Annotated in this window: 375 protein-coding genes, 16 tRNA genes, 5 pseudogenes and 3 riboswitches; of the genes and pseudogenes, 200 read left to right on the top strand and 196 right to left on the bottom strand. The window is 56.3% G+C overall.

Annotation, left to right across the window (positions count from 1 at the left end; genetic code table 11):
- The first annotated feature begins 549 nt into the window (after positions 1–549).
- Both ACOYW0_RS17610 and ACOYW0_RS17615 read left to right on the top strand, forming a co-directional pair.
- Positions 550–1,152: a TetR/AcrR family transcriptional regulator gene (locus ACOYW0_RS17610; RefSeq protein ID WP_482415116.1), complete on the top strand. Its 603-nt coding sequence runs from the start codon at positions 550–552 to the stop codon at positions 1,150–1,152.
- 393 nt (positions 1,153–1,545) lie between these two features.
- Positions 1,546–2,670, top strand: coding sequence for an NADH:flavin oxidoreductase (locus tag ACOYW0_RS17615; protein ID WP_482415117.1), 1,125 nt, complete (start codon positions 1,546–1,548; stop codon positions 2,668–2,670).
- Between the two features lie 74 nt (positions 2,671–2,744).
- Here the strand turns inward: ACOYW0_RS17615 and ACOYW0_RS17620 are convergent, their stop codons facing one another.
- Positions 2,745–4,817 carry a methyl-accepting chemotaxis protein gene (locus tag ACOYW0_RS17620; protein WP_482415118.1) on the bottom strand — a complete coding sequence of 691 codons (2,073 nt, stop codon included), beginning with the start codon at positions 4,815–4,817 and terminating at the stop codon, positions 2,745–2,747.
- A gap of 441 nt (positions 4,818–5,258) precedes the next feature.
- Here ACOYW0_RS17620 and ACOYW0_RS17625 point away from each other — a divergent pair, with 441 nt between their 5' ends.
- From ACOYW0_RS17625 to ACOYW0_RS17650, 6 genes are all read left to right on the top strand, one after another.
- Positions 5,259–7,088, top strand: coding sequence for a peptidase U32 family protein (locus ACOYW0_RS17625; RefSeq protein WP_482415119.1), 1,830 nt, complete (start codon positions 5,259–5,261; stop codon positions 7,086–7,088).
- 213 nt (positions 7,089–7,301) lie between these two features.
- Positions 7,302–8,888 carry a sigma 54-interacting transcriptional regulator gene (locus ACOYW0_RS17630; RefSeq protein ID WP_482415120.1) on the top strand — a complete coding sequence of 529 codons (1,587 nt, stop codon included), beginning with the start codon at positions 7,302–7,304 and terminating at the stop codon, positions 8,886–8,888.
- A gap of 199 nt (positions 8,889–9,087) precedes the next feature.
- A complete protein-coding gene (locus ACOYW0_RS17635; protein ID WP_482415121.1) occupies positions 9,088–10,281 on the top strand; it encodes an OmpP1/FadL family transporter in 1,194 nt (397 codons plus the stop codon).
- 622 nt (positions 10,282–10,903) lie between these two features.
- Complete coding sequence (locus tag ACOYW0_RS17640) at positions 10,904–13,141, top strand: molybdopterin-containing oxidoreductase family protein (RefSeq protein WP_482415122.1); 2,238 nt, start codon at positions 10,904–10,906, stop codon at positions 13,139–13,141.
- Positions 13,142–13,275: 134 nt separating this feature from the next.
- On the top strand, positions 13,276–13,722 hold the full coding sequence (locus ACOYW0_RS17645; protein ID WP_482415123.1) for a hotdog fold domain-containing protein: 447 nt from the start codon (positions 13,276–13,278) through the stop codon (positions 13,720–13,722).
- Between the two features lie 129 nt (positions 13,723–13,851).
- Positions 13,852–14,736, top strand: a complete 885-nt coding sequence (locus ACOYW0_RS17650) for an alpha/beta fold hydrolase (RefSeq protein ID WP_482415124.1) — start codon at positions 13,852–13,854, stop codon at positions 14,734–14,736.
- Here the strand turns inward: ACOYW0_RS17650 and ACOYW0_RS17655 are convergent.
- The 4 genes from ACOYW0_RS17655 to ACOYW0_RS17670 form a co-directional block, all read right to left on the bottom strand.
- The gene (locus tag ACOYW0_RS17655) at positions 14,717–15,706 is read right to left on the bottom strand and encodes a GlxA family transcriptional regulator (RefSeq protein ID WP_482415125.1); all 990 of its coding nucleotides are present in this window, start codon (positions 15,704–15,706) and stop codon (positions 14,717–14,719) included. The genes ACOYW0_RS17650 and ACOYW0_RS17655 overlap by 20 nt on opposite strands.
- A gap of 107 nt (positions 15,707–15,813) precedes the next feature.
- The gene (locus ACOYW0_RS17660) at positions 15,814–16,899 is read right to left on the bottom strand and encodes a 4Fe-4S binding protein (RefSeq protein ID WP_482415126.1); all 1,086 of its coding nucleotides are present in this window, start codon (positions 16,897–16,899) and stop codon (positions 15,814–15,816) included.
- Between the two features lie 172 nt (positions 16,900–17,071).
- Positions 17,072–18,091: a DUF3187 family protein gene (locus tag ACOYW0_RS17665; RefSeq protein WP_482415127.1), complete on the bottom strand. Its 1,020-nt coding sequence runs from the start codon at positions 18,089–18,091 to the stop codon at positions 17,072–17,074.
- A gap of 404 nt (positions 18,092–18,495) precedes the next feature.
- Complete coding sequence (locus ACOYW0_RS17670; RefSeq protein WP_482415128.1) at positions 18,496–19,032, bottom strand: outer membrane beta-barrel protein; 537 nt, start codon at positions 19,030–19,032, stop codon at positions 18,496–18,498.
- A 967-nt stretch (positions 19,033–19,999) separates the two neighbouring features.
- Between ACOYW0_RS17670 and ACOYW0_RS17675 the strand changes: the two genes are divergently transcribed.
- Positions 20,000–20,536 (top strand): outer membrane beta-barrel protein, encoded by a 537-nt coding sequence (locus ACOYW0_RS17675; protein ID WP_482415129.1) that lies wholly within the window; start codon positions 20,000–20,002, stop codon positions 20,534–20,536.
- Positions 20,537–20,579: 43 nt separating this feature from the next.
- Here the strand turns inward: ACOYW0_RS17675 and ACOYW0_RS17680 are convergent, their stop codons facing one another.
- Positions 20,580–21,404: a HesA/MoeB/ThiF family protein gene (locus tag ACOYW0_RS17680; protein ID WP_482415130.1), complete on the bottom strand. Its 825-nt coding sequence runs from the start codon at positions 21,402–21,404 to the stop codon at positions 20,580–20,582.
- Between the two features lie 16 nt (positions 21,405–21,420).
- The gene (locus tag ACOYW0_RS17685; protein ID WP_482415131.1) at positions 21,421–22,155 is read right to left on the bottom strand and encodes an alpha/beta hydrolase; all 735 of its coding nucleotides are present in this window, start codon (positions 22,153–22,155) and stop codon (positions 21,421–21,423) included.
- A gap of 522 nt (positions 22,156–22,677) precedes the next feature.
- Here ACOYW0_RS17685 and ACOYW0_RS17690 point away from each other — a divergent pair.
- The 4 genes from ACOYW0_RS17690 to ACOYW0_RS17705 all read left to right on the top strand — a co-directional run bounded on the left by ACOYW0_RS17690 (position 22,678) and on the right by ACOYW0_RS17705 (position 27,539).
- Positions 22,678–24,612, top strand: a complete 1,935-nt coding sequence (locus ACOYW0_RS17690) for an LTA synthase family protein (RefSeq protein ID WP_482415132.1) — start codon at positions 22,678–22,680, stop codon at positions 24,610–24,612.
- The gene (locus ACOYW0_RS17695; RefSeq protein ID WP_482415133.1) at positions 24,600–25,304 is read left to right on the top strand and encodes a phosphatase PAP2 family protein; all 705 of its coding nucleotides are present in this window, start codon (positions 24,600–24,602) and stop codon (positions 25,302–25,304) included. The genes ACOYW0_RS17690 and ACOYW0_RS17695 overlap by 13 nt, the downstream gene beginning before the upstream one ends.
- Before the next feature lie 159 nt (positions 25,305–25,463).
- Entirely contained in the window at positions 25,464–26,192 is a 729-nt protein-coding gene (locus ACOYW0_RS17700; protein ID WP_482418842.1) for a response regulator, read from the top strand.
- A 33-nt stretch (positions 26,193–26,225) separates the two neighbouring features.
- Positions 26,226–27,539, top strand: coding sequence for an ATP-binding protein (locus ACOYW0_RS17705; protein ID WP_482415134.1), 1,314 nt, complete (start codon positions 26,226–26,228; stop codon positions 27,537–27,539).
- Positions 27,540–27,556: 17 nt separating this feature from the next.
- Here the strand turns inward: ACOYW0_RS17705 and ACOYW0_RS17710 are convergent, their stop codons facing one another.
- The 3 genes from ACOYW0_RS17710 to ACOYW0_RS17720 form a co-directional block, all read right to left on the bottom strand.
- Positions 27,557–28,396: a pirin family protein gene (locus tag ACOYW0_RS17710; protein ID WP_482415135.1), complete on the bottom strand. Its 840-nt coding sequence runs from the start codon at positions 28,394–28,396 to the stop codon at positions 27,557–27,559.
- 73 nt (positions 28,397–28,469) lie between these two features.
- Entirely contained in the window at positions 28,470–28,856 is a 387-nt protein-coding gene (locus ACOYW0_RS17715; RefSeq protein ID WP_482418843.1) for a peroxiredoxin-like family protein, read from the bottom strand.
- Between the two features lie 12 nt (positions 28,857–28,868).
- The gene (locus tag ACOYW0_RS17720) at positions 28,869–29,117 is read right to left on the bottom strand and encodes a hypothetical protein (protein WP_482415136.1); all 249 of its coding nucleotides are present in this window, start codon (positions 29,115–29,117) and stop codon (positions 28,869–28,871) included.
- 445 nt (positions 29,118–29,562) lie between these two features.
- On the opposite strand from ACOYW0_RS17720, the gene ACOYW0_RS17725 reads away from it, so the two are divergent.
- Positions 29,563–30,606: a glycosyltransferase family 9 protein gene (locus ACOYW0_RS17725; protein ID WP_482415137.1), complete on the top strand. Its 1,044-nt coding sequence runs from the start codon at positions 29,563–29,565 to the stop codon at positions 30,604–30,606.
- A gap of 85 nt (positions 30,607–30,691) precedes the next feature.
- Here ACOYW0_RS17725 and ACOYW0_RS17730 read toward each other — a convergent pair whose 3' ends face one another.
- Positions 30,692–31,282 carry a PEP-CTERM sorting domain-containing protein gene (locus ACOYW0_RS17730; RefSeq protein ID WP_482415138.1) on the bottom strand — a complete coding sequence of 197 codons (591 nt, stop codon included), beginning with the start codon at positions 31,280–31,282 and terminating at the stop codon, positions 30,692–30,694.
- Positions 31,283–31,450: 168 nt separating this feature from the next.
- On the bottom strand, positions 31,451–31,888 hold the full coding sequence (locus tag ACOYW0_RS17735; RefSeq protein WP_482415139.1) for an Lrp/AsnC family transcriptional regulator: 438 nt from the start codon (positions 31,886–31,888) through the stop codon (positions 31,451–31,453).
- A gap of 153 nt (positions 31,889–32,041) precedes the next feature.
- Between ACOYW0_RS17735 and ACOYW0_RS17740 the strand changes: the two genes are divergently transcribed.
- Positions 32,042–32,692: a LysE family transporter gene (locus ACOYW0_RS17740; protein ID WP_482415140.1), complete on the top strand. Its 651-nt coding sequence runs from the start codon at positions 32,042–32,044 to the stop codon at positions 32,690–32,692.
- Between the two features lie 39 nt (positions 32,693–32,731).
- On the opposite strand, the gene ACOYW0_RS17745 is transcribed toward ACOYW0_RS17740, so the two are convergent.
- Positions 32,732–34,015 (bottom strand): APC family permease, encoded by a 1,284-nt coding sequence (locus ACOYW0_RS17745; RefSeq protein WP_482415141.1) that lies wholly within the window; start codon positions 34,013–34,015, stop codon positions 32,732–32,734.
- A gap of 142 nt (positions 34,016–34,157) precedes the next feature.
- Here ACOYW0_RS17745 and ACOYW0_RS17750 point away from each other — a divergent pair, with 142 nt between their 5' ends.
- Positions 34,158–35,039, top strand: coding sequence for a LysR family transcriptional regulator (locus ACOYW0_RS17750; protein ID WP_482415142.1), 882 nt, complete (start codon positions 34,158–34,160; stop codon positions 35,037–35,039).
- Between the two features lie 246 nt (positions 35,040–35,285).
- Here ACOYW0_RS17750 and ACOYW0_RS17755 read toward each other — a convergent pair whose 3' ends face one another.
- The 3 genes from ACOYW0_RS17755 to ACOYW0_RS17765 all read right to left on the bottom strand — a co-directional run bounded on the left by ACOYW0_RS17755 (position 35,286) and on the right by ACOYW0_RS17765 (position 37,809).
- Entirely contained in the window at positions 35,286–35,819 is a 534-nt protein-coding gene (locus ACOYW0_RS17755) for a hypothetical protein (protein ID WP_482415143.1), read from the bottom strand.
- A gap of 835 nt (positions 35,820–36,654) precedes the next feature.
- Positions 36,655–36,879 carry a hypothetical protein gene (locus tag ACOYW0_RS17760; RefSeq protein ID WP_482415144.1) on the bottom strand — a complete coding sequence of 75 codons (225 nt, stop codon included), beginning with the start codon at positions 36,877–36,879 and terminating at the stop codon, positions 36,655–36,657.
- A gap of 378 nt (positions 36,880–37,257) precedes the next feature.
- Positions 37,258–37,809 (bottom strand): recombinase family protein, encoded by a 552-nt coding sequence (locus tag ACOYW0_RS17765; RefSeq protein WP_482415145.1) that lies wholly within the window; start codon positions 37,807–37,809, stop codon positions 37,258–37,260.
- A 1,315-nt stretch (positions 37,810–39,124) separates the two neighbouring features.
- On the opposite strand from ACOYW0_RS17765, the gene ACOYW0_RS17770 reads away from it, so the two are divergent.
- From ACOYW0_RS17770 to ACOYW0_RS17810, 9 genes are all read left to right on the top strand, one after another.
- Positions 39,125–39,601, top strand: a complete 477-nt coding sequence (locus ACOYW0_RS17770) for a phage antirepressor N-terminal domain-containing protein (RefSeq protein WP_482415146.1) — start codon at positions 39,125–39,127, stop codon at positions 39,599–39,601.
- Positions 39,602–39,949: 348 nt separating this feature from the next.
- Positions 39,950–40,306, top strand: coding sequence for a hypothetical protein (locus ACOYW0_RS17775; protein WP_482415147.1), 357 nt, complete (start codon positions 39,950–39,952; stop codon positions 40,304–40,306).
- A gap of 58 nt (positions 40,307–40,364) precedes the next feature.
- The gene (locus ACOYW0_RS17780; protein ID WP_482415148.1) at positions 40,365–41,156 is read left to right on the top strand and encodes a Rha family transcriptional regulator; all 792 of its coding nucleotides are present in this window, start codon (positions 40,365–40,367) and stop codon (positions 41,154–41,156) included.
- A 446-nt stretch (positions 41,157–41,602) separates the two neighbouring features.
- Positions 41,603–41,827, top strand: a complete 225-nt coding sequence (locus tag ACOYW0_RS17785; protein WP_482415149.1) for a hypothetical protein — start codon at positions 41,603–41,605, stop codon at positions 41,825–41,827.
- Positions 41,824–41,997 (top strand): hypothetical protein, encoded by a 174-nt coding sequence (locus tag ACOYW0_RS17790; protein WP_482415150.1) that lies wholly within the window; start codon positions 41,824–41,826, stop codon positions 41,995–41,997. Before ACOYW0_RS17785 ends, ACOYW0_RS17790 begins: the two co-directional genes overlap by 4 nt.
- A gap of 51 nt (positions 41,998–42,048) precedes the next feature.
- Positions 42,049–42,600 carry a hypothetical protein gene (locus ACOYW0_RS17795; RefSeq protein ID WP_482415151.1) on the top strand — a complete coding sequence of 184 codons (552 nt, stop codon included), beginning with the start codon at positions 42,049–42,051 and terminating at the stop codon, positions 42,598–42,600.
- A 74-nt stretch (positions 42,601–42,674) separates the two neighbouring features.
- Positions 42,675–43,406, top strand: a complete 732-nt coding sequence (rnhA, locus tag ACOYW0_RS17800; RefSeq protein WP_482415152.1) for a ribonuclease HI — start codon at positions 42,675–42,677, stop codon at positions 43,404–43,406.
- A gap of 198 nt (positions 43,407–43,604) precedes the next feature.
- Positions 43,605–43,775, top strand: coding sequence for a hypothetical protein (locus ACOYW0_RS17805; protein WP_482415153.1), 171 nt, complete (start codon positions 43,605–43,607; stop codon positions 43,773–43,775).
- Positions 43,776–43,924: 149 nt separating this feature from the next.
- On the top strand, positions 43,925–44,608 hold the full coding sequence (locus ACOYW0_RS17810; protein ID WP_482415154.1) for a hypothetical protein: 684 nt from the start codon (positions 43,925–43,927) through the stop codon (positions 44,606–44,608).
- Positions 44,609–44,689: 81 nt separating this feature from the next.
- On the opposite strand, the gene ACOYW0_RS17815 is transcribed toward ACOYW0_RS17810, so the two are convergent.
- The 3 genes and pseudogenes from ACOYW0_RS17815 to ACOYW0_RS17825 form a co-directional block, all read right to left on the bottom strand.
- Positions 44,690–46,159 carry a site-specific integrase gene (locus ACOYW0_RS17815; RefSeq protein WP_482418844.1) on the bottom strand — a complete coding sequence of 490 codons (1,470 nt, stop codon included), beginning with the start codon at positions 46,157–46,159 and terminating at the stop codon, positions 44,690–44,692.
- Positions 46,160–46,180: 21 nt separating this feature from the next.
- Positions 46,181–46,360: pseudogene (locus ACOYW0_RS17820) on the bottom strand (DUF6538 domain-containing protein); the annotation flags it as partial.
- Positions 46,361–46,455: 95 nt separating this feature from the next.
- Positions 46,456–46,551: transfer RNA gene (locus ACOYW0_RS17825), tRNA-OTHER, on the bottom strand.
- A 138-nt stretch (positions 46,552–46,689) separates the two neighbouring features.
- Between ACOYW0_RS17825 and ACOYW0_RS17830 the strand changes: the two genes are divergently transcribed.
- The 7 genes from ACOYW0_RS17830 to ACOYW0_RS17860 all read left to right on the top strand — a co-directional run bounded on the left by ACOYW0_RS17830 (position 46,690) and on the right by ACOYW0_RS17860 (position 51,256).
- Positions 46,690–47,046: a hypothetical protein gene (locus ACOYW0_RS17830; protein ID WP_482415155.1), complete on the top strand. Its 357-nt coding sequence runs from the start codon at positions 46,690–46,692 to the stop codon at positions 47,044–47,046.
- 192 nt (positions 47,047–47,238) lie between these two features.
- A complete protein-coding gene (locus ACOYW0_RS17835; protein ID WP_482415156.1) occupies positions 47,239–47,673 on the top strand; it encodes a Rieske (2Fe-2S) protein in 435 nt (144 codons plus the stop codon).
- Positions 47,674–48,177: 504 nt separating this feature from the next.
- Positions 48,178–48,498, top strand: coding sequence for a ribbon-helix-helix protein, CopG family (locus ACOYW0_RS17840; RefSeq protein WP_482415157.1), 321 nt, complete (start codon positions 48,178–48,180; stop codon positions 48,496–48,498).
- Between the two features lie 328 nt (positions 48,499–48,826).
- Entirely contained in the window at positions 48,827–49,558 is a 732-nt protein-coding gene (locus ACOYW0_RS17845) for a rolling circle replication-associated protein (protein ID WP_482415158.1), read from the top strand.
- A gap of 8 nt (positions 49,559–49,566) precedes the next feature.
- A complete protein-coding gene (locus tag ACOYW0_RS17850; protein WP_482415159.1) occupies positions 49,567–49,752 on the top strand; it encodes a helix-turn-helix transcriptional regulator in 186 nt (61 codons plus the stop codon).
- Positions 49,753–49,755: 3 nt separating this feature from the next.
- Positions 49,756–50,898, top strand: a complete 1,143-nt coding sequence (locus tag ACOYW0_RS17855) for a tyrosine-type recombinase/integrase (RefSeq protein ID WP_482415160.1) — start codon at positions 49,756–49,758, stop codon at positions 50,896–50,898.
- Positions 50,882–51,256, top strand: a complete 375-nt coding sequence (locus ACOYW0_RS17860) for a hypothetical protein (RefSeq protein ID WP_482415161.1) — start codon at positions 50,882–50,884, stop codon at positions 51,254–51,256. Before ACOYW0_RS17855 ends, ACOYW0_RS17860 begins: the two co-directional genes overlap by 17 nt.
- 83 nt (positions 51,257–51,339) lie before the next feature.
- Here ACOYW0_RS17860 and ACOYW0_RS17865 read toward each other — a convergent pair.
- The 10 genes from ACOYW0_RS17865 to ACOYW0_RS17910 form a co-directional block, all read right to left on the bottom strand.
- Positions 51,340–51,426: transfer RNA gene (locus ACOYW0_RS17865), tRNA-Leu, on the bottom strand.
- A gap of 40 nt (positions 51,427–51,466) precedes the next feature.
- Entirely contained in the window at positions 51,467–52,114 is a 648-nt protein-coding gene (locus tag ACOYW0_RS17870; protein WP_482415162.1) for an L-threonylcarbamoyladenylate synthase, read from the bottom strand.
- Positions 52,115–52,204: 90 nt separating this feature from the next.
- Positions 52,205–53,986 (bottom strand): phosphoribosylamine--glycine ligase, encoded by a 1,782-nt coding sequence (gene purD, locus ACOYW0_RS17875; RefSeq protein ID WP_482415163.1) that lies wholly within the window; start codon positions 53,984–53,986, stop codon positions 52,205–52,207.
- 67 nt (positions 53,987–54,053) lie between these two features.
- Positions 54,054–54,998: a D-alanine--D-alanine ligase family protein gene (locus ACOYW0_RS17880; protein WP_482415164.1), complete on the bottom strand. Its 945-nt coding sequence runs from the start codon at positions 54,996–54,998 to the stop codon at positions 54,054–54,056.
- Positions 54,999–55,032: 34 nt separating this feature from the next.
- Positions 55,033–55,416: a DnaJ family domain-containing protein gene (locus tag ACOYW0_RS17885; RefSeq protein ID WP_482415165.1), complete on the bottom strand. Its 384-nt coding sequence runs from the start codon at positions 55,414–55,416 to the stop codon at positions 55,033–55,035.
- Positions 55,417–55,722: 306 nt separating this feature from the next.
- Positions 55,723–55,799 (bottom strand) — tRNA-Met (locus ACOYW0_RS17890).
- Between the two features lie 60 nt (positions 55,800–55,859).
- Positions 55,860–55,936 (bottom strand) — tRNA-Met (locus tag ACOYW0_RS17895).
- 601 nt (positions 55,937–56,537) lie between these two features.
- Positions 56,538–57,863, bottom strand: coding sequence for a (Fe-S)-binding protein (locus tag ACOYW0_RS17900; protein ID WP_482415166.1), 1,326 nt, complete (start codon positions 57,861–57,863; stop codon positions 56,538–56,540).
- Positions 57,864–58,396: 533 nt separating this feature from the next.
- Positions 58,397–58,804, bottom strand: a complete 408-nt coding sequence (locus tag ACOYW0_RS17905; RefSeq protein WP_482415167.1) for a VanZ family protein — start codon at positions 58,802–58,804, stop codon at positions 58,397–58,399.
- 39 nt (positions 58,805–58,843) lie between these two features.
- Entirely contained in the window at positions 58,844–59,566 is a 723-nt protein-coding gene (locus ACOYW0_RS17910; protein WP_482415168.1) for an enoyl-CoA hydratase/isomerase family protein, read from the bottom strand.
- Positions 59,567–60,338: 772 nt separating this feature from the next.
- Here ACOYW0_RS17910 and ACOYW0_RS17915 point away from each other — a divergent pair.
- Together ACOYW0_RS17915 and ACOYW0_RS17920 are read left to right on the top strand one after the other, a co-directional pair.
- Positions 60,339–62,018 carry a hydantoinase/oxoprolinase family protein gene (locus ACOYW0_RS17915; protein ID WP_482415169.1) on the top strand — a complete coding sequence of 560 codons (1,680 nt, stop codon included), beginning with the start codon at positions 60,339–60,341 and terminating at the stop codon, positions 62,016–62,018.
- A gap of 60 nt (positions 62,019–62,078) precedes the next feature.
- Positions 62,079–63,404, top strand: coding sequence for a histone deacetylase family protein (locus ACOYW0_RS17920; protein WP_482415170.1), 1,326 nt, complete (start codon positions 62,079–62,081; stop codon positions 63,402–63,404).
- Positions 63,405–64,318: 914 nt separating this feature from the next.
- Here the strand turns inward: ACOYW0_RS17920 and ACOYW0_RS17925 are convergent.
- From ACOYW0_RS17925 to ACOYW0_RS18005, 17 genes are all read right to left on the bottom strand, one after another.
- A complete protein-coding gene (locus ACOYW0_RS17925) occupies positions 64,319–65,287 on the bottom strand; it encodes a phage late control D family protein (protein WP_482415171.1) in 969 nt (322 codons plus the stop codon).
- Position 65,288: 1 nt separating this feature from the next.
- Positions 65,289–65,495: a tail protein X gene (locus tag ACOYW0_RS17930; RefSeq protein ID WP_482415172.1), complete on the bottom strand. Its 207-nt coding sequence runs from the start codon at positions 65,493–65,495 to the stop codon at positions 65,289–65,291.
- Positions 65,492–65,929 (bottom strand): phage tail protein, encoded by a 438-nt coding sequence (locus ACOYW0_RS17935; RefSeq protein ID WP_482415173.1) that lies wholly within the window; start codon positions 65,927–65,929, stop codon positions 65,492–65,494. The genes ACOYW0_RS17930 and ACOYW0_RS17935 overlap by 4 nt, the downstream gene beginning before the upstream one ends.
- Positions 65,922–68,222: a phage tail tape measure protein gene (locus ACOYW0_RS17940; protein ID WP_482415174.1), complete on the bottom strand. Its 2,301-nt coding sequence runs from the start codon at positions 68,220–68,222 to the stop codon at positions 65,922–65,924. The genes ACOYW0_RS17935 and ACOYW0_RS17940 overlap by 8 nt, the downstream gene beginning before the upstream one ends.
- 493 nt (positions 68,223–68,715) lie before the next feature.
- Positions 68,716–68,961: a phage tail assembly protein gene (locus ACOYW0_RS17945; protein ID WP_180136728.1), complete on the bottom strand. Its 246-nt coding sequence runs from the start codon at positions 68,959–68,961 to the stop codon at positions 68,716–68,718.
- 327 nt (positions 68,962–69,288) lie between these two features.
- Complete coding sequence (locus tag ACOYW0_RS17950) at positions 69,289–69,792, bottom strand: phage major tail tube protein (RefSeq protein WP_482415175.1); 504 nt, start codon at positions 69,790–69,792, stop codon at positions 69,289–69,291.
- 244 nt (positions 69,793–70,036) lie between these two features.
- Complete coding sequence (locus ACOYW0_RS17955) at positions 70,037–71,224, bottom strand: phage tail sheath subtilisin-like domain-containing protein (RefSeq protein ID WP_482415176.1); 1,188 nt, start codon at positions 71,222–71,224, stop codon at positions 70,037–70,039.
- 54 nt (positions 71,225–71,278) lie between these two features.
- A complete protein-coding gene (locus ACOYW0_RS17960; RefSeq protein WP_482415177.1) occupies positions 71,279–71,713 on the bottom strand; it encodes a tail fiber assembly protein in 435 nt (144 codons plus the stop codon).
- A gap of 194 nt (positions 71,714–71,907) precedes the next feature.
- Positions 71,908–73,140 (bottom strand): phage tail protein, encoded by a 1,233-nt coding sequence (locus ACOYW0_RS17965; protein ID WP_482415178.1) that lies wholly within the window; start codon positions 73,138–73,140, stop codon positions 71,908–71,910.
- 9 nt (positions 73,141–73,149) lie between these two features.
- The gene (locus tag ACOYW0_RS17970) at positions 73,150–73,716 is read right to left on the bottom strand and encodes a phage tail protein I (protein WP_482415179.1); all 567 of its coding nucleotides are present in this window, start codon (positions 73,714–73,716) and stop codon (positions 73,150–73,152) included.
- The gene (locus ACOYW0_RS17975) at positions 73,713–74,606 is read right to left on the bottom strand and encodes a baseplate assembly protein (protein WP_482415180.1); all 894 of its coding nucleotides are present in this window, start codon (positions 74,604–74,606) and stop codon (positions 73,713–73,715) included. Before ACOYW0_RS17975 ends, ACOYW0_RS17970 begins: the two co-directional genes overlap by 4 nt.
- Positions 74,603–74,959 (bottom strand): GPW/gp25 family protein, encoded by a 357-nt coding sequence (locus tag ACOYW0_RS17980; protein WP_482415181.1) that lies wholly within the window; start codon positions 74,957–74,959, stop codon positions 74,603–74,605. The genes ACOYW0_RS17975 and ACOYW0_RS17980 overlap by 4 nt, the downstream gene beginning before the upstream one ends.
- 337 nt (positions 74,960–75,296) lie before the next feature.
- Positions 75,297–75,512, bottom strand: coding sequence for a hypothetical protein (locus tag ACOYW0_RS17985; RefSeq protein ID WP_482415182.1), 216 nt, complete (start codon positions 75,510–75,512; stop codon positions 75,297–75,299).
- A 10-nt stretch (positions 75,513–75,522) separates the two neighbouring features.
- Positions 75,523–76,098 carry a phage baseplate assembly protein V gene (locus ACOYW0_RS17990; RefSeq protein WP_482415183.1) on the bottom strand — a complete coding sequence of 192 codons (576 nt, stop codon included), beginning with the start codon at positions 76,096–76,098 and terminating at the stop codon, positions 75,523–75,525.
- Positions 76,095–76,628 carry a hypothetical protein gene (locus ACOYW0_RS17995; protein ID WP_482415184.1) on the bottom strand — a complete coding sequence of 178 codons (534 nt, stop codon included), beginning with the start codon at positions 76,626–76,628 and terminating at the stop codon, positions 76,095–76,097. Before ACOYW0_RS17995 ends, ACOYW0_RS17990 begins: the two co-directional genes overlap by 4 nt.
- Positions 76,629–76,773: 145 nt before the next feature.
- Positions 76,774–77,124 carry a hypothetical protein gene (locus ACOYW0_RS18000; RefSeq protein ID WP_482415185.1) on the bottom strand — a complete coding sequence of 117 codons (351 nt, stop codon included), beginning with the start codon at positions 77,122–77,124 and terminating at the stop codon, positions 76,774–76,776.
- 1,154 nt (positions 77,125–78,278) lie between these two features.
- Positions 78,279–78,713 carry a Mor transcription activator family protein gene (locus ACOYW0_RS18005; protein ID WP_482415186.1) on the bottom strand — a complete coding sequence of 145 codons (435 nt, stop codon included), beginning with the start codon at positions 78,711–78,713 and terminating at the stop codon, positions 78,279–78,281.
- Between the two features lie 237 nt (positions 78,714–78,950).
- Between ACOYW0_RS18005 and ACOYW0_RS18010 the strand changes: the two genes are divergently transcribed.
- The gene (locus ACOYW0_RS18010) at positions 78,951–79,760 is read left to right on the top strand and encodes an XRE family transcriptional regulator (protein ID WP_482415187.1); all 810 of its coding nucleotides are present in this window, start codon (positions 78,951–78,953) and stop codon (positions 79,758–79,760) included.
- 11 nt (positions 79,761–79,771) lie between these two features.
- Entirely contained in the window at positions 79,772–80,677 is a 906-nt protein-coding gene (epmA, locus tag ACOYW0_RS18015; RefSeq protein WP_482415188.1) for an EF-P lysine aminoacylase EpmA, read from the top strand.
- 791 nt (positions 80,678–81,468) lie between these two features.
- On the opposite strand, the gene ACOYW0_RS18020 is transcribed toward epmA, so the two are convergent.
- Positions 81,469–82,188, bottom strand: coding sequence for a pseudouridine synthase (locus tag ACOYW0_RS18020; protein ID WP_482415189.1), 720 nt, complete (start codon positions 82,186–82,188; stop codon positions 81,469–81,471).
- Between the two features lie 409 nt (positions 82,189–82,597).
- A complete protein-coding gene (locus tag ACOYW0_RS18025) occupies positions 82,598–83,572 on the bottom strand; it encodes a class I SAM-dependent methyltransferase (RefSeq protein ID WP_482415190.1) in 975 nt (324 codons plus the stop codon).
- A gap of 544 nt (positions 83,573–84,116) precedes the next feature.
- On the opposite strand from ACOYW0_RS18025, the gene ACOYW0_RS18030 reads away from it, so the two are divergent.
- Positions 84,117–85,955, top strand: a complete 1,839-nt coding sequence (locus ACOYW0_RS18030; RefSeq protein ID WP_482415191.1) for a glycerophosphodiester phosphodiesterase family protein — start codon at positions 84,117–84,119, stop codon at positions 85,953–85,955.
- A gap of 385 nt (positions 85,956–86,340) precedes the next feature.
- Entirely contained in the window at positions 86,341–86,562 is a 222-nt protein-coding gene (locus ACOYW0_RS18035) for a hypothetical protein (protein WP_482415192.1), read from the top strand.
- Between the two features lie 146 nt (positions 86,563–86,708).
- On the opposite strand, the gene ACOYW0_RS18040 is transcribed toward ACOYW0_RS18035, so the two are convergent.
- The 20 genes from ACOYW0_RS18040 to mraZ all read right to left on the bottom strand — a co-directional run bounded on the left by ACOYW0_RS18040 (position 86,709) and on the right by mraZ (position 109,367).
- Entirely contained in the window at positions 86,709–88,280 is a 1,572-nt protein-coding gene (locus ACOYW0_RS18040; protein ID WP_482415193.1) for an alanine/glycine:cation symporter family protein, read from the bottom strand.
- 714 nt (positions 88,281–88,994) lie between these two features.
- Positions 88,995–89,840, bottom strand: a complete 846-nt coding sequence (locus ACOYW0_RS18045) for a metal ABC transporter permease (protein WP_482415194.1) — start codon at positions 89,838–89,840, stop codon at positions 88,995–88,997.
- The gene (locus ACOYW0_RS18050; protein ID WP_482415195.1) at positions 89,837–90,685 is read right to left on the bottom strand and encodes a metal ABC transporter ATP-binding protein; all 849 of its coding nucleotides are present in this window, start codon (positions 90,683–90,685) and stop codon (positions 89,837–89,839) included. Before ACOYW0_RS18050 ends, ACOYW0_RS18045 begins: the two co-directional genes overlap by 4 nt.
- Positions 90,686–90,801: 116 nt before the next feature.
- Entirely contained in the window at positions 90,802–91,200 is a 399-nt protein-coding gene (locus ACOYW0_RS18055; protein WP_482415196.1) for a YkgJ family cysteine cluster protein, read from the bottom strand.
- A gap of 168 nt (positions 91,201–91,368) precedes the next feature.
- Positions 91,369–91,950, bottom strand: coding sequence for a peroxiredoxin (locus ACOYW0_RS18060; RefSeq protein WP_482415197.1), 582 nt, complete (start codon positions 91,948–91,950; stop codon positions 91,369–91,371).
- 432 nt (positions 91,951–92,382) lie between these two features.
- Complete coding sequence (ftsZ, locus tag ACOYW0_RS18065) at positions 92,383–93,588, bottom strand: cell division protein FtsZ (RefSeq protein WP_180136708.1); 1,206 nt, start codon at positions 93,586–93,588, stop codon at positions 92,383–92,385.
- 176 nt (positions 93,589–93,764) lie between these two features.
- Positions 93,765–94,991: a cell division protein FtsA gene (gene ftsA / locus ACOYW0_RS18070; RefSeq protein ID WP_482415198.1), complete on the bottom strand. Its 1,227-nt coding sequence runs from the start codon at positions 94,989–94,991 to the stop codon at positions 93,765–93,767.
- A 12-nt stretch (positions 94,992–95,003) separates the two neighbouring features.
- Positions 95,004–95,801, bottom strand: coding sequence for a cell division protein FtsQ/DivIB (locus ACOYW0_RS18075; protein ID WP_482415199.1), 798 nt, complete (start codon positions 95,799–95,801; stop codon positions 95,004–95,006).
- Between the two features lie 22 nt (positions 95,802–95,823).
- Positions 95,824–96,771, bottom strand: a complete 948-nt coding sequence (gene murB, locus ACOYW0_RS18080) for a UDP-N-acetylmuramate dehydrogenase (protein WP_482415200.1) — start codon at positions 96,769–96,771, stop codon at positions 95,824–95,826.
- 2 nt (positions 96,772–96,773) lie between these two features.
- The gene (gene murC / locus ACOYW0_RS18085) at positions 96,774–98,147 is read right to left on the bottom strand and encodes a UDP-N-acetylmuramate--L-alanine ligase (RefSeq protein ID WP_482415201.1); all 1,374 of its coding nucleotides are present in this window, start codon (positions 98,145–98,147) and stop codon (positions 96,774–96,776) included.
- 47 nt (positions 98,148–98,194) lie between these two features.
- The gene (gene murG, locus ACOYW0_RS18090; RefSeq protein ID WP_482415202.1) at positions 98,195–99,289 is read right to left on the bottom strand and encodes an undecaprenyldiphospho-muramoylpentapeptide beta-N-acetylglucosaminyltransferase; all 1,095 of its coding nucleotides are present in this window, start codon (positions 99,287–99,289) and stop codon (positions 98,195–98,197) included.
- Positions 99,279–100,385 carry a putative lipid II flippase FtsW gene (gene ftsW / locus ACOYW0_RS18095; RefSeq protein ID WP_482415203.1) on the bottom strand — a complete coding sequence of 369 codons (1,107 nt, stop codon included), beginning with the start codon at positions 100,383–100,385 and terminating at the stop codon, positions 99,279–99,281. Before ftsW ends, murG begins: the two co-directional genes overlap by 11 nt.
- Positions 100,378–101,733: a UDP-N-acetylmuramoyl-L-alanine--D-glutamate ligase gene (murD, locus tag ACOYW0_RS18100; RefSeq protein WP_482415204.1), complete on the bottom strand. Its 1,356-nt coding sequence runs from the start codon at positions 101,731–101,733 to the stop codon at positions 100,378–100,380. Before murD ends, ftsW begins: the two co-directional genes overlap by 8 nt.
- An 8-nt stretch (positions 101,734–101,741) precedes the next feature.
- On the bottom strand, positions 101,742–102,821 hold the full coding sequence (mraY, locus tag ACOYW0_RS18105; RefSeq protein ID WP_482415205.1) for a phospho-N-acetylmuramoyl-pentapeptide-transferase: 1,080 nt from the start codon (positions 102,819–102,821) through the stop codon (positions 101,742–101,744).
- Positions 102,822–102,830: 9 nt separating this feature from the next.
- Positions 102,831–104,225 (bottom strand): UDP-N-acetylmuramoyl-tripeptide--D-alanyl-D-alanine ligase, encoded by a 1,395-nt coding sequence (locus tag ACOYW0_RS18110; protein WP_482415206.1) that lies wholly within the window; start codon positions 104,223–104,225, stop codon positions 102,831–102,833.
- Between the two features lie 10 nt (positions 104,226–104,235).
- Positions 104,236–105,738: a UDP-N-acetylmuramoyl-L-alanyl-D-glutamate--2,6-diaminopimelate ligase gene (locus ACOYW0_RS18115; protein WP_482415207.1), complete on the bottom strand. Its 1,503-nt coding sequence runs from the start codon at positions 105,736–105,738 to the stop codon at positions 104,236–104,238.
- Positions 105,735–107,498, bottom strand: coding sequence for a peptidoglycan D,D-transpeptidase FtsI family protein (locus ACOYW0_RS18120; protein ID WP_482415208.1), 1,764 nt, complete (start codon positions 107,496–107,498; stop codon positions 105,735–105,737). The genes ACOYW0_RS18115 and ACOYW0_RS18120 overlap by 4 nt, the downstream gene beginning before the upstream one ends.
- Before the next feature lie 90 nt (positions 107,499–107,588).
- On the bottom strand, positions 107,589–107,888 hold the full coding sequence (locus tag ACOYW0_RS18125) for a hypothetical protein (protein ID WP_482415209.1): 300 nt from the start codon (positions 107,886–107,888) through the stop codon (positions 107,589–107,591).
- Positions 107,889–107,969: 81 nt separating this feature from the next.
- A complete protein-coding gene (rsmH, locus tag ACOYW0_RS18130) occupies positions 107,970–108,908 on the bottom strand; it encodes a 16S rRNA (cytosine(1402)-N(4))-methyltransferase RsmH (protein WP_482415210.1) in 939 nt (312 codons plus the stop codon).
- Between the two features lie 6 nt (positions 108,909–108,914).
- Positions 108,915–109,367, bottom strand: coding sequence for a division/cell wall cluster transcriptional repressor MraZ (gene mraZ / locus ACOYW0_RS18135; RefSeq protein ID WP_482415211.1), 453 nt, complete (start codon positions 109,365–109,367; stop codon positions 108,915–108,917).
- Between the two features lie 398 nt (positions 109,368–109,765).
- Here mraZ and ACOYW0_RS18140 point away from each other — a divergent pair, with 398 nt between their 5' ends.
- The 12 genes from ACOYW0_RS18140 to ACOYW0_RS18195 all read left to right on the top strand — a co-directional run bounded on the left by ACOYW0_RS18140 (position 109,766) and on the right by ACOYW0_RS18195 (position 122,694).
- The gene (locus ACOYW0_RS18140; RefSeq protein ID WP_482415212.1) at positions 109,766–110,689 is read left to right on the top strand and encodes a diacylglycerol/lipid kinase family protein; all 924 of its coding nucleotides are present in this window, start codon (positions 109,766–109,768) and stop codon (positions 110,687–110,689) included.
- A 296-nt stretch (positions 110,690–110,985) separates the two neighbouring features.
- Entirely contained in the window at positions 110,986–111,996 is a 1,011-nt protein-coding gene (locus ACOYW0_RS18145; RefSeq protein WP_482415213.1) for an ABC transporter permease subunit, read from the top strand.
- Complete coding sequence (locus tag ACOYW0_RS18150) at positions 111,993–113,036, top strand: ABC transporter permease (protein WP_482415214.1); 1,044 nt, start codon at positions 111,993–111,995, stop codon at positions 113,034–113,036. Before ACOYW0_RS18145 ends, ACOYW0_RS18150 begins: the two co-directional genes overlap by 4 nt.
- A gap of 258 nt (positions 113,037–113,294) precedes the next feature.
- Positions 113,295–115,094, top strand: coding sequence for an extracellular solute-binding protein (locus tag ACOYW0_RS18155; RefSeq protein WP_482415215.1), 1,800 nt, complete (start codon positions 113,295–113,297; stop codon positions 115,092–115,094).
- 2 nt (positions 115,095–115,096) lie between these two features.
- The gene (locus ACOYW0_RS18160) at positions 115,097–116,104 is read left to right on the top strand and encodes an ABC transporter ATP-binding protein (protein ID WP_482415216.1); all 1,008 of its coding nucleotides are present in this window, start codon (positions 115,097–115,099) and stop codon (positions 116,102–116,104) included.
- A gap of 630 nt (positions 116,105–116,734) precedes the next feature.
- Positions 116,735–117,700, top strand: a complete 966-nt coding sequence (locus tag ACOYW0_RS18165) for an IS110 family RNA-guided transposase (protein ID WP_482415217.1) — start codon at positions 116,735–116,737, stop codon at positions 117,698–117,700.
- 192 nt (positions 117,701–117,892) lie between these two features.
- Positions 117,893–118,951, top strand: coding sequence for an ABC transporter ATP-binding protein (locus tag ACOYW0_RS18170; RefSeq protein ID WP_482418845.1), 1,059 nt, complete (start codon positions 117,893–117,895; stop codon positions 118,949–118,951).
- A gap of 541 nt (positions 118,952–119,492) precedes the next feature.
- Positions 119,493–119,819, top strand: a complete 327-nt coding sequence (locus ACOYW0_RS18175; protein WP_482415218.1) for an MGMT family protein — start codon at positions 119,493–119,495, stop codon at positions 119,817–119,819.
- 93 nt (positions 119,820–119,912) lie between these two features.
- A complete protein-coding gene (locus ACOYW0_RS18180; RefSeq protein WP_180136688.1) occupies positions 119,913–120,119 on the top strand; it encodes a 4Fe-4S dicluster domain-containing protein in 207 nt (68 codons plus the stop codon).
- 74 nt (positions 120,120–120,193) lie between these two features.
- A complete protein-coding gene (locus ACOYW0_RS18185; RefSeq protein WP_482415219.1) occupies positions 120,194–121,342 on the top strand; it encodes a 2-oxoacid:acceptor oxidoreductase subunit alpha in 1,149 nt (382 codons plus the stop codon).
- On the top strand, positions 121,343–122,146 hold the full coding sequence (locus tag ACOYW0_RS18190; protein WP_482415220.1) for a 2-oxoacid:ferredoxin oxidoreductase subunit beta: 804 nt from the start codon (positions 121,343–121,345) through the stop codon (positions 122,144–122,146).
- A 2-nt stretch (positions 122,147–122,148) separates the two neighbouring features.
- A complete protein-coding gene (locus ACOYW0_RS18195) occupies positions 122,149–122,694 on the top strand; it encodes a 2-oxoacid:acceptor oxidoreductase family protein (RefSeq protein ID WP_482415221.1) in 546 nt (181 codons plus the stop codon).
- A 258-nt stretch (positions 122,695–122,952) separates the two neighbouring features.
- On the opposite strand, the gene ACOYW0_RS18200 is transcribed toward ACOYW0_RS18195, so the two are convergent.
- Positions 122,953–124,119: an NAD(P)/FAD-dependent oxidoreductase gene (locus ACOYW0_RS18200; protein ID WP_482415222.1), complete on the bottom strand. Its 1,167-nt coding sequence runs from the start codon at positions 124,117–124,119 to the stop codon at positions 122,953–122,955.
- A 455-nt stretch (positions 124,120–124,574) separates the two neighbouring features.
- On the opposite strand from ACOYW0_RS18200, the gene ACOYW0_RS18205 reads away from it, so the two are divergent.
- Positions 124,575–125,069, top strand: coding sequence for an NlpC/P60 family protein (locus ACOYW0_RS18205; RefSeq protein ID WP_482415223.1), 495 nt, complete (start codon positions 124,575–124,577; stop codon positions 125,067–125,069).
- Between the two features lie 195 nt (positions 125,070–125,264).
- Here ACOYW0_RS18205 and ACOYW0_RS18210 read toward each other — a convergent pair whose 3' ends face one another.
- From ACOYW0_RS18210 to ACOYW0_RS18250, 9 genes are all read right to left on the bottom strand, one after another.
- On the bottom strand, positions 125,265–125,690 hold the full coding sequence (locus ACOYW0_RS18210; protein WP_482415224.1) for a LexA family protein: 426 nt from the start codon (positions 125,688–125,690) through the stop codon (positions 125,265–125,267).
- A 185-nt stretch (positions 125,691–125,875) separates the two neighbouring features.
- The gene (locus tag ACOYW0_RS18215) at positions 125,876–126,211 is read right to left on the bottom strand and encodes a DUF2845 domain-containing protein (protein ID WP_482415225.1); all 336 of its coding nucleotides are present in this window, start codon (positions 126,209–126,211) and stop codon (positions 125,876–125,878) included.
- A gap of 527 nt (positions 126,212–126,738) precedes the next feature.
- A complete protein-coding gene (locus ACOYW0_RS18220; protein WP_482415226.1) occupies positions 126,739–127,167 on the bottom strand; it encodes an iron-sulfur cluster assembly scaffold protein in 429 nt (142 codons plus the stop codon).
- A gap of 791 nt (positions 127,168–127,958) precedes the next feature.
- Positions 127,959–128,387: a hypothetical protein gene (locus ACOYW0_RS18225; protein WP_482415227.1), complete on the bottom strand. Its 429-nt coding sequence runs from the start codon at positions 128,385–128,387 to the stop codon at positions 127,959–127,961.
- A gap of 165 nt (positions 128,388–128,552) precedes the next feature.
- Positions 128,553–129,773, bottom strand: coding sequence for an IS256 family transposase (locus ACOYW0_RS18230; protein ID WP_482415228.1), 1,221 nt, complete (start codon positions 129,771–129,773; stop codon positions 128,553–128,555).
- Positions 129,774–130,274: 501 nt separating this feature from the next.
- Positions 130,275–130,526 (bottom strand): LexA family protein, encoded by a 252-nt coding sequence (locus ACOYW0_RS18235; protein ID WP_482415229.1) that lies wholly within the window; start codon positions 130,524–130,526, stop codon positions 130,275–130,277.
- Positions 130,527–130,861: 335 nt separating this feature from the next.
- A tRNA-Gly gene (locus ACOYW0_RS18240) sits at positions 130,862–130,936 on the bottom strand.
- Positions 130,937–131,081: 145 nt separating this feature from the next.
- On the bottom strand, positions 131,082–132,041 hold the full coding sequence (locus ACOYW0_RS18245) for a universal stress protein (RefSeq protein WP_482415230.1): 960 nt from the start codon (positions 132,039–132,041) through the stop codon (positions 131,082–131,084).
- A gap of 370 nt (positions 132,042–132,411) precedes the next feature.
- Positions 132,412–133,923: a cell envelope integrity TolA family protein gene (locus ACOYW0_RS18250; protein ID WP_482415231.1), complete on the bottom strand. Its 1,512-nt coding sequence runs from the start codon at positions 133,921–133,923 to the stop codon at positions 132,412–132,414.
- A gap of 126 nt (positions 133,924–134,049) precedes the next feature.
- On the opposite strand from ACOYW0_RS18250, the gene larE reads away from it, so the two are divergent.
- The 23 genes from larE to ACOYW0_RS18365 all read left to right on the top strand — a co-directional run bounded on the left by larE (position 134,050) and on the right by ACOYW0_RS18365 (position 159,858).
- Positions 134,050–134,865: an ATP-dependent sacrificial sulfur transferase LarE gene (larE, locus tag ACOYW0_RS18255; protein WP_482415232.1), complete on the top strand. Its 816-nt coding sequence runs from the start codon at positions 134,050–134,052 to the stop codon at positions 134,863–134,865.
- A 155-nt stretch (positions 134,866–135,020) separates the two neighbouring features.
- A complete protein-coding gene (locus ACOYW0_RS18260; RefSeq protein ID WP_482415233.1) occupies positions 135,021–135,794 on the top strand; it encodes a LytR/AlgR family response regulator transcription factor in 774 nt (257 codons plus the stop codon).
- Between the two features lie 348 nt (positions 135,795–136,142).
- Positions 136,143–137,861: a LytS/YhcK type 5TM receptor domain-containing protein gene (locus tag ACOYW0_RS18265; RefSeq protein WP_482415234.1), complete on the top strand. Its 1,719-nt coding sequence runs from the start codon at positions 136,143–136,145 to the stop codon at positions 137,859–137,861.
- Positions 137,862–138,064: 203 nt separating this feature from the next.
- Entirely contained in the window at positions 138,065–139,495 is a 1,431-nt protein-coding gene (locus ACOYW0_RS18270; protein WP_482415235.1) for a carbon starvation CstA family protein, read from the top strand.
- Positions 139,496–139,629: 134 nt separating this feature from the next.
- A riboswitch (cobalamin riboswitch) is annotated at positions 139,630–139,837 on the top strand.
- A gap of 236 nt (positions 139,838–140,073) precedes the next feature.
- Positions 140,074–140,322, top strand: a riboswitch (cobalamin riboswitch).
- 194 nt (positions 140,323–140,516) lie between these two features.
- Positions 140,517–140,768 carry a hypothetical protein gene (locus ACOYW0_RS18275; RefSeq protein ID WP_482415236.1) on the top strand — a complete coding sequence of 84 codons (252 nt, stop codon included), beginning with the start codon at positions 140,517–140,519 and terminating at the stop codon, positions 140,766–140,768.
- A 56-nt stretch (positions 140,769–140,824) separates the two neighbouring features.
- Entirely contained in the window at positions 140,825–141,799 is a 975-nt protein-coding gene (locus tag ACOYW0_RS18280) for a sirohydrochlorin cobaltochelatase (protein WP_482415237.1), read from the top strand.
- Positions 141,800–142,059: 260 nt separating this feature from the next.
- Complete coding sequence (locus ACOYW0_RS18285) at positions 142,060–143,139, top strand: FecCD family ABC transporter permease (RefSeq protein WP_482415238.1); 1,080 nt, start codon at positions 142,060–142,062, stop codon at positions 143,137–143,139.
- 2 nt (positions 143,140–143,141) lie between these two features.
- Entirely contained in the window at positions 143,142–143,939 is a 798-nt protein-coding gene (locus ACOYW0_RS18290) for an ABC transporter ATP-binding protein (protein WP_482415239.1), read from the top strand.
- A complete protein-coding gene (locus ACOYW0_RS18295) occupies positions 143,932–144,864 on the top strand; it encodes an ABC transporter substrate-binding protein (protein ID WP_482415240.1) in 933 nt (310 codons plus the stop codon). The genes ACOYW0_RS18290 and ACOYW0_RS18295 overlap by 8 nt, the downstream gene beginning before the upstream one ends.
- Complete coding sequence (locus ACOYW0_RS18300; RefSeq protein WP_482415241.1) at positions 144,854–146,257, top strand: cobyrinic acid a,c-diamide synthase CobB; 1,404 nt, start codon at positions 144,854–144,856, stop codon at positions 146,255–146,257. Before ACOYW0_RS18295 ends, ACOYW0_RS18300 begins: the two co-directional genes overlap by 11 nt.
- Complete coding sequence (locus ACOYW0_RS18305; protein WP_482415242.1) at positions 146,254–146,877, top strand: precorrin-8X methylmutase; 624 nt, start codon at positions 146,254–146,256, stop codon at positions 146,875–146,877. The genes ACOYW0_RS18300 and ACOYW0_RS18305 overlap by 4 nt, the downstream gene beginning before the upstream one ends.
- 340 nt (positions 146,878–147,217) lie before the next feature.
- Positions 147,218–147,946: a precorrin-2 C(20)-methyltransferase gene (gene cobI, locus ACOYW0_RS18310; RefSeq protein WP_482415243.1), complete on the top strand. Its 729-nt coding sequence runs from the start codon at positions 147,218–147,220 to the stop codon at positions 147,944–147,946.
- A gap of 1 nt (position 147,947) precedes the next feature.
- Complete coding sequence (locus tag ACOYW0_RS18315; protein ID WP_482415244.1) at positions 147,948–149,003, top strand: nucleoside recognition protein; 1,056 nt, start codon at positions 147,948–147,950, stop codon at positions 149,001–149,003.
- A 25-nt stretch (positions 149,004–149,028) separates the two neighbouring features.
- On the top strand, positions 149,029–150,120 hold the full coding sequence (cbiD, locus tag ACOYW0_RS18320; RefSeq protein ID WP_482415245.1) for a cobalt-precorrin-5B (C(1))-methyltransferase CbiD: 1,092 nt from the start codon (positions 149,029–149,031) through the stop codon (positions 150,118–150,120).
- Positions 150,117–151,337: a precorrin-6y C5,15-methyltransferase (decarboxylating) subunit CbiE gene (gene cbiE / locus ACOYW0_RS18325; RefSeq protein WP_482415246.1), complete on the top strand. Its 1,221-nt coding sequence runs from the start codon at positions 150,117–150,119 to the stop codon at positions 151,335–151,337. The genes cbiD and cbiE overlap by 4 nt, the downstream gene beginning before the upstream one ends.
- Positions 151,337–152,116 (top strand): precorrin-4 C(11)-methyltransferase, encoded by a 780-nt coding sequence (cobM, locus tag ACOYW0_RS18330; RefSeq protein ID WP_482415247.1) that lies wholly within the window; start codon positions 151,337–151,339, stop codon positions 152,114–152,116. The genes cbiE and cobM overlap by 1 nt, the downstream gene beginning before the upstream one ends.
- A 453-nt stretch (positions 152,117–152,569) precedes the next feature.
- Positions 152,570–153,598 (top strand): cobalt-precorrin 5A hydrolase, encoded by a 1,029-nt coding sequence (locus ACOYW0_RS18335; RefSeq protein WP_482415248.1) that lies wholly within the window; start codon positions 152,570–152,572, stop codon positions 153,596–153,598.
- 26 nt (positions 153,599–153,624) lie between these two features.
- A complete protein-coding gene (cobJ, locus tag ACOYW0_RS18340) occupies positions 153,625–154,365 on the top strand; it encodes a precorrin-3B C(17)-methyltransferase (protein ID WP_482415249.1) in 741 nt (246 codons plus the stop codon).
- A 246-nt stretch (positions 154,366–154,611) separates the two neighbouring features.
- Positions 154,612–155,133, top strand: coding sequence for a cob(I)yrinic acid a,c-diamide adenosyltransferase (locus ACOYW0_RS18345; RefSeq protein WP_180146701.1), 522 nt, complete (start codon positions 154,612–154,614; stop codon positions 155,131–155,133).
- Between the two features lie 242 nt (positions 155,134–155,375).
- A complete protein-coding gene (locus tag ACOYW0_RS18350; RefSeq protein WP_482415250.1) occupies positions 155,376–156,890 on the top strand; it encodes a cobyric acid synthase in 1,515 nt (504 codons plus the stop codon).
- Positions 156,891–157,415, top strand: a complete 525-nt coding sequence (cobU, locus tag ACOYW0_RS18355) for a bifunctional adenosylcobinamide kinase/adenosylcobinamide-phosphate guanylyltransferase (RefSeq protein ID WP_482415251.1) — start codon at positions 156,891–156,893, stop codon at positions 157,413–157,415.
- A gap of 2 nt (positions 157,416–157,417) precedes the next feature.
- Positions 157,418–158,164 carry an adenosylcobinamide-GDP ribazoletransferase gene (gene cobS / locus ACOYW0_RS18360; RefSeq protein WP_482415252.1) on the top strand — a complete coding sequence of 249 codons (747 nt, stop codon included), beginning with the start codon at positions 157,418–157,420 and terminating at the stop codon, positions 158,162–158,164.
- Between the two features lie 617 nt (positions 158,165–158,781).
- On the top strand, positions 158,782–159,858 hold the full coding sequence (locus ACOYW0_RS18365; RefSeq protein WP_482415253.1) for a threonine-phosphate decarboxylase: 1,077 nt from the start codon (positions 158,782–158,784) through the stop codon (positions 159,856–159,858).
- 190 nt (positions 159,859–160,048) lie between these two features.
- On the opposite strand, the gene ACOYW0_RS18370 is transcribed toward ACOYW0_RS18365, so the two are convergent.
- A complete protein-coding gene (locus ACOYW0_RS18370) occupies positions 160,049–161,218 on the bottom strand; it encodes a mechanosensitive ion channel family protein (protein ID WP_482415254.1) in 1,170 nt (389 codons plus the stop codon).
- Positions 161,219–161,435: 217 nt separating this feature from the next.
- Here ACOYW0_RS18370 and cbiB point away from each other — a divergent pair, with 217 nt between their 5' ends.
- The 3 genes from cbiB to ACOYW0_RS18385 all read left to right on the top strand — a co-directional run bounded on the left by cbiB (position 161,436) and on the right by ACOYW0_RS18385 (position 165,092).
- Positions 161,436–162,404, top strand: a complete 969-nt coding sequence (cbiB, locus tag ACOYW0_RS18375; RefSeq protein WP_482415255.1) for an adenosylcobinamide-phosphate synthase CbiB — start codon at positions 161,436–161,438, stop codon at positions 162,402–162,404.
- A gap of 182 nt (positions 162,405–162,586) precedes the next feature.
- The gene (glpX, locus tag ACOYW0_RS18380) at positions 162,587–163,525 is read left to right on the top strand and encodes a class II fructose-bisphosphatase (RefSeq protein ID WP_482415256.1); all 939 of its coding nucleotides are present in this window, start codon (positions 162,587–162,589) and stop codon (positions 163,523–163,525) included.
- A 73-nt stretch (positions 163,526–163,598) separates the two neighbouring features.
- A complete protein-coding gene (locus ACOYW0_RS18385) occupies positions 163,599–165,092 on the top strand; it encodes a leucyl aminopeptidase (protein ID WP_482415257.1) in 1,494 nt (497 codons plus the stop codon).
- A 417-nt stretch (positions 165,093–165,509) separates the two neighbouring features.
- Here the strand turns inward: ACOYW0_RS18385 and ACOYW0_RS18390 are convergent, their stop codons facing one another.
- From ACOYW0_RS18390 to kdsA, 19 genes are all read right to left on the bottom strand, one after another.
- Positions 165,510–166,289 (bottom strand): MBL fold metallo-hydrolase, encoded by a 780-nt coding sequence (locus ACOYW0_RS18390; RefSeq protein WP_482415258.1) that lies wholly within the window; start codon positions 166,287–166,289, stop codon positions 165,510–165,512.
- Positions 166,290–166,394: 105 nt separating this feature from the next.
- The gene (locus ACOYW0_RS18395) at positions 166,395–166,607 is read right to left on the bottom strand and encodes a uracil-DNA glycosylase (RefSeq protein WP_482415259.1); all 213 of its coding nucleotides are present in this window, start codon (positions 166,605–166,607) and stop codon (positions 166,395–166,397) included.
- Between the two features lie 138 nt (positions 166,608–166,745).
- Positions 166,746–166,830, bottom strand: a tRNA-Leu gene (locus ACOYW0_RS18400).
- Positions 166,831–167,249: 419 nt separating this feature from the next.
- Positions 167,250–167,334, bottom strand: a tRNA-Leu gene (locus tag ACOYW0_RS18405).
- 328 nt (positions 167,335–167,662) lie between these two features.
- A tRNA-Leu gene (locus ACOYW0_RS18410) sits at positions 167,663–167,747 on the bottom strand.
- A 352-nt stretch (positions 167,748–168,099) separates the two neighbouring features.
- Positions 168,100–168,184: transfer RNA gene (locus ACOYW0_RS18415), tRNA-Leu, on the bottom strand.
- Positions 168,185–168,195: 11 nt separating this feature from the next.
- Positions 168,196–168,504, bottom strand: a complete 309-nt coding sequence (secG, locus tag ACOYW0_RS18420; RefSeq protein WP_180146729.1) for a preprotein translocase subunit SecG — start codon at positions 168,502–168,504, stop codon at positions 168,196–168,198.
- Positions 168,505–168,522: 18 nt separating this feature from the next.
- A complete protein-coding gene (tpiA, locus tag ACOYW0_RS18425; protein ID WP_482415260.1) occupies positions 168,523–169,284 on the bottom strand; it encodes a triose-phosphate isomerase in 762 nt (253 codons plus the stop codon).
- Positions 169,285–169,340: 56 nt separating this feature from the next.
- On the bottom strand, positions 169,341–170,342 hold the full coding sequence (gap, locus tag ACOYW0_RS18430) for a type I glyceraldehyde-3-phosphate dehydrogenase (RefSeq protein WP_482415261.1): 1,002 nt from the start codon (positions 170,340–170,342) through the stop codon (positions 169,341–169,343).
- 250 nt (positions 170,343–170,592) lie between these two features.
- Positions 170,593–171,003 carry a PTS sugar transporter subunit IIA gene (locus ACOYW0_RS18435; protein WP_482415262.1) on the bottom strand — a complete coding sequence of 137 codons (411 nt, stop codon included), beginning with the start codon at positions 171,001–171,003 and terminating at the stop codon, positions 170,593–170,595.
- Between the two features lie 172 nt (positions 171,004–171,175).
- Positions 171,176–172,051 carry an RNase adapter RapZ gene (gene rapZ / locus ACOYW0_RS18440; RefSeq protein WP_180146740.1) on the bottom strand — a complete coding sequence of 292 codons (876 nt, stop codon included), beginning with the start codon at positions 172,049–172,051 and terminating at the stop codon, positions 171,176–171,178.
- Positions 172,052–172,218: 167 nt separating this feature from the next.
- Positions 172,219–172,680: a PTS sugar transporter subunit IIA gene (locus tag ACOYW0_RS18445; protein WP_482415263.1), complete on the bottom strand. Its 462-nt coding sequence runs from the start codon at positions 172,678–172,680 to the stop codon at positions 172,219–172,221.
- A 495-nt stretch (positions 172,681–173,175) separates the two neighbouring features.
- Entirely contained in the window at positions 173,176–173,583 is a 408-nt protein-coding gene (hpf, locus tag ACOYW0_RS18450) for a ribosome hibernation-promoting factor, HPF/YfiA family (RefSeq protein WP_180146747.1), read from the bottom strand.
- Positions 173,584–173,593: 10 nt separating this feature from the next.
- Positions 173,594–175,030 (bottom strand): RNA polymerase factor sigma-54, encoded by a 1,437-nt coding sequence (gene rpoN / locus ACOYW0_RS18455; RefSeq protein WP_482415264.1) that lies wholly within the window; start codon positions 175,028–175,030, stop codon positions 173,594–173,596.
- A 154-nt stretch (positions 175,031–175,184) separates the two neighbouring features.
- On the bottom strand, positions 175,185–175,907 hold the full coding sequence (gene lptB / locus ACOYW0_RS18460; RefSeq protein ID WP_482415265.1) for an LPS export ABC transporter ATP-binding protein: 723 nt from the start codon (positions 175,905–175,907) through the stop codon (positions 175,185–175,187).
- A gap of 216 nt (positions 175,908–176,123) precedes the next feature.
- Positions 176,124–176,651, bottom strand: coding sequence for an LptA/OstA family protein (locus tag ACOYW0_RS18465; protein ID WP_482415266.1), 528 nt, complete (start codon positions 176,649–176,651; stop codon positions 176,124–176,126).
- Complete coding sequence (lptC, locus tag ACOYW0_RS18470; protein ID WP_482415267.1) at positions 176,632–177,237, bottom strand: LPS export ABC transporter periplasmic protein LptC; 606 nt, start codon at positions 177,235–177,237, stop codon at positions 176,632–176,634. Before lptC ends, ACOYW0_RS18465 begins: the two co-directional genes overlap by 20 nt.
- Positions 177,234–177,755, bottom strand: coding sequence for a KdsC family phosphatase (locus tag ACOYW0_RS18475; RefSeq protein ID WP_482415268.1), 522 nt, complete (start codon positions 177,753–177,755; stop codon positions 177,234–177,236). The genes lptC and ACOYW0_RS18475 overlap by 4 nt, the downstream gene beginning before the upstream one ends.
- Positions 177,752–178,579, bottom strand: a complete 828-nt coding sequence (gene kdsA, locus ACOYW0_RS18480; RefSeq protein ID WP_482415269.1) for a 3-deoxy-8-phosphooctulonate synthase — start codon at positions 178,577–178,579, stop codon at positions 177,752–177,754. Before kdsA ends, ACOYW0_RS18475 begins: the two co-directional genes overlap by 4 nt.
- A gap of 448 nt (positions 178,580–179,027) precedes the next feature.
- Here kdsA and ACOYW0_RS18485 point away from each other — a divergent pair, with 448 nt between their 5' ends.
- The 11 genes from ACOYW0_RS18485 (at position 179,028) to ACOYW0_RS18535 (ending at position 191,359) form a co-directional block, all read left to right on the top strand.
- The gene (locus ACOYW0_RS18485; RefSeq protein ID WP_482415270.1) at positions 179,028–180,428 is read left to right on the top strand and encodes a M23 family metallopeptidase; all 1,401 of its coding nucleotides are present in this window, start codon (positions 179,028–179,030) and stop codon (positions 180,426–180,428) included.
- Between the two features lie 91 nt (positions 180,429–180,519).
- Positions 180,520–181,692, top strand: a complete 1,173-nt coding sequence (locus ACOYW0_RS18490) for a homocysteine biosynthesis protein (RefSeq protein ID WP_482415271.1) — start codon at positions 180,520–180,522, stop codon at positions 181,690–181,692.
- Between the two features lie 457 nt (positions 181,693–182,149).
- Positions 182,150–182,791 (top strand): signal peptidase I, encoded by a 642-nt coding sequence (gene lepB / locus ACOYW0_RS18495; RefSeq protein ID WP_482415272.1) that lies wholly within the window; start codon positions 182,150–182,152, stop codon positions 182,789–182,791.
- 273 nt (positions 182,792–183,064) lie between these two features.
- The gene (locus ACOYW0_RS18500; RefSeq protein WP_482415273.1) at positions 183,065–184,000 is read left to right on the top strand and encodes an aspartate carbamoyltransferase catalytic subunit; all 936 of its coding nucleotides are present in this window, start codon (positions 183,065–183,067) and stop codon (positions 183,998–184,000) included.
- Positions 183,984–185,258 (top strand): dihydroorotase, encoded by a 1,275-nt coding sequence (locus tag ACOYW0_RS18505; protein ID WP_482415274.1) that lies wholly within the window; start codon positions 183,984–183,986, stop codon positions 185,256–185,258. The genes ACOYW0_RS18500 and ACOYW0_RS18505 overlap by 17 nt, the downstream gene beginning before the upstream one ends.
- A gap of 292 nt (positions 185,259–185,550) precedes the next feature.
- On the top strand, positions 185,551–186,939 hold the full coding sequence (locus ACOYW0_RS18510; protein WP_482415275.1) for a sigma-54-dependent transcriptional regulator: 1,389 nt from the start codon (positions 185,551–185,553) through the stop codon (positions 186,937–186,939).
- A 294-nt stretch (positions 186,940–187,233) separates the two neighbouring features.
- Positions 187,234–187,689, top strand: a complete 456-nt coding sequence (locus tag ACOYW0_RS18515; RefSeq protein ID WP_482415276.1) for a type IV pilin protein — start codon at positions 187,234–187,236, stop codon at positions 187,687–187,689.
- A gap of 28 nt (positions 187,690–187,717) precedes the next feature.
- Positions 187,718–188,581 carry a hypothetical protein gene (locus ACOYW0_RS18520; RefSeq protein WP_482415277.1) on the top strand — a complete coding sequence of 288 codons (864 nt, stop codon included), beginning with the start codon at positions 187,718–187,720 and terminating at the stop codon, positions 188,579–188,581.
- Positions 188,582–188,635: 54 nt separating this feature from the next.
- Positions 188,636–189,523 (top strand): ABC transporter ATP-binding protein, encoded by an 888-nt coding sequence (locus ACOYW0_RS18525; RefSeq protein WP_482415278.1) that lies wholly within the window; start codon positions 188,636–188,638, stop codon positions 189,521–189,523.
- Positions 189,513–190,286, top strand: coding sequence for an ABC transporter permease (locus ACOYW0_RS18530; protein ID WP_482415279.1), 774 nt, complete (start codon positions 189,513–189,515; stop codon positions 190,284–190,286). Before ACOYW0_RS18525 ends, ACOYW0_RS18530 begins: the two co-directional genes overlap by 11 nt.
- Before the next feature lie 188 nt (positions 190,287–190,474).
- On the top strand, positions 190,475–191,359 hold the full coding sequence (locus ACOYW0_RS18535) for a glycosyltransferase family 2 protein (RefSeq protein WP_482415280.1): 885 nt from the start codon (positions 190,475–190,477) through the stop codon (positions 191,357–191,359).
- A 58-nt stretch (positions 191,360–191,417) separates the two neighbouring features.
- Here the strand turns inward: ACOYW0_RS18535 and tnpC are convergent.
- Positions 191,418–192,599 (bottom strand): annotated as a pseudogene (gene tnpC / locus ACOYW0_RS18540) (IS66 family transposase); the annotation flags it as partial.
- A 67-nt stretch (positions 192,600–192,666) separates the two neighbouring features.
- On the opposite strand from tnpC, the gene ACOYW0_RS18545 reads away from it, so the two are divergent.
- On the top strand, positions 192,667–193,887 hold the full coding sequence (locus ACOYW0_RS18545; protein ID WP_482415228.1) for an IS256 family transposase: 1,221 nt from the start codon (positions 192,667–192,669) through the stop codon (positions 193,885–193,887).
- A gap of 37 nt (positions 193,888–193,924) precedes the next feature.
- Here ACOYW0_RS18545 and ACOYW0_RS18550 read toward each other — a convergent pair.
- Positions 193,925–194,149: pseudogene (locus ACOYW0_RS18550) on the bottom strand (DUF6444 domain-containing protein); the annotation flags it as partial.
- A 500-nt stretch (positions 194,150–194,649) separates the two neighbouring features.
- Here ACOYW0_RS18550 and ACOYW0_RS18555 point away from each other — a divergent pair.
- Positions 194,650–195,801, top strand: coding sequence for a UDP-N-acetylglucosamine 2-epimerase (locus ACOYW0_RS18555; RefSeq protein WP_482415281.1), 1,152 nt, complete (start codon positions 194,650–194,652; stop codon positions 195,799–195,801).
- A 9-nt stretch (positions 195,802–195,810) separates the two neighbouring features.
- On the opposite strand, the gene ACOYW0_RS18560 is transcribed toward ACOYW0_RS18555, so the two are convergent.
- The 18 genes from ACOYW0_RS18560 to ACOYW0_RS18645 form a co-directional block, all read right to left on the bottom strand.
- Positions 195,811–196,806 carry a glycosyltransferase family 4 protein gene (locus ACOYW0_RS18560; RefSeq protein ID WP_482415282.1) on the bottom strand — a complete coding sequence of 332 codons (996 nt, stop codon included), beginning with the start codon at positions 196,804–196,806 and terminating at the stop codon, positions 195,811–195,813.
- A complete protein-coding gene (locus ACOYW0_RS18565) occupies positions 196,803–197,591 on the bottom strand; it encodes a glycosyltransferase family 2 protein (RefSeq protein ID WP_482415283.1) in 789 nt (262 codons plus the stop codon). Before ACOYW0_RS18565 ends, ACOYW0_RS18560 begins: the two co-directional genes overlap by 4 nt.
- Positions 197,592–197,783: 192 nt before the next feature.
- The gene (locus tag ACOYW0_RS18570) at positions 197,784–198,896 is read right to left on the bottom strand and encodes a hypothetical protein (protein ID WP_482415284.1); all 1,113 of its coding nucleotides are present in this window, start codon (positions 198,894–198,896) and stop codon (positions 197,784–197,786) included.
- 64 nt (positions 198,897–198,960) lie between these two features.
- Entirely contained in the window at positions 198,961–199,905 is a 945-nt protein-coding gene (locus tag ACOYW0_RS18575) for an NAD-dependent epimerase/dehydratase family protein (RefSeq protein ID WP_482415285.1), read from the bottom strand.
- A 1-nt stretch (position 199,906) separates the two neighbouring features.
- On the bottom strand, positions 199,907–201,247 hold the full coding sequence (gene rfbH / locus ACOYW0_RS18580; RefSeq protein WP_482415286.1) for a lipopolysaccharide biosynthesis protein RfbH: 1,341 nt from the start codon (positions 201,245–201,247) through the stop codon (positions 199,907–199,909).
- 4 nt (positions 201,248–201,251) lie between these two features.
- Positions 201,252–202,328, bottom strand: a complete 1,077-nt coding sequence (gene rfbG / locus ACOYW0_RS18585; protein ID WP_482415287.1) for a CDP-glucose 4,6-dehydratase — start codon at positions 202,326–202,328, stop codon at positions 201,252–201,254.
- 5 nt (positions 202,329–202,333) lie between these two features.
- Positions 202,334–203,110, bottom strand: a complete 777-nt coding sequence (gene rfbF, locus ACOYW0_RS18590) for a glucose-1-phosphate cytidylyltransferase (RefSeq protein ID WP_482415288.1) — start codon at positions 203,108–203,110, stop codon at positions 202,334–202,336.
- A 68-nt stretch (positions 203,111–203,178) separates the two neighbouring features.
- On the bottom strand, positions 203,179–204,108 hold the full coding sequence (locus ACOYW0_RS18595; RefSeq protein ID WP_482415289.1) for a glycosyltransferase: 930 nt from the start codon (positions 204,106–204,108) through the stop codon (positions 203,179–203,181).
- A 91-nt stretch (positions 204,109–204,199) separates the two neighbouring features.
- Positions 204,200–205,618, bottom strand: coding sequence for a glycosyltransferase (locus tag ACOYW0_RS18600; RefSeq protein ID WP_482415290.1), 1,419 nt, complete (start codon positions 205,616–205,618; stop codon positions 204,200–204,202).
- A gap of 3 nt (positions 205,619–205,621) precedes the next feature.
- Entirely contained in the window at positions 205,622–206,566 is a 945-nt protein-coding gene (locus tag ACOYW0_RS18605; RefSeq protein ID WP_482415291.1) for a class I SAM-dependent methyltransferase, read from the bottom strand.
- Positions 206,563–207,465 (bottom strand): glycosyltransferase, encoded by a 903-nt coding sequence (locus ACOYW0_RS18610; protein ID WP_482415292.1) that lies wholly within the window; start codon positions 207,463–207,465, stop codon positions 206,563–206,565. The genes ACOYW0_RS18605 and ACOYW0_RS18610 overlap by 4 nt, the downstream gene beginning before the upstream one ends.
- A 147-nt stretch (positions 207,466–207,612) precedes the next feature.
- Positions 207,613–209,562: an asparagine synthase (glutamine-hydrolyzing) gene (asnB, locus tag ACOYW0_RS18615; protein ID WP_482415293.1), complete on the bottom strand. Its 1,950-nt coding sequence runs from the start codon at positions 209,560–209,562 to the stop codon at positions 207,613–207,615.
- A gap of 235 nt (positions 209,563–209,797) precedes the next feature.
- Complete coding sequence (locus tag ACOYW0_RS18620; RefSeq protein WP_482415294.1) at positions 209,798–212,356, bottom strand: heparinase II/III domain-containing protein; 2,559 nt, start codon at positions 212,354–212,356, stop codon at positions 209,798–209,800.
- Between the two features lie 46 nt (positions 212,357–212,402).
- Positions 212,403–213,683: an ABC transporter ATP-binding protein gene (locus ACOYW0_RS18625; RefSeq protein WP_482415295.1), complete on the bottom strand. Its 1,281-nt coding sequence runs from the start codon at positions 213,681–213,683 to the stop codon at positions 212,403–212,405.
- A 6-nt stretch (positions 213,684–213,689) separates the two neighbouring features.
- Positions 213,690–214,514 (bottom strand): ABC transporter permease, encoded by an 825-nt coding sequence (locus ACOYW0_RS18630; RefSeq protein WP_482415296.1) that lies wholly within the window; start codon positions 214,512–214,514, stop codon positions 213,690–213,692.
- On the bottom strand, positions 214,511–215,476 hold the full coding sequence (locus ACOYW0_RS18635; protein ID WP_482415297.1) for a GDP-L-fucose synthase family protein: 966 nt from the start codon (positions 215,474–215,476) through the stop codon (positions 214,511–214,513). The genes ACOYW0_RS18630 and ACOYW0_RS18635 overlap by 4 nt, the downstream gene beginning before the upstream one ends.
- Positions 215,469–216,554 (bottom strand): GDP-mannose 4,6-dehydratase, encoded by a 1,086-nt coding sequence (gmd, locus tag ACOYW0_RS18640; protein WP_482415298.1) that lies wholly within the window; start codon positions 216,552–216,554, stop codon positions 215,469–215,471. The genes ACOYW0_RS18635 and gmd overlap by 8 nt, the downstream gene beginning before the upstream one ends.
- A 215-nt stretch (positions 216,555–216,769) precedes the next feature.
- Positions 216,770–217,342, bottom strand: coding sequence for a winged helix-turn-helix domain-containing protein (locus ACOYW0_RS18645; protein WP_482415299.1), 573 nt, complete (start codon positions 217,340–217,342; stop codon positions 216,770–216,772).
- Between the two features lie 646 nt (positions 217,343–217,988).
- Between ACOYW0_RS18645 and coaBC the strand changes: the two genes are divergently transcribed.
- From coaBC to ACOYW0_RS18735, 18 genes are all read left to right on the top strand, one after another.
- Positions 217,989–219,194, top strand: a complete 1,206-nt coding sequence (gene coaBC, locus ACOYW0_RS18650) for a bifunctional phosphopantothenoylcysteine decarboxylase/phosphopantothenate--cysteine ligase CoaBC (RefSeq protein ID WP_482415300.1) — start codon at positions 217,989–217,991, stop codon at positions 219,192–219,194.
- Positions 219,195–219,247: 53 nt separating this feature from the next.
- A complete protein-coding gene (locus ACOYW0_RS18655) occupies positions 219,248–220,174 on the top strand; it encodes a uracil-DNA glycosylase (protein WP_482415301.1) in 927 nt (308 codons plus the stop codon).
- 403 nt (positions 220,175–220,577) lie between these two features.
- Positions 220,578–221,510 (top strand): tyrosine recombinase XerC, encoded by a 933-nt coding sequence (locus ACOYW0_RS18660; protein WP_482415302.1) that lies wholly within the window; start codon positions 220,578–220,580, stop codon positions 221,508–221,510.
- A gap of 190 nt (positions 221,511–221,700) precedes the next feature.
- Positions 221,701–222,573, top strand: coding sequence for an acetylglutamate kinase (gene argB, locus ACOYW0_RS18665; RefSeq protein WP_482418846.1), 873 nt, complete (start codon positions 221,701–221,703; stop codon positions 222,571–222,573).
- Positions 222,570–223,760 carry an acetylornithine transaminase gene (locus tag ACOYW0_RS18670; RefSeq protein ID WP_482415303.1) on the top strand — a complete coding sequence of 397 codons (1,191 nt, stop codon included), beginning with the start codon at positions 222,570–222,572 and terminating at the stop codon, positions 223,758–223,760. The genes argB and ACOYW0_RS18670 overlap by 4 nt, the downstream gene beginning before the upstream one ends.
- Before the next feature lie 384 nt (positions 223,761–224,144).
- Positions 224,145–225,059: an ornithine carbamoyltransferase gene (argF, locus tag ACOYW0_RS18675; protein ID WP_482415304.1), complete on the top strand. Its 915-nt coding sequence runs from the start codon at positions 224,145–224,147 to the stop codon at positions 225,057–225,059.
- Between the two features lie 619 nt (positions 225,060–225,678).
- A complete protein-coding gene (locus ACOYW0_RS18680) occupies positions 225,679–226,893 on the top strand; it encodes an argininosuccinate synthase (protein ID WP_343052832.1) in 1,215 nt (404 codons plus the stop codon).
- A gap of 5 nt (positions 226,894–226,898) precedes the next feature.
- Entirely contained in the window at positions 226,899–228,287 is a 1,389-nt protein-coding gene (argH, locus tag ACOYW0_RS18685; protein ID WP_482415305.1) for an argininosuccinate lyase, read from the top strand.
- Positions 228,288–228,325: 38 nt separating this feature from the next.
- On the top strand, positions 228,326–228,748 hold the full coding sequence (locus ACOYW0_RS18690; RefSeq protein WP_482415306.1) for a hypothetical protein: 423 nt from the start codon (positions 228,326–228,328) through the stop codon (positions 228,746–228,748).
- Positions 228,749–228,844: 96 nt separating this feature from the next.
- Positions 228,845–229,345 carry a 2-amino-4-hydroxy-6-hydroxymethyldihydropteridine diphosphokinase gene (gene folK, locus ACOYW0_RS18695; RefSeq protein ID WP_482415307.1) on the top strand — a complete coding sequence of 167 codons (501 nt, stop codon included), beginning with the start codon at positions 228,845–228,847 and terminating at the stop codon, positions 229,343–229,345.
- 3 nt (positions 229,346–229,348) lie between these two features.
- Entirely contained in the window at positions 229,349–229,606 is a 258-nt protein-coding gene (locus ACOYW0_RS18700) for a hypothetical protein (protein WP_180146875.1), read from the top strand.
- 43 nt (positions 229,607–229,649) lie between these two features.
- Positions 229,650–230,297 carry a fructose-6-phosphate aldolase gene (fsa, locus tag ACOYW0_RS18705; protein WP_482415308.1) on the top strand — a complete coding sequence of 216 codons (648 nt, stop codon included), beginning with the start codon at positions 229,650–229,652 and terminating at the stop codon, positions 230,295–230,297.
- A gap of 160 nt (positions 230,298–230,457) precedes the next feature.
- Complete coding sequence (gene pgsA / locus ACOYW0_RS18710) at positions 230,458–231,009, top strand: CDP-diacylglycerol--glycerol-3-phosphate 3-phosphatidyltransferase (RefSeq protein ID WP_482415309.1); 552 nt, start codon at positions 230,458–230,460, stop codon at positions 231,007–231,009.
- A gap of 59 nt (positions 231,010–231,068) precedes the next feature.
- Positions 231,069–231,143 (top strand) — tRNA-Gly (locus tag ACOYW0_RS18715).
- A 7-nt stretch (positions 231,144–231,150) separates the two neighbouring features.
- Positions 231,151–231,226 (top strand) — tRNA-Cys (locus ACOYW0_RS18720).
- A 1,100-nt stretch (positions 231,227–232,326) separates the two neighbouring features.
- Positions 232,327–232,989 (top strand): flavodoxin family protein, encoded by a 663-nt coding sequence (locus ACOYW0_RS18725; RefSeq protein WP_482415310.1) that lies wholly within the window; start codon positions 232,327–232,329, stop codon positions 232,987–232,989.
- 194 nt (positions 232,990–233,183) lie between these two features.
- Positions 233,184–233,258 (top strand) — tRNA-Gly (locus tag ACOYW0_RS18730).
- A gap of 8 nt (positions 233,259–233,266) precedes the next feature.
- A tRNA-Cys gene (locus ACOYW0_RS18735) sits at positions 233,267–233,341 on the top strand.
- A gap of 1,089 nt (positions 233,342–234,430) precedes the next feature.
- Here ACOYW0_RS18735 and ACOYW0_RS18740 read toward each other — a convergent pair.
- On the bottom strand, positions 234,431–235,594 hold the full coding sequence (locus tag ACOYW0_RS18740; protein ID WP_482415311.1) for a TetR family transcriptional regulator: 1,164 nt from the start codon (positions 235,592–235,594) through the stop codon (positions 234,431–234,433).
- Between the two features lie 424 nt (positions 235,595–236,018).
- Between ACOYW0_RS18740 and ACOYW0_RS18745 the strand changes: the two genes are divergently transcribed.
- Together ACOYW0_RS18745 and ACOYW0_RS18750 are read left to right on the top strand one after the other, a co-directional pair.
- Positions 236,019–237,716, top strand: coding sequence for an acyl-CoA dehydrogenase family protein (locus tag ACOYW0_RS18745; protein ID WP_482415312.1), 1,698 nt, complete (start codon positions 236,019–236,021; stop codon positions 237,714–237,716).
- A 244-nt stretch (positions 237,717–237,960) separates the two neighbouring features.
- Positions 237,961–238,530 carry a cysteine hydrolase family protein gene (locus tag ACOYW0_RS18750; RefSeq protein ID WP_482415313.1) on the top strand — a complete coding sequence of 190 codons (570 nt, stop codon included), beginning with the start codon at positions 237,961–237,963 and terminating at the stop codon, positions 238,528–238,530.
- A gap of 172 nt (positions 238,531–238,702) precedes the next feature.
- Here ACOYW0_RS18750 and ACOYW0_RS18755 read toward each other — a convergent pair whose 3' ends face one another.
- Positions 238,703–239,476, bottom strand: a complete 774-nt coding sequence (locus ACOYW0_RS18755) for an HD domain-containing protein (protein ID WP_482415314.1) — start codon at positions 239,474–239,476, stop codon at positions 238,703–238,705.
- Between the two features lie 231 nt (positions 239,477–239,707).
- On the opposite strand from ACOYW0_RS18755, the gene ACOYW0_RS18760 reads away from it, so the two are divergent.
- From ACOYW0_RS18760 to ACOYW0_RS18795, 8 genes are all read left to right on the top strand, one after another.
- A complete protein-coding gene (locus ACOYW0_RS18760; RefSeq protein ID WP_482415315.1) occupies positions 239,708–240,043 on the top strand; it encodes a rhodanese-like domain-containing protein in 336 nt (111 codons plus the stop codon).
- 81 nt (positions 240,044–240,124) lie between these two features.
- Positions 240,125–240,201 (top strand) — tRNA-Met (locus tag ACOYW0_RS18765).
- A 138-nt stretch (positions 240,202–240,339) separates the two neighbouring features.
- A tRNA-Met gene (locus ACOYW0_RS18770) sits at positions 240,340–240,416 on the top strand.
- A gap of 284 nt (positions 240,417–240,700) precedes the next feature.
- Positions 240,701–241,603, top strand: a complete 903-nt coding sequence (locus ACOYW0_RS18775; protein ID WP_482415316.1) for a glutamate--tRNA ligase family protein — start codon at positions 240,701–240,703, stop codon at positions 241,601–241,603.
- Positions 241,604–241,701: 98 nt separating this feature from the next.
- Positions 241,702–242,811, top strand: a complete 1,110-nt coding sequence (gene ychF, locus ACOYW0_RS18780) for a redox-regulated ATPase YchF (RefSeq protein ID WP_482415317.1) — start codon at positions 241,702–241,704, stop codon at positions 242,809–242,811.
- A gap of 646 nt (positions 242,812–243,457) precedes the next feature.
- Positions 243,458–244,987 (top strand): hypothetical protein, encoded by a 1,530-nt coding sequence (locus ACOYW0_RS18785; RefSeq protein WP_482415318.1) that lies wholly within the window; start codon positions 243,458–243,460, stop codon positions 244,985–244,987.
- A 599-nt stretch (positions 244,988–245,586) separates the two neighbouring features.
- The gene (locus tag ACOYW0_RS18790; protein ID WP_180146080.1) at positions 245,587–246,369 is read left to right on the top strand and encodes a hypothetical protein; all 783 of its coding nucleotides are present in this window, start codon (positions 245,587–245,589) and stop codon (positions 246,367–246,369) included.
- 1 nt (position 246,370) lies between these two features.
- Positions 246,371–250,744: a coiled-coil domain-containing protein gene (locus ACOYW0_RS18795; protein WP_482415319.1), complete on the top strand. Its 4,374-nt coding sequence runs from the start codon at positions 246,371–246,373 to the stop codon at positions 250,742–250,744.
- Positions 250,745–250,900: 156 nt separating this feature from the next.
- On the opposite strand, the gene ACOYW0_RS18800 is transcribed toward ACOYW0_RS18795, so the two are convergent.
- The gene (locus ACOYW0_RS18800; protein ID WP_482415320.1) at positions 250,901–251,548 is read right to left on the bottom strand and encodes a flavodoxin family protein; all 648 of its coding nucleotides are present in this window, start codon (positions 251,546–251,548) and stop codon (positions 250,901–250,903) included.
- 325 nt (positions 251,549–251,873) lie between these two features.
- Positions 251,874–252,293, bottom strand: a complete 420-nt coding sequence (locus ACOYW0_RS18805) for a MarR family winged helix-turn-helix transcriptional regulator (RefSeq protein WP_180146089.1) — start codon at positions 252,291–252,293, stop codon at positions 251,874–251,876.
- Positions 252,294–252,654: 361 nt separating this feature from the next.
- Between ACOYW0_RS18805 and ACOYW0_RS18810 the strand changes: the two genes are divergently transcribed.
- The 8 genes from ACOYW0_RS18810 to ACOYW0_RS18845 all read left to right on the top strand — a co-directional run bounded on the left by ACOYW0_RS18810 (position 252,655) and on the right by ACOYW0_RS18845 (position 262,750).
- Complete coding sequence (locus ACOYW0_RS18810; protein ID WP_482415321.1) at positions 252,655–252,831, top strand: hypothetical protein; 177 nt, start codon at positions 252,655–252,657, stop codon at positions 252,829–252,831.
- A gap of 244 nt (positions 252,832–253,075) precedes the next feature.
- Positions 253,076–255,169, top strand: a complete 2,094-nt coding sequence (locus tag ACOYW0_RS18815) for an ankyrin repeat domain-containing protein (RefSeq protein WP_482415322.1) — start codon at positions 253,076–253,078, stop codon at positions 255,167–255,169.
- A gap of 189 nt (positions 255,170–255,358) precedes the next feature.
- The gene (locus tag ACOYW0_RS18820) at positions 255,359–255,733 is read left to right on the top strand and encodes a desulfoferrodoxin (RefSeq protein ID WP_180140580.1); all 375 of its coding nucleotides are present in this window, start codon (positions 255,359–255,361) and stop codon (positions 255,731–255,733) included.
- A gap of 81 nt (positions 255,734–255,814) precedes the next feature.
- The gene (locus ACOYW0_RS18825) at positions 255,815–255,970 is read left to right on the top strand and encodes a rubredoxin-like domain-containing protein (RefSeq protein ID WP_175469652.1); all 156 of its coding nucleotides are present in this window, start codon (positions 255,815–255,817) and stop codon (positions 255,968–255,970) included.
- A gap of 25 nt (positions 255,971–255,995) precedes the next feature.
- A complete protein-coding gene (locus ACOYW0_RS18830; protein ID WP_482415323.1) occupies positions 255,996–256,331 on the top strand; it encodes a cytochrome c3 family protein in 336 nt (111 codons plus the stop codon).
- Between the two features lie 675 nt (positions 256,332–257,006).
- Positions 257,007–258,005: a hypothetical protein gene (locus tag ACOYW0_RS18835; protein ID WP_482415324.1), complete on the top strand. Its 999-nt coding sequence runs from the start codon at positions 257,007–257,009 to the stop codon at positions 258,003–258,005.
- On the top strand, positions 258,002–260,407 hold the full coding sequence (locus tag ACOYW0_RS18840; RefSeq protein WP_482415325.1) for a cytochrome ubiquinol oxidase subunit I: 2,406 nt from the start codon (positions 258,002–258,004) through the stop codon (positions 260,405–260,407). The genes ACOYW0_RS18835 and ACOYW0_RS18840 overlap by 4 nt, the downstream gene beginning before the upstream one ends.
- A 687-nt stretch (positions 260,408–261,094) precedes the next feature.
- Positions 261,095–262,750: an FAD-dependent oxidoreductase gene (locus ACOYW0_RS18845; RefSeq protein ID WP_482415326.1), complete on the top strand. Its 1,656-nt coding sequence runs from the start codon at positions 261,095–261,097 to the stop codon at positions 262,748–262,750.
- Between the two features lie 450 nt (positions 262,751–263,200).
- On the opposite strand, the gene ACOYW0_RS18850 is transcribed toward ACOYW0_RS18845, so the two are convergent.
- Entirely contained in the window at positions 263,201–263,521 is a 321-nt protein-coding gene (locus ACOYW0_RS18850; protein ID WP_482415327.1) for a hypothetical protein, read from the bottom strand.
- Positions 263,522–264,604: 1,083 nt separating this feature from the next.
- On the opposite strand from ACOYW0_RS18850, the gene ACOYW0_RS18855 reads away from it, so the two are divergent.
- The 6 genes from ACOYW0_RS18855 (at position 264,605) to ACOYW0_RS18880 (ending at position 270,554) form a co-directional block, all read left to right on the top strand.
- Complete coding sequence (locus ACOYW0_RS18855; protein ID WP_482415328.1) at positions 264,605–265,024, top strand: hypothetical protein; 420 nt, start codon at positions 264,605–264,607, stop codon at positions 265,022–265,024.
- A 64-nt stretch (positions 265,025–265,088) separates the two neighbouring features.
- A complete protein-coding gene (locus ACOYW0_RS18860; RefSeq protein ID WP_482415329.1) occupies positions 265,089–265,517 on the top strand; it encodes a hypothetical protein in 429 nt (142 codons plus the stop codon).
- 91 nt (positions 265,518–265,608) lie between these two features.
- Positions 265,609–266,877, top strand: coding sequence for a suppressor of fused domain protein (locus tag ACOYW0_RS18865; RefSeq protein ID WP_482415330.1), 1,269 nt, complete (start codon positions 265,609–265,611; stop codon positions 266,875–266,877).
- Between the two features lie 1,260 nt (positions 266,878–268,137).
- Entirely contained in the window at positions 268,138–268,626 is a 489-nt protein-coding gene (locus tag ACOYW0_RS18870) for a hypothetical protein (RefSeq protein ID WP_482415331.1), read from the top strand.
- Positions 268,627–268,835: 209 nt separating this feature from the next.
- A complete protein-coding gene (locus ACOYW0_RS18875; protein WP_482415332.1) occupies positions 268,836–269,543 on the top strand; it encodes a hypothetical protein in 708 nt (235 codons plus the stop codon).
- Between the two features lie 9 nt (positions 269,544–269,552).
- Complete coding sequence (locus ACOYW0_RS18880; protein ID WP_482415333.1) at positions 269,553–270,554, top strand: pentapeptide repeat-containing protein; 1,002 nt, start codon at positions 269,553–269,555, stop codon at positions 270,552–270,554.
- A gap of 105 nt (positions 270,555–270,659) precedes the next feature.
- On the opposite strand, the gene ACOYW0_RS18885 is transcribed toward ACOYW0_RS18880, so the two are convergent.
- Positions 270,660–271,511, bottom strand: a complete 852-nt coding sequence (locus tag ACOYW0_RS18885; RefSeq protein ID WP_482415334.1) for a sirohydrochlorin cobaltochelatase — start codon at positions 271,509–271,511, stop codon at positions 270,660–270,662.
- Between the two features lie 13 nt (positions 271,512–271,524).
- Positions 271,525–271,728: a hypothetical protein gene (locus ACOYW0_RS18890; protein ID WP_482415335.1), complete on the bottom strand. Its 204-nt coding sequence runs from the start codon at positions 271,726–271,728 to the stop codon at positions 271,525–271,527.
- A gap of 567 nt (positions 271,729–272,295) precedes the next feature.
- Positions 272,296–272,477, bottom strand: a riboswitch (cobalamin riboswitch).
- Positions 272,478–273,190: 713 nt separating this feature from the next.
- On the opposite strand from ACOYW0_RS18890, the gene ACOYW0_RS18895 reads away from it, so the two are divergent.
- Positions 273,191–275,182: a methyl-accepting chemotaxis protein gene (locus ACOYW0_RS18895; RefSeq protein WP_482415336.1), complete on the top strand. Its 1,992-nt coding sequence runs from the start codon at positions 273,191–273,193 to the stop codon at positions 275,180–275,182.
- Positions 275,183–275,400: 218 nt separating this feature from the next.
- Here ACOYW0_RS18895 and ACOYW0_RS18900 read toward each other — a convergent pair whose 3' ends face one another.
- Positions 275,401–276,264 carry an AraC family transcriptional regulator N-terminal domain-containing protein gene (locus ACOYW0_RS18900; protein WP_482415337.1) on the bottom strand — a complete coding sequence of 288 codons (864 nt, stop codon included), beginning with the start codon at positions 276,262–276,264 and terminating at the stop codon, positions 275,401–275,403.
- A 168-nt stretch (positions 276,265–276,432) separates the two neighbouring features.
- On the opposite strand from ACOYW0_RS18900, the gene ACOYW0_RS18905 reads away from it, so the two are divergent.
- Together ACOYW0_RS18905 and ACOYW0_RS18910 are read left to right on the top strand one after the other, a co-directional pair.
- Positions 276,433–277,476: an alpha/beta hydrolase gene (locus ACOYW0_RS18905; RefSeq protein WP_482415338.1), complete on the top strand. Its 1,044-nt coding sequence runs from the start codon at positions 276,433–276,435 to the stop codon at positions 277,474–277,476.
- Between the two features lie 167 nt (positions 277,477–277,643).
- Positions 277,644–278,243, top strand: coding sequence for a nitroreductase family protein (locus tag ACOYW0_RS18910; RefSeq protein ID WP_482415339.1), 600 nt, complete (start codon positions 277,644–277,646; stop codon positions 278,241–278,243).
- 409 nt (positions 278,244–278,652) lie between these two features.
- On the opposite strand, the gene ccsA is transcribed toward ACOYW0_RS18910, so the two are convergent.
- From ccsA to ACOYW0_RS18925, 3 genes are all read right to left on the bottom strand, one after another.
- The gene (gene ccsA, locus ACOYW0_RS18915; protein WP_482415340.1) at positions 278,653–279,468 is read right to left on the bottom strand and encodes a cytochrome c biogenesis protein CcsA; all 816 of its coding nucleotides are present in this window, start codon (positions 279,466–279,468) and stop codon (positions 278,653–278,655) included.
- A 74-nt stretch (positions 279,469–279,542) separates the two neighbouring features.
- On the bottom strand, positions 279,543–280,877 hold the full coding sequence (locus ACOYW0_RS18920; RefSeq protein WP_482415341.1) for a cytochrome c biogenesis protein ResB: 1,335 nt from the start codon (positions 280,875–280,877) through the stop codon (positions 279,543–279,545).
- Positions 280,877–281,479 (bottom strand): tetratricopeptide repeat protein, encoded by a 603-nt coding sequence (locus ACOYW0_RS18925; RefSeq protein WP_482415342.1) that lies wholly within the window; start codon positions 281,477–281,479, stop codon positions 280,877–280,879. The genes ACOYW0_RS18920 and ACOYW0_RS18925 overlap by 1 nt, the downstream gene beginning before the upstream one ends.
- Positions 281,480–281,781: 302 nt before the next feature.
- On the opposite strand from ACOYW0_RS18925, the gene ACOYW0_RS18930 reads away from it, so the two are divergent.
- Both ACOYW0_RS18930 and ACOYW0_RS18935 read left to right on the top strand, forming a co-directional pair.
- The gene (locus ACOYW0_RS18930; protein WP_482415343.1) at positions 281,782–282,459 is read left to right on the top strand and encodes a winged helix-turn-helix domain-containing protein; all 678 of its coding nucleotides are present in this window, start codon (positions 281,782–281,784) and stop codon (positions 282,457–282,459) included.
- Entirely contained in the window at positions 282,437–283,831 is a 1,395-nt protein-coding gene (locus ACOYW0_RS18935) for a sensor histidine kinase (protein ID WP_482415344.1), read from the top strand. Before ACOYW0_RS18930 ends, ACOYW0_RS18935 begins: the two co-directional genes overlap by 23 nt.
- 443 nt (positions 283,832–284,274) lie before the next feature.
- On the opposite strand, the pseudogene ACOYW0_RS18940 reads toward ACOYW0_RS18935, so the two are convergent.
- The 3 genes and pseudogenes from ACOYW0_RS18940 to ACOYW0_RS18950 all read right to left on the bottom strand — a co-directional run bounded on the left by ACOYW0_RS18940 (position 284,275) and on the right by ACOYW0_RS18950 (position 288,619).
- Positions 284,275–285,239, bottom strand: a pseudogene (locus ACOYW0_RS18940) (IS110 family RNA-guided transposase).
- Positions 285,240–286,172: 933 nt separating this feature from the next.
- Complete coding sequence (mnmM, locus tag ACOYW0_RS18945) at positions 286,173–286,757, bottom strand: tRNA 5-(aminomethyl)-2-thiouridylate-methyltransferase MnmM (RefSeq protein WP_482415345.1); 585 nt, start codon at positions 286,755–286,757, stop codon at positions 286,173–286,175.
- Between the two features lie 296 nt (positions 286,758–287,053).
- Positions 287,054–288,619, bottom strand: a complete 1,566-nt coding sequence (locus tag ACOYW0_RS18950; RefSeq protein WP_482415346.1) for an NAD(P)/FAD-dependent oxidoreductase — start codon at positions 288,617–288,619, stop codon at positions 287,054–287,056.
- A 371-nt stretch (positions 288,620–288,990) separates the two neighbouring features.
- Here ACOYW0_RS18950 and ACOYW0_RS18955 point away from each other — a divergent pair, with 371 nt between their 5' ends.
- From ACOYW0_RS18955 to ACOYW0_RS18965, 3 genes are all read left to right on the top strand, one after another.
- Positions 288,991–290,043, top strand: coding sequence for a hypothetical protein (locus ACOYW0_RS18955; RefSeq protein ID WP_482415347.1), 1,053 nt, complete (start codon positions 288,991–288,993; stop codon positions 290,041–290,043).
- A 148-nt stretch (positions 290,044–290,191) separates the two neighbouring features.
- Entirely contained in the window at positions 290,192–290,737 is a 546-nt protein-coding gene (locus ACOYW0_RS18960) for an REP-associated tyrosine transposase (RefSeq protein ID WP_482415348.1), read from the top strand.
- A gap of 181 nt (positions 290,738–290,918) precedes the next feature.
- On the top strand, positions 290,919–291,689 hold the full coding sequence (locus ACOYW0_RS18965; RefSeq protein WP_482415349.1) for a YaaA family protein: 771 nt from the start codon (positions 290,919–290,921) through the stop codon (positions 291,687–291,689).
- A 282-nt stretch (positions 291,690–291,971) separates the two neighbouring features.
- On the opposite strand, the gene fliW is transcribed toward ACOYW0_RS18965, so the two are convergent.
- The 10 genes from fliW to ACOYW0_RS19015 form a co-directional block, all read right to left on the bottom strand.
- Positions 291,972–292,424, bottom strand: coding sequence for a flagellar assembly protein FliW (fliW, locus tag ACOYW0_RS18970; RefSeq protein WP_482415350.1), 453 nt, complete (start codon positions 292,422–292,424; stop codon positions 291,972–291,974).
- Positions 292,425–292,428: 4 nt separating this feature from the next.
- Positions 292,429–292,761 (bottom strand): carbon storage regulator CsrA, encoded by a 333-nt coding sequence (gene csrA, locus ACOYW0_RS18975; protein ID WP_482415351.1) that lies wholly within the window; start codon positions 292,759–292,761, stop codon positions 292,429–292,431.
- A 36-nt stretch (positions 292,762–292,797) separates the two neighbouring features.
- On the bottom strand, positions 292,798–294,087 hold the full coding sequence (gene flgL / locus ACOYW0_RS18980) for a flagellar hook-associated protein FlgL (protein ID WP_482415352.1): 1,290 nt from the start codon (positions 294,085–294,087) through the stop codon (positions 292,798–292,800).
- A 206-nt stretch (positions 294,088–294,293) separates the two neighbouring features.
- The gene (gene flgK, locus ACOYW0_RS18985; RefSeq protein ID WP_482415353.1) at positions 294,294–297,029 is read right to left on the bottom strand and encodes a flagellar hook-associated protein FlgK; all 2,736 of its coding nucleotides are present in this window, start codon (positions 297,027–297,029) and stop codon (positions 294,294–294,296) included.
- Positions 297,030–297,032: 3 nt separating this feature from the next.
- Entirely contained in the window at positions 297,033–297,521 is a 489-nt protein-coding gene (gene flgN, locus ACOYW0_RS18990; protein WP_482415354.1) for a flagellar export chaperone FlgN, read from the bottom strand.
- A gap of 195 nt (positions 297,522–297,716) precedes the next feature.
- Positions 297,717–298,115, bottom strand: coding sequence for a rod-binding protein (locus ACOYW0_RS18995; protein ID WP_482415355.1), 399 nt, complete (start codon positions 298,113–298,115; stop codon positions 297,717–297,719).
- 12 nt (positions 298,116–298,127) lie between these two features.
- Entirely contained in the window at positions 298,128–299,225 is a 1,098-nt protein-coding gene (locus ACOYW0_RS19000; protein WP_482415356.1) for a flagellar basal body P-ring protein FlgI, read from the bottom strand.
- A 38-nt stretch (positions 299,226–299,263) separates the two neighbouring features.
- The gene (flgA, locus tag ACOYW0_RS19005) at positions 299,264–300,247 is read right to left on the bottom strand and encodes a flagellar basal body P-ring formation chaperone FlgA (protein WP_482415357.1); all 984 of its coding nucleotides are present in this window, start codon (positions 300,245–300,247) and stop codon (positions 299,264–299,266) included.
- A 15-nt stretch (positions 300,248–300,262) separates the two neighbouring features.
- Positions 300,263–301,045 carry a flagellar basal-body rod protein FlgG gene (gene flgG, locus ACOYW0_RS19010; protein ID WP_180143954.1) on the bottom strand — a complete coding sequence of 261 codons (783 nt, stop codon included), beginning with the start codon at positions 301,043–301,045 and terminating at the stop codon, positions 300,263–300,265.
- Positions 301,046–301,106: 61 nt separating this feature from the next.
- Entirely contained in the window at positions 301,107–301,784 is a 678-nt protein-coding gene (locus ACOYW0_RS19015) for a flagellar hook-basal body protein (RefSeq protein ID WP_482415358.1), read from the bottom strand.
- A 652-nt stretch (positions 301,785–302,436) separates the two neighbouring features.
- Between ACOYW0_RS19015 and gspG the strand changes: the two genes are divergently transcribed.
- The 13 genes from gspG (at position 302,437) to ACOYW0_RS19080 (ending at position 314,863) form a co-directional block, all read left to right on the top strand.
- Positions 302,437–302,886 (top strand): type II secretion system major pseudopilin GspG, encoded by a 450-nt coding sequence (gspG, locus tag ACOYW0_RS19020; protein WP_482415359.1) that lies wholly within the window; start codon positions 302,437–302,439, stop codon positions 302,884–302,886.
- 41 nt (positions 302,887–302,927) lie between these two features.
- Positions 302,928–303,491: a pilus assembly FimT family protein gene (locus ACOYW0_RS19025; RefSeq protein ID WP_482415360.1), complete on the top strand. Its 564-nt coding sequence runs from the start codon at positions 302,928–302,930 to the stop codon at positions 303,489–303,491.
- Positions 303,475–303,888, top strand: a complete 414-nt coding sequence (locus tag ACOYW0_RS19030) for a type IV pilus modification PilV family protein (RefSeq protein WP_482415361.1) — start codon at positions 303,475–303,477, stop codon at positions 303,886–303,888. Before ACOYW0_RS19025 ends, ACOYW0_RS19030 begins: the two co-directional genes overlap by 17 nt.
- The gene (locus tag ACOYW0_RS19035) at positions 303,885–304,574 is read left to right on the top strand and encodes a type II secretion system protein GspJ (protein ID WP_482415362.1); all 690 of its coding nucleotides are present in this window, start codon (positions 303,885–303,887) and stop codon (positions 304,572–304,574) included. Before ACOYW0_RS19030 ends, ACOYW0_RS19035 begins: the two co-directional genes overlap by 4 nt.
- A complete protein-coding gene (locus tag ACOYW0_RS19040; protein WP_482415363.1) occupies positions 304,567–305,667 on the top strand; it encodes a type II secretion system minor pseudopilin in 1,101 nt (366 codons plus the stop codon). The genes ACOYW0_RS19035 and ACOYW0_RS19040 overlap by 8 nt, the downstream gene beginning before the upstream one ends.
- A 101-nt stretch (positions 305,668–305,768) precedes the next feature.
- Positions 305,769–307,229 carry a type II secretion system protein GspL gene (gene gspL, locus ACOYW0_RS19045; protein WP_482415364.1) on the top strand — a complete coding sequence of 487 codons (1,461 nt, stop codon included), beginning with the start codon at positions 305,769–305,771 and terminating at the stop codon, positions 307,227–307,229.
- Positions 307,226–307,747: a hypothetical protein gene (locus ACOYW0_RS19050; protein WP_482415365.1), complete on the top strand. Its 522-nt coding sequence runs from the start codon at positions 307,226–307,228 to the stop codon at positions 307,745–307,747. Before gspL ends, ACOYW0_RS19050 begins: the two co-directional genes overlap by 4 nt.
- A 13-nt stretch (positions 307,748–307,760) precedes the next feature.
- Positions 307,761–308,624: a type II secretion system protein GspN gene (gspN, locus tag ACOYW0_RS19055; protein WP_482415366.1), complete on the top strand. Its 864-nt coding sequence runs from the start codon at positions 307,761–307,763 to the stop codon at positions 308,622–308,624.
- 9 nt (positions 308,625–308,633) lie between these two features.
- A complete protein-coding gene (gspC, locus tag ACOYW0_RS19060; RefSeq protein ID WP_482415367.1) occupies positions 308,634–309,515 on the top strand; it encodes a type II secretion system protein GspC in 882 nt (293 codons plus the stop codon).
- A 42-nt stretch (positions 309,516–309,557) separates the two neighbouring features.
- Complete coding sequence (gene gspD, locus ACOYW0_RS19065) at positions 309,558–311,699, top strand: type II secretion system secretin GspD (RefSeq protein WP_482415368.1); 2,142 nt, start codon at positions 309,558–309,560, stop codon at positions 311,697–311,699.
- Entirely contained in the window at positions 311,699–313,423 is a 1,725-nt protein-coding gene (gene gspE, locus ACOYW0_RS19070) for a type II secretion system ATPase GspE (protein WP_482415369.1), read from the top strand. Before gspD ends, gspE begins: the two co-directional genes overlap by 1 nt.
- Positions 313,416–313,808, top strand: a complete 393-nt coding sequence (gene yidD / locus ACOYW0_RS19075; RefSeq protein WP_482415370.1) for a membrane protein insertion efficiency factor YidD — start codon at positions 313,416–313,418, stop codon at positions 313,806–313,808. The genes gspE and yidD overlap by 8 nt, the downstream gene beginning before the upstream one ends.
- A gap of 128 nt (positions 313,809–313,936) precedes the next feature.
- Positions 313,937–314,863: a tetratricopeptide repeat protein gene (locus ACOYW0_RS19080; protein ID WP_482415371.1), complete on the top strand. Its 927-nt coding sequence runs from the start codon at positions 313,937–313,939 to the stop codon at positions 314,861–314,863.
- Between the two features lie 19 nt (positions 314,864–314,882).
- Here ACOYW0_RS19080 and ACOYW0_RS19085 read toward each other — a convergent pair whose 3' ends face one another.
- From ACOYW0_RS19085 to ACOYW0_RS19200, 24 genes are all read right to left on the bottom strand, one after another.
- Positions 314,883–317,414 carry a DUF748 domain-containing protein gene (locus ACOYW0_RS19085; protein WP_482415372.1) on the bottom strand — a complete coding sequence of 844 codons (2,532 nt, stop codon included), beginning with the start codon at positions 317,412–317,414 and terminating at the stop codon, positions 314,883–314,885.
- A gap of 44 nt (positions 317,415–317,458) precedes the next feature.
- A complete protein-coding gene (locus ACOYW0_RS19090; protein WP_482415373.1) occupies positions 317,459–318,688 on the bottom strand; it encodes a type II secretion system F family protein in 1,230 nt (409 codons plus the stop codon).
- A gap of 303 nt (positions 318,689–318,991) precedes the next feature.
- A complete protein-coding gene (locus ACOYW0_RS19095; protein ID WP_482415374.1) occupies positions 318,992–319,624 on the bottom strand; it encodes a CPBP family intramembrane glutamic endopeptidase in 633 nt (210 codons plus the stop codon).
- Positions 319,603–321,021 (bottom strand): HEAT repeat domain-containing protein, encoded by a 1,419-nt coding sequence (locus ACOYW0_RS19100; protein ID WP_482415375.1) that lies wholly within the window; start codon positions 321,019–321,021, stop codon positions 319,603–319,605. The genes ACOYW0_RS19095 and ACOYW0_RS19100 overlap by 22 nt, the downstream gene beginning before the upstream one ends.
- Positions 321,022–321,216: 195 nt before the next feature.
- A complete protein-coding gene (locus ACOYW0_RS19105) occupies positions 321,217–322,482 on the bottom strand; it encodes a prolipoprotein diacylglyceryl transferase family protein (RefSeq protein ID WP_482415376.1) in 1,266 nt (421 codons plus the stop codon).
- A complete protein-coding gene (locus ACOYW0_RS19110; protein ID WP_482415377.1) occupies positions 322,473–323,267 on the bottom strand; it encodes an eCIS core domain-containing protein in 795 nt (264 codons plus the stop codon). The genes ACOYW0_RS19105 and ACOYW0_RS19110 overlap by 10 nt, the downstream gene beginning before the upstream one ends.
- A gap of 166 nt (positions 323,268–323,433) precedes the next feature.
- A complete protein-coding gene (locus ACOYW0_RS19115) occupies positions 323,434–324,399 on the bottom strand; it encodes a hypothetical protein (protein ID WP_482415378.1) in 966 nt (321 codons plus the stop codon).
- A gap of 290 nt (positions 324,400–324,689) precedes the next feature.
- The gene (locus tag ACOYW0_RS19120; protein WP_482415379.1) at positions 324,690–325,094 is read right to left on the bottom strand and encodes a hypothetical protein; all 405 of its coding nucleotides are present in this window, start codon (positions 325,092–325,094) and stop codon (positions 324,690–324,692) included.
- A gap of 6 nt (positions 325,095–325,100) precedes the next feature.
- Entirely contained in the window at positions 325,101–326,318 is a 1,218-nt protein-coding gene (locus ACOYW0_RS19125) for a DUF6519 domain-containing protein (protein ID WP_482415380.1), read from the bottom strand.
- 13 nt (positions 326,319–326,331) lie between these two features.
- Positions 326,332–326,859: a hypothetical protein gene (locus tag ACOYW0_RS19130; RefSeq protein ID WP_482415381.1), complete on the bottom strand. Its 528-nt coding sequence runs from the start codon at positions 326,857–326,859 to the stop codon at positions 326,332–326,334.
- Positions 326,847–329,186: a hypothetical protein gene (locus ACOYW0_RS19135; RefSeq protein ID WP_482415382.1), complete on the bottom strand. Its 2,340-nt coding sequence runs from the start codon at positions 329,184–329,186 to the stop codon at positions 326,847–326,849. The genes ACOYW0_RS19130 and ACOYW0_RS19135 overlap by 13 nt, the downstream gene beginning before the upstream one ends.
- The gene (locus ACOYW0_RS19140; RefSeq protein WP_482415383.1) at positions 329,186–330,769 is read right to left on the bottom strand and encodes a baseplate J/gp47 family protein; all 1,584 of its coding nucleotides are present in this window, start codon (positions 330,767–330,769) and stop codon (positions 329,186–329,188) included. Before ACOYW0_RS19140 ends, ACOYW0_RS19135 begins: the two co-directional genes overlap by 1 nt.
- 273 nt (positions 330,770–331,042) lie before the next feature.
- Positions 331,043–331,408, bottom strand: coding sequence for a GPW/gp25 family protein (locus ACOYW0_RS19145; protein ID WP_482415384.1), 366 nt, complete (start codon positions 331,406–331,408; stop codon positions 331,043–331,045).
- On the bottom strand, positions 331,405–331,803 hold the full coding sequence (locus ACOYW0_RS19150; RefSeq protein ID WP_482415385.1) for a hypothetical protein: 399 nt from the start codon (positions 331,801–331,803) through the stop codon (positions 331,405–331,407). Before ACOYW0_RS19150 ends, ACOYW0_RS19145 begins: the two co-directional genes overlap by 4 nt.
- Positions 331,804–332,460: 657 nt before the next feature.
- On the bottom strand, positions 332,461–333,225 hold the full coding sequence (locus tag ACOYW0_RS19155; protein ID WP_482415386.1) for a phage baseplate assembly protein V: 765 nt from the start codon (positions 333,223–333,225) through the stop codon (positions 332,461–332,463).
- A gap of 13 nt (positions 333,226–333,238) precedes the next feature.
- Entirely contained in the window at positions 333,239–334,345 is a 1,107-nt protein-coding gene (locus ACOYW0_RS19160; RefSeq protein WP_482415387.1) for a phage late control D family protein, read from the bottom strand.
- A gap of 45 nt (positions 334,346–334,390) precedes the next feature.
- Positions 334,391–334,942, bottom strand: coding sequence for a hypothetical protein (locus tag ACOYW0_RS19165; RefSeq protein ID WP_482415388.1), 552 nt, complete (start codon positions 334,940–334,942; stop codon positions 334,391–334,393).
- A gap of 3 nt (positions 334,943–334,945) precedes the next feature.
- Entirely contained in the window at positions 334,946–335,653 is a 708-nt protein-coding gene (locus ACOYW0_RS19170; protein ID WP_482415389.1) for a hypothetical protein, read from the bottom strand.
- Entirely contained in the window at positions 335,650–337,872 is a 2,223-nt protein-coding gene (locus ACOYW0_RS19175) for an AAA family ATPase (protein ID WP_482415390.1), read from the bottom strand. Before ACOYW0_RS19175 ends, ACOYW0_RS19170 begins: the two co-directional genes overlap by 4 nt.
- Positions 337,869–338,708, bottom strand: a complete 840-nt coding sequence (locus ACOYW0_RS19180; protein ID WP_482415391.1) for a Pvc16 family protein — start codon at positions 338,706–338,708, stop codon at positions 337,869–337,871. Before ACOYW0_RS19180 ends, ACOYW0_RS19175 begins: the two co-directional genes overlap by 4 nt.
- A gap of 12 nt (positions 338,709–338,720) precedes the next feature.
- Complete coding sequence (locus ACOYW0_RS19185) at positions 338,721–338,963, bottom strand: hypothetical protein (RefSeq protein WP_482415392.1); 243 nt, start codon at positions 338,961–338,963, stop codon at positions 338,721–338,723.
- 922 nt (positions 338,964–339,885) lie between these two features.
- On the bottom strand, positions 339,886–340,770 hold the full coding sequence (locus ACOYW0_RS19190) for a T4 family baseplate hub assembly chaperone (RefSeq protein WP_482415393.1): 885 nt from the start codon (positions 340,768–340,770) through the stop codon (positions 339,886–339,888).
- A gap of 6 nt (positions 340,771–340,776) precedes the next feature.
- Entirely contained in the window at positions 340,777–341,277 is a 501-nt protein-coding gene (locus ACOYW0_RS19195) for a phage tail protein (protein ID WP_180143868.1), read from the bottom strand.
- 36 nt (positions 341,278–341,313) lie between these two features.
- Positions 341,314–343,257, bottom strand: a complete 1,944-nt coding sequence (locus tag ACOYW0_RS19200; protein ID WP_482415394.1) for a phage tail sheath subtilisin-like domain-containing protein — start codon at positions 343,255–343,257, stop codon at positions 341,314–341,316.
- Positions 343,258–344,018: 761 nt separating this feature from the next.
- Here ACOYW0_RS19200 and ACOYW0_RS19205 point away from each other — a divergent pair.
- Positions 344,019–345,110, top strand: a complete 1,092-nt coding sequence (locus ACOYW0_RS19205) for an endonuclease/exonuclease/phosphatase family protein (RefSeq protein ID WP_482415395.1) — start codon at positions 344,019–344,021, stop codon at positions 345,108–345,110.
- A gap of 101 nt (positions 345,111–345,211) precedes the next feature.
- Here the strand turns inward: ACOYW0_RS19205 and ACOYW0_RS19210 are convergent, their stop codons facing one another.
- Positions 345,212–346,030, bottom strand: a complete 819-nt coding sequence (locus ACOYW0_RS19210) for a crotonase/enoyl-CoA hydratase family protein (RefSeq protein WP_180143862.1) — start codon at positions 346,028–346,030, stop codon at positions 345,212–345,214.
- 296 nt (positions 346,031–346,326) lie between these two features.
- Positions 346,327–348,339: an oxidoreductase gene (locus tag ACOYW0_RS19215; RefSeq protein ID WP_482415396.1), complete on the bottom strand. Its 2,013-nt coding sequence runs from the start codon at positions 348,337–348,339 to the stop codon at positions 346,327–346,329.
- Between the two features lie 446 nt (positions 348,340–348,785).
- Here ACOYW0_RS19215 and ACOYW0_RS19220 point away from each other — a divergent pair, with 446 nt between their 5' ends.
- The 4 genes from ACOYW0_RS19220 to ACOYW0_RS19235 all read left to right on the top strand — a co-directional run bounded on the left by ACOYW0_RS19220 (position 348,786) and on the right by ACOYW0_RS19235 (position 354,753).
- Entirely contained in the window at positions 348,786–350,279 is a 1,494-nt protein-coding gene (locus ACOYW0_RS19220) for an SDR family oxidoreductase (RefSeq protein ID WP_482415397.1), read from the top strand.
- A gap of 509 nt (positions 350,280–350,788) precedes the next feature.
- The gene (locus ACOYW0_RS19225; RefSeq protein WP_482415398.1) at positions 350,789–352,372 is read left to right on the top strand and encodes a class I adenylate-forming enzyme family protein; all 1,584 of its coding nucleotides are present in this window, start codon (positions 350,789–350,791) and stop codon (positions 352,370–352,372) included.
- A 33-nt stretch (positions 352,373–352,405) separates the two neighbouring features.
- On the top strand, positions 352,406–354,073 hold the full coding sequence (locus ACOYW0_RS19230) for an AAA family ATPase (RefSeq protein WP_482415399.1): 1,668 nt from the start codon (positions 352,406–352,408) through the stop codon (positions 354,071–354,073).
- A complete protein-coding gene (locus ACOYW0_RS19235; protein WP_482415400.1) occupies positions 354,070–354,753 on the top strand; it encodes a hypothetical protein in 684 nt (227 codons plus the stop codon). Before ACOYW0_RS19230 ends, ACOYW0_RS19235 begins: the two co-directional genes overlap by 4 nt.
- A gap of 87 nt (positions 354,754–354,840) precedes the next feature.
- Here ACOYW0_RS19235 and ACOYW0_RS19240 read toward each other — a convergent pair.
- Positions 354,841–354,917: transfer RNA gene (locus ACOYW0_RS19240), tRNA-Met, on the bottom strand.
- Positions 354,918–355,137: 220 nt separating this feature from the next.
- Between ACOYW0_RS19240 and ACOYW0_RS19245 the strand changes: the two genes are divergently transcribed.
- From ACOYW0_RS19245 to ACOYW0_RS19260, 4 genes are all read left to right on the top strand, one after another.
- Positions 355,138–356,064, top strand: a complete 927-nt coding sequence (locus tag ACOYW0_RS19245) for a transposase (RefSeq protein ID WP_482415401.1) — start codon at positions 355,138–355,140, stop codon at positions 356,062–356,064.
- Positions 356,065–356,928: 864 nt separating this feature from the next.
- Positions 356,929–359,598 carry a winged helix-turn-helix domain-containing protein gene (locus ACOYW0_RS19250; RefSeq protein ID WP_482415402.1) on the top strand — a complete coding sequence of 890 codons (2,670 nt, stop codon included), beginning with the start codon at positions 356,929–356,931 and terminating at the stop codon, positions 359,596–359,598.
- Between the two features lie 318 nt (positions 359,599–359,916).
- Positions 359,917–361,362 carry an amidohydrolase gene (locus ACOYW0_RS19255; RefSeq protein ID WP_482415403.1) on the top strand — a complete coding sequence of 482 codons (1,446 nt, stop codon included), beginning with the start codon at positions 359,917–359,919 and terminating at the stop codon, positions 361,360–361,362.
- A 71-nt stretch (positions 361,363–361,433) separates the two neighbouring features.
- Positions 361,434–362,546, top strand: coding sequence for a linear amide C-N hydrolase (locus tag ACOYW0_RS19260; protein WP_482415404.1), 1,113 nt, complete (start codon positions 361,434–361,436; stop codon positions 362,544–362,546).
- Between the two features lie 290 nt (positions 362,547–362,836).
- Here the strand turns inward: ACOYW0_RS19260 and ACOYW0_RS19265 are convergent, their stop codons facing one another.
- On the bottom strand, positions 362,837–364,051 hold the full coding sequence (locus ACOYW0_RS19265) for a glycerophosphodiester phosphodiesterase family protein (protein WP_482415405.1): 1,215 nt from the start codon (positions 364,049–364,051) through the stop codon (positions 362,837–362,839).
- A gap of 368 nt (positions 364,052–364,419) precedes the next feature.
- On the opposite strand from ACOYW0_RS19265, the gene ACOYW0_RS19270 reads away from it, so the two are divergent.
- On the top strand, positions 364,420–365,061 hold the full coding sequence (locus ACOYW0_RS19270) for a hypothetical protein (RefSeq protein WP_482415406.1): 642 nt from the start codon (positions 364,420–364,422) through the stop codon (positions 365,059–365,061).
- Positions 365,062–365,073: 12 nt separating this feature from the next.
- Positions 365,074–365,490 (top strand): annotated as a pseudogene (locus ACOYW0_RS19275) (deiodinase-like protein); the annotation flags it as partial.
- Positions 365,491–365,717: 227 nt separating this feature from the next.
- Here the strand turns inward: ACOYW0_RS19275 and ACOYW0_RS19280 are convergent.
- Positions 365,718–366,575 (bottom strand): hypothetical protein, encoded by an 858-nt coding sequence (locus tag ACOYW0_RS19280; RefSeq protein ID WP_482415407.1) that lies wholly within the window; start codon positions 366,573–366,575, stop codon positions 365,718–365,720.
- A gap of 474 nt (positions 366,576–367,049) precedes the next feature.
- Here ACOYW0_RS19280 and ACOYW0_RS19285 point away from each other — a divergent pair, with 474 nt between their 5' ends.
- The 7 genes from ACOYW0_RS19285 (at position 367,050) to ACOYW0_RS19315 (ending at position 372,752) form a co-directional block, all read left to right on the top strand.
- Positions 367,050–367,910, top strand: a complete 861-nt coding sequence (locus ACOYW0_RS19285) for a DUF4474 domain-containing protein (protein WP_482415408.1) — start codon at positions 367,050–367,052, stop codon at positions 367,908–367,910.
- A gap of 283 nt (positions 367,911–368,193) precedes the next feature.
- On the top strand, positions 368,194–368,766 hold the full coding sequence (locus ACOYW0_RS19290) for a flavodoxin family protein (RefSeq protein WP_482415409.1): 573 nt from the start codon (positions 368,194–368,196) through the stop codon (positions 368,764–368,766).
- A 56-nt stretch (positions 368,767–368,822) separates the two neighbouring features.
- Positions 368,823–369,167, top strand: coding sequence for a VOC family protein (locus ACOYW0_RS19295; protein WP_482415410.1), 345 nt, complete (start codon positions 368,823–368,825; stop codon positions 369,165–369,167).
- Complete coding sequence (locus ACOYW0_RS19300) at positions 369,164–369,844, top strand: DUF1287 domain-containing protein (RefSeq protein ID WP_482415411.1); 681 nt, start codon at positions 369,164–369,166, stop codon at positions 369,842–369,844. The genes ACOYW0_RS19295 and ACOYW0_RS19300 overlap by 4 nt, the downstream gene beginning before the upstream one ends.
- A gap of 36 nt (positions 369,845–369,880) precedes the next feature.
- Positions 369,881–371,125, top strand: a complete 1,245-nt coding sequence (locus ACOYW0_RS19305) for a S41 family peptidase (protein ID WP_482415412.1) — start codon at positions 369,881–369,883, stop codon at positions 371,123–371,125.
- 161 nt (positions 371,126–371,286) lie between these two features.
- The gene (locus tag ACOYW0_RS19310; protein ID WP_482415413.1) at positions 371,287–371,892 is read left to right on the top strand and encodes a Crp/Fnr family transcriptional regulator; all 606 of its coding nucleotides are present in this window, start codon (positions 371,287–371,289) and stop codon (positions 371,890–371,892) included.
- 86 nt (positions 371,893–371,978) lie between these two features.
- Positions 371,979–372,752 (top strand): SDR family NAD(P)-dependent oxidoreductase, encoded by a 774-nt coding sequence (locus tag ACOYW0_RS19315; protein ID WP_482415414.1) that lies wholly within the window; start codon positions 371,979–371,981, stop codon positions 372,750–372,752.
- Here the strand turns inward: ACOYW0_RS19315 and ACOYW0_RS19320 are convergent.
- Entirely contained in the window at positions 372,738–374,114 is a 1,377-nt protein-coding gene (locus ACOYW0_RS19320) for a rhodanese-like domain-containing protein (protein ID WP_482415415.1), read from the bottom strand. The two genes, ACOYW0_RS19315 and ACOYW0_RS19320, sit on opposite strands and share 15 nt — an antisense overlap.
- Before the next feature lie 819 nt (positions 374,115–374,933).
- On the opposite strand from ACOYW0_RS19320, the gene ACOYW0_RS19325 reads away from it, so the two are divergent.
- The 3 genes from ACOYW0_RS19325 to ACOYW0_RS19335 all read left to right on the top strand — a co-directional run bounded on the left by ACOYW0_RS19325 (position 374,934) and on the right by ACOYW0_RS19335 (position 377,997).
- Positions 374,934–376,274, top strand: coding sequence for an MATE family efflux transporter (locus tag ACOYW0_RS19325; protein WP_482415416.1), 1,341 nt, complete (start codon positions 374,934–374,936; stop codon positions 376,272–376,274).
- A gap of 236 nt (positions 376,275–376,510) precedes the next feature.
- The gene (locus tag ACOYW0_RS19330) at positions 376,511–377,275 is read left to right on the top strand and encodes a substrate-binding periplasmic protein (protein ID WP_482415417.1); all 765 of its coding nucleotides are present in this window, start codon (positions 376,511–376,513) and stop codon (positions 377,273–377,275) included.
- 2 nt (positions 377,276–377,277) lie between these two features.
- The gene (locus tag ACOYW0_RS19335; RefSeq protein WP_482415418.1) at positions 377,278–377,997 is read left to right on the top strand and encodes a class I SAM-dependent methyltransferase; all 720 of its coding nucleotides are present in this window, start codon (positions 377,278–377,280) and stop codon (positions 377,995–377,997) included.
- A gap of 271 nt (positions 377,998–378,268) precedes the next feature.
- Here ACOYW0_RS19335 and ACOYW0_RS19340 read toward each other — a convergent pair whose 3' ends face one another.
- The 20 genes from ACOYW0_RS19340 to ACOYW0_RS19435 all read right to left on the bottom strand — a co-directional run bounded on the left by ACOYW0_RS19340 (position 378,269) and on the right by ACOYW0_RS19435 (position 403,326).
- The gene (locus ACOYW0_RS19340) at positions 378,269–379,747 is read right to left on the bottom strand and encodes a hypothetical protein (protein ID WP_482415419.1); all 1,479 of its coding nucleotides are present in this window, start codon (positions 379,745–379,747) and stop codon (positions 378,269–378,271) included.
- Positions 379,748–380,007: 260 nt separating this feature from the next.
- Positions 380,008–381,408 carry a hypothetical protein gene (locus tag ACOYW0_RS19345; RefSeq protein ID WP_482415420.1) on the bottom strand — a complete coding sequence of 467 codons (1,401 nt, stop codon included), beginning with the start codon at positions 381,406–381,408 and terminating at the stop codon, positions 380,008–380,010.
- A gap of 211 nt (positions 381,409–381,619) precedes the next feature.
- Complete coding sequence (locus tag ACOYW0_RS19350; RefSeq protein WP_482415421.1) at positions 381,620–382,864, bottom strand: tetratricopeptide repeat protein; 1,245 nt, start codon at positions 382,862–382,864, stop codon at positions 381,620–381,622.
- A gap of 3 nt (positions 382,865–382,867) precedes the next feature.
- On the bottom strand, positions 382,868–383,509 hold the full coding sequence (locus ACOYW0_RS19355; protein WP_482415422.1) for an energy transducer TonB: 642 nt from the start codon (positions 383,507–383,509) through the stop codon (positions 382,868–382,870).
- Positions 383,506–383,925, bottom strand: coding sequence for an ExbD/TolR family protein (locus tag ACOYW0_RS19360; RefSeq protein ID WP_482415423.1), 420 nt, complete (start codon positions 383,923–383,925; stop codon positions 383,506–383,508). Before ACOYW0_RS19360 ends, ACOYW0_RS19355 begins: the two co-directional genes overlap by 4 nt.
- Complete coding sequence (locus tag ACOYW0_RS19365) at positions 383,922–384,518, bottom strand: MotA/TolQ/ExbB proton channel family protein (RefSeq protein ID WP_482415424.1); 597 nt, start codon at positions 384,516–384,518, stop codon at positions 383,922–383,924. Before ACOYW0_RS19365 ends, ACOYW0_RS19360 begins: the two co-directional genes overlap by 4 nt.
- A 3-nt stretch (positions 384,519–384,521) precedes the next feature.
- Positions 384,522–385,946, bottom strand: coding sequence for a MotA/TolQ/ExbB proton channel family protein (locus ACOYW0_RS19370; protein ID WP_482415425.1), 1,425 nt, complete (start codon positions 385,944–385,946; stop codon positions 384,522–384,524).
- The gene (locus ACOYW0_RS19375) at positions 385,943–386,752 is read right to left on the bottom strand and encodes a DUF3450 domain-containing protein (protein WP_482415426.1); all 810 of its coding nucleotides are present in this window, start codon (positions 386,750–386,752) and stop codon (positions 385,943–385,945) included. Before ACOYW0_RS19375 ends, ACOYW0_RS19370 begins: the two co-directional genes overlap by 4 nt.
- A 150-nt stretch (positions 386,753–386,902) precedes the next feature.
- A complete protein-coding gene (feoB, locus tag ACOYW0_RS19380) occupies positions 386,903–389,380 on the bottom strand; it encodes a ferrous iron transport protein B (protein WP_482415427.1) in 2,478 nt (825 codons plus the stop codon).
- Positions 389,377–389,601: a FeoA family protein gene (locus tag ACOYW0_RS19385; protein ID WP_180143798.1), complete on the bottom strand. Its 225-nt coding sequence runs from the start codon at positions 389,599–389,601 to the stop codon at positions 389,377–389,379. Before ACOYW0_RS19385 ends, feoB begins: the two co-directional genes overlap by 4 nt.
- A gap of 162 nt (positions 389,602–389,763) precedes the next feature.
- On the bottom strand, positions 389,764–390,657 hold the full coding sequence (locus tag ACOYW0_RS19390) for a DUF4198 domain-containing protein (protein WP_482415428.1): 894 nt from the start codon (positions 390,655–390,657) through the stop codon (positions 389,764–389,766).
- An 8-nt stretch (positions 390,658–390,665) separates the two neighbouring features.
- Positions 390,666–390,998 carry a hypothetical protein gene (locus ACOYW0_RS19395; protein ID WP_482415429.1) on the bottom strand — a complete coding sequence of 111 codons (333 nt, stop codon included), beginning with the start codon at positions 390,996–390,998 and terminating at the stop codon, positions 390,666–390,668.
- A 105-nt stretch (positions 390,999–391,103) separates the two neighbouring features.
- On the bottom strand, positions 391,104–393,467 hold the full coding sequence (locus ACOYW0_RS19400) for an efflux RND transporter permease subunit (RefSeq protein WP_482415430.1): 2,364 nt from the start codon (positions 393,465–393,467) through the stop codon (positions 391,104–391,106).
- Positions 393,468–393,488: 21 nt separating this feature from the next.
- Positions 393,489–394,688: a DUF1302 family protein gene (locus ACOYW0_RS19405; protein ID WP_482415431.1), complete on the bottom strand. Its 1,200-nt coding sequence runs from the start codon at positions 394,686–394,688 to the stop codon at positions 393,489–393,491.
- Complete coding sequence (locus tag ACOYW0_RS19410) at positions 394,685–395,488, bottom strand: outer membrane lipoprotein-sorting protein (RefSeq protein WP_482415432.1); 804 nt, start codon at positions 395,486–395,488, stop codon at positions 394,685–394,687. The genes ACOYW0_RS19405 and ACOYW0_RS19410 overlap by 4 nt, the downstream gene beginning before the upstream one ends.
- A gap of 193 nt (positions 395,489–395,681) precedes the next feature.
- Positions 395,682–396,845 (bottom strand): MFS transporter, encoded by a 1,164-nt coding sequence (locus tag ACOYW0_RS19415; RefSeq protein ID WP_482415433.1) that lies wholly within the window; start codon positions 396,843–396,845, stop codon positions 395,682–395,684.
- A 353-nt stretch (positions 396,846–397,198) separates the two neighbouring features.
- Positions 397,199–398,932 carry an ABC transporter ATP-binding protein gene (locus tag ACOYW0_RS19420; protein ID WP_482415434.1) on the bottom strand — a complete coding sequence of 578 codons (1,734 nt, stop codon included), beginning with the start codon at positions 398,930–398,932 and terminating at the stop codon, positions 397,199–397,201.
- A gap of 1 nt (position 398,933) precedes the next feature.
- The gene (locus ACOYW0_RS19425) at positions 398,934–400,667 is read right to left on the bottom strand and encodes an ABC transporter ATP-binding protein (RefSeq protein ID WP_482415435.1); all 1,734 of its coding nucleotides are present in this window, start codon (positions 400,665–400,667) and stop codon (positions 398,934–398,936) included.
- A 329-nt stretch (positions 400,668–400,996) separates the two neighbouring features.
- Positions 400,997–402,094 (bottom strand): ABC transporter substrate-binding protein, encoded by a 1,098-nt coding sequence (locus ACOYW0_RS19430; protein WP_482415436.1) that lies wholly within the window; start codon positions 402,092–402,094, stop codon positions 400,997–400,999.
- A 233-nt stretch (positions 402,095–402,327) separates the two neighbouring features.
- Positions 402,328–403,326 carry a helix-turn-helix transcriptional regulator gene (locus ACOYW0_RS19435; protein ID WP_482415437.1) on the bottom strand — a complete coding sequence of 333 codons (999 nt, stop codon included), beginning with the start codon at positions 403,324–403,326 and terminating at the stop codon, positions 402,328–402,330.
- A 480-nt stretch (positions 403,327–403,806) separates the two neighbouring features.
- Between ACOYW0_RS19435 and ACOYW0_RS19440 the strand changes: the two genes are divergently transcribed.
- From ACOYW0_RS19440 to ACOYW0_RS19565, 26 genes are all read left to right on the top strand, one after another.
- Positions 403,807–405,813 (top strand): TonB-dependent receptor, encoded by a 2,007-nt coding sequence (locus ACOYW0_RS19440; protein WP_482415438.1) that lies wholly within the window; start codon positions 403,807–403,809, stop codon positions 405,811–405,813.
- 114 nt (positions 405,814–405,927) lie between these two features.
- Entirely contained in the window at positions 405,928–407,007 is a 1,080-nt protein-coding gene (locus ACOYW0_RS19445; protein WP_482415439.1) for a FecCD family ABC transporter permease, read from the top strand.
- Positions 407,004–407,783 (top strand): ABC transporter ATP-binding protein, encoded by a 780-nt coding sequence (locus ACOYW0_RS19450; RefSeq protein WP_482415440.1) that lies wholly within the window; start codon positions 407,004–407,006, stop codon positions 407,781–407,783. Before ACOYW0_RS19445 ends, ACOYW0_RS19450 begins: the two co-directional genes overlap by 4 nt.
- Before the next feature lie 370 nt (positions 407,784–408,153).
- Complete coding sequence (locus tag ACOYW0_RS19455; RefSeq protein ID WP_482415441.1) at positions 408,154–409,938, top strand: ABC transporter ATP-binding protein; 1,785 nt, start codon at positions 408,154–408,156, stop codon at positions 409,936–409,938.
- Positions 409,932–411,686: an ABC transporter ATP-binding protein gene (locus tag ACOYW0_RS19460; RefSeq protein WP_482415442.1), complete on the top strand. Its 1,755-nt coding sequence runs from the start codon at positions 409,932–409,934 to the stop codon at positions 411,684–411,686. The genes ACOYW0_RS19455 and ACOYW0_RS19460 overlap by 7 nt, the downstream gene beginning before the upstream one ends.
- Before the next feature lie 425 nt (positions 411,687–412,111).
- The gene (locus ACOYW0_RS19465) at positions 412,112–413,185 is read left to right on the top strand and encodes a methyltransferase family protein (RefSeq protein ID WP_482415443.1); all 1,074 of its coding nucleotides are present in this window, start codon (positions 412,112–412,114) and stop codon (positions 413,183–413,185) included.
- A gap of 14 nt (positions 413,186–413,199) precedes the next feature.
- On the top strand, positions 413,200–414,219 hold the full coding sequence (locus ACOYW0_RS19470) for a helix-turn-helix domain-containing protein (protein ID WP_482415444.1): 1,020 nt from the start codon (positions 413,200–413,202) through the stop codon (positions 414,217–414,219).
- A 333-nt stretch (positions 414,220–414,552) separates the two neighbouring features.
- A complete protein-coding gene (locus ACOYW0_RS19475) occupies positions 414,553–416,679 on the top strand; it encodes a TonB-dependent receptor (protein ID WP_482415445.1) in 2,127 nt (708 codons plus the stop codon).
- An 895-nt stretch (positions 416,680–417,574) separates the two neighbouring features.
- Positions 417,575–426,538 carry an amino acid adenylation domain-containing protein gene (locus tag ACOYW0_RS19480; protein WP_482415446.1) on the top strand — a complete coding sequence of 2,988 codons (8,964 nt, stop codon included), beginning with the start codon at positions 417,575–417,577 and terminating at the stop codon, positions 426,536–426,538.
- Positions 426,535–435,045, top strand: a complete 8,511-nt coding sequence (locus tag ACOYW0_RS19485) for an amino acid adenylation domain-containing protein (protein ID WP_482415447.1) — start codon at positions 426,535–426,537, stop codon at positions 435,043–435,045. The genes ACOYW0_RS19480 and ACOYW0_RS19485 overlap by 4 nt, the downstream gene beginning before the upstream one ends.
- Positions 434,991–437,615 (top strand): non-ribosomal peptide synthetase, encoded by a 2,625-nt coding sequence (locus tag ACOYW0_RS19490; protein WP_482415448.1) that lies wholly within the window; start codon positions 434,991–434,993, stop codon positions 437,613–437,615. The genes ACOYW0_RS19485 and ACOYW0_RS19490 overlap by 55 nt, the downstream gene beginning before the upstream one ends.
- A gap of 240 nt (positions 437,616–437,855) precedes the next feature.
- On the top strand, positions 437,856–440,291 hold the full coding sequence (locus ACOYW0_RS19495; RefSeq protein WP_482415449.1) for a type I polyketide synthase: 2,436 nt from the start codon (positions 437,856–437,858) through the stop codon (positions 440,289–440,291).
- Positions 440,292–440,396: 105 nt separating this feature from the next.
- A complete protein-coding gene (locus tag ACOYW0_RS19500; RefSeq protein ID WP_482415450.1) occupies positions 440,397–441,683 on the top strand; it encodes a GMC family oxidoreductase N-terminal domain-containing protein in 1,287 nt (428 codons plus the stop codon).
- A gap of 397 nt (positions 441,684–442,080) precedes the next feature.
- Positions 442,081–443,472, top strand: coding sequence for an FAD-binding oxidoreductase (locus tag ACOYW0_RS19505; RefSeq protein WP_482415451.1), 1,392 nt, complete (start codon positions 442,081–442,083; stop codon positions 443,470–443,472).
- Positions 443,473–444,639, top strand: a complete 1,167-nt coding sequence (locus tag ACOYW0_RS19510; RefSeq protein WP_482415452.1) for a (Fe-S)-binding protein — start codon at positions 443,473–443,475, stop codon at positions 444,637–444,639.
- Positions 444,640–445,289: 650 nt separating this feature from the next.
- The gene (locus ACOYW0_RS19515) at positions 445,290–447,305 is read left to right on the top strand and encodes a TonB-dependent receptor (protein WP_482415453.1); all 2,016 of its coding nucleotides are present in this window, start codon (positions 445,290–445,292) and stop codon (positions 447,303–447,305) included.
- Positions 447,306–447,922: 617 nt separating this feature from the next.
- On the top strand, positions 447,923–448,939 hold the full coding sequence (locus ACOYW0_RS19520) for a methyltransferase (RefSeq protein ID WP_482415454.1): 1,017 nt from the start codon (positions 447,923–447,925) through the stop codon (positions 448,937–448,939).
- 286 nt (positions 448,940–449,225) lie between these two features.
- Positions 449,226–450,365: a Gfo/Idh/MocA family oxidoreductase gene (locus ACOYW0_RS19525; RefSeq protein WP_482415455.1), complete on the top strand. Its 1,140-nt coding sequence runs from the start codon at positions 449,226–449,228 to the stop codon at positions 450,363–450,365.
- Between the two features lie 201 nt (positions 450,366–450,566).
- The gene (locus ACOYW0_RS19530; protein ID WP_482415456.1) at positions 450,567–452,027 is read left to right on the top strand and encodes a DHA2 family efflux MFS transporter permease subunit; all 1,461 of its coding nucleotides are present in this window, start codon (positions 450,567–450,569) and stop codon (positions 452,025–452,027) included.
- 64 nt (positions 452,028–452,091) lie between these two features.
- Complete coding sequence (locus ACOYW0_RS19535) at positions 452,092–452,877, top strand: thioesterase II family protein (RefSeq protein WP_482415457.1); 786 nt, start codon at positions 452,092–452,094, stop codon at positions 452,875–452,877.
- A 217-nt stretch (positions 452,878–453,094) separates the two neighbouring features.
- Positions 453,095–454,036 carry a cysteine synthase A gene (gene cysK / locus ACOYW0_RS19540; RefSeq protein WP_482415458.1) on the top strand — a complete coding sequence of 314 codons (942 nt, stop codon included), beginning with the start codon at positions 453,095–453,097 and terminating at the stop codon, positions 454,034–454,036.
- A 333-nt stretch (positions 454,037–454,369) separates the two neighbouring features.
- Positions 454,370–454,912 carry a transcription termination/antitermination NusG family protein gene (locus tag ACOYW0_RS19545; RefSeq protein ID WP_482415459.1) on the top strand — a complete coding sequence of 181 codons (543 nt, stop codon included), beginning with the start codon at positions 454,370–454,372 and terminating at the stop codon, positions 454,910–454,912.
- Between the two features lie 269 nt (positions 454,913–455,181).
- Positions 455,182–455,778 carry a 4'-phosphopantetheinyl transferase family protein gene (locus tag ACOYW0_RS19550; RefSeq protein WP_482418847.1) on the top strand — a complete coding sequence of 199 codons (597 nt, stop codon included), beginning with the start codon at positions 455,182–455,184 and terminating at the stop codon, positions 455,776–455,778.
- A gap of 251 nt (positions 455,779–456,029) precedes the next feature.
- Complete coding sequence (locus ACOYW0_RS19555) at positions 456,030–457,010, top strand: methyltransferase (protein WP_482418848.1); 981 nt, start codon at positions 456,030–456,032, stop codon at positions 457,008–457,010.
- 153 nt (positions 457,011–457,163) lie between these two features.
- Entirely contained in the window at positions 457,164–458,081 is a 918-nt protein-coding gene (locus ACOYW0_RS19560; RefSeq protein ID WP_482415460.1) for a helix-turn-helix transcriptional regulator, read from the top strand.
- 332 nt (positions 458,082–458,413) lie between these two features.
- A complete protein-coding gene (locus tag ACOYW0_RS19565) occupies positions 458,414–458,725 on the top strand; it encodes a hypothetical protein (RefSeq protein ID WP_482415461.1) in 312 nt (103 codons plus the stop codon).
- A 117-nt stretch (positions 458,726–458,842) separates the two neighbouring features.
- Here ACOYW0_RS19565 and ACOYW0_RS19570 read toward each other — a convergent pair whose 3' ends face one another.
- The 4 genes from ACOYW0_RS19570 to ACOYW0_RS19585 form a co-directional block, all read right to left on the bottom strand.
- Entirely contained in the window at positions 458,843–459,838 is a 996-nt protein-coding gene (locus ACOYW0_RS19570) for a hypothetical protein (protein ID WP_482415462.1), read from the bottom strand.
- A gap of 189 nt (positions 459,839–460,027) precedes the next feature.
- Positions 460,028–460,156, bottom strand: coding sequence for a 4Fe-4S binding protein (locus tag ACOYW0_RS19575; RefSeq protein ID WP_482415463.1), 129 nt, complete (start codon positions 460,154–460,156; stop codon positions 460,028–460,030).
- Positions 460,119–460,352: a 4Fe-4S binding protein gene (locus ACOYW0_RS19580; protein ID WP_482415464.1), complete on the bottom strand. Its 234-nt coding sequence runs from the start codon at positions 460,350–460,352 to the stop codon at positions 460,119–460,121. The genes ACOYW0_RS19575 and ACOYW0_RS19580 overlap by 38 nt, the downstream gene beginning before the upstream one ends.
- A 643-nt stretch (positions 460,353–460,995) precedes the next feature.
- On the bottom strand, positions 460,996–461,277 hold the full coding sequence (locus ACOYW0_RS19585; RefSeq protein WP_482415465.1) for a hypothetical protein: 282 nt from the start codon (positions 461,275–461,277) through the stop codon (positions 460,996–460,998).
- Positions 461,278–461,373 lie beyond the last annotated feature (96 nt).

The raw sequence follows: 461,373 nt of genomic DNA on the forward strand, positions 1-461,373 counted from the left end.
ACCCGTGATGTAGCCGGCGCAGCGGAGCGGCCACACCAAGGCATTGTGGCTGCTACCGTCTCGGGCTTCCGGTCCATCCTCCCTGCCACGACCACCGCCTTTCCGGGCCTGCTTTTTTACGGTGCGTATTTTGATTTTTGTGCGGCGATGCAGGTTCGGTTATACGGCGTGAAGATGAAGACTCAAGGGAAACCGGCTGGAATAAAAAAGGCCCGCCGGGGTGGCGGGCCTTTTTTATTTGGGTGAGAGAAAGGAAGCATTTGCCAAGCAATGGCTATAATCAATCGAAGGATAGGGAGCCTTCGAGATTACCATGTGGACGGCATCCCCGTTTGTTTTTGATGGTACGAAAAAGCCGGGGAGGCCTGAAGATGAAACCGGGGGAGTGGCTCATCTTTTGAGGTATATCATATAGAGATGGGGTTGTGCGGTCAAGGGAAAAGGTGTGGTTGGCGTGAAAAAAGTTAGGTAGGCCTAAGGCGAATGAAGGCTGATAGGCGGGGTCGGAAAAAACTTGCATTCGTAGACGATCGGTCATAATAAGGAGATATGGCACGACCACGAAAAAGCGAACATACCAGAGAGGCCTTGCTGGAGCTTGGCATGGCAATGATAGCGGAGCACGGGTACCATGGGACAGGCCTCAAGGGAATCCTGGATACCGCCTGTGTGCCCAAAGGGTCTTTTTATAATTATTTCAAAAGCAAAGAAGAATTCGTGGCGGAGGTCGTCGTCCGATACTGCCTGGGGATGAAGGCGTCGGTGGACGCCTGCCTGGAGGCTGCCGGTGACGACCCCGTGGAAGGGCTCCGCCGTGTGTATGAGCTCTCTTTGAGGGCCTCGGAAACCCATGGCTTCAGGGGATGCCTTGTGGGAAACCTCGCCGCCGAGATTGGCGATGCGGACGGCCCCTGCCGGGATGCCATGCAGCGCGGGACCGGGATGTTCCGGGAGCAGGTGGTGGCCTTGATCGAGGAGGCCCAGCAACGGCACCTGTTCCGGGAGGACCTGAGCGCCCGGGCCCTTGCGGATATTTTCTGGAGCACCTGGCAGGGGGCTCTCCTCGGGATGAAGATTGGCGGAGACCCAGAGCATCTCCCCCGGGTCATGGATGCCCTGTTGGACCGGCTGTTTCGGCCCGCCAAGGCATAAGGCACCTCACAGGAATGAAGCGCATAAAAGCGATGCCTTTCATGATGAAAGTGGGCAGGAAAAGCCTGCCTCCGGCGGCAAGGGGTGCCACCTTGAAAGCTGGTTGCGGATGCGTTTTGCCCCTCGCTTCTCGGGTCAAATCACATCCGCCTTTAAAACGACATTCATTCACACGCTATCGTATGAGCTGTTTGTCAAATCTGTGCCTTGTAAATATACAGGATTGCCTGTGGCAGAGCGGTTAAATCCATAATGGACACGTAGCGGCAAGGTATCCTGTTGCGTCGAAGCGTGTGAGCCAGCCCGCATAGAAGGCAGGCGTAGGCTTTTTATGTTTAATTAATATACGACCGGTCTAATGTTAAGGCCGAAAACACAAAGGAGACGATAAGCATGAAGGTATTTCAACAAGGAACGATAGGCGGTATCGAGGTGAAAAACAGGGTGTTCAGGTCGGCCACCTATGAGTCCATGGCCGATGACGGGGGCAGGGTCAGCCCGGCCATGACCGAGATGTACACCGGCCTGGCCAAAGGGGAGGTGGGGCTGATCATCACGGGCTATGTCTGTTTTGCCTCTACGGACAACCCCTCTGCCCGGACGGTGTACATGGGCCCGGACGCGGATCTTTCTGCGCTAAGGGCCCTGACCGATGCCGTCCATGGGCACGGCGGTCGCGTGGTGGCGCAACTGGCCCATGTGGGATCACAGCTGCATCACGCCCCTTCCGGAGAGGTGTTTGCCCCGTCGGCCGTTGTGGACCCTGTCAGCGGGATCCTGCCCACACCTTTTTCCGCAGGGCAGATCGAGACCCTGGTGGCGGAGTTCGGAGAGGCCGCTTTGAGGGCAAAGAGTGCAGGGTTTGACGGGGTCCAGCTCCACGCTGCCCACGGGTACCTGTTGAGCCGCTTTTTGAGCCCTGTGTACAACCGGCGGACAGACGCCTACGGAGGAAGCCCCGAGAAAAACGCCCGCATCCTTTCGGATATCCTGCGGGAGATCAAGCGGGTCTGCGGCTCAACCTACCCGGTCTGGGCCAAGCTCAACTGCGATGATTTCGAGACAAAGGGGGAAGGGTTGACCTTTGGGGGAATGCTCGTGGCGGCAAGGGAACTGGACGCCGGGGGCATCGATGCCATTGAACTGAGCGGGGGAACCTTTGCAGGGGCCTGGACCCCCTGCAGGCCCATGAAGCATGAATCCTATCACCTGGAAGCGGGGAAGGCGCTGGCGGCCGAAGTGTCGGCGCCGGTGATCAGTGTGGGGGGCTTTCGTCGCATTGAGGCCATTGAGGCTGCCTTGGCAGGGGAGGGCGTTGAGGCCGTTTCCCTGTGTCGGCCCCTGATTCGGGAGCCTGGCCTTGTGAAGCGCTGGCGGCTGGGGGACCGGTCCAAGGCCGCCTGCGTGGCCTGCAACGGTTGCTTCAATCCCAAGGGTGTGCGTTGTTTTTTTGATCTGAAAGGGGAGGAGAGGGAGGCTCAGAAACAGGTGATGGCGGCCATGAAGGGCAAGGCGTGAAACAAGGCGGGGAGGCGGCGTAAACCGCAGCCTCCCCGTCATGCTTGGGTGCCTCCGTGGACATCGGCTTTTTTTTAGGACACCTTGAAGCGCCCCACCAGGCTGCCGAGTTGATCGGCCATGGCCCGCATGTCCCCGGCGCTGGCCTGCAGGGATTCCCCGATGTGGGTCACCCCTTCGGCCCCCTTGTTGACATCCACAACGGCTGTGCCGATGTCGCCAGCCATGGCGCTGATTCCGGCGGCGTTTTCATTGACCTCGGCAATACCCTGTGAGGCCTGGCTGACGTTCTCCGCAATTTCGCTTGTGGCGGCGGATTGCTCTTCCACGGCTCCTGCGATGGTTGAGACGATGTCGTTGACTTCGCCGATGACCGTGGTGATCTCCTGCATACCGGTGGTGGAGGTTGTGGCCGTGGACTGGACGCTTTCCACAATGGATTTTATCCCCAGGGTGGCCTCGGCGGTCTGGGACGCCAGCTCTTTGATCTCATGGGCCACCACGGCAAACCCTTTGCCTGCTTCCCCGGCCCGTGCCGCCTCAATGGTGGCGTTTAAGGCCAGCAGGTTGGTCTGCTCGGAGATATCGGTGATGGTCTCTGTCACCTTGCCGATCTCTTCGGCGGCGCTTTGGAGGGCTTCCATCTCCTGGGAGGTGCCGTGGGTGCGTTCAAGGGCCGTGGCGGAGATGCCCCGGGCTGTTTCCGTGTTTTTGGCGATTTCGCCGATGGTGGCGGACATCTCCTCCGTGGCCGTGGCCACCATGGCGATGTTGGCGGAGGCCTGTTCGATGGCGGCAGCCACACCCGCCATCCGGTCGGTCATGTCCTGGGTGGCCCGGTCCACCTGGGTGGTGCGTGAAGAGGTGGTCCCCGCGCTCTGGGCCAGCTCTTCGGACATGGACAAAAGGCCCGTGGAGGCATCGCTCACCGAGGCGACCCCTGCGGCCACATCCCGGATGAGGACCTGGAGTTTTTCCATGAAGCGGTTGAAGCCCGAGGAGAGTTCCCCGATTTCGTCTGTGGACCGCACCTGGAGGAGTTTGGTCAGGTCCCCTTCGCCTTCGGCGATGTCGTTCATCATCAGGGCGTTTTCCTTGATGCGTGCCACAATGGAGTTGGCGATGGCCCAGGCCACGGCGGCGAAAATAAGAAAGGAGACGAGCCCGATGGTGATGTTGGTCAAAAGGATGCTTCGGGCGTTTGCCATCACCTTGTCCATGGGCAGGGTGACGAGGAACGACCAGGGGCTGCCCGTGGTCCCGACCTCAATGGGGACGAGGATCTGCCGGGTGTCCGTGTCCAGGGCCTCGGAGTGGTCGGTGAAGGTGTAGGGCCTGCCGGCCTTCACCGCTTCCATGGCGCTGCGCCACTGGCCCCCTTCCCCCATGGCCTTGCCGATGCGCTCTTTGTCCGGGTGGGCGGCAAAGGTGCCGTTGTTGGCCACGATGGCGGCGCTTCCCGTGCCGTAGGGCGTGATGGCGGAGACCAGGTCCGAGAGAGCCTTGAGCTCAATGTCCAGGCCCACGACCCCGATGGTTTGTCCGCCGTGCCTGATGGGGGTCACCATGCTGGTGAGTACCACGTCCATGCCCGTCTCTCCAATGTGGTAGACCGTGGGCGGGGTGACGTATGGTTTGCCGGTGCGCTGGGGAATGACGTAGTAGTTGTTGGTCTCCGGGATCATGTAGTCCCGGAGTTGATCCACGGTGAGGGCTCCGCCGGTGCGGAAGATGTAGGGGATGTACCGGCCGGTGTCGTCATGGTGGGCGGAGCCCGCATACTCGGCATCCCGACCGTCCAGGGCATCGGGTTCAAAGCAGGCCCAGAGGCTTTCCAGATTGGCGTCGTTTTCCACCAGCCCCTTGAGCAGGTTGGTCAGAACCTCCCTGTCCGGGATGTTTCCCGCTTTTTTCATACCCATGAAGGCGTAGGCCAGGGCCTTGGACCCTTCCATGGGCTCTTCCAGGATGACTTTTACCTCATTGGCGTAGCGGTAGGCCATCTCGGTGCCCTTGGCTTGGGCGTCCTCCTTTGCCATGCGGTGTGTTTTTGTCGTCATGACGGCAATGGACACACTGAAGGTGATAAAGGCTGTGAGAGAGATAAGAAAGACGATTTTTCCTCTTAACTTCATTCGTTTCAACATCGATGGCGTTTCTCCGGAATGGTCATGGTCAAAAAAGATACTATTTATATCGACCTGATTTCGCGTGTTTTGAGAGAAAAAATTGACTTGTTTTGGGGCGTCGGTATGGAGTTATGAAATAACGGCGTGTTAGGGGCAGAGATTTTTTTAGGGCTGTATTCGACGTGAAACCTTGTCCTTAGGGGAATGTTAGGGGGGCGCTAAGATGAGTGCGTGGCTGTGTTTGTCATGTCGACTTTTTTTAATGTGTAGTTATTTGGTAAGAAATATGTGGGTAGTCATAAATGGGCTGCGAACACAGAGGCGAAGATATCAGGGAACGGCTCGGCGGGCAGTGCCCATAAAAAGTGACAGGTCACCGCGGCATCTGGTATACAGATAAGATTAAGGTCGAAGCTCTGGGCTTCGGCCTTTTATGGTCTGACCCTTTCAGGATGTATCATGGATAAAACACGAATCGAACTATTGAGCCCGGCCCGTGATCTGGCCTGCGGCAAAGAAGCCATCAATCACGGCGCGGATGCGGTCTATATCGGGGCCCCGAAATTCGGTGCCCGGGCCGCCGCCGGAAACACCCTGGCCGACATTGAGGCGCTGTGCGCCCACGCCCGCCTCTACGGGGCTTCCGTGCATGCCACCATGAACACCCTGCTCTTTGACGGGGAGCTGGAGGCGGCCCGGGAGCAGGCCGTGGCCCTCTGGAACGCCGGGGTGGACGCCCTCATCATTCAGGACATGGCCTTTCTGGAGATGGACCTGCCGCCCATTGCCCTGCACGCCTCCACCCAGACCGACAACCGGACCCCGGAGCGGGCGAAGTTTCTGGAGGAATCCGGGTTCCAACGGGTGATCCTCGCCCGGGAGCTCTCCCTGGCCGAGATCCGGGCCATTGCCGATGCCACCACGGTTGCCCTGGAAGCCTTTGTGCACGGTGCCCTCTGCGTGAGCTTCAGCGGTCAGTGCTGGATGAGCGCCGCCCTGGGCGGGCGAAGCGCCAACCGCGGAACCTGCGGCCAGCCCTGCCGCCTTGCCTGGGACCTGAAAGAGGCGTCCGGCAAGGTGCTCAGCACAGGCCGTCATCTTCTCTCCTTAAAGGACATGGACCGTTCCGCTCACATCGGGCACATGCTGGATGCGGGCATCTCCTCCTTTAAAATCGAAGGGCGGCTCAAATCCGCGGACTATGTGAAAAATGTCACCGCCTATTACCGACAGGCCCTGGACCGGGAGCTTGAGCGTCGTGCCGGGGCAACCCGGGCCTCCTTCGGCAAGGTGACCCACCATTTTACCCCCAACCCGGAGAAGAGTTTTTTCCGCGGAGGGACCGACTATTATCTCTCCGGCAAACGGGGAAAGGTGGCCTCCCCGGACACGCCCAAGGCCATGGGGGAACGCATGGGAACCGTGGTGCACGTGGCAAAGGATCATGTGACCCTGAAAACGGACAAAGGGCGGACTCCCGTGGTGAACGGCGACGGCCTCTGCTTTCTGGATCAATCGGGAAACCTCAAGGGCATCAAGGCCAACCGTGTGGACGGAGGGCTTATCCGGCCCAGCCAGCCCGTGGCCAAGACCGGCCTGTTCAAGGGCGCGGTGCTCTACCGCAACTATGACCATGCGTTTTTGAAACTCCTGGAAAAAGAGAGCGCCGAACGGCGCCTTGCCCTGGACCTGTCCATCAAGGAGGTCAAAGACGGCCTCTGGATTGCCGCAGGCGATGAAACCGGCCGCAACGTTACCCACTGGTTCGGTGTGGAGCAGGTCCCGGCCCGGGACAAAGAGAAGGCCCGCAAGACCCTGGAGACCCAGCTTGCCAAGCTGGGGGGAACCCCCTTTTACCTTCGTGGGCTCACCCTTAACCTTCCCCCGTTGTTCATCCCGGTTTCCGAGATCAACCGCCTGCGCCGCGAGGTGGTGGCCCTTCTCCTGAACGAGGCCAATACCCTTCCGGTGCGGGACTCGGAGCCCGTGGAGCGGCCCGTGGTGCCCTTTCCTGAGACCTGTCTCACCTACAAGGCAAACGTGGTCAATGCCCTGGCCCGTAGCTTTTACACCCGACGGGGGGTAACCTCCGTGGAGCCCGCCTTTGAAGCCGTGGAGCCGGACGGTGCGGTCACCGTCATGGAGACCCGCCACTGCATCCGGGAAACCCTGGGCCTCTGCAATGGCAGGGGGAACCAGGCAGAGCCCCTGGTCCTTGAAAACGAAAAGGGGCGCTTTACCGTCCATTTTCTCTGCGGCACCTGCGGGATGCGGATCGAAAGGCGTTGAAACCCAGCACCTGAAACGCGCTCCCATATATGGTGGCTCTCCCATATTTGTCATGTGAAACTGAGATATATGGGAGTGGCCTTAAAACCGGGAGTCGTGGCGGTGCAGGCGCGCGGGCGGGAACTGGCACGGGTTTTGTACGGTAAAGACCGATGATCCGTGGGTCCCACGGGTGTGGGTGGAACAATTCGTGTGAGGAGGTGTGTTTTAACGGTGGACGAGAATCAGTTTTTTCGCGAGGCGACACTGCGCATCTGCGGCAGCCTGGATATCCAGGAGGCCCTGGACGCTTTCCTTGAGTACGCAAGGGCCCATATCCGTTTTGACCACGTTTCGGTCTCCTATTTTAAGGAGGACGAAGGGCGGGGCGTGGTGGTGGCATCCTCCCACCGGGAGGGCGAGCCCTTTATCCCCTTTTTGAACGAGGCCGCTTACTCCAAAACCGAGCGGGACGGCCTCTTTGAGATCATGGAAACCGGCCCGCCGGTCCTGGTCATTGAAGACCTCTCCACGGCAGAGCCCATTGTCCAGACCCTTTGCCGTCGCCATTTCGGGTTTATTCCCGACTTGTCCTGCCTTTTGATGACCCTTACCGTGGGGGATGAGCTGCTGGGGCTCCTGATCCTGACCTCCACGGCGCCGGTCACCTTCTCCGACCGGGAGATTGAACTCCTCACGCTTCTCCAGCCCCCCTTTTCCGTTTCCATGGCCAATTGGCGAAAGCACCTCGTGCTTTTAGAGCATCAGGAGACCTTGCGGGATGACTGCCGGTTTTTCCAATGCGAGCTTCGGGACGATGCAGACGGCAAGGTGGTCGGTGCCACGGGTGGGCTGAAGCAGGCCATGGGTATGGCGGCCCGCGTGGCCCGGACCGACAGCCCCGTGCTGATCCTCGGGGAGACCGGGGTCGGCAAGGAGGTCGTGGCAAACGCCATCCACAACGCGTCGGATCGACGCGACGGCCCTTTTATCAAGGTAAACTGCGGGGCCATCCATGACAGCCTCTTGGACTCGGAGCTGTTCGGACACGAGAAAGGGGCCTTTACCGGGGCCACCAAGGACCACAAGGGGCGTTTTGAGCGGGCCAGCGGGGGCACGATTTTCCTTGATGAGGTGGGCGAGCTTCCCCATGCGGCCCAGGTTCGTCTTCTCCGGGTGCTCCAGAACCAGGAGATCGAACGGGTGGGAGGGGTGCGTCCGGTAAAGGTCGATGTGCGCGTGATCTCGGCCACCCACCGGAATCTGGAGGCCATGGTGGCACAGGGATCGTTTCGAAAGGATCTCTGGTTTCGCCTCAATGTCTTTCCGGTTACGGTCCCCCCTCTGCGGCAGCGAAAAGGGGACATCCCGGCCCTGGTCCGCCACTTTGTGGGCGTCAAGCAGCAGGAGCTGAAGCTCTCGGCGGCCGCCGCCGTGGACGATATCGCCTTGGGGCGGCTTGTGGCCTATGACTGGCCCGGCAATGTGCGGGAGCTTCAAAATGTGGTAGAGCGGGAGATGATCCTTCGCCCCGGGGGGCGCCTCCTGTTTGACGGGCTGGTTCCCGTGGCCGATACAGGTGAGGTTGTGGCCGCGGAAAAGCCCCGCGTGGAACCCCTGGATGTGGTGACAAGGCGTGCCATGGAAAGGGCCCTGAAAGCAGCGGGCGGAAGGGTCCAGGGACGGGGTGGCGCCGCCGAGCTCCTCCAGGTCAAGCCCAATACCCTGAGGGCCCGCATGAAAAAGCTCGGTGTGGATTTCGGGATTCGCTGGCGTGAAGAGACGAAGGGAACCTTCACTCCGGATGCGACAGTGCCCTGAACAAGCCCCATCATGTTGGATATCCACCATATTTGGGATGAAAGGGTTGCCATATTTGGCAGGGCCTGAGAACCAGTCTTTCCAATGCATCATGTTTTCAGTGTGTTCAATGCTGGCATCGTTCTTGAAATAGGTTGGCGCGAGTAAACAGTGATTCTGTGTGGCGCGTTAACCCATCTATTTCAAGGAGCGTGAAGGTATGAAGGATTTTGTTTTGCGTGTTGGAAGCGGTGTGCTGGCGGTTCTTTTCATGACGACCTCTGCCGTGGCAAGCATGGTGGACAATCAGTCGAGCCTCACGGCCGACTTTACCCGGATGCCGGCCCGTACGGCCAGTTTTGACTCCTCGGACACCGCCATTTACAACCCGGCCGGCACGGCCTGGCTGCAGGATGGCTTTCATGTGGGGCTTTCCGTGAAAGCCTGTTTAAAAGAGTGGCAGCATACCTACGACGGTACCACCTACGAGACCACCACCCCCTCCTTTCTTGCCCTTCCCAACGCAGTCTACCGCAAAGGCCGCCTCGGCATGTACCTGGGAACGGCCGTCTTCGGCGGCCTCGGCATCGTGGACTATGGCGACGGCTTTGTCCTCATCCCCGGTCACCCACTGGACGCGATCCTGAAAAAGGAGACGGAGTTTACCTACCTGGTGCCGGGGCTCACAACCGGTGTCTCCTGGCAGCTTTCCGACAGCCTGGCTGTTTCGGGCGGGGTGCGCGTGCTTTACGGAATTCAGGAGGTTGAGGTTGACGGGGGGGAGGTGCTGGACCTCTCCCAGGACGCCACGGGGGCGGCCCCGGTGTTCGGTCTTTCCTGGAAGGCCACGGATCGACTGGCCCTTTCCCTGCGGCACGAGATGCGGACCAAGATGGAGTATGAGATCGACACCTTTGAAGGCAATCCCATGCTCCTGGGGGCCCTGAACATGCTTAACGGGGCCTCTGAGGGCTCTAAGATGCGCCTTGATTTTCCCGCACAGACCGCCGTGGGGGTCATGTATCGCCTTACCCCGAGGTGGCGAGTGGCGGCCGACGGTGTGGTGGCCTGGCAAAAGGACGCCGACCGGAGCGGCGCCGAGGAGAACATGGGCAACGGTTACTATGTGGCCGCAGGGGTGGAGTACGACGCCACCCCGAAGTGGACCCTGAGCCTGGGGTACATCACATGCGACCCCAAAGACGACCTGGAGCGAACCGGCTACTACTACGTCAACCCCAAGCTTGAGTACCAGACCGTGGCCGCAGGCGTGAAGTACCGCCACAGCGACACCCTCTCCTTCAGCCTTTCGGCGGCCCCCTATTTTTACGACAGCTACACCACGGAAAAAGGCGTTAAAATGGAGAAAGAGACCCTGGACATCTCCTTCGGCGTGGAGTGGCTGATCATCTGATCCCCCTTTGGCCGGGCATGTCTCACCAACATGGCCGGTCATGACAGGGAGCGCGCCCTTGCACCGCGCTCCCGGCAGCGACCGGGGCAGCATCGGGACATCACAACAGTTTACGGCAGGATTCCACCTTCATACCTCCCGAACTGGTCCCGGGCTGCCCCGATTTCCGTATGGCCCTGTCCTGCCGGGCCCAAACGTTTGACACACGGGTTTTGTTTTTTGAGGATGCCTCCCTGCAAGGCATAGCTCCTCTTCTTTTTTTATTACCGATTACCGGAAAATTTTTGCGGAGCTTTTTTCAAAAAGCGACCCGCCGGAGGCAACTGAATGTTTACATGCGTTGACCCTGGGGAGGATGACCTTCTTGTCTGATATGGCCTGCTATTTGTCGTATCTGCCTCTTTTCGACGGCGTGCACCGGGGGTACATTTGGGGTGCCCTTTTTTCCAAGAAAGACCGGGGAAAAGGGGCAAGAGCCCGATTCTTTGCGAAACGCATGTGAAGGGGCACCTCCCCAACGCATGACCTATTCGTTTTCGCGACTTGTATTCCGTTGCATGGCACCCCCTCGCCGGAGGGACAACAGCGATTCAGACTAAGCAGACAATCAAGGAGGCCGATCATGGGGACGTGGCACAAGACAGGGTGCGTGCTTTGCGCGCAGAACTGCGGGCTGGAGGTGTTGGTTGAGGGCAACCGCATGGTGAAGGTGAGGCCGGACAAGGACAACCCGCGCAGCCAGGGGTATGCCTGCCGCAAGGGCATGAATGTCTTGTATCACCAGTACCCGGCGGATCGGCTGACCCAGCCCTTGAAAAAGGTGGGGGGCGAGTTTGTTCCCGTCTCCTGGGACCAGGCCTTGACCGAAATTGCGGAGAAGCTCACGGCCACGGTGGATGCCCACGGGCCGAGGTCCTTTGCCTACATGGGGGCCAGCGCCCAGGGAGGACACATGGAGGCGGGCTTTGGGGTGAGTCTGATGAAATGCCTGGGCTCCCAGAATCTCTACACCTCGGCGGGCCAGGAGTTCAGCGGCACCTGGTGGGTTCAGGGGCGGATGTTCGGCAAGCAGTACATCCTCACCGGCCCGGATGACCATGAAACCGAAATGCTGGTGGCCTGGGGCTGGAACGGCATGGAGAGCCATCAAATGCCCCGGGCGCCCCTGGTTCTTAAAGGGATCAGCAAAGACCCGGATCGCCTGCTGGTCTCGGTTGACCCCCGAAAATCCGAAACCGCCCGCATCGCTGATATCCACCTGGCCCTGAGGCCGGGCACCGACGCCCTGCTGGTGAAGGCCATGATCGCCATCATTGTGGAACAGGGGTGGGAAAACGAGGCCTACCTTTCGGCCCATACCGACGGGTGGGATGCCGTCAAACCCTGGTTCCAGGCCTTTGACGCCCGGGCCGCCCTGGCCGTCTGCGAGCTCTCCTACGATACCGTCTTTGACCTTTGCCACCTCATGACCACCAGACGCTGGGCCTTTCACCCGGACCTGGGGATTTTCATGGGACGGCACAGCACCCTCAACTCCTACCTTCTCAACATCCTGGGCTGCGTCTGCGGGATCTTCGGCCAGAGGGGCGGCAACATCATCCCCGGCATGGTGATGCCCCTGGGCTACCACGCGGACGAGCGAAACCCCAAGGTGTGGAAGACCGCTGTCTCCGGGCTGCCCCCTGCGGCCGCGGGCTCGTTTCCCGCCTGCGCCCTGCCCGAAGAGATCCTCACCGACCACCCGGACCGGATCCGCGCCGCCATCGTGAGCGTCTGCAACCCCTTGCGTTCCTGGCCGGATACAAAGGCCCTGGAGACGGCCTTCGAGAATCTGGATCTCCTCGTGGTCCACGACATGGTCATGAGCGAGACCGCCCGAAAAGCCCACTACGTGCTCCCTTGCCGGAGTTTTTACGAAGCGTACGACGGCACCTTTTTCCCCTGGAGCTTTCCCAACGTCTACTTTCAGATGCGCCGCCCCGTGGTCAAGCCCGAGGGGGATCAGCTGGAGTCCTCCCAGATCTTCACCCGCCTGGCCGACAAGATGGGCCTCATCCCCGAGATCCCGGAAGAGGTTATGACGGCGGCCCACAAGGACCGCATGACCTTTGGGGCTGCCCTCATGGCGTGGGTGGGGACCCATCCCGAGTATTTTCCCAAGATGCTCTTCATTCTGGGCAAGACCCTGGGGGAAGCATGGGACAGTTCGGCCCTTGCCGGTTTCTGGGGCATGATGATGACGGCCCCCAAGGCATTTCGCAAAAACGCCGCGCGCCTGGGATTTGAAACCGGCATGGACATGGGGGACCGGATCTTTCAAACGATCCTCGACACCCCCCAAGGGCTCTGGGTGGGGACCATGGATGCAGAGAGCAACCTGGCCGAGGTCAAGACCCCTTCAGGCAAGATCGAGCTGGTGATCCCCGAGCTGGAAGCCGAGGCCATGGCCCTTGACGCCGACACCGAAGCCCGGGACCTTGCCCTTACCGACGCCTTTCCCCTGGTCCTCAACGCGGGCCGCCACCGCATGACCACCATGAACACCCAGCTTCGCAACCCCGAATGGCTCAAGGGAAAACGTGGGTGCACCATTGCCGTAAGCCCTGCACTGGCGGAGACGCTTGGCCTTATCGACGGTGATTCCGTGCGGGTCACCACCGAGGCGGGATCTGCCGTGGGCGAGCTGGAGGTCAAAGACGACGTGCGGGAGGGCATGGTGCTTATTCCCCACGGGTTCGGCCTGAACTACAACGGCCAGATCACGGGGTTCAACGTCAACGACCTGACAAAAAGCACCCACCGTGATCCCATCGGCACCCCGCTTCACCGCTTTGTGCCCTGCCGGCTCGAGGCGTGTTGATGTGAGACAAACATAAGGAGCCCCATGGCAGGCTTCTTCTCTTTGGTTGACTTTTATTTTACATGTAAAGTAAATAGTACACATGTGAAATAAATGGTGGGCAGTTTTTGCCACAGACAACGAGAGAGGAGGTTATGATGAGTGGAACATTGACGATGTACAATCAGATGGGAAATGAAGCCTTCACCGACGGGGTGGTGCAGTTTGCCCCCTACTTCGGGAGCATCGACCCCATGTTCGTGGACTTGAGGCCGGGGTACGCCGAGGTGTCCGTGAAAAAGCAGGCCAAGGTGCAAAACCACCTGGGGTCGGTTCACGCCATTGCCATGTGCAACGCCGCGGAACTGGTGGCGGGCACCATGACCGATGTCTCCATTCCGGAGACCCATCGATGGATTCCGGTGGGGATGTCCGTCCGCTACCTCAAAAAGGCCAAGACAGACCTGCGAGCCGTGGCAGACGGCTCCGGTCTTGACTGGAGCGGGGAAAGCGACATCACGGTGCCTGTTTCCATCGTGGATACAGAAGGCATCGAGGTATTCACCGCCGAAATAACCATGAATATCAGCCCCAAGGCGTGACATATCCGGGCTAAGCCCCTTTGGAACGTTCTCTCCTGACAGCCCCGGCGGAGGCAGGAATGCAGTGCCCTTTCCGGTTTTCGGCGGGGCTTTGGGGGAGGGGCAGAAACGCAAACAATGGAGACCCGCATGACATTGCCTTCCAACGCAACCTGGACCCACCACGGGGGCAACGGCCCCACGGCCCACTTTTACGGGGCCAACGGTTTTCCCACGGGGGTCTACTCCCCGTTGCTGGCTCGTTTGACCGGCCATGTGAACCTGCATACCCTGGACCTGCGGCCGACCTGGCCCAAGGTCGGGCCGCCCCCGGTCCGGCGGGACTGGCAGATGTACGCAGACGATCTTATCTCCTTTCTGGAACAGACGGCGGATGCCCCGGTGATCGGCATGGGGCACTCCATGGGTGCCACCTGCACGATCCTGGCGGCGGCCAGGCGACCCGACCTGTTCAAGGGGCTGGTTCTCATTGAGCCTGCCATGCTCTCCAGAACCTTGGCTTTCCTTGCCAGCATCCTGCCCAAGGCCGCCATGAACCTTACCCAGCCAGCCAAAGGGACCTTGAAAAAGACCGACACCTGGAAAAGCCGGGACGCCTACCTGGCCCACTGCCGGGGAAAGCGGATGTACAGTGGCCTGGGGGATGAGGCCTTTGCGGCCATGGCCACCCATGGTGTCATGGAAACCGCAGACGGTCTCTGGTCCCTGGCCTTTCCAAAGGTGTGGGAGGCCCACAACTACACCCAGCCCCCCAATGTCATGGGAGAGCTCGCCGGAATCAACCTGCCGTGCGTTGCCCTGCGGGCCAGGCCTTCGGTTTTTTTTACCGAGGCGCTCTGGGCTCAGTGGCAGCGCATCAGCCCGGGGAGCGTCTTTCTGGAAGACCTGTCGGCAGGTCACCTGCTGCCCCTTGAAGACCCCGAAGGGTGCTGTGGGCTGATTGCCTCGGGCATGGCCGAAGCCGGGATGACCGGGGAGAAGGAGACCCCGGCTGTCAGTTCCGGAGCCTCGTGAATCGGTCCCTGTACTCTTTGGGGGAGAGCCCCGTGTTTTTCTTGAAGAGCTTGCGAAAGGAGTTGGTGTCTTCGTAGCCCACCTGCCGCGTGATGACGTCGATGGGCTCGGAGGTGGTCTCAAGGGTCTGCTTGGCCGCTTCGATGCGGATCCGCTGAAGGTAGGCCAGGGGCGTCTCCCCTGTGGCGGTTTTGAACCGTCGGACAAAGTGGCGCGGGCTGATGGCCAGCTCCGAGGCAAGGGCTTCCATGGAGAGGGGATGGGGGTAGTGGGTTTCCATGAGGGCCTGGGCCTTGAGCACCGTGGGGTCTGAATGGGCCTTGTGGAAGTCAAAGATGAAAAAAGGGGACTGACTCGACCGGTTCGGGTCCAGGAGCAGCCCCTTGGCACAGGTGGCGGCAAGCTCTTCGGATCCGAATGTCTTGATCAGGTACATGCAAAGGTCCATGTAGGCGGAGGTGGCCCCGGTGCAGATCAGGCGGTCGTCTTTGGTGAAAAGGCGCTCCGGCAGGAGCCTGACGTTGGGGTAGCGTTTTTTGAAGTACCGCGCAAAGACCCAGTTGGTGGTGGCCTCCTTTCCGTCAAGGAGGCCGGTTTCCGCCAGGAGAAACGAGCCCGTGCAGGTGGCGGCGATGGTGGCGCCCCGTGTATGCCAGTCCCGGATCCAGGTGATCAGTTCGGCAGGCGGCTTGTGGGTCACATGGGCGGGGGCAATGAACCCGGGAATGAGGATGAGATCGGTTGCCGTCACATCGTCCATGGCCCGGTGCGGCTCAATGCGGACCCTGTTTTCTCCCTGCACGGTAAGCCCGTCCCTGGAGACGATGTCCCAGTGGAAAAGCGGCTGCCCGTGGGAGCCGTTTTCTCCGGCGAGGGCCTGCCACCGGTTGGCGATGGACAGGGCGTCAATGACGCCGGTGATGCAGGAGGTCGCACAGCCTGTGGCGGCAAGCAGGGTGATGTGTGCCATGGGAGTCCTTTGGGTGAAGGGGACATATTTTGTCTGATCGATACCACTCTGGTCACTTTGGGGGCGGGCCGTTGCAAACACTGTCCCCCGTGTCCGGGTGTTTTCGATCAGGTATTCATCTCGATAAACGCCTCAAGGCGACCTTTTTCCATGAGGACCTGGCTTCCCAGCTGTGAGCCGGTCTCGGGCAGCGGCGGGGCCGTGGCCCGTTTTTCCATGGCAATTGCCTCTGCGGGACAGGAGGAGACGCACAGGCCGCAACCGATGCATTTTTCCTCGTCGATGGATGCGGTATCCCCGGAGGTGTCGATGGCATCCAGCATGCACCTCTCATCGGCACAGATTCCGCAGCCCGTGCACTCGGTTTCGTCCACCCGGGCAAACCATTGTGAGGTGGAGAAGGGGTGGGGGGCGTCGAGCTTGGTCCGGCAGGTGAGAATGGTGCAGCAGCATCCACAGCAGTTGCAGATGAGGTTCAGGCGGTCCTGGCTGTTGTTGGTGGTGTGAACAAGGCCGGCCTCTTCTGCCCGGAGCAGGGTGGCATGGGCCTCTTCCCGCGTGATCTCCCGGGCGTGCTTCCGGTCGATGAGAAAGCGGGCCATGCCGTCAAAGAGCAGGCAGACATCGGTGGGTTTGTCGCAGGCCTCCTCGCCTCTGGAGACCCGGCAGGCGCATTCGGCCAGGGCAAAGGTGTGGTTCTTCTCCATCATGCGGGTAATGACCTCATAGGGCAGGACCTCGTCGTTGCCGGTGACCGACTCTTCCACGGGCAGGACACGCATCAGGGGCGTCGGGCTTGAGGCAAACTCCATGCCCTGGCTTTCCATGTGGTAGGTCTCCCACAGGGTCCCAAGACGCTCATGCATGGGGGTGCCCCCGCCGCCCATGAAGGGGAACTCAAACAGGCCGGGAATTGCAGGGAGAAGGCAATAGCCCATGTCTCCTTTTTTTTCGCGGCTGAAAATCACTCCCTTGTCTGCCATGGTTTCACAGGTATCCCGAACCGTTTCCATTGAGAGGCCTGTTTTATCGGCAATCCGGTCCACGGGCTGGGGGAGGAAGGTGAGCGACAGGGCCAGTGTTGCCTCATCGGGGGTGAACAAAATGCGCAGGATCTCATCAAACGCCTCTGAAGGCGGTGCACCCACAGGGTTTGTGGCCAGTCGTTGCCGAAGTTGTTCGTAGATGTCCATGGTGTCTCCTTTGACATGTCTTGCCCTGGTGTGTGTTACCACTGGGGTGGCAAATGCTTACGACTCCATTCCAGAATGAATGATATGCAAAGGCACCATGCTTGCGGAAGGGGCAGAATTGACAAAAAAGAGGCCAAATCAGACTTTTTTGCCCCTGTCACTGCCCCGGGGATCACAGCCGCATGAACCAGCCCACATGAAGCCCGAAATCCGGGCTGTTGTCCATGGTGATGATGTTTTCGATGAGGGAAACATTCAGGCCGGTGCGGGGGGATACCTTGTACTTGAGCCCTAAGTGGACCTCGTGGGACGATTCTTTCAACCCGCCGATTTTCTCCACCACCGAGGAAGAGTAGAGGTACTGGCCCACGGCGCTGAGCCTGGGGGTGGCCTGCCAGGCAAGGGCAAACAGGCCGGTGACCTGGTAGCTCTTCAGGTCGATGATCTCTTTTTCCGACGCCTCCTGGCTGCCGTAGAGGGTGTACCCGAGGATGCCGTAAGCGTGGATCCCGGAGAACACCTGCTTGGCGAAACCAAGCCCTGCTCCTGTGTCCACCTCGTCTCCGTGTGAGATGACATCTGCTGTTTCAAAGGCGTACCGTGCCACCCCGTAGATGTTGACGTCCGGCAGCAAGGGGTGGCTGTGGAGCATGGTGTAGTTGAGTAAAAGGCTGACCCCTGTGTTGTTCAAGTCCCCCGGGGACCTCTCTTCCGCCACGTTTCCGGTGGCAGGGTCGAAGATGGTGATGGCGGAACGGCCCTTGCTGTAATTGTCCCTGCCGTTCTGTCCGATCCCCGCCAAATCGTGAAATCCCTGGATGAACCCGTCCATCTCCCCACCGAAGTAGCGCCTGTTGTCCATGACCACCGAGACCCCGAAGCGGTCGCTGATGCCGTAGCTGACGCCGAGGGTGGTGTCCAGCATTTCGTAGTCCAGGAGGTAGGTTGGGTCTTCAGCCCACACATTGGTCCAGGTGGCCTGGGAGAAGACCTGCCAGCCGCGGGGGATGTCACCGGGCACCAGCAGGGGCAGGGTCAGGCGGAAGCTCTGGGCGATGGACTGGGAGCGTATGTTGAGGATCCCCGGGCCGAAGTCGGGGGAGGCGCTGCCTTCGTCTGCTGAGGCGAATTGAGCGGTGAACAGAAAAAGGACGAGAAGCAGGGTCGAGAGGCAGGAGGCAAAACGGGTCATGTGTCGGGCCTTTTCAGTGAACGTATGTCAGTGCGCTTGTCGCTCTGGGTTCGTGTCGATAGGGAAGCCCGAACAGTGAGCGGGCATCACCGGTATTCCGCGGATCGATTCGCTGGGCTCGTCACAGGCTGCGTCACCGAAGACGGTTCAGGCCTGTCTGTGGTCCCCCTGGGCGTGCACCGGGTTGTGCGACAGGGCGCACGAACGAGGGGCTGGCTCGGGGGATGTATAGGAAAAGAAGTATGTTTAGCATATGAACTATTTAGGCGCAAGGGTGCCCTGGCAGCGCTCCCGCATTTGATAGCGAGGGCAGAAAGGTGTATCAGGCCCGGCCGTGGGGGGACACGGTCGGGCCTTCCTGGGTCAGAGGGTGTTCATGTCGAGGGCGTCAGCCGGCCGGTGGCTTAAAACGCGCAGAAAACAGAAAAGGTCAGGTCGTAGAGAACCACCTCGTCCGTATCCCCGAAGCCCCGGTTGAACCCGGCGCCGAAGGTGACCCCCAGATTGGGGATGAAGGCGTGGTCGATGCCGACCCCGAACCGCCCGATTCCGCCGCTTTGGGTGTCGTCCTCCCCGGAGGGCGCGTCCTCGGCTTCAATTTCCATGACCCCGGCCCCAAAGGCGATAAAGCCCCTGGTTTTTCCGCTGAAGGAGGAGAGGTAGCGCCCGCCCAGGGTCACCAGGGAAATAGAGGCATCTCCCCTTGTCAGGTTGTTTTCCATCTCAAAGTGGTCGCTGGTTGCGCCGTAGAGCTCAATTTCCCAGGCAGATGCCACCTGGTACCCCAGGGTCACGTGGCCGCCTAAGCCCGCCTCCTGGGTTGATGGGTCAAAGAGCATGGTGGGGCCTGCGGATATCCTCAATGAAGGCCCGCTCTCTGCCAGGGCCGTGGACCCCAGCATCACCAGAATGGCTGCGGATAAAAGGGTAATTCGTCTCATGAGCCGTATCCTTTGGATAGGGTTTGACGGGGGCCCGTTGCACAGGGCCGTTGCGCAAGATGTACCGGTCCCGGTCGTGCCTGCGGTATCGCAGGGGCGAGAAAAGTCGGGGCAAGGACCTGCGGGCAGCGGGGGCAGGAGAGGGAGGCGTCAAAGGGACGAGGCCAGCATGAAAAGCAGGAGCGCAGGGGAAAGCGGAGTCCCGGAAAGGAGAGTGTCCGGCATGGGCTGCATGGCAGCGACATGGACGGGACGTGTTACCTTGAATCAATGATCCATGATACTACGCCGTTGCATCGGCTCGCAACAGCAAACCCCGGTTTATGGAAAACGCATGGCAGGAAAAAGGCGGGCTTTAAAGCCGCTGGGGCGCCTCGGCATTCGTCCGTTGGCGAGGGCGACACAGCGACGGGAGGAGAGGCCGGTTTTTGACTTACGGGGCGTTGCTCTCCCGGCAAAGGAACGTGTGCAGGCCGTGTTTCCTAACAGGGATCGGGGCGCGTGTACAATGTCCTGTACGCTGTTCTTTGTAGCAGTACAGCGTATTGTTATTGCAGTCGATTGTGACGTGTTGTATGACTGCACCGCTTGATTTTCCGGAGTTCATTGTTAGCTTGAATGCAGTTGACAAATTGCCTTTTTTTACGAGTGTCCAGAATGCGTGAGTTCACAGTTCCGGAGGGCCGGAGCCAGACCGGACAGCGCATGCAGGGCAGGAGAGGTGAAAACGTGGAGGCCCACTCTTTTTCGGATTCGATATACGCCTGGATCGACCACCCGCCGTGATGGCACGGTGCCCGGCATTTCCGGCGGTGACGCCACCGCCCGGAACCACCGCAGGACGGTATTCAGGCTCCCGCACGGGCGGGATTGTTTAGACAGGTTCCCGGAGCATGTTGCCCGGGGATGACACAAGCGGACAACAAACCCCGTTGACGGGGTTGGATACGTTTAAAGGATGTTAAAGATGAAACGAATGATTGTTGCAATGACAGCCGTCCTCATGCTGCTGGGCCAGAGCGCCTTTGCCGCTGAGGGACACACTTTTCGAATTTCCGCAGGCCCGAGCCTGTTTTACGACTCCATGAGCCAGGAAGCCGGTGCCGGAGGGTACCTCAACGTCGGGTACCGTGTGGCACCGTCCGTGGACCTGGACATCTACGGCGCCGTGACCTCTGATTTTGAGGTGGACAACGACCTGACCCGCGGAGATGCCTCGGTCTCCATGCTTACCTTAGGAGCGCGGTACCTCTCTTCCATGGGCGACAACAGCACCGGGTACATTGCCGCAGGCATCGGGGTTCTCAAGCTGGAGGCCGACGAGGTGGCCGCCGGAGCCGATGATTCCCGCACAGGCGGTGTGGCCCGGTTCGGGGTGGGGGTGGATGTGCCCCTTACGGATCATTTGGGGCTGACCTGCGGGGCAGGGTTCAGCCGTGGGCTGGGCTCCACGGACGAGATCACCCTTTTTGATCTGAGCACCGCTCTTTTCTGTACCTTTTAATGGGTTTCGGCCCTGCCCGCACCGTCAACCGGTCGGGGCCGGATCAGAAGTGAAACACCTCGGAGCGCATGGACATCAGGTCCATGTGCACCATGGTGGCCTGGTCCGAAGAGATGTGACCCAGAAGAGCCCCTATAATCTGAGTGCATTGAAGGCCCGCTGCCACCGCAGGGGTGACGGCCGGAGTGCCCAGAACGGCCTCGGCTGTGGATTCGGCCTCGGCCCCGAAGAGATCGCCAAAGGAGGGACCATGGGGCCAGAGGACCATGACCCGTGCCTCAAACCCGGAGATGGTGGCGTGGACCATGGGGATGCCCAGGCCACGGGCCAGCTCCGAGAGTCTGGCCCGGTCCCCCAGGGTGTCCAGGCCGTCGGCCATGAGGGCTGCGCCGGTGAGATGGGGGCGGGCTTCGTCGCCCGTGACGTCGAGCCTGTGGGCCGTCACCGAGACCGAGGGGTTGACGGCGGCCAGGGCTGCCCGGGCCGCCTCTGCTTTTCCTGAACCCAGGGTCTCCCCGGTGGCAAACACCTGGCGGTTCAGGTTGCTGGCCTCGAACACATCGGGGTCGAAGAGCAGGAGCCTTCCCACCCCCATGCGGGCCAGGAACTGAGCGATGTACCCCCCAAGCCCGCCGCACCCCGCAACAGCAACCACCTTGCCCATGAGCTGCTTCTGCTCGCCGCAGGTAAAACTCCCCGCATTGCGCACATAGCGCTCTGGCCAGATGCCCGCCTCCAGGGCCGCCTCGTAAACCTTCCCCACGGCCAGCCCCACCTCATCGGCTATTATTCCGGCCTCCGCCTCGGAGAGCATCTCATGCCCGTGCTCATTGGTTTTCGCTGCCTGTAGAATGCGTTTGATCATCATGTCTAAGCCTTTTGCTTCAGGTTTCCAGGAGCGCTGCTTTCAGCCAGGCAGTGGCACGGGGAAAGAAGCGGGCCTGGTGGTCGGCGTCGCTCATGCGGTGGTCGCCGCCGGGGTTGATGATGAGCTCCTTGGGGTTTCCGGCTTCGGCCATGATTTTGTGGGCGTTGTCCACGGGGACGATTTCGTCGCAGTCCCCGTGAACCACGAGAATGTGGTGGATACCGGAAAGGCCGTCGGTGATGTCAAAGCCCATGTTCTCCTTGTAGTAAGAGAGGGGCACATCGTGGAGCTCCTGCTGGGCGGATATGGCCGCCTCGGTGATTCCCGTGCCGTTGACCGGTGCGGCCAGGCTCACCATGGCCTTGAGGGGAAAGCCGCGGCCTGCGAGGTGCTCCCAGGCGGCCAGGCAGGTGGCCCCGCCCATGCTGCTTCCGAAAAGGGCCAGGCCGTTGTCGGCAAGGCCCATGTGCCGGAGGACCTCGGCCGCGGCCAGGAGGTCTTCCACCCGGGTGGTGAGGGTGGTGTCGAGGAATCGACCCTCGCTTTCACCGCACCCCCGGTGGTCCAGTCTCAGGTAGGCGGCGCCAAAGTCGTTGCAGCAGCGGGCCAGGATAAGCTGTTTCCCCGACTCCTTGGTGGAGAGGAGGCCGTGGGAACCGATGACAACCGGAGGGTTCTCGGCGTCTGGCATGTGGAGCACGGCTTTGAGGTGAATGCCGGAGACGGGGATGGTGAGTGTTGTTTTTGTCATGGCGCTTGCCTTTCAAAGGTCCTTTCGTGGGTGGTTCGGTTCGGGAAACACGGGATCGTGTGGTGACTGTAGCCCGGGGCCGGGCTGATTTCAAGGGCGAGGGATCCAGCTGTACATTTTGCTACAAACGCCGAACCGCCGGTGAAAAGGGGCCCTTGGCCTGTGGGGATTCCCTTGCCACCGGTTCCGCCACACAGCTTGCAACAGACCGTTACACTTCCCCAACAGACATAAAGGGCCTGATCCGTCATGGTGTCCCTGCAGCGAACACACCCGAAGAAATCGGGTTGAATGACCGTTTCAAAGGAGCGTGCCCCTGCCCGGGTGGTCATGCGTCAGCATGACCGACCGGCTGAAGGCGGCAGGGGGCTCCTTGGAAACAGTCGTGCATCGCTTGTGTTCCCAAACACCTTCCATACGACGCATAGGCCACAAAAAATGAACGATTATCCTTCTGTACAAAATCAGACGCCACCCCATGGTTCCGGGTTGTTTCAGCGGATGAGGCAAGGGGTTCGCTCTTTGTTCATCGACCGTTTTTCTCTGCTCGGCCTCTTCATCGGAGTTTTTCTCGGGGTCAACGCCGTGACCCGGACGATTCTCATGACCCTTTCCGCCTCCCAGGTGGACTTCGGGTTTCACCAGCTGGTTGCCATCTACGGGGTGGGCCTGGTTTTTGACGGCATCACCGCCTTTTATTTTATCATTCCCGTCGTCCTCTACTTCGTGGTCGTTCCGGACCGGGTGTTTCGGAACCGGTTTCACCGGCCCGTGGTCCACCTCTTTTTCTTTGTGGGTGTCTATATCCTTTGCTACGGGGTGGTGGCGGAATGGCTCTTCTGGGATGAGTTCGGCAAGCGTTTTAACTTTATTGCCGTGGATTACCTGGTGTACACCACCGAGGTCATCGGCAACATCATGGAGTCCTACCCGGTATATCCCATGCTGGCAGGCCTGTTGGTGCCCTCGGGACTCATCTATTTTTTCTGTGCCCGCAGCCGGGCTTTCAAGGGGGCTCTTGCGGCGCCGTGCCCGTTCCGTCAGCGTGCGGCAACAGGGTTCATGTGCCTCATGGTGCCGGTGGTCTGCTTTCTGGGGGTGGACAGCTCCAGGGTCCGTGTTTCGGAGAACACTTTTAACAACGAGCTGGCAAAAAACGGGGTGTACGAGCTCTTTGCGGCCTTTCGAAACAATGACCTGGATTACGCCAGTTTTTACGAGCAGCAGGACACCACCGAGATGCTCGCCCGCCTGCGGAAGCTGGTGGCCACCGACAATGCGGAGTATCTGAGCGAATCCCTCGAGGATATCACCCGCAGGGTGGTCAACCCCGGGGATGAAAAACGGCTTAATATCATGCTTGTGACCATCGAGAGCATGAGCGCAGAGTACATGGGCATCTTCGGCAACCGGGCGGGGCTGACCCCGAATCTGGACAGGCTGGCGCGGGAGGGGCTTTTCTTCGACAACCTCTACGCCACGGGCACCCGGTCGGTAAGGGGTCTGGAGGCCCTGACCCTGTCCACGGTGCCCACGGCGGGCCGCAGCATCGTCAAGCGCCCCGGCAACGAGGGCATGTTCTCTTTGGGGTACCTCTTTAAAGAAAGGGGCTACGACACCAAGTGGATCTACGGCGGGTACGGCTATTTCGACAACATGAACTACTACTACGCCAACAACGGGTTCTCGGTTGTGGACCGCACCGATATGTCCAAGGAGGAGAAAACCTTTGCCAATGTCTGGGGCGTCTGCGACGGGGACCTGTTCAGCCGCTCCCTCAAAGAGGCCGATGCCTCTTACGCCGCGGGCAAGCCCTTTATGAATTTTGTCTTTACCACCTCCAACCACCGGCCCTACACCTATCCGGAGGGCAAGATCGACATTCCGGTGAAGACGGGGCGCGCAGGCGGGGTGAAGTACACGGATTACGCCGTGGGTGAGTTCATGAAGGCGGCCCGCAAGAGGCCCTGGTTCGACGACACCCTCTTTGTCTTTGTGGCAGACCATTGCGGCAGCAGCGCCGGGAAGACCAGCCTGCCCCTTCGCAAGTATGAAATCCCCCTGATTCTTTACAGCCCCAGGACCATCGAACCTGCGCGGGTCAGCAAGCTCTGCTCCCAGATCGACGTGGCCCCGACCCTTCTATCCTTGTTGAACTGGGATTACGACAGCAAGTTTTTGGGCAAGGACATCCTGGCCATGAAGCCCGAGGAGGAGCGCGCCTTTGTGGGAACCTACCAGAAGCTGGGGTACCTGAAAGGGGATCGCCTTACGGTGCTGCTTCCCAAAGGGGGCACCGAGGCCTATGTGTACGACCGGGTGACGAAACAGCAGGTGCGTGCGGCCATTGGCGACTCTGATCTCACCGACGCCATCAGTTTCTATCAGTCCGCCTCCTGGCTATACAAAAACGGGTTGACCCGGCGTATCACAGGGGAGCAGGAATGGGATTCCTAAGACGCATTTCCCTGGGTGCGGCGGTGCTCGTGGCGGTCCTGGCCCTGTTTGAAATGACCGACCTGGACCTTTGGGTCCAGGACAGCCTGTTCAATTTCGAGACCGACTCATGGCTGGTGGACCGCAACGCCGTTGTCCCGCGCCTTCTTTTTTATACAGGGATCAAGGGGATGATCATCGCCTTCGGGGTGATCCTGCTGGCACGGTACGGCCTCTCCTTTCGAACGAAAAACAGAGTGGCCAAAGAACGCCCCGGGGTCAGGCAGCGGTGGTTGACGGTGATACTCTCACTTATCGTGGTCCCCCTGACCATCGCCACCATGAAGGATGTGACCAACATCTATTGTCCGTCCCAGATCGAGCGTTACGGAGGGGACAGGCCCTACGTGAAACTCTTTGAACCCTATCCGGAGGCCTGCATCCGCTGTGATTTCGGTCGCTGTTTTCCGGCGGGCCACGCCTCCGGGGGCTTTGCCCTCATGGCCCTGGCCCGTCTGTTTGGCGACAGGCGGCGAAAGATGGCCGGGCTGGGGGCGGGGGTGGCCCTGGGCTGGGTGATGGGGGGCTACCAGATGATGAAAGGCGCCCATTTCCTGAGCCACACCGTGGTGACCATGGTCATGGCCTGGATTCTCATCGACTGCCTTGCCGAGATCGCGGGAAAGGTGCACCCCGGCGCCGGCTCCGTATGATAGACTCAGAGGGTACAAGGCAGGCATCAGCCCCGGCGCGCCTTGACCTGATCCCCTATAAGTGATGATGTAAGCATGCGCGGGCTGGATTCGACCCACAACAGACGAGGTTTCGAAAGGTTTTTTTTGGATGATGTCAAGGAGGACAATGTGAGGACAATGGGGGCCAAAGAGGTGCTGCTCGTGGAGGACGACCTTCCCCTGGCGGGGTTGATCAGTGAGTACCTCGGACAGAACGGGTACACGGTAACCCAGGTGCATGCCGGTGACGAGGCGGTTTCCGTCATCGCATCGTCGCAGCCGGACCTGGTCATTCTCGACCTGATGCTTCCCGGGCTGGACGGCCTGTCCGTCTGCCGCGAGGTGAGGCCCCTCTACCCGGGGCCTATTTTGATGCTCACGGCACGGGAAGACGACATGGACCAGGTGGCGGGCCTGGAGATGGGGGCCGACGATTATGTGAAGAAGCCGGTGGAGCCCCGGGTGCTCCTGGCACGGATCCGCGCCCTGTTCCGGAGGTACGAAGGGGCGCCCCCTTCGGCCGAGACAAAGGGCGTCCCAAAGGATCTTCGTTTTGGCGAGCTGGAGATTAACCTGAGTACACGGACGGTAAGCTTTTGCGGGCAGGACGTGAAGCTCTCCACCACGGAGTTTGATACCCTCCGGGTCCTTGCGTCCCACGGGGGGGAGACCCTCAGCCGGGATGACCTGAGCCGGGAACTCAAAGGGCGGGAATACGACGGCATCGATCGGTCCATCGACATCTGCATCTCCCGGTTGCGACGAAAGCTGGAAGAAAACCCCGAAAAGCCGGAGCGCATCAAGACGGTGTGGGGAAGCGGGTATCTTTTCGTGACGGACGCCTGGGGGGAAGACTCCCTAAGCTGATGGTGCCACCTGCGGGGACGGAGGCCCGCTGCCGTGAAACGAATCTTCTTTACCATCTACGCGCTCATTGTCTGTTCTCTGCTCGCCATTGCCCTTGGGCTGACCCCCATTGCCGACCATTTGATGAAGGGGGCCGAAGTCGAGGAGGAACGCTCCGAGTTCCGGGGGATTTTTTCCCTGATCGTCGCAGACCTTATCTCCATGCCCGAGAGTTCCTGGCAGGGGTTCCTTAACGAGCTGAACCAATCCTTTGATTACCCCATCACCCTGGAACGAAACAAAACCGTCCGCCTGCCCGAAGCCTATCGAGGGGCATACGACGAGGGGCAGATCGTTCCGGGCAACGAAGATGTGGAGATTCTGGTGCAGAAGATCCCGGGCAGCCAGTACAGCCTGTGCATGGGGCCGTTGCCTGAGCCCGAGAACATCAGGCTTATCGAGTCTCTTATGGTGGTGGTGGCTTTTGTGATTCTTGCCATCCCTGTTTTTGTCTGGTCGCTGTTTCTCTGGCGGGATCTGTCCAGACTGGAAGAGGCGGCCCGGACCTTCGGACGGGGGGATTTCTCGTCACGGGCCAGGGCCTCCCGGTTTTCAAGCCTGGCCCACCTGAAGCTCACCTTCAACGCCATGGCCGACCGCATCGAAAACCTCATCGCCTCCCATAAGGAGCTGACCAACGCTGTCTCCCATGAGCTGCGGACCCCGTTGTCCCGGATCCGTTTCGGCATGGAGATGGTGAAGACCGGCAAGACGCAGGAGGAGCAGAACCGTTACTTTTCCGGCATCGAACGGGATGTGGGAGAGATCGAGACCCTGGTGGAGGAGATGCTGACCTACGCCCGGTTCGACCGGGAAACCGGTCGGGTGGAGCCGGAGGCCCATGACATGGTCGCCTGGCTGCGTTATCTCGTTGCCTGTGAGGAGTCCAACGACGGGGTACGGCTTGAGCTGGCGGCACCGGAGGTTTCCCTGGAGTCGTGGTTCGACCCCCAGTACATGGCCTGGGCCGTGCGAAACCTTATTCGAAACGCCATGGGCCATGCCGCGTCGCGGGTGAGTGTCACCGTGGTGAATACGGATCGCATGGTGCGCATTCTGGTGGACGACGATGGCCCCGGCATTGCGGAAGTCCACCGTGTCCGTATCTTCGAGCCCTTTGCCCGCCTGGACACCAGCCGCAACAGGAAATCCGGGGGCTATGGCCTGGGGCTCTCCATCGTCAAGCGTATTGCCGTGGCCCATAAGGGCACGGTGACGGTGGACGATTCTCCCCTGGGCGGGGCCCGGTTTACCCTCTCCTGGCCGGGGACCCCGCCGGAGGCAAACAGCTCGGTGCAGCCACTGTAACCCCATTCCATCCTGGCTTACAACTTGACGAAGGTTCCGCTACGGTATTCGAGAAAGGCCAGGTCCAGCTCTTCCTGTGTGTTCATGACGATGGGGCCTTTCCAGGCCACGGGCTCCCCGATGGGGCAGCCCGTGAAGAGAAGGAACCGGAACGGTTCGTCCGGTGCCTCCACCTCAATGTCCGTGCCGGGGGAGAGGTGGGCCAGGTGTCGGCTCGGGACCTCGGTACCTGCGATGCGCCCCGCTCCTTCAATGCCGTAGACCAGCGCTGTGTGGCCCTGGGGAGACTCATGCCTGAATGAGGCACCCCGGGGGACGGTGCAGTCAATGTAAAGCGGTGCCGTCACCACATCGGTCACCGGCCCTGAGATGCCTGCGGCGGTCCCGGCGATGACCTTGACGCGGCACCCTTCGGAGGTCCGGGTCTCGGGGATCCGGGCGGCCGTGAACTCACGGTACCTGGGTGGCATCATCTTGTAGGAGGCGGGCAGGTTGGTCCAGAGCTGGAATCCGTGCATGGCACCGCTGGCGTCTCCCTGGGGCATCTCCTGATGGATGATGCCGGACCCGGCGGTCATCCACTGTACGTCGCCATCTGAAATGACGCCGCTGTTTCCCAGGCTGTCCCCGTGTTCCACGTCCCCTTTGAGCACATAGGTGATGGTCTCGATACCTCGGTGGGGGTGCCAGGGAAATCCCTTTGTGTAATCCTCAGGGTTGTCCGACCGGAAGTCGTCCAGGAGCAGGAACGGATCGAACATGGGGGCTTCAAGGAATCCGAAGGCCCTGTGAAGGCGGACTCCCGCGCCCTCGGTGATGGGCTGTCCCCAGAGCAGGGTCTCTACACGTCGTTTCATGGTGTTCCTCCCGGGGGTGCTGCAGCCTGTGCCCCCGCGTTGTGTCCCAACGTAATCTCGTGAACTATCCGGGCTAGTCGTCAGGGGAGACGATGGAAATCACCTCCCTGGGATCGGGACGCCTGGTGTAGTCCGGGTGGGCTTCTGCGCTGAGGATCTTTCCGCTGGGGTCCAGGATGAACCGGGCCGGAATGGGCAGTTCCCAGGAGTCATCGCCGTTGAACCGCGGCACGTCGATGCCGAACCCCAGGTAAATGTCTCTGAGCGGAAGGGGCAGCCTGTGCACCAGCCCAAAGGCCGAAGCCACCGTGTTTTGGGGATCGGCCAGGATGGGGAAGGTAAGCCCGAGTTTCTTGGCCAGGGGTTTGGAAAATTTTGCCTGCTGGGGGGAGACAGCCACCAGGGAGGCTCCCAGGGAGGTCAGGGCCGGGACGATTTCCTGCAGAGCTTCCAGCTCCAGATTGCAGTACGGTCACCAGGCTCCACGGTAAAAGGTGACCACAAGGGGCCCCCGGGCCAGGAGGTCTCGACTGTCCACGGGCTGTCCCGCGGTATCGGACAGGGTAAAGGCAGGGGCCTGCATACCCGCCTTGGGGATGCGGTCCAACAGATCGGAGGCCGCCAGGTCCCGGGTGGCCTGGTGCATGATCTCCAACGCCTCTTTGGGGGCGCTTGCCTCAAACTCTTGTTTTAACGCGTGCAGTTTGTCCTGCAGTTTCATGGCAACCTCGCTTTTGATGGGGATGGTGTGCCCACCTGAGCCTTGAGGACGAATACGGAGGGGGGATAACGGTCGGCAGTGGCTTCAGATGCATGGCACGGATATCCAAGGGCGGTACGCCGGATGGTTCCTGAAAAAATGATTTGTCGGTGTCTTGGATGCTCAATGATATCATACCCCCTCATCAGAGCAAAGAAGAGGACGGGCAGGCCGTGTAACCGGAATGGTGCTGCGGCGTTCAAAAAAACACCCGCCGCAAGCACAACGGAATCAGGTGTCGTTTTTTGAGTTGGTTCACTTGGGGCTTGCCGCCTGTGCGGCGGGTGTGTAGTGTTACGAACTGAAATAGCTCTTTTTGTTGCCTGTCGTACGTAGCGGTTATCTTTTCGGGAATTGATTTTTGTCTTTTGAGAAAATGCCACCACGACCAGTTTGAGGAGGGCGAATGCGTGTGAAGACCGTTCTTGTAATCCAATGCGGTGCTCTTGGGGATTTGATCTGTTCCACCAGCGTCATTGATGCGGTGGCCCGTCAGTTCGGCCCGGGGACCTGCATTGATTATGTGTGCAAGTCCGGGCCCGGGGCCCTGTTTTTTTTGGATAAACGGGTGAACAAGGTTTTTGAGGTGAACCATTGTAAATGGCCGGTGTGGCTCCATCCGGCAAAGCGCGACGTCGTCAACTCCTCCCGGGAGGTCCCTTACGATCTCCTCATAAATTTCGGCAGCGGAAAGCAGTTCAAAGGGTTGGTGCAGAAGATTCGTGCCGGGACAAAGGTGGGGTTCCACAGCACGGAGTCCCATTTCCCAAAGGGAATCCACATGGTGGACGCCTTAAAACGCATCTTCAGTGATGTCATCGACGACGAACATCTCTGGCGCGCTTTGCCTTCTCTGGTGGGTACCCCGGTTGAGGAGGTGAAAGCAACTTACGGACTGGACCATCGGTATCTCGTGGTGAGCCCCAGCAACTCCCATCACCACAAAAAAAACGTCAATCATCGTGCCTGGGAGCAGGACTCATGGGCGGAACTGATTGATGCCCTGAGTCGGGACATTCAGGTGGTGGTTGTGGGAAACCGCGGCGAGGACGATTTTTTTAACCGACTGAGGCCCTTTCCCGCAGGCGTTGCGGATCTGGTGGGCAAAACACCCGTGGTGGACCTGGTGGGGGTGATCGACGGGGCTGTGGGGCTCGTTGCCACGGACACGGGAACGGCCCACATAGCCTCCGCCACGGGCACCGAGGTGTTTACCCTTATCGGTCCCACGCCCGCCTGTGAAACCGCTCCCTACCAGGGACCGTTCAACACCGTGCACATCATTTCGGCCAACCTGCCCTGCAGTCCCTGCTACAAAACCGAGGCCATGAAAGCCTGCCGCGACAACCGCTGCATGAAAGACATTTCCGTGTCTGATGTTTACGGTCTGGTGGCCGCATCCTGTCTTGGGGGGGAAGGGCTTCAGGACAAAAAATCCGCAGCATCCTGAGATGCTGCGGATCGTGTTGTCAATGACTGATATGCCGGAGCATCGGTGTTGAATTGCCAACCCATCGATGGTCCGGCCTTATGGCTTAGTGCTTATGGTTTTTTTTCCTGCGAAACCCGGCGATGCCGCAAAGACCGAAGCCCAGGAGAAGCATGGTGGAAGGCCCAGGCACAGGGCTTGCCCCCAGTGAGGCATCGCCGCTCATGTCGTCCACCAGCCACATGTTTCCGCTGTCATGCAGAACGACATAATCGATGAAGGTACCGTCTGTTGCGTCGATTCGCAAGAAATCCATGGGGCCGCCGGTGTTTGAGTTGCCCTTGGCGGTGACCATGGTCCCGTCCGTCAGGTAGGCATCAATGTAAAACTCGGACATGGAGCTGTAGCCGGTTTGGAACCAGGTGCCGTTGTCGTTGGCAAAATCGACCTTGACGCCCCGGGCATCTGCTCCGCTGCCGGCCCACAACCACATATTGCCGTTGTGGTGAAAGGAGCCATGCCCATACCCAAGATCGTCCGAGGTGGTGTTATACCCCTTGCGACTGTCGCCATACATGGGCGCATTGCCCGAAAAATCTAAAAACTCGATCCCTTCAATGCCATCGACCCCGTTTTCAAAGTCGATGGAAAAGGCCCACGCCCCGTTTATCCCGAGAAAAACCATAAGACCTGCCATTCCGGGCCGTCTGGCCGGGCGCAGTCAGTCTGTATGGGCACCATGGAAGGGCTCCGGAGCAAGATTGCGTAACGAAATATCGCCGCGACCTTTTTTTTACTTGCTGCAGGTGTTGTGGGGGGGGGACGAGGGGAGGCGATTTCTGAATACAGGAGGGCGGGAACTTTACTAAGGCCCTTTTAACGTGGACATGACCATGAACGAATGGATCCGTTCCAGGCCCGGAATGGTGGCCAGGGTATCGAGGTGGAAGTCTTCATAGGCGTTGATATCTTTCACCGCCACCTTTGCGAAGAAATCGAACTGGCCGGCGAGGTGGTAGATCTCCTTGACTTCGGGGGCCTTGGCCAGGGCTTTCTGGAAGTCATGGAGTGCCTCCCGGGTATGGCTCTCCAACGTCAACCCAACGATGATCACCAGCCCTTCGGAAAGGGCTTCCGGGTTTATCACGGCCTGGTACCCGGTGATAACCCCCCTTTCTTCCAATGCCTTGACGCGCCTCTGGCAACTTGAAACAGAGAGCCCCACACGATCTGCCAGCTCTGCATGTGTGACTTTTGCATTGAGTCTGAGCTCATGCAAAATTTTCCTGTCAATGATATCCATGGCGGTAATAATACCTGAATTATCCTGATAAAGACATAATAATTGGTGATTATATCCACGTTGATTGGGTTACAATACCAATCCAAATCACCCAAAGGGGGCCCATGTGCCCTCTTTATCTATTCAGGCACGATTGTATCAACAGGAGGCACTATGAACATGGCAAGCATTGAAACCCTGCCATATTTGTCGGAACTTATTTCGGTGAGCGTTATTGCTATGTTCATGGCCATAAGCCCGGGCGCAGATTTCGTCATGGTGACAAGAAACAGTATCTTTCACAGCCGCTCTGCAGGTATTTTATCGGCCCTTGGGGTCGGCTGTGCCATCTGGATTCATGTGGCGTATTCCATTGCCGGGTTGGCCCTCATCATTTCACGGTCCATTGTGCTGTTTTCTGTTCTCAAGTACGTTGGCGCAGCCTATTTAATCTACATGGGTTGGAAGACGTTTACAGCAAAAGACCTGATAGACATGGATGAGCCTTCTGCTGGAAATGCATTGTCTAACGGGGCCGCCTTTAAAATCGGTTTTGTTACAAATGCCCTGAACCCCAAGACCACTATTTTTTTCCTGAGTATTTTTACACAGGTCGTCAATCCTGAAACACCGATATGGATGCAACTTGTTTACGGGTTGATCATCTCATTGTCTCATGTTGCGTGGTTCACCGGCGTGGCGGTTTTTTTAAGCCATCCCATCTTGTTGCAACGGTTCCAACATTCAAAGAGTGTGATCGAAAAAGTGGTTGGCAGTGTCTTGATTGGGTTTGGCTGCAAGGTTGCTGCAGCAAACCATGGTTGATGGGGTGTTACGATTCAGGTTTATCAAAATCAAGGGCGATCAGCTTTCGAGTTGGCTCACCTCGCCGACGGAGGCATCGTTTTTCACCCTTGGGCCTGGATGGTTGCATACGACACAGACCGTGATGGCTGCCAGTCCCATGAGGGGCAATATCGCTGAGAAGCAGAGCAAGGCGATGAACCCTGTGAAAAGGAAGAGGCAGGGAACGCGCAGCGCCATGGAAGGGAAAAGGCGAATGGCCGCTGCGACGGCCATGAGGGAGTTGGCCAGGAAAAAGACGTTTGCCACCGCCACGAGTTGTTCCAGAGAGACCCATTTAAAATGGAGCAAAAGGAGATCCGCCCCATGAAAACAGGAAAGGGTGGCCAAAGCGGCCACCGGTACCCCGTTTTTATTGCACCGGGAAAGCCACCCCGGCATGTGCCCCTCCCGGGCCAGGGTGGCCACAAGCCTTGATACCCCGCCAACGATGAGAAGCACCGTGCAGATGCAGAGGAGGGATGTCACGACCATGACCACGGCCTCGGCAGATACCCCGAAAAGAGGCCGTATCACCTGGGCCACCGATACCATGGTGCCGTTCTCTCCCACAGGGTGATTCGCTGATGACGTAAACACGGCCCACGCCACCAAAAGATAGATTCCGCTTATTCCCGCCACCCCCATCATTGTCGCTTGAGGAATCGTTCGTTTGGGGTTTTTCACGTCCATGGTGTAGTTGCCGACCACCTCCCATCCGACGACGGCCCAGAAAAGAACCAGCAGCGTACGCCCCATGGCGGAGAGATCGCACGGAGTATTCGGCCACGGTGCCATCGGGGTTTTGGCAATGGTTACAACGCTTCCTGCTGTGAGGATGACGCCGATGCACAGGCTGGCCGAAAGGGCCACGCCCCCCAGAACCGAGATCCGTCTCATCAACAGGACCATGCAGAGAAGGAGCATCCCTGCGGAAAGGCCGGGCATGGAATCGGGGGGCCACCCAAAGGTGCGCGCCATGGCATCGGCTGCGGTCATGAGCACCGCAACGGGCCCCACACAGACCGCGCACATCATATAGAGGGAGGTCAGGTGTCCGGCCCGTTGCCCAAAGGCCTTTCGCACGGCGATGGGCACGCCCTCCGAGCCGGGATAGTGCAGGGCCATTTTGGCAAAGAGCCCGGCAAACACAGCCCCCAGAGCCATCATGATGAGCCAGGCCGTGACCGACCAGCTTCCCAGGCTTGCCTGGGCCATGGGGGGCAGCAGTATAATTCCCGACCCCAGCACCGCTCCGGTGATCAACCCGCTCAGCTGCAGCGGTCCCATTTTTTCCTTTGGCATGTCGCCTCCTTTCGCAAAAAAAGTGGCGCCACCTTACCAAAGGGCACTGCATCTTCAAAAACGAATGTTTCGCTTGAAACGTTCGGAAAAACCGATAAGGATAGGGGCTCTTTTTTATTCCGACATTCTACAGGGGGGACCCATGGACATCCGACATTTCCAGACCCTGAAGGCCATCGTAGAGCAGGGCAGTTTTATCAACGCCGCCCGGGCCCTGAACTATGCCCAGTCTTCCATCACCTCCCATGTGAAAGCCATTGAGGACTATTACGATCAACCCGTCTTCGATCGAATCGGCAAACGGGTAGTGCTCAACGCCTTTGGGGCTGAAGTATACCGCCACGCCCTGGTGCTGCTGGCCGGCTACGAGGACATCTGCAACTTGAAAAATGACACAGACGAGCCCTCGGGCTCCATTCGCATCGGCGTTCCCGAATCCACCATGCTCTATCGGCTTTCGCCCGTTTTGCAGCGCTACAAAGCGCAATACCCCAAGGTGGAGATCATCATGCAGAACGCCTTGTGCCCGGTGATGCGCCGCGCCCTCAAGGAGGGCGACCTGGACCTGGGGTTGCTCTTGGAACAGGACGTGGAGGAGCCCGACCTCGCAAAAAAGCTGCTGCTCAAAGAACCCATGAGCATCGTCCTTCCCAGGCAGTATCCGGCAGACGACCTCGTGTCTTCAGAGAGACACGTCATTCTCTACACGGAAAAGGGATGCAACTACCGGAAGGTGTTTCAGCGGTTATTGGAAGAGAAGGGGATACAAACCGACAACGTCATCGAAACCGCCAGCGTGGAGGTGATCAAAAAGTACGTGCTCTGCGATATCGGCGTCTCGTTTTTGCCCACCATTGTGATCAAGGACGAGCTGGCACGCGGAGAGCTGAAACATGTCCCCTGGGAATCCCACAACCCCGTTGAGCTGAAAATCGCGTATCACAAAGACAAATGGCTGACACCCGCCATGAAGGAGTTTATCCGTTTTGTCTCGGACGAGGCCGTCCAGTGGCAAGATGCGTGAGAGCGTGATTGCTCAGTAGAATAATGCCTCCGGCGGCCCTGCCGGGGGCATAAGGTGAGATCAAACAAATAAAGCCTTACGCTTTCGCATAAGGCTTTTGAAGTATTTTTTATTTAGTGGTGCCGGGGGCCGGAATTGAACCGATTGTGTTTTTAACTTAACCGCCATGCCCTATAAAAATAGCGGTCTCAGGATTTTTGGGGCCTCATACATTGTGGTTACGCTCGGTAGATCTTGACGTTGGGATTATGCTTTTTCTTTCAGAATGCTAAGAATCTCTCGTGTGCTATTGGCATTGTCAACGGTTGCCCGCGTAATTTGTCCAGCTGCAACAAGAAAAAATCCGGAAACAGATAGGCCAAGGCATGGTATTATGCTAAGCATTACCCCGCTAAAAAAAGAGACAAAAGCCCCTATCCCGCCAAGCGCTGCAACAATCCAGCCTATGCCTGACATGAATTCTGAAACGTTTTGTGCCGTTTTATATTCTGGTGCAAATTTTTCTGTGGCTTGATCTGTTTTAATGGGGTTTAAGGGTTGTTTTTGAAGTATTACACCAAGTGGTTTGGATTTTCCGTTAATCTGAAGTTTTTCGTTGTCTCTAATTATTTCATATACGATGTCTGTATCTGCGTTGGTAGATATTTTTTCTTTTAATGACTCAATATTGCTTATGATTTCACCGTTAAAAGAAATAATGTAATCATCCTTGTTGATTCCCATTGCGGCGGCGTGTGATGTCTTGTCACATTCAAGGACCTTAAGTCCGAAACCTGTCATGTCTTCTTTCTCCTGATTTTCAATCTGTTTGTAATACTAAATGTGGAGGAATAATCTCAGCTTTTTGCCGTAGACAAGCATTTTTCGGATAACTATATATATCAAATGCTGAATTATCAATGATGAGAATATTAAGACGTGAGAGTGTAAATTTATCTGTGGACCTGGCTGTGGTATTAACCTCCTGGAAGGAGAATGTCACCATGGCCAAAAAGCAGGGTCGTATAAAGGCACCCTAGATGAGTTGCCCAATGTGTGGATTTATTTGAAAGGCACTAATGTTATCCCAAGCCCTAAAACACAAAATCCACAGCATCCTGAGATGCTGCGGATCGTATTGGCATTCTTATGGTACCGGAGGTCGGAGACGAGTCAAGACCTACGAATACCAAGGCTTTCGAGCGCTGTGCTTCTGCCAGTGACGAAATTAGTACCCTGAACCTGGCCCCTCCGTCAAGCAGGATTGCGCCCTCTGTGAATTCTGGTGTCCCTTCCCCTGCATCGCTCAGTAGATTTCACGTAGACAGCCATTTGGTGTGCCCCACCAAGCAACCTCGCTCTGATATTCTGGCAGAAAAATGTGAGAGGGCATATCGTATTGTGTTTTACACGCTGCGTCCCCCCTCTGCCCCGCCTCGGCCTGCTTCCTTATGAAAAAACGTTGCTCCCTGCATTCATCCTTATCTGCCTTTCCCTGTCCCCAGTCCATCCCTTGGCGTCAACACCACAGGCTCTGAGGGGAAATAAGAAAGGGGATACTCCATTAATTACACTGGAACACCCCCTTCTATTTCGTTAGCCACTTAGGTGAAACTACAGGCTATATTTATCCCCTCTAACTCACACGTAACTCGTATTCTTTCCTGACTTCACTAACCACTTCTGCCAATACTCCACGCATAGAATCTGGACCATTCCAGTCGTAACCGCTTAGACCAGAGCCAGAAGAACCCTGTGGCACACCGAATATTTCCCAGCCTTCTTCATAATATGGATGGTCTTTCAATTTGCTACAGAGCTTTTCAATGTATTCTGTCTCGTTCACTACCTGCTTGTTCATATAAAGACCTCTTGTCAGGGGTTTAGATTTGAATGTTATGTGTGGCCTAAGTGACATTCCTTACCCTGTATTGGTAATAATGCTAAGTATCTTTCATGTGATGTCAACTCTTTATCCTAATCAATTGCAAGCGCCACGCCCACTGCAAGAACGCTGCCTTATGGCTGACCAGTAAATAATGACAGCAAAATGTGAGAGTATATATCGTAGTGTTTCTCCTCCCTGCATCCCCCGTGGCCCCTCCTCGAACTGCTTCTTTAATGAAAAAGCTTTGCTCCCTGCCATCCTCTCTTCCTACCTTCCGTTGTCCCCAGCCCATCCCTTGCCGTCAACACCACAGGCTCTGAGGGTAGGACCTGCGGGGCTGGTGTGTGGGTCTCATCCCTTCAGGACATTGTAGATGGTGGCCCGTGAGACACCGTACTTCTTGGCAAGCTGAGTGGGGTTGAGCGCTTCTCTCTCACCCCTGATGGCCTGCTTCTGCTCATCCGTGAGGCTTGGCTTGCGTCCCAAGTGCTTCCCGGCTTCCTTGGCGTTCTTGATGCCCTCAAGCTGCCGCTCCTTCCGCAGGTTCGTTTCAAACTCTGCAAAGACCCCAAGCATCTGGAGGAAGGCCTTGCCTGCTGCTGTCGACGTGTCAATGGATTGGTCGAGGATCTCCAGTGCAGCGCCCTTGTCCTCCAGCTCTTTAACGATGGCGGTCAGGTCATTCAGGTCACGGGCCAAGCGGTCGAGTTTCCAGACCACCAGCTTGTCACCCTCCTGTATCGACTTCAAAGCGCCCTCAAGCTGCACACGGCCTTTCCTTGTGGTGCCACTGGTCTTCTCTTCCCAAAAGATGGCGTCGGGGTATTTGGCCTTAATGGCTGCATGCTGCATGTCGGTGGATTGGTCGAGGGTTGAAACTCGGGTGTAGGCGTAGACTCTCATGGTGGGGCTCCTTCCAGCGTGTGTCAGAAAATGTGTAATCATTGTCTTAGACCTTTTTAGAATCAGTGTCAACAACTCAAAATGAGACCTTTATGACATGGGTTCGAGGGGTGTTAAGAAGGTATACCTTTTTGACAGGCTGTGAGCGAGGGCCGGGAGCGATAGCCTGTAGGTGTAACAGCGGCTCCGGTATGTACTCTACATGGAACCGGGGGACGGCTGGTTGATTCCTGGAGCTGAACCTGTGGCAGGAGTTACGGCCCTCCCCCTGAAGCAGCCACGAGAACGGCCCATATTTCAACGAACGTAGGCTTGACGGTATGACCGTATAGGTAAAGGCAGAAGGTCAATTTTAGGCAGGAATGGAGCCTTTCAAGTAGAGCCTGTCCCACCATCAAATAAAGCGTCGTAAGTGCCTGATTCTACACACCGCCCCGTATAGGGGGCAGCATAGCTATAGGTATACTTTAAGAATACCTTTAGGTACACTTTAAGTACCTCTTAAAGAGTAGCTTAAAGCCATCCTTAAAGCATCCTCCCTCCTTATCTCCCTATCACAGCCGCCACAGCTCCCGCCGGTCCTCCCCCTCCTTTTGACCATTAGCTGCCCGTATGGCTGGTTCTTCGTGATATATGATAGCGTTCGTTTGTTACTTCTCCTTTGTGTGCGGGTAGATCCTCCTGATAGGCCATGTGGTCTTGATGGTGGGTCTACCCATTACCTCAAGAATGTAAGCTATATATGGTGGCGTGAGAGGATGGTACGCACTATATCTCGTGGCCTCTGTTTGTGTGTATCTGTATTTTTCGACACTGGTTTGCCCAGTAGACAAGGCTTCAGGAAATGCAGGCCGCAGCACAGAAGGCCCATCCTTCAGCACTTCCTGTGGCTCCAACTGTTACAAGGCAATGGTTGGATGTCCTTACTTCAGCTCCTCTTGACCCTCTGACGCATAACCCTATGGTTACGCACGGCCACTTCTCCCGACCTCTGGTTCAGTTGTGTCCATAGGGACATAATCTCAAGATGCCCCAGAGTTCTGCTGTGACCATATGGTTACACCAGATTGAGAAGACCAACGTAGCTATATGATAACGGTGTAGGTCCCAAACAACCACCAACGGTTCAACGATGGTGATATCGCCATGGTTGAAGTAAAAGCCTGCCATCTCTTAAAGGTTCAGTTGTGGTGATAACGCCATAACTGGAGGCTACCCCTAAGCTCAACTGTCTGGACCTCCAGACGGATGAATAATAAACCCACCCTACCGTTACTTAAAAGTCGCGTCCACTGTCTGGTTATCATGCCACACCGTGTCCAGCAACACTCACCAGACCAACACCACCACTGCCATCATTGAATTTAAAGGAACCGAACTGCTTGCCAACGTGGACGACAAAGGCGTCAAGTGGGTAGCTGCTCGACCTATCTGCATGGGCATGGGCATGAACTGGAAGGGGCAGCATGACAAGCTGAAGGGAGACCCAAAGTTCAACTGTGTGGACCTCCACACGGTTGGGGCAGATGGTAAGAATCGCAAGATGTTATGTATACCACTTGACCAAGTACATGGTTGGCTTAGTGGTATCAACACGAATCTCATCAAGAAACTCAATGTCCGCAAGAAAGTCCTCATGTACCAGAAAGAATGTATGGCTGCTCTCAACGCCTACTGGTCTGAAGGCAAGGCCGAGAACCCTCGGAACATCCCACCCCGACAAATACCCACCATACTCCCCGAATTTCAAACGTTGGCCCCTAACGCATACCTCCATATCAAAACCCTCTAAAATCCAATAGCACCCCCGCACAAACCCAGAAAGCACCGACCCATAGTAGAACCTACAAAAAGGTTTTGCCGATGCCGCATGCTGCAATTCCAAAATCATCACAACGAAGGAGACCGCCCGACATGACGCCCTATCCTTATTAAACAGCGTCACTGCCAGACCTACTGAGAATGCGAGCAAGTGACAATGTCAATCACTACATCGAGCCGTAAAGATCTCACCTAACCAAGTCCCGAGGGTAAATGGTCACAGTCCCATCGACCCATAGTAGAACTACAGAAAGTTATCACCTCTTATTTTTGGTCAATTGCAAGAGACCACAGCCACCAACACAAAAGGAGAATCGTTATGAACTACTCACCCCAAACCCCGAAGGCCCTTCGAGCATCCGGCGGCGCTGTCCACGGCATCTGCCTTGACCCTAAAGCTCTGGCTCAAGTCGGGCACCTGCGGGAATTCTACCGGCGGCAGTATGGCCTCAAGTGCTCCAAGACGGTCATCATCAGGAGAGCGCTTGACCTGCTCACGGCTCACACGGACATGCACCTCATTAAAGGCAAGACGCCGTTTCGGATTGTCAGCGAAGAGGAAAGCCTGTTGAAAGCTGCACCGTTCCGAGAAGCGCCCCGGCTGGACGCTACGGATGACATGCCGCTGACCGCTCAGTATCCGTCATGGGAAGAACGGACGAGAGCCACCGCCTAACACGAGCACACCATCACAGAATCATTAAAATCAAATCACACGCACAAAGGAGAACAGATTGAAACACCTGATTACCATCAACGAAGAAACCGGAAAGCCTGTCACCACCTCTTTGAATGTCGCTGACGTGTTCGGGAAGGAGCACAAGCATGTACTGCGAGATATCGAAGAGCTTGATTGTTCAAAGGGTTTTAGAGAGTCCAACTTTGGACTTTCTAATTTTACCGTCAAGGGCAACCGCCGAGCATACCCCATGGTCACTATGACCCGTGACGGCTTCACGTTCCTTGTCATGGGATATCGTGGCGAAAGAGCCGCCGAGTTCAAGGAAAAATACATCGAAGCCTTCAATTTGATGGAAGAAGAGAGACGCAACCCACCCAAACCTAAAAGCCAGATTGAAATATTAGTGAGTGTCACTCAAGAGATGGCACGGCAGGAAGCGCTACTTCTCGATACATCGGAGAAAGCGGCAGAGGCCAAGGAAGCAGCCACAGCAGCACAGGCCGCAGTCGCTGAGACTGTCGAAGAAGTGGCAGAACTGAAACACAAGTTGGAGCATAACGGATGCCCTGCCGGTTATATCTCCAAGGTCAAAGCGCACAAGCTGTTCGGCAGGCGGGTGACAATGACGGTCTTTGAGGATGTTGTGGCGACGGCCAAACACCAGACCGTCCCCTACACCTTCAAGGTTCCTGACAGCGACAAATACCAGATGGCAACCGGTATACTCGTTGAAGGCCTCCCGGAACTCATGGGTGCCTTTTATAGAGGCTGCGTGAGTGTCACACCGTGCTTCCATGAGAATCCCGCCATGCTGCCAGGCTACCGGTTCAAGTTGAAGCCTTAATAATCGCCACCCGAAACCATACTAAACCCCACTCATAAATCTCAGAGAAACAATGTGGCCTCAGTCTGTATATCAGATTGGGGTTTTGTTGTTTCTGAGGGGTGACAAGAGAGAGATGGGCAAAGCGCCCCTGCTTCTGCTCCCTGCTGAAGCGGTACCAATGTCAGAGAGTATCTTTTTAGCGTTCCCCGAAAGCGCACACGTCCTCTGCAACCTTATTTCACCATGGTCACAACAATGACCTGTGACCATCCCAAAGCCCCCTTCATAAGTACCCCGCTGAAAATACAATAAAATGTACGCCCGAGGGATTATTAGTCCCTTGCGTCTATCTTTTTGCACTTTTATGTAAAAACGCCTAGGCACCCCTCGATGTTTTGTGTATGTTCTCCCTCGTTGTTTGTTTGATTGTTTTACCCTCGACTGACCAAAGGAGTACCCGCACAATGCAGACCGTAAACATCATCGACACAACTGCCACCTCTCATCGTGAACTTGAAACTCTGACCGGCGTCGACATTGATTCAATCTTTGTGGAGAACTCAGGGACAGGGCAGGAATCCTATTTGTCAAAGGGGATTCAAGACGCCCGGCTCAGGGCAGAACTTGAGGAGGCAGTGAACAGAGTCTTTGAAATTGCCGGGAGAATAAAGGAGGTCAGGGCCGCATGATGAACACTGTCAGAATCTGCAATATAGAAATAGAGACGGCACCGGGGAAACGCTTGGTCCTGCCTCTGGGAAATACAAGAGACAGAGGGCTCAAAGAAGCCTTCGAGGAAATAGAACAAGACCTGAACCGCCTGCTTGATAGACACCTCATGATGACCGCAAAACGATAATAACAGAAAGGGGCTGAAATCGTCTCAATGCATTCTAAAGGAGAAATAAAAATGACGAAAACACATGCTATTGAATACACCGTAGGACAAGAAGCAAATCACGCCTTCCATGCAAACGCCGTCTTCTGTAACCGCATATCAATTAGTGATATAGACATACCATATCATGTAGGGGAAATGTTCAGACACACACGGGAATTGTTGGACGCTGACATTTCACGTGTCTCAGCCTTAACAGGCTTTCCAGAGCAGGTGGTTAAGGGCTTTGAGGATGGAGTCGTTTCCTTAACGAATGACGACGCAAGGGAAGCATACAACCAAACGACACGTCTTTATAAAAATGCGCTCCATATTATGGCCTATGAGACCATTCAAGCATGGGATGATGCTTACGTGTTTTATGACGACTTGGACCACCTCAAGGGGCTTTCAAAAGAATACGCCGAGACAGCGAAGGAGCACCGTAAATTCGCCGATGTGTCAGATGCCTTTGAGACGAATCGAACGGCTGTTACTTGGGAATATCTATCAGGCATGGCTCTGGATTGCGTCAACACCGTCTCTATTGTGCTGGATGCATTGATAGGAAGCCCAGACGAGTAAACCACACAACATTACGTAAAGACAAAGGGCTGCCTTCGGGTGGCCCTTCTGCGTTTCTAAAGGAGAAAATCACATTGGCAAAATCAAAGAACAATTTCTACGCAGTCGCCGTGGGCAGAACTCCCGGCATTTACACAAGCTGGCCTGAAGCACAGAAGCAAGTGGCAGGCTTTGAGAGTCCCATGTTCAAGGGCTTCGTGACCCGCGAAGAGGCCGAAGAATGGATGAAAAGCCCGTCTTATGGTACGGCCAAGGGTAAGGCCACCAAAGCCTCAACAAAGCCCCCTCTAACCGACGCTACGGGGTATCCCCTGCTTATCTATTCTGATGGCGGGGCAATCGGTAATCCGGGGACAGGTGGCTACGGGGTGGTCATCAAGAACAATGGGCTTGTATTGGAGCTGAAAGGCGGCTACCTGATGACAACTAACAATCGGATGGAGCTGATGGGCTGCATTAAAGGTCTTGAGCATGTCAAGGAGTCTACCCCGGTAAAGCGGCCTATTGTTGTCACTACGGACTCACAATATGTCGTCAATGGAATCATGAAGGGGTGGGCCAAAAGCTGGAAGCGAAGAGGCTGGAAAAAGTCAGACGGCAAGCCAGCCATGAACGTGGATCTTTGGGCCAGACTTCTTGACCTGATTGAAGGGCGTAAGGTCAAGTTCCAGTGGGTCAAGGGCCATGCGGGGCACAGGGAAAACGAACGGTGTGACGCTTTGGTTAATCAGGTGACAAGGGGCAGCAAAGATAAGCTTGATGTTGACCCTGGCTTTGACATGGTAGAGTTCATGACAGAGCTGTGAAGGCAGTTTAGAACAGGGGTTGCATTACAAAAATGGTGGTATTTTAAATAATTATAGCCATTGAACACTTGACAGGTCATTGTTCATGATTAGTTTTGGTTAATTGTTTTGGCGAAGTACACCTACAATAATATCAAGCGGAGGGTAATACCATGGACAATTACTATGTCAATAATTATGCCCAACCCACAGGTGAACATGAAGTTCACAAAGAGGGCTGCTCGTACCTTCCAAGCAGCAGGAAATCACTTGGCTACCACTCCAGTTGCCATGATGCTGTTGCCGAAGCACGCAAGACCTATTCAAACGTTGATGGCTGCTATTTCTGTTGTAACCCTTGCCATACAAGATAATGCGCTGACTTCTTAATCAGCTCAATTGTAATCCTCGTAGGATGGGGCTTGGTCGGCCCATCCTGTCATCGTCAATGTAAAAAGATGGTGGATAGGGGGGTGATGATATTCAGTAATATCACGCCTTGATTGATTGCAGAATGTACGGCTAATTAGGAGATAAGAATGCACCTCGATTTAACAACAGAAGCATTAGTGGGGAATAAGGTTTCAGCTCGTTTAGAGTCGACTCCAAATAAATGTCCAATTTGTGACCATCATATTCACCCAACGACAAGGGTAGCCTATAGCTCATCTACGCATGATAGAATACAGGTGATATTCACTTGCACGCATTTGGAATGCTTGGAGGCCTTTATAGCTACCTATAGGTCAACAGGTGGTGTGGCTGCGGGAGGCCATCATTGCTATGACTTGGTGAAGGTTGCGCCCATAGCCTACAAGCGACAAGATTTTCCTGACGAAATATCTGAATTATCAAAGTCATTTATCGCCATCTACAATCAGGCAATAGCGGCCGAGGCGTATGGCCTTGGCGGAATAGTAGGAATGGGCTTGCGGAAATCACTTGAATTTCTAATTAAAGACTACCTTATCTCCGAAAGGCCTGAAAATGAAGCGGCTATCTTGAAAACATTTCTGGGAAAATGCATTACCGATTACATTAAAGATCCAAACATACAAAAGTGCGCACAAAGAGCTGTTTGGCTTGGGAACGACGAAACACACTATGTACGAAAATGGGAAGATAAGGATGTTGAGGACCTCAAGGTTTTAATCCGGCTGACAGTGAACTGGATTGAAAACGTCCTGTTGACAAGGAAATACACTGAAGACATGGCCCATTAATCCGACCAGTCTCACAGCTTTCAGGCAGTGGGCCTTTGGGCCCCTTCCTGCCATCCTTCCGCCCTCTCCAAGCTCTCCCGCCTACCCGCAATACTTCGAGCCCCTCAGGTGGCTTAAATCCACGTCATAATTCAGTGACCCCACAATGGCCTCGTACATGGGTTTCACGGGATAATCTTTAACGTAGACGCCATAGGTCACAGTATTCTCGGCGTGTCCCGCTATGGCCTTGATAATGTGCTCGTCAACGCTGTCGTGTGCCAACTTCGATATGGCAGTGTGTCTGAAGCTGTGGAACACTTTGTCAGGGCCAGTGATGCCGATGGTCTTACGGTAATACGCAAACCACTTGCTAACGGTCTGGCCGTAGCCGTCGCGGGTCGATGTGATGTCAGGGAATAGTCTGTGGTGACCCTGTGCCTTCATGGTCTCCATTCGCTTAATTAGCCCCAAATCGTCCACAAGGAAGGGGTGTAGGGGGACCAAGCGCTTGGCTGCTTGGGTCTTGAGTCTCTTGTCTTCGGCGTCGTCGTTGATGTCAATGCACCAGACCCCGTCAACCTGCTTGATATCTTCAATATGAAGTTGGGCAAGCTCTGTGATACGGGCACCTGTGTAAAGGCCAAGGGGCGGCATCCAGAAGTTAAAGGCGTCTCTGAATGTGTCCTCTCGGTATCGTGCAGACCCGAAGATCTTCATAAGGTCGGCGGTGTTGAAGACCTCCCGTTTGTCTCGCTTCCTCCCTTTCGCCTTCAGGCTTAGGCCCTCCATGTAGTTCTTTTCAACATGCCCATGTCGGACGCCGTACTTGAGGACCGCACCCATACGCTGAATCCCTTTGTTGACGGTCCTTGGGCTCCGTAACTTGGGGTGGTCCATGGCTATCAGCTCTTCAATGGTCTTGTCCCGTAGCTTCGGCTTGGCGTTGAAGTTGGGGGGGAGCTTCAGCAGGGTGTCCTTGAGACGGTTAGCCACAGTATGGTCGAACTTGTTAACCGCTATATCCCCGATAATACTGAGGCTCAAGGCAAGGTCTGACTCAACCTCTGCAAGTGTCTTCTCTGTCCAGCTACCGTCACGTTTTCCTTCTGCAAAGTAGAGATCCATGAGTTCAGAGAGCAGCATGGAAGGGGCCACATCTTCAGGCTCGGAGGTGGCTGTGGGCTGTGCGGGGGACGCTGTTTGAACTGTTGCAGGGTCGTCGCTGTAGTCGCCCTGCTGGCGTTTTTGCAGGACCTCCCATATGTGGGTGTCGGCCTTCATGTACTCCCGGCATAGCTTCCGATATTCATGGCTGGAGTGGTCCACGGTCATCCCCGAGGTCTTCAGCAGCTCGTCTACCGACTCCTCGACCCATGCGATATTGTTGACGGCCAAGTGTTGCTTGGAAAGATCCCGGACCATTCCCAGCGCCTTCACGTGGTCTCTATAGAACTCGGGGTCGTGATTGGTGGGGGAGTCCATGAGTCGCTGGTGTTCGTCAGCCTCGAGTGTCTGCTTGATATGCTTCCTGATGATTTCTGCTATCTGGGTGTCCGTCAGTGTTGCCATGTTCCCGCCTCTGATATTTCTGATGGTGCTTTGAAGAGTCCCTGCCAACAGTCGGGCCTTGGAACGAGCCAGACCAATGGAACGGGTACGGAGGGAATATCGCAGTTCAGACTGATTGACAATGGCCTTAATATCGCTGGGAAGCTGGTAGCGGAAATAGTAGCCGGACGGCTTCTGAAGGAGGTAGTTGGGAGCGGCCACAAAAAAACTCCTATCGACTGGGAACCGGGCAATTAGTACCCCGGATTAGTACCCTGACAGGAGTTTTGAGGCTATCCTCAATGATATCGATAAGATGGTACCGGAGGTCGGAATCGAACCGACAAGGGGTCGCCCCCGGCGGATTTTGAGTCTAAAATATATGATTTTTTCTTACCCGCTGTTACCCCTGTTTACTCTGTGAATAAAAAGGGTTGAGGGGTTTTGCGTTGTGTGGGTATGTTCGGTGAAGAAGAACGTAATTCGGGGTGAAATCACCAATGATGCTATCCAAATTGATAGCCAAAAGATTTTGAGGATGATTGGACAATATGGCTAAAATCGAAAGTAAAGTAATTGGTTTTGTATCCACCTCTTCGGTAGGGATGTTTTGTAAGGGTGATGCTTGTATCGTGGCCGGTTCCTCACGAAAAATGAAAACTGTAATTCATGAGACAGACCCGTATGATCACATGGAACGAAGTATTGTTAAGACACTTTTTGGTGAAATTTTACAGGGGCTCATGCTTGGTGGGGCTTATGCCTTTGACGAAGAATCCTACCGTAAATTCTATCCGCTGGCCTTAAGAAAAGGCATCTCTATCCCCAAAGCCGACTTCAATAAATTGAAGTCGGAAGGTGAGCAATTCTTCATAATTGGAATGACCGACCTACAAAATAAAGTTTGAAAAAACTCGCGAGGGAGGGGCTGTGCCCCCGACCGACCGAGCGAGTTTTTGAAAAACGAAATCGTATCATCATTATTTTGATGAACCCCTCCCTCTCGAGAGGGAGGGCACGTCATCAAAATAGTGAGACCGGTAAAGCGGCAACTTTACCGGTCTTTGCTCAACCAATCTTGCTATGGAAGAAAGGAGAACATGATGCAACAGTTATCATTCGGAACCGAAACAATCAACCTTGATACGGGCTTGATGGCTTGGTGTATGGGATTTGATGCTGAATGCGCTAATAACGAGTGTGGTAAAATTCTGTCCGTTAGGCACGGCGATAAGGGGTATCCTTTTCTGTACAAAGATGAGGATGGTATATTATATGGCGCGTCTGTATTGTGTGAAAGCTGCTGGAATGCCCTGAGACTAACCATTCTTCGTGAATTTAATTTCCTTGGAATTGTTGAAAAAGCAGTGGAACGATTGTGTACAGATCCCGATACGAAGGCGAATTATCAGCGTTACAGGAACCCTTATGAACGCTTGATTAAAGAGATTCGGCGGCAAATGGTATTGGATGGGGAAGGAGCAAACCGACACAACGTTTCGTGCGGCGGTAACGTGATTTCTGCTGTGGCATAGTATTCGCGTCAGGGTTTAAGGTACTTATCCCTTTGCCCCGGAGGGATGCCGAGGGCTATTAACCTACATTAAACCCCCGCCGGCCCCGGCTTCTGTTTATTCGGAGAGAGGGAGGTGTCAACAGAAATACTCTTTTTTCGGGCGGAGCCCCGCGAAGCGGCCGGAGGCGAAAAAAGGAAGATTTCTGTTGACGGTGACCGAACGGAGAATAGGCTGAAGACGAGGACGGAGGGGGACAGCGTTTGAATGGAGAGTCTCTTCTTTCCTCAAGAGCTTTTGTTTTAGGACCGTAGGTCCGCCCCGAAGGGGCTCGTGCCAGGGCAAAAAGTTATCGGTTGACTGATGGTAATGGGTGTGCCCTGGCACATCTGTTCATAAATAAGAAAACTGGTTGGAACCCCGAAGGGAGCGAAGCGACCGTAGGGGGTTCAACCAGTTTTTTTATTTGGTAACAATGGGTAAAACCGAATATAAACGGAGAAATTCCTTGACCAAGTTGGTTAATTGAAATTACATTGGGATAAAAATAAAACCAATGGGAATATTATGGGTCGGAAAAAAGTCGAAAATAAGCGTAAGTCAGTCACTGTCATGCTGACAGAAGATGAAATAGAAGCCATTGATGAAATAGCTAATTATGTCCATCTAAGCCGAAGCCAAATGATGAGAGGTATTTTATTACAAGGGGTGGATGATATGAAAAAGTTAAAGCGTATAGGCATACTAAAATTGGCCTATGTGTCTTTGGAACTTTATGAAAAAATACGGAATAAAATGATTAAGGAAGGAGAAGATTCGATTACGTTTCATGATGTATCTGAATAAAAAATAAAAACCCGCTTCATGGTAGTACATGAAGCGGGTTCAGGTGACGTTCGTAGAGGTATTGTTGAGTTTGGCGGCTCATACACTCCGAACATCGATTCATCATATTCAATAAGATGAACCATGTCAAATAGCCTCTGGCGAACGTTGATTGTGATCATTAACGTTCAAAGGAGGCTTTATGCGTTTACCGGTAGAGGTACATTCATCGAAGACGGGGGGCGAAGCCCCCCTTAGCCTTGACTTAATAAAGAATAACTCTCACCCGCCCAAAAAACCAACCTGCCACATTGGATCCTTTCGTGGGGTTTACCTTGAAGGGGGAACCTTGAAAGCCATTCGTGGAAATATCCGATGCAAAAAATGGAGCTGTCCGGACTGCGCCCCAAAAAAAGTCCGCGACCTTAAAAAACGTTTATCTGCTGGCGGCATGACACAGTTTGTCGAACGGAGAGGATTTCGTACCTCAAAGTACGCATTCAAGATGTTGACCCTCACCTGTCCCGGTAAAGAGTATCGAGCCGCTCACACCCCAAAGGAAGCGTTGGAAGAGATGGCCAAAGCCTGGGAACGGCTTCGCAAGGCCATGGCAAAACGATGGGGACGGTTTCATTATCTTCGGGTCACTGAAGCCCATAAGGACGGCTTTCCCCATTTTCATATTCTGCTTGTTGGGCATGCCATCAGCCGGAAGGAGGTACTGCAACAGATCAGAGAGCTGTGGTGCTTCAAATACGAGATGGGGACACAGATTGACTTGCAGGTTTTGAAGAAAGGCTTTGGGGCCGGTATCAACTACGTCATGAAGTACCTGACAAAGGCGCTTGAGCCCATTGCACCCAAGAAAAGGGTTTTTACAGCCTCTATGGGAGCGTTGGAGCCTGTCCAAAAGGTGGAACGGGATTTCATCGAAAAACGGTTTGAGCTGGGGAAAACAATTGTCGATGGACCTGGTTTTCAGGCCTGGGAGTTTGGAAATGTCGAGGGTATGCCGGATGAGTTGGTAAAGAAATTCGCGTGGAACATCCGTACAAACATTCTCATGAAGGGCTTAGCATAGGGGGGAGCATGGACGAATACAAGTTGATGACTATTAAAGAGACTGCGGCACTTCTCGGGATTTCCCCAAAAACGATCTACAACAGGTTGTCGGCTCCCAAGGGGCAAAAGCCTTTTCCCATCAAGCCCAAAAGGGTTGGGAAGTTGGTCCGTTTTGTTCGTAAAGATGTGATTGCATATATCGACGAGGGGTGATGCATGTCGATCTATTACAGGTGCCCGACTTGTCGTTTGCGAAGTCCATACAGGAAACAGGTTTGCCGATGCGGTACAAATCTGCTCAATGCCCGGCGGGCCAAAAAGGGCAGCTATTGGGTAAATTACCGTATCGGCTCCCAGCAGGGCTGGAAAAGTGCAGGGAAGCATCTTGAGTCGGCAAAGGCTCTTGATGACAAGTATAAGTCTCTTCAGCATGAAGGTCGCCTTGAGGACTACGTTCCCAAAAAACATCGTACCTTTAGCCGTTTGGCTGATTGGTTTCTTGATCTTCCATCGGTGAAGCGGTTGTCTTATTTGAAGGATTTGAGAGCCACGTTGAATCATTTTTTAGGGGTGTTTGGTGAGCTTCAGATCCTTAAACTTAAGGCTGAAGACCTTGAACGGTTTCAGGACGATAAAGTCAGGGAAGGGTATGCACTTTCGTATGTCGATAAGATGGTGGGTGCCGCTCGTAACATGGTTAACCGTGCCATTGAAAACGATAAGGCTCCATATTCAGCGTTGAAGCCTTTTAAGGGGGTTAATAAGATGCTGAGAAAAAATGGTAATGCACGTGACAGGGTTTTATCACAAGACGAGTACCATAGAATTTATGACCGGTTGCCTGATCACCTCAAAGCGGTCTTTGCAACGGGGTATTACACCGGGATGCGTAAAGGGGAAATATTGGGGCTTACATGGGACCGTGTTGATTTGAATAAACGACTTATCCTTTTGAGAGCTCAAGATACAAAGGATCATGAGGAGCGATATGTCCCAATATCTGATGAACTATTTGATGAACTCTCAAGCATAGTTGATGAGGATCAAGATGGCCATGTCTTCAAGTATAGAGGCATGCCATTTCAAGATATCCGAGAAGGCTTAAAATGGGCTTGTTATTATGCTGATATCCGTTACGGCTCTAAAGCTGAAGGTGGCTTTGTATTTCATGATCTGCGCCATACGTTCAACACGAACATGCGTAAAGCTGGGGTGGCCGAGTCCGTCATAATGAAAATTACCGGCCACTCAACACGTGAGATGTTCGACAGATACAATACTGTCGATCATAACGACCTAAAACAAGCAGTGCTAAATTTGAGAATGTTCTTGAAAGGAGAGAATGATGGCCAGAGGTAAAACAAAGGTTCGGTTTATTGGCGGCCCATTTGGAGGTGATGTAGACGACAATTACGCCACAATAAAAGCTCAAGATTCTGTGGCACGTATAGACACTTGGATGAGATGGAATGGTAAAGAAGTCGAGATAATAAAGGGGGAACGTTACGGTGATGAATGGATAGCTTTCAGATATTCTGTTTATCAAAAAGCCGGAAAGGATGAGAGCGGATATATTCTCTATGAATATCAACTCTCTGAAATTATGGAGCGTTGTAAGGCTATGGCTAAAAAGACTGGACGCAGATGTAATAACAGGTGTCCTGAGGGTGTTCCTTATTGTAATGCACATAAAAAACTTATGAAGGGTAAGGGCTAAATGTTATCCCATCTGTTATCCCAAGCCCAAAAATATAAAATCCGCAGCACCCTGAGATACTGCGGATCGTATTGGCTTTGTTGTGGTACCGGAGGTCGGAATCGAACCGACAAGGGGTCGCCCCCGGCGGATTTTGAGTCCGCTGCGTTTACCAGTTTCACCACTCCGGCACACGAAATGCTTTTTATGTAAATTTGATTCGATTGTCAATCAAAATGAGGGCAGTTTTTCAAGAATAGCGTGGATGGCGGCGGCCGGGGTCGAACCCTGTCGCAGGATTTTCGGGGGCGTGCAGGTGACGTCCACCACGGTGGAGCCGGAGCCGCCCTTTAAGGGGCCTGCATCCAGGACGAGATCGGCGCCGGTGGCGATGCGCGGGTCCAGGTCCCGGACATCGGCGATGCCTCCCTGTTTGGAGATGTTGGCGCTGGTGCCGGTGACGGGGAAGGGGACGGCCTGGGCCACGGCGCGGGCCACGGGGTGTGAGGGGACCCTTAGGCCCACCTTGCCGGTTCCTGCGGTGATGAGGTCGGGGATGGTGGGGGCGGCCTTGAAGACCAGGGTGAGTTTGCCGGGCCAGAGATGCTTCATGAGCGCTTCGGCGGCCGGGGGGACCTCGGCGACCAGTTCGTCCACGGCCTGCCTGTCTTTGATGAGCAGGAGGATGGGGTTGGTCAGGGGGCGCTCTTTGATGGCGAAGACGTTTCGTATGGCGTCTTCGTCAAAGGCGTTGGCTGCCATGCCGTAGAGGCAGAGGGTGGGGATCACCACGCAGCCGCCTGCGGTGAGGATGTCGGCGGCCCTGGCCAGGATCTCCGGGTCGGGGCGGTCTGTCTGGATAGAAATCTGGGGTCCCATGGGAAGGTTTTCCAACGAATTAGGTGATGCTGTGGGGCGGACGGTTGGCGAAAAGGCCTCCGGCAGGTGCCGGAGGCCTTTTTGATCGACTTATCCGAACTTGAGCTTCTGCTTGAGTCTTTCGGACTTGGCTTCCACTTCGGCGGCCAGGTCTTTTTTGTATTCGGCCATGAGGTCGGCCATGACCGGATCGCCGATGGAGAGGATCTGGACGGCGAGGATACCGGCGTTTTTGGCGCCGGGCTTGCCGATGGCCACGGTGGCCACGGGCACGCCGGGAGGCATCTGCACGGTGGAGAGCAGGGCGTCCATGCCGTTCAAGGCCGAGGAGTCCACGGGCACCCCGATGACGGGCAGGGTGGTGTGGGCGGCCATGACGCCTGCCAGGTGGGCGGCGTGGCCGGCGGCGGCAATGATCACCTCCAGGCCGTTTTCACGGGCCTTGATGGCGAATTCTGCGGCCACAAAGGGGGTGCGATGGGCCGAGGCCACCATGAACTCGTAAGGCACGCCGAATTTCCGGAGGATCTCGGTGGCGCCCTTCATGGTCTCGTAGTCGGAGTCGCTGCCCATGATGATGCCCACACGGGGCTTGGTGGCCAGGTGGCCGATGGCGCGGCCGCCGATGTCGGTGCGGTGGAAGGCCTTGGTCCAGGAGATCTTGTCCACGGCCTTGTAAGCTTTGTTGATGGCTCGCTTGACGTCGCTGCCCAGGGCGGTGACGCCCAGGACCCTGCCGCCGGAGGTAACCACCTTGTTGCCGCGAAGGGCCGTGCCTGCGTGGAACACTTCCAGGTCCCTGGCGGAGGAGGCCTCTTCCAGGCCCTTGATGACGTTGCCCTTGCGGTAGGCACCGGGGTAACCGCCGGAGGCCATGACCACGCAGACAGCGGCGCGTTCATCGATGTCGATGGTGTGCTGGTCCAGGGTTCCGTCGGTGGTGGCCATCATGAGGTCGATGATGTCGTTTTGTACGCGCATCATCAGGGGCTGGCACTCGGGGTCGCCGAACCGGGCGTTGAACTCCAGCACCTTGATGCGGTCGCGGTCGATCATGAGGCCTGCGTAGAGCACGCCTTTAAAGGGGATGCCCTCCTTGGCCATGCCTTCCACGGTGGGGATCATCACCTCTTTCATGATCTTGTCGTGCATGAATTTGTCGATGATGGGGGCCGGGGAGTAAGCGCCCATGCCGCCGGTGTTGAGGCCCTTGTCGCCGTCAAAGGCGCGCTTGTGGTCCTGGGAGGTGGGCAGGGGCAGGACGGTCTTGCCGTCGGTGAAGGCGAGGAAAGAGACCTCTTCGCCCTCCAGGCGTTCTTCGATGACCACGCGGGCACCGGCCTCGCCAAAGGCCTTGTCCTGCATGATCTCTTTAAGGGCGGCCTCGGCCTCCTTGGGGGTGGAGCAGACGATGACGCCCTTGCCTGCGGCCAGGCCGTCGGCCTTAACCACCACGTTGCCGTTGAACTCGGCCATGTACTTGGCGGCGGGCTCATAAGAGGTGAAGCTGCGCCCGGTGGCTGTGGGCACGCCGTAGCGGTTCATGATTTTCTTGGAGAAGGCCTTGCTCGCTTCAAGCTGAGCGGCTTTTTTGGAGGCGCCGAATACCTTCAGGCCTTTTTTCTCAAAGATGTCCACGATGCCCTCGGCAAGGGGGGCTTCAGGACCCACCACGGTGAAGTCGATTTCGTTATCCTGGGCAAAGGACAGGAGCCCGGAGATATCGTCCGCTGCGATGTCGACGCAGGTCGCCAGGTCGGCGATGCCCGCATTGCCAGGTGCACAGAACACCTCGTCCACCTTTGCGCTCTGGGTGATCTTCCAGACCAGGGAGTGCTCTCGGCCTCCACTGCCTACAACCAGTACCTTCATGTCCATATCCTCTCATGTCTCAGGTTAAATAAACGACAATGCGTTCCCTAAAATGAATTGGGCGTTGTTACGGCTGTCCGTTCTTAGACTCCAGGGCCAGCTCGATGAGCCGGTCCAGAAGGGCGGAAAAGGAGAGACCGGCGACCTTGGCTGCCCGGGGCAGCAGGCTGGTGCGGGTCATCCCCGGGATGGTGTTGGTCTCCAGGAGAAAGATGTCCTCTCCTCTGATCATCATGTCGGTGCGGCTGTAGCCCTTCAGGTGAAGGGCGCGGTGCGCACGCTCGGCAAGGTCCATGACACGGGCGGTGAGGGCGTCGCTGATGCGGGCCGGGCAGATCTCCGTGGTGGCACCGGGGGTGTATTTGGCCTCGTAGTCGAAATAGGGGCTGTCTCCTTCGGGAATGATCTCAATGACAGGCAGTGCCTTGGGATCGTCGTTGCCGAGGACGCCGCAGGTGACCTCGGGCCCGTCAATGAAGGCCTCCACGACCACGGTGTCGTCGTAGGCAAGGCTCTTGGCGACGGCTCCGGCCAGCTCATTGGCCTCAGAGACCCGGAACATGCCGAGGCTGGAGCCTCCGCAGGCGGGTTTGACAAAGAGGGGCAGGCCGAGCTTTGTGACGGTGGCCGTCGCGTCAAAGGGCTCGCCCTTGCGGACCTGGATGGCCTCCGGTGTGGGAAGCCCAGCGTCGAGGTAAAGCTTTTTGGAGAGCTCTTTGTTCATGGCAATGGCGCTGCCCAGAACGCCTGAACCCTGGTAGGGGATCTTCAAGAGGTCGAGGAGGCCCTGGATGGTGCCGTCTTCTCCGGGAGATCCGTGAAGGAGGATGAGGGCGACGTCCAGGGTTCCTGCGTCGCGCACAAGGGCGTCAAGGCCGTCCTTGGGGTCGTACTCATGGATGGTGTATCGGTCCTGGTCCAAGGCGGCCAGGGCCTCTTTTCCGCTGACAAGGGAGACGTCCCGCTCGGGGGAGGTGCCTCCGTAGATCACTGCAAGGTTCAACTTCTTCATGGTGTATCTGTCCTGAAAGGGGCCCGTGGCCCCGTTAACCGTTCTGTTTTCTGTTGAGTCTGTTGAGCACGCCCTCTTGATAGGCTTCCGGGATATCGAAGATGGCCGGGGAGCGGCCGTCGCGGAGGAGTTTTGCCTTGAGCATCCGGAGACGCTTCATGGCACGGTAGGTTTCCGAGAGGTCGTCGCTCTCCCGGAGCAGGTCCTCCGTGCGTCTGATCTCCACATGGTCTTCAAGTTCCCGCGGAACACAGCCCGCGTTTTTGAGGATCTTGTGCGCAAGGCGCAGGTCTTCGGGGACCCGGCTGTCATCTTCCATTTCCAGGGGCTTTCCGAGGCCGGGAAGATTATCGAGTTTGCCGTCTTCCTGGGCCTTTAGAATTTTCTCTTCAATGATGCGGTTAAAACCGATACGCATGAGTGACTGAAATCCTGAAAATAGTGATCATCACGCCCTAATGGTGGTAAAAGCGGATTGTTCAACAATGTCAGTGGGTAAGGTTAAAATCGCCTGGGTCGTGTGCCCCCACACTAATAAAGGTTGGGGCTGATTTCAAGAAAGAAGTGGGAAATAGCTGTAAACCGGGGGGATTCGCTGGGCGCATCAGGCCGCGGGATGGGCCGTTTCGCGCCGGAGCCACCGGGGGTGGGCAGGGTGAAGGGGAGGGTACAAAAAAAAGAAGCCGGAGAGTTTGAGGGAAACTCAGCGGCTTCTATATAAATATGGTAGCGATGCACGGAATTGAACCGCGGACACTGCGGATATGAGCCGCATGCTCTAACCAACTGAGCTACATCGCCATATTTTTCTAAAAAAAGAAGCCGGAGAGTTTGAGGGAAACTGACCGGCTTCTCTATAAATGGTAGCGATGCACGGAATTGAACCGCGGACACTGCGGATATGAGCCGCATGCTCTAACCAACTGAGCTACATCGCCATATTTTTAATTTAGCACTCGATACGGAAGGTGTCCATCTCGCGTCGAGACAAAAAGCTTTTAATCTATTTTGAAGCAAATGGTCAAGGGGTTTTTGATAAAAAAGTGGAAAAAAAGCCGCAGGGCTTGGCTCTTCGGCATTTTTGGCTGACCAGAAGCTGGAAATCATACGGAAATCGTCGAGGGTCTCATGATGGCCTGTGGCGGCAAGCCGTGTTGGCTGAAACGGTCCGTGAGTGCAAGCGGTGCCGGAAGGGGGTGGTGGTGCCCTTGTCTATGTTCACGGGAGGGGGAGCTTTTTTTGTGGGGTAAGATGATGGGGCTACCGGCAGGGCTCTGTGATGGCAGGGGGCGCTTCCCCTTGCCGGTGGGCTCGGTTTTGATCGTGTCTCGTAGGGCTTTTGCCGTTTATTATGGAAGGGGCGGAGTATGGGGGTGTATGGGAGGCGTTAAGGGTGTATGGATGAGATTTGGCCGTGTGGGGCTGCGTGGGGGCGGGTGGGGCGCATTTGTGCTGTTTCCAAATAAAAAAAGGCCGCCCGAAACGGGCGGCCTTTTTATTATCGGCTCTGCAACGGATTCCCCTTAAAAGGGGGCTCCATTAAAACTCGGGCTCGATGTATTCAGGAACGTTGACTTCCTGAAGCTCGGGGCCGAGGTAGGTTCTCTCGTTGGGGGCAAGAACGCCCAGGGAGAGGCAGATCAGGGTCCAGAGGTGAACCACGTGGTAGTGCGCGCCGTAGTGCTCGCTCAGCTCATGGATCTGGGCGTGGCAGTTGTGGCAGGCAGCGATGCAGTATGTGGCACCGGTTTTCTGGATCTGAGCATCTTTGATCTTGCCGTAGGCGAGGCGCTCATCCTTGTAGCCGGACTGGAGGAAGCCACCGCCGCCGCCGCAGCAGAAGTTGTTGCTCTTGTTGGGGTACATGTCGATGAAGTTTTCTTTACCGACCACGGACTCAACGACAAAGCGCAGGTTGTCCGCCGTTTCATCCCCATAGGACTTACGGATGATCTGGCAGGGATCCTGGACGGTGAACTTGATGCCAAGTTCTTTGTTCCAGTCGGAGTTGACGGGAAGCTTGCCCTCACGGATCCACTGGGCGTAAAGGTTGTAGATGCTTTCGACTTCGAAGTTGTGCTCGATGTTGAATTTTTTCAGTCCTGCCAGGACTGAGAAGGTAACGTGCCCTCATTCGGTGTTGAGGAACGTCTTGCACCCCAATTCATTACACTTCTGTGCGCTTGTGCTGGTGAGTTTGTTCCAGCTCTCGTCATCGGAGAGGAACATGCAGTAGTTCTCACCGGCCCAGCCCTTGCTGCCGTAGGTCCAGTCGGCGCCGACGATGTTGAGGATTTTCCAGAGGGGAACCATCTCCTCGGGCTCGGTCATGGGCTCACGGGAGTTCTGGTTGAGGAAGAACTCGGCGCCCTGCTTGTCGATGGGGGCCTGGAGGTCTTTCTCTTCCCACATGGGCTGGGACTCTTTGACTTCGTCGATGACGTCTTCGCAGACGAACTCGAAGTCTTCCTGGGAACAGCCCATGGCGCTGCAGGTGTCGTTGGCTACGGCCATGTCGCAGGAGCCGAGGATACCCTTGGGTCGCTCTTCTCTCGGGGTGAGCTTACGCGCGTTGTACACCAGTTGGGGAATGTTGATCTCCATGGGGCAGATACGCTCGCAGCGCTGGCACATGCTGCACATCCAAACCCAGTCGTGTTTCGCGATCTCTTCGTCCATGCCCAGGGCCGCCATGCGCAGGAACTTTCGGGGGTCCATGTCGGCCAGTCCGGTTGCCGGACAGCCCGAGGCACAGAGCCCGCAGGTCAGACAGGCGTTGAGGTTCCCACCTTCGGGCAGGATCTCCATCACCTTGTCTTTGAAGGCACTTCTGGTGCCTCCGCCGATTTTGATTGCCTCAGCCATACTTACATTATCCTCCGTGTCATTTTTCCCGCCCCAAGCCACTGGTCGTTTCTACCGTCGATTATGGCAGGAAAGGATGATGTGCTCCCACAACACAAAAGAGCAAATCAGTCATTATATGAATGGTATAATCCGTGAAAACCTTATGCTCACAACTATTCCAAGAAAAAATTTATACCATAGTGTCCTTTTCAGGACAATAGTGTTTCTACTCTTAAAGATGAAAGCGTGTCAATAAGAATAAACAAAACATATCGAGTAAATACCCTCACCCGACAGGAAGCGGCGATGCGTTTTCGGTACGCCTATTTCGCAGGGGAACGGTGTCTGTATGTTGCATGATTTCAAAGGGGAAGAGGGGATCTGCGGGACGGGGAACTGCGAGCGGGGCGGTTCGATGGGCGGGTCTTCTCCGATCAACGCCGGGGTGGCGATGGGAAGGAGGGTTTGCTGAAAAGCCTTTCAGGCCGGGGGGATGCGCAGAGTGGGATGGGGTGTTTAGGGAAGGGGGCTTTTGATGGTAGTCATCACTATTATTGATGGGAATTCCGTCCGTTGGGGCTTTGCTCTTTTTCGGGGTCAAATCCCGGTGCTCCCGCCCTGCGAAGGCCTGCCGAAAGGGCCCAGCCAAGGGCGATACCCGAGGCGTTGGCCACCATGTCCAAAAGAGAAAAACTCCGCCAGGGAAGGAATGCCTGGGCACCTTCGATGCAGATCCCGTAGGTCATGAGCAGGGCGGCGTGACGCCAGGTGAACCGTCGGAGCGGCGTGGCGGCACACGTCAGCAGGGCCAGGTAGATATAGGCCCCGGCGTGCTGGGCTTTGTCCCAGATGTTCACGGCCAGGCTCCCCTGGACCGGCACCAGCGACAAGACGGTGATGGCGGCAATGGAAAGGACAAGGACGATGCGGGATGTGCGGGTATAAATGGATACGGGCATGGCGTTGCCGGCCCTGTACGGGCCGGCTCCTGTGGTCGGCTAGTCGGTAACGAAAAGGGCCAGGGATTCGATGACCTCTTTGTCTTCGGCTTCCATGATGTCGAGGATCTGCTTGTGGTTCCTCGCTTTGTGGATCTTGAAGATACCGCGCTTCTTGGCGAAGGTGGCGGCAAAGGCCAGGGCGTCTTCCATGAGGGCCTCGGGGTTCTCGCTGGCTTTGACGAGCATCTTGCGCTCGGCGAGCTCGGGTGCCCCGGCCCGGCGGCCTGTGAGGTACAGATCGTTGAAGTGGTCGAAGGCAAAGGCCTTTTTCACGAAGGCGAGCATGCCCGGGAGGAAGGGAATGCCCAGGTCCACCTCGGGGAAGCAGAAATAGCCACGGTCGGCCCGCATGAAGCGGAAGTCACAGGCGCAGGAGAGGATGGCTCCGTTGCCGAAGGCGTGGCCGTTGATGGCGGCAATGGTGGGGACCGGCAGGGTCAGAAGCTTGGTGAATACATCGTTCATGCCGTACATGAAGCCCTTGATGTCATCGAGCTTTCCGTCGGCAAAGGCGCCTCCCATCCACTGGACGTCCACTCCTTGAGAAAAGGATTTTGGGTCCGTGGAGGTAAGGATGATGGCCGTGACCTCCTCATCGGCGATGGCCTCGTCGAGGCAGCGGTTCAGCTCCTGGGCAAAAACCAGGTTCTGGGTGTTGGCGCCGTTGTCCATCCAGACAACGGCGGTGCGGTCCTTTTTCTCCCATTTTACAACAGACATGATAACCCCCGTTAAGCATTGTAGGTCCATCGAAAACAACCGGTTCATTGGGCGCCGGAGCCGTTGGCTCAGACCCGAGGGCCCTGGCCGGGATGAGGTCGGAGGCTCTGTGAAATCGGGCTTTTTGTGTGCGCATCAATGATTGCGGGATAAAACACATTTTATTATCTGATAATGGAAATGATGGAAAAAAGAAAGGGGGAAAGTTGATTTGTATGCGAAATAAGGAAGGGGTGGCGGACACAGGTGTCTGTGCGTGTGTTTCTAACTTATTGATCGATAAATCAAATCATTGAAGGGTGAAATCTTTTGGGCGGCTTTTTTGCTTTTATAGTTTGTGCGCTTTGTAAAATCAGGGAGGAAAAGGGGAACATGTTCTTCCACAAGGATGCCGGAGGTAGATATGCACTGTCGCTCAGGGGCAAGGGCTCTTCTGTCTGTGTGAGTCTAAATGGTTCGTAATCAAGGGTTTATCAATGATTGAGTCTGTGTTGACACCGTAAGAATATTCCTATAGATACGTTAGTATTCAGCTCGACTTACCGGGAGCTCCGTCACCGACGCAATACCATGGATGCCCATGCCTGCGGGTGATGCTGCGTCTCATCATGATCTGATGAACCCGTAGACCCTGTACGGTGATTTCAGACCCTGGGACCATGGCCACCCCACCTGTGTTCGCTTATATGCCGCTGCTCGGCAAGCGGCCTGGGTGGGCACGAATGGCGTTGGCCTCCCCGAAGTCCCCAATTTCTAAAGAAACGAGGTAGTCATGATTATCGGCCTGGATGTGGGGGGAACCCACACGGATGTTGTGCTTATCGGGAAGGAGGGGCTGATTCGGCAGACCAAGGTGCCCACCGACCCCGAGAACCTTTTTGAATCCATCCTTTCCGGCCTGGAGAGCGTGATCCGGGACACCGACACCGCGTCGGTGGAACGCATCGTGCTCAGCACCACCCTGACCACCAACGCCGTGGTGACTGGAAAACTCGAAACGGTGGGTATGGTGGTGGCAGGAGGGCCGGGCCTCGACCCCATGCTGTTCCGTTGCTGTGAGGAGTACCATACCGTTTCCGGGGCCGTGGATCATCGCGGGCGGGTGGTGGAGGGGCTGGATCGGGACGCGGTGGAAGCCCTTGCCGATGCCTTCCTTGCCAAGGGGATCCGAACGGTCGGGGTGGTGGGGAAATTCTCCACCCGCAATCCCGGCCACGAGCAGCGTATGGAAGAGATCCTCATGAAAAAAGGGATCGAGCGTGTCTTCACCGGCCACACCGTCTCCGGGCAACTCAACTTTCCCCGCAGGATTCACACCACCTTTTTAAACGCATCGGTCTACGCCATTCACCGGCGCTTCTACGAGTCCGTCCGGGACAGCCTCAAGGAAAAGGGCATCGACATTCCCATCTATATCCTCAAAGCCGACGGCGGCACCATGGAGATGGAAACCTCTATGATTCATCCCGGCGAGTCGGTGATGTCCGGGCCTTCGGCAAGCGTCATGGGATCTATTCCCTGGGCATCGGACTCGGTGGACACCCTGGTTCTGGATGTGGGGGGGACCACCACGGACATCGCCATCCTGGTCAAGCGCGCCCCGGTACTGGAGCCCCTGGGCATCACCGTAGGCCCCTGGCGCACCCTGATCCGCTCCCTGAAGAGCACCTCCGTGGGCCTGGGCGGCGACAGTCAGGTCCGTGTGGACAACGGGGCCGTGATCATCGGACCCCAGCGCCTTGGGCCTGCCATGGCCTTCGGCGGTCCGGAGCCAACTCCCACGGACGCCATGGTGGTCCTCGACCCCGACGGCACCCAAGGGGACCTTGCCCTGGCCCAGGAGGGGATGCGCCGCGTGGGAGAGGCCCTGGGCCTTTCCCCTGAAGAGGCGGCCCGCAAGGTCATGGAGACCATGGGGCGCACCATCCTGGATCATGCCCGCAAGGCCGTGGCCGAGATCAACGCCAAGCCGGTCTACACCATCCACGAGATGATGGAAGGGTACCGGGTGGCTCCGGAGGAGATCCTTCTTCTCGGCGGCCCGGCCAAGGCCCTCTCCGGTTACCTTGCAGACTGCACGGACAAGGCCGTTCGGCCCGTTCCGCGCTGGGGAGTCGCCAACGCCATCGGGGCGGCCCTTGCCCGCACCACCTGCGAGGTGACCCTGTTTGCCGATACGGAAAAAGGGGTGATCCTCATCCCTGAAGAGAACTACTCCAAAACCATGGACCATCACTACACCCTGGATGATGCCGAAGAGACGGCCAGGAATTTTCTGGTGGAAAAGGCGCGCCAGGCAGGCAGTCGCACGGCAAGCCCGGAGACCGAGATCGTGGAGAGTATTGCCTTCAACATGGTTCGGGGCTTCCGCACCACGGGCAAGAACATCCGGGTGCGGGCCCAGGTGAAGCCGGGGCTCATTGATGGGTACGATATAGCCGGTGGTGAGTAGCAAGGACTGAGGATACAGGATGGCGTCGTTGCGAGCCATCCATATACTATAAGGACACGCATGATGATCAAAGCGGACAGAAAAACAGGGTTGGTCTTTTTTCCTGCCTTTGACTGGGCCATCGATCCCACCCACCCGGAGCGGGAGGAGCGGCTGCTCTACACCCAGGACCAGGTGTTTGAAGAGGGGCTGTTTGATATCGAGGGTATCACCGAGTTCAAGCCCGACCTGGTGACCCATGAAGACATCCGGCGGGTGCACTTCTGCGCCCCGGATATCGAGAGCGTCACCACCGAATCCCACCTCATCAGCGCAGGGGGAGCGGTGACCGTGGCCAAGGCCGTCATGGAAGGGGCCGTGGAAAAAGGCTTTGCCCTGGTGCGTCCTCCCGGGCACCATGCCATGCGGGTGGTCCACGGCAACCGGGGGTTTTGCAACATCAACATCGAAGCCATCATGATCGAGTACCTGAGGGCCAAGCACGGGGTGCGGCGCGTGGCCGTTGTGGATACGGACTGCCACCACGGCGACGGCAGCCAGGACATCTTCTGGCACGACCCGGACACCCTGTTCATCTCCATTCATCAGGACGGGCGGACCCTCTATCCGGGCTCCGGTTTCATCGAAGAGCTGGGCGGGCCCAACGCCCTGGGCACCACGGTGAACATTCCCCTGCCGCCCCTTACCTCGGACGAAGGCTACCTCTGGACTGTTGAAAACGTGGTCATGCCCATCCTCGAGGATTTCAAGCCTGAGATCATTATCAACTCCGCAGGCCAGGACAATCACTTCTCCGATCCCCTCACCAACATGAACTTTTCGGCCCGGGGCTACGCCGACCTCACCGACATGCTGAGCCCGGATATCGCCGTTCTGGAAGGGGGCTACTCCATCGAAGGGGCTCTCCCGTATGTCAACACCGGGATCATCCTGGCCCTTGCGGGCCTTGACTACACCGGCATCAAAGAGCCGGGTTTCGATGCCGCCCGCATTGCCCAACCCCCCGACGTCACCCGGCAGGTGCGCCAGATCGGCCAGGCCGTCCTCTCCACCTGGCGCCAGAGAGAGGCCCTGCAGGCCAAGCTCGTGGGCAACCATAAGACCGTGAGCCGCCGCCGCAACATCATGTACGACACAGACATGATCTATGAAATGCAGATCGATGAGATCACCGTGTGCAGGGAGTGCAAAGGCGCCCTCAAGGTGGACTCCTCTTCGGACACCGGCCACCACCTCTTCGGCGTTCACATCCCCAACGGGGTTTGCCCCGCCTGCCGTGCCAAGGCAGAGCAGTGGTTCGAAGAGTCCAAAGACGGCCCCTACACCCTCCGCACCATGCAAGACCTCGATAGCCAGACATTCTACGACGAGCCCCGGGAGGCATAGGTCTTGGAGCGCCGCACCGCCGTGCCCGATGGGCACGGCACCACCTTTGCCCATCCTACCTGTTCACAAAACCTCTCCACCGGTCGCAGGGCGTTACCTCGTAGGATGGGCAAAGCGTAGCGTTCCCATCATTTGGTCGATATCCCAACGGTGCCGTCAATGCATATCCCACCGGGACGTGAGAACCCCATATCGGTAAACGTGGAGTCCCCTCACCGCTTCCCGGGTATGCCAGGCGCATGCCGTGCCCGATGGGCACGGCACTACCTTTGCCCATCCTACCTGTTCACAAAACCTCTCCACCGGTCGCAGGGCGTCACTTCGTAGGATGGGCAAAGCGGAGCGTGCCCATCGTGTGGTCGATATCCCAACGGTGTCGTTAATGCATATCCCACCGGGACGCGAGAACCCCATATCGGTAAACGTGGAGTCCCCTCACCGGTTTCCGGTTATGCCAGGGACATTCCGTGCCCATCCTACATGCTCATAAAACCTCTCCACCAGTCGCAGGGCGTCACCTCGTAGGATGGGCAAAGCGAAGCGTGCCCATCGTGTGGTCGAAATTCCACCGGTGTCGTTAATGCATATCCCACCGGGACGTGAGTACCCCATATCGGTAAACGTGGAGTCCCCTCACCGGTTCCCGGTTATGCCAGGGCATGTCGTGCCCGATGGGCACGGCACCACCTTTGCCCATCCTACCTGTTCACAAAACCTCTCCACCGGTCGCAGGGCGTCATCCCGTAGGATGGGCAAAGCGGAGCGTGCCCATCATTTGGTCGAAATCCCAACGGTGTCTCTAATGCATATCCCACCGGGACGTGAGAGCCACATATCGGTAAACGTTGAGCCCCCTCACCGCTTTCCGGGTATGCCAGGGGCATGCCGCGCCCATCAGGCCAAGCTTCCCATCATCATGCAGCCTTGGGCCGCGCCCTGGCCCTTATGTTGTACCCGGTGCTGTCCAGGGTGTGGGTGACTTGATCCAGCACCCACATGCCGTCGATGCCCGGCCCGATCTTCCGAAGGTCCAGGGGCGTTCCGGCCATGAGGTCGAACCGGCCGGAGCACTCCAGGGAGAGGGTGGTCTCCTGCTGCGGGCCTGTGCGGTGGGCGGCCAGGGCCCTGGTGTAGGCGGCCTCGGAGGTTGGGGCAGGCACGGTGAGCACTCGCTGGGGATGCCCGGCACCCACCAGGGCGTGCCCCTTGGCCCCTCGATCCGTGTCCTGCCAGAAGGCCAGGGTGGAGCGATAAACCTTTCTGGCCACCTGCCTCATGGACCATCGGGTGAGGTTCTCTGCCGTGAGGCGCACCGGTGGGATGGCCGTCCCCGAGGCCGTGGCTCCCTTTCCTTTGGGCAGAAAAAGAAGGCGCCCAGCGGCTGCTTTGGCCATGGCTCCGTATCGTTCTGCCAGACGGCTGAGAAGGTGGAGATCGCTTTCGTTTTGGTCCAGGTGCTCAAGATCGATTTTATCGAGGCTGCTGTGGATCTGGGGGCTGAGGCCGTGCTCCATGGCCAGGGTACGGACCAGGTCCCCCAGGGTGATTCCGTGCCAGGATCGCTCCTTGATCTCCTTGATGCTCTCGGTCATGTCGGCTGCGTTGCCCACTATGGTGAGGGTCTCGGCGGGCCCTTCCACCCGGAGTTCGTCGGCTATGAAACTGCCCATGGACGCCATGCCGCTTTCCGCATAGCCCAGCCACACCTCGATGCGGGCCCCCGCGTAAGGAAGGACCACCCGGTTGCCCCGGTTGTCCAGTTCCAGAACGAGGGTGTCTGACCGCAGCCCGGCCTCGTCCAGAACGGCCAGGGAGATGAGCCGGTCCTTGACGGTGTCGGTGATGTCCTTGCCGTTGGCTTCAATTCTGTAGTCCGGTGTCATATCACTCCCACAATCTGATGGGGGCCTCGGTGACGGGCCCGGTGATGGTCGGAAGGGTGACGGTGAGCCCGGCAGGGAGCCTCGGGCCCCAGGCGGCAAGGCCGGGGTTGGCTTCAAGGGTCTCTTCCACCGTGCCGCAGGTGGTGCCGTAAAAGCGGTACACCACCTCGTCGAGCATGTCGTTGTCTTTGGTCTGGTAGTGGGTCATTTGTCGTCTCCGTAAGCGGACAGGTTCATGCGAAAGGTCTGTTTCCGCGGGATGCCGTTGGGCAGAAAAAAGGTCTGGGTCTCTTCGATGCTTTCGATGCACCAGCGTCCCCGGGTGTTGCCGAACCCGTCGGACAGGTGCAGGGGTTTCCCTTTTTTTGCCTCCTTTCGCATGGCGTCAAGCTGGCCCAGGCCTCCTTTGTAAGTAGGGTAGATGGTGCCGGACAGCTCGATGGTCTCCTTGCCCATGCCCGTGAATTTCAGGGCCGGTCGGCGACCGCTTCGGCTCTTTTCGGTCCAGGTGTAGGGGGTGGTGCGCCGGAGTTCCTGATAGGCCGCCGTGTCCACGGCAAACTTGTAGCCACCCAGGGCCATCATCAGGTGCTCTTTGACGCGCTGCTCTTCTTTTTCCTCATTGGTCAGGTTCTTAGTCATAAAGCCTCCGTGCCTGTTCGTGTTTCAGGTGGCGCAGGACCTCCTGGGCCAGTTCCCGTGTGGATTGCCCTTCGGCGCCGTAGACATAGATGTTGATGGGGCCGCCGCCGGCAGAGGTCCGTTTTTTTGATTTTTTCCTGGTGGCCTGTGCCCTTTTGTCTTGGACTGCAGGTTTATTTTTGCGTTTGCTTCCCTTGGGATTCTGAACTGTTTTGGGCTTGGACGCCGTGCTCCCCGGTTTCGGGGTGCTGCCGACGCGTGCTTCGCCGGTGCTCTTGGCAAGGGCCGTGCCCGGTTTGGTCTTTTTCGAAGCCTTTGCGCTTTTTTTGTCTTTGGGAGATGCCTCTTTCTCCTTGGGCTCCTCGTCCTCGGATTTCTTTTTTCGGGAAAAAAGCCCTGAGAATGTTTTCCAGACAGCGCCGATGACCTTGAAGGTGGGCATGAGCCAGCCCAGGACGCCTTTGACTAACCCCATAATGCACCCAAAGAGCCCTTTGAAGAACGCTCCCAGGGGTTTCCAGAACTTGATGATGAGCACCGCAGCCATGGCGATCCCGGCGATGGCAAGGCCGATGGGGTTGGCCATGAAGGCTGCGGACAGGGCGCGGATTCCCCCGGCCATCATGGGGATCACACGGCCTGCAAAGCCCATGAAGGTGCCCCCCAGGGCCTTGACCCCCGAGCCCATGGAGAGGAGCTTGGTGGCAACGCCCCCGATGGGGCCACCCATGCCGGACATGGTGGTGAGACCCGTTTTCACCATGTCCAGCCCTTGTTTGGTGTTTCCCCAGATGGCCTTGGCTGTTTCGGCTTTTTCCTGAACGGCGTCGATGCCGCTGCCCACGTTGGAGAGCACCGATTGCAGGGGTTCAAATTGGGCAGGGAGGCCGAGGTCCATGTGTGCCATCTGGCCAACGCGGCCGAGGGTGGTTTCAAAGGCGGCCGTGGCTTTTTTGGCATTTTGGAAGAGGTCGCCGGGTGTTTTTTGGGCTTTTCCACCGGCCTTGTCCGAAGCGTTTTTTTCACCCTTTTTCGATCCGCCAAGTCCCTGTTTCAGGCCTGCCCACACGTTTTTCGCTGCGTCCACACCCTCTTTGGCGCTGTCCCAGGCTTCCTGGGCACTTGCCGCTTTCTCCTGAAGGGATTCCAACCCCTCGCTGAAATCGGTGACAACCGTGGTAAGGGGGGCAAGGCTTGCAGGAAGGGTGATGTCACCGGTGTCCAGTCCCTTGAGGGTGCCCAGGGCGGTCTGGAAGGAAGAGGCCGCCGTCCCGATGCCCTGGAAAACGGAGCCGGGCGTGCCGGAGGGGTTTTCCGTATTTTCAGCATCCTCTCCGTCCTTGGCGGGCTTGTTGCCAAAGCCCTGCTTCAGGGATGCCCATGCATTTTTGGCCGCATCCACGCCTTCTTTGGCGCTGTTCCAGGCCTCCTGTGCGGTGGCTGCTTTGTCTTGGAGGGATTGCAGGCCCTCACCGAAATCAGTGACCACGGTGGTCAGGGGGGCAAGGCTTGCAGGAAGGGTGACCTCCCCGGAATCCAACCCCTGGATGGAGCCCAGGGCCGATTGAAAGGAACCTGCCGTGGCTTGAATGCCTTGAAGGATGCTTCCGTCAGGAGCTTCCCCGGCGTTTCCCAAGCCCTCTTGCAGGGATGCCAGGGCGTTTTGCGCCGCGTCCATGCCTTCGTTTGCACTGTCCCAGGCTTCAACCGCCGTGTCTGCGCTCTCCGTGATGTCCGTAAACGCAGATCCCAGTTTGGAGGCCGCCGCTGTGACCCGCTCAAGGGCTGTGCCGGGCCTGGCTGGACCGTCCGCGTCACCGGCCTCTTTTTTCGCCTTCCCCGGTTTTTTCTGCCGTTTTTTTTTAGCGGCTTTTCCAGGTGCCTTTGTGTCTGCTTTGGTCTGGTTGTCTTTGGGATTTCCCTTGAGGGCCTTAACGGCCGCGAAAGCCGAGCCTACACCGCCCTTGGCTTTTTCCCAGGCTTCCTGTGCCAGTTCTCCGGTCTCTTGAAGGGGGGCCACCGCCTTGCCCAGGTCCGTGATGATGGGTGCCAGGGAACTTAAGGCATCGCTCACGGGCGTTTTGGGTTGTTTGGGAGTGGCCGTAAGGGCGGCACCCGGCATGTTTTTTTTAGCCTTTCCGGTGGCGCCTTGCGTACTGGAAAGGCCAAGGGAGAACCCCTTAAGGCTTTGCCCAACGCGGCTGATCTGATCAATCACGGCTTCACCCGCGGCCACCATGGCCTGTGCGGCCGAGGTGCCCGTGGGGAGTGTGAGTGTGTCTGTGGATGCCATTTGTTTTTCCTCAGTAAGCAGGGCTGGCCCAGGATCACGAATGCTCCGGGGTTCGTTCCTCACCCCTGCACATTCGCTGACGGGCTACGCCCGTGCCCAACAGTAACGTTTATGTCGGTTTCTTTGGTTAGCCCGGAGATCGCTTCAAGTTATATGAACCCGGCGGTCAGACGCATGACTGTCGTGTAACGATTTCACGTTGGCCTGTGTTGGGTATTCAGTTGCCGGGTTAATATGCTTCGTGCGAAGCCCGATCCGAAGGCCGTTGCGTCTTGACCCGAGGAACGAGGGACAAAGCGCAACGGCAACCCGCTTTCGAGGTGGCTCACCTCGCCACCGGAGGTTGTTTTTAGGCCCCGTCGTTATTCCAGGGCCTCCCTCAGGGCCTGGTGCCATGCCAGGAGTTCTTCGCCGTCGAGTTCCAGAAGCTCGCCCAGGCCCCAGCCTGTGTGGGTGGCGATGTCGAGGGTGAGGGCTCTCGCCGCCGACGGGCTTAGGATAAAAAATCCTGGTAGGTCTTCTGGAGCTCGGCGTAGTCCGCCATGTCCAGTTCCTGGATGAGGTCCGGGGTGACTTCACAGAGATTGGCAAAGACGTGGATTTCGCGCTCGGCGTCGCTTTTGCCTTTTTTTTCTCCAATGAGCATGTCCCGCACCTTGGGACGTCGCATGGAAAGGGCCGTGGTTTCGATGCCGTTGAGGGTCACGGGGAATGTGAGGGTGAGGGTGGTGGTGTTCATGGGTGTCTCCTTATAAATAGAGTCGATTTAATCGTGTGTTTATTGAGGCCGACGCAGGCTTGAGAGATGTCCTACGGTGGCCGTCGGCTTTTCAGGATTCGTAAAAGGCCCGTGGTGAGCCAAGATAGTTGGAACGCCGCACTCCTGTGCGGCTTTTTTTTGGGTGCGGCGCTCCTTAAACGAACACATGGGGCGCTGCCGTTCAGGGTATGCCGTTTTCACCAGCACAGCCGACACCATATGTAAAACCTGTTTGGCAAACCCGATTTTTATAAATCAGGCAAAAGGTTGGCCCCCGGCAAGGTCGCCGGAGGCGTTTAACCTTATTTACTTAAATCCCAACGCCTGGCGCTGTTCGAGGAGCTGGTCCACGCCGTTGATTTTGCGGACCATGTTCTCCACATCGAGTTCGATGAGGACGGTGCCCGCGATGGTGAGTTTGTAGTAGCGAAGGGCCACGGAGGCTTTGAGGGAGGTGTCGTCTCCGGCTTTCCAGGAGCCTGCGTCCAGCTCTTTGAAGCCGCCCTGGAGGTTGATGATGATCTCGTCGGTGCCTTCATCGTTCTGGCGAGCGCCACGGAGGGTAAGGCTCACTGCTTTTCCGTTCACCAGGCCGAATTTTTTGTAGATCGCTTCGCTGTACTCACCAAAGGTGAGGGTGGCTTCGAGCTTTTCCATGCCCATGTCCACCTCCACGGGGGCGTCCATGCCGCCGGCGCGGAGCTCTTCGGTTTTCAGGGTGAGCTTGGGAAGTTCGAGCTCGGTGATTTTGCCTGCGTAGCCGAATCCGTCCACAAAGGCATTAAAGTTTTTCAATTTTTTAGGCAGCATAAGATATCTCCTTGTTTGGGTAAGGCTCTCCCGGCCCCATTTTGCGGGGATTTTGGGAAGGGGCCTGTGTGTGTTGGGGGTATGACCCGATCTGATTCAGGCAGAGTCGGGTGATGGATGATTGCGCGGTTATGTCACCACCGGTGATGTTCCGCGGGCGAAGCCCGTCAGCGAATGAGACGTCCCTGAGGAACGAAGGGACGGAGCATTCGCGAACCTGGGGTCCAGGGGATATATCCCCTGGTTATGAGGCAGAAAGGACCTGGTTTACCAGCTCGCTGTAGTGCCCGTTGTCCCTGTGGGCCCGGAAGGTGAGGTGCTCCAGGGGCGCGGGGGGTTCGATGTCGAAGTCGAGGTAAAGCTTGCCTGCCATGAGCTGCTCTTTACTGTTGAGCTCGGGGTCGAGCCAGCAGGAGCCGCCGAGGATGGCGCCCACGGCTTTGAGGTGCCGGAGGTAGGAGCCCACGCTCTCCTGGATGTCCAAAACGAGGTTGGCGCTCATGGGGCGGTCCATGGCCCAGAGGAAGGCTTCTTCAATGCTCTCGTAGATCATGTCCGCGGTGCGGCGCACGGAGAGGAAAGCCCACATAGGGTCGGTGGCCGTGGTGCGGTTGCCCCAGAGGCGGTAGCCGTTCTTCTGAACGATGGTGGCCACGCACTTCTCATTGAGGCGGTTGGCCTCGGAGGTGGGGTCGCTCATGTGAAAGGCCACGGGCCGAGCCGTGCCCACGATGCCGTTGACAGGCTGGTTGGAGGGGCTCCACCAGAAGCCTTTCTCAGCATCCCGCTTGGCGATCATGCCCGCGACCCGGGCCGAAGCGGGCTGCACCGCATTGGCTTTGGTGGCGGGGTCCCACACCTTGACCCCGGGATCCACCACAAACACGCGATCGCTGCCCAGGGTCTCCCGATAGGCGATGGCATCGGTGGCCGTGGTGTTGGGGCCGTCAGCAATGACAATGGCCCGCATTTTCTCGGCCAGGCCCTGGAGCTCGGCCACCACGGGGTTGGCGTCATCTCCGGTGCGGGTGCCGGTAAAACCGGGGGCGCAGAGGAGACGGGGGCTTGCCTTGACAACGCTTTCCGCGGCCAGAAAGGCGTGGACCCCGGTGCCGGTGGACGCATCGCCCAGAACATTGGTGAGGGTGGCGGCGTCATCGGCGCCTTCGTCCACACGCACCACCACCACCATGGCCCCGGCCTGGTCAAAGATGGCATCCAGGGCCGCCTTGAGGGTGCCCTTGTCCCCCAGGGGCGCTGCCGCCCTGGGCGTGCCGGGGATCAGAACAGGTGTGTTGACGGGAAAAAGGGCGTCGTCGGCGTCGGGTGCCGTGCCGATGAGGCCGATGACCGCGCTCTTGACGGTGCGAATGGGCCGGGTGCCGTCGTCGATCTCAATGGTTTGGATGCCGTGCAGGAATGTTTCGCTCATAATGCTTGTCTCCTTGTGTGTTGGTATCTCTAATGAGTGCCGGTAACCCGGCGGTTAACCGTTATTGGTTGCGTCGTATGGGGTTGGCCTGGGGGGCTGCTCCGGCCAGGGTACCTCACCCTCGGGCCAGGGAAATCCGGGTTGGTCCGGCAGGGCGCACAGGGCATCGGCCCAGGCGTGCCAGGCGTCCCGCTGACGGGTATAGTAGGCCAGGGGCTCTGGAACTTCCCGGTTGCTGTCTATCCAACGTGTGAGTTGTTGGATGGCGGGGCTGTAGGCCCCCGAAATCATCGCGTCGCGTTCCTGGCGTCTTGACTCAGCCATCATGGGCACGTCGATAACCCAGGTCGTGCCGTTGTGGGTTGTGTGAAAAGGGCTGGGGGGCGGGGTGATAAGAGAGCCCGCCGGAATATTGCAACCCAAGTCCGTGATGGAGTGCTTGGCGCCGTCTTGGGACCAGTAGTCGGTCCCGCGCTTGTCTATGACCATTTCCCAATGACAAAACCAACCTTCCTTAGTCAGAACGGCACGGGCGATATGATCGAAGGGAATAGCGGTGGGTGGTGCTTTTCTGGTTTCATTTCCCGCTACTGGGTTGGGATGATTATCCGGTTTGTTAATAGGGGGTAACGCCTCGAAAGTCACTATGTGCCAAGGGTATATGTACATATAACTTTTTTCTCCTATTCATTTCCTGCATAAATGCAGGCTAACATGGCTACGTTTATAGGGCGGTTTTCAGTATCTGTCGGGACAATTCGACTGGCGTCGATGGTAATACCTGACCAAACTCGAGCCCCAATATAGGACTGCCTTAGAAGTCCTGAGTTAACTTGAAGTAATCCACACGGACGTATTGCGCCCATATGTGCTTCGTTGTAGTATGCGTCAACGGATGTCAGTGAGTTGCCTGCTGAGTTGAACGCACCGTATATGTTTCGGATGGCATCATATTGCCTGCTTCCCAACTCTCGACCAGGGTCCACTCCTCTGCCATTGTCCAACGCACGCAGAAAGTCCCCTCGCACATCTTTTATAATTGATCTACCATTCGGTCCACGTCCATAGCGTCCGTTGAGGTATGAATCCAGTAGAGGTGCATTTGCAGGACACTCGCTTCCATTTCGTTCAAGCCAGCCAATGGGTGGTACCAATGCATCGAACAGGCCGTACATACCCACCATGCTGGTTTTGGGAATGTTGTTATCGTGGTCGTGCAGAGAGGGAGGAAATACCGTAGGCTTGTTCTTGATACTCCCCCACGTTCTCACCGATTCCCACCACGCCTTGAGCCTCGCAGGCACCACGACCTTCACCGCGCTTTCACCCACATTCACTTCATCCTGGGTGGCAATGGCTGTCGTGCCTCGTTTGGTCTCCGTTGCCTGGGCGGTTTTATCGTCCAGCGCCTCCCGGATATCCTGATGTGATTCCCCATGCTCGTTGTGAACCTCAATTTTTCGGTCCACGTCTCCGTTGCTGGCAACCACCAGCGGATCCACGGTGAGGCTGACGTTGTCGGCGTTTTCAAAGTGGACGGGGATGCGGATGATCATGTCCCGTACCGAGCCGTCTGCGGCCACGGGTTTCTGGGTGTCGGGAAAATTGCCGACAATGCACAAGGCGCCGGTTTCGTCCTTGAGGCCTACCTCACGGACGGTGAAGGGGCCCGCGTCCGAGGGTACGGCAAACTCGTAGACAAAGGTATTCGCGTCTGTACGGCTTTGGGTGATGCTGGAGATGGGGCCTTCCCATACAGGGCTTTTAAGGTCGGTCATTCCCTTGGTGGGGATCACGGGGTTGCCGCCACCATCTCCCACCACCGCCGTCGGCATGGTAAATTTTTTATCCTGGGCAACCGATGCGCCGATCTGTTGAAGTCCGGTGTCGGTCCACAGGGTGTAGAACTCTGACATGATGCTCCTTTATCTGACGTCATCCCCTAAGCCGATGCGGCCCAGGGGGTAAATTGTGGTGACGATGCCCGAGGCCGTGGCCGCTGAAAACAGGGGCTTTTGCGTCAGGCCCTCGGGGATCAGTGAAATGGTTCCTAACTGGCTCCGCGCGTTTTTGGCGCGGTTGGCCAGGGCAGACACCTCATCGTAGGTGGTTTTGTCCACGGCGTATCCGGCGGGTATCCTGACCATGAGATCAAAGGTTCCGGAATCTCCTGGGGGGGCTTTTTCCCACCACTCCTCCACCTCCACCCGGAAGCCCAAAGCAGAAAGGGCGTCTTCCACGGCGCGTCGTGTTCCCTTGGTGCGATGAAGGGCCGGGCTGTTTTGGATGACCCGTCGCTTCTGGTCCTTGGTCCAGGCAGGATCCCAGGTGTCCACGGACAGGGCCCAGGCCAGCCAGGGAAGGGTTTCCTTTAAGCACGTGGCCGGGTCCCAGAGGTGGTCCGTGGGCACGGGCAGGCTCTCCAGTCGGGCAGCAAGCACCGCATCCAGGGCCCGTTCCAGCCGGGTGCTGTTGGGGGGCAGGAGGCTCATGCTACTACCTCCAGGTTCGTGCAGCAGGCAGCCTGGTGGGCGAGGGCCGGAATGTCCGCCGTGGGGCTCGTCAGGGTGACCTTGCGTACCCCGGGCTGGTGGAGGGCGGCATAGATCCCCGAGAGGGTGATGCCGTCTCCCAGCCGGTGGTGAGATTTCACGTAGTCTTCTGCGGCTTTTCGTGCGGCATCCGTTGCCACCTGGGTGTCCGGTCCGTCGTAAAATGCCAGGGTGGCATGGATGGCGTAAGGCAAAATGGTTGCCTTTTTTACGGTGACCTCGTCGGTTAAGGGACGCACGTCGCCGTCGGCAAGGGCCGTTTCCACCGCTTGAACCACGGCGTCAGAGGGGGTTCCGTTGCCGTCACGGCCCAACACGGTCACCTCCACCTTGCAGGGGCCGGGGTTGGTGACGGATGCGTCCCGGCATCCGGGCACCTTAAGGGCTGCATAGAGGTAGGCGCCTTCAGGCCCGGCCACGGAAAAGCTCTCCGGGGCCATCTGGAGGCGCCGCCGGAATTCGTCGTCGCTCTCCAGAACAGGGGGGACCGGTGGCACGGCATTGGGATCGCCGGGGTGGATCACCTTTCGAACGGCCGGGGTGATGGAGGCCAGGTTGTCCAGATCGCTGCCCACGGCATAAGCGAGCATCACGGCCCTGGCGCTGTCGTTGATGCGCTGGCGAAGCAGAAGTTCCCTGTAGGCACCGGCTTCCAGAAGCTTCACCACGGGGTCGGACTCCAGGTCCAGCAGGGGGGCGTCTTCCGCATGGCCCCAGTGGTCTCGAAACGTGGCTTTCCACTGGTCCAAAATGGTTTCGTAACTGAGCTCCTCGACAACGTCGGGGGCCGGGAGCCGGGTCAGGTCAATGGTCGGCAGGGCATGGCTCATTGGACTATCACTCCTTCCATGAGGATCTCCTTGCCAAGGGGAAGGTAGTCTCCCCGAAGGCTGAGGGTGAGTTGGCCGGGCCCTGCGGAGACGGACTCCACACGGGTCAGGCGAAAACGGGTTTCCCAGGTGGCCAGGGCTTCGGCCACGGCGGCGAAGATCTCCACATTGAGCCCCGGGGTCATGGGGGCGTGCATGAGCTCCGGGAGCCGGGAGCCGTAGTCCCGCCTCATGACCCGGGAGCCCAGTGGCGTTGAGAGGATGTCGCCGATGCTCTGTTTAAGGTGGTCGTAACCGGAGAGTCGGGCGCCGGTTTCAGCGTCCATCCCCACGGCAGGGGTCGTATCAGACATGGTTTCTCCTTTTTAATTGCCTCCGGCGGCCCTGCCGGGGGCCAAATTTTCGAAAAGTTTTTGCGGAGCTTTTTTTAAAGTGACCCGCCGGAGGCAGTGCGGTTAAATCTGACAGCCAACGGGCTACGTTAATGAGTCTTGGTCTTTCAAAGCTTGCGGGACAGCTCGTACAAACCACCAGCTTATGTATCGGGCGAAGCCCGAGCCGAAGGCCGTTGCAATTTGGCCCGAGGAACGAAGGAAAATGCGCAAACGCAACCAGCTTTCGAGGTGTTTTCGCTATTGTGGCTTCGCCACCCTCGCCACCCTCGCCACCCTCGCCACTGGAGGCTTGCCCTTATGAGATGTTTCCGGTGTGCTCGCCGTCCGGGGCACCGGAGGTGGTGGTGACCAAGGCGTGGGCGGTGATTTCGTCGATGATGCCCTGGCACAGGGCTTCCAGGCTTTTTTGGGCAAAGGCCTGGGCCTGTGCCGGGTCGGACGCCTGTACAGGCTCCAGGGCTCCTTGTCGGGTTCGGATGGCGTCTGCCATGCCTTTGGCTGTCATGGCCATGTGGCCTCCTTTACTTGGTTGAGGTGACGCTTGCGGACACATGGACATGGGGGGTACCCGTAAAGGGGCAGAGGCAGTGTCCGTTTACCGTGCCCAGGCAGGCCCCTGTGCCGTCTCCGTCGTGGATAATGCCCCCGGATCCTTTGACGGTTACCTTGCCCCCGGAGGTGAGGGAGGCATCTCCGTTGCATGTGCCCTCCATGGTGCCGGGGATGGTTGCGGACAGGGCATGCGTTTCCCGGTCGTACTGAATGACGGCACCGTCCTGGTAAGCGGTGCGGTGAACGGTCTTAACGTCTGCGGGTGCAGGAAACGCATCCCTGGGAATGCCGGGGAGTGCCACCCCCAGGGCCGGGTCCCCGCAGGGGCACAGGAGCATCACCTGCTCTCCGGGTTCCGGGGCCCACCACTGGCTGTCGGGGCCTGCCCGGTGGGTGAGCCAGGGAAGCCAGTCCGTGACAATTCCCCCTGACGCCACCCGAACCCGGGCTGTTTTTTCATCCAGTTCCTGCACCGTGCCCACGAGGAGCAGGCTTCGGAGGCGTCGTTCCAGTTCGGCGATGCGGTATTCCAGTTCAGTCATCATGGGGTCACCTCCAGGGTTGTGTAGTCGCCTTCATGGCCCGGGCCGATGTTGGGGGCCTGGCCCGTGAAGAGACGGGTGGGATGCTGCCCCGGGGAGGTCCAGAGGGACTCGCCCAGGCGCAGCATCTGGTTCCAGGTGAGGGTCCAGACAGCCCGCTCCCCGGAGGCCAGGGGGTGGGAGGGGCACCCCCTGGCCTTGGCTCCCCCGGCGGGGTGGGCGCTGGCCAACCCCCAGGTGGTGCCGGGAATATGAGCAAGGAGTCCTTCCACCAGGTTGAGGAGGGTGGCGTCCGGGGTGACGGGGCCCGCGATCATCGCCTCCAGGGAGAGGGGAAGGTCCCACTCGCCGGTGGCCGTCTCCTGGGCGGTATCGGCCCCGGCAAGGGCGACCCAGGCACGGGGCCTGCCGTCTCCGCCTTCAGGGATCGTCTCGGGAGCGAGGTCGCCCAGGCAGGGGGTGCACGCGGCCAGCCCGGGAAAAGTGCGGGTGAGGTCCGCGCAGATGGCGTGAAGCAAAGATGCGATGTGCATGGGGCTCTCCTTATGGATGACGGGGCGCAGTATCACTCCGTCAGGTTTTTGGGGTTGATCGCTCACTGATGGGTGCCATTCTACGCAACCCCCGGTATCGTTGGGTTTCAAACGTTTCACTGGAAATCAAGGTGGGGTATTTTTCTTAGTGATCGTTCAGCAGGTGGGCCTGGATCATGTCCACGGCGCCTTTGACTCCGTCCATCTTGCCGGAGAGACCGGCCACCTGCTCGGCCATGTCGTTGAGCCGGTCGTAGACCGCGGCGAGGTCTTCGTGGGAGAGGGCGTGGGCCATGTCGGTCTCCAGGCGGGTGAGTCGCCCGTCCATCTGGGTTTTTGCCTTATCAAGCCGTCGGGCGAGCTCTTTGAGCTCCCGGGCTTTGGCATTGAGCCGGGAGTTGAACCATACGTAGAGGCTCACGGCCAGGGTGATGAGGTACTGGATGATGTTGAACCAGAACCGGAGGGATGCGTAATCAGTGGGGTGCTGCTCCATAAGGTCTCCTTGGGATGTGTGTGGTGGTGTTGATTGAAAAGCAGGGTGCTTTAGGATTTTTGCCCGTGGAGGGGCGGTGCAGAGTAAACCACGGCAGGGGATGGAGATGGGGTTGAAGGGTTTAAAAAAAAGGGAAGCATGGCAATGTGGTTTTTTTTTACACGTTGTGCGTGGTTTTCGTAGGATGGGCAAAGCGGAGCGTGCCCATCATCGGGCAATGACCCACGGAATGACCATGTGGGAGCGGCGTTTCATAAGGGGTGATGCTGGGTCGGAACCAAAAATATATGGGACGATGTGCCAACCGCCGTGCCTGATGGGCACGGCACCACCTTTGCCCATCCTACATGTAGCGCGTGGTTTTTGTCGGATGGGCAAAGGGAGCGTGCCCATCATGGGGCAATGACCCACCGAATGACCATGTGGGAGCGGCACTTCATAAGGGGTGATGCTGGGTCGGAACCAAAAATATATGGGGCGATACGCCAACCGCCGTGCCTGATGGGCACGGCACCACCTTTGCCCATCCTACATGTAGCGCGTGGTTTTTGTCGGATGGGCAAAGGGGAGTGTGCCCATCATGGGTCAATGACCCACCGAATGACCATGTGGGCGCGGCACTTCGTAAGGGGTGATGCTGGGTAGGAACCAAAAATATATGGGGTGATGTGCCAACCGCCGTGCCCGATGGGCACGGCACCACCTTTGCCCATCCTACATGTAGCGCGTGGTTTTTGTCGGATGGGCAAAGCGGAGCGTGCCCATCATCGGGCAATGACCCACGGAATGGCCATGTGGGCGCGGCACTTCGTAAGGGGTGATGCTGGGTAGGAACCAAAAATATATGGGGCGATGCGCCAACCGGCGTGCCCGATGGGCACGGCACCACCTTTGCCCATCCTACATGTAGCGCGTGGTTTTCGTAGGATGGGCAAAGGGGAGCGTGCCCATCATCGGGCAATGACCCACGGAATGACCATGTGGGAGAGGGACTTATATCGGGATGATGTAGGGTAGGAACCCAAATATCTGAGGCGATGCGCCAACCGCCGTGCCCGATGGGCACGGCACCACCTTTGCCCATCCTACATGTAGCACGTGGTTTTGGTCGGATGGGCAAAGCGTAGCGTGCCCATTATGGGCATTAAATGGGATCAGGACCAGGCGAGGGGTTCCCGGCTTTTTGTCTGGCGCAGGGCGCGTTGTTTTTTGATGATGTTGTAGATCTGGGCGGTGGTGCGTTTACTCCTTGCGGCCAGCTCCCGGTGGTTGTCGCCGGTGAAAGCGTTGTAGATGGCCGCGTCCCGGATGGCCCGCTTGAGACGGTCGTCCCGGGGCAGGTAGATGCTGCGGCCGCCCAGGTGGTGGGAGAGGACCACCACGATGTCCTGGGCGTGGGTCATGGCCTGGTCCGGGTCCATGTGTTCCCGGGTTTCCAGGTGGTCCGTGAGTACGTCCACGAGCTCGGTGAGAAGGGCGGGCCAGATTCGAGGTGCGCTTCGGATGACGGGGTCCATGGCGTCCATGATGTGGTCGGTGTCCATCATGTCGGGGGAAAAGGTCTCGGGAGTGAGGGGCTGCTTGTTCAAGGTGTGTCTCCAGTGCTTCGGGTGATGGATGGGTTCCGTGTGTACGTCACCAAACAGTTAGGGCGCCTGGCCGGACCGTCGGGGTTTCATGGTTGGTATAACCAAAGGAATTGTGGTACGGTTGGGCCGTTACGTCCAAAGTTTGGAAAAGAATAACCAATAAACATTGGTTTATCAACAATAAAATTGGGTGTCACACAAAAAGATGTGCGTGTGGTGGCCCCCTGAGGCATAACCATGAAAAATAATGAAAAAAACAGCCAGGAGCCCTATCCGGCAGGGAGTAAGGGAAGCGGTCACGGGGTGGGTACCTCGACGGGTAACCAGGAATTTGGTGATCGTCTTAAGATGTCACGTGAAAAACTTGGCCTGAGCCAGGCCGGGTTAGGGAAAAAAATTGGTGTAACCACAACCACCGTACAGAATTACGAGTACGGCGGCTCACCCAAGGGGGATGTGCTGGTACGCATGGCCGAGGTCCTTGGCTGCTCTCTGGACTGGCTGCTCCTGGGGCAGGGATCCCACGGCGGGGCGTTGTCCGCAGAAGGTGACGGCACCTTTTCGGCCGAAGGCGTTGTGGGGCGAAATGGCGGCGAGTTCACGGTCCCCGTCCTTGAAGAACCCAACACCGACAACTACAACTGGGTTCCCATGGTGGAGGCGGAACTCTCGGCCGGGGGCGGCTCCCTCATGGCCAGCGAGCGCATCCGGGACTACTACGCCTTTCGAAAGCGCTTTATCGCCAACATCGCCACCTCTCCGAAAAATTTGGTGCTCATGCGCGTCTCCGGGGACTCCATGGACCCCGAGATCCGCAACGGGGCCACGGTGATGATCGACCTGGGCCGTCGCAAGATCAAAAACAACTGCATCTTTGCCCTGGGTTTTGAAGACACCATCATCATCAAAGAGCTGGAAAGGCTCCCCGAAGGCCGGGTCCGCATCATCTCCAAGAACCGGGAGGAGTACCCCGCCTACGAGGCAGAAGCCAACTCCCTGCGCATCATCGGCCAGGTGATCTGGGGCGACCGCCTCTACCCCATTTAAAGGCTCCCGCCATGAAGATTCATATGGAAAACCTCCGGAGACGTGCGCAGATCACAGCTTCGGTGCGCCGTTTTTTTACGGGTAAAGGGTACCTGGAGGTGGAGACGCCTTTGTGGGTTCCGGCTCCCATCCCCGAGGCCCACATCGACCCCCTGGAGGCCGGAAACGGTTATCTCCAGGCTTCGCCGGAGTTGTGCATGAAACGGCTCCTGGCCACCGGGTCCGGGCCTATTTTCCAGATCACCAAGGCCTTCAGAAAAGGTGAGCGGGGAGCAAAGCACATCCCGGAGATGACCATGCTGGAGTGGTACACCCCCGGCGCGGACTACGAGTCCCTCATGGCCGACTGCCAAGGGCTATTCCTTGCTGTGGCCCAGGACCTGGGCCTGGGAACCACCCTTTCGGTCCAGGGAAAGCCCATCCACCTGGATCGGCCCTGGAAACGATTGACCGTTAAGGACGCTTACTCCCTTTATGGCTCCGAGCCCATGGACCAGGCCCTTTCTGGAGACCGGTTTGACGAGGTCATGGGCCTTGAGGTGGAGCCCCGCCTCTGCGGCGACACCCCGGTGATCCTTTGCGACTACCCCGCCCCCATGGCCGCCCTCGCCAAAAGGAAAGAGTCGGATCCTTCGGTTGCCGAGCGCTTCGAACTCTACGTGGAAGGCCTGGAGCTGGCCAACGGCTTTACCGAACTCACCGACGCCGACGAGCAGCGCAAGCGCTTTGAAGAGGAAGTGGCCCTTCGCAAGCGCCTGAACAAATCCACCTGGCCCGTCCCCGAGGCCTTTCTCAACGATTTGCCCCACATGCCTCCCTCGGCCGGCATTGCCCTGGGTATGGATCGCCTTGCCATGCTCTTCTGCGGCGCCGAGACCATCGACGAGGTGCTCACCTTTCCGCCTGAAAGCCTGTAAGAAAACGGGAAAAACTTCCGGTGGCCAAGGGCTGAGCCCTTGGAACCCAGGTTCGCGAATGCTCCCGGCCTTCGTTCCTCAGGCCGATCACATTCGCTGATGGGCTTTGCCCGTGTCATTCTCTCAGGGTCTGGAGCGCCGCACTCCGTGCGGCATACGTATCGCACCAGCAAACAAGCCGCACAGGAGTGCGGCGCTCCATAAGGGGCTGATGCGGCATTTTTGAACGGCTTGCATTGCGCAGTGTCTGCGGCATGAGAAAACCCACAAACCCCACAAAAATGCCGCCATGCTTTACCCCGAGTAACGAGGGAATAGCATTGCGGCAACCCGCTTTCGAGGTGGCTCACCTCACCGCCGGAGTTATTCCGGTTAAAGTCAAGCAAACCCCAAACGTTCTTCATCGTGTTTTTGAAGAATGAAACGGGTCTCTCCTGCAAAGACCGTTTCCAGATGGTACACATCACGCGAATGCCTCGATAACGCAGGCCGAATGGTTGCCGCCATGCATTCGCCATGGGGTGTCAAGGTGCCCCCACCTTGCCGCCGGAGGCACGCCAGGTTAAAGACGCCTCCGGCGGCCCTGCCGGGGGGCAAGCTTTTGAAAAGCTTGATAAACAGGTTTTTGCTCAATTTCACGAAAATCTTCGCGGAAGCTCTTACCCTGAGGAACGAAGGGGAAGGCTTTCGCAACCTGGGGTCCAGGGGTGGCGAAGCCACTTAAGCTAAAAATTCCCTGGCCGCCGGAGGCAGGCTTTTCCTTGCACTTTAACCATAGAAGGCACGCTTTTTTATTTGTCTTCGGTCATGGCATGGATTTGGTCTTCGGTGAGCTCGCGGCAGTGGCCTTCGGGCAGGTCTTCCGGCAGTTCGAGGCAGCCGATGCGGTCGCGATGGAGTTTGACGACTTTGGTGCCCAGGGCTTCGAACATGCGGCGCACCTGGTGGAAGCGCCCTTCGTGGATGAGTAGGGTGGCGCGGCCCCTTCCGGTGTCGTCCGGGTCATGGAGGGTCAGGGTGGCGGGAAGGCAGGGGCGGTCGTCGTCGGGGAGGGGCAGGCCCTTTTCCACCTGGGCCACCGCGTCCTTCGCCAGGGTACCCTCAAAGACGACGCGGTAGCGTTTGCCCACTTTTTTGTTGGGGTGCACCAGGCGGTGGAGGAGCTGGCCGTCGGTGCTTAAGATGAGCAGGCCGGAGGTGTAGCGGTCCAGTCGCCCGGCGGATTTGGGTTCGGCCTGCTGCCATATCTCGGGAATCAGGTCGTAGATCAGGGGGGATTCGGACGGGTTGTGGCTGCACGAATAGCCTTCCGGCTTGTGCAGCATGAGATGCACCTCGGAGGGAGGCAGCTCGACCTTTTCCCCGTTGACCAGCACATCGTCGGGATCCACCTGTCTCTTGGCGCTGGTCTCGATCTCCCCTTGAACCGTCACCTGCTTGCGCTTGAGAAGCGCTTTCACATCCTTGCGTGTGCCGTACCCGCAATGGGCCAGCAGTTTATCCAGTCTCATGGTGTGCCTTCTATGGTTAAAATGGGTGGAAAAAGCCTGCCTCCGGCGGCGAGGTGAGCCACCTCGAAAGCATATAGCCCTTGCGCTTTGTCCCTCGTTCCTCGGGCCAAAACGCAAGGGCCTTCGGCTCGGGCTTCGCCCGACATAAACCCTGATGGTTCTTGCGGGCTGGCTCACAAGCTTCGACGTCACAGGATACGCTTTTGTTACTTGTCCATTGTGGATTTAACCACACTGCCTCCGATGGCCAAATGTTTGCCTGATTTTAAGGCTCGCATTTGACAAGCAAGGCTTAATCACTTTCAAGCACCGTCGAAATAATTTCCATTTTTTCACATTACAAAAGTTTTTTGCGGAGCTTTTTTTCAAAAAAGCGACCCGCCGGAGGCCTTATCTTTCTGGCAACTCTTCAGCACCTTGCCTGCCAGACGTGGAACCTGGGGCTCTCCTTCAATCGCGTGACTTTGGAAAAACTCTCTTCAAGCCACCTTTTTACCGGGACCTGACGCTGGACAACCAGTGTGAGGCTCTTTGTGCGACCCGGCGCTTCCCGGATCAGGGATTCCAGGATACCGAAATCTTCGGAGACCCCTTTGTGGATGGGCGGGTTGCTGACAATCATGTCCCATGGCCCTTGCCCCTCCAGGGCATGCCAGCCGTCGCCCAGGTGGGTGTGGGCTTCGGGCACGTTGAGGCGTGTGGCCTCGACAGCCAGGGCGTCGGCATCCGATGCGTCCACGTGGGCGGCTCCCCGTGCAAGGAGGCCCGCGGTGAGGACCCCGGTTCCGCAACCAAAGTCCAGGACGCGTCCCTGGACGTCAAGGCCGTCCAGGAGCAGGGCCGTGGCTTCGTCCACACCGCCCTTGGCAAAGAGCCCCGGGTAGGTCACCCACGGCAGGGTTTGGGCGTCCAGCACCAGCTCGCCGTGCTGAGCCCACTGGGCCAGGTCGGCCTTCATCTCTTTGGGGCCTTTGGCCTGTATAAGGCGGCATTTCTGGCGGTAGCTTACGGTGTCGACCTCGTCGAAAAGGTCGGCAAGCATTTTGGGAACGGATTTGATGCCCTCGTCGTTGGCACCATAGATATAGAGCTCGCCGTCCGGGCTCAGGGCCCCGCCAAGGGCGTGGACCGCCATCTCCACGGCGAGGCGTCCCTTGGGCAACCGCAGGGTGGCCACGTCAAAGGGCCCCGGAGACGGCCAGGCTTGGCCGGCTCGCTCGCCGGAGGACCAGCGGCTCCAGAACTCGGCTCCCAGGGCATTGGCCAGCCTCCCGTCTTCGGCGACCAGAGTTGCCCGGGGAAGCTCGGGGAGCTCTTCCTGGGCGAACCTGCTGACGTGCTCTTCGTGCATGTCGGCACGTTTGTTCATGCGATTTTTTTTCATAACATATGTTTTCCGGGAATAATCCGTTCCTTAGAGGTTACGGCAGCGAATTCATGGCAGTACCATCGATGCGGTTGCCGATGTATTGTCCGAACTCTTTAAGCAATGTGGCAGAGATCGTCAATAGCGGACACTCTTTTCTTCCATGGATTTCAGGAAAGGTGCCGTGGCAACTGACATGACAGAAAATTGCCTATGACAAGGCAAAGGGGAAAACATCGCCAGGGTGCGGTGTCGACCATGCAATTTTACTGTGAGGCGGCCTTTTGTCTCTTTGGGGTGTCTGGTTAACCACTTAAACTGGTAGTTGATACGTGTGATAATCTGTTTGATTGTATGAACGATATTTGTGATAATTAACGGCGAAATCTAACAGGAAACTGACGGTATCAACATTAGATATTCGATTGTTTCGGGTAGGTCGAAGGTCAACAAGCAACGGGCTCCGGCACACCTGGCATCCATCCGCGCAACGGATCCTGTAAGCCATCCGAGATATGCCTTGTGTGCACGAGCCCCAACCAATCAAAGAAGGAGGCACAGGATGACGGTGAAACATGGGCTTTTGATCGGTTTGATGATGTTGGTGACCCTGGGCGCCATGGGGTGTGACTCGGACCTGACACCGGAGAACACGGTGATTGTTGTCTCTGACGGGGTGACCGGCGGCCCGGACGGGGCCGGTGAGGTGCTGCCCAATGCCATGGTGTACAAGGTTGCCGATGCAGCGAAGGTCTCCTTTGCCGATCTGGTTTTTGCGGAAAAAGTGGAAGGGGCCCATGTGGGCTTTGCGGTGAGGGCCTTTGGTGAGACAGACTGGGTTCCCCTGATGGCAGAGGCGATCCTCACGGATGGGGACGGCCGTGCCCGTCTCTCCTCCCTGAAAGAGAGGCTTCCGGCATCCTACCTTGAAGCGGCCCCCGTGACCCTTCAGCTCCAGGCTCGGGTCTATTTCAGCGAGACCGAGTACACAGCCGACAACCTGGGCATCGTCCGGGTGCTTTCCGAGGATGCGGAGCTTAACCCCGGCATGATCGCCGCGGACCATGACAACACCATCCACGCCACCGGCGGTCTCAACGCCCTTCAGGACTGGGTGGATTTTCTCAACGTGTTCCAGGGGGACTGGCCTTACGTGGACGACAAGGTGGAATCTGTGATCCCCGCCCTCATGGACGAGGGCAACGACCTTATTATCGTGACGGGCATGTTCCCGGAGCTTCGTTACGCCTGCAGGACCCAGATGATGAGCCACTTTGAAAAGGGTGCCAACCGCACCATTCCCATCATCGTCAAGGAAGACATGCTCTTTGAGCACAGCAACACCTTTAAAAAAGAGTGCCTGAAAATTTTGAAGGACCTGTACGGCGGCGCCAATGCCCGGGCCATGGTGGGGGACACCGTGCGGCAGGATGGCTACGGGGCCGTAGCGAACGAGATCCTTTATGTACCCTTTCAGATCCATTACGAGCCCGACTTCTGGCTGCTGGACACCGAAGGCTACGGGTGGATCCATCCGGATACCATTGCCTCGGACTGGGGCGAGGTGGCCGAGAAGATTGCAGAGGGCCCCGTGGTTCAGGACAATTTTTTTCTGAAGCACCACACGGGCTTTAAGAACATTGCCCACAGGGGCGGCGGTGAGCTGGCCCCGGAAAACACCCTGGTGGCCTATCGAAATTCCCTGGCTGAAGGGGCAGACACCCTGGAAGGGGACGTGCACATGACCTCCGACGGGGTGGTTGTGGTCTCCCACGACGAGACCGTGGACCGCTGCACCGACGGCACCGGCGCCATCGCGGATATGACCCTGGCCCAGGTCAAGGCCCTGGATGCCGGGTACCGGTTTACCCCGGACGGCGGGGCCACCTATCCCTGGCGTGGCAAGGGGCTGACCCTGCCCACCCTTGCGGAGGTCTTTGCCGACGGTGAACTCAGCGGTGCTCCCATGGTCCTTGAGATTAAGCAGGAGGGAAGCCTCATCGTGGACAAGGTGCTGGACCTCATCGAGGCCTACACCATGCAGGACAAGCTTATTTTAGGCGGCTTCGACAACTCGACCCTTGATCTGATCGAATCAAAGGCCGATGAGCGGGGCCTTGACATCAAGACAATTTTTTCCACCGAAGGGGTGCTTGAGTTTACTTTTACCCCCACGGCCATCATGAAAAAAGAGGACTACGAAATGCCCGCCGACGTTCTTTGCCTTCCGGCCGCCATGATGAGCCAGGCGCTCATGGCCAAAATCCGCATCCTCGGCATGAAGTGTTATGTCTGGACCGTGAACACCGAGATCGAGATGAAGCGGCAGATGGAGTGGTTCAAGGTCGACGGCATCATGACCGACAACCCGGAGCGTCTTGAAGCCCTTATGGCGCCCTGATCGATAAGCGGCTTTCACGCAACATGGCGGGCTTGAAGTGTCACGCCCACCAGCAGGAAGGGGCAGTCTGTTTCTCTGAAACCGACTGCCCTTTTGCATGTGTAAGCCCTTCACCGTGCTCTTTGGCCCTTGGCCTTTCATTTGCTATGATGCTATGACCGCCAGAGCGGTTCAAATTCCCTGGCCCGGCCGGGGGCAACAGAAGTGACCAAAAGACATGGGAGAAAGGCGATGGGCGGTGATTCCAACAGCCGACTGGTGTATTCCACGGAGACGGGCAGGGTCTGTCCTTCCTGCGGCAAGCCGGTGAAGAGCTGTACCTGCAGGAAAAAGAAGAAGGGGCCCGGCCGGTCCTGCGGTGAAGCAGGACGGTGTGGTTCGTGTCATGCGCGAGACCAAGGGCCGAAAAGGCAAAGGCATGAGCCTGGTGACGGGGGTTCCCGGGGATGCGGCTGAGCTCAAGGCCGTTGCCAAGGAGCTGAAGCAGATCTGCGGCACCGGCGGCAGTGTGAAAAACGGTGTCATCGAGATCCAGGGGGACCACCGGGACAAGTTGGTGGAGGCGCTGAAAGCCAAGGGGTTTACCGTCAAAAAAGCGGGGGGATAAAGATGCGCTCGTAAGGATTGGTTTTTCTTTGACGGATCAAAAGAAAAAACGGGCAGGGGCTTAAAAAAGCCCCTGCCCGTTTTTTTATGGGCGAGAGAAGGGATAAACGCAGGTCACATCACAAGGGAGTGAAGATGGACCGTTGGTTATCGCGAGGTTGCCATGGCTGGCTTACTGGCTTTGGTGGCGCCCAGCTTGCGCTTCTCTCTGGAGGAAAGGATTTTTCCTGAGTTCAGGCGTGCGAGGTAGTTGTTGAGCTCTTCTTTGACTTCCGGTGCCATGATGTAGAGGCCGATGATGTTGGGGATACAGACCACGAAGATAAGGGCGTCGGCAATGTTGACGACGTACTTCAGGTTGATCATGGCTCCCGACCAGTAGACCATGCAGTAGAAGATGTTGTAGGCCAGGCCCAGTTTGGGGTCTTCGCCCACGATGTACTCGAAGGCCTTCAGCCCGTAGTAGGCCCAGGAGACCGCGCAGGTGAATCCGAAGAGGATGGCGGCGAAGGTCAGGGGGTAGACGGCGAAGCTGAAGTGACGCTCAAAGGCCCAGGAGCTCATGGGCATGCCCTGCAGGCCCATGTTGACGTACTCGGGCACGGCGATCATGGTGGTGACCACCACCAGGGCGGTGGCGAACTGGACCACGATGGTGTCGATGAAGGGCTCGATCATGGAGACAAAGCCTTCGGTGACGGGCTCGTCGGTCTGGACGGCGGAGTGCGCGATGGCTGCGGTGCCCAGGCCGCATTCGTTGGAGAAGGCGGCGCGCTGGAAGCCGATCATCATGGCGGCCGCGATGCCGCCGCCGGCTGCTTTGGCGGTGAAGGCGTCGGCGATGATGAGCTTGATGGCGGGCAGGATGAAAGAGCCGTTGAGAAGGAGGACCATGGCTACCAGGGCGAGGTAGGTGAAGACCATGACGGGCACGATCCTGGTGGCCATGGAGGCGATGCGCTTCATGCCGCCGATGATGACGATACCCACGATGACGGCACCGATGAGGCCCACGAGCCAGCCCAGGTGCATGATGGCGCCTTCGTTGTTGCACATGGTTTTAAGCTGGTTGTAGATCTGGTTGGACTGGAAGAGGTTGCCGATGCCCAGGCAGCCGAGGACCAGGCCCCAGGCGTAGAACTTGCCCACGAATTTTCCGAGCCCCTCCATGCCGCGGGCGGCAAGGCCCTGGGAAAGGTAGTACATGGGCCCGCCCTTGACCGTGCCGTCTTCCTTGTAGGTACGGTACTTGGTGGCCAGGGTGCATTCGGTGAACTTGGCAGACATGCCGATGAAGGCGGCGAACATCATCCAGAAGATGGCGCCGGGGCCGCCGATCATGATGGCGATGGGGACACCGGCGATGTTGGACATGCCCACGGTGCCGGAGATGGCGGAGCACAGGGCGCCGAAGTGGGACACCTCGCCTGCGGCGTGGTCGTCGATGTAGTCGCCTTTGGCCAGGCGAACGGCGTGTTTGAATCCGCGGATGTTGATGAATCCCAGGTAGCAAGTGCAGAAGAGGCCTGCGGAGATGAGGAGGCAGACGATCAGGGACCAGTCGTTGCCGAAGAGATGGACTTTGTAGAAGATAAAACCGGTGAGAAAATTAGAGATGGGCTCAAAGACGTGGTCGAGGCTGACCCCTTTTTTGGTTTCTGCAAAGGCGGGTGTCGCTGCCGCAAGGAGCAGGACGATCGCCTTGAATAAGAACTTCATAAATCCTCCAACGATGAAATGAATAACAGCAGATGGCGAACGCGACGAAGGAAAGGGGAGGGGTATCCGCCCGAAACGCTGCGTTGCGAATCGGTGAAAGGCCCATGCGACTGTTCCCGTAATCGTTCAGCCATCATGACCGGGTTCCGGTCATCGTTTCTCTTTTAACAGGATCCCCCAACCCTGCCCGTTCTGCGTCGAACGGGTTCTTAAAAGAGGAACATGTGATATGTTGGAGACGATTCTTAGCCAATATTTCTTCCGGAATCAATAGATATCTATTATCTGATACATCACGTATCAGGGATGAAGTGCGGTGCTGGGGTAAAATATATTTATCGTAATGATATGGAAAAACAATCGATTGTTTGCCCTCCGGGGCAGGTTTTGAGGGGCTTCAAAAAAAGTGTGGGGTCCGCTTTAAGGGGTGTGAGCACCGGAATGCGACGTAAAAAACGGTATCGAGAAGAATTATTTTTCGTTGTTTTAGGTGGTTAGGGTCTGCGTGTCAGTCGGTTTTTACGGGGGCGCCTTCTACAGATGGGATGGGTGTGACGCCCATTTGACGGGAGCTTCAGGGATTCTTAAAGGCGGAACGCGGTTTTTGTGCAAACCGCTGTACGCAATGCGGGAGGGGCAGGTTGGTACCCTTCACGGGATCGGGGAGGCGGCAGTGCGGTCCGGGGAGGGCCTGTGCCGGAGGTACGATACGGCTTACCGGTTGGGGAGCACCCGGGAGAGGGTCAGGAGCCCTAAGTAGACGAGCCCCGCCACGGAGATGATCACCGGGCCCGCCGAAAGATCCAGGGTGTAGCTCAGGGCCAGGCCGCTCCAGTTAAAAAAGAGGGCAAAGCCCGTGGCCAGGATCATGATGACCGAGAGGCGGCGACTTAAGGTGGAGGCGGCGGCAGCGGGCAGGGTGAGCATGGCGATGACCATGATCACGCCCACGAGGCGCACCAGGAGCACCACGGTGACGGCCGTCATGACGAGGAGGAGGATATAGAAAAAGGAGGTGTTGATGCCCCTTAAGGTGGCAAACTCCTCGTCGAAACAGATGGAGAGGAAGGTGGGGTGAAACACGACGGCAAGGAGGATGATGACCAGGTCCAGGCCCGCCACCATCAGGACATCCTGATGTGAGATGAGGAGGATGTCCCCGAAGAGGTAGCTGGAGAGCTCAAAGTATCCCGGGGTGAGATCGATGAAGATAAGCCCCGAGGCCATGCCCACGGCCCAGAGAGCCCCGATGATGGAGTCCTCCCGTTCCCCTGCCTTTATACTGACCAGGCCGATGAGGACCGCGGCCACGATGGCGCTAATCAGGGCCCCGGCCATGGGGTCGAGCCAGGTGACTCCCCATCGGTGTTTGAGGTAGAGGGCGGCGCCGATGCCGCCGAAGACGCAGTGGGCAATGGCTCCGGCCAGGTAGCCGATGCGCCGGGTGACCACATAGGTGCCCATGATGCCGAAGGAGATGCTGGCAAGGGTCCCTGCCGCCAGGGCGAGGCGGAGAAAGCTGCTGTTGGGGTCGAAGAGTGCGTGGAAAAATTCGATCATGGCTTATCAGGGTGCGGCATAAAGGGGGTTGGGTGTGTAAGGGCCTCGTTGATGCAGTGGCCCTGGTGGCTGCATCGGTGGTCGTGGCGCACCATGCGAAGGTCGCCTCCGTAGATTTCGTTGATGAGGGTGCCGTCCAGGCTGCTCGTGGGGTGGACCAGGACCTTTTTGTTGACGCAGATAACGCTCTTGACCACCTTGGAGACGAACCCCAGGTCATGGGAGACCACCAGGATGGTCATGCGGCTGTTTAACTTGGAGAGGAGCTCAAAGAGGGTGGCTTCGGCGGCCGGGTCCACGTTGGCCGTGGGTTCGTCCATCAAGAGGAGGGACGGGTTGCTGCACAGGGCCCTTGCGATGAGGACCCGCTGGCGCTGGCCGCCGGAGAGGCTGCTGAACGGTTTCTTCTGCTTTTCCAGGAGCCCCACCTCGTTGAGGGCGTGGCGGGCGGCTTCCCGGTCGTTTTTCGAGTAGCGCCATCGCTTTGACTGGGTGAGTCGTCCCATGAGGACCACGTCCATGACCGAGACGGGGAAGGCCATGTCCACATGGGTGTACTGGGGCATGTAGCCCACCTGGTTCCAGGCCGCCTCCGGGGATTTGCCGAAGAGGGAGACCCGGCCGGAGGTGGGGACCAGAAGACCCAGGATCAACTTGATCAGGGTGGTTTTTCCCCCGCCGTTGGGGCCCACCACCATGGCGAAGTCTCCCTTGGGCACAGTGAGGGTGACGCCGTCAAGGACCGGGTGACGGGTGTAGGAAAAGGAGACGTTGTCTAAGACGATGGCGGGTTCCATGGGATTCACCGGTTCGTTGATGTCAATGGGGCGGACGGGGTCTGTCAAGGTTCGGGCCCGCCTGAGCAAAGGGGCAAGGTATCGCGTGGTGCCGTATCCTTACTCCTTTCCCCTTCGGATTGCAACAGGAAGCAAAAAATAGAAGGTGCGCGGCGCAAAAGGCCTTACCGGGCCGGGGACCAGGGGCAGTACCCGAGGCGCGGAGACAGGCGGGTCGGGTGCATGCGGCACACCTCGGGACGGTCTTCGTAGACGCTGCAGCGGTTGCGGTCGTCAAGAAAGCAGCAGCCTCCCTTTTTGCGCGTGGCCAGGGTGAACTTACCCTTGGAGAGGTTGCAGCGGGTGATGATGCCCTCTTTTTTGAGGCGTTTCACAAGGCCCTTCATGTCAAAGGCCACCTCCTCTTCATCGGTGATGCCGAGGCGGATGAGGTCGCTGGTGGTGACCTCCACAATGAGGTAGCAGCACAGGGCCATGCAGTCTGTGCAGAGGGTGGTGTTGAATTTTTTCCAGGTAGCGGGGCGCTCGATGTCGCAGCCCCTGGTGTCCGTCTGTCGTGCCATGCCGTACTCCGGGTTTTTCGGTTTTTCAAAACCCGGGAGAATAGCACTGAAAAGACGACAGCGGGAAAAATCAAAGTTGGGCGGACGTAACGGCGTCCCACGGCGGGGTGATGACTCACCTCCGGGGACACCGCTACGGAAAAGGGGCAGGTCAGCCCCGGAACGGGCTTATTCGAAGTACTCTTTAAGGCCTTCCGATGAGGGTTTCATTCCCCTGGCGCCGGGGCTCCAGTTTACGGGGCAGACCTCTCCGTTCTCTTCAAAGAATTTCAGGGCATCCACCATGCGGATGGCCTCGTCCACGTTTCGGCCCAGGGGAAGGTCGTTGACCACCTGGTGACGGACGATGAAATCCCGATCGATGAGGAAAAGGCCGCGAAGGGCCACGCCATGCTCTTCTGCCAGGACATCGTAGTCCTTGCAGATGGAACGGTGGATATCTGAGACGATGGGGTAGGCCACCCCTTCGATGCCCCCCTCGTTTCGGGGGGTGTTGAGCCAGGCCAGGTGACTGAAGTGGGAGTCCACGCTCACGGCCACCACCTCCACCTTTCGGTCGGCAAATTCGGGCAGGCGGTCTGAGAAGGCGTGGAGCTCGGTGGGGCAGACAAAGGTGAAGTCCAGGGGGTAGAAGAAGAGGACGATGTATCTGCCTTTAAGGTCCGAGAGCCGGAACGATTCATCAAAACTCCCGCATTTGACGGCAACGGCCTGGAAATCAGGGGCCGGTTTTCCTACGAGAACGCTCATTTTTTCCTCCATCATGGGTTTGGAGAGGGCAGAGCCCTGGTTGGCGTTTTAAAAACGGCCTGGGCTTGAAATTGGGTCATGCGGTATTCCGAGCGTCGGGGCAGGGGGAGAAGGCGACGGAGAGCAGGAGGCGCAGGTGGACGCATCAGGGACAGGTGCCCGGGCCATCAGATAAGCATTAGTAGAAAAAGTACCATGGAAACAGAAGGGAAACAACGCCTTAAAACAACCCGGGGCCCTTTCTGCAGTCGGAAGGAGGGTGGGACACTCCTTCGGCGTTGGGACTGCAGAAAGGGGAAGCCGACAGGCGGCAGGGTGCAGCAGGACAACGGGCCGTCACATCAGGTGACGGCGCGGTTCCGTAAGCGCACTCCCGGGTTGCGCGTCACAGGGTGGGGAGACCCCGGCGCAGACGTGGGTTGCGGAAGCGGATCAGTCCGCTTTTTTGCGGAGGAAGGTGGGGATGTCCAGATCTTCCTCGGCGTTGATGGTCAGCCCCGCGGCTGAGGACACGGCCGTGCCCTGGGTGCTTCCCACAGGGATGTTGTGGCGCACGTAGGCAGGCTCCTCCAGGGTGTGGGTGTTGAGCTCAAGCTCGTTCAAGGTGAGGTCACGCACCTTTCCCCGTTTTTCAATGGCATCCAGATTGCGCTTGGGCAGGTCCACGGAAGGGGCGTCGCCCTCTTCGCCGATGCCCGTGGCAATGACGGTGATGCGCATCTCGTTGCCGATCTCTTCGTCGATGGCCTGACCCCAGATGATCTCGGCGTCTTCTCCCACCTGGTCGTGGATGAAGTCCGAGGCTTCGGTCATTTCATCCAGGGTGAGGTCCGGGCCGCTGGTGATGTTCATGAGCACGCCCTTGGCGCCACGGATGGAGATGTCCTCCAGAAGCGGGTGGGCAATGGCCTTCTGGGCCGCTTCCCGGGCACGGTTTTCCCCGGAGGCGATGCCGATGCCCATGAGGGCAAGGCCGGCACGGCGCATGGTGGTGCGCACGTCGGCAAAGTCGAGGTTGACGAGGCCGGGCATCATGATGAGGTCGGTGATGCCCTTCACCGAGTGGTGGAGGATCTCATCGGCTTTGCGGAACATGTCGATCATGGTCGCCTTTTTCTCGGCGATGCTTCGCAGGCGGTCGTTGGGGATGGTGATGACCGTGTCCGTGTGCTTTCTGAGCTCTTCCAGGCCCAGGTCGGCCTGGCGGGCGCGTTTTTTGCCCTCAAAGGAGAAGGGCCGGGTGACCACGGCCACGGTGAGGATCTCCAGCTCCTTGCAGATCTGGGCCACCACAGGGGCGGCTCCGGTGCCGGTGCCGCCGCCGAGGCCTGCGGTGATAAAGACCATGTGGCTGTCCTGGAGGGCGGAACGGATGGCGTCTACGTTTTCAAGGGCCGCCTGCTTGCCCAGCTCCGGGTTGGCGCCTGCCCCGAGACCCTCGGTGAGCTTTCCGCCGATCTGGATTTTGGTTTCGGCCTTGGAATTTTCCAGGGCCTGGGCATCGGTGTTGGCCACGATAAACTTCACGCCGTGCAGGCTGGCCTCGATCATGTTGTTGACCGCGTTGCCTCCGGCACCCCCGACTCCGATAACCTTGATCTTTGCCGACTTGTCACTGTCTACAAAAGAAAAACTCATCTCCCACCTCCACTCTTGTTCATCATCGGTTACTGGTCCTTTGTTATGCCGTCTCCCCGCCCGGAGCCTCGCCAACGCCCGGCAGGGCTCCGATGGAAACGGCAGATCAGAAATAGCTTGCTGTATGTCGAACGGATGTATCGGTCACCGCCCTGTGCCGGGCGGCATCCTATCCCCTACATCACGTCGGAAAACCACTTTTTCATGCGGGTGGTGACCCGCTGAAAGATGTTGTCGTCCCGGATGCGGAACTTCTTCTCCACCTGATTCTCGGTGCCGTAGAGCACGAGCCCCACGCCGGTGGCGTACATGGGGTTGCTGACGATGTCCACCAGGCCGCCGATCTGGCGGGGTTTGCCAAGGCGGGTGGGCAGGTCAAAGATGCTTTCGGCCACCTCGGTCATGCCGTCCAGGAGGGACGAGCCCCCGGTGAGGACGATGCCCGAGGCGATCTGGTTTTCAAGGCCGGCCCGGAAGATTTCACGCTTCACAAGGGCACAGATCTCTTCCACGCGGGGCTCCAGGATCTCTCCCAGTACCTGGCGGGGCATGCTGCGGGGCTCGCGGCCGCCCATGCCCGGCACCTCGATGGTCTCCGTGGGGGAGACGGCGCTGGACAGGCAGGTGCCGTACTTGAGCTTGATCTTTTCGGCGTCGTTCTTGCTCGCCCGAAGGCCGATGGAGATATCGTTGGTGAGCTGCAGGCCGCCGATGGCCAGCACAAAGGTGTGCTGGATGTTGCCGCCTGAGAAGACGGCCAGGTCCGTGGTGCCGCCTCCGATGTCGATGAGGGCGGTGCCCAGGTCCCGCTCTTCGTCGGTGAGGACCGCGCTGCCCGAGGCCAAAGATTCCAGGACCACGTCGTTGACATCCAGGCCCGCTTTGTTGGCACACTTAATGATGTTGTGGGCCGAGGAGGCCGCACCCACCACGATGTGCACCTTGGCTTCCAGGCGGACGCCGGTCATGCCGATGGGGTTGTGCACCCCTTTCTGGTCATCGACGATGTACTCCTGGGGGAGCACGTGGATCACCTCACGGTCCATGGGGATCGAAACGGCTTTTGCCGCCTCGATGACGCGGTCCACGTCGTCCTGGGTCACTTCGCGCCCCTTGATGGCGATGACGCCGTGGCTGTTGAGGCTGGTGATGTGCCCGCCCGCGATTCCGGCATAGACGGAGGATATCTCGCAACCGGCCATGAGTTCTGCTTCTTCCACCGCTTTTTTGATGGAATCCACCGTGGCCTCAATGTCGATGACCACCCCTTTGTTGAGCCCGATGGAGGGGTGGGTGCCGGTGCCGATGATGTTCACGTCGTCCCCTGAGCGTTCCCCGACAACAGCACAGATCTTTGTTGTGCCGATATCCAGGCCGACAATAATATCCTCATGTGCCTGCATGGGCATCCTCCTTTAACTTTTTGCCGGTTTGATAACAACGCTGTTGGGGTCACTGACGTCGATGGCGGCAACAGCGGTAAGGTTCACTTTTTTTTCCAGAAGGGCAAAGAGTTCGTTTACCCGCTTGATCTTTTTCTCATAGTGGCCGAATCCCAGGTCGATGCTCTGGGTCGCCCCTTCGGTGAGGAGGCGAAGGCCGGTGTCCGGGTCGGCCACGGCACCGGTCATGACAAAACGGCTCCCCTTTCGGGTCAGGCTGTCCAGCAGGGGAATAAGCTCCTTGATCTCCCTGTGGACGGTGCCGCTGCGGTTTGCGGAGGCACCGTCGGCCAAAGGCAGGCTGCCGCGCTTCAGGTTCTTGAAGACGGGAAGGCCCTCAAAGGCCTTGCTGCTCTTTTCGAAAATCTCTCCCCGGTTGTTCACCAGGTAGGGGTGACCGATCTCGGCCACGGCCACCGGAGTGTGCTCGGTGACCCGGATGATGATCCGGTTGGGAAACTCCCGGATGACGGACGCCGTATCCACCCACGGATGGGCCACAAGGCGTGTTCGGGCCACATCCAGGTTGATGCCGAAGATGTTGTCCCCGTTGTGAATCCCCGCCGTCTCCAGAACCGCCCCGTGGGTGACCACCCGATTGCCCGAGACGATGACGAACCGGGCCTTGAACAAGGGGGTCTGGGTCAGCCAGGCGTAGGAGACCACGCACAGGGCGCTGCACACGGCGGCCAGGCAGAGAAGCCCTGTCCCGAAGAGGAAGGCCCGGCGCCTCTGGCGCCGCCTCTCCAGGCGGACCGCTTCAGGTACCACGAAGCGGTTCTTTTTGGCTGGTTTACGTTTCCCTGCCGACAAGGGTCACCTCTTCTTCCAGGGTTATGCCGTGGGCCTTCTGGACCTTCTCTTTGATACGTGCCGCCAGTTCCAGAATATCGGCGGTGGTGGCGCCCCCTGCGTTGACCAGGTAATTGGCGTGCAGCTCGGAGACCTTCGCTCCTCCGACGGCCTCTCCCTTGAGGCCCAGATCGTCAATAAGCTTGCCCGCTGAAGGGCCGCCTTCCGGGTTCTTGAAAAAGCATCCGGCGCTGGCCTGGCCCACGGGCTGACTTGCCTTGCGTCGGGCCAGAAGGGATTCCCGTTGGGCCACCAGGGCGTCGCTGTCCCCGGAAGTGAGCCGGAGCTTCACCTCCACGATGATGGGAAACCCATCATCATGGCGGGTTTTGCCGTCAATGGCAAGGTGGCGGTAGCCGATTTCAAGGGCGCTGCGCGGCACGCTCCGGATTTTTCCAGAGATGTCCACCACCGTCAAGGCGTCCACAATGGACCCAAACCCCTTGGGGTCGGTGCTTGCGTTCATGGCAAGGGCCCCGCCCAAGGTACCGGGAATCCCCGTGGCAAAGGTGAGCCCCTCAAGGCCGTTCATCGCGGCATACCGGCAAAGGTGCTGGGTTTTTGACCCTGCGGGGACCGTCAGGATGGTCGACTCCCCCTCCCGGGTTTCGGTGACCTGGGTGTCGAGCCCGGCCAGGGAGATGACGGCTCCTTCGATGCCTTTGTCCCGGACCAGCAGGTTGCTGCCGCCCCCCACCACGGTGAGGGGCATGCCCTGCTGGGTGAGGAAGGCCACGGCGATGCGCAGGTCGTCGAGGCTTTCGGGCTCCAGGTAGAGGTCACAAGGGCCTCCGGTCCTGAAGGTGGTATGGCGGGCCATGGGCTCCCCTTTTTTGAGCACGCCCTGATAGAGGGCGGAGAGGGCGGCTATGGGGTCCAGGGCGGCCATGATCAGGCATCTTCCCGCTGCAGGTACATCTCACCCACCTTGAGGACGTCGCCTGCGCCCAGGGTCAGGAGGATGTCCCCCTCCTCCAGGGTCTCTTCCAGGTTGTCCAGAACCTCGTCAAAGCTGTTGCAGCAGCCCACGTCTTCATGGCCGCGTTTTTCGATCATCTCCCCCAGGCTTCGGCTGTCAACGCCGTCGATGGGCTCTTCGCTGGCCGCGTAGATGGGCAGGATCTTCAGGGTATCCGTGTTGTAGAAGGCCCGGGTGAACTCATCGAAGAGGTCCCGGGTCCGCGTGTACCGGTGGGGCTGGAACACGGCCACGATGCGTTTCTCTGGCCAGCTCTCCCGCACGGCCAGAAGGGTGGTCTTGATCTCCGTGGGGTGATGCCCGTAGTCGTCCACCACCATGACCCCGTTTTTCTCTCCCTTTTTCTCCAGGCGCCGCTTGACCCCTTCGATGTTCTCCAGAGCGCACTTGATCATGGGAAAGTCGATGCCGATCTCCCGGGCGGCGGCAATGCCGGCCAGGCAGTTGGAGACGTTGTGTACCCCGGGAAGGTTGAGGGTAATTTCCCCTAAGAGCTCGTCGTGATGATAGACCGAAAAGGTGCTGCGGCTCCCCTCAAAGGAGATGCCCCTGGCCTGGTAATCGGCCCGGGTGTTGAGACCGTAGGTGGTGTAGCGGCCGGTGAGCTCCGGCAGGATCTCCTGCACGGATTCGTTGTCCATGCAGAGGATGGAGAGCCCGTAAAAGGGAACCCGCTCGGTGAACTGGACAAAGGCCTTCTTGATGGCGGCCAGGCTGCCGTAGTGGTCCAGGTGCTCCCGGTCGATGTTGGTGATGATGGCAATGGACGGGGAGAATTTCAAAAACGACCCGTCGCTCTCATCGGCCTCGGCAATGATAAAATCCCCCAGGCCGTGCATGGCGTTGGTGCCCTTGCTTTTCAGGACGCCGCCGATGACCACCGTGGGGTCGAACCCTCCCTTTTCCAGGATGGCCGCCGTGATGGAGGTGGTGGAGGTCTTGCCATGGGCCCCGGCCACGGCGATGCTGTACTTCAGGCGCATGAGCTCGGCCAGCATCTCGGCCCTGGGGATGATGGGGATGCCGCTTTTTTTTGCGGCCGCCACTTCAGGGTTTTTCCCGTTGACGGCAGAGGAGGTGACCACCACGTCGGTATCGCCGATGTTCTCGGCGGCGTGGCCGATGGCGACCTTGCAGCCCAGCTCTTCCAGGCGCCTGGTGTTGGCCGAGGCTTTAAGGTCGGAGCCGGTGACGGTGTAACCCAGGCGAACGAGAATTTCCGCGATGCCGCTCATGCCGATGCCGCCGATGCCCACGAAGTGAATATGGTATTTCTTTTGGTACATGCACAGTCCTGCTTATGGTTTGCCCCGTTGTACTCAGATGATGGGGGTCAGGTCGTTTTTTTTGTGAGGTCGAGGATGCCCTCGGCCACGTGTTCCGAGGCGTCGGGATGCCCCAGTTTTTTTGCGTTTTGATCCATGGCCCCAAGGGCCTCCGGGTTGTCCAGCAGCTCTTCAAGGAGATCGGCCAGCCCGTTTCCGGTGAGGTCCGCTTCCAGGATCATGCGGGCCGCGCCGTTGTCTTCAAGGTACCTGGCGTTGATCTCCTGATGGTTGTCCGTGGCGTGGGGGAAGGGCACCAGCACAGCGCCTTTTCCGATGGCCGTCAGCTCCGCCAGGGTGGTGGCCCCGGCCCGGCAGAGGACCAGGTCGGCCCGGGCATAGGCCCCGGACATGTTGTCGATGAAGGCCAGGACCTCTCCGTTGACACCGGCCTCGCCATAACAGGTTTTCACCCGCTCCACATCGGCGTCGCCGCATTGATGGATGACGGTGAGCCCCATGGCCTTGAGCCGGGGCAGGGCCTCGGTGACGGCCCGGTTAAGGGCCACGGCGCCCTGGGATCCGCCCACCACCAGCAGGGTGGGGGATGCGGTGTCCCTTTGGGAGGGCTCGATGCCCAGGATCTCTTCACGCACCGGGTTGCCGGAGAGGATGCACTTTTCTTCCGGGAACCACGCCGCGCTTCCCGGGAAAGTCAGGTATATTTTCTTTGCAAACCGGGCCGACAGGCGGTTGGCGATGCCGGGGACCGAGTTCTGTTCGTGAAGCACCACAGGCCGCCTCAAAATCCAGGCCGCCAGGATTACGGGACCGGAGGAGAAGCCTCCCACCCCCACCACCGCATCGGCACGAAAGCGGATCAACTTGATCATGCAGCCGACAACGGACAGGGGCAGCTTGACGGCGGCGGCCAGTTTTTTCTTCAGACCCAGGCCCTTAATGCCCGAGGCCCCTGCCGCCGTATGGTGAAATCCCTCCCGGGTGACACATTTTTTTTCAAAGGCCTTGTCCGTGCCGATGAACAGCACTCTGGTGCCGGGCTTTTTTCGGCAGAAGGCCTTGGCAATGGCAATGCCCGGGAACAGGTGGCCGCCGGTGCCCCCTCCGGCCACCACGAGGCGGCACTCTTTTTTAGCGAGCATGCGGTTCCTCCCGGGCCACGTTCATGATGATACCGATGCCCGTCATGGTGCAAAGCAGTGAACTTCCCCCGTAGCTCATGAGGGGAAGGGTGAGTCCCGTGGGGGGAAGCATGCCCATGGTCACCGCAAGATTGATAATAATCTGTAGCCCGATGACCGCGCAGATTCCCACGGCCAGCAGGCAGCCAAACATGTCCGGGCAGCGCATGGCCGCCAGGAAGCCCCGGGTCAACAGCAACACGTAGATGCCCAGGGCGGAAAGGACCCCGATGAGGCCCAGCTCTTCCCCCAGGATGGGGAAGATGAAGTCGGTGTGGCACTCCGGCAGGTGCTTGAGCTTAAGCTCGCTGTTGGAGAGCCCTTTGCCGGTGATGCCTCCGGAGCCGTACGCCATGAGGGACCGGGTCACCTGGTAGCCCCCGTTTTTCTCCACGGCCCAGGGGTCCATGAAGGCCTTGATGCGCGCCATGCGGTAGCCTTCCCCCGTGACAAAGAGCGTCAGGACAATGGCCAGCGGCACCAGGGGGGCCACGATGTGCAGGAGCCGGGCACCTCCCAGAAAAAGCATGATCCAGGTGACGGCGCAGAGGACCACCACGGTGCCGAAGTCCGGCTGGAAGTTCACGATGAGGGCAATGGCCCCCAGGAGCATGAGGTGGGGGAGGACCCCGATCTCAAACTGGCGGACCTTTTCGCCCTTTTTGCTCAAAGAGGCGGCAAGGAGCATCACCAGGGCAACCTTGAGAAATTCCGTGGGCTGTATGGAAAATCCGCCGATGCGTATCCAGCGGGAGGCCCCTTTGATTTTGTGGCCGATCACCGGGAACAGGGTGGCAATGACCAGGCCCAAGGTGACTAACATAAACGGAACGGCAATTTTTTTCCAGCATCGGTAAGGAATTCGACTGGCAACAACCATGGTGATGGTGCCTGCCACCACAAAGAGGACCTGGCGCCTGAGGTAGAACAGCCCGTTGCTGCTCTGGGCCGTGGCGCTGAAAATCATCAGCAGGCCCAGCCCCACCAGGGTAAACGTGGTGTAGAAAAGCCAGGGGTCGTAGAGACCGTAATGCCTTGTTTCCTTATCGTTAGCCATGTTGTGCTTTCAGTCGGTGGACCGATTCGCGGAACTTGTCGCCCCGTTCGTTGTAGTTGGTAAACATATCAAAGCTGGAACAGGCCGGGGAGAGGACCACCGCGTCCCCGCTCCGGGCCTTGGAAAAGGCTTTGCTCACCGCATCGTCCAGGTCCCCTGCTTCAACCGTTTTGATGCAGGGGGCCAGGTCGGAAACGATTTTTTTTTTTGACTCGCCGATGGCCACGATGGCCCGGGCCTTTTTCTTCAGGGCGCCGGACAGGGCGGAGAAATGGCCTCCCTTGTGGCGTCCCCCCATGATAACCACGATGGGGTCGTCAAAGCCGGTGACCGCTTTTTCCACGGCATCGATGTTGGTGGCCTTGGAGTCGTTGTAAAACTTGACCCCGGAGACGGTGTCCACGTACTCAATGCGGTGGGGCAGGCCCTGAAAATTATCCACGGCCTCCTGAACCCCTTCGGGGGTGGCACCGGCCGACAGGGCGGCCAGGGCCGCTGCGGCAATGTTCTGGCGGTTGTGCGCTCCCACCAGGGACGATTTCGACAGGTCGATCTTGACCTCAGGGAGCCCCGGGGTGCGGATGGTCACCTGATTCCGTGTGACGGCCGCGGCATTGGGGCCGCTTCCGCCGATGGTGAGCTTGCGGTTCTGCAGGATCCGTCCGATATCGGCCACATGGTCGTCGGCGGTGTTGAGGATGGCCACGTCGTCCTGCTGCTGGTTTTCAAAGACGCGCCCCTTGGAGCGCTTGTATGCGTCAAAGTCTGGATAGCGGTCCAGGTGGTCGTCGGTGATGTTGAGGAGTACCGACACATGGGGCCTGAAGCTTTCGATGGTGTCGAGCTGGAAGCTGCTCACCTCCACCACCACCACCTCGGCGGGGTCGTCTTTCCGTAAGTACTCGGTGAGGGGCGTGCCGATGTTGCCCCCGGTGAACACCTTCTTTCCCGAGGCGGCGAGCATTTCGCCCAGCAGGGCCGTGGTGGTGGTTTTGCCGTTGGTGCCGGTGACGGCCAGCATGGGGGCCTCGATGAACCGGGAGGCCAGTTCGATCTCTCCCACCACGGAGACGCCCATCTCACGGGCCCGCTTGATGGGGGCGATGGTGTGGGGCACGCCTGGGCTCAACACCACCAGGTCCGCGGATTCAAAGAGATGGGGCGTGTGCCCTGACAGGTCCAGGGCAATCCCCTCGGCCTCCATGGCTGCAGGCAGGTCGCCCAGGGCTTCCCTGGACTTGGCGTCGCTGATGACGACGCTGGCCCCGCGTTCTGTGAGGAAGCGGGCGATGGAGGCCCCGGAACGGGCCAGACCCACCACAACGATGTGTTTACCGGAAAGCTTCATGGTGACTCCTATCGAATCTTGAGCGTGCTGACGGCCAGAAGGGCCAGCATGGCGGAGATGATCCAGAACCGGACGATAACCTTGGGTTCCTGCCAGCCCTTGAGCTCAAAATGGTGGTGAAGCGGTGCCATGCGGAAAATCCGCTGGCCCCCCGTCAGCTTGAAGTAGGTGACCTGGATGATAACGGAGAGGGCCTCCATGACAAAGAGCCCCCCCACGATGACCAGCAGGATCTCCTGCTTGGTGATGACGGCGATGGTCCCGAGGATAGCCCCCAGGGGCAGGGAGCCCGTGTCCCCCATGAAAATCTGGGCCGGGTAGGAGTTGAACCAGAGAAAGCCCACCCCGGCACCGGCTGTGGCGCCGCAGAGGACGGCCATCTCCCCGCCGTTCTTGATAAAGGGGATCTGGAGATACTCGGCAATCCCTGCGTGGCCCGAGACATAGGCAAAGACCATGTAGGTGATGCTGGCGATGATCATGGGACCCGTGGCCAGGCCGTCTAAGCCGTCGGTGAGGTTTACGGCGTTGGAGCACCCCACGATGACAAAGGCGGCAAAGAAGATGTATCCGAAGCCCAGGTCCGGCTGCACGTTTTTAAGGAAAGGCACCGTTACCGTGGTGGAAAAACCCGGAGAGCTGTAGACCAGCCACCCGATGAGAAGGGCCAGAAGGGCCTGGAGGGTGAATTTCCCCCGGGCGGAGAGGCCCTTGCTGCGCTTTTTGATCTGCATCAGGTAGTCGTCGGTAAACCCGATGAGGCCGAAGCCGGCGGCGGCCAGCAGGACGATCCAGACATACGGGTTCTTGATGTCCGCCCAGAGCAGGGAGGAGCCGATGATGGCCAGAAGGATCATCACCCCGCCCATGGTGGGGGTGCCGGCCTTGCCCAGGTGGCTTTCCGGCCCGCACTCCCGGATGTACTGTCCGATCTGGAGCCTCCGGAGCTTGTTGATGAGCCAGGGGCCCATGAGAAAGCAGATGAGAAAGGCCGTGATGGTGCCGTAAATGGTTCGAAAGGTGATGTATCGGAACAGGTTGAAAAACGAGATGTCCCCATAAAGACCATAAAGAAGGTTGTAAATCATAACGTCCTGCTACCTGCACAGCAGATCGGTGACGATCTGTTCCATGCCCATGGAGCGGGATCCCTTGACAAGGACCCAGTCTCCTGTGTGGATATCGTGTAAGATGCGCTCCAGGAGCGCCTCTTTCGTGCCTGTGTAAATACAATGGTCCGAAAGCCCTGCCTCCAGGGCGCCCAGCCTGATCTCCCCTGCGAAGTCGCCGCAGGCGTAAAGGCCTGCCACTCCCGACTCCGCGGCTTTTCTGCCCAGCTCGCGGTGGAAGCCCGGGGCTCCCTTACCGAGCTCGCGCATGTCTCCCAGAACCGCCAGGGCCCGGTGGCCTTCCTTGAGGCGGGAGAGGGTGCTGAGGGCCGCCCCCATGGAGAGGGGGTTGGCGTTGTATGTGTCGTCGATGACGTGGATGCCCGTTTGGGTCTCCCGGATGGTGAGACGGCCCGGTTCAAAGGTGGCTGCCTCAAGGCCCCGGGCGATCTCGGTGAGGGAAAGCCCCGCCTGGATTCCGGCGGCTGCCGCCGCCAGGGCGTTTTGTACCATAAAGGTCCCGGCCAGGGGAATGGCGGCCCGGACCCTCTCCCCGTTGTGGCAGAGGGTGAAGCGCTGGAGGCCTTCCTCCCAGGTGATCTCCTCGGCCCGGACATGGGCGTCCTCACAGAAACCGTACCAGACGGGAGAGAGCCCGCGGTCTGAAGCGAGCTTTCTTAAGTGCGGGTCGTCCCCGTTGAGGATGACCACGGCGTCGCTCTCCAGGGTGTCCAGGAGCTCGGCCTTGGCCTCGGCCACCTGCTCCACGGTGCCCAGCCCTTCCAGGTGAGCCTCCCCGATGCAGGTGATGACGGCGATGTCGGCCCGGCAGATGTGGCCCAGGCGGGTCATCTCCCCGGGGGCGTTCATGCCAAGCTCCACCACCGACCAGCGGTGCTCGGGAGCAAGGCGCAACAGGGTTGTGGGCAGGCCCACTTCGTTGTTGAAGTTGCCGCGGGTGGCGTGGACCCCATGGCGAACCGCCAGGACCGAGGCCGTGAGGGCCCGTGTGGTGGTCTTGCCGTTGGAGCCTGTGATGGCGATGAGGCGGACGTGGTTTCGGTCTCGGTTGAACCGGCCGAGGCGGCCCAGGGCGGCGAGGGTATCGTCCACCAGGACCAGGGACACACCGGCGGCTTTCCAGCCTCCGGTCTCCACCCCTTCCATGGCGGATGAGGCGGCCACGATGCAGCTGGAGCCTTTGTCCACGGCCACGCCGATGTACCGGTGTCCGTCGAAGGATTCGCCTTTGAGGGCGACAAAAATACTGTTATTACCGATGGATCGGGTGTCTGTGGAGATGGTCGCATGGGTGGCGTCCGGGTCTCCGAAGGCCAGTTCACCTCCGGTGGCCGCCAGGACATCCCCCGTGCTCCAGGGCATCGGGTATGACCTATCTTCTGTCTTCAACCGCCTTCAGAACCTCCTTCCTGTCGTCAAAATCGAGTCGCTTGCCGCCGATGATCTGGTAGGTCTCGTGACCCTTTCCCGCCACCAGCACGGTGTCTCCGGGTCGGGCCGACGCCACGGCCAGGCCGATGGCCTCGCGGCGATCGACAACCACCACGTACCCTTTTCGGGAAAAATCCTTTGAGAGACGCTCAGGTTCATACCTGAAACTTGTTTCCCCGTCTATACCCGGAACCATGTCTTCGATAATTTTTTCGGGTGCTTCACTCCGGGGATTGTCCGAGGTGAGGACGGCAAGATCGCTGTATGCCGCGCCGATGCCCGCCATCAGGGGGCGCTTGGTACGGTCCCGGTCCCCGCCGCATCCCAGCACGCAGATGAGGCGTCCCGGCACGAGGTGCCGAAGAGTGGACAGGACATTTTCAAGGGCGTCCGGGGTGTGGGCGTAATCCACAAAAAGGTGACGCCCGCAGGGGGTGTCCACGCGCTCCAGGCGTCCCGGCACCTTGAAGGCGGCAACCCCTCGCACCACGGCGTCCATGGGGATGCCTACGGAAAGGGCGGCCCCTGCGGCACAGAGAATGTTCTCCATGTTGTAGCGGCCCGTGGCTCCGGAGGCAAAGGGTGTACGCCCCTCGGAGGTGACGAACTCGCCTTTGATGCCGTCGATGGCCACCTCGATGCGGTCGGCGGTAAGGGCCCCGGTGTCGCCTCCCACAGGGAAGACTTTGCCTGAGAGGGTCTCGGCCAGGTGGCGTCCGTGCTCGTTGGCCATGTTGATGACAGCGGCGCCGCCCTCTTTTCGGTGCCCTTCGAAGAGCTGGCGCTTGGCCTCGCCGTAGATCTCCATGGTGCCGTGGTAATCCAGGTGGTCCTGGGTGAGGTTGGTGAAGATGGCTGTGTCAAAGGCGCATCCGGCCACGCGGTCCAGTGCCAGGGCGTGGGAGGAGACCTCCATCACGGCGTGGGTGACCCCGGCTGCCGCCATGCGGGCCAGGGTGTCCTGAATGTCCCGGGACTCGGGGGTGGTCATGGCGCTGGCTTCTTCTTTTCCGCAGAAACGGGTGCTGATGGTGCCCATGACCCCGGCGGAGTGGCCTGCGGCAGCAAAGATGCTCTCCATAATATAAGCCACGGTGGTTTTGCCGTTGGTGCCGGTGACCGCAACGAGGGTGAGCCTGTCGGCCGGGTTCTCGTAAAAGGTTGCCGAGATCAGCGCAAGGGCCTTGCGCGAGTCGGTGACCTGGATGTAGGGGACGGAAAGGTCGTCGTGGGGAATCTCTCCGAGGACGGCCACGGCCCCGCGCTCAATGGCTTCCGGAATGTAGCGGTGGCCGTCCACCGCCTCTCCGGGAACAGCCACGAACAGGGCGCCTTCGGTTACTTTTCGGGAGTCGTACTGAACGGCGGATACCAACGGGTCCGCCTCGGGCAGCGGGGCTGCCAGCAGGTCTCCTATATTATGTGTGAGGCAGGATAATGTCACTTCTTCTCCTCGCTCTTCAAGGCCAGAAGCAGTTTCTCCGGAATGGATTCGGTTTCCGGGGCAACATGCAGGTAGTCCAGGGTTTTGTATGCAATTTCTCGAAAGGCGGGACCGGCCACGGTGGAGCCGTAGTACCCGCCGCTTCTCGGGTCGTCCAGGACGACCACAATGCTCAGCTCAGGGTTCTTCATGGGGACAAAGCCCGCAAAGGAGGCGATGTACCGGTCTTTGAAATAGCGCTTGTCCGGCCCGATTTTCTGGGCAGTGCCGGTTTTTCCGCACACCGTGTAGCCGGTGAGGGCCGCCTTGACCCCGGTGCCACCCTCTTCGGTGACCGAGGCCATGATTTTTTTTACGAACCGGGCGGTCTCCGGGGTGATGATCCGTTTCTGGCCCGGGGATGAAAAGGCCTTCTCTCTTTCACCGTTGGGGGAGACAACCTCCTTGACGATCCAGGGTTTCACCAGCATGCCGTCGTTGGCCAGGGCAGAGTAGGCAGTGGCCAGCTGGACGGCGGTCACCGAAACCCCTTGGCCAAAGGCCACGGCCCCGGTCTCAACCCGGTTCCAGTTGGAAGCGTTGGTGAGGATGCCACGGGACTCCCCGTTGAGGTTGATGCCGCTCTTCTGGCCGAAGCCAAAGTCTTTCAACGCCGTGTACAGGGCGGTTTTGCCGATGATCTCGGAGATCTTCACCACGGCGATGTTGCTGGAAAACTTGATCACCTGCTCAAGGCTGAGCCATTCGTACTCGTGGGTGTCATGGAAGGTGAATCCGCCGATATCATAGGCCCCGTTCTCGCAGTAAAAAATGCTGGAGCGCTTCACCTTGCCCGAGTCCAGGGCCGCGGCCACCACAAAGACCTTCATGGTGGATCCGGGTTCAAAATCTGCAGATACGGCGCGGTTGCTCCGGGTCTCCCCGCTGAAGGCGCCGAAGTTGTTGGGGTTGAAGCCCGGGTAGTTGGCCATGGCCAGGATCTCGCCGGTTTTGGGTCGCATCACCACGGCCATGCCCGAGGAGGCCTTGTGGGTGACGGCCGCGTCCCTCAGGGCGGATTCGGCAATGTCCTGGATGTTGGCGTCGATGGTGAGGACCAGATTGCTCCCGCTGATCTTTTCGATGGGGGCCGACTCGATGTCCACGGGCTTGCCCGTGCCGTCCCACTTAACCGTGCGGTTGGCGGTGGTGGGGCTTAAGATGTCGTTGTACCGGTACTCCAGCCCGTTGCGTCCGCCGATGTCGTCGATCTTGGAGGCGCCGATGAGCTGGCCTGCCAGCTCCATGCTGGGGTAGACCCGCTTGTGGAACGGGTGGACCTCCACGCCGGGAATCTTCAGGGCAGCTACAGCCGCGCCCATTTCAGGGGAGACGGGGCGCTTGATCCAGTTGTACTTTGGATGCCGCAGGGCGCGTTCCACCTCTTTGCGGCTCATTTTCAGGGCCGAGGCGATCTGCCGTGCCGCCCGGGGCACGTTGTCGATGGCGGCGGCCTTTCTGGGGTAGACCCCGATGGCCTTGGCCGCGATGCTCACGGCAAGGGGGCGGCCGTTGCGGTCGCTGATGGTGCCTCGCTTGCCCATGACCTTGTCGGACCGGGCAAACCGAACCTCAGCCTTGCGGCTGAGCCACCCCTGTTTGAGGACCTGCAGGGAGACCGCCTGTGTCGCAATGACCAGAAACCCCGCGGCAAACATAAGGGCGAGCAGGGTCCCCCTTGCTTTGACGCGTTTGATGGTGGTGTCGGTGTGTGCGGGCATGGTTTCCTCTATGGTTTTGACGGGCTTGAAAAATAAGGAATCAAGGCCGTTTTACTTGCTTGCTTTGTCTTGTTTGCTGGTTCCGACGGCCTACTGCGGACTTTTCAGCCGGAGGATCTGGTCCTGGGTGGGCCGCTTCAGGCCGAGTTCCTTCCGGGCTCTGCCCGTGATCTGCCGGGGTGATTTCAGGTGCGCCAGCTCGACCTTGAGACGTTTTCGGGTCTTGACCAGTTTCTGGTTCAGGATCGTCTCCGAGGCGATGGAGCGGTTGGTCAGGTGGCACCTGCTACGTACCCAGGTGTAGGTGAACCCTTCCGCCAGCAGCACCGCAAGAAACAGCAGGACGGCCAGTTGCATGGCCGGGGAGATCAAAAACTTTTTTCGGCTCATGGGACAGGTCCGTCAGAGGGTGAGGCCGGGGTTCGGCAACGTGCGCTCAGGGGCGGTCAAGCAAATCATCCTGCCCCAGCGTTACAATTTTTCACAGGCCCTGAGGCGTGTGCTGCGTGCCATGGGATTGTCCGCCACTTCGTCGTCGGCGGGTCGAACGGCCTTGCGGGTGAGGAGCTTGACCTTCGGCTCGTTTCCACAGGTGCAGATGGGGAACTGTTTCGGGCAGGTGCATCCGGTGGCCAGCTCCTTCATCTTCTGCTTGACGATGCGGTCCTCCAGGGAGTGAAAGGAGAGAACGCACAGCCTGCCGCCGGGGTTGAGGAGCCCCAGAAAATCATCCATGAACCGCTCCAGCCGATCCAGCTCGCGGTTGACGGCGATGCGGATGGCCTGGAAACTTCGGGTGGCCGGATGGATCTTCTGCTTGGCCACCGCCTTGGCCGGCATGGCGTAACGGATGATGTCGGCAAGCTCCGCCGTGGTCGTGATGGGCGATGCCTGGCGCTTTTTAACGATGGCCCTGGCAATGCCCCGGGAGAAACGCTCTTCCCCGTATTTGAAGATGATATCTGCCAGCTCCTTTTCCGGGAGCGTGTTGACAAGGTCTTCGGCGGTGGTGTCACCCCGGGCGTCCATGCGCATGTCCAGGGGCTCGTCCCGCATGAAGCTGAATCCTCGGCCGCTGCCTTCAAGCTGGTGCTGCGAGAGCCCGATGTCCACCAGGATCCCGTCCACGCCGCTTACGCCGAAGTCCGTGAGGATGGCGGCGATGTTGGCAAAATTGTCGTGGACAAGGGTGACGCTCTCACCGTGGTCGGAGAATCGTTTCCGGGCGTTTTGTATGGCGTCCATGTCCTGATCGATCCCGATGAACCGGCCCCCCGGCATGATGCGATCGATGATCAGTGCCGAGTGGCCCCCCCCGCCCAGGGTACCGTCCACAAAGGTGCCGCCCTGTTTGGGATCAAGGGCGGTCATGACCTCTCGGGGCATGGCGGATATATGTTTGAAATCCATTTGGATCTAAAGTCCCAGTTCCATCAGCTCGTCACGAGCTTCGTCGGTTTGGAGCAGCTCTTCGATGGCGTCCTGCTCGTCTTTCAGTTTGTCTGATTGCCAGATCTCGAAGCGTTCTACCAGGCCCACGAGGGTGACCTCTCCTTCGGGCCGGATGTCGGCATAGTCCCGGAGGTCTTTGGGGATCTGTATACGCCCCTGTTTGTCCAGGGAGCACGCCTGGGCGCTGCCGATGATAAAACGCCGGATCTTGTTCATGTGCTTGCCCATGGCTTTGCGCAGCTTGGTCTCAAAAATGTCCCACTCTTCCATGGTGTAGGCGTAGAGGGCCCCGTCCAGTTTTGTCACCATCACGCACTCCTCCCGTCCCGCCTTGATGACGGATCGGAACCGCGAAGGGATGATGAGTCTCCCTTTGGGGTCCAGCGTGTGATTCGAGGTGCCTCTGAATGCGCTCATGCCAAGCCTTTGGGTGTTTGGTGCACATTACATCCACTTTACTTTTGTAAGACTACAATTTTTGGTCGAATAGTCAAGGGAAAAAACAAAATTTGTTACAAATTATTTAATGATTATATGCGATTAACCGTGTAAAAGAAAAGTGCAGTTGATGAGATGTAAAGTGGAGTGGAACGGGGTTCAGAAAAAAAAGATCTGGGCACGGGGCCGAAAGTTCTGATAAGAATCAGGAGACTTGCACCCTCCCCTCTGGCATCCCGGAGCAAGCATTCCCGACAGCCTGTACGCATCGCGTCGTGACGCGACATCCCATTGTCGCGGGCAGAGGTACCTCGCATTTCAAGCCGTGTATTGCGATTTTTTTTATACCTTAAATACAATTTTAGGAAACGAGACCCGTGATTTCAGTCATTCATAATCCCAACGCCAAGCAGAACCGAAAACGACCCGAGCGTGCCGAGCGGCTGGCAAAGATTCTGGAGGGTGTCGGCACCCTTCACCAGACCCGATCCGTGGAGGCGGTCCATGATGTGGCCAGGCACTGCCTGGAGACAGGGTGCAAAGTGGTGGGGGTCAACGGGGGCGACGGCTCACTTCAGATGGCCATGACCATTTTTGCCGATATCTATAAGGAGAACCCCCTGCCTTCCTTTGTGGTGATGCGCGGCGGCACCATGAACACCGTGGCGGGCGGCCTGGGCATCAAGGGGACGCCTGAGTCCATTTTGAGCAAGGTGGTCAAGGGGCTCAAAGACCAGGGCCCCCTGACCCGCATGAAGAACCAGGTCCTCTGCGCAAACGGACACCTGGGGTTCATGTCCGGGGCTGCCGTGGTGGTGAGGTTCCTGGATGCCTATTACGACGCCCCGAGCCAGGGGCCGGTGCAGGCGGTGAAGATGGGATTCCAGATTGCAGGTAGCACCCTTGCAGGCACCGGCTACGCCAAAGAGATGTTCAAGCCCGAGCCCCTTATCGTAGAGGTGGATGGAGAGCCCTTGCCCGAGACGGAGTTCAGCATCATCCTGGGCTGCACCGTGGAGGACATCAGCATGGGCTGCAGGGCAACCCCCAGAGCCTATGAGCGCAAGGGCGCCTTTCACTTCATGGCCTGCTCCCTTTCCCCCATGCAGATCGTGGGTCAGATTCCCAGGCTCTGGACCGGCCGCGACATTCCCCATGACGCCATGCACTACTCCGCCCCGGCCGAGCAGGTGACCATCCGTTCGGAAAACGGGCCTGTCCGCTGGATGCTCGACGGCGAATGCCGCACCGACGACCGGCTTGACATCAAGGTGTGGGGCGAGGTGGAGCTTCTCTGGTAAGTCCGGGGTGGCGACTTTGCTTTTTTGAGTGGCCGTATGACGCTCGTAAACAGGGCTTATGTTCTGCTTTTGCACCTGCGTGGCCCTGTCGGGAAGACAAAAAGCCGCACGGGAGTGCGGCGCTCCAGAACATTATAAGGTCGTGGCGACGTCAGCCATACCACCCGTTTCGGTTTACAGGCGCAGCCTGTCGGCGAATGTGACGTGGCCGAGGAACGAGGGCTCGGAGCATTTGCAACCCGCTTTCGAGGTGGCACACCTCGCCGCCGGAGGCAATTTTTCAATAAAAGGCATCGATGAAAGCATACTTTATCAGGCGATTGTTGTTGGTGATCCCCACCTTTCTCGGCATCACGGTGATGGTGTTTGCTGTGACCCGGTTTGTGCCGGGGGGGCCCGTGGAGCGGATGATTGCCGAGGCGCGGGCTCAGCAGACGGGCATGGTCACAGGGGATCAGAGTCAGCCCCTGTCCGAGGACCAGATTGAGGAACTCAAGCGGTACTATGGGTTCGACAAGCCCCTGCTCCAGAGTTATGCCTCCTGGCTGGGTAAGGTGGTGACCGGTGACCTGGGAACTTCCACGCGGTATTACGACCCGGTGCTTTCCATGATTCTGGACCGACTCCCCATCTCCCTTTACTTCGGGCTCATCTCCCTGGTGCTGGTGTACGGGGTGTGCATCCCTTTGGGGGTGGCCAAGGCCGTGCGCCACAACAGCCGGTTCGACAACATCTCCTCCCTTCTCGTCTTTACAGGCTACGCCATTCCCGGCTGGGTCATCGGGGTGCTGCTTCTCCTTCTTTTTGCGGCACGCTGGGAGTTTTTCCCTCTGGGGGGCTTTGTGGGGGACTTTTACGACGAGCTGGATGCCTGGGGAAAGGTGAAGGACGTGGTGTGGCACACGGTGCTGCCGGTGATCTCCTATGTGGCGGGCTCCTTTGCCGTCATGACCATGCTCATGAAAAACACCCTTATGGACAACCTGGCCGCCGACTACATGCGCACAGCCGTGGCCAAGGGCCTTCCCTTTCGCAAGGCGGTGTTCCGTCACGCGCTTCGCAACAGCCTCATTCCCCTTGCCACCAGTTTCGGCAGCAACATTTCCCTGATCCTCACCGGTTCCTTTTTAATTGAAAAGGTGTTCAACATTGACGGCATGGGCCTCCTCGGCTACGAATCCGTGGTGGAGCGGGATTATCCCGTGGTGCTGGGGGTGCTGGTGATCTCCTCCCTGCTTTTTCTCATCGGCAATATCCTGTCGGATATCTGCGTGGCCTTAACCGACCCAAGGGTGACCTTCGAATGATGGCGCTTAATCCCCTGACCATACGAAAGCTCAAACGATTCCGCTCCATCAAGCGCGGGTTCTGGTCTTTTGTGATTCTGATGATCCTCCTGGTGCTGGCCGTGGGGGCCGAGTTGTGGGTCAACAGCCGGGCCCTGGTGGTGAGTTATAACGGGAACCTTGTGTTTCCCACCTACGGGGCCATGGTGCCGGGCAGCGACTTCGGCCTGGATTACAGCTACGAGACCAACTACCGGAAGCTGAAAGAGCATCTTGAAGAAGAAGGGACGGGGTGGGTGATCATGCCCCCCATTCCCTGGAATCCCCTTGAGACCGACCTCAAGGAGGGGGATTACCCGCCCTTTGCCCCGGCTATAGAAGGGCGGCACCTTCTGGGCACGGACACCGTGGGCCGCGATGTGCTGGCCCGCCTGGTCTATGGCTTTCGAACGGCCATCTTTTTTGCCCTTGGGCTCCTTATTGTGACCTACGGGGTCGGGGTGGGAGTGGGCTGCCTCATGGGGTACCTGGGGGGGCGCTTTGACCTCTTTGTCCAGCGACTCATTGAGATCTGGTCCAACGTGCCCTTTTTGTATGTGGTGATCATCATCGCCTCGGTGATGACCCCGGGTTTCTGGACCCTTATTATCCTCATGGCATTGTTCAGCTGGATGGGCATGACTTGGGTGATGCGCACCATGACCTATCGGGAACGGGAGCGCGAGTACGTCCTGGCCGCCCGGGCCATGGGCGCCTCCCGGAGCCGGATTATTTTTCGCCACATCCTGCCCAACACCCTGGCCGTGGTGGTGACCTACGCCCCGTTCTCCGTGTCTGGAGGGATCGTTGCCCTGACCTCCCTGGACTACCTGGGCTTCGGCCTGCCCGCGCCCACCCCGAGCTGGGGGGAGCTGCTCAACCAGGGCTGGGCCAACATGGATGCCTGGTGGATTGCCGGGGCGGTCATCGTGGCCTTGACCGTGGTGCTCACCACCGTCACCTTTGTGGGAGAGGCGGTGAGGGAGGCGTTTGATCCGAAGATGTATACATATTATGAATAGTGAATGGTGAGTAGTCAGTAGTGAATGGTGAATAGTTGGTGGTGAATGGTGTGATTGTGCCGAGGGTGAGGGGGCACGCTGGTTATAGGGAAAACAGGTGATAGGAAAAACGGGGGAATGGGGGAGGCTAAGGGCTAAGGGCTAAGGGCTAAGGGCTAAAGGCTAAAGGCTAAAGGCGAAGGGCGAAAGGCGAAAGGCGAAAGGGGCGGGCGGCGTGTGGGCGAGCCCGGAGGTTTTTATTTTTATCAGGAGAACAGAATGCGACAACAGGTGATGGCTCGGTTCATCGTTTTGACTTTGGCTTTTTTGGTGTGGGGGGGAGCCTGCCTGGCAGGCGAAACCCTGCCCGAGGGGATAACGTGGCTGACCAACCATGAGGACCCGGTCTTTGCCTCCCCAGATGCGGTGAAGGGCGGGGTGTTTCGAAGTGCCATTGCCAGCTACCCCTTGACCTTCCGCACCGTGGGGCCGGATTCCAACGGCAGCTTCCGGAGCAACATCGGGGCCAACCAGATGAGCCTGGTGGCGCTTCACCCCAATACCGAGCGTATTATCCCGGCCCTGGCCACCCACTGGGCCTTCGGGGACGACAAGAAGACCATGTACTTCAAGCTCGACCCCAGGGCGCGCTGGTCCGACGGGGTGCCGGTGACGGCCGGGGATTTTGTCTATACCATGGAGTTCATGCGGTCCAAGGATATCGTGGCGCCCTGGTACAACCGCTATTACACCGAGGAGATCGAAAAGGTCATCGTCTACGACGACCACACCCTGGCGGTGGTGAGCACCAGGGCGGAGCCGGATCTACACTTGAAGCTCACCATTTCACCCACCCCGCGCCATTATTACGGCAAGCTCGGTAAAGATTTTGTTGCCCGGTACAACTGGAAGATTGTTCCCAACACCGGCCCGTACCAGATCAGCTCCTTTAAAAAAGGAAAGGAGGTGGTCTTTACCCGGAAAAAGGACTGGTGGGCAAAGGACCTCCACTACACCAAGGGCCGGTACAATGTGAACAAGGTGATCTTCCGTGTGGTGCGGGACTACAACACCCAGTGGGAGTATTTCCGCAAAGGGCGCTTCGACACCTTCCGCATCACCTATCCCAAATACTGGTACCGCAAGAGCGACACCGACGTGGTAAACAAGGGGTATGTGGAGCGGATCTGGTTTTTCAACGACACCAGGCGCCCGCCCCAGGGCTTTTACCTCAACGAGGACCGGGAGATCTTCAAGGATCGTAACGTGCGTCTGGCTTTTGCCTACGCCATGAACGTGGACAAGGTGATCAAAAAAGTGCTTCGGGGTGACTACTTCCGCCTGAAGCAGGCCTACCAGGGATACGGGGAGTACACGGACGAGAGCATCGAAGCGCGCCCCTACGACATCGGCAAGGTGGCCGAGTGCATGACCGCCTCGGGGTGGGCCCGGGGAGGCGACGGCATCTGGGAGAAGGAGGGTAAGCGGTTCTCCGTGGAGGTGAGCTACTCCTTTGATGAGATCACCGAGCGGCTTGTGGTGCTCAAGGAAGAAGCAAAGAAGGCCGGAGTGGAGATTCGCCTCCAGAAGCTGGACAACTCTGCGGCCTTCAAGAAATTTCTGGAGAAACGACACGACGTGGCCATGATGGCCTGGTCCACCAGCTTTCATCCGAGGTACTGGCAGACCTACCACTCGGACAACGCCCACAAGCCCCAGACCAACAACATCACCAACACAGACAACAAGGAACTGGACGAGGTCATCGACCGCTACCACAACTCCCTGGACGAAGAGGAGCGCAAGGTCCTTTCCCGGAAAATCCAGCGTATGCTCCACGATCAGGCGAACTTTGTGCCCACCATGATGGTGCCCTATTTCCGGCAGGCGTACTGGCGCTGGTGGCGGCTGCCCGAGCCCCCCGGCACCAAGCACTCCAACGACCTTTTCGACCCCTTTGGCGACAGTGTGCTCTGGTACGACAAGGCGCGCCACGAGGAGACAAAGAAGGCCATGAAAAAGAAAAAGGCATTTGAGCCGGTGACCATCATCGACGAGACCTTCAAGCCGAAAGGATAAGCATGGCAGACGATCTTCGGCAGGCGGACGATCCCATTCTCTCGGTGCGGGGGCTCACCGTGGCCTTTGACACCGAGGCCGGTGTGTTGAGGGCCGTTGACAAGGTGGGCTTTGAGCTGACCCGAGGGCGCACCCTGGGGATCGTGGGAGAATCAGGCTGCGGCAAGAGCGTGACAGCCCTATCCGTCATGCGCCTTCTGCCGCGCCCCATGGCCCGCATCGAAGAAGGGGAGGTGGTGCTGGACGGCACCGACCTTCTGGGTCTTTCGGCCGATGCCATGCAGACGGTGAGGGGTGCTTCCGTGGCCATGGTCTTTCAGGAACCCATGGCTGCCCTGAACCCCGTCCACACCCTCTTCAAACAGGTCTCCGAGCCCCTGCGCATTCATCGGCCCGAGATGGGAAAAAAAGAGTTGCAGGCCGAGGTGGTGCGCCTTCTTTCGGCCGTGGGTATTCCCGATGCCGAAAGTCGCCTGTCCGCCTATCCTCACCAGCTCTCCGGCGGGATGCGCCAGCGGGTGATGATTGCCATGGCCCTGGCCCTGTCGCCTTCCATCCTCATCGCCGATGAGCCCACCACGGCCCTGGATGTCACGGTGCAGGCCCAGATCCTCGATTTGATTCGGGACATCCGTACCTCCATGGGCATGTCCGTGATCTTCATTACCCACGATTTGGGCGTTATTGCCGAGCAGTGCGACGACGTGGTGGTGATGTACGCAGGCAAGGTGGTGGAACGGGCTGCTGTGAAGACCCTTTTCTCGGACCCCAAGCATCCGTATACCAAGGGGCTCCTAGCCTCCATGCCCCGGCTCGATTCCCCGAGGAAAACCCGCCTTGAAACCATCACAGGCCAGGTGCCCGGGCTCATGGAGCTGCCTTCGGGTTGCCGGTTCAGGAACCGTTGCCCCCATGCCATGGAACGCTGTGCAGCCGAGGTGCCGGCTGACCTGATGGTAGGCCAGGACCATGAAGTGGCCTGCCACCTGTACGACCACCAAGGGGCTTGATACAACCCAACGGTCAATGTGGTTGCCAAAAGCCTGCCTTCGGTGGCCCTGCCGGGGGCCAAGCTCTTGAAAAGTGAGACAGACAGGTTGTGTAAAATGTAAAGGGTGCGCAATCGTATTTTTATGTGGGGGACGCGTTACCGGGGAGGTAGGGTGCGCTTGCGCACCGCCGAAGAATCGTAACGGTCATAAAACCACCTGTGCGGGTGACCGTCACGCCGTATAGACATAGCAAAAGATGGCGGTTTTCCATACAAATGGTGCGCAAGCACACCCTTGTGTTAGCGTTTATGTCATTCTATGCTTCAGAGGCAATTCGGCCAGGGCCTTTCAGCGTCACCCCATGGTGCCAACGAAAGGAGCCCGAAGGGCGACTGGAGTTGGCACCATGGGGTGACGCTGAGCACCTCCGGTGCAGCCAGGCCCCCAAGCAACTTATGGCAATGTATGTCGTGCCACATTTAACTCGGTAATAATCCAGAAAATCGCATGCCGTGCGCACCCTTGGGCACAAGCCCGTGACGTAGATTATGCAGCGATTTTCTTCTCCAGCGAAAGATCGAACAGTATCTTTGGCTCGGTATAACCGACAGCCCGCACTCACAAGGTTGATCACGCAGGGAGGATTCTTTGAAAACAGCTATAGGTATTGACGTTTCCAAGGCCAAGTTGGATGTTGCCCTACGCCTTTCCAACGGTAAATTTCGAAGTAAAGTTGTCAAAAATGATGCCAGTGGTTTCAAACAACTCAGCACATGGATAGCTCGTCAAAAATCTGAGCCATTGCCACATGTTTGCATGGAGGCCACCGGCGTTTACTGGGAGGATCTTGCTGATTACCTACACCAGAAGGGGCATCCTGTCTCTGTCATGAATCCGTTGCAAATTAAATCATATGCAACTTCAATGTTGATTCGGACAAAGACTGATGCTGTGGATTCTCGAATTATTGCCGAGTTTTGCGCCAATCAAAACCCAGCATTATGGACGCCTCCTCCCCTTTCCGTCAAAAAAGTACGTGCTCTCATTGCAAGGCGTGAGGCCCTTATCTCTATGATCTCACAGGAAAACAACCGATTGCATGTTGCTAACGATGCCGTAAAAAGCAGCATTGAGTCTGTTATTCTCCATCTCAAGACTGAGCTTAAAGAGATTGAAAAGAAAATAAAACAGGTCATTGATGATGATCCAGATCTCAAGGCAAAAAAAGACCTTTTGGATTCAATACCGGGACTTGGGAAAGTCACAGTGCCTGTTCTCCTCTCCATTCTTGCTGGTGCACACAACTTCAAAACAGCTCGCCAAGTTGCTGCTTTTGTTGGGTTAGACCCACGTCACCATGAATCTGGTTCCAGTGTTAAGATGAAGCAACGGATTTCGAAAGTTGGCCATAAATCAATTAGAAAAGCCTTATATATGCCTGCAATGGTTACCATTTACAGAACAGAGTGGGGTGGCCGATTCAAAGAGCGACTCCTTGCATCTGGCAAGGCACCAAAGGTAATCATCACTGCTATGATGAGAAAGTTAATCCATGTTGCATTTGGTGTTTTAAAAAAACAAACGCCTTTTGACCATTCACTACATAATGCGTGACTTTGACAGTATCTACAGGATGTCACATAAACAGGTGCCAGGTTTTATTCTTCTTCTCGCTCTCAGGCTCTGCCTGGGAGCGAAAAGGTACCCCGATACAAGGGCATCGCCCCTTAACGCTGGTATCCAACACGGGCGAAGCCCGTCAGCAAATGCGTAGGGCGAGGAACGAGCACCGGAGCATTTGCGATCCTGGGTTCCAAGGGCTCAGCCCTTGGCCGCCGGAGGCAGGTATTTTATTCTTTTTGGACACGTTGCAACCATTGGAAGGAGCGGCACGGCATGTTGACGGTGAAGGACCTGGTGAAATACTTTCCGGTGACGGGGGGCGTCTTCAAGCGCAAGGTGGGGAATGTCCACGCCGTTGACGGAGTCTCCTTTTCCGTGGCCCCGGGCGAGACCCTGGGGCTGGTGGGGGAGTCCGGATGCGGCAAGAGCACCCTGGGGCGCACCCTGGCAGCTTTGTACGAGGCCACCTCCGGCAGCGTGCGTTTTGACGGCACGGATCTCACCACCCTCACCGAAAAAGAACTGAAACCTTTCAGGCGTCGGATCCAGATGGTGTTTCAGGACCCGTTTGAGTCCCTTAACAGCCGCCACAGCGTGGGGGAGATTATTCAGGAACCTCTGGTGATCCACGGCATCGGGGACGGACCGTCCAGGCGAAAGCGTGTGGCCGAGCTTCTGGATCAGGTGGGGCTGCCCCGGTCTGCGGAGAGTCGGTTTCCCCATGAGTTTTCGGGTGGCCAGCGCCAGCGCATCGGCATTGCCCGTGCCATTGCCCTTTCCCCGGACCTTTTGATCTGTGACGAGCCGGTTTCGGCCCTGGACGTCTCCATCCAGTCTCAGGTGATTAACCTTCTCCTCGACCTTCAGGAGGAGATGGGGCTCACCACCCTGTTCATCGCCCACGATCTGGCCGTGGTGCGTCTGGTGTCGGATCAGGTGGCCGTCATGTACCTGGGCAAGATCGTGGAGCAGACCGACGCCGACACCATCTACCGCGAGCCCCTGCATCCTTACACCCAGGCGCTGATCTCCGCCATCCCGGTGCCCGAGCCCGGGGCGCAGGGAAACCGCATTATCCTCAAGGGCGATGTGCCGTCCCCCATCCACCCCCCGTCCGGGTGCCGGTTCCACACCCGCTGCCCCCACGTCATGGACATCTGCCGCACCACAGAACCCGAGTTCCTGGACCAGGGGCAAGGGCACCTCGTGGCCTGCCATCTGTACGAGCCCCCAGTGGTTTAGGTACTTGGAAAAAGCATGCCTTCGGCAGCGAGGGTGGCGAAGCCACTATAGCGAAAACACCTCGAAAGCATATTGCCGTTGCGCTTTGTCCCTCGTTCCTCGGGTCAAAGCGCAACGGCCTTCGGCTTGGGCTTCGCCCGATACATAAGCAGCTGGTTTGTACGAGCTGTTTTACAAGCCTTAAAAGATTAGGGCTTATTAATGTAACTCATTGAATGTACGCTTTAACCGGGCTGCCTCCGGCTGCAAGGTGTAGTACCTTGAAAGCAAATGACAGCCGGGCTTCGCCCCTCATTCCTGTGGTCAAGTCCCAGCGGTATTCTGGCGAGCTATTCTGTGATTATTTGTTTCCGACAGCTTAACCCGGATATTTTATAGGAAACTAGCCAGGCCGATCCGCTTACGTACGGGCGCAGCCCGTCAGCAAATGCGTCGGGCGAGGAACGAGCCCGGAAGCATTTGCGATCCTGGGGTGCAGGGGCTTAAGCTCCTGCCCGCCGGAGGCACGATTTTAAAACCGATTTTGTCTTTGGAGGCCTTTGTGTCCCACTCTCTTTTTACCCGGCGTGTGATCACCCTGATCCGCGCCATCCCTTCCGGCCGTGTGTGCACCTACGGCCTTCTGGCCGCGTCCGCGGGAAACCCTCGGGGGGCGCGCCAGGTCTCCCGCATTCTCCACAGCTGCTCTGAAACGGAGGGGTTGCCCTGGCACCGTGTGGTGAACCGCTTGGGCCGGATCTCTCTGACCGGCTCGTCCCGGGATATCCAGGCCGGTCTTCTTGCTGCCGAAGGCGTTGCCTTCGGCCCGGACGGCGGCCTGGATCTGGATCGCTATCTGTGGGTTCCTCCCGAAATCTCTTTTTCTTGACAATCCCCTGCAAAACCTCTACCCCTAAAACAGGGAGTAATTCCCGCGACAGGGCAACTCATAGCGACCGGATAACGCAAGGAGGGCGCAACCATGAGGCCACAGAAATTGAAGGAGATCGTCATCAACCGGGACTGGTGCAAGGGGTGCGGGGTGTGCATCCACTTTTGCCCAAAGGAGGTCCTGGAAAAAGACCCCTTTGACAAGGTGGTTGTGGCCCATCCGGAAAAATGCACCTGCTGCAGGCTCTGTGAGCTGAGGTGCCCGGAGCTCGCCAGCGAAGTGATCGTGGAAAAGTGAATCGCCCATACCATTTGCCGATGTGACAAACGCTCAGGATCTTTAACCGTTGCGCTCCGAAAGAGGCTGCCCATATGGAAGAGACCGTTGTGTTCGTTCAGGGAAACGAAGCGTGTGTGGAAGGGGCCCTGTATGCGGGGGTCGGATTTTTTGCGGGCTACCCCATCACGCCCTCCACGGAGATCGCAGAACTTCTGGCAAGGCGGTTGCCGAAGCGCGGGGGCCGTTTCATTCAGATGGAAGATGAGATCTCTTCCATGTGCGCCATTGTCGGTGGGTCGCTCACGGGCAACAAGGTGATGACCGCCACCAGCGGCCCGGGCTTCTCCTTGATGCAGGAGGCCCTGGGCTACGCGGTGATGACCGAGATCCCCTGCGTTATTGTCAACGTGCAGCGGGGCGGTCCGTCCACGGGAAATCCCACCCATGTGGCCCAGGGGGACGTCAACCAGGCACGCTGGGGCACCCACGGCGACCATGCCATCATCACCCTTACCGCTTCCAATCATCAGGACGTCTTTGCCATGACCGTCCACGCCTTTAACATGGCCGAGACCTACCGCACCCCTGTTATTCTCCTCTTTGATGAAGTGATCGGGCACATGAGGGAAAAGCTCGTGATCCCCGAGCCCGGCGTTTTGCCTGTGGTGGATCGGCTCCGCACTTCGGTAAAACGGGGGGTGGACTATCACCCCTACCTGCCCCGGGAGGACGGAAGGCTGCCCATGAGCGACTTCGGCGGGGTGCACCGATACAACGTCACCGGCCTCTACCACGACATGTGGGGTTTCCCCTCGGGCAAGCCCGAGGTGGTGGAGAGCCTGTTGAACCACCTGGTGGACAAGATTGAGACCAACGTCCACGAGATTACCCGGTACAAGGAGGCGTATCTGGAGGACGCGGATGTGATCCTTCTCTCCTTTGGATCGGCCGCGCGATCGGCCCTCCACACCGTGGAGAACCGGCGCAGGCGGGGCGAAAAACTGGGTTATTTAGAGCTGCAATCCATCTGGCCTTTTCCCTCGCTTCTCGTGCGGGAAAAGTGCCGGAACGCCACGAACATCGTGGTGGTGGAGATGAACAAGGGGCAGGTGACCGAGGCGGTGAAGGCGGCCGTGGACAACCCGGAACGGGTCTTTCTGGCCAACCGCATCGACGGGGAGCTGATCTCTCCCACCAACATCAAGAATATCCTGCGGATCATCCAGGGCAAGGGGGTGTAGATGGGGACCCGAGACTATATCCGGGAACGCTTTTTTCCGCACATGTGGTGCCCGGGATGCGGCCACGGCACGGTGCTGAACTGCCTGGTCCGGGCCATCGAGGAACTGGCCGTGGACAAGAGCGATATCGTGGTCACCTCCGGTATCGGGTGCTCGGCGCGGATCTCAGGGTACGTGGATTTTCACTCCCTGCACACCCTCCACGGCAGGGCCCTGGCCTTTGCCACGGGCGTGAAGTTTACCCAGCCGGAGCTCACCCTCATCGTGCCCATGGGGGATGGCGACGCCCTGGCCATCGGGGGCAACCATTTTATCCACGCAGCCCGGCGGAACATCGACATCACGGCCGTTGTGATGAACAACCGGATCTACGGCATGACCGGCGGGCAGTACTCCCCCATGACCTGCCCGGACGCCATGGCCACCACCGCGCCGTACGGTAACATCGACAACGCCTTTGACGCGGTGGAGCTTGCTCGGGCAGCGGGTGCCTCCTTTGTGGCGCGCACCACAACCTACCATGCCAAGGAGGGGATCCAGATCCTGAAAAAGGCCATCCAGCACAAGGGGTTTTCCGTGGTGGAGTTTTTAAGCCAGTGCCCCACCCAGTTCGGCCGGAGAAACCAGCTGGCAGACGCCTCGGCCATGCTGGAGTACTTTAAGACAAACACCGCCCCCATCGGGTCGGCAAAGGCCAGGGAGAACCCCGATATCCTTGAACGGGGGATTTTTGTGGAGGAGGAGCGAACCGAATACTGCGACGCCTACGAGGCGGTGATCCGCGACTATGTGAAGGGGGAGTGACCATGGAAAAGTACCGCATGGTGTTTTCGGGATCAGGGGGGCAGGGCGTCATCACCGCCGCCATTATCCTGGCCGAAGCAGCCGTTCTCTACGAGGGGCTCGTGGCGGTTCAGTCCCAGTCTTACGGCGCGGAGGCCAGGGGCGGGGCCACGCGTGGAGACCTCATCATCTCCGAGTTTCCCATTCTCTTTCCCAAGGTGACCCAGCCCAACGTGCTGGTGTGTCTGACCCAGGAGGCCTACGACAAATTCACCCCCATTATCCGGCCGGGGGGCCTGCTCCTCTCCGACGAGCGGTTTGTGGCGCCCCGCAAAAAAGTCGACGCCCGTCAGGTAAGCCTGCCCATGTTCCAGTCGGTCATGGAAGAGCTTGGCGACCCCGTGGCCTTCAATATCTGCATGCTGGGGGCGCTTATGGGACTCATCGGCGTGGTGCGCATGGAATCGATTCGTGCCGTCATTGAAAAGCGGGTGCCCGAGGCATACGTGGAAATGAACGGCAAGGCCCTGGACCTGGGGCATGGGTTGGCCGAGGCGTTAACGGCTTGAGCAGGGCAGGGGGGTAACTCTTCAGATCAACACAAGCCTCCGGCGGCAAGGTGTACCACCTTGAAAGCAGATTGCGAATGTGCTTTGCGCCTCGTTCCTCGGGTCAAATCTCATTCGCCTTTTAAACAAACGTCGATCGTAACTATTCAGCTCAAAAAAGCCTCCGGCGGCCCTGCCGGGGGCCAAACTTTTAAAAAGTTAGACAAACAGGTCTTGAGTAAGCCTTCCAGGCTCTGCCGAAACAATTTCGACATTTTCTTAGGAAAGTTTTTTGCGGAGCTTTTTTTCAAAAAAGCGACCCGCCGGAGGCAAGCTGAATAACCGCTGATATTTTTTCATGAACCGGGTGTCGATAAAGGTCTTGATGTGGAAGGCGAGGCGACCGGCCGTGGTGAATCCGTTTTTGTGCAGGTAGCCTGCGTGTTCCCCCAGGTTGAAGATGAGGAGATAGCTGCCCCCGGGGTCAAAGGGGGAGAGGGGCGCTCCTTCAAGGCGTGCCAGAAGGTTGTCGCGCAGCACGGCGTTCTGACGCACCGCATAGACCCCCACCTTGGCCAGGGGCTCGGGCTCGAAGTGGATGCAGTCCCCGCCGCCGAAGATGTCCGGGTGGTCCGTACATTGAAGGTATCGGTTGACCGTCAGGCCGCCGTCCGGGCCCGTGGGCAGGCCGGAGTCGGCAAAGAGGGTGGAAGGCCGTACGCCGGTGGCATCCACGATGACGTCTGCGTGTTGGCGAGCGCCGGAGACCAAGGTCACGGCGTTTTTTTCGGCCCGGGCCACGGCATTGTTCTCAATGAGCTTGATGCCCCGTTTACTCAGGCGCCCGGTAACCCCCTGGCGGATGGTGTCTGGAAAGGACTCCAGAAACCGCCTTCGTGTGTGGATGGTGATGACGGGGGCCTCTCCCCGGGCCGCATTGATGAGCTGGAGGATGTTTCCAGCCACCTCCGCCGATGAGGGGCCTCCCCCTGCTACGGAGATGTGAAGGGACGTCTCCCGGCACCGGTCCAGGATGGCCTGCCTGAGGGAGAGAAGCGACTCAATGGGCTTTACAGGAAAAACCTCTGCGTCCGGGGCCTTCTCAAAGGGGCTTTTGACAAAGCTCCCCACGTTGGCAGACAGCACGTCGTAGCTGAGCCGCTCCCCGGATTCCAGCCGGACCGTTTTTTCAGATGGGTCGATGGCCACGGCAAGGCCCGAAACAAACCGGCCCCCACCAGCTTTCACCGCCGCTTCGGTGTCAAAGCGGATCTCTTCCGGCGTAAAGGTGCCGCCCAGCATGCCGGGACCCATGCCCGAGTAGTAGTGGTGGCGGCTCGGGGCCACCACCGTGATCTCATGGCCGTGTTCGCCAATGGCCGAAAGGGCCACCAGGGTTTCCAGGTGGGCGTGTCCGCCCCCCAGCAGGAGAAGCTTTTTTTTCATGGGAACCTCGTGTGTTGGTGCCAGGTGGGGGCACCTGGAAACCCTATGGCGAATGCATGGATGCATCCATTATACCATCGCTTTCGGGGCATTCGCGTGATGTATGACATGGGGCCACCGTTTTTGCAGGATAGGCCCGTTTCGTTCGTCTGGAAGCGCTTGAAATTTAATTGGTTTTAACCGGCGTAACTCCGGTGTTCAGAGATTTTTTTTATCGTGTGGCGTTGCCACTCCCTGGACATCAGGTTCGGAAATGCTCTTTCGTTCCCAGGCTCTGCCTGGGAATGCTGCACGGAGGCCCTGCCTCCATGGTTGCAACGTATTCACCCTGTAAGTCTTATCCAGTATGCCGTAATACGCCACTCCCGAAAGGCAATGGATATGTCAAAGCCCGTCAATAAAAGTGAGCAAACATTTGGCTCTCGGCAGGGCCATTAAAGGTAAAATTTGAATAAATGAAAAAATGGATTGTGTGTTTGATTGTGTTCAATCTCATGGGATGTGCCACCGCTCCCATGGTGAAGCAACGGAAAACCGTTAAGATGGTTCACGTGCCCCCTGCGGGTCATGCCAAGTCCGCGGGCGTCAAGGCAAAGCTCGACGCCCGGTATGCTGACTGGAAGGGGGCTCCTTACCGAATGGGGGGCAACAGCAAAAGCGGGGTGGACTGCTCCGGTTTTGTCCATCGGACCTTTCGGGAGACCTTTGGGGTGACCATTCCCAGAACCACCCGCCGCCTTGCAAAGACAGGTGCGCCGGTCAAGAGAAGCGAGCTGCGCGTGGGGGATCTGGTGCTCTTTAAAACAGGCATCACCCTTCGCCACGTGGGGATCTACATGGGCAGCGATACCTTTCTCCATGTCTCCACTCAAAAAGGGGTGACCGTCTCCAGCTTGAACAATCCCTACTGGCGGAAACGGTACTGGACCGCCCGGCGGGTGAAACACTAACCTCGAAATTTTGCCTCCAACGGGGCTTGGGCAGAGGACGATACATGTAAAAAGGTCGGTTTGTGGGTAACATTCGGACGGTTCGAGGTGTTCACAGGGCCACTTTGTCAAACCTGCTTTTTTAAGCTGGAGAAAGTGTGGTACCCGGCAGGGGGGCCGGAGGCAATGTTGAGCTGAATGGTTACGTCTTTTTTCTTACAGGGGGTGGATCACGCTGGTGACGACGCCCCAGACGCTGAAATCGTTCGCTTCCGTTACCTCGATGGGTTTATAGCGCTCGTTTTCCGCCTCAAGAAAAATTCGATCCCCCTGGCACCTAAGGCGTTTCACTGTCAGCTCCCCGTTTAAGATGGCAATGACCACACGCCGATCCGTGGGCTCCAGTGAGCGATCCACGATCAAGAGGTCCTCCGGGTGAATCCCGGCCCCGATCATGGAGTCGCCGGTTACGCGTACAAAAAAGGTGGCGGCCGGGTGCCGCACCAGATATTCGTTCAGGTCCAGGGACCCCTCCACAAAATCTTCCGCCGGAGACGGGAACCCCGCAACAACCCGGCTCATGAACAGGGGCCTTCGGCACGACACCGAGGTGTCGGCCTTGTTTATTCGTTTAATCTTCATACCGCCCAATATATCCCATCCCGACCATATCCGCAAAAGCCGGTTCGCTCCCAGTGGGGCGCTTTCTCGCTTTGCTCGCAGGGAACCGTTCGGTATATCGGCAAAGGCTCCCTCAATGTTCGAGTAAGTCGAATCAACCGGGGGAGCCTTCGCTGTGTACTGTGGGGCGGTTGTATCTGGGAGGATTATCTTTTTTCACCGAGGGAGTTGATTTCTGTCAGCCGGTTTCCTTCGAACACCAGGCTATAATAATACGTGCTGTTGTAATTTGTCGTTTTGATGGTCCACTCCTCGATCTTCATCACCCGGATCCTTTTTTCTGACGTGGAGCCATGGCTGGCTTCGGTCTCCACGCGATCAATGTAGCCCAGGATCTCCTTTGAGACAGGTTCTCCGCAAATCATGCGGACTGACCCCTTTGAATCTCCGACTGAGATGGTGTCGTTTCCGTATCTCAGGGCAAAGGCAGGGGCTGAGGCCATGATGACAAAACAAAATGCGATGATGATTCGTTTCAGCATATCAACTATTCCTTTCATGGGGGGATGTGTGTGTGTCCGGTTCCGGTGACGAGAGCGCAGCTATCAGGGCAATTTCTTTATGGTGTTTCCGATCATGCCGTAAATAGCATCTTTTTTCTGGCGGGGCCGTCTGTCTTTTTTACAGGTGAGGGGTGTGATCACACCTAATAATAAACCGACGCCATCAATTGGCCCGTAAACACCGTTTGTGTTGATATCTTGACACAATCATTTTGTCTTGCAAATAAAAAATACTTTTGTTTTTGTTGATGAGTATTGAGGTCTTGTTCATCTCGATGGTAGTAAGGCAGGCTGATTTTTTCGCATTGCGAGGAGGCTCGTAGGGCGCAGCTCCCGCACCTTTTTTTGGTGGCAAAGGATCACGTTGGTTTTCGAGAAAAACGTTGCGCACGGCGCGCACCACCCTGCTTTTCATTGTGTTATGCAACTTCGTATTGAGGTGGCAACGGCTATGGCACAAGGGGCTTCTACCCCGCCCCCAGTGCCGTTGGTGTGAGACAAAGCCCTTACCTTCTTTTTTTCATATAACACGACAGCGCTTCCTGAAGCGTCGAGGCTGCAAGGCCCGAGCAATGCGTGTCTTCATCGGGTAATTTTCCGACTGTTTCCAAAACCCGTTCACCGGTAATATTCGCAAGCTCATCCGGGTCTTTGCCAATGGCAAGTTCTGCTGCAAAGGAGCCGCACAGAGAACTTGAGGCACATCCATTGGTAAAATAGGAGGCCTCGGTAACCCGGTTATCCGAAAATTTCAGGTAGATTTCCATTGTGTCACCGCAAGACCCCGTCAACGAGGCAAAGGCGTCGGGATTCTCCATTTTGCCCTGAAAACGGGGGTTCCTCCAGCGCTCAAACCCCTTTTCACCAAACGATTCTTTAGCGTCCTCAAAAATCTCATCCTGAAGATTGTCCAAAAAAGCATCTAAATTATCCATGTCTCTATCCTGTCTTATTTTTTGTAAGCACAACCGATTGATGGGTTATGCCCTTATTTGCACGTTACCATGGTTAAGGCTGAGGCCCTCCATGGGCTTGCTCACACCCCTTTTATTCTCGGTCCTTCGGTTCTCAATCATAGGTGAAATTTATTTTTCTTCAAGGGTGAACATGAGATAAAAAATTTCAACTCCCGCATTGTGTATAACTTCCTGTCGTGTGATCTCTGTATGGGTTGGCGTATCGTTACGCCCCGACATATCGGAAAACTCGTCTTAGGTCGTGACGGTGGGGCAGGTAGGGTGCGGCCCCCGCACCGCTTTTTGATGCGTGAACCGTATTCATTCATCTTTGACGGGAAGGGGATGCAATGAAACCATGCAACGTATTTGGTCAGAGTCAGGCAGGGTCGGGGGGGGAGAGGGAGGTGTCAAGCGTGCAGGTACAGTTTCTTTTCCATACACTCGGCAATACACGATGATGCTGCAGGACATAAGTCGGGTGCGCCGTGCGCACCGCCTCTTCCATAAGCCAGAACAGCTTCGTGTTTTCTAAAAGAAAATCGGGGGCCACACACCGTCCCTCGTGAGGCCGGAAAGAGGTCATTTTGTCAAATGTGTAGATGTGACCCCTTTACTCACCTTCGATAGGTTTGGGGCGTTTTTTTGCAACTTAGAGGGTAGGTGCAGCAGGGGGATGGAAGCGCGTTGTTGTTGGGCTTCTGAGGCTTTTTGATGATTGCAAAGTTTGCAAGGTGTTGCGGGGGGCAAGGAAAGGGAGGATGGTGGGCTCACTTATCATTTAAATACATCGCTTTGAAAAACCATCCACCTTCAGCTCCTTCGATATCTTTCTCAAAGTCATCCTTGTTGCTTGTGCGTGATGCCATGCCCCACGTACGTGGGATGCTCTTGTCAATCAGGAGTTGGAACATATCAGGACTGTTTTTGAACGTTAACCTTTGACCGCTTTTGAGAAAGACGTGGGTCTTCCAATTTATCCAAACCATTTGAATGTCGTTGGTCTTGAACTCAATCGGAAGACGTTTCGTGTATATGATGCACGTCCAATTATCGTTTGAATTGTCATATTGAAGTTTCCATACAAGCCCTTTGGTAAGACAATAAAAAGCAGCTCCTGTAAAAAGATAGAAGGGACAAAAGAAAGTAAAAAAGACCTGGGTTGGTAAAAGAGATAAATGATCGGTGGTATTGTTCAAAGACGGGTCTATTAAAAATACAAAGTATGTCGTTATGAACGCCACCAGTAATAAGGCAATAACGACAAGCAGAGGGTTGAATCTTAGACCTTTTTCAGGGATCTCTATCGTGACGTGTTCGCCGTCTTTGAGACTGTCAAATAAACTGTGTATCTGGCGTTTAAATCAAAGAGGGACTCTCCCCTCAAATACAATCGAAAAATAGTTGAGAGCAGCAGCCCAGTCCCTGATGGGGCGCGACCACTTCTCAGAAGCCTTTAATATCGCCAGATACAAAACCTTTCGCACTGAATCCTCTGTTGGAAAAGCTGCCCGTTTCTTTGTAATTTTCTTCAATGATGCGTTCAAAGATTCGATAGCATTTGTCGTATAAATGACTTTACGTATCGGTTCTGGGTAACGGAAGAACGGCGCTATATTTTCCCATTTAGAACGCCATATTTGGCCGATAATTGGGAACCTTTCTCCCCACTCTTGCTCAAATTGATCCAAAGCTCTCAAACCAGCTTCTTCTGTGGGTGCAGTGTAGATTTCCTTTAAACTCTTTACGACGTTCTTTCGCTCTTTCCAACCAACGTATCTCAAAGAATTACGCACCATATGAACGATACAGAGCTGGACTTCCGTCTGAGGAAAGACGTTCCCAATGGCTTCAGGAAAGCCCTTTAAGCCGTCAACACAAGCGACCAAAATATCTTTTACCCCTCGGCTTTGAAGCTCAGTGAGGATGCCAAGCCAAAATTTTGCACCCTCAGCCTCTCCAATCCAGAGGCCAAGAAGCTCTTTGTTACCTTCAAGGTTTACACCCAATGCCAGATAAACAGCTCGATTTTCAACATGGCTGCCTTTACGAATTTTTAGATATATTGCATCCAGGTAAACGATGGGGTAGACCGTATCCAACGGACGAGACTGCCACTGGCGAACATCATCTATGACGCTGTCGGTCACATTGCTGATCAGTGTCGGGGATACTTCAACACTATAGAGATCTTTGAGATGGCCCTGGATCTCTCTCACTGTCATTCCGCGAGCATATAGTGCAATGACCTTGTCATCAAACCCTGGAAGCCTTTTTTGGCGCTTTCTGACTAACTGAGGTTCGAAATCACCATCTCGATCCCTGGGAACCTCAATATCAAGTGAACCTCGATTCGTTACAATTGTCTTTTTTGTATTGCCATTACGGACGTTTGTCGAGCGACTCTTTTGGCGTTCATTCTTCTGGTAGCCGAGATGATCGGTCAGCTCGCCTTCCAAGGCGCGTTCCACAAGGCGTTTGGTTAAATCCTCAAGAAGTCCATCTTTATTAAATAGTTCTTTAGGGTCTTCATCTTTGAGCAGCTCATCTAAAAGTGCATCTATACGACTCTGCTTTTTGGCCATGGTGACATTCTCCTTTCAGGAGGTTAATACCACAGCCAGATACACAGATAAATTTACACTCTCCCGTCTTTCATCTTAATCCTTAAATCGTGTATTCTCTATTGTATTGTTAAAGGAATTATTACTGATGCTATTCTCGTGCTGTCAATTAAACAGGACTTAATATTTACTGTGATGCAATATCTCTTGTAAAGTAGAAGCTGAGAGACTTAAGTCCTTTCGCTCCAGGGTAGTCAATCTACAATTGAACGAGGGATGGGTTGCCTGGTCGAAAGATTGATCACATGTTGATCAGGCAGGACTGAGAGCCCCGTCATTGCTGTGAGGGCTCCGGTTCGATTCCCGCCATTTATATTTATACAATCAAAGAGGCCTGTCATGTGATATTGACGGGCCTTTCTTTTTGGGCAAAACATTTGAATCTGGTTATCGGGTTAGTACCGATAAAGAAACGTGAAGATTTAGGTCTTCACGGCTGCGGTATGAGTGAAATTCATGCTGTTAAACCGGGTGGACCACATACGTCGCCACACCCATACCGCAAACTCCATGTGGCCTGTGATCTCGATGGGTGGGTAGCCTTCGTTTTTCTGCTTCCAGGGAGCGGTCCACGATGAGGATGTCCTCGGGGTAGATCCCGGCGCCGGTCATGGAGGTGCCAGCGGCACGCATGAAGAATGTGGCGGCGGGGCGTTTGATCAGCTCCAGGTTGAGGCCTATGGAGCAATCCGGATCGAAGGTGACGGTGGCCATGGGAACAGGTATCCTTGAAGGTGGTTGTCGGGAAAAAATGAGGGGGAAATGTTTGTCTTCCGGGGTGCCCTTGCAAGGTGTTTTACCCTGCACAAATCTGCACACGTTTTGCACAAATGCAAGTAGTGGCACATGATTTGCGTAGGCGTTTGCCGGGCCCATTTTCCGTGATGGGCAAAACGGCCAAGAGCCTTGAAAACAAAGAAGCCGTGAAGATTTGGTACCTCTTCACGGCTTCGTATTTTGTAACTCTTTGAATTATCAAGCCTGCACAAGTTTTGCACACATTTTTTGTGCAAATCAAACTTGTAACCCATTGAATTTATTATCTTTCATGGAGCGGGAAACGGGACTTGAACCCGCGACGTTCAGCTTGGGAAGCTGACACTCTACCACTGAGTTATTCCCGCTCATGTGGGACGTATACTAATGGCATTTTTCGGTGGCGTCAATCCCTTTGACGCGTTTTTTGAACCGAAAAAACAGGGCGGATGGAAGTGGTTTAAATCGTGATTGATACGGGGCTGTCCATGGGCCCTTGTTTGAGAACGGGTGTTAATTGACAAGCCAGATGGCTCTGTCCTGGCCCATCTGCACCAGTTTGTCCCCCACCCGGCCCAGAAGAAAATCCTCCACAATGGAGTGGCCCCGGCGTCCCACCATGATGGTGTCGTAGCCGCTTTTCTTGGCTTCGTCCATGAGCCCTTCGGAGCGGCTCAGATAGGAGCGCAGGATGATGGAGTCCACGCCTGCCCGGTCGAACCCGGCGTCCCTGAGGATGGTTTCTGCCTTCTGGAGGTGGGGGCGCATGCGGGATTGGTGGTGGATCTGGTGCTCCTGTTCCATGAGGTTGTAGGCGTCCAGAGATGCCTGGAAGGGATCGAAGGAGCCGCTCATGAGGTTGAGGGAGCGCGACACATAACAGATTTTCACCTTTTCAATGTTTCGGGTGACGCTTTTTTTCAATTGCCGGACGCAGTTTTTGGAGCCTTCGGAGGCATCGAAGCCGATGAGCACGCCCGTGCTGTCGGGATTGCCGCCAACGATGACCAGGGGCACGTGGTTAACCGAAGCGATGAGCTTGCGGGCGCAGTTGCCGAGGATGGCCCCGGTGTGGATGTTGTGGCCGATGCGACCGGCCACTACCAGGTCGTAGCCCTTTTTGGACTCCCGGATGATGTCCCGGGCAATGCCCACCCGTCGGGGGCGGATTTTTACCTCAACGGATTCGTCTGGAAAGCCCTCTTTGATGAGGTCGGTGCGGATTTTTTCGATGACCTTACGGTTGTAGCGGATGTGGTTTTCTTCCCACCAACCGCCCAGTTTGTCGGGGCCTGTGCCTTCCATACCGTCGGATTGGGTGTCCCAGAAGGTTTCCGGCACGACATTTTCTACCAGGAACAGGGTGAACGTCGTCTTTTCAGGGATCAGGATGCGTGCCGCGTAGAGTGCGGCATGGGTGGATTGGATGGATCCGTCTACAGGGATGAGAACACGTTGATTGAGAGCGTTCACCTGTGCCTCCTTGGGTTTGAGGTGGATGACCGGATCGGTCTCATGCAGTGCGACTGGGGGCGGAGTCTTCCGGTCTGGTTTTGAGCCATGTTGCGTTGTCTGATCAAAGTTAGAGCAAGGGGCGTGCCAAGGGCGTGTCGGGTGAAATGATGCGGTATTTCAATGTGTTGTTGCGTGGGGTCCGTTGGGGCTCTGAGGGGCTGTGGTGATGGCCTTTACACGTTGGAAAAAGGGCTGGCAGGGGATTGCCTGAGTGGATGCCTTAAACCATTTTTAGGGGTGGGGGTTTGGTTTTTCGAGAACCCTGCCTCCCCATATGGGAGGCAGGGCGTTTTTTTATAAGCAGTGCGTCAACCGCTCAGGCGGGTGACTATTCGATGGCCTTTAAGACGTCTTTGGCTGCTTCCAGCTGCTTAAGGGCTTCGTCGAGCTCTTCGGGACCGGGGGCAAAGTCCACGGCAGCTTCGTAGGATGCGATGATGGCCTCAAGGTCGGGAATCCCTTCCGTGGTGCGAAGGGCTGATGCCGAATTCATGTGGTGGGCAAAGATCAGGGGCTTCACCTCCTGAAGGGTGTAAGTCTCCTTAACCGTATCCAGAGTCACGGCCGTGGGGATTTCAATGAGGAGTTCTTTGCCGGTGGGGGAGAAGATTCCCTTATATATTAAGGTGGAGTGCTTCTTGGTCGTGACAAAGTAGTTGGAGGTGTTGGAGGCACTGGAGGCGATGAGGATCAGGACAAATACGCCGAAGGCACAGACAGCCGTGATGAGTTTTCGCGTGGAGGCCTTTTTGGCGGCTTCCTCACGCAGGCGCTGTTCTTCCTGGGCCTGAGCCCTGGCTTCTTGTTCGGCTTTGGCGCGGGCCTCTTCGGCTGCCTTGCGGCGAGCTGCGGCCTCGGCTTTCTTTTTGGCATCCAGCTCAGCCTGGCGCTTGGCTTCTTCTTCAGCCTTTATCCTTGCCTCTTCCTCTGCCTTGAGTCGGGCTTCTTCTTCAGCCTTTATCCTTGCCTCTTCCTCTGCCTTCAGGCGAGCTTCCTCTTCAGCTTTTTTCTTTGCCTCTTCCTCTGCCTTGAGTCGGGCTTCCTCTTCAGCCTTTTTCTTGGCCTCTTCCTCGGCTTTGAGTCGGGCTTCCTCTTCAGCCTTTTTCTTGGCCTCTTCCTCGGCTTTCAGACGGGCTTCTTCTTCAGCCTTTTTCTTAGCCTCTTCCTCTGCCTTCAGGCGGGCTTCCTCTTCAGCCTTTTTCTTAGCCTCTTCCTCGGCTTTGAGTCGGGCTTCTTCTTCAGCCTTTTTCTTGGCCTCTTCCTCTGCCTTCAGGCGGGCTTCTTCCTCAGCCTTCTTCTTAGCCTCTTCCTCGGCTTTGAGTCGGGCTTCTTCTTCAGCCTTTTTCTTAGCCTCTTCCTCTGCCTTCAGGCGGGCTTCTTCTTCAGCCTTTTTCTTGGCCTCTTCCTCTGCCTTCAGGCGGGCTTCTTCTTCAGCCTTTTTCTTGGCCTCTTCCTCTGCTTTCAGGCGAGCTTCTTCTTCAGCTTTTTTCTTCGCCTCTTCGTCGGCCTTCTTTTTTGCATCGGCCTTGGCCTTGGCATCATCTTTTTTGGCCGTGGTTTTTTTTGCAGCAGGCTTCTTGGCCTCAGCGGCACCGTCTTTTTTTGTGGTGCTTTTCGCGGTGGTCTTTTTGGCGGTGGTGGTTTTAGCTTCTGCTTTTAAGGCTTTTTCTTCTTTTTTCTTCTTGGTGGCGGCTGCTTTTTTTACGGCTTTTTTAGACTTGGGAGCTTTCTTTGCGGTGGTCTTTTCAGCCGTTGTTTTGTTCTCCTTTTTGGGAGACTCTTCCTTGGCTGCGGCCTCCTTGGGCGCATCGGTTGAGTTTTTTACGGTTTCCTTTGCCATGTGATCACCTTTGAAAATCTCAATTATTTATAATATGATGCCAACTGGTTATTTTCTACTTGTTAACGGTCATGTATATAAAAGTTGTAAACAATTGTAAACCATTTTGGTGGAGTCAGGACCCCTGTGAATCGCAGTACAACAAAGTATGAAACCCTTTTAAATCGCCTGAAAACATACGAATCCATGGCGGTAGCTTTTTCTGGGGGAGTGGACAGTACACTGCTTTTGAAAGCAGCAGTAGATACCCTCGGAGAGAACGTTGTGGCGGTGACATCGGTCTCCCCTGTGCACTCGCGTCGTGAAATCGAAGCGGCCAAGGCCTGTGCCAAGGCACTGGGTGTCCGGCATATCCTTTATGATCCCGGTATGCTGGAGGATGAGGATTTTCTGGGGAACACACCCTTGCGATGTTATTATTGTAAACGCCGTATGTTCACGCAGATGAGTAATGAAGCGAAGACCCTGGGGGTGAGCAATGTAGTGCATGGGGTGAACTGCGATGACCTGGGGGACTACCGCCCCGGTCTCAAGGCCGCGGAAGAGCTCGGTATCAGTGCGCCCATGGTGGATGCGGGTCTCTATAAGTCCGAGATTCGGGAACTTGCCGAGGCCCTGGGGCTGTCTGTGGCCCGCAAACCAGCCATGAGCTGCCTGGCAACGCGTATTCCCTACGGAGAGAAGATTACGCGGGAGGCCCTTGCCATGGTGGAGGCTGCCGAGGCGGCCTTGGACGATTTGGGGTTTTCGCACTATCGGGTGCGGCACCACGGGACCGTGGCCAGGATCGAGTTTTCCCAGGAGGACCTGCGGCGTGTGTTTGGCCAGGAGTTGATGGCGACGGTGGTTGCCGTGGTGAGGCAGGCAGGGTATCTCCATGTGGCCGCCGATCTGGAGGGCTATAGCCAGGGCCGCATGAATCGAGTGTTGGACGAGAGCTGAAATACGGCCAGGTTGTGTGTCACGGCATGGCGGGAGTCGCCCGGCGATATCCCGCTTTTTTGCGTTTTGAAGGGCCTGGTGCCTGTTTGACGTGTTGCCTTCGGGATGTATATAGTGACAATGCGATGTGCGTCGGCGCTTACATGGGAGGGGGTATGGAAATTCGATGTCTGGTGGTGGATGATGAGCAGCCTGCCGTGGACGAGCTGGCGTACCTGTTGTCGGGGTTGCCGGATGTCACCGTGGTGGGGTCGGCCAACTCCGCCAAAGAAGCGGTGGAAAAGATCGGCACCTTGAAGCCGGATCTGGTTTTTCTGGACATCAACATGCCGGGTCACACCGGGTTTCACGTCATTGAAGCCTGCGGCGACCTGCACAAGGCGCCTCTGTTCATCTTCTGCACGGCCTATGACCAGTACGCGGTGAAGGCCTTTGACGAGCAGGCCGTGGACTACATCCTGAAGCCCTTTTCCATGAAGCGCGTGGCCAAGGGCGTTGGGCGGGCCAGAGAGCGGCTGGAGGCGGAGTCTTCGGCTCCGGGTGATGAGGTGGCAAGGCTGCTGGAGGCTCTGGGCGCCAGGCCACCCCATGTGGTGCGTCTGTCCGTGGAGAGCCAGGGGCGCCTGTTGCTCCTGGATCCCGATGAGGTGATCTTTTGCCGGGCCGAAGAGAAACGGGTGCGGGTCTTTACCCATGACGGCGACTACATCTCCCACGGCGCCCCCACCCTGGATCGCCTCGAAGAGCTGGTTGCAGGCTACCCCTTCTATCGCGTTCACCGCGCCAGCCTGGTTCACCTCAAGCACATCCGCGAAGTCACCAGCTGGTACAACGGCAAGTACCTCCTCGTCATGGACGACCCCGCCGCCAGCGAGGTGGTGGTGAGCCGAAACCGTGTCAAAGGCCTCAAGGAGAACCTTGGGCTCTGATTCCCTGTCGTTCCAGCCCCCGGAAAAGTCCCCGCATCTCCAAAAAACGACCGGTACCTATGAAACCCTGGCACCCAGGTGTCGGTGCGGTCTACGGTTGAGGTAGGCAAACCGCTTGCCTCCGGCGGGTCGTTTTTTTGAAAAAAAGCTCAGCAAAAAACGTTCCTAATGCACCAGTTCTTCGTTTTGATCGCCCCGGGGCGATCAAAACGAAGAACTGGTGCGAAAGCGTCTGAATTGTTCCGGCGTATGTTTAAAACGATGATCTAAGACCTGTTTGTTAAACTTTTCAAAGGCTTGACTCTCGGCGGGGCCGTCGGAGGCTTTTTTAAAGGAGAATACCCGAACGTGGATGTATCCATCACCCATCTGTTGATCACCCTCATAGAGCACCTGGGCCTCACCGTGGCCGCGGCCTTTCTCATTTTGAACATGGGGGCGGCGGGCAAGACCTTTCTGGGGAAGCACCCCTGGGTGGAGAAGGCCGTGCTGACTTGCTTTTTCGGCCTGTTTGCAATTCTGGGCAACTACGGGTTCGATCCGGTCCACGACGCCTTTGCCAACTTAAGGGCCATGGCCGTGGTGACGGGCGGGCTTTTCGGCGGCCCCTGGGTGGGGCTTGGGGCCGGTGTTATTGCAGGCGGGCATCGCTTCCTTATTGATATCGGCGGGTTTACTTCGGCACCTTGTGCCACGGCCACGCTTTTGGAAGGTGTGGCCGCAGGGCTTTTGGCCGGGTGGTACGGCTCGCGGGTGATGAACTGGAAGGTGGCCTTTGGTCTGGGTGTGGCCGGTGAGTCCATGCACATGGGGCTGGTGCTGTTGTTTGCCAAGCCTTTTTCCGAGGCCGTGGACCTGGTGCGGCTCATTGCCGTGCCCATGATTTTAGTCAACTCTGTTGGGGCTGCCTTTTTTGTGGAGCTGATCAAGGGGCTCTTTCGGGAGCGTGAGCGGCGGGAGTCTCGCCAGGTGCAGCAGATCCTGGAGATCGCCAACCTCACCGTGGGGTATCTGCGCGCAGGGCTTGGGGCGGGCTCGGCCAAAAAGACGGCTGAGATCATTTTCCGACAGGTGGACGTGGCGGCTGTTGCCATCACGGACACCACCCATGTGTTGGCCCACATGGGGGTTGGGGCGGATCACCACATTGCCGGGGAGCCCATCCGCACCGCCGCCACCCGCATGGTTCTGGACGACGGGCTGCCCCTGTTCCGGCACACGAAACGGGAGATCGCCTGCCCCCACCATGGATGCCCCTTTCATCACGGCATCATCGTCCCCTTGAAAAAGGGGGAGAGCATCGTGGGGACCCTGAAGTTTTACGGTACCCGGGAAAAACCCCTGGACAAGGTCCATTTCCAGACCGCCCGGGGGCTTGCCGTGCTGTTCTCTACCCAGTTGGAGCTGGAAGACATCCAGATCCAGGCCCGGATGCTGGCCTATGCGGAGATCAGGCGGCTCCAGGCCCAGATCAACCCCCATTTTCTCTTCAACTCCCTTAACACCATCGCCAGCTTCTGCCGTACCCGACCCGATCGGGCCAGGGAGCTGATCCTGGACCTGTCCAGCTACATGCGCCGGAACCTCGACCAGAGCAAGGGCTACATCACCGTCCAGGAGGAGTTGGAGCAGGTGGAGGCGTACCTGGCCATTGAGCAGGCCCGCTTCGGCGACCGCGTCTCCTATCGGCTTGATGTGGGGGAGGGGTGCGACAACTGGCCCATCCCCGCCCTGGTGATCCAGCCCGTGGTGGAAAATGCCGTCAAGCACGGGATCACCCCCAAGGAAAAGGGGGGCACGGTGGCTGTTTCCATTGACTGTGATGCAACGCTTCTCACGGTGCGGGTGACCGACGACGGCGTGGGAATGTCCGAGGAGACAGTGGGCCGTCTGTATAATCCCGAGGAGCTGGCCGCGGCCGGTGAGGGCATCGGGGTGCGGAACACCATCCACAGGCTCCGGCGGATCTACGGCCCCTCCTGCCGCATGGTCATCGAGAGCACCCAGGGCCAGGGCACGGAGGTCTCCTTTTCCATCCCCCGGAACCACCCTCCAGCCCGTCCCTGACCTCCCTTTTTGAAAGCTCTCTGGCCGCCCCTTTGGGCGGCCATGTTGTTTCGGCACCCTCCTGATGCATTCCATCCTCGAAAAACGACATGGGCCGTTTCGAGCGTGGCGTATCCCCTTTTTAATCCGCTACAACAGCAGGTGTGAAAGAGGAACCGCCCCACGGGCGATCAATGCGTTTTGTCATGGAGGTCATTTAGATTATGCTTACTTTTTTTGCGTGCGTCGCTGCACTGATTCTCGGGTACTTTACCTACGGTACCTTTGTTGAAAAAACCTTCGGGCCGGACAGTTCCCGAAGGACCCCCGCCTACGAGCTTGAGGACGGGGTGGACTACATGCCCCTTCCCAAGTGGAAGGTGTTGTTTATTCAGGTCCTGGACATTGCCGGGATCGGCCCCATTTTCGGCCCCATCCTGGGGGCCCTCTACGGCCCGGTGGCCCTGGTCTGGATCGTCATCGGGTGTATCTTTGCCGGGGCGGTTCACGACTACTTCTCCGGCATGCTCTCCATGCGGAACCGCGGGGGCAGCATCCCCGAGGTGGTGGGTGACTTCCTCGGTATGCCCGCCCGACAGGCCATGCGGGTCTTTTCCGTTGTGCTCCTCATGCTGGTGGGCGTGATTTTCGTTCTGGCCCCGGCCAAGCTCCTCACCGGGCTCACCGGCGTGAACACCCAGATTTTTATCTTTGCCATCTTTGGCTACTATTTCCTTGCCACCATTCTTCCCATCGACAAGGTCATCGGAAAGATCTATCCCCTGCTGGGCGCCCTGCTGCTCATCACCACTGTCGCCACCGTGGTGGCCCTGATGTTCGGTGGCTATGAGATCCTGCCCAACCTGGATGTGACCACCAGCGCCCATCCTGCGAACAAGCCCATCTGGCCCCTGCTGTTTATTACCCTTTCCTGCGGTGCCATCAGCGGGTTCCACTCCACCCAGTCTCCCTTGATGGCCCGGTGCGTCAAAAACGAAAAGGACGGCCGCGCTGTCTTCTACGGCGCCATGATCCTGGAAGGGATCATCGCCCTGATCTGGGCCACCGTGGGGCTCTCTTTCTACAAGTCTCCGGAAGCCCTGAACGCCGTGATTGCCGCAGGGACTCCTTCAGCCGTTGTCTCTGAAGTCTCCAACGTTCTTCTGGGTCCCGTGGGCGGCTTTCTGGCGGTCATTGGGGTTATCGTTCTGCCCATCACCAGCGGGGACACCGCTTTCCGAAGCACCCGCCTGATCCTGGCCGAGTCCTTTAAGGTGAGCCAGTCCCAGACCGCCAAGCGGCTCATGATCGCCGTGCCCCTGTTTGCCCTGGGCTTTGTCATCTCTACCCAGAACTTCGGGATCATCTGGCGCTACTTCGGGTTCTCCAACCAGGCCCTGGCCACTCTGGTACTCTGGTCCGCCGCAGTCTTCCTTGCCAAGGAGATGAAGAATTACTGGATCGCCTGCCTGCCGGCGACCTTTATGACCTCTGTGGTGGTCACCTTCATCCTTCAGGCCAAAATCGGCTTCGGGCTCTCCATCGGAACCTCCACCGTCATCGGTGTGGGTACCGCCGTGGTACTGCTCTGCCTCTTCGTCTTCAAGTTTTCCGGTGTGCGGGCAGCGAAACGTGCCGACGGACTTGCTGAATAAGCACTGCCCGTGAAGGAATTTTCCGCCATGTTCCCTGTCCGGTGCCATCGTTCGGATTTTTAAAGGGATGGCCGTCGGGCAGGGAATGGGGCATGGGCCTTAGATTGGCTTGACAACCGGAAAAGTGTGGCTTAGGATCACATCCTATGCTTGGTGCAGCTAATGCTTAATAGGGAACTCCGTGAGAATCGGAGACGGGCCCGCCGCTGTAACCGGGGACGTCCTTCGCAACAACGCCACTTTCTTGATGCGTCCGAAGTGATCGGGTCGAACAATGAGGGGAAGGCGCGAAGGCTCGGATGATCCGGAAGTCAGAAGACCTGCCATGCGCTATATGATGTCCCGTTGTCTGATGTTATCGTCATATCTTCACCGTGGTGAGAGGGGCGGCCTGAAACAGGAAAAGCCGCCGGAACACGGGGATTGAATCATATAGAAGTGGCGCACTGCCGTGGTAAAGGGTGCGCCCGACTTTGAGGATTGAATACGGAATCCCCATGCTTGCATACGATTGCAGGCATGGGGATTTTTTTGTTTGGAAGACCCGAAAATTTGTCCCCGTCACGGCGGTCGATTTTCGGGTGAGTACGTGACCGGGTCCCCGCAAGGGGTCTTGCATACACGCAGGAAGGGAATCCCGTGAAAATCGGGAACGGTCCCGCCGCTGTAACCGGGAACCGTACGGCACGGGTGAGGGGAATCTCTCTCATCCATAAGCCACTGCCCGCTGCTGGCTCTCCTTTTCAGGCCGGCGGCAACCAGGGCGGGAAGGTGCGCCGTTCGGAACGCCCGGGAGTCAGAAGACCTGCCCGGCATAAGACGTGATGTTTTGGGTGCGGCATGCCGCATCACAAAACACCCCTGCGGAGAACAGGGGAACCGCGTGATGAAAAGGGCGAAGCAAACAGGGAACAGCCCTTTTTCGGAGATGGTCGGACCGGAGGGGCTGTGCAAGGAGTCAGCCGGGCTCCGGTCCTTTGTAAATGATCAGTTTATAAAGGAGCCGATGATGAAAAAAGGCATGATTCTTTGTGTGCAGGGGCAGCTACCCGAAGGCGTTGCCCCGGATGACCTGCTTAAGGGCGGCCATCTGTCCTTTGACGTGGACAAGGTGGCCGTGGTCTCTCCCCTGGACGGAGAAGGAGACATCCATTGGGCATGGTGGCGCATGATATCCAAGGGGTTTACCTCGATTCAGTGCCGTATGGCCGGGTATGAAAAGGGGCGTATTGCTTTAAAAGGAGGCAGCGTTCCCATCTGGTCCATCGGTTGAATGCCTGGGTATCATATTTAATAAATACACCTGTTACGTACGGAGATTTAAAAACGATGAAAAAGACGACCCTTCTGCTTTTGATTGTATCACTGCTGTCCTTTCTGGGTGTAAATCCCGCCACGGCAGCCACCAAAAAAGAGGCGGTGGACGCCGTGGTTATTGCAAGCTTCGGCACCAGCTACCCCGAAGCCCTTCAGGCCATTCTCACCATCGACAAAGAGATGAGAAAAGAGTTCCCCAAGGCAGAGATCAAGCACGCCTTTACCTCCAACATCATCCGGGGCATCTGGCACGACCGCGCCAATGACGCCGCCTGGAAAAAAGCCAACCCCGGCGTTCCTGCGTGGCTGTATGACGTCAAAGGCCCCCTGGCAACCTTCGGCGCCCTGCAGGAAGAGGGCAAAAAGCGCGTGGTGGTACAGACCACCCACGTCTACGCCGGGGAAGAGTACCTTGATCTCAAGGCCTATGTGGACGCCATTGCAGGCATCGATACCCTCCGCGCCAAGTGGAAGCCCTTCTCCTATCTGACCCTGGGCCGTCCCGCCCTTGGCAAAGCCGGGTTGCACCCCGAGTACCGAAATGACATTGAAACCGCCGCCAAGACCATGGCCGCGGATGTGAAAAAGGCCAAAAAGATGGGCGCTGTGCTGGTCTACATGGGCCACGGAAACGAGGTGTTTCCCACCAGCGCGTACATTGAATTCCAGAAGACCATGAATGCCATGTACCCTGAGGTCACCACCCTGGTGGGGACCGTGGAGGGCTACCCCGGCCTCGATGACGTCACCACCGCCCTGAAGCACATCAAGGCCAAGAAGGTCTTCATGAAGCCCTTTATGGTGGTTGCCGGTGACCATGCCAGAAATGACATGGCCGGAGAAGAAGACGACGCCTGGAAGACCATCATGGAGAAGATGGGCATCAAGGTGACTTGCGAGCTCAAAGGCCTGGGCGAGAACCCCGAGTGGGCCAAGCTCTACGCAAAGCATGCCGTGGACGCGGTAACGGTTCACACCGGCAAGTAGTTTTCTATGGTTTGGTGGCCTCCGGCGGCCCTGCCGGAGGCTAAACTTTTAATCCGCCTTCGCCCAAGGGCTACGGTGCGACATGAAAGTTTAACAAACAGGTTTCAAAAACCCTTTTTGGGTGAGTTTTGCTTTAAAGGCGGATGTGATTTGACCCGAGGAACGAGGGACAAAACGCATCCGCAACCAGCTTTCAAGGTGGCACACCTTGCCGCCGGAGGTTTTCGCTTTTAAACCCGAACGTTGATGGAAGGCCCCCCATGACCATCGCCACGGAGTCCATGAGGAAAACAAAACCCTCCCTTGCCCTGATGAAAGGCTCGGCAGGGTTGGTGTGCTTGTGCGCGCTCCTTTTCTGCGCGGTGCTGCTTTCGGCCCGCATGGGGTTTGTGGCGTTTTCTTTTAAGGACGTCCTTGGGGCCCTCTGGAACGGGATCACCGGCACGGACGGGGCCACGGCAGCGGCTGAAACAGCCCGGGTCATGGTCTGGGAGGTGAGGCTTCCCCGCATCCTGACGGCGGCAGCCGCAGGGGCCGGGCTGGCCGTGGCCGGGGCCGTCTATCAGAATATTCTCCTGAATCCCCTGGCCGACCCTTATACCCTGGGCGTCTCCTCCGGTGCCGCCTTTGGCGCGGCCGTGGCCCTTCTCTTCGGCATGGGCAAGACTCTCTTGTCCGTTCCCCTCTTTGCCTTTGGCGGCGCCATCCTCACCCTGTTTATCGTCATCGCCATGGCCTCACCGTCGGGGCGGCTGCTTCGGTGTGGCATCGACTCTTCCAACCTCATCTTATCGGGCATCATGGTGTCGGCCATCCTCTCGGCGGGTTTGAGCTTCATGAAATACCTGGCCGACGAGCAGGTGTCCGTCATCATCTTCTGGCTCATGGGCAGCTTTGCCGCGGCCACCTGGCGTGATGCCGCTGTTCTCTCGGGCGTTTCCGGGGCCGGGTTTCTCCTCTTTCTCTTTTACGCCCGGGATCTGAACCTTCTGGCCCTGGGCGAAAAAAGCGCCCGAAGCCTGGGGGTGGATACCTCCAAGACGGTCCTTATTCTTCTGGTGGCCGCGTCCCTTGTGGCGGCGGTCTGCGTGGCGGTCTCCGGTATTATCGGCTTTGTGGGGCTTCTGGTGCCCCATATGGTGCGGTTTGTCACCGGGCCGGATGCCCGGAAGCTTCTTCCCGCAACCCTTATCATCGGGGCGGTGCTCCTGCTTTTTGCCGACACCGTGACCCGTGCGGTGCTACCCTATGAAGTGCCCATCGGGGTGCTCACGGCCCTCATCGGCGGGCCGGTGTTCTGCGTGATCTTTCGAAAGAGCCGCATGGGAGGGGGGGCATAGGCATGACGGACAGCGTGCTCCACATGGAAGGGATTTCCTTTAAGCGCGGCAGGCGAGAGGTGCTTAAAGGCGTTGACGCCCGTTTTGAGAAGGGCGTGTTCCACGCCATCCTAGGGCCCAACGGGGTGGGAAAGAGCACCCTGGTGGAAATTTTGAGCGGACAGATGGACCCCGATGCCGGGACCACCTCTCTTTTCGGGACCCCGGTCCGCAAGCTGTCCGCCCGCAAGGTGGCCCGGCAGGTGGCGGTGGTGTCCCAGAGCCACGAGGTACGTTTTGCCTTTTCCGTGCGGGAGGTGGTGATGATGGGCAGGCATCCCCACATCGACCGGTTCGGATCCCCGTCGGAAAACGATTTCAAGCTGGCGGACGAGGCCATGGCCGTGGCCGATATCCGTCACCTGGCCGACCGCCCCGTCACCGAGGTGAGCGGGGGAGAGCGCCAGAGGACCCTTTTTGCCCGTGCCCTGGCCCAGGACACCCCAGTGCTGATTCTGGACGAGGCCACCAGCAATCTGGACATGAAACACACCTTGAGCCTCCTCTCCGTGGTGCGGGAGAAGGTGAAACAGGAAAACCGATGCGTTGTGGGCGTGTTTCAGGACATCAATACCGCCGCGCTCTTCTGCGATCGGTTCCATTTTTTGAAAGAGGGGCGCATGGCCGTGTCCGGCTCCGTGGAAGAGACCCTTACCCCCGAGACCCTCTGGGAGGTGTTCGGGGTCAAGGCCCGGGTCATGACAGACGAGGTGACCCGGAGCCGTCAGGTGCTCTTTGATGCGGGAGGGTTCCATGGGTAGAACTCTTCTTCGCATCCTCTGTTTTTGCCTTGTGGCCGGGTTGATGGCACCTGCCGCCGATGCCGCCCGGATTACCGACGCATCCGGTCAGGTGGTGACCTTCGACAAACCCTTTACCCGAATCATCTCCCTTTACAGCGCCCACACCGACAACCTCCTGGCCATGGGGGCCGCAGATGTCCTCATCGGCGCGTCCAAAAGCGACGGGGCAGAAGAGCTTCCCCGGTTCTCCTACCACGACGGCACCGAGCGGTTCCTGGCCGCCCGGCCCGACCTGGTGCTGATCCGCCCCATGATCGAGCGGGGCTACGGCAGGCTGGTGTCCAGCCTCAAAGCCCGGGGGATCACCGTGGTCTCCCTGCAACCCGGCACCATGGACGAGATGATGGATTACTGGGTGGCCCTGGGCCTCCTCAGCGGACACGAGGCCGAGGCCCGGTCCCTGGTGTCGGCCTTTGAATCAGAGACCCGCCGCATCCACGAGGTCACCCGGACGGTACCGGAAAAGCGGACCGTCTTTTTCGAGGCCATGCACGGCAAGCTGCGTACCTTCTCCAAAGGTTCCATGGCCGCCTGGGCTCTGGAGTTGGCTGGGGGCGTCAACGTGGCTGAAGACGCCGTGCCCTCCAAGGGCAGCAACATCGCCATTTACGGCAAGGAGCGCCTCCTGGCCAAGGGGCCAATGATCGACGTCTACCTGGTGCAGCAGGGCCGCATGAACCGCGTCACCCGGGAAGAGATCGAAAACGAACCGGGCTTTTCCCTCATCCGGGCCGTGCGCGAGGGCGAGATTCACTTTGTGGACGAGGCCCTGGTGTCAAGGCCCACACCGGCCCTTCTGGAAGGGGCGCGGCGTATCGGGGAAATTCTATACCCAACTCTCTTTGAACCGAGCATACAAGGACTGGCAACGCATGGGCAGTAAGGCGACTTTCGGCAAAGCAGGTTTTCTCATCGGGGGCACCTCCAGCGGCAGCGGTAAGACCACCCTGTCTCTGGGCATCATGGCGGCGCTGAAGCGGCGCGGGTATGATGTGGCGCCCTTTAAGGTGGGGCCGGACTACATCGACCCGGGCCATCACCGGCGGGTGACGGGTCGGGCCTCCCGGAACCTGGACGGCTGGATGCTCAGCCGGGACTATTGCCGGGACGCCTTTTCCCGATCCATGGCCCAGGCCGACCTGGCCGTGGTGGAAGGGGTGATGGGGCTCTTTGACGGCTTTTCCGGCACGGACGAGGCCGGGTCTTCGGCCCAGATGGCCAAGTGGCTGGGGCTTCCCGTGATTCTGGTGGTCAACGCCGCCAGCATGGCCCGAAGCGCCGCCGCCCTGGTCACCGGCTTTGAAAACTTCGACCCCGAGCTCAATTTCCTCGGCGTTGTCTTCAACAACATCGGCAGCAAGAGCCACCTCACCTACCTCACCGAGGCCCTTTCGGTCCACAGCGACATGCCCTGCCTGGGCGGGATTCCCCGGGATGAGGCCCTGAGGATTCCCGAGCGGCACCTGGGCCTTGTCACCGACGAAGAGCACGTGCTCTCCGGCACCGAAACCGATCACCTGGCCGACACCGTGGAGGCCCACATCGACCTGGATCTTCTTTTGGAGCGGGCAGGGGAGCTTTCGTTAAGCCAGGAAGAATCCAAAGGGGTCACCTCCGAAAGTGCCCAACCCGTCAAGATTGGCGTGGCCATGGACAGCGCCTTCTGCTTCTACTACCCGGACAACCTTGAGACACTTGAAAAAGCAGGGGCTACCCTGGCCTTTTTCTCGCCTGCCGAAGATGAAACCCTTCCCGAAGGGATCAGCGGCATCTACTTCGGTGGGGGCTACCCCGAACTCTTTGCCGAGGCCCTGAGCGGAAACACCGCCATGCGAAGCGCCGTCAAAGCCGCCGCCGATGCCGGAATGCCCGTCTACGGCGAGTGCGGCGGGCTCATGTACCTCTCCGAGGCCATCACCGATTTTGAGGGGCGTCGCTGGGAGATGACCGGCTGCCTGCCCCTGGAGACCCGCATGCAGGAGAAACGCTGCGCCCTGGGTTATCGGGAGATTACCCTGAAAGAAACCTCCCTGCTCGGCCCGTCCGGCACCATTGTGCGGGGCCATGAGTTTCACTATTCCAAACCCGTGGGGGAGCCCAAGGCAGACCGGATCTACCGGGTCACCCCGCGTACCCATCGCACCCTTCCCGATGAAGGGTATGTCAAGGGCAATACACTGGGCAGCTACGTCCACCTTCACTTCGGAAGCTCTGCCGGGGTAGGGGAGGCGTTTGTGGCCCGCTGCAACGCGTACAAGGAGTCAACGACACGATGAAACCCCAGGAGATTGAAGACCTGAGCTTCAAGATTATCGGAGAGGAGGCCGGTGACCACGGCTTCTCCGATGCGGAGTGGCCCATTGCCCGCCGCGTGATCCATACCAGCGCCGATTTTGAATACGTGGAGAGCCTTCGGTTTCACCCCGAGGCCATTGAACGCGGCATCGCCGCCATTCGTGGCGGAAAGCCCATCTTTACCGATACCAATATGGCCCTGTCCGGGATCCGCAAAATGGAGGTGGGCTCCTTCGGGGGAAGCGTGACCTGCCTGGTGGCCGATCCCGAAGTGGCTGCCACCGCCAAGGCCGGGGGCATCACCCGGGCCAAGGCCGCTGTGGATGCTGTGGCAGATCGCCTCGACGGGGCCATCTACGCCGTGGGCAACGCCCCCACCGCCCTGCTTCGCCTGCTGGAGCTGGTGCGGGAAGGGCGCATCAAGCCCGCCCTCATCGTTGGCTTTCCCGTGGGGTTTGTGAACGCGGCCGAGTCCAAGGCCGAGCTCCTCGAAACCCCGGGGGTTCCGTACATCACCAACGTGGGACGAAAAGGTGGCTCCAACGTGGCCGCCGCCGCGGTCAATGCCCTGGCCATCATGGCGGCATCCCAAGGGGCTTAACCATGCAGTGAGAAAAAAATCTGCGTCGGCCCCTTGAGGCCATGCCCCAACCAGGTGACACGACCACGCCTTGCCGCGCCGGGCAAGGCGATACTGGCGTGTCATCGGCATGGAACGAGGTGACGGCGCCGATTGATCCATAGAAGCTTTCATCACAGCGGACAGGAGGAGTTGGATGCTGCGTGCAGCGCGTTTAGGGGCGTTTCTGTCAACTGTCAACCCTGCTATGATGAAAGATGCGGCACGTGCCGCTTAAAAACAGTCGGTGTTTCAGGGTTCTTGTGGAACACCGGCCCCAATCAACCGCCTGAACAGCAGGCGGATACCGAGGTAGTTAGTTATGTCTGAGAACAGAGGCACGCTTTTTGGCATTGGCGTAGGTCCGGGAGATCCCGACCTCATCACCATGAAAGCCGTCAAGGCCATGCAAGACGTGGATGTCATCTTCACGGCATCCTCATCCAAGAACAGCTTCAGCCTGGCGGTTGAAATCGCCAGGCCCCACCTCCCCGAGCATCTGGAGGTGGAGATCCTCCCCTTTCCCATGACCAGCGAGCAGGACGTCACCACCAAAGCGTGGAAAGAGAACGCCGACCGCATCGCTGAGGTTCTGAGCACCGGGAAAAACGCAGCCTTCCTCACCCTGGGCGACCCCCTGACCTACTCCACCTTCGGGTACATCCTCCAGTACATGAAAGCCGACCACGCGGAGTGCCCCGTGGTCACCATCCCCGGCATCACCTCCTTCCAGGCCGCCGCAGCCCGCATCAATACACCCCTTGTGGAAGCCGAAGAGTCCCTTGTGATCACTTCCGGCGCCTACGGGGGCGAACACGTCCGCAGGGTCGCCGCCACTTCCGAGAACGTGGTGCTCCTCAAGGCCTACAAAAACGTGGACGACATCGCCGACGCCCTTTCCGACAGCGGCCTTATGGAGAACAGCTGCGCCATCAAGAAGTGCGGCCGCGAAGGCGAAGAGATCATCTGGAATGTGGGCGACCTCCGTGAGGTCAAGCCCGATTACTGGACCCTCATTATCGCCAAGCAGAAGAACGGGCTGGCAAACTGAGATGGCCGGAAATCGCAAGGGAAAAGGCAGCGGTAAAGCGCTGGCGGTCTCCCTGGGCGTAACGGCAGCCATGATCGCAGCAGGGATTGTCTGGATGGACGGGGTCACCCCCCACGTGGTGGTGACCCGCGTCTTCAAGCCCCTGCTGCGCCTGATCTGCTTTATCTCCCTGGGGCTGGTCGCAGGCCAGGTCATCGAATCCACCGGATGGACGCGCTACCTTGCCAAGGTGGCGGGGCCGCTCTTTCGGTTCGCGGGCCTGGGCGATCGCTGCAGCGCGGCCTTTACCACGGCCTTTGTCTCCGGGGTGGCGTCCAATTCCATGCTCTACGGTTTCTACAAGGACGGTACCATCAGCCGCAGGCAGCTCTTCATGGCCAACTTCCTCAACCAGTTCCCGGCCTATTTCCTTCACCTGCCCACCACCTTTTTTATCGTGATTCCCTTGGTGGGCAAGGCAGGATTGGTCTACTTCGGCCTCACCTTCACGGCCCTTCTCCTGCGCAGCGGGTTTCTCCTTGTGCTGGGCCATGCCATACTGGACGGTGAAAAAGGCGGAACCGAAGAGGTTGAGGGCAAAGAGCCCACGGCGAAGGGGTGGGATGCGGTGAAACAGGGCATCCGAAAGCGCTTTCCCAAACGTGTGGCCACCATCATCACCTGGGTGATTCCCATCTACGTGGCGGTCTTTTTCGTGCATCGCCTGGGCTTTTTCGACTTCATGAACGAAGCCCTGGCACACCTGGCCGTCTCCAGGATCATGCCCGTGGAGTCCCTCTCCGTGGTGGTGCTGGGTTTTACCGCCGAGTTCTCCTCCGGCTTTGCCGCGGCAGGCGCCTTGCTCGATGCCGGGGTCCTCACCGTCAAACAGACGGCCCTGGCCCTTCTCATCGGCAATATCATCGCCTTTCCCATTCGGGCCGTCAGGCACCAGCTGCCCCGGTACGCAGGCATCTTCTCCCCGGTCATGGGGACCCAGATCCTGCTGATCGGCCAGTTCCTGAGGATATTCTCGTTGATGGTCACAGGGGTTCTCTATTACTGCCTTATTCCGTAAGAGAGACCCGTTAGGTTTTCTTAATATGGCAAAAAAACGAACATTACGAAGCGGGTTCACCACGGGAACAGCCGCAGCCGCGGCCGTAAAGGGGGCCTTAAGCCTCCTGTTTACCGGCGTGTGCCCGGAGACGGTCCGCATCGCGTTTTTAAGCGAAGGCCATGTGGACATTCCCCTGGTCTCCTGCCACATGGACGGGGAGACCGCGGTATGCACCGTCATGAAAGACGGCGGTGACGACCCGGATATCACCCGAAACGCCATCATCGGCGCGCGGGTACGACGGGACGATGCCGCCCAAGATGCCCTGGTTATCTGCGGGGGGCAGGGGGTGGGGCGGGTCACCCGGCCCGGCCTGGAAGTCCCGGTGGGTAATGCAGCCATCAACCCCGGCCCGGTGAAGATGATTCGAGCGGTTGTGGAGATGCTCAGGGCCGAAACCGGGGAGTCCGATCCCCTGGTCGTTGAGATCTTTGTTCCCGATGGCGAGGAGATGGCCAAAAAGACCCTCAACAGCCGCCTGGGCATCGAAGGCGGGATCTCCATTTTAGGTACCACAGGCATTGAGCGGCCCCTGTCCCACGAAGCCTATGAAGCAACGGTGCGCTCTTCCATCAAGGTGGCCAAGGCCATGGGGGCCCACAGCGTGGTCTGTACCACCGGCCGACGCAGCGAGCGCTTCGCCATGGAGGTGTTCCCGGAACTTGCCGAGGCCTGCTTCGTGCAGATCGGCGACTTCTTTAAAAGCTCCATGGAGACGGCCGGGGACCAGGCCGTGGACGTGATCCTGGCCGTCTTTTTCGGCAAGGCCGTGAAAATGGCCGCAGGCATTCCCCACACCCACGCCGCCAAGTCCGACCTGAACCTTCGGTTCCTGGCCGACCTGGTGGAAGAGATGGTGGACGATCCCGAGCTGGTGGCCAAGGTGGCCGCATCCAACACGGCCCGGGAGGCCTTTACCTACCTCGCGGAACCCTGCCCCCAGGTGGTGGATCGGGTTGCCGAGCTGGCCGCAGCCTCTGCTGCAAGGTTTGCCGGAGGGGAGGTCTCGGCCCGGTGCCTGATTTTTGACTTTGACGGAAACGTGGCAAGCGACAGCCGAAAGGAGACGGTATGAACCAGTCCATTACGGTCATGGGGTTCGGCCTGTCGGAGAGGGATCTCCCCCAGGCTTCCCTTGCGCTGATTTCGGACGCGGACGTGCTCGTGGGAGGAAAGCGCCACTTAAGCGCCTTTCCCGACACCTCCGCTGAAAAAATCGTCATCCAGGGCAAGATGTCCGATGTTCTGGACCGCCTGGAAGCGAAGGTGTCCCAGGGCAATAAGGTGGTGATCCTCGCCTCGGGGGACCCCTTGTACTACGGCATCGGCTCCCTGGTGACCAAGCGCTTCGGTGCCGACGCCGTGCGGGTGATCCCCAACGTTTCGGCCGTTGCCGGGGCCTTTTCCCGGCTGGGCCTTGCCTGGCACGACGCCGGGGTGGTGAGCCTCCATGGCCGGGGCCTTTCGACCGAGACCCTGAAGACCCTTCTGGCCCACGACAAGACAGCGGTGTTCACCGACCTTACGAACAGCCCGGACAGCGTGGCCGCCCGACTTCTGGAGCAGGGCGTCACAGCCCGCGCCTGCCATGTGTTCGAGGCCATGGGCACCCAGGAAGAAAAACACACCGAAGCCACCTTGGAAGGCATTGCCGCGGGAACCTTTAGCGATCCCAACATGATGGTCGTCCTGGGGGCCGCCCTTGCCGAGCCGCCACAGGCCATCGGCCTGGGCATGCCCAGCGAAGCCTTTGCCCACCAGCGCGGCATGATCACCAAGCCCGAAGTGCGGGCCGTGACCCTGGCCAAGCTCGGGCTCGAAGGTCACCAGGTGCTCTGGGACCTGGGGGCCGGCAGTGGCTCGGTCTCCATCGAAGCCTCCCGGTTCGTGAAACAGGTGTGCGCCGTGGAGCAGAAACCCGAGCGCGTGGCAGACATCCGAACCAACATCACGCGCTACGGCGCAACAAACATGACGGTGACGGAAGGGGCCCTTCCCGATGCCGCACAGGATCTCCCCGACCCGGACGTGGTCTTCATCGGAGGCGGTGGCAAAAACCTGGACGCCATCATCCGCATGGCCTCAGACCGCATGGGAGACAACGCACGCATGGTGGTCAACACCGTGCTCCTCCAGAGCCTCGGCACCGCCGTGACCGCCCTTGAAGACGAAGGGTTCAATGTGGAAGTACTGCACTTAAACGCAAATGTCTCCACCACCGTGGCCTGGGACATGATGCTCAAAGGAACCAATCCGGTCTTTATCGTCACCGGAATACGAGGAGAAGGTTGATGACTGACGTACGACACCCCATTATCTTTACCGGGGCAGGCCCCGGCGACCCCGAACTCATTACCGTCAAGGGCAAGCGAAGCCTGGAAGAGGCCGACCTCGTGATCTTTGCCGGGTCCCTCGTCCCCGAGGAACTCCTGGTCTGGACCCGGGAAGGCTGCGAATGCCTGAGCAGCGCCTCCATGGACCTCGACGGCATGGTGGAGAAGATGGCCGAAGGCCACCGGGCAGGCAAAAAGGTGGTGCGTCTCCACACCGGCGACCCCTCTCTGTACGGCGCCATCGACGAGCAGATGCGCGACCTGGACAAGCTGGGCGTCCCCTACACCGTCATTCCCGGCGTCACCGCAGCCTTCGGGGCCGCCGCCGCCATGAAGATGGAGTACACCCTCCCCGAGGTGACCCAGACCCTGATCCTCACCCGTGCCGAAGGCCGTACCCCCGTGCCCGAAGGCGAAACCCTGGACGCCCTGGCCTCCCACGGTGCCTCCATGGCCATCTACCTCTCCAGCGCCCTGGCGGAAAAAGTCTCCAGCCAGCTGGCCGCTCACTACGGGGAAGAGTCTACCTGCGCCGTGGCCTACCGCGTGAGCCAGCCCGATGAGAGGATCATCTACACCACCATCGGCAAACTGCCCGAGACCATGAAAAACGAAGGCATCCGAAAAACCGCCCTCATCATCGTGGGCAAAGGCGTGGGCGAGCACAACGCCGCCAAATCAAAACTCTACGACGCCACCTTTACCCACGAATACCGGGACGGGGTGGAAAAGGCGTAAAGGGACAAGGGCAAAAAGCGCCTCCGGCGGGCAGGGGCTGAGCCCCTGCACCCCAGGTTGCGAATGCTCCGAGCCCTCGTTCCTCGGGCACGTCGCATTCGCCTGCGGGCTGCGCCCGTGGTGGACTCCGAGGACAGGGGGCGCTCTTCGGTACCTGGATGACTTTGTTTCCGGGCTCCGCCTGGGAGTGAGGTAAAGACCTCTGGTCGCTGAAGGCATGGCGGAAAAATCGATTATCTACAAGTTACGGTAACGTATCCAGCTACTTCGACGCTTGCAGGCCGGTTCGAATGCACCCTGATCGTTGATGTCGGGCGAAGCCCGAGCCGAAGGCCCTTGCGATTTGGCCCGAGGAACGAGGGACAAATCGCAAGGGCAATTAGCTTTCGAGGTGGCTCACCTCGCCGCCGGAGGCATGCTTTTGAAACTGATTGTTACCATAAGAAGGCGGAAATGAGCGATCGAACGCTAAAAATCTGGGCTGTTACGGAAAAAGGAGCGCATCTGGGCCAGAGGCTGTGTACCGCTCTGGACGGCGAGCTGTGCCTGCCGGACAAGCCCTGGGCATCCGGGTTTCCCTCGGCACGCACCGTGCCGTCCTTAGGGGAGGGGATCGCAGCCGGGTTCCACGGGGCTGGAGGCCATGTGTTTGTCATGGCAACGGGCATCGTGGTGCGGATGATCGCGCCCCTTTTGAAGAGCAAGGCCCAGGACCCGGCGGTGGTGGTCATGGACGAGGCGGGGCGCTTTGCCGTGAGCCTGGTGTCCGGTCACATCGGCGGGGCGAACCGTCTGGCGCAGGAGGCTGCGGCGGCTGTGGGCGCAGTGCCGGTGATTACCACGGCCACCGACACCCACGGCATTGCCTCGGTGGACGGCGTGGTGTCCGAACGGGGGCTGGTGGTGGAGAACCCTACTGCCATCAAGGCCGTGAACATGGCCCTGTTGGAAAAGAGAAAACCCCTGCTCTGGGACCCCATGGGGATCTATGCCGACATGGCGGATCTCTATGTCCCGACCGGAGAACGGGCTGAAGCCGATGTGGTGGTGGACTGCTCGTCGGACCCGGCAAAAGGGGGGGCCCTGGTGATCCGGCCCAGGCGACTCACCGTTGGGGTGGGGTGCAACCGGGGCACCGATGTGGAAGAGATCCTGGAGGGCGTTGAAAAAGCGTTTCAGGCGGGGGGGATTTCCCCTTTGTGCCTGAAGGTCATGGCCTCCATTGACGTAAAAGCCGATGAAGAGGGGATCCTTAAGGCCGCCGAGCGCTTAGGGGTGTCCCTCTCGTTTTATACCAAGGACCAACTCAGCGGTACCGAAGGGGTGGTGACCCCTTCGGCGGCCGCTTTAAAACACGTAGGAACGGTGAGTGTATGCGAAGCAGCAGCGATTCAGAGTGCAAGGATGGGATCCCTTGTGGTGCCCAAGGTGAAGGGGAAAAATGTAACGGCGGCGCTGGCAATGGCGTCCTCTACATTATAGGCATCGGCCCCGGCAGCGTGGACCACATGTCCATGCGCTGCGTGGACGTGATCAAAGGCGCGGACGTCATCGCCGGATATACCGTCTACGTGGACCTCATCAAAGAGTTCATGGACGGCAAAGAGGTGATCGCCACCACCATGAAAAAAGAGGTGGACCGCGTCAAGGCCGCCGTGGAGACGGCCCTTACCGGCAAGAAAGTGGCCCTGGTCTCCAGCGGGGACCCCGGTATCTACGCCATGGCAGGTCTGGCCCTTGAGATCATCAAGGAAAAAGGGGTCTCTGCCCGTCGCCCCGGCTGCGGCACCCCGGAAGAGGGCGGCCTCACCGTGGAAGTGGTGCCCGGCATTCCTGCCCTCTCTTCAGGCGGGTCTCTGTTGGGCGCGCCCCTGACCCACGATTTTGCCTGCGTCAGCTTAAGCGATCTCCTCACCCCCTGGGAGCTCATTGAAAAGCGCCTCAACGCCGTGGCCGAGGCCGACTTTGTTATGGTGATCTTCAATCCCAAGAGCAAGAAGCGTAACTGGCAGCTCAACAAGGCTCAGGAGATCGCTCTGAAGCACCGCAGCGGGGATACCCCCGTGGGCATCGTCAAGAGTGCCATGCGCGACGCCCAGGAGGTAACCATCGTGCCCTTGAAAGACCTGCATGAAGCCGATGTGGACATGCTCACCACCGTGTTCATCGGCAACAGTGCCTCCGAAGGGTACCTTGATTTTATGTTTACCCCCCGGGGCTACGGAAAGAAGTATGATCTGAAATCTTAATGTTACGATTCAGCTTATGCCTCCGGCGGCCCTGCCGGGGGCCAAACTTTTGAAAAGTTTGATAAACAGGTCATAAGAAAACGGTAGAATGAATATCATTTTAAAGGCGGATGCGATTTGACCCGAGGAACGAGGGGCAAAGCGCATCCGCAACCTGCTTTCAAGGTGGCACACCTTGCCGCCGGAGGCAGCTTTTGATGAGCTGAATCGTTACAGCTTAACCGACAGGAACCCATGAGGCGAACCATGGAAAAAGGGTACATTCAGGTCTACACAGGCAAAGGCAAGGGCAAGACCACGGCAGCCATCGGCTTGAGCGTCCGGGCGGCCGGGGCCGGGTTCAAGGTGCTCATCGCCCAGTTCATGAAGCAGGGAGATTACTCCGAGATCAAGGCCCTGGAGCGGTTTGACGACCTGATCACCGTGCGCCAGTTCGGCGCCGGGGGCTGGGTCAAGGGCAAACCCTCAGACAAGGAGAAGGCCCGGGCCCGCGAGGGGTACAACCTTGTGAAAGAGGCCCTTTCCACCGGGTCCCATGACGTGGTGGTCATCGAAGAGGGCAACCTCGCCGTCAAGTATGGCCTCATCACCTTGGAGGAGATGCTGGGCCTCATGGAGATGAAGCCCCACGGCACCGAGCTCATCATTACCGGGCGCTACGCCCACGACGAGGTCATGGCCCGGGCCGACCTGGTGTCTCAGATCGAGCCCGTAAAGCACTATTTTGCCGACCAGGGCGTCAAAGCCCGTGTTGGCATTGAAAAATAGCAGCGGCGCAGGCGGGTTCCTCAGGTACGTCACATGTGCTGACGGGCTGCGCCCGTGGTTTACGGTGTGGGCGGTGAATGACATTTTGTATTTATGAAATATCCGGGGTAGGGCTTAAACAAAACATGAACAGACAAGTCCTACATGAATGCCGCTGTGATTTAACCCGAGGAACGAGGGTTAAAGCGCAGCGGAAACCAGCTTTCAAGGTGGCTCACCTTGCCGCCGGAGGCATTTTTTGAATGAAAAAAGCTGACGATCAGAAGAAGTTGGCCCGCTGCATTGCCGTGTTCGGCACGGGCTCAGACGTGGGCAAGAGTGTGGTGACCACCGGGCTCTGCCGGCATTTTGCCGAGCAGGGGCTCAAGGTGGTGCCCTACAAGGCCCAGAACATGTCCAACAACTCCGGGGTGACCCCCGAGGGGCTGGAGATGGGGCGTGCCCAGATCATCCAGGCCGAAGCCGCGGGCGTGGTGCCCTCGGTGCTGATGAACCCGGTGCTGCTGAAGCCCACCGGGGAGACCGGCTCCCAGGTGGTGCTCATGGGCAAGGTGGACGGGGACGAGTCCGCCGCCGCCTACCACAAGAAAAAGGAGCGGTACTTCAATGTTGCTGCCGAGGCCCTGGATCGTCTTCGGGAAGAGAACGACCTGGTGATCATGGAAGGGGCCGGTTCCTGTGCCGAGGTGAACCTCATGGACGGGGACATCGTGAACTTTCGCATGGCCGACTACGCCGATGCCGACGTCATCCTCGTGGCCGATATCCACCGGGGCGGGGTCTTCGGGCAGGTGGTGGGAACCCTGGCCTGCCTGCCTGATCACTACGCCGACCGGGTGAAAGGGGTGGTCATCAACCGGTTCCGGGGCGATATCTCCCTGTTTCAGGACGGCTGCGACTGGATTGAGGCCAAAAGTGGGAAACCTGTTCTTGGGGTGCTGCCCTGGTACACCGATTTTCACATCGGCTCCGAGGACTCTGTGGTTATTGAGCAGCCCAAGGGGCGCTCGTCGCTTTCGGGAACCAAGCCCGCAGGGGCGGTGATCCGCCTTCCCTTTATCTCCAATTTTACCGATTTTGAGCCCCTGATGCAGCGGGATGAGATTGAGCTCTGCTACCTGGATCGCCCCTGCGACCTCTCTGAATTTGCTTTTGTCATCATCCCCGGCTCCAAAAATACCCGTAAGGACCTGGCCTGGCTCAAGGAGACGGGCTGGGACGCCCGCATCAAGGCGTTTTCCGGTAACGGGGGGCACGTGGCAGGCATCTGCGGCGGTTACCAGATCCTGGGGGAGAAGATCGAAGATCCCCAGGGCGTGGAAGGCACGGCAGGAACCGAAGAGGGCTTGGGCCTCCTGCCCGTTGCCACGGTGATGAAAGCGCCCAAGACCACAACCCTGAGCCGGTTTACTTATAAAGGCATCGAAGGCAGCGGCTACGAGATCCACATGGGCACCACCTCCCGTCACGGCGGAGACCCCCTGGTGGAGGTGCTGGAGCGCAACAGCGAGCCCGCAGGGGACCACGACGGCTGCATGGCCCCGTCCGGGACGGTACTGGGGACCTACATGCACGGCATCTTCGACACACCTGCCATCGTGGACTCCTGGCTTGCGGGGATCGGCATCGAGGTGTGCCCCTCCGATACCGCAGGGGGCCTCGACGCCCGCCAGGAAGCTTACGGAAGGCTTGCCGAACACACACGAACCCACCTGGCCATGGATGCCATTGATACCATGGCGAAAGGAGAGGCCTGAATGGGCTCCTTTACCTTTGTCACCGGGGGCTGCCGGAGTGGAAAGAGCTCCCACGCCCAGAAATTAGCTGAGTCCCTTGCGTCGGACAACCGACTTTACGTGGCCACCCTTCAGCCCATGGATACCGAGATGGAGAGACGGGTCACCGATCACCAGGCCCAAAGGGACGACTCCTGGTACACCATCGAAGAACCCTACGACATCGTAAGGGTCATTGAAGAGGAGCAGGACAGGGCCGAGGTGATCCTCGTGGACTGCATCACCCTCTGGGTGACCAACCTCTTTATGGCCGAGCAGAGCGAAGAGGAGATCTTGGGGTTTGTGGACGAGTTTGCAGAAGCCGCCGCAGCCTCCAAGGTGCCCGTGGTGACCGTCTCCAACGAGGTGGGCATGGGCATTGTCCCGGACAACACCCTGTCTCGCCAGTTCCGGGATATCCAGGGCGCCGCCAACCAGCGCCTTGCCGCACGGGCCCACAAGGTGGTCTTTACGGTCTCCGGAATTCCCATGACGGTGAAGGGGTGAGCATGAAGATCAAGGAATACATGCTGGATCTGAAGTCGGCCCTGCAGTTTTCCACCATTCTTCCCGTGGGCACGGGCAATGTGTTCCGTCCCGTGGGGCAGGTGGCCATGTTTCCCGTGGTGGGGCTTATCCTGGGCGGTATCCTCGCCTTTACGGACGCCATTCTTTCCCATATCTGGCCCCCCATGGTGGTGGGGATTCTGGACACAGTCCTGCTCATGGTCCTCACCGGCGGGTTTCATCTGGACGGTCTGGGGGACACAGCCGACGGCCTCTTCAGCCATCGCCCCAAAGAGCGGGTCCTGGAGATCATGAAGGATAGCCGCAGCGGCGCCATGGGCGTTCTGGCCATGATCGCCATCCTCTCCATGAAGTGGGCGGGCCTCGCCTCCATGAGCGCACCCGGCTGGAGCCGGGCCCTGCTGCTCATTGCCATCCCCGCCCTTGCCCGGGGCAGCCAGATTTTCGGTATCGGCCTCTTGCCCTACGGCCGCAAAGAGGGCACCGCCCACGACCTCTTCGGGGACGTGCCCCTGGCAACGCGCCTCCGGTTCCTGGTCATCCCTGTGCTGCTGACTCTGTGCACCGGCGGCCGGGGCGTGATGGTGCTTCTGGTCTATGCAGCCATCACCGCCGTGCTCCTTGCCTGGTACAGGAAAAAGATGGGGGGCATCACCGGCGATATGCTGGGCGCCATGACAGAGATCTCCGAGGGGTTTCTCTTCGTAGCCGCCGCAGCAGCGCTTTAAAAGCATGCCTCCGGCGGCCAGGTGGGGGCACCTGGAAATCCTGTGGCGAATGCATGGAGTCAGGCATCATGCAAACGGTTTCGGGGCATTCGCGTGATGTTTGACATGGGGCAACCATTTTTGCGGGAGAGGCCCATTTCATTCATTACCAAACCCAGTGGGGCATAGGGGACTATTATGGCTTTCAGGCTCCGCCATGTTGGTGTGAATCATAGCGGCACATTGCATATAATTTTCAGCGTGAAGCGAGTTCAATCGTGGAGGCAGAGCCTCCGTCTATCATTCCCAGGCGGAGCCTGGGAACGAAAGCAAATGACTGAGGATATCGTTATCCGTGTCTTTTGAGGTCATTCGCTTCGGGGGGGCGTCCGCCAACCGGTGTTGCCGGGGACATCCGTGTCATTATGGAGCGCCGCACTCCGGTGCGGCTTTTTTATCCGTCGTTACCCGTGCCGCACAGGAGTGCGGCGCTCCACATACGACGATTAAGGCGCATTCGCAATCTGGGGTATAGCGGAAATCCCTGGCCGCCGGAGGCATCGCTTTTGGCTTTTTGATTTTATTCGGTGTATATTTAGAAAAGAATGAAAATCCATGAAAAATAAGGAGTTCGGGTTATGATAATCGGTCATGGAGGCAACATCTACAAGCTGGCGAAGGATCTGGGGGTGACCCCTTCTGATATTACCGACATGAGCAGCAACCTGAACCCTCTGGGGCCGCCTGAAGGACTCATGGAGCATCTGGCGTCCAAGCTCTCCACCATTGTCAGCCTGCCGGAGGTGGATGCAGGGCATATCAAGGAGCTGCTTGCGGAAAAGTACGGTATTTCGTCTTCGTCCATCCTGGCCGGTAACGGCACCACCGAATTCATCTATGCCATCCCCAGGGCCCTTGGGACCAAGCGGGCCCTTATCGTGGGGCCCACCTACGCGGACTACCGGGATGCCTGCGAGATGTACGGGGCGGAGGCGGATTTTCTTCTCACCCGCAAGGAGGACAGGTTTGCCATGGACACCATGGACATTGCCGAAGCCGCAGACGGCTACGACACGGTGTTTCTCTGCAACCCCAACAACCCCACCGGCACCATGGCTACGCCTGCGGCCATCAAGGCCATGGCAGAGTCCCGGCCCGATATCCGGTTTGTCATCGACGAATCTTACCTGCCCTTTGCCTGCGACGCCTACGGCCAGAGCGTGGCCCGGTACGGCCTGGCCAACGTGGTGACCCTGAACTCCATGAGCAAGGTGTTCCGCATCCCAGGCCTGCGCGTGGGCTTTCTCATGGCCCCTGAGGCCATCATCGCCGAGTTCTCCAAGTACGTGCTTCCCTGGTGCGTCAACGCCATGGCCCAGGCTGCCGTGGATTTTATCCTCTCCGGCGGAGAGGCCATTGACACCTTTCTGGAAGAGACCCGCGCCTACGTTAAAGGCGAGAAAGATCGGTTTGTGGCCGCCCTTGATGCCATGGACGGGATCATTCCCTTCGGCGCAGAGACCTATTTTGTCATCTGCGAGCTCACCGGCGAGAACACCGCAGAGGGGCTCTGGGCCGCCCTGGCCGAAGAGGCGGTCCTGATCCGGGACTGCACCAACTTCATCGGCATCGAAGGCGAGTTCGTCCGGTTCTCCCTCAAAGACAAAAAGACCAACGACAGGCTCCTCGGGCTGCTGAAAAAGCATCTGAAGTAAGCTGGCGTGTAAAACATAAAAAAAGGTGCCCCGGTTGTCCGGGGCACCTTGAATGCCATGATGGTTTGTTGATTGAACGGGCGGTGCACTTAGATCTGCCCGCATCGAAACACCGTGCAGGTTTTTCTAAGCCATGGATAAGCCCTCAGCCCGTAGGGTGCACTCTGTGCACCAGAACACGTGCGAACTATCAATCGCTGCCCGTACTTGCCTGAACCAGCATCTGCTCGGGGCCATTGCCCTGGGCCACAGCGGGGCGTTCTTCCCACGGCATGGTCTCCACGTAGAGGGACTGGCTCGGGAAGGCAAACCCGGATCCTTCCTCTTCCACGATCTCTTTGATGGCGCAGATGAGCTCCTCTTTTCTCTCCAGCCACTCTCCCCAGACCGTTGTGCGGGTAAAACAATAGATTTTCAGATCGATGGACGAGTCCGAGAAGTTGTCGATGCGCACGAATAGGGGCGCCGACGGCGGGTTGACAAATCCTTCGTGTTCGGTGATCCAGGCCTCAATGCGCTGCCGGATGGCCTTGAGCTGGCTTACCGTGGTGCGGTACTCCAGGCCCACGAGCCAGGAGATGCGGCGGAAGGTCATGGAGGTGAAGTTGGTGACGGTGTTGTCCGAGAGCAGGGTGTTGGGGACAAAGACCGGTGCCTTGTCGAACCTGCGGATTCGGGTGGACCGGAAGCCGATCTGTTCCACGGTGCCCTCCACCACGCCGTTGACCTGTATCCAGTCTCCGATTTTGAAGCGGCGCTCGGCAAGGATCAGGATCCCTGAGATGAGGTTCTTGAAGAGGTCCTGGGCCCCCAGGGCCACGGCCACACCGAAGAGTCCGAGACCGGCGATGATGGGGCCGACCCGGATGCCCCAGATCTCCAGGATGGTGGCACCCCCGATGAGGGCCAGGGCAGCCCGTGTGGCGTTGAAGAACCAGTCCAGAAGGGACCGGTCGAAGATGGACTCCAGCTTTTTGAACAGGTGCGAGATGGGCAGGATGATGTTGAAGACGCTCCAGAAGATGGTGAAGGCCACCAGGGAGCGGATGAGCTTGTCTAAGAGAATGGCGGCAGCGCCTTCAAAGCCCAGGTATTGCCTGGCGAAAAAGAGGCCAAGGACTACGGGCAGCAGGTTCAGGGGGGGCTCCAGGGCCGTGAGGATCTTGTCGTCCAGCTCGGAGCTGGTCTTGGCCGTCAGCCGTTTTAATCGTCTCAAGATGGCCTTGGAGATGGTTTTTCGGAAAAGGAGGAAGGCCAGAAAGATGAGTGTTGCCACCAGAATACGGCCGATATCGATGCCGAAAAGACCGTTTTGCCAGACATCGAGGACCAGGTCACCAAAGGCTTTTAAGTGTTCCATACGTGTATGCTCCCAAATTGCGGGGGTCAGTGTTGTTACAAAATAAAAAAGATATATCATCGCCTTTTTTTTCGTCGACTTCAAGACCGAAATCGAGGAGGTATCTTCTCTCCTTTCTTGACATTACAGAGGGCTTTCACTAATTCAGTGAGGGGGGGCGGCCAATGGCCGTTCTTCCTGTTTCATTTAAGGACAGCAACATCAAAAAGGACGATTCATGTTTCCCATCTCCGAGTGGTACATCCTGCCTGCAGCCTTTCTTTTGGATCTCCTTGTGGGGGATCCCGCGTTTATCCCACACCCCATCTGCTGGATGGGGAACCTCATCAGCAAATCCGAGGCCTTTTTCAGGCGCCTGAAGGTCCCCACGGTGGTCTCCGGCGGGCTGTTTACCCTTTGCATGGTGGCTGTTGTGTGGGCCGTTGCCACGGCGGTGATGGCCGTTGCGTCCTATGTGCACGCGGACCTTGCCCGGGTGGTGGATATCCTGATGATCTGGTTTGCCATCTCAACGCGATCCCTGAAAAAAGCGGCCCTGGCCGTGTCCGACGCCCTGCGCATGGGCGGGCTCGAAGCGGCCCGTGCCAAAGTGGGAATGATCGTGGGACGGGACACCTCGCAGCTCGATGAGCGGGGCGTGCTGAAAGCAGCGGTGGAGACCGTGGCCGAGAACCTGGTGGACGGGGTGATCTCCCCCCTCTTCTTTGCGGCCCTGGGCGGTGCACCCCTGGCCATGACCTACAAGATGGTCAACACCCTGGATTCCATGGTGGGGTACCGAAACGAGAAATACATCGCCTTCGGCAAGGCCTCGGCCCGGCTGGACGATGTGGTCAACTTTATCCCGGCCCGGCTCTCCGTCTTTTGCGTGGCCGCGGCCAACTACGGCATTGCCCGGCGCTGGAAAGAGATTCTGCGCGCTGCCTTCAGGGACGGTCGCAACCATTTGAGCCCCAACGCCGGGTATCCGGAAGCCTCCTTTGCCGAAGCCCTGGAGGTGACCATGGGTGGACCTTCCGTCTATTTCGGCAAGGTGGTGGACAAGGCCTACATCTGCGAAGAGTACAAAGAGAACCCCTACGTGCCCGCCACCGTGGAGAGCGCCTGCCGTCTGATGGTCTGGTCGGCAGCGGTGTCCCTTTTCGGGGCCATGACCCTCGCACATCTGATGAATATGGTGGCTTGACCACGGGTGGGTGTGGTATAGATTATCCTTTTTGATTCAACCATGTAGGATGCGGACGGATGCGGGCAGGGCCTGCGTCCGGCGACTGCGTTCTGCGATGACCACAATACGGTCCGGAGTCCGGATTATCCCGGGGTGCGCGGGGAGTATCGCACCGGAAGTGAAGCCAAGAGATTTAACGCATGAATATCGCATTTGATTTGATGAAGGTAACGGAGGCCGCAGCCATTGAAGCGGCCAAATGGGTTGGTACCGGACGCAAGAAGGCCGGAGACGGCGCGGCGGTGGCCGCCATGCGCCAGGCGTTTTCAAACATCAACCTTGCAGGCCGCGTGGTCATTGGCGAGGGGGAGAAGGACGAAGCCCCCATGCTCTACACCGGTGAAGAGGTAGGCAACGGTCGCGGCCTTGCCGTGGATATCGCCGTGGACCCCGTGGAAGGCACCAACCTCATGGCCCTGGGGCGTCCCAACGCCATCGCCGTCCTTGGTGCGGCACCCCGCGGCTCCATGTACGATCCCGGCCCCAGTTTTTACATGAAAAAGCTCGTGGTTCCCAAGGAAGCCGCCCAGGTGGTGGACATCGATGCCCCTGTGGAGGACAACCTGGACAACACGGCCAAGGCCCTGGGCAAGGACGTTCGGGACCTGGTGATTTTCGTCCTGGACAAGCCCCGCCACGTGGAGCTGATTCAGCGCATCCGTGCCAAGGGGGCCAGGGTTCAGCTTCACACCGACGGTGACGTGGCCGGCTCCCTCATGGCCGTGACCCCGGACTCCGGCGTGGACATGATGATGGGCACCGGCGGCACCCCCGAAGGCGTGATTTCCGCCTGCGCGGTGGTGGCCCTGGGCGGGGCGATTTTTGGCCGCCTGGATCCCAAAACCGAGGAAGAACGGGACAACGTTATCAAGTACGGCACCGACATCGATAAGCTCCTCACCACCACCGACCTTGTGGACAGCGAGAAGGCCTGCTTTGTGGCAACCGGAATCTCCGGCGGCACCTTCCTGGCCGGTGTGGAAAACGACGCCTCGGGCATCGTGACCCACTCCATGGTCCTTGACGGCGGCTCCGGCCACCTCTGCATGGTCCGCTCCGTCCACACAAACATGGTGTAATCCGCATTCAAATGACCGGAGTGATGCTCCTCCCGCTCTTTCTGTATAAACGCACCTTTGATTGGAGAACTCTATGATCATATTGAAAAGTGCCGATTTGTCCCGGCGGCGATTTACCAACATTGTGGTCCCGGTGTGCGAAAAAAAATCCATTACCGCCGAGGCCCGGCTGGCGGCCCTGGTGGACGATGCCCTTACCCTGCCTGAGTTCGAAGGCAAGGAGGATGACGCCCTGGTGCGTTACTCCACCGGGGGCATCAAGGCCGAGCGCCTCATTTTCCTCGGGCTCGGCAAGGCCAAGCAGGTGACGGAAGACGACCTGCGCCGCATGGCGGCCAATGGCGCCAGACGCGCCCTGGACCTGGGCCAGCCCAAGGTGGCCATCGTGATGCCGGACATCGAAACCCTCAAGATCGATCGGGAGCGCCAGGTCACCGCTGTCATCGAGGGGGCGCTTCTGGCCAACCACTTTTTCCATCGCTACCGGGGGAAAAAGGAGCGCAAGGTCAAGGCTTTGTCGGCCATTGAGGTGCTCATCGCCCGCAACGAGGTGAACCGCCTGCGCCCTGTGGCTGAAAAGGCCGTGACCGTGGTGTCCGGGGTTCTCCTGGCCCGGGATTGGGTCTCCACGCCCCCCATGGACAAGGTACCTGAAAAGTTTGGGGCCATGGTGGAAAAGGCCATGGAAGAGGTGGGAGTCTCCGTAGAGATCAAGGACCACAAGGAGCTGGCCCAGATGAAGTTTGGGGCCATGCTCGGTGTTGCCATGGGCAGCGACAGCCCGGCCCGCATGGTGGTGGCTGATTACCACCCCGAAGGCGCCACCAAAACGGTTGTCCTCGTGGGCAAGGGCGTCACCTACGACTCCGGTGGTCTTAACCTCAAGCCCGCCGACGGCCTCAAGGGCATGAAGAGCGACATGGCGGGGGCGGCAGCCGTTGCCGGGACCCTATACAACGTGGGGCAGCTCCGGCCCGATGTGCGCGTGATCGGGGTCATGCCCCTGGTGGAGAATATGCCCTCAGGCAGGGCCCTGCGCGTGGGTGACGTTCTGAAAAGCTTCTCTGGCAAGACCATTGAGGTTGGCAACACCGACGCCGAAGGACGGCTGATCCTGGCCGATGCCATGGCCTGGGCCTCCAAGACCTACAAGCCCGACCTCATGATCGACCTGGCAACCCTCACCGGTGCCTGTATGGTGGCCCTTGGCCAGGATATCGCCGGTGTGTTTACCGCTGATGAGAGGCTCTCCAAGGCTCTGATGCGCTCTTCAGAGCGCGTTTATGAGCGTTGCTGGCCCCTTCCCATGCCTGAAGACTACAAAGCCCACCTTAAGAGCGATGTGGCCGATATCGCCAACATTGCAGGCCATCGCTGGGGCGGGTCCTCCACCGCGGCTCTCTTCCTTTCGGAGTTCGTGGGCAAGACCCGCTGGGCCCACATCGACATCGCTGGGCCTGCCTTTACCCAAAAGGACTCTCCCTATGTCCGCCCCGGGGGCACAGGCTTCGGGGTTCGCCTCCTCTGCGACCTGCTGTTCGGCGAGGAGAGCTCCCTGACCCTTTGATACGGGTTTTTTCCTAAAAAGCTAAACAACAGAAAGGCCGAATGCCCGCATGGGTGTTCGGCCTTTTTTTGTCTGCAAGGCAAAAAAAAGCCTCCAGATTCGGGCTCTAAGGCTCATCACATTCCCTGACGTGCTTCGCCCGTATCGAATACTGGGACCGTATAAGGGGGCTTTCGTTCCCAGGCTCCGCCTGGGAACGCTTTCTCGGAGGCTCTGCCTCCATGTCCGATACCGCCAGAGCCTGTGCCGTTCGCCACCCATTGCTTGGTTTTCCGCACCGATAATTCTGAGCGTGGCTCTGGACAAGACGTGTACACGTTAACCAAGAATGCCGCAGTGCTTTAACCCGAGGAACGAGGGGGAAAGCGCTGCGGCATTCCGCTTTCAAGGTGGCTCACCTTGTCGTCGGAGGCACGGTTATTCCTTTTTTTTGTTGTACTGTTTCATCACCGGGGAGAAGCCTTCGAGTTTTTTTAGGCGTTTGAGGCCCGGGGGCACGCCTTTGTCGATCTCTTTTTGCATGATATCGAGAATTGTCGAAAAATCGTCGGTTTGGATGGCGCCGCCGTGGGCCATGAGGAGGTGGTTGACCTCCAGGTCCCGGAGTTTTTCAATACTCTGGTGCATTTCGGGTCTCATGGAGACGGGGAAGGGAGGGCGAAAGCTGTTGCCCACTTTCAGGATGACGTCGGCGGCGTAGAGGGTTTTGCTGTGGGCGTGGTAGAGGACCACGTCGTGGGCAGTGTGGCCCGGGGTGGCGATGACCTGCCAGTCTTCAAAGCCGGGAAGGCGGTCCCCGTCTTTGAGGGGGTGATCGAAGGTGAGGCGTTTTTTGTACCAGATCCACTCAAAGGGGTATTTCATGGCCCGTGCCACCACATAGCCCAGGAGGGTGTCGATTTTGTGCTGGAGTCCCCCGGAAAATCCCGCATACCAGCGGTTGATCTCTTCGGGGGCGGCAACAGGAACGCTGTGGCGGCTGCGGAGGGTGTGTGCGCCCCCTGCGTGGTCGGGGTGGGTGTGGGAGGCCACGGCGAGTTTGAGTTGACTCATGGGGCGTTTCAGGCGACGTTTCATGACCTGTTCGATGCGGGGTACGTCGCTTCGGCAGCCGGAGTCGATGAGCAGGACCTTTTCTTCGTACACGGCAAGATAAAGGGTCTCAATGAAGCCGTCCACCACCTGGATCGTGAACATGGGGAGCATTCCTTTGATAGCGGGTCGTTTGTTGGTGTGGTAGTTAAAGTTAACTTTAAGGTATGGCGCGGAATGCTGTCAAGGCATCATTGAACGATGGCGCGATCAGGCGATGATGTCGGTCTTGGAGGATTTTTGTTTATTAGAGGCCTTGGCCTGGAAGTGGAGGCAGGGCTGCCCCGAGCTCTTCCGCACGGTGACAGACGGGAGCATAGGGCCTTTAAAGCCCATTTTGCGGCATCCGTAGGGGTGGCGGTTGTCCCAGGTGATAAAGAAGTGGATACAGGACCTGCAGTTGATTCGAGGGGGTGTGGTCATGGCAATCACGCACAGGGGCAAATCAAAACGTGCCCCGGTTGAAGGTTATGGGTCTCGGATGATTTGTTACCACAGCCACAGGGTTTGAACAAAACAAAAAAGCCGCCGGATATAAATCCGACGGCTCTTGCTTTTAAATGGTGCCGAAGGGGAGACTTGAACTCCCACGGGTTGCCCCACACGGCCCTCAACCGTGCGCGTCTACCAATTCCACCACTTCGGCAAAATGTGAGAGCGTTATAGCACCGCCTTTCGGGGTGATCAAGCCTTTTTCCCGGGTTTCGGCTCTCTTTTTTTGAGGGGAGGGGTAACATCTTCAGATGATGTGGATAATGGGAATGGTCGATTTATGGCAAAGGCTTTGATAAGACCGAGATTGGCCGTTAAAATTCGTCGGCGGTGCGCAAGCGCACCCTACCCAGGTGTCCCACGCCGTTTATCATCCATAGCTCGCGCTTTTGAGTGCTATTCACGCCATGTCCAGATGGACCAACAATCATAGGGGAGCGGGAGTATGATGGTTTCTTAAAACCGTATCCTGTGTTCTATGGAAGGGGAGGATGGGGCCTGTTCGTGTGGCGAGACTTTTGAACCAAAACAAAAAAGCCGCCGGATATAAATCCGACGGCTCTTGCTTTTAAATGGTGCCGAAGGGGAGACTTGAACTCCCACGGGTTGCCCCACACGGCCCTCAACCGTGCGCGTCTACCAATTCCACCACTTCGGCAAAATGTGAAAGCGTTATAACACCGGCTTTCGGGTTGATCAAGTCTTTTTCAACGGGGTAAGGCGTTTTTTTTAAGCGGGTCATGCTAAGGTGCCGACAGGGCTCATAAGTCCGTACGGCGGGTTTTTTGCTTTATTGGGCGGAGGGTGGGGACAAGGGAGACTCGCAGATTCTGACGGCGTCATGGGGTTGATAAAAAGGTGAGCCGGAAGGGGCAGGGACTCACTTCTTTGGACGGGCTTGGTTGTCCTTATTTGGGTGGGCTGTTTTCCATGGTGCGAAACGCAAAAACCCCCTTGCCGTTTCCAGCAAGGGGGTTGAAGTCAAATGGTGCCGAAGGGGAGACTTGAACTCCCACGGGTTGCCCCACACGGCCCTCAACCGTGCGCGTCTACCAATTCCACCACTTCGGCAAAATGTGAGAGCGTTATAACATCGGTTTTCGGGTTGATCAAGCCCTTTTTGCGGGGCTCTTGGCTTTTTTTGAGGGTCGGAAACCGTGGGTGGGGAAGGAGTGTTGTTTGGGGTGTGTTTTCAAGGTGATGTTCCCCTGAGGTGGTCCCGGGATTTTGATGGGGAGTTTCCAAGGGGGCGCGGTCAGGTCAAAGTAATGGTGCTTCATTGGGGTTGGTGTCTTGAAATAAACAAAGGATTGCACGGACGCAAAGGGGCATTTACGGGCTTTTCTATCCCTTCTGAAAAGCTGGATCTGTTTTGGGCAACAAAAAACCCCGCCTTGTGTTCACAAGACGGGGTTTTTGTATATGGTGCCGAAGGGGAGACTTGAACTCCCACGGGTTGCCCCACACGGCCCTCAACCGTGCGCGTCTACCAATTCCACCACTTCGGCAAATCGTGCGACTATTCGCTTTTTGTATCCGCAGGTGCTGCGGGCGCGCTCTGCTCGGCAGCCGGAGGTGCGGTGATCACCGAGCCGGTCTTTTTCGTGCCTGAGTCGTACGCCAGGAAGAGCGAGGTGATCATGAAGATGATCGCGATGGCCGTTGTGGCCTTGCTCAGAAACGTGGCGCCGCCGGAAGGGCCAAACAGGGTCTGGCTGCTTCCACCACCGAAAGATGCGCCCATGTCGGCGCCTTTTCCGGTCTGGAGAAGGACAATGAGAATCAGGCCGACGCAGACCAGAATATGAACTATTTTAACAAAAAGCATTGTGTAGCCATCCGTTTATCATCGTTTGTATCGAACAATCCCGCTGAAGGATTCGGTGTCAAGGCTGGCACCTCCAACGAGGGCACCATCCACATCTTCAAGGGCCATTAGTTCAGCAATGTTGCCCGATTTGACGCTGCCACCATATAGGATTCTCATGGCATTGGCAAGCTCTTTCTGGATGCTGTCGGCAACGCTTTTCCTCAGGAAGGCGTGGACTTCCTGAACCATATCAGGGGTTGCCGTGTTGCCGGTGCCGATGGCCCAGACGGGCTCGTAGGCGAGGACAACAGGGGCCAGCTCCTCGGCGGACAATCCCTTAAATCCCATTTTAACCTGGGTGTCAAGGACCTCAAAGGTTTTTCCCTGCTTGCGCTCCTCATCGGTTTCGCCGATGCAGACCACGGGGACCAGGCCAGCCTTGAGGGCGGCTTTGAGCTTGTTGTTGACGGTCTCGTCGGTCTCGCCGAAGAACTGACGGCGCTCGGAGTGGCCGATGATGACGTGGGTGCAGCCGCAGGAGCGGATCATCTCGGCGGAGATCTCTCCGGTCCAGGCGCCTGTGGTTTCCCAGAACATGTCCTGGGCGGCCACGGCGATGGGGCTTTTCCCAAGGGCCTGGCAAACGGGGTGGAGGGCGGTGAAGGTGGGGGCCACCATCACGTCCACGTCGATGTCGGCGCCCAGGGCGTCTTTGAGCTCGGTTGCAAAGGCAACGGATTCGGTGCAATCCTTGTGCAGCTTCCAGTTGCCGGCGATGAGAGGGGTACGGGTTGCCATAGGGGCTCCTTATGTGGGGGACCGGCCCGGAAAACGGGCCGGTCCGAGGCAGAAGATTACAGTTTGGATGCGATCATGGCTGCCAGGTCCACCATGCGGTGAGAGTAGCCGGCCTCGTTGTCGTACCAGGAGAGGACCTTCACCATGCCGTCGATGACGTCGGTGGAGGGGGCATCCACGCTGGAGGAGGCGGGGCAGCCGTTGAAGTCGATGGAGACCAGGGGAGCATCGCAGTAATCGAGGACCCCTTTGAGCTCGCCGTCAGCCGCTTTCTGAAGGGCTGCATTGACTTCTTCTTTGGTGGCGGGCTTTTCAAGGTTGACCACCAGGTCCACCAGGGAGACGTTGGGGGTGGGGACGCGGATTGACATGCCGTTGAGCTTGCCTTTGAGCTCGGGCAGGACCAGGGCCACGGCCTTGGCAGCGCCGGTGGTGGTGGGAACCATGGAGCAACCGGCGGCACGGGCGCGCCTCAGGTCCTTGTGGGGGGCGTCCAGGATGCGCTGGTCACCGGTGTAGGCGTGGATGGTGGTCATGAGGCCCTCTTTGATGCCGAAGGTCTCGTGGAGCACCTTGGCCACGGGGGCCAGGCAGTTGGTGGTGCAGGAGGCGTTGGAGACGATGTGGTGGGCGGCCGCATCGTAGGTGGCATCGTTGACGCCCATGACGATGGTGGCGTCGGGGTCGCTGGCCGGGGCGGAGATGACCACTTTTTTGGCGCCGGCTGCCAGGTGCTTGGAGGCGCCTTCGCGGTCGCGGAAGATGCCGGTGCATTCCATGGCGATGGCCACATCAAGCTCTTTCCAGGGCAGGTTGGCGGGGTCTTTTTCGGCGGTGACGCGGATGGTTTTGCCGTTGACGACAATGCCGTTGTCCGCAGCTTTTACCTCGCCGTCAAAGCGCCCGTGCACGGAGTCGTAGGCCAGAAGGTGGGCGATGGTTTTGATGTCGGTGAGGTCGTTGATGGCAACCACGTCGATTGCGGGGTTGTTGAGGGCTGCTCTGAAAACCATACGACCGATACGTCCGAATCCGTTGATACCGATTTTGATGCTCATGGGTCTTCCTCCGTCCAACGTTGGGTGTCAGCACCAGTTGGAGATGTGATGGTGATAAATGGTTGGTGACGTTTGCAAAGAGGCGTCCGATGTCCGGGGCTGCAACGGGTGCAGCCCATCCAAAGGCAATGTTCGGGCGGGTCTTTAAACGTTGTAAGGGGCCGGAATCTTTGTGATGACCCGGCCCCCAGTTGCTTATATCTCGGTCGCCCCGATGGCGATCGTTTATTACCCTGTCAAAGGGAATGCATCAGCGCTTGGCGCCGTTTAAGATGCTGCTGGCAAGGGAGATGCTGCGTTTGCCCGTGTTTTCCAGGAGCTTGGCCGTGGAGGTGAGGGCTCCTTTTTTCTGGCGGCCCACCGCAGAGATCAACAGGGGCAGGTTGACCCCGGAGATCACCTCCACCTGGTCCTCCTCCAGAAAGGAGAGGGAGAGGTTGGAGGGGGTGCCGCCGAACATATCGGTGAGGATGAGAACCCCGTCTCCGGAGTTGACCTCCTTGATGGCCTTGGCCACCTTATTGTGCAGGTCATCGACACTCTTGGTGATGTTGATGGAGACGGGTTTGACCTGCTCAAGGGGTTCTTTTTGTATGAATTCGGCGGTTTCGATGAGAATTTCACCGAGATTGCCGTGGGTGACGACCAGTATGCCAATCATATATAAACCTCATGTGGGGCATCTTGTATGGTGGCCTCGCCACGGTCCGGGCGGCATGGAGCATGCCCCCGCGGTGTGGTGCCGCAGCATGGGCTTCGGTGCGAGGCGTGTTCGGTCTGTAACGCTAACGAGTGTATCATTTTTTGGCGGCAGGGCACACACCTGCCGGCGTTTATTCCTCCCGGCCGATGTCCCGGTGCAGGAGGCGGATATCGGAATAACGACGCTTCAAGTGGTTGTGGATTTCCGAGGACACGGCCACGCTACGGTGCCGTCCGCCGGTGCACCCTACGCCCAGGGTGAGGTAGTGTTTCCCCTCCTTTTGGTACATGGGGATGAGAAAGTCCAGAAGATCGGTGTATTTGAGCAGGAAGGTCCGGGTCCCCTCGCCGTTGAGGACAAAGTCCCGCACATCCGGGGATAGGCCGCTGTGGGGCTTGAGCTCCGGGACGAAGTAGGGGTTTTCGAGGAACCGCACATCCACCATGAGGTCGGCATCCTGGGGGACACCGTACTTGAACCCGAAGGAGACCACGGAGATCTTCAGCGGGGTTTTGTGGTGGGAGTCTGCGGCCAGCTCCGAAATAACCTTTTTCAGCTCGTGGACCGTCAGGCTGGAGGTGTTGATGATCCGGGTGGCGTCTTCGTTGCGCAGGCTTGTGAGCTCTTCCCGTTCCTGGGTGATGGCATCCATCACCCCTTTGTCCCCCACGGCCAGTGGGTGGGTGCGGCGCGTCTGGGAGAAGCGCCGTGTCAGGGTAGCCACGTCGGCCTCCAGGAAGATGACCTTCAGGTTGTGGCCTGCCTGCTTCAGCTCATCGAAGACGCCGCGGTATGACTTGAGAAAGGTGCGCTCACGAAGGTCCATGCCAAAGGCAATGCCTCTGTAGTGGGTCTCCTTGGCAATGGGGATTTCCATGAACTTGGGCAGGAGGGTGACGGGGAGGTTGTCCACGCAATAGTATCCGGCATCCTCAAACGCGGCCAGGGCCGTGCTTTTACCGGATCCTGCCTGTCCTGTGATGATGAAAATGTTGAAGATGTTCATGGGGAGAACTCCCTTTGCTGCCCGGAGCCGTCGCCGGCAAGGCCGCGTGAAGGTTGCGTGCCCTTTAGGGAACGGACCGGTTCGGGGTGCTGGTGTTCGTTGAAATCGTCAAGGAGTTTGCCTCTCAAGGGCTGACATCCGATGGTGCCCGGGAAAAGCCCGGGCCGTCATCCGTTTTCGTTGTCTTCGTTTCGGATAATGGCGTGGATCTCGTCCCGTGATGTGGCGGTCATCAGTTTTTTGCGAAAGAGATCGCTCTTGAGCATTTTGGAGAGCCTGGCCAGGAGCTTTAAGTGTTGACCGGTGGACTGCTCGGGAGTGACGAGGACAAAAAAGATATGGGCCGGTCGCCCGTCCAGGGAGTCGAAGTCCACACCCTGGCGGCTCATGCCGAATCCCACCACCATGCGGTCCAGACCGGCGATCTTTCCGTGGGGAATGCCGATGCCGTCTCCGATGCCGGTGCTTCCGAGTTGCTCCCGTTCAAGGAGAACCCTTACCAGGTCCGGGTGGTTGAGGCCAGTGAGGTCCGCAATGGGGGCCGCGAGTTCTTCCAGGATTCCTTTTTTGTCCCGTGACGTGAGTTCGGGGATGATCGTTTCCAGCTGCAGTACATCAAGGATTTTCATAATGATTCACCCAGAGAGTCTCTGTTGGCCTGTCCGGCGGTGTGTCTGCCAGGCCGTGTGTCAGGCCGTCCTTTGCAGGATCGTGCGTGGGGCGGTTGCCGACAGGTTTGGGACCTCTACTTTCATATCAGTGGATGGCCCATCTTTCAAGACCTGATGCGCGGGTCGCGTCTCGTCGTCCGAGCATCGGTTTTTGCCCATGAAAAAAGGCGCCTGCACCGGGCAGGCACCTTTTAAACGGAGTGTTTTGTAGCTGACATCACCGGGGTTGTCAAATGGATTTCATTGGACGGTGGCCCCCGGAGGCTGTCGTGTATACGAGCGAGTCGCCCTGTTGCAAGATGAACCCGTGTGTGATCAACCCGGCGAAATCGAAACGCATTTTCGGCTGCTCCTCAAGGGCCCCCCACCCCCTTGAAACGGAGGTGCGGGGCGTTTTCAGGCGGGGCTATATTTTACGAGTTCATCCTCGTGACGTTGCGGACGGACGGCGGGTCAGGCCAGCCGGCGGTCCTCATCCATATCGAAATCGGAAAAGTCATCAAACTCATCCACGTCAACAGGGGCCTCGTTTATCTCTTCGGCCAGGGTGGGACGGATCCCGGGGTTGCCGCTTTTGCGGGCCTGTATCTTTTTCTTGTTTTTGGAGAGTTGCTGCTTGATTTTATCCACGGCAAGGTCGATGGCTGCATACATGCGCTCGCTTGTTTCCGTGGCGTGGACCGTGGTGCGGCCGCTTGTGACGTTTATTTCGGTAATATGCCGTATCTTTTCAACGGAAAAAACGACGTTGGCTTCGGAAGGGGCATCAAGCAGTTTGTCGATACGTTCCAGCTTTTTGGTGGCGTACGCCTTGAGTGCGTCGGAAGGGTCAATGTTCTTGAATGTTACAGATACTTGCATAAATGACCTCCTAAAATTGTTTTCGTTTGCTTGACGGCAATATTTTCATTGCCTCACGGTATTTGGCTACCGTTCGTCTAGCGATGTCTACATTGGCCTCCTTTTTCAAGATTTGAGCGATTTTCTCGTCGCTGTAGGGTTTTTTGGTGTCCTCTCCGTCAATGATCTGTTTGATCTTGTCCTGGACACTGGCCGACGCGATGGCGGCTCCGTGGACGCGGTTGATGGAGCTGTTGAAAAAGTATTTCAGCTCGAAGATACCCTGGGGGGTATAGGCGTACTTGTTGGTGGTGACCCGGCTGATGGTGGACTCGTGCATGCCGATGTCCTGTGCCACGTCCCGCAGCACCATGGGCTTTAAGTGAGAGATCCCTTTTTCAAAGAACTCGGCCTGGAATTTTAAGATGCTCTCCATGACGCTGTAGATGGTTTTCTGGCGCTGGTGGATGCTCTTGATGAGCCAGGCCGCAGAGCGCATCTTGTCCTGAAGGTAGTCCCGGGTGTCGCTGGGGATGTCCTGGCCCTTGGAGAGCGCCTGGCGGTAATAGGGGTTGACGCGGAGCCTCGGCATGCCGTCGTCGTTCAAGGCGATGATGAACTCCCCCTCCTCCTTGTAGACGTAGATGTCCGGAGTGATGTAGTGGGGTTCTTCGGTGCTGAAGGGGCGGCCCGGCTTGGACTCGAACTCCTTGATGATGTTCACCGTGGAGATGATGCTGGGCAGGCCGACTTTCAGCGCCTTGCTGATGGCCTTGTAGTTTTTGTTCTCCAGCTCCTTGATGTGGTTGGTGACGACCTCTTTCATGATCCGGGTCTCCACGCCGAAATGACGGGCCTGGATCAGGAGGCACTCCCCCAGGTTTCGGGCACAGATGCCCGGAGGGTCGAAGGTCTGGAGTTCTTCAAGGACATCCTCCACGAGCTCCACCGAGTGGCCGCACTCCTCCGCGATCTCTTCGACGGAGGCGGTGAGATAGCCGTCGCTGCTCAGGTTGCCGATGATGAGGCAGCCGATCTCCTCGGTGTCGGAGTCCGGGCAGGTCATCAGGAGCTGCCAGAGAAGGTGGTCATCCAGGGATTTCTTCTGGGATACGAAGGCCTCGTATTTGGGCGCCTCCTTCTGCTCGGATTCGTACTGGGCCTTGCCTGTGGAGTTGTACTCTCCCAGGTAGTTGTCCCAGTCGATGTCGCTTCCGATCTTCTCGTCGATTTTCACTTCGGACGTTGCGTTCTCTTCCGGTGCCGGCTTCTCGTCCTCGTGGGTTCCCGCTTCCCGTTGTGCCGTCTCCTGAATCTCTTCGAGGGCCGGGTTTTCTTCCAGCTCCTGGGAGATGGCGTCGACCAGCTCGAGACGGGAGAGTTGCAGGAGCTTGATGGCCTGCTGAAGCTGGGGGGTCATCACCAGTTGTTGGGAGAGGCGCAGCTGTTGCCTGAGTTCCATTGCCATAACTACAACTTCACGGTTTCCATTACGGTTCACACAAGTTTGGGTTGCCGGTCGCATCGCCATTGATACGCCGACTGAAGCCGTCTGTCGGGACGGTTCGATCCATCGAAATTGGGAACGCGGGCCCTTGAACGGTCTGAGGGCCTGCGGTTTTCTATAGGGTAAAGCCTTCGCCCAGATAAATACGGCGGGCGATATCGCTTGATGCAATCTCCTCGGGGGAGCCGGATTCGATGACCTTGCCGACGCTCATGATGTAGGCGTTATCGCAGACTCCCAAAGTCTCCCGGACGTTGTGGTCGGAGATCAGGATCCCGATGCCGCGCTCCTTGAGCATGGCGATGATGTTCTGGATGTCGATGACCGCAATGGGGTCGACCCCTGCAAAGGGCTCATCCAGAAGGATAAAGTCCGGTTTGATGGCCAGGACCCGGGTGATTTCAAGGCGCCTGCGCTCTCCACCGGAGAGGACGGCTGCTTTGCGGTCGGCAAGGTGACTGATGCGCAGTTCCCCCAGGAGGGTCTCCAGGCGCTCTTCCTGTTCCTGTTTGGAGATGCCCAGAAGCTCCAGGATCGCCATGACGTTGTCCCTGACCGACAGGGACTTGAAGATGGATGATTCCTGGGGGAGGTAGCCGATCCCGCACCTGGCCCGCTTGTACACCGGGTAGTTGGTGATCTCCTGGCTGTCGATGAAAACGGAGCCTGAGTCGGGACGTACAATACCTGCAGCCATGTAAAACGTGGTGGTTTTCCCTGCGCCGTTGGGGCCGAGGAGGCCGGTGACGTGGTTGCTCTCCACGCGGATGGAGACACCGTCCACAACGGCTCTCCCTCCGTACGTTTTTATCAGGCTGTTCATCACAAGCTCAGTCATAAAATCCCGATCTTCCCTCTTCGTAATGCGTCTTCACTTACCGGGCCCGTACCTTAAAAATATAATGCATCTGTCGCCGATCTCAAGGGCGGCCCTTATACCGGTAGCCGGTTCAACTTGTCCGGGACGTCCCTTACCATACCACAGGGGCTTTGAAAAAGCACTTGGCATGTTGTCAGAGGTTACCGGAAGCAGCTATTCCCAAGGCTTGAGGCTCTATTTATCCTTTTTGTCCGGGGTAAAGGAGAACCCCTTTTCCCCGGGCACGAGCCGGACCTTTACCCGGGTGCTGTTTCCGCTGTCCACCTTGATGGCGCCTGTAAGGCGGTTGATGACAATGGTTTTGCCTGTCAGTGTGCTTTTGCCGCTTACCACGCGGGGCGGGCCTCCGGTGAGGGTCACCTCCTCCTTGCGCAGGTCGTACATGGCTTTGTCTGCGGTGGCGTGTTTCTCTTCAAAGTCCATGGTTACGTTGCCCTCAGCCTCGATGAGGGAGAGGCCCTTGGTGGTGTCTCCCTTTTGTTTGCCGTCTTCGTAGTGAAGCTGGACCGAGTCGGCCTTCAGGACGGCGCCGTCCCGGGTGATACGAACGTTGCCGGAGAAAAGGGCGTAGCGGCCCTGGCTGTCCGAGGTGAGGTGGTCGGCGCTGATGCCGACTTCGCCTTCCTGGGCAACCCCGGCCACAGGCAGCAGCACAAGGGCCAGGAGGAAGAACCAGAGATATTTATTGGAGACGTGTTTCATCGTATTTTCCTTTGCTTGCTTCTCGGAGCGTGCCGTTGACGTTTCCGTCCAGGGTCATCCGTCCCCCGGCAAGGTCGAGGAACATGGCATCTCCGGTGAGCCGGGAGATGGCGTCGGTGATGACCACCGGGGTTGTGGAGATGATGACCTGAGACTCCTTGGTGTAGGTGAGGGCGTCACTGGTGATGGTGATTCCTCTCCGTTTGACCACCACATTGCCGGACACCTCCATATTTCGTGTCTGGGTGTCAAGGACTCCCTTGTCGGCGGTCAGGGTGGTGACCGCCCCGGTTTTTTCAAAGTACCGGGCGGTGAGCATCAGGAACACAGCGCGGTTTTCCGTGTTGTACAGGTTGACCGTTTCCGCCTCGACGCTCCATTCATCCACGCCCTGGCGGGACGAGGTGTGGCGCATCTTGTCCAGGGTGAGGGTCGCTTTGCTCTCCTCCCGGGGCTCTGTGGCAGGCGTCTGGCTGCCTCTGTGGGTGGCCAGGATGACCCCGGTGGACAGGGCGGTGGCGGCCATGATGGCGATGAGCACCCTTCGGACCACCTTTCTGGTGGATATGGCGCTTTTGCCCTTCATGCAAGGTATCTTTCGATGGCTTTATCCCAAAGCCCTTTGGCCTTGAGGATCGCTTCGCAGGTTTCCCGGACCGCACCTCTGCCCCCGGCATGGGTGGTGGTCAGGTGGGCGCGCTCTCTGACTTCGGCCACGGCATCGGCCACGGCAATGGAAACCCCGACCCGTTTCATGATGGGCAGGTCCGGGAGATCATCGCCGATGAAGGCCATGCGTTCGGCAGGAACCCCTGAACGTGCCACCACCTGATCAAGGGCTTTTTTCTTGTCTGAGACCCCGTCAAAGAGAAGGGGAATGCCCAGGTTGTTCACGCGGGCCTGGAGGGCCCCTGCGGATCGGCCGGTAACAATGGCGGTTTGGATGCCTGCGTCCATAAGGAGCCTCAGGCCAAGACCGTCTTTGACGTTGAAGTGTTTGATTTGGCTGCCGTCGTCGCAGTAGGTGACTTCGCCCTGGGTGAGGACCCCGTCCACGTCCATGATGAGCAGGTCGACGGAAGCGAGTTTTTCTATGGGGGTCATGCCTTGCCTCCGCCATTTATAATGGACTTGATGGCCACGATGCGGGGGAGCAGGGTCTCCATCATCTCGAAGTTGACGGAGTTGGGGCCGTCGCACAGGGCGTTGTCCGGATCGAAGTGGGTCTCCATGAAGAGGCCGTCGGCCCCTGCTGCAATGGCTGCCTGGGCAAGGGGCGGGGCCTGTCTGCGGTCACCGCCGGACTTGCTGCCCTGGCCTCCTGGGAGCTGCACCGAGTGGGTGGCATCGAAGATGACGGGGCATCCGGTCTCTTTCATGATTCCGAGGCTTCGCATGTCCACCACAAGGTTGTTGTAACCAAAGGCGGTGCCCCGCTCGGTGAGAAAGATGCGGTCGTTGCCGGCAGAGCGGGCTTTGTCGACGATGTTGCCCATGTCCCAGGGGGCGAGGAACTGGCCTTTTTTGATGTTGACCGGCTTGCCGGTCTCCGCGGCCGCCACGATGAGATCGGTTTGCCTGCAGAGCAGGGCCGGGATCTGGATGATGTCCAGAACCTCGGCGGCTTCTGCGGCCTGGGCTGGTGCGTGGATGTCCGAAATGACGGGGATGTCGAATTCGCGCTTTATCTCTTCCAGAATGCGCAGCCCTTCCTGGGGGCCGGGGCCTCGGAACGAATCAATGCTGGTGCGGTTGGCTTTGTCGTAGGACGCTTTAAAAATGAAGGGGACCCCTTCTTTAACGGTCAGTCGCCTGAGGAAGTCGGCGATGCGCATGCAGATGTCCCGGTTTTCGATGACGCAGGGGCCGGCAATCAGGAAAGGGGGAGCATCGGGTCCGGTGCGTAACGAACGGATGGGGTCTGGCATACAAAACTCCTTAAAAAAGTCTCGGGGTTGGGGTGTGGCCGCCTCGAATACGTCGCAAGGCGCCTGATCGCATGTCAAGATGTTGCCGATTACCTGTACCAGATAACACCCGAATTTGCGAGACGCTTCGGGTGTGACGTTTCTTAAATGAATTTTTTGTTTAGGTACGGAATTTGCTGCACCCGAACGATCTAAGGGATGTATCCCGGAAACCCATCAAAAGTCAAGCCGCCAAAAGAGCCCTTGATAACCATGGGCTTTGCTGGTATCTGATAGTGTTGATATGCCAAAGTGCCCATGATTGCCAAGGGTATCGGGCGCTTTTCCATGGGACCCGGTGTAGGTGCCGTGGCCTTGTGTGAACGCATCCTGGGCGGTTTTTCAGTTCAGGTTTTCTATCATTGCCCCTCAATTTCTATTTTTTGGTGCGGGTGTCTGGAGATGTAGTTTGAGACAAAAAAAAGAAAGCAAAAAAGGGCGGCTGGTGGTCCTGCTTTTTCTGGTAATGCTTATTGTGGCCGGTTGGTTCGGGTTCAGCCGACTGGAAGGAACCCCCCCTGAGGTGGGGCTGGACCTCTCCTTTGAGACCTTGGGTAGCCAGGCCCGACTGACCGGAACCGTGAACGATGAAACAAGCGGCCTGCGGGAGGTGTGGGTTGCCCTGTCCCGCGGCGGCGTCGATAAGGTGATTTACAGCAAGACCTGGCCGAGCGACGGGTTTCCCGGAAAGGGGAGCACTTTTTCCGACACCATTGATGTGGACGCGGACCCCGGTAAACTTGGGCTCACCGACGGCAAGGCGCTGTTGCGCATCCGTGCCACCGACCACTCCCTTCGCAACCTGCTCAAAGGGAACACGACCTACATTGAAAAAGAGATCACCATCGATACCCAGCCCCCGGTGGTGGATATCCTGACGCGAAGCCATAACGTGGCCCAGGGCGGTACCGGGGTGGTGGCCTATCGGGTTTCTGAGAAAGTTGCTGAAAGCGGGGTAAGGGTCGGCGACAACTTTTTCCCCGGGTATGCCGGTTATTTTGAAGGCCATGACAACGTCTATGTGGCGTTTTTTGCCCTGACCCACCTCCAGAAGAAGGGGACCGAAATCCTGGTGGAGGCCGAGGATGAGGCCGGGAACCGCACCAAGGCAGGCTTTTACCACTACATTATCGGCAAGCAGTTCAAAAGCGACCGCATCAATATCGGCGACGGGTTCCTTAACGCCAAGATTCCAGCCATGAGCGTGGAGCAATTTGGGGCAAAGCCGTCCAACAACCTCGAAAAGTACCTGGTGATCAACAGCAAGATGCGGGCGGACAACAACCGCACGATCTTGTCCAACGGAACCAAGACCGAGGCCAAGATGCGGTGGAAGGGCACCTTCAAGCAGCTGCCGGGTTCCGCCACCCCGGCCACCTTTGCCGATCATCGAAGCTACTATTACAAAGGTAAGCGGGTGGATCAGAAGTACCACCTCGGGATGGATTTTGCCTCCATCAAGCACGCCAAGATCCCTGCGGCCAACGCGGGCAAGGTGGTCTTTGTCCAGGAAGTGGGGATTTACGGGCGAACCGTTATTATCGACCACGGCTTCGGTCTTCTCTCCAGCTACTCCCACATGAGTTCGGTGCGGGTGAAAGAGGGTGACGTGCTGAAAAAAGGCGATGTGGTGGGGCGAACGGGCGTCACGGGTCTTGTGGGTGGCGACCATCTCCACTTCGGGATGATTGTGGGGCATGTGTTTGTCAATCCCATCGAATGGCTGGACGGCCACTGGATCAAAAACAACATCACCTCAAAACTTGACCGGGTGAAGCGGGAACTCGGAAGCGCCGGGGTGAGCGGGTGATAAAGCCGTGGGGCGGGTGCGGTGGCTCGGGTCGCCGGGCGTGCCCCTCTGCAGATCACACAACCAATTCAATTTTTGGAGCTGAAATCAGGTGGGCAACACATTCAAGGTAGAAAAAACTTACGAAGAGATTAATGCCAGGATCAAGAGCGGTGACGTTGTGGTTGTCACGGCTGAAGAGATGATTGGCATTGTGGACGAAAAAGGCCCTGAGGAGGCTGCCCGGCAGGTGGATGTGGTTACCACCGGGACCTTTGCCCCCATGTGCTCGTCCGGGGCCTTCCTGAACATCGGCCAGTCCACGCCGTCCGTGCGCACCACCTCCACCTGGTTCAACAACGTTCCGGCCTATTCCGGGGTGGCGGCGGTGGACTGCTACCTGGGTGCCACGGCTGTGTGTGACGACGACCCCCTGAACAAGGTCTACCCCGGTGAGTTCCGATACGGCGGCGGCCATGTCATCGAAGACCTGGTGGCCGGAAAAACGGTTTATATCCGCGCCGACAGCTACGGCACCGCCTGCTACCCCAATCTCCACGTCGAAAAGGAGATGACCCTTGACGAGCTTCCGTCCGCCGTGCTCTGCAATCCGAGAAACGCCTACCAGAACTACAACTGCGCGGTGAACCCTTCGGACAAGACCATCTACACCTACATGGGGACCCTGAAGCCCAAGATGGGCAACGCCAACTATTGTTCTGCCGGTGAACTTTCTCCTCTGTTGAACGATCCCCTGTACAAGACCATCGGCTTCGGCACCCGGATTTTTCTGGGCGGGGCCCAAGGGTACGTGGCCGGTCCGGGGACCCAGCACAGGCCGGGGAACCCCAGGGGCGAGAATGATGTGCCCCTTTCGCCCGCCGGGACCATCTGGGCCATGGGAGACCTAAAGAAGATGTCCCCGGAATGGCTCCGCGGGGTGAGCATGAGGGGGTACGGCTGTTCGCTGTCCGTGGGGCTGGGGATTCCCATTCCCATCCTCAACGAGGAGATGGCAAGGTACACCGCCGTCCGGGACGAAGAGATCTTTACCCAGGTGGTGGATTACAGCGATGATTATCCCAACGGGGTGTCCCGCAGCCTGGGACAGGTGAGCTACAAGGAACTCAAGAGCGGCAGCATTACCGTCAATGGCGAGACGATCTCCACGGTGCCCCTCTCCAGCATGGTCAAGGCCCGTGCCGTGGCCGAGACCCTGAAAGGGTGGATCCAGCGCGGGGAGTTTCTCCTTGGGGTGCCCCAGGAGCTTCTGCCCGTAGAATAAGGGCGTTTGCAACTAGTTCGCTTACAATGCCTCCGGCGACCCTGTCGGGGAGCTCCCGGCGTTCAAGAACATGGTTTGTGCCCGGCGTTTTGTGAAGGCTTGTTGCCCCGTTCAGGCCGGGCGACATAGCCCATTTTTATATTGCCGATGCCCGGGGACCGGTATATGATCACGGGCAATGCGACGGCATCGTTACGGATGGCCCGTCAACGCGACAGGCGTCCGGCTGGCGGCGTGGTGTGCCTTTAGGTAGCCTCGCTGTACGAGCCTTTCAATGTATCCGCATGGACCACGACTCGTGGTCATCAGTCTCTATTCCGACGTTTACTGTATTTTACGATGAAACGGCCTGTGCCGGTCATTCCGGCTGCCCTGACATGCGCTCACTCCATGGGTTTGAGGTGCGCCCAAGGGGCAGCCAGGCTCTGCAGGGCTGAAATCAAAAGGCGAATCCACATTGGCATCGAAAAAGAATCCCCCTGCTGACTCCTCTCCGGCCAAAGGCCCCCTTCGCGAAAATATCGAGGCAATTGTCATTGCCCTTATCCTGGCCCTTTTCATTCGAACCTTCGTGGTCCAGGCGTTCAAGATCCCCTCGGGCTCCATGCTCAACACCCTTCAGATCGGCGACCATATTCTGGTGAATAAGTTTATCTACGGGGTGAAGCTTCCCTTTATCCAGAAGACCATTATCCCCGTCAAGGACCCGAAACGCGACGACATCGTGGTGTTTATCTATCCGGAAGATCCCAAGAAGGACTTCATCAAGCGGGTTGTGGGCGTTGAAGGGGATGAGGTGGAGATGCGGGCCAAAAAGCTCTACGTCAACGGAAAGCGGGTGGAGAGGGACTATACCATCCATACCGACCGCCGGGTGCTTCCCGGTCAGCTCACCACGCGGGATAACTTCGGACCCGTTACGGTTCCCAAGGATTCTCTGTTTGTCATGGGAGACAACCGGGACAACAGCCATGACAGCCGGTTCTGGGGATTTGTTCCCTTAAAGGCCGTCAAGGGTAAGGCCTTTATGATCTACTTCTCCTGGAACGGACGGGATCATTCGGTACGATGGGGCCGGATGGGGGATATGCTCAGGTAATTTAGGTCATAGGGCATAGGTGATAGGATATTTAGGTGAGAGGTTGTCGATCTCTGTCCGGCTTGTCTGTTATAAAGGCGTCTGCGTTTACATAAAAGCACATTCGCCTTTGATTGGGATGAAACGGAATCCATTGTAAAAAATTGATTATCCAACTTTCTTGTCGCGCCGTAGCCCCTGGGCGAAGGCGGATCAAAAGTTTGGCCCCCGGCAGGGCCGCCGGGGGCTTGTTTTAAAGGTCACACTACATAAAAATTCCAGATCTGAGGTGCCATGAAACTAAAGAACAAGGATATTCTGGATATTGAGTCCCTTTCGGCCGAGGAGATCGGGTTGATCCTTGATACGGCGGAGAGGATGCGGGAGGTTTCCCGGCGCCCTGTGAAAAAGGTCCCCACCCTGCGCGGGAAGACCATCATTCTTTTTTTCCACGAGCCCAGCACACGCACCAAGACCTCCTTTGACATCGCGGCCAAGCGCATGAGCGCCGACAGCATTTCTATGGCGGCCAGCTCAAGCAGCCTTGTCAAGGGGGAAACCCTGGCTGACACGGCCCTCACCCTTGAGGCGATGAATCCGGATATCATTGTGATGCGTCACTCATCGGCCGGAGCCCCCCACATGATGGCACAGCGCGTCAATGCGTCGGTGATCAACGGGGGAGACGGCATGCACGCCCATCCCACCCAGGCCCTTCTGGACATGCTCACCATCCGTGAGAAGCTCGGCTCCATTGCCGGGAAACGGGTGGCCATTATCGGAGACATCGCCCACAGCCGGGTGGCCCGCTCCAACATCAACGGGCTCACCAAGATGGGAGCCTCGGTGGTGGTGGCAGGGCCGTTTACCATGCTTCCCTACGGGGTGGCGGAGTTGGGGTGTGAGGTGGCCACATCCGTGGACGAAGCCGTGGAAGGCGCCGATGTGGTGATGATGCTCCGGATCCAAAAAGAGCGACAGGAAAACTTTCTGTTCTCATCGGTGAGGGAGTACTCCAAAAACTACGGGCTGACCCGAGAGCGGCTCATGCGGGCCAACGAAGGGGCCATCGTGATGCATCCCGGACCCATGAACCGCGGGGTGGAGCTTACCAGTGAAATCGCCGACGGACCATGGTCCGTGATCCTGGATCAGGTCTCCAACGGTGTGGCAGCGCGTATGGCACTTTTTTATCTTCTGGCAGGAGGTCGTGATGCAGACAGTGATTAAAAACGGCAGGGTGGTGGATCCCGGCAACGCGGTGGGTGATTACGATGTCTGGATCAAGGACGGATGCATTGAAGCGCTGGTTGCCCGGGGGGAAAAAGAGATCCCCGAAGGCGCCGAAGTGATCGACGCCCAGGGGCTCCTGGTGGTGCCGGGGCTCATCGACGTGCACGTTCACCTGAGGGAACCCGGGGAAGAGTACAAAGAGACCATTGAAACCGGTGCCAGGGCCGCTGCTGCCGGTGGGTTTACCGCGGTGTGCGCCATGCCCAACACCAAGCCGGTGAACGACACGCCGGAGATCACCTCCTTTATCGTGAAGCAGGCCAAGGAAGCCGGCTACGCCAAGGTATATCCTGTGGCGGCCATCACCTCCGGGCTTTCCGGGGGCTCTTTGTGTGAGTTCGGCGAGCTGAAAAACGCCGGGGCTATTGCCGTGAGCGACGACGGTCGTCCCGTGGAGGACGGCCAGATCATGCGCCGGGCCATGGAGTATGCAAAGGGTTTTGATATGCTGGTGGTCTCACACTGCGAAGAACTCTCCCTTGTGGCGGGCGGCTGCATGAACGAGGGGCTTACCGCCACGCGCATGGGGCTTACCGGGATACCCAACATCTCGGAGTCCATGATGGTCATCCGGGATATCGGCCTTGCAGAACTCACCGGTGCCCGGCTCCACGTGGCCCATGTGAGCACCCATGAATCCATTGAGGCCATCCGGGATGCCAAAAAACGCGGGGTGTCCGTAACGGCTGAAACCGCTCCCCATTATTTCACCCTGACGGACGAGGCGGTGAAGGGGTACAACACCAACGCCAAGATGAATCCCCCCTTGAGAAAGGAAGAGGATCGCCAGGCTGTCCGCGAAGCCCTTGCCGACGGCACCCTGGATGTCATTGCCACAGACCACGCTCCCCATTCCATTCTGGAGAAGGACCTGGAGTTCAACCGGGCCATGAACGGCATCATTGGTCTGGAGACCTCCTTGCCCTTGAGTCTGCAGCTCGTCAGGGACGGCGTTTTGACCCTTGAGGAGATGGTTGTCCGCATGTCCAAACGCCCGGCAGAGATCCTGGGGCTTGATAATTCTCTGGTGGCGGGCCACCCGGCCGACCTTGCCCTCATCGATGATCAAACCGAATGGACCGTTGTGGCATCCCAATTGCAAACCAAGAGTGCAAACACGCCTTTTGAGGGGTGGACCATGAAGGGACGGGCCGTACGGACCCTTGTGGATGGGAAGACTGTGTATGCAATCTGATCTGGTAAGTGCTTCACAGCAAACGAAATAAAAAATACACTCCGGCTGGTAACGGGGCGGCTTTCATCTCATGGGACGAGCCGCCCCCTCAGGTGCGTGTGCCCAAATAGCCTGCCGAATTATGTCATGGGGTGACAAAAAATGTCACTGCCAACCCATCCTGCCTGTACACACGCACAATAGCCCTTCCTTGACACACGTGCTGCAGCACAGCATGACCGATCTTGAATAAGAAATGTTCCCGAGCTGACAAGGCCGGGTGACTCAGATTGAAACGTGACGGAATCGATACATGTCTAAAAAACCCCAAATTCTTGTTGTGGATGATGACCTCGGAATGCGTGAGTTCCTCGAACTGATGCTGACCAGGGAAGGGTACGGGGTGACCCTTTCGGATTGCGGTAAAGACGCGGTTAAACGAATCAGAAAAACAACCTTTGACCTGGTGCTCACGGATATCCGCCTCGGAGACCTGACCGGCCTTGATGTCCTTAGGGCCGCCAAGGAGGTCAAGCAGGAAACCGCCGTGGTCATGATCTCTGCCTTTGCCACCACCGAGACCGCGGTGGAGGCCATGAACGAGGGCGCCTACGACTATGTTCCCAAGCCCTTCGATAACGAGGAGCTGAAAGACACCCTCAAGCGCGCCCTGGAACTCCAGAGCATCGCCGCTGAAAAAGAAAAGCTTTCCGAAGAGACCCAGGAGGTCCTCCATTTCGGTACCATGATCGGCAGCAGCGGTCCCATGCGGCGCATCTACACCCTGGTCGAGCAGGTGGCCGGCACACGGACCAATGTTCTTATCACGGGGGAAAGCGGCACAGGAAAAGAGCTTATTGCCCGGTCCATCCATACCCTGAGTGACCGTGCGGCACATCCCTTTGTGGCGGTAAACTGTGGCGGAATCCCTGAGACCCTCATGGAGAGCGAACTCTTCGGCCACCTCAAGGGCTCCTTTACCGGTGCCACCCACGACAAGAAAGGCCTCTTTGAAGAGGCCGAGGGCGGCACGGTCTTTCTGGATGAGATCGGTGAGCTCTCCATGCCCCTTCAGGTCAAGCTCCTCCGTGTGGTCCAGGAACGCAAGATCAAGCCTGTGGGGGGGACCCGCGAGGTAAGTGTGGATACCCGCATCATCTGCGCCACTAACAAAAACCTCGAAGAGGAGGTGATGGAGCAGCGGTTCCGTAAGGACCTGTTCTACCGCCTCAACGTCATTGAAATCCGCGTCCCGTCACTGCGCGAGCGCAAGGCCGACCTCAAACCCCTGGCGCAGTTTTTTCTCGAAAAGTACGCACGGGAAATGGGCAAAGATATTACCAAGATTTCATCCTATGCCATTGATTTGTTGAAAAATTACGATTTTCCGGGTAACGTAAGGGAACTTGAGAACCTCATTGAGCGCAGCGTCGCCCTCTCGGCCACCAACATCATCCTCCCCGAGAGCCTCTCCATGTCTTCCAAGCGAAGGCGCTGGATTGAAGGCGTCCCCAGGCGCCGCTTCGACCTCGACGAGGTGGCCACCGGGGTCGACCTCCCCGAAATCCTGGAAGCCATCGAAAAAGCCTACATGGAAAAAGCCCTGGAATACACCAAAGGCAACAAGAGCAAGGCGGCGGAGCTGCTGGGGCTTTCGTTTCGATCGTTCCGGTACAGGTGCGATAAGCTGAATATTCTGTGAGGTGACGTTTTTTGTCAGGTCTGATGCCCCATATGGTCAATAAAGATAAAGGGTAGACGTTAAGAATATGCAGGAAGCCCATTCATATAACATGGAATGTCCGTTGTTTTAAACAAAATGCATCGGCATGGAATGAATTGTGCAGTGTTTAATAATGCTACTGGGGTTACTGATAACAAACAGTGTCATCGTTTTTTCATTGACCTTGATGAGCTCCTTATCCCCATGTTGAAAGAATGAGAATCGTGCCTTATTTGAGGCGCAATTTACCTAAAAACCAGGAGGAAACGACAAATGATGAAGAACAACAAAGGCTTTACCCTTATCGAATTGATGATTGTTGTAGCAATCATCGGGATTCTGGCGGCTGTGGCTATTCCTAATTATAGCCGGTTTCAAATCAAAGCCAAAGAGTCTGAGGCGAAGTTGAACCTCAAGTCTATTGAATTAGGTCAAGAGGCTTATTTTATAGAGTATGATGGTTACGTAAGACAGGCATCGACGCTGGGGCAGGATCCTACCAATTCAAAGCAAGCCTGGGCAGGTGACGTTACCGGAACCGGTTTTGCTGTGATAGGATGGCAGCCAAAAGATGCCATGATTTATTATCAGTATCAGCTCGCACCCGGGCCTAATGCAGGTTATATTGCCACTGCAACAGGTGATCTTGATGCGATTGGTGATAATAGCGTATGGACAGTTACAGATTCTGCGCATCCAACCAAAACTTCCAATAAGGATGTCTACTAGATATCTTTAGGATCGGCTGGATAACCGCGTGAATTCAAATCAGGTGGGCGCCATCGTCTTGAGGCGTCTGCCTGTTTTCATTTGTGGGGCGTATATGGCAAAATTTGCTGTTGGGATCGGGGCTCTTTTTGTTTGTCTTTTTTGCCAGTTTTTTTTGGGGGGGAGATCAGGATTCAAGGCGGATGTCTTCGAGGAAGCGAAATTCGTCAATGTTGAGCCCGCTTATTACTCTGTCATGACGATGGGTCATAAAGAATGGGTTGCAGATGCTGTTTGGCTTAAAGCGGTTCTGCTGTATGGGCAATCAAAACAAACCCCCGATGAAATAAGATACATTGAAGATAGCCTCTTATACCTGACAAGGCTCTCGCCCATGTTTACGGGGGCCTACGAAATGGCCGGGGTGAGCCTCCCTTTGCTTTCAGATAATGTGAATTTATCTTTTGCAATATTACGAAAAGGGCTTGAGAACGTACCGAAAACAAATGAGCGCTACTGGCTCCTCCATTTTTACCTGGGTTTCAATCTTTATTTTTACAAGCAAAATTTTTCAGAATCCGCACATCATTTCAAGATGGCATCTGAGTTCAAGGGGAGTCCTCCCTACCTTCCATTGCTGGCAGCTCGCCTCTATGCCCAAGGCTCGGATATTACCACGGGGTTGATATTAATCGATCGCATGCTTTTTCTGACCGAAGACCCGGTTCTCAAAAATCAACTCTTGGATCGGCGCTTGAACTTGTTGGCACTAAAAGCTGAGAACGAACTGAAAGATAAGTTTCGAAGGCTGTATTCAACCTGGGGGATTTGGGCTGACGATCCTTGGATTCTTTTTTTGCTAGGGAATTTAGAGTTGGATTTATTTCTTAATCTTTCTGCTTACCACCAATGAGAATGAGACTGTATTGGATTTTATGATGGCATTATACTGCGATGGAGGAGTCTGATGAGTTTATTGCTCGGGGTGTATGACCTTGTCAAAAAACGGAGAACTCACTTTTGGGAGCAAAAAAAACGGATTTTAGATGGGGTCTCTTTGGAGGTGAACCGTCATGAGGTCGTGGGGTTGGTGGGGCACAACGGCGCGGGGAAGACAACTCTGTTCAAGGCGATTCTGGGTTTGATTCGTGTCGATTCCGGCACAGTCCAATTTACAGGCAAGGCGTTTAACGATGATTTTAGAGATGCTTTAGGCTTTTTACCGGAGTCCCCCTATTTTTACAATCATCTTACAGCGTATGAGTCCCTTTTATTTTACGGCTCCCTGTTTTATGACAACAAAGGGCGAAAGGTGCTTCGTAAAGAGGTTGATCAACACCTATGTAAGGTAGGCCTTGGCGATCACATGAACAAGCCTTTAAAGTTTTATTCGAAAGGGATGCTTCAGCGATTTGGGATTGCCCAGGCAATGATAAATGATCCAGAGGTACTGATTCTGGATGAGCCTATGTCGGGCCTGGACCCCCAGGGACGCATGGCCATCCGTTCCATTATTCATGACCAGGCAAAACAAGGGAAGACAATTCTTTTTTCATCTCACATCATGGGAGATGTACAAGAAATTTGTCACCGGGTTGTGGTTATGGAAGAGGCACGTATTATCGCTTCGTTGAGCAAATTTGAGATGGAGGCACGCCGTCGCTGGCGGTTGACATTGAAAGCGGGCTCTGGCGATCATAAAGAGCGTGTTACCGTGTTGAGTTCAATGGACGAAGTGAACCGTACCCTTCAGGTGGCATATGCCCAAGGCGAGGTTCTGGCAGACATGGAAGAGTGTATGCCTTCTTTAGATGAACTATTGCTTGAATCCGAGGCTAAATATCATGGCTCATAGGAATAGATGGCTTTTGATTGCGGTTAATACCTACAAAGAGGTGGTTCGAGATAAAATTTACGCCCTTCTTTTTGTTTTTGCCATTGGTCTTGTGTGGATGTCTTTTCAACTTGGGGCGTTATCTGTCGGAGAATCTCGAAAAATTATTTTAGATGTTTCCTATGGGGCCATGTTCTTTATTGGTGGTGCCGTGTCGGTGTTTGTCGGAATTTCTTTGGTCTATCGAGAGATTGAAAAAAAAACACTCTATAATATTCTGTCTAAACCTATCTCCCGGGCTGATTTTGTGGTGGGTAAGTTCCTTGGGCTCAGCACTGCACTGGGGATAATGGTGTTGAGTATGACCGTGATTATGGGGCTGTGTTTGTTTCTGGCAGGACATGCTTGGACCTGGCCCATGGCGTTGGCATGCCTCTCCGTTTGGCTCAAGGTTGAGATTGTTTTGGCCTTTGCCGTCCTATTTTCCTCTTTAAGCACTCCCATTTTAAGTGGCATGTTTACACTGGGGTTTTTAATCGTCGGATCGATTTCTCAAAGTGTGTTCGATATTTATGTGCTAAAGGGCGGGCCTTTGGCAGGAGGCTTGAAGGTCCTTACGTTTGTGGTTCCTAATTTTTCACGCTTTGATTGGGTTCCTTTGGCTGTGTTTGATTTACCTGTTATTTTAAATGATTTGTACCTTTCGTTTGGCTATGCGGTAAGCTACATGTTGATTCTCCTCACCATTGCGGTGTGGGTCTTCGAAAAAAGAGATCTTATTTAACCTGTGCCGTTGTGTGTCGATGCCGTGGTATACATTACATATCTCATCTGGTTCGATGAATGAATGCCTCAATCGCTCGGCAACTTATCAGATAAAATTTAATAAATAGCCGATCGATTCGTTGAAACAGGATGATGACAATCAATTTTGCTATAAATTCGCCCCAAACGTGTTTATTATGAGGTCACATGGAAAAAAGTTGTCGCGTGAGTGTTATAATACCTGCTTATAACGAATCAAAGATGATCGGTTTGTTGGTGTCACAAATTTCAAGTTTGTATCCTTTATTTGAAATCATTGTTGTCAGTGATGGCTCTACTGATGATACAGCCGCGATAGCTAAATCAAGCGGGGCTTTCGTATTTGAGCATCCCTATAATATGGGGAATGGAGCTGCCATAAAGGCCGGTATGCGGCAGGCTTCAGGAGATATCTTTGTTACAATGGATGGGGACGGTCAGCATCGACCGGATGATATTCAAAGGCTTCTTTCTTATATGCCTGAATATGACATGGTTGTAGGGGAACGCGCCCTGAACGGCCAAGCCTCAATGCAAAGGGCTTTTGGTAATTATTTTTACAATGCGTTAGCTTCTTATGTTGCAAAATTTAAAATCAGGGACCTGACATCAGGGTTTCGCGCTGTACAACGTAACGTTGCCTTGGAACATTTGCATCTTTTTCCAAATACGTATTCTTATCCTACAACGTTGACTCTGGCTGCTCTTCGGAGCGGATACAGCTTGACATACTGTCCTGTTAAGGTTAATCGCCGAAAGAACGGGGAAAGTGGAATTAATCTTGTCATGGATGGTGTACGGTTTTTGATGATAATCATTAAAATCTGTACCTTATTTTCACCCTTGAGGGTGTTTTTACCTGTCAGTGGTATGATGTTTTTATTTGGCGTTGTAAATTATATATATACGTATGTAACAAGTACTCGTTTTACCAATATGAGTGCCCTGTTGTTCATGGCTGGCGTTATTGTTTTTATGATGGGGATTATTTCAGAACAAATATGCCAGATGCGATATGAAAACTTAAACAAAGTCGGAGCGAATAATGAATAAAGTAGTTGAAATATGAATGCTGGTTGTAACTATTCAGCTGTAGGTTCGCCGACAGGGGTTAATCAGCTTCAAAAAAGGAGGGTAATTCACCCTGAAGCAACAGGCGCAATGCGTCGCTTGCATGCACGTTGTTTTTCTTGCATGTAGAAAGGTAGCTGCGTATTCGGCAGAAGATCTTGGCCCCTTCCATAGATCGGAAGCACCCAGAAATTTTCTGATGGACTTTCGTCATCCGGATGTCGTTTTCACCCTGATTATTAGTGAAAGGAACCAGCGGGTCGTCCATGAAACGAAGGGTTTCGTTCTCGAAGTCTTCCATCCGTTCGAGAAGGTTTCTCGCTTTTGATCGTTTCATCCGCCCGCGTTGTCCCTTCTTCCTTTTCGTTTCATCCGGGGGCGGGCATTCGAGATTTCCTTTTTCCAGGATGCTCAGGTAGCGCTTTCGAAAGCCCCCGGCAATATCCGATGGAAGCTTGCCGCTGTGTTCGTTCACAACCTTGTTGATCTCAAGGAGCAAGAACTTCATGTCTTTGGCCCACTGCTGACTGTCTTGCTCCCAAGCCCGCTCCAGCTCTCTTAAGTGATGAGCGTTGCACAATGCGTGCAGGCAGTCGTAATTGAAGTAGGGTTTCCAGTGATCGTGGCACAACACGCCTTTGAAGCTTGGGATAATTCCCATTTCATCGATAGCCTCTCTGCCACGCTTTTCGTGCGGGTAAAAGTAAGTGAAAAGATCGTTCGACAGACAGTGCAGCCAAAATCGACTACCGTTCATGTTGATGCCGGTTTCATCTGCGTGGCAGACGGACGAGCCGGACAATCTGGCTTTGACGATTTCATCAAACGCCTCAAGCGCGTTAAACGCTTCTTTGTTGAAGTTGAAAATCGACCCTGCGCTGATTGGGATACCGGCCTGATCCCGAAAGTGCTCGCAGATTCTTTCGTAGGGGACCAGCTGATGCTGGGAAAGATAGATCGCGTGAGCCTTGAGACCCGTGCCATATTGGACGCGTCGATCTACTCCTTTCGGGAAAGGAGTAACATATCGATTGCCGAAGGCATCCTCAAGAATCTCGGATCGATACTCAGTAACGTATTGAGCAACCTTCAAATCAATGACCTGCCGGGTCTCGTAACCTACGTGGCGATAGTCACCCGGTGGCAGTTCGGTCATATTGAGTTTCAACGGCAATACGAGATCTGCCTTGTCTACGGGCTCAAGAGTTTTTCCCTCGTGGCCATTTGAGAGTGTAAATTTATCTGTGTATCTGGCTGTGGTATTAACCTCCTGAAAGGAGAATGTCACCATGGCCAAAAAGCAGAGTCGTATAGATGCACTTTTAGATGAGCTGCTCAAAGATGAAGACCCTAAAGAACTATTTAATAAAGATGGACTTCTTGAGGATTTAACCAAACGCCTTGTGGAACGCGCCTTGGAAGGCGAGCTGACCGATCATCTCGGCTACCAGAAGAATGAACGCCAAAAGAGTCGCTCGACAAACGTCCGTAATGGCAATACAAAAAAGACAATTGTAACGAATCGAGGTTCACTTGATATTGAGGTTCCCAGGGATCGAGATGGTGATTTCGAACCTCAGTTAGTCAGAAAGCGCCAAAAAAGGCTTCCAGGGTTTGATGACAAGGTCATTGCACTATATGCTCGCGGAATGACAGTGAGAGAGATCCAGGGCCATCTCAAAGATCTCTATAGTGTTGAAGTATCCCCGACACTGATCAGCAATGTGACCGACAGCGTCATAGATGATGTTCGCCAGTGGCAGTCTCGTCCGTTGGATACGGTCTACCCCATCGTTTACCTGGATGCAATATATCTAAAAATTCGTAAAGGCAGCCATGTTGAAAATCGAGCTGTTTATCTGGCATTGGGTGTAAACCTTGAAGGTAACAAAGAGCTTCTTGGCCTCTGGATTGGAGAGGCTGAGGGTGCAAAATTTTGGCTTGGCATCCTCACTGAGCTTCAAAGCCGAGGGGTAAAAGATATTTTGGTCGCTTGTGTTGACGGCTTAAAGGGCTTTCCTGAAGCCATTGGGAACGTCTTTCCTCAGACGGAAGTCCAGCTCTGTATCGTTCATATGGTGCGTAATTCTTTGAGATACGTTGGTTGGAAAGAGCGAAAGAACGTCGTAAAGAGTTTAAAGGAAATCTACACTGCACCCACAGAAGAAGCTGGTTTGAGAGCTTTGGATCAATTTGAGCAAGAGTGGGGAGAAAGGTTCCCAATTATCGGCCAAATATGGCGTTCTAAATGGGAAAATATAGCGCCGTTCTTCCGTTACCCAGAACCGATACGTAAAGTCATTTATACGACAAATGCTATCGAATCTTTGAACGCATCATTGAAGAAAATTACAAAGAAACGGGCAGCTTTTCCAACAGAGGATTCAGTGCGAAAGGTTTTGTATCTGGCGATATTAAAGGCTTCTGAGAAGTGGTCGCGCCCCATCAGGGACTGGGCTGCTGCTCTCAACTATTTTTCGATTGTATTTGAGGGGAGAGTCCCTCTTTGATTTAAACGCCAGATACACAGTTTATTTGACAGTCTCGGCCATTTTGGCCCCCGGGCTTTTTTCCTTCGGTGTTTTGCTTTTTCTCCTTCTTCCTGTTGGGATCGGTAGAAGGCGGTTTGCTGCTGTTTTTGCTATTGAGATTTAGACGGTTCGCCAAAAGGGTGATGATTGTAAGCAGCAATTCGATCACAGCTGCAACTGCGGGCGAGAGGTCCTCGTCCTGCTGAATCAGTTTCCTTGCGTTGTCTGTCGCCGCTTGAATATCAATGCTTTCGATCTTCACCCTGTCTCCTCATCTTTTTTTGACGAGGATAGTATACCACAGGTTTTGAAAACGGAATTTTGGCTCCTGAGCTTTCGAATTTCAGGCTTTAAAAATTTGAGGGTGCCGGGTCGTATAGCCCTTCATATAAGATGAATTATGGTCCTCATAGCCAGGCCTGAGCACCGGAATAACGGAGTAAGAAATCCGCAGGTCAAAATGAAAAATTTGATCAAAAATCCTGTCAAGAAAAAAATTCAGTTCAATACATTTTATGTGTGAGCTGAATAGTTACTGCTGGTTAAACTATCTGAACTGAGTGATGCCGGTATCATTTTTTTTATGGCATGGATATAGGAGCGAATCCAGATCGGACTAATTGCAGGATATTCAAGCATGTAGACTTATGGATGAAAGCCGGTATGGAGAGGTGCAGTGTACCTCATGGTTGCTTTTTGCTTGCGTTCAGCTGCAAGAGTCATGTTTTTTGGGGAGATCTGATGATCCATTTTTTTATTGGGACAAAAGCCCAGTTTATTAAAATTGCGCCGATTATCAAAGAATTTGAAAAGCGCAAAAAGGATTATAACTTCATTGATACTAAGCAACATTCCATAATTACCAGTGATTTGATTGGACTATTCGACTTGCGGGAGCCTGATGTTGCCCTAAGCCAATCAAATGAAAATATTGACAAACTCGGGAAGGCCTTTGTTTGGTTTGTTAAAGAAATATCCGAATTGATTTTTAATCGAAGAAGACTTGAAAAACGTGTTTTTAAGGGGAAGAAAGGCTTTTGTGTCGTGCATGGGGACACACTGTCCACGTTAATTTCGCTCTTATATGCAAAACGTTGTGGATTAAAGATAATCCATATCGAATCCGGTCTTCGTAGTCATAACGTGCTTAACCCCTTTCCTGAGGAAATAATTCGTCTTTTATCGATGAAATTTTCAGATTATTTGATCGCACCATCTTTGCGGGCATATCAAAATTTGATCAAGATGGGGTATCGGAAAAAGTCTGTTCTTATTGATGGAAATAGCGGAAAAGATGCGGCGCTTAGTGTTCTTAGTGTCGAAAAGCGAGGGATAACGTGTGCATCTGTATTGTCGGTAAACAGGGACAATTATATTGTTGTGACTATTCATCGTGCAGAAAATATTTTTAATTCCGAACGTCTGGAATTTTTATGTGAAGCCGTCATTACAGCTTCCAAATCCATGCAGATTATTTTTGTATGTCATGGACCGACGTTAATTCAGTTGAAGAAAAATGGGCTTTTCAAACGATTAACTGATGAAGATCGTATTGAATGTATTTCATTGTTGCCCTACGATATGTTCATCAACCTTATTATTGGTTCCTCTTGTGTAATGTCTGATGGTGGGAGTATACAAGAGGAGTGTTCCTATTTTGATATACCTTGTATTATTCTCCGTTCATACACTGAACGATGGGATGGGCTTGGTATAAATGCCATCTTGTGTAACTACAATTTGGACCTCATACGAGAATATATCGGAAATATTGATACCAATTTGAAAATGGAACGAATCCGTCATTACGGCGGTGGCCCCTCACAGAAAATATATGAATATATAGCGCAGCTTTCGTCTCGTCGGTCTATGCCGCGTGATGGCAACATGTGATAACATCGGTCAAATTGTGAGATGAACAGTCTCAAAAAGCGCTTTATATTCTTTGACCATCCGGGACATGGTGAATTGAGATTCAATTTTGCCCCGGTTGTACTCTCCCATTTGATATCTAAGCAAGGAATTGTCGGCAAGTGTATTAATTTTTTCTGCAAAATCGTTTGTGTCACCAATGCCGCATAAAAACCCCCCCTTCCCGTGGTCAACCAATTCCGGTAGTGCGGAGCAGTTGGATGCTACGACGGGAAGTCCGCAAGCCATCGCTTCAGCAACAGCTAAGCCAAACCCTTCTCGGACTGTCGGCATAATAAGAATATCCATGCTGTTGTAAAGATTTGGCATGTCAGAATAATGTACAGAACCTAACAAATTTATACCATCAATAGATCTTTTTTTAGGGTTGAGCCCAGTTGTCGCATGTATTGTGATGTTTTTTTGCAGCTTTTTGGCAAGCAATGGGAGCCATTGTGCTCCTTTTCTTTTTGTAATGTTACCCGAAAATAGAACATTGATTTTTTTTTCGGATAGATTGCTCTTTATCTCATACTTAGGGGTGAACACTTCCGTGTCTATTCCATTGTAAATAACTTTTATTTCTTTTTTTAAGTCAAGCTCCTTTTTGACTAATTTAGCTGTATAGTGGCTGACTGCTGTGATGGTATGTGCTTGGCGTAGTGCGATATTAGTAAAGCATTTCAGGGCAGATTGATAATGAATTGATTGGGCGAGTGAACTATACTGCCGCATTTCTCTGTCCAGCACAAAATTATGAAATGTGATTATTTTTTTTGTATTTTGAGAACTAAAAAAGCAGGCATAGTCAGGAGTTGTGTGGATGAGGTTTGTTTTTTGTGGTATGTGAATCGTTTTCAGTAAAAAAGGAAAAAGGGTCAAATATGGAGAATACCCCTTGACCTTGTATCCGGGAAGGTGGCGTTCAATGTGTTTATGGAGAATGTATGCCCCGTTTCCATCTGCCATTGGCGAGATAATGTTCACTCTTTTCCTGCCTGGTTTCCTGATTGTTTAATGCGCGGTACGATTTGTGTTTTATAGAGATAGTACGGGTATTGAAAAAACAGGTGAACCCATTTCCAGAACAATGATGTTTCCAGCGTATTTTGGATTCTGAAATCCTGTTTGAGGCGTTCGTGGCACTGGTTACGGTCTGAGCTGATGCCTTGTGACCCCATATTCGAAACGATGGTATTGCTGTAGACGACGGGCTCTTTTGCCAGTAATACCGCGTAGAACAGTTTATAGTCCATGGAAATTGAAAATGAGGTATCAAAGGTTCCGTATTTCCTGAAGATATCTCGGTGTACGAAGGCCCCCTGGTGGGGGATCGTGTTGCGAAGCTTATACCAGAAGGGAATGCGTATGGGGCGGGCAATATGGCTCCCGTTCTTTGCAACGAAATTGATGGCGTAAGCATAGACTTTGCTGGTTTCGCGGGTCATGTCGTTAAAAACGCCTTGAAGGGTATTGGCATCGGTGAGTTCGTCATCTGCGTGGATAAAGACAATATATTCCCCCGTGGAGATGTGAACCCCCTTATTCATTGCATCGGCAATTCCATGGTCATCTTCCGATACATAACGCAATGGGTATGACCCGGAGTGATGGGTGAGGATGGATAGTGTTTGATCCTTCGAACCTCCGTCGACGACAATGTGTTCATAGTTTTTGAAGGTCTGCTTTTTGATTGAACGGATCGTTTTATCAATTGTCCTGTCGGCGTTGTACGAGGCCGTGATAATTGAAAAAAATGGTTTATGGGTCATGGTTTGGGGGTGTCTCATGATGGCTTAGGTATCGTTTTCATAAAGACAGGTTATACACTAGTGGTTGCATGTCTATTTTGAAATTGTTCTGAACAATGGTGTTGTTTCGATAAATATTAAAGATGGATACGTTCCTTTCACGGCTGTTTGGTTGGCCGTGAACGCTTACGAGATTCCTAACCTTTCAATGGGTTAATCAAACGTTAATCGTAGCAGCCGTTCCAACAGGCGGGTGTTGGATTGCATGAAGTCGTCGTAAAAATTTTTACCTGCTTGGGGAGATGCATTTTGGCGGTTGGCAAAATACACTTCAATTTCCTCTGCGGCACGCTTCACATCGAAGGTTAACTGAAGCAGGACATCTTCTGGAATCTCTCTGGAATACGCTGTTTCGTTTCTTATAACAGCAGTTTTTTGCGCCAGGCGGATGGATTTGATCAGCGCCCCCTCTATGGGGGCAGACCAAAGAGAGGGAACCAGCACAAGGGGACAACCGGTGACTGCTTCCCGTAATCCGGATTCCCAGCGAAAGTCTTTGAAAGTGCAATTGGGGAGAGCGTTGGTGACCCATTCCGGTTTGTCAAAAGGAAAAAGAAAACGTCTTTCCGTCAAAACCTCAGCCAATTCCAACGCCCAGGAAAACCCCTTTGCATCAAGAGGTGGGGCGTGAAAAACGATGTCGTATTTGTGGGGCGTTGCCGCTGGGGCGGGGGCCTCTTCGAGACACCAGTCAGCGGCCCAGATGCCACCGATTTTAACTGTGGCTTTTTCCCCGAAATGTTTTTTTGCAAGCTCTGCCTGTTGCTTGTTTTGAACAATAAATCGAACTTTTACCCTTGTGCTAAGCTCCCTGAGAGAGCTGACAAATTTCATCGCCTCCTCTGTGCTCCCGAAATCTGTCGAGCAGCGATTATTCAGGGCATGGGTGAGATCACCTCCGATACACTTTGTGCAGGCGCTCTCCATATGGGCCATGTAGTTATAGGAACGGACACAAAAAAAAGATGAATCCATCAGATACAACCACACGGGCTTTTTAGAATTTTTGATAAACTCGATGGACCATTCATATCCCAGCGTCTGCGGGTGAATAAGCAAAGACGTATCCTTCCTGGGTAGTTTTGCCGTGACGGTTCGGAACCGTGCTTCGCTCCAGAATGCTGTCATGATCGTCTTCAGGGCAAGCACAAGCTGTTTTTGTGAAAACAATTTTCTGACGGGCCTGCCCTGTCCACGATAAAGCAGTCTTGCCGAATGTCCTCCGGTCTTGTTTTTTTGATTAATTTCCGAGGCAAGTTGTGTCATGACTCTGCCTACACCGGTGGGGCCGGGCATTAAGCCACCAATAATTGTGAGTCTATGTCTCATATCAAATCGAATTCCCACGTGAAGTTTTTTCGTGCAGCATAATTCGTAGTCCATCTTCCAGCGATACTTTCGGGTGCCATCCGGGGAGAGGTGTTCCACCATCCCAAGGGTGCATGATCTCCCTCGCTCGATACGGTCTTCCGCCCCATATTACCGGAATTTTTGTTCTGGAAATCGATTCATAAACGGATACGGCTTCTTTAAGTGTCAGCGCCCTGCCTGATGAAATCCGATAACGCTCATTGCAGGGAAAGCGGCGGTGCATCAACTGTTCTGATGCGATAACATAGGCCTCGACGCAATCCCCGACAAAAACAAAATCAATCTTCTGCCCTCCCGGAGACAAAGGCAGGGGCTTTTGCTCCTTGGATGCGACGGAAAGCTGGTCAAAGAGCTTTCCCCTTGTATCTCCGGGACCATAGGTGTCGTACAGTACAAGGGTAACAGCCTTGAGGTAAGATGTTTCCACGGCATGCCGGACGATCATTTCAAAGGCCTGTTTTGTTGCCGCATAAAGGCAGACGGGATTATACTCCTCGTTGCCATAATGCTGCCAGTAGGTTCCGGTGTTAACCAGGCAATACACTCGGTTTTTTACCATTGCTTCGATTAACTGGGTACCCAGCAAAATGTTTGAATGTATCAAGGGAATGATATCATCGGGTGTGTGTATTGCAATGGAGCAGGCGGCAAGGTGGAAAACCACATGGGGTTTTACTATACCCAGGATTCGGATAAGGCAATCTGTGGTTCCGTCATAAAGATGGGTGGATACATTTTCCTCCGGCTTGATGGATTCCGGAAGCAAGGACGTTTCCCTGATCAGGAGATGCACTTCCCATCCTCTGGAAAGAAGTCCTTTTGCGAGGTGGGAACCGACAAAACCGGTTCCCCCGGTCACAAACGCCTTTTTTTTGCACCTGCTTTCAGCGGTGAAATCGTTCAAATCAGTACCGTCCGCAAAAATCGTCCACACAGTTTATCATGAATTCGATCTGCGTATCATCCAGGCCAGGATAAACTCCGACCCAGAATGTCCGCTCCGTAATCAGATCAGAATTGTGTAAGGTGCCGGAAACCCTGAACCCTTCTCTTTTGCTGCGCAATTCATCGAAGCAGGGATGACGGAGCAGGTTCCCCGCAAACAGCATTCGAGTCTGAACGCCGCACTCTTCCAGGTGCTGGACAATGGCATCTCTGTTAAAGGGCGCCTCCTCACGTATTGTCAGGAGGAATCCGAACCAGCTTGGATCAGTATTTGGCGCTTTTTCCGGTAGATGGAAGAATTTTTTCTGTTTATCCAGGCCATTGAACAGTTTGTCCCAATTCTTTTTTCTGGCCTTGATAAATCCAGGCAGCTTTTTCAACTGCGCGCAACCGATAGCAGCCTGCATTTCCGTAACCTTAAGGTTGTAACCGAAGTGGGAATAGACATATTTATGATCATATCCCCTGGGCAGCAGGCCGAACTGTCGGTCGAACCGATGTTTGCATGTATTGTCCTGGCCTGAGTCGCACCAGCAATCCCGGCCCCAGTCCCGGAACGACTTTATCAGTTTGAACAGCTTTGTATCATTGGTATAAACTGCTCCTCCTTCGCCCATGGTCATATGATGGGGGGGATAGAAACTCGACGTCGCGAGATGGCCGAATGTTCCCGTGTATCTCCAGGCGCCTTCAGATAGAATCTTTGAACCCAGCGCATCGCAATTGTCCTCAATCAGCCAAAGTTCGTTTTTCTCACAGAATTGTCTGATACGTTCTGCATCGAAAGGGTTCCCCAGGGTATGGGCAATCATAACGGCTTTTGTTTTTTCCGACAGCGCCCCTCCCAGCAGAGCGCAATCTATATTGTACTGGGGCAATTCGATGTCCACAAAGACAGGAACAGCCCCGAACTGCAGCATCGGTGAAACCGTGGTGGGAAATCCAGCAGCCAGGGTGATCACTTCATCCCCCGGGCGAATACACTTTTTACCCAGGGTCGGTGAGGTCAGGGCCATGAAGGCCAAGAGGTTGGCTGATGACCCCGAATTTACCAGCGCACAATGCCGCACACCGATAAATTCAGTAAATTCCTTTTCGAACCGTTTTACGAAACGGCCGGAGGTAAGCCAGAAATCGAGACAGGATTCGGTGAGGGACCGGATCTCCTCTTCATCGAAAACTCTTCCGGCGTAGGGGATTCGGTCTCCCGGCGTAAATTTCCTTTTCGTGTCAAGAACCCTTCGAAAATATTTGGTAACCGCATCCAGGGCTCCCTGGCGCAACACATGCTCCTCATTCATGACCTTAGTGTCCCTCTTCCTGATATTGTGCTATCTGTCTTTGGCTGAAGGCCAGCATGTCCTCGCCCCGTTCGCGGGCCTTTGCCCATGCGACAACCTTTTCAAGGGCGATATCAATATGCCAGTACGGATTGAATCCCAACCTTTCTCTGGCTTTTGAACAATCCAGTTTCAGAAGGCCGGACTCATGGGGATGGTTGCCATCCATCAGGGCATATCCCTCGGGAACCCCCCAGGTTATGCAAAGTTTTTTTACCACACTTAAGACCGTTCTTGTGTCCTCCTCTGCAGGGCCGAAGTTCCAGGCCCCTGAAAATTGTGGACCCGACAGGTAAAGTTTTTCTGCCAGCATCAGATAACCCCGCAGGGGTTCCAGCACATGTTGCCACGGGCGGACCGCCTGGGGGAATCGCAATAAAATGGTCTCTTTTTTTAACATGGCCCTTATGCAGTCGGGAACGAGACGGTCTGTCGCCCAATCTCCACCGCCGATTACATTGCCTGCCCTTGCGGTTGCCAGAGCCACTCCGTGGGTATTGTATCGGTCGGGATGAAAAAAGGAGGAGCGAAATGCTCCTGTCACCAGTTCGGAACAGGCCTTGCTGTTGGAGTAGGGGTCATGCCCCCCGAGTGTCTTATTTTCATGATAGCCTTTAAGCGTTTCTATGTTTTCATAGCACTTATCGGAGGTGACATTGATGACCGCTTTTACACCTGGGGTTTTTCTGACGGCTTCGAGCAGGTTAACCGTGCCCATCACATTGGTATCATAGGTTTCGACGGGGGCGTCATAAGACTCTCTTACCAGGGATTGCGCGGCCATGTGAATGATGATTTCCGGCCTTGTCTGTGCCACGACATCTGACAGCCGGTGCAGATCACGAACATCCGCCGTGACAGACTCAACCAGACGGTGAATACCGCAGCTTTCGAAGAGGTTGGGCTGGCTGGGGGGAGCCAGTGCATACCCCGTAACCCTGGCACCCAGAGTATGCAGCCAGATACATAGCCAGGACCCCTTGAAGCCGGTGTGGCCCGTGATCAACACTCTTTTTCCCTGCCAGAATGTTTCTTGGAGCATAGGTATCACCACACCTTCCAGGGCGCGTTGCCGGCATCCCAGAGATCCATCAGTCTCTTTTTATCCCGCAGGGTATCCATGGGCTGCCAGAAATCGTTATGGAAATAGGCTTCCAGTTGTCCGGCCCGGGCTAGTTGCTCCAGCGGCTCTTTTTCCCATGATGTACTGTCTCCCTGAATGTAATCAATCACCGCGGGCTCCAAAATGAAGAAGCCACCGTTAATCCGGGATTCACTGCTTTGGGGTTTTTCTGAAAAATTGGTGATCCGGTTTCCGGCAACTTCCAATGCACCGAACCGGGCAGGGGGCATGACAGCGGTCATGGTGGCCTTACGCCCATGGTTCCGGTGAAATGCGAGGGTCTCCGTGATGTCGATGTTACCCACCCCGTCCCCGTATGTTAGACAGAATGTTTCGTCTCCAAGGTATTTGGCCACCCTTTTCAGGCGGCCCCCGGTCATGGTTCCATTTCCGGTATCCACAAGGGTCACACGCCATGGCTCTACGTTTTTCTGTATGACTTCCATTTCGTTGTTCGCCATGTTGAATGTGACATCGGACATGTGGAGAAAATAATTGGCAAAATATTCCTTGATGACATATCCCTTGTATCCTAAGCAAATGATAAAATCATTGATCCCGTGGGCCGAGTAGATTTTCATGATGTGCCAGAGAATCGGCCGTCCGCCGATTTTCACCATGGGTTTGGGTTTGACTTCTGTCTCTTCGCTTAGCCTGGTACCGTAACCACCTGCAAGTATGACGGCTTTCATTCCGTGCATCCCTTTATTTCGTCTAAAGTGTCGTCTGTATCTGATGGCCTGTGTGTGACATCATCAATATCATCCACTTAATCTTTTAAAAAGAACCGCTTAAATCGTTTGAGCATACGGATGAATTTTCCGGGCCCCCGGGCGGGCCGATAAGCCGCGCGAAAATTATTCATCAGTGTTTCATTTGTTTGAATTACCTTTGAAAAATTGAAGCTTTGTTTCCCCTCAGGCAGTGGTGCATAGTATTTGTCATTGCCTGAGGCCCCGCAGTGAACGCCGCTTCCGTCGAAACCGATATTCTCCACCAGGGAACGGGTGGGATAAACACAGAAGGCATGTTCCCGAAAATGGGTGTAGCACCACCGGATGGCCCATGAATCAATGCGTCCTTCCATCTGCAGTTGCAACATATGGGTCAAATCCTCCCCCCCTGAGTGAAATTGCTTAATCTGTTCCCTGTCCGCAATAAAGGTTTTGAAATCATTCACCTGCCAGTCCGCTTTTGCCCATCTGTCGGCCCAGGTTCCCCAGCCCCATGAATGCGCACGGGGGTTGAAGTAGACGTCATATGGATAATCGGCAGCTATTTTCATGGTCTGTGGGGGCAGATTGTACCCGGAAATCGAAAATACTTCCGGGGTGTCACGGTAAAAAGAGAGGGCTTCATTCATATATGAAAGAAACGAAGGCGCGGTCACAAGGTCGTCTTCCAGAACGATCACCCGGCCGGATTCTCCTGCGACTTCGGTGACTCCCTGGATGATCGAAGAGGCCAACCCCATGTTTTTTTCCCTATGGTGAATGACAATACTTTCAAAGCCGTCAACGGTTGAAATATAATTCCGTACCTCCTGGACACTTTTGTCCATGGAATGATCCCTGGGCCCATCGGAAAAAATAATCAGGGGTGTGGCCCCGGCCAGTTCGTTATTGCGAAGTGCCTCCACCGTTCGGCGCGTGTGTTCAGGCCTGTTGTATGTAAACAGGGCAACCGGTGCTGCTTTCATGATCGGTTAATATCCTCACTACTTTGAGAAAGGTGTCCTCCAATGACGGTAGGCTGCCGTCATGGCACACCGCAACAATTCACTCTGGCGTTCAAGGTTTGACCGCATCAACTATAAGGGAGGTATACGCAAGAGTCCTGTTCCGATTTCTTTCGTCATACCTGGAGGATCTTTTTACAAAACCGGATTCACGCTTCCAATCAACAAAATGAAATTTGGCTTTCTCATCAAACCATTCAAGAAGCTGCACCTGAAAACCAACCTTTTCGAGGATCCCCGTCAAGGTTTTATAATTGTAAAGTGCTTTGTGATCGGATGATCCTACTCCCCATCCGCCTGGCCTGACCTGGTTTATATACTCTTCGTCAGGGTGAAAACCGTCAGGAACCGCAATCCTTATGTGCCCACCTTTTGACAAGTGGGCCTTGCAGTTATTTAATGCCATCGTCAACTGTTTTATGTTTAAATGTTCGAACACATGCTCAGCCAGAAAAACCTCCACAGAATCCTTTGGAAAATAGTTGTTGATTTGTTTTGGATTAGTGATATCCAACTCCGGATAATCCGTTGCGATCCAACCGGGATACCGCGTTGTGTTGGCTCCGATAATGACCCGGTAGCCGCAAGATGCTTTTTTTGAAATTTTTTTTATCCGCATGGATAATAACATCGCCCTCAATTTGGTAACAGGATATCTCAAATTGATTAAAACCGTTTTGCAGGCAACCCTCATCAAATTTAGAGGAAGCCATTTCAATGGAGAGGTCAGCAGGACAAACGATGCTGTATATAGAGGATGCATTATCGTCTTTATCGAAAATACTGATCTCAAGAAACAAGCATAGTTGCCTGAATAATCAAGGCCCTGTCGCCCGGTGTCGTGGAGCATGGGGACCAAAGATACCGAGGGGGATGTGATGAGGGCGTATCCTTTTCTATGTGCCCTCATGGTGAATTCATAATCCGACCAATAATGGGGGAGAATGATCGGGTGAAAATCTCCAATTTCCTGAAAATCTTTCCACCGCAGGAAAAGCCCCCTGGTAGACAGGCAGTTTATTTTTTCCGGTGCGGAAGCGATATCGAAGGTGAATTTTTTGGTGTTCACATGGATACCGGTTTCAAAGGAGGGGGCTCCGGGGGTTGATTGGGATTGTGCTAAAAGGATGCTTCGTTCATTGCCGTGCAGAAGGGATATTCCCTTTTCAAGAAAGTCCTGTTCAATGTGGACATCGTCATTGATGATCAGGACGGTGTCATCCCCTGGGATATTTTTTTTTTTAAGCCATTCAAACCCCTTTTGCAGGCATCCGGCCCACCACCAACTTCCAGATCCGGTGATTACAGTCAACTTTTTGATTCGTTCGCTAACCATTTCTTTCGTGCCATCGGTGGAGCCATCATCCACCAATATTAAGTGAAAATCATTACAGCTTTGGTCAAGCAAAGATTCTACAAATCCCATGGTGATCTTCCTGCGATTGTGAACCGGAAGGATTATATAAACCATTATTTAAGGTTTCTCCAAAATAAACAAATGGTTGTCGCCATAACCAAAGGCATCGAAAAAGCGAGTTATCATATGGTTAATTTTCGTTATGTGGGTGAGAGCGAGAAGGGCACGCCAATATCTTTTCTTTGGGATGGGACCGCAGTTCGGAGACCAGAAAGCGGAGGCAACAGTGTATTTCGGATAAAATAAAAGATGATGCCATTGAAAGCTCAGCCAATGGGAATTTGTTATTGATTTCACCTTCAGAATTTCAAGGCCCGCCTTGCGTGCGGTCATCCCCATGGATTCTTTGGAAAAGAATTGCTGATGGTAAGGTGTATGCCAGTTGATCCATCGCTGTGAGAAGATTCTCGCTCCCCAACCCTGACTGTTTGGAACGGTGATAATGATTTGCCCCTTGGGTTTCAATATCCTCGCGGCCCTCCTCAACGTCTCGATGGGATCCGTCATATGCTCCATCACCTGATCCATGGTGATATAGTCGAAAAAGTTAGGCTCATAAATGGTCGGATCAAACACACCGACATGAACCCGGAAACCTTGTTTCTCTGCCACGCGGCGAATGTTTTCATCAGCCTCAACCCCGTATACATCACATCCCCTTGAGGCGTGATACCCCAGGGATTCTCCAAAACCACACCCGATGTCGAGAATGCGAACATCCTTGGGAACCCAGCGAAAGGCCGAAGCATACTCACCGTTGAGCCAGCAATCCCTCTTTTTTTTCTCAATATGGGGGCAATACTCATCGGCGTCTAACGCCGATCGGGGATAATAGTCGGTGTACAGGCGTGCCAGTTGATCCGGGGAGAAGGAGCTTTCTAAGAAAGCGTGTCCGCAAATGCGGCAGCGCCTTAGTTTGAATTTGCCGGGATAACCGTATCGATCGTCCCATAAATTAAAGGATGGGACAGAATGTGAGGATTTGCATATCGGGCATTTCATAAGGCGTTTCTCAGGGTGTGGTGGGGACCTTTGACAAGTGTTAGCGTATTGTGACGGCCCATCATAACCACGCGATAATTACGATTAAACTGGAACAGTTTGCAAGCCAAAGGGTGTAGAAAAGAGGGGAGTCGTTTTCGGTGTTTGAAATAGGAGCGAAGGAGGCGGTCTTCTTCGAGGCTCGGATATCCTTGTTCACTTATCTCATTAAAATACGCCTGGATGTTTTCACTCTTCTGACCAGCAACCTTTCTAAAACAGCTGATGTGTGCGTTTAATGAGTAAAGGTGCGTGAGCTTGGAAAATTCAATCCATAAGAAATAGTCACCTGCAAGGGAAAGGCTTTCATCTACTCCTCCGGATTCATGCCAGAGATTCGCCAACCAGAACACACTGTCTTGTTGGATGAAATGAAGAACGGGCCCATACAGTCCTTTAGAAATTAGTTGGCGGCTATAAAGATTGCACTTGCCGGATGCATATAAAGTGGACGCCTCATCTAAATAAGAGGTTATGCCCTTGAGCCAGCGGATTTGAGAAAATTTTGAAAAGGTTTTGGAGACTGTATCAAAAGCCCCGTTCCGATAAACATCGTCTGAATTAATCCATGCATAGATATCGCCTGTTGCCTTAGCGAAGCCTTTATTGATGGCTTCATACATGCCCGAATCTTTCCCAGATAAGAATTTGATAGTCACTTGTCGGCAAAAAATAGGCCTGTCACACGTCAAAAGTGAATGCTGGTATGCTTTTACAATATCTGGGGTGCGGTCCGTTGAACAAGCATCAACCACAATATACTCTATCTCGAAGTCACCTTTCTGGCTGATGACACTTTCTATGGTTTCACCGATATATTTCTGACTGTTGTATGAGGGTGTTACGATGCTGAATTTCACAGCTGCACTCGCTTTTTTGATATCCGGATCGTTCTCGGAAAAAAAAATGCTTTATTCCAAGTTCGGTAAGCCGATACGTTATTTCCCGAGAGTGATAAATTTACCGATATTATGTTATCAAACAAGTGTGGTTCCTACTTTAAAATCTCAGAACGTTTTGTTTTGGACGACACCGGCATACCACAGTTCCAAAACAGTTATTTTATATAAAAGAAACAAATCGGGTCCGAATGTGTCGGCTCTCTTGAGGAGTCTATCCAGTGTAGATGTAGACGTTACATGGTTGGAGATAAGGTAACCGCTTTTTACATAATCATAATAAGTTTTTACAATTTGTGTCATCCATTCATTAACAGGTGGTTGAAATCCCTGTTTCGGTCTGTGAAGCACCTCGGTCGGAAGAATATCTTCTACAGCGGTTTTTAAGAGAGCTTTATGCCGGTATTCGACCTCTTCGTGTGTGTTCATGATGCCGATCACCGTCTCAATCAAGCGATGATTGAGAAACGGGCAACGCGCTTCCACCGAAGAGTCCATGCTGACTCTGTCCCCTAGGGAAAGACAGTTTGAAACGAGCCATGTTTCAAATAGCGCCTTGCATACCGCCATATTGATTTCGTGTGGTTCTTTTAACCCCTTCAACTTATCTGAAAACTGGCGGAAAGGATTTCGATGGGGGATCTGTCTCGCAAAATCAGGGGTATAGAAATTGGCAAGCGCCCCTATGGCATGCTGAAAATCCGGAACGAGGTTGCTCAGGACCAATTGATCCGGCCTGTGAACCGCCATTTCGGCCAGCCTTTTTCCCTTGGAAACGAGGTCCCGAAATGGTTTCGGAGCTGTTTGAGAATAATTTAACCGCCGATAAAAACGGGTAAAGGCAATGCGTTCAAGTATCGGGGAAATTGCTTTTAAAAATTGTGAATCATACTCTGCGGCGGGCATTTTTTTTCTCGTCATATCCGCTGCCCTTATCATCCATTCATAGCCCCAGAAAAGCTCATCTCCTCCAATACCGGACAACATCACTTTGATTCCGTGGTCCGAAGCAAGTTCCATGACTGCATAGTGCCCATAGGCAGCAATATCTCCGATTGGATCATCCATAATCGTTACCAGTTCAGGGAAACGATCTACAAAATGACTCGTCTTAAGTTCTATATCAAAGAAAGGAATCCCGTTTTCTATTGCCAGCTTGGCTGCGTCGCTCCTCTCATCGTAGGGCGGCCTGCCCGGATACCCAACACTGAAAGCGCTCAGGGGGGCGTTGCTCATCGAGGCCGCAAGGGTCGCAATAATTCCGGAATCGATACCGCCACTAAGCGCAACCCCCACGGGTACGTCTGAACGTAAGGTCAGTTCCATGGAACGCTCAAGCTGCTGGCGAACCAGCTGCGCAGGGTTTCCATATACTGGCCTGGCGTCAGTAAGGCACCAATATCGCTCTGGTTTGATGGTCCATTGATCACATCGAATCACGAGAAAATGGGCGGCGGGCAGTTTATGTATTCCTTCTAATGCAGTTTCAGGTTCGGGGACATATTGGTTGTGGAGATACGCGTCCATAGCCGCAGGGGAAATACGGGGCGTAGATGGCAGCAGATGGAGCAGTGATTTTAATTCGGACGAAAAAACGAACTGTTTGTTGTCTGACCAGTAATAAAGTGGTTTCTCACCGGTCCGGTCACGGGCCAGAAACAGTTCTTTTTTATTTTTATCCCAGATAGCGAAAGAAAACATCCCTACCAATTTATTGAGGCAGGAGCTTCCCCACTGGGCATAGGCTTCCAGGAGGACTTCGGTGTCACTTTGGCTTTTAAAGACGCAGCCCAACTGAACCAGTTCCCGTTTCAGTTCAATGAAATTATATATTTCTCCATTGCATGAGATCCAGTACCTGCCGCAGTGGGAAGGCATCGGTTGATGCCCTTTGCTGCTCAGGTCAATTATGGACAGACGGACGTGTCCTAGTTGAATCTGTTCATCACTGTATATCCCACGGTCATCGGGCCCCCGGTGGTGAAGGCTGTCCAGTGCTGTTTCCAGTGACTGGCCTCCGACGGGAGGATACGACAATGCTCCGATTATACCGCACATGGCTAAGTCCTTAACATCGTAACGCAACTGAAATTATATTTTTGTGAGAAAGTAACACTTTCTGCCATTATCCGCATCGGTCGAAACTCTTGCCATACTTGAGGCGGCACCAATAAAGGCTTCTGATTGGCGACGTAATACTATGATATTTTTACTGGTTGTTCGTTTGTAAGAAAAAATATTTTCTTTCCTCGAAGGGACAATATTGACAGTGGTAAGGGTGAGAATCATGACTTCAAATCATCTGGATGGTTGGTTGAGAGTCTCTCTTTACGGAAATTGTTGTTTCGAGTGAAAACGTTTCCAATTCCTTACTGTGGAAAACCAAGTGATGGAGCGCTCTGCCGTCGAAACTCAATGAATCCTCAAAGTGCAAAATCTGATCAGCCCACTTTGCTGTTACCTCGAACGTCATGCTGTTTACAGTTCCAACGGCTTTATAGGCATCCAGGTCGAATTTTACTCCTGAATGAAGATGAAATGCGACACGCCCCCTTTTTTTGAGTGTGCCATGATCGGTAATAATGATTTTTTCTACGGAGTCCGATATGATATGCCTTTGGTATGAACTCATGTATTCTTTCCAGACCTCTGCGAGATCGAGAGTTAGCTCAACTTGCTGTTCGTTTCCAGAGCCTTTGGGGCAGACTCTTTTTTCGGGTCGATTTTGATCCGGATAACTACCATTTGGAAGGTATGGTGTAATTACATTATGCATTCTGGAGCATTTTGCCAGCAATGCTCTGGGGTCGTCATATTGCAACATACCTCTGTCTACGAAAATGTCTGTTCCATCGGCTTCGACTGTAAACGCTCCCTTATCATAATGGGCGTGGCTGCTTGGGTTTGGTTTCGAACCTGAAAATAGAATCCGGAGAGAATGTGTTCCAGATTTCCTTGCGCTGACGGCAAACCCACTCTTTGGCATGATGTTGAATGTCGAAACGATCGGCTTGGAAACCTTTATCTTGTCTGGTCCGTACACGAACCCAATGAGGCCGCCGCTGTTTATGAGACTACCTGTAACATTGTAAATGCTTCTGTTTTGGATGCATTGATGCAGGATGTCGTTACAAATTGACCCAGGGAACAAGCCAGCCAGTACGGGAACGATATCGCCACAGAAATTTTCAGTTCTGCAGTCTCCGTCAACCGAACCTTTTCCCGGTTCGAAACTGGATAGTGTCGAAAGGTAATTGTCTGCTTTTTTAAAGTATCGGTTTATTATTCTGTGAGTGCTTTTCCCTCTGCTCCTGGCATAAGCGACCAGAGCCGGGATCACGGCTTGAGCGGTCATACAAAAATAACCGATTCCCTCATCCACGCCTCCATCACGCATAATATAACGTTTAAGGATCTTGTTCATGGTACCAAATTTAGCATTCACATATCTTCCCATGTGAGGCCATGCGTTCTCAAGGTACAATCCACCCAGAATTCCAGCTCGGCAAAACCATGCTCCCTGATTGATTCGGTGCATATAATCGTGTTTCATCATATCCCTATCAATTATGGCGAGCCCTTTGTCCCATATACATTGTCGGACGAGATCCTTGGCCCTGTCTGTAAGAGCAAATGCGTACCAGTCGGCTAAAAGGACGACGCTGGTCGTGGTCATCTCTTCCATGAAGCAGCGAGTGCTCCATGTTGATCCTGTAAGTTTCTGTTCTGCAGATTGAACCCAATTTTCGGTATGAAGCATGCTCATTAAATATCTAAGTGCATGTTGCATCATCTGCTTGTCATCGTTGATTATTCCAACAAATCCTAGGACAAGTGCTTCAAAATGATAGGGGGTCCTGTCATTTTCGCTTTCCCGAATATAGCGCCGATCGTCTGTGGGTAAAAATTCAGTCAGGTCCGCTTCGGGGTGGCGGTTCATATATATCGTTGCCTTTTCTTCCAAATATCGATAATGATCACTCCACCCTGGATATAGGCGTTTTTCTCTTAATTTTTCTAAATCAGTTTCGTTAAATAATAAGCCTACTTGAAAATGAATATCTTCCCAGTTATCGAGGGGTTTTATTAAGCCTGTCCAGCTCGAATCGTATTTTTGTATGGATGTTTGCAACTGTTTAACTAAAGAACTATTCTGCAATCCGAACCAACTCAACGACAGCATTTGTTCAAATTCATATTTCGTACTGATAATCATATATATCGCACAAATGTGACCTTTTGGGGCTGGAATGCAAATTTCCAATCGTGACCCTGTTCCCCAGAACACCTCGTCATGTTTATAAATTTTCCCGTCAACTTCAAACTCAAACCGGATAGAAGTTTCAGGTATCATAGAGAGGCAAAACAGCATTTTGTCATATTGCGGATAAGACAAATCTGTTTCAAGGCGAAGACTGGCAGCGTCTCCCACCGAAGGACAGCTTTCCCATAAAAGGTTCGTCCAACACCAGAAATGCTGCAAGGAGCATCGTTGTGCGTTTATTGAAGAAAATGATACGGGTAGGTCCTTGGCGATGGTGGGGTCGTGGAAGGGGGCAAAAATGACTTCTTCCCATGTCGAAGTCAGTGGAAATAAAGTTTGTGTCCAAGGACCCTTTTCGGACACGGGGGCAGGAACTTTTGGGCCCCGATTTATGACCCTTAAATATCCGAGGATTATATTTTGAATTGTTATGGGGAGATGATAAAATAAATTCCTTAAAATGTTGGATTCTCGTCCCCCTACCGGTAAAGATTTGATATATCGAATCAACTTTTGAGGAATGGCCTTATGTATTTGATTTATTTTGAAAATATTCGATATATGTTTGGCGCTCTGAGACTTTTTCATGGCTGCCTCATGAATTTTGAATGTTATAGGCAGGGATCGTTTGCCTTTACAACTCCGATGCTAACTCCCAATCATGATCAATAACAAGAGGGGTGTGTCCTGGAATTTGGCCAGTCCCATAATAATCTCCTCCTACAACATCGAAATATGCCGCAAAAGGCCCCGTTATATAATCTGATTCCAGACCGTTCACCAGAAGCCTAAAGCCGAAGCCATATCGCCCAGCTGTAAGTGGCAGACGGGATATCTTGCAGTCTATAAAACCTGTGGGGGGCAATGCCTCCGGTACAAATAGTCCCCGTTCCCTCGTGTTGTTTCTGAACAGGTTTATATTTTTCATATCTCTAATGGTAAAACTGAAGTCCAGATCCCGGACATTCGAAATGGATGAAGCATATTTAAATCGAAACGTATAATCCTTTCCTGTCATAGCAATATCTACAGGGGTTCCAGAATGATCCAGAATTTGGAAAGAGAGTATTCGAAGGACTCCAGATCCCTGTCGGTCTTTACGGTTTTCAAATGACCAACTGGCGTGCTGCTCCATCAGTGCGGAAGTATAAGTCTGAATGCCGGCATCAACGTCGCCGTCATAAAGAGATGTCCCACCATCGAGGACACAAACCCTAGAACAGAGAGATTCTATTGCTCCGAGATTATGACTGACAAATATGACGGTCCTATCAGCGGCTGTCGTTTCTTTCATTTTACCGATACATTTTTCTTGAAATTGGATGTCACCAACAGCTAAGACTTCATCAACAATCAAAATCTCAGGTTCCAGGTGGGCTGCAACGGCAAATGCGAGTCGTACATACATTCCACTGGAATATCGTTTAACCGGGGTATCAAGAAATTTTTCAATTTCTGCAAAGGCAACAATTTCATCAAAACGCTTTTTGATATGATTTTTAGTCATTCCGAGGATTGCGCCGTTTAGAAAAATATTTTCTCGTCCGGTGAGCTCAGGGTGGAAGCCGGTACCGACTTCAAGAAGGCTTGCAACCCTCCCTTTGATATGAATTTTGCCAGTAGTCGGATGTGTGATTCTGCTCAGGATTTTGAGCAGTGTCGATTTTCCGGCACCATTTCGTCCAATGATACCGAGCCGATCTCCCTGCTTTATTTCGAAATTAATGCCTTGCAATGCCCAGAATTCATTTTGCGTTGTGGCGTTCTCGTGTTGCGATAACGGATAGCGCATCCTCTGGTAAAATCTTCTTACACCATGCGAAAGAGAGTCTCGGAACGTTTGATACTCTCTCTGTTTATGATGGCCGAGGGTATATTTTTTTCCCAGGTTATTGACTTTGATTATATTGCTCATAGTGATCTAAATAATATCCGCAAAACTGCGTTCAGTTATGTTGAAATATTTTCCCCCGGTAAAAAAGATGAGTATCGAAAGCGCAATTGAAATAGTAAACCCCGGCCAATAAATGGTCGTATCGTTACCGAGTAGAATCCATCTGAATCCATCGATGACGCCAACCATCGGATTAACTGAATAGAGGAGTCGCCATTTTTCTGGGACTATGCCGCTGCTGAATCCCACAGGTGATATATAGAGCCCAAACTGAACAATGTAGGGAACGATATGCCTAAAGTCACGATATTTTACATTCAGGGCAGACATGATATACCCTGCGCCTAATGAGGTTAATATGGCCATGAGCATTAGTAACGGTAATAGGCATAATTTGATATCCGGAAAGAGTCCATACCAGAGCATGAGAGCCAATAAAATGATGAAGGAGATCGCAAAATCGATCAGACTGACAACCATTGCTGTTGTGGGGATGATGATCCTAGGAAAGTAGACTTTCGATATCAGCTGCGTGTTTGCTATAAGCGAGTTGCTGGCCTCGGAAAAGGTGTTGCTGAAAAATTGCCATGGAAGCATGGCTGAAAATACCAGTATTGGATAGGGGATGTCTCCAGACGGGAGCTTTGCAATTTTACCGAATATTATGGTAAAGACGACCATTGTCAGAAGTGGACGTAAAACACTCCAGGCAACACCGATAACTGTCTGTTTGTAACGAACCAGGACGTCCCTCCATGCGAGAAAATAGAAGAGGTCCCGGTATAGCCAAAGTTCTCGCCAGAAATTCTTTATCGATTTGTCGGGTTCAATGATCAGTTCAAACTGAGTCATGACTGCTTATCCTGTGGTTCCCATGGGTGGCGGTTGGTTTTGAACCATGTGTAAGTCCGTCTGATGCCCTCTGCGAGAGGTGTCTTGGGTTTCCATCCGATCTTTTCTGTTTTGCTCACATCAAGGCGTTTTAGCGGGGTGCCGTCGGGTTTGGAGTGATCATAGACGATGGTGCCGCTATAACCCACAATACTCCCGACAATTTGAGCCAGCTCTCCGATGCTTATGTCTGTCCCGGTACCAATGTTGAACAATATTTCTGTATTCGTATTCGTGGTGCTGGTGAGCAGGTGAATGCAAGCGTCTGCCATGTCATCCACATATAAAAATTCACGCTTGGGCGTTCCTGTTCCCCAGATTGTCACTGACTTTGCTTTTGTTTCTTTTGCTTCATGGAATTTTCTGATTAACGCGGGCAACACATGGGATGTTTCCAGGTCAAAATTGTCATTGGGCCCGTAAAGATTTGTCGGCATGATAGGGATATAACGGGTGCCGTATTGTTTGTTATAGGCCCAGCACATCTCAATACCTGCGATTTTAGCCACTGCGTAGGCTGAATTTGTGGGTTCTAAAGGGCCTGTCATCAGGTACTCTTCTTTGATGGGCTGCGATGCCATTTTCGGATAGATACAAGAAGAGCCGAGGAACAGGAGTTTCTTAACGCCGTGCACATAGCTGGAGTGGATGACGTTGGTTTGGATCATCAGGTTCTGATGGATGAATTCTGCGGGATAGGTCTGATTGGCCATGATACCACCAACCTTGGCTGCTGCTAAAAAAACATACTCCGGTTTTTCATTATTAAAGAATTGCTCCACGGCTTTCTGATTCGTGAGATCGAGCTCTGCGTGGGTGCGCGTGATAAGATGGCTGTATCCTTCTGCCTTTAGTTTGCGTACAATGGCAGACCCAACGAGGCCGCGATGCCCTGCTACATAAATGCGTGCGTTTTTATTCATGCCTGCTCGCTATTTCAAAACCGTTATTTCTGCACAGAAGATCCTTTTTTGCCTCTTCGTAATCTCGGTCTACCATTTCAGAAACGAGTTCCTTGAACTTTATTTCCGGGGTCCAGCCAAGTTGTGCTTTTGCCTTGGATGGATCGCCAAGGAGGGAGTCCACCTCCGTAGGTCTGAAATAGTGGGGGTCGATTGCGATGATTGTATCGCCCGATTCACTGTTAACCCCCTTTTCGGCGATGCCGGAGCCTTGCCAGGATATTTTCATGTCAAGGGCTTGGGCTGCAATTTCGACAAACTCTCTCACAGAGTGTTGCTCACCCGTTGCGATAACATAATCTTCGGGTTTTTCCTGTTGGAGCATAAGCCACTGCATTTTTACATAGTCACTGGCATGGCCCCAATCACGTTTGGCATCCATGTTGCCGAGGTAAAGGCAGTCCTGAAGCCCCAACTTGATGCGCGAGAGTGCGCGAGTTATTTTTCGTGTAACGAATGTTTCACCGCGTAGAGGGGATTCATGGTTAAAAAGAATGCCGTTGCATGCATAGATCCCATAAGCCTCACGATAGTTTACTGTAATCCAATATGCATAAAGTTTGGCAACACCATATGGACTGCGGGGATAAAATGGTGTTTTTTCGGTTTGGGGGGTTTCCTGGACTTTACCGAAGAGCTCCGATGTAGAGGCTTGGTAGAATCGGGTTTTGTTCTCGAGCCCGAGGAGTCGTATGCCTTCTAAGATACGCAGGGTGCCTAACGCATCGGCATCGGCCGTATACTCTGGAGAATCAAAGGAGACGGCCACATGGCTCTGGGCAGCGAGGTTGTATATTTCATCAGGCTGAACCTGCTGGATGATACGTATGAGGTTGGTGGAATCCGTGAGGTCCCCGTAATGGAGGATGAATCGTCTATTTTCAGTATGTGGGTCCTGGTATAGGTGATCTATCCTGTCTGTATTGAAGAGGGAACTACGCCTTTTGAGGCCATGGACTTCATATCCCTTTTCGAGCAACAGTTCAGCCAAATAGGCACCATCCTGCCCGGTGATACCGGTAATAAGAGCTTTTTTCATGAGTATGTGTCTTTTGGTGAGGAAGTTGTCGTTAGAGGGGGGCATTCTGGTTACACAGCTCCGCCCTCTCGGTTACACCAAGTTTGAATTTTGTATACAATTTATCCGTTACTTATGGTTATCGGCAACCCATGTGTTATTTGCTATCTCCCTTGGTTGAGCAGAGGCTGAATCATATCTCGGAATTCTGGTCGGGCGATTGCCAAGGATGATTTTCAGATATCGTGGTTTTTCATGTTAATTTGGGATGCCGATTCCCACACCAACACCATGGGTCTTTTTTCAAGGTTCTCGTGAAAGTCCTCGAACTCTTCCCGGCTCAACACCAGCGACCTGAGTTTCCGGTTGATATATCGCTCTGTTTTCCTGCTCAAATCATTCAAATGATACGGGTCGATGTCGCCAACCAGCACCAGGTCAATAATCCCCGTGTCCTTTCCTTCCGCATAGTCGTCGATGAGATACGCGGCTTCGAGGTCGCCCAAACGGGTGACAACGCTGTCGATGATCTGGTCGACGCCGATGGCTTTTCGGACCATGGAGCGGAGTTCGGGGAAGAGGGGGTGGTTGCGGTTGGCTGCGTAGTGGATCTGTCGGCCGTTTTTGGATGATGTGAGCAGGTCGGCTTGGCTGAGCTGGTTGAGCTCTTCTCGGACGGCGTTGGTTGATAAGCCGAATTCGGATGCCAGTTCACGCAGGTATGAGTGGGTGTCCGGGTTGAAAAAGAGCCGGACAAGGAGTTTGATGCGTGTTTTGGATCCGATGATGCCGGAAAGTAGGTTGCTCATGATTGACCCTTTAATGAGTAGTATAATTGAACGTAATCCATAGATGATCGGATTGTCAACCCTTAATAGATACTCCTTGATATACATGTGTCGGTTGGCGGGGTGGTGGGGTGCGGTGAGTGGTTTGTGCTCTTGGGCGACTGTGGGGATCGGTGTTTTCAGGTGCTGAGCGGTTTATCGGGTCAATTTAATTGTTGGATGGCGCTCGGGACTGTATTCCCAGATTGTTCACGGTCTGTCTCTCCTGCCGTTTTTCGGGTGGGGTGGGAGTCCGTTGAGGCGGACGTTTCCGGCGCTGTCTGCGTCGTGGATGACTTTTCGTTATGATTGATGTCGGCGTATCGCGTATCAGGGAAGGTGTGAATCAATAGCCTCTATGTCTTTTTTCGTGTGTCGCTGAAACGGCAATGTTTGTGGGGGCAGCCCCCCCCCTTAGACTCATATTCTGGTGTCAGTGGCGGTTTAGGTCGTGGGAATCTGTAAGAACGTTATTTTGATTTCGTGCGAGGCTACTTTTTCGGGTTCTCTGAGCCCTGCTTCGTGATACAACCGGGTTGTGGTATTCGCCTTATCCATATACAGTGGTGTCCATTGTAAATCTGTAAGAGAGCCATACAACGCTGCGCGGAGAGGGAGGAGATAAGTCATGGCTGTGCTTGAAAATAAGAACGTTCTGGTCTGTGTGACGGCGGGGATTGCCGCTTACAAGGCTGTGGAGGTGGTGCGGCTGCTTCAGAAAGAGGGGGCCGACGTCTGGGTTACCATGACCCGGGGAGCCAAAGAGTTTGTGGGGGAGACGACCTTTGCGGCGATTTCTGGTCATCCGGTTTTGTCGAATCTGTTTGATGAGGGGAAAGGTGCCTCCATCGGTCATATCGAGCTTGCCGAGAGGGCCGATGTGGTGGTGGTGGCCCCTGCAACGGCCGATGTCATCGGGAAGCTGGCTCATGGTATCGCTGATGACGCCGTGACCACGACCATGCTTGCCGTGACAGCGCCCAAATTGATCTGCCCGGCCATGAATTCCCACATGTACGAAAACCGGGCCGTTCAAAGGAATATCGATATCCTGGAAGGGGACGGGTATATCCTTGTGGAGCCCGGGGTGGGCGAGATGGCCTGTGGCACAACAGGTCCCGGGCGCCTTGCCGAGCCCTCCACCATTGTGGACCGTGTGAAGGCGGCTTTGTATCCTAAGGACTTGGCCGGTAAAAAAATTATGGTTTCGGCCGGGCCCACCCGGGAGGCCATTGACCCGGTCCGTTATATCTCCAACCGGTCGTCCGGGAAGATGGGCTATGAGATCGCACGGGCGGCGGAGTACCGCGGTGCAGAGGTGACCCTTGTCTCAGGGCCTGTGAGCCTTGCCTCGCCCCTTGGCGTGGATCGGCTCTCGGTGACTTCCGTGGGCGAGATGGCCGAAACCATTTTTTCCCGCCTTGACGAGGTCGATGCTGTGATTAAGGTGGCGGCTGTGGCGGACTACAGACCCCGCACACGGGCCGAGCACAAGATCAAGAAAAAAAGCGACGACATGACTCTGGAGCTCGACAAGAACATCGACATCTTAAAAGAGCTCGGAAAGCGAAAGACCCGTCAGGTGCTTGTGGGGTTTGCCGCCGAGACCCAGTCGCTGGCTGAGAACGCCCGAAAAAAGATCGAAGCCAAGAACCTGGACATGATTGTGGGTAATCTGGTGGGAGACCCGGCTTCCGGGTTTGGGACCGACACGAATATCGTTACCTTTTTTCATCCCGACGGTCGGAAAGAGCCCTTTGAGTCCATGGGTAAAGATGTGGTGGCCCATGAACTCCTCAACAGGGTGTCGGGGCTTCTGAAAGAGCGCCTTTAGATTTTAGGTAGTACGAAACACAACACAGTGAAGATTCAGGATAGATAGACGCCATGATGGAAAACAATCCCCGGACACATCAACACAGAGCTCCCCTGGAGGAGATCAAAGCCACCCTTCTTTATCTGAAGAGTCTGGGGCTCAAGGGGGTGGAGTGCACCGAGGATGCGTCCAAGCTGCTTCGGACCATGGGGCGTCCTGCCGCAGGACCTGTCAAGCGGGTTGGGGCTCCGGTCTCTTCGGGGCGCGGCCAGGCTTCTGTCAATCGGGCGCAGGTGGTGCAACAGCGGAGAGAATCCTCGCCTGCAGCCCCGCAGCCTGTTCCCGGCGTCTCCCGGGCGGGGAGCCCGCCTTCCAACGGGACGGATCCGGTTTTACCAGGACGCTCTGGTACTGCGGTACACCGGTCTGTTGCCGAGCCCGTGGTGGATACTCTGGAAACCATCCGGCGGGACATGGGCGAGTGCACCCGATGCGGTCTGTTCCGTGGGCGGACGAATATTGTTTTCGGTGCGGGCAACCCGCAGGCCAGATTGATGTTCATCGGCGATATGCCCCTTGCTGAAGAGGACCGTGAAGGCACTCCTTTTCTTGGCGCTTCCGGAGAGCTGATCAACAACATGATCAAGGCCATGGGGCTGCGTCGGGAAGACGTCTACCTCTCCAACCTGCTCAAATGCTGTCCTGCACCGAGGCAAGGGCGCCCTGACGCGAGTTTCTGCCTTTCGTTTCTGGAACGGCAGATCGCGGTGATCAGGCCCGACGTGATTTGCGCCCTTGGGGCTGTGGCTGCCCAGGCCCTGCTCGGCATTACTTCCGGGGTTGCCGAGATCAGGGGGCAGTTTCAGAATTACAAAGGCATTCGATTGATGCCGACCTTTCATCCGACCTTTCTGCTTCGCCACCCGGAGCGCAAGCGGCAGGCCTGGCAGGATCTTCAGCAGGTGATGGCGGTGTTGAAAGCAGGGGATAGGCGATAGGTCATAGAAAAAGCCGGTAATAGGAGAAATAGGTCATGGGTTAATTCGGTACATGCCCTTTGACAATGACTGTTGAATATCGATGTGTTTATTTCGATCTGTATGCGATAAAGGCAAGGAACGTAACCGGTCTTTTTGGGGTCGGCATGGGGCTTGCGGTGAGCTTGTCGGTGCGGGAGCCGCACCCTACGGGCGTGTAAACTCAAAGATATCTATTGTATCTCCTTTAAAAAACAGTAATTTGTTTTGGTTTTAGGTTGATCCCCCGACGTTGTTGGGCTAAACGCCCCTTAGCCCTTAGCCCTTAGCCCTTAGCCCTTAGCCCTTAGCCCTTAGCCCTTAGCCCTTAGCCCTTAGCCCCTCAGTTATCGCCATGACGAACCAGGATCCTTTTCAGGCCACATTGGATAAAACATTTCATCAGCATATCCTCGATTTTCTGGAGTACCTTTCGGTCCAGAAAGGGTACTCGGACCATACCGTGCGGGCCTACCGTACCGACCTCAAGGGGTTTTACGGGTTTTTTGCGGGGTTTTCCGGCTGCGCGGATGATTCTACGCAGAGAAATACCCGCCTGAGACCGGATGCTGTTGACGTCATCTGTATAAGGGGGTACCTTAACAGGCTGCATAAAGAGGGGCTTTCAAAACGCTCCGTGGCGCGGCGACTTTCTTCTCTTCGGTCCCTGTACAAATTTTTGAAAAAGAGGGGGGTGGTGGAGGCGAGTCCTCTGGACACCATCCGATCCCCGAAGCTGGACAAGACCCTTCCCGCTTATCTGACAGTGGACGATATGTTTCGGTTGCTCGATGCCATGGATGACGGCACCCTTCTTGCCAGGCGAAACATTGCCATGTTTGAGTTGCTGTATTCAAGCGGGCTCCGTGTATCCGAACTTTCGGGCCTTGACTGTCCCCATATCGATTTTTGCGCACACAGTGTTCGTGTGCTCGGCAAAGGCAACAAGGAGCGCGTTGTCCCTGTGGGGGAGCGTGCACTGCGTGCCATCCGGTTTTATCGGGGGACCCTTGAAGAGGAAAAAAAGGTTCCTGCCGACAAGGGGCCGTTGTTTTTGAATAAGAACCTTGGGCGACTTTCCACGCGATCCGTGGCCCGGACCCTGGAGAAGACAGCCAAGGAGAGCGGGCTCACCGTGCCGGTCTCTCCCCATGCCCTGCGGCACTCCTTTGCCACCCATATGCTCGACGGGGGGGCAGATTTGCGGGGTGTTCAGGAGATGTTGGGCCACGTGAGCCTGTCCACCACGCAGAAATACACCCATGTGTCCATTGAGCGGTTGACGCAAGCCTATGACAAGGCCCATCCCAGGAAGTGAATTGGGGCTCAGCCAAAAATAAACGATACATGTCCCGAATGCTTGCGGGGGCACCATTTACCGACACGTGGATACGCGTCAGGGGTGAATCGGCCGGCAGAGTTTGATTGTGCCATTATGCTTCGGCCAAGCCTTTGGCCCCGAAGGCATTTTTTGTGGTTTTAGCCTAATTGTGGAGATGAAGACGATGATGGAGAAGAGTGTCGCAGATATTCTTATTGAATCTCTGCCCTACATACGGATGTTTGCCGGCAAGACCATTGTGGTGAAATACGGCGGCCATGCCATGGTGGATGAGCAGCTCAAGGAAGACTTTGCCCGGGATATTACCCTGATGAAGTACATCGGGTTGAACCCGGTGGTGGTCCACGGCGGCGGCCCTCAGATCAACCTGGTGCTGGACAAGATGGGCATCGACTCCACCTTTGTTCGGGGCATGCGCATGACCGATGACGAAACCATGGACGTGGTGGAGATGGTCCTTGGCGGCAAGGTAAACAAGTCCATCGTTGCCCAGGTGAACCGGGAAGGCGGCCGGGCCGTGGGGCTCAGCGGCAAGGACGGCGGCCTCATCGAGGCAGAAAAGCTGAAGATCGTCAGTGAGGAGGAGGGCAAGCCCCCCGAAATCATCGACGCCGGGCATGTGGGGAAGGTGACTCGCGTCAACCCTGAGATCATCGACACCCTCACCGCCCAGGGCTTTATCCCGGTCATCGCGCCGGTGGGTGTCGGGGAAACCGGTGAAACGTACAATATCAACGCCGACCTGGTGGCCTCGGAGGTGGCGGCGGCCCTCAAGGCAACCCGCCTGCTTCTTCTCACGGACGTGGACGGGGTCCTCGACAAGGAGAAGAATCTGGTCTCCACCATTGAGGCGGACTGCGTGCCCGGCCTGATCCAGGACGGCACCGTCACCGGCGGCATGATCCCCAAAATTGAATACGCCCTGGCCGCCTTGAAACAGGGCGTGGAAAAAACACATATCATCAACGGGAAGCGAAGACATTCGCTGATTCTTGAACTCTTTACCGATCAAGGGATCGGGACGGAAGTGGTACTATGAATGAATGGATAGCTCGTGAAGCAGAGGTGGTGGCGCAGACATATGCCCGCTGCCCCGTGGTTTTCGTCAAAGGCGAAGGGACCACACTCATTGACGATGCGGGAAAAACCTACACGGATTTTCTTTCCGGCATCGCTGTCTGCAACCTGGGACACGCCCACCCCAAAGTGGCCGCAGCCCTTTCAGAGCAGGCATCGACCCTGTGTCATGTTTCCAACCTCTTTTACACGCGGCCCATGGTGGAGCTGGCTGAATGGTTGACCGGACGGTGTTTTGCCGACCGGCTCTTCTTGTGCAACAGCGGCGCCGAAGCCAACGAGGCGGCCATTAAGCTGGCGCGGAAATATTTTCATGACAAGGGCGAATCACGGCATCGCATCATTACCATGGCCCGGTCCTTTCACGGCCGTACCATGGCCACCCTGTCCGCCACGGGCCAGGACAAGGTCAAGGAGGGGTTTACCCCGCTCCTGCCCGGTTTTGAGTACGTGGAGTACAACAACGTCAAGGCCCTTGAAGAGGTCATGGACGAGACCGTCTGCGCCGTTCTGGTGGAGCCCATCCAGGGAGAGGGCGGTGTGTGCGTACCCGACGACGGCTATCTCGAAGCGGTGCGGGACCTGTGCGATCGCAGCGGCGCCCTGCTGATCTTTGACGAGATCCAGACGGGCATGGGCCGAACGGGCAAACTCTTTGCTCACCAGCATACCTCTGTCACGCCGGACATCATGACCCTGGCCAAGGCCCTGGGTAACGGCCTTCCCATCGGCGCCATGCTGGCCACCGACAAGGTGATGGCCTCGTTCTCCAAAGGCGCCCACGGGTCCACCTTTGGCGGGACCCCCCTGGTGACCGCGGCAGCCCTTGCCGTGGTACGGGCCTTTGACGAGGAGAAGGTTGTGGACAAAGCCGCCGACACCGGCGCTTACTTCAAGACCTGCCTCGAAAACCTCAAGGCAAAGCACGCCCTGGTCAAGGATGTGCGTGGCCAGGGCCTGCTCCTCGGCATGGAGATCGATGGCGACGGTGCTGCTGTGGTTGAAAAGGCCCTTGCAAAAGGTCAGGTGATCAACGCGGTGCAGGGCAAGACCCTGCGCTTTGTGCCGCCCCTGATCATCACGCGGCCTGAGATCGATGCCCTCATGGGCGTACTGGACGAGATTTTTACCGACATGGGCGCCGCCTGATTGTTTGATACTGTTCAGCTTCTGTAGCCTGGAAAAGGCCTCCGGCGGCCCTGCCGGGGGCCAAACTTTTAAAAAGTTTGATAAACAGGTTTTGAAGGGGGGGGTGTTTAATCAATCGAATTTGTCTGTATTTCGATTGGTTTTGGGCCTCAGTTAAAAAACGTACACGTCATACGTGAAGGCCGCTGCGATTTACCCCGAGGAATCCGCCTACGCCCATGTCAGTGAGTTCCCATTCGATCAGCGTCAATGGGCTACGGCGCGACAAGCGAGGGGGAAAGCGCAGCGGCAATAAGCTTTCAAGGTGGCTCACCTTGCCGCCGGAGGCCAAGCTGAACAGCCATTTTTTTTTGTGCGTCAAAGGAACCGATCAAGGAGAGAACGATGAAAAAAGACCTGCTGACACTCAAGGACCTGACCAAAGACGAATTTGACGCTCTGTTCGCCCGCGCGCTGGAGCTTAAGAAGAGAAAAAAAGAGGGGATTACGGATCGCCCTCTGGAAGGGAAAAGCGTGGGGCTCCTGTTCAACAAGCCCTCCACCCGAACCCGAATCTCCTTTGAAACAGCCACCATCCAGCTTGGGGGCGTGTCCATTTTCATGAATGAGAACGACACCCAGATCGGGCGCAGCGAGCCCGTCAAGGACACGGCCCGCGTTCTGGCCCGTTACATCGATTGCCTGGTGATTCGTACCTTCTCCCAGGAGCTGGTGGAAGAGTACGCCAGCTACTCAGACGTGCCCGTTGTCAACGCCCTGACCGATATGTATCACCCCTGCCAGATCCTTTCGGACCTCATGACTGTCATCGAGGCCAAGGGCAGCTACGATGCCAAGGTGGCCTGGGTGGGAGACGGCAACAACGTTGCCCACTCCTGGATGTGGGCGGCCTCCACCCTTGGGTTCGAGCTCTCCCTTGCCTGCCCCGAAGGCTTTGACCCGGATGCGGACATCCTCAAAGAAGCCCTGGCCCGTGGTGCGAAAATCACGGTGGTACGCGATCCCAAAGAGGCTGTGGCCGCAGCGGACATTGTCTATACCGACGTCTGGGCCAGCATGGGCCAGGAAGCCGAGCAGAAGGCCCGTGAGAAAGCCTTTGAAGGGTACATCGTGGACGACGCCCTCATGGCCCTTGCCAAGCCCGACGCCTCCTTCATGCACTGCCTTCCCGCCCACCGGGGGGAAGAGGTCTCCGAGTCTGTCATGGAAGGCCCCCAGTCCATCATCTGGGACGAGGCGGAGAACAAGCTCCACATGCACAAAGCCATCCTTGATATGTTGATCAACCAGACGTTGTAAGGGGAAAAAGCGCGCCTCCGGCGGACAGGGAGGCTCGCTAATCTTTCATCCTCGTACCTCGTGTCGCCCGTGGGCATTAAGCAGGCGTGTATACAGTGCCAAATTATGCACGCCTCACCCGCAGGGCCACGCCTGCTGCTGGAGCGTAGTGTTCCAGAGACGGTGTTTGGGGCTGTTTGGGTTCCACTTTGGGTCGGGGAAGGCGAAGGGGAGCGGATGCTGGTGTCCATGGCTCAGTCACTGTTTGTTTCCTGTCGTGGCTTCACCATCCTCACTATTTGTCTGTTGCGTCCTTTTATAACGTGGTGTTAATAAGGAGCGTGGGGGATGGCAGGGAACGAGCTGTCACTGCCGAGGTTGACGTTGACGTAATGGCCCTCTGGGGTCTTGCCTTGATGTACCATCCATACTGAATGCCCTGGTATCGTTTTCTGTATCAAGGGCGTTTGTTGTTCACTCTGATAAAAATTTAAGATGCGTTCGTAAGAGCAAAAGATCATGCAATTCCGCCTTCGTTCCTGAGCCTCAGGTGAGGCGGCGAATCCAGTCACCGCTTAAGTGTTCTGCAATGCGGTGTGCTGATGTCTTGCGAAGCAAAAAAAATGCCCAGGGGGTTATTGTGTCTGATATCAAAAAAGTGGTCCTTGCCTACTCCGGCGGACTCGATACATCTGTTATTCTCAAGTGGCTCATCGAGACCTATGATTGCGAAGTGGTGACCTTGACGGCCGACCTCGGCCAGGAGGAGGAGCTGGACGGTCTCGATCAAAAAGCTCTGAAAACCGGTGCGGTGAAGGCCTACATCGACGACCTTCGTGAAGAGTTCGTCCGTGATTACATCTTCCCCGCCTTCCGCGCCAACGCCATTTACGAAGGCCAGTATCTCCTGGGTACCTCCATTGCGCGGCCCCTTATCGCCAAGCGCCAGATGGAGATCGCACGCATGGAAGGGGCAGACGCCGTCAGCCACGGCGCCACCGGCAAAGGCAACGACCAGGTGCGCTTTGAGCTGAGCTACCTTGCCATCGATCCCGGCATCAAGATCGTTGCGCCTTGGCGCGACTGGGACCTGAACTCCCGAACTGTGCTCATGGAGTTTGCCAAAAAGCACGGCATCGAAGTGCCCCAGACCCCCAAAAAGCCCTACAGCACCGACCGCAACATGCTGCACATCAGCTACGAAGGCGGCATCCTGGAAGATCCCTGGGCCTCTGCCACCGACGAGATGTACACCATGAGCGTGCGCCCCGAGGACGCCCCGGACACCCCGGAAGAGATCGAGATCACCTTCCGCAAGGGCAACCCCGTTGCCATCAACGGCGTGGAGATGAGCCCTGCGGTGCTCTTCAAGGAGCTCAACACCCTGGGTGGCCGTCACGGCATCGGCCGCATCGACCTGGTGGAGAACCGTTTCGTGGGCATGAAGTCCCGCGGTGTGTACGAGACCCCGGGCGGAACCATCCTGCGTCATGCCCACCTGACCATGGAGTCCATCACCCTGGACCGCGAGGTGGCCCATCTGCGTGACTCCCTGATCCCCAAATACGCTGAGCTGATCTACAACGGCTTCTGGTTCTCCCCTGAGATGCGCATGCTTCAGAACACCATCGATCAGAGCCAGGAGTTCGTCAACGGCGTGGTTCGCCTGAAGCTCTACAAGGGCAACACCTACGTGCTGGGCCGCAAGTCCGACGACACCCTGTACAGCGAGGCCTTCGCCACCTTCGAAGGGGATGAGGTTTACACCCAGAAGGATGCCGAAGGGTTCATTCGACTGAACGCCCTGAGGCTGCGTATCCAGAAAATGGCGGGCAGAAAGCTGGGAGGAGAGTAAGACCGATGAGCGCAAAACTCTGGGCAGGCCGTTTCTCCATGGGGACCGACAAGGCGGTGGAGGCCTTTACCTCCTCCATCCTCGTGGACAAGCGCCTCTACGCCCATGATATTCAAGGCAGCATCGCCCACGCCAAGATGATGGCCAAGCAGGGCATCATCGAGGAAGACGAGGCAGAGCTCATGGAAAAGGGGCTCCTCGAGGTGAAGGCGGATATTGAAAACGGCAGCTTCGTCTACGACGACGCCCTGGAAGATATCCACATGCACATCGAGTCCGCCCTCACCGAAAAGATCGGGGACGTGGCCAGGAAACTCCACACCGGACGAAGCCGCAACGACCAGGTGGCCCTGGATACCCGGCTCTACCTCCGGGATGAGACCCGGGTGGTTATCGACGGCCTCAAGACCCTTCGGGGCGTTATCGTGGCGCTTGCTGAGAAGCAATTCGGTGTGGTGATGCCGGGGTACACCCATCTCCAGCGCGCCCAGCCCGTGCTGTTTTCCCATCACATGATGGCCTACTATGAGATGTTCACCCGGGACCAGGAGCGCTTCGAAGACGCCCTGACCCGCATCAACGTGATGCCCCTTGGGGCGGCGGCCCTTGCAGGGACCACCTATCCCATTGATCGCCATTACGTGGCCGAGCTCCTCGATTTTCCCAAGGTCTCTGCCAACAGCATGGACACCGTTGCCGACCGCGACTTCATCATGGAGTTCCTCTCGGCGGCCTCCATTGCCATGGTGCACTTTTCAAGGTTCTCCGAAGAGCTGATCCTCTGGTCCGCTTCCGAGTACCACTTCATCGAGATCTCCGATGCCTTCACCACGGGCAGCAGCATCATGCCCCAGAAGAAGAACCCGGATATCCCCGAGTTGGTGCGTGGCAAGGCCGGGCGGGTCATCGGCAGCCTCATGGCCATCATCACCCAGGTGAAGGGGCTTCCCATGGCCTACAACAGGGACCTGCAGGAAGACAAGCCCCCCCTCTTCGACGGTGTGGACACCCTCAAGGCGGTCATCGACATCTACGTCCGCATGCTGCCCAACATCAAGGTGATGGCGGATGTGACCCGTCTTTCCACGGAAACGGGTTTCCTGAACGCCACCGACCTGGCCGACTACCTTGCCACCAAGGGTATGCCCTTCCGGGAGGCCCACAGCGTGGCCGGTAAGGCCGTGGCCTTTGCCCTGGAAAAGGGTGTTGAGCTGGGCGACCTGTCTGCCGACGAGATGAAGGGCTTTTCCGAGCTCATCGAGCCGGATATCTTTGACTTTCTCACCACCGATGCCATGGTGGAGAGACGCACCTCCTTCGGCGGCACCGCGCCGTCACGCGTGCGCAAAGCCATGGATCAGGCCATTGCCGATCTGGGCGGAAGGATTTCATAGCCATGATGCGGGGAGGAAACAGGTGGACAGGTGGATGGGTGCGCAGGCTGTGTCTGCTGTGTGCGTTGCTTCTGGTATGTGTGGCCTGCGGCCGCAAGGCGCCTCCGGTGCCTCCCCGGTTTGACGGGTTGACACCGCCTGCCGGCGTGGCAGCCCATGTCCAGGGCGAGGCGATTATCGTGACCTGGGCGGATCCGCCCAAGGCTGAGCGGCGTCTGGTGACAGGCTATCGCATCTATCTCTCCACCCTGGACGAAGGGGAGGAGGTGTGCGAAGGCTGCCCTGTGCGGTTTGAAAAAATCGGGGACGCAGGTCCGGCTGACAGGCGTTTTCGCCTGGATGTCTCGCCGGGTACGCGTTACCTCCTTGAGGTGAGGGCCACGGCCGAGGGCGGCTACGTCAGTGATCCGTCCAAGCGTGTCAAGGTGGACCTGAGAAGGGCGCTTTCCCCCACAAGCTAAGCACCGGCCTCTGGCCGTTTGAATCAGGCTGTGCCGCCTTTGCGTTTCTGCAAAGGCGGCGTTGCCGTTTGGTAACTCCAACCAGGATATGGCGTGATGATGCACGACGTGTTTCTTTGCCTCGGGTCCAATATGGGCGACCGCAAAGCCAATTTTGACAGGGCGCTTCATGAAATCGAGTCCCGGGGTATCGCCCGCCTTGTGGCGGTCTCTCCGCTTTACAAGACCTCCCCGGTAGACTACACGGACCAGGCGTGGTTTTTAAACGGAGCCGCCCGCGTTGAGACCTCGCTTTCCCCGCGGGAACTCCTTGCGCGGCTCAAGGAAGTGGAGGCCGATCTGGGGCGTGATGCATCGGGGATCCGGTTCGGACCGAGGCCCATGGACATCGATATCCTGTTGTACGACGACCTTGTCTACAGCGATGATGAGCTCACCATCCCCCATCCTCGCATGGATAAAAGGGCTTTTGTCCTTACTCCCCTTTGTGATATAGATTCTGAGATTATTCACCCGGATACAAACATAAAAATGAAAACACTCCTCTCTGAGATCGACGACGCATCCCAGGAGGTGGTTCCATACACAAAGGAGTAGACCGTGTTAAAGGTTCTGATTATCCTGGCCATTATCTATTTCGGTTACCGGCATCTGAAAAACAAGATGCTGAACGACATGGGGGCAGGAGGCGGCCAGAGCGGAGGGCGGCAGGGACATGCCGACGACGTGATGGTCCAGGATCCAGAGTGCGGGGTCTATTTTCCTTTGCGCGAAGGGGTGCCCGGGAGAGTGAACGGGGAAACCTTCAATTTCTGTTCGACGACGTGCCGAGACGCTTATCTGAAAAAGCACAGCTGATGTTCCATTTCTGACGTCCCATTGGGATTCGAAAGGAGGCAGCATGAAGTTCTTCATCGATACGGCGAATGTGGACGAGATTCGAGATGCAGTCAGTATGGGTATGGCAGACGGGGTGACCACGAACCCGTCTCTCATGGCCCGCGAAGGTGGAGAGCCCGTGGCTCTTCTTAAGGACATTACCTCCATCGTGGCAGGCCCGGTGAGCGCTGAAGTGATCAGCCTTGACACCGACGGCATGGTTCAGGAAGCCCGGAGCCTTGCGGTGATTGCCGACAACATCGTGGTGAAGATTCCCATGACCGTGGACGGTTTGAAGGCCGTTCGCATCTTGTCGGCGGAGGGGATCCATACCAACGTCACCCTTATTTTTTCTCCCCTTCAGGCGCTCATGGCTGCCAAGGCCGGGGCCAATTACGTCAGCCCCTTTGTGGGGCGCCTCGATGACCTGGCCCAGGAGGGCATGCCCCTGGTGGAGCAGATCGGGCAAATTTTTGTCAATTATGAATTCCCTGTTGAGATTATCGTGGCCAGCATCCGCAACCCCATGCATGTACTGGATGCGGCCCTGGTGGGGGCTCATATCGCCACCATCCCCCACGCAGTCCTTGCCAAGCTGGCCTCCCATCCCATGACGGACAGGGGGATCGAGATGTTCATGGCGGACTGGAAGCGGGTACACGGGAATTGATGTATGTAGCAGTGCCGATGGGCCGGGGTTCATGAGCTCCGGTGCATCGGCCCATAGTGATGAGAGAAGCGGGGCTGCAGTCCGCAGACCGCAGGATGAATGAACCGACAGGTGATCGCTGATCAGGCGACCTGTCAGATTGGGATTCGGGCAGTATTTTATGATAAACACAATCAAGCACCCCAACAACCTGACACTTCTCCGGATGGCTTCCGTGCCGTTGATCGTCATCCTTCTGTTGTTTTCCGGAAGCCGAATCGCAACGATTCTGGCGGCTCTGATCTTTTCCGCCGCGTCCATCACCGACTATCTGGATGGATTCCTTGCGCGCAAGTGGGGCCTGGAGTCCACCTTCGGCAAGGTGATGGATCCTCTGGCCGACAAGCTTCTTGTGGGGTGCTCCCTGATCATGATGAGTTCCGTGGGGTGGATCCCCGGGTGGGTGGTGTGCGTCATCATCGGCCGTGAGCTGGCCATTACGGGGCTTCGAAGCATTATTGCCGAAGGGGGCGAGGATGTATCCGCCTCCAAGCTGGGCAAGTACAAAACAGGCTTTCAGATCGCCGCCATCATCCCGCTCCTGATTCATTTTAGCTATTTTGGAATCAATTTTCACGGCATCGGAATGGTTTTTCTCTGGTGCGCGCTCATCCTGACCATCTGGTCCGGCGCTGACTATTTTTTCCGCTTTAGAAAACTTCTGACCATGTAAAGTTTTTCGTTGACACCAAGCGGCTCAACGGTTAAAACACACAGGTCTTCGGGCACTGAGCGGGAATAACTCAGTGGTAGAGTGCAACCTTGCCAAGGTTGACGTCGCGAGTTCAAATCTCGTTTCCCGCTCCACAATTTCGGCGGCTTGGCCAAGTGGTAAAGGCGACGGCCTGCAAAGCCGTTATTCTCCGGTTCGAATCCGGAAGCCGCCTCCAAAAAGCAAAAACAGCGATTGACCCACCGGGTCAATCGCTTTTTTGCTTTTTGGGCATGGCGAAGCCATGCAAGGCTTGCTCTGCAAGCCTTCAGGCGGCCCCGGGCGCAGCCCGGAACCCGCCCCCAGTTGGCCGAATCCACACTCTTCTCGATTCTTTGGGGAGACTGCTTTTTGGGCCGGACGAAGTCCGGCGCGGCTTGCGCAGCAAGACGCCAGGCCGCACCAGGCGTAGCCTGGAACCCGCCCCCAGGTCATCGAATCATCCCGTTGTAAAGTGTTGCGAAATGCCAAGCTATGGCCATTGGCTCAGGTGGCATCCCCGGAAGGTAACCCGCCTCCGGTTGACCGCCCCCACACTATCCTCGATTCTTTGGTGCAACCGCTTTTTTGCTTTTTGGGCATGGCGCAGCCCGGAACCCGCCTCCAGGTCATAGAATCCTCCCGTTCTAAAGTATTGGGCAATGCCAAGCTATGGTCATTGGTTCAGGCGGCAGCCCCGGAGGGGCGACCCGCCTCCGGTTAGCCGAACTCACACTATTCTAATTCCACTGGATCATCGCTTTTTGCTTTTTGGGCATAGCGCAGCCCGGAACCCGCCCTCAGGTTGCCGTTTTTTTGTTCTTGGTTTTTCGGCAGCCACGAGTGTGCAACCCGCCTCCGATTTATCGATTTTCCATGGGCCAATGCATCGCGTGGGCGAGTTCGGCATGCCTCCTGGCCGCCAGCTGCAACCCAGAATCCATCCTCAGGTTACCAAGCGTTTTTGTTCTTGGGTCTTCTTTGGTCCCGGGGTGTAACCCACCTCCGTATTGCCGTAATTCTCTCTATCCAGTTTTTTCTCTAACGATCCACCTGTTTTGTTGTTTGCCTTGGGCAAGTCCGGCGTCTCATGCTTAGCAGGACGCCAGTCCCAAGGGGCATCTTCCTTATAGGCATATCGTTGTCATTTGCTCTGTCTTGGGCTTGCAGTGAAATCGAACCGCCACAGGTGTGTGGATGATATCTCTTTACAATGGGATATGATGACGTGTAACCATTATGGGAACGTTTTCTTCTTTTCTCATGTGGCGCATGTCATCCCAACCAAGGAGGTTTTTCATGAAAGTGCTTGGTGTTTCCGGTTCTCCCATCAAAAACAGCAACACCGATCGTGCTGTCCAGGCTTTGCTGGCAGCCACCGGTCTTGATACGGAGTTTATAAAGCTTTCGGAGTATACTGTTGAGCCCTGTCGAGCGTGTCTGGGGTGTGTGAAGACCAATGTCTGCGTGGTCAAGGACGACGGGGTTCCTCTGGCCCAAAAAGCCCGGGAGTGCGACGCCATCGTCATTGCAGGGTTTACCCCGTACAGCACGCTGGATTCGCGGACCAAGGCCTTTATCGAGCGCCTGTATCCCCTCCGGCACCGGAAGGGCCTCATGGCGGGCAAGCTCGGGGCCGTGGTGATGACCTCTGCGGTGCCCCATGATGCACCGGGTGCGCCCCCTGTGTGCGATATGGGGATCCAGGCCGTGACCAATTATATGCAGGAGGAGGGCATAGAGTGCGTGGGAGCTGTGAAGATTACGGGTAACGTGCCCTGTGTGCGCTGTGGGTTCGGTGATGAGTGCAAAAAGTCCGGGATCAACATGATCTACGGGCCCGAGGCCACGGTGGACTCCGTGGGGATCAAGCAGTTTGAAGCCCAGCCCCTTTCCTTTGAATCGGCCGAAGCGCTGGGCCGTGAAATTGCTGATCGATTGAAGGCCGGGCAAGGGGCCTGACAAAGGCTTGGGGGGTAGAACGCTCTTTTTTTCAAAATGCCCCAATGTGGCCGTCAAACGGGCAACACATCGTGCTCGTTGCTCATTTGGACGCACGGTCTTTTCGGTAAGGCCGTGGTTGCGCGCAGCGTGTATTTTATCTGTTGACATCGCCCCTCTGTCCGGTTAAATACATCCTCGCCTTCGGGCATTGAGCGGGAATAACTCAGTGGTAGAGTGCAACCTTGCCAAGGTTGACGTCGCGAGTTCAAATCTCGTTTCCCGCTCCACCGATTTCGGCGGCTTGGCCAAGTGGTAAGGCGACGGCCTGCAAAGCCGTTATTCTCCAGTTCGAATCTGGAAGCCGCCTCCAAAAAGCAAAAAAGCGATTGACCCCCGGGTCAATCGCTTTTTTGCTTTTGGGCCGGACGAAGTCCGGCGCGGCTTGCGCAGCAAGACGCCAGGCGGCAGCCCCGAAGGGGTAACCCGCCTCCGGTTAGCCGTACCCACACTATCCTTAATTCTTCGGGTCAATCGCTTTTTTGCTTTTTGGGCATGGCGAAGCCATGCAAGGCTTGCTCTGCAAGCCTTCAGGCGGCACCAGGCGCAGCCTGGAACCCGCCCTCAGGTTACCGAGTATTTCTGCTCTTAGGTTTTCTGGCAGCCCCGAAGGGGCAACCCGCCTCCGGTTAGCCGTACCCACACTATCCTTAATTCTTCGGGTCAATCGCTTTTTTGCTTTTTGGGCATGGCGAAGCCATGCAAGGCTTGCTCTGCAAGCCTTCAGGCGGCACCAGGCGCAGCCTGGAACCCGCCCTCAGGTTACCGAGTATTTCTGCTCTTAGGTTTTCTGGCAGCCCCGAAGGGGCAACCCGCCTCCGGTTAGCCGTACCCACACTATCCTTAATTCTTCGGGTCAATCGCTTTTTTGCTTTTTGGGCATGGCGAAGCCATGCAAGGCTTGCTCCGCAAGCCTTCAGGCGGCACCGGGCGCAGCCCGGAACCCGCCTCCGGTTGATCGAGTTTTCGGTTTATCCAATCTTCACCGGCGCGGCTTGCGTAGCAAGACGCCAGGCGGCACTATGCGTAGCCTGGAACCCGCCTATTGGTTACCGATGTTTTCTAACTTTGGTTATTCTGCAGCTTCCAGCTCATCTATGGCTTGGTCCAGGCCATAGACGGGTACTTCATCCGGCTGTATTTTGCCTGCCCCCCCCCCTTTTTTTAAACCCCTTAACATCCTGGCTTGTGACCGCTTGTAGGGTCATACGTTCCGAAGGCCAACGCCTTTTGCTTTTCTGTGTCGTGTGAAGGCTCGACGGGCATGGATTTTTATGGCCATTACGATCTATCGGCGGTGCGCAAGCGCACCCTACCTCACATCCCCAACGCCGTCGGTCAGGCGTCTCCTCCACATAAGGGGCACTTGTGTCCCTTTTTTCATTTCACCGACGTTGAATAGTTATTTTCCTGTTTGATCGTGGTTGTTCTCTCTGTCCATGCGAAGGATGTCTTTCGCTCTGACCGTGTAATCCCCCAGGTCGGTGGCTCCGGAGAGCTCATGGCCGGGGTCGACAAGGAGGTCCCCTGTTTTTCCTGTGTCGGTGAGGATATGGGCGGTGGTGTTCTTCTGGTCGTGGGTGAAGGTGATGGTGGAGAGGGTGTCGAAGGCCACTTCCAGACTTCCTGCGCCCACGGATCCCACGAACCGGGGGGTTCCGTTGAAGGAGACGGGGCAGATGGTGATGGTCTCGCCGGTGCGGAGGGTGAGGATGAACTTTTTCCGGGTGGGGGGAGATGACGAGGCCAGGGCGTGCCGGAGAAACTCTTCGATGAAGTCAAAGCCCTCTTCGATGGTGTAGTTGGTGTCCATGAGGAGCCGGTGGCCGAAGATTTCGTTGATTCCTAATAAGAGGTAGGCGGTGAGGTCGGTGTCCAGGGGGCGCACCTGGCCCTTGGCGATGGCCTGGTCCAGATCCTTGCGCAGGGGGGTGGCCAGAGACTTCAGGCACTCCGATGCTTTTTCCGCGAGGTGGGCGTCTTCTCCGCCCAGGACCAACTTGGTGTGGTTGAGCATGCCGATGTAGCTGTGAAAGGATCCCAGCATGGCGTTGCCTCGTTTTCGGAGCCGGGTGATGTAGTCTGTTTCCCGTTTGACGTCGTTCCAGGTCTCCCGTGAGACCATAATCTTGGGGAGGCGCTCCAGGCAGTGGAGGAAGAGCTCCTCTTTGGAGGTGAAGTAGCGGTAAAATGTGCCGTTGCCCATGTGAAGGGCATCGGTGATGTCGCTTATTTTGGTCTTGTCGTAGTGCTTCCGGGAGAAAAGGACAAGGGCGGTGTCGATGATCTGGTTTCGGATGCTGGACCCGTCCTCTTCGGTGTTGTCGCCTTCGCTGCGGAGCCTCTCCTTGATGTCGGCAAGGGAGAGCTTTTCCTTTTCTCGCAGGCTCCGGATGGTCTTGAGGCGCGCAATGTGGCTTTCATTGAAGATGGCCTTGGTGGGCCCTTTGCGTTCCGGGGGGTGAAGGATTCCGTTTCTTAGGTATTCGTAGAGGGTGGATATGCTGAGTCCGCTCTGTTTGGCGAGTTGGGGCAGTTTCATTCCGGTTTGGGTGGCATCATTCATGAAAGGCTCCGCCCTGGGTCAGGTGCTGAGGTTCCCTGCCGTGATGGTTTCTCTGGGCGCTGCAGGGTGGTCTGTCGTTGCAAGGCGCCTTCTGGTCCCAGGTGTGAAGGTGCCCCATGGATTGTGACGGTATGGAAAACATGTGTCCCGGTTTTGGGGACTATAGCACAGGATGATGAAGGGTCAAAACAATCCGTAGGAACTGATTGATGGGTCCATTATTGTTGTTTATGGCTAATGCAATACTTGTATGTGTATAAAGTTATCGGAGCTTGACATTGTTTTATAGCGCAGGTATGAAATCATAATATATGATTCATGGTTCAGAAATTATGGAGAGAAGGGGCTGTTCCGATAGCCGTCGGGCGATCCCATAACATGGTGTTGTTGCAGGCGTGGGTCTGTGATGTAAGGAGGAGAGACAATGTTACTTCTGAATCCCCAGAAATTCGATCGGAAATACGCGGACGAAAAAACACGGAACATGATGGCCAAGACCATTGAGTTTCTTGAGAACAAGGGCTTGAAGTCCTTGAAGAAAGATTGGCATGACAAGGCCTGGAACTACGAGTTTGTCGAGTTCATGAAGCAGGAAAAGGTCCTGGCCACCCTCATGACCCCCACGGGATACGGTGCGGACGACTCCCGCTGGGATACCTTTCGAAACGCTGAGTTTGCCGAGATTTCTGCGTTTTACGGCATTACGTACTGGTACACCTTCCAGGTGAGCATGCTCGGCCTGGGGCCCATCTTCCTCGGTTCCAACGAAGAAATGAAGCACAAAACCGCCAAGCTTCTTGAGGAAGGCGGGGTGTTTGCCTTCGGTCTGTCCGAGCGTGAGCACGGTGCGGATATCTACTCTTCGGACATGATGCTCGCTCCCAACGGGGACGGAACGTACAAGGCCAACGGGGACAAGTACTACATCGGTAACGGCAACGAGGCCTCCATCGTTTCCACCTTTGCCAAGATGAGTGACACCGGCGAGTACGTCTGGTTTGGTGTGGATTCCAAGCACAAGAACTACGAACTCGTGAAAAACACGGTCAATGAGCAGAACTACGTGTCTGAGTATGCCCTCCACGATTACCCCATCACCGAAGGGGACATCCTGGAGAAGGGTGATAAAGCCTGGGACAACATGCTCAACACCATCAACATCTGCAAGTTCAACCTGGGCTGGGGCTCCATCGGCATGTGCACCCACGCCTTTTACGAGGCCATCGACCACGCGGCCAACCGCTATGTCTACGGCAAGTACGTCACGGACTTCCCCCACGTCAAGCGCCTCTTCACCGACGCCTACGCCCGCCTCGTGGCCATGAAGCTCTTCTCCGAGCGTGCCCGGGATTACATGCGCTGTGCCTCCGAGACCGATCGCCGCTACCTCCTCTACAACCCCATGGTGAAGATGAAGGTCACCTGTCAGGGCGAAGAGGTGATAAACCTCCTCTGGGATGTCATCGCCGCCAAGGGCTTCGAAAAAGAGCCCTTCTTCGAGGTCGCCGCTCACGAGATCCGCATGCTACCCAAGCTGGAAGGCACGGTTCACGTGAACATGGCTCTCATCGTTAAGTTCATGCAGAACTTCTTCTTCAACCCCGGGGAGTTCCCCGAGGTGCCCATGCGGACCGACGCGGCCAACGACGACTTCCTCTTCGATCAGGGCCCCACCAAGGGTCTGGGCAAGGTGCAGTTCCACGACTACGCCATCGCCTACGACAGCGTGGATCTTCCCAATGTCAATGTCTTCAAGGAGCAGATTGCCACCTTCAAGGAGTTCCTCATGAAGGCGACTCCCGACAAAAACCAGGCCCGGGACATCGACTACCTTCTCTCCGTGGGGGATATCTTTACCCTGGTTGCCTATGGCCAGCTGATCCTCGAAGCCAAGCCCCTCTTTGATGTGGAAGACGACCTCATCGAAGAGATCTTCGATTTCATGATCCGGGATTTTGCCAAGTACGCAGTCACCCTCCACGGCAAGCCCAGCAACAGTGACGCCCAGAAAGAGTACTGCCTGAAGATGGTTAAGAGCCCTGCGGCCAATCCTGAGCGGTTCAACAAGATCTGGACCGAGCAGGTGTACGCCATGAAGGATCAGTACACGATGAAGGACTGATACCGGCTTGAGTCGATGAACACGTAAAAGGCGGACCGCTTTCGAGAGAGGGCGGTCCGTTTTTTTTATATGATTCGTTGGCGTTGCGAGAATCAGGTTGGGAGCTGTATCGTTTCGGTCCCTGTGTGCCGATGACGCCGGGATGTTGTGGATTGTTCCTGTTTTTGTTAGCATTTGATGTCTGCTGGTTTGTCTGGTACCCGCCGGTGAGCGGCTTGAAAAGCGACTAAGCAAAGGAGCTTTTATGTTGAAGGAAACCGCCCTGCTGATCATCGATATGCAGAACGATTTTGTGCTTCCCGGAGCGCTGGTGTGCGTGGAAGGGGCTTTGGAGACGGTGCCCAATATCGCCAAAGTTCTGGATTGTTTCAGGCGGGACAAGGCGCCGGTGTTCCATGTGGTGCGGGAGTACCGCGCGGACGGAAGCGATGTGGAGGCCAACCGAAGGAAAGCCTTTAAAGATGCGGGCGGTTTCGTTGTGCCCGGGACCCGGGGCTACGATATTGTGGCGGGGCTGGAGCCCGTTGCCGGGGAATATCGGCTGGTGAAAAAACGGTACAGCGGGTTCATGCAGACCGAATTGGACCTGATGCTCCGGCGGCTCGCTGTCACCAGGCTGGTGGTGTGCGGCACCCAATACCCCAACTGCGTCAGGGCCACCATTTTCGATGCCGTGGCTTTGGGTTACGATGTGACCCTGGTCACCGACGCCGCTTCTGCCCGTACGCCCGAGATTGCCACGGCCAATATGGTTGATATTGCAAATATCGGGGTCGATTGCGTAGATACGCAGGCCTTTCTGGAAAGGGGCTGAACAACAGTAGCAGGGTGTCGCATCACGTGGCGTTGTGGGTAAAACTGCCCTTGGTATACTGCGTTTCATCTTGACATACTGCGAAAATCGGCTACTTAGCCCTTAGCCCTTAGCCCTTAGCCCTTAGCCCTTAGCCCTTAGCCCTTAGCCCTTAGCCCTTAGCCCTTAGCCCTTAGCCCTTAGCCCCCTTCTCCCCCATGTATCGGGCTATGTTGTCGTAGATTTCATCGATTCTCGGGTCTTTCGGCAGGTTCTCTTTGATCATCTGCAAATAGCCCTTTCCCTCCAGGCGACGGATGGAAGGGACAAAATTGAGGTCAAAGACCCAGCCTACCTGCAGGAGCTTGAAGTCATTTAAGTTCTGCAGGTGCTCTTTAAGCACCACGGTTCGGTTCATAAGGCTTTTATGGACCTCGTCAGAGATGCCGGGGGTATTGGGCAGTCCGAGTTCAAGGGTGGTGTTTCGCTTGTGCTTCATCTCCTTGTAATACGAGGTGACCACAAACCAGATATCAAGCTTGTCGGCGTCCCGCAGGAGACGGGTGTGAAACAGGCACTCCTCGGACTCATCCTCCGGCAGAAAGGCCCGGTTGTGATAGAGGACGACCCGTTTGATGAGGTCGGCGTCGGAAGGGGCCATCCGTGCGAGGCAGTCCTGTTCCTCCAATATGTCACGGCCGAGTCGGGCATGGTCGGTGGAGCGGTCGTCCACAAAGGTGCGAAAGCGTCGGAACTGTTCAAAGCGGCCGATATCATGGAGAAGGGCGGCCAGGTCGGCAAGGGCTGTTTGCCGCTCGTTGAGGCCCAGGGCGTCTGCCAGGAAGCGGCTCTCGGCGCGAACCCTCTGGGTGTGGTCCCGTTTGAGGTTGATGTTTTGGTCGTTTTTCTCGGAGCCGGTGAGAAAGGATGTGGTGTAGTCGTCAAACCATTGGTTGAGATGATTCATTGGGCTGTGTGGGTCCTGTGATGATCATGATAAACATGCGGGCACACAGGCGGGGAGCATTCTGGATGAACGGGCTTGTATGGCCTGCTGTGTCCGTATGGTACGGTGTGTTCGGAACGTTTTTTTGCGGAGCTTTTGTTGAAAAAAGCGACCCGCCGGAGGCAACTGAACCGTTGCATTTCTTTTCGACAGGCATACCAGTATTGGCGAGTGAATGAAAGGAGCTCTTGAATGACGTGGTTTCGTTTTTTTCTTCCGGTGACCTCCATTGGCCCGCAACAGGCCAGGAAGATCATGGCAGACAGTGACGGGTGGACACTTCTGGATGTACGGCAGAAGGCGGAATACGACGGAGGGCACCTTGAGGGGGCCATCCATATTCCGCTGTTTCAGGTCAGGAAGCGGGCCGGAGAGCTGAACAAGGGCACCGCCCTGCTTGTGTATTGCCGGTGCGGAAACCGGAGCAGGCTGGCCTCACGGTTCCTGGCAGCCAAGGGGTTTACCGGGGTCTACAATATCGAAGGGGGGATCCTGGGGTGGGAGCAGCATAAGGAGGACCGTCCATAGGTGATGGTAACAAGGGTGGCATCTTTTTTGCTTTTGTGCCTTGACATCATCCGGGCTGGGGTGTAGTGTGCGTCTCGTTGTTGCGGGATGGAGCAGTCTGGTAGCTCGTCGGGCTCATAACCCGAAGGTCAGTGGTTCAAATCCGCTTCCCGCTACCACTAAAAAATACGAAGGCCCGAAAGAGTTCTCTTTCGGGCCTTTTTTGCATTTTGCGTCATGGGAAATAGCATGTGGCATCTTTTTTGCTTTTATCCCTTGACATCCCCCGGCGCGGGGAGTAGGGTGCGTCTCATTGTTGCGGGATGGAGCAGTCTGGTAGCTCGTCGGGCTCATAACCCGAAGGTCAGTGGTTCAAATCCGCTTCCCGCTACCAATAAAAAAATACAAAGGCCCGGAAGAGTTCTCTTCCGGGCCTTTTTGCGTTTGGTGGGGCTAAGGGCAAAGGGCTAAGGGCGAAGGGCAAAGCGTTATACGGGGCAACAATGCCGCAGGTATTTATGTTGCTGACGTGCACTCTGCCGGTATCTGACCCATCCGATATTGGACATGGAATAAAAACAGTGATATGTAGGTTCGTTTTGAATCGATGCGCTTTTTAAGAGGCCCAACAGAGGGAGAACCCTTTTTTGCCCCATGGAAACAACGCCTTTGGACAGGATGGAGATACCTGAAAAGCCGGTGTCACGCATAGCGCCGACTCCCAGTGGTTACCTGCATCTGGGCAATGCGGTGAATTTTCTCGTGACCTGGGCCCTGGTCCGGGCCAGGGGCGGCACCCTTCACCTGCGCATTGATGACATGGACGGGATTCGGTTCCGTGACGAGGTACTGGAAGATATTTTCACCTCTTTGGAGTGGTTGGGGCTGGACTGGGACAGCGGGCCCTTTGGACCGGATGCGTTTCACAGCCGTTTTTCCCTTCAGAAGAAGCGTGAGGTCTACCGGGGCGAGCTGGACCGATTGCAGAAGGCCACCGAAAAGCTCTTTGCCTGTGAATGCTCCCGGAGCACCATTAAAAAGGCGTCTCCCGACGGTCTCTACCCCGGGACCTGTCGACACTGCGGACTTGCGCTGGTGCCCCAGAAGACCGCCATGCGGGTGCAGGTGGATGAAGGCGCCATGGTCAGCGTGAACGGCCACAGCCTGGACCTGTCCAGAACCTTCGGGGATTTTCTGCTCTGGCGTAAGGACGATCAGCCCGCGTACCAGTTTGCCAGTCTCTTGGAAGACGAGGCCGGCCAGATCAATTTTATCGTCCGGGGCGAAGACCTCCTGCCGTCAACGGCCGCGCAGCTCTACCTGGCAGACCTGTTTGACGCGTCCCATTTCAAGCGTTGCGCCTTTTTGCATCATCGGTTGATTCCCGGAGAGGACGGCGAGAAGCTGTCGAAATCCCGGGGGGCTTACGCCCTGAAAGACATGCGCGAAGCCGGGACACCCCCTGATGTGGCCTGGAAGGCTGCGGCCTGGTTTTTGGGATGCGCCCATGGGGTGTCGGCCCCAGAAGACCTCATTGCCTGCGCAGGGGCGTCTCAATGTGCCGGGGACCCGGAACGCTGAGTGTTGGTGCATAGAGGCGGTAACCACCATTGAACCGATGAGAAGGCCCGGATGGTCGGGTGTTCTCTTTTTTATTTTTTGAAGGAGTTTTGTGACCCATGCAATTGAACTGCGGTATTGTTGGCCTGCCCAACGTCGGTAAATCCACCCTCTTTTCGGCCCTGACCTCCGCTCCTGCCGAGGCGGCCAACTACCCTTTTTGCACCATCGAGCCCAACGTGGGCGTGGTGGCTGTGCCCGATGAGCGCATGAACCGCATCACGGAGCTGATCCCTCCCCAGAAGGTGATCCCCGCGGTGGTGGAGTTCGTGGACATTGCAGGCCTCGTTCGCGGGGCGTCCAAGGGAGAGGGGCTCGGCAACCAGTTCCTCGGTCACATCCGTCAGGTGGGTGCCATTATCCATGTGGTGCGCTGCTTTGATGACGACGACGTGGTCCATGTGGATGGCAAGGTCAACCCGGTGAGCGATATCGAGACCATCAGCATCGAGCTGGCCTTTGCCGACCTTGAGACGGTCCAGAAGCGCCTGACCGGTCTTCCCAAGCTCCTCAAGTCCCAGGACAAGAAGGTCTCCGGCAGGGCCAAGGCCCTGGAGCCTGTCCTGAAAAAGCTGGAGGCGGCCCTGGAAGAGGGGCAGCCCGCTCGAAGCCTGGAACTGGACGACCGCGAAATTGAGCTCATCTCCGACCTGCACCTCATTACCCAGAAAAAGCAGCTCTATTGCTGCAACGTGGGGGAAGACGATCTGGGCAGCGAGAACGATTACGTGGCCAGCGTCCGTGAGTTTGCCGAGAAAGACGGCTCCGGCGTGGTGGTGATCTGCGGCAAATTTGAATCGGAAATTTCCGAAATGGACGACGAAGAGGAGAAAAAGGCCTTTTTGGAAGACGCAGGGCTGGAAGAGTCCGGGCTCCATCGTCTCATCCGCGAAGGCTACAGCATGCTGGGCCTCCAGACCTACTTCACGGCCGGTGAAAAAGAGGTCCGCGCCTGGACCTTCCCCAAAGGGGCCAAAGCTCCCCAGGCCGCAGGCGTGATCCACTCCGATTTTGAGCGCGGGTTCATCCGTGCGGAGGTCTACCACTGCGAAGAGCTCTTCGAATACAAGAGCGAGGCTGCCCTCAAAGAGAAGGGCAAGCTCCGCGTGGAAGGCAAAGAGTACGAGGTGCAGGACGGAGAAGTTCTGCACTTTCGCTTCAACGTATAGCAAGATTCCCGGCTCCCCGGCGTGCTCTTCCCGAACCATCGGGAAGGCAGCGCCGGATCGGTGGCAGGCCCTTTGGGGCCTGCAGGTCGAGGAGCCGGAATTTATCCGTTCCAGTCCTTGGCCTTCCTTCTTCCCTCCTGTCTCATTTTCGAGCAGATCCCTTGTAGCGACTCAATTCCCTGCTGCCTTCGGTGGTCTTTCCCATAGTTTCAGGTTGAACGAGTAAGTACCCGAAATGTTATGGGTGCGCGGAGAGATGGTTGACTCTGTTTAATCTCTTTCTGGCAATGCGGGGTGACAATACCGGAGGGTGGGTTGAGATCGGAAAGGACGGTTCTCCCATGCCCCTGGCGTTGTTTTCAGACGGGAGCATCGATCCCATCGGGGTATCGGCTCAAGGATGAGCGGGGCCTCGGCCTCGGAAATGATAAAAACGCCCCCGGGTCCAATGGGGACGAGGGTGTTTTTGTGCCTTGGCACCCTTCGATTTCAGGGTGTCACTGACAAAAAAATGTGATACCTAAAAAAGGCCCCATCAAGGGGCTTTTTGTTTTTGGCGCGGGCTTGACCGCAGCATGAATTTTGTATGGTGCCGGGTCAACGTCGAGTGCGTGGAGACCGGATCAGATAGATACAGGGGTGCACGTTGGATACGTTGACAACAGAGGAAAATCGCCTTGAGGGCGAAGGGGAGTCCAGGACGGTTCGAACCCGCGAATCGGACGTCACCCGGGTGGTCCATTCGGGCCTTGTCATGCGACCCATTTATGAGCTGGAGGCCCGGCGGTTCCGGTTCGGCGAAGCCGGGGGAAAGGCTTGGGAGGTGCTGGATCTCTGCTGGTTGGCCTTTGCCATTCTAGATACCATCTCCGAGGTGACCGAATACCAGGTGGGGGCCTCCCGAAGCGAGGTGATCGGGCGCATCCGGTCATCGGCCCGGGTGCAGGCCCAGGCCGCAGGGGTTGAGATCACCGCCGACGAACTCGACGAGGTGATCAGCCGCGTCTTTGACCACCTTTCCAACCGGGAGCGGCGCTACCTTCCCTTTGAATACCCTTACTACGACGGCCAGGAGGGCCGGTTCGATACCCGGAAGTTCTGGCTCATCAAGGCCGTGTACACCGGGTACGGAGAGACCACCTCCTTTGCCCTCACCGACGAAGGCTATGCCGCGTACTTCGGCCTGCATGAAACAAGCGCCCTGGACGGAACAGCCATCGGCAACCTTCGAATCAAGCTCTTCATCGAACGCGGCAACGTGGACGACGCCATTCTGGTGGCGGACCAGAACCAGAAGCAGTGCTTCCGAAAGGCCGGAGATATAAGGAACGTGCGCCGGGCCATCGCCCGGAATATCCACGCCGTGGAGTTTGCAAAGATCAACGCCATGGCCGACGAAGGCGCGGGCCAGGCCCTCCAGATCCAGGAGGAGAGCAGCCGTCTCCAGACCCTGGTCATGGCCTACCTTCAGGATACCTCCGATGCGGACCTTGAGGAGAAGCTGCACCAGCTTGCAGGTCAGCTCAGGCACCTGAACTCCCGCCAGATGGACCTGGTGGGCGAACTCCAGCGCCTGCCCGACGACTACCACAAACACAGCCACAAGCTCTTCCGGCGAAATTCCTACGGTATCCTGCCCTCGCCCGACGAGGTGCTCAAGCGGGTGGCCAGGCTGGAGGAGCACAAAGCCGCGGAGGTGGGCATGGAATTTATCGCCCGCTTTGACCCGCCCACCCGGCCCTCCCTGTTTGACCCGGCAACACTCATGGACGCCATGGACCGGTTCCTCGAACGCATGAGCGGCCCCCAGGAAAAACAGCGGGCCGTCTGCGAAATCGACGGAGAGGATCTGGAGACCTACCACTCGGAACTCACCGAAGAGCTCATGGCCTCGGCCGGTGCCTTTATGCGCAACGCCGTCCATAAAGAGGGCTTCCTGGCCCTCTCCGACCTCATGGACCGCTCCTGCGACCATGGCACCCCCATGGCCGTTGCCGCCGCCATGACTGTTTTCCAGTGCTTCGTGGACCCCCGCACCGCCGAAAAGAACCGCGTTCAGGTTCGCCTGGCAGACACCGAAAGCCGCTTCTCCGCCCGACTCCCGGACGGGCGCCTTTACCGAGGCCACAACCTGGCCCTGGTGCCCCTTGCCGAGGGCGGGGTCGAGGCGAATTAAAAAAACAGCCTCCGGCGGCCAGGTGGGGGCACCTGGAAACCTTATGGCGAATGCGTGGAGGCCGCCAGCATACAATCGTTATCGGGGCATTCGCGTGATGTGTGACATGGGGCAACCGTTTATGCTGGAGAGGCCCATGTCATTCTTCGGAAACCAGGATAAAGGGCCAGAGACGCAAATGCTCTGAACCCTCGTTTCTCGGGTTCCTCACATTTGCTGACGGGCTGCGCCTGTTATAAAAATGCCCCCGGAGGCCACACTTTTAAAAAGTTTGGCAAACAGGTCTTACGAAGGTCGTGGATCGGCCGCAAGCTTTCGGCGACCCGCCGGAGGCAACTGAATAGCTACAGTTTAACGAACAGGTTTTAAAACGTGGATTCAAGTCAATTTAAATCAAAGACGAATGTGTTTTTTCCCGAGGAACGAGGGGAAAAGCGCATTCGTAACCTGCTTTCGAGGTGGCACACCTCGCCGCCGGAGGCATGCTTTTTGAACCTACTTTGACCATATCATCCTTTTCGCATCCGGTGAGCGCCAGCGAGCCGGATGCCATATGGGGTCAAGGGGATCATCCCCTTGCCGCCGGAGGCGAAATATAATTGGAAACAAACGATATCTATCAGGTCAATCGGTTGATTTATCTCAGCCTGGCCCACAGCAACGGGCGTAAGCAGCTGGTGGGACGCCATCAGGATGAGGCCAAAGAGCTGGTCCAGCGATACCAGGCGGACGGCCAGTTCCAGGTGATGGTTCATGACGGCCTCGCCGGCCTGGAGCTTCAGGTGCTGGACGTGGAGGCCCTTGCTCTCCGTGTTTCCGCTTTGCATGCCGGAAGCTTTTTTGCGGCAAACCTCACCGAGTACGGCAAGATCCTGGCCCGTAACGAGCTGAAGGCAGCCGAGCTGCTCATGGTGCATTGCGCGGTTGCCACGGCGTTTTTCCCTTCTGAGGCGGATCTGGACGCGCCCGTGGAGGACCTGGGCATTGCCATGGTGGAAGATGTGGTGGAGGTGCTCCGGCGCTTTGCAGAGGCCGAAGCCCAGATGGAAGAGGACGACGACCTGGTCCATCCCGAGGTGCGGACCGCGGCCAAGAGGTTCCGGGAGCTTCCCGAGGAGAATCCCGACAGCAAGCGCGCAGGGGGGGGGCACAGCTGGGTGGAGCTCATCCAGCGGGTCTTTGAACACATGGTGGAGACCGGCTACCTCCTGGCCTTTGAGGACCGTCCCGGAGAATTGGAGTACCGGCCCACGCCGTCGTACCAGGCGGCCCTGAAGAATGCCACGGTCTATGCGTTCCATGCCTTCCGAGACGTGGTGGAGGATCATCAGATGATGGCCGAGGAGCAGGCCGAGGTCCAGGCAGAAGAGGAGGCGCACTAGGATGTATCGACTCAGCAGATTTTTTATCAGTGACGTGGCGGCCGGAGAGAACATCGTCCAGAACGGCTATTTTCCCATCTGCCGTGAGGGGGAGCGTGCCGACCACGGTGTGCTCTTTGCACAGAACGGCTCCTGCAAGACCACGCTTCTTTCGTTTTTGCTCAGCGCTTTCTGCCCGGAGCAGCGCCGGTTTGTCCAGCACCTTCAGTCCGGCGGGGACAAGAGCCTGGATCAGTACCTGATCCCCGGGCGCCCGGCCGTGGTGCTCATCAACCTTACCGTCACGGCGGAGCCCACCCTCTTTGAGGCCGAGCCCGAAGAGCACCTTCTGGTGGGGCAGCTCATCTATCGCCACAAAGGGGCGGCGGGCAAGATCGACCGCATCTATTTTACCTCGTCGGAAGAGTCCCTGTTCGACGAACTTCGCTCTGCCTGGCCGGGCCTCTCCGCCGAGGAGAAGCCCTTTACCGCCGCCCGGGAGTACATCACCCCCAGGGTCACCTCCACCACCTCCCAGCGGGACTGGGAAGAGCACCTGGAAAAGCTCGACCTCGACCCCTGGCTGGTGAACCGCCAGGTGGACTTTGCCCGGTCCGAAGGGGGCATCAAGGACGCCTTCAAGTTCCGCAACGAAGAGGAGTTCATGGGCTTTTTCCTGGGCTGCGTTACGGACCTGGACGTGGCGGCAAAGCTCCGGGAGACCACCCTGCAGTCCATGGAGAAGATGCGCCATCGCCCCGAGAAGAAGGCCCGGCTCAAGGCTGCCTGGGGGCTTCGGGAGAAACTCTCCGAGTTCGAGGCGGTCAGCGGCAAGTGGCGCAGCGCCGGTGACGACACCGACGCCTTTCGTCTGCGTCTGGGCGAGGCCCGCCGCCTTCTGTCTACGGCAAAGGCGGCTGCGGCTGCCAGGGGAAAAGAGGTGGCGGCCAAGATTCATGAGGCTGCCGAGTCCCATGACACCGTGACCTTGCAGCTGAACCGCACCAGGGCCAACGCCTTTTACCTGGAGTCGGTAAAATACGCCCGGGAAGAGAAGCGCCTCAAAGAGCAGGTGGACGCGGCCACCGAGGCCTACGCCTCCGGCCGCAGGGAGCAGGCCTCCCTGCGCGGGGCGGGCCTGGCCGCAAAAATCCGGCGCCTGTCCGCCCAGATTTACGACCGGGAGAAGGCCCTCTCCGACAAAGACGACGCCCTGGCGCCCGTGCGCGAGCAGATCTCCGTTAGGTCCTCCCAGTATCATCACCGCCTTGCCTCGGAGCGGGACGAGGCCGCAAAGGAACGCCACCGCCTGAAGGAGGAGCAACAGGCCGCCGGGTCTAGGCGTCGAACCATCGAAGCCGAGGCCGAAGCCCTTGCCTCGGACGTGGAGAAGGCAAGGCACACCATCACCCGGTGCACCACCCTCATCGACGCCGCCGAAACCTCCCGAACCGCATTGGCCCTGGCGCAGGATCAGTCCCCGGAAGAGGCCCTGGAAGATTTGAAAACAGAGCAGGGCCAGCATGCCTCGCGTCGGGAAGAGATTATTGCTTCCCTGGAGGACCTCTATCTGGAGATGGAAGAGTCCAAGCAGCTCTGGAAGAGAAGCCAGCGGGAGCAGGTGGAGGCCGAGTCAGCCGCAAAGCAGGCGGCCGAGGCCCTGGACAAGGAAAAAGCTGCCCGGGAGACCCTACAGACCAACCGTCACCTGGCTGCTGTGGCCGGGTGCAGCGACCTGTCCCCCCATCGGCCGGACCTGGCCTCCCGGGTTGCCGAGATGCTCCAGCGCAAGCGAAACGCCGTGGCCGAGCAGAACCATCGCCGCTTTACCCTGGACGATGACATCGAGCGCCTCTCCACCACCGAGACCCTGGCCGTGGACGCGGACACCCGTCGCCTGCTGGCGTGGCTCCAGGAAGAGGGCGTCTCCCCTGCCGACGTCAAGGCGTTTCCCGACTACCTTGCCGCAGAGTACGGCGATTCCCAGGTGGTGGCCCGGTTCCTTGAAAAAGACCCGGGGCGATTTACCGGGATCATGGCCAAAAACGACAAGGTACTGGAAAAGGTGAAGGCCCTGTCCTCCCCGGACTGGCTGACGCGACCGGTGGTGATTTCCGTGCCGTCTGCCCTTGAGGAAGTGGCCGACTGCCAGGGCCACGTACTGGCCCCGGCCGACGCTTCGGTCTACAGTCCCTCCTTCATTGAAACCCGTATCACCGAGCTGAAAGCCAGGCGTGCCTCCCTGGTGGAAACCCTGGTTTCTGAGCAGGCCCTGCTGGCGGAGATGGAGCATGCCGCAAGGCTTCTGACGGCTTACCTGGAGCAGTACCCCGACGAGTCCGGGATCCAGGCCCTGGAAGGCCAGCTCACCGAAGCCGGGCATCGGGTGGAAGAGATCCAGGCCGAGATCGCCCGGGCGGAAGAGGCCCAGAGGGTGCTTCTCTCCGAAGAGAATCGCCTCAAAGGTGAAGCCAAGGGCATCACGGAAAAGGAAGGCGAACTCACCCGCCGCATGCAGCAGATTACCGCCTGGCAGACTCAGTACGGGGAGCTGGAGGCCTGGAAGCAGAGCCTCAATGACGAGAACCGGAACCTCTCCTCCTTTGAAGGGCGCAAGACAGAGATCCGTGAGAGCCGGGAGGCACTGGGCGACGAGATGACGCGCCTTGTGGAGCTCCTTGCCCGCAATGAGGCGTCGGTCAAGCGGCTGGATGAAAAGGCCGAACTCGTTCCCCAGGGGGACGCCACGCTGGATGAGGACCAGAAACAGGAAGCCCGGGAGATGGATCTTTCCGCCTTGGCGTCCTTGTATACCGAGGCCCTGGAACGGGAGCGCCGGGTGGCAGGCGAACTGGGCATTGAGTCCCTGGCGGCCGAGCTCACCGAGCTCAAGGCCAAGCGCCAGAAAGAGGCGGCGGAGCTGGAGCGCTCCCGCCGCGAGTACGATCTGGACGAGGCCCTGGTTGAGACGTGGGCTTCCCACACCGACGCCGAACGTGCTGAACGGATGGAGGCCCTGGCCGCCATGCTGGAAGAGACCCTGGAGCAGAAAGGGGCCTTTGTGGGCAAGCAGGAGGGCATCGTCCGTGAGAAGCAGCGCCTGGATCTGGAACTGGGGCGCTGGAAGGGCAGGGGCGTGACCCCGGATGTGTCCGCCGATACCCTGGAAGCCGCCGCTCTCGACGAGGCCATGGAGGGGTGCTCCCTGGAAGGGGCCCGCCTGCGCGAAGAGCTCATGGATTTGGAGACCAAACAGACCAAGCTCAAGAGCAAGGCAGACATGGTCAAGACCTGGTCCACCTCCCTGGATCTGGGCACCGCCCGCATCAAGGACTACACCCCGGTCTGGGACGAGGAGTCGCCCAGGCGCGAGTGGCCCGAGCTTGTGGAGTGCGCCAACCCTGTGGTGGCCGCCGAGGTTTTCCTCAAAGAGGTGGAGGAGGTGATTCGCCTGGAAGCCGACTCCGTGGCCGAAAGCGTTCGCCAGCACCGGGTGATGTCCGCGGCCTTTGACCGCCTTCAGGTGAGCCTCTCCGATGAGAAGCTCAAAGAGGCTTTGCCTGCGGTGGTGGACGAGCTGCGCCGCCACGACGCCGAAACCCTGGGGGCCCAGAGCGCTGCCATGGTGGCCACCTGCAAGGACCTGGCCGAAAACATCGAGAGCGACTTGGCCCGGTCGGAAAAGTTCGTGGGCAGCCTCATCGGCATGATGCTCCAGCACGTCAAGGAGTGCCACCAGAAGCTCCTCACCGCCACCCGCATCACCATGCCCGACGATGTCTTTATCTACGGCGGAAAAGCGATCCTGCGCTGCAGCAGGCGGCTTGATTTTGCACGGCACGAAGAGGCTTTCCGCGAGTCCATCGACAACTGGCTCCACGAGCTCATCGAGGCCAACCGCATGCCCGAGGTCAACGCCCGCACCGGCAACATGCTGGGGGCCGAGCTCATGTATCGCCTTCTCCAGGCCGCCACCGGAAAGAGCGAGTTTGCCGTGCGGCTCCTCAAGTGTGACGACACGGGCAGGCGCTACGAGCAGGTGGGCAAGGACCTGGGTTCCGGCGGCGAGGCCCTCACCACGGCCGTGCTCCTCTACGCCCTGCTCACTTCCATGCGCCAGAAACGCCGCAACCGCAAAGAGGATCGCCTCCCGGCCTTCCTCATCGCAGACAACCCCCTGGGCGTCTGCAACCGGTCGGATTTTCTGGACGCCCAGCTCAAGGTGGCCCGTGCCATGGGCATCCAGTGCGTCTACTTTACCGGCATCAACGACACCGAGTCTCTGGGCCTCTTCGAACACCGCGTGGCCGTGCGCAAAAGCGGCAAACGCGTCCAGATCGAAGGCGTGGATTATAACCACCTGGAGGTCATCGAACAGAACCTGGAACGGGTATAAAGCGCCTTTGGGCGGCAAACGAAAAAGCCTCCGGCGGCCCTGCCGGGGGCCAAACTTTTTGAAAAAAGTTTGATCAAAAACGTTTGGGTGTGAACGAGCCCTGAGTGATCCTGACGGATCGCTCAGGGCTCGTTTTGTCTTTGCGCTGTGACTTAATTAATTGGGGCTGGCGAACCTGCGTCCCATATCAAAGGCTTTATCACAATCCAACGGGAAGATCTCTTGACGCTGTTTCTCTTTTATCACCGGATCGAAACAGGACTGAACAACAGTGTCATAGTTATTAAACTGATACGTGTCATGACAGAAGAGGGTTTCGGATTTACCGAAAACAAACTCTAACTGCGTTTCATTTAAGTTGAGATGGGCATCAAATCCATACCCTTTCATCCCTTCCTCTGTGACGTTCATGGTATAGATAAAGCCCGTTCGGATGGTTCTCGGAAAGAGGGTTTGATACGGGTTGGCGTACACATACTTTGGGAAGAGGGCTCGCTCAAGAAAGCACCGCATTTCACCTGAAACCGAGCCAAAATAGATCGGTGAGCCCAGGATCAAGGCATCGGTATGGTCAATTTTATTTAATACCGATGTCAGCTCATCGCTCATTGCGCAGGACCCGTAATGGCGGCCCCCCTTTTTTTTGCAGGCAAAGCAACTTTGGCATCCTTTGTAAGCAAGATCGTACAAATGGATCAACTCCGTTTCCGCTCCCTGGGAAGAGGCGCCGTCAAGAGCCTTTTGGAGCAGGGTTGCTGTGTTCCACCTTTTTCTGGGGCTGCCGTTGATTGCGATAACATTCATAGTTGGTGGTTCCTTTTAAATCATGGGGTTCTGGGTTGGGTTTTTATTATTAGTTAAGTACAAACTAATTAATGTGATGGTGATCCTATGATGATGCAGGCGAATTTTACTGATTTGTTTGTTGTGGGGTATTGTGCTCTATTTTAATGAATTTTAGGGGCTATTGCGTTTGAAACCCACCTAACATGTCGCTGAATGTGGTCGTAAAGCAAGGGAGAGCACGTGATGATAAACTTTTTAACTGCTTGTCCCGGGCAGGGCATCCAGAGGCAAACGTCTCAATGCGGTGGGCTTTTGGAAACAAAGACCGGATGTGTTTTCGATGCTATCCAGAAATTTTGTCGAGCAAGCGGATAAATGTTTCTACTTCATTCGGGTCAAGTTTCTTCAGGATGAGCTCGATTATTTTATTTTCGGAGAGCGCTCGCGAACGCGCAATATTCCGCCCTTTCTCCGAAAGTTCAATAAAATAAACCCTGCCGTCATCCGGGGATTGCGTTTTTGTTACGCACTCGAGCCTGATCAACTTGTTCACGATTTCCGTTACAGAAGGCTTTGTAATTCCAAGAAGTTCCGCCATGAGGCTGAACGTGAGGCTGTCATGTTCGTCAATGAGCTTCAGGTAATGGATCTGATTCACTTGCAGCTGAGACATTCCCAACTGCTCTGAGATTTCCAGGCTGCAGGTTGTGGAGGCATCATAGAATCTTTTTACTATGTGATGCATACGATCATCTGAGGTCATTGGTGCGTCCTTTTTTTTATTTGTTAGGAAGAAACTAACTAAATGGCGGTCGGTTGTCAATATGAATGTTTTTTCGTTTTCTCTTATGCGTTTTGTGTTGTTGGCTGTTCTTTATTACCGGCCTTGGGTATGCATCCATCGTCGGGGGACAATCAAAGGTTACTTTTTTTGGTACCATGCGACGTGTGCAACGGGGGCGGTGATCGTTTTGTCCAGTTTGAGCAGGTGTATCCTCTCTGTCAATGTTGAAGAGTACAGGCTGTTTTTTTTGAATCATATGCGGGTATGTATTTATCAGGTGTCTATCAGATTCATTTCGTTTCTGTGTAAATTAAGGATTTCACGTTGCAATGGGGGGGGCATGAGAATTCATGTGGGCTGTTATGCGGGGCATCGGGGTGAGGAAACACCCCAAACAGTTACTCTGGGCGAGAGCGTCATCCGGGTGATGGAGATCCTGGACCAGTGGCTGGCCCCGGAGCATCGTTACTTCAAATATCGGGGCGACGACGGGGGCGTGTACCTTCATTCGCCATGATGTGGCCTCTGCGCATGTCGGTTTTGCTGCCAGGCCTCTGGAATCAGCGGGGGACGGGGTGGGGTTGATCTCGTGAGGGGAGCCTTTGAAATAGAAGGCAACTGAATTGTTACATGCGTTGGCCCTGACAAGTCTTCCCTTGTGTGTGCGATACATTACAAGCCCTGTGGCGGGGAACGTGATATGGTGATCCCTCGTATGTGCCTTGTTTCGGACCCTATTGAAAAAATTCATGGAGCCCCCTATGAGACGTGTCAGCCTCGTTGTCTGTCTGTTGTGCCTGTTGGTCTGCTTTCCGGCCCTTTGCCTTTCCGCCCCGCCCGGGGATTTGACCGGCCAGGAGAAGGCCGAACGCCTGGCCGGTGTCATGGCCCCTGTGTTTGATATCCATTTGAGCCAGGATTTTTCCACCATTGAAGAGGGCGGGGCGTTTTCAGACCTTGTTCTGGACGAGGAGAACGAAGAGGCCCGGTTTGAGGCCCGTGAATTTTTCGAGGCCACGGGTTTGATGCTCTCCTGCACGGTGGGGCGGGAGGAAGCGTTCCTCCACCTGCCCGATACCTGGGACGGTGCCGACCGGGACGTGGTGAAGGCTATCCACAAAGGCCTGGCGTTTTACCACAGGGAAGAAACCATTGACGGCGGCGTGCGCGTTCTCTTTCGCCACGCACGCTTAGAATCCAAGGACGATTATTATGTGGTGCAGCTGGACATCCGCAATCGGGACAAGACCACGCCGTCCCTAACCCTTGGCTGCTACCGAAAAGAGCGGAGCCGGTCAACTGCTGTGTTTACGGTGCCCGACGCCGCCTGGAAGTCCTGGAAGCCGGAGGTCAAAGAAGGCGAGACAGCAGCCAAGACCCGTGTGGCGGTGGCCATGTATCGTGCCAAGGACGCTGAAGGGGATGTCTTCGGCACCCACCTGCTGGAGGTCTCCTTTCTCAAGGGGATGCCCTGGCTCTCCTTTCGGCCCCGGCTTTATCCCATGTGGGAAAAGGCAAATCCCGAATCCGCCCAAAAAGGATTTATCAGGGAGCTCACCGGGGTCTTTGTGGACGAGACACCCTTTGCAGCCTTTGTTCGGGCCAAAGAGCGGCGTCCGTCATTTATCGGGGACCCCCGGCAGCCCTTTTTTCCCCTGGGCCCCGAGGATTTTGCCGCTTTGAAACAAGGCAGTTTTATCCAGTTTGACCTGGTGAGCGTCCTCGGCGAAAAGATGCAGGTGCGCTTTCCCCTCAACGGCTCCATGGAGGCCCTCACCCTTTTGGAGAACCTGCCGGAAAACAAGGGCAAGCCCACTTTGGACGGGCTGGTCCTGGCCGGGGACCTTTCCGGAGTGGAGGCGGCCATGGCCTCTGGGGCGTCCGTCAACACCAAGCCGTCAGGCGGCATGTCCCCCCTGGCCCTTGCCGTGAAGATGGACGACACGGCCATGGTCCGACTCCTGGGGAAGGCCCCGGACCTTGATACCGAAGAGAAAAACAGCGAAGGCGACGGGTTCCTCCACATTGCGGCCCACTACAAACACGGCAACGCCATGCTTGATGCCCTTTTGGCCATCGGTTGCGACACCGAAATCCGGGACGAAAACGGCCGTACCCCCTTAAGCCGAACGGTCTGTTACGACGGCATGGGCAAGGTCGACAGCCTCCTTGGGGCCGGTGCGCGTATCGACGCCCCGGACGAGGACGGGTACACTGCCCTGCACCACACCGTGAGAAACCGATTCTCTTCCGAGGAGGAGACCGAGTACCTTATCAAGCACGGAGCCGATAAAAACCGGCGAACCGGCGACGGGCATACCCCTCTCATGGTGGCCATTGAGAATCAGTGCTGGGGACATATCCAGAAACTCCTGGCCTTGGACGTCGCCCTTTCTCCCACAAACAACAAAGGCCAGACCGCCCTGGCCATGGCCGAGGCGTACCGGGACAGCAGCGACCTCACCGAGATGATCCCCACCCTGATCCTGGCAGGGGAGGAGGCCGTAAAAAAGACCCATGAGGCCTACACCAACCTGGCCACGATCCTTGAAAACAAGGGGCTCTACCACATCGGGTTCCACAACACCACGAGCGAGACCGTCATGGTGGCCGTGCGCATCAAGGACACGGACGGAGACTGGGTGACCCGATCCTGGGCCAAATACACCCCAGGGGAAAAGGGGATTATGACCCGCAGCCCCAACAGCATCTTTTACTTTTTTGCAGAATCCGAGAGCTGGGTGTGGAAGGGCACGGACAACTATCGGACCATCTCGGGCAAAAAGGTGGGCATGCGTGAGGTGAAGCTGAAGTCCCGGTACAAGGGCGAATCGTACTATTATACGCTCAAATAAAGGCCCCTCAGCCTGGGGTACCGGCCAAGGCATTTCCATCTATTTCAATTGAAAATCAACGGAATTTAATATAGAATTTCTTCCACATATCTTGGGAATACGACCTGCGTACCCGTCACCGCAACGGTGACCCCGACAAGCATCCGCAAGACGGCGGACTGCTTATGCCCATCTTTTATGGAGGACACTATGATTGAACGAAACCAGATTTTTAAATGTGATTTGTGTGGAAATATCGTTGAAGTGATGGTGGGGGGCGGACCCATCCCCGTCTGCTGTGGTCAGGACATGGCCCTGCTTACGGAAAATACCGAAGACGCTGCCGTTGAAAAGCATGTCCCCGTGGTTGAAAAAATCGCCGGTGGCTTTCGCGTGGTCGTAGGCGAAGTGGCCCACCCCATGCTGGACGCCCATTACATTCAGTGGATCGAGATCCTTGCCGACGGTAAGGTCTACCGCCAGTACCTGAACCCCGGTGACGCCCCTGAGGCGACCTTCATGATCGACGCAGACACCGTCACCGCCCGGGAGTACTGCAACCTCCACGGCCTCTGGAAGAAGTAGGCGGCCGTGACCTTTGGCGGGGGACGTCGCCTGGCTGTCCCCCGCATCAGTATCCCACCCGTTACAAAGGGAGGATGACCCATGGAAAAAAGCTGGAAATGCACGGCATGTGGCTACAGCCTGAAAGACAAGGAGCCCCCTGAGGAGTGTCCGGCGTGCAAGGAAAAATGCACGTTTGTGGACAACATCGACTACACCCAGAACATCGGAGACAAACGACCCGACGAGCGGATTTGATGCGGAGGCATTGGAAGGAGCGAGGATGAGAAGGGTTGGGAGTGTGCTGGCAGCCGTTCTGCTGGTTGGTGTATGCTGCGCGTTTGCCGGACAGGGGAGTGAGTCCCTTGTTCTGCCTGTGGAGGGGAAATACGGAGAGGTGGCCTTCCCGCATTGGAACCATCAGGCAACCCTCGGAGACTGCAACACCTGCCATGGGATGTTTCCCCAGGAGACCGGCGCCATTGATCGGCTCATTGCCGATAACGGCCTGAAGAAAAAACAGGTGATGAACAATTGCCGCGTATGCCATCGCACGACGGCAAAAACAGGGAACCCCAGCGGCCCGGTCAAGTGTTTTGACTGCCACGCCAAGGGGTAGACAATTTTGAAGACGAAAAACCGCAGTGCCACGCGCTGCGGTTTTTTTGTAGCTATTCAGTTGCCTCCGGCGGCCAGCTGGGGGCACAGGGGAACCCTGTTGCGAATGCTTGAAGGCAGAGATCAATCAATTATTCTTGGAGCATTCGCGTGATGTGTGACGTAGGGCAACCGTATCTGCAGGAGAGGCCTGCTCGTCAGGTTAAATCCATTGGCAATCGATGATGCTCGAGTGGACATAATTCAGAGGGTAACCCCCACCGTATGACAGTTTCACCAGTAGAGGTAGGCAACTTTTCATAAATAGTAAGGGTTCATAACGCTAAGCAAGACCTATTGGAACGGAGCGCCGCACTCCAGTGCGGCTTTTTAGTCCGTTGTTACCCATGCCGCACCGGAGTGCGGCGCTCCAGGGATCAAGGGGGACTAAATGGTGATGAAAACACGCTGATGGCCGAAACGATGACCAAGGCCAAAACGAAACCGGACCGGTAGTGGGATATCGGCGCCTTTAGACCCAGAACTGGTAAGCTTTGAGCGGTTAACATTCAAGCCTCCCGTTGGACGGGAGGGGATGATTCGTTCGTAAGGCCTGTTTGTCAAACTTGATAAAAGTTTGGCCCCCGGCAGTGCCGCCGGAGGCTATTTTTATGCAAAAAAAGATGGGGGAGAGTCCATGGTATTTGAGAGCCTGCACGCCGGAGGCGTCGCCTTGCCCGTCCCTGCCTGGATCGTTCGGGGACTTCACCTTGCAACCCTCACCGCCCACGTGGCGGTTATGACCCTTCTTCTCGGAGGCGCCCTCATCTATGCCGCCGGTTTTTTCAGCGGCAACGGCGAGGCACCGGAGGCGCCTCGCCTGCCTGTGTGGACGGCCTTTGCCGTCAACACAGGGGTCGCGCCCCTGCTCTTCTGTCAGGCCCTTTTCACCCATTTTATCTACACCAGCTCCATTCTCATGGCCGGGTGGTGGATCGGCGTGCCAGTGGTGGTCATGGCCGCCTACGCCCTCTCGTACCTGGCGGTCTCCTCCGGAACAGCCCCCAACGCCCGGGCATGGGCCGCCGTTGCCGTGGCCCTGCTTCTCCTTTTTGTCTCCTTTGTTTTTGTCTGCAATATCGACCTCATGGCAAAGCCTGATCAGTGGACACGCTATGCGGACTCCCCCCACGGTTGGATTCTTTTTGCGGGCGGGGCAGACACCCTGCTGCGATGGGGCCACGTGGTGCTGGCGGCCCTGTTCCATGCCTTGCTTCTCAGCCGGTTGCTGGGCAAGGCAGGCTCTTTGAACGGGCGCCCGGGGCTTTACCTTGGGGGCGGAGTTTTTATTTTATTGGCGGCAACGGGTCTTTTCCATTTTGTTTCTCTGCCCGAGGCCGTGAGGCAGGGGGCAGAGAGCGGCGCGCTCTCCATTTATCTTTTGGCGGCCTCGGCCCTTGTGCTGGCAGGACTCCTCCTTGCGGGCCGGTTAAAAATCTGCGCCGCCTGGGCCCTGGGGAACCTGACCCTCATGATCTGTTACCGCGAGCAGGTGCGCACCGGGTTCTTGGCGCCCGTCACCACAACAGGGCCCGCCGACTACGGCTCCCTGATGATGTTTGCCCTGGCCCTGCTTGCTGGGGGCGCTGCCTTTGCTTACATGCTGAGCCTTCTCGGCAAAGGGGGTGAGGCATGAGCTATCCGGTGCTCGATTTTTTTACTGGGGGCGGGGGCCTTCTTATCGCCATTATAGCCGTAACCCATGTCTATGTAGCCCATTTTGCCGTGGGGGGAGGGCTTTTCCTGGTGCTCACCGAAGCCCGGGCACGAAAACGCCAGAGCGCGCCCCTTTTGGCTTATGTGAAAGGGCACACGAAGTTTTTCCTCCTGCTCACCATGGTCTTCGGCGGTCTCTCCGGGGTGGCCATCTGGTTCACCATCGGCATCCTCAGCCCGGATGCCACGGGCAAGCTCATCGAGGTGTTTCTCTTTGCCTGGGCGGCCGAGTGGGTCTTCTTCTCCGTGGAGATCACGGCCCTTCTTATTTACTGGTACCGTTTCGACTCTCTGTCGCCTACAGATCATCTCCGGGTGGGGTGGATCTATTTCGGGGCAGCCTGGCTTTCCCTTTTTATCATTAACGGGGTGATCAGCTTCATGCTCACCCCCGGGGCCTGGGCCGCCACCGGCCGGTTCACAGACGCCTTCTTCAACCCCAGCTTTTGGCCCTCCACCCTGTTTCGAACCTTTCTGGCAATCTGGGCCGCAGGGCTTTTCGGCTTTGTCACCGCATCCTTTTCTAAGGTAGACGAGGTGCGGGAAGAGGTGCTGGGTTTTTACACCCTCTGGGTGGTGGGCATGGGGCTTGCCGTGCTCGGCTCAGGGCGTCTCTACCTTGCCTGGGTGCCCGAGGCGCACCTTCAAGGGCGCTATGAATTTGCCGCTGCCGTTCCCGGCCTCATTTCAGGGTTCACCAGTCTGACCCTTGCCATCATGGCCCTTGCCGCCTGCATGTGGATTCTGAAACACCGGGGCTTAAGAAAACCCCTGGCATTGGGCGTTCTGGCCCTGGGCCTTCTCCACATGGGCCTGTTTGAGATGGTGCGGGAGCACGCGCGCAAACCCTGGATCATCCCCGGGGTGCTCTACGCCAACAACCTCTCGCCCCAACATGCAGGCGAGCTGAACCAAAGCGGGCTCCGAAGCCGCTCCCCCTGGCTTGCCGGGGACCAGCTCACCGGCCGGAACCTCTTTAAGGCTCAGTGCCTTTCCTGCCATAGTGTGGGTGGCCCCATCAACGACATCCGGCCCCTCACCGAACGCTATACCCCCCAAGGCCTGAGCCAGGCCCTGGCTGGTCAGGGGGTGCTTCACACTTACATGCCCCCGTTTTTTGGGGATGCCCGGGAGCGGCAGCTCCTGGCGGGCTGGCTGACCCAGGGGCTCCACGGACCAAAAACAGTTGCGCCTGCGCTCCAAAAGCCTTCAATGGCTACCGCCCCCCAACCCGACCCCCAAACCCGGAAAGAACCCGTGCTCCTGGCCTGGCGCCGGACCCAGGGCAACGGGCGTCTGCAAAGCCCCCTTTTTGCCTCGGCAAAACCCGTGCCCCAGCGCATCCAGGCTGCCATGGTGATGCCGGGAGAGTTTCCGGAGGTGGTCATGGACGGGGCCGAACTCTCCGTGGCATCGGGTGAGGATGTCTATCCCATGACTTTTGACGACGACCTCGGCACCTGGGTGGCCGAAGCAGGGCAGGGGCGCTTCAATGATTCCTGCCAGGTGACGGCCACCGCTGACGGCCAGGAGCTGAACACTGTCCTGTTGCCCCCGGAACCCGATGCCCCCCGGGGCTGCTACCATTGCCACGGAGGTCCCCCCGACCCGGCGGGCATTGGAGAAGAGACCGCCGCGCAGATCCTGGCCGCCCACGACAAAAACAGCGGCACGTCTCTGGCGACACGGGCCGCGAAAGGTACATCCATAACCTGCCGAAGCTGCCACAGGGGCAACCGCCCCTCACCTTCGGCTGCCCTCCACGGCTGGCACAACCCCTACATGGCCGACAAAAGCGAGGCCTCCTGCCGCTTCTGCCACGACAGCGGCCCTGAGCATGCCCCCGCCTTTTTCTCCGGTCGTCACAGGGAGCCCCTTGACTGCACCCGGTGTCACGGCTCACTCACGGTTCATACGGCCCGGCTTCTCAAGGAGGTGAGTGCCGATGAAGTCGTTCCCTTAAAGGCGCCCCTGCATGCCACCCTGGAGACGGTTTCTCCACGGAAAGCCCATGCTCAGCTTCCCGACTGTCTCTCCTGTCATCAGGATTTTGAACCGCCCTCGGTAGACGCCACCGCCTCCATGACCTTATCCCCGGATGAGCGGTTCAGCGCCATGAAAGACGAGATGGAGGCCCTCTCCTGCGCTGCCTGCCACAGCAGGGCCCATGAACTGCTCCCCGCATTCCGCGAGGGCACCAACAACCAGGCCATCGCATACATGGGCGAACCGGGCGTCATCGGGCGCATCACATGCACCGTCTGCCACGCCGAAGAACCCGAAGACGAGGGCCATCATCCGGGGATGTTGAAAAACAGATAATTTTTTTGGTAGAAATAGTACCCGCGATTCGGTTATGAACTCTGTGGTCAAAGAGAAAGAAAAAAGGCCTCAGGCGCCAGGGTGTGTGCACCCTGAAACCCTATGGCGAATGCATGGAAGTTCTCCTTTTTCGAACGTTATCGAAGCATTCGCGTGATGTGTGAGATCTTGCAATGCTCTTTGCCGGAGAGGCCTGTTTCACTTTTCTTGAAAAACGAAGCACGGGTGCGAAAATGTCGGAATTGTTTCGGCGGAGCCTGTGAATGATTACTTGAGACCTGTTTATCAAACTTTTTAAAAGTTTGGCCCCCGGCAGGGCCGCCGGAGGCTTTTTTGATCTGAATAGTTACAAAAAATGTAACCCATTCGAGAAAACTGGCTCCCCAAGCCCGGATATTTCACGAATCGAGTGCACCCATATTCAAGGCATCAGAGCTGCAGACGTCGTTGTTTTATAAAAGCTCTGATAACGCGGAAGATGAGTGCACTCGGCTCGCCCGAAGGGAGAGACAATCGAGCAGAATACAGTGGATGACTTGTTGTATTTTGAATTGTTTCGATTTTTCTTGGTAACCCATTGTAATGAGAAAATATATATTTGGTATGGTCGTTTTCTCATGAAATAGTCGGGCAAGGGAGCCCACAAGGATACTTAATTAATAACAATACCAATATTGGGAGATACAGATGCAGAGAATCGTCATTGTCGGAGGAGTTGCAGGGGGTGCCACGGCTGCGGCCAGGGCACGCCGCCTGGAAGAAGACGCGGAGATTATTATTTTTGAACGGGGTGAGTACATCTCCTTTGCCAACTGCGGGCTGCCGTATTACATCGGCGGGGTGATCACCGAGCGGGACGCCCTTCTTGTAACCACCGAAGAGTCCTTCTCCAGTCGCTACAACGTGGATATCCGCAGCATGACCGAGGTCACGGACATCGACCGTGAGAAAAAAGAGGTGACGGTCCGGGACGTCAGGACCGGCAAGACCTCCGTGGAAGGTTACGATCGCCTGATCCTCTCCCCCGGAGCCGAGCCCTTCCGCCCGGCCATCAAGGGCATCGACCTGCCCGGGGTCTTTACCTTGAGAAACATCCCGGACACCGACCGCATCAAGCGCTACGTGGACGCCAAGGCTCCCAAGACCGCCCTGGTGGCAGGGGCCGGGTTCATCGGCCTGGAGATGGCAGAAAACCTTGTGGAGCGTGGGGTCGAGACCACCGTGGTGGAACTCACCGACCAGATCATGCCCCCCCTGGACGTGGAGATGGCCGCCGCCGTTGAAACCCACGTAAAGAGCAAGGGCACCACGGTCTTTACCTCCACATCGGTGCAGGGCATTGAGGCCACAGACGGTGCTTACGATGTGGTTCTCCAGAACGGAAAAGGTTCTGAAACAAGGCGATACGACCTGGTGCTCCTGGCCACGGGCGTGCGCCCGGAAACAAGCCTTGCCAAGGCCGCCGACCTGGCCATGTCCGACAAGGGCGGGGTCCGCGTGGACGCCTCCATGATGACCTCGGATCCCGCCATCCTTGCCACCGGCGACGCCGTCACCACCCTGGATTACGTCTCCGGGGCCGAGGTGGTGATCCCCCTGGCCGGTCCCGCCAACCGCCAGGGCCGCATCGCTGCCGACAACGCTTCCGGCAGGCGCTCTGTCTACAAAGGCACCCTCGGCACCTCCATCGCCAAGATTTTCGACATGAACGCCGCCTCCACCGGCATGAGCGAAAAGCGCCTGAAAGCCGACAATATTCCCTACAAAGCCAGCTGGACCCACTCCGGCTCCCACGCAGGCTATTACCCCGGCGCCGAGATGATGGCCATCAAGCTTCTCTTCGCCCCCAACGACGGCAAGGTCCTGGGCGCCCAGATCGTGGGTGGCAAAGGCGTGGACAAGCGCATCGACGTCATCGCAACGGCCATCAAGGCTGGCATGACCGTCTTCGATCTCCAAGAGCTCGAACTGGCCTACGCTCCCCCCTTCTCCTCAGCCAAAGACCCCGTGAACATCGCAGGCTACGTGGCCGGCAACATCCTCATGGGGGACGTGGAGATGATCGACTACACGGAAACCCTCGCAGCAGATCCGGAAAAAGACCTCATCCTCGATGTGCGCACCGACGAAGAGATCCAGGAAAACGGCACCCTGGACCACGTTCTCCACATTCCTGTGGACCAGATTCGAAACCGCTGCGACGAAATCGACAAGTCCAAGCGTATCCTGGTTCTCTGTGCCATCGGTCTCCGCGGTTACCTCGGCTACCGTATCCTCAAGCACCGAGGCTACGACGTCAAAGCCGTGGCAGGCGGATACGCCACCTTGCGACACATGAGATAAGGTGTCAGGAAATAGATAAAAGCAAAAAAAAGCCTCCAGCGGCAAGGTGTGCCACCTTGAAAGCTGGTTACCGCCGGGCTTTGCCCCTCGTTCCTCGGGTCAAAGCCCAGCGGTCTTCTGGCGAACCACTGTATGATTATTTGTTTCCACCACATCAAAACGGCAATGGGCACCCCGCTTCGGGGTGCATTTTTGTTTTGAAAAGGTTGATGAGCAGGCGAGAACGTTCTCCAATGGAAGGCAATCAGTCGGGATCTGACTGAAGCTCCTCTGGAGCGCCGCACTCCCGTGCGGCTTTTCCCATGAGTCTCCACAGCGTTACTGCCCCCACGTAAACCGAACACCGGTATCCCTCTGGAGCGCCGCACTCCCGTGCGGCTTTCTTCCGCCTCCCCACGAGATACTGGCTCCGGCATAATTAAAACAAACAAAACCGAACCAAAATTCGCCTCACAGCAGAGGTACCCTGGCCCCATTCGTCGTTTTCCCCCGCTCCTTCATCCTCTCCTGCTCTTCTTGGTAAATGGCCACCATGCGGTCGATCTTGGCGTATTGCCGGGCCAGAAGGTCCTCGGTAATGGTCCGGATTCCCCACCGCTTGAAGTCCAGTTGCAGGCCATTGCCACCCGGATCTTCGGCTCCCTCCAGCTCGGTAAAAAAATCACCCACCGATTTCAGCAACCGGTGAACGTCCTTGATGGAATCACACAACTCGGAAATCTCCGACCCGGAAAACATGCCGGGTGACGAGTGGCTGTTCAATGAGGTCATGATGAAGTCCCCAGTTTTTTAGTGGATAGTGGGATTAGTTAATAGGGAATAGGTAAGAGGGCATACAAAGTACACAGCCCGGTTTGCTAAGGCCCGTTACGTTGGTGAATGGTGCCCATGATGAGGAAAAAAAGCCAATAAGCCGACTCCGTGCACCAGAAGAACCAAAAAACACCAAGGCATCAATACTGCACCGTGTAACACGTAAACGGTGATCAGCTTATGACCTATAACCTGATTTTCCCTATGACCTTCTTCCCCTGCTTTTTTGGATCAAACGCCCCCGGAAACACTCAAGAGGAAAAGAAACGCAGCTCAACCATTACCCAATACAGCTTGAAGAGCAAAAAGACATCCGAAGGGCGTTTGACTCCCGTCAATCAGAACCGTGCGTGTTTATAAGGCCATTTGAAGAGGCTGTAACGTCGGCTGAATGAGCGCAATGTTGCGCGTGGTGGGGAAAATACGACTTGAAAAGGGGGTGGGTGTGGTGTAAAAAACCGTGTAGCCATGACGACCTCCGTACAAGGTTGTTGTGGTCAGGCCTGGCAGGATGCTCTAACATCCTGTCGGGTCGCTTTATGAATTCCATGATTGCCGCAATAACTAGTTATTACGTCTCACCCTAATGCCATCTTTTTGGTGTGTCAATATTTTTTTTGTCGAAAAATCCAGCCCTTATTCATTTCCGTTTCCATTGAATCGTCATTTTAATTCCCCACTTCATGCCCCGGCTCCTGTTGTGTTCACATGGACCGGAACGGACGCTTGCCACACCTTTTCAAAAAAAGAAGGCCTTCATCTTCCATTTACACCAATGACAAGGCAATGGCATGGATATCTCCAGAATGCAAAGATCAGCAACCCGTTTGACATGTGGTGCAAAAAATCAGAGAAGAGTGCCATACGTCATTACCCAGAATTACAAACTGTTGCCAAATGTTCTTTCTCAGGTGCCAATTGTTTTTTTTGAGTTGAAAAACAGAGATTTCATGCGTATGACTAAAACGGCTGAATATGGATTTCTCATTTAAGGCAAAGGTGGTCGGGCTGTCGGGGCGATGTAGATGGACCGTGACTTAGGTGAAAATAGCGTGCTTTTGCACGGCAAAGCCCAAAAATGGAAATAGACGTAGGGGGAGGAATACCCCTTTTCCATTTATTGCCGTTGAAAACCCGATACCCTGTATATATGACCATTTTATACAGGTGGGGTACGGGAATCTGTCATTTATTCCGTATGTTATTTTTGAGCTAAAAATCGATATTAGCAAACAAAAGAGGATTAAGTTGTCTGAGTCTCAAGCCATTATAGAGTTTTTGGCTATGTCTGGTCTCCTGTATATTATCATCGGAGCTATAATACTAATCAGTGTCATTGTGGCAGTGGTCCTACTGATTATTGGGCTTTCTAAAAACAAGAAACCCGTAGTAATGCTCGATTTGCACGAGATCCAGGCGCTTTATTCCAAGAATAAAGCTGAAACAGTTAAAAAACGATAACGGTAAATTTTTCAAACAGAATTTTATGTTTGAGAACTATAACACTTTAAATGTGGAAATTTTTATGCTTCAAAAGTTATTCGCTGGTATCAATTTGACGGTAGGCATCTTATCGGTTTTAATCGGCATTTTTTTCTTTGTCGTTATTATGGCAAATAGTAGTGGTACTCAGAGCATGGCTCTTGTTGTGCTCTTTTCTTGGGTGGTTTTGTGCCTGCTTACCCTTCCGCTTCTATTGCATGGTTTTCTGTATTTCAAATGTCCAGTGGCATTTGAGAAATATAATATCTTTATATCACTGTTTATTGTCCTTGAAATTGTTGCTGTATATATTAAAACACAGGGGTTCTACGATTTATTTTATTCCAATGAACCATATCAATTTAACGAAGGCGTTGTTTTTACCTTTATCCTTTCGTATTTTATCCTTCAACTATTTATATTTCCGAATAAATTAAATCTTATGATGAGTAAACTTTTTTGCAGGTGTTAGGTTTGATTTTTTACCATTATTCTAATGGTTTCGCAATGGCAGGCTGAAGCCGTTTGGTATCTTACATCATCCTGATGGCGTTGCAATTTCTGTGTCCAAGGATGATGACTGGTTTGCATCTCCTGAAAAACTTAAGGCTCGTCACCAGTTGACCTACAATCAACTGAATGGGAAAAACCAGTTAGGAAAACGGAATTTAGATCGACGGGAAAACTCCGCCGTGCCTCATACCGGGGTTAGGTTGCTATACCAACAAATAGAAAGGTCTGTGATGAATCCAAAGACGCTAATTGAAGACGTCTCCCCGAATGGAAATATCCAAGCATTTGTCGAACAGGACAATCGAGTTGCATACTTTTATTTGTGGGGAGGACCGAATAGTGAATTTGGAACCCGTACCTGTTGGGTTCGAAACTTGATAGCAGGCTATGAAGACCATGAGCAGATGATAATTGATATGCGTGAGGGCACCTCCCCATTACTCTATAAAGATTCCTGCAGTCATCCTGACGGAACTGAACCTCTGGATGGAAACCGGTTAAGAATAGTCTGGTTTGAAGAGGGGGATGCCGCGGCATTGCTCGAAGATGATGAGTTGCTGGCTGTTATTCCCGGTTGGAGTGGGCACGGTGAATTCTGTGGCTACGCCAGGGATTGTGTGAAAATGTCACCGGTTTGCTGGCCCCTTGAAGACGCTTTGAAAAATATGCAACGTCGGGTTGCAGCAGCTGAAGAATACTGGGCATCATGGGACGATGACGTTGATCCCTGGTCAAAAATGCAAACGTCCTTCATGACAACCTACGAAACACTGGGAACGCATTCTAATTATTATGGCATTGATGGCAAAGAGTGGCCTCCGAAGGCAATGCTTCGCATTCCTAATGACGATGGTATCGCCCTCGTTACTCTTGGGGTATCGCTCAGGCCGCAACCCAGAATCGAAAGCGCTTTTGACGATCCATCACCCCATAGGCGTTTTGAACTTGGTATGTGTCTCGGGCATGCCTTTGCCAATGAAGAGTCTGTCATGCAGATGGCACAGTATATAAGTGCTCAATCCAACATACCATGGTCGAATTTTACATGGTTGGGTGATGGGCATACAATCCCTTGCAATTCAGTTCCCGGTGGCGAAAAAAGTGGGTTTACATCAGTGCTGCTTTTATCGTCTCCATTGGAAGGCCCAGATATTGCCATGCCATCATACCGAGGCGATGCTGTCCGTATGCTTTGGCTTATTCCTATAACTGAGCCCGAACGTTCTTTTGCTAAGGAGCATGGAAGCGCAAGCCTTGTTGCCCGGCTGAGGGAAATAGGGTGCACTTGGGTATATAAACCCCGAAAATCTGTTGTTTGACGTATCGATTAAATATACTGCAATGTGCTGTATGATAAAATCGGGAATCAGGGACAGCTCCTTTGTTCTATACACTTCACGCCCGCCTGGGTCGGAGTGGTAGCGGGTGGGGACCTGAGCTGGAGAGAGGAGAGCGAGGACAGGCTCTTTATGCTGGACACCCCTGTCCGCTTGTGAGTTAGTTTTTCGAGTAGACATAATGCCTCAATAGTTCTGAAAATTATTTCCAAATCAATCTCACATCAGATTCTGCAAGACCGGGAAGGACGGTGTTATGCCGCGAGTACCCCGTATGGTCGTGACGGATTCAGGCCAAAAGGCCGTCTACCATGTGATCAGCCGGACTGCATTGGACGGCCTTCCGTTCGGGAAGGTCGAGAAAGATGAGATGGTCCGGATCATCCAGAGGTATTCTGCGATTTACAGCGTTGAGGTTTTGGGGTTTGCCATCATGGGAAACCATTTCCATTTGCTCATGGAGGTAAGTCCCTGTGACAGCATGTCCAATGATGAAGTGCGAAGACGTTTTCAGCTGCTTTATGGCGAAGAGACAGAATTTCCCGAGGGGCGGTTGGATGAGTATCGAGAGCGGTTTTCAACTTGTCGGCCTACGTCAAGGACATCAAGCAGCGGTTTTCGTGTTTTTACAACAAACGCAAAACGCGGAAAGGGACCCTGTGGGGGATCGCTTTAAAAGCGTCATCGTGGAGCAGGGAAACACGTTGATCCACTGCCTCGCGTATATCGATTTACATGCCGTGCGGGCGGGTATCGTGAAACGTCCGGAAGATTATCGGTGGTGTTCGATTGGGTACCATATCCAGATGGGAAACACAGACGGGTTTGAGATGAACCGCCTGCGACGATTTCGGTACAGGTCGCGGTATTTTACGGATTCAGGGATCATTGGTTCAAGGGCCTTTGTTGAGTCGCGGTATGAAAGCTTTAAAGATCTCTTCGGGTCCACGCGTGAGAGAATCCCAAAGCGTGTCAAAGGCATTGAGGGGATGTACTCCTTAAAACGCTTGGCGGAAGCACGATTTAGCAGGGTGGTTTCTCTTTTTGCCAGATCAGAACACGTCCCCACCGCGTGGCGTTGTCAAAGACATGGGGTTGGGATGGTTTATGTAGGATAAAGAGCCTGACCCCATTACCTCCATCGTAACTTTAACCGCTGCCCTATAAGCTTTCTGGGTCGGCATGCCCGCGTTATGTGCGAGACGAAGTCGCTCACATAGCTGTTCTATCAGAGGTGAAAAAATGCTTCATGATTTTTCTAAAATACTTATTTTTGTTGCTGTTTTGGGACTCTCCGGTTGCACTGAATTAAACGATGTCATGGATCTGCAGAATGAATATTCCTCCAACTTTTCAAATGTCTATGGTTCAACGATATTCCTTGATAAGGGATATACCCCCGCTGTAACCCGAGGGATTATTTCTACCGAGTTTTCCGCTTTGCTGCCTGAAGGGGTTTATGCGCCTATAGCCGGTTCTGCCGGGCGGAATTTCTATCAAGCACCCTGTGGTTTTGCATATATGAAAAACGGGCACATTGAATCAAGGGTTGGTGGGATTGTGCAAGTGGCAGAACATGACGACTCTGCGTATTATGTCTGGTACTTTCCCAAGCAAAACAAATACTATGAGATCGAACCAAATGGCCCGTGGGTTTCTGATGTTAAACCCGGTTTGGTTCATATCAAGAATAGGCCTTGGGTGGAAAGTGGCCTGAAAATATACAGATAGTATCTCTCGAAAATCCACAGCGGCAAAGCGTGCAAAGCAAAGGGTGGATAAAGAGTCTGTCCCCATCAAATCAAAATTGCCTCGTGCTATGGCATATGCTAAACCATCGCCTGGGCAACAGAGTGAATAAAGAGCCTGCCCCCAACGAGTTACCCACCAGTTACGTTGAACCAGCTCCAATCCATTAAATTAAAGGTCGTCACAACAGCATGAATGAAACACCCAAAACGCTTCTGGATGAGTATATCCCACTGATTATCCCGAGTATTGAGATTTCCATAGACGAAGAGAAGGGGCTTGGCCTTTCGTACAGCCACTTTGAATGGTGTCGGATCGAAGATGCCAAGCGGGATTCGGATTACATGCAGGCTTTTGAAGAGGGCGATTCCCTCGAACTTATCGGCTATGCCAACGGGTACGATACCGATATTGAATCCTATCTTAAGGGCAGGTCGTTTCGATTGCCCGATGTAAGCTTCGCCTTTGGCGATAAAACCCTGGTTTTATGTGAAAAGGCTCAGTCTGTTCTTACACTGAACAAAAAACTGGGTATCACAAAAGGTTCCGCCGTGTTGACGGACCCCACGGGCAAGAGTCATCCCGGCTACCATTTTGTTTCGTTTTACAATCCGCTTCCTGTGGATCGTGCGGCAAAGCGGTTTCAAAAAATCCCGGAGTCGGAAAGGCCCTTTATCTACCTTGAACTCAAAGAATACCATGAAATGGTCATGGTTCATCAGTCCGTCTGCAAAAAATGGCACGATTTAGGCATTGACTGTTTTCTGAGCGAACTCCCTGAAGAGTACCATGACCTTGAAAAACTCCAGTCGGATTCCCTCGACTACAGCAACCATGAAATGTGGTTTGACTCTCTGGATGACTGGCAGAATAATATCTATGAATACAGCACTTACTAAGGGGGGCGTTTGGATACCCATGGCCTGATAAAAAGGTTTTCATCCGGCGAGATCCCTGTGCACGAAAAAGTGGCAGATGCCGCTACGTATCTCAATAGCCTTTCCAAACGTGAGGCTGGTATAGCGATAGATGATATCAAGGTACTTGAAGCCTGTGTCCGGATGGTGACCAGTTGTGATGTTGAATTGATTGAAACGTCCCTTTTCAAAGTAATTGGAACGTATCTGAAAACGTCCCCGGCGTTTCAGAGTGCAGATTACCTCGAAGATTATTTTGATCTTGATTTTGAAAACGAGGACCCTTCTTTCGCTGTTGACTACACAGGGAATTATACCTTTGTCCCTGACTCCATGCTGCCCGCTCCTCTTGCTGCTGAGCGTACATACGCATTGATGCTGGCCAGGTACTTTTTTCAACATGTTTATGCAAAAACATCTGCCCGGCAGAATCTTGAGGGCGTAGCGCTTCCGGGGCTTGAACTCGACTCGGAAACCATTCACGAGACAAGGATGGCCGGGTCGGTTTATATGGGGGCTGATTTTACCGATTGCCATTTTCAATCGGTGGGAATGGGAAGATCAAACCTTAAAAAGTGCACATTTACTGGATGTCGCTTTGATAACGTGGGGTTAAACGAATGCGAGCTGAAAGGGGCGACGTTTGACAGGTGCATATTTCATGGCGTTTCTTTAAGGGCCGTGGCCTTTGGGAAGGCCTCATTTACCCATTGCCAATTTGTTGAAACGGAACTGTGTTTCATTGATTTCGGGGCATCTGACCTGAGCTGTTGTACCTTCGACAAATGTTGGATTTCCCATGCAGGGATGGGGCAGGTGAGCGGGCTTGCCCAAAAACAGCTTGATAGCTTTTTCGGTGACGATTCAACACGGCTCCCGGCGCATCTTGAACGCCCCACTTTCTGGCCCAGAAAAGGGGATATGACGACCTGGAGAAAGTGGGTTGAATCAGGAAACGTGAGTGAATCCACCGCATGTCTTTCATATGAATAGCAAGTAGGGACAGTGCTTTTTGTTCGCTCGAAGCCGTTTCGTGGCATAGCTGAATAAAAAGCCTGTCCCGTTAAGACTCGCCAATTTTAGTGATTTTTTGCTTTATTAGTAATATTCTGCCAGTTTGAGCATCCGATCCAGGCGATCCATGAAGCTTTCATTGACCTCGGGATAGTGAGCCAGGCCCTTGAAGTATTCTTTGCCGTCCACTGTGGCCATGGGGCATGTCACTTCAAAACCCTGGGCTTCCAGGGCGCTGCGCCAGCTGTCCTCCTCACCCATAAGGTCCTCTTCGACATGGAGCCCGGCAAAATACATCATGGGAATGATTTTGACCCGCTTGTATCGGCCTGCAAAATCTTCACGAGCCATCCGGGCAAACACGGCTTCATGGTCGGGGAGGCCTTCCACAGAGGCCGCTCCCACGTTGGGGTACCTGTCGGCCAGCAGCTTTTCAAGTCCCATATACACGATATTTACCGGATCGGCCGCCAGGGGGGTGCCGTGGACGGCCAGCAGGTTGTATCCCTCGTCCGGGCTTAAGAATTCGGGTTCAACGGCCTCCAGGATCTCTTTGACAAAGTCCCAGCGGTGGAGCAGGGTTTCACCCAGGAAAACCCGCAATCCCGGGAAATAGTTGCAGGTTTCAGCCAGATGTTGGTACTCGGTTCCCGGAAACACATGGATGGCCTGGACCACGGCCTTGCGGTAGCCGTCGGCCTCTACCTTGGCGAGGGTTTCGTGGAGGCTTGGGAGCCCGAGTTTTTTGCGTATGATTTCTGATGTGTAGGCCCAGTAAATATCTTCATCCGGGTATTTCTCAGCGAGTTTCTGCTTGAAAAGGTCAAGGGCGATTTTTGCCCGATTGGTACTTCCGAAGGCGGCAATGACAATGGCGGGTTTGGTCTTCAGCTTGGGCAGCCGCATTTTCCGTGCAATATATCCGTTCTCGTGCATTCGGGTATCCTCCTCAAATTCTGATTTTACTGTTGCCGGCCATGCCGGTTGCTCTGGACAGCCCGGAGCTGGCCCTGATCATGGCCAGGGTAGCCGGGTGGCGTGCCTCGTTTGCAATACTGCTGCTGGTCAAGGTTTCGACGATGGCGCCGTCAGCCATGACATGAATGGTATCACAGAGCTGTTCGGCAAGGGCCAGGTCATGGGTAATAAACACGCTGGCAAATCCGAATCTTTACTCAGCCTTTGAATCAACGTGATGATCTGGGCCTGGATGGTTGCATCAAGGGCCGAGGTGGATACATCACAGATGACAAGGCTGGGGTTTAATCCCGTGGCTCTGGTAATGACGATGCGCTGGAGCTGGCCGCCGGAAATCTGATGGATCTGGGATCTGGACGGGATCAGGGGACAGGCTCTCTTTACATGCTATTTGGCTACAACGAAAAGACCAATACGGTACTTCGAGGGTGAGGTGCGAAGGAATAAAGAGTCTGGCCACAGAATTCCAGAGTTCCACGGTGCCTATGGCAACTCCGCCGATGAATGACGGACTGCCCAGGCGCCCCACCACGGCGGTATCCACCGCACCTAAGGGTGGTTGGGTCACCGTTGAAAGGGTATAAGGGGCGGCAAGTTTAAGATAGGCTTTGTGTGAAACAGTTTCCATTTGCGCAACGCCTGAAAAATGGAGCGAACTGGTTTAAAGACGGCCTGAGCTCCATGGATGCGGGGAAACCGTATTTCTTCCCGGTATGGTGTGCAAACCATCTTTTACCCTAGATGTTCTGCTGTCTTTCAGGCAGGTCTTCTGACTCCCGGATCATCCTATTTGCTGCGCCTTCCCGACAGATGTCAGTGACATAAAGCAGCGTTCGTCTCCGATTACAGCGGCGGGCCCGTTCCGGAATTCAACCGGATTCCCTTTTCATCTCCCGTAGGAAACACCTGAATACATTCGGCGGTATATAAAATGCACCAACACGTTTGTCAAGCATATGCATGGGATTAGCAAAGGATAGCGCATGTAACATACCTTTCTTAGCATTGGGCGTTTGGGTTGATGTGTATAAAAAATCTCGCTCCTGATCAATGGCACCATACGAGTCAGGAACGGGCCTGAATGGGCAGGTCGCATGGGGTTTCTTTCAGGTATATAAAGACACAAAATTGACATCAGACGTGGGCTTCCAACATGGCTCTCCCGTCGTTCGCGTATGCCGCCGGTGCCATGGCGAGAGGCTGTGTCTTTGCTCCTGTCTGTTCGGTTTACTCGAACAGCCGGGGAAGACGAAAACCAGAGAGACGTGATATTCACAGGCGAAGCCTTGAAGGAAAAAGGCACATGTGCAGGTGCTCCAGCCCGGTGCCCGAAGTCTAAAAAAGAGCCTGTCCCCGCTAGTCCCCCGTCATTCAATTTTCCCATTCCCCCTATCCACCTTCGGTCGAGTCTCCATGGCTGGTAAGGCCAAAACATGAGAAAAGAGCAAACTTAAAAAGATATACCAGGAAAGGAACTATGTCATTTTTAGGTTGAAAATTAGTTGCTTAACACCGTGTCTTTAGGCTAAAGAGATTTTTCCATCATGTACTTGACTGATCTGAGGCATGGCTGAAATGGACGGTGCTGGCTTATACTACAATCTATACAGTGAAGGGGTGAGAAATTGAGTCTTGACTTGAAATCTATAGCTTCAAAACTCGTAATAGGAGGGCTTTTTGTTGTCATTACACCACTTATGGTGATTAATATTTTGTCGTATAATCAGACAAAAAAATCCATAAGCCAAATTTCTTACCAGAATGCCGAGAATACAGCTTCTGATCTTGCAGAGCTCACCAATCATATTCTTTTGTCGCTAAAAGCTAGAGCGGAACTACTATCCGTCCAGAAAAATGTCACAGATCTTGCAGACTCTGTTGAAAAAAATGGCGAAGAGAATTCAGCGACTCACATAGCGCATGTGTTTTCGTCTTTAGGGCAACAGTTTAAAAGCATTGGGAAGAATTATCAGGGTATTTTTATTGCCGATACACATGGAAAACTCATCACAGGTATTCTGGAAAACGGCAAGGAGTATAAAGGGTCGAATATTTCTGATCGGTCATACTTCAAGAAAGCCATGAGCACCGGAAAGACTGTTCTCAGCCAAATAGTCATATCCAAGAAGACAGGCCGCCCCATTGTTGTTGCCTGTGCACCTGTGAAAAACGAAGACAACGTTATCGTAGGAGCGCTTGCGACTGTCATAAAGGCAGACATTATCGCAGAGAAAATTTCGGGGCGCATGATTGGAAAGACAGGGTACTGTTTTATGGTTGATAAAAACGGTGTCATACTCGCACACCCCGAAAAGGAATATGTCTTAGACCTCGACATTTCCGATATCGATGGTATGGGTGCGTTGTTTCAAACGATGTCACGACAGGAACAGGGAGCCATTGATTATGTGTTTAATGGTGTTGAGAAAATTGGAGGGGTCGCACCAGTCGGCATCAACGGGTGGTCGGTGTGCGCAACACAAAATAAAAAAGAGTTCCTTGCTGCGTCGGTTAAACTTAGAAATACCAATTTTGTCATACTGCTGGTGTCGCTTGTTATTTCTGTCTCACTGGTTCTTTTTTCTGCAAAATCAATCGTTAAACCGATAAATTCGGTGGTGCTGGGGCTCAAGGAGATTGCGACAGGTGACGGTGATTTGACAAGGAGGTTGGATATAAACACTGGGGACGAAGCGGAAAAGCTTGCAAAATGGTTCAATATTTTTATGGATAACCTCCAGGAGATGATAGCAGGCATCAAAACCAACGTTGATAGCCTTACCAGGGCATCAGAGTCGCTTTCTATTATTTCAGATGAAATGTCCTCAATTTCCGCCGATTCTGCTGAGAAAACAAAACGCGTCACTGATTCTGTTTCAACCATGAACAGTGATATTCAAAACGCAGTCAGTGAGATGGACAAGTCATCTGCCAACTCTCACATGATCGCAACGGCTTCTGAGCAGATAACCTCAACAATCGAAGGGATTGCGAAAAACTCTGGAAGTGCGGACGAAATTACAACCAGAGCCTTGAATGAAGTTGAATTTTCATCTCAAAAAATAAAGTCTTTAAGCGGTGAGGTGCAAGATATTGACCAAGTTACAAGCCTTATAACCGATATCGCTCAACAGGTGAACCTTCTTGCCCTCAATGCGACAATCGAAGCCGCAAGGGCCGGAGAGGCGGGGAAAGGCTTTGCCGTTGTTGCCAATGAGATCAAGGAGCTTTCCAATGAGACTTCAGATGCTGCAAAGAGCATTAAGTTTAAGATTGAATCCATCCAATCGACATCCTCTTCTCTTGTCGAGAACATATCTGCCACATTCTCAACAATAAAAGCTTCAAACGATGCGGTATCCGATATAGCTGCCGCGGTTGAAGAGCAGTCTCTTACAATCTCTGAAATCTCCTCAAATATTGTTGAATCGGCGTCAAGCTTGAAAAGCATCAACTCTGAATTGACCAAGAGTTCCATGAACCTTTCAGACATTGATCAGGAACTTAAGCTCTTGGATAATGACGCTGAAAAAATCATGGGCACAGGGGACACGGTAAAGAAAAGTTCCATGGAACTTGAAATTATTTCCAAGGATCTTCAGGAAAGGGTCGGAAGGTTTATCATGTAAAATAAAGAACAGAGGGGACAGGTTCTTTTTCTATGTGCTTCCAGCATTTTCATGGTGCCCGGGGGATCAAAAGAGCCTGTTGCCACAATCGTCTCCACTATTCATACCAGCACTCACTATCACCCCCTACCAATGAATTGTGATGGGATGTAGAGTGACGTTAAATTTCGAATACTTACTGCCATCCCCAGAGTTGAAAAGGGCTGACCTCTTGCTACTTAAGCTGTTTTTTTCAGTTCACTTGGATTTATCCCAAACAGCCTTTTAAATTCTCTGCTGAATTGCGACTGGCTTCCATACCCTGAATCAAAAGCTGCGTCACTCGCGCTTTTCCCTTCAAGAAGCAGGCCATGGGCATTATGCAGCCTTATTTTTTTTATAAACTGCATAGGTGATAATGACGTGGCTCTCTTAAATTGCTCATGGAGTCCAGAAGTGCTCATTCCTGCATACGTTGCGATCTGTTTTATGTCTATCGGTTCCTTAAAGTGGCTCTGGATAAAATTGATTATTGGAACAATTTTATGTGCCCTGGCATGACTTAAAGCACTGTTTCGAAGCAAATAGCCGCGCTCCCCCTTAAGAATGTAATAATAGACCTCCCTGAGTAACCCCCTTCCAAGGACCTTTGTTTTTTCAGGGTCGCCAACAATGTTGAGCAGCCTTGCAAGGCTTTCTTTAACATCATTGTCTAAAGCTGAAGAGGTAATGATCAGGTCCGTTTTATTGTGTTCCGGCCAGAGGCTGAATTCATCCATCTCCAGGAGTAGGTCGTTTATAATGATTTGGTCGATATGTATGATTACACCGAAATAGGGCCTTTCAGGGGATGCGGCAATCAGCTCCGATTCAAGCGGGATTTTTGCCGTTCCAATCAAATAATTATTTTCGTCATAGACAATGTCTTTTTTACCTATGAACAAGCTTTTGCTTCCCTGAACGATGAAACAGATCGCAGGAATAGAGACTGAGGCCGTTCTTCCGGAGGGTTTCTCCATACGAAAAAGTTCAAGTCCATCGATCCCCGTCTTGGTCAGCCCCTCATTTAGAGACAGTTCGGATACGATTGATTTTAAGTCCATCACCATCACCTTCTATCCAATGATTAAATCGCCACGCCGTTTTGAAAATAGAAAAATTTTATATTTTGGAGTTTTGTGCAAACAATACAGATGAATCATATATGAATCCACATCACATGTCTTTATTATTCAAATCAAACATCAAATTTCACCGAGGAGTTTACCGATTTGAATAAAAAAAGATCAACACTATTTATCTTGTGGTTCCTGCTTTTCACCCCTTCATATGTGTTGGCAAAAGACAAACAAACCTACAAACGAGGTTCCCAAATGAAACACGCAATCCATGCTGGAATAAATAATGTTACATTCAAAAGCCAGGGACACACCCTTGCTGGGCTTATATTCGCACCTGAACATTTTGACGAAACCAAAAAATACCCAACCGTTATTTTTACAGGCCCCTTCAACCAGATTAAGGAGCAGACGGGTTCCGTATACGGAAGAAAGTTGGCTGAGAAGGGATACATAACCCTTGTTTTTGACCACCTGGGTTATGGTGACAGCGAGGGTGAGATTAGAAACTATGAGAATGCTGCATGGAAAATGGAAGGCGTTCGAGACGGTATCAGCTACCTTGGAACCCTACCTTTTGTCGACCGTGAAAATTTATATGGCCTTGGTGTTTGCGCCGGAGGCGGATACATGGCCATTGTTGCAACGACCGATAAGCGCCTCAAGGCCATTGCATCGATTAGCGGCATGATGGACAACACCATGAGTTACTTCGGCGTGATGACAAAAGAGCAAATACTGCCCATTTTCAAGCAGGCAAATGCTGCAAGGCAGCGAATGTATGAAACAGGTGAGGTTGAATACGCCGATATCTTGGGCCTGGAGTCCCTTGACCTTGAAAACCTCGGTAAAGAGTCAGCCATGTATGAAGGGTATGACTATTACATGACAAAAAGGGCCGGTGCCGAAACCTACCCGAACTATACCCACAAAAGCCTCGCGAATTTACTGGAGAGCGCCCCCCTTACAAGCGCAACGGCACTTGCTCCTTACCTTTATACCCCTTATATCGGGATTTACGGAGAAAAAGCAATGCAAGACACAGCCCCTTTAACCATTAACTTTTATGAGAGATGCAGTGAACCCAAAGCGTTGTATGAGGTCAAAGGCGCAAGTCATGTAAGCCTCTATGATATTGACACAGATGTTCAGCGGGCTGTTGACAAAATGGTCGAGTTTTTCAAAAAGCACAGCTGATTTTTTCTTAACCCGGCGGGTAGGCACATGATTGTGGTGCAACTGTTTCAAGGCAAGACAGCTGTCAGTTCCTCATCATGTTTTTAAACGTATCTATGTGCCGGGGTCACCTGGAGAAAGGCCCTGTTTAGGTATTAGGTAAACAGGGCCTGACTGGTAAAAAAACAATGCGTATCACAGATATAAAAAGACAAATTCAGCTTTTACCCCCCGATTTGAGTAGTGAAAAATCGCTCATGACTGCCTTCAAAAACAGGCGGTCCACAAGGGGCTTTTCCGAGAAGGCGATCCCGTTGCAAACCATTTCAGATATTGCTTGGATCGCATGCGGTATCAACAGAGAAGACGGAAAAAGGACGGTTCCGTTACTTTGGGATAACCTTCTTTTGTATTTCGCCATGGAACGTGGCGTCTATTTATTTGACCCGAAAAAGAACATCCTGAATGAGGTGATTGATGAGGACATCAGAAGTCGCATACCAGACCAGAACTTTGCGAAAAAAGAACCTGTTATCCTCTTGTTGGGCCTTGATGACTCTGACTTGAGCCAAATGACGGAGGCTGTTTTAACCGACGGCGGGGGAGTCACACTGTATTCCGGGATGCAGATTGCTTATGCATCCCAAAGTATTTATCTTTACGCTGCTGCCAACAACCTCAATACGGTCGCATTGGGCTGGTTTGATCAGGTTTTTTTAAAAGAAAAACTTGAGTCCTCAGAAAAAACCAATTTCTTTTTGGCCCATCCCATCGGATACAACGAATAAACACATACGGTACGTCGACTGTGGGCGCGAAAAAATAAAGGGCTTGTGGTGACCATCGAGCTCAAGCTTGTCTCCGGCTGCCTTGCCGGAGGCAAGGCGTCTCTTTACCCCTGTATACCCTCTCCATACTCCATAAAAAGAGCCTGTCTCCAATATTTCTGTTTTTACATGTTCTAGTGTTTTTAAAAATTTGGTGTTTAAGAGCCTTCGGTTTGGCAGAGGTAGCATCGAAAGTCGGTAGCCACGCGTAACGTTATTTTGGTACGGGAGCCGAATCCCGGGCTTCGCGATTTCGGTGAGATTGAGTGCGCGTATGGCAATGGGAATCCAGGGTGGAGTCTCACGGGCAAAGCCCGTAAGGGAATGCTTCGAACCCGAGGAACGAGGGCACGAAGCATTCCCGAAACTGTTAGGCTCCGTAGCTGTGCAAGCCGGGAAGCAGGTTCACGCCGAAGTAGGTGAACATGACGGCGGCAAACCCGATGATGGAGAGGACGGCTGTTTTTTTGCCGCTCCAGCCGCGGACCAGGCGCACATGGATGAGGGAGGCGTAGATGAACCAGGTGATGAGGGACCAGGTCTCCTTGGGGTCCCAGCCCCAGTAACGGCCCCAGGCGGAGTTGGCCCATACCGCGCCGGTGATGATGCCGATGGACAGGAAGAGAAAGCCCAGGAGGATCATCTGGTGGGAGGCCTCGTCGATGTCGAAGGAAGCCTCCTCGGACCGGGCCGCGTCGGGGCGGAATAGGAAGAGAAGGCTCAGGGCAAAGGAGAGGGCAAAGGCGGCATAGCCCACAAAGCAGGTCATGACGTGGGCGCTGAGCCAGTTGCTCTTCAGGGCGGGCATCAGGGGGCGGATCTGGGATCCCACGCTGGGGGAGAGGGAGGCGTAGGCCAGGGCCAGAAAGGAGAAGGTGAGGGCAAAACCGCCTGCGATGCGGATGTTCATGAGCCGTTCCAGCACCAGGTAGAGGGCGGCGATGGCCAGGCCGTAAAAGACAAGGGACTCATAGAGGTTGGACAACGGGATGCGCCCGATGCCCAGGGCGTAGGACTCGGACCACCGCAGCAGGAATCCCGCCGTGTTGATCCCAAGGCCCACGGCTGCCGTGGCCGTGGCAGGCAGGTTCAGCTTGGTTGACTTGAAAATCCACGCACAGAAATAAAGCAGGCCGGACAGGCCGTAGACAAAGGTTGCGATGGATATGAGCAGGGAGCTTGTCATCTCTGTTCTCCGAATCTGTTAAGTGTCATACATGATCACCCCATGCGCCAAGGCAAGGGGTGATCTTAATCGTGTTATCCCAGTCTGTTCAGAAGCTGCCGGGCGTAGCGTGTGGCCCACACCTTGTTTTTCGGGGCTGCCCCCGAGACGGTGACGGTGCTGCCCAGGGCTGCCGGCGTAAGGGTCACGCGGATCTTTTTATGGCCAGTGAAAAAGGCCACGAAACAGCCTGCGATCATGAGGATAAAACCGGTGTAGACCAGGGCCACGCCGGGGTCGTAGGTCACCTGAAGCCCGGTGTAGTAGGCATGCTCATGGTCTGCGATGGAGAGGATCCAGTCGCCCTTGCGCATTTTGTCGAAATTGGAGAAGCGGGAGAGGAGAACCACCTCTGTTTTTGAGCCGTTGTCTGTGAGGGTGCCGATGGCGGCCTCACCCACGGACCTGCCGTTGAAGGCGTGGTTGGATGCGTAGCGGTCGAAGGTGAATGTCTTGCCCGGGGCAAAGGTGACGGTCTCTCCGATGTCCACCGCCTTGGTTACGGTTTGACCGGTGGCTTTTTCCATAAAAGCAAAGGAGAAGTCCTTGGCCCCCATGGTGCCGTAGCTGGACTGGTAGAAGGTCACCCCGTTGTGGGTAAGGGGCTTGTTGACGATGATGTCCCGTGTGAGGACCTCCTTGTCATCTTCAAGAACCGTGAGGCTGGACCGGTACTCCTTGACGCTGCCCGTATCGTAATGGCTGATGCTGAAATTGTTGCAGCGCACGGAAAAGCCCAGGGGCTTTTTTTCGGTGCTGTTTCTGAGGATGATGGAATCGACGCTTTCGCCTTCGGGCACGTTGACCGCTCCGTCAAATCCGAAGAGGCTGCCCACAAGGGCCCCGGCCAGCAGCACAAGGATGCCCGCGTGGACCACGTCTGCCCCTATGCGGGTCCAGCGGCCCTTTTCCGCGTCAATGGCAACCCCATTTGGGAGGGTGACCTTCCGGGTGCTTGCAAACCGGGTGGAGAGGGCCGTTTGGACGGTCTCTTCCAGGGCCTCGGGGGATTTGGGGCTTGTGCCTTCGGCCAGTGCCGGAAGAGAGGAAAAGCCTTTGAATCCTTTGCCGAAGGAGAGTTTTATCGTGGTCCGGAACCGGGTTACCGTGCAGACCAGAATATTTAAGGTCAAAAGGATAATAAGCAGGACAAACCACCAGGAACCATACATGTCCGTCAAATCCAGGATGTGAAAAATCCGGTAGAGGGGTTCTCCAAAGGCCTGGATGTAGTCGGCGGCGTGTTTGTTCTGGGGAATCAGGGTGCCCAGGACCGAGGTGGCCGCCAGCACGAGCAGCAGGGCCACGGTCAGCCGTACCGATTTGAAATGATCCGTCACTGACGTGAGGATGCTCTGGGGTGCGCGCATCAGTTTGTCCCTTTTTGGTCGTGGCCCTCTTTAAAGTGGGCGATGAGTTCATCAATGGACTGGTTGCCCGCCATGGCCAGGGGGTTGATTTCGCGCAAGGCTTCCCAGGTGGCGATGGCCTCGTCGCGTCTGTTCAAGTCGTAGACCAGGACGATTCCTTTGTTGAGGTAGGCGTTTTCAAGGGTTTTGTCCGCGGCAATGGCGGCGTCAAAGGACTGAACAGCTTTTTCCGGCTGTTTGTTCCTTCGGTACATGATGCCCAGGTCGGTGAGGACGTGGGGATTACCCGGGGTAAGGGCAAGGGCGCGGTTGTACGCGTCGATGGACTTGGCGTACTGGTCCGTGTCAAAGTAGGTGTTGCCCAGGCGGATAAGCAGGTCTGCGTTGTCCGGGTTCTCGGCAAGCTGTTGCTCTAAAGCCTCGGCCATCTTTGCCAGCTTGGCGTTGCCCTGGGGCGCTGTGGTGGCGTAACCCGGGTCTTTCATTTTCCAGGCCGATAAGGCAACCCCTGCGAAAAAACCGATGGCAAGGGCCAGAATGAGAAGAAGAGGCGAGGTGCGGGTGACGACCTTGCCTTCTGGTCTGTCAAGTTTATCCGTCATGGGATACGTTCCTGTTTTTTGGGTCCGGGATACGGGTGTCTGTAAGGTGGTACGACCGAGACGGAACGGATACCTGTGTTGATGCGTCACCTGAGTATGATGTTCTTGAATGTGTCAATTCCATCGCGTTAGCCGTGTTCCGTCTCGACCGCGTTCGTACCATAGCGAAGTCGTGTTGCCGAAACCTTTCCGGGACATTACAATGCTGAAAGGAACCCCCGCCCCGTTGACAGGGGAAGGGGGCTTTTTTAGGGTACGCAGAAAGAAGGGCTTTTTTAGATAACCTCACGTCGGGGATGTACATGCGGATACTCATCATTGAAGATGACAAAGAGATTGCAGGCTTTATCGCCAAGGGATTCAGGCAGGAGGGCTTTGCCGTGGACACGGCCCATCGGGGGGACGACGGCCTGGTACTTGCCCTGGAGGAGTCTTACGATGCGGCTGTCATCGACATCATGCTGCCCGGATGCAACGGCCTGGAGATCATCGAGGCAATGCGGGAAAAGCGGGTCAACACCCCGGTGCTCATCTTGAGCGCCAAGCGTTCCGTGGACGATAGGGTGCGTGGCATCCAGCGCGGCGGGGACGACTACATGGTCAAGCCTTTTGCCTTTTCAGAGCTTTTGGTGCGGATCCAGGCCCTGATCCGGCGTTCCGGAGGGGTGGCCGAGGCCTCCACCCTCACCGTGGGGGACCTGTTCATGGACCTGTTGAAACGGGGGGTAAAGCGCGGGAACACCGTGCTGGAGCTTCAGCCCAGGGAGTTCTCTCTTCTGGAATACCTCATGCGAAACGCAGAGAGGCCCGTCTCCAAGACCATGATCTTGGAGCATGTGTGGGACCTTCATTTTGACCCCCAGACCAATGTGGTGGATGTGCTGGTCTGCCGCCTGAGAAACAAAGTGGACAAAGCCTTTGACGCCAAGATGATCCACACCATCCGAGGGGTGGGCTATGTCCTTAAAGCGCCTGCGTAACATCACCCGTACCCTGGGGTTCCGCGTGGGGGCCTGGTATTCGGCGATCTTTATCGGAAGCTCAGCTTTGATGTTTATCCTGGCTTACCTCTTTCTCGGGGCCACCCTCAGATCCCAGGATTACGAGGAGATCCGCCTGGAGCTCCGGGAGGTGCAGACCCTCTACGACATCGGCGGTGTTTCCGCCCTCAACCGGTACGTGGACCAGCTCGGAAGCGAGCGCAGGTCACGTCCTCTGTTTATCCGTGTGGCGGATCGGGACAACCACACCCGGCATATCTTCTCCCAGGGCAGCTGGGAAGATTTCGACCTCACCCTTCTTTCCCACGGCTGCCGTGATTGCCAGGGCTGGCAGACCCTCTCCTGCCGAAAGGGAACCTACGTGCTGGACGTGCTCTCCGGCCCCTTGACCAAAAGGGGCAACCGCGTGCAGGTGGGCATGAGCAGTCAGCGCCGTCAGGAGATCCTCAGCCAGTTCCGCCGAATCTTTCTTGTGGTGATGATTCCCCTTTTTGCCCTGGGGCTCGGTGGCGGACTCTTTCTTTCACGCCGGACCCTTCGGCCCATCCGCGATATCATCAAAACGGTCCGATCCATCGACGCCGGGACCATGGAAGCCCGGGTCCCGCGCACCCGCACCGGTGACGAACTTGACGAACTGGCCGGGCTCTTCAACAGCATGCTGGACAGCATCCACGGGCTTATCATCCGCATGGAGAACTCCCTGGACGACGTGGCCCATGATCTCAGGACCCCCATGACGCGCCTGCGCAATGTCTCGGAGATGGCCTTGCGGGAAGGGGATGACCCCGAGCTTCTCCGTCAGGCCCTTGAAAAGGGCATCGAAGAGTCCGACCGTATCCTGAGCCTTCTCACCACCCTCATGGACGTCTCCGAAGCCGAGACAGGCATGCTCCGCATCACTCCCCGTGAAACCGATCTCACCGAGCTTATCGAGACCATCGTGGAGATGTACCGGTTCGTGGCCGAAGAAAAGACCGTGGAAATCGACGCCACCATCGAACAGGGACTTGTGGCCTCTGTGGACCCCCATCGCCTGAGTCAGGCCCTTGCCAATATCCTGGATAATGCCGTCAAGTTCACCCCCGAAGGCAAGAGCGTTGGCATCACCGCCCGAAGGGACGCCGATACCGTGCGCATCGACATCCTCGACGCCGGACCCGGCATCCCCCCCGAAGACATCCCCCGGATCTGGGACCGCCTCTTCCGCGGAGACAGAAGCCGTTCGGAAAAAGGCCTGGGGCTTGGGCTCAGCCTGGTCAGGGGCATTGTGGCCGCCCACCACGGCGAGATCCATGTGGAGAGCCGGGAGGGCGAAGGGGCAAAATTTACCGTGGTTCTTCATCCATAAACATCATGGGTGTTGCCTCGCAGGGCGCGCCGTGTGTACCGTTAACTTCTCTAAAAAGTGGATTGGTTGTGGTCGCTCGGGGTGGTGTGGGCTGCGGCCAAAGCCCTTGGCCTCGCGTAACGTTTGCGGTGCGGGAGCCGCACCCTACGCTTCGCCGACCGGGCGGTGTTGGAAAGGCCGTGGAAAACGTTTTCATGCCATGGCGGCAAAAGGCCGATGCCTCGCAGGGCGCGCCGAGCGCACCGTCAATTGCCCTAAAAGGTTGATTGTTTAAGGTAGGACGGGATGGTGTGGGCTGCGGCCAAAGCCGTTGGCCTCACGTAACGTTTGCGGTGCGGGGGCCGCACCCTACGCTTCGCCGTCCGGGCGGTGTTGGGAAGGCTGTGGAAATCGTTTTCATGCCATGGCGGCAAAAGGCCGATGCCTCGTAGATACTGTCAAAGTCACGCATTATGTAGTGAATGGTCAAAAGGCGTTTGTTTTTTTAAAACACCAAATGCAACATGGATTAACTTTCTCATCATAGCAGTGATGATTACCTTTGGTGCCTTGCCAGATGCAAGGAGTCGCTCTTTGAATCGGCCACCCCACTCTGTTCTGTAAATGGTAACCATTGCAGGCATATATAAGGCTTTTCTAATTGATTTATGGCCAACTTTCGAAATCCGTTGCTTCATCTTAACACTGGAACCAGATTCATGGTGACGTGGGTCTAACCCAACAAAAGCAGCAACTTGGCGAGCTGTTTTGAAGTTGTGTGCACCAGCAAGAATGGAGAGGAGAACAGGCACTGTGACTTTCCCAAGTCCCGGTATTGAATCCAAAAGGTCTTTTTTTGCCTTGAGATCTGGATCATCATCAATGACCTGTTTTATTTTCTTTTCAATCTCTTTAAGCTCAGTCTTGAGATGGAGAATAACAGACTCAATGCTGCTTTTTACGGCATCGTTAGCAACATGCAATCGGTTGTTTTCCTGTGAGATCATAGAGATAAGGGCCTCACGCCTTGCAATGAGAGCACGTACTTTTTTGACGGAAAGGGAGGAGGCGTCCATAATGCTGGGTTTTGATTGGCGCAAAACTCGGCAATAATTCGAGAATCCACAGCATCAGTCTTTGTCCGAATCAACATTGAAGTTGCATATGATTTAATTTGCAACGGATTCATGACAGAGACAGGATGCCCCTTCTGGTGTAGGTAATCAGCAAGATCCTCCCAGTAAACGCCGGTGGCCTCCATGCAAACATGTGGCAATGGCTCAGATTTTTGACGAGCTATCCATGTGCTGAGTTGTTTGAAACCACTGGCATCATTTTTGACAACTTTACTTCGAAATTTACCGTTGGAAAGGCGTAGGGCAACATCCAACTTGGCCTTGGAAACGTCAATACCTATAGCTGTTTTCAAAGAATCCTCCCTGCGTGATCAACCTTGTGAGTGCGGGCTGTCGGTTATACCGAGCCAAAGATACTGTTCGATCTTTCGCTGGAGAAGAAAATCGCTGCATAATCTACGTCACGGGCTTGTGCCCAAGGGTGCGCACGGCATGCGATTTTCTGGATTATTACCGAGTTAAATGTGGCACGACATACATTGCCATAAGTTGCTTGGGGGCCTGGCTGCACCGGAGGTGCTCAGCGTCACCCCATGGTGCCAACTCCAGTCGCCCTTCGGGCTCCTTTCGTTGGCACCATGGGGTGACGCTGAAAGGCCCTGGCCGAATTGCCTCTGAAGCATAGAATGACATAAACGCTAACACAAGGGTGCGCCGTGCGCACCGCCAATTGCCCGAAAAGGTTGATTGTTTAAGGTAGGGCGGGATGGTGTGGGCTGCGGCTGCGGCCAAAGCCGTTGGCCTCACGTAACGTTTGCGGTGCGGGAGCCGCACCCTACGCTTCGCCGGCCGGGCGGTGTTGGGAAGGCTGTGGAAATTGTTTTTATGCCATGACGGCCAAAGGCCGATGCCTCGCAGGGTGCGCCGTGCGCACCGCCAATTGCCCTAAAAGGTTGATTGTTTAAGGTAGGACGGGATGATGTGGGCTGCGGCCGAAGCCGTTGGCCTCGCGTAACGTTTGCGGTGCGGGAGCCGCACCCTACGCTTCGCCGTCCGGGCGGTGTTGGGAAGGCTGTGGAAATCGTTTTCATGCCATGACGGCCAAAGGCCGATGCCTCGTAGGGTGCGCCGTGCGCACCGTCAACTCCCCAAAAAAGTGGATTGGTTAAGGCCGTTCGGGATGATGTGGGCTTGCGGCCAAAGCCGTTGGTCGCGCGTAACGCTTGCGGGACGGGGGCCGCACCTACGCTTCGCGAGCCCGGCGTTTTATATATGTAGGCGCGCATTTACCCCTTTGGCTTTGCCCGCTCCATGAGGAGAAGGGTCTCCTGGTTTCGCTCTTTGTTGGTGAATTCGTAGGAGGCGATGCGGAATTCGTCGTAGGGGACGGCTGCGGCCCAGGCTTTGAGCTCTTTCTGTTCAACCTGTCCCTGGGGGTGTCCTCCGTAGATGGCTATGGAGATGACGCCCCGCCTGTGGAGAAGGTCCATGGCGGTGCGGATGGCGGTAAGGGAGGTCTCGACCTGGGTGGTGACGGGTGAGTCGCTTGCCGGCAGGTAGCCCAGGTTGAAGCTTACGGCCTTGATCATGCCGTGGGTGTCGGTGGGAAGGAGGTCTGCCATGGTCTCGTGTCCGGCGTGGAAGAGGGTGACCCTGTCCATGAGGTCGGCTTTGGTGAGGTTTTCCGTTGCTCTGTCCAGGGCTTCTTGCTGGACGTCAAAGCCATAAACACGGCCCTTTGGACCCACGGAGCGGGCAAGGAAACCGGTGTCGTAACCCGCTCCCACGGTGGCGTCCACAGCGATGTCGCCGGGGCTGAGAAAACGTTGCATGGTCTGTTGGGCGATATGGACAATGCCTTGAAGGGACATGGGACTCTCCGGACTGGTGGTATATCAAGGGGGGCAGGCTCCTAAAAAAAGAGCTGATCCACCCACACATTCTGACTGCTGGGTTGGGCTTATCACGGGCTGGCGGCACAGTAAACCATGAAGGCGCATTCCATTCGGATGCGCCTTTTTAACTGTTCAGGTGCTTACGGCGGGTCGCTTTTTTAAAAAAGCTCCGCAAAAACGTTTCGATTACATGCCCGATACGTTCACAAGACCTGTTTGTCAAACTTTTTAAAAGTTTGGCCCCCGGCAGGGCCGCCGGAGGCTTTTTTTGCTTACCCTTTTGTATCTATCCATCGTGCCACGGCATCGGCCACATTCAGGCCGTCCATGGCCGCGGAGACAATGCCGCCCGCGTACCCGGCCCCTTCGCCGGTGGGGAACAGGCCCGGGGTGTCCGGGTGCATGAAGCTCCCTTTGTCCCTGGGGATGCGCACCGGGGAGCTGGTGCGGGACTCCACGGCGATGAGGGTGGCGTCCGGGTGAGCAAAGCCTCTGTACTTTTTCCCGAAGGTCTGAAGGCCTTGGGCGAGGCTCTCTGCCACAAAGGGGGGCAGGAGCCCGTGAAGGTCCGCCGGGTAGAGGCCGGGGATGTAGGATGATGCCTTTAAGGTTTTCGAGGGGCGCTTTTCAAGGAAATCCTCCAGCCGTTGTGCCGGAGCTTTCTGTGTGATGCCGTCTCCGGCGTTGAAGACTTTTTTCTCCACCGCCTCCTGGAACTCAAGGGCGGCCAGGGGATTGGCCACGGTGTCTTCCCCGAGGTCGTCCAGTCGCACCTCGGCCACGAGACCGGCGTTGGCGTACTCTGCGCTTCGGTAGGAGAGGCTCATGCCGTTTAAGACCAGCTCGCCGGGGGCGGTGGCCGCAGGCACCACAAAGCCACCGGGGCACATGCAAAAAGAGAACACACCCCGGCCGTTGGCCTGGCAGGCGATACGGTAGCTTGCCGCAGGCAGGTTGGGGTGGCGGGTTTCCGTGCCGTAGAAAATGTTGTCGATGAGGGCCTGGGGATGTTCGATACGAACACCCATGGCAAAGGGCTTGGCCTCAACCCGGATGTGTTGGGCGTGGAGCTGTCGGTAGATGTCCCGTGCCGAATGGCCGGTGGCAAGGACCACGGCGTCGGCGGTGAGGCTCTGACCGTTTACCAGGCCAACCCCTGTCATGCGCCCTTGGTCCACCGTAAAGGAGGTGACGTGGGATTCAAAGCGAATCTCGCCCCCGGCGCTTAGGATGCTCTCCCGCATGGTCCGGACAATCTTGGGCAGGACGTTGGAACCCAGGTGGGGATGTGCATCCACTCGGATGGATTCGGAGGCCCCGTGGTCAATGAACAGGTCCAAAACGCGGCCCACGTCCCCCCGTTTGCTGGAGCGGGTGTAGAGCTTGCCGTCGGAGTAGGTGCCTGCCCCGCCTTCCCCGAAACAGTAGTTGGAGTGGGGATCGACGTGGCCTTCGGAGTAGATTTTTTTGAGGTCGAAGCGCCGTGAGCGGACATCTTTTCCCCGGTCCAGCACCACCGGGCGGATGCCCAGCTCAAGCAAGCGAAGGGCTGCAAAATACCCGGCAGGCCCTGCTCCCACCACGATGACCTCTTTGCCGGTGGGGGCACAAGGGGCAAAAGGGCGAAGCGAGGGCTCGGCAAGGGGGCCTTCTCCTGCCTCGGCGCGGACGGAAAACCGGGGCGTGCGCCCCCTGCCATCAATGGAGCGTTTCAACACCCGGTAGCAGAATGTTTTTTCATTGCACGGCCCGTAGGCTTCCATGAGCTTTTTTTTGACGGCCTCGGGGCTGTCGATTTCGTCCGGCGTGAGGCGAATGTCGATGATTTTTGAATCCATGGGGCTCCATATGGTCAGCAGCGGGAAAAAGTTCTGTCCTGCCTGTCGCTTGGTTGAGTAAGAATCAATGGGGTTATCAGGGTTTTGGAACCGATTGTCAAGGGTGGGGTGAACGCATGTGTTTTTTGTCTTTTACGGTCAATTGAGGGTGAGAACATAAGCCCCCGGATTCACCATCGCCACCGGTCTTTATCCTCCAAGCCGACCACATTCGCTCAAGGGCTGGGCTTTTGTCTGTTCTGCGGCTGCCCGCTTGCTTAAAACAAAGGGGCATGCTTGTATGTCCCAAGTGTGCGTGTTTGCTTGATGAGCTGAACGGTTGCGAGGGATTCTTTCTTATGATGAGGCAAAAGATCACATGGGCGATGGCGATGGCGATGGCGGTGGGCATGGTGTGGCTGTTGGCGCTGACCGGATGTGCAGGGAAGTCTGCGACCTACCCTGAGGGGCACCCCTGTGCCGGAACGGGCCAGCCCCAGCCCACCTGGGTGCATGACGGCGGTACCCTTGACGGGACCTTCGTGGGGATAGGGAAGTCAGGACCCATGGAGGGCAATTTTTTTCTGCAGAAGATGAGTGCGCGGCAGATGGCCCTGGTGAACCTGCTCGATCAGGTCCAGGTGACGGTGGAGAGCAGCATGGAGCTCATGGAGAGTCAGGCGCAAACCACGGGCGGAGACCTGTCGGCCACCCGTCTTGCCACCCGTCGTCTTCGGGTGGCTTCCTCCCTAACCATGAACGACGTGACCTTCGCCGGAAGTTACATGGATCCTTCTTCCTGTACCTTGTGGGTGCGCTACACGATCCGGCGGGACACGGCGGAGAACCTGGTGGCATTGAAGCAGGCCAAGGCCCTTCACCAGATGACCTATGACGAAGAGGCAGCCACACCGGCCCAGAAGCTTCGCTGGATCACCGACGCCCAGGCCAGGCTCCATGACGTCGATTTCACCGTGTTGCCCAAAGATGCTGGCAACAGCAACCATCTCACCTCCCTTTTTGCGGCACGAAAAACCGAGCTGGAGCAGTACGTGAACCCGGGCATGGTCTGGATGCTCTCGGCCCCGGAGCCGCTCCGTTCCACCCTTGCCCCCCGTATTTCCAGCCTTGCCGAAGCCCACGGCGCTGTTTTTGTGGGTGCGCCCTGCCATGAAGTCCATGCATGCCTGGGCCAGGCCCGGGAGTATGCCGGGGACAGGCTCCTTTTAATTAAGGCCGCGTCCCGGATGCGCTCCGGAACCCTCGGGATGCTCCAGGGAACCCTGCGCCTGGGGTGCACGCGTTTTGATGTCGGCACCGGTGCCCTTGTGGCCGCCCACACAACCAAAGGGAATGTGTTTGGCTTTCATGGCAAGGTGTTGGATTGGGCTGGCCTTGTGGAGAGGCTCCTTGATGACGAGGATATGGAGAATGTTGTGAAATAGCCGTGCTTTGCCCCCAGACGATATGATACGCCATGATGATCACGAAGGACCGTTGTTTCGTAGGGGGCGCCGTGCGCACCGGAGAAGGTTACGAACACCGCCACCATCAACATAAACATTGGTTGTGATAAGACGAACGAGGTTGCGTATGCCCAATTACCGACGTGTATCAACCGCTGGCGCATCGTTTTTCTTTACGGTTGTTACCCACCACAGACAGCCCGTTCTCTGCGATGAGCCGGTACGGGTTGCCCTTCGGAACAGCATTGAGCGTGTCCGTGCCGTGGCCCGGTTTTCCATTGACGCGTGGGTGCTTTTGCCGGACCACCTCCATTGCATCTGGACGCTTCCCGAGGGTGACGCCGATTACAGCAGCCGGTGGTCCCGCATCAAGCGGCATGTGACGACCTCCTGCGGAGATCGGTTTTCCCGCGAAGGCTTTTCCACAGAGTCCCGCAAGGCCCGCCAGGAAGGTACCTTGTGGCAACGGCGATTTTGGGAACATCGGATCCGGGATGAACGCGATTTTGAAACGCACATGAATTACATCCATTACAACCCGGTAAAGCATGGGGTTGTTGAGCGGGTTGCGGACTGGCCGTGGTCTACATTTCATCGGCTTGTGGTCCATGGGGTCTACGATGGCGACTGGGGTGGGTGTGGGGAAGTCTCCGGCAATTTTGGGGAATGGTAGGCCACCGTGCGTGTTTAGGTACGTCCGATAAGCTGGTGGTTCCCGTTGCGTCAATCGGTGCGGGAGCCGCACCCTACGCTTCGCATCCCCGGTCGGTGGGGTAAGCCGTGAAGGTAACGAAGGCCCGGTGTTGCGTAGGGTGCGCCGTGCGCACCGAAGATTTTTGATAAGGAGACAAGGTATGATGATCACGATTCTCGCACCGGCAAAACGGATGGAGTCTGGCGCTCCGGCGTGGGCGGGTGAGGCGAAATCCTCTTTTTATGGGGAGATGACCCGGGAACTGGTTGATGCGTTGCGTGGCTATTCCGTGGACGAGATGAAATCGCTTATGAAGGTAAGCGACGGAATTGCCGAGAACACGGTGCAGCGGTTTCAGGGCTTTACCTTTGGTGCCGAAGGGACCCCGGCACTTTTTGCCTACCAGGGGGACGCCTATCAGGGGCTGGATGCCGAGAGCCTTTCTGCTGAAGATGTGGCCTGGGCCCAGGGGCAGCTGCGGATTCTCTCCGGCCTTTACGGGGCCCTTTCCCCCATGACCGGCGTGGAACCGTATCGCCTGGAGATGGGGCTCTCCCTCCCGGGATTCGGTGTGCTCTCCGGGTGGTGGAAACAGGTCATCACCGACCACCTTGCGGCGCTGATGACCTCGGGTGGGGCGTTGTTGAACCTTGCCTCCGGGGAGTACGCCAAGGCCGTGGACAAAAAGGCCATTGGTAAAAAGGGCCGGTTTGTGGACGTGGCGTTTAAAGAGAGGTCCGGAGAGACCCTTAAGGCCGTTGCCATCCACGCCAAACGGGCCAGGGGAGCCATGGCCCGGTGGATCATCGAAAACCGCATTGACGATGTGGCGGAGGTCAAGGGGTTTGATGGAAGCGGGTACCGGCTTGACCCGGGAATTTCAACGGAAAACAGTTTGGTGTTTGTGCGGAATGCTGGCTGCAAGGAGTGATGAGCACCGGTGATCATTTGAAAAACCGGCAGCCCGCGTTACGCCGGACGGTGCGGGAGCCGCACCCTACGCTTCGCGAGCCCGGTGGATGCCGGTTGGGCTGAAAGCAACGGTTCCCATGCCATGATGGTAGCGAAGGACCGGTGTTTCGTAGGGTGCGCCGTGCGCACCGATGGGCGCTCGAAAGGCCGGTATCGGTTGAGGTGACCCGAGGTGGCATGGGAAGCAACAGCCGGTGGCTCGCGTTATGTCTGGCGGTGCGGGAGCCGCACCCTGATATGTTTACCCCTCGGCTCGCTCCTCTTCCGCCGCAAAGATCGGGTGCTTGTGGGGGTAGCGATCATCGGTGACCACCAGCTGCACGGCTTCGTTGACGCCGGTGTGGACGAGGAGGGGGCCTGCAAGGTTGGCGGTGATCTCCTCGGGGCGGTCGCTGCTGGCGTTGATGATGGTGTAGAGGAAGAGCTCTTCGGGCTTTTCAACTGCCCAGGCCATGTCCCGGACGGCGGCATCCAGGTCGACGGTGTAGTCACCCATAAAGAGGAAGGGGTCCATGAGGGCGAAGGCCAGGTCGGGGTCGTCCACGCATTGAAAGGAGAGGATGGGGTCGATCTCTTCGTGGGAGAGGAGGATAAACCTCTCTTTTCCGGGGAAGCCGGGCATGCCTTTGGGCATGGAGATGATTTTTTCTTCCTCGATGTCAACGGAACCGAATTGCAGGGTAGGAATGATCAACGTGTTACTCCTTGTTTGAGTCGCCCTTCAGCGGTTGCTTGGGGGTTACCACTCTTCGTCTTCTTGCCGCGGGTTTGCCCGTGGGCACGTCTCCGCTCTTTATCATCGTTTTGTTTTTCAGCAGGGACGCCGCATGGACCAGGGTGTTCCTGTTTCGCTTGGCGGCCTGTAAGTTCTCTTCTTCAATGCGTTCCACCACCTCATCGCGCATGATGGACACGTCCTTGGGCGCTTCCACCCCGATGCGGACGTTTCCTTTGCCGATTTCCACCACGTGGATGATGATGTCGTCACCGATACGGACTTTTTCGCCCGGTTTTCGTGTCAGTATGAGCATCCGGTGTTTCCTAATCTTGGGTCTCGATCGTTTCCGTTATTTTAGGTAGTTCAACAGACTCGTGTTGAGGAGCCGTGAAGTCGAGGCCAGGGCCGATTCATACCCGAACTGCTTGAGCTTGAGATCGGAGATGGCCCGCACCACGTCGGTGTCTTCCAACTTGGAGCGGGTGGCGTCCTGGCTGATGTTGAGATCCTTGATAAGGTCGTGCCTCGTGTCCAGGCGACCGGCCCGTACCCCGGCTTCCGAGATGGAGCTCAGGATGTTGTTGTGGTCCGCGGCCAGCCGGGAGATGGACTGATGGAGTCCCTCTTTGTCGTTACTGTTCAGGGCGGCTCGGAGTTCGAACAGGGAGTTGAAGACACCCCATTGGACGCCCCGCCTGCTCACCAGGGGCTGGCGGGAGGGCTCGGTGGCGATGTCGTCGGTGGAAAATCCCATGAAGGCCCCCACGGACTGGTGCCGGTTTTCACCGGTGCGGAACAGGACGGAGACCCTGTCGAGCTTGGCCGGGTCCAGGCCCTCTTCTTCGGCGATGGTGAAGGTCTGTTCGGACTCGTTCCAGGAGACGCGGTAATCGGCCCCTTCTCCCCTGTCTGCCGAGGCCCGTTCCATGGCCATCTCCACGGCGTGGGCCAGGCCCTGGCGAGAGTAGGTACCCGGGTCCACCAGGGCGGTGAGGACGGTCTCTTCACCGACCGCTGCTCCGGCCCGTTTTTCGGTGAAATCGAGGCAGTTGTTGGTCTCGTCGATGGTGGCCGTGTCCGAGGAGAAGACCTCTTCCCCGGCAAAGCCCACCACCATGTCGGACTGTGGCCCGATCTTGACGCGAAAGGGGGTGGCGTTGCCACGGTAGGCGATGGTGTTGGGCGAGTCCTCGTTGTCCGCCCGGAAGGGCCGTGTGTCGCTTCGGGTCCCGGAGAAGATATACTGGCCGTCGATGCGGGTGTTGGACTGGTCCAGCACGCCTTTGATGAGGCCATCCACCTCCAGGGCCGCGGTCTGCAGGTCGTCGTGGTTGGCGATGCCGTTGACCATGGAAATGGCGATCTCCTTGGCCCTGTCGATCTTGTCCCGGACCCGCACCAGAGACTCCTCACTGGCCTCCAGCCACAGGGTTCCCACACCCACGTTTCGCTGGAGTTGAGAGAGGTCGCTCATGTTGGTCTTCAGGGCGGCCACACGGCTGGCATCCACGGGGGCGTCGGAGAGCTTTCTGATCCGCTTGCCCGAGGAGATCAGGGAGTTTTTGTCGAGCACCTCCCGGTTCTTCCGGCTGATCTGCTCTTTGGACTGGTTGTAGAGGGTCGAGGTTGCTACCCGCATGCATCACACTCATCACGAATGGGCCCTGCCGCCGGACGGAAGCTCGTCTCCCGTGTAAAGCCGCACAAGGCGAAGGAACTCTGGTTTAACCATATCAAGTACAGCTGGTATCGGCAAAGGGGGCCTGAAACCTAAGAGGTTGGGGAAAGCGGCATCTGTTTATTGGGTGCCTTGCCTATTCCCTATTTACCTATCACCTGATTCTCCTATCTCATATTCAACAACGTCTGCAGCATCTCATCGCTGGTGGTGATGAGTTTGGACGCCGCCTGGTAGGCCTGCTGGTGAGCGAGCATGCGCACCAGCTCTTCGTCAACGGAGACCCCGGAGACCGAATCCCGGATATCCGAGAGTTTTTCCACCATCATGCCCCCCATCTCCTTTTCTTTCCTGAAGCTTGATGCCCTTACCCCGATGGAGCCCAGCATGTCCCGGTAGAAGCCGTCCGGGGTGGTGGTGAGGCTTTCGGCCACGGCCCCGCGGTCCCGGGAGTAGGCGTAGTGGGGCATGGTGTTCTCCACGTGCTGCATGTCCGCCATGATCAGGGCGTTTTCGTTGTTGATCTTGCCGTAGTCCCCGGCTGCGGGCACAAAGGTCTCGGGCTCGGGGCGGAACCCGGTGAGTTCGGCCAGGGCAGGGGAACGGTCCCACCTCAGGGTGAGCTGCTGCAGGGGCGATCCGTCGTTTTCCGAGAACTCAAAGCGGTTTTCGTTCTCCACGTAGCGCACCTTGTAGGGGCTGCTTAAGTTCGATGCGGCGTTCATGGCCTCTTCCATGTCGTGGGCCAGGGTGTGGAGGTCCCCCCGGGAGGTGAGGATGCGCGGATCCACGGTGATGGCCTTGGGCACGTCGTCTTCTTCGAAGTAGAGGACGGCCGGTCCGCCCGTGGTGCCGATCTCAATGGGGCGCACCTCCGGGTTGGTGACGTGCAGGTTGCTGGAGATGGCGTCGGCCCCTGCGCCCCGAACCCGTGCCGCGGCGATGTTGGAGGGGTCTTTTACCAGCTCGGCGATGTCGATGGTGGCCGCGTCCTGGCCCTTGAAGAAGGTGTTGAGGCCCAGGGCCGCTGCCACGCCGCCGTCCCGGGCCGTGCTGTCCGAGAAGGCAAAGGCCACGCCGAAGTCGGGCCGAAGCTCGAAGTTGCCCGTGTGGCTGATAAAGGCCCTGAGGCCCACGCCCGCGTCCATGGCCTGGCGGTTGAACTGATCGGCCAGGGAATCGGTGGTCCAGTGCCAGGAGGACTTCTGTTCCGAGGTGGTGTTTCCGTCCAGATCCAGGGGCTGGCCTTCGGGGCCGGTCTTGATGACGAAGCTGTCCCCGTTCATGAGGGTGCCCTTGTCTATGGAAAGGGTCATGCCGTCCACGTCAAATCGGGCCTCTTCGGGCTCCTGGATGCGGATGGTGCCGATGCCGGTGCTGTTTTTCCACTCCAGGACCATGGGGTTGTCCCGGGAGACGTTTTCGATGGAGCCGCCCCCTTCGATGACCGTTAAGGTGTAGCGGTCTTCGGCGCAGCGGGCCCGGCCTTCGGGCACGCCCCGCAGCTCCACGGGGTTGGGGGCGCCGGTCTCCGAGGTGTTGAACTCAAAGACGTTGCCCGCCACCAGGCGCCCTTTGCCGATGTCAAAACCGATGCCCTCCACCGGGGGCGTGGTGGTGAAGCTGTTGGTATCGGTGACGGCAAACCGGCCCATGGCCACGGGGGTGTTGCCTTCCCCCAGGCGTTCCCACCGGAGGATGGGGTCGTCGGAGCCCGGGCCCACGGTGCCGCCCTGCTCCACGGTGATGCGGTAGCGGCTCATGGGCATGGCGCTTCCCGTAAAATTGGACGGGGTGGTGGTGGAGATACCGGTGTCCAGCTCCACGGCCGTTGCTGGATCGGGGCTGTTGAGTTTTTTTGTCCAGACCTTCATGCCCCCGTCGTAGTCGATGCGGTCGCCGTAGGCCAGGTTGTAAAGCTTGCCGCCGGACGGGGCCTCGGAGGAGGTCACGGCTGTCTCGTGGTAGCTTGTGCCCACGCCCTGGCTGTGGACCTTGTTGACGCGCCAGACCACCTCCTTGGCCAGGGCGTCCAGGTTCTGGTTCACCTCGGCTAAGATGTCGTCCTTTACCATGAGCCACCCCCCCAGCTTGCCGTGGGTGATGGCCCGGGAAACGTCCACGATGCCCCCGGCCGAGGTCTCCCAGCCCACGCTTCCCCGGTTGCTGGTGAGGTCGTAGGATCGGTTGCCCACCACCAGGGGGTAGCCGTTGCTCGTCATGATGGAGAGGTAGCCCGTGGGCTGCTCCACGGTGTTGACGTTGAGGAACTCGGAGAGCTCGGTGACGAGCTGGCCCCGCACGTCCCGCTGGTCGTTGGCCGGGCGGGTGGATTCGGTGATGAAGATCTCCGTGTTGAGCTTGGCGATCTTGCCCAGGATGGTGTTTACCCGATCCACGGCGGCGTCGATGTCCTGGCCGACGTTTGTCTCCAGGCGGGTGAGGTCGTTGGACAGGGTGTTGAACTGGCCGGCAAGGTTGGTGGCGGACTCCAGCAGCACGGAACGGGCCGAGGGGTCGTCCGGGTGGTTGGCCACCTCGTGCCACCCTTGCCAGAACTCGCTCATGAGGCTGCCCAGGTGGTGGTCCGAGTCCACGTTGAAGAGGGCCTCTAAGTTGTCGATGTAGACAATGGCCTCGTCGTAGGTGGCAAACTTGGACTTCTGGTCGGCCAGGCGCTCTTCCAGGCGCTGGTCGCAGTGACGGTTGACGTGCTCTAAGGTGGCGCCGGTGCCGAGCTGGGTGCTGCCGATGGTGTAAGGCCGGTTGGTGGTGATGGTTTCGGTCTGTCGGCTGTAGCCCGGGGTGTCCACGTTGGCGATGTTGTGGCCGTTGACCGACATGCCCCGTCCGGCGGTTGCCAAGGCACCCTTGGCGATATCCATGGTGATGCGAAAGCCCATGCTTTAGGCCTCCCCGTGGATGAGCAGGGAGCCGCCGGGCTCCATGAGGTGGCGGTCCATGCCGTAGATCTTGGTGGCGGAGGTAGACGAGGTGAGCATCTGGATGATCTCCTCCACGGTCTCCAGGTAGTTCTCCACGAAGGAGACGCTGGTCTCGGCTATTTTCCGGATTTTGCCTTTGATGAAGATGATGGACTCCACGGCGCGGGCCACCATGGGCTCGTGTTCGGAGAAGAGCCGGGGGAGCTCTCGAAGGTGCATGGGCACGCTGCCCGTCTGGATGCCCAGGCGGGCGGAGGCCATCTCAAGGATCTCATCCCGCAGGGCCTCGATCTCCATGGAGAGGCGGCTCTTCTCTTCGGTGAAGGCCCAGAGGCGGTCCAGGGCGATGGAGGAGAGGCTGCGGCTCTCTTCGTCCACGATGGCGAGGAGCTCGGTGTACAGGGCTTCTTTTTTTGTTAGCAGGTCAATGATGGAGTGTTGTTCTGCCATGATGTCCCCCGTGACTCAGGTGGTGATGCATTCTAACGTCAAATCCGGTTCGGCAGGGCCTTTGAGAAAGGCGGTGCCTGCATGTATCGGGTGGCGCGGGGTGGGAAACTTTTTCCCGTCTGCGACCCGTATAGATATAAACTGCATGTACCATGCCAGTTCATGTTCTTTTTGCTGTCTGTGGCCGTGGTCCGGCTATGGGGTTGGTTTTGCCGAAGATAGCCGGTGGGCCAGGGGCTCTCCCTGGGCGGCTGTGCGTTTCCCGCCCAGGCGGGGCGCTGCGTCGGCGCTTTTTTCCGTGGCATCGAGTTTTTCCACCAGCTGGCGGTAGAGGAGGTCCCCCACGCCCAGGGGGCTCCGCTGGCTGGTTAAGTGTTCGGCCATCTGTTCGTCCTGCATGGACTCGTAGATTTTGCGGCCGTGGCTTCCGCCGAAGATGGGGTCGTCTCCCTGGGGACGCATCTCCTTGAGCATCTGGGAGACGAAGATGGCCTCAAAGTTCTGGCACGCCTCTTTGAGTTCTTTCTTCTCCGGGTCGCTGGGTGCCGGGGCCGTTGTTCGGGCGGTGTGTGCTGAAAGGGATGAAACGGGCATGACGGCTCCTTATTAGATGATCACGAGGTCGGCCTGCAGGGCCCCTGCGGCTTTGATGCTCTGGAAAATACTGATCATGTCCCTGGGACTGACGCCGATGGCGTTCAAGGCGTTGACCAGTTCCTGGATGGTGGTGCCCTTTGGCATGAGCATGACCTGGGCCTCCTCCTCGGTCATGTCCGTGTTCTTCTCTTTGGTGACCACGGTGTCGCCCCCTGCCAGGGCATTGGGCTGGGAGACGTTCTTTGTCTCGGTGACGGTGAGGGTAAGGTTGCCGTGGGCCAGGGCCACGGTGCCGATGCGCACGTTCTCCCCGATGATGACGGTGCCGGTCTTTTCGTTGACCACGATGCGGGCCGGGATATCCGGGGTGACGGTGAGGTTCTCGATCTTGGCGATGAACTCGGTGACGCGTCCCTGCATGTAGGAGGGCATGGTGAGCTGCACCGCACCGGAGTCCAGGGTCTTGGCCGTGTGCTTGCCGAAGGTGCCGTTGATCTTCAAGGCCACCCGGCTGCAGGTGGTGAAATCGGGGTTGTTCAGGTTCAGGATCATGCGGTGCTTGCGGGAGAAGCCGGTGTCGCGTTCCCGCTCCACGCTGGCCCCGTTTGAGATGCGGCCCACCAGGAGGTGGTTCTTCTTGGCCTTGGCCGTGCCTGCCCCGCCGATGGCAATGGCTCCCTGGGCCAGAGCCCGGGTCTCCCCGTTGACGGTCCTGAGGGCCGTGGGCAACAGGGTTCCGCCCCCTAAGCTCTTGGCGTTGCCGATGGACGAGACGGTGATGTCCAGCCGGGTCCCTTTACGGGCAAAGGCGGGCATGGAGGCGCTGACCATGACGGCGGCGGCGTTGCTCAGTTTCAGGGAGTCCTTGTCCACCGTCACCCCCATGCGGGTCATCATGTTGGCCAGGGACTCCTGGGTAAAGTCGGCCCCTTTTTTGTCGCCGGTGCCGGCAAGGCCCACCACGATGCCGTAGCCGGTGAGCTGGATGGGGGCGGCTCCCTGGATGGAGGCGATGTCCTTGAGGCGCTCGGCCCGGGTGGGCAGGGGCGCGGCCAGGAGCAGCAGGGCGGTGAGGATGACAGGGATGGTGAGCAGGTGTTTCTTCATGGTCTTCATTGATCCGGGCTATAGGGTAAATGGGCAGACTATAAAAAGGGCTCCACGCGGCGTTGGCCGATGATGCGGCAGGTGACGGCTTTGCCGGAGCGGCTGTTCTTGACTTTGATGAAATCCCCCAGGCCGCCGGTCTCTTTGGCAATGCCTGTGGCGGTTATGACAAGGCCCCCTAAGCTGTACCGGATGCGGACACCGTCGCCTCGCTCCACAAGGGGTTTGGCTTTGATCAGCCGGGCGGTGAGGCCGGTGCCGGAGGCAATGGCCCGGGTGGCGGTTCGTCCCACGGCCAGGGCCGGGTCCGTGAGGAGGTTTCCGCCCGAAGGGGGCACGGGCATAAGGGCCAGGGAGATCTGGGAGGCGGTGAGGGTCTCGCCGCGCTGGATGTCCGAGGCGGCCACCACCACGTGTTGCATGGTGTGGGCTTCGCCGGAGAGGGTGAGCCGCCCTGTGGCGGCTCCGTCCACCGTGACGGAGACGGGCAGTTCGATGCGGTTCTTGCGGATACGGACCCGTTTGGTGTCCGGGGCGAAGGTCAGAATGCCCAGGGGCAAGGTGCGGCGTCCGGCGACCCGGAGCCCGGAGACGGAAACAGGGCCCTCCCAGGTGGATCGGGCCACGGCCTCCAGAAAGGGGAGGAGGCGCTTGTCGCTGATGCGCTGGCCTTTTCTGGCCAGGCAGACGCGGGCAGGGGCGGTGAGCCCAAGGTCCTGGACTCCGGCAAGCAGGGAGAGCTTTCGGGTCAGGAAGGTGCCCGGCACCAGGCGTTCTTTGCAGGGCATGGGCGCGTTGAACACGGTGGCGCTCCCATGGCGTTTCAGGGCAGCAGGGAGAGTGCCTGAAAAGAGGTCCGACACCCGCACGGTCGAGCCTGTCACCTCCACCCGGGGGCGCACGGCAGGGCCGCTTTGGGCGCACAGGGGCCGGGCAAGGGCCAGGAACAGGGCCATGACCAGCAGGCACCAGGGCATCAGGTGCCCGCCGGTTACGGGGCGTGTATGGGAAAAGCAGATCACGATGGGGCCGCGTCCTTACCGCTTGAGGTTGTTGGCGGTTTCCAGCATGCGGTCGCCGGTCTGGAGGGCCTTGGAGTTGGCCTCGTAGGCGCGCTGTCCAACGATCATGGCCACCATCTCGTCGACGATGTTCACGTTGGACATCTCCAGGGACTGGTTGGTGAGGGAGCCGAAGCCGTCGGCGCTGGCGATGCCCTCGATGGGCTCACCCGAGCCTTCGGTGGGGCGAAGCAGGTTGGCGCCCATGGCAAAGAGGCCTGCGGGGTTGGCAAAGTTGTAAAGGGGAATCTGGGACGTCATGAGCACGGTGTCCTGCTGGCCGTGGGCCGTGAGGGTGCCGTCTGCAGTGACGGTGACCAGGACCGTGTCCGTGGGGATGGCGATTTCGGGCTGCAGCCGGTCCCCTGCTGGCGTGGTGATGAAGCCTTCGCTGTCCAGGGTGAAGTTGCCTGCCCGGGTGAAGACCTCCTGCTCGCCGTGGAGGATCTTAAAGAAGCCGTCCCCTTCGATGGCCATGTCCAGGTCGTTGCCGGTGTGGACGTAGTCCCCCTGGGTGAAGACCTTCTGCACGCTGGAGGGCTTGACCCCCATGCCCACCTGGATGCCCGTGGGGACCTGGCCGCCCGAGGGGGTGGGGGCCCCTGCGATGAGCTGGGTCTGGTACATGAGGTCCTGAAAGTTGGCACGGCTCTTCTTGAAACCCGTGGTGTTGGCGTTGGCCAGGTTGTTGGAGACGGTGTCGATGTGCATCTGCTGCGCGCCCATGCCCGATGCTGCTGTCCAGAGTCCTCTCATCATGATGTCTGCTCCCTTGCTGCTGGTTGGTCCGTGGTATCTGTGGCTATGCCCTTAAGCCCGTTTACGCCGGGCGGCCCATCTGGTTGGCTCGTGCGTCGGTTTCGTCGCTGGTTCGCATCACCTTGCCCGACGACTCAAACATGCGCTGGGCATCGATGAGGTGGGTCATCTCGGTGACGGTGGAGATGTTGGCGCCCTCCAGGGCGCCCTGGTGGAGCCGGGCCTCGTAGGCAGGGATCTCGGCCCCCTTTTGCGGGTCCAGGGTGAAGAGGTTTCCCCCTTCCTTGATAAAGGCCCGCATATCGTTTGCGGTGACCAGGTCCAGGCTGTCGAAGACCATGGAGTCCAGGATCACTTCCCCTTTCTCCCCAAAGGCGATGTCGTCGCCGGTGAGGGTGATCGGGCCGTTTTTTCCCATGACGGGGTGACCGTCCTGGGTCACCATGCGCCCGATGGGGTCCACGGTGAAGTTGCCGTCCCGGGTGTACCGGGTACCTGCCGGGGTGTTGATTTTGAAAAACCCTTCCCCTTCGATGGCCAGGTCCAGGGGGTTGCCGGTCTCCATGAGGTTGCCCTGGCTGAAATCCGTGGTGAGGATGGGGTTCAGGGTCCTGTCAAACGAGAGGATGTCTTTTTTGAACCCCGTGGTGTTGGCGTTGGCCAGGTGGTTCGAAATCAGCTCGTGTTGTCTCTCTTTTCTGAGGCCCGCCTGGGCGGATCGTGTCATCTCAAACAGCATGTGTCTCTCCTTGGTCGGTTGCTGTGGGTAAGAATAAGCAAGATGAATGCCAGTGGGCAGGTGGTCTGGGGTGAGGCGGGAAACTTTGGGGGATTTCCTTTTGATAACGGCGGCCTGTGGTGTGAAAATTTTTTCAGGTGCCGTGGCTGTGGGGGCCGGTGTCGGCAATTCATACCGGGTGCGTCGGGATGCCGACGCCGGAAACCGTGACGGTGACGCCTTTGTGACGGGCGCATGGGCACCGGACGTGCCGCCGGAAAAAATTTCCCCTCCGGCGGGGTGAAAGGGTGGGCGCCCCTGTTGTCGTAATGCATCTGGTGGGTAACATGCTTTGCGACATCCCCGCGATGGTGCCATTCTCCTTGAACTTTGACCAGAATTCTTATAATTAGATGGAGACTTCTTTGAATATGTATGGATACATAAAGGTTGGAAGTCGCGTTTATTTTTGAGATGACTCTGCAAAACCGGTCCTGCGGTCGCATAAAGCGGCGCACCCGATATGACTTGACTTAGGAAGCTATATCCCCCATCGGAGGACGGAACGAACGGGCGCAATGCCGGGTGTTGCGGGTTCATCATGGTTTTTTTTAGACGGACAACAAGTGAAAATACGATGCGCCCCTCGGCGCTGAACGGATGAGAGGAACGTATGCGACGACAGATTTCCGGATCTTCTTCCGAAGACGGGTTTACGCTGATTGAAATGATCGTGGTTATTTTTATTCTCGGACTTCTTGCCACTTACGTGGCTCCCAGGGTGATCGGCAAGTCCGACGACGCCAAAATCGTCAAGGCCCAGGCCGATATCCGCAGCTTTGAAACCGCCCTGGATATGTACAAGCTGGACAACGGCTCGTACCCCACCACCGATCAGGGCTTGCAGGCCCTGGTCGAGAAACCTGCCTCGGGCAACCTCTCCAGGTGGCGCGAAGGCGGTTACCTCACCAAGCGAAAGATTTCCAAAGACCCCTGGGGGAACGAGTACATCTATGTCTCCCCGGGATCCAACGGGGATGTGGACATCTCCTCCAACGGGGGTGACGGCCTCCCGGGCGGTGACGGAACCGCCAAAGACATCAACAACTGGGATATCGACTAACAGATCGCGGCTTCACCATACGCAGACGGGGGTGAAAAACGATGTGCAATGTCCGCATCGGAAACGAACCGTGCGAAAGGTGGGAGGGTGGTTCGGCAGGGGTGCTCCCGGGCCGGGCTGATGCCGGGTTCACGTTTTTGGAGCTGGTGGTGGTGATGACCATCCTGTCTCTTCTCTTCTTTTTTTCCCTTCCCAGCCTGGACTCCTATATTTTTACCGACCCATCCAAGAAGGTGGCACGCCTCATCGCCTCGACGGTCCGGGATCTGAAGCAGCGTGCCCTTGCAGACCATAAAGAGTATCGCCTCCATATCGCCACGGATGCCGGAGAAATCTGGGTGGCCGATGCCGCCATGGACAAAAAGGCTGCGGCCGAAGCACGAAAAAGCGGGTTGACCCTTCCCGACGACATGAGCGTTGACCTGCCCGGGTTTGTGGGGGACGACGGCAAGCGGTCGTCTGAGGCGATGCTGCGATTTTATCCCAAGGGGTACTCGGACGGGGCGGAGATTCTCCTCATGCGCGACGGTCGCACCCTGCGGCTGTTCATCGAGCCCTTTCTCTCCAAGGTGGAGATTGTGGAGGACCATGCGAACGGTTTTTGACAGGTTGCATGCGGCACGGAACCCCAGGGGCTTTACCCTGCTGGAGGTGATGGTCTCCGTGTCCATCCTCGCCATCGGTTTTTTTGCCATCTACAGCCTCTTCATGCAGGCCGTGGCCGCCTCCGGGGAGGCGCGCTTCAGGCAGCAGGCCGCGTTCCTTGCCACATTAAAAGAGAACACTCTGGTGGGGGATGTCTCCGAGATCTCCACGGATGAAGGGGACTTCGGGGAGGACTATCCCGGCTGGCGGTGGCGCCTGACACCTTCCAAGGTGGAGCACAAGGAGTTCGAGGAGGAGGCCAAGCTGTTGAAGAAAGTGCGGCTCGAAGTGTTCCGGGAGGGCAGTGACCGTGTGTACGGCACCACCCATTACCTGTTTGTGACGGAGGAGTCGTGACCGGGCCTTCTGCCGATAAAGGATTTACCCTGATGGAGGTCGTGGTGGCCGTGGCCATCATGGGCCTTGTGATGGCCACCATCGGAACGGCCTTCAGGCAGCTCTCCAACGGGGCCCATCGCCTTGAGGAGACCGGGGACGACAACCTGGCCCTTGGGGAGGCGATTCGCTGGATCGGCCGGGACCTGGAAGGGCTTTACGTGGATCAGGCCCCCCTGTTCACCCCCGGGGAGACCACCGATGATCCGGATCCCTACCGGTTTACCCTGTCCCGGGAGACTGTGGGGGGCGAAGAGATGAGCATCCTCCGGTTTACCACCCTGAATCACCTGCCCTTTGGGGGGAGCTCCCTGGGCGGGATTGCCGAGGTGGTCTACTTTGTCACGGAAGAGAAGGGCGAGACCCGGCTCCGGCGTTCCGACCGCCTCTTTTTTCACGACCCCTTTGAGCCGGCTGAGGGCCACCCGGTGATGATGAACCGCCTTACCGCCTTTACCGTGGTCTGCATCGACACCGAGGGGCAGGAGCAGGAGACCTGGGACTCCGACAACGACGCTTTCGAACGGGCCACGCCCGTGGCCGTGAAGGTTACCCTCTCCCGGGAAGGGGCATCCGGGGGGCCGGGGCACACCGCAGAGGTCCTTATTCCTTTGCGCAGCCGTCGAAAGGAGGCCCTGGATGGGTAAGCAAAGGGCCATCACCAATGAAAAGGGCGTGGTGCTCCTGGCCACCCTCGCCATGATGCTGGCGCTTTTTGTGCTTGTGTCCGAGGCCGCCAGGCTTGCACGGCAGGAGCTGGCCGCCGCAGGCCATGCCTCCGTAGCCTCGGAGCTACGAGCAACGGCCGTGTCCGGGGTGCATATCGGCATGGCCTTTCTCTCGGCAGACGGTAAAAAAGGGGGCACCGACACCGTACAGGAGGAGTGGGCCGATGAGGAGAAACTTAAGGCCTTTATCTCAGGGCTCTCCTTTGACCGGGGCCAGCTGGATCTCACCATCACCGACGAGCTGGGCAAGGTGCAGGTCAACGCCCTGGTGACCTACCCCGAGGCCAAAAATTTCAACACAGACCAGAAAAGACTCTGGGAGCGGTTCTTTGAGGTGGTCAACAAAGAGGACGAGTCCCTGGATAGCCTGGGGGAGAACACGGCCATCATCGACGCCATGAAAGACTGGCTTGACGACGGGGACGGGGATGCGACCTCAGGGTTCTCCGGCGCCGAAGACGACTACTATCTCAACCTCGAAGAGCCTTACCCCTGCGGCAACGGCCCCCTGCGGCACCTGGACGAGATGGCCCGTATCAAGGGCATTGACGAGGAGTTGCTCACCCGGGAAGAGGCGGGCTACCGGTTGAAGGACCTTTTGACGGTCCACGGGGAAGAGCCTGCCAACGTCAAGGACGACGGAGAGACGGTGCGGCGGTTCAGTTTTCCGGGGCGGGTCAACATCAACACCGCCGAGTTTCCCGTGCTCTTTGCCCTGATGCCCAAAACCCTGTCTCCCATGGAGCGGGAGATGATTGCCACCTCCATGGTGGAGTACCGGTCGGAGAAAGGCGAGGAAGAGTTTTCCCACCCCCTGGACGGGGAGTGGTACAACACCTGCCCGGGGTGTGAGAACAACGGGATCAAAAAAGCGATGATCCGCACCGACTCCAATGTGTTTGCCATCACGGCCACGGCCGTGAACGAGGGCACCCGGGTGGAGATACGTGCCGTGGTGAGGCGCGAAGGCACCACCTTCGTGGTGTTGTCCTGGCAGGAGACGGGCGCGTGATGGGCGGGCTCTTCATTGCCCGCAACGGACATGGCAGAGATCAACAGGCTCCGGTCGCCCCACGGGCGGTCCGGCATGCATAACAAAAGGATCGGCAACACGTGAAATTAACGGGAATAGAGATCACCGAGGAGGGCGCCACCGCCGTGACGGTGGACCGGCAGGCCGGCGCCATGCGGGTGACGGCCTGCAGCCGCATGGCCCGCAGGGACCTCGCCTCCTCCGATGCGGCGGCTTCCGTGGACGACGGCGAACTTCTGGCCGCGTTGAATCGGTCCCTGGCCGATTGCGGGGAGAAGGTGGCCGTTGTGCTGCCGGCCCATGAGATGGTGATCCGTCGCGTGCGCCTGCCCTTTCGGGAGCCAAAGACCATCGACAAGGCCCTGCCCTTTGAGTTGGAGCCTACCCTCATCGAGCCCCTGGAGGGCTTGCGCATCATCTGGGAGAGTCGCGTGGCCGGGGAAAGCGACTCCGACATCCTGGCCCTTGTGGGAGAGGAGGAGATCCTCGAAAACCGACGGACCCAGCTGAAGGCCCTGGGCATGGATCCCATGGTCCTGGCACCGTCGGCCGTGTCATCGGCCCTGATCCTGGCCCGTAACGAGGACGGTTTTTTCTTTACCCTGAGGCGGGTTCATTCCATCTGCACCCTTGCTGTGGTTTTTGAACGCAAGCTGATGTTTTTGCGATCCTTTGCCCTGCCCGAGGAGGGCGATGGCTTAGATGTCCTGAACAGCGAGGTGTGGCAGACCCTGGTGGCCCTGGCCGAATGCGAGGCGCAGTGGATGGCGCCTGAAAAGATTCTGGTGGCGGGGTGGGACGAGATCCCCGAGTCCCTTTCCACCCCCCTGGGGGAGCTGCCCGTGGAACACGCCCGCCTCCTTGCCGCCACGGGCGCTGTCCTAGACGAAGGGGTCAAGCCCCAATGGGAGGAGGGGCCTTACAACGGGGCCCTTGCCGTGGCCTGTTCGGCCCTCTCCGGCTGGAAGCACCCTGTCTTCTGGCGACAGGGGTTTGCACCGGCCGAGTTCATCGCCAAACACAAAGGGCAGGTCATCTCTTCGGGTGTCCTTGCCCTGGTACTGCTCCTGCTTCTGGTGACCCGGTCCGTCATGGGTATTCACGACACGCGTCGCCAGCTGGCGGCCGTGGAACAGCAGATGGCTTCTCTTTACCTGTCCACTTTCACCGAGGAGAAACGGTCGCCTGCTGCCTCGGTGCTCCTCAGGTCCATGGAAGGCAAGGTCCGGGTGGCCAAGGAAGAAGCCCTCTACGCCGGACAGGGGGCCGTCCGCGTGCGGATCATTGAAATGCTCAAAGCCATCTCCGTGAGCCTGCCCAAGGACCTGAAGGTGACCGTCACCCGCTTGACCCTGGTGAAGGGCAATCTCACGGTTTCAGGGCTTGCCGAAGATTTCAGCGCCATCGACACCATGAAGGGCGCCCTGGAAAAGAACGCCTTGATCTCCGGGGTAACCATCGCTTCGTCCAGCAAGGAGAGCGGGGGCGACCGGTTCCAATTCAAGGTGGTGATTACCCTTTCGGGTGAGGAGGCCTTATGATGGCGTGGTTTGAACGATTGAGCACCCGGGAAAAAGGGGCCGTTGTGCTGGCCCTGGCCCTGGTTCTGATCTTGGGGGGCAAGGCCCTGGTGGGGGCGATGTTCGGGGACTCCTCAGGCGCGCGTCGCCTCCTGGAGCTGAGAAGAGATGAACTCACGAAGATGGAGGCCCTGGCCAAAGAGTACCGCAGCGCCAAAGGGGCGGCTACCGCAGGCGCCTCGGCTTTGAAACCCGGGGAAACACTCTACGCCTTCCTCGACGAGGTGGCCGGAAGCGTGGGGATCCGCTCCAAGGTGAGTTACATGAAACCTTCATCCATCAAGAGCAGGGACGGCAAGGTGAGTCTCTCCGTGGTGGAGATGAAGGTGGTGGACCTGCCCGCCGCAGAGCTGACCTCTTTTCTCCATCGGGTCGAGGGCGCGGGGGACCTGGTTCGGGTCCGGGCGATTTCCCTGACCCGCATTGAAAAGAGCAAACTGCTGACGGCGGTGATATCCATCGAAACCGTGATTTTATAACAATGGAATCCTGATGAAGACTTTTTTTCTCTACGCCCTCTGGACCCTGGCGTCCCTCTTTGTGTTTCTCTGGGTGCTGTTTCCGGGCGAGTTTGCCGAGAACCTGATGGAGGCCCATGCCCGCCAACGGCTTGCCCCGGCCACCGTCAACGTGGAGGGCGTCTCTCCGGCGTTTCCCCTGGGGCTCAAGGTCAAGGGAGCGGCCCTGACACTGCCGGGAAAAGCTCCGGTGACGGTCCGGGATATCCGGGTGACCCCCTCGCTGTTTACCCTGGTGACCTCACAGCCGGGGGCCGGGATGAAGGCGACGATTTTCGGTGGAAAGGTTATAGGCGATGGACGCGTCAAGCTGGGCACCGGTAGATGGACCCGCGTTGCAGGGCGCCTGGAGGGGATGGACCTTTCAACGGTCCTGCCGCTGCTGAAAGACCGGATTCCCATTGAGTTTGCCTTAACAGGGCGGGGAGACGGTACCCTGGATCTTTCCCGCGACAAGGCGGCCAAGGGCACGGGTCAGCTGACCCTGTCCAATGTGACGGTTGAATTGAAGGATCCCCTCATTCCCCTGGATAAACTGGAATTTGCCTCCGTTGAGGTGGATGTGGAGGTGGCCGGACCCAAGGTCACCTTTAGCCGGATCCACGTGGAAGGCACCGAGGTGGACGCCGAACTCAAAGGGACCGTGAGCCTTTCGAGCCGACCGGCATCGAGTCGCATCAACATCAGCGGCACCCTGAACCCCGACCCCGGGTTTGTCAAGGAACTCTCCGATCGCCTGCCCGTGTCCATGCTCGTGGACCCCAATATGTTGAAGCGGGGGCGTATCCCCCTTCGAATCAGCGGGACCCTTGCAAATCCCAGGGTCTCCCTAAGATAAGGTAGTGTTATGACGGACAGAGCATTTACAGCCGTGCACCTTTTTCTCCTGTCGGCCATCGCGGCCGTAAGCGTGAGCCTGTTTTACCAGGGCGTCACAGCGCGGGTCGGCCTGCCGGAGGCGCAGAGCCGGGGAGGGGGCATCGTCTCCACGGGGCCCGCTGTCCAGCAGCAGAGAAAGCCCCTGTCGTTTTACGAGGATATCCTGACCCGCAACCTCTTCGACCTGGTGGTGCCCGGCAAGGATGACAAGCCAGGGCCCGCGGCCATTGATGTGGAGAGCCTCTCCGAGACGCGGCTGCGGCTGAAGCTCTGGGGGACCATCTCCGGGGGCGGCGATGCCGTGACCCGGGCCATCATCGAGGACGAGGTCACACGAAAGCAGGACCTGTTCAAGGTGGGAGACCGGGTGCAGGAGGCTGTGATCAAGCTTGTGTTGCGGGACCGCGTGGTGGTGAGCTACAAGGGGCGGGATGAGGTGCTGATGATGGAGACGGCCAAGGGCGCGGGGCAATCTACCCGGAACGGGTCTTCCGGCCGCAACGGCAGGAACCTGCCCCCTGCATCCATCACCAAGAAGGTGAACTTGAGGCGGGACACCATTGACGACGCCATGATGAACATCAGCAGCCTCATGAAAGATGTCCGTATCAAACCCCATTTTCGCAACGGACAGCCCGAAGGGATGGCCATCAGCGGCATCAAGAGCGATTCGATTTTTCGTAAGATGGGCATTCGAAACGGGGATGTCATCATGGGGGTGGACGGACAGAAGATCGAGTCGGTGGATGACGCCATGTCCCTTTACGGGAACCTCAAGTCGGCCAGCGAAGTCAAAATAGAGATCAAGCGGATGGGTCAGATACAGACCATTGAATATACCATTGAATAGAAGCGCCAAAAGGACCGGACAAGGATGAGTATGAAAAGGGCAATGAGATGTGTTGCGGCATATGCACTGGCAGGAATTCTTCTGGCCTGGTGTCCGTCGGCTCAGGCCCAGGAGGCTCCGGCCCCTGCGGAAGAGACCGTCTCCATCGACTTCAACGATGTGGATATCCGTGTCTTCATTAAATACGTCAGTGAAATGACCGGGAAGAACTTCATTATCGACCGCAAGGTCACCGGCAAGGTGACGGTGATCTCTCCGGGACAGATCTCCGTGGACGAGGCCTACCACGTGTTTGAATCCGTGCTGGATGTTTACGGGTTCTCCGCAGTGCCCTCCGGGACCCTGGTGAAGATCATCCCGGCTCGCGACGCTCAGAAAAAGAGCGTGGCAACGCGTCTGAAGTCCGAAGCCACAGACCGCTCCGACAACATCGTCACCCAGCTGGTGCCCCTGAAGTACGCGGACCCCACGGAGCTCAAGAAACTCCTGGCCCCGCTGATCTCCCGCAACAGCTCCATCATGGCCTACAAGCCCACCAACACGTTGATCATCACGGACCTTGCCTCCAACATCAGCCGGCTCATGAAGATCGTCAACAGCGTGGACATCACCGGGGTGGGCCAGGAGATCTCCATCCTGCCCCTGGAGTACGCCGATGCCGGGCAGCTCACCACCCTTCTCGGCAACGTTTTCAAGCAGGATTCCAAGAACAAGGCCTCGTCCAAGGCCTCCTTTGTGGCCGATGAGCGTACCAACACCATCATCATCCTGGCGGGCAAGGGCTCCACGGAGAAGATCATCCAGCTCGTGAAGATGCTGGACCGCGAAGTGCCCCGGGGCAAGGAGCGCATCCACGTGATCTATCTGGAAAATGCCCTGGCCGAGGACATGGCCAAGGTGCTCCAGAACCTCTCCAGCAAGGCCACCAACGGAGACAAGGGCAAAAAGGCGGCCATCGCCTCGGATCGGGTGAACATCATCGCGGACAAGGCCACCAACAGCCTCATCATCATGGCAGAAAAGAGCGACTTCGTGATTCTGGAGGAGATCATCCAGAAACTCGATATCCCACGGAAGATGGTCTACATCGAGTGCCTTATCATGGAGGTGAACGTGGACGCGGACCGCGCCCTGGGCGTGGAGTGGACCGTGGGCAACGATACCACCATCAACGGGCGGGATGCTGCTTACGGCGGCGGATTTGACGGGGGCAGCGGCTTCTCCAATCTGGGGAACCTTGCCGGGGCCTCCACCGATGGGGTGAGCAAGTTTCCCAACGGGTTTTCCCTGGGGGTCTTCAGCGAGGCCATTGAGGTGGGCGGGGTGAAGTTTCCCTCCCTCGGTGCCTTGATCACTGCCTACAAAAAGGACTCCAACGTCCAGATCCTCTCCACCCCCCAGGTTCTGACCCTGGACAACGAAGAAGCCAGCATCGTGGTGGGGGCCAAGATTCCGTACCTTACCCAGTCCAGCAGCGGGGACAGCGAGTACAACCAGTTTGAATACAAGGACGTGGGCATCACCCTGAAGATCACCCCCCAGGTGAGCGAGGACAAAAGGGTGAGGCTCAAGATTTACCAGGAAACCAGCCGGGTCCTGGGTGATTTGACGTCCCAGCCCAGCACTCTGCAGCGGAAGGTGGACACCACCGTGGTGGTGGAAGACAGCAGCACCATCGTCATCGGCGGCCTCATCGACAAGAGCCTGAACTCAACCGAATACAGGGTGCCGTGCCTGGGAGACATCCCGGTGATCCGGTACCTCTTCTCGGCCATGTCCGATACGGACAGCCGGACCAACCTCTACGTCTTTCTCACCCCCCGGGTGGTGAGCAGCCGTCATGATGCCGAGAGCATCATGGTGGACAAGCGCGAGCGTATCGACGACCTGCGCGAGGGCAACATCAAGCTTTACAACGATGCGGAAGAACGGGCCCTGGAGGAGAAATCCCGCCGCTCCGATATTCCGCCTGAGGCTGAGGCCGCCGAAGAGAAGGCCCAGGCCGAGGAGGCAGAGGTTCCCAAGGAAACATCGCCGGCTCAAATGGACCGCACCGAGGCGGTGATTACCCTGGGTGCAGACCATGAAGGGGGAGGCTCCGACCAGCCGGAGGGCAACGGAGTCAAGCCTCCCGAGGAGGCACCCCAGGTGGACGCGCCTTCGGATGACCAAGGGGGCGAGTGATGGTGTCCATTGTGCCTGTGAGCCCCTTCCGCAAGGTGGTGGCCGAGCTTATCCATTCCAAGTACAACGTGGAGGAGGACCTCCTCGATGAGGTGTTCCTCTACGCCGAAACCCAGGGCATCCATTACGGAGAGGCGCTGCTGAAACGAAAGGTCCTGAGCGAGACGAAGTTCCTGTCGGTCCTTGCCGAGGTGTACGCCATGGAGATGCTCGAAACCCTGGATACCGCAGGCATGGACGCGGGGTTCACCGAGACCGTCCCCATTCAGTTTTTAAAAAAGCACTACATGGTGCCCCTGATGCCGGAGGGCGGGGAGGGCGATATCCGCCTGGTGATGAACGACCCCTGCGCGCTTCAGGCTGCCGACGACCTGGTGCAGCGCCTTGCCTGCGGGCCTGTCACAAAGGTGATGGCCCCACGCGGCCAGATCCTGTCGGCCATCAATACTTTTTATGACATGAGCCGGGGCTCGGCCGAAGAGCTGGTCCAGGATATTGAAGAGAGCGGCAGCGACATTCTGGCCGACATGGAAGAGACCGCCGACCTCTTGGACGATACCAGCGAGTCCCAGATCATCCGGCTGGTGAACCACGTGATCTCCCAGTCCATCAAGGCACGGGCCAGCGATATCCACATCGAGCCTTATCAGGACAGCTTCAAGATCAGGTACCGTGTGGACGGCATCCTCTACGACCTGTTGACGCCGCCGCGCTGGATCCAGTCGGCCCTGGTCTCCCGTATCAAGGTCATGGCAAAGCTTAACATCGCGGAGAAACGGCTTCCCCAGGACGGGCGCATTGACGTGCGCATCGGCGAGCATGACGTGGATATCCGTGTCTCCACCGTGCCCACCACCTACGGAGAGCGCGTGGTCATGCGACTGTTGAACAAGTCGGGCTCCCTTCTGACCCTTTCCGAATTCGGCATGGGCGAGGAGACCTACGAGGCCATCGGGCGCCTGATCAAGAACCCCAACGGCATTATCCTGGTCACCGGGCCCACGGGCAGCGGCAAGACCACGAGCCTTTACGCCATCATCTCGGCCATCAACTCGCCGGACAAGAACATCATCACCATCGAAGATCCCATCGAGTACCAGCTCAAGGGCATCGGGCAGATCCAGGTGAACCGGAAGATCGACCTCACCTTTGCCCGGGGCCTCCGGTCCATTGTCCGCCAGGACCCTGACGTGATCCTGGTGGGGGAGATCAGGGACCGGGAGACAGCCGAGATCGCCGTACAGTCCGCCTTAACCGGCCACCTGGTGTTCTCCACCCTCCACACCAACGACTCGGCCAGCGCCATCACCCGCCTGGTGGACATCGGCATTGAGCCCTTTCTCCTGTCCTCGGCCATCAAAGCCGTCGTCGCCCAGCGCCTGGTGCGAAAGCTCTGCCCCTTATGCAAAGAGCCCTTTCACCCCGCCCCCGAGCTGCTGAAGCGGGCCGGGATCGACGCGGAGAGCGCCGCAGCGGGCAATTTTTACCGTGCCGTGGGGTGCGAAGCGTGCTTCCAGACCGGGTACAAGGGGCGTATGGCCATCTTTGAGATCCTTGAAGTGGACGAGCACCTCAAGGGCATCATGGTCAAGACCTCCGACGCCAACCTCATCAAGGGCGAGGCCGTGAACCTGGGGATGGTTACCCTGAGGCGGGACGGCATCGACCGGGCCCTGAAGGGGGAGACCACCCTCGAAGAGGTGCTGCGGGTGACCCATGCTTAGGGGAAGATACCTGATTGCCCTGGCAGCAATCTGCCTGCTCGCGCCGGGAGTGGCCGTTGCCGACAGCGGGGAGAGTCCCCTGATCTACTCGCTGTTCAAGTCGGTGATTTCGTCGGCGGACGGCAATCGGTGCAGCCACGTGCCATCCTGCGCCCGCTATGCCAGAGAAGCCGTGGAAAAGCACGGCCCTCTCAAAGGCGCCATGCTCAGCTGTGATCGGTTGATACGGTGCGGGGGAAACGATACCAAGCGGCTGCCCCAGGTGGTGGTGGGGGGACACCGACACGCCTGGGATCCGGTGTCGGCCAATGATTTCTGGTGGAAGGACGGGGGAGAAGAGAAAAAAGAGCCTGAGCTGCCCATGCACTTTGAGGGGTGGGATTAAACTGAAAGGTGGCACCCCTTGCCGTCGGAGGCAGTGTTTGTCTTTTTCTGAGCCCGGCTGTAACAATAGACGTCATGTCATTGCCCGTTCTTGAACCGAACCCATGGACAAAGGAGCCATGTAACCCCATGAAGTACCCTGTTGTTTGGGCAGGCCTCCTCGGCCTGTTGTTTGTCTGCCTCACCGCTGCCGCTTCGGTGGCAGGCACCCTCACCATCGATGAAGACGCCCAGTTTTCCTACGCCCGCAGCCTGTTTGAGCAAGGGGACTACCCCCAGGCCGCTGCGGAATTCTCCCGGTTCATCCATTTCTTCCCCAAGGGCGATCACCAGGCCGCCGCCCATTACGGCAGGGCTCTTTCTTTTTATGAAGGCGGGCAGTACCCGCAGGCCCGAAAAGCCTTTGCCGATTTTCGTACCCGGTTTGACGCCTCCCCCCTGGCCCTGGCAGCGGGGGTGATGGAAGCCCAGTGCCACACACGGTCAGGGGACCCTTCGGCCGGAGTGATCCTCCTCAACAACCTTCGGATTGAAACCCAGGGAGATGAAGACGCCCAGCGCCTGATCCTTACCCGCATGGCCTGGACCCGTCTGGAAATGGGGGACCTGCCCCGGGCGGAAGCCGCCTTTAAAGCCACCGCGGGTCATGTGGACGGGGAGTGCGGGTACCACGGCATCCTGAACAGCCTGGAACAGTTTAAGGCCCTGCCCGAAAAATCACCTGCCCTGGCAGGGGGCCTCGCCCTGATCCCCGGGGGCGGTTACCTCTATCTCGGCCGCTATCAAGATGCTGCCGTGGCCTTTCTTCTCAATGTCACCCTGGGGCTGGCCGCTGCCGAGAGTTTTGACGACGGCAACAACGCCCTGGGGGCCCTCATCGCCTTTGTGGGCTTCGGGTTCTACTCCGGAAGCATCCACGGCTCCTACACAGGGGCCTTGAAAGAGAACCGCCAGAGCCGCGAAAGCCTCTGGAACGAAATGCGCCACTGGGGTGGCGAACTCGAGCGCAAAGGAGCCGACTCCTGCCTCGGCCTGACCCTGTCCATTCCCTATTAATCCCATCTGAAAAGTTTGGTTAGAGCGTCAGCTCGGCTTCCGGTTGTTTCTGTGCGGAGACGGTGAAATCGGGGCGGCACACATGGATGCGCCCCGGTGCGATGCCCTCTCTGGCCAGGATGTGGCGGATGGCCCTGCCGCGCTGCTGTGCCAGGTCCATGTAGCGTTCCCGGGCCGGAGGCGCCGGGGCCTCAGACGCGTCGGCATTTTCCGGTGTTTCCCCGTTGGGTGCCTCGGGGGCGGCGAGGTCGTCTGCCACGGCGTTGGCGCAGACGGTGAGGTTCAGGAACTCTTTTTTCTTCATAAGCCCGGCCACCACCTTGAGGTATTCGAGGCCCTCCGGGTTGGGCTCCGTTGCTCCCAGGGCATAGCCCACGGAGTCCAGGTGGATTTCCGTGACCATCTCTCCTGCTTTTTCAGCCACCATGAGCAAGGCCCCGTAGGGCTGGAGCAGGAAGGAGAGGTAGGAGACCGAGGCCGTGGTGATGGCCTTGGTCATGGCCACCTGAATGATGCTGTTCAGGCTGATATCCGGGTTGTGGATGTCTCCGTGGACCGGAATGGAGAGGCTGATGGTGCCGTTGCCGTCCTCCAGGATGGAGAGGGCGTAGTCCAGGGGCATGGAGAGATTTTTCATGGTCTGGTGGGCGGTGTCTTCGTCGTCCGGGACCAGCTTGAGGTTGCGCAGGGTCAGCTGGTTTCTGACATCAAGGATGCCCGCGTCGATATCCAGGGTGGAGTCCGCGGTAAAGCTTCCCCGCTTGATGAGGTAGCCCAGTGTCTGGGAGCTGTAAGGCGACAGCGAGGAGAGGTTGATGTTGGCAACCCGGGCCTCCAGGTGCGCGGAGACATCATGTGCCAGGGGCCTCACGGTTCCGGTGACCGAGAGGGTTTCGTAGGTGTCCAGCTCGGCAACGAGGCTCAAGGGGAGGTCCTTGTCCGGGTCTGCCGTGTCAATGTTCTGAATCTCCAGCCGTTTGAGGGTGACCCCCTTTTCAAAAACGGGCCTGACGCTTCGGTCCGTCAGGTGCAGGAAAGGGGAGCCTGAGATGCGGAAGGTGTTGATTTTTGCGGTCACGATGGGCCTGGGGGCCGGGGGTGGGGTGGCCGGGACCTCGGCCTCGGACGGAGCGGGGGCGGAGTCACCCCAGTGGAACGCCGTCAGGCTGTTGAGGGTATTGAAGAAGGTGAGCCGTCCCGACGGGTCTCTTACCAGGGTGGTGACCACATCGTCGATGATAAAGGTCTCGGCCCGCAGGTGGCTGAGCTCTTCCAGAGCCATGCCGGTGATGTCCACGGAGCCGATCTCGGACAAGGGAGGCAGGGCCGCGAGTTTTTTCAGGGAAATATGGGGGACCCGGATGTCGGCAAGGCCCTTTGCCTTGATATCGTAGGCGAAAAAGTGGGCCAGGGAGGCGATCTTCACGTCGGTTTCGCTGTCTGAGGCAAGGGCCTGCCTGACGCTCAGGTTGCCACGGGCGGTAAGGCCGTCCTTGCGTGATGGGTCAAAACTCAACTCGCCGTCCCAGACAATGCCTTCGTGGCGAACACGGATTCCCCCTTCGGGGTAGGCGATATCAAGCTTGCCGTTGCTCAGGGAACCCAGGGTTCGAAGGTCGGTGAGGGAGCCGTCTTTGTCCAGGGCGACCCAGACATCTCCGAGCCAGGTGATGCCCGCATCCCGGAGGGTGACAGCCGGGTCTGTAAGGTGGCCGCCGACATGGGAGAGGGAAAGGGTCCCGGTCTGGCTGAGGGTGGTCCCGGCTTCAGGGGCTTGGGTGATGGTAAAGCGGGTGTCAACGGTCAGCTCGCCTTCCAGGGCGGCGACCCGGGGTGCAGCCAGCCCGGAAAACGGCGAAAGGGCAAAGTCGGTGAGCTGGACCCCGCCCTGCACGGAGGTTTCCGGGCCAAAGGGGACAAGATCCAGGGAGACGAGCAGGGGGCTCTTGTTGAGGGCTCCGGTGATCTCAAGGCGTGATACCTGCTCGGGTTTCCACGTGGAAAGGCCGGTGAGGGAGGCGTCCTCCAGGGCAATGGCCAGGTCCAGTTTGGGAAGGGACAGGTTCACCGAGGTGTTTCGTGCGGTGAAGGTATCCACGCCCACATGCCAGGGTGTTTTGTTCTTTTTGTCGTTCCGGGCCGGGGGCTTGACCTCGGGCTCACCCGTGGAAATGAGTAACCCGCCTGCCACAAGGGACGTGTCTTGTCGAACCGTAAGGTCCAGCCCATCGATGTGAAGGGATTGGATGCGCAGCCGTTTACGCACCAGGTCCGTCATGGCCAGGTTTACGCCAAATCGATCCAGGGATGACGCTTCGCCGCTTTGGGCGCGCAGGTGCACCCCTTCCACCACCAGGGTGCCGGCAAAGAGGTTCACGTCCACATTGTCGATGCGGGCCTCCATGCCATTGGACGTGAGCCAGAAGAGCGCTCCATGCTTGATGGCAAAAGGCACGGCGGACACGAAGAGAAGGATAACAAGGGCCGACACGGATGTGATGATGCCGCCCCGGGATTTAACGGTGGATTTGATCTGGCGCAATTGTTTCAATGTCTTACCGTTTGAGTCTGTGGCTTGGTTTGGCTGTGTCCGCCCTATCCGATGAGCTGGTTCATGGAAAAAATGGGCAGGCAGATGGAGAGGACAATGAATCCCACGGTGGCACCCATCACCAGGATAATAACCGGCTCGATCATGGAGGTGAGGCTCTCCAGGGACGACTCCACTTCTCCTTCGTAGACATCGGCTACCCGCCCCAGCATCTCTTCCAGCTTGCCGCTTTTTTCCCCCACCTTGACCATCTGCACGGCCAGCAGCGGAAAGACCCCGGACTGGCCCATGGCGTCTCCCAGATCTCCTCCCTTTTCAACTTCCCCGGCCGCACCGGCCGCTGCTTCGGCAAGGACCAGGTTGCCCGCCACGTTCCGTGCCACGTCCATGGCAGTGAGCATGGAGACACCGTTGGTGAGCAGGGAGCCTAAGGTGCGCGAGAAACGGGTGACAGCCACTTTTCGCACAAGGTCACCGGCAACGGGGAGGCGAAGCAGGCATCTGTCGATGAGCATGGCTCCCTTTTCCTTTTGCTTGAATCGTCTGAAGGCGGCGACCGTAAGGATCAACAGCAGGGGAAAAACCCACCAGAACGTACCGAGGATCTCCCCGCTGCGCAGGAGAATGCGTGTGGGCAGCGGCAGGGCCTGGCCCATGTCGTTGAAGATCCCCGCCATTCTGGGCACGATAATCGTCATGAGAAAATAGAGGATAAGCACCCCGATACAGGTCATGAGAAAGGGGTAGGTGAGGGCGGCCCGGATGCGGTTTGTCAGGGAGAGCTGGCGTTCGCCGATCTCGGCCAGGCGTTCCAGGACAACGTCCAGGGTGCCCGACGCCTCTCCGGCCATGACCATGTTGATAAAGACGGGGCTGAAAATGCCCGGATAGGAGGAGAGGGCCTCGGCAAAGCTGCTCCCTTCCTCGATGCTGTCCTTGATGCGGGAGAAGACCTGCTTGAGGCGGGGTGTTTCCACCAGGTGGATAAGGGTGTCGATGGCAGAGACCAGGGTGAATCCGGCGTTGATGAGGGTGGCAAGCTGGCGCGTGGCCAGAGTGAGGTCCCTGGGGCGTACCCGGCTGAAGAGGGCGCCGATGCGGTTCAGGTTGAACCGGCCCGAGGCGATGCTGCGGTCGGACACCTCGGTGACCTTCACCGGGTAGAGACGCCCGGCCCGGAGTTTCTGGCGGGCAGCCTGGGCGCTGTCGCAGTCCATGATGCCCGTGGTTGTTTTTCCCTTGTCTGTGAGGGCGCTGTATTCAAAAAGTGGCATGGCTCAGTACTTGGATCACCTGTGATCGTTGTGGCGCCTTTAAAAGGCGAGGTTGCACGACGTTAAGGCCGTTGTGTCACCGTGACGGGGGAAAGGGGGCCGGGTAGCGGCGAATTGCTGCATGTCGTCTCAACGGTGATATGTGTCGGTATGTGGGTTTGGGTTGCGTTTTTTTAGTCTGACAGGTGGTCTCCTGCAACCCGGAACCCTTATGTATCGCGGGTTCCTGCCTGTCTTTGAAACGGCCGTAATCTGCGTATAGGCCCCTTTTTTTAGGGCCCGACAAATTTCGTCCATGATGCCTTATATAAGAGAAAGAGTAAAGAGCGCTGTGTTTCCCGCCCCATGGATGATGACGGGCACGGCCAGGTGACCCTCTTTTTCAAAGGCGACGGCAAAGAGAATCCCCCCGGCCAGTTGTGTGACGGGAACCACCCCATGCATGGCGTGGGCTGCAGCAAAAACAAGGGTGCTGATGAGAACGGCCGGGATTACCCCCATGGGGCGAAGCAGGCGGTACACGATGCCACGGAAGAACAACTCCTCGGCCAGGGGGGCCACCAGGCAGCCCGTGACAAAGAAGAGGGCCAGGGTGGACGGGTTCCGGGGCAGGTGCATCCTGACCAGGTGCAGGGGGTTGATGCCCGCAACAGCGAGAACCAGGGCCACTGCCCCCACAACGGCACCGAACCCCAGGCACCATGCGACGCCCCGTTTTGTGGCCTGGGTAAGGCCCTCGAAAGAGAGTCGCCCCAGGTCGCCCCGAACAAACCGGTCCCTGAGCAGGAGAACCATGACCGTGCCCTGGACGATTCGAAGGACAAGGATGAGGGCAAGGGGAGAGGCCACGGGGGCAAGGCTTTGCCCGCCCGCCTCCAGCAGGAGCACAAGGAAGGCGGCAACAAAGCTTCTGGTCATTTGGGGTTCTGGTGCCATCCCAGCCTCCCCATGGCCCGGTAGCCATACCATTGAACGTACCATTCCGGGCGGGTGCGCACCGCCTCTCCCAGGGGGATGAGGTACGTGCTGTCCTTTGTCTGCCCCATGGCTCCCAGGGCCTGGCAGACCACGTTGGTGTCCGGGTCCCGGGAGAGTGTGGTGAGGATGTGTCGCCTGAGGCGGGGATCCCGGATGCGTGGTGCAGCCAGGGCGGCCCGGTACCGCACAAGGGTACTTGGGTGGGCGGCCGCCCGGGAGATTACCTCTCCGGCGGTGGTTTTCTGTGTTTTTGTCCGGGAAAGGGCGTCAAGGGCCCGGGTGGTGCTGTCCGGAAGGGAGAGCCCCACGGCAAGGAGGGCCACGAACAGGAGCGCGCAGGATGCCACCGTCACGGTGGCGACGCGCGTTGCCGTGGGCAATGGCAAAAAGAAGCCCAGGGCCAGGGTGACCGAGGTGTGAAAGAGAAGATAAAAGAGCAGGGGAAAGGCTGTGAACAGGGAAAACCAGGTGAGGCTGCGCAATGGCCCGAAGGGATCGGCCATTGCCGAAAACGCCCGAAAGGCTTTGACGGGCTTGCGGAAAAAGTCCCGGGCCGCAACGGTGTGGGTCGCACCGGATTTTTCAAAGGTTACGGTGTCCCGTTGAGGCTTGAGGGTGTAATCCGTGGGACCGCCGGGCAGGGGTAGGTGCCCCAGGCGCCTGATGGCGGAAAGGGCCTCTGGGCTTTCTCCTTCGAGGGTCAGTGTGAGCTGGCTCTTCTGGGACATGGCCTTGAAAGCCTCGGCGGGAAAGAGGGTGTAGGTATAGTAAAAGTGACGCACGGTGTTCCCCGCCGGGTTGTCGAAGAGAAAGGCGTCCCGGAAGCCGCTGAACAACCCCCTGGGAAGGACCATGTGGGTTCCTGCGATGCAGAGGGCAAGGGCCAGGGGAATCAGGGTGTGGAACAGAAATGGCTTAAGGCGGGGCTCTGTGGCTTGTGTTCCTTTGGGCAGGAGCACGAGGTAAGCGCCGATAGTGCCCAGGAGAAGGGGAGAGGTTTCAGAGCGGATTCCCAGGCTGAGAAGGCAGCCCACCAGAAAGATCCCGTGGAGGCCTGTGGCTGTTTTTCGGGAGAGAATCCCTTGTCGGTAAAGAAACGGGGCCACCAGGGCGCCTGCAAGGGCAAAGGCGCCGGAAGTGACCGTGAAAAACATGGCCCCGCAAAGGGCCGCCTCCCAGCTGTTAAGGGCCGGTTGGGTGACCGGGTTGGGCAGGGCAAGGAAACCGGCCTCTGCGATGGCCCGGGTTTTTTCAAGGAGAAAGAGGTTGCTCCCCCGGACAAAGAAGGTGGCCCCCAGGTGGAACAGGCCAAGGGCCAGGATGCATGAGGCTGCGGATGTCAGGTATCGTTTCATCGGTATCCGGTGTTTTTGAGGTCGCTATCAAGGCTGGTCATGGTTGTCGGGCAGAGACGGGACGCGCCGATGACCTACTATGGCACGCTTTTTCGCGAAAAAAAAGGCACGTTCCCCCATCGGCTTGTGGTGTGCCGATGGCGGTCGTGCCCATGGGGTGCCCAGAAAAGAGATGAAGACCGGCCGCTTCAGCCTTTACGGGTGTTTTGCCCGGGTGTTCTGGCGAGACGGTTCGGTGAGGGGGAGCCTGCTGGTGTCGGCCATGGTTGAAATGACGGCAAGATTTCCAGCCAGCAGGTGAAAGATTCCCGGCCGTCCCTCGAACAGGAGGGCGGCGGGCTGTTTGACCAGCCTCAAGCAGAGGCGGGCGAGCCTGCGGGCGTCATGATGTGAGAGAACGTGGTCCTGGGAGGAGAAGGCGATGTAAGAGATGGGGTTGCCTTCGTGGGCAAGGGATTCGGTGGAGATCCGGATACCGGAGCCCGTGGCCGTCAACACGATGGCGGGCTGGCTCGTCCCGTCGGACGGGGAGGGGTCCTTTGCCTCCTCGCCAAACCATGAAAGACGTGCGGCCAGCTCCTTGACGTGGGCCGGGCGAAACAGGCGGGCTGTCTGGCGGTGCGAAGGGCTTACGGCCAGGACGCACCCTGCAGAAGCCGGCCCGGCACAGGCCAGGGCGTGCCAGGAAAAAAACGGGATGGCCTGGGTGGTTGCAGCAAGGAGGACGCCGAGCATGAGCAGCATGCTGAGGCACTGGGCTTCGGAGAAGGGGCCCAGAAAAGCCCGCGCCGTATCCCCTCGGTAGAATTCCAGAAAAAACCGGCCCAGGCCGTAGAGCACGAGGTAGGAGGAGAGGCCGCTGCCCGGGGGGAAACCGGCCAGCAGCAGGCCGGAGCCTGTGGCCACGCACAAAAAGCTCCAGAAGGCCTCCACGGCCTGGACCGGAAAGAGTCGGACACCCCTTAGGTATGCGGGAAACCCTGCAGCCACATGGCCATCTCCGTAACAGATGCCCCAGCCATGGGGCCTGCCGTGGCAGCATCCCGCCATGAAGCACCCGAAGCGCCCCGTGGCCTGGAGCAGGCCCACGGCCAGCATGACCACCTCGGCATGGGCCAGGGAAGAGGAGAGGCCCAGGGCCATGCCAGAGAGGAGAAGGACGGGCACCAGGGTCACCACATGGCGCAGGTAGACGAAGGTCTCTTTCAGGGTCAGGATTCTTACGGCGAGGCTGTGGATCCAGAAGCAGAAAACCGCAAGGCCCATGAGAAAGAGGATGGCGTTCAGGGAGAGGCCGAGGCAATGGGTCAGCCCCGTGGCAAGGAGGAGGGCCGCACCGGCCCCCAAGGTCCCGAAGGCATGAAAAACCGGGATGCGTTTGCCGAGGACGGTGAGGGTGGGCGAGACGCGGCGGTCCCAGGAGGCAAGGCATGGCTCGGAGGGTTCAATGATTACATGCATTGGTCGTAGATGCGCTCCCAGTATGTGCGCTCCTCGTGGGTGAGGTCATTTCCGTGTTGGGTCAGGAGCCGGACGATCTCCCTTTGGATCTGTGCGCGGACGATGACGGGCACCGCGGCAACGGCTTCGGCCTGCACGTCCAGGGGATACCCACCGGTGGCCGCCACCTCAAGGGGCGTGCTGGTGAACAGGGCGACCAGGGGCCCGGCCACCAGGGCTTTGTTCAACAAATCCCCCGACTCGATGATGTCCTTGATCCGGTCAAAGGTTTCCCGTGAGTGGGGCCCTAAGAAGGCGGGCGGGTTCAGGGGCGGGTGGGAGCTTGTGCATCGCTGGAGCCGGATGCCGGAGCGAACGGTTGGCCCTGCGTGACGAGCCACATGGGACGAGATGTCCCGGACACCGTGCCAGAGGGTTTTCAAGGCGCCGAAGGCATGGCGGTTGGCCTCAGCCTCCACGGTTGCCTCATGCCTGGTGGGGAGTGGGTGCCCCTTGGGTTCCGGCTGTGACTCCCGCTGGAGGGTGTGGGCCAGCTCATGGGCCAGGAGCACCTTTCCTGCCGGATGTCCGGGGAGGTAGGTGCCGGTGTCAAAGACAATGTCCTGCCCTGCAGTGAGTGCAAAGGCGTCGTGGGCTTTTGCCACCCCTGCGGCCTGGGCGCTGGTGTGGACGCGCACGTTGGAAAAATTGGCGTTGAAGGCCGACTCCATGCGGGCCCTGACCTCTCCGCTCAGGGGAGCCCCGTCCCCCAGCTCAGAGGCAAGGGGATGGCTGTGGTGGGCCATGGCCTCCATGGTTCTGTTTCCGAGGCATCGTCTTACCTGTTCACGGGCATCGGTGGGTCCGTGAGCTGCAACGAGTGGTTGCGTGTCTTTGGCATGGCTCGGGGAGCGTGTGCCCTTGGAACGGCGGCGTGTTTTGGGTGTCAAAAGGATCTCCCTGGGGATGGGATCAGTCCCCTGACGGGGGTGTCAGGTCGTTTATGGTGATGGATTTCAAGGCATCGTCGGTCATGGCCACCTGAAGGGACATCAGGGCCTGATGCAGCTCCAGGGCCTTCCCCGGGGTGTTTTCGGGCGTCTTCAACAGGGTGCCCAGGGCCTCGGGGGGCCCGGCTATGAGGTCGCCTAGGGGGCGGCTGGTCGTACCGGAGAGAGCGGACAGAGACGGGGGAAAATTCAGGATCATGCGCGCCTTGGTGCGGAACTCCAGGAGCTTTCCCGAGGGGACGGCATCGGTGTGCTCGCCGGGGACCACCCGGGCAAGATCGGAAAGGGTGTGGATTCCCCTGGCCGTGAGGGCAGCCTCATAGGTCTTGCCGATGCCGTCGATGCCCTGGAGGGGCAGGGACGCTCCGAAGGTCCCCAATGCCTTTTCCTGGAACGATTCTCCGGAAAAATCGAGGCGGAGGGTGCGGACAAGGGTGGTGCCGGGGGCAAGGTCGATGCGGGGGTGGATCACCCGGTTGATCATCACCCCGCTGTCCTTTTCGTCCGTGGCGTCTCCGCCGAAGAGGGCAAATTCCCTGAGGCGGAGTCCGTTTTTGCCTCCCCTTTCCCCTGCGGTGAAACGGACGCTGATTTCAAGGCAGCTGGTGGGTTCGGACACCGGGCGGTTGTCCGGATTGAGGAAGGCGAGATCCGACGGGCTGAGGGTTTTTCGGCAGCACTCACGGGCAAGGCGCGTGTCCTGTGGGGACGGGGCAGGCGGCTGGCCGTCCCAGCCTTTGTCCCCGGTGCCCACGGCAAGGCTGAGGATTCCCCGCGCCTGTTGATGCCCCTTCATGAGGGCGGCAAGGAGGGTGAAGCACCCGGACACAATCTGGTTGGACCGCCAGCCGCCGTCAAGCAGTACCCGGCGCCCTGCGTCAACCAGCGTGTCCCGGTAGGTTCCGCGGATGGAAAACACAGAAGACATCAAGGCTCCTGATCCATTGATCGCCTTTCGTTCGGGGCGCCAGCGCATCGTCCCTTCGGAGGATCCGGGGAGCCGGGGACCTTCCCCCCGCACTCCCCATCCCCTCCTAACCCTGTACTTCCGGGTGGGTACGGGAGCCCGCCTTTTCCCGCGGCGGCACGAACCAACGGCCACGCGACGGCGGCGCCCCGAACGAAGGGCGACCAATGGAGAATAAACGTGATTGTGGTAACTATTCAGCTCAAAAAAGGCCTCCGACGGCCCTGCCGGAGGCACGCTTTTGGGACCGACTATTTTGAAATCAACGATGCCAGGGGTGCAGGCAGGTTTCTGCGTTGCAGGCGTCTGCTGGTTTCCGGGTCGTTGAATCGGGCGAGCTGTTTGATGAGGGTCGGGTGGCGTTCCGGGTCCACGGCATCGGCCATTTTTCGGACCAGGGCACGCTCCCTGGGCTGGGACATGTCCGCGTGTTTGACGAGGACGCTCTGGATCAGGGGGTCGTCTATCTCCACCAGCACCGGCACAATGGCGTCAAAGCACGCCTCGTGGTCTTTGCGGAACTCGGGGATCACCTCGATCCAGCAGGACACCGGGGTGTGCTTGAGAAAGTCGAGAAATTTCAGGATTTTTTCATCTTTGGAATCCAGGATACCAGCACGTTCAAAGGCTTTCCAGATCAATTTTTTTTGGGGCATGGGGTGTTAGTCCTCCGCAAAGGTGTAGACGTACCACATGAGGTCGACCTTTTCGTTGCTGGGCCCGTTTCGGATGTTGGTGAAGCGAATGTTGACGTCGTAGGCATTCTGGTCCTCCCGGGAGGTGTAGATGAACTCGCTGCTCACCTCGGCTTTGCCCGCCTCCGTGACATCGGTGATGGCCACGCACTGCATGTAGAGTTTCTTGATGCCCACAAGGGGATCCACGTTGGCTTCCACCAGCTGGGTGACGGATTGCTCGGGCATCAGGTCCATGACACTGCCGCTGTTCACCAGGTCGATGCCCAGCTTTTTCCGGGTAACCGCACCGTTGGCAAGCCCCTCGGTGCCGATGGGCTTGCCGTTGTCTTCGCCGCTGTGGTCGTGGCCGCCTGCGGCAAAGGCGATTTTGGACTCATCAATGGCCGCGTCGGACCGGACCTGATCGTTGCCCACCACGTGGTGCCGGAGCTGGCCTCCCTTGGTGAGGGACTCGTCAAGGCGGTTGCCGATGTTGCCCTTGATGCCCCGGGCGTCCCGGATCTCTTCCGAAAGGTTTGTCAGGCGAATCCCGGTGGCCCGAAGGTCTGCGATGTGATCTCCGGTGATGGTGGCCCTGCCCGCCGGGCGGTTGAGGCGGGCAATGGGGTAGAAGGCGTGGCCTGCGGCAGGGTTGGGCGGAAAGAGGCTCCCTTCGGCCACGCGCACCGCCCATTCGCGCTTCAGGCGCACGCAGGTCTCCAGGCCGATGGCGGGGTTGACCAGGGCGCCGTCCTCATCGCTGTCCACTTCCCGTTCCCACACATCCAGGTAGACCGTGTCGGTGCGGACATTGCGGGGGGTGGTCAGGGGGGCGACGGGGTCGACCCCCCACCGTTCTGCCAGGGCCGGGGCGTTGAACAGGGGCTGGTGGGAAAAGCGCATGTTGGAGACGTTGATGACGTCCATACCCTCCACCAGGCAGCGGCCCGCGCCTTCTGCGGTGCCGTCGCCCCCCCGGATAACAAAATCGTTTTGCCTTCCCGAGGCCGAGAGGATTTCAAAGCCGTCGTTGCCCTGGGGAACGCCGTTGCCTGCGAACCATTTGAGAAAGGCCTGGAGCTCGTATTTGCGGATATCCTCCTGCTCGTTCCAGTCCGCGTCCACCAGGGGAACCCCCTGCTGCAGGCGGACCCCCACGTAACGGTTGAGCCGATCAAAGGTGTTTCGTGAAAAATTGCCCATGCTCGCATCCTCGTTAGAAGTGTAATCGGATCTTTCGAATCAGCGTCGCTGATGCGTCTTTGTGGATGACCGGGTGCCGGATGGAGTTGATCATGAAGTACGCCCCGTCAAAGGTCCCGAACAAGCCGAACTCGCGCAGGGGGCACGTGCCCTCCGGAGTCCCGGGGGCCGGGTATCCCGGTTCCAGGATGGCGGTGATCTGCAACCGGCTGGTGGGTGTGGCCACCTCGTTGTTGTCCTCGTCCAGGTAGATCAGACTCAGGGCGTTCAGGGGCATGGGGTGAGGACAGGGGGCAATGAGGTCCGTTGCCGACGGATCGGGTGCCGGGGGACCGTCCTGGTCCCATGAGCCCCGGCCCGTGCCGAAGGCGAGATGGTGGATGCCCCCCGAGGCATCGCCCTTCATGAACCCGGCCAGGAGAACCCGGCACTGCCGGGCGATGGTGTTGGAGGACCAGCCGCTGTCCGAGAGGACGCGTCCCTGGCCGTCCTTGAGAATATCGCGGTAGATACCCTTGAGTTGACCGCCTAATTGTTCCATGGGTCGTCGTCTCCTGTGAGGCCGGTGTGCCAGGTCCTGATGTGGATGTTTTCCTTCGGGGGCGAGGTCTTGACGCTTCCGCCACCGGGGGCTTTGGGGCTCCAGGATCGCAGCCTGCGCCATTGGGGGATTCTGTCGGTATGGTGATCCGTGACCCCCGGAAGGTGCTCCCGGCTCACCGTGGTCAGGCTGGCCTCGGTGCCGTCGTTGATGACACGGGGCTTTTCTGCCGTGGGGTCGTCGTAGGTGTAGATGTGCTCTGCGTACACCGCCGGTTCGATGATGAAGACATGGCGCGCCTGGATGGGGAGAAACCGGTGGACCACCCCGTCCAGGAGGTTTCGGTTTGTCAGGATGTGCTCGGGGTCTTCCCGGTCCGGGGTGAGGTAGATGCCCAGGGTCTCCCGGGAGTACCAGGTGGTGTCGTCCATCCTGCCGTTCTTCCCGGTGTCGCAGGTGTACGTCTGAAAATCCTCGAAACTGCCGTACCGTGCGTTTTTTGCCGTGTGTCCGGCCACGGCCGCCACGCTGCCGCAGCAGCGCAGGTCCCGGGTTTCCGTGGCCCTGTAGACAGAACTCTTGTGCTTCAGGGGCTTGCAGGCCCGGTACAGGACCGTCAGGGTGCCTGAAAGGTCCAGGGGGCAGGGAAACCGTTCCGTATAAGGGGAGACGGGGGGGGCTTCGGATTCCACCCAGCTGCCGGTGTCCCCATGGAATGTTGCCTGTCGGACGGAGCGGTCGCCCCCATGGTCCGAGCTGAAAAAGAGGTGGAGGCGCCCTGTGTCGTCCACCAAAGGGGCGGGGTCTGACTCCCCTGTGCGGTGCGGGGCGCAGGGCTTGAAGAGAACAGGGCCCCAGTCCGAGGTGTCATGGGGATCCATGCTTTCCTTGAACCGGTACATGACGCGCCATTGTTTTGGGGACTCTCCCAGGCCGTGCACTCGCTCAGCCCAGAAAAACCCTAAGCGCGGGCCGGTGTCCCCGGGGAGGAAACAGGCCGTGGGGGGATGGGCCAAAGGCGCAGGTGAGGAGGGCATACCTGGCATAACGGCGGTGGGGCCCGGTTGCCATGCATGTCCGTCATGCAGGGTGTATCGGGTTTGCCACCGTTGGCGATGCTCCTCCTGCCAGAAGAGCCAGAGCCTGGTGCCGTCGGATACGGCCACGGGGTGCCTGCGCTGGCTGCGGGTGTCCGTGAACACCTCGGTATCGGACCAGCGACCATTGCAAAGCCTGCGGAAGCAGATTCGCCATGTGCCTGAAGGGGTGTCCAGGGAACTCCAGAAGAGCCACAGGGTGTCCCCCTGGCGTGCCGCTGATGGGTCTCTGTCCAGGGCGGGGCCGCTGCTCAAAGGGAGACTCGCCCCCCAGCCTGTTTCCGGGTCGTGGCGCTTTCCCCAGACATCGCAGTGGTTTTTCCTGATCACATGGGAGAAGACCCAGGTGGCGCCGTCTTCATGCGTGGCGGACACGGGCCTGCCGTCAAAGGCTGCGTTTACGGAAAAAGGGGCTTCCCCCTGCCGCCATCTGCCCGAGGCATCGCGCTCGGTGTACCAGAGCATGAGCTGTTCCGGGGTGTTGGACAAAAAGATGTTGTGGACAAACTCCTTGGTGCGGCTCTCCCAGCCTGTGAGCCGTTTTACCGTGGCTTCCACCGTGGGAACCAGCCCCACGGTCTTGTAGAGGTGGGGGGCGCTTCTCACCTCGTTGCGCTGGGTGTCGAGTTCCTGGCGGTAGTCGGGTTGCCAGCCGATCCACCGAGCCAGCAGGGGCAAGAGGTTGCCGTCGATCCTGTCCCGGTTGTGAAGGTCCAGGCTGGCCCTGGCATGGCTGTGGAGCTGGTCGAGGACGCTGCCCGGAAGCTCCAGAAAGCGCCGAAGCTGCCCGGCATTTTCAAGGGCTGTCGGCACACCTGCCGAGGCATCGGGTACGGTGGTGTCGTAGCGGTGGGTGATCCTCGGGAGGAGGTCGTACATCATCTGGGCCGAGCCAAAGGGCGAGGTGGCCATGGCGTGGCAGCGGTTGCCGGGGGCCTCGGCATATCGGGCCGGAGAGCCCCCAAAGGGAAAGAGGCTGTAGTAGTGAACGGTCTCCCCTTTTAAGGGGGCGTCGGTAAATGCGTGCCGGAGTTTTTCGCCCTGAACCGGTTGGGCACCGGGGGCAGGGCCGTCAAAGACCACTTCCCCGTCATCGGGGGCCACAGGGTAGGTACCGGTGCGGCGCACGATGCGGACACCGGGATGGCCGGACGGATCCGGGTTGGTCCAGGTGAGGCGGATGCCGTTGCCCTCGGCGGTGGCTTCGCCATGGAGGTCTTCAAGGCGCATCAGCGGCTCCCGTCCACCCGGAGACGCATGCCGTGGGCGTAGTCGGCGTTGCCGTCAGGTACCACGGGGATCTCGTGGTCTTCAAGGATGAGCTTGCCCGAGGGCGCCACCGTGCCGGGCGCTTCGCCTTCCCGGCGGAACTCGTCGATGCTCACAAAGGCCACCCCTTCCACGGCCTCCATGGCCTCGTAGAACTTGCTGAGGTAGAGGGTCTGGCCGAAGTCCACCCGGGGCAGGGCCAGGAGCGCCCCTGCGGCGGCAAGGGTTTTATCCCTGACCTCTTCACGGGGGTAATGGCTTTGGACCCCGATCTCGGCAGAGATCCAGACGGGGACATAGGTGACATCTTCAATGCGAATCAGGGTGGTCACGGGCCGCTTGTCTTCGAAATAGGCCAGGAGGCTCTCTTCCAGCACATCGCTTACCCGGCCTCCGCCTTCCGGGGCCACGTGGAGGGTGACCCGGTTCCAGCTGTCGGCCACGGCCTTGACCTTGGCCACTCCCTTGAGGTTCAGGGCCAGGGCCTTGTAATCCTCTTCGGTGACGGCCCGCTTCAGGGAGCGGAAGACCGAAGGCGCGTGCATGACGGCATGCTCGATGCTCTCCCGGTCCGCGCCGCCTGTGGCTGCCTCACTTTGAATGACCGTGGCGCCGTTGATGCTTAAAGGGGGTGCGTCGGCAATGTTTCGGATGGCCCCAGCGGGCACGTTGCCCATGATGCCGCCGCCAACGCGGTACGTTGCCGTGATTTCGGCCCCGCTCTCGGGCACGGCCCCGAAGGCCCCGTCCCCAAAGAGAATGGTGGCCCGGTCCCGGTCATCGATTTCGATGACATAGTCCTTCTGGTTGTTCCGGCTGAAGGCGAGGCTCTCCTGGAGGGTCCATTCGGTGACGGCGTCCCCCAGACGGGTGGTGACGAGGATGTCCCGGTGTCGCTTGCCGGAGGTCCCGGCCGCACGGAGGATCAGGCCGGTGCGGCCCAGGGGGAATCGCTGGTTCCGTCCTCCGTCGGAGAGGCCCAGGTGCTCCTCTTTCACAAGCCTGCCCTCTTCCACGGGGACCCCGCCCGTGCCGGTGACCGGGTCTTTTCGGTGGTGTTTCCGCTGGGTGGACGGGTCTACGGCCAGGGCGGCGCAGTCGATGACAAGGGGCGTGTCCCGGGTGTATTCGAAGCGGACGCTCGGGGCGCCGCTGTCACTGGCCGTGGTAAAGGCGTGGCCCTTTTCTATGGCGATGACGGCCCGGCAGCTCGCCGGAAAGGAGAGTTCCAGGGTGCAAGAGGCCGGGGACGCCGTTGCCAGGCTGTACCCGATGAGCTTCAGGTGGTCGATGACGCTTCGGCGGGTGCGGGCCGTGGAGAGAAAACTCTCGGTGGCCACCCGGTCCTGGTAGTAGCTGAGGATGTCCCCCATGTGGGCAAAGAGCTCTAAAAGGACGTTGCCGAAATCCGCCTCGGACTCACCCGGCCGCCATTCGGGCAGCCTGGACGAGACAAGCTCCTGCATGGCCCGCAGAAGGGAGTCGTAGTCCCGGGCCATGTAATCCACCACCTGGTGTTGTCCTGTGACCTTTATCTCTGCCATGTTATTTCCCGATTTTTTTGAAACGATTCAGCACCCGTTTGCCTTCAATTGTCAACGTAGCAGGGCCAACGCATTTAAAAATTCAGTTGCCTCCGGCGGGTCGCTTTTTGAAAAAAGCTCCGCAAAAACTTTCCGGTAATCAAGGAGAGGGGCTATGCCCTGCAGGGACGAATCCACAAAAAACAAAACCCTGTGTGTCAAACTTTTCAAAGGTTTGACCCCCGGCAGGGCCGCCGGAGGCTGTTTTGGGCTGAATTGTTACTCGTTTTTTTACTATTTAAAATGAACGCGCACGGCCTGGCGGGTCTGGTCCTGCGTTTGGGTGTAGGCCACCTCGATGGTGACGGTTTCGTCCTGGTGGGAGACGTTGACGTCCTCCACAGTGATCTCATCGCCCATCCACCGCATGAGGGCGTGGCCGATGGTGAACTCCACGGCCGCGGCCAGCACCGGGTTGTTGCCTTCGAAGACGAGGTTGAAGAGCCCGCAGCCGAATTCGGGCAGGCGAACCCGCTCGCCGGGGGCCGTGAAGAGGACCTGGATGATCTTTCCCCGGATGGCTTCGTCCCCTCCTGTGGCGGTAAGGCCACCGGCCTTGGTGACGGAAAAGGGAAACCCAAAGGCGGTGCGGGCAGTCATGCAAGGCGTCCTTTAAGGGCTGTGGGGGGATCCGGGAGCTCACCCGGCTGGGGGAGGGCAGCCAGGTCGGCCTTGAGCTGAAGGTTTGCTGGCGTGTCTGCGGCCCATTGGTCCACGGCCTCAGCCACCCCTTTCTGCCACTGGGCCAGTTCCTGCAGCCAGCGGTGGGTCTGGTCCACCCACTCCCAGAACGGGGGATCCTCCTGGGAGGATGAAACCGCGTCGGTGTGGGCGGTGACAATGCGGTAGACCGCCTCGGCCAGGGCTCCCATGTTTTCACGGACCGCGGGCTCGTCCATGTTCTTGCCCAGGCTCTCGTCTTCCCGCTCCAGGCGAGCGCGCATGGCGTTGATGAATTCGATCGTGGCAATCTCATGGTTGGGCCCGAGCCCCATGGCACTCTCCTTAAAACATAGAAAAACGTGAATGACCTGGTTTAAACAAGCCTCCGGCGGGTCGCTTTTTGAAAAAAGCTCCGCAAAAACTTTCCGGTCGCCTTGTCCGTTTTGTTTAAACCAATCGGCTCGCCAAAAGCTTTCGGCCGGTCCATGTCATTCGTAAAATCTGTTTGTTTTACGTTTCAAACGTTTGGCCCCGGCTGGGCCGCCGGAGGCTGTTTTGAACTGTATAATTACAAAAAGTTTAACAAACAGATTTAAAAATTCAGATTCAGGCCAATTAAAATCAAAGGCGAATGTGATTTCCCCTAAGGATCCTCCTCCGCCCGTACCGGCGCGTCATCAATCAGAGTCACCTGGCTACAGCACGACACGCGAGGGGAAAGCGCATCCACTACCTGCTTTCGAGATGGTACACCTCACCGCCGGAGTTATTCCGGTTTAAGCCAAGCGAACCCCAAGTCCCCTTCATCGTGTTTCCAGAAAATGAAATGGACCTCTCCTGCAAAAACGGCAGCCATATGTCACACACCACGCGAATGCCCCAAAAATGTTTGCATGATGCCTGCCTCCATGCATTCGCCATAGGGTTTCCAGGTGCCCCCACCTGGCCGCCGGAGGCCTGCTTGTTTTAGCGGCTCGTTACGATGCGCTTCAGGCAAACACCTGGGTGTTGCCGGTGACGCCCATGACCACCGGGGCGCCCAGGTTGCCGATGCCACTGTCCCCGATGCGGATCACGGGTGCCGATGCGGAGCCGAGTCTTACGGCGCTCCCCTTGACTTCCACGGTTCCGGCTCCGGCGTCCACGGACACGCCGGACCGGGTGAGGGTCACTGTTGCCCCGGAGGCAGTGGTGATGCTGATGTCGCCCTCGGCCAGGGTGATGTTGTGGCCTCCTGTGCCGTGGGTGATGGCGATGCCATTGCCGTCCATGGTGAGGACATGGTTGTGCCCGGCCTCCACCAGGGTGACCCGTTCGTCGCCGTCCCGGTCTTCAAACTGAAGGGTATGGCCCTTGGTGGTCTTGATGATTTTGGCCGTGGGCGGGTCCTGTATCTCGCCTTCGTCGGCGCCGTCGGTGCCGACGGGTTTGGGAGCCTCACTCTCCCCACCGGGCTTGCTCCAGTAAGTACCCACCCAGATTGGAAACTCCAGGTTCCCTTCCTCAAACTCCACCCAGACCCCGGCCCCCACCTCCGGCACAAAGAGCAGTCCCTGGTTTGCGTCCCCGCCAAAGGGCACGCAGGCCGTGGCCCACCCGGTGACGGTGTCCGGGCCCAGTACGCTGGGAACCCTGATTTTTAGCCGACCGAGCCCCTCGGGGTCCCGGTTGTCCACCACCAGGCCCCGGTACTTGCCGTAGTGGTGGTGGTCTATCTTGTCCGACAGCACGGATATCATCTGTTCAAGGGACACGGATCCTCCTTGGCTACAACCCGAAGGGGGCGTCGGAAAAGCTCTCCGATCCTGTGGGTTCCAGGGCGTTGCGCGTGGCCGTGAAGCGCTGGGTGTAGCCGTCGTCGGTGAAGGTGTGGGTGACGCGGGTGACGGCGTAAAGGCCGCTGAAGGTCTCGCCGATGCCTTTGATGGGCACCGCTTGGCGCGGTTTGAGCACGTGCCCGTAGTGGTTTCCCATGATTTCGCCGTGGCCGGTGACGAACCAGTGGGCCCGGCGGTGGATGGCCTGGGCGAAGAGCTCCATTTCGGGTTGGCCGGTGGTGACCTTCCGGTCCAGGTGCAGGGTGGCTGCCTGGATCCCGGAAGGGGCAAGGGCCGAGGCATCCAGGCGCCCTAGGGACGGGGCGTCGTTGGATTCAATCGTTGTTGAAAGGACCTTTTTGTTCAGGCGGTCCACCTGGGCCATGGAGACGCGGCCAGGGCCCAGGGCGTTTACCGAGAGGGAGAAGCTGCGGACCGTGGTCTCGTCACCAAAGTGGACGGCGAGGACAGGCTGGGGCGCTGCGTTGAGGTTTGGCTTTTTAAAGCAGCCGGTGCCTTCGTCCATGTAGCAGTCACAGCCGTTACGAAGGGCCAGGCGCCTGAGGAACTGGAGGTCGGTCTCCCGCTGGATGATGGTGGAGATGGCCTCGCCATGGACCACTTCGGTCTCCTCCACGTCTGTATCAAACCCGTGGCTTTCGAAAATCTCCCGGGCAATGTCGCTGTCTTTTTTATCGGGCCAGGCCTTGAGGGCTTCGTCCCTGTCCATGAGGACCGAGGCGTCCATGCCCCGGATCTCCAAAATGCAGGCCGCTGGGTCCGGGTCGAAGATGGGGGCCATGTGGGTGATGTAGCCGCTTAACAGGGGGTCGTCGGTAGAGCCGAACCCGGCCCGGAGGGTGATTGATTTCCAGGGCCTGAGCCTTTCGTCTTCCAGGAGTTCCCAGGTCCCCTGGTGATCGCAGGAGAGGGTCAGCTGCATGGCAAAGGTGTCGGTGAGCCCGGTCTCTTTTTCCACCTCCACCGAGACGAGGTGGGGGTAGAGGTCGTCGGCCTCTTCCCCTTGGATCTCTATGGCAAGGTGCTCGTTTTCCATGTCGGCTTTGTGACCCTTTATGGGTGAACCTGTTGCGGTGGCCCCTTACAGATCCGCAAGGGCAATGGATTTGCCCGTGCGTTCCACGGGTTGGGCCGTTCCCGCAATCCAGCCCGCCTCGGTGACGGCGGCGACCAGCTCATCCGGGCTCGTGGTGAGGCGGTTGTAGCAGATGATCAGGGTGGCTTCCGGGGCGTCTGCTGCTTCTGTGGGAAGGGGCTCCCCTGTTTCGTCCATGAGCACGTCCTCAACCCCGGGAAGGGCGGTGAGCCTGCGGAGCAGGTCGCTTCGTCGGGGGGGGGGCGCTGCGTTGCCGGAGCCCATGGGGATGCGCACCGTGCGAAAGGGGCCGTCGCCCATGAGTTCCAGGGGGGAGAGGAACTCGGGGTTGGCGTCGGCGATGTGCCACCAGAGCTGCGGAGTGCGGTAGCAGGTCCAGGAGAGATGGTCCAGGCGGTCTGCGTCGGTGAGGGTGTGGCGAACGGTGCCGGTGGTGACCGGGGTGAGGCGAAGGGACACGGACGAGAGCTTTCGGCCCCTGGCGTCCGGGACCACCTCTGTCTCCTGATTTTTGTACCTCGAATGCTTGAAAAACATGGATTATCCCGGGATGACCACGTCGGTGATGCTGGCGATGTTGGCCAGGTTCAGGGCGGACATCACCTCTTTCATGGCCTTGGTATAGGTGAAGACCGGGTTGGGCCCCTCAATGACGGTGAGGGAGACGGAGAGGGTGGCCCGGATTGGGTTGAGGTCGGTGCTGAACTCGGTCTCGGTGATGTTCATGCTGTTGATGTTGACGGGCAGGACCCGTTTTCGTCCCCAGATAAACAGGATCATGGGGGGATTTTCTCCCCGGGTGAACCGGAAGCCCAGGTCCGAGGCAAAGAAGCTCTCTTTTTTTGGGTAGAGCATGAGTTCCAGGGAGGAGAGCTGGGGCATGATCCCGAACTGGCTGGCCAGGGGGTCTCCCTCGTCCAGCTTTTCCGTGGCGTCCAGGCGCATCTCAAACTGGATGGTCTCCTCCTGGACCGTCACCTTCTGGTCCCGCTGAAGCTCCAAAAGGTCCGCGTAGGTGTCCTGTTGGTGGAACTGCCTCAGGGAGGGACCGGCTGCGGTGGTGCCTCCGGTTGCGGCATTTCCTGTTGGGGGAGACGCGGCTCCGGGGCCGGAGAAGGTGAGGGTTCGGTTCCGTTTCAGGTCCACGGGGTTGAACTGAAAGGGCACGATAAGGGGAGGAATGCTTAAGCCGAACTCCACAAAGGCCCCGCGCAGGATCTTGGGTGTGTTGGGAAATCCGCCGCTCATTGCTCGGCCTCATCGGTCCAGAGTTTGCCCATTTTTTCGAACTCACGCCTGACGCCGTGGAGGATGTGGCGTGTGGCGATGGCTTCATCTGCTTCGGCTGCTAGAAAAGCGCTGTTCAGGACAATGTTCTTGATGGTGCCCCCGGATACCTCAAACCTGCGGGCCAGGCCCTCAAAATCAAGGGGCTCGGCCAGGGGGGCGCTTTCCGGCACATGGTTTCTCCAGATTTTTTCCCTGAGGCCTGCATCGGGAAAAGGGAACTCCACGATAAAGCGCAGCCTGCGCGTAAAGGCCTCGTCCATGTTGGAACGGAAGTTGGAGGCCAGGATCACCACCCCTTCGTACTCTTCCATTTTTTGGAGGAGGTAGCTCGTTTCGATGTTGGCGTATCGGTCGTGGGCGTCTTTGAGTTCCGTGCGTTTGCCGAAGATGGCGTCGGCTTCGTCAAAAAAGAGGATGGCGTGGCTTTTTTCCGCTTCCCGGAAGATGGTGGCCAGGTTTTTTTCGGTTTCTCCGATGTATTTGCTCACCACGCCGGAGAGGTCGATTTTGTAGAGGGAGAGCTGAAGGTCCCGGGCGATGACCTGGGCGGCCATGGTTTTTCCCGTGCCCGGAGGACCGGAGAACAGGACGCTCAGACCTTTGCCGCTGTGCACCCTGGTGTCGAATCCCCAGTCGGAGAACACACGCTCCTTGTGTTTGACCTGGGCGCAGATTTCGTGGAGGAGCGCGGTTTTTTCCTTGGGCAGGACAAGGTCATCCCAGGACGAGCCTGGTTTGACATGGACGGAGAGGGCCGCCAGCCTGTCGCCGGACTGCTGCCTGCATCCGGCAAAGAGGTCGGGCAGGGTCAGGGGGGCCTCCGGGCTGTTCATGCGGGACTGCATCTCGGCAAACCGGGCGGCATCCCGGATCTGCCCGGGGGGCAGTGCGAACCACCGGGCAAGAAGGGCGGACCACGGACCTCGGTTTTCAGGGGCATTTTCCTCAAGGGCCCGCTGCCAGGCCGTTTCCCGCAGGGGCACGGGGGGGATGGGCAGGGCCAGGGACGCAAAGGGGAGGCCTTCAAGGGCTGCTTCGTGGGTCCAGGGGGCTTCCCCTGCCATAAAAACAGGCGATGCGAATTCGGTGATCCGTTGGGCGATTTTTTTTAGAAAGGACAGGGCCTCATCCGAGGAGAGGAGGGCCTGCATGTTGTCCAGAAGCAGAAGGGCCCCGGTGAGAAGGCCTTCTCGAAAAGCCAGCCACATGAGGTGGTCTGATTCCGGGGTGGCTGGGGCCACAAGGGAGAGATCGACACGGAGCATGGGGCAGCCCAGTTCCCGGCAGACGGATCGGGCAAGGTGTCTCTTTTCGGCCCCCTTTGGGCCGTGGAGGTAGAGGACAGATGGGGTGCCCGCCTGCCTGCCCATGAGGTGGAGGGCCCGGGCCTTGACGTGGGGCGGGACCAGCACGCGATCTATAGGGTCTCCCTGTTCTTCGATTCGGGCAAATGCGTGGATGCGGGGATCCGGTGCGTTGTGGCCCAGGAGAAAACCGGTGATGCGGCGGTCGATCCGGAGGAAGGTGGCCAGGTCGCTGGCGCCCGAGGGGCTGTGGGGGTCTTCCACCGGTTGCAGGATGCCCCGCTGCAGGAGACGGGACTCCCGGGAGACGATGGCCCTTAAGCTCCATTTTTGGGCCGGGGTGCGGCAGAGCAGGGAGAGGATCAGGTCCATGCTGGGCCGCTTGCGGGTGATGTCGTCCTGGAGGTAGGCGAAGAGGGTGTCGTATTTTCGGTCAAGCTCCGGGGCCAGGCAGATCATCACCGCCTGCATCTCGATGGGGGAGAGGTCGTAGAGCCCGGCAAGGAGGGGCAGTGCCAGCGGGATGTTCCGGTCAAGGCTCGCCGACACCTTTCGGGCGATCTCCTGCCCCATCTTTTCCAGGTGGCCCGATAGACCGGAGAGGTCGGGGGCGCTCTCCGAAGGGACGCTTTCTTCTGCGAGGAGTCGGTCCACGTGGGTGTCGGAGATGTAAAGGCCCATGCTTGACTGGGCATCCCCCGGGTCTTTGAAGGCTTCATGGCCGTGCCTCAGGGTGAGGACCCCATGGCGGATAAGAAGATCCAGACGCCTGAGTTCATCTGCCAGGTGGTCTGCGTTCCTGGCGTAACCGGTGTCCTCCGGGTGGGGTGATGATGCTGTCCCTGATATGGGGGCGGCACCTTGGATAATCACGCCGTCACCTCGAAAAAGAGGGTTTTCCGGCAGAGATGGGAGATGTCGATGCGCATCTCGTAGAAACCGGGTGACAGGTCCGCCGGGATGGTGACCGGAAAGGCGTCGGAGGCCAGAGGGGTACCGGGGTCGATGGCCCTTCGCATGACCGAGACATAGGCCCTCCAGCCCGCAAGGTGCCTGCCGGTGACCGTGACCACGGTTCCTGCCGGCGCGGCCGCGGGGGTGATGCCCGTGACCTCGGGGGGATGAAAGGGGGCTTTTACTTCGGGGACTCCCACGCGAAGGACGCGCTTGCCCACGGTGCGCTCCCGGGTTGCGGGCATGTCGATCTGCACCACCGAGACCTCATAAGCCACGGAGAGGCGGTAGGGCTGGGCAAAGGTGCTCCAGATGGAGCCCATGGACTCCAGGTCCACAGGCTCCTGCCGGATGGTGATCTGCTCCCGGGCGCTTTCAAGGCCCTGGCTGAGGTAAGGGGCGGGCACCACGGGGTTGGCGTGGAAGACCCGCATGGCTTCCCCCAGGATTTTGTGGGCGTGGACGTTGCCGGTCTGGGGATCGGTGAGGGCCTTGGGTGTCATGAGGTAGAACAGGTGCAGGGACAACGGGGGCGGCACAAGCCGGGCCGGGTCGTTGGCCCGGGGTTGCCAGTCCAGGTTCTTAAGGGACGGGCTCTCTTCTACGCGGTAGAGAAAGAGGTTCACGCGCCTGTCGCTGCCGGGCTCGTCCGGGGCAAGGAGGGTGACCCCGACTTCCGGGGTGAGGGTCATCTCCCCGAGCAACAGGTTGCGCAGGGACTCGCTGACCATGCCTATGGCGGTGGATTTACTCACGGTCCTCCAGGGTTATCGGATCATGTTCAACAGGGCCCGGCGTGTCCCATGGCTTCGCTGCCAGGTGGCTGCCCGGTTGGGGCCCTTTGGTGCCGCAGGCGCCTGTACCATGATGATTCGGGTGACGGGTGGCGGTTCCATGGGGGGCTCTTGCGGGGCCTTTGGGGCCGGAGTGACGGAGGCCTCTTGCCGGTGCACCGGTGCCGGGGGCCCTGGGGCGGTGAGGCCGGGGAAGAGCCGACGCAGGCGATCCATGGGCGCTTCGTTGTCTCCTGAGGGGGTGGCGGGCACCGGGGCGTGTGGGGGAGGGGAAAGTTCCCCGCACGCCCCATGGACCGGTGGCCGGATAGGGGCTTCCGGTGTGCCCGCCGTGTCTGTGTGCTGTTTTGCCGGGGGGGCAGAGGCAAGCAGCGACGCTGTTTTTTTTAACGGGGTTTTTTCTGCATCCGTCTTAGGAACCGGCGGCTCCGTGAATGTGTCCCCACAAGGCATGGGGGATGGGGCCAGCCTCTTGCCCTGAACTGTCGGTGCGTCCGATTGCGGGATGGCTGTTTCGGGTCGAAGGGATGGGCTGGGATTTATTGTGACGGAGGCGTCGGCGGCCTCGGGCCCGGTGTGGTGGAGCGGGGCGGGCCCTTCATTACATGGGCTTGGCCCTGGGGCTGACGGGGTGAGGCCACCTGTGGCGTCCATGTGTGGGAGGCGCTCACTATGGAAGGCCCTGTCGTCCGGTTGCGGTGTGACCACTTTTTGTTCGGGCGTCGCCGCCCGGTGGCGAGGGGTTTGTGTCCTGGGTGCCTCCATGCCCGTCACCGGTGCGGATGGCTCCGGGGCGGTGGAGGGGATTCTCGTTTCAACCCGCTCCCCATGGCGGGGAGAGGTGCTCTCTTCACCGTGGGAGGAAGGGCTTGCCTCGAAGGTTTCGTGGGTCTCAATGGGGGGCTCCCGGAAATGCGTGGCGACGTGTTCCAGGGGGGCCGGTGGTTCGGGCTCTGACCCTTGACGGCCCGGGAGGGCATCTTCGTACCTGAAGGTACCCGGGGGGGCAATAAGGCGGCCCTGGGTTGTGGGAAGTGTGGGGTCGGGCAGCCCGAGGAGTGCATGGACCCGGTGGGCCGGAGGTTCAGATTTCTGGGGTGTCGGAGCCTGAGAAGCGCGCCTTTCCCGGGTGGGCGAATCAGCCTGCATGATGGGTTCGTTCCACGGCCTCGGACAGGATATCGATGTACCTTCGCCGGTCTGTGCGGGTCATGCCGAGGATCTCTTTTTCGCTCCAGTGGTAGTGGTAGGCCAGGTAGTGCACCTCCTGAAAGAGGAGGTCGAGGCGGGTGCCCATCTCTTTGAGCACAAAGGCCTGGAGGTCGAAGGCCACGGAGAAGTTCCGTCGGCATTCGGGGCAGAAGGCCTCCATGGTGGTGACCACCTTGGGGCCAAGGCGGTCCATGGCCTCTTCAATACAGCTCTTGGCCTGCTGGGATAGGGCGTCGATCTCATGCCGGTCCGGGGCGTTGCCGTGGGGGGCCATGGAACGAATACAGCGGGTCAGGAGCAGGGTGGCTGCCAGCACATCGTTTTCCGCTGCCAGGTGGGCGAGGTGCTCCTGGTCCTCGCCGTTGGGTAGCCTGAAGGTGACGGTGCGGGAACCATTGGTTTCGGCCGGGAGTTTCAGGGTCATGTAGCGGTGCGCCTGGGGGGCCCGGATTACGGGGACGGTGTCCGTGGTGAACTCAATGTCCAGGCGTTCCCCGCAGTCGGGTCGGGAGCAGCGGGTGGTGACGTGCACCCGGGGGCCGAAGGAGATCTCCCGAAGCTTCAGGAGGAGAAACTGCCGGTCCCCCACCAGGAGGCGGCGGGTGTGTGCGTCTGTGACCTTGTCCAGGGTGCCCATGCGCCGGATGCAGGCGGCGAGAATCTCTGTGACACGGGCGTCCGGCGAGGCCTCTTTCTGTTGTGCCAGGGCTTTTTCCTGGGCACCTGTCAGGGGGCCCAGGATCACCTCCCGGTGGATGCTTCCGTCTTCGTCCACATAGCCGCCGGGCAGCTCACAGGCAACGGTTTCCATGGGGCGTTACGCTTCCGAAGGCTCGGCAACGGAGGTGTCCCGTTCCCACCCTTCGTTTTCCAGCTTGATGGTGCGGATCATCACGGCGTCGCCCCCGGCGTCAAGCTCGGGCAGGGCCTGGTACTCGGAGACCCAGCAGCGATACACCTTGTAGGAGAGCACCTTGGTGCCCTGCATGTTGAAGACGTCGATGACCACGTCCTTGCGGAAATTCTTCAGGGACATGGAGGCGTCCCCCTGGAAGTTGTTGACGAGGTTGGCCCACTCCTCAAAGGTGGTGTCGTGGGTGATGCCCGCTTCCAGGGTGATGCTCTCGTAGGAGGTTTTGCCGGGGAGCTTTCTGCCGGAGCTGGGGTCGCCGCCCTCTCGCCAGTCCGTCACCGCGGTGGTCTTCTTCAAGGGGCTGCACTTGCTGAGGCCTGCGATGTACTTTCCGTCCCATTTCACCTTGAATTTAAAGTTGCGGTACGGGTCAAACCGGTGGGTGTTTACAGTGAACTGTGCCATGGGGGATCTCCCGTTGGATAGGTGTCGGAGGTTGAGCTATCGTTGCCCTGCGGCCTGGCTGAGTTTGACCACCACGAACTCCGCGGGCTTGAGGGGGGCAAAGCCCACCAGCACGTTGACGACGCCCCGGTCGATGTCGGCCTGGGTGGTGGTTTCGCCGTCGCATTTGACAAAGAAGGCCTTGGACGGCGTGGCGCCCTGGAAGGCACCCTGGCGGAAGAGGGTCATCATGAAGGAGTTGATGTTCAGGCGGATCTGGGACCAGAGCTCTTCGTCGTTGGGCTCGAAGACGGTCCACTGGATGCCGTTGTAGATGCTTACCCTGAGCATCATGGCCATGCGCCGAACCGGGATGTATCGATACTCCGCATCGGAACTCAGGGTGCGGGCACCCCAGAGGACGATGCCGGAGCCCGGGAACTTTCGGATGACGCAGACGCTCTTCTTGTGCTTGTTGAGGTTGCCCTGCTGGGGATCCGTGAGGTCGGCGGCAAGGCCCACGGCGCCGCTGAGCATGGCCTCGGTTCCGGCCGGGGCTTTCCAGACGCCCCGTTTGGCGTCTGTGCGGGAGTAGATGCCCGCCACGTAGCCGGACGGGGGCACGGTGATGGGTTCGGGGCTGAGCCCGGTGGGGTCCAGGGCTTTGAGCCAGGGGAAATACACGGCTCCAAAGGAGTTGGGGGTGTTGATGGCGTTTCTGTAAGCCATGGCGCCTTCAAGGGTGGTGGTCTCGATGTTCATGTCCGCGATGTAAAAGCAGTCGCTTAACGGGCGGTTCCGGCAGTAAGCCATGCCTGCGTCGGCCACGGCCGGTGTGCCGATGCCCGGGATGGCGATGAGGCTGACGTCCAGGACGGTGTCCAGCCAGTTCAGGGCATTGATGTAGTCGATGTCGTTCAGCGGGAGGGTACCGTCGGTGCCCGGACGGATGGCGGTGACTGCACCGGACACGGTGTCGTCCCCCAGGAGGTAGGGGGCATCCGGGGCGGTGTTTTGGGGGCGCATGGCCGAGGACCCCTCCACCTCGATGCCTCCGTTGCGCGTGCCGAGGCGGAGGGCGGCCGAGGCATTGGTCAGGGGATCGGGCCCGTCGACGATCTCCACCCGGGAGTCCGCCGAGGTGTGGCCGGAGGTGATGCGAATCCGGTCGGTCTGTTCCACGGAGACCGTCACCTGGTAGGCGTCTGCCGGGGTGGAGTCCCTTAAGGGGACCAGGGCCCGCAGGGCGGCTTGCATGGCCGCGGCAACGGCGGACAGGTCCGTGAGATCGACTTCTTCCAGGGATTCGGTGAGGTCCACGGTGCGGTACCCGTCGTTGTGGATGTTGATGCCGATCTGGCGCTGGTTTTCCCCCAGCAGGGTGCCTTCGGCAATGGCACCGCCCTGACTGTAGCCCGGGATCTGGTTGCTGTTGGCCTCGTTGACGGCCACCCGGAGCACGCCGGACCGGGCATTCACCGCGGTTTGCACGTATTGCGGCGAGGCCGGGTTCATGGAGAGGTCTTCATGGGTTTCGAGCCGTACGGCCGGGCCGTCCGGGATGTCGTTGTCCCGGTAGATGGCGAGGGTGAAGGCATTGAGGGGATCGTCGGAGGCGTCGCTGTCCACGACAACCATGAGCCGGTTTCCCCAGGCCCCCGGGGAGACGGCGGAAAAGGTGAGGCTCGCCTGGGCCGTGGTGCCCCGGTCCTGGACCGTGACTCCGGCGGTATCGGCACCTGCCGCCACCCTGCCCACATAGCACTGGCTTCCTCCGTTGTTGAAGAACTGGTAGACGGCGTGGGCAAGGAAATACCCTTTCATGAAGCCGCCGTAGGTGGCCTGGAATTCGGTGAAGTTAAAGATCTTTTTTACGGACCCGATGGGGCCCTGCTCGGCGACGCCGAAAAAAGCCGCCGTTGAGGTGCCCGCTGTTTCGATGGGCTTGACACCGCTGGACACCTCTTCCATGTAAACACCTGGATACGTCAATACTGCCATGGGATTCCTCCTGAAGTGAAAGCGTAGGGAGCTCGGACGGAGTGGGGGGCTGCTGGACCATGCGACGGCTGTGGCCGGGCATAGCTCCGCCTCCTGGGCTACATGCAAGGGAGCCCTGTCAGGCAACGAGGTCGGCTATATGAAAAAAGACCCGTGAAAAGCGCCTTGGTGTGATGGATCGGGGCTTGAGAACGTATGCGGTCAGTGGATTCGTATCGCCCCGTGCGATTCTCCCCGACGGGTGTCGCGGTTTATGAATCATGGGGTTCATGACCGCTGCCATGTGCACAGGCAGGCCGGAATGCGGGCGAGCCCTTTGGTGATGCCATCAATGAGCGATTTTAAGACAAAAAAGAAGTAGGCATGTAAGACGTGTACAACTTCTCATATGCGAGAAGTGTCTATTGTCTATAGTCGCGGTTAGAGAGGATGTCAAGCGGCATTTGGCGTCAGTGAGTCAAAATTAAGTTGTCGAGTAATCAGCGTTTTTTTTGCGCAGGCTTTCCGGGAAGGCCGTTTGGGTAGGAAAGGGCTGAGTCGCCTGGAAGGGGATGTCATGCCGGGGGGAGACGGGGGGTGCTCTTTTACGATTCGCAGGGGCGATGGGGACGTCATTGCTTCGCAAGGCGTCAATACGAGACGCTGTCTTTTTTTCCGTTGGGGGGGTATGATATGCGGGAGCACGAAAAACCAGAACACAGGCCTGCGGGCGATGCCGGAAGGCCGGGTGGCCAACGCCCATGGAGAACGGGGGAGATGCGATGTACGGACTGATGAAATGCCTTGGCATTCTGTGTGCCGGAAGTCTCGTGATGCTTCTCGTGGCCGCTGTCTGGGTGTATCGGGGCGGGGAGCGTTTTGAGGCGGTGGCCTCGGCCAGCCTCACCGCCGGAGAGGGGCCTTCCCTTTCGCCCGGCCAGAGCCTTAAGGTCATGAGCTGGAACGTGCAGTATTTTGCCGGGAAGAACTATGTGTTTTACTATGATCTTCCCGGGTTTTCCGGGCCGGACAAACGTCCGTCACCACAGGATATGAACGCCACCTTTGCCGAAGCGGCCCGTGTCGTGGATGATGAATCCCCGGATATCCTCCTGCTCCAGGAGGTGGACCACGGGGCTTCCCGTACCGACGGACAGGACCAGGCCGCGAGGCTGGAGAACCTGTTAAAGACCCGTTACCCTTTCAAGGCCGAGGCCTTTTACTGGAAAGCCCGCTTTGTACCCCACCCGAAGATCATGGGGGCTGTGGGCATGAAGCTGGTGATTTTTTCTCGCTACCGCATGGAGGTCCCCGTTCGCATCGCCCTGCCCGGGGCTGGGGGGAATTTTTTCACCGAACGCCTCAATCTCCAGCGGTGCCTGCTGACCGCCGAACTTCCCGTTGCGGGCGGGGGGCGCCTGGCCCTGATCAATCTTCACCTGGAGGCTTTTCCGGTAACACCGGACCTCCTTGCCCGCCAGCTTGGTGCCCTGGAGCATGTGATCCATGTGTTCGAGCGGCAGGGTGCCCCCGTCATTTCAGGGGGGGACTTCAACCTGCTTCCCCCGGGCCAGTACGAGATCCTTGACGAGGAGCAGCGGGTCCTGTTCAACCCGGAAGGGGAGATGACGCCCCTGTTCAGCCGGTACACGGTGATTCCCGGCCTTGACGACACCGACCCCGGAGGGGCGTCTCCCCACTTCACCCACTTCCCCAACGACCCCGGCGTCTCCGCACCCGACCGGACCCTGGATTACCTGGTGTGCTCAAGAGAGCTTGCCGTGACATCGGCCCGGGTCCGGTCCGAAGATACCCTCCATATCTCCGATCATCTTCCCGTGGTGGCGACTCTGACGGTCCCGGAGCAGGACTAACATCGCTTTGCAAGCATTCCGTTGTTTTCCATAAAAAAACCCCTGTTGCAGTCCACATAACTCGCAACAGGGGGCTTGGGGTGCCGGTGTGTTGAAACGGATCAGGTGCCGGTGAATTTGGGGGCACGTTTTTCGCCCATGGCGGTCACCGCTTCCATGAGGTCGTTGGAGGGGACGATGTTGCCGCTGATGGCGGCCACGTAGTTCAGGCCTTCGTCGATCTGGGAGGCGATGGCGTTGTTGAGGACGTCCTTGGATGCCTGCACCGCGATGGGGGCGGCGCCCAGAATCTCCTCGGCCAGGGCGCGGGCACCGGCGTACAGGGCGTCGACGTCTTCGAAGACCTCATTGACGAGGCTCACGTCGCGGGCCCTTGAGGCATCGATGAACTTGGCGGTGAAGGCCATCTCCCGGGCAACACCCTGTCCCACGATGAGGGGCAGGCGCTGGAGGACGCCCATGTCCGCCACCATACCCACGGCAGCTTCCCTCAGGGAGAAGGTGGCGTCGGCAGAAGCCAGGCGGATGTCGCAGGCGCAGATGAGGTCCAGGCCGCCGCCGATGCACTTGCCCTGCACCGCGGCGATGACGGGCTTGCGGATCCGCTCGATGACGGTGAGGCCGTCCTGCATAAGCTTGAGTTTGCTGAGCAGGGGCCATTTCACGCCCCCTTTCTGCTCGGGGTCGAGGAGTTCGGGGAGCATGCCGATGATCTCAAAGAGGTCGATGCCCGCACAGAAGTCTTTTCCCTTGCCCGCCACGATAATGACCCGGACCTCCGGGTCTTCGTCCAGCTCTTTGAACACCCCCACGCTGTCAACCCAGGCAGGCGGGTTCATGGCGTTTTTCTTGTCCGGCCGGTTGAGCCACACCGTGGCGATGGGCCCCTCTTTTTCCACCAGATAGTAGTCGCTTTGCATTGTACTCTCTCCTTATATGATTCGAGTCCCTGTGGAACTTTTTACCCTTTGCTGAACCGCGATACGGGGTGGTTGAGTTGTTTATGTTGCATACTACATAATGACCTGCCAAGTCAATCTGACTTGTGGTGGCGGTGTTTTAATGTGGGAAAGCTCTAAAATTCGATACTAAATGGGTGTGTGGTGACTGGGTGCGGTTATGCGGTGGGGTGGAGAGATATGTTGTAGACGTAGTTTTTTGTCGGGCCAGACAGGTGGGGACGGTGGGGCGTTTTTGAAAACGACCCACCGAAGGCTCAGTTCCCGGCATCCAGCTGAAGGGCGGCAAGGAACCCGCCGTGGATGGCGTGGTTGAATTTTCCGGGTGCCAGGCCGTCTCCAATGACGGTGAAGGGGACGCCGAGGCCGGGCAGGGCGGACGAAAGGGCGGTCACGGACCGGGAGCCCGTGGCCAGGATGACGGTGTCGAAATTTTCAGTCTGCTCGGTTTTGCCGTCGTCCCAGCAGATTTGCTCCCTTGACAGCCTGGTCACGGTGGCACTGGTGATGAGCCGAACCCCGTAGCGTTTGAGGTTGTCCATCATGATCCACCGGGTGGAGCGGCCCATGTCTCCTCCGGCCCGGGGGGCCATTTCAAAGACCGTGACCCGGTGGTTGCCGGTGAAAAGCCCTTTTTTGAGCCGATCCGGTGGGGCCGCGTCGTGGGCCGCGAGGAAGTGGAACATCTCCGGGGAGAGGGTGCCCTTGACGGCAATGTGCAGAGCGGTTTCAAGGCCCACGGCGCCTCCGCCGACGATGGCAACAGTTTTGCCGAGGGGGCGGTCTTTTTTCAGGACATCCCATGATGAGAGGATTTTATCGTTTTGGGCCCCGGGGATGGGGGGCCGGGTGGGTTCGGCCCCTTCGGCCACGAAGACATGGTCGGGGCACTCCTGCCGGATCAGCTCCGGGGTCACCGGGCAGGAGAGGGTGACGGCGACCTTGTGTCGGGCCAGCATGGCACGGTAGTAGCGGATGTATTCCAGGAGCTCTTCCTTGTGGGGCGGGGTGGCGGCCAGGCTGATCTGGCCGCCGATGGTGTCCCCAGCCTCAAAGAGATGCACGTGGTGGCCCATCTGTGCGGCGGTGACCGCGGCTTCCAGTCCTGCAGGGCCTGCCCCTGCCACCATCACCTTTTTTGGGGCGGTGGTGGGCCGGACAATGCGCTCGGCTTCGTATCCGGCCCGGGGGTTGCCGATGCAGGTGACGGGCATGCCGCTGAAGATCTCGTCGGTGCAGCCCTGGGAGCAGGCCACACAGGGGCGGATTTCGTCGACGCGTCCTTGAAGGGCCTTCGCGGGCCAGAAGGGGTCGGCGATGAGGACCCGTCCCAAGTTTACCATGTCGCAGTAACCGTCGTTCAAGAGTCGCTCGGCGTTCATGGGGGTGGTGATGCGGTTGGAGGCCATGACGGGAACAGAGACCGCCTTGCGGACCGTGGCGGCCAGGTAGGCGTAGCCGGTGCGGGGCAGCTCCATGGGGAGCTGGGGGACCTTGGACTCGTGCCAGCCGCCGGTGACGTTGATGAGGTTTACGCCACTTTTTTCATAGGCCCGGGCAATGGCAGGGGTCACCTCGTCGGTGTTGCTCATTGGGACGAAGTCGTTGCCTGCCATGCGAACGGACAGAGGAAACCCTTCCCCCACGGCCTGCCTGCAGGCGGCGACCACCTCCGTGGGAAACCGGAGCCGGTTTTCAACGCTTCCTCCGTAGTCGTCGGTGCGTTTGTTGGTCTTGGGGGAGAGGAACTGGGTGAGGAGGTACCCTGCCGATGCGATGATCTCCACGCCGTCAAAGCCTGCCTTTACGGCCCGTGCCGCCGCGTCTGCAAAGGCCTGTCGCACCGTGTGGATGTCGTCGGGGCTCATCTCCCGGGGGGTGGTCTTGGAGTAAGGGGAGTAGACGGCGGAGGGAGCCATGGGGGCCTCACCGTTGATGAGCAGGGGGTGGGTGTAGGCACCGGCATGGAAAAGCTGGGTCCAGGGGGAACCTCCACGGGCCCGGATGGCATCGGTGACCCGGAGAAAGTCCGGGATGGCTTCGTCCGTGTCCAGGCCGAGGACCGCCAGGCCGGATCCGATGAAGTCCACGCCCACGGGCCCCACGGTGACGATGCCTGCACCGCCCCGGGCGATTTCGGTAAAGTAGTTTACGTACCGGTCGTTTAACTTGCGGTCCCAGCTGTAGAGAAGGCCGAGGGACGGATAGGCGATGCGGTTTTTAACGGTGAGCGAGTTGATTGCGATGGGCGAGAACAGGGTGTCAAACATCGAGCCTCCTTGGCATGGGATATTCCGTAAGAGAAACCGAACGACGTTCCGTTGACGACGACATGGGTGCCTGGCGGGAAGATTCTCAAACCGGGCGCGTTTTTCGGTAAAATGCGTTTCGGAAAAAACGATGAGTGATGCGTGTGTTCCTGCGATGCACGGGCCGGGGAAACTGATGGACCCGATGAAAACGGTCTCAGCCTATCACGGGTTTTTCGGTTTTGTCCACAGGGAGTCAACCCTTTGGGACAAAACGACTTTCTGATGGGGTGAGGTGGTGTATAATGGGGGCTAAGGGCTAAGGGCTAAGGGCTAAGGGCTAAGGGCTAAGGGCTCAAGGCTCAAGGCTCAAGGCTCAAGGCTAAAGGCTAAAGGCTAAAGGGTAAAGGGTAAAGGGTAAGGGCTGGCGGGGGTGATGAGAGACCATTGAACCCAGGGAGTGAATTATGGATGAACGTCCGTTGATTTTGCTGACCGGAGCCACGGGGTATGTGGGGGGGCGCCTGCTTCGCGTCCTCGAAGGGGAGGGGTTTCGGGTGCGGTGCCTGGCGAGGCGCGCGGCTTTTCTGAAGCACCGAACGGCGGAAGGCACCGAGGTGGCCAAGGGAGATGTCTTTGATGTGGCCTCCCTGGACCAGGCAATGGAGGGTGTTCACACGGCCCTGTACCTGATTCATTCCATGGGTGCCACAGGGGCCTTTGAGGAGATGGACCGGAAGGCGGCCACGAATTTTGTGGGGGCTGCCCAGCGTGCCGGTGTCCGGAAGCTTATTTACCTGGGGGGGCTGGGGGAAGGGCCGAACCTGTCGGCCCACCTTCGAAGTCGCCAGGAGGTGGGCAGGATTTTCAGGCGCTCTTCGGTTCCCACGCTTGAATTTCGGGCTTCCATCGTGATTGGTTCGGGGAGCCTCTCCTTTGAACTGGTACGGGCACTTACCGAGCGGCTTCCCGTGATGATCCTGCCCCGCTGGGTCAAGGTGATGGCTCAGCCCATCGGCATCGAAGACCTGATCCGGTACCTTACGGAATCCGTGACCCTGCCTCTGTCCGAGAGCCGCGTCGTGGAGGTGGGGGGCTCCGAGCCTCTCTCCTATCAGGACCTCATGGAGGCCTACGCAACGGAGAGGGGGCTCTCCCGACTCATGATCCCCGTCCCCATCCTCACCCCGGGGGTGAGCAGTCTCTGGCTGGGGCTGGTGACCCCTGTTTACGCCCGGGTGGGGAAAAAGCTCATCGAGGGGGTGAAAAACCAGACCGTGGTGCATGACCCGTCTGCCCGGGAGCTGTTCAGCGTGGTGCCCATCAGCGCCCGGGAGGCGATCCGGCGGGCCCTGATGAACGAGGAGCGGGCCTTTGCCGAGAGTCGGTGGACCGACGCGGTCTCTTCGGCGGGGGGCAAGCCGCCGGGGCCGGAGACCTCCTGGATGGGGGCCCGGTACATTGACCAGCGGAGTCGCCGGGTGAGCACCACCCCGGGCCGGGCCTTCTCCTCCATTGCCCGCATCGGGGGGCGAAACGGCTGGTACGCCTTTAATTTTCTCTGGCGGGTCCGCGGTGCCGTGGACTATTGGATGGGCGGGGTCGGGGTGAGGCGCGGGCGGCCCCACCGGCGGGAGCTCCGAAGCGGAGACCACCTTGATTTCTGGCGGGTGGAGCGGTTTGAAGAGGGCCAGCTCCTGCGGCTGATTTCGGAGATGAAGCTGCCCGGGAAGGCGTGGCTGGAGTTTGAGGTGAAGACCGAAGGCGACCGGGTGTGGATCCACCAGACCGCGATTTTCTACCCTTCGGGCTTTCTGGGGCGTCTTTACTGGATTGCTGTCAAACCTTTCCATGAGCTGGTGTTCCAGGGAATGATTCGCAACATGGTGCGCTGGGCCGAAGCCGAGGTGGACTCTCCCTTTGTAAGGGAACGTCGTCGCTTTCGGGGGCTCAAGGGGTGAGGTTCGTTTGTCAAACCCAACGGTAACCCTACAGATCAAGTAAGCCTTCCTTGGAGTCGTCTTTCCCCATTCAAAGGCAACTGAATAGCTGCATCCAACGCATAAACCGGGCGAACGTTTGGCCACCGGCAGCTTGTATGGGCCGAATCGACAGGATGAGACCAAGGCAAACCGTGACGCGCAGCCCGATGTTGGAACGGTGATCAGGGCCTTGTTTTCGGTGGCGGGATCCGTATGCGGATCTCCTTGCCTTCCCGTTATCAGGGGTAGAGGTTCTGCAGGGGCTGTGGTATGTGATAAGTTTCAATCGGCAGGCCCTCTTTTCTGGGCCGGTTTGATCACGGTCCCGTTGCTTTTGGTTTTTATTTTGACGGCCTTCGGAAAAAGTCGACCACGCGGTGCCTGCGGGCATCCGGGACATACGGGCTGGCGGCAGCGACAAGGCGGGACGGGGAATGTCGCGTGCGGCGCCGACTTTTTTTCGCCGGCATTTTTTACAGGGTTGCCTTATGTTGATTACGGATATACTGGCTGAAAACGCCTCCCTCTACGGTTGCGAAATCTCACTTATCGAACGCGAGCCCGCCAAGAACCTCCGGCGGGAAATCACCTGGGCCGGGTTCGACACCTACGCCACGGAGCTGGCTGCGGTCCTCCAGGGGCTCGGGGTGAGCAAAGGGGGGCGCGTGGTTCAGCTCATGAGCAACTCCCTGGAGTGGCTTCCCATCTATTTCGGCATCCTTCGAACCGGGGCCTGGGTGGTTCCCCTGAACTTTCGTTTTGACGCCGAGAAGATTGCCCTGTGCACCAACGTGGCCGAAGCCGAGGTGTTTGTCTTCGGTGAAGAGTTCATCGGCCGGCTGGAAGAGGTGAGGGGAGAGCTCTCCTCCACCGTGAAACACTGGATCTTCGATGGGCCCAAGCGCTGCTGCCCGGACTGGGCCATGCACCTCGGGAGCCTTATGGATACGGACGAGACAGCCTTTGTTCCCGTTCCCCTGTCCAAGGCCGACACCGCGGCCCTCTACTTTACCTCCGGCACCACCGGAACCCCCAAGGCCGTGCGCCTCACCCACGGCAACCTGGCCTTTGCCTGCGAGGTGGAAAACGCCCACCACGGGCAGACCCACCTCGACAACTTTCTCTGCATCCCTCCCCTGTATCACACCGGCGCCAAGATGCACTGGTTCGGAAACTTCAAGGTGGGGGCGCGCACCGTTATCCTTAAAGGGGTCAAGCCCGAGTATATCCTGCGGGTGGCATCCGAAGAGCAGGTCTCCATTGTCTGGCTTCTGGTGCCCTGGGCCCACGACATTCTCATCGCCATCGAAAACGGCGACGTGGTGCTCACCGAGTACAACCTGGACGCCTGGCGCCTCATGCACATCGGTGCCCAGCCCGTGCCGCCATCCCTTATTGACGAGTGGAAGAAACTCTTTCCCCACCACGACTACGATACCAACTACGGCCTCACCGAGTGCTCAGGCCCCGGCTGTGTTCACTTAGGGCTTGAAAACGAGCACAAGGTGGGGGCCATCGGGCTGCCCGGGCACCAGTGGGCGGCCAAGGTGGTGGACGGTGCCTTGAACGAGCTTCCCGGAGGGGAGACCGGCGAGCTGATCATCAAGGGGCCCGGGGTCATGACCGAGTACTACAAAAACCCGGAAGAGACGGCCAAGTGCATCGTGGACGGCTGGCTCCGCACCGGGGACATGGCCCGGAAGGACAAAGACGGTTTTATCTGGCTCGTGGATCGGAAAAAAGACCTTATCATCTCCGGCGGGGAGAACATCTTCCCCGTGGAGATCGAGAACCACATCATCACCCACCCGGATGTGCAGGATGTGGGCATCATCGGTTACCCGGACCAGCGCCTGGGCGAGGTGGTGGCCGCCGTGGTGATGATCAAGGAGGGGCGCTCCATGACGCGGGACGCCCTGGAGGCCTTCTGCGAGAACCTTCCCCGCTACAAGCGGCCGCGAAAGATCTTTTTTGGCGAGGTGCCCCGAAACCCCACGGGAAAAATCGAAAAACCGAAGCTCAGGCGTAAGTATATCCGTACCAACCGGGACTTCCGAAAACTGTACGAGTAACATGCTTGTTTTCAAGCATACCCAGGGCAAGACATGTATCGACGACACTTTCATCTCAAGGAGCGGCCCTTTCAGCTGGTGCCGACGCCATCGTACCTGTTTCCTTCCCGGTGCCATCAGGAGGCCCTGGGCCACCTGACCTATGCCCTTGAAACCGGCGAAGGCTTTGTGGAGGTGACCGGCGAGGTGGGCACGGGCAAGACAACCCTGTTGCGCACCTTCCTTGAGGGGCTGGACGAGACGGTGTCCGTTGCCTGCATCTTCAACCCCACCTTGAATGCCGTGGAGCTGCTTCAGTCCATCAACCGCGATTTCGGCATCGACGCCGGATCTTCCAGCCGGTCGGACCTGACGGCGGCCCTTCAGCGGTTCCTCATTGAAAACCGGGAGATGGGGAAAAAGGCCCTGCTTGTCATCGACGAGGCCCAGAATCTTTCCATTGAGGTCCTGGAGGAGCTTCGCCTTCTCTCCAACCTGGAGACCACCCGCGCCAAACTGCTTCAGACCGTCCTCTGCGGCCAGCCCGAGCTCGGAGAGATGCTGGAACGCCATGAACTCCGTCAACTGGCCCAGCGGATCTCCCTGGCCTGCCGCCTGCAACCCCTCTCCTCCGACGAGACCCATGACTACATTGTCCACCGTTTGAAACGGGCCTCCCTGGGGGCCCGGGGCGATCTCTTCACCCCCCGGGCCAGGGCACAGGTGTACCGCTATTCAGGGGGCACGCCGCGCGTCATCAACATCTGTTGTGACCGGGCCTTGCTCTGCGGGTATGTGGCGGGCAAGGACCGTGTGGACGCCGGGGCAGTAAAGAAGGCCGTGGCGGAGCTTGCGGACCGGCCCTACATGGATCGCACCCTTTTGGGACGGCCCTTGCCGGCGTGGGGCGTGGCGGTGCTGGGACTTGCCATTGTGTTCATGGCCGGGTTTCTGGTCTTCGGTACCTCCCTGTGGCATCCAAAGGCGACACAGACGGCTCCGGTTGCGGTTACGGATGGCCAGGGCAGTACAGCCCCTCCGGCCACCTACGGCCTGTTTGATCTGTTTGACGAGGCGGGTGTGGCAGAGTCCGTCCCCTGGGGCGTTCGCCGGATCATGGGGGCGTGGGGGCACACACTCTCCGCCTCCGAGCTTCCGGCCATCGGGGATCCCTACCTTCTTCTCTCTGCCGTGGCCGCGCCCCTGGGCATGGAGGTGATGCCCATGGACGGGGATCTGGATCGGGCCATGGCCTTCGGCCTGCCGGTCCTGATGCTGTTCGGCTCCGGCGGCCAGGGGCCTCTGGTACTGGTGTTTGAAGGGGAGGAGGAACATGGGCTGTTGCGGTTTCAATCTCCCAAAGGGATCGTGGAGCTGTCCCGGGGCGATGCCGACAGGCTCTGGTCCGGCCGGGCCCTTATCGCCTGCACCAATCCCCTGGGGTTCTCTGAGGTGGTGACGGAGCGCTCGGGCCTTCAGGAGGTCATCGCCCTTGAATCGGCTCTCTCACGGGCCGGGTTTCACGGGGTGAGCGTGGACGGGCGTTTTGATGGCGAGACCCTTCGGGCGGTGCATGCCCTGCAGGAGGCCTACGGCATTCTCTCCGACGGCATGGTGGGAGACCTTACCCGCGTGGCCCTTGCCGCAGCGCTGAAAAATGGATTGCCCGATACCCCGGAGCGCGTAGCCGCCCATGACCGACAAAAAGGAGAGATCCCATGAGTTCGGTTTTGGAAGCCTTGAAGCGAATGGAAGAAGAGGAAAAACACGCTGAAAGCGTTGGGTTTACAAGGGTGGAACCACGGCAAAAGACAGGCTTTGCCCGCCTGCTTCCCTTTGTGGCTGTGTTTGTAGCGGGTGTGGGGCTTGCGGGGGCAGGCTTTTATCTGGCCTATGGCCGGGGGCAGGCTGTGGTGGCCGATGAGGCGCCCCTTGGTGTGACCTCGGTTTTTCGCGTGGTGGCCCCGAGTTCTCCGGCCACCCAAGACTCTTCCAGTGCCGGGCCGCAATCGCGTTCGGCTTCTTTGGTGGCTTCATCGCCTGTTGCGACGGCGCCTTTATCAGCGCCGGATTCACCAGCCGGATCCGTTGTGGAGCCGGAACCTGTTTCCGAATCAATTCAACCGTCCCAGGGGCAGGGCCAAGTTGTCGCAGCGTTGCCTGATGCGCCGGCGTTGTCCCCGGACGAGCTGCGACAGCTTCCGGCCGCCGATGCCGGGACCTATCGCCTCCAGGGGGTGCGGTGGTCACAGACACCTTCCCGGCGTATCGCGGTTATCAACAGCCAGATTATCCGAGAGGGCGCTTCCGTGGACGGGGCAAAGGTTCTTTCTATCTCCAAAGAGGGCGTGGTACTGGACATTGCCGGCGTGGAGATGTTTCTTGCCTTTGTGGGGCGCTGACGACGGGGTCTTGCGTCTCTGTGATTCTCCATTACCAACAAAAAAAGGCCCGGAAGATGACTCTTCCGGGCCTTTGTATTTTTTAAGTGGTAGCGGGAAGCGGATTTGAACCACTGACCTTCGGGTTATGAGCCCGACGAGCTACCAGACTGCTCCATCCCGCAACAACGAAGCGCACCCTACAGCCAGAGCCACATGATGTCAAGCTCAAAACCAACTTTGGGGACAGGTTCTTTATGCTGGACCCATCACACCGTCCTGTGAGATAGTGGTCTGTAACGTACTATCATCCTCAAATTTTGGTGTATTTTAGTTTTTCTTCCCCCCATCCGTCACACAAACCATCCACATCAATGATTCTGCACGACCAGAGAGGAGGGTGTTATGCCGCGAGTTCCCCGTATGGTCATAACGGATGCCGGACAAAAAGCCGCTTACCATGTGATCAGCCGAACCGCCTTGGACGGCCTTCCCTTCGGGGCGGTTGAAAAAGACGAGTTACTGCGCATCATCCAGAGGTTCTCAGAGATTTATTGTGTCGAGGTTTTTGGGTTTGCGATTATGGGAAATCATTTCCATTTGCTTATCGAGGTAGCCCCGGAGGACATGGTTTCCGATGATGAGGTTCGAAGGCGCTTTCACCTTCTCTATGGGGAGAAGACGTTTTTCCCCGAAGGGAGACTGGCGGAGTACCGGGAGCGTTTTTGCAGCCTGTCGGCGTACGTCAAGGACATCAAGCAACGGTTCTCCTGTTTTTACAACAAGCGGAAAGAACGAAAGGGAACCCTGTGGGGAGAGCGCTTCAAGAGTGTGATCGTTGAGCAGGGAACCACATTGATCCATTGCCTGGCGTATGTCGACCTCAATGCGGTTCGGGCAGGAATCGTGAAGCGGCCGGAAGAGTATCGCTGGTGCTCCATTGGTTACCACGTCCAGACGGGAAACGGGGACGGGTTTCTCTCATCTGATCTGGGGACATCGGCATTCGGCGTTTTCGATCCTGCTTCGCAGCTCAAAACATACCGGGAGTACCTGTATCACGTGGGGGCTATTGAAAAGAGGGGCAAGGCGAGTATTTCGCGATGGGTTTTGGATGAGGAAGCCGCCCAGGGGTTTGAGCTGACCCGAGCGCAACGATTTCGGTACAGGACCCGCTACTTTACGGATTCAGGCATTATCGGATCCCGCGAGTTCGTTGAAGCGGGCTATGAAAGGTTCAGGGATCGATTTCGTACAACGCGGGATAAAATACCGAGGCGCGTCAAGGGAGTTGAAGGGATGTATTCCCTAAAGCGCCTCGTCGATGCCTGATCTGTGGCTGCCTCGTTTTTGAGGTCATTGAGCCAACGAACTCAGCGGTGGGCTGAGAGCGCAAGGGCGGGGTGCGTCTGGAGGTGAGTGACGTCAGGCGGTTTTGAGGCGCTGGGCGCTCATTTTACTGATGGGTGAGGGATTCGAGTTGGAAAAAAACATGGGAGTTGCCCGGTGGGTTGTTTTTGGGGGGCGGGGAAACATCGCAAAGGAGAAAACCGTGTTGTTTTTGCATAAAGAGCCTGTCCCCAAAATGTTCAATATTCTCTGTGGAGGTAGGAATTGCTTGTGAAACAGCAATGTCGCCAACATCTACTTGACCTGATCCCTTCACGTGTGAAATGGTCAATACGTTAATGCCGTAGTATCAATAATATGCCAGTTCCCTGGCAGCGCAACACGTTTTGCTGAACGCACGGCCCGTGCATGAAAGCAACAGGTTGCAGGCCTCCTGTTGCCGCCTCCCGTTTTCGAGTAATAACGCATCATTGTAAAGATAATATCCCCTTCAGAGAAAGATAGAAAACTCGATCAGCAGGAAGGCGTGTGCATGCTGCCTGACACCACCGGAAACCCGGTGTGAATACTACCGATTCAGCCCGTCGGGCCGCACCGCGGTAATCCGGTGTACGGCCTTGCCATTGTCTTCGGCCCCGTTGCCTGTACAACGTATCGCCTGTGTTTGCTCTGCGAAAAGCATATGGCATCCATCTAGTTTCCGGTATACGCCGGTTGATTAATGCATGCGACAAAGGGGAGGGTGACCTTGAATGGTGTGAGGGGGCCTGCATTGTCGCTACCAACCCATAGCTGACGATATCAATGAAACACGCTCTGCTTCATACCAAACTTCAGATACCCCCCGTGGCGCCCGACATTGTGCCGAGGAATCGATTACTGACCCTCCTGGACGAAGGGGGGAGACGGCCGCTGGCGTTGATTACCGCACCGGCAGGATACGGAAAAACGACCCTGGCCAGCTGTTGGGCCAATGCCTGCGGTTGCCCGTTCGGCTGGGTCTCCCTGGACAGGGAAGACGATGACCTGCGACAGTTCCTGGCCTATTTTCTTGCCGCCGTTGAGAAAGCCTTTCCGGGCATTGCCCTTGGTACCGAAGCCCTGCTGGAGGCCGGGCAGCTCCCGCCGGAGCCCGTCCTGTCCCGGTACCTGCTCAACGACCTCTACGGGTTGCCCGAACCCTTTGTCCTTGTGCTGGACGATTTTCATCGCATGACCGACCCCTCCATTTATGGGCTGGTGTCAGATCTGCTCAAGCATCCTGCCAGGTTTCTGCACCTCGTTCTTTTGTCTCGGACAGATCCCCCGCTCCAAGTAGCACCCTTTCGGGGCCGCGGCCTTGTGACCGAGGTACGGGCCTCGGATTTGAGGCTGACCCTTGCCGAAGCCACAGCCTTCATGGACAAGCTGCTACCCGTAAACGTCGATGACGCCACAGCCTCCGTTCTGGAGAGCAAAACCGAAGGGTGGGCTGCCGGACTGCGTCTGGCCGGGCTCTACCTGCAAGGGGGGCAGGACCCCAGAAAAAAGGCGATGGAGCTGAGCGGCATCTCTTACCACATCGCCGACTACCTCCTGGCCGAAGTGGTGTCCCGCCTCGATTCGGACACGGTCTCATATCTACTGGAGACCGCCGTCCTGAATCGTTTTTGCGCGCCCTTGTGCCGGTATATGCACCAGAGGCGATCTTTTTCCCATCGAAAGGACAGCGCAGAGGCTTTTATTGACAGGCTGGTGGAAAGCAACCTGTTTACTTTAGGCCTGGACAGCGACGGGTATTGGTTCCGCTTTCACCACCTTTTTCGGGACCTGCTCAACGGCATGCTCAAAAAGGTGAAAACCTCCCAGGAGATAGCGGACCTGCATCGGACCGCCGGGGCCTGGTTTGCAGAAAATAGCTATATTGAAGAGGCCCTACATCATTTTTTGGCCTCCGGGGACACCGCGGAGGCCGTTCAGTTGGTGATGGACAACCGTCACGATTTGCTGAACAGCTCCCAGATTATCCGATTGGAACGGTTGCTGGCCATGCTGCCCGAGGGCGTTTCATCAGAGCACCCCCTGGTGGCTACGACGCAGGCCTTCATAACCATCGAGCACGGGAATTATGCAGGGGCCCTGGAGTGGGCTGTCCAAGCCCAGAAGATGTTGGACGGGCTTTCACCCGGGGCAAGGGGCCTGAGGGCGTTGAGGGCTGAAGTGCTTGTCCTGAACGGGCTCATGGCGCTTTTTTCCGGCTCACCGGACGGGGGCAGGCTGTATTCGGCGGAGGTGTTCGGCCAGCTCCCGGAACAGGCTGTTTTCATGAAGGCCTATGAGGTGGGCGTCTCGTCCTGCTTTCACCAGATGCGGAGAGACCGGGGGCATGTGGACGCCATGATCAAAGAGGCCCTGTTCAACCCGGAATGGCCGACCAATATCCAGGCCAGGATCTACTTCCACCTCTGTATCGCGCTCTATATGGACGGCGACCTGCCCGGGGTAATGCAAACGGTTGCTGCCTGCAGGCGGTTTGTGGGCGTTGCCCCCTTTCATCACACCAGGGCCTATGCTCACTATTTCCAAGGGGTCGCGGCGTATCTGCAAAATGATCTCAAAGGGGCTGAGGGGCACATGCTGAAAGTTCTGGAGATTCGGCATACGGCCAATGCCTCTTATGTCGCCGAGGCCGGGTTTGTCCTCTCCTGTATCTACCTGGCCTGGGGGGACGAGACCACCGCCGAGCTGGTACGCGAACAGGTCATCACCCATTGCCGACAGAATGGCCACGCCGTTGCCGAGGCTGTTGCCATGGCCTTTGAGGTAGAGACCGCGGTCCGAAGCGATGACCTCCTCAAGGCAAAACAGCTCTGCGCCCGTGCGGATTTCAACCGTCGCCCGCCGTTGTGGTTTTTTTACGTCCCTCAGCTCACCCCCATCAAGTGCCTGGTGCAGGACGGCTCCAAGGAAGCCCTGCACCAGGCTCGTTCCAGGCTCCGTCTTCTGGACGGGCGCTTGCGCGAGATCAACCGCATCAATGTGCGTATCGAGGTCTCGGCACTCCTGGCCCTTGTCTGCGGGAAGCAAGGAGATGAGGTGGCTGCGGCGGACTGCTTGGAAACCGCCCTGACCCTTGCCGAACCCGGGAATTGGGTCCGAAGTTTCGTGGACCTTGGAGAGCCCATGGTTACCCTGTTGGATCGACTGATCGGCGATGGGCCGGTCAGCCCCTTTGCCAAGCGGGTCCTCGAAGCCTGTGGGGCCCGGAGCCCGGCGCTGGACCCTTCGGTGCCAAGGACCCCTGCCAAGCCCCAGGCCCTTGACCAGGGGGATGTCGAATTTCTTACGCGGCGCGAATCCGAGATCGTCCCGCTTCTGGCCGAGGGCATGAGCAACAAAGAGATCGCCGGGATACTCTGTGTGTCAGAAGGGACCGTCAAGACCCACCTGAAGAACATATTCAAGAAGCTGGGCGCAAACAGCCGGATCGACGCGTTGAACCGGGCTCGGGAATCGGGTCAGTTCATCGCCAACTAATATAAACAGGGCTGTTGTTTGCCTTCTCATGGGTGCCTTTTTTGGGGGGGAGGCCATGCTGCTTTCTACCCCAAAAGGGGTAGACGAATTCGTGAAAAATACCCCTTTTGGGAGATTTACACCGAGGGGCCGTAACGCTAAGGTGACTGTTTCCTACTGATCCATTTATCACTGAAAAAAGGGAGGTTATCCATGGTGCGTGAGGTGCGGTTGTTCTCCTGGGGCTTTGGCTTGCCCGCAAGGTGTTTTGTGTGTGGTGTGTTGCTTCTGGCGTTGTGCATGCTTTGCATGCCGCCAACGGCTCGGTGTGAATCAGGGGTGTCGCAGGCAGAAACCATCGAAGCAGTGGACAAGGTTTCGGATACCATCGAAAAGGTCGGGCTGAAACTTTGGGAGCTCTCGGAAGTTTCCCTGATGGAGTTCGAGTCCTCAGCGTACCTAAAAACGCTGCTCAAGAAAAACGGGTTCAAGCTGACCAGCGAGGGGACCAGCGGTGTCCCCACGGCCTTTGTGGCCGAGTTTGGCTCAGGGAAACCCGTCCTCGGTATCATGCTGGAATACGATGCCTTGCCCGACCTGGGCAACGAAGTCGTCCCCTTTAAAAAGCAGAGAGAAGACGGTGTCACCGCAGGCCACGCCTGCGGACACAACCTCATCGGTGCCGGAGCCCTGGGGTCTGCCCTGGCCATCAAGGACCTGATGAAGAAAAAAGGGATCAAGGGAACCCTGAGGGTGTACGGCGGAGCCGCCGAGGAGACAGAGGGCGCCAAGGTCTATATGGCCCGCGATGGTCTGTTTGACGATGTGGACACCATGCTGCACTGGCATCCCCTGGACAAGGCCGTTGTGGCCAACATACGGACAACGGCCATTACCCATGTCTATGTCGAGTTCAACGGAAAAACCGCCCACGCAGGGATGGCCCCGTGGGAAGGCCGAAGCGCCCTGGACGCCGTGGAACTGTTTCTCCACGGCGTAAACCTGATGCGGGAGCATGTGCTGCCCACCTGCCGCATTCACTACATTGTCAAAAACGGAGGCCTTGCCCCCAACATCGTCCCAGACAAAGCCTCGGTGGTGATGACTTTTCGCGGGGAGTCCAGGGATGTGGTGAACGACGGCGTTGCCTGGATCAAGGAGATGGTCGACGGGGCTGCGCGAATGACCCAGACACGGGGCATGGCCGTGGATTACTACGGCATGTACGATACCCTGCCCAACACCCCCCTTGCCGAGCGGATGCAGGGGCACATGGAGGCTGTCGGCTTACCCCGGTACACCAAGGAAGAGATCCGTTTTGCCAAAAAGCTGCAAAAAGAGGTGGGCCTGGAGCAGGCCGGCATGGCCTCAGCGATACTTCCCCTGCCCAACGAGGTGATGGTGGGAGGGAGCACCGATGTGGGGGATGTCAGCTGGAACACGCCGACCATGGGACTGCTCTTGCCCTCCAGCCCGTCGGGGATCGGGGTGCACACCTGGATGGCCACGGCCAGCCACGGGTCGAGCATCGGCATAAAATCCGCGGTGATGGCAGCAAAGGTCATGGCGATGACCGGCATGGACGTCTTGACGGATGACGCATTTTTAAAGGCGGTAAAGGCCGATTTTAAGCGGCGGACCAAAGGGAAAAAGTACATCTCCCCCATTCGGGGTGAGATCAAGGAACCCATCGGCCTGCCCGACGAAATGCGGTCCCACGGAAGCATCATTGAGTTAAAGGAGGATTTTTACAAGCAGGCTGGTGACGACGCTTTTTTTGACTGATCCAGCGGGTATGTCCGACGTCGGGTTGGCTCTGGTAGCTATATGAATCCATAAATATGGGAGAGCGACTGATGATTGAAAAGAGATTGACGGGATGGCTGGTTGGTGCGCTGCTGCTGGTAACCTTCTGTTTTGCTTCGGCTGAAGCCTGCACCGGGATTCGGTTGATGGCAAAAGACGGCTCGTGCGTTTATGGCCGCACCATGGAGTGGGGGAACTTTGACCTGGACTCCAGGGTCGCCATTGTTCCCAGGGGGTATGCGTTCAAGGGGACGACGCCGGACGGGAACAATGGCAAAGAGTGGAAAGGGAAGTACGGTGTTATTGGCCTGGACATGCTTGAAAAGGACCTTCTTGCCGACGGCATGAACGAGAAGGGGCTTACGGTGGGGCTCTTTTACCATCCGGGCACCGCCGAATATGCCGCCTATGAACGGACGAAGGCAAAAAACACCATCACCGCCGTGGATATGGTGTCGTACATCCTTTCACAGTACGCCACCGTGGACGAAGCCAAAAAAGGGCTGGAGAAGGTGCGCGTTGTCCCTGTGGTGGAAAAAGCCCTGGGCATTCCAGTGGATGCCCACTGGGTTGTTACCGAACCTTCGGGCAAGTCTGTGGTCATCGAGTGCCTGAGGGGGCAGGTCCGGTTTTTCGATAACCCCCTTGGGGTGATCACCAACTCACCCACCTACGACTGGCACATGACCAACCTGCGGAACTATGTGAACCTGTCCGCTGTTGCCATCCCGAATAAGACCATAGAGGAACTTGACTTTCGTCCCTTGGGCGGGGGCAGTGGCATGATCGGGCTTCCCGGTGACTTCACCCCGCCTTCCCGCTTTGTAAGGGCCGTGGCCTGGACCCAGACCGCCCGGCCTACCAAGGACTCCCAAGAGACGGTTTATGAATTGTTCCGGATCCTCGACAACTTCAACCTTCCCCTGGGTTCCGCAGAAGGCTCTGACAGCGAGGGTGTCGACCTCAAAGGGATGAGGAGCGCAACCCTCTGGACCACGGCCTGGGATCAGCATGATAAAATCCTATATTTCCACACGCAGCACGACCGGCGCGTGCGAAAAGTCGATCTGGATCGCATCGATTTTACCAGGAAGAAGATCTGGCACATCACCCTCGATACCAAAAAAGAGCAGGATGTCAAAGACATCACACCCTCTGTATAGGGGGACTCCCCATGGGAAGGGCATGTGACCGGCCACTTGCCGGGGCCTTTCTCGTGTAGCCTGAGGCTCGTGGACAGCGTGGCAACAGGGCGATGGACTTTCGCCCGGTTGCCACGTTTTTTTATGGCAATGGCAAAAAGAGCCTGTCCCCGTTTGAATACCCATCATATGAACGTTTTGAATAACGCCGGGGCACAAACGGGTTACGTGGAGCCCCGGCAGGGTTTTACGGGTGGTTAAAGGTGTTTGACGATGGTTAACATTAGGAGCCTGTCTCCTTTTGAAATTGATTATTTGTGGAACCCGTGGACCTCGAACTGGGAGTCGTCCTGGGTGGCACGCCTGAAGAGAAGGGAGTAGGGCTCCTCATCGAGGACCTCATCCATGCGGTCCGGAAAGTTGGTGATCACCCCGTCCACTCCGTAGTCGAGGCATGACCGCATGGAGGCCTTTCGGTTCAGGGTCCAGTAGTAGCTTTTTTTGAAGTGTCCGTTGGCGTCCCGCATGTTGGTCATGGCCTGAACCCAGGACATCCAGCTGGGCATGGACGAGGGGTGGACGCTGCTTGCCCCTACCCCGATAAATGTGGAACCGATGGCCTCTACCTTTTCAGCCCAGGTATCGGGGGTAAGGCCTGAGTAATCCTGAAGGTAGGAGTCGATACCCGCATTGTAGAGAATGTGGCCGTCCGCATCCTCTTTTTTAAGCACGTCGTTAATAATCGCAGCCTGGTCACGGGGAACGGAGAAAACGGCGAGGCGTGCGGGGATGCCTGCGTCCATAAGCCGTCGGGCCAGGGTCCGGGCGTAGTCTGCCGGGTCAATATCTTTGTCCTGCTTGCAGTCGAGCTCGATAAGGGCGATGTTCCGTTTGTCGATATGGGCTTTGAGGTTCAGGAGGAAGTCGTCAAAGCGCGACGCAGGTGTAAAGCAGATATCGCCGGAGTGGTACACCTTGAAGCCGATGGTGCCGTTTTCCTCCACCGGTGTCAGGTCAAACTCAATGGCATTGGCGTTTTTATCCACCATGCGGTTGACCTTGTCGATGGTGCTGCACCGGTGGGCGATGTTGTAAAAGGGGCGCCGGGTTTCAATGGCGCTGAGGTTGACTGTTCCTGTCCAGATGTAAGTGTTTCCGCCCCCGTAGTAGAGCTCAAAGCGGACATCTGACGCGGGCTCTGCCAGGTCCACCTCAAGGATGGCTCGCTGAAATCCGCCATCACGGTACGAAGGGAATTCCCGGCTGATGAGGGGAGAGGAGGCGATGAGCTCCGAGCCGGACCACGCCCGCAGTTCGCCCAGGCGAACCCCGTCATATTCTTTGTGCCATACCTGGAACAGGACCGCATATTGCCCTTTGGCGAGGTCAATGGGACAGGTTTCAAGCATGGAACCCGGTGCCTGATCTTTCTCCACTGTCCAGGTCGGGATCCAGTTGAGCCCTCCATGGGAAGAGAGGTAGCCGATTTGATGGCTTTGGCCGGTCTCAGGCATCCAGGTTGTCATGGCGGGGGGCGCCATCCTTTCTTCAGCAAAGCTCGTTATTGAAGAGAGCAAACATGCCAGGCAACACACCATAAGAATACTACATGATTTTCTTCTTTCCATAATCTACTACTCCTTTGAAAATTAAGTTAAAGACCTATTGGCATAAGGAGAAATAGCGGTCAATAGTAAACGGTGTTAGATAATGGCTCCGTGGTTTTGGCTAAAGAATGGGTAGCAAAGAAGCTTCACAGGACGCGGCGGGTGACGGAAACTTCGTGATGTTTGATATGTGATATGCTACAAAATTGTAATAACATTGGGCCTTCGAATGTTCGAAGGGGGTTCCCAAATGTTCATTTCAAAAATCAAAACAAAGAGAAAATATTATGGATCCAATGGTCGTGAAATATTTGGGCCTGGCCGGAATCTCCTATGGCACTCAGGCATTTCTCTCCATCGCGCAGCTATTGCTGTGCCTTTACCTGCTTGTGAGCGGGATAGCGCTGCTCTCTGGAAAAGAGAGGTTCGGGAAGTGGGCCGGCCGGGTCGGGCTGGTAATCAACCGGGAGACCAGAAATAAACGCTGGATGTGCTGGTTGATGGTCGCTGCAGGGGTTGCCTTTGTCCTCCCCTTGTTCGGCCTCTCCTACTGGATTGCCGTTTTGGCCTGTCCTGTTGCCATCTTTTGTATCCTCACCATGACAACCGGCCTTGATGATTTGAAGGCCAAGAAAACCGGCCGCTTTATGCGTAGCGGCCTGGCACTGAGTGCTGCTCTGGTTTTCGGGTTTACCGTGTGGGAGGGACGGGACCTGGTTTCTGTGGGGTTCAGTGTCAACTACAAGGCAATCTACTGGCGGCACAAAGAGGTGGCGGTCTGGCAGCACACGCACAATGCCAATGTGCCCAAGGTCGGTGAGATGGCAACAGATTTCGAGGTGTGGGATTACACGGGGGCCAAATCGGTTCGCCTGTCCGATTTCAGGGGGAAGAGGCCGGTGGTCCTGCTCTTTGGGAGTTGCAGCTGACCGCCTTTTTCTGAGGGAACCGTGCGTTTCCTGCCTGTGTATAAAAAATACCGTGATGATATCGATTTTCTCATGATTTATGTGCGCGAAGCACACCCAACGGATAAGTGGTGGCTGGCAGAGACCAAGTTTATGCGGCTTGTCTCCGTCCTTTCCAACCCTTATCCTTCCTACGACACGAAGGAACCCGGGACCATTGAGGAGCGACGTGCCGTTGCCACCGCCTGCAAGGCGAGGTTGCTGGATGATATGCCTGTTTATGTGGACAACATGGACAACAGCATCAACCAGGCCTATGTGGGCTGGCCGACCCGTATATACTTTATCGATAAGGAAGGTCGGGTGACATACGACAGCGGCCTGGGGCCCTACGGGTTTTCTCCCGAGGAACTTGAAACGGAGCTTTCAAGGTATGTGAGCAGTAATTAAGGGCTATGCCCTAAGATACTAATATATAACGATATTCCGCCATAAATTCGTTGTGTGTCTAAGCAGCGATCAATAAATCATGCTGAGGACTTATGGGATGATCCCGTCATGTGTAATTTATTCTTGGCATGGCCCTAATACAGCCACGGCCGGATGAGTCCGTCACCTGACCCGGGGCAGCTCCCACCCTTCTTGGAACTGCCCTTCGCTTTCCGACAGGGGCTCTGCTACAAAAGATCGTAGTGCCGGAAGAGCCCCGAGCGTATTTTCAGGGCAGTGAGCCCGGTTGTTTCGTATGGCGAATAGTCGAGGGCCCGAGAGTATTGCCTGAAGAGGTATTCTCTTCCCTGGAGGGTAAAGTGGACGTCGCAGGAGAGATACTCCTCCCGGGGACCACGGCTGCTGTAGCTGATCGAGCACCTGTCGCTTTGGATGTTTTCCATGGGGATGACGGTTTCCGAAAGGGGCCCGAAGTTCTCGTAAAAGGCAAGGGCGAAGGTGAGGACTCCCACTGCGGTCATGATTCGGGCCGTACGGGGGGATTTATCCATTTTTATTGCCAGGGCCCCTGCGCCGACCATGAAGGCGATTGTCATGAAGGTCAACGCCCAGGTTGCAAAGGGCAACTCACGGAAAAAGAGGGTATCCTGAAGGCTGGTGCAAATAAGGCTGTTGGTGACCACGGCAAACCACAATGCCTGGCCCCAGACCCGGGCTTCGGCTTCCCTGGCGAAAAAAGCCGTCATAAAAAAGCAGCCTGCAACATAGGCCAGGGCAAGCCCCAGGGGAACTGTTAAACAAGCCGTCAGAGCTATGAATACCAGCGCAGAATCAAATCCTGCCCGGGTCCCATGGTGCCATCCTGCCGCCGCAACGGCTCCGAACAGCCCTAAGACCACCCACCAATACCTGATGCAGAAAATCATCAGGTGGGCCACGACTGTGTTGACTGCCCCGGAGAGGATAGAGGCCGGGTAGATGAGGCCTAGATCCGAAGGGGTGGCTTCTTCCTCCTGATGTTCATCATCGTTCAATTCTGCTTCGTCACACATCTGCTCGTTATCCTTACTTGTAAATACAGTCATAACCAAGGCATCCCGGGGCATGGGCTCTTTGCTTTGTGCCCAGGTCTGCTTTTCCTGCGCCTTTGACATCAGTGGGGCTTGAAAGGCAATGACGTCCCTTTCCGTTTGCTTTTCAAGCTGACGCTGTCTTACGCCAAATTCCTCGTGGGGGCAAGTCATGGTTGATAATGGAAAAGAAGCAAAGGGGACAGGCTCTATGCTTTCTTGGTTTTCATCGACGACTGCCTTGACATATGCAGGTATTTGTTGGATAGAATTGAATTATTCATGTAGTAATGTTGGGGCAAGGTGCTTTGCGGTTGTTTAGTAATTTTGCGGGTGGGCTATCGTTTTTGTTTTAGGGATAAGCGATATAACGCGTTGTAAAATAAAGCTAAACCGTATGGTCTGTGTGCTGCTTGTGCTTGTGGGGTGTTTTTCTCTATGTGTGGTTTGGTTTTAATTCTATTGTAAATTTCAGAGAGGATGGTTGTGATGAAACGGTTTGCGTCGATTTGCCTGTTTGCGGTGTCTGTTCTTCTGGTACCTGTTATTTCAAGCGCCGGGAACTCAGAGTGTACTTATAAATTACTGGCCGGTACCGTGTATGCCGCCGGGTTTGAATACAATGACGATCAAGATATCTACATGACACGGCACCACGCCCTCCAGCGTAAGTTCGGTTACAACAACATTTACGACAAATGCGCGGCGCCCCTGGGCATGGTTATCGATGTGGAGCCGGTGCGGTTTGAATACGACGGCCAGAGGTATATGGTTGAGCTTTGGAAAGGGCAGTATTTCTCGGCCATCGGAGCGGAAATCGGTTTTTACGTGGGAACAAAGCTGAATATCGCCGGGGAAGACCATTACCGGTGCGCGGACACCGAAGAGGAACTCGATATTGCCTTTACCATGAAGAACCAGGGTGTGCCGGAGTACTCGGTGAGCGGACGGCACTGGTGGCTCACAGGGTTCAAGCCCGGCGTGTTCGCCCGTCCCGACCAGCTGACCCTTGAAGACATTGAGATCACGTTTCACTCCCAAGGCATGGCCGAAGCCTTTGCAGAGGCACTCTACAGGCTGGGATACTGTGATGCCGGAGACCGTGTGTGGTGTGAGGGAAGAACCGTGGGCTTTGTTTTTTCGACCCCCAGAAACCCTCAGCCATGGGATCAGGACAAGCTGGATATCGTTCTGGCCGCAAACAGGGTCCGGGTTGACGTGGTGCTGGACATCCAGGCGTCCCTGGGGTTTGAGAATTTCAGCCCGGAGAGCATTGCCGAGGCCCTGAGCAGGGATTTCTGGTCCGGCATGCACCTGTACAACCAGCTCAAAAAGATTGTTGCGGATTAACAATCAGAAAACCGCCCAGGCGTTACCATAGGAACGAGGCGCGTCAAGCCGTGGCACGGGGTACCGAGCTGCGGCTTTTTTGGTTGGCTGCAAGGGTATCATGGGTGTCAATGCCTCCTGATATTCGGTTTTTATCAAGGATAACGGCTTTTTTGATGAGGAATCATTTTCTCCTATGAAAAAAGTGCATGACGTGTATCTTGGTGAGCAGGCTGATGCATTTTTTACTCTGATGCCCACAAGAACCGTTTTTTTGCATAAGCGCCTGAAAGGAGAATATCACATGAAAATTGTCTGCCTGACGGGAAGTCCGAGGTACCGTGGAAACAGTGCGTCCATAGCAAAACGATTCATGGAGACAGCAACGAACCGGGGTGCCGAAACCACGACGCATGCCCTTAACAAGCTCACGTACAAGGGATGCCAGGCCTGCATGGGGTGCAAGACCACATCCGATACCTGTGTCCTGGATGATGATTTGAGGCCGGTTCTGGAGGATGTCGTAACAGCCGATGTGCTGGTCATGGCATCCCCGATTTACTACGGGGATGTGACATCCCAGATGAAGGGCTTTATGGATCGCACTTACTCATTTTATGTCCCAGAGTTCCACACCAAGGCACGGCCGAGCAGGCTGGCCCCCGGTAAAAAATTCGTCATGATCACGACCCAGGGCCAACCGGATGAAAACATGTTTGCCGATGTGTTTCCCAAATACCATTTCTTTTTTCAAACCCATGGGTTTAAAGAGGGGTACTCGATTCGGGGGTGCGGCCTGACCCGCCCGGACGATGTGATGAACCGCCAAGAGATCCTGGCGAAGGCTGAAGAACTTGCCGGGGTGTTCGTGGGTTGAATCGATGACATCGATTTTTATAAGAATGGCTTCGGGAGGGGCAAACGAGGAGGAAGATGAAATTCAATCATGTTGGAATACCTACGGAAGGCAGGTTTGAAGGGGAAATAGATTTGCCTCATCTGCACATGACAGTCTCTGATCATGAGAACAATCCCTATGGCATCCAGTGGCAACGCTATTGGGAGAATGCCCCGTACCCGGAACTGGTCAAGACCGTTCCCCATGTGGCCTTTGAAGTGGATGACCTGCAGGCAGAAATTAAGGGCAAAAAAGTGATTATCCATCCCAATTCGCCCAGTGAAGGGCTGATCGTGGCCTTCATTGAAGTCAATGGAGCGCCGGTGGAGTTGATGCAATACACAAGCGAACCGGTCTGTGACCGACCCGGAACAGCATGATGGGTGGCATTCGTATCAAGACATATCTATCGGTTTTATTTTTATCCCTTGTCTTTATAGCAGATGGCGCTGCCGGCCCCGTGGACGACATGGTGGCGGGCGCCTATGGAGAGATCGCAAACAAGACGGCGTACAACACGGAGATGCTGAGCCGCTATTTTCCTCCCACCTACAAGGGGGGAGAAGACACGGGGGCTCCGGTTTACCCGGGGGGCGACGTCAACCCTCGGGAAGGCGTCTGTGCGGATCTGGTGGTGCGGGCCCTTCGGCGCGGGGGCGTTGACCTGCAAAGGGCAGTCCATGAGGATGTGGTGGCCCACATGGGGGCCTATGGCGTCAAGACCCCGGACAGATACAGCGACCACAGACGGGTCTGGATCCTTCGGACTTTTTTTAAGCGGCAGTGGGCATCCCTTTCAACAGAGCTGAAAGACCCCGGCGACTGGCAGCCCGGGGATATCGTAATCTGGCACACGGGGTCGAAAAAGCATCTTCACATCGGCATGGCGGGCAATAAAAAACGCCGGGACGGGTTTCCGTTCGTCATCCACAACATGCGATACGTCCCCTGTGTTTCTGCTGGTGTCACCCTGGAGGAAGATGTCCTGGAGGGCCTTTCGGTTCTGGGGATTTCGGTTCGAAAGTGGCAGGTTATCGGGCATTATCGGCTTAAGTGACGGCATTTACCCTGACACAAGGGGCGAAAAACCACCATGACACACCCTTGGATCCATGGACGATTGCAGCTGATACTCACGGCGTACCTTGCTGTCTTTTTTTGTGCCGGGGCCGCTCAGGCCGGGAACTCCCCTGCGCAGGACCAGCTGTTTTCGGAGATCACCGGTATCGTGGAGACGCATTTTTTTGATCCCCTCCGCATCAAGAAGGGGTTTCCGGCGATCAAAGAGCAATACCGGCCGCAGATCCTGGGGGCTTCCCCCGAGGCAATTCCCCGTCTTGTCAACGCCATGCTGGGCGAACTCAACGCTTCCCATACCTGTTACTTAACGCCGGATGATCCCGAGTATTACTACCTGGCCGCCCTTTTTTCCAGGATACCTGAGATCGGGGCCCTGTTTCCTGAAAAGGGGGTGCTCTACCCCACGGTTGGGGTCTTTACCCAACGGATCAGGGGGCGGGTCCATGTGGCGAGCCTCCTTGCCGGGGGCGCCGCCGAAAAAGCCGGGATCTTAAAGGGCGATGAGATCCTCTCCGTGAACGGCGAGCTGTTTACCCCAGTAGCATCCTTAAGGCCCCTGGTGGGCACCGATGCGGTGTTCGAGGTGAGGCGAAAAAAAGCCACGGCGCCATTTTCGGTGACGATGCAGCCGGTGCTCATGAACCCCAACGAGGAGATGCTGGAGGCGCAGAAGGCCAGCGTTCGCGTGATGGAAAAGGGTGGCCGCCGCATCGGTTACATCCATATCTATTCCTATGCCGGGGAAGAGTATCACAAAGCCCTGCGAGACGCCCTGGCCTGGGGCCCGCTGAAAGATGCCGATGCCCTGATCATCGATCTGCGTTATGGCCTTGGGGGGGCGTGGCCCTCGTATCTCAACATCTTTAACCGGAACATTCCGGTGCTGGAGGTCATCGACAGAGAGGGGAACAGAAACAGGGTGGACACCCAGTGGCGCAAGCCCGCCGTCTACCTTGTGAACGGTTACACCCGCAGCGGCAAGGAGCTCTTGGCCTTTGGCGCCAAAAAACACGGCGCACCCACGGTCATCGGAGAGCGTACGGCAGGCCAGAGCCTGGCAGGACGATTGTTCCCGCTTTCCAACAAGGCCCTTCTTTTTCTTGCCGTCCAGGGGTGCCGCATCGACGGGGTGGATCTCGAAGGAACCGGGGTGGCGCCGGATATCGAGGTCCCCTTTGAGGTTCCCTACTGTGGCGGGCAGGACGCCCAACTCCACAAGGCCGCAGAATACCTTTTGAACCAATTGAAGGTTTTATAATATATGGTGTCACGTTGCCTTCTGTCATGTTGATTGGCCTGAATCTGTTAGTTAAAAGCTGTTTGTCAAACGTTTCAAAAGTTTGGCCCCCGGCAGGGCCGCCGGAGGCTTTTTTTATGTGCATCAAACCATTGATGGCTTAACCGTTGCAGGCTGAGGTCATGACATTGCCACATTTTCCCATGCCATCACTTATCGATACATTGACAGAAGCCCTGGGCGATGCCCGGCACCTCCCGGCCCATGGGGTGGAAGAGATTTCAAGCCTGTTTATCCAAAGGCGTTACCCACGCAGCACCATCCTGGTCCTGGCCGGAGATTTATGGGGTCGGGTGTATTATATCCGCAAGGGGATGATTCGGCTGTACTATACGGACAGCCAGGGGCGTGAGTTTAACAAGGGCTTTTTCCGGGAAGGACAGCTTCTCTGGCCGGTGGCGCCCTATGCCCGGAAAAAGGGGAGCCTCTTCAGCATCTCGGCCCTGGAAGATCTCCAGGTCTCTGTCTGCGGTTTTGACGCCTTTTACCGGTGGCTCTCCACGCACCGGTGCTGGGAACATTTTGCCCTGCCTTATGCCGAATCCCTGGCAGGGGAGAAGTTTCTCCGGGAGCATGATTTTCTCATGAAATCGGCAACCGAGCGGTTCCTTGATTTTCGCACCGATCATCCCGACCTGACCGAACGCATTCCGGATTATCACTTGGCATCCTACCTGGGCATGACCAATGTGTCCCTCTCCCGGATTAAAAAAAAGATCACGTCTTAACCTATGTTAATGATCGTTTTTCTCTTTTCGTTATCCTGCCCGTGCAGTTCGCATGATTCACGATAGCAAAAAAGAGGAGGCGATCCATGGAATCGTTACGCGGTAAAACAGCCCTTATCACCGGAGGGAGCGACGGCATCGGTTTTGCCATTGCCACGGCCTTTGCGGCCCGGGGGGCTCATCTTGTGCTTATTGGAAGGGACCCGGAGAAGCTGAAGCGGAGGAAAAAGAGCCTTGGGCAGTACCCTGTGGATGTGCTCGCGGTTGCGGCGGATATCAGCAACAGGGATGAGGTGACGGGCGTTGCCGGGTTGGTGTCTGACCATGGTATGAGGATTGACATCATCGTCAACAATGCAGGGATCGCCCGGTTCGTTCCCTTTGAGGAGACCGACGAATCCCTGCTGGCGTATCATCTCGCACTGAATGTCTGTGCCCCGTATGCCATCTGCCAAGTCTTTCTGGAGGACCTGCTGGCGTCCCGGGGCAACATCATCAATGTCTCTTCGTATTTTGCGCGGCGGATGCTTCCGGACAGGCCGTCCACGGCGTATTCCCTCACCAAGGGGGCCTTGGAGTCCTTTACCAGGGCCCTTGCCTTTGAACTGGGGCCCAAGGGCGTCCGGGTCAATGCCATTGCCCCGGGCACCGTCACCACGCCCCAGGTCGAGAAAAACATGGAGCGGCTTGACCAGGGTGCAAAGGATCGGTTCAAGGCCATGGTCCGGTCGATCTATCCCATGCAGGCCCTGGGCGACCCGGAAGATGTCGCCCATCTGGCTGCGTTTCTGGCGTCGGATCAGGCCCGGTGGATTACCGGGGGGATCTTCCCGGTGGACGGGGGCTTAACGACGAACTGACGACGCGGTGTTTTCCGGCAGGCCGGTTTCAACGGGGTTACCCGGGGTGTTGCTCCAGCCGATCCATCCGTCGCTGAAGATGCCGATGTCCTTGAGCCCCATGACATCGGCGTCGTAGTAGATCTCGGCCACACGCCAGCCGCTGCCGCACATGAAGGAGAGGTGGGTGGTGGTGTCGATGCCCTGGCCCTTCCACAGGGCCAGGATTTCGTCGGCATTTCGCATGGTTTTGTCCGGGTTTCGGTAGTACTCCATGCTGTAGGCGTTCTTTTTGCCTGCGTAGCCAAAGATCGAACCGGGAATCCGACCCTTTTTCTTGTGATAGGCATAGCCGGAGGATTCGCCGATGTGCTCGGCCCAGGTCCGGTTGTCCACCAGGGTGAAGGTCTTGGGGGTACGGAGCCCGGCCCGGGTCTCTTCCATGGTGTCGATGACGTCCGGGTTGCCGGGGACAGGACCCTTGAAATCTATAACCGGAACCGGTTCGTGGCGCGTGGTTTCCAGGTCGAACCCGGCCAGGGTCCAGGAGAGGGTCCCGCCGTTGAGGACGCGGACATCCTTAACGCCCACGTATCGCAGCACCGTGGCCACCCGAAAGGCGGCCAGGGGTTCTTCCGAGGTGACGATGACGGTGGCATCCCGGGTGAACCCGAAGGAGAGGGCCATCTCTTTCAAGGTCTGGTCATCGGCCAGCATCCACATGACGGGCTCGGTTTCCGTGGGGGGCTCAACGCGGTCTGTGTTGATGTGAAAGGCCCCCGGGATATGGCCTTTGGCATAGGAGTTTTTCTCTTCTCCCCAGCTGGCCTCGGCCACGATGATGTTTTCGCTGTTTTCAAAACTCTCCGGACGGTTTCCGTCGATGATCTCCTTGAGCACAACGGCCGGCACCAGCAGCTGGTGGTTGGGATAGCGTTCCAGGGGCAGTTTTTTGTCCTTTGCCCAGGCGGTGATGTCGTAGCGGTGCAGGCGGGTGTAGCCCTTTGAGGTCAGATAGGCTGCCACAGCGGAGGCGTCCTGTCCGTTGGCGTCGTAGAGAAGCACGTTTTTGTCCGGGGTAATGCCCTTGGTGGCAAGGATCTCTTTCAGGGTCGCGTCACGCTGGTCCCCGCCCACCTTCAGCCAGTTGGCAGAGAAGTCCGTGGCACCCGGGATGTGGCCGCTCCGGCTTACGCCGTCCAGCTTCCAGCCGTTGTAGGCGCTGTTCAATCGGGTGTCCACGATAACCCAGTCGTCGGCACCCATGGCCGCAACGACCTGGGGGGTGTCCATGACGGGTACGGCCTGTTCCGCCCGGATCTCGGCGGTCAGCCCAAAAAGGAAGAGCAGCAGGGCTGCTAAGCTTGCGCATCTGTTTTTCATCTCAAATCTGTCTCCTGCTGTGTGGATAGGCCCCAGGTGAGGGCCTTGTGTGGCAATGTCCTTAAAATCTGTGATGTGTAGTCTTGACGGGGAACGAAGTCAAATTGATCCTGTGAATGCAGTAGCTTGTTTCTATAGGCTGTTTCTCTATCTGGCCATCATGCCTGATGGCCAAATGCCCCGGCAGCTCTGTCGGGGGCCGAGCGTTTGCCTGGACTCACAAAGACGGATTGAACAAAAAAGGTCTTCATGGTTCATTTTTGTAATGCGAAAAAATGGAAATTATTTCGGCGGAGCCTGGAAAGGCTTGCTTAAAACCTGTTTGTCAAACTTTTTAAAAGTTTGGCCCCCGGCAGGGCCGCCGGAGGCAAAAAAATCATGAAAAATCGGCCAAAACGGAGCGCCGCACTCCGGCGCGGCTTACTCGTCCGTCGTTATCCGTGCCGCACAGGAGTGCGGCGCTCCAGGGGGAGGGGGAGGAAGAGGCCGGCCTTGATCACCGGAACGTTTTTGCAGAGCTTTATTCAAAAAGCGACCCGCCGGAGGCCACTTTATGTTTAAATGCGTTGGCCCTGCGAATCAGGGTGATTTTCGTTGACAAAAAAACAGCGGTACGTGTAAAAAGAGGCACTTCAAAAAAATGGAAACGATGTGTTGTTAAAAGAGGTTACTTTTGGATTTCTTCCTCCTCTTTTAGAAAGTGGCTGCGTTTTCCCGAAGGAATCCTGATAATCATCCAATTATCGGGACCCTTCAACCCACCTTTATGTGCTCCCGATGATTGATTTGTTTCCCTTATGTTTTTTTGAAGGAGCACACATGCCTGCCTTTGGTCGATCCTTAAAGGAGATCTTCCTTTTTTCACTTCCCATTATCGCAGGGCAACTGGGCCAGATGCTGTTCGGCATCGGGGACATCGTGGTTGCCGGGCGTTACTCCACCGAGGTCCTCTCCGCCCTCGGCATCGCCACCGCTATTTTTTCTCCCTTTCTGCTCATCGGAACGGGGATTACCTTTGCCGTGAGTCCCCTCAAGGCACGGATGATCGCCGAGAAGCGGGACGTCAGCGCAGTGCCCGGGACCACCCTGGCCCTGGGATTTTTAGCCGGTACGGTGCTGGCTTTGATGGTTGTCGCCTCGGGCTTCTGCGTGTCGGCACTGGGGCTTGCTCCCGCCATTGAGGAGCTGGTGGTGACTTACCTTATGATCTGTGCGGGATCCATGATCCCTGTGATGATTTTCCAGGTGCTCAAGGAGAATCTTCAGGCCCGGGAAAAGACCCTCTTTGCCAACAGCCTGATCCTGTTTTTCAACCTCGTGAATGTCGGGGCCAACGTCTTTTTTATCTTTACCCTGGACTGGGGCATTGCCGGGGCGGCCGTGGCAACAACCCTGTCCCGGACCCTCATGGCCGTTATTCTTTATGCCCATGCAGCCCGGAAGCTCACCATCACCCGGCAGGTCTCCTTTCCGATCATGGGGCATCTCCTGAAAAAAGGCCTTCCCATCGGCCTCAACGGGCTGCTCATCGGCCTGATCTTTTCCCTGGTCACGGTGCTGGCCGGGAAGATGTCGGTTACGGCTTCAGCGGCAAACAACATCCTCATCAACATCTCGTCCCTTACCTACATGGTGCCCTATGCCCTGGCCGGAGCCGCTTCGGTGAAGGTTGCCGGGGCGTTCGGGCGCAGGGATTTTCACGCCGTGACCTCCTATGCCATGGCCACCCTGTGCCTGGGGTTCATGTCCGCCACGGTGATGGGCTCGTTGTTTTATGCCGTTCCTGAAACGATTCTTTCCCTGGTCACGGCAGATCCCCGGGTGATCCGTTATGGCGTGGGCCTGCTTCTTGTGGGGGCGTTTTATCAAGTGCCCGACGCCATTCAGGTGACGGTCCAGGGATGCCTGCGGGGCCTTGAGGTGACCTTTCGGCCCATGGTCTATATTTTTCTCGGTATCTGGGGCGTGGGGTTTCCCGTGGGGTGCTTTTTCGCCTACGCAAAGGGCATGGAGGCCGCAGGGCTCTGGATGGGCATGGCCGTTGGGCTGACCGCCGTGGCCGTTGTAAACGCCGCTCTCTTTGTGCGGATCCTCATGGGGTACAGGCGCTCTCCAATCGCTGAACCGCAGTCCCTGGTGCCTTGCGCGATACAGCAGTGAACAGTGAGAAGGGGCGTACCGTAATCGTTCCTGTTTTGATATAATCCAAGGACCTGTCCATGCCGGTGGTGTAACCCTTCAGCTTGTTTTTATCAAAGACAGTTTGAGCTGAACCCTTACCCGTGGCCTGGACACAGGCAACATCCCGGAAACAGAACGGGGACGATGTGATGTGTCGGTGGTGTGTGTATATTGCAGCGGCCTGTATCCTCTGGTTTGCAACCTGGCATGATGCCATGGCGGCGACGAATGTGGTGGTGTTCTGTATAGACAATTACCCTCCCTACAGCTATGACGTGAATGGCCGGGCCATGGGGATCTATCCCTCTATTTTCAGGCGGGCCTTTTCCCGGATGGACGGGTATCGGGTGACCCTGCTCCCCATTCCCTGGAAACGGGGGCTGCACTACCTGAAAAACGGACAAGGTTTTGCCATCGTGCCCGTCTATTTCAAGCCGGCGCTTCGTCCGTACATCTGGCCGTACAGCATCCCGGTGCTGCGGCAGGAGGAGGTGCTTCTCTGCCGTGAACATGTCCTTGCCACCCGAAGCAGCCAACGCTGGCCTGAGGGGTTCTACGGGCTGACCATCGGTAAAAACGCCGGGTATGCAACGGGAGGAAAGGCCTTTAACGAGGCCGTGGCCCGGGGGGATGTTTTTTTGTCCGAGGCCAAAAGCAACCGGATCAACCTTTTAAAGCTCGGGCTCGGGCGAACGGATTGCTACCTCAACGATCGCCTCTCCATTGCATGGGAACTGGGTCAGCTCATGGGTGAGGGGCTTTACGCCGAGGGCGGGACACACGCCGTCCTCGGCGAGCCCATTTCCATCCACTGGGAGTGGGGACATCTTGGCGTGACCCGCATGGATCACGGGCGGTATTATTTTAAAGCGGATTTTCTGGAGCAGTTGAACGGGATTCTTTCGGCCATGCAGGCCACAGGAGAGATTCGGGAGATTGTGGAAGGCATCATGGGGGCTCCTTGCCCCAAGGGGCCGTAAGGATGACGATGATTTACGACAACGATGCGTTTTTTGAGCAGTACAAGCGGTTGCGGCTTGAGGACACAGGCCTGAACGGAAAGATGGAAGAGCCCTGCATGCGGCCCATGCTGGGGGATGTCTCCGGCCTGAGGGTCCTGGACATCGGGGCAGGCTTCGGCCACCAGGCCGCCTGGCTGAAGGAGCACAACGCGCGGTCGGTGGTGGCCCTGGACCCGTCGGCCAACATGTTTGCCCACGCCACGGCCCGACATGCGGGCAAGGGGATTGCCTTTGTGCACGGCTACTACGAAGACCAGGTGTTTGACGACCCCTTTGATCTCATCGTCAGCTCCATGGCCCTCCATTACGTGGAGGACCTGACCCCGTTTTTTGCCAAGTGCCATGGCGATCTGGCCGAGGGCGGCCACCTGGTGTTTTCCATGGAGCACCCGGTGTGCACGGCAAACCCCACGGGGTACAGCGAGGATGAGGGCGGGAAGTTCTGGCGCCTGACGGATTATTTTCGCGAAGGCGAACGGGTCCAGACCTGGTTCGTGGACGGGGTGAGGAAAACCCACCGCACGCTCTCAACAGTTATCAACGCCCTCATTGCCGCAGGGTTTACCATCCGGCAGGTGGAGGAGCCGGCCCCCATGGTCAGGGAGTACCCGGAAGACGAAAAGACAACGGACTACTTCTGGATACGCCCCTCCATCGTGGTGATTAAAGCGGGAAAGTAAACACGAAAGTAGCTAGTCAGGTTGCCTCCGGCGGGTCGCTTTTTGAAAAAAGCTCCGCAAAAACTTTCCGGCCATCAAGGCGCTTCTCCTCAGCCCCTACGGGACTGAGGAGAAGCGCCTTGATAAAAGAAAAAATGAGAGGGGCTGTGCACTGTTGCTGTGTGGCCCAAAAAAATGAAACTTGTTTGCCAATCGTTATGAGCGTTTGGTCCCCGGCAGGGCTGCCGGAGACCAATTATTCATATGCGTGTGCCCGTGCCTCACCGGGCAGCTACTTTGAAAACGCCATCTTCATGGACAGGGAGGTGGTGTGAAGTTTCACCGCATCGGTTTTTGCCTCCATGGAGATGTTGACGAACCGCTTTTCCTCTCCTTTTCCCACGTAAAAATAACGCCTCAGCAGGTCGGTGACCTCCTTGTCCTCGGAACGCCTGAGCTCCGCAGGGATTTCAATGGCGCCTTTTAAGTCCACGAAGTCGCCGTCTTCCCCGGGGTGTTCCCGGACGGTGTTTCGCAGGGTGAAGTGGTGGTGGAGCGGGAGGGTGATCCAGGTACCGCCCTCCGTCTTGAGCCTGAGTTCGGCAGGGGAGGCCACCAGGCTGAACCCGGTGAGTTCCGCCTCCACGTCTCCATGGATGAGGTTGGTCATGGTGCCGGAAAACGCGTACTCCGGCGCGTCCCCCAGGGTGAGGTGGGACATGTTCTCCGGCGGGTTCTCAATGAAATCCTCTTCGGGGATGATCCGTCCCGGGGTTTCCACAAAGCGCCAGAAAATTCCTTCCAGGTTTTTTTCAAAATACCCGGGCTTTCCTTCCTCGTTAACCCCTTCCACCCGTAAAATTCGATCGCTTTCTCCCGGAACCCCGTCTTCAGGAAAGAGGATGGTGATGTTTCTGGTGATGCGTCCGTGGATTTTGGGCTGGTTGTACCACACCTGATCCGGGACCCTTCGTTTTCTTACCAGGCTAAAGTTGAGAATGGCATTGTTGGTGGCGTAGTGGACGTCGTCTTCGTAGGTGTAGTTGAAAAAGGGGTTGCCGCCGCCGATATCAAAGTCGTTCTGGTGGGTGTACATATCCCCGTAGCGGTTGATGACAAACAGGGTGGAGGATGCAGCGCTTAAGTTCTCGGCGATGAATCGGTCCCTGAAAGGCCCTGCGATGCGGTAGCCCCAGTCCGGCGGGGTCCAGGGGTCGGTGAAGTGAATCTCCCGGCCGTTTTCAAACAGGGCGTAGATGGTGGTGACCATGCAGGGGTAAGCGTTGCCGTTCTGGTCGTAGTAGAACTTGTTGCGCAACAGGTCGTCCTGGGACAGGGCCCAGCCCCGGATGTTTTCGGGCAGAGAGATCCCCGCACCGGCCCCCAGGGGCGTACCCCAGTGGTCCGTCCACGAGATGGCGCCCGGGGCCGCGTACCCGTTTTTGCAGTAGTAAATCTGCCGTGTCTCGGAGACGGTGATGAGAATGGGGCCGTCCACGGAGATCTCCTCCATGGCATCGGCGGTGATGGGGTTGCCCAACAGGTTTTCCGGGGACCCGGTGTTCCCGAGGAGCTGCCACGAGGTCCCGTCGACCCGCTCTTTAACGTAGATCAGGCCGTCGTGGATGGCAAAATAGTACACTTCGTTGAATGCCCGGGTGGACGATCTCAAGCTGATCACGTCGGGCAGGTCAGGGAGCTGGGCCGTCGCCGGAGCGACGCAGGCGAGTAGAAAAAGGAACATCGACACCAAAAACACCTTCGTTTTCATGAATCCTCCATACAATTGAAATGAACACTATCGGGATTTCTCAGGTAAGGATACGCTCTTATATCGAAACACGAGCAATGTGTTGTAAACGAGTGTTTTAGTCACTGGGTTTTTACACCACACCTTGATTCATTTCAAGTCGATTCCTCTTCTTTGTTAGTTATTCTTGATTGCCGTGCGATAACTATGCAGTTGCCTCCGGCGGGCCACCGGAGGCTTTTTTTATTTGGATTGCTAGTTGTGGCGTGTCATTGGGTCCCTTACACGCACGGCTCCGGGCTGCCCATCTCTTCGTAGAGGGCAAGGTAGTCGATGAGTCCCCGGGTGAGGGTGGCATGCCAGTATTCACCGGCGGTTGTGGGGCGCAGAATGTGGCCCTCAATGCGGACCAGGCCGGCATCCGCCCAGCAGTGGAGCAGGGGCAGAAGGGCCATGGGGGAGGATTCGCCCGCGTGTCGGCCCAGCCCGGCCAGGTCGAGGGCCAGGGTCTGCATCTGCGATCTGATGAGGCTGGCGAGACGGTGATTGGCCACCGGAGCAAGGATCATGGCCACGGGTTTCTCCCGTCCCGCGGTGTTGAGGTAGTCATCCAGCCGGTCGGTCATGAGAACGCGATGACCGTCCACAAAGCCTTCCGCTCCGCATCCAAAGGGGATGCTGGGGGCCTGCTGTGACGCCAGAAAAGAAGAGAGATTTCGTTCCCTGGGGGTGCATGCCCAATGCCCTGCTGAGATGCGGCGGCAGGTGGTGGCGGCCAGGGTCTCTGAGCCCTTCTCGAAGAGGGCATACTGCTCCCGGACAAGGGCGGTATCCCGGCCATGGAGGAGCACGTGGGGTACGAGATCGATGCCGTCGGGGTTTAAAGACACAAGGGTTTCCAGGTCCTGTTGAAACATGTCGGGGCTCTGGCCGGAGAGACCGTATGTCAACCCCACGCTCACGGTGGCCTGGCCGGTGCTGATAAGCTCCGATAAGCTGTTTGCAGCCTTTTCACCGTCGGCCCGCCGCCCCATGGCTTGCCGGAGCGGGGTCTGGAAGCTGAGCATGTCCAGGGAGACTCGGTTGACCCCTGCGCGTGTGATGGCGCGGGCCATCTCCGGTGTCATGTCGGCGATGCGCCCTTCAACCGTTATTTCGCAGTCGTTGGCCAGGGGGAGGTTGCGGCGAGCGGCCTCAATGATACGGGCAAGGTCTGAAGGGGCCAGGGCAGTCGGGATACCACCGTTTACGAGGAACGCGTGAATAGGGTTGCCCTGGGTGCTGAGCCGCGTTCCGTCACGCATGATGTCGCAAATGACAGCATCGGCGTAGGCCGTACTGAGCTGTGCGTCCACCGGGATCTGGCTTGGGATCTCATCCCCGGTTGTGCCCGTGCCGAAGGGGACGCGGAGGGTCGCCGCCTGCCTTGGGTGGAGGGGGGCTTCGGACAAGGTGTGCCAGAGGCTTCGGGCTCCGGGCCCGGTGACGGGGGCCAGTCCTCCCGTTGCATAGGGTTCGGGCTCTTCATTGCCAAAGGCGCAGGAGGGCGACGCGTCTGCTGGGCGAGGGAAACATCCCAGGGACTTGGCTTTTCGGAAAAAACGGGTAAAGGCATCCACGGGGGTGTCTTCCGGAGCCATATCGCGGGTCAAGGGCGGTACGGGAACCTGAAAGGTTGGCATGGGGGGCCTCCTGTCTGTTTTGTTTTTGGGTTGTGGTAAAAATTTTGGCATTCCGAATTTGATGGCCAAAAAAATATTATGAGTATTCCGTTATGCCTCAGGCGGACCTGCCCGAGGCATAACGGAATGGTTACCAAAAAACAAAAAAGGAGAGTTGCAAGGCGGGTGAATGCTTTCCGACTTCAGAGGGGCCGGAGCGCTCCTTATCGCTTCAGCCCCTCACTGCCGGGGGCTGACTTTTGGTTTTGTTGCGCTCTGCAAGGAGCTTTACCACGTGGTCCCTCAACCGTTTTGCCTGGCATTTGGGGGCGCGTTTAACGGCCTTGTTCAACCACGGAAGGGCTTCTTCAGGTTTTTCCTGCTGAAAGAGCACATAACCCAGCATCATGAGGGCATGGCCCTGGTTCGGGGTGAAGGAAAGGACCTTGCGGAAAGCCTCTTCTGCCCCGTTGAGGTCGTCTGCCTCGAACCGCAGCTGGCCGGTGAGGAGCCAGAGACGCTCTGTGTCCCATGTGACGACGCCCTGTTCCAGAACTGCCAGGGCCGCCTCGGGTTTGAATCCTGCCATGAGGGCCTCGGCCTCTTTTCGGGTGAGCTCGGCGCTGCCTTTTCCTTTTTCCGTCAGGCGCCGGTAGCAGGCGGCGGCATCCAGGGGGAGGTCTTCAGCCCGGAAGAGGTCCCCTAAGGTGAGAAGCTCTGCGTCGGTGATGTCCCCCAGGTGATCCAGATTTCGGAGCTGGACCATGGCCTCGGGGTAGCGCTTTTCCTGAAGGAGAAGGCCTGCAAGGCTCCTGCGGAGTTTGGGTTCCCCCCCCATGATGGGCAGGCGATTCGTAAGGGCCTTGATCACGGCAGGACGTTTTCCTGCCTGGGGAGCCGCGGCTGCTGCCAGTTCAACCCACCCCACATTCCGGCAGTCCGGGAACCGGGCAAACAGATCCAGGCAGAGGGTGACGCAGGTCCCCCAGGATTTTTCCCGGTACCGGGAGAGGGCTTCAAAATAGCGAAGGGCAGGGCGGGTCTCTCCGGTGAGGATAAAGGCTTTGCCCAGTGCTTCGGCAGCTTCTCCGAAGTGCTCGGTTTCGTAGGCGACCCGGCCCAGGTTCTGCCAGGCCGGAGCAAAGCTGTCGCAGAGGGCGGTGGCGTTTCTGAAACGCTCCAGGGCTTTTTCAGGCTCTTCGGCCTGGACCAGCTGAACGCCCAGGTGAAACTCCAGGAGATGGTGGCTTCGTTTGCCCGCACGTTTTGCCGCCTTGGTGAGGGTGGCCAGGGCCTCTTCCGGGCGTTCGTTCTCAATGGCCTTGGACGCTTTGGTCAGGGCCATGGCCACCGAGGGCGAGGGCTGAGAGTCGCAGGTCCCTGCCAGGCTTTCCGTTGCCAGGGCCATGAGCCCGGCGCAGAGGAAGACCCCTATAAGGCGTGCGGCAGACAGTGGAGAATGTGTGATGGGTCCCATGGGTCAATTCTCCAGGTTGAAGTTGATGGTTTTGGTAACGCGGACCCGCACAGGCTCTCCGGTGATCTCCCCCGGGGTAAAGGTCCAGCGGCCGATGGCATCCATGACTGCCCTGTCGAAGACGCCGGGCGGGTTGGACCCCGTGATCTCCACATCGTGGATACGGCCGTCTTTTTCCACGAGGAACTTCACGGTGACACTTCCCGAGATTCCCAGGCGTTTGGCCCGAAACGGGTAGATGGGCGCCACATTGTGGGAGGGCATGGGGAGTTTGTCGAGTTGTGCCTCGCCGAAGACCATGTCCACCGGACCCGGTTTGAAGGCTGTGGTGTCCAATTCCGGGAGCGCCGGTCCCACCTTGAGGGTGGGGGCGGCTGCCGTGTGCACCGGGGTGGGGTCGATGGGCAGGTCCAACCTGGGTTTCATGGGTTTTTCCTGTTTCACCGGCTTTTCCGGGGCCTTTGCCGGGGGCGGCGGGGTCAGCTCCTTTAATTTCACCATGGTCACGGGCCGCAGGCGAAAGGTCTCATCGCTCCTTGCCGGGGCGGTGCGCATGCCCGGCAGCAGGGCAAAGAGAAAGATGTTCACCCCCAGGGCCAGGAGGCCCGCAAGGACCATGGGGTTTCGGGGGCCGGTGGCGATCATGCATCCCCCTTGTTCTGGGTGGCGACGCTGACCCGTGAAGCCCCGGCCAGACGGCACTGGTCCATGACCCGGATGAGGGTCCCGGTGGGGCAGGCTTTGTCGGCGATCACCACCACATCGGCGTCGGGCTTGTCGGCCACGGCACGCGCGATGTGGAGGCGAACGCTTCGGATGTCAATGGGTTTTCCGTCGTAGTGGACCGAGCCGTCTTCGGCGATCCCCACGAGGATGGCGTTCTTCTTGGACACCACGCTGGTCTCTGCCTGGGGCCGGTTGATGTCGATGCCGGTCTCTTTGACAAAGCTGGTGGTGACCATAAAAAAGATGAGAAGCAGAAACACCAGATCGATGAGGGGAGAGATGTTCACCTCCGGTGTGCTGCTGTTGCGTCTCAGGGAGTCCCGGACCCGTATCACGTCATGCTCCTTTGAATGATGCTGATGGTTTCGTCGAGTTTGGCGGAGAGGCGATGGGCCCGCCGCATGAGAAGCACGCCCATGAACATCCCGGGGATGGCCACGGACAGGCCGCTCTGGGTGGTGATGAGGGATTCGGAGATCCCTCCGGCCATGGCCCGGGCGTTGCCCGTGCCGAAGAGGGCGATGACGTCAAAGGTGGTGATCATGCCGCTCACCGTGCCCAGAAGCCCCAAAAGGGGCGCCACAGCGGCCAGTGTGGCGATGAGGCCGATGCGCCGGGTGAGGTGGGGCCGTTTCTGGAGCCGGTATTGGTGGAGAAGGCCCCGGTTCACCTTGGGGGAGTCGGTGCCGTATTCGGCCATGAACCGAACCAGTTCCCTGCGAAGCCCGGGAAGGTTCGGCCCGGGATCTCCCTTTCGCACCAGGGCAAGGGCCGCGCCCAGGTCGAGGTCCTGTTTTTCAACCTGCCGGTAGACGAGGAGCCGTTCGAAGATGAGGGCCCAGAGAACCAGGGAGCAGATCATGATGGGAACCATCACCGCGCCGCCGCTGTCGATGTAGCCGAAAATGGCCGTGAGGAGATCTCCCATGGATCAGGCCCTCACCTGTTTGGCGCAGCCTTGGGCGCAGCACCCGATGGTTTCCCGGTGGACGATGTTGGTCAGGGCCACGGCTTTTTCTTCCATGTCGCCGATGATGTGCTCCACCCGGCGGTTCAGCACGGTGTGCAAAAGCATGATGGGAATGGCCACGGCAAGGCCCAGCATGGTGGTGATGAGGGCCGTGGAGATGCCCCCGGACATCATGCGCGGGTCGCCGGTGCCGGCGATGTGAATCACTTCAAAGGTATCGATCATGCCGGTTACCGTGCCTAAAAGGCCCAGCAGGGGCGCCACCGCCCCGAGCATGCCGAGGAAGGGGAGGAACCGCTCCAGGCGGGGAAGCTCTTTTAAAATAGCCTCCTGGAGGATGGTCTCCAGCACCTGGCGCCTTTCGCCCCTGGCCTGGAGCCCTTTTCTCAGGACGTTGTACACCGGCGTGGTCTTCTGCTCCTTGACGATGAGATCACACTCTTCCCACTGCCCGTAGCCTGCCAGCTCGTTGACCTTGCCCATGGTGTTGTCCGTGTTGTCGTGGACCTTTTTCAAGAACAGGGTGCGCTCGATGCCGATGAAGAGCCCGGCCAGGCCGATGAGGACGATGGGCCACACCAGGGGGCCGCCGTTGCGGACGCGCTCGGTAAAGCTCGGGGTGCGTCGCAGGTGGTCCAGGGCCGCTCCGGAGCTCAGGTCCAGGGGCAGGGTGTCTGTTTTGCCCTTGACGTACCGGTTGAGACGCCACCCGACGATGCGTCCCGGCGGGGCGGGAAGCTCGGTGAAGGAGAGGGTGGCTGGGGCATAGAGAAGGGGTTCTGCGCCCTCGTCCTTGACGGCCAGGGTCATGAAAGGCCCTGCCGACAAGAGGGGCAGCTCCCGGGAGATGCCGTCCCGGCCGGTGACGGTGGCGTTGCGCATGGCCACTTCGCTGCACCGGGCGATCTCGTCGGCGAAATACCCAAAGAGGGCTTCCAGGTCCGTGATACCGGGGAACTGGGTGCCGTCGGCCAGGGTCTCCAGGTGGGCCAGTCTCTCGGGGGCAAAGACGGAAAAGGGTGAGGCCATGCAGAGATCCCGGAGGTTTTTCGCTGCCGTGCGCACAATGGCCACGATGCGTCCCACCTCCTTGTCCAGGCGGTTCCGTTTTTCGGTGAGGGCGGTGACCCGGGTCGTGAGTTCGTCGCCGCGTTTCGTCTCTGTCACAACCTGGGCCTTGAGCCGTTTGATGTCGGCGGCCAGGCGGTTGATTTCACGGGTAAGGCTCTCCCGGTCTCCGGCGATGCGGGTGCGGGATTCCCGGTCTGCGGTCTGTCGTTCGTAAAGGGCTGTTTCCGCGTTTTTCATGGCCTGCCGGAGGTCTGCGGACCAGGCTGCGGTGGCCGTCGCAAGGCAGAGGACAGCAACAATGAGTATGCGTTTCATGGGGTCACGATCCTCCCGATGGGCAGACTGACAAGCTCGGCACTTCGCTCTCGCTGGGCAAGGGCGATGGCTTTCTTGAGGTGGGGAGCACAGTTGGCGGGAAGGGGCTCATAGGCACCTTTTTCCGGACTGAAGACCCCGCACCCCTTTTCGTCGAGGGTGAGGTAGTAAAGGGACAATCGTCCGACCTTGAGGAGCTGGACGGTGATGGGCTCGCCCTCCACCTCAATCTCTTCCTGCCAGGCTTCACTGGTGTGGCCGAACTGTGTCTCGATGGTGAACAGCTCCAAAAGCCGCTCCAGCTTTTCAGCCTGCTTGGTGGCCGGTGCCTTGACCCAGTCGGTGAGGGCGGCAAGGCGCGTTTCCCGTTCGTTTTTCAAAAAGGGGAGGCTCTGGGTAACCACCTGGGCCGCGCGCTGCGCCTCATCGGCGATGAGCGGGGAGAGCCCTTCGGTAAGGTGAGATGCCTTGGCGATCTCCCCGTCTAGGCGGGCGGCCTCTTTTTCCTTTCGGCCGTTTGCCCAGAGAAGGGCGTTCACCTCTTCCTGAAGGCTTCGTTGTGTGCTCTCCAGTTGGGAGATTTTCGCCTCCAGAGTGCGGCGCTCTTTTTCCCAGGCCCCCTCCCGTTTCTGGGTGGTGTGGGCAAGGGAAATGTCCTGGCGGACGGTTTCATCCAGTGGAAGGGAGTCGGACCATGTGAGGCCTGGTCCTGTGAAACCGACCGCCAGGGACAACAGGAGAAGCGTTCCGACCCGTTTTGACGTACGGCGCCTCTGGCGTTTCGTGGGTGTGGGATGATGAACCATGGGGAAATTATCTTTAGGTTGATGAATAGTGAAAAGAAAAATAACGCAACAATGACGGGCGACTCAGGGCCTGAACACCCTAAGTTTTTAACGGCTGACAAATTGTGTGTCAATACATTTTTTAAGGTGGTGCTAAAAAGTTTGGGGTACCTAAATCGATGGGGCTCCTTTGGGTCGTGATGGAAAGAGCCCCACGGTAACGGTGACAAGGAGGGCCATCAGGTAAAACCCGGCCATGGCTTCCATACCCGTGAGGCCAAGGACCGAGCCCAGGGTGAAGAGTCCCGAGGCGATGGCAAGGGCAAGAAATGCCGGGAAAACAATGGAAAAGCCCATCCATGCAAAGGACCCTGTCTGGAGCTTGACCATCATGGCCGCGGGCAGGCATGGGGGGTAGAGGGCCATGAAGAGCATCAGGGCCAGGGCGTGCAACGGGGTAAACCCTTTCTCCCGGTTTTTCATGCCTTCGGAGACGCTTTGGCCGCCGCTTTCCGGCTGGTAGAGGGCGCCTAGGGTCGCCACGCTGTTCTCCTTGGCCATGAGGGCGCTGAGCAGGGCGATATTGATTCGCCAGGAGAATCCGGCGTGACGGGTGACAGGTTCCAGGGCCTTTCCTGCCATGCCGATGAAGCTGGATTCCATCACCTCCTGCTGCATGGTGTGTTTCAGTTTCTTTCTGCTGCGAATCAGTTTTTTCAGGTCTCTCCGGATACGTCTGCCGTCCGGGTTTTTCCCGGGATTGACCATGGTGAAAAATTCAGGAGAGAGGTTTGTGAACCGAGCATCGACTTTTTCCCTGGCTGCCGGGGTTGAGGCGCCGAAACGGGCAGATTTGTAGCTGTCGGCATAGCGGACCAGGGCCTCGACCCTCTCGTCGGTCATCCCCACGGCCAGGGGATTCTCTGCGACCTTTTCAAGAAAGGCTGCCTTGATCTCATGGGCCTTGCGGTCAAAGTGGGCGGTGCGTTCGTCGCTCAGGCCGGGAAATTCGATGAGCACAAAGACGATGACGGCCACGGCAGCCACCACGGTGACGATTTTTTTGACGAAGAGCCACACCTTGGAGACGGCGCTTTGGATGACGCTGCGAACCCTGGGGAGGTGATAGGCGGGCATCTCCATGATAAACGGCGCCACAGGCCGACGGGCCAGGGCCGTTGCCGTGAGGAGCCTGGAGACCGGGAGCACCATGAACAGGGTCACCGTGGAGATGAAAAAGAGGGCTGCACCTTTATGTTGCGGGAAGTACGCATTGATGAGGAGGATGTAGAGGGGGATTTTAGCGAGGCAGTTGAGCATGGGGATGATGAGGATGGTTGCCATGCGTGCCCTGTCGTCGGGGATGCCCCGGGTGGACATGATGGCCGGAACGGCGCAGCCCCCTGCGTAGACCCCGCCCAAAACCATGGGCAAGGTGGATTGACCGTGGAGTCCGTATCGGTGGAAGATCTTGTCCAGGATAAAGGCCATCCTGGGCATGTACCCGCTGTCTTCCAGAACAGCGATGAGGGCAAACAGGATCAGGAAGATGGGAATGTAGTTGAGAAGGGCCAGGATGCTGTCGGCGACCCAGAGGCCCAGGGCGCGGGCCATGGGCACATGGATGAAGCCTGCATCGGGCAGCAGGGTCGTCAGGATGGTTTTCCCCTTGAGGAGCAGGGGCCAGGTGAGGCCGGTGAGGCGGTATCCCTGGACAATGGCCAGCTGGTAGAGGAGCCAGACCACAGCCACCAGAAGGATCGGGCCGAAGATACGGTGACAGACCACGGCGTCCACGCGGTCGGACAAGGGGCGCTTCGGTTTTGTTCGGGTGGACAGGCACGCCTCGGCAATCTCCGAGGCCTTTTCCCTCCTTTTTTCGGCAATGTATCGGGACGGGGCCATGCCCGTGTCGGAGCGAAAGGCGATGCGGTACCCGTCTGCAAGGGAGAAGAGAGAGGCAAACTGTAAGAGGATCCGTCCCGGGGTGGTGTCGGCCCGGTGGTCCCCGGACAGGAGCTTCAGGGCCACCCAGCGGCCTTGTCCACGGGTCTCCGGTGCCATCTCCATCACCTTTTTGGAGAGGTCGGCGATGGCCGGTTCCAAGGCCCCGTAGTGGACAAGGTGCGTATCAGCCGTGGTGTGCTCATGGACCATGCATCGGGTGATGGCGCTCTCAAGGGCGTCTTTGCCGGTGCCTTTTTTAATGGCCGTGGGGATTACCTCAAGGCCCAGGGCACGTCCCAGGGCATCGGTGTCGAGGCGAATTCCCCGTGCTTCGGCCGCATCCATCATGTTGGCGTTGACCAGCATGGGCACGCCGAGCTCCATGAGCTGGAGGGTTAAGGGAAGGCTACGTTTGAGGTTGGTGGTGTCCAGGACATTGATCACCAGATCTGGGCGGCAGTCCACCAGAAAATCGCAGGCCACCTGCTCTTCCAGGGAGTAGGAGGTGATGGCGTAGGTTCCTGGCAGGTCCACCAGCGTGGTCCGGGTGCCGTTGGCGGACAGGGTGCCGGAGCGTTTTTCAACGGTGACGCCGGGGTAGTTGGCGATGTGCTGGTTGGCCCCTGTCAGGGCATTGAACACAGTGGATTTCCCGCAGTTGGGCTGACCGGCCAGGGCCGCCAAGGGCGTGCATTGCTTCATGTCTTTTCCATTCCTACGCAGGTGGCTTCCCGTCTTCTGATGCTCAGGTAACAGCCTTCTACTTCAATTTCGATGGGGTCCTTTAAGGGGGCGCTTCGGATTACTTTGATCACCGCACCCCGGCAGATGCCGATGCCCGCAAGGCGCCTGTCCAGCATGCCCGATGCCGTGATGGTGGTTACCCGGCCGGTTTCCCCGGGCGGGATGTCGTTCAGGTTCATACGAATGCTCCAAATAAAAAATAAATACACACCTTACGACTAAATGCCGCTGCGCTTTAACCCGAGAAACGAGGGGTAAAGCGCAGCGGCAACCAGCTTTCAAGGTGGCTCACCTTGCCGCCGGAGGCATCGCTTTTGTAAGGTTGATTTTTGTACCGCCCCTTAAGGCTTGGCCTTCAAGGTCAGGGTGGAGCTGTAGTAGACCGTGGTGCATTTGCCTTGCAGGTCCTTGAGCTCATTGTCGGCGGTGACTTCCTTGCGCACCATGGTGCTGATGCGCCAGGCTCCGGCCGCTGGGATGCGGAACTGGGCCTTGCCGTCCATGATGTTGGAGGCGAGGCAGAAGTGGTCGGGGCCTCCGAAGGCGTTGCTGCTGGCATTCAGGATGTTCATGCCGTCCATGTCGCAGTTGAGTTTTTTCCCCTTAAGGGTGACCTCAAAGGTGACAAGGTCGCCGACGCGGACATTTGAAAGGTCGCAGGTGGGTGTGATCTCCAGTTCGTGTCCGGCCTTTCCGGGCTGGCTCCACTGGCCGACCGTCATGTAAGATTTCGCTTCTGCCTTGTAGCGGGCGCTGAAGTTGAAGGAGGCGGCGCCACGGATGGTGTCCATGGGTTTGGTGGCCATGTTCACCTTGCCCTTTTTGTCCACGTACTGGGTGAAATAGGTGACCTTGGAATCGGTGACCACCTGCCAGGTCCCTTTTTCCGTTTTGTCGGTGAGGGTGAATTTGCGGAGGCCCAGGTCCCCGCCCTCCAGGTCCATGTCCCCGTTGCTGCGGGTTGCCTTCTCTTTTTTGATGACCGGAAGGGGAAGGTCCGTTGCCTTTGCATCGGGGCTGATGAGCACATACCGGCCAATCTCCACATTTCCCCAGTCTGATGCCAGAAAATCGTCCAGGGGCATGGTGTGACCCCAGCCGATGGAGGACACCGCATGGCCCGGCGGGTGGGTAAACGAACTGTCCAGGTTGACCCACAGGGAGTGGGCCATGGCGTTGGCGCTGATGAGAAGGGTGGCTGTTGCGGTGGCGATGATCGCCAGTTGTTTTTTCATGGGGTACCTCATTTAGCGTGTTTGTCCTTGGGCTTTTCCGGGCCGGATTCCCGGACGATATGACCGGGCCCGGCATCCAGAACGATGTCGTAGGTTCCCGACGGCTGGGTGAAGGTGTACTCCCCCAATTCGTCGAGTTGTTTTTTTAAGAGAACCTTTCCGCTGGGGTCTTCAAGCCGGATTTCAACGGCCGAGGCAGCAGATCCGGTGGAAAAGACCCCTTCCACGGTGACCGTGCCGTCTTCGTTGTCGTAGACGGACATGAACAGGGTGTGGGCCGAGGCGGTGGTCGCAAGGCAGAGCGCCAGAGCCCATGCAAGAAGAATGGATCGAAACGTCATATCGGGGTTCCTTTCATGGTCGTTGGGTGGTTGATCAGCAGAGCAAAAACATGTCTCCGGCTTTACAGGGAGGTCAATCCAATGGTGTCGATTTTTCGGGCTTTTTTAGGCTGCGTCGCTCTCCGACTTCGAATCGCTTGATCTCTCCTTGCCGAATGGTTTGACTTTTAGCAACAGGGCCGGTGTGACGAAGAGATCTGCGGCCAGGGCCGTGAGGATACCGATGCCCGTAAGGAGCCCCAAGTGCACGTAGACCTTGGCCACCGAGGTGGTATAAACCGAAAAATTGGCGGTGATGATTAACGAGGTCATGCAGATGGCTACCCCGATGGTGTTGAAGGTGCGGCGGATACTTGTGGCGTAGTTTCCCGTTCTTTGGAACTCCAGGCGGCAGTGGTTGATGAAGTGGATGGTGTCATCCACGGCAAGCCCCAACAGCATGGGCATGATGGTGATGGTCATCATGTCCAGGGGGATATCCAACCAACCCATGAGCCCGCCGATGGCCATGGCAGGGGCGATGTTGGGGATCATGGCAATGAGGCCGATTTTCACGCTGCCGAAGACCAGCATCATGAGAAGGGTCACCACCCCCAAGGCAATGGCAAAGGAGACGAGCTGGCCCTTGGAGACAATGGTCTGCATAAAGGTGAACTTGGCGATGGAACCGGCCAGGCCGATGGTGGCCTCGGGAAAGAGGGTCTGGGCATGGGCCTTGAGGGATTCGAGCTCCCGTTTGGCCTTTGCGGAGTTGTAATCCCCCATCTCGATCTGCATGCGCAGGCGCTGGTAGTCGTAGTCCACCCACTTTTCCGCTTCGGCCCCACCTGCGTTTTCATAGAGCAGGAGGAGCTGGGCCACCATCTGCCGGTTTTCCGGGATGGTGTGGAAGGCGTCGGCACCGCTGTGGAGGGATCGGTTCATGTCCTTGATGATGGGAATCAGGGAGGTGACCCGTTTGGTGAGTTCGTACCCTTCGGCCTCCCGGATCAGCTCGGCAAAGGCGTTCAGGTTGGCAGGCACCTTGGCGTCGCCTGCCTCGGGGAAGGTGACGGTGAGGTCGTAGGAGTAGAGGGAGCCTACCTTGGAGTTGGCGACGTGGAAGATTTTTGCCACGTAGGGAATTTTCAGGCCGTAGCTTTTGATGATGTCAAAGGAGACCTCAAATCGGTGAAGCCCTGCACTGCAGAGGATAAAGATCCCCATAAAGGCGATGGCCATGGCCGTGGGGTGGGCAAGGACCTTGTGGCTGAGGCTGTTCAGGAGTGCCGTGGTGTGGGCATGGGCTTTGCCTTTTTTTGGGGCGCGATCCTTGCCGATGCTCAGGACTGAGGGGATGAGCACCAGGGTGAGGAAAAAGGTGGTGCCCACGAGTGTCGATGCCGTGGAGCCCGACCAACGGATGGGCCTGACCGGGACAAAGTGGAAGGAGAGCAGGGCCCCGATGGTGGTAAGGGCTGTAAACAGGAGGGGCCAGCCACACTCGGACACGGCGAAAAAGACAGCCTCCCTTCGTTTTCCGGTTTCTGCCATGTGGCGGTTGAAAAAACCGAAGATGTGGATGGCGTAGCCGATGGCAACGGCAAGGCCGAGGTAGATGGGCACAAGGATCATGGACGGGTCAATTTTCACTCCCAGAAAGCCCTGGATGCCGAAGGTGATGACAATACTTGAAGCCGCGATGAGCATGGGGAGCACCACGCCGGTAAGGGTGCGGATGGCCAGGGCCAGGACGATGATCGTGGCGATAAGGGAAAGCCCCATGTTACGGACGGTCTCTTTTTTAAAAAAAGAGGTTTTATCAAAGGCAAGGACGGGAAGGCCCGCCCCCCTGGGGTTCAACGGTGCGTATTTGGGCTGGGCGATAATCGTGCTGGCTATGGTCCCCGCAGCAATGTCCGGTCCGATGTTGTCGGCGTTGCGCCACTTGTCGGGATAAGTTTTCATGCGAAGGAGGATCCAGGTCTGCCGCGAGTCGTCGGAGACGATGCGGTTGACAAAGAGGTCCCTGGCCAGAGCCTTGGCTCGGATGAGATCGAGCTCTTCAGGGCTTTGGGGAACCGGGTCGGGGACCAGGTCGGAGATGGAAAGGCCCTCGTCGTTGCCTTCGGTAAACTCGCAGTCGGTGATGGAGAGCACATCGTCGGAAAAGGGCACCTTGGCCTTGAGCTCTGCCCCGAGCTCCCGGATCAAGGTGAGCGTTTCCGGTGTGAACACATCATCCACTTCCACGAGGACGGCCACGTATTCGTTGTTGCCGAAGATGGCCTTGAATTCGTCGTCGGCGATTTTCATGGGATCGTTTTCCAGGAACCAGTTGTCCCAGGAGGTGTCGAACTGAATGTGCTTCATGCCGCTGAAGCAAACACCCGTGATCAGAAAAAAAAGAAGGATATTGATCCACCTCAGGCGGACGATGGCCTCCGCCATGCGGTGGAACGCGTGGTTGATGTTGATGAGGTTGAGCATGGGATAATCTCCTGAGGTGAGTTAAAAACTGTACTTGGCTCTGACCCAGACCTGGGTGTTGTCTTTGTACCGACCGTAGATGCCGCTCCGGGTGCCGGCAAAGATATCCGCACCGGCCATGGCGTGAAATCCGTCGGTGATCTCGACGTCCACTTCAAAGCGGTTAAAGAGGTCTCCGTCGTTGAGGGTGGCATAGACCATGTTCGAGAGTTCGAGTTTTTCCCGAAACAGTTCTTTGGCGACCCGCAGGGTGACAAGGCCCCGGTCTTCGTCTTGGAGGGTGTCTCCGTTGTGGCGTACAATGTGTTCCCCCTGGGCCTGGACGGTGAAGGTCCAGTTTTCTCCTGGGTACCAGTCACAGCCTGCGATGGCCTTGATCAGGGGCTTTTCTATGTCCGGTGCCCCTTGCTCGGTCGCAGGAAAGGAGGCGCTGGAGAACCAGGCCGCCTCCCCCCTGAGCACCAGGGAGCCCAGGGGCACCGAGACGGTGGTGCCCGCAAAGGAGGTGCGGCGATAGCCCAAAGGCTCGGGGTCTGTGTCTGCGGCGACCTGGGCGGGGAGGTCGTTCCAGAGGCGGGCCCAGGAAAAGGTGAGGTCTACCCCGGGAAGGAACCAGCTCGCCCGAACCCCCACTTCGCCATTTTCGAGCGTGTTGTCCGGCTCGGTGGGGGTGGGGTCGGGACCTGTGCCCACGCGCCATGGGCTGTCCGCTTCGGGGAGCTTCGCCGGCTCGAAAAAAGGAATCAGAACGGTTTCTATGGTGAGATCACCCGAACCCGTATACCGGAGGTTCACGGCGTCGATGGGCATGCGAATCTCATCCAGGTCCCGGGTGGCGTATTCGGTTAAGTCCGAGGGGCAGAGAACATCGGTTACCTGGAGGCCGTCGGAGTTGCCCCAGATGATGATCTGGCGTCCGGCACGGACATCCCACCCATCCCCTGCGTAGTCCACGTACCCTTCGTGGAGGGTTACCTCCGAAGACTCCTCATCGATGTGGTTCTCCGAGGCGTTGATGGATGCGAAAAAGGCGGCGTCGTCCCGGCTGCCCTCGGTTTCCAGCCTCAGCCGCGTCTCCGAGGCGAGGAATTCATGGGGGGATTTCACCTGCACGGCGTGACGGGTCTCCAGGTACCCTGCAAAGGGCAGCTGCTCTGCCCCTGCCCATGTGGCGGCCAGGAGGAGAGCACAGGCGGCTGCAGCCAGGGGAACTACCCTCATCGACGCAGCCCCCGGGTCAGGGCGTTGACCTTGAACTGGCTGTCTTTCAATCCGGTGTCATAGCGCACATCCCGAAAGGTCATGAGGGTTGTGTGGTGCTCCACGTTGTTTTCCATGCGCATGGCCGTGACGGTCCAGAAACCCCCGATCATTTCCACGGTATCCACGGTGTACGTTTTTAAGTGCCCGTCCTTGTCGTAGTACTCTGTCTTCAGGGGCAGGTCTTTTTCCTTGTCGATCCAGTTGATCTTTTTTGTGTACATGTCGGTGGGATCCACGGGCACGGACTCCACCACCCAGCAGTCAACCCCTTCCAGGGTCTCCTCCCTGAGGAGACGGTGGGTGTCCTCGTCCACGTTGCGATCCCCCATGTCGTCATAGGTAAAATCGGTTCCCATGAAGTAGTCGTTGGTGGCCTCTCCGCTGATGCGGCGCGTGTTTCTCAAGGCAGGCATGTAGAGCCACCTGTCGTCGTCTTTGTCCGGGTCGTCGTAGTCCCAGCTGAGAAAGGCGGTGCCCGCCACATCGGCAGGCTTTTTGAAACGCATGAGCTTTCGGGTGTCTTTGCCGTAATCTTTGCGCCAGGAGACAACCTGGCGGATACGCTTGCGCCCCCTTCGGTTGATGAGGGTCATGGAGAGCTCGGAGATGCGGTCGTCCCCGTCGGGGCACTCATCCACCAGGACCATGATGTCCCTGCCCGAAATATCCTGGGCATGTACCCAGGACACTGAAAAAAACATGCCCATAAGGAGAGTGCAAAGGGGGATCGAAAGTTGTCTGACGCAGCGTCTGTTCATGTTGTCACCTTAGCTTTTGCAATCTAAAGAAAATTAGGGTTGACGAAGTTTGATGAAGAAAGAGTCTTAGCAGGTAGAAAAAATGCCCGTCAACACACGGTGCCCTGATATGTCGCCTTGGGGTATCCAAACACCTTGCGGGGGTATTTTTGTTCCCGGCAGCCACGGTGCGGGCGGATGTTTCATGCTCGGGTTACGGGTGCTGAGGGCCGCCGGCGGTCACGTGGCTGCGCATGTCCCGAAGGGCCTTCAGGAGAAACACCAGGGCAGCGGCCCCTGCAAAGCCTGCGGCACATCCGAAGATGGCGGGAATACCCGGGGAGGGTGTCAGGCCCTCAAGGGCTCCGAAGAACAGAGGGGAGAAGAACTGGCCGGAAAAGAGAAAGATGCTGACCATGGCCATGGCTTTGGTGTTCTGCGCCTTTGGAACGCCGTGGACCACCATGAGGAGGATCATGGGATAGAGGTTCCCGAAGCTTGCGCCGATGAGGGAGACCGCGAAAAAGAGAAGGGGGAGGGTGGGCGAGCCGGAGAGCAGGAAGAACCCCGCCCCCATGAGGCCCATCTGAGCGGGGGCCATGAGGTGGTTCAAGACCCCTTTGGTTTTGGCGAAGAGGGACCCGGAGACAAAGGCAAAGCCTGTCACCAGGGCCAGTGCCAGGCCGGCGGTCTTCGCATTCCCCAAGCCGCTCTCCTTTATAAACAGGGCGATGTTGGTGGGAAGGACGTAAAAAAGGGTCATCATGGCAAAGGCTGCGCCTGCGGCAAGGTAGGTGACGGAGGGCAGTTTGTCCCCCTTCTTCTGGATATGCGCCTGCCGTTCGGGCTCCGGGAGGAAACATGCCACAAAGAAGGCGGCCACCAGGGCCAGGAAGTAGACGAAAAAGGAGTATCGCCAGCAGAAGGAGGCGAGCCATCCGGAGAGGATCACGGCGATGATGCCCCCAAGGTTGTTGGAGGCCGTGACCCATCCGGTCATCTTGGCGGCCTCTTCGCCTTTGAAGAAATCGGAGACCAGGGCGGTGGATACCGGCATGAGGAGCCCCACACCGATTCCCAGGAGGCCTCGCATCCACAGGATCAGGTCCATGCTCGATACCAGGCCACCGCCGACGCCGCCGGCCATGTAAAGGGCAAGGCCCAGGAACAGGATGGTCCGTTTTTTCATGACCCGTGTGAGCCTTGCGGATAGAAGGGATGCCGGGATGATGGTCATTGAGGGCAGGGTTACGATGAGCCGGATAAGCATGGCATCGGCATGGGGAAATGCCGCTGCAATGATCCCCAGGGCAGGGGATATGGCCGCGCTTGCCATGATGGTCAGTAACGAGATGGACAGGATGGCTGCTTTGAGCATGGATGGTCTCCTTATGGTTCAACACTGTTTTTCGCCTGGAGTAACGATTTAGCTTGCCTTCTATGGTTAAAGTCGAGAGCAAAAGCAAGCCTCCGGCTCGGGCTACGCCCGACATAAACGCTAATGGTTTATGCGGTCTGGCTCACAAGCTTCGAAGTCACAGGGTACGTTATCGCTACTTGCCCATTGCCGATTTGACCGCACTGCCTCCGGCGGATCGCTTTTTGAAAGAAACGTCCGTCAGGTCAAAGCGACAGGCGTAACGATAACGTTAGCCGAAATCGGTTTTAAAACCTGTTTGGCAACCTTTTTAAAAGGTTGGCCCCCGGCAGGGCCGCCGGAGGTGTCTTTTGCTAATTGTTCACAGCCCACGCCTGCCCCTGTTGCTGGGATTCCCACAAGCTGTGATAAAGGGTTTTTTCCCGGAGAAACTCGGCGTGGGTTCCCTCCTCCACCAGGGTCCCCTTGTTGAAGACCACGATTTTGTCGGCGTTGGCGATGGTCTTCAGGTGGTGGGCGATGGCCAGCACCGTTTTGTTCTCGGCCATGTTGCTGATGGCCTTCTGGATTTGCCGCTCGTTCACGGGGTCCAGGCTGCTGGATGCTTCATCCAGAATTACAATGGGTGCGTCCCGGAGGATGGCCCTGGCGATGGAGATTCTTTGCTTTTGCCCGCCGGAGAGGCCCACCCCGTTTTCGCCCACGAGGGTGTCGTAGCCTTGGGGCAAGCCCATGATAAAGTCATGGATCATGGCTTTGCGGGCTGCGTTGTGTACCTCCTCCGGGGTGGCTGTGCGGTTGCCGATTTTGATGTTTTCATAGATGGTGTCGCCAAAGAGGATGACGTCCTGCATGACGATGCTGATGCAGGAGAGCAGGGTGTCGTAGTCCATGTCCCGGATGTCGGTTCCGCCGATGGTGATGCGGCCGCCGTCGATCTCCCAGAAGCGCAGCAGCAGGTTGGTGAGGGTTGTTTTACCGGAGCCCGAAGGGCCCACAAGGGCCGTGAGGCAGTTGACATCGGCCGTAAAGGAGCAGTTTGAAAGGGCAAACCCGTCGCGGTCGTAGGCAAATCGCACATCCTCAAAGGCGACATCGAACCTATTGGGTTTTTCGTGTTTGCCGGAGGAGGCCACGGCAGGCTCCTGTGTGATGCCCAGGATGCGGTGGTAGCTGTCCCTGCCCTTGATGTAGTACAGCCAGTACATCTCCGCGTTGGCAAAGGGCTTGTAGAATTCCCGGCTCAGGATGAGGAAGAGGGCGTATTCCAGAATAGAGAGCCGAGCTCCCAGCACCATGAAGGCCCCTCCTGCGACGAGGACCGCCAGGCTCATCTCCACGAAAAACTGATATATGCAGATGACCCCTGCGGCGGTTCTGGCAGAGGCTTTGCTGCTCATGCCGAAGCGCTCAATGCTTTTTTCGAGGCCGGTGCGGATGGCGTCATTGTCGCTGAAGGCCTTGATGACGGGGATGCCCCGGCCATACTCCACAAATCGGCTGACCATGTCGGCCATGTCGTCACGGGTTCGTTCCATGCCCTTACCCCCGGCCCGTGTCCCGACCACCAGCACGATGAGGCCCACGGGAAGAAGGGAGACCATGTACAGGCCCAGGGCCGGATTGACGGCAAAGAGGATGCCTCCGGTGACGAGGGCCACGATGAGGTCGCTGATGAGTCGGCTGCCGATGTGGGCCACGACCATTTCCACGCTTTCGATGTCCTGATGGATGATGGTGGTGACGTTGCCCAGGCGCTCCCGGGTGTAGTAGCCCAGGGAGAGCCGTTTCATTTTTCGGGTGATCTCCTCCCGGAGCCTTGCCACGATGCCGTATCCTGCGAAGTGCTTGGCAATGTCCGCCCCGGAGAAAAGGAACCCCTTGGCTATGATGAGCACGGCGAGTCCTGCGGCATGGAGGGCAATGGAGCCGGTGGAGGCGTCCGTCATGACCCCGTAGATCATGTGCATGATCACCGCCAGGATGGCGATGCCGCTAAGGGACCAGAGCACCCAGAGGAAGGTGGCAAGGGCCATGAGCTTCAGGTGGTGTCTGGCAATATCCGATAAAAACGGTGGTCTGGTCATGTCAATGGGCCTCCTTGATGGTCCATGTGTCCGCGCTGGACTTTTCGTTCCACAGGTGTCGGTAGAGGGCGTTGTCCCGGTAAAGCTCGGCGTGGGTGCCCTGGTCCGCGAGTGTGCCGTTGTCGAGGAGGAAAATCCGGTCCGCGTTGACAATGGTACTGAGGTGATGGGTGATCATGATCACGGTCTTGTCGCTTCTCAGCTCATTGACGGCTTTCTGGATCAGGGTTTCGCTCATGGCGTCCACCGATGAGGTGGCCTCGTCGAGAATGATGATGGGGGCGTCCTTGAGCAGGGCCCTGGCAATGGCGATGCGCTGCCTCTCCCCTCCGGAGATCCGGGTCCCTTTTTCCCCGGTGAGGGTGTCGTAGCCGTCGGGCAGGGAGCAGATGAAATCGTGGATGCGGGCCCTTTTTGCGGCAGCTTCCACCTCAGCATCGGTGGCTTTGCCTTTTCCAATTCGGATGTTTTCCCGGATGGTGGTGTTGAAGAGGTAGACGTCCTGCTGCACGATGGAGATCATGGCTGAGATTTGTTTCTCGGTGAAGGTGCCTATGTCATTGCCGTTGATGAGGACGCGCCCTTTGGTGGCCCTGAAGAATCCCATGATGAGGTGGGCCACGGAGCTTTTTCCTGCACCGGACACCCCGGTGAGGGCCACCAGAGAGCCTCCCGGAATGGTCAGGCTGACGTCCGACAGGGCGTTTCGGTTGCCTTCGTAGGAAAAAGAGACCTGCTCCAGCCGGATATCCCCGGGTTCCCCGTCGGCAGGGAAGAGGCATTCCCTCGGTCGCCCGTTAAGGATTTTCGCGATGTTCATTGATGAATTTCTGAAGACGATGCCGAAGTGCTTGGACAGGGAGAGGCGGGCCAGGGACGCGCAGAATGCCGAGGCGAGAAAAACGGCCAGGACCAGTTCATATAAGGTGATCTCGCCTTTGCGAAGCAGCAGGCAACCGGTGACGGCAAGGACGGCGATGCCTGCTTCGAGGATCACCCCGGAGATGCCCGCCGGGACCACCATGGACAGGCTCATTTTTCGGACATAGTCGTTGTAGGCGTTCATGGTCCGCACCACCTTTTCCGTGCGGTTCTCGGTTTTGCTGAAGGCCTTGATGGCCGGAATGGTGGCGATGTACTCCATGAGCTCTTCGGACATGGTCTTCAGGCTGAGGAAATAGGCGGCGAACATCTCCTTCCAGTGGCGCTGCAGAATCCGGTTGGTGATGATGACCAAGGGAACGATGCCCACGAGACAGAGCCCGAGTCGATAGTCGATGAAGGTGACGATGGCTGTGGCGCAAAAGGAAATGAGGATGGCTGAGGCAATTTCAGGGAGCCCGTGAGCAAGGTAGAGCTCCACCTGTTCCACATCAAAGTTGAGGGTTTTCGTGAGTTCCCCCATTTTGTGCTTGTGGAAAAAGCCGATGTTCATGCGCTCCAGGTGCCTGACCAATCTGAGCCGGATGGTGGAAAGGACCCTGAAGGCGGTGGTGTGGGCCAGCACATGGGCTGCACCGTAACACACCGCCTTCACCGTAAGGACGGCGACAATACCCACGAGGAGAAGCACTACAGCCTGCCGCTCCGGGGCGGGACCCGCCAGCTCGCGGACCAATTCCATGACAAAGACAAAGGGGACGATGCCCGCTGCGACGCTGAGCGAAAGCATGAGGCCCGCCAGAATCAGGGTGCGCCTTTCGCCGGACGCGAGAAGGCTTTTTGGGTTGTCCATACATACCTCTTGTTGGTGTGGGTTGTTCATGGTGCCAAGATAGCGGGATACCCTTTTTCGTGCTTTGCATGGTCTCTTAAAAAGTGTGCTTTGGTGCTGTTGAGAGTGTTTTCGATGAATAAAAACAGGAAAAAAAGTTTTCGGCGGCAAGGTGGAGAACCTTAAAACCCTATGGTGAATACCATCGCCATGGATGTGGTTTCTCCGCGAATTTCAAAGCATCGGCTCCTGTAGGATGGGCAAAGGTAGTGCCGTGCCCATCGGGCGCGGGAGTAACCGGTTTCGCCGGGGGCACGGTGTCGCTTCTCCTGATCGTTAATTCGGACATTTTATGGGTAGGTAAACACACCGGTCTCATCCAGGTTGATGTCGGTTTTTAAAAACCGATGCAGGTATTCCTGGAAGACGGCCTGGGGGTTTAGATCTTCAAAGAGCTTCGGGTGGAGCCATTTGGCCAGATAGGCGTTGGCCACGGTGATGCGGGCCGTGCCGAAAAATTCCCCGGAGATCATGTGGACCCGGCCGGTTTGTGCCGCACGGGTGACGGCCACATAGGGAAGGTTCATGAAGTTTTGACGCTGGGTCGCGACGATGCCTGGGTCTGAAATATGGGCTCCGTAGCCGTTTCTTACGGGTTCGCCGCAGATAATCACATCGATCTCCTGGGCCGCGAGCCACTCCGGGTTCACGGACTGGACCCATCCGCCTGTGGCCCGGATGTCTGCGGCCACATTGATTCCTCCGATAATGCGGTTTCTCTCCTTGATGCCTTCAAAGTCGTTGGTGAAGGTCATGATGTCGTCGTATTGCCCCCACCCGGTCTTGAAAAGGTATCGCTGCTTCCGGGTATCGTCCAGCGCCCCTGTCCTGTCGGTAATCCGTTGGACGAGGCTCCGGTGCCACCGGGTGAACGCCCGGGCCTCTTTTTCTTTTCCAAGCACTTTTCCCAGGAGTTCCATGTTCTCTTCAAGGGTGGAGATGCGGTTGAGTTCCACCACAAACACCGGGATACCGGGGGAGAGTTTTGCCTCCATCTCTTCAAAGCCCCCCATGGAGATATCCGCGCACAGGAAGAGGTCCGGCGCGGTGTCAAGGACCAGTTCATGGTTGAGGCTGTAAGGCCCTCCCGATTGCAGGGTGATCACCGGGACGTCCTGCAGGTTGTTGAATACCAGGGCATCTGTGGTGTGGTGATCCCGGGCCACCACCCGGTCCCAGCATCCCAGGATTTTCAGGGCCTCGGAGATACTCACGTGGTTTAAGGCGATGCGTTTTATCGTTGAGGGAACCTCCACGTGCCTGCCCCGGTTGTCGGTGATGGTGCGGGCTTCCTTTGGGACGGCCGAGGTGGTGGGGAGGGCCAGGCAGTCCCCGGGAAGGGATGCCGCGATGAGCAGGGACAGCGACAGAAGAAAATGTTTCATCATGACCTCAATGTGGGGTGGAGGGAATTATCCTTTGGGCGGCATCTGCCCTGACTGAGAGATGTCACCCCCGGCTTTGGGGTCTATGCGTATCATTTTTCGGGGGGAGGGCACGTTGCATGGCGACGGAAAAAAGGTGCAGCCCTGCGTTGGCAGTGTTGGGAACGCGTTGTGTGGGGAAGGGAACGACCGGACAAGGGGGGCAACCCGCTGGAAAGCAGGTTGCCGCCGGGAATTCAAAGTTCAGCTGAGACCCGTCGGTGGTAGGCCTTGGGGCTGATGCCGTAGAACTGCTTGAACGCACGGGAAAAGGTCCCTGGCTGGGAGTAGCCCACGGTGTAGGCCACCTCCGTGACGTTCATCTCCCTGCTCTCCAACAGTTTTTTGGCCTCTTCCATTTTTTGTTGTCTGAAACATCCGAATACGCTGGTTCCAAAGACTTTGTGGAATCCCTGGTTGAGTTTGTCCTTGTTCATGCCCACCTGCCTTGCAAGTTCATTGAGTTGGGGTGGGTTTTCAAAATCTTGTCCCAAGATGGCTTTGGCTTCATGGATTTTTGCGATGTCGCTTGTGGTGAAAGCCGGGGCGGTGAAGTGGAAATCCTTTTGGGTGTGTTGCAGGGCTGCAAAGTACAGGACAATGAGCTCAATGGCTTTGCTCTCTAAGTAGACCCTGCGGAAGGCTTCTGTATACGGGCAGCCGAGGATTTGGATGATGGCCATTTTCATGTCCGAAGTCATGGGGATGTTGCTGATGATGCTTGTTTCATCCGTCAGGCTTCGGGGGGCGGTGATCTGGGGAGGGAGGACCTTTGAAAGGCCCTTGATTTCGGTGCACAGCACTTCCGGTGAAAAGCGGATGGTAATGAGCTTCAAGGGGTCATCGGATGAAATAACGGTGGCGCACTCAAGCTTTGGCGCCAGGAAAAAACTGGCGTTTCCCGCATCAATGGTCAGTTGTTTGTCAAGCCTGTCCACATGGCTTTGGAGGGAGCCCGAGATGCAGAAGAAGATTTCAATGGGCGACGGCTGAACTTCCATGGAGGCGGCCACGGGTTTACGGAACTCGAAGTTTTCGATGAGAAGGTTGAGGCCCGGTCGAATAGGCATTTCGTTGACTGTACCACGGCCTGTTTTGGACTCCCAGGCTTTCTGGTTCTCGTGGTAGGAATCACAGTTCTGTATCAATTTTTCTGTGAGGAAATCGTCAAAATCGTTGATGGAAATAGTGTGCATCCTGCCACGTCTCCTGGTCTTTTTTACCGGCAGCCCTGTCGGGGATAAATATTGAAAGGTCAGCTGCATTTGGTTTTGACTTGTCACCCGATTACGCTCGATTGGCGTTTCCTTTACATAAAGGTGGTCAGTCCGGGAATAAGAGAATGATTTTTGCTGATCTTAGTGCTTCCTTGATATGTTAGGTTGGGCTAAATCAAAAATCAATGGTTTTTATTTCATGGTAGGAAGGAGAAAAACGAGGTTAGACGCAAATCTCGGGAGGGCTAAATTTATTAGTGAATATGCAAAAAGCAATGACTCTCACCTGGTGTATGGTCGGTAAACTCCCAAGCGTGCAAGGGTGTGTTGTGTCATCGTCTCCATGGGCCTTAAGCGCGTTAACAACACAGCAGCCGCTTTTTATGAACCGTCGCCGACCATCCATGGAATAACGAAATTCCCGTGTCGGGCGGCTCCTGACAGAAAAGAGGAATTGTTATGCGTATTCGTTTATCTGTTTTTTTGTTTTTTTTACTTTTGTTTATCGGCACGGCCGGAGCGGAAGAACCGCTCTCTCTGGAAAACCTGACCGTCACGGCGGAAAAACAGGAAGAGGATCTCCAGAAGGTCCCGGTGAGCGTCACGGCTTTAACCGGTATGGAGATTGAAGACAGGCGTATTCACTCCATATCGGATGTGGCGGATTTTACACCCAACTTTATAAACTTCGACACCGGAATCGTGGGTCTTTCGACCCCTTCTATCCGAGGGATACATCAGGAGTCCAGTGGAACGTCTCCCGTGGGGCTCTTTGTGGACGGGGTTCCCATTCTTACGGCCACGGGGTTCAATGACCAGCTTTTGGATATCGAACGGGTTGAAGTGCTCCGCGGGCCCCAGGGGACACTCTACGGGGGAGGCACCGAAGCCGGTGCCATCAACGTCATTACCCGTCAGCCGGACAATGAGGTTAGAGGAAAGGCAAGCCTCGAGGCGGGGGAGGACGACAAACTGAGGCTCACGGCGAGCCTGAGCAGCCCGATAAAAAAAGACGTGCTCGCTTTCAGCCTGTCCGCCCTTCACTACGAAAAGGACGGCTACATCAAAAACACCAACACCGGGAAGATGGGCAACAACCGGGACTATGATTACGGCAAGGCCATTCTTCGGTGGACGCCGAGTTCTACTCTGGATATTTCGCTGATTGCCAGCGGGCTCAAGCATGACGACGGAGCACAGGGACTGGCACTGGGACCGGAAAGTATCAACATGTTAGGGCTGACCCCTAAGGAACGTGAGGTTGATTCCGACCTCCAGGGATGGAACAAGAGCGAGTCCAACATGCAGGCTCTGAAGGTGGCCTGGGATATGAGTGAACATTGCAAGATTGAGTCCGTCACAACCCGGAGGCGGTATCGCAGCCACTACCAGAATGACTGGGACTTTACCCCCTATGCCGTCATGCATAAGGAGATGGACAATACCCTGCGGAATGTCTCCGAAGAGCTGAAGTTTTCCTGGAAAGGCGAGGGGGCCAGCGTGGTGACCGGCGTGTACGCCGACATGGATGACAACGATTTTACCGATATCAATTTGGTGGACGGTAAGGTGGAGGAAAATCACAACACCTCGGGCAAAGGCCTGGGGCTGTTTGTTCACGGCGAAAAATCACTCACGGACAAGCTTTCCGTGGTCACCGGCGTGCGTTACGACTGGGCCGAAGGAGAGTTCGACGACTCAATACGGTCCCGTGAAATCGATGAATCCTGGTCCGAGATCTCCCCGAAGCTCAGCTTCAAGTACGCGGCAACCCCTGAGATGATGGTGTATGCCGGGGCGTCCAAGGGGTATCGAAAAGGCGGGTTCAACGACCATGCAGGCGCTACGGACCCTGAAACCTACGATGAAGAGTCCCTTATTTCCTATGAGATCGGCACCAAGAATCAATGGCTGGGAAACCGGCTCAGGGTGAACGCATCGGTGTATTACATGGATATCAGCGACATGCAGGTGCGTGTTGATTCTGGCGGTCCTGGGGAAAACTATACAGAGAACGCGGCCGAGGCCTACTCCACAGGTGCCGAGGTGGAGGTCACCGGGCGGGTGACCACCGGCCTGACCCTGTCCGGCACCTTTGGCTACAACCGCACCGCCTTCAAAGACTACAGCGATGCGGAAGGCGATTACGACGGCAACAAGAACCCCTACGCCCCCGATTACACTTGCAGCCTCAACGGCTTGTACCGTCACCCCGTCGGTATCTTCACCAACCTGTCTTATGTGGGCACAGGGGAGATGTACCTGGACAAGAAGAACGTCTACAAACGCGATGCCTACGGCGTGGTTAACGCCAAGGTAGGGTACGAAACGGATCACCTGGATATCTATGTCTACGCCGACAACCTGTTTGACGAGGAGTACAACGCCATCGGGTATTTTGGCGGGTTCTACAATGTGTACAGCCCCCCGCGGGAAGTGGGCGTCAAAGTGGCCTGCAGGTTCTGATCGGCTTTCGACAGGGCCGCCGGAAGCGTTTTTTGATTTGAACCGTTAAACCTGAATTTTTTCATGGGGTTTCATGCCGATGGTGTGTGGAACCTCCGATGGAGGAGGCCTCACGTGGATAAAACCATGGCCGCCCGAATGGAGCGTGCCTGTATCAACAATGCGTACCTGGTGCACAGGGGGCGGAAAAAAATGTTTATCGTGGCCGCTGTTCCCGTGTTGTGCCTGATGGTCCTTTTTTCTGTGGCCTCGGGATGTGTGTCCCTCTCCCCCGGCGATGTGTTCCGGAGCCTGTCCGGGGTGTTGTCGGCAGGGGCCGGGGGCGTCTCTTCCCAGGTTGACCTCATCGTCTGGCAACTGAGGCTTCCCCGTATTTTTTTGGGGCTGTTGGCGGGGATGGCACTGGGGGGCTCCGGTGCCGTCATGCAGGTGGTGCTGAGGAACCCCCTGGCCGATCCGTACATGCTGGGCATTGCATCGGCTGCAGGGTTCGGCGCTTCCCTGGCCCTTATCTTTGGGGTCGGGGTCCTCGGGGGGCCTTACATGGTTATCGGCAACGCTTTTCTTTTTGCCCTCATGGCTTCCGGTCTCATCATGGTGTTGTCCGGCGGCGGTTCGGCCACCCCGGAATCCATGGTGCTCACCGGCTTGGCCCTTCTCTTCTTTTTCCAGGCACTGACCACCATCGTTCAGTACTTCGGAGATTCCGACGCGGTCAAGGCCGCTGTGTTCTGGAGCGTGGGAAACCTGGGTCGGTCGGATTGGGGGAAGTTGACCGTGCTATTCCCCCTGGTGTGCACCGGGCTGGTGCTGCTCTTCTGGCGAAGCAGGGATCTCAATATCATGAATGCCGGGGACGATGCTGCCATGAGCCTGGGGGTTCCGGTGGCGTTTACCCGGGCTTTCTCCATGGTGGTCTGTTCCCTGCTTGTGGCCGGGGTGGTTAGTTTTACCGGGACCATCGGGTTTGTCGGGCTCGTGGCCCCCCATATGGTGCGTCTTGTCATCGGAAGCGATGTCCGATTTCTTGTTCCGGCGTCTGCCCTGGTGGGGGCTATTCTTCTCATGGCATCCGACACCCTGGCTCGGGCTGCCCTGTCACCGGTGATCCTGCCTGTGGGGGCGGTGACGGCTTTTCTCGGGGTGCCGCTTTTGATCTTTCTGATTCGCAGGGAGCGGGGAGGGGCAACATGAAAATAGAGATAGAAAACCTCTCGTTTTCCTATGGACGACGGAAGGTGCTCAATGGGGTGGATATGGTGGCGCAACCGTCGCAGGTCACCTGTGTGGTGGGGCCCAACGGAAGCGGAAAGAGCACCCTTGTAAAATGCATCGAGGCCCTTGTGACCCCTTCGGGAGGGACGGTCCTTTTGGGCGGTCGTGACCCACGGAACATGACGCGAAGCGACATTGCGCGGCGTATCGGGTATGTGCCCCAGCGGTTCCACCTGGCATTTCCCATGTCGGTGTTTGATCTGGTTCTCATGGGGCGAAGGCCCCATGTTTCATGGAAAAGCAGCGCAAAAGATATGGATATTGTCATTGATACCCTGATTCAGATGGGGCTTGAAGAGATTGCCATGAGGCCTTTTCAACGATTGTCCGGAGGACAGCAACAGCGGGTCATGGTGGCCAGAGCCCTTGCCCAGCAACCTGAGTGCATGCTCCTGGACGAACCCACGTCGGCCCTTGATATCGCCCACCAGCTGGATCTGATGGATACGGTGTCTTTTTATGCACGGGAAAAGGGGCTTTCGGTCTTCATGGTGATGCATGATTTGAACCTTGCCGCCAGGTATGCCGACTCCATTGCGATGATGAAGGGGGGGCGGGTTTACGTCCAGGGCGAACCTGAACGCGTTTTGACACGGAAAAATCTGTCTGCAGTGTATGGGGTGAGTGCGTTGGTCGGTAAAGAAAAAGGAAGGGTTACCGTTGTTCCTGTGGCAAGGGACTTAAATCCGTCTTAGCCGGGATATTTCATGAGCCGAGTGCACCCCTATTCAAGGCATCAAGACATTGGCTCGGCCTGGGCGGTTTTTTCAACAATCCGGGTTAAGCTCTGTTTGGGCCGTCATGACAGCAAGGCCCCCTGTGATCTTTCAGGGGGCCTTTTTTGCATGTTGATAGCAGAGCATTGGCGGTTTGGATGCTCCGTGGCGATGTATTTGTACCCCGAAACGGGGAGATCCTCCCTTTGAGTTGACAAGTAATTACGCTGAGCCTAAATAATTTGGCCATCTACTATTTTGTATTGCCCCGCTAAATTTTGTCTGGGGTTGTGTGTGCAGCTCGGCTGGGGCCCTCAGATTCACTCGTCATTATTTGGGAGAAATGGTTATGAACGCTAAAAACCGGGCGGGATTCGGCAGGCTCTTGGCCATTGCCGGCCAGAAAAAGTGGCACCTGATCGTATCCGTCCTGCTGGCGGGTCTCAGCTCGCTGTGTGCGATGGTTCCATACATCACCATTTATTTAAGCATCATCAAGCTGCTGGACCCCACCTTCGGTCCTCAGGACTATCCGTATGTCACCCGTCTGGCATTGTGGGCGGTGGCCGGGGTGTTGGGGCGTTTTTTCCTTTTGCTCGCTTCCACCATGTTTTCCCACGTGGCGGCGTTCAATATCCTCTACGGATTGCGTGCAGCCCTTGCGCGCCATTTGGGAACGCTTCACATGGGCTATTTCAGCGAGACACGCAGTGGTGAGATTAAAAAAATACTCATGGAAGACGTGGAGGAGATTGAGCAGTTCATCGCCCATCATGTGCCCGACCTGGCCAGCGGGGTTGTACTTCCTGTTGTCACTGTGGCCTGTCTTTTTGCCGTGGATTGGCGAATGGCCCTGGTGGCCCTTATCCCCTTGCCCCTGGCCCTGTGCCTTCAGTACTTCGCCTTTGGGAGCGGAGACCGGGATGAGCTGATGAAAAACTACCACGATTCCCTGGAAGCCATGAACGGGAACATGGTCGAGTATGTTCGGGGCATGCCGGTTGTGAAGGTGTTCAACCAGAGTGTGAACTCCTTTTCAAGGCTAAAGGCGTCTGTGTATGCGTACCGGGACTTCGTGAACCTGTGGACGGAAAAGGCTGCGCCACCCTGGGCGGCGTTTACTGTTATCACCACCTCGTCTCTCTTTTTTATCCTGCCGGCCGGCATCTGGTTTTATATGAAGGGGAGCCTTTCTCTTTCCGCACTGCTCCTTTTTTTGATGCTGGGGTCGGGGTACATGTTGCCTCTCTTAAAAGTGGCCCTCATGGGTGGCACCATGAGCCGCATCGTGGAGGGGGTCTCGCGGCTGGATGCGATTCTTAAACAACCCGGAATTAAAGACGCTGCAACACCTGTGTTACCGGAACGGCATTCCATTGAGTTTCGGAATGTCTCCTTCGGATACGACGAGCGACTGGTGCTTCGGAATACGTCATTTTTTGTTGAAGAGGGGTCGGTCACAGCGTTGGTGGGTGCCAGCGGGGCCGGGAAAAGTACCATCGCCCAGCTCCTCTTGCGCATGTGGGACGTGCAGGGTGGAGAGATTCTAGTGGGAGGTGTCGATATACGTGAGATTCCCCATGAGCGCCTGATGAATCTTTTTGGGTTCGTGTTCCAGGATGCGTTCATGTTCAGCGATACGGTCTATGAAAATATCCGCATGGGCATGGAAGGCGTGACGGAAGATGAGGTGTTAAAGGCTGCGGAAGCGGCCCAGTGCATGGACTTTATTAATTCGCTTCCCAAAGGCCTGTATACCCGCATCGGGGAGGGCGGAGAGGTTCACCTCAGCGGTGGGGAGAGACAGAGGCTTTCACTGGCCCGTATTTTCTTGAAAAATGCCCCCATCGTCATTCTGGACGAGGCCACAGCCTATGCTGATGCGGAAAATGAATCGAAGATCCAGGCTGCATTTTCCGAGGTCATGACAGGTCGGACCGTGATTGTCATTGCGCACCGCCTTTCCACCATCACAGATGCGGATACCATCTTGGTCATCGATGACGGCGGTGTGGCCGAGAGAGGCCCCCACGAAACCCTGGTGGAACAAGGGGGGCTGTACCGTGGCATGTGGGATGCCCACACAGCGGCTAAATACTGGAGCTTTTCTATTAATGGAGGTGAGTCATGTTGAAGTCCCTTAAGGTCATTGCGGGGAACATGCGTCCTATTTATGCGGCCACGTGGATAAATACCCTTCACATGATGCTGAACGGTGCGCCATACGGTTTTCTTTTTGTCGTTCTCATGGAGCTGTTGAAACCTCGGGCCGAGATTAACTTTGCTCGTATCGCCTGGTTGTTCGGAATAATGGCGGTGATTCTCGTTTTCAATATACGTCTCGCCATGAAGGCCCACACCAAATCATATATGACGAGCTATACCCTTGCTGCCGAGGCACGCCTGAGGCTTGGCGATCACTTGAGAAAGCTCTCCATGGGTTTTTTTAAAAAAAGGGACCCCGGCGACATCACTGCCCTTCTCCTTCAGGACATGGCGAAGGTAGAGCAGGTCTTCAGCCACCTTTTTGTCGATGCCCTGGCTTGTCTCATCATTCCGGGGATCATGGCGCTGGTTTTTTTTGTTGCCGATGCCAGGATGGCATCCTTTATGGTGGCGGCAGTGATCCTGGCGGTCCCGGCCTTGATAGCGGGACAGAAAATCATCGCCTGGTTTGGGCGGGAACATATCCTTACCCGCAACCGTGTCAGCTCTCGCCTGTTGGAGTACCTCCAGGGTATCAAGGTTTTAAAGGCCTTCAACCTTACCGGCTCAAGATTTCATCGCCTTGACGACGTGCTTGCGAAATTCAAATCCGACAGCATCAGGTTGGAGGCCGCGGCAGCAGGCCCGGTTATGGTTTTTCTGACCGTCCTGGAACTTGGATTTGTCGGTCTTTTGCTTTTGGGGATGCATCTTTACGTGCATGGGAGCATCACCATCCCCATTTTGATGATATTTCTCGTCATGGGGTATAAATTTTTTGAGCCCTTGAGTAACTTCGGGCTGTTTGTCTCGGAGATGCGCTACATGAGTCTTGCCGCATCTCGGGTTACCGACGTTTTGGCCACTCCCCCCCTTCCCGAACCGGTCTCAGGGAAGGTTCCGGACAACCATGACATCGCTTTTTCCAACGTGAGCTTCGGTTACGATGGCACCGAGGTGCTTTCGGGCATTCATGCCACCTTTCCAGAACAGAGCATCACGGCCCTGGTGGGACCTTCCGGGGGCGGAAAAACTACGATGACGAGCCTTGTCTCCCGTTTCTGGGATGTTGACTCCGGCTGCGTCTCCATCGGCGGCGTGGATGTCAGGGAGATGAAAACCGACGACCTCCACAACATGATCAGCATGGTTTTCCAGGATGTCTACCTCTTTCAGGATACGATTTTCAACAATATTCGTGTGGGCAAAAAGGACGCTACCCGGGAAGAGGTTATGGCCGCTGCCAAGGTGGCCCGGTGCCATGAATTCATTGAGCGGCTTGAGGATGGATACGACTCCATGGTGGGAGAAGGGGGCGCTACTCTCTCCGGGGGGGAAAAGCAGAGAATATCCATCGCTCGGGCGATCTTAAAGGATGCACCCATTGTTTTACTGGACGAAGCCACCGCGTCCCTTGACCCGGAAAATGAGATGCACCTGCAACAGGCCATTGGCGATCTTGTCAAGTCAAAGACCCTTGTTGTGATCGCTCATCGCCTGAGCACCATTGTGCATGCCGATCAGATTCTTGTCCTCGACAAAGGACGGATCATCGAGCAGGGGACCCATGACGACCTTCTGGATGGGGACGGCCTGTATGCGACGCTCTGGAATGAGCAGCAGCAGACCAAAGGGTGGAAGTTTGGGGCCAAGAGGCGGCTTGGGCTGGCAGGCTGACGGTGGCGTTTCGTGTAGCCCACGAGGCGAGTTCGATCCTGCTCAAGCCATGGGCGCTCCCGGTTGCCTGGCCTTCTTCCAAGCGTCAGGTAAGGTGACTGCTTTCGCCTCGCCGGGTCGGGACATTTACCCGCAAACGGTGGGTTGCCGTTTGGTTTTCATGAGCTAACCGGGCCAAACGCTCTACCACGGGGGGGGGGAGATAGGATGGAGCATGCCTTCCGTTTTTCGAGGCATTCCGGGGGCTGTTAGACTTCAGCCTGTCCGCCCTCCCGGCTTATTTTTTCACCGTGTTGAATCGGTAGTATCTGTTTCAGGTTGAAGCGTTTTGAGTCAAAGAGGGAGATGGCGGAAGTAGGATTGCCTCTAAAAGTTAGTATACCCAAAAATAGCTTGACACGCCATTCGTTGTTTGAATAGCATGCGTGGAAGTGAAAAATTATATCTTCTCGTTTCTTGTAAAGGAATGTTCCATGATTGCCCCAAAGCTTAATGTAGATTTTAAAGAAACCGGCAACATGCTGTTTACTTCTTACATTCCTCAGATTATTCGGCTGGCTGTGGATCTTGGGGTGTTTGATGCTCTTGCCGATGGGCCCATGGACGCGGAGGGACTTTTCGTTGCATTGGGAACCGATGAAGAGATGACCATGGCTCTTCTGGGTGTTCTCAATGAAAGTGGCTATTTAATCGAGGAAAAGTCGGGATACGCCTTGACCCCTGTTTCGCAAACCTTTTTTGTCTCCTCTTCTTCGGCCTTCCAGGGGCGGGTGCTGACGTCCATGGGACATGTTTCCAACCTTTTGGGAAAAGCTGAAAAGATCATGACCCTGGGAGCCCCTCCCCGGGATGAGAAGAGTTGGGCCAATGCTGAGATGGTGGAGACCATGCTCCAGAGTGGAAGGGGGGGCAGCATCCAAAGCGCTGTGACGTTTATTGCCTCTTTACCCGAATTTTCCTCTATGCGGAGGATGTGCGATATTGCGGGGAGTTACGGTTATTATTCCATGGGAATCCTGGACCGCAACCCGCTTCTTTCAGCCGTTGTGTGTGACCTGCCGGAGGTGGCGGCGTTGGCTGCCCCATATATTGCCACCGAGGGGTACGGGGATCGGATTGAGGCCAGGGGGGTCGATCTTGAGGCCGGGGGTGATTTCGGGACGGGATATGACTTGGTGTTTGTCTCCAACTATCTCTATTCGTGGAGCCTGGATCATCGCCTCGTCGATTTTCTGAAACGGGTCCGTGCTGCGTTGAACCCGGGCGGTGTGATCGTTTCCCGTCACATGTCCTTGGAAGTGAAAGGAGAAGCTCTTAAGGGCCAGCTGGTTATGGAGTACATGTCGCGTTTGGGGGGGTACCCCACCCATGTGATCTCAGAGAAATGCCTCACCGAGGCACTCTCCAAGGCAGGCTTTTTTGATTTTGCCATCACTGGGCCGGAGTCCGAGTCGTATGACAACACGTTGACGATCGCTGCACGTGTGGCAGTATCTTAAAAAAGAGAATCGCGATGAGTCGGGACATTCAGCAGGAGACCACAGACAACGTTCAAACTTTTTTTTCCAGTGACTATCGAAAGACCTCCGAGACCGAGCCCTATGGAGAAGGCGTCAGCTCCCTATCGGGTCTGCCGGAAGATACCTCTTTCTATAAAGTGATCCCCATTCGCCAGGGACTTACCGTCACGGTGGGCCGGTTTTGCGGGAGCTGGCGCATGGTGATGGACTTTGAAATTGCCGGTGCTCCCATTGAGTTTGATTACTGGCTTAGCGGTTCAGGGCAATGCGATATCGTGGGGTTGGGGCCTTCCCCATCGGTGTTCTGGAATGAGGGCAAAACCATGTCCGCGCGCTACGCCCCTGACATTTCGGGGCGGTGTACTTCTGTCTGTACGTCCGAGATGTGCATTGTGGGGCTTCAGGTCGATCCCATTCTTTTTCATGCACTGGTGGGGGATGCCGTTGCGGACTTTCCGGATCGCTTCAGGCTCACCTCAGAAGGAGAGATCAAAGACAAGTTTGTCTTGAAAGAGACCCTCTCTCCGTCCATTCAGTTGGCTTGCCACCAGCTTCTCACCTGCCCCTTTACCGGGGGGTGCCGGGATCTTTTTTTCGAAAGCAAGGCCCTGGAGCTTCTTTCACTTCAGACAAGCGCCCTTTCATCCTCCCCTTGCGGCTCAGAAAAGGGGCTTACCCGGCGGGATATCGATCGAATTCATGAAGCACGTGACTGTCTGGTCGCCGACTTGAAAGAGCCTCCCACCATCGCACTTTTGGCAAGGCAAACGGGCATCAACGAAACAAAGCTCAAAGCAAATTTTCGTACCGTTTACGGTACGACGATTTTTGACTACCTGAGGCGTTACAAGATGGAAGTGGCCCGGACGTGGCTGGAAGCGGGGGCGAAAAACGTCAGTGAAGCCGCCTACGATGTAGGTTACGCCAACGTCAGTCATTTTATCAGGGCCTATCGCACCATTTTCGGTGTCAACCCGGGGGTCTTTGTCAGACGGAATCGAGGGGTGCTGTAAGCTTGGTACTACCAAGCCCGTCCATGGCCTGATTTTAAGTCATGCTCGTTTTTCTGCAGGCTTTTGGATATTCGGTTTTTCCTTTTTCTGCTTGGCAATTATTCAGATTTTCTCTCGGATGTTCCTTTTTTCCACGTATCATCCACCATTTGAATTAGGCCTAAGACCATCTTCCACGTTAGCACATCTCGGATGTTTCACGTCTTGGAAATCACGTTAAAAATCAAAAGGAGCTTCGTTGTGTCATCTATCGGGGCAAGGGCTCTGTAAATGGAGTGATAACGATTTATCATTGTAACAGAATTGTAGTATTTGGATGGGGACGTATGAGACATGATGAAATGTAGATGGTTTTTTTGTGCGGTTTTGTTCGCAGCTGTTCCACTCTTTGTTCTCCCGGGTCTGTGTTACGCCGAAAAGGATGATGAGCATGGGCTTGAATCAATGACAGTCACGGCAGACAAGCGGGAAGAAAACATTCAAGACGTTCCGTCGGCAATTTCTGCCTTTTCGAAAATAGATCTGGACGATTCCGACATCGAGGACGTGGGGGATCTTGTAGGGTTTGTACCGAATATGTATTTCGGGTCTTCCATGCAGGGCTATAACGAGATCAATTTCAGGGGGATAAGCATCAGCCAGTTTACGGGGAAGAATCCCGTGGTCATTTTTATTGACGGTATTGCTCAGGATCATTACTCCAATTATGCGGTCGACATGACAAATGTGGAGAGAGTCGAGGTGCTTCGAGGCTCTCAGGGGACGTTGTACGGAAAAAACGCCATTGGCGGCGTCATAAACGTCATTTCCAAAAAGCCGGGCAATGAGTTTGAGGGCGAGGTGACGGCACAAGCCGCTGAATACGACTCGTATGGCATCAAGGGGTTCATGAATACTCCTCTCATCAAAGATAAGCTTTCGCTCTCACTTTCGGGAAGATACTATACCACGGACGGCTTCATGGAAAATGATCATCCCGATGGCGGTACATTCGATGACGAGGAAGTCTTGAATTTGAGATCTCGTTTCAGGTGGCTTTTGACGGACCGGTTGGAGGCTAATCTTCATGCCGGAATGTCCCAAAGATGGGATGGCAGTGGTGTACAAAATGCCGCGAACGCGGGGGTGACTGAATACCATGCGTATAAAAATCCCCACGATAAATCGGAACCAAGTACCTCAAATGCCGCGTTGAATATTAGCTATGAAGGAGATTCGTTCGATTTTACATCCATTGGGACCTATAGCTACGATAAAATGGATGCATGGATGGACCAGTGCTATGTCAGCAAGACGAAACCCGTCAGTCTGTGCAATTCTGATAATCGCATCTTTTCACAGGAGTTTCGCCTTCAATCACCGAGCAAGAATGAGGGTATTAAATGGCTTGGTGGTGTTTACTATTCGAGTGATATCCTCGACTATGAAAATAACGCGATGCTTATTGATACCAAGGCCTGGTACGGCTATGACGTAAAATACAACTGGGCAGATGAAACACAAGAAGATACCGTGGCGGCCTTTACCCAGATGACATTTCCTCTTCCGGGCAGTCTCGCATTAACTGCGGGCCTGAGGTATGAAAGGGTCAACAAGTCCATGGATTATCGCTACGAGGTGACCCGAAACGATACAGGTGAGATTTTAGCGGCTGATCCCTTCAGCACACCCGGGGCGCCAAAGCCGGCCCTTGTAACCTACACCATCCAGGACAACTGGGATTCTCTTCTTCCAAAGGGGGTTCTCTCCTGGAAACCAACGGAGGATGCCATGGTCTATGCAAGTGTTACCAAGGGCTATCTTGCCGGTGGGTTCAACCTCTGTGAAAACATCAAAGAGCAGGCCAAATTCGAAGAGCAGTCTTCAATCGATTATGAACTTGGGGTGAAGACCTCATGGTTTCGCAACAAATTGGTTTGCAATGCCAATATTTTTTATATGGATATCAGCGATATGCATGTCTACTATGCGCCTGATCCCCTTACCTATATTACCTCCAATGCCGGTGAAGCTCACTCCCAGGGCGTTGAGCTCGAGCTCAATGCAAGGCCCGTCAAAGGGCTCGACATCATGGCTTCATTTGGCTTGGTCGATGCAGAATACGATCAATACACAAACACTGCCGGAATTGACTGCTCGGGCAAAAAGCTCGTTCGTACCCCAGACTACACCTTGAACCTGGCTGTTCAGTACAGGCATGCCACAGGGTTCTATACGAGAGTAGGCATGCAGGGCTATGGCGAGAATTATTTTGATGATGTCAACACCGTGAGTCAGGGCGCCTATGAAATATACAATGCTAAAATAGGGTACGAAGGCTCGATTGCAGATATCTATCTATACGGAACAAACTTATTTGATGAAGAGTATTTCAGTTTTGGTCGAACCAATTCAATCGGGCTCATGGCCAATGTCGGGCAACCGCAAACTTTTGGGGTCATGGCGACCGTCCGATTCTGAGGCGTAAAGCAGGCCGAAACACCCGTAAATGCCGCAGCGACTTACCTCTTATTTCACGTGGTAAATCATGGCGGCATTTTTTTTGTTTTGGTGGTTGACGTTTGAGGTGCAGATTTTATTCGATGGCATCACGATTTTACACAGGCGGGACACTGTGGCACAGATAGTTTCTCAGAGATTCAATAATTATTCGCATGTACGATTCCTGTGATATTCTTCGAGAATCCGGGGCGTTTCAATGCTGGTGGCATGGCTTGCGGCATGTGGTAACTGGTTTGATTTTTGCCGAAAAATGTTGGGTTTCTAAAATAAGTTTGGAAACCCAAAAAAAGTATTGACACCCATCGCGAAAGGGACTATTCCTAACTGGGGTCAAAAAAGTAATAACCAACATAGCGAAGTAAGTCTGCCATAGAGCGACAACACACTTCTTTCTATTATTGTCTGTGGATATCTTTATTTTCTTCACCATGTGAGGGGCCGTCAACGTCCTTTCTGTCCAGGGGGGAACGAATGCCGTGCGTGCATTTATTTGAGATATCCTCCTTCCTTAAAAGAACGACAATCCTGAAAAATAATCTGACTCAACGTTGCCATCCGTATGGCGGTGTACGGCAGTTTCCCTGAAGTTTTCAGCCTCCGCCCATAAGGTGCGGGCCACCGGAAAAGGGGGAGGTCGCGTTGGGCTCCTGATTGATTCCAGAGCCGTTTGTCTCCCTTGAACAGTGGGAGAAGGAGGCACGGGATCGTATCACCTGCCATGTTTTTCCTGTCCAAGAGAAAAAGCGGTTTTTTGCGGACATGTCCGCAATAATGACTAAAGTCCAATAGATCATTGGCACTGACGCTAAGATTTATTTCATGCTGTGACACATTGATTAAAATGGAGAACGAGATGAACACCCCTCCTGCAATGATCCAATCCGTTTCTGAGTGGTTGCATAATCAGGTAGCGCTAAAGAGTGATCGAGAAATCAATGAAATTGATATTCATGCATCATTTTCATCTATTGGACTAAAATCGAAAGACTTGTTGACCCTTGTGGAGGAGCTCGGGGACTGGTCAGGTTTAAAGCTTGCCCCCACACTCGGTTTTGACTACCCGACTATTGATGCATTGGCACATTACATTGCCAAGACGCCGAAACCCAGTACAACTGCGACATCAAGCAAAGACTCCGTGGAATCCTATGAGGAGACGCTGCCTGACCAGAGTCTTTACGTCGCTGGCTCTTCCCGTGAGCCCATTGCCGTTGTCGGTATAGGTTGCCGGTTTCCCGGGGGCTGCAATACTCCTGAGGCCTATTGGGAATTTCTTGAAAACGCAGGGGATGCCATTTCTGAAGTGCCTGCCGACAGGTGGGATATTGATTCCTTTTATGATCCGGATCCGCTGCTCCCTGGAAAAATGAATACCCGGTGGGGCGGTTTTCTCGATCATGTTGACCAGTTTGAACCCTCCTTTTTCGGCATTTCCCCAAGGGAAGCCAAGGGAATCGATCCCCAACAGCGCCTTGTCATGGAGGTCGGTTGGGAAGCATTGGAAGACGCCGGTGAAATACCGGCTCAGCTCAAAGGAAGCGCAACCGGCGTCTTTATAGGTATCAGTGGCAGCGACTACGGAAAACGCCTGTTCAAGGACCCTGCAAGACTTGATCTGTACAGCGGGACAGGGAATTCCACGTCCATCGCAGCCAATCGCCTGTCATACTATCTTGGACTGCGCGGGCCCAGTATGGCTGTTGACACGGCCTGCTCATCGTCCCTTGTTGCCATTCATCTTGCATGCCAAAGCCTCAGTAACTCGGATTGCAACCTGGCGCTGGCGGGGGGGGTGAACCTTATCCTCTCGCCTGAAATGACGATTATTTTTTCAAAATCAAGGCTCATGGCCCCTGACGGACGATGCAAAACATTTGATTCGTCTGCAAATGGATATGTTCGCTCTGAGGGGTGCGGTATCGTCGCATTGAAAAGATACTCTGATGCCGTGAAAGACGGCAACCAAATCTACGGGCTGATACGGTCTACGCACATTAATCATGACGGGGAAAGCAACGGGCTTACCGTACCCAACGGATTTGCCCAGGAACTGTTGATCAGAGACAACCTGAGCAAGGCAGGGGTGGCGCCATCGCAAGTAAGTTATGCCGAAACCCATGGAACAGGCACAGTGATCGGCGATCCTATCGAGGTGAACTCCCTTGGTTCTATTTTTCGGGAAAACCGGTCCTCAACGAGCCCTCTTGTCATCGGATCCGTAAAAACAAACATAGGCCACTTAGAGCAAGCCGCAGGGGTCGCTGGGCTCATAAAGGTCCTTTTGTGCCTCAAGCACGAGAAAATTCCGCCTCATCTTCACTTTAACACGATCAATCCATTGATTGCCCTTGATGAGATTCCGGCGGTCATTCCACTGCAAACGCTTCCATGGGGGGCGGGACACGAGAAGCGAATTGCAACGGTCAGTGGGTTCAGTTTTGGCGGAGTCAATGCCCATGCTGTGATTGAAGAAGCACCGGTGGACGATGTCGTGAACGATGAATGCCAACGCACCTCCCATGTGTTGACGGTCTCGGCCAGAGACGAAAATGCCCTTCGGGAAATGGCTGCCCAATACCAAACATACCTCACGTCCCACCCTGAGACCGATGCCGGCAGTTTTTGCTACACGGCCAACGCCTGTCGTTCGGATTTTCCATGGCGGCTGGCAATTCCCGGGAGGAACCCAAAAGATCTGGAAAACGGCCTGACAGCGTTTTTGACGAAAACGTATTACCCCGGGATGCATGCCGGAGAAGGCAAGTCCGGTGAAAAACCGGTGTTTTTATATACCGGCCAGGGCTCTCAATATGTGGGAATGGGCCGTGAATTGTACAGGTCACAGCCGGTATTTCGTAAAGAGATGGACCGGTGCAATGAAATCCTTGAAGCAACGTATCAGATCCCTCTTCTCTCTCTTCTTTATGGACAACAGGATGAGGCACTGCTGAATCAGACCGCAAACACCCAGCCCCTCCTGTTTAGCCTGGAATATTCAATGACCCGTATGTACCAAGCGTGGGGCGTTGAGCCGTCGGTTGTCATGGGACATAGTGTCGGAGAGTATGTGGCAGCATGTATTGCCGGGGTTTTCAGCCTGGAAGATGGGTTGAGGCTCATTGCCACGCGAGGCAAATTAATTCAGAGCTTGCCCTTGAACGGCAAAATGGCCGTTCTTTTCACAGGCGACAGCCATGCCGAATCCGCCATGTCTTCTTTTCAGGGCAAATTGTCCATTGCCGCTCTCAATGGACCTGAAAACACGGTGATCTCCGGTGACGGGGACGCCGTTGACAAGGTCGTCGATCTTTTATCCTCCGAAGGCATTCAATGTGTCGGCCTCCCTGTTTCCCATGCCTTTCACTCTGCACTCATGGATCCTATCCTGGATGCGTTTAGACACGTGGCAGAAGACATTTCGTACGCCCCTCCGAAAATCCCATATGTTTCCAATGTCACCGGGCAGGTAATTAAAGACGACGAGGTCTGTTCTGCAGAGTACTGGTGTCGCCACATTCGTTCAACGGTTCGGTTTGAATCAGGCATTCGGGCGATTTACGAGGATGGGCACCGCTTGTACCTTGAGATAGGCCCCAATCCTGTTTTGACGGGGATGGCCAGCTCGTTTCTCCCCAAAGATGACGTGTTGTTTGCTTCATCCCTCAAAAAAGGAGGCGAGGATTGGCCGTCTGTGATGGAGGGTCTTGGGGGGCTTTATACCCGGGGGGCCTCTGTGAACTGGGGAGAACTGGACCGGGCTCATCACAAAACGGTGCTCTCCATCCCAACGTATCCGTTTCAGCGCCAGAGGTGTTGGTACAAAGAGGATGGACAAGCCCCTTCCGCCTTCCACGCCTTCGAAGCCAACGCCTCTGAGTTTCATCCTTCAAAGGGAACGCGGCTGCCCATTTGCCTGGATCAGGCTATTTATCATTATGCATGCAATACAAAATCCTATTTTTTAAATGATCACCGGGTCTACAACCACGCTGTGATGTCGGGTTCAACCATGGCATCCATGGTCCTGTTTATTATGGAAGAACGGTTTGGACGTGGCACGTATCATCTGGAAAACATGTTTGTGCGCGAAGCCCTTTATGTCCCGGAGGAAGAGACGGTCAGTGTGCAGGTGGTATTTACCGATGGCGGAGACCGTTCGGGATCATTCAAACTGCTCAGCGCTGTTTCGGACGGGAACCGCTCCGACGTCCGATGGAAACTGCATATGGAAGGTGAGGTTGCTTGCACACAGGCTGTTAAAGACCTCTCCACGTCAGAGCTCGTGTTCTCTCCTGACACGATAAAGAAACGGTGTCATCAGCAACTCTCCGGAGAGAGCCTTTATGGAGAAATCCGGGCCGGAGGGCTTCAACTGGCAAACCATTTCACATGGCTTGAACACATCTGGAGAAGAGACGGCGAGGCTTTGGCTGAAATGCGGTTGCCCGGTCCCGGTGAGGGGTATGAGAAAGGCCATCTTCCTCCGGGGTTGATCGACTCGTGTACCCAGCTTCTTTTTGCCTGCTTTGGGCTGAACGCTGACTCGGCATATATGTTCCTGGGGTTCGACAGGTTTACCTACTACGGATATCCGTCGGGAAGGCTTTATTGTCACATGGAGCTTCAATCGGATGTGTCGGAAACAGATCTGATTGTTGGGAACTACCGGCTATGGAGTGAAAACAACGAACTGATCGCCGAGGCTGAAGGCGTTCATCTGAAGCAGGCTCCCCGTGAAACGCTATTATCCGGCTTTGAAAAACCAGCAAAAGCCCCGTTTTTTACCATGACATGGCAACCTTCAGACCAAAAAAGGACCCGGCAAAATACCCTGAGCATTGATCCCGGCAAATGGTTGATTGTTGCCGATTGCCATGACACCGGCGTCTCCCTGTGCGAGGCGTTTGAAACCGAGGGGCTTCAGCCCCGCCTTGTCTGCCGGGAAACCGGGGCCACAGAGGCTCAACGGGCTGCTTTATCCCTGGGATGGACTCAACCCGATGAACTTGAACAGCTACTCACAGAGCTCCTTCGTCAGGAAACCTTTTCCGGGATCGTGAATATATGCGGCATCAGCAGTCCCATGCCGGATACCTTTCTCCACGGCACATCTGATGGTATCGCGAGTATCGGATGCCATACCACCCTTGCCCTTGTCCGGGCCCTTGCCAGTTCCTCACATGGAAATTCCCCGAAATTATGGTTGGTCACCGGCGGTGTTCAACGGGTCGGCCATGAGCATCACCCGATAAATCCTGCGCAGTCTTCGGTATGGGGGGTAGGCAAAGTCATTGCGTTGGAGCATCCGGATTTTTTCGGGGGAATGGTGGATCTGTCACCGGAAAACGGGCAGTTCGAGTTTTCACGGCTTATACAGGACCTGACGCACTCTGACGGGGAGACAATGGTTGCCCTCCGAGGAGACACGCGGTACCTGGCACGGCTTCACCCCCTTGACGATAAGGATTCAGGCGTTACCCCGCATACCTTTTCCGGCGACGCAACCTATCTCATCACCGGGGGACTGGGGGGCCTTGGCATGGGGCTGGCGCAGTGGCTTTCGGCCAAAGGGGCCGGCCACCTTGTCCTCATGGGTCGGCATGCCCCTTCGGCCGAGGCAGAAAAGAGCATTCAGGCAATGGAGCGGAAGGGCACCCATATTTTTGTGGCGCAAGCAGATGTTGCCGATGGCGTTGCGTTGGAAAAGGTGTTCACCGATTTGACGGGAACCATGCCCCCTCTGAAGGGTGTTTTTCACTTGGCGGGTGTGCTTGATGACGGGATGTTGCATCAGCTTGAATGGGATCGCTTTGCGCCGGTAATGGCTCCAAAGGTGATGGGCGCCTGGAATCTTCATCTGCTTACGAAAAACATGCCGCTGGATCACTTTGTCCTTTTTTCTTCTGTGGCCTCGCTGCTTGGCTCCACAGGGCAGGGGAGCTACGCAGCTGGAAACCAGTTTATGGATACACTCGCGGAGTTAAGGCGCGGGGAGGGGCGTCCGGCCTTGAGCATCAACTGGGGACCGTGGTCCGGTTTTGGAATGGCGGCCTCTTTAGATGCAGCAGACATGGAGCGTTGGAAAAAGGGGGGAATGACACCACTGGCGATGGATCAGGGGTTTGGTGTTTTGGACACCCTTATTGGGGCGAACCACAGCCAGGTCGGTGCATTCAACGTCAACTGGCAGGCATACGTTCGTTACCACCTTAATAATACGGTCCCCCCTGTTTTGTCCCGCGTTGCGTCACAAGCTGCCAATGAACCGGATGACTCCCAATTAGCAGGTGTTCTTGCTCTCGATCAGCTCAGAAATACTGAACCCGAAGAGCAAAAATTGCTTGTTTCCGAGCAAATCGGCACTGACCTGAGGGACGTGATGTGGCTGGACAAAGGGACACGGTTTGACCCTGATGTATCTCTCTTGGAGATGGGCCTGGACTCTTTGATGGTCATCGAGCTCAGGAACCGCTTCAGGAAACATTTTTCAGTGGATATTTCCCTGAGAGACTTCTTGAAAAAACCAACAATCCGTAAAATCACCGACATGGTTCTGGCACGGCTTGTTGAATCAAAGGCAGGTGAGCTGAACGATGTCGTTTATCCGGAAATCATCCACAAACCGGATGAGAGATTTGAGCCTTTCCCCTTGACGGACATCCAGCATGCCTACTGGATGGGAAGGAGCGGTGGGCTCAGCCTCGGGAACGTTTCCTGCCATGTCTACCCGGAGGTTGAGGTGGCTGACTTGGACATTGACCAACTCAATAAGGCCATCGCAAAACTTGTAAATCGCCACGAGATGTTGAGGGCGGTTGTGCATCCTGATGGCCGACAGCAAATACGCGAGCAGGTTCCGGCATATGACATGAAAATTCAGGATTTGAGGGGGGGCGATCCTGATGACGTACAGGCGAAGCTTCAAGAGGTCAGGGATCAGATGTCTCACCAGGTTCGTCCTTCGGAGACGGGACCTTTGTTTGAAATCAGGGCCTCCCTTCTTGACGGAGGTATCACCCGCCTTCACATCAGCTTTGACCTTCTTATCGGCGACGGTTGGAGTTTCAATATTCTTATCAGTGAACTCTATGAGTTCTACCTAAACCCTGATGTGGATCTGCCTCCCCTGGAACTTACGTTTCGGGATTATGTTCTCGCTCAGGAGGCCACCAAAGAGACGGACCTGTATCATCAATCCATGGACTATTGGAAAAGGCGGCTTCCGGGGCTTCCTCCCGCTCCGGAACTTCCCCTTGCCACAAACCCCGATGATCTAAAAGACCAGCAGTTCATACGGCTGCAGTCACGGATGGAAAAAGAGAGGTGGAAACGGCTTAAGGACCATGCAGCCAAATCGGGATTAACAGCTTCCGGTATCCTTTTGTCCGCATTTTCAGAAATCTTGGCCGCCTGGAGCAAATCCCCCGATTTTACGATCAATCTCACCATGTTCAACCGGCTGCCACTTCATGAAAAGGTCAATGAGATTGTTGGGGACTTTACAACGCTGACCTTACTGGAGGTCAACAACGATAGCAGTCGTCCCTTTGAAACGCGGGCCCGCACTATTCAGGAAAGGCTGTGGGAAGACATGGAATACAGACATGTCTCCGGTGTGGAAGTGCTGCGGGAGATTGCCAGGCAACGGGGCGAAAGTTCGAGTGTCCATTACCCCGTTGTCTTTACAAGCGTGCTTCCATACAGCGGGCAAGCAGATGATTCCACGGCCATCAGCCTTCCGTCCGAGTTGCCCATCGATTTGGTGTACTGCATTTCCCAGACGCCACAGGTCTGGCTGGACCATCAGATTTTTGAGCAGAACGGTGACCTGACATTTAATTGGGATGCGGTGGAAGGTCTTTTCCCGGACGGGATGTTGGAAGATATGTTTGGCGCTTACTGCAAGCTGATCAACCGATTGGCAGACGGCGATGATGCCTGGCACGAAACACATCTGCAGGTAATTCCCGAGACGCAAAAGTATATGCGTAAGACGGTAAACGCCACAGGTGCGGACCTGTCCGAAGAGCTGCTCCATACGCTGTTTCATCAACGGGCACTCCTGCAACCTCAAGACGATGCTGTGATTACGCCTGAACGGCGGATGAGCTACGAAGAAGTGGCGGGGCGCTCCGACGCGATCGCTCAGATTCTCCGCAGCGAAGGGGTGCTGCCCAATACCCTTGTTGCCGTTGTCATGGATAAAGGCTGGGAGCAGGTGGTCGCTGTCCTCGGTACGCTCTATTCGGGTGCAGCATATCTGCCCGTTGATCCGTTTGTTCCAAAAGAAAGGCTTGGTCATATTCTGGATAGCGGGGACGTCCACTTTGTTCTTACCCAATCGTGGCTGGAAAACGACATTGACTGGCCTGAGGGCACGACGAGAATCTTTGTCGACCATGGCGGATGCTCGGATCGTCGGATGCCCCTTGTTCCGGTGCAGACGAAAGATGACCTTGCCTATGTCATTTATACGTCAGGTTCGACCGGGCTGCCCAAGGGCGTGATGATTGACCATAAGGGTGCAGTCAATACCATCCTCGATATCAACGATCGTTTTTCAATCGATGCCCAGGACAAAGTGCTTGCCCTTTCAGAGCTGAATTTCGACCTGTCCGTATACGACATATTCGGGACACTTGCCTCCGGTGGGGCACTTGTCATTCCGTCAGCACAGCGGAAGCACGAGCCGGCACACTGGCTTGAATTGATGAACGACACAGGGGTGACCGTCTGGAATTCCGTTCCGGCAATGATGTCCATGATGGTCGAACATCTTTCGAATGGGACGAGTGACACGATGAACGAGTTAAGGCTCGTCCTGTTAAGCGGTGACAAGGTCCCTGTTTCACTCCCTGAAACAATTGAAGCGATTACGGAAGACGTTGAGATTGTAAGCCTTGGGGGTGCCACGGAAGCATCTGTATGGTCCATCTGCTATCCAATAAAAGAGATGAAACGTATCTCAAAATCAATACCCTATGGTTGCCCTATGCGTAACCAGAAGTTTTATGTGCTGAGCAACGGAATGGAGGACTGCCCGAACTGGGTTCCCGGCGGGCTGTACATAAGCGGAACCGGTCTTTCAACAGGTTACTGGAAGGACCCTGAAAAAACACAGAAGAGCTTTATTACACATAAACTGACCGGTGAACGACTGTATAAAACCGGAGATATAGGGCGTTATCTCCCTGATGGGAATATCGAGTTTTTGGGGAGGGAAGATCATCAGGTCAAAATATCCGGACACAGAATTGAGCTCGGTGAGATTGAAGAGGTTGTGAAAGAGTGCCCCAGCGTCCGTGACTCTGTTGTTTTGGTGCAAGCCGAAAAGTATCTGGCGGCCTATTTCACTGGCTCAGGTGATTCTGGCGATTTGGAACTGAAGGCAAGGGACCATGCACAAAGCAAATTACCGGAATACATGGTGCCTCAGTTTTATATTCAACTGGACTCATTTCCTTTGAACCAAAATGGCAAAGTCGACAGAAAACGTCTTCCGCCCGTCGATTACAGCGAGATCAACCAAAACAGCGATGTTGTTCCACCGGGAACATACATAGAGCAAGAGCTCTTTGACATATGGAAAAAATGCCTGAAAACAGATCAATTCGGGATCTATGAGAATTTTTTCCATCTTGGTGGTGATTCCATTTTGGCCGTCAGGCTTGTGAATAAAATCAACGATAAGTTTCTTTTGGATTTGACGATAAAAAACCTGATGCAACATTCCAATATAAAAAGGTTAGCTCATTTTATTGAGATGATTTGTGTCGATACGGAACGGGACGCCGAAATAGAGGAGGGTGTTATATGACCGCTTCACAATTATTGAAAAAATTATCGGAAGAAGGCATCAGATTGTGGGAGAAGGAAGGCGAACTTAAATTTCGTGCACCCAAGGGCGCTCTTAACGATGGTCTAAAAAATGAAATTTCGAGCTGTAAACATGAAATTATTTCATTGTTGAGACATTCCGACCACTCCGTTCCCGGTGAATTACGAGCTGAACCTGACCTGGAAAATCGCAACGAGCCTTTCCCGTTATCAGATGTCCAAAGTGCCTATCTCATCGGGAGAGGAGATGCGTTTGAACTGGGGAATACATCATGCCACTCGTACTATGAGACAGAGCAGTCTGATATTGATATCGATCGCTTGAACCTGGCTTTGAACAAACTGGTTGCAAAACACGAGGCCCTGAGACTGGTTTTCATGGATGGCGGCGAACAGAAAATACTTAAAGAGGTGCCACCCTACAACGTCACGGTCAATGATTTCAGAGGTCTGGGAGATGCGGACGCAGCACGCCGTCATGATAAAATCCGTGAGGGCCTATCCCATAAAACATACGAAGCCGGAACATGGCCTCTTTTTGATGTCGGGGTGAACCGTTTCAATGGGTTTGTGTCTTTGTACTTCAGTCTTGACCTGTTAACCGCAGACTTTTACAGCGCCTTTATCCTGTATAGAGACCTTGTTAAATTTTACGAAGATCCGGACCAGCCATACGAGGTGCCTGAATTTTCCTTCAGGGATTACGTCCTGAAAGAGCATGAACTCATTGATTCAAAGCAGTTTGAAAGGGCAAGAGATTACTGGATGGGTCGTATTCAATCTTTTCCCGCGGCTCCTCAACTCCCCCTTGCAAAGGATCCGGGCTCCATCAAGCGGCCGACATTTGTACGTAAAGAGTCCACCCTTGATGAAACATCCTGGCTGAACCTCAAAAAGAGAGCTGCTCAATATGAATTGACTCCATCGGTTGTTCTGATGACAGCCTATTCTGAAGTTCTCTCAAGATGGAGCAAAAATGATCATTTTGCCATCAACCTGACCTTGTTCAACCGGCTTCCCGTTCACCCTGATGTGATGGATATTGCCGGAGATTTTACGTGCGTCAACCTCCTTGAAGTGGATACGAACAGTGGCGAATCCTTTGGGGAAAAAGCCAACGTCATTCAAACTCGGCTCTGGGAGGACATGGACAACAGGCACTTTGGCGGTGTGAAATTCATCCGTGAACTTGCCAGGGACCGCAATGCAGAGGGCAAAGCATTAATGCCTGTGGTGTTCAGCAGCACCATCGGGGTGGAAAACAAAAACCTGACAGATTTCGATGTCACACGGCTTGGCGTTCTCAAGTACGGCATCACCCAGACCCCCCAGGTGTACCTTGACCATCAGGTAATCGAACATGAAGGGACCCTTTACTATAACTGGGATGCGATAGACGAGCTTTTCCCGGAAAATGTACTCGATGACATGTTCGAGGCTTACACAGAACTCATCACGCTTTTGGCGACAGATGATAAAGCCTGGAGTGCACTGGAGGGGGATCTTGTCCCTGTCAAAACGCCGGGAGTCTTTGCCGGTGTCGCAGATGAGGAGAGCCTTCCTGCAGGCATGCTCCATACCCTGTTTGATGAGCAGGCGGCTACCCACCCGGAAAATGAGGCTGTTATCACCTCCGACAGGCGATTGAGCTATGGAGAGCTTAAAGAGATCTCTGATACCATCGGAGGGCTCCTCCGGAGGGAAGGCGCATTGCCTCAAACCCTCGTCGGCATCGTGATGGAAAAAGGGTGGGAACAGGTTGCCGGTGTCCTCGGTATCTTAAAGTCCGGGGCGGCCTACTTACCCATTGACCCGGAGGTGCCGTCGGAACGTCTGGATCACCTGTTGTCAGACGCTGGGGTCGGTATCGTCCTTACGCAGTCCAAATATGCGGACCGCCATGCGATCGAGTGGCCCGGGCACCTCAACATTATTGCCGTAGATGAGATTGATCAATGCGCCGGTCCCACGGATGGTGCATACCCTGTTCAGAGCCCTGACGATCTGGCATACGTCATTTACACTTCAGGATCAACGGGTGCTCCCAAAGGGGTCATGATTGATCATAAGAGCGCCGTCAATACCATTCTTGATGTGAACAGCAGGTTTTCCATGACGCCTGAGGACAGGGTCTTTGCCCTTGCCGCATTGAACTTTGACTTGTCTGTGTTTGATATATTCGGAGCCCTTGCCTCAGGGGCGGCAATCGTGATCCCGGATCATAAGGGTGCCAATGACCCTTCCCACTGGTTAAGCAAAATAAACGGCGAGAAGATTACTGTCTGGAACTCAGTCCCTCAGCTGATGCAGATGCTTGTGGAGTATGCAGCGGATGGGCAGGGGCTGTCTTCCCGTTCGCTCAGGCTTGTGATGATGAGCGGAGACTGGATTCCCCTTGACCTTCCCGGTAAGATTCGGGCTCTTTTCAAAGATATTGAAATGATTAGCCTCGGAGGGGCAACCGAGGCATCGATATGGTCGATTTATTACCCGATCCATGTAATTGAACCGGAATGGAGCAGTATTCCATACGGGCGACCGATGAAGAATCAAAGTGTTTATGTGCTCGATAAAAAGCTTCAGTTCTGCCCGGCATGGGTTACCGGGGATCTCTACATCGGAGGCGCTGGGCTTGCACAGGGGTACTGGAACGATAAAGAGAAAACAGACAATTCATTTTTCATACACCCTGTAACCAAAGAGCGTTTGTACAAGACCGGGGACCTTGGCAGGTATTACCCTGATGGGAATATCCAATTTGAAGGAAGAGAGGATTTTCAGGTCAAGATTAGCGGCTATCGAATCGAGCTCGGTGAGATAGAGGCGGCCATTGGCGCCCATCCGGGGATAAAAGAATCGGTTGTCTCGGTGTGCGGTAACGCCGCAGGTGAAAAGCAGATTGCCGCCTATGTCGTATTAAATGAAGACCCGGATTCTTCTCTGCTCCATGATGCAGACCCTTCGATTGTTGATTCTTGTGCATTGCAGCATTTTATTGAAGAGAAACTTGATCCCGATGTCCTAAGCGGCTTAAGTCGCTCTGAACTGGAATTGTTTTATCGCTATATGGAAGAAGTAAGCCTCGAATCTATTTGCGATGCATTTTATTCTATCAGTATTTTTACTACGCCTGAAGAAGAGCTCTCGGTTTCCGGGATCATGGAAAGAGGCAACGTCGACCAAAAATACGAACATCTTGTTTTGCAATGGATAGAGTTGCTTCTGGATAGGGGGCTGTTGAATCCCACGGCACCCGCCACGTATTCAATTTCCCCTCAATACCCAAATAAAAAGAACGTTGAATCCATTTTTTCAAAGATCGAGAGCAACCCATCTTTACTCAAGGCTGTTGAAGGGATCCATACCTACCTGACGACGCTCAAAGCGAGCTTTAAGACCATTATTCAGGGTGAGCGAGACGCACTTGAGTTGTTCTTTTGCGATGACCACCGGATTTCACCGGAGAGACTCTCGCGTATGATGCCCGGAACGGATGCAATCGACAAAACAATCGGCGGGTTCCTTAACTTTCTCTGTGAGCGGGGAACCGATGCAAGGCCATTGAACATCCTTGAAGCAGGAGCTCGAACCGGTGAAGCAACAGCCTCCCTTCTTCCCTATCTGCCTCATCGTCATGTTATTTATACAGCAAGTGATACCTCGTCGTTTTTTACAGATAGGCTTTCGGAAAAAACCAACGGCTACCCGTTTGTGAAGTCTGTCGTATTCGATATCGATCAGGAGCCGTTGGTGCAAGGGTATCAACCTCATTCATTCGATGTGGTCCTGATGTTGAATTCTCTCCACAGGTCCACAGACGTAAGGAGAGCCCTTCAACATATCAAAACGCTCTTATCGCCCGGTGGGATTCTCATCGTATCGGAAAATACAATCAACAGCAGCCTCCAAAAAGTGAGCGTTGGATTTATTGAAGCCGGATTCCAAGGTCTTGAAGATGAACGGGCAGGCTCGGGACGTCCGCTTCTTTCCTCGGAGAGATGGCTGGCGATACTCGAAACCGAGGGGTTCGAAACGCCATTTTCCATGTTTGGAGATGCCCCCCAAATGATGGCCCAGGACATAATCATTGCAAAAACACCATCCGTCCAGAGATACTTCGGGCCAGAGGCATTAAGTGGGTTTCTTAATACGAAGCTTCCCCAGTACATGATCCCATCGTTTTATATCCAACTGTCATCCATTCCTCTTACCGGTAACGGAAAAGTTGATCGCAAAGCACTGCCGGTACCTTTCAGAGATAATTCAAGCAATGAAAAGGAATTTAAGGCCCCTGAAAGCCCGACGGAGATTCTTCTGGCCCAGATATGGGAACGTATTCTGAAAACAGACCACATAAGTGTCCATAGCGGTTTTTTTGACTTGGGCGGCGATTCCCTGTTGGGAACCCGCATTATCGCCAAGGTGCGAGAAAAATCAGGCATTGATATCACACTTCGGATGTTGTTCGAATTTCCCACGATAAAAGAACTGGCAGAACAGATTGACGGCGTGTCGGGTGCGTCCGAACAATCAGGCAACGAGCCCGCAGGTCTTTCCAGGATTCGCCCTGATAGAGACAACCGATTCGAACCCTTTCCTATCACGGATGTACAACATGCTTATCTGGTTGGACGAAGCGGTTTGTATGAACTTGGAAAGGTTGGAGCCCATTGTTACTTTGAATTTGATGGGGTTGATCCCGATATTGACAAGCTGTCCCGTGCCATCAATCGCCTGATCGGACACCATGATATGATGCGATCTGTGTTTATGCACGATGAGATGCAGCAGGTCATCATAAAGGACGTCCCTGCCTATGGGGTAGAAATCTATGATCTAAACACCCTGTCTCCCGAAGATGCAGACAATGAATTGCTCCACATTCGGGACATGATGTCCCATCAGATCATTGCCACAGATACGTGGCCTCTTTTTGATATTAGGGCATCGCTGTTCAATGCCAATTGCTTTCGGGTTCACATCAGTTTTGACAATTCGGTCTTCGACGGTTGGAGTATGTTCCATTTAATCAGCGAAATGTCGAAGCTTTACAGTGAGCCCGATGCGCCACTGCCGGAGCTTGATCTGTCATTTCGCGATTATGTTGTGGCAATGGAAAAAATGAAGGGCTCCCATCTGTATCTTAGAGATCAGGAGTACTGGCTGGATCGCTTGCATGAGCTTCCGCCTTGTCCCGATCTTCCGATGGTCAAAAAACCTGAATCCGGTGTCCACTATCCTTTCACCCGATTTGAATTCAAAATAGAAAAGAAAACCTGGGATAAACTTAAAAAGAGAGCAAAGGGGATAGGCATCACGCCGTCTGCGTTGTTGCTTTCCGCATATGCCGAGATTCTGAACTCAAGGTCATCGAATGATGAATTTACCATTAATTTAACCACCTTCAACAGAATACCCCTCCATGGGCAGGTCAGCGAAATAGTGGGTGATTTTACGTCGTTGACTCTGCTTGGCGTCTCTTCGGGCAGTGGCATGACGTTTCTGGATAGGGCCAAGAACCTTCAAAAACAATTGTGGGAGGGTATGGACCATCCATACTTCAGCGGGGTTCAGGCTCTGCGGGAGCTCGCCAAGTTAAAGGGGGGAGCGGAACACGCCAGCATGCCATATGTGTTCACAAGTGCGCTGGGCCTGAATTCCTCTGAGCAGAGGGCCGTTGGAGATAACAGCATCGGGCGGTTAAACTACAGCATTTCACAGACGCCGCAGGTCTTGATCGACCATCAGGTATACGAAACATCGGAGTATCTTGTTTTAATATGGGATACGGTCAATGAGTTTTTTCCGGAAGGATTTATCGCGGATATGTTTGATGTTTACTCATCGTTTGTCATCGGCTTGGCCGATGAGAATGAATTGTGGGAAACTCAACTTCTTGAACTCATGTCTGAAGACCAGCGCAGGCACTTAGATGATATCAACAACACACGCTATGAATATGCTCCCCGCTTGCTTCACACGCCCTTTGAAGAGCAGGCTCTGGCAAACCCGGACCGTGACGCTGTGGTCTCGTTAAATTCAGTGGTGAGCTATGGCACATTGCACCGTATAGCCGGTACTGTCGCCGGTGTCCTCTCGGCAGAATGTGTAAGGCCGAATACGCTTGTCGGCATTGTGATGGATAAAGGGTGGGAGCAGGTAGCCGGTGTGCTGGGCATACTAATGTCTGGAGCGGCCTATCTGCCCATGACGCCGGATACCCCTGAAGACCGACTGCACTATCTTGTTTCCGAAAGTAACGTAACGCACATCTTGACCCAGTCATGGCTTGAAAAAGAGGTCCCGTGGCCTGAATCGGTGACCTTGCATTTTATCGATCAGATAGAAGGGGACCAAGATCCTCATATCCCTGTGCACCAGGCTCAAACCCCTGATGATCTGGCATATGTCATCTATACATCAGGGTCAACAGGGGTGCCCAAAGGTGTCATGCTTGACCATAAAGGGCCCTTAAATACCATCGAAGATGTCAATGAGCGATGTTCGTTGAGTTCTGAGGATCGGGTGCTGGCCCTTGCCGAACTGAACTTTGACCTTTCTGTTTACGATATTTTCGGGACGCTTGCAGCCGGCGGGACAATTGTCATTCCGGAACCGGATCGGCGAAAAGATCCATCGCATTGGCTGGAGTTGGTGAACCAATTTGGTGTGACCATTTGGAACTCTGTCCCGCAACTTATGCAGATGTTTACCGACCATTTTATGGTTACAAAAGAGAACGTATCTGAATCGCTGAGATTGGTCATGATGAGCGGTGACTGGGTCCCGACCGACCTTCCGGCGAAAATCCGTTCTAGGTTTGAGGGGGCAGAGATTATCAGCATGGGCGGTGCTACCGAAGCGTCTATCTGGTCAATATTATACAAGGTCGGACGCGTGGACCCAGGCGCGAAAAGCATTCCTTATGGCCAACCCATGCAGAATCAAAGATTTTACGTTTTAAACGAAAAGATGGGCAATTGCCCTGTCTGGGTTACCGGTAATTTGTATATTGGTGGTTTGGGCCTTGCCAAGGGGTATTGGAAAGACACACAAAAGACCATAAACGCCTTTGTCCATAATCCGCATACGGGCGAGAAATTATACGCTACAGGCGATCGAGGGCGTTTTTTACCTGATGGCAATATCGAATTTTTGGGACGAGAAGATTTTCAGGTTAAGATCAGGGGGTATCGAATTGAACTTGAGGAAATCGAAGTCACCGTCAAATTGCTATGTGACATTTCAGAGTGCATCGTCACAGCTGCAGTTGATGATTCCGGAAATAAAAGGCTGGTTGCTTATGTGGTACATGATGAACCCATCTCAGGGGATGAGGCTCGTCGCAAAGAGGTGACGGCAGAGATATTGGCTTTCATACGAAAGAAATTACCCGAATATATGGTCCCGTCAGGCATTGTGTTTCTCAATGAACTGCCTCTGAATGCAAACGGTAAAATCGACAGGAATGCACTTCCCGAGCCTTCAGATCACATGGTGTCGGATACCAAAGTCAGCGCCGAACCGGAGAGTTACCATGAAAAAGAGATTGCCAAGATCTGGGAAAAGGCGCTGTCTATAGAACATATCGATATTCATGCCAATTTTTTCGAAATAGGCGGTGATTCGTTAATTGCCGTTCAACTCGTGAATGAATTTTACGAACGATTTGAGGTGGATGTCCCATTTTCTGAACTGTTTGAATTTCCGACCATCGCCGGCATGGCAGAGACGGTTCTTAAAGCCCTGGGGGAGTCAACGGGCACCCCTGGGATGAAAGAAGAAAAGCTTCCGCAAATCGAGCCTGATGCGGCTAACCGTTGTCAACCATTTCCGCTCACAGACGTTCAGCACGCCTATTGGGTTGGGCGAAGCAACGCATTTGAGTTGGGGAATGTGGCAACACATTCCTATTTTGAAGTAGAAAATTCTCATATGGATATTGAACGGCTGAATCGGGCATGGCTGAAAGTTGTTGAACGCCATGAAATGCTGCGGGCGGTCGTTTTGCCTGATGGTAAGCAAGTCGTTTTAGAACATGTGTTACCGTATGAATTCAAACAGTATGATTTACGGACCGAGGCGCCCGAATCCATTCGGTCTGAACTGGACCGCATCAGAAAAGAGATGGAACACCAGATGTTGCCGGTGGGGGAGTGGCCTCTCTTTGATATCAGAATTTCCACATACGATTCCCATGTGGTTCGGATACATCTCAGTTTTGATGCCCTCATCGTTGATGGGTGGAGCATGGGGGTGATATTTGATGACTGGTATCGTTTCTACATGGATGATGACCTCCCCGTCGAACAACCTCATCTTTCCTACAGGGATTATGTTTTAGCCGAGGGCGTGTTCCGGGATTCTGAGTTGTACAAGCGCGACAAAGAGTATGCGTTCAAGCGCTTACCCACCTTGCCATTGGCCCCCAATTGCCCCTTTGCACCGAAATTGCTGCCATTTCCAAGCCGGAGTTTCGCCGGTTAAATTTCACCCTTGATAAGAGAAAGTGGCAGCAATTAAAGAACCGGGCAAAACAACATAATCTGACACCCTCAGGTATATTGATTGCTGCCTACGCCAAGGTGCTGGGAACATGGACCAAAAACGCCGATTTTACGATCAACCTCACGTTTTTTAACAGGCTTCCCCTTCACCCGGAGGTCAACGATATTGTCGGTGATTTTACCTCACTTACCTTGTTGCCTGTAATCAATCAGGGAGATCGATCCTTCGAGCAATGGGCAGAGGCGATACAACATCAATTGTGGCAGGAACTCGAGCACAGGTATTTTAACGGTGTCCGAACCATTCGTGAGTTTGCCCAGCTCAGGGGAAATATCCAGTCGGCCGTTATGCCGGTGGTCTTTACGAGCTTCCTGGGGCTGGAGTCTAAAGATAACGAAACCTCTCCGCTCTCTAAAATGGGCAATATCATCTACAACGTCAGCCAGACCCCCCAGGTCATTTTGGATAACCAGGTTGGTGAGAGAGATGGAGCCCTTTCCGTAAACTGGGATGTGGTGGCCGAACTCTTCTCTCCTGGCCTGTTGGAGGACATGTTCGACACCTATTGTTTGTTGCTGGAAGCGTTGGCCGATGGGGAAAGTGCCTGGGGCCTTACACATTCATCCTTGATTCCTGAAAAACAGCAAGAGCAGCGAAGAGAATACAACGCGACAGCCGTTCCCTCCTCTCCCGTCATGCTTCCTGACTTGTTTTTAGAACAGGTCAGAATTAATAAAGACAAGAAAGCCATCATTACGACAGATCGCTCATTTACCTACGGCGAATTGTCGGGCATGGCAACACATCTCGGTCACCACCTTCAAAAAATGGGGGTCGGACCGAACCGACTTGTCGCCATTGTCATGGAAAAGGGGTGGGAGCAGATCACCGCAGCGTTAGGCATCTTGATGTCGGGCGGAGCATATCTTCCCATTGCTGTGGATACGCCCACGGAAAAATTGAAACACATTCTCCGTGACGCCGAGGTTGATATTGTCTTGACGCAGTCCTGGTTAGAGGACGATCTCGCATCCTTTGAGGGTGTTATCACGCTCTCTGTGGATACAATAGATCCGGTGGACGATGGGCTGGCACGGCTTGATGTGCCGAAAAACAATGAAGATCTGGCCTATGTGATCTACACCTCCGGATCAACCGGTGTTCCCAAAGGGGTGATGATTGACCATAAAGGGGTCGTCAATACACTGATGGATATTAATGGGCGCTTTGGTATCAGCAGCGAGGACCGCGTCCTTGCGATTTCAGCATTGAATTTTGACCTTTCCGTGTTTGACATCTTCGGCACCCTGGCTGCAGGGGGGACGATTGTGATGCCCAACCCGGCATGCCTGAAGGATCCGGAGCATTTGCTGGGCTTGATCCGACAGGAAAAAGTGACGGTTTGGAACTCGGTCCCGATGCTGATGAGAATGCTGCTTGAGTCTCTTTCAGAGACGGAGAGTTCCGCAATCCAGAGCCTTAGATTGATTCTGCTGAGTGGCGACTGGATTCCTACGAATCTGCCGGACCGGATCAAGCATCATATCCATGATGTTCAGGTTGTCGGCTTGGGGGGGGCAACAGAGGCTTCGATATGGTCCATTCTATATCCCGTTGATGGCGTTAATCCTGAATGGAGGAGTATTCCCTATGGGCGTCCTATGTCAAATCAACAGGTTTATGTTCTGAACGATAATCTTGAGGAGTGTCCCGATCATGTTGTCGGCGAATTGTACATTGGAGGGGACGGACTGGCAAAAGGCTATTGGAAGGACAATGAAAAAACGGATTTTCACTTTTTCATTCACCCTCGAAATGGCCGGAGACTCTACCGGACCTGTGATTTCGGTAGGTACATGCCGGAAGGGTATATCGAGTTCATGGGAAGGGAAGACCTTCAGGTGAAAATCAGCGGGTACCGTATCGAGCTGGGCGAGGTGGAGTCTGTCGTTCACAGGTTCCCTGATATCAAGGAGGCCGTTGTTCTTGCTGTAGAGGGGACGGAAAAGGAGAAGTTTCTATCCGGGTATGTGGTGCCTCACCCTGAGCACGACGTTTCCATTGAAGCTCTCCAGGCGTTCTTAAAAGAGCGTCTCAACGACTACATGATTCCTACGACATGGACCGTATTGGACAAGCTCCCGCTGAGCTCCAACGGGAAAGTCGATCGCAAGGCTTTGGTCAACTCAGAACGTAAATCCGTCAACATGTCTACCTCGTATGTCCCCCCGAGAAATGAGCTGGAAGAGGACATATGTTCCATCGTTAAAGAGATCCTCGGCGTCGACAGGGTGAGCGTCAACGAGAAATTTTTCAATTTGGGCGCAACCTCGTTGGATATTGTAAGAATGCAAAACAAACTGCTCAGTGCGTTGAACCGCAAGATTACGGTCATGGATTTGTTCGAATATTCGACTGTTGAGGCGTTGGCTCAACACATGGTTCAACGGGACAATGTAAATCAACCTGAAAAGAGCGTACAGAGTCGGGTACAAAACCGCAGGCAAATGATCAGCAAACGAAGAAAACGTGTTCTGAACGATCGATAATACATGGCCGGAAGAGATTCTGGGAATAAAGGCTGTCCCGGTTATGTTGCGGCATGAAACAGCCGGGACAGGGCCTTTGGTCCCCAGAACGCATAGCCCGATGACACACCCCCCTTCCGTCTCCGTTCCGCCCCTGGATCCGGAGTATCACTTTACAACGCTTACTGATGGCATACGCAGTGTGTATGGCCCCATTGATGTTCATTTCTTATGCGTTTACTCATAACGAGGAGATAAGCAGTGGTAAACACCGATGAGTATGAGGATATTGAGCCCATTGCAATTGTCGGCGCAAGTTGCCGATTCCCTGGTGCAGATACGATAGATCAATTTTGGAGTAACCTCTGCAATGGCGTGGAGTCCGTCACTTTTTTTGAAGAGTCCGAGCTTATTGAGGCAAATATTCCATCTCATATTTATAACGACCCTGACTATGTCAACGCAGCCTGTGTCATTGATGACATAGATAAGTTTGATTTCTCTTTTTTTGAGTACTCCAAGGAGGAAGCAGAACTCATCGACCCACAACAGCGCCTTTTTTTGGAATGCGCCTATGAAGCTGTTGAAGATGCAGGGTATTCGATTCGGGCATATGACGGAGTCACAGGGGTTTTCGGGGGCACGCGAACCAGTGGGTACACCAAGCTGTTAAGTGCCCCTTTGATGCGTCCGGGATCATTGAAAAGTTTTGAAGTGATTCTTGGTAATGCGGTGGACCAGACCTGCCTTCGCGTCGCCTATGGTTTGAACCTCAAGGGACCGAGTATTGGGGTTCAGACGGTATGCTCAACATCACTGGTTGCCGTTCATATGGCCTGTGAAGCCCTTCAAAACGGAGAATGTGACATGGCTTTGGTCGGTGCCGCAGCCGTGCATGTCCCGAGAAACCAGGGCTATTTGCATGAAGACGGAATGGTTCTTTCCCCTGATGGGCACTGTCGAGCTTTTGACATAAACGCTCAAGGGTCGGTGCCTGGAAATGGGCTGGGTGTCGTTGTGTTGAAGCGTTTATCCGATGCGGAAGCTGACAAGGACCATGTCTATGCTGTTGTCAAAGGAACGGCTGTCAATAACGATGGGGCCTCCAAAATCGGGTATCGTGCCCCAAGCATTGAAGGGCAGGTTGCCGTTATTGACGAGGCCTTTCAAGTGGCGGGTGTAGATTCGAACACCATCTCCTATGTCGAGGCCAATGGTACCGGGACGTATCATGGGGATTCTGTAGAAATCGAGGCCCTGTCACGGGTTTTCAAGGGCCAGGGCGACCGGCAGTCGGTTTGTGGTATTGGGAGTGTAAAGACAAACCTTGGTCATTTGACGCACGCCGCAGGAATAGCAGCCCTGATCAAAACAATGCTGTCGTTGAAATACAAACAACTGCCACCAAGCCTGAATTGTGAGGTGCCCACTCCGCAGTTGCAGGACACTCCTTTTTACGTCGTCAGGGACCTTTCCGAGTGGAGATCAAACGGCCTTCCCAGGCGCGCCGGGGTTAATGCATTTGCCATCGGGGGTAGCAACGCACATGCGGTTCTGGAAGAGGCTCCGCCAAGCCCGAGGCAACATGAACAAAGGTTGGGGGAATATCAAATCCTCACCCTTTCGGCAAAGACCGAAAACGCGTTGGCCCGCATGGTCAAACGGTATGACCTTTTTTTCAAAACGCATGAAGATGCATCTTTTCACGATGCGTGTTTTACCTCCAATGTCGGAAGAGACCACTTTCAACATCGTATCGCACTTGTTTCACACTCCACGGATGACTTGTCAGGACAACTCTCAGCCCGAAATCCGGCGTCAAAAAAGGTGGCGGAGCCGCTTCCGTCTGTCCGCAACGACAGGTTGATTACGGCATTTCTTTTTTCCGGTGAAATGGAGTCGGTGAAGGGAGCATACGAGAGCCTTTACGCATCGTACCCACAGTTTAAGGATAGTTTGGATTTATGCGGGGAGCTTGCGAAAAACTACCAGGATGCCCCTTTACTGCCATCTGTCGTGGGCGGGAAACCATCAGGTAATAATACCTATTCGCCGGTTGAAGTCTTTGCGTTGGAATATGCGATAGCCATGGCGTGGATAGCTTGGGGAATAGCCCCTTCTGTGGTTGTGGGCCATGGCGTGGGCATTTGCACGGCTGCCTGTGTTGCAGGCGTCCTCAGCGTAGAAGATGGCATCAAGCTCCTGGTGGCAAGGGAACGTTTTATTGAAGGCAGCACGGAGGACTCTTTTGACTTGCTCGAGGGCACAATGAGAACCCTTACGTTGTCACCATCCCGTATCCCTATTGTTTCGCCTTTTACCGGGGTTGTTGATCACCCGGAAGAATGGATTCGTAACGAATATTGGAACAGCAAGATAGACGAGGGCGTTCACCCACTGAAGATTCCTGAATACCTCAAAAGCTGCAGGGTGAATAGCGTTATGGAGATGGGGCCGGACTCATCGTTCTTCGGCTCATGTCGAGAGGTATTTTCGAAAACAAAGGGTCCGGGGCACGATGCAGATCACCGAGACATGAACCTCGAATTATCACTTTTAAAGCGGCTGGGCTCGCTTTACACCAGCGGGGCGGACGTGAACTGGAAAGCGTTTCATGCTGGGGGCTCCTCTCATCGAATGTCACTTCCGACATACCCATTTGAGCGAACGAGATGCTGGTTTGAAGGGCAGGAATAAAAGGCAGAAAGCGCGGTGTGGATTGGCACGATGGAGAAGGCTTCATCGAGCTACTCGCCACAGCGGTCAAGTTTAACCAATGGTCACAATAGCAAAGGGACTCATATGAAAACCGACGCAATCGTTGTTGGATCAGGGGCTGGGGGGGCTACCGTTGCACGGGAGCTTGCACGAAAGGGAAAACGTGTCGTCATATTGGAATGGGGGAAGGACAATCCCCCCAATGGTGGTTTTTTTGCGCATCCATTGAGGTTCTTCGGCGGAATGCAGCATAAAACAAAAGCGTTTTTGAAATCATCCGACGATCCGTTTATGGAAATTGTTCGCTGCATCACAACAGGGGGGGGGACCCTTGCTTACGGGGGCGTCTCCTGGGATCCACCCTATGAGTTGTTTGACAAGTTTGAGATAGATTTAAAGAACGAGGTAGAAGAGATAAAGCAGGAGATCACAATAAAACCTCTAAAATTAGGACAAATGGGGCCGGCTGCAAAGCGTATCAATCAATCTGCCTTAGACCTGGGACTGAAGTGGGAAAAAATCGACAGGTTTTTCCTTTCAGCTGATAAATTCAAGCAAACATCTTATCTGTTCGGTGATAAAACCGGGGCACGGTGGGATGCCCGTCAATGGGTTATGGAAGCTGTCGACAACGGAGCCACCTTATACAACGAGACTTTTTGCGACGAAGTTCTTATAGAAAATGGGAAAGCCGTAGGTGTCGTGGCTTTGGATAAAGATGGCGAGAAAACACGGATGATGGCAGATACTGTTGTTGTCGCAGCAGGTGGGCTCGGATCACCGGAAATTTTAAAGAAAGCAAAAATAAACGAAGCAGGCAACGGCATTTTTGTCGATCCGTATTTTGTCGCCACCGGCTATCTGGATCATAATGTGTCCGGTGGCCAGGAGGTTACAAGGCAAGCTGGCATTCTTCTTAAGGAGGATGGCTTGGCTCTGGGTGATTCTGCTTTACCGACACCAGCCTACAGAAAACTGGCCCTGAGCCATAAGAAGTTCAATAAACTCTTTAAGCAAAAGAAAGCGTTGTCGATTCTTGTTGAAATCGACGACAATTTAAGCGGGTGTGTTGATAACGACTATAAAATAGTCAAACCTCTTTCTCAAGAAGATCTTGGGAAATTAGAAAAAGGAAAAGGGATCGCTCGGAAGATCCTTGAAAATGCAGGGGCGAAAGATATTTGGTTTACACGGATTGCGGGCGTCCACCCAGGTGGCTCATGTAAAATTGGAGAGGTCGTGGATTCAAATTTACAAACACAGGTGAAAAATCTGTACGTATGTGACGCAAGTGTTATTCCTGAATCCATGGCCATTCCCCCTGTGTTGACAATCATGGCACTTGCCAAGCGGCTGGCTAAGACATTGTAGTTCCCATGGGCCTGCATGCGGCTTTAAACCGGACATTTTACACGTCGAGCGTGTCCATGATCGGGACTTCCGAGTTGCTGTTGTCGTTGTTTGCTTCAACACTCTGAAAAACGGAAGATGGATACGCTCGACTCCCTTGAGGGGGGGAGAGCGATACGTTGTATTGTCATCGCTCCCATGTTTTTCATTCGGCTCATAAGCCAGGGCCAATACCATGAGAGTACTCCTGTAAGGTTGATTCAACGAAACACAGGGATGATACGCACAGATCGGCATGTTAACCGTGTCCCTGGTCATTTGATCACCTATCCATCCTGTTTTCATATCGTCCCCGGCACCATTTACTTGTCGTTTTGACTAACCATAATGAAACATTTCTACGTTCAGGGATTTTCGCATGCAACGTAACATATATGATGCTTTACAGCAGGTCGTTGGGCACGAGTTTGTCTCCAATCGGCAGGAGGAGCTTTATTTATACTCACGTGATCTGGGCTCATCCAAGCCCGGTCAGGTCGATTATGTGGTGATGCCGGGTACGGCAGAGGAGGTCCAGGCCATCATACGAATCGCATGCCGGCATCGTATCCCGGTAGTTCCCATTGGAGGGGGCTTGAATTTGTCCGGCTTAACCATTCCGAAGCGCGGTGGTATCGCACTGGACATGAAACGGATGGATTCAATTTTAGAGGTCAATGAAAGTAGCCGGTTTGCATTAATAGAAGCCGGTGTAACCATAGGTAAACTGATTGCTTACCTGAACTCTCATCATCCCGATTTACGATTTTCCATAGCAGATGCTCCCCCCATGGCAACCGTTACAGGGAATTTTGTGTTCAATGGGTCCGGCCATCTTTCAAAATATGGTGTGCATCCGGACATGATCAACGGGCTTGAGGTGGTTCTGCCGACTGGCGAGATTTGTACTCTCGGATCGTGTGCTTTGTCTGCTTCCTGGTTTGGAAAAAGCCCACTGCCAGATTTAACTGGACTGTTTACCAATTGGTTCGGAACAACGGGTGTTGTAACGAAGTTATCTTTGAAGCTTTATCCCAGACATCGTATCAGGGAGATGTGTATCTTTGCGTTGCGTAATCCGGAATCAATACCCGAGGTTGTCAGGAAGGTCACAGCCACGGAAATGATGGAAGACCTTCTTGTGCTTGTTTTTCGAATGGAGGGACGACGTAACCTGACCCACCTTTTGTTTATCTATATTACGGCGGATTCACAAAAAGAGTTCGATTTAAAAGTGGCGCTTTTCAAGGAGATGTTTATGGAGCACGGGAAGCCTGCCTCCGATATAGCGCATTTCCCCAAAGAGATGCTTCCGCCGGAATTTATAGCCAACTACATGGCAGAGCCCAAGTACGGAATGGAGGTGGCGGATATAAAAAAAGGTGGAGGGTTTGAGTATTTGGGTGTGAACTTTCCCCTTGATTCGATACCGGAAGCCTACCGCCAAGGGGTTAAGATTGCGGACAAATATGGTTTTGATGGCCCCCTTCTTACCATACGGAATATCGGTGTCGGCCACAGCGTGATTTTTACGTTCATGTATCCATTTAACAGGGCTGATGAGAAGAGCCTTGAAGCCTGTCGACGTGCTTTGATGGAAACAACAGAGATGGCCCTTGAGATAGGGGGGGTGCCCTGGAAACCAACAGTTGAAGAGCAGCAACGGGTTCTCGAGAAAATGAATCCTGAAACCGTTGACGTGATGAACAAAGTAAGAGCTCTTCTGGATCCCAGTGGGATCATGAATCCAGGACATTGGGAGATTCAGTAAATGGGTTTTGACGACTACAAAGATATTCTCCACAGATGTTTCAGGTGTGGATATTGTAAATTTCCGTCAGAATATTCGGATTTCAATTGCCCTTCATATAAAAAGTTCAAACTGGAGTCCTACTCTCCCGGTGGCCGCATGTGGTTGATCAGGGCCGTTGTAAATGGGGATATGCAGTTATCAGAGCACTATTCAGAAATTCTTTATTCATGTTCCATGTGTGGAAATTGCAAAGAGAATTGTTGTCTTGATTTCAAAGATGAAATTTTGAATATACTCACATGTGCCAGAACCGAAGCTGTCAATGAATCCATCATGCCGTCCAAGGTTCAAGAATATTTTGAGAACATCCTTGCCTTTGGCAATCCATGGAAAAAGTCGAAAAAAAAACGGGGTGACTGGGCAAAGGGTCTGAGTATCAACCCTTTTGAAGGCGATGAATACCTATACTATATCGGTGATGTTGGCTCCTATGAACCCCGATGCCTTGAGGTAAGCATGGCCCTTGGAAACATCTTACTGATGGCCGGTATCTCGTTTGGGATATTGGGTTGTGAGGAGATATCTGACGGCAATGATGTCAAGTGTATGGGCGAAGAAAGCCTGTTTGATTATATGATGCAGAGGAATATAGGGGTTTTTCGGAAAAAAGGTGTGCAGAAAATTATAACCCTTTCTCCTCATGCATATAACGCCATGCACAATCATTACCGAAAAATAGACAAATCAATAGAGGTATTTCACTACCTTGACATCTTGAAGCTTGTCTTGGAAGAAGGAAAGCTTCACATGGAGACGACTGACCCGATTCGAGTAACTTACCACGATTCATGCTTTCTTGGCCGCTGGAACGGGAAGTATCAAACCCCCCGGGAGGTCCTTGGCCTGATTCCCAATGTCGATTTGGTTGAAATGGAAAGGAACAAGGAAAATGCCTTCTGCTGTGGCGGCGGGAATGGGAATTACTATACGGATATGCTCGGTGGCGGGAAAGACAGCCCAGCCAGAATTCGAATACGCGAGGCCATTGCAACAGGAGCTGAGATCTTGGCTGTTTCCTGTCCCATATGCCTTATGATGTTTGAAGAAGCCATTGCAAGTGAAAAGGCTCAGAGTGTGATAAAAGTCCTTGATATAAGTGAGATTATGCTCAAAAGAGTTTCTTGAAAATAGTTGCTGGGTGAACGCCCATGTCACCCAGTATATCCATCCCCCGGATTGATCAGGGGGGGGGCCTGCCCTATTCCACTTATTCGCTATAACTGCAGATGTCCAGCCTTGCCTCAATGCACTGGTAACGCCGTAAATGTGTGAATTCATCTCACCCGAAGGTTGAAAAAATCGAGCAGAAAATCGTGAATTACACTTAGTCTTTTTGAAATGCCTGGTTTTTTCTACAAGTGTATCATTTTTCCATGAAATATCCGGGCTAAGGTAGACAGGGCTTCCCTTACTCTCATGTTAATCTGCTTTTAGATAACTTTCCTATATATCATTGGTATTCCCAATCTTCATGTTGGCCAACCCGAACGCCATGTAGCCAGGTCATAAGATCTATGGTGTGGCATCCAATGTCCATACACCCGCAGCTCGGAATATTCTGGGAACGTAGCTGTGTAAGCACCGTATGAACATGAGGATAACACATTGTAAGTGGATAGTAATAATCAATATTAATGCTGTTTTTGAACAAGAGGGGTAGAAATATGTTGGTGTCTAAGGGGCTTTTATGCAAGTCGTTATGTGTTATTTTTCTTTTGTTGACCCTTCCAGTCTTTGTGTATGGAGAACAGGGAGATACCCATGGGTTAGAATCAATGACAGTTACGGCAAACAAGCGAGAGGAAAACATCCAGGATGTTCCGTCCGCCATTTCGGCATTCTCGAAAATGGAGCTGGATGATTCCGACATCGAAGATCTGGGGGACCTTGTGCAATTTGTCCCCAACATGTATTCCGGTTCTTCCATGCAGGGATATCAGGAGATAAACTTCAGGGGGATAAGCATCAGTCAGTTTACAGGGAAGAACCCTGTGGTTATTTTTGTCGACGGCATTGCTCAGGATCATTACTCGAATTATGACGTGGACATGACCAATGTGGAGAGGGTGGAAGTCCTTCGTGGCCCCCAGGGGACATTGTACGGTAAAAACGCCATTGGCGGCGTGATAAATATTATCTCAAAAAAACCAGGTAATGAATTGGAAGGGGAGGTAACGGCGCAGGCTGCTGAATACGACACCTACGGTGTAAAAGGGTTCGTAAATACGCCTCTTGTCAAAGATAAGCTCTCGCTTTCACTTACAGGGCGATATTACACCACGGATGGGTTCATGGAAAACGATCATCCTGCCGGGGGCACGTTTGATGATGAAGAGGTTTTGAGTTTGAGGTCTCGGTTCAGATGGATTTTCACGGATCGCCTGGAGGCCAATTTTCATGCAGGAATGTCCCAACGATGGGATGGCAGTGGTGTACAGACCAAGGCAACGCCAGATAAAGTTGAGTACCATGCCTATAAAAACCCTGATGATAAATCAGAACCCAGTACGTCCAGTGCAGCGTTGAATATTTCCTATGAAGGCGATTCGTTTGATTTTACCTCCATCGGTACGTATAGCTACGATAAGATGGATGCCTGGATGGACCAGTGTTATGTCGCATTGTGGAAACCGGTCAACTTTTGCAATTCCGACAACCGCATTTTTTCTCAGGAATTTCGAATTCAGTCCCCCAGCAAGGATGATGGAATCAAATGGCTCGGTGGGGTCTACTATTCCAGCGATCTCCTTGACTATGAAAACAACGCGCATCTGTTTGATACCAAGGCGATGTACGGCTATGACCTAAAGTACAACTGGGCTGATGAAACCCAGGAAGACACCGCAGCAGCTTTTACCCAGATGACATTTCCACTTCCGGGAAAGCTGGCCTTTACAGCGGGTCTCAGGTACGAGCGGGTCAACAAGTCCATGGACTATCGCTATGAGGTAACCCGAAACGATACAGGGGAGATTTTACCGGCTGATCCCTTCAGCAAGCCAGGATCTCCCAAACCGACCTTGGTAACGTATACGATCCAAGACAACTGGGACGCGATTCTTCCCAAGGGCGTTCTCTCCTGGCAGCCAACCAAGGATGCCATGTTTTATGCCAGTGTGGCCAAGGGGTACCTTGCAGGGGGATTTAACCTGTGTGAACACATAAAGGAACAGGCCAAATTCGACGAACAATATTCCATTGACTATGAGCTGGGGGTCAAAACGTCATGGTTTCAAAACAGGCTGATTTGTAATGCCAATATTTTCTACATGGATATCAATGATATGCATGTGTATTATGCCCCCGACGCGTTTACCTATATTACGTCCAATGCCGGCGAGGCACACTCCCAGGGCCTTGAACTCGAAATTGATGCAAGACCGGTGGAAGGGCTTGACATCATGGCCTCTTTTGGCTTTGTTGATGCGGAATATGATGAATACACAAACACTGCCGGGATTGATTGCTCAGGGAATAGACTTGTGCGTACACCTGATTACACCATTAACCTGGCTGTCCAGTACAGGCATCATTCAGGGTTTTACTCACGCATCGGTATGCAGGGATATGGCAAGAACTATTTTGATGATGTCAATACCGTAGGGCAAGATGCCTACGAATTATACAATGCAAAAATCGGCTATGAGGGGGCTGTCGCAGACATATATCTTTATGGAACAAATTTACTCGATGAGGAATACTTCAGCTTCGGCAGAACCAATTCAATGGGGCTTATGGCAAACGTCGGTCAACCCCAAACCTTTGGCGTAATGGCGACGGTCCGTTTCTGATGGAAAGAGAGCAGCCGGAACGATGACATCAACGCCGGGTTTTATAAGTTCAAGTGTTCTCGTTTTGCGTAACTCTTGAAATCAAATCGTCCTACTTAGCCCGAATACTTCACGAGTCGGGTGCACCCATATTCAAGGCACCAGATCCGCAGATGCAGTTGTCTGCCTCAACGCTCTGATAACGCAGAAAATGTGTGTGCTCGGCTCGCCCGAAGGGTTAGAAACACGGCCAGAAAAAGATGAATGACATTTTGTATTTTTCATATACCTGAATTTTTCAGGTAACAATTCGTTATGATATCTTATTGGCTTGATCTGGCCGCCTTCTCGTGAAATATTCGGGTTAGGGCCTGGGCCCGGGTGATCATGACACGAGTATATCCTGAGCAAAAAAACGCCTACCCGTCGATATCGTGTCCGGCAGCTGTCAACTTACCCTAAACCTGATCTGGCTCATTCGTACCTCAGCCATATCGCATTTCCCTTCAGCAAGTGAACGATCAAAGAAATGACATGTGACGTGCTGGATCCATTCACCGCGGTTTGGCCTAATTTAAGGTCTGTTATGGCCCTGTATGACATTGGTCATTTCTTAAATGAAGCATATTGGAGATACAGTGAAAAAATTACAAGTAATTGAGGAGTCGTGGCGTGATATTTATGAGCTTAGCAAGAGAAAAGTTCAGGGTGATATTCTTATCTCAGCTCTCAACTGGCATCTTTTTGATTTGATGAGAGAGCCCTGTCCTGTCTCTGGAATTGCTGAAAAATGTCAGTTTAACCAGAGAAATCTTGAGTTGTTTCTCAATTGTCTCGCCGGTATGGACCTCATAAATAAGTCCGAGGGGCTTTTCTGGAATACCAAAAAAAGCGATGTCTTTCTGGTCTCTTCAAGCCCTTCGTACATTGGTACATTTTTGAATTTTATGAATGCATGGCATGATAATTTTGCGTTGAACTTGGAGGAGCTTGTTAAAAATGGCCCTCCTTCCAGTCAAAAAGCCCATACTATCTCAGATGCATCATTATGGGCAAAGAGTGCCCGTGACTCTGCTGCATGTCAGTTCGGTGCAGCGCAGAACATGACGAAAATCATCAGTGCCTTGCCCGAATTCCCAAAGATGAGGAAGATGCTTGATTTGGGTGGCGGTGCCGGCTTTTATACAATTGGCATTGTTTCTGCTCACCCAAGCCTGAAAGGCGTTGTTTTTGATCAACCTGCGGTAGCTACGGTCACTCGGGAATTCATTGAAGAGTATGGGGCCGAAGATCGAATAACCGTTATGGAGGGTGATTACAAGACAGATAACTACGGGGACTCCTATGACCTTGTTTTTGCGAGTGCAACGCTTAATTTCGTAAAAGGCTCGTTAAGCGAGATATGCAAAAAAATCTATGATGCCCTTAACCCCGGCGGGATTTTTATTGCTCATCAGGATGGTATCACACATGAGCGGACAAAGCCCGTATACCATGTAGCGGATAACCTTTCAGCTGAGTTGAAAGGGATGGATCTTCTGCTTCCCAGGGGAATGGTTGCCGCTGCAATGCTTGACGCTGGTTTTAGATCAGTCCAAAGCTTTCCCATTGAATCCAATACAGGGGATATGGATGTAGATATTGCAAGGAAATAACAGCCCACTCTTTTTATAACAGAAGATCATGTCAAGGCCGTATGTTGTAGGCCTTCTACTCGAAAGCCGCCCTGCCTGTCTCCGGGTGCCAAAACCCCCTTTAAATCATTTTTGCTGCGGTTGAATCGAGGATTGTTGTGGCCTTCGGTCACAAGAAACCCTCGACGCTATACACGTTCACAAGGGACTTCCTTGCTGTTTGCAGGCGTTCATATGCTGCCTTGCGACTTTTTTTTGAACCATGTCTGGTTACCCGTAAAAGATAAGATTGCTGAATAGGTGGAAAATGAAGAAATATAACGTTCTTGTCTGTGGTACGAATTTTGGGAAATTTTACCTTTCGGCCCTTTTAAGCGAGAATTCAGGCTTTCGCCTGGGTGGTATCCTTGCAAAGGGAAGTAAGCGTTCTGAAACAATTGCGAGTGAATTGGGCGTTCAGTTATACACGTCTGTTGATGAGGTTCCCGAAACAATCGATATTGCCTGTGTTGTCGTCAAGTCAACATTGCTTGGCGGTCAAGGGACAAACCTATCAATGCAACTGCTGAAGAGGGGGATCAACGTTATCCAAGAGCACCCTGTGCACCCCGGGGATATCAGGCAGTGCTTTAAATGCGCCAGGGAGAGCGGGAGTCACTATCACATCAACAGCCATTTTGTTCATGTAAAACCCATCAAGGTCTTTATCGATTATGTCTCCAAAACCATAGGGTGTGAGCGTCCATTGTTTGTGGATGCCTCCACGGCACTGATTTATTCAACCATCGATATTATCGGGCAGGCCTTGGGCCGGCTTGAACCTTATCAATTCACCGACCCGGTTGAGTGGACGGATTCGGTATCCTCTGTGATGGAAACAGAGTTTCTGCCATTTAAATGCCTTCAGGGGGTCATCGCCGGGGTACCGGTAACATTTAAGCTCCAAAATTATTTTGACCCCGGTAATTTGGATCAAAACTACCTGATGATGCACAGGGTGACCATAGGTTCAGAAAGTGGCAACACAACCCTTCTCAGTTCCCATGGCCCCGTCGTGTGGACTCAGGGATATCCGGTGCCGACCAAAGGCGCACATGCGCGTGAGACATCGGAGAGTGGCGATATCTCTTTCGAATACCATAAATCAAAATACGAGCACTACACTCAGCCAACCTCCGTTGTCTTTTCCGACACGACAGGGCCCTCATTCAATGAGGTAACAAGTCTCTACTGGCCAGATGCCATTTTATCGGCGTTGGAGCTGATGCAAGAGCAAATAGAAACCGGAGTGACAGGGAAATATCAAACCGAAGGGTATCTGAAGGGGATAAGTGACATATGGTTGGAGATGATGAAACGCTTTGGAAAACCCAATTTTATCAAGATCGACGAATTGGTCAGCAACATTCCTGACCCTTGTGAGTATGGGAATTTTGTCAATGCGTAGAGACTCGTCAGCATGACGCGAAGTGAGATGAAAGCAAAGCCTCCGGATAACTCTTTGTTTTTGAGCTGGGGCAGCTCTTTTTGCCATCCACGATGGAGGACCCGTATCGTGTGGTGTGCCGTGTCGGTGATGCTCATTTTTGCGAACAGATAAAGAACGGATTTAACGAGTGCAAGCCTAAATTTACCAATGAGGTTAACCATGCTTAAAGAAAACCAAAATGTTGTCCAGAAGTGGCGTATTTTATTTGCAGTGATGATCGGGGGCTTCATGGCCTCTGTCGACGGCAGTATCGTAAACCTTATTTTGCCGACGCTTGTGAAAGACCTCAAAACCGATTTTGCAATTGTTCAGTGGGTTGTCGTAAGTTATCTCCTTACTGTCACAACACTGATACTTATTATGGGCCGCCTCGGTGACATGGTGGGGAAAAAAAAGATTTATCTTTTGGGCTTCGTCCTTTTCACGACAGGCTCTGTTCTGTGCGGGCTGGCCACTTCGGTTCATTGGTTAATCGGGTTCCGTGTTCTCCAGGGGCTCGGGGGCACAATGATCCTTGCCCTTGGTTTTGCTGTCGCAACAGAAGCCTTCCCACCTGCAGAGCGCGGGAAGGCGATGGGGCTGCTTGCATCTGTTGTCTCTCTGGGGGTCATTGTTGGCCCTGTTATTGGTGGTTTCCTAGTAGACTTTCTTTCCTGGCACTGGATCTTTTTTGTCAACCTCCCCATCGGTATTTTTGGCAGTATCATGGTTGTGAGATACGTCCCTGACAACAGCACGCCCCTAACGCCGACATTCGATTTTAAGGGGGCAACAGTTTTTTTTCTGTGCATGTTTTCTCTTCTTATGGGCCTGACTTTTGGGCAACGATCCGGTTTTGACAAAATTGATGTATTGAGCATGCTTGGTTTCTCCCTTGTCTGTGCATTCGTATTTGTGGTGGTCGAACTCAAGAGCAAAAGTCCTGTGATGGACTTGAGGATGTTTAAACATGTTTTTTTAAGCGTTAACTTGTTGATTACTTTTTTCTTCTATTTGGCTATCAGTGGGGTTTTTGTCCTTTCGCCTTTCTATTTTCAGAACATCCTTGGCTATATGGCGAACCAGGTGGGATTGCTGTTTGGCGCCATGTCCTTGATGATGGTTCTGTTTTCTCCTGTGTCAGGTGTCTTGTCGGATCGGTTTGGCGCATCCACAATGATCATTGCGTCGCTTCTGCTTATGGTTTTTTCCTATGGGCTGCTTGCCGTGGGGATTAGTCCAAATACCAACACCCTTCAGTGTATCGTTGCGATGCTGTTTCTTGGAACAGGTATGGGGCTTTTCATGTCTCCCAGCCACAGTGCTGTCATGGGGACGATACCCAAAGAATATCTCGGTATTGTTTCAGGCCTCCTGATACTTGCAAGGACCCTTGGGCAAGTCGTCGGGGTATCGATTCTTGGCGCAATCTGGAGCAGCCGTGTCAGGCTTTACAGTGACGGCGACTTCCATGGTGCTATCACCATGGCTCCTGTAAATGCCAGAATTCATGGGTTTCAGGATATCTCTTTATTTGCCGTTGTTGTTACAGGCTTGTCCCTTTTGCTTATCGTATGGGGGGCAGTTCATGAAAGGCGCAACAAAATCATGGAGTCGGCACATGCAATGACAGCGGAGTAAATTTCACTGCTTGGGGCAATACATAAATACAAGATTGGTTTGTTAGGTGGAGGTGGTGCATAAAATGATCTATTCCCAATGGCTTATGCCTGGAAAGAGACGTGGTAGCGAGCAGATTCGGCTTTTCTGTTTTCCCTATGCCGGGGGTGGTGCGTCAATATATCGGCTGTGGGCAGACTTATTGCCCGAGAATGTGGGCGTTTACCCTGTTCAGCTCCCAGGCAGAGAAAACCGGATTGCCGAAACGCCTGTCGACAATATGAAGGATCTTGTTGATTTGCTTTCACGTGAGCTTGTTCCCTATCTGGACCGTCCCTTTGTTCTATTCGGGCATAGCATTGGCGCAAGGATAGCCTTTGAACTGGCTCAGAATCTTCGTGCATCGCTGGGACTCAGTCCATGCAGCCTGATCGTTTCCGGAAGCCGTGCCCCGCATATCCCGGAGCCGAATCCCCTCCATCACCTTCCGGATGAAGAGTTTATGCGTGAGTTGCGTCGGTTTTCAGGAACACCTGAGGCCGTTTTGCAAAGCAGGGAACTCATGGAGATGTTCATACCGATTCTACGTGCTGACTTTTCCATCGACGAAACATATGTCTTCTCGCATTCAGCACCCCTCGATTGCCCTGTTTTTGCGTTTGGCGGGACAGGGGATATCGAGGCGAAAACAGAGGAACTCGAAGCATGGGCGGATCATACGGCCGGTGATTTCCGTCTCGAAATGATCAGGGGAGATCATTTTTTTCTCCATACTGAAAGGGAGGAGCTTTTGCGATTTATTTCACGAATTATTCTCAGATCTCTTGAAGAGACCGCCAATCCATCCGAGCAGGCCTTCAGCCCTGCCTGAATTAATCGGCGGGGTTCCCTTCGAGGCGGGACAACGATGTTGGCCTGGCCCTGAGAACTCGAATCTGTTTCCTTATCCATAATATGACATTCACAAAATAAGCAGGTTGCTGGGCCGATGGCGAGCCGTTTTGTGCTCGGTTCTGCCCGTGGATATGTCGGTGCCGTCACGGCTGAAACATGAACGTATGATTCGTATCTAAATGGAGGTTCATCACATGATTTCAAAAGGTATTTTAGAACAGATAGGGTCTACTCCAATGCTTCACATCGGCCTTGGGGAAAGCGATAGCATGAATATCTATGCCAAGGCTGAGTACCTGAATCCCGGCGGTTCAATCAAAGACAGGGTCGCTCTTTTTATTATAGAAGAAGCTGAAAAAAGAGGAGAGTTGAAAAAAGGTATGGTCATAACGGAAGCCACCAGTGGGAACACGGGGATTGCCGTTGCCTTGGTTGGTTCGGTCAAAGGGTATGCTGTTAAAATTATCATGCCGGAAAATATGAGTGATGAGAGGAAAAAGATGATCAGGGCTCTCAATGCGGAGCTTATTTTGACAGCTTCGGAAAAAAACGTCCCGGGAGCTGTCTCGATGCTGAATGATATCAAACTGAAAAGTGATAATATTTATGTCCCTGATCAGTTCGAAAATCATGACAACAGCAAGGCGCACTATCTTTCCACTGGCCCGGAAATATGGGCCGCCATGAACGGGCAGGTGGACGTATTCGTTTCGGGGCTCGGAAGCGGAGGAACGCTTATGGGAACAGGCAGATACCTTAAAGAGAAAAATCCTGACATTAAAATCGTTGCGGTTGAGCCTAAGAATGTTTCAGCCCTTTTGGGGCATGAACCGGGGCTTCACAGGATAGAAGGGATAGGCGACGGATTTGTCCCTTCCATTGTGGACACGAATCTCATCGATGCAGTTATCGAAGTTGATGATGATGATGCCGTTGACATGACACGACGTCTTGCAAGTGAAAAAGGCTTTCTTGTCGGGATTTCCTCCGGCGCCAACATGTGTGCGGCGCTGAAAATGAGGCGGCTGTTTGGACAGGGTAAAAAAATTGCTACCATTTTCCCGGATGGTGCGGAACGATATTTCAGCACTGGGCTTTTTGTAGATCAGCGTCGCTCTTTTTCTGTTGCCATATAAACACCTGCCGCTATGAATCAGGTCGACATTGATGCGATCCGAATAGCTTTCGGGTTTTTTCTATAACGGTTTTTGATAGAATATCCTGAAACGTCTTTTTAGTGCTCCGAGTGGGTGAAATATGCGTTCCTGCGCCTGTTGGTCTTGTTGCGGGTTAAAAAGTTTGTTAAAGCAAAAAAAAATAAGTTTTGGCGTAGCAAGTAGGCTTGGCTGGGCATGTCGCCTCGAGGTGGCTGTTGCGCCCATAGTGGCCAGGTGTCGATTAGATATTCGACCATGCTTAACGACTTTTTTCTTCACTGACAAGGCAAGGCGAACTCTTCCGGGGAAACAATGAATCAAGCCCATGAATCCAGTAACTGGTATGTATTGCACACAATGGCTGGCCGCGAACAAACCGTTGCCCTTAAGTTAAATCAGTTCTTGAGTCAGGATGTGACTTTTTACCTTCCAAGGAAAGAAGTGATTCATACCTTCAAGGGCCAGGAAAAACGGGTGCACATGGCCCTTTTCCCGGGGTACCTGTTTGTTCAGAACGATATTGAAATACTTGCTCACCACCTGGCACAAAAGGAGTGGGTCGGGACGGCCGCCCCTCTTAAATTCCATGATCGGTTTGTCAGTGTTTTTCCCCATGAGATGGAGTACCTTTTTTCCATGGCTGGGCCGGATGGGGTGATCCCTGTCTCAAAGGGGGTGTGTCAGGGTGGGCGGGTTAAAATTGTCCATGGGCCACTCAAGGAACGCGAGGGGGATATCTTATTTGTCAATTGGAGAAAAAAAAAAGCCCGGGTGCGCGTGAGCTTGGTGAGCCGTTGCGTTGACGTGACCCTCGGGCTTGAGCTGGTCCGTGAGTCGCAGGGTGTTGAGGCATAAGGTTTAGCGCTGGGGATCGATTTGAGCGACCTTTAAGCTTGCAATACACCGATTCATAATCGTGTTTACCTTGCGGACGAGTGAATCGATACCGTGAAGGAGCCCATTTAATGATCGTGACGTCTGCATTTCACCCGCCTCCTTTAACCCTTGTGACACACACTCTCACCTCTGATCTTTGCAAATCGTTTTGCCCTCCTCCTCTAAAAAAGCATCAGGTACACCTGTGGGTGGCGTCACTGCCATTTCTTTTTCCCTTGATTCCACAGATGCTTCAATTCCTGTCCCGTCGGGACCACCAAAAAGCCCAGCATTTTTTTCGTGATGAGGATCAGCGGCGTGCCCTTGTTTCACGGGGTGTGCTTCGTTGTCTTTTGGGTGGCTATCTCGGTTCAAGCCCTCGGCAACTCCTCCTGGCGGAGGGCCCATACGGAAAGCCCGGGCTTCGCATGGCGGAGGGGGGCGCCTGTCTTTCCTTTAACGTCTCGCATAGCAGCGATCTGCTCCTTTTTGCCTTTTCGCGTTACTCCTGCGTGGGGGCAGACGTGGAGCGTGTCAGGTTGATGGATGATGCTCTGTCCGTGGCGGATGCTTTTTTTCACCCGGTGGAATCTGCATGGCTTCGCAGGGTTCACCGCAGAGAGCGATTGGCGGCTTTTTTTGATCTTTGGACGAGAAAAGAGGCGTACGTAAAGGCTACGGGTGAGGGGCTGAGCTGCTCGTTGGAGTCCTTTTCTGTTGGAGAGGGGACAGATGCGGACGGGTATTTTCGGGTGAGTCTTCCCGACCGGGGGGACGGGGTGTGGGCGACTGGTTTGTCATTTGCCCCTGTGCAGGGCTACTCAGCTGCCGTTGTGGCTTTTTGATAAACGTGTCGGACTGGAACAGGGGCCCCGGCCTTTCTGCTGTAGTAAGGTAAGGCGCCTGGCAGTTGGGGTAGGGATTATGGATGGAGCCTGATGTAAAAAAAAAGTTTGGCATGCCTAAAATAGCTTGACATGCCTTCCTTTTCTTCTTAGCATGATCGCCAAAAGGGGGATGATACCTCTGACTTAATAATAAGGAACAATAGATGAAACTCCCAAAGCTTACCGCTGATTTTAAAGATACTTTCAATATGCTGTTCACCGCCCATATGCCCCAGATTATTCAAACGGCCGTTGGATTAGGCGTTTTTGACGCCTTGGAGAGTGGCTCCATGGACACCCATGGCCTTTCCGGGGCTCTTGGGACCGATGCGGGCATGACCCAGGCCCTTCTTGAGATTCTTCGCGAAGGAGGATACCTTTCCGGAGAGGATGGGACGTATGCCCTGAACTCGGTGTCCCGTGAATTTTTCGTCTCATCTTCCCCGGCATTTCAAGGAAAGGTGCTGACAGCCATGGGAAACATGTCCAATCTCTTGAACAACGCCCAACAGATCATGACCGAAGGTGGCGCTGCCCATGATGACAGAGCGTGGGCGAACGGAGAGATGATGGATACCATGCTCCAAGGGGGCCGGGGTGGGAAAATTCAGAGCGCGACGTCGTTCATCGCATCGCTGCCAGAATTTACTTCCATGCGTCGCATGTGCGACATCGCCGGAAGTTTCGGCTATTTTTCCATGGGGATCCTGGACCGGAACCCGGACCTTTCGGCGGTTGTGTATGACTTGCCCGAGGTGGCGGAGGCTGCGGGGCCGTATATCGCGAAAGCGGGTTATGAAGGGCGCCTCGAAGCGCGGGGCGTGGACCTTGAGTCCGGTGAGGACTTCGGGACGGGGTATGACCTGGTGTTTGTCTCCAACTACCTCTACGAGTGGAGCCGCGACCATCGCATCGTTGATTTCCTGAAGCAGGTTCGTGCTGCCTTGAACCCCGGAGGGGTGTTCGTCTCCAGGCACATGACCCTGGACGTCAAGGGAGAGGACCTCAAGAGCCAGCTGATCATGGAATTCATGACCCGCCTGGGCGGATATCCCACCCATGCCATCTCCGAAGCTCGGTTAACCGATGCGCTGAAGCAGGCAGGATTCTGTGACGTAACCGTGAGACAACCCGAAGACGGGTCGTATGACAACACTCTGGATATCGCCGCTCGCGTGGCCGTTTCCTAATCGACACATTTCCACAGAACCCACGTGGTGTTGACGGGATTACCAATGGAACGAGAGATGCTACAGCAGAGATCGAAAGATGGCACAGCTTTTCTTTTCAGTGATTACAGAAAGACGTCGGAGGCTTCACCCTATGGGGAGATTGCCAGTTCCATGGCCGGGCTTTCGGAAGAGTATGCCAGTTACGAGGTGATCCCTATTCGCCGCGGGCTCCATGTTACCGTGAGCCGGTTCAGTGCCCGCAGGCCGCTGGTCCTTGATTTTGAAATTGCAGGGGCTCCCATCGACTTTGAGTACTGGCTCAGCGGTGCGGGGCAGTGCCGGATGCTGGGCATGAACCCGGTGCCCTCGGTGTTTCGAAGCAGCGCCGGCGCTGCAAACGCCAGCTATGCCCCGAATACCTCAGGACGCTGCGAGGCGGTGGGCGATACGGATATCTGTATTGTGGGGCTCTCTGTGGACCCGTCCCTTCTCTACTCCCTGGTGGGGGAAGATGCGTCCTGCCTGCCGCCTCGGCTTCGTCCCATCGCTGAAGGAGAGGGGAGGGACAAGGACAAGTTTACCGTCACCGGAAGCCTCCCTCCCGCCATGCAAGCCTCCTGCCATCAGATACTCTCCTGTCCCTTTGACGGTGAGTGTCGGGAGCTTTTCCTCGAGAGCAAAGCCCTTGAGCTTCTCTGCCTCCAGGTGAATGCCCTGGCGCCAGCCCACAGAGAGATAGGCCGGCCTTTTACCCCACAGGAAACCGACAGGATCCATTCCGCAAAGGATTCCCTTGTGGCGGACCTGAAAAATCCCCCCTCCATTGCCACGTTGGCCCGTCAGACGGGCATCAACGAAACAAAGCTCAAAGAAGGCTTCCGTCGCGTCTACGGAACCACTGTTTTTGGTTATTTGAGACGTCACAAAATGGAGGTGGCTCGCGCCTTTCTGGAGGCGGGGGCGAAAAACGTCAGTGAAGCTGCCTACGACGTGGGGTATGTCAATGTAAGCCATTTTATCTGTGCCTACCGGAAAGCCTTCGGCGTGAACCCTGGTGAGGTTGCCCGGCAGTGTCGTGCTGCTTTTTAAATGCAGAGCAACTGGGTTCATCCGGGGTAACTCAATGACGTGTGCAGTGCTTTATAACCAAGGTGTTGATAAAACACCGGACTGAGCCCCAATCTAAGGCTATTAAGCGGATGGTGCATCGTCATGGGGCTCTTTTCTTTTTTCTGTTTTTTTGACCCATGACCAACATTAAGGCAGGCTATTTGGGTAATATTTTTTAGGCTCGACTAAAATTGTTGCCTATGATTAAAAAAATGATTAGGGTGAATATGGTGCGGTTGTGCCTTGAAATGATGAGATTTAATTTTTACCTGCCCGTCAGGTCTAACCTTTAATCTAAAGGAGAGAAACACATGGAACCCAACCGATTCGGAACGAGCCGCGAGATGGTCATCGATGAAATCGAGGTGCACGGTATGAGGCAGGTAATGGCCATTGACGAAAAAGGCCTCTACCTCACAACCCCGGATAAGGTGGGCCGCAACCTGGCCGACGTCAACCGCTACGGGGGGCAGCGAAAGCAGTGTATCGAAACCCTGGAGTCCCTGGGGTACGACACCGAAAAGATCCGTAACGAGAACCACCATATCGTGGCGGCCCTTGCGTCAAACGGCCCCGTTGAAAAGAAACTTAACCCCATCAAGGCCTCTAAGCGCGGGGAGTGATGTCTCCCTCAATGTGTTTGGCGATTACGGCCCCGGTATTTCGGGGCCATTCGCCAGTGCTTGCCAGTTTTGGCCGACGTATTTGCAGACGTGGCTGCAAGTTTACTGTGTGCGGATTCAGGGTTCTCTTGTTTCAACTCTATCGGCAATGTAGCGAACAAGTGCGCTAACGTCGGGATGTGTTTCTGATTTTGCTCTGGCCATTTCAAGGTGACTTTCGTTGAGCACAAACCCCTCTTTTTCAAGGGCCTGGATGTAGCTCACAGGTTGCGAGGCTTCCACGGCAATATCCATCATGGTTTGGTCGAATATGCGGATTTCAGTGAGATCGGATGTGTGGGCTTTTAAAAAGTCAAGGGAACCGAGAGAACCGTATTTGGCAGCATCGTAGTAGTTTCTCTCTTTGATGGTGAACCCCGTGTCTAACAAGTAGTTTAACGTGTCTGGCTCTGCCTTCGTCGTGGTGATGGCCCAGTCCAGGGCATCTCTGCCGCGTAGAGTTTGATGGCTGATGATATCCAAATCTTCGAGCCTTTTCAGCATGTCGATATCGCCATACAGGACCCCATCAAAGAAAAGATTTTCTTCCCTTGCGTTCGTTTTGGTGATGGGAGCCCCAAGTTCAATGATCCAGTCCAAGGTTTCCACCGATCCGGACATGACAGCGGCTGAAAGAATATTCGGATGGCGCGTAACGTCCACTAAGCCCGCATCAACCAGCCGTTTCGCATCAGTTAGATTACGTCGTACGATGCTGTGGAATAAAGTCACATGGTTTCGTGTGTTTAATGGTCGGTTGATATCAATGTTATGTTTCAGGATATAGGCGATCAATGCGTCGATGTCTTCAGTGTTGTAAATATCGAATAACTGACGTGTGACCTTCCTTGGCAAAGACGTGGAAGAAGCAGGCACAAGGTCCGAAGGCACGACCTCTGTGCCGGTTTTTGGAGAGCTTTTTGCCGGTGAGGTAGTGACGTGATTTGTTTGGGGTTTTTTCGAATAGGGAGGAGGGATCATGTCCGTCTTTTGTTTATGGCTTTCTTGCCTGTTTATTTGGATAGGAGCAGAGGCATGAGGCTGAGTATTCTCAAACCGTGTTGGGATCACCATATAGGTCACTATTGATAGTAATATACAGAGGCTGCATACGATTACTTTTTTTTTGTTAAGCATAAGCATTGTTGCCGTTTTTAAATGGTTCTGCGGTTTTTGGGGCGTATCCATGGGGCAAAGTCGGTGTGGCTATTACAATTTTAGGTGATAGTTGGTTTTTGATACTGTTTTTGAAAGGGGGCGCTACTATCTTTCAATGATAGCATCTGTGGGGCATACTTTTACACATTCACCACAACAAATACATTGGTCTGGATCTATGACCGCACATTCACTATCAGTTCCACTGATAAATAGCAGACACGGGACATTCATCCTCACAGGCTCGGCAGTTTATGCATTTATCACAGTCAATCATGTAGCAAGACTCTTCCCACCAATTTCGTGAGGTTGTTTTATTCATGACAGCTATTGGTTCTGCTTCAAGGCTCTTTTTTAAAGGTGATAGGAGGGTTGGGTAGGTTGAGAGTGTCGAAATGAATAAATATTTGATGAATTTGCGGCGATCCATGTTTCTCCCTTCTATGTAGGAAATTTCATTAGGCTTGCTAAATAAAATTTGTTTCAGCGAAGATATATTTAAAAGCAAGCCTGAGGTCAAGTTTTTTTATCTTGTTGTTTGGTTAGTAGTAATTCTGTGGGGGCATTGGGCTGTATGGCGGTTTGCTGTGGCCTGTTTTATCAGTTCTTATTGTTGGTTGGGGGCAGCGTTTAAATCCACAGTTCGATATCTCTAATCATAGGAGGGTCGACATAGCCAGGTGTGGTTTATTCGGCAAGCGGCTCGGGGCCTCTCCGGGCATGAAGAGGGGTTGAGGTTCGGGGAACGCTTCAAGACTACGCAGTCCTTGTTCTCAAGGGGCTGCACCCGTCGGTTGTAATCCGCAAGGGGACCTGGTAATCCCTTTCCCTATGGAGGATGAGAAGGGGGAGGGTCATTTTTGCAGGCCGGTAGCTTTTGAGATCGAGCCAGTAAGAGGCAGGCCGTCCCATGGGAAGTCGTTGAGCTGACGTGCCTGTTATGAGCGAGGCACTTTGCCGAAATGTTTTCGGCTTAGAGCAGGCCAGTGGGCTCCATACCTATAAGGGGTCTGCGGGCAGGAACCGCAGATCCACGATGGTTCCCTTTTTATCCGTACTGAGCTTAAAGCCTATCACCTGTTTTTCAAAATGGCAGCGAAGTGTCGCAACCGTATGAGAAGCATTTGTTTCGTGTTTGCTTTTAATTGTTTTTCCCAATGGCCCACCCTGGGAGAGAATGGATAGCCAGGCTGCTTTAAATCTTTCAGGAAGGCCTGCCTCAACTCATCGGAAAACGATGCCTCCAACTTTGTATACGCCTCTTCCAACAGGCACCCGAGGGCTTCCTCTGCAGCTTGAAATGGGTGCTGATCTGCCGCGGATGTTTTTTCACCGGCCACCCCTGTCGTTGTCATGCATATCGCCATGGCCGTTAGTGTGGGTATCATTCGCATGTGTCGATTCTTCATAACGGTGAAGTAACTACTCAGCTGCTCCCGGCAGGACCGCCG

It is taken from the genome of Desulfoluna sp. HI9BLuna (assembly GCF_056829775.1).

Coding starts and splice junctions, on each gene's coding strand:
- ACOYW0_RS17610 (WP_482415116.1), top strand. CDS start 550: ATGGCACGACCACGAAAAAGCGAACATACCAGAGAGGCCTTGCTGGAG.
- ACOYW0_RS17615 (WP_482415117.1), top strand. CDS start 1,546: ATGAAGGTATTTCAACAAGGAACGATAGGCGGTATCGAGGTGAAAAAC.
- ACOYW0_RS17620 (WP_482415118.1), bottom strand. CDS start 4,817: ATGTTGAAACGAATGAAGTTAAGAGGAAAAATCGTCTTTCTTATCTCT.
- ACOYW0_RS17625 (WP_482415119.1), top strand. CDS start 5,259: ATGGATAAAACACGAATCGAACTATTGAGCCCGGCCCGTGATCTGGCC.
- ACOYW0_RS17635 (WP_482415121.1), top strand. CDS start 9,088: ATGAAGGATTTTGTTTTGCGTGTTGGAAGCGGTGTGCTGGCGGTTCTT.
- ACOYW0_RS17640 (WP_482415122.1), top strand. CDS start 10,904: ATGGGGACGTGGCACAAGACAGGGTGCGTGCTTTGCGCGCAGAACTGC.
- ACOYW0_RS17645 (WP_482415123.1), top strand. CDS start 13,276: ATGATGAGTGGAACATTGACGATGTACAATCAGATGGGAAATGAAGCC.
- ACOYW0_RS17650 (WP_482415124.1), top strand. CDS start 13,852: ATGACATTGCCTTCCAACGCAACCTGGACCCACCACGGGGGCAACGGC.
- ACOYW0_RS17655 (WP_482415125.1), bottom strand. CDS start 15,706: ATGGCACACATCACCCTGCTTGCCGCCACAGGCTGTGCGACCTCCTGC.
- ACOYW0_RS17660 (WP_482415126.1), bottom strand. CDS start 16,899: ATGGACATCTACGAACAACTTCGGCAACGACTGGCCACAAACCCTGTG.
- ACOYW0_RS17665 (WP_482415127.1), bottom strand. CDS start 18,091: ATGACCCGTTTTGCCTCCTGCCTCTCGACCCTGCTTCTCGTCCTTTTT.
- ACOYW0_RS17670 (WP_482415128.1), bottom strand. CDS start 19,032: ATGAGACGAATTACCCTTTTATCCGCAGCCATTCTGGTGATGCTGGGG.
- ACOYW0_RS17675 (WP_482415129.1), top strand. CDS start 20,000: ATGAAACGAATGATTGTTGCAATGACAGCCGTCCTCATGCTGCTGGGC.
- ACOYW0_RS17680 (WP_482415130.1), bottom strand. CDS start 21,404: ATGATGATCAAACGCATTCTACAGGCAGCGAAAACCAATGAGCACGGG.
- ACOYW0_RS17685 (WP_482415131.1), bottom strand. CDS start 22,155: ATGACAAAAACAACACTCACCATCCCCGTCTCCGGCATTCACCTCAAA.
- ACOYW0_RS17695 (WP_482415133.1), top strand. CDS start 24,600: ATGGGATTCCTAAGACGCATTTCCCTGGGTGCGGCGGTGCTCGTGGCG.
- ACOYW0_RS17700 (WP_482418842.1), top strand. CDS start 25,464: ATGGGGGCCAAAGAGGTGCTGCTCGTGGAGGACGACCTTCCCCTGGCG.
- ACOYW0_RS17710 (WP_482415135.1), bottom strand. CDS start 28,396: ATGAAACGACGTGTAGAGACCCTGCTCTGGGGACAGCCCATCACCGAG.
- ACOYW0_RS17720 (WP_482415136.1), bottom strand. CDS start 29,117: ATGAAACTGCAGGACAAACTGCACGCGTTAAAACAAGAGTTTGAGGCA.
- ACOYW0_RS17725 (WP_482415137.1), top strand. CDS start 29,563: ATGCGTGTGAAGACCGTTCTTGTAATCCAATGCGGTGCTCTTGGGGAT.
- ACOYW0_RS17730 (WP_482415138.1), bottom strand. CDS start 31,282: ATGGCAGGTCTTATGGTTTTTCTCGGGATAAACGGGGCGTGGGCCTTT.
- ACOYW0_RS17735 (WP_482415139.1), bottom strand. CDS start 31,888: ATGGATATCATTGACAGGAAAATTTTGCATGAGCTCAGACTCAATGCA.
- ACOYW0_RS17740 (WP_482415140.1), top strand. CDS start 32,042: ATGAACATGGCAAGCATTGAAACCCTGCCATATTTGTCGGAACTTATT.
- ACOYW0_RS17745 (WP_482415141.1), bottom strand. CDS start 34,015: ATGCCAAAGGAAAAAATGGGACCGCTGCAGCTGAGCGGGTTGATCACC.
- ACOYW0_RS17750 (WP_482415142.1), top strand. CDS start 34,158: ATGGACATCCGACATTTCCAGACCCTGAAGGCCATCGTAGAGCAGGGC.
- ACOYW0_RS17755 (WP_482415143.1), bottom strand. CDS start 35,819: ATGACAGGTTTCGGACTTAAGGTCCTTGAATGTGACAAGACATCACAC.
- ACOYW0_RS17760 (WP_482415144.1), bottom strand. CDS start 36,879: ATGAACAAGCAGGTAGTGAACGAGACAGAATACATTGAAAAGCTCTGT.
- ACOYW0_RS17765 (WP_482415145.1), bottom strand. CDS start 37,809: ATGAGAGTCTACGCCTACACCCGAGTTTCAACCCTCGACCAATCCACC.
- ACOYW0_RS17775 (WP_482415147.1), top strand. CDS start 39,950: ATGAACTACTCACCCCAAACCCCGAAGGCCCTTCGAGCATCCGGCGGC.
- ACOYW0_RS17785 (WP_482415149.1), top strand. CDS start 41,603: ATGCAGACCGTAAACATCATCGACACAACTGCCACCTCTCATCGTGAA.
- ACOYW0_RS17790 (WP_482415150.1), top strand. CDS start 41,824: ATGATGAACACTGTCAGAATCTGCAATATAGAAATAGAGACGGCACCG.
- ACOYW0_RS17795 (WP_482415151.1), top strand. CDS start 42,049: ATGACGAAAACACATGCTATTGAATACACCGTAGGACAAGAAGCAAAT.
- ACOYW0_RS17805 (WP_482415153.1), top strand. CDS start 43,605: ATGAAGTTCACAAAGAGGGCTGCTCGTACCTTCCAAGCAGCAGGAAAT.
- ACOYW0_RS17810 (WP_482415154.1), top strand. CDS start 43,925: ATGCACCTCGATTTAACAACAGAAGCATTAGTGGGGAATAAGGTTTCA.
- ACOYW0_RS17815 (WP_482418844.1), bottom strand. CDS start 46,159: ATGGCAACACTGACGGACACCCAGATAGCAGAAATCATCAGGAAGCAT.
- ACOYW0_RS17830 (WP_482415155.1), top strand. CDS start 46,690: ATGGCTAAAATCGAAAGTAAAGTAATTGGTTTTGTATCCACCTCTTCG.
- ACOYW0_RS17835 (WP_482415156.1), top strand. CDS start 47,239: ATGATGCAACAGTTATCATTCGGAACCGAAACAATCAACCTTGATACG.
- ACOYW0_RS17850 (WP_482415159.1), top strand. CDS start 49,567: ATGGACGAATACAAGTTGATGACTATTAAAGAGACTGCGGCACTTCTC.
- ACOYW0_RS17855 (WP_482415160.1), top strand. CDS start 49,756: ATGTCGATCTATTACAGGTGCCCGACTTGTCGTTTGCGAAGTCCATAC.
- ACOYW0_RS17860 (WP_482415161.1), top strand. CDS start 50,882: ATGATGGCCAGAGGTAAAACAAAGGTTCGGTTTATTGGCGGCCCATTT.
- ACOYW0_RS17870 (WP_482415162.1), bottom strand. CDS start 52,114: ATGGGACCCCAGATTTCTATCCAGACAGACCGCCCCGACCCGGAGATC.
- purD (WP_482415163.1), bottom strand. CDS start 53,986: ATGAAGGTACTGGTTGTAGGCAGTGGAGGCCGAGAGCACTCCCTGGTC.
- ACOYW0_RS17880 (WP_482415164.1), bottom strand. CDS start 54,998: ATGAAGAAGTTGAACCTTGCAGTGATCTACGGAGGCACCTCCCCCGAG.
- ACOYW0_RS17885 (WP_482415165.1), bottom strand. CDS start 55,416: ATGCGTATCGGTTTTAACCGCATCATTGAAGAGAAAATTCTAAAGGCC.
- ACOYW0_RS17905 (WP_482415167.1), bottom strand. CDS start 58,804: ATGCCCGTATCCATTTATACCCGCACATCCCGCATCGTCCTTGTCCTT.
- ACOYW0_RS17910 (WP_482415168.1), bottom strand. CDS start 59,566: ATGTCTGTTGTAAAATGGGAGAAAAAGGACCGCACCGCCGTTGTCTGG.
- ACOYW0_RS17915 (WP_482415169.1), top strand. CDS start 60,339: ATGATTATCGGCCTGGATGTGGGGGGAACCCACACGGATGTTGTGCTT.
- ACOYW0_RS17920 (WP_482415170.1), top strand. CDS start 62,079: ATGATGATCAAAGCGGACAGAAAAACAGGGTTGGTCTTTTTTCCTGCC.
- ACOYW0_RS17925 (WP_482415171.1), bottom strand. CDS start 65,287: ATGACACCGGACTACAGAATTGAAGCCAACGGCAAGGACATCACCGAC.
- ACOYW0_RS17930 (WP_482415172.1), bottom strand. CDS start 65,495: ATGACCCACTACCAGACCAAAGACAACGACATGCTCGACGAGGTGGTG.
- ACOYW0_RS17935 (WP_482415173.1), bottom strand. CDS start 65,929: ATGACTAAGAACCTGACCAATGAGGAAAAAGAAGAGCAGCGCGTCAAA.
- ACOYW0_RS17940 (WP_482415174.1), bottom strand. CDS start 68,222: ATGGCATCCACAGACACACTCACACTCCCCACGGGCACCTCGGCCGCA.
- ACOYW0_RS17945 (WP_180136728.1), bottom strand. CDS start 68,961: ATGAACACCACCACCCTCACCCTCACATTCCCCGTGACCCTCAACGGC.
- ACOYW0_RS17950 (WP_482415175.1), bottom strand. CDS start 69,792: ATGCTGCCTAAAAAATTGAAAAACTTTAATGCCTTTGTGGACGGATTC.
- ACOYW0_RS17955 (WP_482415176.1), bottom strand. CDS start 71,224: ATGAGCGAAACATTCCTGCACGGCATCCAAACCATTGAGATCGACGAC.
- ACOYW0_RS17960 (WP_482415177.1), bottom strand. CDS start 71,713: ATGGTCATAGACAAGCGCGGGACCGACTACTGGTCCCAAGACGGCGCC.
- ACOYW0_RS17965 (WP_482415178.1), bottom strand. CDS start 73,140: ATGTCAGAGTTCTACACCCTGTGGACCGACACCGGACTTCAACAGATC.
- ACOYW0_RS17970 (WP_482415179.1), bottom strand. CDS start 73,716: ATGAGCCTCCTGCCCCCCAACAGCACCCGGCTGGAACGGGCCCTGGAT.
- ACOYW0_RS17975 (WP_482415180.1), bottom strand. CDS start 74,606: ATGAGCCATGCCCTGCCGACCATTGACCTGACCCGGCTCCCGGCCCCC.
- ACOYW0_RS17980 (WP_482415181.1), bottom strand. CDS start 74,959: ATGTCTGATACGACCCCTGCCGTGGGGATGGACGCTGAAACCGGCGCC.
- ACOYW0_RS17985 (WP_482415182.1), bottom strand. CDS start 75,512: ATGGCCATGACAGCCAAAGGCATGGCAGACGCCATCCGAACCCGACAA.
- ACOYW0_RS17990 (WP_482415183.1), bottom strand. CDS start 76,098: ATGATGACTGAACTGGAATACCGCATCGCCGAACTGGAACGACGCCTC.
- ACOYW0_RS17995 (WP_482415184.1), bottom strand. CDS start 76,628: ATGCACATCGCATCTTTGCTTCACGCCATCTGCGCGGACCTCACCCGC.
- ACOYW0_RS18000 (WP_482415185.1), bottom strand. CDS start 77,124: ATGGAGCAGCACCCCACTGATTACGCATCCCTCCGGTTCTGGTTCAAC.
- ACOYW0_RS18010 (WP_482415187.1), top strand. CDS start 78,951: ATGAAAAATAATGAAAAAAACAGCCAGGAGCCCTATCCGGCAGGGAGT.
- epmA (WP_482415188.1), top strand. CDS start 79,772: ATGAAGATTCATATGGAAAACCTCCGGAGACGTGCGCAGATCACAGCT.
- ACOYW0_RS18020 (WP_482415189.1), bottom strand. CDS start 82,188: ATGAGACTGGATAAACTGCTGGCCCATTGCGGGTACGGCACACGCAAG.
- ACOYW0_RS18025 (WP_482415190.1), bottom strand. CDS start 83,572: ATGAAAAAAAATCGCATGAACAAACGTGCCGACATGCACGAAGAGCAC.
- ACOYW0_RS18030 (WP_482415191.1), top strand. CDS start 84,117: ATGACGGTGAAACATGGGCTTTTGATCGGTTTGATGATGTTGGTGACC.
- ACOYW0_RS18035 (WP_482415192.1), top strand. CDS start 86,341: ATGCGCGAGACCAAGGGCCGAAAAGGCAAAGGCATGAGCCTGGTGACG.
- ACOYW0_RS18040 (WP_482415193.1), bottom strand. CDS start 88,280: ATGAAGTTCTTATTCAAGGCGATCGTCCTGCTCCTTGCGGCAGCGACA.
- ACOYW0_RS18045 (WP_482415194.1), bottom strand. CDS start 89,840: ATGATCGAATTTTTCCACGCACTCTTCGACCCCAACAGCAGCTTTCTC.
- ACOYW0_RS18055 (WP_482415196.1), bottom strand. CDS start 91,200: ATGGCACGACAGACGGACACCAGGGGCTGCGACATCGAGCGCCCCGCT.
- ACOYW0_RS18060 (WP_482415197.1), bottom strand. CDS start 91,950: ATGAGCGTTCTCGTAGGAAAACCGGCCCCTGATTTCCAGGCCGTTGCC.
- ftsZ (WP_180136708.1), bottom strand. CDS start 93,588: ATGAGTTTTTCTTTTGTAGACAGTGACAAGTCGGCAAAGATCAAGGTT.
- ftsA (WP_482415198.1), bottom strand. CDS start 94,991: ATGCAGGCACATGAGGATATTATTGTCGGCCTGGATATCGGCACAACA.
- murB (WP_482415200.1), bottom strand. CDS start 96,771: ATGGCCGCCCTGGACCCCATAGCCGCCCTCTCCGCCCTCTATCAGGGC.
- murC (WP_482415201.1), bottom strand. CDS start 98,147: ATGTACCAAAAGAAATACCATATTCACTTCGTGGGCATCGGCGGCATC.
- murG (WP_482415202.1), bottom strand. CDS start 99,289: ATGCTCGCTAAAAAAGAGTGCCGCCTCGTGGTGGCCGGAGGGGGCACC.
- ftsW (WP_482415203.1), bottom strand. CDS start 100,385: ATGGCTAACGATAAGGAAACAAGGCATTACGGTCTCTACGACCCCTGG.
- murD (WP_482415204.1), bottom strand. CDS start 101,733: ATGAAGCTTTCCGGTAAACACATCGTTGTGGTGGGTCTGGCCCGTTCC.
- mraY (WP_482415205.1), bottom strand. CDS start 102,821: ATGATTTACAACCTTCTTTATGGTCTTTATGGGGACATCTCGTTTTTC.
- ACOYW0_RS18110 (WP_482415206.1), bottom strand. CDS start 104,225: ATGCCCTGGAGCACGGGGGATGTCCTGGCGGCCACCGGAGGTGAACTG.
- ACOYW0_RS18120 (WP_482415208.1), bottom strand. CDS start 107,498: ATGCCCGCACACACCGACACCACCATCAAACGCGTCAAAGCAAGGGGG.
- ACOYW0_RS18125 (WP_482415209.1), bottom strand. CDS start 107,888: ATGAGCCGAAAAAAGTTTTTGATCTCCCCGGCCATGCAACTGGCCGTC.
- rsmH (WP_482415210.1), bottom strand. CDS start 108,908: ATGGATTTCAAACATATATCCGCCATGCCCCGAGAGGTCATGACCGCC.
- mraZ (WP_482415211.1), bottom strand. CDS start 109,367: ATGAGCGCATTCAGAGGCACCTCGAATCACACGCTGGACCCCAAAGGG.
- ACOYW0_RS18145 (WP_482415213.1), top strand. CDS start 110,986: ATGAAAGCATACTTTATCAGGCGATTGTTGTTGGTGATCCCCACCTTT.
- ACOYW0_RS18150 (WP_482415214.1), top strand. CDS start 111,993: ATGATGGCGCTTAATCCCCTGACCATACGAAAGCTCAAACGATTCCGC.
- ACOYW0_RS18155 (WP_482415215.1), top strand. CDS start 113,295: ATGCGACAACAGGTGATGGCTCGGTTCATCGTTTTGACTTTGGCTTTT.
- ACOYW0_RS18160 (WP_482415216.1), top strand. CDS start 115,097: ATGGCAGACGATCTTCGGCAGGCGGACGATCCCATTCTCTCGGTGCGG.
- ACOYW0_RS18180 (WP_180136688.1), top strand. CDS start 119,913: ATGAGGCCACAGAAATTGAAGGAGATCGTCATCAACCGGGACTGGTGC.
- ACOYW0_RS18185 (WP_482415219.1), top strand. CDS start 120,194: ATGGAAGAGACCGTTGTGTTCGTTCAGGGAAACGAAGCGTGTGTGGAA.
- ACOYW0_RS18190 (WP_482415220.1), top strand. CDS start 121,343: ATGGGGACCCGAGACTATATCCGGGAACGCTTTTTTCCGCACATGTGG.
- ACOYW0_RS18195 (WP_482415221.1), top strand. CDS start 122,149: ATGGAAAAGTACCGCATGGTGTTTTCGGGATCAGGGGGGCAGGGCGTC.
- ACOYW0_RS18200 (WP_482415222.1), bottom strand. CDS start 124,119: ATGAAAAAAAAGCTTCTCCTGCTGGGGGGCGGACACGCCCACCTGGAA.
- ACOYW0_RS18205 (WP_482415223.1), top strand. CDS start 124,575: ATGAAAAAATGGATTGTGTGTTTGATTGTGTTCAATCTCATGGGATGT.
- ACOYW0_RS18210 (WP_482415224.1), bottom strand. CDS start 125,690: ATGAAGATTAAACGAATAAACAAGGCCGACACCTCGGTGTCGTGCCGA.
- ACOYW0_RS18215 (WP_482415225.1), bottom strand. CDS start 126,211: ATGCTGAAACGAATCATCATCGCATTTTGTTTTGTCATCATGGCCTCA.
- ACOYW0_RS18220 (WP_482415226.1), bottom strand. CDS start 127,167: ATGGATAATTTAGATGCTTTTTTGGACAATCTTCAGGATGAGATTTTT.
- ACOYW0_RS18230 (WP_482415228.1), bottom strand. CDS start 129,773: ATGGCCAAAAAGCAGAGTCGTATAGATGCACTTTTAGATGAGCTGCTC.
- ACOYW0_RS18235 (WP_482415229.1), bottom strand. CDS start 130,526: ATGGCCACCGTCACCTTCGATCCGGATTGCTCCATAGGCCTCAACCTG.
- ACOYW0_RS18250 (WP_482415231.1), bottom strand. CDS start 133,923: ATGGCAAAGGAAACCGTAAAAAACTCAACCGATGCGCCCAAGGAGGCC.
- ACOYW0_RS18260 (WP_482415233.1), top strand. CDS start 135,021: ATGGAAATTCGATGTCTGGTGGTGGATGATGAGCAGCCTGCCGTGGAC.
- ACOYW0_RS18270 (WP_482415235.1), top strand. CDS start 138,065: ATGCTTACTTTTTTTGCGTGCGTCGCTGCACTGATTCTCGGGTACTTT.
- ACOYW0_RS18275 (WP_482415236.1), top strand. CDS start 140,517: ATGATTCTTTGTGTGCAGGGGCAGCTACCCGAAGGCGTTGCCCCGGAT.
- ACOYW0_RS18280 (WP_482415237.1), top strand. CDS start 140,825: ATGAAAAAGACGACCCTTCTGCTTTTGATTGTATCACTGCTGTCCTTT.
- ACOYW0_RS18285 (WP_482415238.1), top strand. CDS start 142,060: ATGACCATCGCCACGGAGTCCATGAGGAAAACAAAACCCTCCCTTGCC.
- ACOYW0_RS18290 (WP_482415239.1), top strand. CDS start 143,142: ATGACGGACAGCGTGCTCCACATGGAAGGGATTTCCTTTAAGCGCGGC.
- ACOYW0_RS18295 (WP_482415240.1), top strand. CDS start 143,932: ATGGGTAGAACTCTTCTTCGCATCCTCTGTTTTTGCCTTGTGGCCGGG.
- ACOYW0_RS18300 (WP_482415241.1), top strand. CDS start 144,854: ATGGGCAGTAAGGCGACTTTCGGCAAAGCAGGTTTTCTCATCGGGGGC.
- ACOYW0_RS18305 (WP_482415242.1), top strand. CDS start 146,254: ATGAAACCCCAGGAGATTGAAGACCTGAGCTTCAAGATTATCGGAGAG.
- cobI (WP_482415243.1), top strand. CDS start 147,218: ATGTCTGAGAACAGAGGCACGCTTTTTGGCATTGGCGTAGGTCCGGGA.
- ACOYW0_RS18315 (WP_482415244.1), top strand. CDS start 147,948: ATGGCCGGAAATCGCAAGGGAAAAGGCAGCGGTAAAGCGCTGGCGGTC.
- cbiD (WP_482415245.1), top strand. CDS start 149,029: ATGGCAAAAAAACGAACATTACGAAGCGGGTTCACCACGGGAACAGCC.
- cbiE (WP_482415246.1), top strand. CDS start 150,117: ATGAACCAGTCCATTACGGTCATGGGGTTCGGCCTGTCGGAGAGGGAT.
- cobM (WP_482415247.1), top strand. CDS start 151,337: ATGACTGACGTACGACACCCCATTATCTTTACCGGGGCAGGCCCCGGC.
- ACOYW0_RS18335 (WP_482415248.1), top strand. CDS start 152,570: ATGAGCGATCGAACGCTAAAAATCTGGGCTGTTACGGAAAAAGGAGCG.
- cobJ (WP_482415249.1), top strand. CDS start 153,625: ATGTCCATGCGCTGCGTGGACGTGATCAAAGGCGCGGACGTCATCGCC.
- ACOYW0_RS18345 (WP_180146701.1), top strand. CDS start 154,612: ATGGAAAAAGGGTACATTCAGGTCTACACAGGCAAAGGCAAGGGCAAG.
- ACOYW0_RS18350 (WP_482415250.1), top strand. CDS start 155,376: ATGAAAAAAGCTGACGATCAGAAGAAGTTGGCCCGCTGCATTGCCGTG.
- cobU (WP_482415251.1), top strand. CDS start 156,891: ATGGGCTCCTTTACCTTTGTCACCGGGGGCTGCCGGAGTGGAAAGAGC.
- cobS (WP_482415252.1), top strand. CDS start 157,418: ATGAAGATCAAGGAATACATGCTGGATCTGAAGTCGGCCCTGCAGTTT.
- ACOYW0_RS18365 (WP_482415253.1), top strand. CDS start 158,782: ATGATAATCGGTCATGGAGGCAACATCTACAAGCTGGCGAAGGATCTG.
- ACOYW0_RS18370 (WP_482415254.1), bottom strand. CDS start 161,218: ATGGAACACTTAAAAGCCTTTGGTGACCTGGTCCTCGATGTCTGGCAA.
- cbiB (WP_482415255.1), top strand. CDS start 161,436: ATGTTTCCCATCTCCGAGTGGTACATCCTGCCTGCAGCCTTTCTTTTG.
- glpX (WP_482415256.1), top strand. CDS start 162,587: ATGAATATCGCATTTGATTTGATGAAGGTAACGGAGGCCGCAGCCATT.
- ACOYW0_RS18385 (WP_482415257.1), top strand. CDS start 163,599: ATGATCATATTGAAAAGTGCCGATTTGTCCCGGCGGCGATTTACCAAC.
- ACOYW0_RS18390 (WP_482415258.1), bottom strand. CDS start 166,289: ATGTTCACGATCCAGGTGGTGGACGGCTTCATTGAGACCCTTTATCTT.
- ACOYW0_RS18395 (WP_482415259.1), bottom strand. CDS start 166,607: ATGACCACACCCCCTCGAATCAACTGCAGGTCCTGTATCCACTTCTTT.
- secG (WP_180146729.1), bottom strand. CDS start 168,504: ATGCTTTTTGTTAAAATAGTTCATATTCTGGTCTGCGTCGGCCTGATT.
- tpiA (WP_482415260.1), bottom strand. CDS start 169,284: ATGGCAACCCGTACCCCTCTCATCGCCGGCAACTGGAAGCTGCACAAG.
- gap (WP_482415261.1), bottom strand. CDS start 170,342: ATGAGCATCAAAATCGGTATCAACGGATTCGGACGTATCGGTCGTATG.
- ACOYW0_RS18435 (WP_482415262.1), bottom strand. CDS start 171,003: ATGATTGGCATACTGGTCGTCACCCACGGCAATCTCGGTGAAATTCTC.
- rapZ (WP_180146740.1), bottom strand. CDS start 172,051: ATGAACATCTTCAACATTTTCATCATCACAGGACAGGCAGGATCCGGT.
- ACOYW0_RS18445 (WP_482415263.1), bottom strand. CDS start 172,680: ATGAAAATCCTTGATGTACTGCAGCTGGAAACGATCATCCCCGAACTC.
- hpf (WP_180146747.1), bottom strand. CDS start 173,583: ATGCAAGTATCTGTAACATTCAAGAACATTGACCCTTCCGACGCACTC.
- rpoN (WP_482415264.1), bottom strand. CDS start 175,030: ATGGCAATGGAACTCAGGCAACAGCTGCGCCTCTCCCAACAACTGGTG.
- lptB (WP_482415265.1), bottom strand. CDS start 175,907: ATGACTGAGCTTGTGATGAACAGCCTGATAAAAACGTACGGAGGGAGA.
- ACOYW0_RS18465 (WP_482415266.1), bottom strand. CDS start 176,651: ATGAAACACGTCTCCAATAAATATCTCTGGTTCTTCCTCCTGGCCCTT.
- lptC (WP_482415267.1), bottom strand. CDS start 177,237: ATGAAGGGCAAAAGCGCCATATCCACCAGAAAGGTGGTCCGAAGGGTG.
- ACOYW0_RS18475 (WP_482415268.1), bottom strand. CDS start 177,755: ATGACCCCCATAGAAAAACTCGCTTCCGTCGACCTGCTCATCATGGAC.
- kdsA (WP_482415269.1), bottom strand. CDS start 178,579: ATGCCAGACCCCATCCGTTCGTTACGCACCGGACCCGATGCTCCCCCT.
- ACOYW0_RS18500 (WP_482415273.1), top strand. CDS start 183,065: ATGAAACTAAAGAACAAGGATATTCTGGATATTGAGTCCCTTTCGGCC.
- ACOYW0_RS18505 (WP_482415274.1), top strand. CDS start 183,984: ATGCAGACAGTGATTAAAAACGGCAGGGTGGTGGATCCCGGCAACGCG.
- ACOYW0_RS18510 (WP_482415275.1), top strand. CDS start 185,551: ATGTCTAAAAAACCCCAAATTCTTGTTGTGGATGATGACCTCGGAATG.
- ACOYW0_RS18515 (WP_482415276.1), top strand. CDS start 187,234: ATGATGAAGAACAACAAAGGCTTTACCCTTATCGAATTGATGATTGTT.
- ACOYW0_RS18525 (WP_482415278.1), top strand. CDS start 188,636: ATGAGTTTATTGCTCGGGGTGTATGACCTTGTCAAAAAACGGAGAACT.
- ACOYW0_RS18530 (WP_482415279.1), top strand. CDS start 189,513: ATGGCTCATAGGAATAGATGGCTTTTGATTGCGGTTAATACCTACAAA.
- ACOYW0_RS18535 (WP_482415280.1), top strand. CDS start 190,475: ATGGAAAAAAGTTGTCGCGTGAGTGTTATAATACCTGCTTATAACGAA.
- ACOYW0_RS18545 (WP_482415228.1), top strand. CDS start 192,667: ATGGCCAAAAAGCAGAGTCGTATAGATGCACTTTTAGATGAGCTGCTC.
- ACOYW0_RS18555 (WP_482415281.1), top strand. CDS start 194,650: ATGATCCATTTTTTTATTGGGACAAAAGCCCAGTTTATTAAAATTGCG.
- ACOYW0_RS18565 (WP_482415283.1), bottom strand. CDS start 197,591: ATGACCCATAAACCATTTTTTTCAATTATCACGGCCTCGTACAACGCC.
- ACOYW0_RS18570 (WP_482415284.1), bottom strand. CDS start 198,896: ATGACACAACTTGCCTCGGAAATTAATCAAAAAAACAAGACCGGAGGA.
- rfbH (WP_482415286.1), bottom strand. CDS start 201,247: ATGAATGAGGAGCATGTGTTGCGCCAGGGAGCCCTGGATGCGGTTACC.
- rfbG (WP_482415287.1), bottom strand. CDS start 202,328: ATGCTCCAAGAAACATTCTGGCAGGGAAAAAGAGTGTTGATCACGGGC.
- rfbF (WP_482415288.1), bottom strand. CDS start 203,110: ATGCACGGAATGAAAGCCGTCATACTTGCAGGTGGTTACGGTACCAGG.
- ACOYW0_RS18595 (WP_482415289.1), bottom strand. CDS start 204,108: ATGAAAGCAGCACCGGTTGCCCTGTTTACATACAACAGGCCTGAACAC.
- ACOYW0_RS18600 (WP_482415290.1), bottom strand. CDS start 205,618: ATGGTTTATATAATCCTTCCGGTTCACAATCGCAGGAAGATCACCATG.
- ACOYW0_RS18605 (WP_482415291.1), bottom strand. CDS start 206,566: ATGAAATGCCCGATATGCAAATCCTCACATTCTGTCCCATCCTTTAAT.
- asnB (WP_482415293.1), bottom strand. CDS start 209,562: ATGTGCGGTATAATCGGAGCATTGTCGTATCCTCCCGTCGGAGGCCAG.
- ACOYW0_RS18620 (WP_482415294.1), bottom strand. CDS start 212,356: ATGAAAAAGTCTCAGAGCGCCAAACATATATCGAATATTTTCAAAATA.
- ACOYW0_RS18625 (WP_482415295.1), bottom strand. CDS start 213,683: ATGAGCAATATAATCAAAGTCAATAACCTGGGAAAAAAATATACCCTC.
- ACOYW0_RS18630 (WP_482415296.1), bottom strand. CDS start 214,514: ATGACTCAGTTTGAACTGATCATTGAACCCGACAAATCGATAAAGAAT.
- ACOYW0_RS18635 (WP_482415297.1), bottom strand. CDS start 215,476: ATGAATAAAAACGCACGCATTTATGTAGCAGGGCATCGCGGCCTCGTT.
- gmd (WP_482415298.1), bottom strand. CDS start 216,554: ATGAAAAAAGCTCTTATTACCGGTATCACCGGGCAGGATGGTGCCTAT.
- ACOYW0_RS18645 (WP_482415299.1), bottom strand. CDS start 217,342: ATGAGCAACCTACTTTCCGGCATCATCGGATCCAAAACACGCATCAAA.
- coaBC (WP_482415300.1), top strand. CDS start 217,989: ATGGCTGTGCTTGAAAATAAGAACGTTCTGGTCTGTGTGACGGCGGGG.
- ACOYW0_RS18655 (WP_482415301.1), top strand. CDS start 219,248: ATGATGGAAAACAATCCCCGGACACATCAACACAGAGCTCCCCTGGAG.
- argB (WP_482418846.1), top strand. CDS start 221,701: ATGGAGAAGAGTGTCGCAGATATTCTTATTGAATCTCTGCCCTACATA.
- ACOYW0_RS18670 (WP_482415303.1), top strand. CDS start 222,570: ATGAATGAATGGATAGCTCGTGAAGCAGAGGTGGTGGCGCAGACATAT.
- argF (WP_482415304.1), top strand. CDS start 224,145: ATGAAAAAAGACCTGCTGACACTCAAGGACCTGACCAAAGACGAATTT.
- argH (WP_482415305.1), top strand. CDS start 226,899: ATGAGCGCAAAACTCTGGGCAGGCCGTTTCTCCATGGGGACCGACAAG.
- folK (WP_482415307.1), top strand. CDS start 228,845: ATGATGCACGACGTGTTTCTTTGCCTCGGGTCCAATATGGGCGACCGC.
- fsa (WP_482415308.1), top strand. CDS start 229,650: ATGAAGTTCTTCATCGATACGGCGAATGTGGACGAGATTCGAGATGCA.
- pgsA (WP_482415309.1), top strand. CDS start 230,458: ATGATAAACACAATCAAGCACCCCAACAACCTGACACTTCTCCGGATG.
- ACOYW0_RS18725 (WP_482415310.1), top strand. CDS start 232,327: ATGAAAGTGCTTGGTGTTTCCGGTTCTCCCATCAAAAACAGCAACACC.
- ACOYW0_RS18740 (WP_482415311.1), bottom strand. CDS start 235,594: ATGAATGATGCCACCCAAACCGGAATGAAACTGCCCCAACTCGCCAAA.
- ACOYW0_RS18745 (WP_482415312.1), top strand. CDS start 236,019: ATGTTACTTCTGAATCCCCAGAAATTCGATCGGAAATACGCGGACGAA.
- ACOYW0_RS18750 (WP_482415313.1), top strand. CDS start 237,961: ATGTTGAAGGAAACCGCCCTGCTGATCATCGATATGCAGAACGATTTT.
- ACOYW0_RS18755 (WP_482415314.1), bottom strand. CDS start 239,476: ATGAATCATCTCAACCAATGGTTTGACGACTACACCACATCCTTTCTC.
- ACOYW0_RS18760 (WP_482415315.1), top strand. CDS start 239,708: ATGACGTGGTTTCGTTTTTTTCTTCCGGTGACCTCCATTGGCCCGCAA.
- ACOYW0_RS18775 (WP_482415316.1), top strand. CDS start 240,701: ATGGAGATACCTGAAAAGCCGGTGTCACGCATAGCGCCGACTCCCAGT.
- ychF (WP_482415317.1), top strand. CDS start 241,702: ATGCAATTGAACTGCGGTATTGTTGGCCTGCCCAACGTCGGTAAATCC.
- ACOYW0_RS18795 (WP_482415319.1), top strand. CDS start 246,371: ATGTATCGACTCAGCAGATTTTTTATCAGTGACGTGGCGGCCGGAGAG.
- ACOYW0_RS18800 (WP_482415320.1), bottom strand. CDS start 251,548: ATGAATGTTATCGCAATCAACGGCAGCCCCAGAAAAAGGTGGAACACA.
- ACOYW0_RS18805 (WP_180146089.1), bottom strand. CDS start 252,293: ATGACCTCAGATGATCGTATGCATCACATAGTAAAAAGATTCTATGAT.
- ACOYW0_RS18810 (WP_482415321.1), top strand. CDS start 252,655: ATGAGAATTCATGTGGGCTGTTATGCGGGGCATCGGGGTGAGGAAACA.
- ACOYW0_RS18815 (WP_482415322.1), top strand. CDS start 253,076: ATGAGACGTGTCAGCCTCGTTGTCTGTCTGTTGTGCCTGTTGGTCTGC.
- ACOYW0_RS18820 (WP_180140580.1), top strand. CDS start 255,359: ATGATTGAACGAAACCAGATTTTTAAATGTGATTTGTGTGGAAATATC.
- ACOYW0_RS18825 (WP_175469652.1), top strand. CDS start 255,815: ATGGAAAAAAGCTGGAAATGCACGGCATGTGGCTACAGCCTGAAAGAC.
- ACOYW0_RS18830 (WP_482415323.1), top strand. CDS start 255,996: ATGAGAAGGGTTGGGAGTGTGCTGGCAGCCGTTCTGCTGGTTGGTGTA.
- ACOYW0_RS18835 (WP_482415324.1), top strand. CDS start 257,007: ATGGTATTTGAGAGCCTGCACGCCGGAGGCGTCGCCTTGCCCGTCCCT.
- ACOYW0_RS18840 (WP_482415325.1), top strand. CDS start 258,002: ATGAGCTATCCGGTGCTCGATTTTTTTACTGGGGGCGGGGGCCTTCTT.
- ACOYW0_RS18845 (WP_482415326.1), top strand. CDS start 261,095: ATGCAGAGAATCGTCATTGTCGGAGGAGTTGCAGGGGGTGCCACGGCT.
- ACOYW0_RS18850 (WP_482415327.1), bottom strand. CDS start 263,521: ATGACCTCATTGAACAGCCACTCGTCACCCGGCATGTTTTCCGGGTCG.
- ACOYW0_RS18860 (WP_482415329.1), top strand. CDS start 265,089: ATGCTTCAAAAGTTATTCGCTGGTATCAATTTGACGGTAGGCATCTTA.
- ACOYW0_RS18870 (WP_482415331.1), top strand. CDS start 268,138: ATGCTTCATGATTTTTCTAAAATACTTATTTTTGTTGCTGTTTTGGGA.
- ACOYW0_RS18875 (WP_482415332.1), top strand. CDS start 268,836: ATGAATGAAACACCCAAAACGCTTCTGGATGAGTATATCCCACTGATT.
- ACOYW0_RS18885 (WP_482415334.1), bottom strand. CDS start 271,511: ATGCACGAGAACGGATATATTGCACGGAAAATGCGGCTGCCCAAGCTG.
- ACOYW0_RS18900 (WP_482415337.1), bottom strand. CDS start 276,264: ATGGACTTAAAATCAATCGTATCCGAACTGTCTCTAAATGAGGGGCTG.
- ACOYW0_RS18910 (WP_482415339.1), top strand. CDS start 277,644: ATGCGTATCACAGATATAAAAAGACAAATTCAGCTTTTACCCCCCGAT.
- ccsA (WP_482415340.1), bottom strand. CDS start 279,468: ATGACAAGCTCCCTGCTCATATCCATCGCAACCTTTGTCTACGGCCTG.
- ACOYW0_RS18920 (WP_482415341.1), bottom strand. CDS start 280,877: ATGCGCGCACCCCAGAGCATCCTCACGTCAGTGACGGATCATTTCAAA.
- ACOYW0_RS18925 (WP_482415342.1), bottom strand. CDS start 281,479: ATGACGGATAAACTTGACAGACCAGAAGGCAAGGTCGTCACCCGCACC.
- ACOYW0_RS18930 (WP_482415343.1), top strand. CDS start 281,782: ATGCGGATACTCATCATTGAAGATGACAAAGAGATTGCAGGCTTTATC.
- ACOYW0_RS18935 (WP_482415344.1), top strand. CDS start 282,437: ATGTCCTTAAAGCGCCTGCGTAACATCACCCGTACCCTGGGGTTCCGC.
- mnmM (WP_482415345.1), bottom strand. CDS start 286,757: ATGTCCCTTCAAGGCATTGTCCATATCGCCCAACAGACCATGCAACGT.
- ACOYW0_RS18950 (WP_482415346.1), bottom strand. CDS start 288,619: ATGGATTCAAAAATCATCGACATTCGCCTCACGCCGGACGAAATCGAC.
- ACOYW0_RS18955 (WP_482415347.1), top strand. CDS start 288,991: ATGGCGATGGCGGTGGGCATGGTGTGGCTGTTGGCGCTGACCGGATGT.
- ACOYW0_RS18960 (WP_482415348.1), top strand. CDS start 290,192: ATGCCCAATTACCGACGTGTATCAACCGCTGGCGCATCGTTTTTCTTT.
- ACOYW0_RS18965 (WP_482415349.1), top strand. CDS start 290,919: ATGATGATCACGATTCTCGCACCGGCAAAACGGATGGAGTCTGGCGCT.
- csrA (WP_482415351.1), bottom strand. CDS start 292,761: ATGCTCATACTGACACGAAAACCGGGCGAAAAAGTCCGTATCGGTGAC.
- flgL (WP_482415352.1), bottom strand. CDS start 294,087: ATGCGGGTAGCAACCTCGACCCTCTACAACCAGTCCAAAGAGCAGATC.
- flgK (WP_482415353.1), bottom strand. CDS start 297,029: ATGGGCTTTCGCATCACCATGGATATCGCCAAGGGTGCCTTGGCAACC.
- flgN (WP_482415354.1), bottom strand. CDS start 297,521: ATGGCAGAACAACACTCCATCATTGACCTGCTAACAAAAAAAGAAGCC.
- ACOYW0_RS18995 (WP_482415355.1), bottom strand. CDS start 298,115: ATGCCCGTTTCATCCCTTTCAGCACACACCGCCCGAACAACGGCCCCG.
- ACOYW0_RS19000 (WP_482415356.1), bottom strand. CDS start 299,225: ATGAAGAAACACCTGCTCACCATCCCTGTCATCCTCACCGCCCTGCTG.
- flgG (WP_180143954.1), bottom strand. CDS start 301,045: ATGATGAGAGGACTCTGGACAGCAGCATCGGGCATGGGCGCGCAGCAG.
- ACOYW0_RS19015 (WP_482415358.1), bottom strand. CDS start 301,784: ATGCTGTTTGAGATGACACGATCCGCCCAGGCGGGCCTCAGAAAAGAG.
- gspG (WP_482415359.1), top strand. CDS start 302,437: ATGCGACGACAGATTTCCGGATCTTCTTCCGAAGACGGGTTTACGCTG.
- ACOYW0_RS19025 (WP_482415360.1), top strand. CDS start 302,928: ATGTGCAATGTCCGCATCGGAAACGAACCGTGCGAAAGGTGGGAGGGT.
- ACOYW0_RS19030 (WP_482415361.1), top strand. CDS start 303,475: ATGCGAACGGTTTTTGACAGGTTGCATGCGGCACGGAACCCCAGGGGC.
- ACOYW0_RS19040 (WP_482415363.1), top strand. CDS start 304,567: ATGGGTAAGCAAAGGGCCATCACCAATGAAAAGGGCGTGGTGCTCCTG.
- ACOYW0_RS19050 (WP_482415365.1), top strand. CDS start 307,226: ATGATGGCGTGGTTTGAACGATTGAGCACCCGGGAAAAAGGGGCCGTT.
- gspN (WP_482415366.1), top strand. CDS start 307,761: ATGAAGACTTTTTTTCTCTACGCCCTCTGGACCCTGGCGTCCCTCTTT.
- gspC (WP_482415367.1), top strand. CDS start 308,634: ATGACGGACAGAGCATTTACAGCCGTGCACCTTTTTCTCCTGTCGGCC.
- gspD (WP_482415368.1), top strand. CDS start 309,558: ATGAGATGTGTTGCGGCATATGCACTGGCAGGAATTCTTCTGGCCTGG.
- gspE (WP_482415369.1), top strand. CDS start 311,699: ATGGTGTCCATTGTGCCTGTGAGCCCCTTCCGCAAGGTGGTGGCCGAG.
- yidD (WP_482415370.1), top strand. CDS start 313,416: ATGCTTAGGGGAAGATACCTGATTGCCCTGGCAGCAATCTGCCTGCTC.
- ACOYW0_RS19080 (WP_482415371.1), top strand. CDS start 313,937: ATGAAGTACCCTGTTGTTTGGGCAGGCCTCCTCGGCCTGTTGTTTGTC.
- ACOYW0_RS19090 (WP_482415373.1), bottom strand. CDS start 318,688: ATGCCACTTTTTGAATACAGCGCCCTCACAGACAAGGGAAAAACAACC.
- ACOYW0_RS19095 (WP_482415374.1), bottom strand. CDS start 319,624: ATGGCACCAGAACCCCAAATGACCAGAAGCTTTGTTGCCGCCTTCCTT.
- ACOYW0_RS19100 (WP_482415375.1), bottom strand. CDS start 321,021: ATGAAACGATACCTGACATCCGCAGCCTCATGCATCCTGGCCCTTGGC.
- ACOYW0_RS19105 (WP_482415376.1), bottom strand. CDS start 322,482: ATGCATGTAATCATTGAACCCTCCGAGCCATGCCTTGCCTCCTGGGAC.
- ACOYW0_RS19110 (WP_482415377.1), bottom strand. CDS start 323,267: ATGGCCCACCACAGCCATCCCCTTGCCTCTGAGCTGGGGGACGGGGCT.
- ACOYW0_RS19115 (WP_482415378.1), bottom strand. CDS start 324,399: ATGTCTTCTGTGTTTTCCATCCGCGGAACCTACCGGGACACGCTGGTT.
- ACOYW0_RS19120 (WP_482415379.1), bottom strand. CDS start 325,094: ATGCCCCAAAAAAAATTGATCTGGAAAGCCTTTGAACGTGCTGGTATC.
- ACOYW0_RS19125 (WP_482415380.1), bottom strand. CDS start 326,318: ATGGGCAATTTTTCACGAAACACCTTTGATCGGCTCAACCGTTACGTG.
- ACOYW0_RS19130 (WP_482415381.1), bottom strand. CDS start 326,859: ATGGAACAATTAGGCGGTCAACTCAAGGGTATCTACCGCGATATTCTC.
- ACOYW0_RS19135 (WP_482415382.1), bottom strand. CDS start 329,186: ATGCGCCTTGAAGACCTCCATGGCGAAGCCACCGCCGAGGGCAACGGC.
- ACOYW0_RS19140 (WP_482415383.1), bottom strand. CDS start 330,769: ATGGCAGAGATAAAGGTCACAGGACAACACCAGGTGGTGGATTACATG.
- ACOYW0_RS19145 (WP_482415384.1), bottom strand. CDS start 331,408: ATGACTGCCCGCACCGCCTTTGGGTTTCCCTTTTCCGTCACCAAGGCC.
- ACOYW0_RS19150 (WP_482415385.1), bottom strand. CDS start 331,803: ATGGGGCTCGGGCCCAACCATGAGATTGCCACGATCGAATTCATCAAC.
- ACOYW0_RS19160 (WP_482415387.1), bottom strand. CDS start 334,345: ATGGAAAACGAGCACCTTGCCATAGAGATCCAAGGGGAAGAGGCCGAC.
- ACOYW0_RS19165 (WP_482415388.1), bottom strand. CDS start 334,942: ATGTTTTTCAAGCATTCGAGGTACAAAAATCAGGAGACAGAGGTGGTC.
- ACOYW0_RS19170 (WP_482415389.1), bottom strand. CDS start 335,653: ATGAGCGGCGGATTTCCCAACACACCCAAGATCCTGCGCGGGGCCTTT.
- ACOYW0_RS19185 (WP_482415392.1), bottom strand. CDS start 338,963: ATGGATCGCCTGCGTCGGCTCTTCCCCGGCCTCACCGCCCCAGGGCCC.
- ACOYW0_RS19190 (WP_482415393.1), bottom strand. CDS start 340,770: ATGGAAACCGTTGCCTGTGAGCTGCCCGGCGGCTATGTGGACGAAGAC.
- ACOYW0_RS19195 (WP_180143868.1), bottom strand. CDS start 341,277: ATGGCACAGTTCACTGTAAACACCCACCGGTTTGACCCGTACCGCAAC.
- ACOYW0_RS19200 (WP_482415394.1), bottom strand. CDS start 343,257: ATGGCAGTATTGACGTATCCAGGTGTTTACATGGAAGAGGTGTCCAGC.
- ACOYW0_RS19205 (WP_482415395.1), top strand. CDS start 344,019: ATGTACGGACTGATGAAATGCCTTGGCATTCTGTGTGCCGGAAGTCTC.
- ACOYW0_RS19210 (WP_180143862.1), bottom strand. CDS start 346,030: ATGCAAAGCGACTACTATCTGGTGGAAAAAGAGGGGCCCATCGCCACG.
- ACOYW0_RS19215 (WP_482415396.1), bottom strand. CDS start 348,339: ATGTTTGACACCCTGTTCTCGCCCATCGCAATCAACTCGCTCACCGTT.
- ACOYW0_RS19220 (WP_482415397.1), top strand. CDS start 348,786: ATGGATGAACGTCCGTTGATTTTGCTGACCGGAGCCACGGGGTATGTG.
- ACOYW0_RS19225 (WP_482415398.1), top strand. CDS start 350,789: ATGTTGATTACGGATATACTGGCTGAAAACGCCTCCCTCTACGGTTGC.
- ACOYW0_RS19230 (WP_482415399.1), top strand. CDS start 352,406: ATGTATCGACGACACTTTCATCTCAAGGAGCGGCCCTTTCAGCTGGTG.
- ACOYW0_RS19235 (WP_482415400.1), top strand. CDS start 354,070: ATGAGTTCGGTTTTGGAAGCCTTGAAGCGAATGGAAGAAGAGGAAAAA.
- ACOYW0_RS19245 (WP_482415401.1), top strand. CDS start 355,138: ATGCCGCGAGTTCCCCGTATGGTCATAACGGATGCCGGACAAAAAGCC.
- ACOYW0_RS19260 (WP_482415404.1), top strand. CDS start 361,434: ATGATTGAAAAGAGATTGACGGGATGGCTGGTTGGTGCGCTGCTGCTG.
- ACOYW0_RS19265 (WP_482415405.1), bottom strand. CDS start 364,051: ATGACAACCTGGATGCCTGAGACCGGCCAAAGCCATCAAATCGGCTAC.
- ACOYW0_RS19270 (WP_482415406.1), top strand. CDS start 364,420: ATGGATCCAATGGTCGTGAAATATTTGGGCCTGGCCGGAATCTCCTAT.
- ACOYW0_RS19280 (WP_482415407.1), bottom strand. CDS start 366,575: ATGACTGTATTTACAAGTAAGGATAACGAGCAGATGTGTGACGAAGCA.
- ACOYW0_RS19285 (WP_482415408.1), top strand. CDS start 367,050: ATGAAACGGTTTGCGTCGATTTGCCTGTTTGCGGTGTCTGTTCTTCTG.
- ACOYW0_RS19290 (WP_482415409.1), top strand. CDS start 368,194: ATGAAAATTGTCTGCCTGACGGGAAGTCCGAGGTACCGTGGAAACAGT.
- ACOYW0_RS19295 (WP_482415410.1), top strand. CDS start 368,823: ATGAAATTCAATCATGTTGGAATACCTACGGAAGGCAGGTTTGAAGGG.
- ACOYW0_RS19300 (WP_482415411.1), top strand. CDS start 369,164: ATGATGGGTGGCATTCGTATCAAGACATATCTATCGGTTTTATTTTTA.
- ACOYW0_RS19305 (WP_482415412.1), top strand. CDS start 369,881: ATGACACACCCTTGGATCCATGGACGATTGCAGCTGATACTCACGGCG.
- ACOYW0_RS19310 (WP_482415413.1), top strand. CDS start 371,287: ATGACATTGCCACATTTTCCCATGCCATCACTTATCGATACATTGACA.
- ACOYW0_RS19315 (WP_482415414.1), top strand. CDS start 371,979: ATGGAATCGTTACGCGGTAAAACAGCCCTTATCACCGGAGGGAGCGAC.
- ACOYW0_RS19320 (WP_482415415.1), bottom strand. CDS start 374,114: ATGAAAAACAGATGCGCAAGCTTAGCAGCCCTGCTGCTCTTCCTTTTT.
- ACOYW0_RS19325 (WP_482415416.1), top strand. CDS start 374,934: ATGCCTGCCTTTGGTCGATCCTTAAAGGAGATCTTCCTTTTTTCACTT.
- ACOYW0_RS19330 (WP_482415417.1), top strand. CDS start 376,511: ATGGCGGCGACGAATGTGGTGGTGTTCTGTATAGACAATTACCCTCCC.
- ACOYW0_RS19335 (WP_482415418.1), top strand. CDS start 377,278: ATGACGATGATTTACGACAACGATGCGTTTTTTGAGCAGTACAAGCGG.
- ACOYW0_RS19340 (WP_482415419.1), bottom strand. CDS start 379,747: ATGAAAACGAAGGTGTTTTTGGTGTCGATGTTCCTTTTTCTACTCGCC.
- ACOYW0_RS19345 (WP_482415420.1), bottom strand. CDS start 381,408: ATGCCAACCTTTCAGGTTCCCGTACCGCCCTTGACCCGCGATATGGCT.
- ACOYW0_RS19350 (WP_482415421.1), bottom strand. CDS start 382,864: ATGGGACCCATCACACATTCTCCACTGTCTGCCGCACGCCTTATAGGG.
- ACOYW0_RS19355 (WP_482415422.1), bottom strand. CDS start 383,509: ATGATCGCCACCGGCCCCCGAAACCCCATGGTCCTTGCGGGCCTCCTG.
- ACOYW0_RS19365 (WP_482415424.1), bottom strand. CDS start 384,518: ATGGGAGATCTCCTCACGGCCATTTTCGGCTACATCGACAGCGGCGGC.
- ACOYW0_RS19370 (WP_482415425.1), bottom strand. CDS start 385,946: ATGAAACGCATACTCATTGTTGCTGTCCTCTGCCTTGCGACGGCCACC.
- ACOYW0_RS19375 (WP_482415426.1), bottom strand. CDS start 386,752: ATGGTTCATCATCCCACACCCACGAAACGCCAGAGGCGCCGTACGTCA.
- feoB (WP_482415427.1), bottom strand. CDS start 389,380: ATGAAGCAATGCACGCCCTTGGCGGCCCTGGCCGGTCAGCCCAACTGC.
- ACOYW0_RS19385 (WP_180143798.1), bottom strand. CDS start 389,601: ATGAACCTGAACGACATCCCGCCCGGGGAAACCGGCCGGGTAACCACC.
- ACOYW0_RS19390 (WP_482415428.1), bottom strand. CDS start 390,657: ATGAAAAAACAACTGGCGATCATCGCCACCGCAACAGCCACCCTTCTC.
- ACOYW0_RS19395 (WP_482415429.1), bottom strand. CDS start 390,998: ATGACGTTTCGATCCATTCTTCTTGCATGGGCTCTGGCGCTCTGCCTT.
- ACOYW0_RS19400 (WP_482415430.1), bottom strand. CDS start 393,467: ATGCTCAACCTCATCAACATCAACCACGCGTTCCACCGCATGGCGGAG.
- ACOYW0_RS19405 (WP_482415431.1), bottom strand. CDS start 394,688: ATGAGGGTAGTTCCCCTGGCTGCAGCCGCCTGTGCTCTCCTCCTGGCC.
- ACOYW0_RS19410 (WP_482415432.1), bottom strand. CDS start 395,488: ATGAACAGACGCTGCGTCAGACAACTTTCGATCCCCCTTTGCACTCTC.
- ACOYW0_RS19415 (WP_482415433.1), bottom strand. CDS start 396,845: ATGCTCAAAGCAGCCATCCTGTCCATCTCGTTACTGACCATCATGGCA.
- ACOYW0_RS19420 (WP_482415434.1), bottom strand. CDS start 398,932: ATGACCAGACCACCGTTTTTATCGGATATTGCCAGACACCACCTGAAG.
- ACOYW0_RS19425 (WP_482415435.1), bottom strand. CDS start 400,667: ATGGACAACCCAAAAAGCCTTCTCGCGTCCGGCGAAAGGCGCACCCTG.
- ACOYW0_RS19430 (WP_482415436.1), bottom strand. CDS start 402,094: ATGATGAAACATTTTCTTCTGTCGCTGTCCCTGCTCATCGCGGCATCC.
- ACOYW0_RS19435 (WP_482415437.1), bottom strand. CDS start 403,326: ATGCACACTATTTCCATCAACGATTTTGACGATTTCCTCACAGAAAAA.
- ACOYW0_RS19440 (WP_482415438.1), top strand. CDS start 403,807: ATGCGTATTCGTTTATCTGTTTTTTTGTTTTTTTTACTTTTGTTTATC.
- ACOYW0_RS19450 (WP_482415440.1), top strand. CDS start 407,004: ATGAAAATAGAGATAGAAAACCTCTCGTTTTCCTATGGACGACGGAAG.
- ACOYW0_RS19455 (WP_482415441.1), top strand. CDS start 408,154: ATGAACGCTAAAAACCGGGCGGGATTCGGCAGGCTCTTGGCCATTGCC.
- ACOYW0_RS19460 (WP_482415442.1), top strand. CDS start 409,932: ATGTTGAAGTCCCTTAAGGTCATTGCGGGGAACATGCGTCCTATTTAT.
- ACOYW0_RS19470 (WP_482415444.1), top strand. CDS start 413,200: ATGAGTCGGGACATTCAGCAGGAGACCACAGACAACGTTCAAACTTTT.
- ACOYW0_RS19475 (WP_482415445.1), top strand. CDS start 414,553: ATGATGAAATGTAGATGGTTTTTTTGTGCGGTTTTGTTCGCAGCTGTT.
- ACOYW0_RS19480 (WP_482415446.1), top strand. CDS start 417,575: ATGAACACCCCTCCTGCAATGATCCAATCCGTTTCTGAGTGGTTGCAT.
- ACOYW0_RS19485 (WP_482415447.1), top strand. CDS start 426,535: ATGACCGCTTCACAATTATTGAAAAAATTATCGGAAGAAGGCATCAGA.
- ACOYW0_RS19500 (WP_482415450.1), top strand. CDS start 440,397: ATGAAAACCGACGCAATCGTTGTTGGATCAGGGGCTGGGGGGGCTACC.
- ACOYW0_RS19505 (WP_482415451.1), top strand. CDS start 442,081: ATGCAACGTAACATATATGATGCTTTACAGCAGGTCGTTGGGCACGAG.
- ACOYW0_RS19510 (WP_482415452.1), top strand. CDS start 443,473: ATGGGTTTTGACGACTACAAAGATATTCTCCACAGATGTTTCAGGTGT.
- ACOYW0_RS19515 (WP_482415453.1), top strand. CDS start 445,290: ATGACAGTTACGGCAAACAAGCGAGAGGAAAACATCCAGGATGTTCCG.
- ACOYW0_RS19525 (WP_482415455.1), top strand. CDS start 449,226: ATGAAGAAATATAACGTTCTTGTCTGTGGTACGAATTTTGGGAAATTT.
- ACOYW0_RS19530 (WP_482415456.1), top strand. CDS start 450,567: ATGCTTAAAGAAAACCAAAATGTTGTCCAGAAGTGGCGTATTTTATTT.
- ACOYW0_RS19535 (WP_482415457.1), top strand. CDS start 452,092: ATGATCTATTCCCAATGGCTTATGCCTGGAAAGAGACGTGGTAGCGAG.
- cysK (WP_482415458.1), top strand. CDS start 453,095: ATGATTTCAAAAGGTATTTTAGAACAGATAGGGTCTACTCCAATGCTT.
- ACOYW0_RS19545 (WP_482415459.1), top strand. CDS start 454,370: ATGAATCAAGCCCATGAATCCAGTAACTGGTATGTATTGCACACAATG.
- ACOYW0_RS19550 (WP_482418847.1), top strand. CDS start 455,182: ATGCTTCAATTCCTGTCCCGTCGGGACCACCAAAAAGCCCAGCATTTT.
- ACOYW0_RS19555 (WP_482418848.1), top strand. CDS start 456,030: ATGCTGTTCACCGCCCATATGCCCCAGATTATTCAAACGGCCGTTGGA.
- ACOYW0_RS19560 (WP_482415460.1), top strand. CDS start 457,164: ATGGCCGGGCTTTCGGAAGAGTATGCCAGTTACGAGGTGATCCCTATT.
- ACOYW0_RS19565 (WP_482415461.1), top strand. CDS start 458,414: ATGGAACCCAACCGATTCGGAACGAGCCGCGAGATGGTCATCGATGAA.
- ACOYW0_RS19570 (WP_482415462.1), bottom strand. CDS start 459,838: ATGGTGATCCCAACACGGTTTGAGAATACTCAGCCTCATGCCTCTGCT.
- ACOYW0_RS19575 (WP_482415463.1), bottom strand. CDS start 460,156: ATGAATGTCCCGTGTCTGCTATTTATCAGTGGAACTGATAGTGAATGT.
- ACOYW0_RS19580 (WP_482415464.1), bottom strand. CDS start 460,352: ATGGATCGCCGCAAATTCATCAAATATTTATTCATTTCGACACTCTCA.
- ACOYW0_RS19585 (WP_482415465.1), bottom strand. CDS start 461,277: ATGACAACGACAGGGGTGGCCGGTGAAAAAACATCCGCGGCAGATCAG.